This is a genomic window from Stenotrophomonas sp. CFBP 13724, assembly GCF_014841975.1.
In the GTDB taxonomy this organism is placed as follows: Bacteria; Pseudomonadota; Gammaproteobacteria; order Xanthomonadales; family Xanthomonadaceae; genus Stenotrophomonas; species Stenotrophomonas lacuserhaii.
Window position 1 is genome coordinate 1 of sequence record NZ_JACYUW010000001.1, and the last position, 458,249, is coordinate 458,249.

Annotated in this window: 395 protein-coding genes, 1 tRNA gene, 1 other RNA gene, 1 pseudogene and 1 riboswitch; of the genes and pseudogenes, 219 read left to right on the forward strand and 179 right to left on the reverse strand. The window is 66.8% G+C overall.

All coding sequences use genetic code 11. The features are described 5' to 3' along the window. Window positions 1-488: 488 nt before the first annotated feature. From mdoH to hemC, 5 genes are all read left to right on the forward strand, one after another. Window positions 489-2,399, forward strand: coding sequence for a glucans biosynthesis glucosyltransferase MdoH (gene mdoH, locus IFT63_RS00005; RefSeq protein ID WP_042614447.1), 1,911 nt, complete (start codon window positions 489-491; stop codon window positions 2,397-2,399). A 39-nt stretch (window positions 2,400-2,438) separates the two neighbouring features. Then, the gene (locus tag IFT63_RS00010) at window positions 2,439-3,098 is read left to right on the forward strand and encodes an alpha/beta hydrolase (RefSeq protein WP_042614446.1); all 660 of its coding nucleotides are present in this window, start codon (window positions 2,439-2,441) and stop codon (window positions 3,096-3,098) included. A gap of 3 nt (window positions 3,099-3,101) precedes the next feature. Then, window positions 3,102-4,145, forward strand: a complete 1,044-nt coding sequence (locus IFT63_RS00015; RefSeq protein WP_042614445.1) for a histidine kinase — start codon at window positions 3,102-3,104, stop codon at window positions 4,143-4,145. Then, window positions 4,114-4,884, forward strand: a complete 771-nt coding sequence (locus tag IFT63_RS00020; protein WP_192082853.1) for a LytTR family DNA-binding domain-containing protein — start codon at window positions 4,114-4,116, stop codon at window positions 4,882-4,884. Before IFT63_RS00015 ends, IFT63_RS00020 begins: the two co-directional genes overlap by 32 nt. Before the next feature lie 437 nt (window positions 4,885-5,321). Continuing rightward, window positions 5,322-6,230, forward strand: coding sequence for a hydroxymethylbilane synthase (hemC, locus tag IFT63_RS00025; protein WP_042614556.1), 909 nt, complete (start codon window positions 5,322-5,324; stop codon window positions 6,228-6,230). Window positions 6,231-6,281: 51 nt separating this feature from the next. Here the strand turns inward: hemC and IFT63_RS00030 are convergent, their stop codons facing one another. Both IFT63_RS00030 and IFT63_RS00035 read right to left on the reverse strand, forming a co-directional pair. Beyond that, entirely contained in the window at window positions 6,282-7,058 is a 777-nt protein-coding gene (locus tag IFT63_RS00030) for a DUF481 domain-containing protein (RefSeq protein WP_042614557.1), read from the reverse strand. Window positions 7,059-7,158: 100 nt separating this feature from the next. Then, a complete protein-coding gene (locus IFT63_RS00035; protein WP_192082854.1) occupies window positions 7,159-7,833 on the reverse strand; it encodes a hypothetical protein in 675 nt (224 codons plus the stop codon). Between the two features lie 83 nt (window positions 7,834-7,916). Here IFT63_RS00035 and IFT63_RS00040 point away from each other — a divergent pair, with 83 nt between their 5' ends. After that, window positions 7,917-8,882 (forward strand): YafY family protein, encoded by a 966-nt coding sequence (locus IFT63_RS00040; RefSeq protein WP_101101229.1) that lies wholly within the window; start codon window positions 7,917-7,919, stop codon window positions 8,880-8,882. Between the two features lie 25 nt (window positions 8,883-8,907). Continuing rightward, window positions 8,908-9,699, forward strand: a complete 792-nt coding sequence (locus IFT63_RS00045; protein ID WP_042614585.1) for a MetQ/NlpA family ABC transporter substrate-binding protein — start codon at window positions 8,908-8,910, stop codon at window positions 9,697-9,699. A 45-nt stretch (window positions 9,700-9,744) separates the two neighbouring features. On the opposite strand, the gene glpK is transcribed toward IFT63_RS00045, so the two are convergent. From glpK to IFT63_RS00065, 4 genes are all read right to left on the reverse strand, one after another. Further along, the gene (gene glpK, locus IFT63_RS00050; protein ID WP_192082855.1) at window positions 9,745-11,235 is read right to left on the reverse strand and encodes a glycerol kinase GlpK; all 1,491 of its coding nucleotides are present in this window, start codon (window positions 11,233-11,235) and stop codon (window positions 9,745-9,747) included. A gap of 57 nt (window positions 11,236-11,292) precedes the next feature. Continuing rightward, window positions 11,293-12,126: an MIP/aquaporin family protein gene (locus tag IFT63_RS00055; RefSeq protein WP_192082856.1), complete on the reverse strand. Its 834-nt coding sequence runs from the start codon at window positions 12,124-12,126 to the stop codon at window positions 11,293-11,295. 21 nt (window positions 12,127-12,147) lie between these two features. Beyond that, window positions 12,148-13,653, reverse strand: coding sequence for a glycerol-3-phosphate dehydrogenase (gene glpD, locus IFT63_RS00060; RefSeq protein ID WP_192082857.1), 1,506 nt, complete (start codon window positions 13,651-13,653; stop codon window positions 12,148-12,150). 159 nt (window positions 13,654-13,812) lie between these two features. Continuing rightward, window positions 13,813-14,466, reverse strand: coding sequence for an OmpW family outer membrane protein (locus IFT63_RS00065; protein ID WP_042614563.1), 654 nt, complete (start codon window positions 14,464-14,466; stop codon window positions 13,813-13,815). A 155-nt stretch (window positions 14,467-14,621) separates the two neighbouring features. On the opposite strand from IFT63_RS00065, the gene IFT63_RS00070 reads away from it, so the two are divergent. From IFT63_RS00070 to lpdA, 3 genes are all read left to right on the forward strand, one after another. After that, window positions 14,622-15,176, forward strand: coding sequence for a DNA-deoxyinosine glycosylase (locus IFT63_RS00070; RefSeq protein ID WP_192082858.1), 555 nt, complete (start codon window positions 14,622-14,624; stop codon window positions 15,174-15,176). 181 nt (window positions 15,177-15,357) lie between these two features. Next, window positions 15,358-17,094 carry a dihydrolipoyllysine-residue acetyltransferase gene (aceF, locus tag IFT63_RS00075; RefSeq protein ID WP_192082859.1) on the forward strand — a complete coding sequence of 579 codons (1,737 nt, stop codon included), beginning with the start codon at window positions 15,358-15,360 and terminating at the stop codon, window positions 17,092-17,094. Window positions 17,095-17,201: 107 nt separating this feature from the next. Next, on the forward strand, window positions 17,202-19,007 hold the full coding sequence (lpdA, locus tag IFT63_RS00080; RefSeq protein WP_192082860.1) for a dihydrolipoyl dehydrogenase: 1,806 nt from the start codon (window positions 17,202-17,204) through the stop codon (window positions 19,005-19,007). An 88-nt stretch (window positions 19,008-19,095) separates the two neighbouring features. Here lpdA and IFT63_RS00085 read toward each other — a convergent pair whose 3' ends face one another. After that, a complete protein-coding gene (locus tag IFT63_RS00085) occupies window positions 19,096-19,914 on the reverse strand; it encodes a hypothetical protein (RefSeq protein WP_042614566.1) in 819 nt (272 codons plus the stop codon). 507 nt (window positions 19,915-20,421) lie between these two features. Here IFT63_RS00085 and IFT63_RS00090 point away from each other — a divergent pair. From IFT63_RS00090 to IFT63_RS00140, 11 genes are all read left to right on the forward strand, one after another. Next, complete coding sequence (locus IFT63_RS00090) at window positions 20,422-20,787, forward strand: hypothetical protein (protein ID WP_182657364.1); 366 nt, start codon at window positions 20,422-20,424, stop codon at window positions 20,785-20,787. 32 nt (window positions 20,788-20,819) lie between these two features. Further along, window positions 20,820-21,608 (forward strand): F0F1 ATP synthase subunit A, encoded by a 789-nt coding sequence (gene atpB, locus IFT63_RS00095; RefSeq protein WP_192082861.1) that lies wholly within the window; start codon window positions 20,820-20,822, stop codon window positions 21,606-21,608. 65 nt (window positions 21,609-21,673) lie between these two features. After that, window positions 21,674-21,976 carry a F0F1 ATP synthase subunit C gene (atpE, locus tag IFT63_RS00100; protein ID WP_042614569.1) on the forward strand — a complete coding sequence of 101 codons (303 nt, stop codon included), beginning with the start codon at window positions 21,674-21,676 and terminating at the stop codon, window positions 21,974-21,976. 114 nt (window positions 21,977-22,090) lie between these two features. Then, complete coding sequence (locus IFT63_RS00105; protein ID WP_042614570.1) at window positions 22,091-22,561, forward strand: F0F1 ATP synthase subunit B; 471 nt, start codon at window positions 22,091-22,093, stop codon at window positions 22,559-22,561. Between the two features lies 1 nt (window position 22,562). Continuing rightward, on the forward strand, window positions 22,563-23,090 hold the full coding sequence (locus IFT63_RS00110; protein ID WP_057508091.1) for a F0F1 ATP synthase subunit delta: 528 nt from the start codon (window positions 22,563-22,565) through the stop codon (window positions 23,088-23,090). Window positions 23,091-23,134: 44 nt separating this feature from the next. Then, the gene (gene atpA, locus IFT63_RS00115) at window positions 23,135-24,682 is read left to right on the forward strand and encodes a F0F1 ATP synthase subunit alpha (RefSeq protein WP_042614572.1); all 1,548 of its coding nucleotides are present in this window, start codon (window positions 23,135-23,137) and stop codon (window positions 24,680-24,682) included. A 58-nt stretch (window positions 24,683-24,740) separates the two neighbouring features. Then, a complete protein-coding gene (gene atpG / locus IFT63_RS00120; RefSeq protein ID WP_042614573.1) occupies window positions 24,741-25,604 on the forward strand; it encodes a F0F1 ATP synthase subunit gamma in 864 nt (287 codons plus the stop codon). A gap of 37 nt (window positions 25,605-25,641) precedes the next feature. After that, window positions 25,642-27,048: a F0F1 ATP synthase subunit beta gene (gene atpD, locus IFT63_RS00125; RefSeq protein ID WP_042614574.1), complete on the forward strand. Its 1,407-nt coding sequence runs from the start codon at window positions 25,642-25,644 to the stop codon at window positions 27,046-27,048. Between the two features lie 113 nt (window positions 27,049-27,161). Further along, a complete protein-coding gene (locus IFT63_RS00130) occupies window positions 27,162-27,584 on the forward strand; it encodes a F0F1 ATP synthase subunit epsilon (RefSeq protein WP_042614575.1) in 423 nt (140 codons plus the stop codon). 268 nt (window positions 27,585-27,852) lie between these two features. Continuing rightward, window positions 27,853-28,326, forward strand: coding sequence for a gamma subclass chorismate mutase AroQ (aroQ, locus tag IFT63_RS00135; RefSeq protein ID WP_192082862.1), 474 nt, complete (start codon window positions 27,853-27,855; stop codon window positions 28,324-28,326). A gap of 66 nt (window positions 28,327-28,392) precedes the next feature. Then, window positions 28,393-30,546 (forward strand): hypothetical protein, encoded by a 2,154-nt coding sequence (locus IFT63_RS00140; RefSeq protein ID WP_192082863.1) that lies wholly within the window; start codon window positions 28,393-28,395, stop codon window positions 30,544-30,546. Between the two features lie 178 nt (window positions 30,547-30,724). Here IFT63_RS00140 and IFT63_RS00145 read toward each other — a convergent pair whose 3' ends face one another. Then, window positions 30,725-31,108 carry a GtrA family protein gene (locus IFT63_RS00145; protein ID WP_192082864.1) on the reverse strand — a complete coding sequence of 128 codons (384 nt, stop codon included), beginning with the start codon at window positions 31,106-31,108 and terminating at the stop codon, window positions 30,725-30,727. Window positions 31,109-31,191: 83 nt separating this feature from the next. Between IFT63_RS00145 and glmU the strand changes: the two genes are divergently transcribed. Next, window positions 31,192-32,559, forward strand: coding sequence for a bifunctional UDP-N-acetylglucosamine diphosphorylase/glucosamine-1-phosphate N-acetyltransferase GlmU (gene glmU, locus IFT63_RS00150; protein ID WP_042614577.1), 1,368 nt, complete (start codon window positions 31,192-31,194; stop codon window positions 32,557-32,559). A gap of 49 nt (window positions 32,560-32,608) precedes the next feature. On the opposite strand, the gene IFT63_RS00155 is transcribed toward glmU, so the two are convergent. The 6 genes from IFT63_RS00155 to IFT63_RS00180 form a co-directional block, all read right to left on the reverse strand. Then, window positions 32,609-33,955 carry an ATP-binding protein gene (locus IFT63_RS00155; protein WP_192082865.1) on the reverse strand — a complete coding sequence of 449 codons (1,347 nt, stop codon included), beginning with the start codon at window positions 33,953-33,955 and terminating at the stop codon, window positions 32,609-32,611. After that, window positions 33,952-35,295 carry a sigma-54 dependent transcriptional regulator gene (locus IFT63_RS00160; protein ID WP_192082866.1) on the reverse strand — a complete coding sequence of 448 codons (1,344 nt, stop codon included), beginning with the start codon at window positions 35,293-35,295 and terminating at the stop codon, window positions 33,952-33,954. The genes IFT63_RS00155 and IFT63_RS00160 overlap by 4 nt, the downstream gene beginning before the upstream one ends. Before the next feature lie 111 nt (window positions 35,296-35,406). Further along, window positions 35,407-36,621 carry an FtsX-like permease family protein gene (locus tag IFT63_RS00165; RefSeq protein ID WP_192082867.1) on the reverse strand — a complete coding sequence of 405 codons (1,215 nt, stop codon included), beginning with the start codon at window positions 36,619-36,621 and terminating at the stop codon, window positions 35,407-35,409. A 21-nt stretch (window positions 36,622-36,642) separates the two neighbouring features. Further along, window positions 36,643-37,947: an ABC transporter permease gene (locus IFT63_RS00170; RefSeq protein WP_042614581.1), complete on the reverse strand. Its 1,305-nt coding sequence runs from the start codon at window positions 37,945-37,947 to the stop codon at window positions 36,643-36,645. A gap of 8 nt (window positions 37,948-37,955) precedes the next feature. Continuing rightward, entirely contained in the window at window positions 37,956-38,672 is a 717-nt protein-coding gene (locus IFT63_RS00175; protein ID WP_042614582.1) for an ABC transporter ATP-binding protein, read from the reverse strand. A 30-nt stretch (window positions 38,673-38,702) separates the two neighbouring features. Then, entirely contained in the window at window positions 38,703-39,980 is a 1,278-nt protein-coding gene (locus tag IFT63_RS00180) for an efflux RND transporter periplasmic adaptor subunit (protein ID WP_042614583.1), read from the reverse strand. Window positions 39,981-40,184: 204 nt separating this feature from the next. On the opposite strand from IFT63_RS00180, the gene glmS reads away from it, so the two are divergent. After that, window positions 40,185-42,023 carry a glutamine--fructose-6-phosphate transaminase (isomerizing) gene (gene glmS, locus IFT63_RS00185; RefSeq protein ID WP_192082868.1) on the forward strand — a complete coding sequence of 613 codons (1,839 nt, stop codon included), beginning with the start codon at window positions 40,185-40,187 and terminating at the stop codon, window positions 42,021-42,023. Window positions 42,024-42,579: 556 nt separating this feature from the next. Here the strand turns inward: glmS and IFT63_RS00190 are convergent. Next, the gene (locus IFT63_RS00190) at window positions 42,580-43,701 is read right to left on the reverse strand and encodes an NADH:flavin oxidoreductase/NADH oxidase (protein WP_192082869.1); all 1,122 of its coding nucleotides are present in this window, start codon (window positions 43,699-43,701) and stop codon (window positions 42,580-42,582) included. 498 nt (window positions 43,702-44,199) lie between these two features. Between IFT63_RS00190 and IFT63_RS00195 the strand changes: the two genes are divergently transcribed. Further along, a complete protein-coding gene (locus IFT63_RS00195; RefSeq protein ID WP_101098874.1) occupies window positions 44,200-44,631 on the forward strand; it encodes a CBS domain-containing protein in 432 nt (143 codons plus the stop codon). Between the two features lie 69 nt (window positions 44,632-44,700). On the opposite strand, the gene IFT63_RS00200 is transcribed toward IFT63_RS00195, so the two are convergent. Next, a complete protein-coding gene (locus IFT63_RS00200; RefSeq protein WP_192082870.1) occupies window positions 44,701-45,129 on the reverse strand; it encodes a VOC family protein in 429 nt (142 codons plus the stop codon). 96 nt (window positions 45,130-45,225) lie between these two features. Continuing rightward, complete coding sequence (gloA, locus tag IFT63_RS00205) at window positions 45,226-45,744, reverse strand: lactoylglutathione lyase (protein ID WP_042614309.1); 519 nt, start codon at window positions 45,742-45,744, stop codon at window positions 45,226-45,228. Between the two features lie 123 nt (window positions 45,745-45,867). On the opposite strand from gloA, the gene IFT63_RS00210 reads away from it, so the two are divergent. Further along, the gene (locus IFT63_RS00210) at window positions 45,868-46,977 is read left to right on the forward strand and encodes a PLP-dependent cysteine synthase family protein (RefSeq protein WP_042614332.1); all 1,110 of its coding nucleotides are present in this window, start codon (window positions 45,868-45,870) and stop codon (window positions 46,975-46,977) included. A 77-nt stretch (window positions 46,978-47,054) separates the two neighbouring features. Beyond that, entirely contained in the window at window positions 47,055-49,088 is a 2,034-nt protein-coding gene (locus IFT63_RS00215; protein WP_192082871.1) for a M3 family metallopeptidase, read from the forward strand. A 13-nt stretch (window positions 49,089-49,101) separates the two neighbouring features. Here IFT63_RS00215 and IFT63_RS17705 read toward each other — a convergent pair whose 3' ends face one another. The 4 genes from IFT63_RS17705 to IFT63_RS00235 all read right to left on the reverse strand — a co-directional run bounded on the left by IFT63_RS17705 (window position 49,102) and on the right by IFT63_RS00235 (window position 51,764). Beyond that, window positions 49,102-49,761: an ankyrin repeat domain-containing protein gene (locus IFT63_RS17705; RefSeq protein WP_152620663.1), complete on the reverse strand. Its 660-nt coding sequence runs from the start codon at window positions 49,759-49,761 to the stop codon at window positions 49,102-49,104. Between the two features lie 104 nt (window positions 49,762-49,865). Further along, the gene (locus IFT63_RS00225; RefSeq protein ID WP_192082872.1) at window positions 49,866-50,669 is read right to left on the reverse strand and encodes an SDR family oxidoreductase; all 804 of its coding nucleotides are present in this window, start codon (window positions 50,667-50,669) and stop codon (window positions 49,866-49,868) included. After that, entirely contained in the window at window positions 50,666-51,247 is a 582-nt protein-coding gene (locus IFT63_RS00230; RefSeq protein WP_192082873.1) for a DUF1415 domain-containing protein, read from the reverse strand. The genes IFT63_RS00225 and IFT63_RS00230 overlap by 4 nt, the downstream gene beginning before the upstream one ends. A 34-nt stretch (window positions 51,248-51,281) precedes the next feature. Further along, window positions 51,282-51,764: a YajQ family cyclic di-GMP-binding protein gene (locus IFT63_RS00235; protein WP_042614313.1), complete on the reverse strand. Its 483-nt coding sequence runs from the start codon at window positions 51,762-51,764 to the stop codon at window positions 51,282-51,284. 78 nt (window positions 51,765-51,842) lie between these two features. On the opposite strand from IFT63_RS00235, the gene IFT63_RS00240 reads away from it, so the two are divergent. Next, window positions 51,843-52,739 carry a DMT family transporter gene (locus tag IFT63_RS00240; protein WP_182657351.1) on the forward strand — a complete coding sequence of 299 codons (897 nt, stop codon included), beginning with the start codon at window positions 51,843-51,845 and terminating at the stop codon, window positions 52,737-52,739. Window positions 52,740-52,793: 54 nt separating this feature from the next. On the opposite strand, the gene IFT63_RS00245 is transcribed toward IFT63_RS00240, so the two are convergent. Next, complete coding sequence (locus IFT63_RS00245) at window positions 52,794-54,089, reverse strand: hypothetical protein (protein ID WP_192082874.1); 1,296 nt, start codon at window positions 54,087-54,089, stop codon at window positions 52,794-52,796. A 493-nt stretch (window positions 54,090-54,582) separates the two neighbouring features. On the opposite strand from IFT63_RS00245, the gene IFT63_RS00250 reads away from it, so the two are divergent. Both IFT63_RS00250 and IFT63_RS00255 read left to right on the forward strand, forming a co-directional pair. Next, window positions 54,583-55,590, forward strand: coding sequence for an ATP-binding cassette domain-containing protein (locus IFT63_RS00250; protein ID WP_192082875.1), 1,008 nt, complete (start codon window positions 54,583-54,585; stop codon window positions 55,588-55,590). Beyond that, entirely contained in the window at window positions 55,587-56,276 is a 690-nt protein-coding gene (locus tag IFT63_RS00255) for a methionine ABC transporter permease (protein ID WP_192082876.1), read from the forward strand. The genes IFT63_RS00250 and IFT63_RS00255 overlap by 4 nt, the downstream gene beginning before the upstream one ends. On the opposite strand, the gene IFT63_RS00260 is transcribed toward IFT63_RS00255, so the two are convergent. Both IFT63_RS00260 and IFT63_RS00265 read right to left on the reverse strand, forming a co-directional pair. Further along, window positions 56,277-58,166, reverse strand: coding sequence for a ricin-type beta-trefoil lectin domain protein (locus tag IFT63_RS00260; RefSeq protein WP_192082877.1), 1,890 nt, complete (start codon window positions 58,164-58,166; stop codon window positions 56,277-56,279). Between the two features lie 157 nt (window positions 58,167-58,323). Then, window positions 58,324-58,938: a lipocalin family protein gene (locus IFT63_RS00265; RefSeq protein WP_192082878.1), complete on the reverse strand. Its 615-nt coding sequence runs from the start codon at window positions 58,936-58,938 to the stop codon at window positions 58,324-58,326. Window positions 58,939-59,090: 152 nt separating this feature from the next. Between IFT63_RS00265 and IFT63_RS00270 the strand changes: the two genes are divergently transcribed. Both IFT63_RS00270 and IFT63_RS00275 read left to right on the forward strand, forming a co-directional pair. After that, window positions 59,091-59,369: a hypothetical protein gene (locus IFT63_RS00270; RefSeq protein ID WP_192082879.1), complete on the forward strand. Its 279-nt coding sequence runs from the start codon at window positions 59,091-59,093 to the stop codon at window positions 59,367-59,369. A gap of 69 nt (window positions 59,370-59,438) precedes the next feature. After that, the gene (locus IFT63_RS00275; RefSeq protein ID WP_192082880.1) at window positions 59,439-61,541 is read left to right on the forward strand and encodes a prolyl oligopeptidase family serine peptidase; all 2,103 of its coding nucleotides are present in this window, start codon (window positions 59,439-59,441) and stop codon (window positions 61,539-61,541) included. Window positions 61,542-61,599: 58 nt separating this feature from the next. Here the strand turns inward: IFT63_RS00275 and IFT63_RS00280 are convergent, their stop codons facing one another. After that, entirely contained in the window at window positions 61,600-62,793 is a 1,194-nt protein-coding gene (locus IFT63_RS00280) for a pyridoxal phosphate-dependent aminotransferase (RefSeq protein WP_192082881.1), read from the reverse strand. A gap of 110 nt (window positions 62,794-62,903) precedes the next feature. Between IFT63_RS00280 and IFT63_RS00285 the strand changes: the two genes are divergently transcribed. The 13 genes from IFT63_RS00285 to IFT63_RS00345 all read left to right on the forward strand — a co-directional run bounded on the left by IFT63_RS00285 (window position 62,904) and on the right by IFT63_RS00345 (window position 76,513). Then, window positions 62,904-65,015: a prolyl oligopeptidase family serine peptidase gene (locus tag IFT63_RS00285; protein WP_192082882.1), complete on the forward strand. Its 2,112-nt coding sequence runs from the start codon at window positions 62,904-62,906 to the stop codon at window positions 65,013-65,015. Between the two features lie 164 nt (window positions 65,016-65,179). Further along, window positions 65,180-65,605: a YbaN family protein gene (locus IFT63_RS00290; RefSeq protein WP_042614322.1), complete on the forward strand. Its 426-nt coding sequence runs from the start codon at window positions 65,180-65,182 to the stop codon at window positions 65,603-65,605. A gap of 65 nt (window positions 65,606-65,670) precedes the next feature. Beyond that, on the forward strand, window positions 65,671-65,949 hold the full coding sequence (locus IFT63_RS00295) for a lipoprotein (RefSeq protein ID WP_042614323.1): 279 nt from the start codon (window positions 65,671-65,673) through the stop codon (window positions 65,947-65,949). A 73-nt stretch (window positions 65,950-66,022) separates the two neighbouring features. Next, window positions 66,023-66,835 carry a diaminopimelate epimerase gene (gene dapF / locus IFT63_RS00300; RefSeq protein ID WP_042614335.1) on the forward strand — a complete coding sequence of 271 codons (813 nt, stop codon included), beginning with the start codon at window positions 66,023-66,025 and terminating at the stop codon, window positions 66,833-66,835. Continuing rightward, on the forward strand, window positions 66,832-67,503 hold the full coding sequence (locus IFT63_RS00305) for a DUF484 family protein (RefSeq protein ID WP_192082883.1): 672 nt from the start codon (window positions 66,832-66,834) through the stop codon (window positions 67,501-67,503). The genes dapF and IFT63_RS00305 overlap by 4 nt, the downstream gene beginning before the upstream one ends. Window positions 67,504-67,511: 8 nt before the next feature. Then, entirely contained in the window at window positions 67,512-68,432 is a 921-nt protein-coding gene (gene xerC / locus IFT63_RS00310; RefSeq protein WP_192082884.1) for a tyrosine recombinase XerC, read from the forward strand. A 239-nt stretch (window positions 68,433-68,671) separates the two neighbouring features. Further along, complete coding sequence (locus IFT63_RS00315) at window positions 68,672-69,208, forward strand: fimbrial protein (RefSeq protein WP_152620665.1); 537 nt, start codon at window positions 68,672-68,674, stop codon at window positions 69,206-69,208. Between the two features lie 106 nt (window positions 69,209-69,314). Then, complete coding sequence (gene hslV, locus IFT63_RS00320; protein WP_042614336.1) at window positions 69,315-69,866, forward strand: ATP-dependent protease subunit HslV; 552 nt, start codon at window positions 69,315-69,317, stop codon at window positions 69,864-69,866. Window positions 69,867-69,981: 115 nt separating this feature from the next. After that, window positions 69,982-71,322 carry an ATP-dependent protease ATPase subunit HslU gene (gene hslU, locus IFT63_RS00325; RefSeq protein ID WP_161793577.1) on the forward strand — a complete coding sequence of 447 codons (1,341 nt, stop codon included), beginning with the start codon at window positions 69,982-69,984 and terminating at the stop codon, window positions 71,320-71,322. Between the two features lie 333 nt (window positions 71,323-71,655). Then, window positions 71,656-72,207: a fimbrial protein gene (locus IFT63_RS00330; RefSeq protein WP_080335178.1), complete on the forward strand. Its 552-nt coding sequence runs from the start codon at window positions 71,656-71,658 to the stop codon at window positions 72,205-72,207. A gap of 266 nt (window positions 72,208-72,473) precedes the next feature. Continuing rightward, complete coding sequence (locus IFT63_RS00335; RefSeq protein ID WP_042614328.1) at window positions 72,474-73,016, forward strand: fimbrial protein; 543 nt, start codon at window positions 72,474-72,476, stop codon at window positions 73,014-73,016. A gap of 78 nt (window positions 73,017-73,094) precedes the next feature. Then, complete coding sequence (locus IFT63_RS00340; protein ID WP_042614329.1) at window positions 73,095-73,841, forward strand: fimbria/pilus periplasmic chaperone; 747 nt, start codon at window positions 73,095-73,097, stop codon at window positions 73,839-73,841. Between the two features lie 161 nt (window positions 73,842-74,002). Continuing rightward, a complete protein-coding gene (locus tag IFT63_RS00345; RefSeq protein ID WP_342450482.1) occupies window positions 74,003-76,513 on the forward strand; it encodes a fimbria/pilus outer membrane usher protein in 2,511 nt (836 codons plus the stop codon). A 32-nt stretch (window positions 76,514-76,545) separates the two neighbouring features. On the opposite strand, the gene IFT63_RS00350 is transcribed toward IFT63_RS00345, so the two are convergent. Next, the gene (locus IFT63_RS00350) at window positions 76,546-77,196 is read right to left on the reverse strand and encodes a TetR family transcriptional regulator (RefSeq protein ID WP_042614331.1); all 651 of its coding nucleotides are present in this window, start codon (window positions 77,194-77,196) and stop codon (window positions 76,546-76,548) included. 178 nt (window positions 77,197-77,374) lie between these two features. On the opposite strand from IFT63_RS00350, the gene smeD reads away from it, so the two are divergent. Together smeD and IFT63_RS00360 are read left to right on the forward strand one after the other, a co-directional pair. Next, a complete protein-coding gene (gene smeD, locus IFT63_RS00355; RefSeq protein ID WP_192082886.1) occupies window positions 77,375-78,508 on the forward strand; it encodes a multidrug efflux RND transporter periplasmic adaptor subunit SmeD in 1,134 nt (377 codons plus the stop codon). Between the two features lie 12 nt (window positions 78,509-78,520). Then, window positions 78,521-81,667, forward strand: coding sequence for an efflux RND transporter permease subunit (locus IFT63_RS00360; protein ID WP_192082887.1), 3,147 nt, complete (start codon window positions 78,521-78,523; stop codon window positions 81,665-81,667). 31 nt (window positions 81,668-81,698) lie between these two features. Here the strand turns inward: IFT63_RS00360 and IFT63_RS00365 are convergent, their stop codons facing one another. The 3 genes from IFT63_RS00365 to IFT63_RS00375 form a co-directional block, all read right to left on the reverse strand. Continuing rightward, window positions 81,699-82,118 carry a low affinity iron permease family protein gene (locus IFT63_RS00365; protein WP_192082888.1) on the reverse strand — a complete coding sequence of 140 codons (420 nt, stop codon included), beginning with the start codon at window positions 82,116-82,118 and terminating at the stop codon, window positions 81,699-81,701. Window positions 82,119-82,208: 90 nt separating this feature from the next. Then, on the reverse strand, window positions 82,209-82,535 hold the full coding sequence (locus IFT63_RS00370) for a hypothetical protein (RefSeq protein WP_042615015.1): 327 nt from the start codon (window positions 82,533-82,535) through the stop codon (window positions 82,209-82,211). 171 nt (window positions 82,536-82,706) lie between these two features. Beyond that, window positions 82,707-83,159 (reverse strand): nucleoside deaminase, encoded by a 453-nt coding sequence (locus IFT63_RS00375; protein WP_042615016.1) that lies wholly within the window; start codon window positions 83,157-83,159, stop codon window positions 82,707-82,709. A 77-nt stretch (window positions 83,160-83,236) separates the two neighbouring features. Here IFT63_RS00375 and ubiE point away from each other — a divergent pair, with 77 nt between their 5' ends. Then, window positions 83,237-83,998, forward strand: a complete 762-nt coding sequence (gene ubiE, locus IFT63_RS00380; RefSeq protein WP_042615017.1) for a bifunctional demethylmenaquinone methyltransferase/2-methoxy-6-polyprenyl-1,4-benzoquinol methylase UbiE — start codon at window positions 83,237-83,239, stop codon at window positions 83,996-83,998. Between the two features lie 184 nt (window positions 83,999-84,182). Beyond that, window positions 84,183-86,114, forward strand: a complete 1,932-nt coding sequence (locus IFT63_RS00385) for a M1 family metallopeptidase (protein ID WP_192082889.1) — start codon at window positions 84,183-84,185, stop codon at window positions 86,112-86,114. A 141-nt stretch (window positions 86,115-86,255) separates the two neighbouring features. Here IFT63_RS00385 and IFT63_RS00390 read toward each other — a convergent pair whose 3' ends face one another. Next, on the reverse strand, window positions 86,256-86,879 hold the full coding sequence (locus IFT63_RS00390) for a TetR/AcrR family transcriptional regulator (protein ID WP_192082890.1): 624 nt from the start codon (window positions 86,877-86,879) through the stop codon (window positions 86,256-86,258). A 130-nt stretch (window positions 86,880-87,009) separates the two neighbouring features. On the opposite strand from IFT63_RS00390, the gene IFT63_RS00395 reads away from it, so the two are divergent. From IFT63_RS00395 to IFT63_RS00405, 3 genes are all read left to right on the forward strand, one after another. After that, window positions 87,010-88,065 (forward strand): MBL fold metallo-hydrolase, encoded by a 1,056-nt coding sequence (locus IFT63_RS00395; RefSeq protein ID WP_197974249.1) that lies wholly within the window; start codon window positions 87,010-87,012, stop codon window positions 88,063-88,065. 84 nt (window positions 88,066-88,149) lie between these two features. Further along, window positions 88,150-88,878 carry a hypothetical protein gene (locus tag IFT63_RS00400; RefSeq protein WP_192082892.1) on the forward strand — a complete coding sequence of 243 codons (729 nt, stop codon included), beginning with the start codon at window positions 88,150-88,152 and terminating at the stop codon, window positions 88,876-88,878. Then, window positions 88,875-89,498 carry an HAD family hydrolase gene (locus IFT63_RS00405; RefSeq protein ID WP_042615021.1) on the forward strand — a complete coding sequence of 208 codons (624 nt, stop codon included), beginning with the start codon at window positions 88,875-88,877 and terminating at the stop codon, window positions 89,496-89,498. The genes IFT63_RS00400 and IFT63_RS00405 overlap by 4 nt, the downstream gene beginning before the upstream one ends. Window positions 89,499-89,585: 87 nt before the next feature. Here the strand turns inward: IFT63_RS00405 and IFT63_RS00410 are convergent, their stop codons facing one another. Next, the gene (locus tag IFT63_RS00410) at window positions 89,586-90,524 is read right to left on the reverse strand and encodes a carbohydrate kinase family protein (RefSeq protein WP_042615022.1); all 939 of its coding nucleotides are present in this window, start codon (window positions 90,522-90,524) and stop codon (window positions 89,586-89,588) included. Between the two features lie 370 nt (window positions 90,525-90,894). On the opposite strand from IFT63_RS00410, the gene IFT63_RS00415 reads away from it, so the two are divergent. The 9 genes from IFT63_RS00415 to IFT63_RS00455 all read left to right on the forward strand — a co-directional run bounded on the left by IFT63_RS00415 (window position 90,895) and on the right by IFT63_RS00455 (window position 103,227). Then, the gene (locus IFT63_RS00415) at window positions 90,895-91,941 is read left to right on the forward strand and encodes a rod shape-determining protein (RefSeq protein WP_057509333.1); all 1,047 of its coding nucleotides are present in this window, start codon (window positions 90,895-90,897) and stop codon (window positions 91,939-91,941) included. 118 nt (window positions 91,942-92,059) lie between these two features. Beyond that, window positions 92,060-93,037, forward strand: a complete 978-nt coding sequence (gene mreC, locus IFT63_RS00420; RefSeq protein ID WP_042615452.1) for a rod shape-determining protein MreC — start codon at window positions 92,060-92,062, stop codon at window positions 93,035-93,037. Next, window positions 93,034-93,519: a rod shape-determining protein MreD gene (gene mreD, locus IFT63_RS00425; RefSeq protein WP_042615453.1), complete on the forward strand. Its 486-nt coding sequence runs from the start codon at window positions 93,034-93,036 to the stop codon at window positions 93,517-93,519. Before mreC ends, mreD begins: the two co-directional genes overlap by 4 nt. Window position 93,520: 1 nt before the next feature. Next, window positions 93,521-95,572, forward strand: coding sequence for a penicillin-binding protein 2 (gene mrdA / locus IFT63_RS00430; RefSeq protein WP_042615454.1), 2,052 nt, complete (start codon window positions 93,521-93,523; stop codon window positions 95,570-95,572). After that, window positions 95,569-96,681 carry a rod shape-determining protein RodA gene (gene rodA / locus IFT63_RS00435; protein WP_192082893.1) on the forward strand — a complete coding sequence of 371 codons (1,113 nt, stop codon included), beginning with the start codon at window positions 95,569-95,571 and terminating at the stop codon, window positions 96,679-96,681. The genes mrdA and rodA overlap by 4 nt, the downstream gene beginning before the upstream one ends. Window positions 96,682-97,143: 462 nt before the next feature. Then, window positions 97,144-98,292, forward strand: coding sequence for a lytic murein transglycosylase B (gene mltB / locus IFT63_RS00440; protein WP_192082894.1), 1,149 nt, complete (start codon window positions 97,144-97,146; stop codon window positions 98,290-98,292). Beyond that, window positions 98,289-99,641, forward strand: coding sequence for a septal ring lytic transglycosylase RlpA family protein (locus IFT63_RS00445; RefSeq protein ID WP_042615457.1), 1,353 nt, complete (start codon window positions 98,289-98,291; stop codon window positions 99,639-99,641). The genes mltB and IFT63_RS00445 overlap by 4 nt, the downstream gene beginning before the upstream one ends. Window positions 99,642-99,748: 107 nt before the next feature. Next, window positions 99,749-100,960, forward strand: coding sequence for a D-alanyl-D-alanine carboxypeptidase family protein (locus IFT63_RS00450; RefSeq protein ID WP_042615458.1), 1,212 nt, complete (start codon window positions 99,749-99,751; stop codon window positions 100,958-100,960). A gap of 398 nt (window positions 100,961-101,358) precedes the next feature. Further along, window positions 101,359-103,227 (forward strand): YadA-like family protein, encoded by a 1,869-nt coding sequence (locus tag IFT63_RS00455; protein ID WP_192082895.1) that lies wholly within the window; start codon window positions 101,359-101,361, stop codon window positions 103,225-103,227. Window positions 103,228-103,306: 79 nt separating this feature from the next. Here the strand turns inward: IFT63_RS00455 and IFT63_RS00460 are convergent, their stop codons facing one another. Then, a complete protein-coding gene (locus IFT63_RS00460; protein WP_042615459.1) occupies window positions 103,307-104,368 on the reverse strand; it encodes a lipid A deacylase LpxR family protein in 1,062 nt (353 codons plus the stop codon). Between the two features lie 352 nt (window positions 104,369-104,720). On the opposite strand from IFT63_RS00460, the gene IFT63_RS00465 reads away from it, so the two are divergent. The 8 genes from IFT63_RS00465 (at window position 104,721) to gnd (ending at window position 113,350) form a co-directional block, all read left to right on the forward strand. Then, window positions 104,721-105,713 carry a CsgG/HfaB family protein gene (locus IFT63_RS00465; protein WP_042615460.1) on the forward strand — a complete coding sequence of 331 codons (993 nt, stop codon included), beginning with the start codon at window positions 104,721-104,723 and terminating at the stop codon, window positions 105,711-105,713. A 175-nt stretch (window positions 105,714-105,888) separates the two neighbouring features. Beyond that, window positions 105,889-106,167 (forward strand): DUF493 family protein, encoded by a 279-nt coding sequence (locus IFT63_RS00470; RefSeq protein ID WP_042615461.1) that lies wholly within the window; start codon window positions 105,889-105,891, stop codon window positions 106,165-106,167. Further along, the gene (gene lipB, locus IFT63_RS00475) at window positions 106,155-106,868 is read left to right on the forward strand and encodes a lipoyl(octanoyl) transferase LipB (RefSeq protein ID WP_192082896.1); all 714 of its coding nucleotides are present in this window, start codon (window positions 106,155-106,157) and stop codon (window positions 106,866-106,868) included. Before IFT63_RS00470 ends, lipB begins: the two co-directional genes overlap by 13 nt. Window positions 106,869-106,909: 41 nt before the next feature. Continuing rightward, on the forward strand, window positions 106,910-107,923 hold the full coding sequence (gene lipA / locus IFT63_RS00480; protein ID WP_042615463.1) for a lipoyl synthase: 1,014 nt from the start codon (window positions 106,910-106,912) through the stop codon (window positions 107,921-107,923). Window positions 107,924-108,259: 336 nt separating this feature from the next. Continuing rightward, window positions 108,260-110,437 carry a carboxy terminal-processing peptidase gene (locus IFT63_RS00485; RefSeq protein ID WP_042614165.1) on the forward strand — a complete coding sequence of 726 codons (2,178 nt, stop codon included), beginning with the start codon at window positions 108,260-108,262 and terminating at the stop codon, window positions 110,435-110,437. Between the two features lie 119 nt (window positions 110,438-110,556). Continuing rightward, window positions 110,557-111,144, forward strand: a complete 588-nt coding sequence (locus IFT63_RS00490) for a DUF2242 domain-containing protein (protein ID WP_192082897.1) — start codon at window positions 110,557-110,559, stop codon at window positions 111,142-111,144. 2 nt (window positions 111,145-111,146) lie between these two features. Next, window positions 111,147-112,433 (forward strand): hypothetical protein, encoded by a 1,287-nt coding sequence (locus IFT63_RS00495; protein WP_192082898.1) that lies wholly within the window; start codon window positions 111,147-111,149, stop codon window positions 112,431-112,433. Between the two features lie 11 nt (window positions 112,434-112,444). Next, the gene (gnd, locus tag IFT63_RS00500; RefSeq protein WP_042614170.1) at window positions 112,445-113,350 is read left to right on the forward strand and encodes a phosphogluconate dehydrogenase (NAD(+)-dependent, decarboxylating); all 906 of its coding nucleotides are present in this window, start codon (window positions 112,445-112,447) and stop codon (window positions 113,348-113,350) included. Between the two features lie 87 nt (window positions 113,351-113,437). Here the strand turns inward: gnd and IFT63_RS00505 are convergent, their stop codons facing one another. Continuing rightward, entirely contained in the window at window positions 113,438-114,475 is a 1,038-nt protein-coding gene (locus IFT63_RS00505) for an oxidoreductase (RefSeq protein ID WP_192082899.1), read from the reverse strand. Window positions 114,476-114,645: 170 nt separating this feature from the next. Between IFT63_RS00505 and IFT63_RS00510 the strand changes: the two genes are divergently transcribed. The 3 genes from IFT63_RS00510 (at window position 114,646) to IFT63_RS00520 (ending at window position 117,164) form a co-directional block, all read left to right on the forward strand. Continuing rightward, the gene (locus IFT63_RS00510; RefSeq protein ID WP_042614161.1) at window positions 114,646-115,026 is read left to right on the forward strand and encodes a BON domain-containing protein; all 381 of its coding nucleotides are present in this window, start codon (window positions 114,646-114,648) and stop codon (window positions 115,024-115,026) included. A gap of 251 nt (window positions 115,027-115,277) precedes the next feature. Beyond that, the gene (locus IFT63_RS00515) at window positions 115,278-115,502 is read left to right on the forward strand and encodes a hypothetical protein (protein WP_192082900.1); all 225 of its coding nucleotides are present in this window, start codon (window positions 115,278-115,280) and stop codon (window positions 115,500-115,502) included. A 144-nt stretch (window positions 115,503-115,646) separates the two neighbouring features. Next, entirely contained in the window at window positions 115,647-117,164 is a 1,518-nt protein-coding gene (locus IFT63_RS00520) for an ATP-binding protein (protein WP_192082901.1), read from the forward strand. A gap of 95 nt (window positions 117,165-117,259) precedes the next feature. On the opposite strand, the gene IFT63_RS00525 is transcribed toward IFT63_RS00520, so the two are convergent. After that, window positions 117,260-118,000, reverse strand: coding sequence for a 20S proteasome subunits A/B (locus tag IFT63_RS00525; protein ID WP_042614159.1), 741 nt, complete (start codon window positions 117,998-118,000; stop codon window positions 117,260-117,262). An 86-nt stretch (window positions 118,001-118,086) separates the two neighbouring features. Between IFT63_RS00525 and folK the strand changes: the two genes are divergently transcribed. Continuing rightward, the gene (gene folK / locus IFT63_RS00530; RefSeq protein ID WP_042614168.1) at window positions 118,087-118,587 is read left to right on the forward strand and encodes a 2-amino-4-hydroxy-6-hydroxymethyldihydropteridine diphosphokinase; all 501 of its coding nucleotides are present in this window, start codon (window positions 118,087-118,089) and stop codon (window positions 118,585-118,587) included. Window positions 118,588-118,741: 154 nt separating this feature from the next. On the opposite strand, the gene IFT63_RS00535 is transcribed toward folK, so the two are convergent. Then, the gene (locus IFT63_RS00535) at window positions 118,742-119,479 is read right to left on the reverse strand and encodes a pteridine reductase (RefSeq protein ID WP_192082902.1); all 738 of its coding nucleotides are present in this window, start codon (window positions 119,477-119,479) and stop codon (window positions 118,742-118,744) included. Between the two features lie 57 nt (window positions 119,480-119,536). Here IFT63_RS00535 and IFT63_RS00540 point away from each other — a divergent pair, with 57 nt between their 5' ends. After that, on the forward strand, window positions 119,537-120,721 hold the full coding sequence (locus IFT63_RS00540; protein ID WP_192082903.1) for an SAM-dependent methyltransferase: 1,185 nt from the start codon (window positions 119,537-119,539) through the stop codon (window positions 120,719-120,721). A 5-nt stretch (window positions 120,722-120,726) separates the two neighbouring features. After that, window positions 120,727-121,104 (forward strand): membrane protein, encoded by a 378-nt coding sequence (locus IFT63_RS00545; RefSeq protein ID WP_042614166.1) that lies wholly within the window; start codon window positions 120,727-120,729, stop codon window positions 121,102-121,104. A gap of 96 nt (window positions 121,105-121,200) precedes the next feature. On the opposite strand, the gene IFT63_RS00550 is transcribed toward IFT63_RS00545, so the two are convergent. The 3 genes from IFT63_RS00550 to IFT63_RS00560 form a co-directional block, all read right to left on the reverse strand. After that, window positions 121,201-123,525 (reverse strand): family 20 glycosylhydrolase, encoded by a 2,325-nt coding sequence (locus IFT63_RS00550; protein WP_192082904.1) that lies wholly within the window; start codon window positions 123,523-123,525, stop codon window positions 121,201-121,203. A 121-nt stretch (window positions 123,526-123,646) separates the two neighbouring features. Next, on the reverse strand, window positions 123,647-126,277 hold the full coding sequence (locus tag IFT63_RS00555; protein ID WP_182657315.1) for a TonB-dependent receptor: 2,631 nt from the start codon (window positions 126,275-126,277) through the stop codon (window positions 123,647-123,649). A 167-nt stretch (window positions 126,278-126,444) separates the two neighbouring features. After that, complete coding sequence (locus tag IFT63_RS00560; RefSeq protein ID WP_042614155.1) at window positions 126,445-127,464, reverse strand: glucokinase family protein; 1,020 nt, start codon at window positions 127,462-127,464, stop codon at window positions 126,445-126,447. Between the two features lie 362 nt (window positions 127,465-127,826). On the opposite strand from IFT63_RS00560, the gene IFT63_RS00565 reads away from it, so the two are divergent. From IFT63_RS00565 to IFT63_RS00600, 8 genes are all read left to right on the forward strand, one after another. Then, window positions 127,827-129,116, forward strand: coding sequence for a sugar MFS transporter (locus IFT63_RS00565; RefSeq protein WP_042614154.1), 1,290 nt, complete (start codon window positions 127,827-127,829; stop codon window positions 129,114-129,116). A gap of 42 nt (window positions 129,117-129,158) precedes the next feature. Then, the gene (locus tag IFT63_RS00570; RefSeq protein ID WP_042614153.1) at window positions 129,159-130,226 is read left to right on the forward strand and encodes a LacI family DNA-binding transcriptional regulator; all 1,068 of its coding nucleotides are present in this window, start codon (window positions 129,159-129,161) and stop codon (window positions 130,224-130,226) included. Window positions 130,227-130,234: 8 nt separating this feature from the next. Next, window positions 130,235-131,263 (forward strand): SIS domain-containing protein, encoded by a 1,029-nt coding sequence (locus IFT63_RS00575; protein ID WP_192082905.1) that lies wholly within the window; start codon window positions 130,235-130,237, stop codon window positions 131,261-131,263. After that, the gene (nagA, locus tag IFT63_RS00580; protein ID WP_192082906.1) at window positions 131,263-132,411 is read left to right on the forward strand and encodes an N-acetylglucosamine-6-phosphate deacetylase; all 1,149 of its coding nucleotides are present in this window, start codon (window positions 131,263-131,265) and stop codon (window positions 132,409-132,411) included. The genes IFT63_RS00575 and nagA overlap by 1 nt, the downstream gene beginning before the upstream one ends. Beyond that, window positions 132,408-133,475 carry a heparan-alpha-glucosaminide N-acetyltransferase domain-containing protein gene (locus IFT63_RS00585; protein ID WP_192082907.1) on the forward strand — a complete coding sequence of 356 codons (1,068 nt, stop codon included), beginning with the start codon at window positions 132,408-132,410 and terminating at the stop codon, window positions 133,473-133,475. Before nagA ends, IFT63_RS00585 begins: the two co-directional genes overlap by 4 nt. A gap of 252 nt (window positions 133,476-133,727) precedes the next feature. Continuing rightward, the gene (locus IFT63_RS00590; protein ID WP_342450377.1) at window positions 133,728-136,682 is read left to right on the forward strand and encodes an autotransporter outer membrane beta-barrel domain-containing protein; all 2,955 of its coding nucleotides are present in this window, start codon (window positions 133,728-133,730) and stop codon (window positions 136,680-136,682) included. A 125-nt stretch (window positions 136,683-136,807) separates the two neighbouring features. After that, window positions 136,808-137,815 (forward strand): S41 family peptidase, encoded by a 1,008-nt coding sequence (locus IFT63_RS00595; protein WP_192082908.1) that lies wholly within the window; start codon window positions 136,808-136,810, stop codon window positions 137,813-137,815. Between the two features lie 102 nt (window positions 137,816-137,917). Next, the gene (locus tag IFT63_RS00600; RefSeq protein WP_042614147.1) at window positions 137,918-138,352 is read left to right on the forward strand and encodes an SseB family protein; all 435 of its coding nucleotides are present in this window, start codon (window positions 137,918-137,920) and stop codon (window positions 138,350-138,352) included. A 27-nt stretch (window positions 138,353-138,379) separates the two neighbouring features. Here IFT63_RS00600 and IFT63_RS00605 read toward each other — a convergent pair whose 3' ends face one another. Both IFT63_RS00605 and IFT63_RS00610 read right to left on the reverse strand, forming a co-directional pair. Continuing rightward, the gene (locus tag IFT63_RS00605) at window positions 138,380-139,600 is read right to left on the reverse strand and encodes a multifunctional CCA addition/repair protein (protein ID WP_192082909.1); all 1,221 of its coding nucleotides are present in this window, start codon (window positions 139,598-139,600) and stop codon (window positions 138,380-138,382) included. A gap of 183 nt (window positions 139,601-139,783) precedes the next feature. Then, window positions 139,784-141,760: a transglycosylase SLT domain-containing protein gene (locus IFT63_RS00610; protein ID WP_192082910.1), complete on the reverse strand. Its 1,977-nt coding sequence runs from the start codon at window positions 141,758-141,760 to the stop codon at window positions 139,784-139,786. A 266-nt stretch (window positions 141,761-142,026) separates the two neighbouring features. Here IFT63_RS00610 and IFT63_RS00615 point away from each other — a divergent pair, with 266 nt between their 5' ends. Further along, the gene (locus IFT63_RS00615) at window positions 142,027-144,843 is read left to right on the forward strand and encodes a TonB-dependent receptor (protein WP_249404371.1); all 2,817 of its coding nucleotides are present in this window, start codon (window positions 142,027-142,029) and stop codon (window positions 144,841-144,843) included. Between the two features lie 312 nt (window positions 144,844-145,155). On the opposite strand, the gene fhuE is transcribed toward IFT63_RS00615, so the two are convergent. From fhuE to IFT63_RS00640, 5 genes are all read right to left on the reverse strand, one after another. After that, on the reverse strand, window positions 145,156-147,315 hold the full coding sequence (fhuE, locus tag IFT63_RS00620) for a ferric-rhodotorulic acid/ferric-coprogen receptor FhuE (protein WP_192082912.1): 2,160 nt from the start codon (window positions 147,313-147,315) through the stop codon (window positions 145,156-145,158). A 238-nt stretch (window positions 147,316-147,553) separates the two neighbouring features. Further along, a complete protein-coding gene (locus IFT63_RS00625) occupies window positions 147,554-148,291 on the reverse strand; it encodes an endonuclease/exonuclease/phosphatase family protein (RefSeq protein WP_192084102.1) in 738 nt (245 codons plus the stop codon). 52 nt (window positions 148,292-148,343) lie between these two features. Further along, the gene (locus IFT63_RS00630; RefSeq protein WP_192082913.1) at window positions 148,344-149,165 is read right to left on the reverse strand and encodes a thiol:disulfide interchange protein DsbA/DsbL; all 822 of its coding nucleotides are present in this window, start codon (window positions 149,163-149,165) and stop codon (window positions 148,344-148,346) included. 100 nt (window positions 149,166-149,265) lie between these two features. Then, window positions 149,266-149,913: a thiol:disulfide interchange protein DsbA/DsbL gene (locus IFT63_RS00635; protein ID WP_042614140.1), complete on the reverse strand. Its 648-nt coding sequence runs from the start codon at window positions 149,911-149,913 to the stop codon at window positions 149,266-149,268. A gap of 102 nt (window positions 149,914-150,015) precedes the next feature. Continuing rightward, window positions 150,016-150,813: a c-type cytochrome gene (locus IFT63_RS00640; RefSeq protein ID WP_042614139.1), complete on the reverse strand. Its 798-nt coding sequence runs from the start codon at window positions 150,811-150,813 to the stop codon at window positions 150,016-150,018. Between the two features lie 124 nt (window positions 150,814-150,937). On the opposite strand from IFT63_RS00640, the gene yihA reads away from it, so the two are divergent. Further along, a complete protein-coding gene (yihA, locus tag IFT63_RS00645; protein ID WP_042614138.1) occupies window positions 150,938-151,537 on the forward strand; it encodes a ribosome biogenesis GTP-binding protein YihA/YsxC in 600 nt (199 codons plus the stop codon). 384 nt (window positions 151,538-151,921) lie between these two features. Next, the gene (locus IFT63_RS00650) at window positions 151,922-153,286 is read left to right on the forward strand and encodes a glutamate--cysteine ligase (protein ID WP_192082914.1); all 1,365 of its coding nucleotides are present in this window, start codon (window positions 151,922-151,924) and stop codon (window positions 153,284-153,286) included. Window positions 153,287-153,864: 578 nt separating this feature from the next. Here the strand turns inward: IFT63_RS00650 and IFT63_RS00655 are convergent. Further along, a complete protein-coding gene (locus IFT63_RS00655; protein WP_192082915.1) occupies window positions 153,865-154,917 on the reverse strand; it encodes an NAD(P)-dependent alcohol dehydrogenase in 1,053 nt (350 codons plus the stop codon). Between the two features lie 105 nt (window positions 154,918-155,022). On the opposite strand from IFT63_RS00655, the gene IFT63_RS00660 reads away from it, so the two are divergent. From IFT63_RS00660 to fghA, 5 genes are all read left to right on the forward strand, one after another. Further along, the gene (locus IFT63_RS00660) at window positions 155,023-155,910 is read left to right on the forward strand and encodes a LysR family transcriptional regulator (protein WP_042613674.1); all 888 of its coding nucleotides are present in this window, start codon (window positions 155,023-155,025) and stop codon (window positions 155,908-155,910) included. 379 nt (window positions 155,911-156,289) lie between these two features. After that, the gene (locus IFT63_RS00665; RefSeq protein ID WP_192082916.1) at window positions 156,290-158,191 is read left to right on the forward strand and encodes a pyridoxal-dependent decarboxylase; all 1,902 of its coding nucleotides are present in this window, start codon (window positions 156,290-156,292) and stop codon (window positions 158,189-158,191) included. 79 nt (window positions 158,192-158,270) lie between these two features. Then, window positions 158,271-158,546: a metal/formaldehyde-sensitive transcriptional repressor gene (locus IFT63_RS00670; protein ID WP_042613675.1), complete on the forward strand. Its 276-nt coding sequence runs from the start codon at window positions 158,271-158,273 to the stop codon at window positions 158,544-158,546. Window positions 158,547-158,636: 90 nt separating this feature from the next. Next, window positions 158,637-159,746 carry an S-(hydroxymethyl)glutathione dehydrogenase/class III alcohol dehydrogenase gene (locus IFT63_RS00675; RefSeq protein ID WP_042613676.1) on the forward strand — a complete coding sequence of 370 codons (1,110 nt, stop codon included), beginning with the start codon at window positions 158,637-158,639 and terminating at the stop codon, window positions 159,744-159,746. Between the two features lie 14 nt (window positions 159,747-159,760). After that, window positions 159,761-160,594: an S-formylglutathione hydrolase gene (gene fghA / locus IFT63_RS00680; RefSeq protein WP_042613690.1), complete on the forward strand. Its 834-nt coding sequence runs from the start codon at window positions 159,761-159,763 to the stop codon at window positions 160,592-160,594. A gap of 52 nt (window positions 160,595-160,646) precedes the next feature. Here fghA and IFT63_RS00685 read toward each other — a convergent pair whose 3' ends face one another. The 5 genes from IFT63_RS00685 to IFT63_RS00705 form a co-directional block, all read right to left on the reverse strand. Beyond that, window positions 160,647-161,507 (reverse strand): PA4780 family RIO1-like protein kinase, encoded by an 861-nt coding sequence (locus IFT63_RS00685; protein ID WP_042613677.1) that lies wholly within the window; start codon window positions 161,505-161,507, stop codon window positions 160,647-160,649. A 119-nt stretch (window positions 161,508-161,626) separates the two neighbouring features. Then, window positions 161,627-161,971 (reverse strand): hypothetical protein, encoded by a 345-nt coding sequence (locus tag IFT63_RS00690; RefSeq protein ID WP_042613678.1) that lies wholly within the window; start codon window positions 161,969-161,971, stop codon window positions 161,627-161,629. A gap of 67 nt (window positions 161,972-162,038) precedes the next feature. Then, complete coding sequence (locus IFT63_RS00695) at window positions 162,039-162,980, reverse strand: DegV family protein (RefSeq protein ID WP_042613679.1); 942 nt, start codon at window positions 162,978-162,980, stop codon at window positions 162,039-162,041. Between the two features lie 168 nt (window positions 162,981-163,148). Next, on the reverse strand, window positions 163,149-164,387 hold the full coding sequence (locus tag IFT63_RS00700) for an amidohydrolase family protein (RefSeq protein WP_249404372.1): 1,239 nt from the start codon (window positions 164,385-164,387) through the stop codon (window positions 163,149-163,151). Between the two features lie 14 nt (window positions 164,388-164,401). Next, window positions 164,402-165,805 carry an amidohydrolase gene (locus IFT63_RS00705; RefSeq protein ID WP_192082918.1) on the reverse strand — a complete coding sequence of 468 codons (1,404 nt, stop codon included), beginning with the start codon at window positions 165,803-165,805 and terminating at the stop codon, window positions 164,402-164,404. Between the two features lie 241 nt (window positions 165,806-166,046). Here IFT63_RS00705 and IFT63_RS00710 point away from each other — a divergent pair, with 241 nt between their 5' ends. The 3 genes from IFT63_RS00710 to IFT63_RS00720 all read left to right on the forward strand — a co-directional run bounded on the left by IFT63_RS00710 (window position 166,047) and on the right by IFT63_RS00720 (window position 170,928). Next, the gene (locus tag IFT63_RS00710) at window positions 166,047-169,439 is read left to right on the forward strand and encodes an autotransporter serine protease (protein WP_192082919.1); all 3,393 of its coding nucleotides are present in this window, start codon (window positions 166,047-166,049) and stop codon (window positions 169,437-169,439) included. A 128-nt stretch (window positions 169,440-169,567) separates the two neighbouring features. Continuing rightward, window positions 169,568-170,344, forward strand: a complete 777-nt coding sequence (locus IFT63_RS00715) for an AMP nucleosidase (protein WP_101098963.1) — start codon at window positions 169,568-169,570, stop codon at window positions 170,342-170,344. A gap of 44 nt (window positions 170,345-170,388) precedes the next feature. Beyond that, on the forward strand, window positions 170,389-170,928 hold the full coding sequence (locus tag IFT63_RS00720) for a DUF924 family protein (protein WP_192082920.1): 540 nt from the start codon (window positions 170,389-170,391) through the stop codon (window positions 170,926-170,928). A gap of 71 nt (window positions 170,929-170,999) precedes the next feature. Here the strand turns inward: IFT63_RS00720 and grxD are convergent, their stop codons facing one another. After that, window positions 171,000-171,926, reverse strand: a complete 927-nt coding sequence (grxD, locus tag IFT63_RS00725; RefSeq protein ID WP_042613684.1) for a Grx4 family monothiol glutaredoxin — start codon at window positions 171,924-171,926, stop codon at window positions 171,000-171,002. A gap of 59 nt (window positions 171,927-171,985) precedes the next feature. Between grxD and IFT63_RS00730 the strand changes: the two genes are divergently transcribed. After that, window positions 171,986-172,768 carry a polysaccharide deacetylase family protein gene (locus IFT63_RS00730; protein WP_192082921.1) on the forward strand — a complete coding sequence of 261 codons (783 nt, stop codon included), beginning with the start codon at window positions 171,986-171,988 and terminating at the stop codon, window positions 172,766-172,768. 9 nt (window positions 172,769-172,777) lie between these two features. On the opposite strand, the gene IFT63_RS00735 is transcribed toward IFT63_RS00730, so the two are convergent. The 3 genes from IFT63_RS00735 to IFT63_RS00745 are packed head-to-tail and all read right to left on the reverse strand — an operon-like array spanning window position 172,778 to window position 175,405. Further along, complete coding sequence (locus IFT63_RS00735; protein ID WP_320504818.1) at window positions 172,778-173,506, reverse strand: methyltransferase; 729 nt, start codon at window positions 173,504-173,506, stop codon at window positions 172,778-172,780. Between the two features lie 4 nt (window positions 173,507-173,510). Further along, on the reverse strand, window positions 173,511-174,122 hold the full coding sequence (locus tag IFT63_RS00740; RefSeq protein WP_192082923.1) for an SGNH/GDSL hydrolase family protein: 612 nt from the start codon (window positions 174,120-174,122) through the stop codon (window positions 173,511-173,513). Between the two features lie 5 nt (window positions 174,123-174,127). Then, window positions 174,128-175,405 carry a pyridoxal phosphate-dependent aminotransferase gene (locus IFT63_RS00745; RefSeq protein WP_192082924.1) on the reverse strand — a complete coding sequence of 426 codons (1,278 nt, stop codon included), beginning with the start codon at window positions 175,403-175,405 and terminating at the stop codon, window positions 174,128-174,130. A 122-nt stretch (window positions 175,406-175,527) separates the two neighbouring features. On the opposite strand from IFT63_RS00745, the gene rsgA reads away from it, so the two are divergent. Both rsgA and IFT63_RS00755 read left to right on the forward strand, forming a co-directional pair. After that, window positions 175,528-176,625, forward strand: coding sequence for a ribosome small subunit-dependent GTPase A (gene rsgA / locus IFT63_RS00750; protein ID WP_042613687.1), 1,098 nt, complete (start codon window positions 175,528-175,530; stop codon window positions 176,623-176,625). A gap of 69 nt (window positions 176,626-176,694) precedes the next feature. Then, window positions 176,695-177,948: a flavohemoglobin expression-modulating QEGLA motif protein gene (locus IFT63_RS00755; RefSeq protein WP_192082925.1), complete on the forward strand. Its 1,254-nt coding sequence runs from the start codon at window positions 176,695-176,697 to the stop codon at window positions 177,946-177,948. Between the two features lie 529 nt (window positions 177,949-178,477). Here IFT63_RS00755 and IFT63_RS00760 read toward each other — a convergent pair. The 4 genes from IFT63_RS00760 to IFT63_RS00775 all read right to left on the reverse strand — a co-directional run bounded on the left by IFT63_RS00760 (window position 178,478) and on the right by IFT63_RS00775 (window position 184,372). Further along, window positions 178,478-180,763 (reverse strand): TonB-dependent receptor, encoded by a 2,286-nt coding sequence (locus IFT63_RS00760; RefSeq protein ID WP_192082926.1) that lies wholly within the window; start codon window positions 180,761-180,763, stop codon window positions 178,478-178,480. 313 nt (window positions 180,764-181,076) lie between these two features. Beyond that, entirely contained in the window at window positions 181,077-181,817 is a 741-nt protein-coding gene (phbB, locus tag IFT63_RS00765) for an acetoacetyl-CoA reductase (RefSeq protein WP_042615176.1), read from the reverse strand. 31 nt (window positions 181,818-181,848) lie between these two features. Further along, window positions 181,849-183,177, reverse strand: a complete 1,329-nt coding sequence (locus IFT63_RS00770; protein ID WP_042615178.1) for a CitMHS family transporter — start codon at window positions 183,175-183,177, stop codon at window positions 181,849-181,851. Between the two features lie 52 nt (window positions 183,178-183,229). Further along, entirely contained in the window at window positions 183,230-184,372 is a 1,143-nt protein-coding gene (locus IFT63_RS00775) for a porin (protein ID WP_042615177.1), read from the reverse strand. Between the two features lie 543 nt (window positions 184,373-184,915). Between IFT63_RS00775 and IFT63_RS00780 the strand changes: the two genes are divergently transcribed. The 4 genes from IFT63_RS00780 to IFT63_RS00795 are packed head-to-tail and all read left to right on the forward strand — an operon-like array spanning window position 184,916 to window position 188,761. After that, on the forward strand, window positions 184,916-185,614 hold the full coding sequence (locus IFT63_RS00780) for a response regulator transcription factor (protein WP_042614677.1): 699 nt from the start codon (window positions 184,916-184,918) through the stop codon (window positions 185,612-185,614). Next, window positions 185,601-186,995 carry a sensor histidine kinase gene (locus tag IFT63_RS00785; RefSeq protein WP_042614678.1) on the forward strand — a complete coding sequence of 465 codons (1,395 nt, stop codon included), beginning with the start codon at window positions 185,601-185,603 and terminating at the stop codon, window positions 186,993-186,995. The genes IFT63_RS00780 and IFT63_RS00785 overlap by 14 nt, the downstream gene beginning before the upstream one ends. Next, window positions 186,992-188,092, forward strand: a complete 1,101-nt coding sequence (locus tag IFT63_RS00790) for an ABC transporter substrate-binding protein (protein ID WP_192082927.1) — start codon at window positions 186,992-186,994, stop codon at window positions 188,090-188,092. Before IFT63_RS00785 ends, IFT63_RS00790 begins: the two co-directional genes overlap by 4 nt. Before the next feature lie 21 nt (window positions 188,093-188,113). After that, on the forward strand, window positions 188,114-188,761 hold the full coding sequence (locus IFT63_RS00795) for a response regulator transcription factor (RefSeq protein WP_042614680.1): 648 nt from the start codon (window positions 188,114-188,116) through the stop codon (window positions 188,759-188,761). Window positions 188,762-188,830: 69 nt separating this feature from the next. On the opposite strand, the gene IFT63_RS00800 is transcribed toward IFT63_RS00795, so the two are convergent. Then, the gene (locus IFT63_RS00800; RefSeq protein WP_192082928.1) at window positions 188,831-191,479 is read right to left on the reverse strand and encodes a PAS-domain containing protein; all 2,649 of its coding nucleotides are present in this window, start codon (window positions 191,477-191,479) and stop codon (window positions 188,831-188,833) included. A 55-nt stretch (window positions 191,480-191,534) separates the two neighbouring features. Beyond that, complete coding sequence (locus IFT63_RS00805; RefSeq protein ID WP_042614682.1) at window positions 191,535-192,695, reverse strand: porin; 1,161 nt, start codon at window positions 192,693-192,695, stop codon at window positions 191,535-191,537. Window positions 192,696-192,930: 235 nt separating this feature from the next. Between IFT63_RS00805 and IFT63_RS00810 the strand changes: the two genes are divergently transcribed. Together IFT63_RS00810 and IFT63_RS00815 are read left to right on the forward strand one after the other, a co-directional pair. Next, the gene (locus IFT63_RS00810) at window positions 192,931-194,274 is read left to right on the forward strand and encodes a dicarboxylate/amino acid:cation symporter (RefSeq protein WP_042614683.1); all 1,344 of its coding nucleotides are present in this window, start codon (window positions 192,931-192,933) and stop codon (window positions 194,272-194,274) included. Between the two features lie 238 nt (window positions 194,275-194,512). Beyond that, the gene (locus IFT63_RS00815) at window positions 194,513-196,804 is read left to right on the forward strand and encodes an NADP-dependent malic enzyme (protein ID WP_192082929.1); all 2,292 of its coding nucleotides are present in this window, start codon (window positions 194,513-194,515) and stop codon (window positions 196,802-196,804) included. Between the two features lie 136 nt (window positions 196,805-196,940). On the opposite strand, the gene IFT63_RS00820 is transcribed toward IFT63_RS00815, so the two are convergent. Beyond that, the gene (locus tag IFT63_RS00820; RefSeq protein WP_192082930.1) at window positions 196,941-197,648 is read right to left on the reverse strand and encodes a basic secretory protein-like protein; all 708 of its coding nucleotides are present in this window, start codon (window positions 197,646-197,648) and stop codon (window positions 196,941-196,943) included. Next, complete coding sequence (locus tag IFT63_RS00825) at window positions 197,645-200,923, reverse strand: GH92 family glycosyl hydrolase (protein WP_249404374.1); 3,279 nt, start codon at window positions 200,921-200,923, stop codon at window positions 197,645-197,647. Before IFT63_RS00825 ends, IFT63_RS00820 begins: the two co-directional genes overlap by 4 nt. A gap of 299 nt (window positions 200,924-201,222) precedes the next feature. Between IFT63_RS00825 and IFT63_RS00830 the strand changes: the two genes are divergently transcribed. Genes IFT63_RS00830 through IFT63_RS00840 form a run of 3 tightly spaced genes read left to right on the forward strand, consistent with a single transcriptional unit; the run spans window position 201,223 to window position 203,861 of the window. Then, a complete protein-coding gene (locus IFT63_RS00830; RefSeq protein WP_042614687.1) occupies window positions 201,223-201,420 on the forward strand; it encodes a zinc-finger domain-containing protein in 198 nt (65 codons plus the stop codon). A 16-nt stretch (window positions 201,421-201,436) separates the two neighbouring features. Further along, window positions 201,437-202,552, forward strand: a complete 1,116-nt coding sequence (locus IFT63_RS00835; RefSeq protein ID WP_042614688.1) for a glycosyltransferase — start codon at window positions 201,437-201,439, stop codon at window positions 202,550-202,552. Then, window positions 202,533-203,861 carry an O-antigen ligase family protein gene (locus tag IFT63_RS00840; protein WP_042614689.1) on the forward strand — a complete coding sequence of 443 codons (1,329 nt, stop codon included), beginning with the start codon at window positions 202,533-202,535 and terminating at the stop codon, window positions 203,859-203,861. Before IFT63_RS00835 ends, IFT63_RS00840 begins: the two co-directional genes overlap by 20 nt. Window positions 203,862-204,202: 341 nt before the next feature. Here IFT63_RS00840 and IFT63_RS00845 read toward each other — a convergent pair whose 3' ends face one another. Continuing rightward, window positions 204,203-205,120 carry an LpxL/LpxP family Kdo(2)-lipid IV(A) lauroyl/palmitoleoyl acyltransferase gene (locus tag IFT63_RS00845; protein ID WP_192082932.1) on the reverse strand — a complete coding sequence of 306 codons (918 nt, stop codon included), beginning with the start codon at window positions 205,118-205,120 and terminating at the stop codon, window positions 204,203-204,205. Between the two features lie 70 nt (window positions 205,121-205,190). Between IFT63_RS00845 and waaA the strand changes: the two genes are divergently transcribed. Beyond that, the gene (waaA, locus tag IFT63_RS00850) at window positions 205,191-206,510 is read left to right on the forward strand and encodes a lipid IV(A) 3-deoxy-D-manno-octulosonic acid transferase (RefSeq protein ID WP_042614691.1); all 1,320 of its coding nucleotides are present in this window, start codon (window positions 205,191-205,193) and stop codon (window positions 206,508-206,510) included. Window positions 206,511-206,639: 129 nt separating this feature from the next. Beyond that, window positions 206,640-207,605 (forward strand): hypothetical protein, encoded by a 966-nt coding sequence (locus IFT63_RS00855; RefSeq protein ID WP_152620684.1) that lies wholly within the window; start codon window positions 206,640-206,642, stop codon window positions 207,603-207,605. 63 nt (window positions 207,606-207,668) lie between these two features. Here the strand turns inward: IFT63_RS00855 and mgtE (IFT63_RS00860) are convergent, their stop codons facing one another. Further along, window positions 207,669-209,054: a magnesium transporter gene (mgtE, locus tag IFT63_RS00860; protein ID WP_042614693.1), complete on the reverse strand. Its 1,386-nt coding sequence runs from the start codon at window positions 209,052-209,054 to the stop codon at window positions 207,669-207,671. Between the two features lie 64 nt (window positions 209,055-209,118). Then, complete coding sequence (locus IFT63_RS00865; protein ID WP_042614694.1) at window positions 209,119-209,787, reverse strand: hypothetical protein; 669 nt, start codon at window positions 209,785-209,787, stop codon at window positions 209,119-209,121. Window positions 209,788-210,300: 513 nt separating this feature from the next. On the opposite strand from IFT63_RS00865, the gene IFT63_RS00870 reads away from it, so the two are divergent. Beyond that, entirely contained in the window at window positions 210,301-211,263 is a 963-nt protein-coding gene (locus tag IFT63_RS00870; protein ID WP_042614695.1) for a hypothetical protein, read from the forward strand. A 136-nt stretch (window positions 211,264-211,399) separates the two neighbouring features. Here the strand turns inward: IFT63_RS00870 and IFT63_RS00875 are convergent, their stop codons facing one another. From IFT63_RS00875 to IFT63_RS00885, 3 genes are all read right to left on the reverse strand, one after another. Then, complete coding sequence (locus tag IFT63_RS00875) at window positions 211,400-212,758, reverse strand: TolC family outer membrane protein (RefSeq protein ID WP_042614696.1); 1,359 nt, start codon at window positions 212,756-212,758, stop codon at window positions 211,400-211,402. Window positions 212,759-212,774: 16 nt separating this feature from the next. Then, window positions 212,775-213,422 carry a protein-L-isoaspartate O-methyltransferase gene (locus IFT63_RS00880; RefSeq protein ID WP_042614697.1) on the reverse strand — a complete coding sequence of 216 codons (648 nt, stop codon included), beginning with the start codon at window positions 213,420-213,422 and terminating at the stop codon, window positions 212,775-212,777. 139 nt (window positions 213,423-213,561) lie between these two features. Continuing rightward, window positions 213,562-214,251, reverse strand: coding sequence for a TetR/AcrR family transcriptional regulator (locus IFT63_RS00885; RefSeq protein WP_042614698.1), 690 nt, complete (start codon window positions 214,249-214,251; stop codon window positions 213,562-213,564). 121 nt (window positions 214,252-214,372) lie between these two features. Between IFT63_RS00885 and IFT63_RS00890 the strand changes: the two genes are divergently transcribed. Together IFT63_RS00890 and IFT63_RS00895 are read left to right on the forward strand one after the other, a co-directional pair. Further along, window positions 214,373-215,512, forward strand: coding sequence for an efflux RND transporter periplasmic adaptor subunit (locus IFT63_RS00890; RefSeq protein ID WP_192082933.1), 1,140 nt, complete (start codon window positions 214,373-214,375; stop codon window positions 215,510-215,512). Between the two features lie 4 nt (window positions 215,513-215,516). Beyond that, the gene (locus IFT63_RS00895) at window positions 215,517-218,681 is read left to right on the forward strand and encodes an efflux RND transporter permease subunit (RefSeq protein WP_042614700.1); all 3,165 of its coding nucleotides are present in this window, start codon (window positions 215,517-215,519) and stop codon (window positions 218,679-218,681) included. A 455-nt stretch (window positions 218,682-219,136) separates the two neighbouring features. Here IFT63_RS00895 and leuB read toward each other — a convergent pair whose 3' ends face one another. From leuB to ilvC, 9 genes are all read right to left on the reverse strand, one after another. Then, entirely contained in the window at window positions 219,137-220,201 is a 1,065-nt protein-coding gene (gene leuB / locus IFT63_RS00900; protein WP_192082934.1) for a 3-isopropylmalate dehydrogenase, read from the reverse strand. Beyond that, window positions 220,191-220,769 (reverse strand): 3-isopropylmalate dehydratase small subunit, encoded by a 579-nt coding sequence (leuD, locus tag IFT63_RS00905; RefSeq protein WP_042614000.1) that lies wholly within the window; start codon window positions 220,767-220,769, stop codon window positions 220,191-220,193. The genes leuB and leuD overlap by 11 nt, the downstream gene beginning before the upstream one ends. Further along, window positions 220,769-222,187 carry a 3-isopropylmalate dehydratase large subunit gene (gene leuC, locus IFT63_RS00910; protein ID WP_042613999.1) on the reverse strand — a complete coding sequence of 473 codons (1,419 nt, stop codon included), beginning with the start codon at window positions 222,185-222,187 and terminating at the stop codon, window positions 220,769-220,771. Before leuC ends, leuD begins: the two co-directional genes overlap by 1 nt. 62 nt (window positions 222,188-222,249) lie before the next feature. Beyond that, window positions 222,250-223,023 carry a class I SAM-dependent methyltransferase gene (locus IFT63_RS00915; protein WP_042613998.1) on the reverse strand — a complete coding sequence of 258 codons (774 nt, stop codon included), beginning with the start codon at window positions 223,021-223,023 and terminating at the stop codon, window positions 222,250-222,252. A gap of 10 nt (window positions 223,024-223,033) precedes the next feature. Then, window positions 223,034-224,617 carry a 2-isopropylmalate synthase gene (locus IFT63_RS00920; RefSeq protein ID WP_192082935.1) on the reverse strand — a complete coding sequence of 528 codons (1,584 nt, stop codon included), beginning with the start codon at window positions 224,615-224,617 and terminating at the stop codon, window positions 223,034-223,036. Beyond that, complete coding sequence (locus IFT63_RS00925; protein WP_042614002.1) at window positions 224,614-225,714, reverse strand: threonine dehydratase; 1,101 nt, start codon at window positions 225,712-225,714, stop codon at window positions 224,614-224,616. Before IFT63_RS00925 ends, IFT63_RS00920 begins: the two co-directional genes overlap by 4 nt. An 87-nt stretch (window positions 225,715-225,801) precedes the next feature. Beyond that, window positions 225,802-226,053, reverse strand: coding sequence for an ACT domain-containing protein (locus tag IFT63_RS00930; protein WP_042613996.1), 252 nt, complete (start codon window positions 226,051-226,053; stop codon window positions 225,802-225,804). Continuing rightward, entirely contained in the window at window positions 226,037-227,773 is a 1,737-nt protein-coding gene (gene ilvG / locus IFT63_RS00935) for an acetolactate synthase 2 catalytic subunit (protein WP_042613995.1), read from the reverse strand. Before ilvG ends, IFT63_RS00930 begins: the two co-directional genes overlap by 17 nt. A 39-nt stretch (window positions 227,774-227,812) precedes the next feature. Continuing rightward, complete coding sequence (gene ilvC, locus IFT63_RS00940; protein ID WP_192082937.1) at window positions 227,813-228,787, reverse strand: ketol-acid reductoisomerase; 975 nt, start codon at window positions 228,785-228,787, stop codon at window positions 227,813-227,815. Window positions 228,788-229,295: 508 nt separating this feature from the next. Here ilvC and ggt point away from each other — a divergent pair. Beyond that, entirely contained in the window at window positions 229,296-231,017 is a 1,722-nt protein-coding gene (gene ggt / locus IFT63_RS00945) for a gamma-glutamyltransferase (protein WP_042613993.1), read from the forward strand. A gap of 608 nt (window positions 231,018-231,625) precedes the next feature. On the opposite strand, the gene IFT63_RS00950 is transcribed toward ggt, so the two are convergent. Beyond that, window positions 231,626-233,203 (reverse strand): BCCT family transporter, encoded by a 1,578-nt coding sequence (locus tag IFT63_RS00950; protein ID WP_042614986.1) that lies wholly within the window; start codon window positions 233,201-233,203, stop codon window positions 231,626-231,628. 201 nt (window positions 233,204-233,404) lie between these two features. Next, a riboswitch (TPP riboswitch) is annotated at window positions 233,405-233,506 on the forward strand. Window positions 233,507-233,586: 80 nt separating this feature from the next. On the opposite strand from IFT63_RS00950, the pseudogene thiC reads away from it, so the two are divergent. From thiC to IFT63_RS00975, 5 genes and pseudogenes are all read left to right on the forward strand, one after another. Next, a pseudogene (gene thiC, locus IFT63_RS00955) lies at window positions 233,587-235,353 on the forward strand (phosphomethylpyrimidine synthase ThiC); the annotation flags it as partial. Window positions 235,354-235,490: 137 nt separating this feature from the next. Then, window positions 235,491-236,168, forward strand: coding sequence for an ion channel (locus IFT63_RS00960; RefSeq protein WP_042614988.1), 678 nt, complete (start codon window positions 235,491-235,493; stop codon window positions 236,166-236,168). Window positions 236,169-236,419: 251 nt separating this feature from the next. Then, window positions 236,420-238,801 carry a winged helix-turn-helix domain-containing protein gene (locus IFT63_RS00965; protein ID WP_192082939.1) on the forward strand — a complete coding sequence of 794 codons (2,382 nt, stop codon included), beginning with the start codon at window positions 236,420-236,422 and terminating at the stop codon, window positions 238,799-238,801. A 125-nt stretch (window positions 238,802-238,926) separates the two neighbouring features. Further along, the gene (locus tag IFT63_RS00970) at window positions 238,927-239,826 is read left to right on the forward strand and encodes a helix-turn-helix transcriptional regulator (RefSeq protein ID WP_192082940.1); all 900 of its coding nucleotides are present in this window, start codon (window positions 238,927-238,929) and stop codon (window positions 239,824-239,826) included. Between the two features lie 47 nt (window positions 239,827-239,873). Next, window positions 239,874-242,714, forward strand: coding sequence for a TonB-dependent receptor (locus tag IFT63_RS00975; protein ID WP_042614991.1), 2,841 nt, complete (start codon window positions 239,874-239,876; stop codon window positions 242,712-242,714). A gap of 226 nt (window positions 242,715-242,940) precedes the next feature. Here the strand turns inward: IFT63_RS00975 and IFT63_RS00980 are convergent, their stop codons facing one another. Then, a complete protein-coding gene (locus IFT63_RS00980) occupies window positions 242,941-244,068 on the reverse strand; it encodes an HDOD domain-containing protein (RefSeq protein ID WP_192082942.1) in 1,128 nt (375 codons plus the stop codon). Between the two features lie 150 nt (window positions 244,069-244,218). Beyond that, window positions 244,219-244,755 carry an inorganic diphosphatase gene (gene ppa, locus IFT63_RS00985; protein ID WP_042614993.1) on the reverse strand — a complete coding sequence of 179 codons (537 nt, stop codon included), beginning with the start codon at window positions 244,753-244,755 and terminating at the stop codon, window positions 244,219-244,221. Between the two features lie 177 nt (window positions 244,756-244,932). Between ppa and IFT63_RS00990 the strand changes: the two genes are divergently transcribed. Together IFT63_RS00990 and IFT63_RS00995 are read left to right on the forward strand one after the other, a co-directional pair. Then, window positions 244,933-245,481, forward strand: a complete 549-nt coding sequence (locus tag IFT63_RS00990) for a hypothetical protein (protein ID WP_192082944.1) — start codon at window positions 244,933-244,935, stop codon at window positions 245,479-245,481. After that, a complete protein-coding gene (locus IFT63_RS00995; RefSeq protein WP_192082946.1) occupies window positions 245,478-245,930 on the forward strand; it encodes a hypothetical protein in 453 nt (150 codons plus the stop codon). Before IFT63_RS00990 ends, IFT63_RS00995 begins: the two co-directional genes overlap by 4 nt. A gap of 10 nt (window positions 245,931-245,940) precedes the next feature. On the opposite strand, the gene IFT63_RS01000 is transcribed toward IFT63_RS00995, so the two are convergent. Continuing rightward, window positions 245,941-246,198: a DUF2789 domain-containing protein gene (locus tag IFT63_RS01000; RefSeq protein ID WP_192082948.1), complete on the reverse strand. Its 258-nt coding sequence runs from the start codon at window positions 246,196-246,198 to the stop codon at window positions 245,941-245,943. Window positions 246,199-246,297: 99 nt separating this feature from the next. Then, window positions 246,298-248,325, reverse strand: a complete 2,028-nt coding sequence (locus tag IFT63_RS01005; protein WP_042614996.1) for a sodium-translocating pyrophosphatase — start codon at window positions 248,323-248,325, stop codon at window positions 246,298-246,300. A gap of 241 nt (window positions 248,326-248,566) precedes the next feature. Here IFT63_RS01005 and IFT63_RS01010 point away from each other — a divergent pair, with 241 nt between their 5' ends. Then, on the forward strand, window positions 248,567-249,070 hold the full coding sequence (locus tag IFT63_RS01010; RefSeq protein WP_192082950.1) for a hypothetical protein: 504 nt from the start codon (window positions 248,567-248,569) through the stop codon (window positions 249,068-249,070). Between the two features lie 112 nt (window positions 249,071-249,182). On the opposite strand, the gene IFT63_RS01015 is transcribed toward IFT63_RS01010, so the two are convergent. Then, the gene (locus IFT63_RS01015) at window positions 249,183-250,439 is read right to left on the reverse strand and encodes a 6-phosphofructokinase (protein WP_192082952.1); all 1,257 of its coding nucleotides are present in this window, start codon (window positions 250,437-250,439) and stop codon (window positions 249,183-249,185) included. A gap of 135 nt (window positions 250,440-250,574) precedes the next feature. Here IFT63_RS01015 and IFT63_RS01020 point away from each other — a divergent pair, with 135 nt between their 5' ends. The 3 genes from IFT63_RS01020 (at window position 250,575) to IFT63_RS01030 (ending at window position 253,399) form a co-directional block, all read left to right on the forward strand. Next, the gene (locus tag IFT63_RS01020; protein ID WP_042614999.1) at window positions 250,575-251,144 is read left to right on the forward strand and encodes an adenylate kinase; all 570 of its coding nucleotides are present in this window, start codon (window positions 250,575-250,577) and stop codon (window positions 251,142-251,144) included. Between the two features lie 306 nt (window positions 251,145-251,450). Next, window positions 251,451-252,824: a UDP-N-acetylmuramate:L-alanyl-gamma-D-glutamyl-meso-diaminopimelate ligase gene (gene mpl / locus IFT63_RS01025; RefSeq protein WP_192082954.1), complete on the forward strand. Its 1,374-nt coding sequence runs from the start codon at window positions 251,451-251,453 to the stop codon at window positions 252,822-252,824. Next, on the forward strand, window positions 252,821-253,399 hold the full coding sequence (locus IFT63_RS01030) for an LON peptidase substrate-binding domain-containing protein (RefSeq protein WP_192082956.1): 579 nt from the start codon (window positions 252,821-252,823) through the stop codon (window positions 253,397-253,399). The genes mpl and IFT63_RS01030 overlap by 4 nt, the downstream gene beginning before the upstream one ends. A gap of 13 nt (window positions 253,400-253,412) precedes the next feature. On the opposite strand, the gene IFT63_RS01035 is transcribed toward IFT63_RS01030, so the two are convergent. After that, the gene (locus IFT63_RS01035; protein ID WP_042615002.1) at window positions 253,413-255,404 is read right to left on the reverse strand and encodes a bifunctional DedA family/phosphatase PAP2 family protein; all 1,992 of its coding nucleotides are present in this window, start codon (window positions 255,402-255,404) and stop codon (window positions 253,413-253,415) included. A 97-nt stretch (window positions 255,405-255,501) separates the two neighbouring features. On the opposite strand from IFT63_RS01035, the gene IFT63_RS01040 reads away from it, so the two are divergent. From IFT63_RS01040 to IFT63_RS01050, 3 genes are all read left to right on the forward strand, one after another. After that, window positions 255,502-256,164, forward strand: a complete 663-nt coding sequence (locus tag IFT63_RS01040; RefSeq protein ID WP_042615003.1) for a serine/threonine-protein kinase — start codon at window positions 255,502-255,504, stop codon at window positions 256,162-256,164. A 77-nt stretch (window positions 256,165-256,241) separates the two neighbouring features. Further along, window positions 256,242-257,060 (forward strand): SDR family oxidoreductase, encoded by an 819-nt coding sequence (locus IFT63_RS01045; protein ID WP_192082958.1) that lies wholly within the window; start codon window positions 256,242-256,244, stop codon window positions 257,058-257,060. 71 nt (window positions 257,061-257,131) lie between these two features. Next, complete coding sequence (locus IFT63_RS01050; RefSeq protein ID WP_192082960.1) at window positions 257,132-258,070, forward strand: YiiG family protein; 939 nt, start codon at window positions 257,132-257,134, stop codon at window positions 258,068-258,070. Between the two features lie 38 nt (window positions 258,071-258,108). Here the strand turns inward: IFT63_RS01050 and IFT63_RS01055 are convergent, their stop codons facing one another. After that, complete coding sequence (locus IFT63_RS01055; protein WP_192082962.1) at window positions 258,109-258,984, reverse strand: ion transporter; 876 nt, start codon at window positions 258,982-258,984, stop codon at window positions 258,109-258,111. Between the two features lie 65 nt (window positions 258,985-259,049). On the opposite strand from IFT63_RS01055, the gene IFT63_RS01060 reads away from it, so the two are divergent. Further along, entirely contained in the window at window positions 259,050-260,276 is a 1,227-nt protein-coding gene (locus IFT63_RS01060) for an acetylornithine transaminase (RefSeq protein WP_192082964.1), read from the forward strand. Window positions 260,277-260,307: 31 nt separating this feature from the next. Here IFT63_RS01060 and IFT63_RS01065 read toward each other — a convergent pair whose 3' ends face one another. Next, window positions 260,308-260,925 carry an HAD-IA family hydrolase gene (locus IFT63_RS01065; RefSeq protein ID WP_192082966.1) on the reverse strand — a complete coding sequence of 206 codons (618 nt, stop codon included), beginning with the start codon at window positions 260,923-260,925 and terminating at the stop codon, window positions 260,308-260,310. Window positions 260,926-261,032: 107 nt separating this feature from the next. Here IFT63_RS01065 and azu point away from each other — a divergent pair, with 107 nt between their 5' ends. Next, entirely contained in the window at window positions 261,033-261,482 is a 450-nt protein-coding gene (azu, locus tag IFT63_RS01070; RefSeq protein ID WP_042612976.1) for an azurin, read from the forward strand. Here the strand turns inward: azu and hemL are convergent. Together hemL and thiE are read right to left on the reverse strand one after the other, a co-directional pair. Further along, the gene (gene hemL, locus IFT63_RS01075) at window positions 261,479-262,759 is read right to left on the reverse strand and encodes a glutamate-1-semialdehyde 2,1-aminomutase (protein ID WP_042612967.1); all 1,281 of its coding nucleotides are present in this window, start codon (window positions 262,757-262,759) and stop codon (window positions 261,479-261,481) included. The two genes, azu and hemL, sit on opposite strands and share 4 nt — an antisense overlap. Continuing rightward, window positions 262,756-263,391 carry a thiamine phosphate synthase gene (gene thiE / locus IFT63_RS01080; protein ID WP_192082968.1) on the reverse strand — a complete coding sequence of 212 codons (636 nt, stop codon included), beginning with the start codon at window positions 263,389-263,391 and terminating at the stop codon, window positions 262,756-262,758. The genes hemL and thiE overlap by 4 nt, the downstream gene beginning before the upstream one ends. 34 nt (window positions 263,392-263,425) lie before the next feature. Between thiE and IFT63_RS01085 the strand changes: the two genes are divergently transcribed. Then, the gene (locus IFT63_RS01085) at window positions 263,426-263,665 is read left to right on the forward strand and encodes a rubredoxin (protein ID WP_274602567.1); all 240 of its coding nucleotides are present in this window, start codon (window positions 263,426-263,428) and stop codon (window positions 263,663-263,665) included. Between the two features lie 23 nt (window positions 263,666-263,688). Here the strand turns inward: IFT63_RS01085 and IFT63_RS01090 are convergent, their stop codons facing one another. The 8 genes from IFT63_RS01090 to IFT63_RS01125 all read right to left on the reverse strand — a co-directional run bounded on the left by IFT63_RS01090 (window position 263,689) and on the right by IFT63_RS01125 (window position 267,735). Further along, complete coding sequence (locus IFT63_RS01090) at window positions 263,689-264,534, reverse strand: SirB1 family protein (protein WP_042612970.1); 846 nt, start codon at window positions 264,532-264,534, stop codon at window positions 263,689-263,691. A gap of 88 nt (window positions 264,535-264,622) precedes the next feature. Then, entirely contained in the window at window positions 264,623-265,069 is a 447-nt protein-coding gene (locus tag IFT63_RS01095; protein WP_042612971.1) for a DUF192 domain-containing protein, read from the reverse strand. Window positions 265,070-265,130: 61 nt separating this feature from the next. Then, window positions 265,131-265,778: a ribose-5-phosphate isomerase RpiA gene (gene rpiA, locus IFT63_RS01100; RefSeq protein ID WP_192082972.1), complete on the reverse strand. Its 648-nt coding sequence runs from the start codon at window positions 265,776-265,778 to the stop codon at window positions 265,131-265,133. A gap of 21 nt (window positions 265,779-265,799) precedes the next feature. Beyond that, complete coding sequence (locus IFT63_RS01105) at window positions 265,800-266,279, reverse strand: EVE domain-containing protein (RefSeq protein ID WP_042612973.1); 480 nt, start codon at window positions 266,277-266,279, stop codon at window positions 265,800-265,802. Next, entirely contained in the window at window positions 266,276-266,863 is a 588-nt protein-coding gene (locus tag IFT63_RS01110; protein WP_042612977.1) for a 5-formyltetrahydrofolate cyclo-ligase, read from the reverse strand. Before IFT63_RS01110 ends, IFT63_RS01105 begins: the two co-directional genes overlap by 4 nt. Window positions 266,864-266,957: 94 nt before the next feature. Next, window positions 266,958-267,143, reverse strand: a non-coding RNA gene (ssrS, locus tag IFT63_RS01115) — 6S RNA. Window positions 267,144-267,223: 80 nt separating this feature from the next. Further along, complete coding sequence (gene zapA, locus IFT63_RS01120) at window positions 267,224-267,517, reverse strand: cell division protein ZapA (protein ID WP_042612974.1); 294 nt, start codon at window positions 267,515-267,517, stop codon at window positions 267,224-267,226. Further along, window positions 267,514-267,735, reverse strand: a complete 222-nt coding sequence (locus IFT63_RS01125) for a TIGR02449 family protein (RefSeq protein WP_042612975.1) — start codon at window positions 267,733-267,735, stop codon at window positions 267,514-267,516. Before IFT63_RS01125 ends, zapA begins: the two co-directional genes overlap by 4 nt. 141 nt (window positions 267,736-267,876) lie before the next feature. Here IFT63_RS01125 and IFT63_RS01130 point away from each other — a divergent pair, with 141 nt between their 5' ends. After that, window positions 267,877-268,425, forward strand: coding sequence for a UPF0149 family protein (locus IFT63_RS01130; RefSeq protein WP_042612978.1), 549 nt, complete (start codon window positions 267,877-267,879; stop codon window positions 268,423-268,425). A 20-nt stretch (window positions 268,426-268,445) separates the two neighbouring features. After that, the gene (locus tag IFT63_RS01135) at window positions 268,446-269,768 is read left to right on the forward strand and encodes an aminopeptidase P N-terminal domain-containing protein (RefSeq protein WP_192084103.1); all 1,323 of its coding nucleotides are present in this window, start codon (window positions 268,446-268,448) and stop codon (window positions 269,766-269,768) included. A 487-nt stretch (window positions 269,769-270,255) separates the two neighbouring features. Here IFT63_RS01135 and pepQ read toward each other — a convergent pair whose 3' ends face one another. The 7 genes from pepQ to rph form a co-directional block, all read right to left on the reverse strand. Beyond that, entirely contained in the window at window positions 270,256-271,587 is a 1,332-nt protein-coding gene (gene pepQ / locus IFT63_RS01140; protein WP_192082974.1) for a Xaa-Pro dipeptidase, read from the reverse strand. Between the two features lie 73 nt (window positions 271,588-271,660). After that, a complete protein-coding gene (locus IFT63_RS01145) occupies window positions 271,661-272,023 on the reverse strand; it encodes a PilZ domain-containing protein (RefSeq protein ID WP_192082975.1) in 363 nt (120 codons plus the stop codon). Beyond that, complete coding sequence (locus IFT63_RS01150; protein ID WP_249404314.1) at window positions 272,020-274,461, reverse strand: DUF1631 family protein; 2,442 nt, start codon at window positions 274,459-274,461, stop codon at window positions 272,020-272,022. The genes IFT63_RS01145 and IFT63_RS01150 overlap by 4 nt, the downstream gene beginning before the upstream one ends. A gap of 62 nt (window positions 274,462-274,523) precedes the next feature. Beyond that, the gene (gene hemW, locus IFT63_RS01155) at window positions 274,524-275,756 is read right to left on the reverse strand and encodes a radical SAM family heme chaperone HemW (protein ID WP_192082978.1); all 1,233 of its coding nucleotides are present in this window, start codon (window positions 275,754-275,756) and stop codon (window positions 274,524-274,526) included. Window positions 275,757-275,765: 9 nt separating this feature from the next. Continuing rightward, window positions 275,766-276,380 carry an RdgB/HAM1 family non-canonical purine NTP pyrophosphatase gene (rdgB, locus tag IFT63_RS01160; RefSeq protein WP_192082979.1) on the reverse strand — a complete coding sequence of 205 codons (615 nt, stop codon included), beginning with the start codon at window positions 276,378-276,380 and terminating at the stop codon, window positions 275,766-275,768. Beyond that, a complete protein-coding gene (locus IFT63_RS01165) occupies window positions 276,380-276,769 on the reverse strand; it encodes a VOC family protein (protein ID WP_042614405.1) in 390 nt (129 codons plus the stop codon). The genes rdgB and IFT63_RS01165 overlap by 1 nt, the downstream gene beginning before the upstream one ends. Beyond that, window positions 276,766-277,491, reverse strand: coding sequence for a ribonuclease PH (gene rph, locus IFT63_RS01170; RefSeq protein ID WP_042614406.1), 726 nt, complete (start codon window positions 277,489-277,491; stop codon window positions 276,766-276,768). Before rph ends, IFT63_RS01165 begins: the two co-directional genes overlap by 4 nt. Window positions 277,492-277,611: 120 nt before the next feature. Between rph and IFT63_RS01175 the strand changes: the two genes are divergently transcribed. The 13 genes from IFT63_RS01175 to IFT63_RS01235 all read left to right on the forward strand — a co-directional run bounded on the left by IFT63_RS01175 (window position 277,612) and on the right by IFT63_RS01235 (window position 293,188). Next, window positions 277,612-278,472, forward strand: a complete 861-nt coding sequence (locus IFT63_RS01175) for a YicC/YloC family endoribonuclease (protein WP_192082981.1) — start codon at window positions 277,612-277,614, stop codon at window positions 278,470-278,472. Continuing rightward, complete coding sequence (gmk, locus tag IFT63_RS01180; RefSeq protein WP_042614408.1) at window positions 278,469-279,134, forward strand: guanylate kinase; 666 nt, start codon at window positions 278,469-278,471, stop codon at window positions 279,132-279,134. Before IFT63_RS01175 ends, gmk begins: the two co-directional genes overlap by 4 nt. Window positions 279,135-279,244: 110 nt before the next feature. After that, a complete protein-coding gene (rpoZ, locus tag IFT63_RS01185; RefSeq protein ID WP_042614409.1) occupies window positions 279,245-279,544 on the forward strand; it encodes a DNA-directed RNA polymerase subunit omega in 300 nt (99 codons plus the stop codon). Window positions 279,545-279,646: 102 nt separating this feature from the next. Then, the gene (locus IFT63_RS01190) at window positions 279,647-281,803 is read left to right on the forward strand and encodes a bifunctional (p)ppGpp synthetase/guanosine-3',5'-bis(diphosphate) 3'-pyrophosphohydrolase (protein WP_042614410.1); all 2,157 of its coding nucleotides are present in this window, start codon (window positions 279,647-279,649) and stop codon (window positions 281,801-281,803) included. A 213-nt stretch (window positions 281,804-282,016) separates the two neighbouring features. Beyond that, entirely contained in the window at window positions 282,017-282,403 is a 387-nt protein-coding gene (locus IFT63_RS01195; protein ID WP_101098300.1) for a RidA family protein, read from the forward strand. A gap of 7 nt (window positions 282,404-282,410) precedes the next feature. Continuing rightward, window positions 282,411-284,516, forward strand: a complete 2,106-nt coding sequence (gene recG, locus IFT63_RS01200; protein WP_192082983.1) for an ATP-dependent DNA helicase RecG — start codon at window positions 282,411-282,413, stop codon at window positions 284,514-284,516. 389 nt (window positions 284,517-284,905) lie between these two features. Next, a complete protein-coding gene (locus IFT63_RS01205; RefSeq protein WP_042614413.1) occupies window positions 284,906-285,841 on the forward strand; it encodes a nucleoside hydrolase in 936 nt (311 codons plus the stop codon). 113 nt (window positions 285,842-285,954) lie between these two features. Next, on the forward strand, window positions 285,955-286,197 hold the full coding sequence (locus tag IFT63_RS01210) for a type B 50S ribosomal protein L31 (RefSeq protein WP_042614414.1): 243 nt from the start codon (window positions 285,955-285,957) through the stop codon (window positions 286,195-286,197). A 299-nt stretch (window positions 286,198-286,496) separates the two neighbouring features. Next, window positions 286,497-287,774, forward strand: a complete 1,278-nt coding sequence (locus tag IFT63_RS01215; RefSeq protein WP_042614415.1) for a citrate synthase — start codon at window positions 286,497-286,499, stop codon at window positions 287,772-287,774. Between the two features lie 291 nt (window positions 287,775-288,065). After that, window positions 288,066-288,578, forward strand: coding sequence for a CS1 type fimbrial major subunit (locus tag IFT63_RS01220; RefSeq protein ID WP_042614416.1), 513 nt, complete (start codon window positions 288,066-288,068; stop codon window positions 288,576-288,578). Window positions 288,579-288,624: 46 nt separating this feature from the next. Then, the gene (locus IFT63_RS01225; RefSeq protein ID WP_192082985.1) at window positions 288,625-291,342 is read left to right on the forward strand and encodes a TcfC E-set like domain-containing protein; all 2,718 of its coding nucleotides are present in this window, start codon (window positions 288,625-288,627) and stop codon (window positions 291,340-291,342) included. Continuing rightward, entirely contained in the window at window positions 291,342-292,460 is a 1,119-nt protein-coding gene (locus IFT63_RS01230; protein ID WP_042614418.1) for a CfaE/CblD family pilus tip adhesin, read from the forward strand. The genes IFT63_RS01225 and IFT63_RS01230 overlap by 1 nt, the downstream gene beginning before the upstream one ends. Window positions 292,461-292,465: 5 nt before the next feature. Then, window positions 292,466-293,188 carry a pilus assembly protein gene (locus IFT63_RS01235; RefSeq protein WP_042614419.1) on the forward strand — a complete coding sequence of 241 codons (723 nt, stop codon included), beginning with the start codon at window positions 292,466-292,468 and terminating at the stop codon, window positions 293,186-293,188. Window positions 293,189-293,217: 29 nt separating this feature from the next. Here IFT63_RS01235 and IFT63_RS01240 read toward each other — a convergent pair whose 3' ends face one another. Beyond that, a complete protein-coding gene (locus tag IFT63_RS01240) occupies window positions 293,218-293,865 on the reverse strand; it encodes a hypothetical protein (RefSeq protein ID WP_192082987.1) in 648 nt (215 codons plus the stop codon). 105 nt (window positions 293,866-293,970) lie between these two features. Beyond that, window positions 293,971-296,394 carry a penicillin-binding protein 1A gene (locus tag IFT63_RS01245; protein ID WP_192082989.1) on the reverse strand — a complete coding sequence of 808 codons (2,424 nt, stop codon included), beginning with the start codon at window positions 296,392-296,394 and terminating at the stop codon, window positions 293,971-293,973. A 219-nt stretch (window positions 296,395-296,613) separates the two neighbouring features. Here IFT63_RS01245 and IFT63_RS01250 point away from each other — a divergent pair, with 219 nt between their 5' ends. The 13 genes from IFT63_RS01250 (at window position 296,614) to tkt (ending at window position 312,805) form a co-directional block, all read left to right on the forward strand. After that, the gene (locus tag IFT63_RS01250) at window positions 296,614-297,672 is read left to right on the forward strand and encodes a pilus assembly protein PilM (protein WP_101100965.1); all 1,059 of its coding nucleotides are present in this window, start codon (window positions 296,614-296,616) and stop codon (window positions 297,670-297,672) included. Next, window positions 297,672-298,496 carry a PilN domain-containing protein gene (locus tag IFT63_RS01255; RefSeq protein WP_192082991.1) on the forward strand — a complete coding sequence of 275 codons (825 nt, stop codon included), beginning with the start codon at window positions 297,672-297,674 and terminating at the stop codon, window positions 298,494-298,496. Before IFT63_RS01250 ends, IFT63_RS01255 begins: the two co-directional genes overlap by 1 nt. Next, a complete protein-coding gene (gene pilO, locus IFT63_RS01260; protein ID WP_042614424.1) occupies window positions 298,493-299,179 on the forward strand; it encodes a type 4a pilus biogenesis protein PilO in 687 nt (228 codons plus the stop codon). Before IFT63_RS01255 ends, pilO begins: the two co-directional genes overlap by 4 nt. Beyond that, window positions 299,176-299,709: a pilus assembly protein PilP gene (locus IFT63_RS01265; protein WP_042614425.1), complete on the forward strand. Its 534-nt coding sequence runs from the start codon at window positions 299,176-299,178 to the stop codon at window positions 299,707-299,709. The genes pilO and IFT63_RS01265 overlap by 4 nt, the downstream gene beginning before the upstream one ends. A gap of 21 nt (window positions 299,710-299,730) precedes the next feature. After that, a complete protein-coding gene (locus IFT63_RS01270) occupies window positions 299,731-301,701 on the forward strand; it encodes a type IV pilus secretin PilQ family protein (protein WP_042614426.1) in 1,971 nt (656 codons plus the stop codon). Between the two features lie 545 nt (window positions 301,702-302,246). Then, window positions 302,247-303,266 carry a MoxR family ATPase gene (locus IFT63_RS01275; protein ID WP_192082993.1) on the forward strand — a complete coding sequence of 340 codons (1,020 nt, stop codon included), beginning with the start codon at window positions 302,247-302,249 and terminating at the stop codon, window positions 303,264-303,266. 5 nt (window positions 303,267-303,271) lie between these two features. Further along, entirely contained in the window at window positions 303,272-304,189 is a 918-nt protein-coding gene (locus IFT63_RS01280; RefSeq protein WP_192082995.1) for a DUF58 domain-containing protein, read from the forward strand. Further along, window positions 304,186-304,635, forward strand: coding sequence for a DUF4381 domain-containing protein (locus IFT63_RS01285; RefSeq protein ID WP_192082997.1), 450 nt, complete (start codon window positions 304,186-304,188; stop codon window positions 304,633-304,635). The genes IFT63_RS01280 and IFT63_RS01285 overlap by 4 nt, the downstream gene beginning before the upstream one ends. After that, window positions 304,632-305,633, forward strand: a complete 1,002-nt coding sequence (locus tag IFT63_RS01290; protein WP_192083000.1) for a VWA domain-containing protein — start codon at window positions 304,632-304,634, stop codon at window positions 305,631-305,633. Before IFT63_RS01285 ends, IFT63_RS01290 begins: the two co-directional genes overlap by 4 nt. Continuing rightward, a complete protein-coding gene (locus tag IFT63_RS01295) occupies window positions 305,630-307,429 on the forward strand; it encodes a VWA domain-containing protein (protein WP_192083002.1) in 1,800 nt (599 codons plus the stop codon). Before IFT63_RS01290 ends, IFT63_RS01295 begins: the two co-directional genes overlap by 4 nt. Next, window positions 307,426-309,132 carry a BatD family protein gene (locus IFT63_RS01300; protein ID WP_192083004.1) on the forward strand — a complete coding sequence of 569 codons (1,707 nt, stop codon included), beginning with the start codon at window positions 307,426-307,428 and terminating at the stop codon, window positions 309,130-309,132. The genes IFT63_RS01295 and IFT63_RS01300 overlap by 4 nt, the downstream gene beginning before the upstream one ends. Before the next feature lie 64 nt (window positions 309,133-309,196). Continuing rightward, complete coding sequence (locus IFT63_RS01305) at window positions 309,197-310,534, forward strand: dicarboxylate/amino acid:cation symporter (RefSeq protein ID WP_192083006.1); 1,338 nt, start codon at window positions 309,197-309,199, stop codon at window positions 310,532-310,534. A gap of 270 nt (window positions 310,535-310,804) precedes the next feature. Further along, window positions 310,805-312,805, forward strand: a complete 2,001-nt coding sequence (gene tkt, locus IFT63_RS01310) for a transketolase (protein ID WP_192083008.1) — start codon at window positions 310,805-310,807, stop codon at window positions 312,803-312,805. Between the two features lie 234 nt (window positions 312,806-313,039). On the opposite strand, the gene IFT63_RS01315 is transcribed toward tkt, so the two are convergent. After that, the gene (locus IFT63_RS01315; RefSeq protein ID WP_192083010.1) at window positions 313,040-314,992 is read right to left on the reverse strand and encodes an acetyl-CoA hydrolase/transferase C-terminal domain-containing protein; all 1,953 of its coding nucleotides are present in this window, start codon (window positions 314,990-314,992) and stop codon (window positions 313,040-313,042) included. Between IFT63_RS01315 and IFT63_RS01320 the strand changes: the two genes are divergently transcribed. Both IFT63_RS01320 and IFT63_RS01325 read left to right on the forward strand, forming a co-directional pair. Next, window positions 314,991-315,236, forward strand: a complete 246-nt coding sequence (locus tag IFT63_RS01320) for a hypothetical protein (RefSeq protein ID WP_152620673.1) — start codon at window positions 314,991-314,993, stop codon at window positions 315,234-315,236. The genes IFT63_RS01315 and IFT63_RS01320 overlap by 2 nt on opposite strands. Before the next feature lie 47 nt (window positions 315,237-315,283). Beyond that, window positions 315,284-315,856, forward strand: coding sequence for a hypothetical protein (locus IFT63_RS01325; protein WP_192083012.1), 573 nt, complete (start codon window positions 315,284-315,286; stop codon window positions 315,854-315,856). 4 nt (window positions 315,857-315,860) lie between these two features. On the opposite strand, the gene IFT63_RS01330 is transcribed toward IFT63_RS01325, so the two are convergent. Both IFT63_RS01330 and IFT63_RS01335 read right to left on the reverse strand, forming a co-directional pair. After that, a complete protein-coding gene (locus tag IFT63_RS01330) occupies window positions 315,861-316,661 on the reverse strand; it encodes an MBL fold metallo-hydrolase (RefSeq protein ID WP_192083014.1) in 801 nt (266 codons plus the stop codon). Window positions 316,662-316,672: 11 nt separating this feature from the next. Further along, a complete protein-coding gene (locus IFT63_RS01335) occupies window positions 316,673-317,488 on the reverse strand; it encodes a S1/P1 nuclease (RefSeq protein ID WP_192083016.1) in 816 nt (271 codons plus the stop codon). Between the two features lie 102 nt (window positions 317,489-317,590). Between IFT63_RS01335 and IFT63_RS01340 the strand changes: the two genes are divergently transcribed. Next, window positions 317,591-318,304 carry an aspartate/glutamate racemase family protein gene (locus IFT63_RS01340; RefSeq protein ID WP_192083018.1) on the forward strand — a complete coding sequence of 238 codons (714 nt, stop codon included), beginning with the start codon at window positions 317,591-317,593 and terminating at the stop codon, window positions 318,302-318,304. Between the two features lie 93 nt (window positions 318,305-318,397). Here the strand turns inward: IFT63_RS01340 and IFT63_RS01345 are convergent, their stop codons facing one another. Beyond that, window positions 318,398-319,024, reverse strand: coding sequence for an OmpW family outer membrane protein (locus IFT63_RS01345; RefSeq protein WP_192083020.1), 627 nt, complete (start codon window positions 319,022-319,024; stop codon window positions 318,398-318,400). A gap of 190 nt (window positions 319,025-319,214) precedes the next feature. Between IFT63_RS01345 and gap the strand changes: the two genes are divergently transcribed. From gap to IFT63_RS01390, 9 genes are all read left to right on the forward strand, one after another. Continuing rightward, window positions 319,215-320,219 (forward strand): type I glyceraldehyde-3-phosphate dehydrogenase, encoded by a 1,005-nt coding sequence (gene gap / locus IFT63_RS01350; protein WP_191769850.1) that lies wholly within the window; start codon window positions 319,215-319,217, stop codon window positions 320,217-320,219. 160 nt (window positions 320,220-320,379) lie between these two features. Next, window positions 320,380-321,531, forward strand: coding sequence for an N-acetylmuramoyl-L-alanine amidase (locus IFT63_RS01355; protein ID WP_192083022.1), 1,152 nt, complete (start codon window positions 320,380-320,382; stop codon window positions 321,529-321,531). An 89-nt stretch (window positions 321,532-321,620) separates the two neighbouring features. Next, window positions 321,621-324,305, forward strand: coding sequence for a DUF2339 domain-containing protein (locus IFT63_RS01360; protein ID WP_192083024.1), 2,685 nt, complete (start codon window positions 321,621-321,623; stop codon window positions 324,303-324,305). Further along, window positions 324,302-325,669 (forward strand): DUF3999 domain-containing protein, encoded by a 1,368-nt coding sequence (locus IFT63_RS01365; protein WP_192083026.1) that lies wholly within the window; start codon window positions 324,302-324,304, stop codon window positions 325,667-325,669. The genes IFT63_RS01360 and IFT63_RS01365 overlap by 4 nt, the downstream gene beginning before the upstream one ends. Window positions 325,670-325,850: 181 nt before the next feature. Then, window positions 325,851-327,026 carry a phosphoglycerate kinase gene (locus IFT63_RS01370; RefSeq protein WP_042614590.1) on the forward strand — a complete coding sequence of 392 codons (1,176 nt, stop codon included), beginning with the start codon at window positions 325,851-325,853 and terminating at the stop codon, window positions 327,024-327,026. Next, window positions 327,026-327,712: an HAD hydrolase-like protein gene (locus tag IFT63_RS01375; RefSeq protein ID WP_192083027.1), complete on the forward strand. Its 687-nt coding sequence runs from the start codon at window positions 327,026-327,028 to the stop codon at window positions 327,710-327,712. The genes IFT63_RS01370 and IFT63_RS01375 overlap by 1 nt, the downstream gene beginning before the upstream one ends. Before the next feature lie 157 nt (window positions 327,713-327,869). Continuing rightward, window positions 327,870-329,336 carry a pyruvate kinase gene (gene pyk / locus IFT63_RS01380; RefSeq protein WP_042614592.1) on the forward strand — a complete coding sequence of 489 codons (1,467 nt, stop codon included), beginning with the start codon at window positions 327,870-327,872 and terminating at the stop codon, window positions 329,334-329,336. Window positions 329,337-329,475: 139 nt separating this feature from the next. Further along, a complete protein-coding gene (locus IFT63_RS01385) occupies window positions 329,476-330,480 on the forward strand; it encodes a class I fructose-bisphosphate aldolase (RefSeq protein WP_042614593.1) in 1,005 nt (334 codons plus the stop codon). A gap of 124 nt (window positions 330,481-330,604) precedes the next feature. Then, window positions 330,605-331,732, forward strand: a complete 1,128-nt coding sequence (locus IFT63_RS01390) for a hypothetical protein (RefSeq protein WP_042614594.1) — start codon at window positions 330,605-330,607, stop codon at window positions 331,730-331,732. Between the two features lie 40 nt (window positions 331,733-331,772). Here IFT63_RS01390 and IFT63_RS01395 read toward each other — a convergent pair whose 3' ends face one another. Together IFT63_RS01395 and cysK are read right to left on the reverse strand one after the other, a co-directional pair. After that, a complete protein-coding gene (locus IFT63_RS01395; protein ID WP_042614595.1) occupies window positions 331,773-332,378 on the reverse strand; it encodes an O-acetyl-ADP-ribose deacetylase in 606 nt (201 codons plus the stop codon). Window positions 332,379-332,525: 147 nt separating this feature from the next. After that, a complete protein-coding gene (gene cysK, locus IFT63_RS01400; RefSeq protein ID WP_192083030.1) occupies window positions 332,526-333,485 on the reverse strand; it encodes a cysteine synthase A in 960 nt (319 codons plus the stop codon). Window positions 333,486-333,684: 199 nt separating this feature from the next. Here cysK and IFT63_RS01405 point away from each other — a divergent pair, with 199 nt between their 5' ends. The 5 genes from IFT63_RS01405 (at window position 333,685) to IFT63_RS01425 (ending at window position 341,683) form a co-directional block, all read left to right on the forward strand. Continuing rightward, on the forward strand, window positions 333,685-334,668 hold the full coding sequence (locus IFT63_RS01405; protein WP_042614597.1) for a LysR family transcriptional regulator: 984 nt from the start codon (window positions 333,685-333,687) through the stop codon (window positions 334,666-334,668). A gap of 254 nt (window positions 334,669-334,922) precedes the next feature. Continuing rightward, entirely contained in the window at window positions 334,923-336,053 is a 1,131-nt protein-coding gene (locus tag IFT63_RS01410; protein WP_080335210.1) for an efflux RND transporter periplasmic adaptor subunit, read from the forward strand. Beyond that, on the forward strand, window positions 336,050-339,175 hold the full coding sequence (locus IFT63_RS01415) for an efflux RND transporter permease subunit (protein WP_192083031.1): 3,126 nt from the start codon (window positions 336,050-336,052) through the stop codon (window positions 339,173-339,175). The genes IFT63_RS01410 and IFT63_RS01415 overlap by 4 nt, the downstream gene beginning before the upstream one ends. Before the next feature lie 168 nt (window positions 339,176-339,343). Then, the gene (locus tag IFT63_RS01420) at window positions 339,344-340,849 is read left to right on the forward strand and encodes an alanine/glycine:cation symporter family protein (protein WP_042614599.1); all 1,506 of its coding nucleotides are present in this window, start codon (window positions 339,344-339,346) and stop codon (window positions 340,847-340,849) included. 57 nt (window positions 340,850-340,906) lie between these two features. Beyond that, window positions 340,907-341,683 (forward strand): TrmH family RNA methyltransferase, encoded by a 777-nt coding sequence (locus tag IFT63_RS01425; RefSeq protein WP_197974260.1) that lies wholly within the window; start codon window positions 340,907-340,909, stop codon window positions 341,681-341,683. A 189-nt stretch (window positions 341,684-341,872) separates the two neighbouring features. Here the strand turns inward: IFT63_RS01425 and IFT63_RS01430 are convergent, their stop codons facing one another. After that, the gene (locus IFT63_RS01430) at window positions 341,873-343,210 is read right to left on the reverse strand and encodes a YcaO-like family protein (protein ID WP_192083035.1); all 1,338 of its coding nucleotides are present in this window, start codon (window positions 343,208-343,210) and stop codon (window positions 341,873-341,875) included. Between the two features lie 450 nt (window positions 343,211-343,660). Between IFT63_RS01430 and IFT63_RS01435 the strand changes: the two genes are divergently transcribed. Further along, window positions 343,661-345,130, forward strand: a complete 1,470-nt coding sequence (locus IFT63_RS01435; RefSeq protein WP_192083036.1) for an amino acid carrier protein — start codon at window positions 343,661-343,663, stop codon at window positions 345,128-345,130. Between the two features lie 51 nt (window positions 345,131-345,181). Here the strand turns inward: IFT63_RS01435 and IFT63_RS01440 are convergent, their stop codons facing one another. The 4 genes from IFT63_RS01440 to IFT63_RS01455 all read right to left on the reverse strand — a co-directional run bounded on the left by IFT63_RS01440 (window position 345,182) and on the right by IFT63_RS01455 (window position 348,372). Continuing rightward, window positions 345,182-346,603 carry a M28 family peptidase gene (locus IFT63_RS01440; RefSeq protein ID WP_192083037.1) on the reverse strand — a complete coding sequence of 474 codons (1,422 nt, stop codon included), beginning with the start codon at window positions 346,601-346,603 and terminating at the stop codon, window positions 345,182-345,184. Between the two features lie 188 nt (window positions 346,604-346,791). Then, window positions 346,792-347,205, reverse strand: a complete 414-nt coding sequence (gene mscL / locus IFT63_RS01445) for a large-conductance mechanosensitive channel protein MscL (RefSeq protein ID WP_192083038.1) — start codon at window positions 347,203-347,205, stop codon at window positions 346,792-346,794. Between the two features lie 52 nt (window positions 347,206-347,257). Further along, window positions 347,258-347,965 carry a fumarylacetoacetate hydrolase family protein gene (locus IFT63_RS01450; protein ID WP_192083039.1) on the reverse strand — a complete coding sequence of 236 codons (708 nt, stop codon included), beginning with the start codon at window positions 347,963-347,965 and terminating at the stop codon, window positions 347,258-347,260. A gap of 131 nt (window positions 347,966-348,096) precedes the next feature. Further along, window positions 348,097-348,372 (reverse strand): hypothetical protein, encoded by a 276-nt coding sequence (locus tag IFT63_RS01455; RefSeq protein WP_042614606.1) that lies wholly within the window; start codon window positions 348,370-348,372, stop codon window positions 348,097-348,099. Window positions 348,373-348,554: 182 nt separating this feature from the next. On the opposite strand from IFT63_RS01455, the gene IFT63_RS01460 reads away from it, so the two are divergent. Next, complete coding sequence (locus tag IFT63_RS01460; protein ID WP_042614607.1) at window positions 348,555-348,890, forward strand: Rieske (2Fe-2S) protein; 336 nt, start codon at window positions 348,555-348,557, stop codon at window positions 348,888-348,890. Between the two features lie 216 nt (window positions 348,891-349,106). On the opposite strand, the gene IFT63_RS01465 is transcribed toward IFT63_RS01460, so the two are convergent. From IFT63_RS01465 to thiS, 4 genes are all read right to left on the reverse strand, one after another. Then, a complete protein-coding gene (locus tag IFT63_RS01465; RefSeq protein WP_192083040.1) occupies window positions 349,107-350,954 on the reverse strand; it encodes an SLC13 family permease in 1,848 nt (615 codons plus the stop codon). Window positions 350,955-350,983: 29 nt separating this feature from the next. Next, on the reverse strand, window positions 350,984-351,718 hold the full coding sequence (gene trmB / locus IFT63_RS01470) for a tRNA (guanosine(46)-N7)-methyltransferase TrmB (RefSeq protein WP_192083041.1): 735 nt from the start codon (window positions 351,716-351,718) through the stop codon (window positions 350,984-350,986). Next, on the reverse strand, window positions 351,718-352,512 hold the full coding sequence (locus tag IFT63_RS01475) for a thiazole synthase (protein ID WP_101100860.1): 795 nt from the start codon (window positions 352,510-352,512) through the stop codon (window positions 351,718-351,720). Before IFT63_RS01475 ends, trmB begins: the two co-directional genes overlap by 1 nt. 181 nt (window positions 352,513-352,693) lie before the next feature. Continuing rightward, a complete protein-coding gene (gene thiS, locus IFT63_RS01480) occupies window positions 352,694-352,894 on the reverse strand; it encodes a sulfur carrier protein ThiS (RefSeq protein WP_042614611.1) in 201 nt (66 codons plus the stop codon). A gap of 186 nt (window positions 352,895-353,080) precedes the next feature. Here thiS and IFT63_RS01485 point away from each other — a divergent pair, with 186 nt between their 5' ends. The 8 genes from IFT63_RS01485 (at window position 353,081) to IFT63_RS01520 (ending at window position 360,780) form a co-directional block, all read left to right on the forward strand. Beyond that, window positions 353,081-354,895 (forward strand): autotransporter domain-containing protein, encoded by a 1,815-nt coding sequence (locus IFT63_RS01485; RefSeq protein ID WP_192083042.1) that lies wholly within the window; start codon window positions 353,081-353,083, stop codon window positions 354,893-354,895. Window positions 354,896-355,019: 124 nt separating this feature from the next. Continuing rightward, window positions 355,020-355,093, forward strand: a tRNA-Gly gene (locus IFT63_RS01490). 128 nt (window positions 355,094-355,221) lie between these two features. Beyond that, on the forward strand, window positions 355,222-356,100 hold the full coding sequence (gene rimK / locus IFT63_RS01495) for a 30S ribosomal protein S6--L-glutamate ligase (protein ID WP_042614613.1): 879 nt from the start codon (window positions 355,222-355,224) through the stop codon (window positions 356,098-356,100). Between the two features lie 249 nt (window positions 356,101-356,349). Beyond that, a complete protein-coding gene (locus tag IFT63_RS01500) occupies window positions 356,350-356,844 on the forward strand; it encodes a hypothetical protein (RefSeq protein WP_042614614.1) in 495 nt (164 codons plus the stop codon). 143 nt (window positions 356,845-356,987) lie between these two features. Then, on the forward strand, window positions 356,988-357,476 hold the full coding sequence (locus tag IFT63_RS01505; RefSeq protein WP_192083043.1) for a hypothetical protein: 489 nt from the start codon (window positions 356,988-356,990) through the stop codon (window positions 357,474-357,476). A 146-nt stretch (window positions 357,477-357,622) separates the two neighbouring features. Continuing rightward, complete coding sequence (locus IFT63_RS01510; RefSeq protein WP_042614615.1) at window positions 357,623-358,300, forward strand: response regulator transcription factor; 678 nt, start codon at window positions 357,623-357,625, stop codon at window positions 358,298-358,300. Beyond that, entirely contained in the window at window positions 358,293-359,636 is a 1,344-nt protein-coding gene (locus IFT63_RS01515; RefSeq protein WP_192083044.1) for a HAMP domain-containing sensor histidine kinase, read from the forward strand. The genes IFT63_RS01510 and IFT63_RS01515 overlap by 8 nt, the downstream gene beginning before the upstream one ends. Before the next feature lie 226 nt (window positions 359,637-359,862). Further along, on the forward strand, window positions 359,863-360,780 hold the full coding sequence (locus IFT63_RS01520; RefSeq protein ID WP_192083045.1) for a hypothetical protein: 918 nt from the start codon (window positions 359,863-359,865) through the stop codon (window positions 360,778-360,780). A 28-nt stretch (window positions 360,781-360,808) separates the two neighbouring features. Here IFT63_RS01520 and coaE read toward each other — a convergent pair whose 3' ends face one another. The 3 genes from coaE to IFT63_RS01535 are packed head-to-tail and all read right to left on the reverse strand — an operon-like array spanning window position 360,809 to window position 363,549. After that, window positions 360,809-361,426 (reverse strand): dephospho-CoA kinase, encoded by a 618-nt coding sequence (coaE, locus tag IFT63_RS01525; protein ID WP_192083046.1) that lies wholly within the window; start codon window positions 361,424-361,426, stop codon window positions 360,809-360,811. After that, on the reverse strand, window positions 361,423-362,286 hold the full coding sequence (locus tag IFT63_RS01530; RefSeq protein ID WP_192083047.1) for an A24 family peptidase: 864 nt from the start codon (window positions 362,284-362,286) through the stop codon (window positions 361,423-361,425). The genes coaE and IFT63_RS01530 overlap by 4 nt, the downstream gene beginning before the upstream one ends. Window positions 362,287-362,289: 3 nt before the next feature. Continuing rightward, entirely contained in the window at window positions 362,290-363,549 is a 1,260-nt protein-coding gene (locus tag IFT63_RS01535) for a type II secretion system F family protein (protein WP_192083048.1), read from the reverse strand. A 355-nt stretch (window positions 363,550-363,904) separates the two neighbouring features. Here IFT63_RS01535 and IFT63_RS01540 point away from each other — a divergent pair, with 355 nt between their 5' ends. The 6 genes from IFT63_RS01540 (at window position 363,905) to IFT63_RS01565 (ending at window position 371,878) form a co-directional block, all read left to right on the forward strand. Continuing rightward, window positions 363,905-364,297 (forward strand): prepilin-type N-terminal cleavage/methylation domain-containing protein, encoded by a 393-nt coding sequence (locus tag IFT63_RS01540; RefSeq protein ID WP_192083049.1) that lies wholly within the window; start codon window positions 363,905-363,907, stop codon window positions 364,295-364,297. A 225-nt stretch (window positions 364,298-364,522) separates the two neighbouring features. Further along, window positions 364,523-367,669, forward strand: a complete 3,147-nt coding sequence (locus tag IFT63_RS01545) for a fused MFS/spermidine synthase (RefSeq protein WP_192083050.1) — start codon at window positions 364,523-364,525, stop codon at window positions 367,667-367,669. Between the two features lie 552 nt (window positions 367,670-368,221). Further along, window positions 368,222-368,638: a hypothetical protein gene (locus IFT63_RS01550; protein WP_192083051.1), complete on the forward strand. Its 417-nt coding sequence runs from the start codon at window positions 368,222-368,224 to the stop codon at window positions 368,636-368,638. Further along, window positions 368,635-368,922, forward strand: coding sequence for a hypothetical protein (locus tag IFT63_RS01555; RefSeq protein ID WP_192083052.1), 288 nt, complete (start codon window positions 368,635-368,637; stop codon window positions 368,920-368,922). Before IFT63_RS01550 ends, IFT63_RS01555 begins: the two co-directional genes overlap by 4 nt. 373 nt (window positions 368,923-369,295) lie before the next feature. Next, complete coding sequence (gene pilB, locus IFT63_RS01560) at window positions 369,296-371,020, forward strand: type IV-A pilus assembly ATPase PilB (protein WP_192083053.1); 1,725 nt, start codon at window positions 369,296-369,298, stop codon at window positions 371,018-371,020. A gap of 150 nt (window positions 371,021-371,170) precedes the next feature. Next, entirely contained in the window at window positions 371,171-371,878 is a 708-nt protein-coding gene (locus tag IFT63_RS01565; RefSeq protein WP_042614624.1) for a YitT family protein, read from the forward strand. Between the two features lie 152 nt (window positions 371,879-372,030). On the opposite strand, the gene IFT63_RS01570 is transcribed toward IFT63_RS01565, so the two are convergent. After that, the gene (locus tag IFT63_RS01570) at window positions 372,031-372,573 is read right to left on the reverse strand and encodes a DNA-3-methyladenine glycosylase I (RefSeq protein WP_192083054.1); all 543 of its coding nucleotides are present in this window, start codon (window positions 372,571-372,573) and stop codon (window positions 372,031-372,033) included. After that, window positions 372,570-374,363: a DUF4153 domain-containing protein gene (locus IFT63_RS01575; protein WP_192083055.1), complete on the reverse strand. Its 1,794-nt coding sequence runs from the start codon at window positions 374,361-374,363 to the stop codon at window positions 372,570-372,572. The genes IFT63_RS01570 and IFT63_RS01575 overlap by 4 nt, the downstream gene beginning before the upstream one ends. 76 nt (window positions 374,364-374,439) lie before the next feature. Between IFT63_RS01575 and IFT63_RS01580 the strand changes: the two genes are divergently transcribed. From IFT63_RS01580 to IFT63_RS01590, 3 genes are read left to right on the forward strand one after another with little or no spacing between them, the layout of a single operon-like run. After that, window positions 374,440-375,006 carry a YqgE/AlgH family protein gene (locus IFT63_RS01580; protein ID WP_192083056.1) on the forward strand — a complete coding sequence of 189 codons (567 nt, stop codon included), beginning with the start codon at window positions 374,440-374,442 and terminating at the stop codon, window positions 375,004-375,006. Then, window positions 374,999-375,466, forward strand: coding sequence for a Holliday junction resolvase RuvX (ruvX, locus tag IFT63_RS01585; RefSeq protein ID WP_042614628.1), 468 nt, complete (start codon window positions 374,999-375,001; stop codon window positions 375,464-375,466). The genes IFT63_RS01580 and ruvX overlap by 8 nt, the downstream gene beginning before the upstream one ends. An 18-nt stretch (window positions 375,467-375,484) precedes the next feature. Further along, a complete protein-coding gene (locus IFT63_RS01590) occupies window positions 375,485-376,435 on the forward strand; it encodes an aspartate carbamoyltransferase catalytic subunit (RefSeq protein ID WP_042614629.1) in 951 nt (316 codons plus the stop codon). A gap of 71 nt (window positions 376,436-376,506) precedes the next feature. Here IFT63_RS01590 and IFT63_RS01595 read toward each other — a convergent pair whose 3' ends face one another. From IFT63_RS01595 to IFT63_RS01675, 17 genes are all read right to left on the reverse strand, one after another. Continuing rightward, entirely contained in the window at window positions 376,507-376,959 is a 453-nt protein-coding gene (locus IFT63_RS01595) for a transposase (RefSeq protein ID WP_192083057.1), read from the reverse strand. 116 nt (window positions 376,960-377,075) lie between these two features. After that, the gene (locus IFT63_RS01600) at window positions 377,076-377,876 is read right to left on the reverse strand and encodes a prolyl oligopeptidase family serine peptidase (RefSeq protein WP_192083058.1); all 801 of its coding nucleotides are present in this window, start codon (window positions 377,874-377,876) and stop codon (window positions 377,076-377,078) included. A 70-nt stretch (window positions 377,877-377,946) separates the two neighbouring features. Next, window positions 377,947-378,213 carry a hypothetical protein gene (locus IFT63_RS01605; protein ID WP_042614632.1) on the reverse strand — a complete coding sequence of 89 codons (267 nt, stop codon included), beginning with the start codon at window positions 378,211-378,213 and terminating at the stop codon, window positions 377,947-377,949. A gap of 12 nt (window positions 378,214-378,225) precedes the next feature. Next, window positions 378,226-379,587: a magnesium transporter gene (gene mgtE, locus IFT63_RS01610; RefSeq protein ID WP_042614633.1), complete on the reverse strand. Its 1,362-nt coding sequence runs from the start codon at window positions 379,585-379,587 to the stop codon at window positions 378,226-378,228. Window positions 379,588-379,823: 236 nt separating this feature from the next. Continuing rightward, entirely contained in the window at window positions 379,824-381,581 is a 1,758-nt protein-coding gene (ptsP, locus tag IFT63_RS01615) for a phosphoenolpyruvate--protein phosphotransferase (RefSeq protein ID WP_192083059.1), read from the reverse strand. Between the two features lie 2 nt (window positions 381,582-381,583). Beyond that, entirely contained in the window at window positions 381,584-381,853 is a 270-nt protein-coding gene (locus tag IFT63_RS01620; protein ID WP_042614635.1) for an HPr family phosphocarrier protein, read from the reverse strand. Next, window positions 381,846-382,238: a PTS fructose IIA component family protein gene (locus tag IFT63_RS01625; protein ID WP_042614636.1), complete on the reverse strand. Its 393-nt coding sequence runs from the start codon at window positions 382,236-382,238 to the stop codon at window positions 381,846-381,848. The genes IFT63_RS01620 and IFT63_RS01625 overlap by 8 nt, the downstream gene beginning before the upstream one ends. 159 nt (window positions 382,239-382,397) lie before the next feature. After that, a complete protein-coding gene (gene rapZ / locus IFT63_RS01630) occupies window positions 382,398-383,279 on the reverse strand; it encodes an RNase adapter RapZ (RefSeq protein WP_042614637.1) in 882 nt (293 codons plus the stop codon). 93 nt (window positions 383,280-383,372) lie between these two features. Then, window positions 383,373-384,323 (reverse strand): HPr(Ser) kinase/phosphatase, encoded by a 951-nt coding sequence (gene hprK, locus IFT63_RS01635; RefSeq protein ID WP_042614638.1) that lies wholly within the window; start codon window positions 384,321-384,323, stop codon window positions 383,373-383,375. Next, window positions 384,320-384,772 (reverse strand): PTS sugar transporter subunit IIA, encoded by a 453-nt coding sequence (locus tag IFT63_RS01640; RefSeq protein ID WP_042614639.1) that lies wholly within the window; start codon window positions 384,770-384,772, stop codon window positions 384,320-384,322. The genes hprK and IFT63_RS01640 overlap by 4 nt, the downstream gene beginning before the upstream one ends. Window positions 384,773-384,793: 21 nt before the next feature. Further along, entirely contained in the window at window positions 384,794-385,126 is a 333-nt protein-coding gene (gene raiA / locus IFT63_RS01645; protein ID WP_042614640.1) for a ribosome-associated translation inhibitor RaiA, read from the reverse strand. 54 nt (window positions 385,127-385,180) lie between these two features. Then, window positions 385,181-386,626, reverse strand: coding sequence for an RNA polymerase factor sigma-54 (locus tag IFT63_RS01650; RefSeq protein WP_192083060.1), 1,446 nt, complete (start codon window positions 386,624-386,626; stop codon window positions 385,181-385,183). Between the two features lie 40 nt (window positions 386,627-386,666). After that, window positions 386,667-387,386, reverse strand: coding sequence for an LPS export ABC transporter ATP-binding protein (gene lptB / locus IFT63_RS01655; protein WP_042614642.1), 720 nt, complete (start codon window positions 387,384-387,386; stop codon window positions 386,667-386,669). After that, a complete protein-coding gene (gene lptA / locus IFT63_RS01660; RefSeq protein WP_042614643.1) occupies window positions 387,386-387,895 on the reverse strand; it encodes a lipopolysaccharide transport periplasmic protein LptA in 510 nt (169 codons plus the stop codon). Before lptA ends, lptB begins: the two co-directional genes overlap by 1 nt. A gap of 68 nt (window positions 387,896-387,963) precedes the next feature. Next, a complete protein-coding gene (lptC, locus tag IFT63_RS01665) occupies window positions 387,964-388,524 on the reverse strand; it encodes an LPS export ABC transporter periplasmic protein LptC (RefSeq protein ID WP_042614644.1) in 561 nt (186 codons plus the stop codon). Then, window positions 388,521-389,069 (reverse strand): HAD hydrolase family protein, encoded by a 549-nt coding sequence (locus IFT63_RS01670; RefSeq protein ID WP_042614645.1) that lies wholly within the window; start codon window positions 389,067-389,069, stop codon window positions 388,521-388,523. Before IFT63_RS01670 ends, lptC begins: the two co-directional genes overlap by 4 nt. Before the next feature lie 61 nt (window positions 389,070-389,130). Further along, a complete protein-coding gene (locus tag IFT63_RS01675) occupies window positions 389,131-390,156 on the reverse strand; it encodes a KpsF/GutQ family sugar-phosphate isomerase (RefSeq protein WP_192083061.1) in 1,026 nt (341 codons plus the stop codon). 53 nt (window positions 390,157-390,209) lie between these two features. Between IFT63_RS01675 and IFT63_RS01680 the strand changes: the two genes are divergently transcribed. From IFT63_RS01680 to IFT63_RS01690, 3 genes are read left to right on the forward strand one after another with little or no spacing between them, the layout of a single operon-like run. Next, window positions 390,210-390,440, forward strand: coding sequence for a BolA family protein (locus tag IFT63_RS01680; RefSeq protein ID WP_005408396.1), 231 nt, complete (start codon window positions 390,210-390,212; stop codon window positions 390,438-390,440). Between the two features lie 21 nt (window positions 390,441-390,461). Continuing rightward, on the forward strand, window positions 390,462-391,733 hold the full coding sequence (gene murA, locus IFT63_RS01685; protein ID WP_042614647.1) for a UDP-N-acetylglucosamine 1-carboxyvinyltransferase: 1,272 nt from the start codon (window positions 390,462-390,464) through the stop codon (window positions 391,731-391,733). Then, a complete protein-coding gene (locus tag IFT63_RS01690) occupies window positions 391,730-392,029 on the forward strand; it encodes a hypothetical protein (RefSeq protein ID WP_042614648.1) in 300 nt (99 codons plus the stop codon). Before murA ends, IFT63_RS01690 begins: the two co-directional genes overlap by 4 nt. Before the next feature lie 142 nt (window positions 392,030-392,171). Here IFT63_RS01690 and IFT63_RS01695 read toward each other — a convergent pair whose 3' ends face one another. From IFT63_RS01695 to purM, 5 genes are all read right to left on the reverse strand, one after another. Next, window positions 392,172-392,855, reverse strand: coding sequence for a DUF3108 domain-containing protein (locus IFT63_RS01695; protein ID WP_042614649.1), 684 nt, complete (start codon window positions 392,853-392,855; stop codon window positions 392,172-392,174). Between the two features lie 2 nt (window positions 392,856-392,857). Then, a complete protein-coding gene (locus IFT63_RS01700; protein WP_042614661.1) occupies window positions 392,858-393,655 on the reverse strand; it encodes a DUF3108 domain-containing protein in 798 nt (265 codons plus the stop codon). Window positions 393,656-393,721: 66 nt separating this feature from the next. Beyond that, window positions 393,722-394,384: a phosphoribosylglycinamide formyltransferase gene (purN, locus tag IFT63_RS01705; protein ID WP_042614650.1), complete on the reverse strand. Its 663-nt coding sequence runs from the start codon at window positions 394,382-394,384 to the stop codon at window positions 393,722-393,724. Beyond that, window positions 394,381-394,818, reverse strand: coding sequence for a hypothetical protein (locus IFT63_RS01710; RefSeq protein ID WP_152620682.1), 438 nt, complete (start codon window positions 394,816-394,818; stop codon window positions 394,381-394,383). Before IFT63_RS01710 ends, purN begins: the two co-directional genes overlap by 4 nt. A gap of 137 nt (window positions 394,819-394,955) precedes the next feature. Continuing rightward, window positions 394,956-396,017, reverse strand: a complete 1,062-nt coding sequence (purM, locus tag IFT63_RS01715; RefSeq protein WP_342450406.1) for a phosphoribosylformylglycinamidine cyclo-ligase — start codon at window positions 396,015-396,017, stop codon at window positions 394,956-394,958. A gap of 98 nt (window positions 396,018-396,115) precedes the next feature. On the opposite strand from purM, the gene IFT63_RS01720 reads away from it, so the two are divergent. The 3 genes from IFT63_RS01720 to hda are packed head-to-tail and all read left to right on the forward strand — an operon-like array spanning window position 396,116 to window position 399,128. Further along, entirely contained in the window at window positions 396,116-397,252 is a 1,137-nt protein-coding gene (locus IFT63_RS01720) for a DUF2066 domain-containing protein (RefSeq protein WP_192083063.1), read from the forward strand. Continuing rightward, window positions 397,249-398,421 carry an AI-2E family transporter gene (locus IFT63_RS01725; RefSeq protein WP_042614653.1) on the forward strand — a complete coding sequence of 391 codons (1,173 nt, stop codon included), beginning with the start codon at window positions 397,249-397,251 and terminating at the stop codon, window positions 398,419-398,421. Before IFT63_RS01720 ends, IFT63_RS01725 begins: the two co-directional genes overlap by 4 nt. Next, window positions 398,418-399,128, forward strand: coding sequence for a DnaA regulatory inactivator Hda (gene hda, locus IFT63_RS01730; RefSeq protein ID WP_042614654.1), 711 nt, complete (start codon window positions 398,418-398,420; stop codon window positions 399,126-399,128). Before IFT63_RS01725 ends, hda begins: the two co-directional genes overlap by 4 nt. 505 nt (window positions 399,129-399,633) lie before the next feature. On the opposite strand, the gene murU is transcribed toward hda, so the two are convergent. From murU to IFT63_RS01750, 4 genes are all read right to left on the reverse strand, one after another. Then, window positions 399,634-400,347, reverse strand: coding sequence for an N-acetylmuramate alpha-1-phosphate uridylyltransferase MurU (gene murU, locus IFT63_RS01735; RefSeq protein ID WP_192083064.1), 714 nt, complete (start codon window positions 400,345-400,347; stop codon window positions 399,634-399,636). Beyond that, window positions 400,344-401,366, reverse strand: coding sequence for a phosphotransferase (locus tag IFT63_RS01740; RefSeq protein WP_192083065.1), 1,023 nt, complete (start codon window positions 401,364-401,366; stop codon window positions 400,344-400,346). The genes murU and IFT63_RS01740 overlap by 4 nt, the downstream gene beginning before the upstream one ends. Window positions 401,367-401,417: 51 nt before the next feature. After that, window positions 401,418-401,690 (reverse strand): GlsB/YeaQ/YmgE family stress response membrane protein, encoded by a 273-nt coding sequence (locus tag IFT63_RS01745; RefSeq protein ID WP_042615132.1) that lies wholly within the window; start codon window positions 401,688-401,690, stop codon window positions 401,418-401,420. A gap of 69 nt (window positions 401,691-401,759) precedes the next feature. After that, window positions 401,760-403,253, reverse strand: coding sequence for a M20 family metallopeptidase (locus tag IFT63_RS01750; RefSeq protein WP_192083066.1), 1,494 nt, complete (start codon window positions 403,251-403,253; stop codon window positions 401,760-401,762). A 301-nt stretch (window positions 403,254-403,554) separates the two neighbouring features. On the opposite strand from IFT63_RS01750, the gene IFT63_RS01755 reads away from it, so the two are divergent. From IFT63_RS01755 to IFT63_RS01770, 4 genes are all read left to right on the forward strand, one after another. Beyond that, window positions 403,555-403,842 carry a ComEA family DNA-binding protein gene (locus IFT63_RS01755; protein WP_249404378.1) on the forward strand — a complete coding sequence of 96 codons (288 nt, stop codon included), beginning with the start codon at window positions 403,555-403,557 and terminating at the stop codon, window positions 403,840-403,842. A gap of 326 nt (window positions 403,843-404,168) precedes the next feature. After that, complete coding sequence (locus IFT63_RS01760) at window positions 404,169-405,242, forward strand: L,D-transpeptidase (protein WP_192083067.1); 1,074 nt, start codon at window positions 404,169-404,171, stop codon at window positions 405,240-405,242. 30 nt (window positions 405,243-405,272) lie between these two features. Beyond that, the gene (locus IFT63_RS01765; protein ID WP_192083068.1) at window positions 405,273-405,989 is read left to right on the forward strand and encodes a murein L,D-transpeptidase catalytic domain family protein; all 717 of its coding nucleotides are present in this window, start codon (window positions 405,273-405,275) and stop codon (window positions 405,987-405,989) included. A 47-nt stretch (window positions 405,990-406,036) separates the two neighbouring features. After that, window positions 406,037-406,645 carry a HutD family protein gene (locus tag IFT63_RS01770; RefSeq protein WP_192083069.1) on the forward strand — a complete coding sequence of 203 codons (609 nt, stop codon included), beginning with the start codon at window positions 406,037-406,039 and terminating at the stop codon, window positions 406,643-406,645. An 8-nt stretch (window positions 406,646-406,653) separates the two neighbouring features. On the opposite strand, the gene IFT63_RS01775 is transcribed toward IFT63_RS01770, so the two are convergent. The 9 genes from IFT63_RS01775 to IFT63_RS01815 form a co-directional block, all read right to left on the reverse strand. Continuing rightward, a complete protein-coding gene (locus IFT63_RS01775; protein ID WP_192083070.1) occupies window positions 406,654-408,267 on the reverse strand; it encodes a flavodoxin domain-containing protein in 1,614 nt (537 codons plus the stop codon). Beyond that, window positions 408,264-409,223, reverse strand: coding sequence for an FAD:protein FMN transferase (locus IFT63_RS01780; protein ID WP_042615126.1), 960 nt, complete (start codon window positions 409,221-409,223; stop codon window positions 408,264-408,266). Before IFT63_RS01780 ends, IFT63_RS01775 begins: the two co-directional genes overlap by 4 nt. 56 nt (window positions 409,224-409,279) lie before the next feature. Next, the gene (locus tag IFT63_RS01785) at window positions 409,280-410,083 is read right to left on the reverse strand and encodes a DUF4198 domain-containing protein (protein WP_042615125.1); all 804 of its coding nucleotides are present in this window, start codon (window positions 410,081-410,083) and stop codon (window positions 409,280-409,282) included. Window positions 410,084-410,132: 49 nt separating this feature from the next. Beyond that, complete coding sequence (locus IFT63_RS01790) at window positions 410,133-410,651, reverse strand: DUF2271 domain-containing protein (protein ID WP_192083071.1); 519 nt, start codon at window positions 410,649-410,651, stop codon at window positions 410,133-410,135. Between the two features lie 29 nt (window positions 410,652-410,680). After that, the gene (locus tag IFT63_RS01795; protein ID WP_042615123.1) at window positions 410,681-411,319 is read right to left on the reverse strand and encodes a PepSY-associated TM helix domain-containing protein; all 639 of its coding nucleotides are present in this window, start codon (window positions 411,317-411,319) and stop codon (window positions 410,681-410,683) included. Window positions 411,320-411,453: 134 nt separating this feature from the next. After that, complete coding sequence (locus IFT63_RS01800; RefSeq protein ID WP_192083072.1) at window positions 411,454-413,835, reverse strand: TonB-dependent receptor; 2,382 nt, start codon at window positions 413,833-413,835, stop codon at window positions 411,454-411,456. Between the two features lie 150 nt (window positions 413,836-413,985). Then, a complete protein-coding gene (locus IFT63_RS01805) occupies window positions 413,986-414,432 on the reverse strand; it encodes a hypothetical protein (protein ID WP_342450408.1) in 447 nt (148 codons plus the stop codon). Window positions 414,433-414,558: 126 nt separating this feature from the next. Further along, on the reverse strand, window positions 414,559-415,236 hold the full coding sequence (locus tag IFT63_RS01810) for a Fe2+-dependent dioxygenase (RefSeq protein WP_192083073.1): 678 nt from the start codon (window positions 415,234-415,236) through the stop codon (window positions 414,559-414,561). A 58-nt stretch (window positions 415,237-415,294) separates the two neighbouring features. After that, window positions 415,295-417,619: a catecholate siderophore receptor Fiu gene (locus IFT63_RS01815; protein WP_192083074.1), complete on the reverse strand. Its 2,325-nt coding sequence runs from the start codon at window positions 417,617-417,619 to the stop codon at window positions 415,295-415,297. A gap of 845 nt (window positions 417,620-418,464) precedes the next feature. Here IFT63_RS01815 and IFT63_RS01820 point away from each other — a divergent pair. Further along, window positions 418,465-419,439 (forward strand): ornithine cyclodeaminase, encoded by a 975-nt coding sequence (locus IFT63_RS01820; RefSeq protein ID WP_192083075.1) that lies wholly within the window; start codon window positions 418,465-418,467, stop codon window positions 419,437-419,439. Here the strand turns inward: IFT63_RS01820 and IFT63_RS01825 are convergent. Together IFT63_RS01825 and IFT63_RS01830 are read right to left on the reverse strand one after the other, a co-directional pair. Continuing rightward, a complete protein-coding gene (locus tag IFT63_RS01825) occupies window positions 419,436-419,768 on the reverse strand; it encodes a non-heme iron oxygenase ferredoxin subunit (RefSeq protein WP_192083076.1) in 333 nt (110 codons plus the stop codon). The two genes, IFT63_RS01820 and IFT63_RS01825, sit on opposite strands and share 4 nt — an antisense overlap. Next, a complete protein-coding gene (locus IFT63_RS01830) occupies window positions 419,765-420,304 on the reverse strand; it encodes a GNAT family N-acetyltransferase (RefSeq protein WP_192083077.1) in 540 nt (179 codons plus the stop codon). Before IFT63_RS01830 ends, IFT63_RS01825 begins: the two co-directional genes overlap by 4 nt. A gap of 175 nt (window positions 420,305-420,479) precedes the next feature. On the opposite strand from IFT63_RS01830, the gene IFT63_RS01835 reads away from it, so the two are divergent. Further along, complete coding sequence (locus tag IFT63_RS01835; RefSeq protein WP_249404315.1) at window positions 420,480-421,145, forward strand: transposase; 666 nt, start codon at window positions 420,480-420,482, stop codon at window positions 421,143-421,145. Between the two features lie 23 nt (window positions 421,146-421,168). On the opposite strand, the gene IFT63_RS01840 is transcribed toward IFT63_RS01835, so the two are convergent. From IFT63_RS01840 to IFT63_RS01860, 5 genes are all read right to left on the reverse strand, one after another. Beyond that, entirely contained in the window at window positions 421,169-422,425 is a 1,257-nt protein-coding gene (locus IFT63_RS01840; RefSeq protein WP_192083078.1) for a cysteine desulfurase, read from the reverse strand. After that, a complete protein-coding gene (sufD, locus tag IFT63_RS01845) occupies window positions 422,422-423,684 on the reverse strand; it encodes a Fe-S cluster assembly protein SufD (protein WP_192083079.1) in 1,263 nt (420 codons plus the stop codon). Before sufD ends, IFT63_RS01840 begins: the two co-directional genes overlap by 4 nt. After that, window positions 423,684-424,448: a Fe-S cluster assembly ATPase SufC gene (gene sufC / locus IFT63_RS01850; RefSeq protein WP_192083080.1), complete on the reverse strand. Its 765-nt coding sequence runs from the start codon at window positions 424,446-424,448 to the stop codon at window positions 423,684-423,686. Before sufC ends, sufD begins: the two co-directional genes overlap by 1 nt. 82 nt (window positions 424,449-424,530) lie before the next feature. Beyond that, entirely contained in the window at window positions 424,531-426,006 is a 1,476-nt protein-coding gene (sufB, locus tag IFT63_RS01855; RefSeq protein ID WP_042615234.1) for a Fe-S cluster assembly protein SufB, read from the reverse strand. Window positions 426,007-426,021: 15 nt separating this feature from the next. After that, entirely contained in the window at window positions 426,022-426,477 is a 456-nt protein-coding gene (locus IFT63_RS01860; RefSeq protein WP_042615235.1) for an SUF system Fe-S cluster assembly regulator, read from the reverse strand. A 195-nt stretch (window positions 426,478-426,672) separates the two neighbouring features. On the opposite strand from IFT63_RS01860, the gene IFT63_RS01865 reads away from it, so the two are divergent. Beyond that, window positions 426,673-427,140, forward strand: coding sequence for an SET domain-containing protein-lysine N-methyltransferase (locus IFT63_RS01865; protein WP_042615236.1), 468 nt, complete (start codon window positions 426,673-426,675; stop codon window positions 427,138-427,140). Window positions 427,141-427,227: 87 nt separating this feature from the next. Then, a complete protein-coding gene (locus IFT63_RS01870) occupies window positions 427,228-427,770 on the forward strand; it encodes a type 1 glutamine amidotransferase domain-containing protein (RefSeq protein ID WP_192083081.1) in 543 nt (180 codons plus the stop codon). Between the two features lie 64 nt (window positions 427,771-427,834). Here the strand turns inward: IFT63_RS01870 and IFT63_RS01875 are convergent, their stop codons facing one another. From IFT63_RS01875 to IFT63_RS01890, 4 genes are all read right to left on the reverse strand, one after another. Further along, on the reverse strand, window positions 427,835-428,431 hold the full coding sequence (locus tag IFT63_RS01875) for a DUF1439 domain-containing protein (RefSeq protein WP_042615238.1): 597 nt from the start codon (window positions 428,429-428,431) through the stop codon (window positions 427,835-427,837). Window positions 428,432-428,508: 77 nt separating this feature from the next. Then, entirely contained in the window at window positions 428,509-429,039 is a 531-nt protein-coding gene (locus tag IFT63_RS01880; RefSeq protein ID WP_192083082.1) for a hypothetical protein, read from the reverse strand. A 286-nt stretch (window positions 429,040-429,325) separates the two neighbouring features. After that, complete coding sequence (locus IFT63_RS01885; protein WP_042612717.1) at window positions 429,326-429,634, reverse strand: DUF3861 family protein; 309 nt, start codon at window positions 429,632-429,634, stop codon at window positions 429,326-429,328. Between the two features lie 265 nt (window positions 429,635-429,899). Continuing rightward, window positions 429,900-430,298 (reverse strand): HU family DNA-binding protein, encoded by a 399-nt coding sequence (locus tag IFT63_RS01890; protein ID WP_042612716.1) that lies wholly within the window; start codon window positions 430,296-430,298, stop codon window positions 429,900-429,902. A 350-nt stretch (window positions 430,299-430,648) separates the two neighbouring features. Here IFT63_RS01890 and IFT63_RS01895 point away from each other — a divergent pair, with 350 nt between their 5' ends. After that, window positions 430,649-431,080, forward strand: a complete 432-nt coding sequence (locus IFT63_RS01895; RefSeq protein ID WP_042612715.1) for an OsmC family protein — start codon at window positions 430,649-430,651, stop codon at window positions 431,078-431,080. 45 nt (window positions 431,081-431,125) lie between these two features. Here the strand turns inward: IFT63_RS01895 and IFT63_RS01900 are convergent, their stop codons facing one another. Beyond that, complete coding sequence (locus IFT63_RS01900) at window positions 431,126-432,001, reverse strand: PhzF family phenazine biosynthesis protein (RefSeq protein ID WP_192083083.1); 876 nt, start codon at window positions 431,999-432,001, stop codon at window positions 431,126-431,128. 29 nt (window positions 432,002-432,030) lie between these two features. Then, the gene (locus IFT63_RS01905) at window positions 432,031-432,903 is read right to left on the reverse strand and encodes a PhzF family phenazine biosynthesis protein (RefSeq protein ID WP_192083084.1); all 873 of its coding nucleotides are present in this window, start codon (window positions 432,901-432,903) and stop codon (window positions 432,031-432,033) included. 75 nt (window positions 432,904-432,978) lie between these two features. On the opposite strand from IFT63_RS01905, the gene IFT63_RS01910 reads away from it, so the two are divergent. The 3 genes from IFT63_RS01910 to murD all read left to right on the forward strand — a co-directional run bounded on the left by IFT63_RS01910 (window position 432,979) and on the right by murD (window position 438,411). Further along, window positions 432,979-435,573 (forward strand): bifunctional aspartate kinase/diaminopimelate decarboxylase, encoded by a 2,595-nt coding sequence (locus IFT63_RS01910; protein WP_192083085.1) that lies wholly within the window; start codon window positions 432,979-432,981, stop codon window positions 435,571-435,573. Between the two features lie 98 nt (window positions 435,574-435,671). Next, window positions 435,672-437,024, forward strand: coding sequence for a UDP-N-acetyl-alpha-D-muramoyl-L-alanyl-L-glutamate epimerase (gene murL / locus IFT63_RS01915; protein WP_192083086.1), 1,353 nt, complete (start codon window positions 435,672-435,674; stop codon window positions 437,022-437,024). Next, window positions 437,005-438,411: a UDP-N-acetylmuramoyl-L-alanine--D-glutamate ligase gene (gene murD, locus IFT63_RS01920; protein ID WP_192083087.1), complete on the forward strand. Its 1,407-nt coding sequence runs from the start codon at window positions 437,005-437,007 to the stop codon at window positions 438,409-438,411. The genes murL and murD overlap by 20 nt, the downstream gene beginning before the upstream one ends. An 84-nt stretch (window positions 438,412-438,495) precedes the next feature. Here murD and IFT63_RS01925 read toward each other — a convergent pair whose 3' ends face one another. Then, window positions 438,496-439,494 (reverse strand): polyprenyl synthetase family protein, encoded by a 999-nt coding sequence (locus tag IFT63_RS01925; RefSeq protein ID WP_042612709.1) that lies wholly within the window; start codon window positions 439,492-439,494, stop codon window positions 438,496-438,498. A gap of 227 nt (window positions 439,495-439,721) precedes the next feature. On the opposite strand from IFT63_RS01925, the gene IFT63_RS01930 reads away from it, so the two are divergent. Both IFT63_RS01930 and IFT63_RS01935 read left to right on the forward strand, forming a co-directional pair. After that, entirely contained in the window at window positions 439,722-441,338 is a 1,617-nt protein-coding gene (locus IFT63_RS01930; protein WP_192083088.1) for an alpha-glucosidase family protein, read from the forward strand. A gap of 216 nt (window positions 441,339-441,554) precedes the next feature. Next, window positions 441,555-441,872: a hypothetical protein gene (locus IFT63_RS01935; protein WP_192083089.1), complete on the forward strand. Its 318-nt coding sequence runs from the start codon at window positions 441,555-441,557 to the stop codon at window positions 441,870-441,872. A gap of 104 nt (window positions 441,873-441,976) precedes the next feature. Here the strand turns inward: IFT63_RS01935 and IFT63_RS01940 are convergent, their stop codons facing one another. From IFT63_RS01940 to IFT63_RS01950, 3 genes are all read right to left on the reverse strand, one after another. Continuing rightward, window positions 441,977-442,276 (reverse strand): hypothetical protein, encoded by a 300-nt coding sequence (locus IFT63_RS01940; protein ID WP_192083090.1) that lies wholly within the window; start codon window positions 442,274-442,276, stop codon window positions 441,977-441,979. A 164-nt stretch (window positions 442,277-442,440) separates the two neighbouring features. Then, window positions 442,441-445,206: a TonB-dependent receptor gene (locus IFT63_RS01945; RefSeq protein WP_192083091.1), complete on the reverse strand. Its 2,766-nt coding sequence runs from the start codon at window positions 445,204-445,206 to the stop codon at window positions 442,441-442,443. Between the two features lie 189 nt (window positions 445,207-445,395). Continuing rightward, a complete protein-coding gene (locus IFT63_RS01950; protein WP_249404379.1) occupies window positions 445,396-447,390 on the reverse strand; it encodes a glycoside hydrolase family 97 protein in 1,995 nt (664 codons plus the stop codon). A 318-nt stretch (window positions 447,391-447,708) separates the two neighbouring features. Here IFT63_RS01950 and IFT63_RS01955 point away from each other — a divergent pair, with 318 nt between their 5' ends. From IFT63_RS01955 to IFT63_RS01980, 6 genes are all read left to right on the forward strand, one after another. Further along, window positions 447,709-449,925 (forward strand): Six-hairpin glycosidase-like protein, encoded by a 2,217-nt coding sequence (locus tag IFT63_RS01955; RefSeq protein WP_192083093.1) that lies wholly within the window; start codon window positions 447,709-447,711, stop codon window positions 449,923-449,925. Beyond that, on the forward strand, window positions 449,922-451,421 hold the full coding sequence (locus IFT63_RS01960; protein ID WP_192083094.1) for an MFS transporter: 1,500 nt from the start codon (window positions 449,922-449,924) through the stop codon (window positions 451,419-451,421). Before IFT63_RS01955 ends, IFT63_RS01960 begins: the two co-directional genes overlap by 4 nt. Then, window positions 451,421-453,139, forward strand: a complete 1,719-nt coding sequence (locus IFT63_RS01965; protein WP_192083095.1) for an alpha-amylase family glycosyl hydrolase — start codon at window positions 451,421-451,423, stop codon at window positions 453,137-453,139. Before IFT63_RS01960 ends, IFT63_RS01965 begins: the two co-directional genes overlap by 1 nt. Before the next feature lie 235 nt (window positions 453,140-453,374). Then, window positions 453,375-453,755 carry an SseB family protein gene (locus tag IFT63_RS01970; protein ID WP_192083096.1) on the forward strand — a complete coding sequence of 127 codons (381 nt, stop codon included), beginning with the start codon at window positions 453,375-453,377 and terminating at the stop codon, window positions 453,753-453,755. An 85-nt stretch (window positions 453,756-453,840) separates the two neighbouring features. Beyond that, entirely contained in the window at window positions 453,841-454,128 is a 288-nt protein-coding gene (locus tag IFT63_RS01975) for a hypothetical protein (RefSeq protein ID WP_192083097.1), read from the forward strand. Window positions 454,129-454,535: 407 nt separating this feature from the next. Continuing rightward, window positions 454,536-454,985 (forward strand): hypothetical protein, encoded by a 450-nt coding sequence (locus IFT63_RS01980; protein WP_192083098.1) that lies wholly within the window; start codon window positions 454,536-454,538, stop codon window positions 454,983-454,985. Window positions 454,986-455,081: 96 nt separating this feature from the next. Here IFT63_RS01980 and IFT63_RS01985 read toward each other — a convergent pair whose 3' ends face one another. Then, window positions 455,082-456,125: a LacI family DNA-binding transcriptional regulator gene (locus IFT63_RS01985; protein ID WP_192083099.1), complete on the reverse strand. Its 1,044-nt coding sequence runs from the start codon at window positions 456,123-456,125 to the stop codon at window positions 455,082-455,084. 751 nt (window positions 456,126-456,876) lie between these two features. Between IFT63_RS01985 and IFT63_RS01990 the strand changes: the two genes are divergently transcribed. After that, window positions 456,877-457,461 (forward strand): single-stranded DNA-binding protein, encoded by a 585-nt coding sequence (locus IFT63_RS01990; RefSeq protein WP_192083100.1) that lies wholly within the window; start codon window positions 456,877-456,879, stop codon window positions 457,459-457,461. The last annotated feature ends 788 nt before the right edge of the window (window positions 457,462-458,249 follow it).

The following is a 458,249-nucleotide window of genomic DNA, read 5'->3' on the forward strand; positions in this document are numbered from 1 at the left end:
CCTGCTCGCCCGCCAGCAGATCGCGGTGGCGATGGAGCGCGCCCGGCGCGCGGCCGACGCCGATATCGCCGAACGCCAGGCCGTACTGTCGCGCTGACCCGCGCGTGATGGAGGCGATGACGGCCAACGGTCGTCACCCCCGATCAAGTCGTCATGCCGTGGGCGCTACGGCACGGCCTGCCCCACCCTCTCAAATGGTAACTGTTATCATTATCATCCATCTTCAGGGGGAGTGCGTCAGCGCGTGCCGCGGTTTATCCTGAATGGGGGGAAACCCCAGCGAGACCCCTTCGCGCTCGGCTTACACGCAGCGACCTAGACTGAGGCGCAATTTTTTTGAATCTACCGGGTGAGCGATTCGTGGGCTCCTGTAATGAGAGAGATCGGTTGCGGGCCCTGAAGCGCGATGTGCGGAACGGGGATGCGTGGGATGGATCGTGTTGCGCAGGCAGCACGGCAGGCCTGCGCGTTGACGCGAGGTAACCTGGATGACTGAGACCCCCCCCCGCGTCCGGCTTGATGCAGGCCTGGCGATGCTGCCCGATGGCGGCTCGCCGCTGCCCATGCCCGAACAGGAACTGCACCGGGGCGAGCTGAAGATCCGCCGCCACCGTACCTCGCCGCGCCTGATCGGGCTGCGCCGGGCCTACCTGTTCGGTGGCACCGCGCTGATGACCGCTGCGGCCACCGTGATGATGTGGCGGGTACTGTCGCCGAACGGGGTCAGCGTGCTGGAGGCCTGCCTGCTGGTGCTGTTCGTCGGCCTGTTCGGCTGGATCGCGCTGGCCTTCGCCAGTGCCGTGGCCGGCTTCCTGACCGCGGTGTTCGATCGTGGCTACCGGCTGGGCATCGACCCGGACGAGCCGCTGCCGCAGCTGCATACGCGTACCGCGTTGCTGATGCCCACCTACAACGAAGACCCGCGGCGGCTGCTGGCCGGCCTGCAGGCGATCTACGAATCGGTGGCGGCCACCGGCCAACTGGCCAACTTCGATTTCTACGTGCTCAGCGATACGCGCCGCGAAGACATTTCGCATGCCGAAGAGCAGGTATTCGCCGAACTGCGCGAAACCCTGGATGCGCACGACCATCTGTTCTATCGCCGCCGCGCCGACAACGGCGGGCGCAAGGCCGGCAACATCGCCGACTGGGTGCGCCGTTTCGGTGGCGACTATCCGCAGATGCTGATCCTGGACGCCGACAGCCTGATGACCGGGGACACCATCGTCCGCCTCGCCGCCGGCATGGAACACAACCCGGACGTGGGCATCATCCAGACCCTGCCGGTGGTGGTCGGTGGCCGCACGCTGTTCTCGCGCATGCAGCAGTTCGGCGGCCGCGTGTACGGCCCGGTGATCGCCCGCGGCGTGGCGTGGTGGCACGGCGCGGAAAGCAATTACTGGGGCCACAACGCGATCATCCGCACCGTGGCCTTCGCCGAGAACGCCGGCCTGCCCGCGCTGCCCGGGCATGAGCCCTTCGGTGGCCACGTGCTCAGCCACGACTTCGTGGAAGCAGCGCTGATGCGTCGCGGTGGCTGGGCCGCGCACATGGTGCCCTACCTGAAAGGCAGCTACGAAGAAGGCCCGCCGACGCTGACCGACATGATGGTGCGCGACCGCCGCTGGTGCCAGGGCAACCTGCAGCACGGCAAGATCGTCGGCAGCCGCGGCCTGCACTGGATCAGCCGGGTGCACATGCTGATCGGCATCGGCCATTATTTCACCGCCCCGATGTGGGCGATGCTGATGCTGATCGGCATCGCCATCCCGCTGTTCCAGGAGGGTATCGACCTCAACGGCGTGCTGCATCTTTCGCCCAGTGTCTACTGGCGCACCCAGGACGAAACCCACGTGGTGCGGCTGTTCGCGGTGACCATGGGCGTGCTGCTGATGCCGAAGATCCTCGGCTACCTGGCCACCCTGCTGGAACCGGCCTGCCGTCGCGGCTGTGGCGGGGCGGTGCGGATGTTCATCGCCATGCTGCTGGAAACCGTGCTGGCCGCGCTGATGGCCCCGGTGGTGATGTACGTGCAGTCGCGTGGCGTGGCTGAAGTGCTGGCGGGCAAGGATTCGGGCTGGGATGCCCAGCAGCGTGACGATGGCCGCGTGGACTGGTTCGCACTGGTCAAGGCCTACGGCGGGCTGAGCCTGTTCGGCGCCTTCATGGGCGTGCTGGCCTGGGCGGTTTCGCCGGCGCTGGCGGCCTGGATGGCCCCGGTGGTGATCGGCATGATGCTGTCCATCCCGGTGGTGGCGCTGACGTCCTCACGCGGCCCGGGCAGCTGGCTGCGCCGGTTGAAGCTGATGGACATCCCCGAAGAACGCGACCCGCCGCAGGTGCTGGTGCGTGCCGCGCAGTTGCGCCGCGAAGCGCTGGCAAAGCCGCCGCTGTACTGAGTCGCGCATAATGCGGCTTCGATACAGAGGAGCCGCAACATGCTGCAGACGGTGGAACAGGAAACCGGCGCATCGCCGCAATGGGCAGTCATCTGGCTGCATGGACTGGGTGCGGACGGCAACGACTTCGCCCCGATCGTGCCCGAGCTGGTGCGACCGGGCTGGCCCGCGCTGCGCTTCGTGTTCCCGCATGCGCCGGTGCGTCCGATCACCATCAACAACGGCGTGCCGATGCGCGGCTGGTACGACATCGTCGGCATGGACTTCCGTTCGCGTGCGGACATGGACGGTGTGCGTGCTTCGGTGGTTGAACTGGATGCGCTGATCCAGCGCGAGATCGACCGTGGCATTCCGGCCGAGCGCATCTTCCTGGCGGGCTTCTCGCAGGGCGGGGCGGTGATCCTGACCGCTGCCCTGCAACGTACCGCACCGCTGGCCGGGCTGATCGCCCTGTCCACCTACCTGCCCGAAGCCGAGACCGCCGCGCGCATCGATGGCGCCGTGCAGGTGCCGGTGTTCATGGCGCACGGCACGCAGGATCCGGTGATTCCCCTGCAGGTGGCCGAACACACCGCCGCCACGCTGCGCACGCTGGGCGTGGAGGTGCAGTGGCAGTCCTATCCGATGGCCCACCAGGTGTGTGGCGAAGAGATCAACGCACTCGCTGACTGGCTGCAGACCCGCCTGCAGGCTGGCTGACGCATGAGCACGCCTGCCGCCACGCCCTGGATGCCCGAGCTGTGCCGCCTGCCGCGGCTTGCCGCGATGTGCGGCCTGGCGTTGCTGGTGGTGGTGGTGCTGGCGCTGGCGCCTGACGACGGACGCCACTGGAGCCTGGGCCGGTTGCTGTCGGCCAGTGGTTTTGCGCTGTGGCTGGCGCTGGCAGTTACCGTGGCGCTGTGTGGGCTGCGCAAGCTGCTTTCGAGCCTGCCTGCGCTACCGGGATCGGTGGCGGCCATCGCGCTGACGGCGGTGATCGCGGTGATCGGCGCGGGCATCATCCATGCCCTGTATGCGGCACTCGGCGATGACTTCGCCAACGGCATCGGCTTCTGGCGCTTCACCCTGGGCAGTGCGGCCACCACCGCACTGATCAGCGCGGTGGCGCTGCGCTACTTCTATGTCAGTGACCGCTGGGCGGCGCAGGTGCAGGCACAGGCCCGTGCTGAGGCCGATGCCCTGCAGGCACGCATCCGCCCGCATTTCCTGTTCAACAGCATGAACCTCATCGCCAGCCTGGTACGGCGCGATGCGGTGGTGGCCGAACGCGCGGTGCTCGACCTGTCCGACCTGTTCCGCGCCGCATTGGGTGCGGGCGAGGGCGATTCGACGTTGCACGAAGAATGCGAGCTGGCCGAGCGGTACCTGTCCATTGAATCGCTGCGGCTGGGCGAACGTCTGCAGGTACGCTGGCAGCGACCTGCCGAACTGCCCTGGCAGCAGCCGATGCCGCGGCTGGTGCTGCAGCCGCTGGTCGAAAACGCGGTACTGCACGGCATATCGCGACTGCCCGAAGGCGGCCTGATCGAACTGGAACTGGCCTGCGTGGACGCCGTGCTGCAGATCCTGATCCGCAATCCGGCACCGGACCCCAGCGCACCGGCCTTGTCGCTGTCACGCGGTACCGGGCATGCCCTGCACAACATCGCCCACCGGCTGGCATGGCGCTTCGGTCCGGCCGCGCGGATGACGGCAGGCTGGAGCGGGGGCTACTATGAATGCCGCATCGCCATACCGGTTCGATGAGGGGAGCGCCGTGAGGGTAGTGATCGCAGATGACGAACCGCTGGCGCGCGAGCGCCTGCAGTCGCTGCTGGCCGATCTTCCCGATGTCTCCGTAGTGGCCGAAGCGGCCAATGGCGAGCAGGCGCTGCACGCCTGTGCGGAGCTGCAGCCGGACCTGGTACTGCTGGATATCGCCATGCCCGGGCTGGATGGACTGGAGACCGCGCGGCATCTTGCGACCTTCGAACCGCGCCCGGCGGTGGTGTTCTGCACCGCCTACGATGCACATGCGTTGTCGGCCTTTGAAGCGGCGGCGATCGATTACCTGATGAAGCCGGTGCGGCCGGAACGGCTGGCGGCGGCGATCGAGCGGGCGCGTGTTTTCCTGGCCGGGCGCGGTGACTCGCAGGGCAATGGCGATGGCCGTGCGCGCACGGTGTTGTGCGCGCGCCTGCGCGGCGGCCTGCGTCTGATTCCGGTGGAGGACATCCACTACCTCCAGGCCGAGGAAAAGTACGTGGTGGTCCACCATGCACGTGGCGAAGACCTGATAGAGGAATCGCTGAAGTCGCTGGAAGAAGAGTTCGTTGCCCGTTTCGTGCGCATCCACCGCAATTGCCTGGTGGCCCGCCACGAGCTGATCGAACTGCGCCGCGGCACGGCCGGGCAGGTGCAGGCGGTACTGCGGCATGGCAAGCAGCCGTTGGAGGTAAGTCGCCGCTGCGTGGCGACCCTGCGGCAGGATCTGCGTCACCTGTAAGAACGTCGACATCACTATCAACGGCAAAAGCTGCAGGGCTGTGTGTTGGCGGGGCGGGGTGGCTGTGCAGGACACGCCGTGAATCCGTCCATGGAGGCTCGCTTTTCGCACCCATGCGAAAAGACGGTCCTGCACAGCCACCCCGCCCCACCTTCGACAGGTCCATGGCGGCCTTGGACATGCGGCGCTACCGCTTTTCCTTCTTTCATTACGTGGCGGGCGGCTACCGGAACCTGTCACGGTGCCGGGTGGTGGGGCTGGGCGGGGGCGTTGAGCGCCATGGATGGCGCGAAACGAGGCCCGCATGGACGCAGTTTTTGCCGTCCCCCGACCGGCCCCACCACCCGGCGCCAAGCACGCAGCCTGCTTTTCGCAGCAGCCCGCCACGAGGGGGCTCCACCCGTTCGCCCCCCATCCCGATGCGCGATAATGACCGCATGGATACCCTGCGCATCGCCACCCGCAAGAGCCCGCTCGCCCTCTGGCAGAGCGAATACGTCGCTGACCGGCTTCGCCACGCCCACCCCGGCCTGCATGTCGAACTGATACCGATGAGCACCCGCGGCGACGAAGTGCTGGACCGCTCGCTGGCCGCCATCGGCGGCAAGGGCCTGTTCCTGAAAGAGCTGGAGCTGGCGATGCTGCGCGGCGAAGCGGACTGCGCGGTGCATTCGCTGAAGGATGTGCCGATGGAACTCGACGCGCCGTTCGTGCTGTCGGCGATCCTGCCGCGGCATGACCCGGCCGACGGCTTCGTTTCCAATCTGTATGCCTCACTGGATGCACTGCCGCTGGGCGCGCGCGTGGGGACCTCCTCGCTGCGCCGCCAGGCCCAGTTGCGCGCGCTGCGCCCGGACCTGGAACTGCTGGACCTGCGTGGCAACGTCAATACCCGCCTGGCCAAGCTGGACAACGGCGGCTACGACGCCATCGTGCTGGCCGTGGCGGGACTGGAGCGGCTGGGACTGGGGCAGCGCATCGTGGCACGCCTGCAGCCGCCGCACTGGCTGCCGGCACCGGCGCAGGGGGCGGTGGCGGTGGAATGCGATGGCGGCAATGCCGAGCTGCTGCGCTTGTTCGCCGCGCTGGACGACGCGCGCACCCGCAGCTGCGTGGAGGCCGAGCGGGCGATGAATCGCACGTTGCATGGCAGCTGCCATGTACCGGTGGCGGCGATCGCGCAGTGGCAGGGCGAGGACCTGCACCTGCAGGGGCTGGTTGGCGGCGTGGCCGATGGCAGTGCGGTGCGTGCCGAAGCCGTGGGCCCCGGCACGGATCCCGAGGCGCTGGGCAGGACCGTGGCGCAGCTGCTGCTCGATGGCGGGGCAGGCGAACTGCTGGTGTAGCGCCGGGCGTAGTGCCGACCAAGGTCGGCACTACCGGGGAGTGCGGTCGCCTTATTTGAACTTGTAGACCACGTTCATGGTGGTCAGCGTGTCGGTCTTCTGCTTGTCGTCGGCCACGTCGCTGTTGTGGCGCGCCTGCCAGGCGGCCTTCAACGCGAGATGTTCGTTCATGCTCACCGACACGCCGAAATCGTTCTGCGCGAAGGTGTTGTACGAACCCGATTCGACCAGCAACGTGTTGACCAGGTCGGTGTTGGGGGTCAGCGAATACTTGATGTCGAAGAAGCCACGACCGATCAGGCCGGTGCGGGTCTGATCGTCTTCGGTGCTGTGGGTGCGGCGCACACCGGGGCCGACCTGGGCGTCCAGCGAGAAGCGGTCATTGCCCCACAGCCGGGTGCCGTAACCCAGACCGAACGAGCTCTGCCGATCGTAGGTGGCGAAATCGTCGCGCTCGTAACGGACCGTGGCGGTGATCTGGCGGTGTTCGCCCAGTTGCAACGCGCTGCCGGCACTGCCGGTGTAGCGGTTGGCGGTGGTGTTGCTGACCTTGCTTTCGGTGCCGTCGTCGTTGGTCTGGATCGATTCCGAACGCGAACGCAGGCCGAACAGGTCCATGCTGTGCACCCAGTCGTCATCGGTGTAGCGCAGGCGCAGGCGACCGTTGGCGCTCTCGGTGGTGCTGTTGCCGCGTGCAGAAGCGAAGCCCAGTTCACCGCCGCTGCCACTCCACGGAGAGGTCATCGCCGCCAGTTCGGCGGGGTCCTGGGCGAATGCCGCAGGAGCGGCCAGCAACAACGGAACCAGCAGGGAAACACGCAGGGACATCAGGAATTCTCCGGGGGCGGGGATCGAACGCAGTGCGTGATGATAGCGTTAACCCCTCGCTGCCTCGACCGCAGACGACGCCGCGCTTCAGTCGGCGTTTCTACAAATCCCCATTCAGGACAGAGGGAGCTGCGTCCCCCGGTGGCGGAACCTGCAGCGTTGGATCATTCAAACGGGAATAGCGCAGGGTGATCCGGTAGGGCTGCTGCTTGTTGAAGCCATCGCGCTGGATCTGCCGCGGAAGCCCGTCGCCGCCGATCCAGTACTGCAGCGTCTCGCCGCTGCCGGCCGGGCCGTCGATCCGGTACACGCGCGTGGCCGTGCCGTCGATGTCGGCCGGCCCACGGTCGTCCACCTGCAGGTCCTGCAAGCTCGCTTCGGAGGGCAACGGGCTGCGCCATTGTTCCAGCGTGCCGGCCGGCAGCGGCACCTGCTGCATGCGGCCCTCCGCCTGCAGGAAGAAGGTGTCGCCGATGATCGTCTGCACGCCGGCCGGTGTGTCCAGCCGATAGCGGTCCGGGGCCACGAAGTCCATGCCGCTGCGGACCACCTGGCCCGCCTGTGCGCCGTGCAGTGTCATCTCGGCGTGGAAGCTGCGCAGGCTGGCGAAACGTCGGCTGGCCTCCAGCACGGCCGACGCTGGGTCCGCCGCCGGCGTTGCCGCCGGGTGCGCGGCATCAGCCAATGGCACGCTGGCCGGCGGCGGGGTGGGGTGTTCGCAACCCACCAGCAGCGCGGCAGCCAGGACCAGGGAGAAGCAGGGAAGCAGGCGCATGCGGGGCAGGCCGAGGCGTGGGGATCGACACGATAGCCGATCATGGCCGCCACAATGGCCGCGAGTCGGACATAATCGGGGTCATGGACCGATACGAACGCATCACTGCCCTGCATCGTCTGCTCAAGTCTGCCCGCTATCCGGTCACGGTGGCGACGCTGCAGGACAAGCTTGGCTGTTCCCGTGCCACGGTCTACCGCGACCTGGCCTTCCTGCGTGATGCGCTGATGGCACCGATCGAAGGCGACGGCGAGGCGGGCTTCCGCTACATGGCCGATGAAAGCGATCGCTTCGAGCTGCCCGGGCTGTGGCTGAGTTCGGAGGAACTGCACGCGTTGCTGGCCTCCCAGCACCTGCTCGCACGCACCGGTGGTGGCGTGCTGTCCTCGGTGCTGGCCCCGCTGCAGCAGCGCATCGAAGGCCTGTTGGCGGCCCAGGCCGGCGTTTCCAGCTGGCCGGTGGACCGGGTCCGGGTGATTCCGCACCGGGTGCGCAAGTTCGACGAAGGCAGCTTCCGCAGCGTGGCGTCGGCGGTGCTGGAACGCCGCCAACTGGCGTTCGAATATCGCGCGCGGTCCACCGACGAGGCCACCCGCCGCACGGTATCGCCCCAGCGCCTGACCCACTACCGCGACAACTGGTACCTGGATGCCTGGGACCACGACCGCGATGCCCTGCGCAGTTTCGCCGTGGACCGCATCAACAAGGCACGGGTGATCGATGCGCCGGCCACCGATGTCGATGACACCGTGCTGGACGCCCAGCTGGGTGCCAGCTATGGCATCTTCTCCGGCGCCCCGAAAGGCTGGGCGACGATCCTGTTCAGCGCCAAGGCCGCCCGATGGGTGGCCGACGAGCACTGGCACGCCAACCAGCAGGGCCGTTACCTGGCCGATGGGCGCTATGAACTGAAGGTGCCCTACAGTGTTTCCCGCGAATTGCTGATGGATGTGCTGCATTACGGTTCCGATGCCGAGATCATCGAACCGGTGATGCTGCGCGAACAGGCCAAGAGCCTGCTTGCCCTGGCCCTCAGCAATTACGAATGACCCTCTCCCCCGAGACCCTCCCATGATGAAGAAGTCCCTGTTGTTGTCCCTGTTCGCTGCCGTGGCCCTGGCCGCCTGTGGCAAATCCGGCGAACCCTCGCAGAAGCTGATCGTGGCCGCCACGGCGGTGCCGCACGCGGAGATCCTCGAGGTGGTCAAGCCGATGCTGAAGGAGCAGGGTGTCGACCTGGATGTGCGCGTGTTCAACGACTACGTGCAGCCCAACGACCAGCTGGTGCAGAAGCAGGTGGACGTCAATTACTTCCAGACCGAGCCCTACCTGGACGCGTACAACCGGGATCGCAAGTCCGGGCTGGTGACCGTTGCCGGCGTGCACATCGAGCCCTTCGGCGCCTATTCGCGCAAGGTCAAGTCGCTGGACGAACTGCGCGAAGGCGCCGACGTGGTGATCCCCAATGATCCCAGCAACAACAGCCGCGCGCTGATCCTGCTGCACAACGCCGGGGTCATCCAGCTGCAGGACCCGAAGAACGCGCTGGCCACCCAGCGCGACATCATCGCCAACCCGAAGAACCTGAAGTTCCGCGAGCTGGATTCGGCGATGCTGCCGCGTGTGCTGGACCAGGTCGACCTGGCGCTGATCAACACCAACTACGCGTTGGATGCCGGCCTGAACCCGACCCAGGATGCGCTGGCGATCGAAAGCAAGGACTCGCCGTACGTGAACTTCCTGGTGGCGCGTCAGGACAACAAGGACGACCCGCGCGTACAGAAGCTGGCCCAGGCGTTGACCAGCCCGCAGGTGAAGGAATTCATCGCGCAGAAGTACAAGGGAGCGGTGCTGCCGGCGTTCTGATCCATCGGTCCGCCGGGCATGGCCCGGCGCTGACGGAACCCCGCGTCACCACGCCAGGGCCGCCTTGACGGCCCGTTGCCAGCCCGCATACAGCGCCTCGCGCTGGGCCGCGGACATCGTCGGCTCGAAGCGCCGGTCCACGCCCCATTGGGCCGCGATCTGCGCACGGCTCTCCCAGAAACCGGTGGCCAGCCCGGCCAGGTAGGCCGCGCCCAGCGCGGTGGTTTCCGCCACCTGCGGACGCAGCACCGGCACGCCCAGCAGGTCGCTCTGGAACTGCCCCATGAAGTCATTGGCAATCGCCCCGCCGTCGGCGCGCAGTTCCTTCAACTCGATGCCTGCGTCGGCCTGCATGGCGGCCAGCACGTCGCGGGTCTGGTAGGCCATCGATTCCACCGCAGCGCGGATGAAGTGTTCTTTGGTGGTGCCGCGGGTCACCCCGAACATCGCGCCGCGCGCATCGCTGCGCCAGTACGGCGCGCCCAGCCCGACGAAGGCCGGCACCAGGTACACGCCGCCGGTATCGGGCACGCGTTCGGCATAGGCCTGGCAGTCGCTGGACTTGCCGAACATGCGCAGCCCGTCGCGCAGCCACTGCACCACCGAACCGGCGACGAAGATCGAACCTTCCAGCGCATATTCCACCTGGCCGTCGAGGTTCCACGCGATGGTGGTCAGCAGGCCATTGGCTGAAGTGACCGCGTGGCGCCCGGTGTTCATCAGCATGAAGCAGCCGGTGCCATAGGTGTTCTTGGCCATGCCCGGTTCGAAACAGGCCTGCCCGAACAGCGCCGCCTGCTGGTCACCGGCGATGCCGGCGATGGGAATCTGCCGGTCGAAGAAGAACTGCGGCCGCGTATGGCCGTACACCTCGCTGCTGCTGCGCACGTCCGGCAGCATCGCGCGCGGTATGTCCAGCAGCGCCAGCAGCTCCTCGTCCCAGGCCAGGGTATGGATGTTGAACAGCAGCGTGCGCGCGGCATTGGTCATGTCGGTCACGTGCACCGCGCCGCCGGTGAGGTTCCAGATCAGCCAGCTGTCGATGGTGCCGAACAGCAGTTCGCCGCGTTCGGCCCGCGCCTGCGCGCCGTCCACATGGTCCAGGATCCAGCGGATCTTGGTGGCGGAGAAGTAGGCATCCACCACCAGCCCGGTCCGGCTGCGGATCAGCGCCTCATGGCCATCGGCCTTCAACTGCTCACAGATCGCCTGGCTCTGGCGCGACTGCCAGACGATGGCGTTGTGGATCGGCTGGCCGGTCGCCCTGTCCCAGACGACCGTGGTTTCGCGCTGGTTGGTGATGCCGATGCCGGCGATGCGGCGCGGATCGACCTGCTGCTGGTTGAGCAGTTCGGTCAGGGTGGTATAGACGCTGGTCAGGATCTCGCGCGGATCGTGTTCCACCCAACCGGGCTGTGGGAACAACTGGGCGAACTCACGTTGCGCGCTGCCCGCGATACGACCATCACGGTCGAACAGGATGGCACGCGAACTGGTGGTGCCCTGGTCGATGGCAAGGATGAAATCAGGTTCCATGAAGGTGTCCTGGTCGGTTGGTGGGACGCTGCGGCAGCGACGCGCGCGGCAGGGAGTTCATTGTGCGCCGCGTTCGCTCGCAACGACCGTGGAATCCGCCAGCGCACGCTGGCGCGCCGGCAGGAACGGCAGGATGAGCCAGCGGTAGGCGGCCCCGCCGAGCGCGCCGCCGATCAGCGGGCCGAGGATGGGAATCCACCAGTAATGGTGTTCGGCCGGCAACGCGGCGCGGTCCCAGCCGGCGAGCCAGGCGAACACGCGCGGACCGAAGTCGCGGGCGGGATTGAGCGCCCAGCCCTCCAGATAGCCCATCGACGCGCCGATGCAGGCCACCAACAGGCCGATCATCAGCGCGCCGCCGTTCGCCCCCGGTGCGGCTTCGTTGTAACGCTCGGTGATGGCGAAGATGCCAAACACCAGGAACGCGGTCAGGATGACCTCGTTGCGCAGCGCATGCAGCGGCGTGACCGCCAGTCCCGGCGCAGTGAAGAACACCCCGGCCGCTCCTCCTTCAGCGCGGGTCATGCCGTGCAGGTCGTTGTAATGGTCGATGACCGGGCCATACAGCAGCAGCACGATCGCCGCGCCGAGGAAACCGCCCAGCACCTGCGCCGCCCAGTACGGCAGCACGCGTGACCACGGAAAACCGCGATACAGCGCAAGGGCCAGGGTCACCGCCGGATTGGCGTGGGTGCCCGATACCGACGCCGTTGCGTATATCGCAACGGTGACCGCCAGTCCCCAGGTGATGCACAACCCCCAGTAGGCATGCTGGTAGGGGCTGGGGTCGTACAACAGGTACATGGCGGCTGCAGAGCAGCCGATGCTGATGATGATCGCCACCGCGACCGCCTCGGAAATCAGTTCGCCTGCAAGCTGCCGTGGTGACATGCGGTGTTCCTCATCGTGCAATCAGGGAGAGCCCACGGCGCGTCGGCCGGTGGCAGCGTGGGTGTCCAGCCAGCAGGCCAGCCGATGCTGCTGCGCGGCGTCCAGCGCCAGGCCCAGTCGGGTCCGTCGCCACAGCACGTCATCTGCCTGGCGAACCCATTCGTGCGCACACAGGTAGCGCATTTCGGCTTCATACAGATCAGCGCCGAAATGCGTGCCGAGCGCGGCCATCGAATCGGCCTGGCCGAGGATCAACGCGGCCCGCGCGCCATAGGTGCGGGCCCAGCGCGCCGCGAGCGCTGGCGGCAGCCATGGCCACTGCGTTGCCAGCCAGGCCGCGCCCTGCGCCGGCGTACCGCGTTCGGCCCCGGGCAGCGGCGCGCCGGTGGCTGTCCATGCAGGCGCTGCATTGCCGCCATGGCGCGCCAACAGGTCAACCGCCTCTTCGGCCAGGCGTCGATACGTGGTCAGTTTGCCCCCGAGTACGTTCAACAGCGGCGCGCCACCGGCATCCAGTTCCAGCCGGTAATCACGGCTCAACGTGCTGGCTTCCGCGTCCGCGTCGTCCAGCAATGCGCGCACCCCGCTGAACTCCCACACGATGTCGCGCGGGCTGGTCTGCTGGCGGAAGCTGCGATTGGCCGCCGCGCACAGATAGTCACGCTGGGCATCGTCCACGTGCACAGCGCCGGGATCGCCATCGAAGTCCACATCGGTCGTGCCGATGAGGGTGTAGTGGTCTTCAAAGGGAATGGCGAACACGATGCGGCCATCGGGTTGCTGCAGCAGGTAGGCATGGTCATGCGTGTACAGCGCAGGCACCACGATGTGGCTGCCCTGTACCAGCCGCAACGGCGCGCGCCGGGTCAGGCTGATGTCGTCGACGAACCCTGCCGCCCAGGGACCGGTGGCATTGACCAGCATGTGCGCGCGCACGCTGCGTGGGGTGCCATCCGGATCCAGCAGGTCCACCGACCACCCATCGGCCTCTCGCCATGCCTGTTCGCAGCGCGTGCGCGTCCAGATGCGGGCACCACGCTCGGCCGCATCGATCGCATTGAGCACCACCAGCCGCGCGTCCGGCGCCTGCGCGTCGGTGTAGGTGAACCCACGGCGCAGGCCATCATGCAGCGGTGCGCCAAGCGGATGGTTGGACAGCCGCAGTGGACGCGATCGAGGCAGCAGCGGTGATCGTCCACCCAGGTGGTCGTAGAGCCACAACCCCAGGCCGATCAGCCACGCAGGCCGAAGGTGGGACTCATGCGGCAGTACGAAGGGCAGCGGCTGCACCAGGTGCGGCGCGATCCGCAGCAGGACCTCGCGTTCTTTCAATGACTTGCGGACCATGCCGAACTGGCGGTGTTCCAGGTAGCGCAGCCCGCCATGGATGAGCTTGGAGCTCGCGCTGGACGTGTGCGAGGCCAGATCGTGCTGTTCGCACAGGGCGACATCCAGCCCGCGTCCCGCCGCGTCGCGGGCGATCCCGGCTCCGTTGATCCCACCGCCCACCACCAGCATGTCGAGCATCTGCGGTCGCCCTCCGGCAGGCATCTGCCATCTCTGGGCCGAGCCTAGCGCACTGCGGCTGGCGGAAATGTGGCATGCGCACCGTTGCGCGTGCGCGGTGAAATGACAACGGGCCCCGAAGGGCCCGCTGCAGTAAAACCGATGGTGCTTGCGACGTGCTTAGAAGCGCGCGCCGATACCGAAACCGACAGTCCACGGATCCAGCTTGGCGTCTGCGCCGGTACCTTCGCCGCCGACCTTCACTTCCGGACGTGCGTGCATGTAGCGCGCATCGGCGCGGGCGAACCAGGTGGAGTTGATGTTCATGTCCACGCCGACGGTGCCGATGGCGCCCTTGGCGGTTTCCAGGCCGATGTGCTCGGTGACGCCCGGCGCGGTCAGCTCTTCATTGCTGAAGTTCGACTCGTAGTAACCGACGCCGACGAACGGACGGAACACATTGTCCGCCTGACCGAAGTGGTACTGGCCGCTCAGTGCGATCGGCTGCTGTTCCACCGTGCCCAGGCGCTCGTTGCCGACGCCGCGCACGCGGTGGTTGAACTTGTCGGCTGCGCCCCACAGTTCAACGGCCCAGTTGTCGTTGATGTAGTAGCTCAGGCTCAGGGTCGGTGCCGGGCCGCCATCGAACTTGCGGATGCCTTCAACCGGATCGTTCTTCGGCTGCAGCAGGGCCACACCGCCGACGACGGCGAAGTGCTTGCCCGACGCCGTGTCGGTGCTGCTGTCAGTGGCCGAATAGTCCTGCGCGAAGGCGCTCGGAGCAAACGCGGCGGCGGTCAGCAGGGAAAGGCTCAGGATACGGATGGAGCGCATGGGGGAATCTCCTCGGGGTTCTTGTTATGGGTCCCCTGTCGGGGCGCAGCCAACGTATTCCCGTGAACATGAATCGAGTCCGACGCGCGTTAAAAATTAGTTGGGTGTGTTCAGCAAAACGTGGGTTCTGCCTACTGCCATGTAGAGTGTCCTGCATGGAAGATGTTCATGCAGATCGTCGAGATGTGACTGAAAACGACCTGTGCGTGGGGCTTGCTGCGCAGCTCGGTGCGCGAACACGTGTGCTGGTGCTGGGTTCGATGCCGGGCGTGGCGTCCCTGCGCGAGGCCCGTTACTACGCCCATCCACGCAACCGCTTCTGGCCGTTGATGTCCCTGTTGGCCGGGATCGATGCGCGGCTGCCGTACGCGGCGCGGGTGGCTGCGCTGAACGACGCCGGTATCGGCCTTTGGGATGTGATCGGGCGATGCCGCCGGCGGGGCAGCCTGGATGCGGACATCGTGCGCGGCAGCGAGGTGCCCAATCCGATCGCGGAGGTACTGGCGACGCTGCCGGCACTGCAGTTGGTGGCGTGCAATGGTGCCGCCGCACACCGCGCCTTCCAGCGCTTCATCGTTCCGGGCCTGCAGCGGCCGCTGGACGTACCGGTGCTGGCGCTGCCCTCGACCAGTCCTGCCAATGCGGCCGCCTCGCTCCCGGCGCTGCACCACGCCTGGCGGGCGGTAGGTGAGTCACTGGCGCGCCTGTAGTGAAGGGACAATACGCCACCGACTGGAAGCTGTTGGTGGCATGCCGTTGCAGCGCAAGCGCCCTGCTACAACAGCGTGTCCCGGGACAGTGCGGACTGAAAACGCCATCAACGGTTGGCGAGGGGGCCATGCTGGCCGCACAATAGAGGATTCCCTACACCAGATTGCCGGAGTTATCCCCATGGCCGAAATCAAGGAAGCCCTCGTCCCCGATATCGGTGACTACAGCGATATCCCGGTAATCGAGGTGCTGGTCGCCGTCGGCGACACGGTCAAGAAGGACCAGGGGCTGGTCACGCTGGAAAGCGACAAGGCGACGATGGAAGTGCCCTCGTCGGTCGCAGGCGTGGTCAAGGAGATCAAGGTAAAGGTCGGCGACAACCTGTCTGAAGGCAAGGTCGTGGCGCTGATCGAGGTCGCTGAAGGCGACGCACCGGCCGCCAAGCCGGCCGCCGCCGCCGCTGCCGCACCTGCGCCGGCCCAGGCTGCCGCCGCCCCGGCGCCAGCCGCCCAGCAGAGCGCCCCGGCCGCTGCCGCCCCGGCCCCCGCCGCCGGTGGTGGTGCGGTGGAAGCGCTGGTCCCGGACATCGGCGATTACTCGGATATCCCGGTCATCGAGATCCTTGTCGCTGTGGGCGACACGGTGAAGAAGGACCAGGGCCTGGTCACGCTGGAAAGCGACAAGGCCACGATGGAAGTGCCCTCGTCGGTCGCCGGCGTGGTCAAGGAAATCAAGGTCAAGGTCGGTGACACCCTGTCGCAGGGCAAGGTCGTGGCGATCATCGAAACCGAAGGCGCGGCCAATGCCGCTCCGGCGCCGACCAAGGCCAACGCCGCAGCCAACGAAGCGGCCGAAACCGCCACCAAGGTCGAGCCGGTCGCCGTGCCGGCACAGCCGGACAAGCTGGCTGCCCGCGAGATCGCCAGCGCCCCGTCCGCCGGGGCGCCGACCAGCCCGCCGGTGCAGTTCAACGCCGACAGCGTGCTGCCGGCCAAGGTGCCCTATGCCACCCCGGCGGTGCGCGTGTTCGCCCGCGAACTGGGCGTGGACCTGCTGCAGATCAGCGGTACCGAAAAGGGCGGCCGCATCACCAAGGGCGACGTGCAGAAGTTCGTCAAGGCCGCACTCACCGGCGGCGGCGCTGCTGGCACGTCCGCGCCGGCTGCTGCCGGCGGTGGCTTGAACCTGCTGCCCTGGCCGAAGGTGGACTTCAGCAAGTTCGGTGAGGTCGAAGTCCAGCCGCTGTCGCGCATCAAGAAGATTTCCGGTGCGAACCTGGCGCGCAACTGGGCCATGATCCCGCACGTCACCCAGTTCGAACAGGCCGACATCACCGATCTGGAAGCCCTGCGCGTGGCGCTGAACAAGGAAAACGAGAAGGCCGGCATCAAGCTGACCATGCTCGCCTTCCTGGTCAAGGCCAGTGCCGCGGCGCTGAAGAAGTTCCCCGAGTTCAACGCCTCCCTGGATGCCAGCGGCGAGAACCTGACCCTGAAGAAGTACTTCAACATCGGCTTCGCCGCCGACACCCCGAACGGCCTGGTCGTTCCGGTGGTGCGCGATGTCGACAAGAAGGGCGTGGTGCAGATCGCGCAGGAAAGTGGCGAGCTGGCCAAGAAGGCACGTGACGGCAAGCTGGGTCCGGCCGACATGAGCGGTGGCTGCTTCTCGATCAGCTCGCTGGGCGGCATCGGTGGCACCGCGTTCACCCCGATCGTCAACGCACCGGAAGTGGCGATCCTGGGTGTGTCCAAGTCATCCATCCAGCCGGTCTGGAATGGCAAGGAGTTCGCGCCGAAGCTGATGCTGCCGCTGTCGCTGAGCTACGACCACCGCGTCATCGATGGCGCACTGGCCGCACGCTTCACCACCTACCTGTCGCAGGTACTGGCAGACATGCGCCGCGTACTGCTCTGATCGAGCCGGCAAGCCCCCTCCGTGTGGCCGCCGCCCTGCGCGCGGCCGCGTGACGAACTGCAGCAGACGCCCGCCGGCCCTCCCGCGCGGGCATGAAGGAAACCACCATGGCCACGATTGAAGTCAAGGTTCCCGACATCGGCGATTACAGCGATGTGCCGGTGATTGAAATACTGGTCGCCGTTGGCGACACGGTGAAGAAAGACCAGGGTCTGCTGACCCTGGAGTCCGACAAGGCAACGCTGGAAGTGCCGTCTTCGGCCGCCGGCGTGGTCAAGGAGCTGAAGGTCAAACTCGGCGACACGCTGTCCGAAGGCGCCGTGGTGGTGCTGCTGGAAGCCGAAGGCGAGGGCGCCGCACCGGCCGCGCCGGCCAAGGCGAGCGCGCCTGCCGCCCCCAACAGCAAGCCGCCGGTGACCCCGTCGCACCGCGCCCCGGCTGAGCCGGTCGCGCCGAAGCCTGCGCTGTCTTCCGGCAAGGCCGCCGACATCGAATGCGCGATGGTCGTGCTGGGCTCCGGCCCGGGCGGCTACACCGCCGCGTTCCGTGCCGCCGACGTCGGCTTGGATACCGTCATCGTGGAGCGCTACGCCAGCCTGGGCGGCGTCTGCCTCAACGTCGGCTGCATTCCGTCCAAGGCCCTGCTGCATGCCGCAGCGGTGATCGATGAAGTCGCCCACGCCGGCGATTTCGGCGTGGAATTCGGTGCGCCGAAGATCACTCTGGACAAGCTGCGCCAGTACAAGGAAAAGGTGGTCGGCCAGCTGACCAAGGGCCTGGCCGGCATGGCCAAGCAACGCAAGGTGCGCAGCGTGCAGGGCGTGGGCCGCTTCGTGTCGGCCAATGAGCTGGAAATCACTGCTGAAGACGGCAGCACCCAGCTGCTGCGCTTCCAGCAGTGCATCATCGCAGCGGGTTCGCAGGCGGTGAAGTTGCCGAACTTCCCGTGGGACGACCCGCGCGTGATGGACTCCACCGATGCGCTGGAACTGGCCGACGTGCCGGGTTCGTTGCTGGTGGTCGGTGGCGGCATCATCGGCCTGGAAATGGCCACCGTGTATGCCGCACTGGGCAGCAAGGTCACCGTGGTGGAGTTCATGGACCAGCTGATGCCGGGCGCCGACAAGGACCTGGTCAAGCCGCTCGCTGACCGCCTGAAGAAGCAGGGCGTCGAAGTACACCTGAAGACCAAGGCATCCGGCGTCAGTGCCGACGCCAAGGGCGTGACGGTCACCTTCGAAGCCGCCGCGGAAGGCGAGACCCCCGCGTTGCAGCAGGGCACTTTCGACCGCGTGCTGGTGGCCGTGGGCCGCTCGCCGAACGGTGGCAAGATCGGTGCGGAAAATGCCGGCGTGCAGGTGTCCGATCGCGGCTTCATTCCGGTGGACCGCCAGATGCGCACCAACGTGCCGCACATCTTCGCCATCGGCGACATCGTCGGCAACCCGATGCTGGCGCACAAGGCAACCCATGAAGGCAAGCTGGCTGCCGAAGTGGCTGCCGGGCACAAGAAGGAATGGGTCGCACGGGTGATTCCGTCGGTGGCCTACACCAACCCGGAAATCGCCTGGGTCGGCGTGACCGAAACCGAAGCGAAGGCCAAGGGCCTGAAGGTCGGCGTGGCGAAGTTCCCGTGGGCGGCCAGTGGCCGTGCCATCGGCATCGGCCGCACCGAAGGTTTCACCAAGCTGATCTTCGACGAAGAGACCCATCGCATCATCGGCGGCGCCATCGTCGGTGTGCACGCCGGCGACCTGCTCGCGGAAATCGGACTGGCCATCGAGATGGGCGCGGAAGCCGAGGATATCGGCCATACCATCCATGCCCATCCGACGCTGAGCGAATCGGTGGCGATGGCATCGGAAATCTACGACGGCACGATCACCGACCTGTACATGCCGAAGAAGAAGTAAGCCGCCAGGCGCCGGGCGCAGCCCGGGGTGTTCCCGGCCCAAAAAAAACCCCAGGCATGCCTGGGGTTTTTCGTCTGCGCAGCGGGGATCAGAACGACAGGCTGACGCCGGCCACCGGGCCCTTGAACTCCTGCTTCAGGCCGATCACGCCGTCGCTGCCCTTCTGGTCGACGTCCAGCTTGAACCAGTCGTAGCCGGCGAAGAGGCCGAAGTTGTCGGTCAGGCGGTACTCGACGATCGCGTTGGCGCGGCTCAGGTCGCCTTCGTAGTCATCGAAGCTGCCCCAGCTGGTGTTGAGGTACTGGCCCTGCAGGTTGATCATCCAGCGGTCAGCCGGGTTGAAGGTCAGGCGTGCACCGACCACCGGCGCCACGCCGTTTTCCTTTTCATCCAGGAAGCGGCCGTTGTAGACGTTGCCCAGGTCGGCATAACCCTTGGCGCTGATCTGCGCCCATTCGGCACCGATCTGCAGGCCGAGGTCGAAGCGGTCGGTGTCCACGACCGAGTAGTCATACACCAGGGTGGCAACCTGGTACTTCAGCTCGGCCTTGACGAAGCTGCCTTCCGGAACGTTGATCTCGCCGAAGGCGATACCGTCGTTCAGCGTCTCACGGCGGTCCTTGTCCCACTTGAAATAATCGAAGATCAGGCGCTGGCGGTCGCTGAAGCGGAACACGCCATCCACGCGCGGCTCCCATTCCTTGCCGCCCATGCTGAAATCTTCGTTGAGGTTCACGTCCTGGCCGGCAACGGTGGTGCTGCCGCGGATCGTGTTGTCGGTATCGATGTTCATCGCACCCAGGCGCAGCGTGAAGCGGTCATCGCCTTCGGCAGCATGCGCGTTGGAGGCAAAGCCGGCGCCGACGGCGGCCAGCGAAAGAGCAAGCAGGGTGGTAACGGGGCGCATCGGCAGGAATCCTTGCAGTGGTTCAACGAAAGTTGCGCCACTATCGCTATCTCCGCGTCCACCATTCGTGAGCGTATTGTGTAGGCGGCGTCTTCACAGGTCGCTATCAAGCGTGACGACCAACGGTCGTCACCCACCGCCGCGCGGTAGCGCCCAGCGATGCTCGGCGAGCGCAGCGGTACAAAAAAAAGTCCCGCCGGGCAGCGGCGGGACCCCGTGCAGACCTGCGCAACTGCGCCGACGAGGATGAGAGAGGGCAGGTCGAGGGGTTGGACACACCATCGCGACGAAAGTTCAATGCTGCATCGCCGCAAGGGCCTGAGCCCCGCTGGGCCTGATTGTCCCGCCCCCGGCCGGAAAATTCCCGGTCATCCGGCAACTTGCATCGATCCGGGATGAACACGCAGCGGTTGTCTCGCAAATTGTCCCATTGCTATAATTTGGCGGCTCGACGAGGCACCACGCTGCTGCCTCATGCCTTCCACTCCAAATGTGCGGGACGTCTCTGTGCTGAATTCCGTTGATCCGGGTCGGCGACTGATGCTGCGCGCCGCGGTCTACCCGCTGGCCGCGGTGATTGTCCTGGCCCTTGGCTTCCTGCTGGTGAGTCCGAAACATGCGCTTGGCGCACTGCTTTCCGGCCTCGCGGTTTCGGCCGGTGGCTGGGTGGCGGCACGGATGGCACTGGGCGGCGGGGTACAGGCAGCTGGCTCGGCAATGGCAAGGCTGATCATCGCCGTCGTTGCCAAGTGGGCCGTGGTATTTGGCGTGTTGATCGCAGGCATCCTGGTGTTCAGGCTGCCGGCGGTGGCACTGCTGGCCGGTATCGCGGTCGGCTTGATGTTCCAGGTCCTGGCTCTGGCCAGGCGTTGATCGAATTTCTTAATAACTAAGGTTCCGGACACATGGCAGGCGAGGCGCTGACACCCACCTCCTATATCCAGCATCACCTGCACAACCTCACCGTTGGGCACGGCAGCCCGTGGGCGCTGCATCTGGATACCATCGCCACGTCGGTCCTGATGGGTCTGGTGATGGTTTTCGCCTTCTGGATGGCGACGCGCAATGCCACGGCCGGCGTGCCGGGCAAGTGGCAGGCCTTCGTGGAGATCTGCCTGGAGTTCGTTGACCGCCAGGCCAAGGACACCTACCACGGCACCAGCAAGCTGGTGACCCCGATCGCCATCACGATCTTCTTCTGGATCCTCCTGATGAACCTCATCAAGATGATCCCGGCCGACTTCATCGCCATCCCGCTCGAACTGCTGGGCGTGCCGTACTGGAAGCCAGTGCCGACCGCCGACGTCAACGCCACCCTCGGCATGTCGATCAGCGTGTTCTTCCTGATGCTGTTCTTCGCGCTGCGCTCCAAGGGCATCGGCGGCTTCACCAAGGAATTCCTGACCGCCCCGTTCGGCAAGTGGATGCTGCCGTTCAACCTGATCCTGAACATCGTCGAGTGGCTGTCCAAGCCGATTTCGCTGGCGATGCGACTGTTCGGCAACATGTTCGGCGGGGAAATCGTGTTCCTGCTGATCTGGGTGCTGGGCGGTGCAGGTATCGCCGGCATCTTCGCAGGCGCGTTCGCCGGCTTCGGCTGGATGCTGTTCCACCTGCTGGTGATCCCGCTGCAGGCTTTCATCTTCATGATGCTGTCCATCGTGTACCTGAGCCTGTCGGAAGACGCTCACTGAGTTTCGCTGCACCCTTCATCCGTTAGTTTCCAAATCCCTTAGCAATCACGTTCCCGGAGAAAACCATGTACTTCGCCGTCCTGACCAATCTCGCCCAGGTCCAGAGCTCCACCGTCCTCGCCGTCGGCATCATGATCGGCCTGGCCGCGCTGGGCGCAGGCCTGGGTCTGGCCATCATGGCTGGTAAGTTCCTGGAATCGGCCGCGCGCCAGCCGGAACTGATTCCGGTGCTGCAGGTCCGCATGTTCATCACCGCCGGCCTGATCGACGCCGCGTTCATCATCTCGGTCGCCGTGGGCCTGCTGTTCGCCTTCGCCAACCCGATGGTCGGCGAGTTCGTCGCCCGCCTGCCGGCAGTGGCTGGCTGATCCAGCCCCAAGTGAAACGACCGGGCGCTTCGGCGCCTGGTTGCGGATGAAGGTTCGGAGGTGCCGCCCGCAAGGCGGCACGTCCACCCCGTCACCACTGACTGAGCGAAAACAATGGATATCGGTTTTACCCTCATCGCCCAGGCCCTGGCCTTTGCTGCCCTGATCTGGATCATCGCGACCAAGATCTGGCCGCCCCTGATGAACGCGATCGAAGAGCGCCAGCAGAAGATCGCTGAAGGTCTCGCCGCTGCCGATCGCAGCCAGAAGGACCTCGCCCAGGCACAGGACAAGGTCAACGAAGCGCTGAAGGAAGCCCGCGGCAAGGCCAATGAAATCATTGACCAGGCCCACGCGCGCGCCAACCAGATCGTTGAAGCCGCCAAGAATGAAGCGATCACCGAAGCCAACCGCCAGAAAGAACTGGCCCAGGCTGAAATTGACCTGGCTGCCAATCGTGCCCGCGAAGAACTGCGCAAGCAGGTTTCCGCGCTGGCCGTAAGCGGCGCAGAGAAGCTGCTCAAGCGCGAAATCGATGCTAACGCCCACAAGGCGCTGCTCGACGAGCTGGCTTCGGAGATCTGACATGAGCCAGGCCCTCACGCTTGCCCGTCCCTACGCCCGCGCCGCTTTTGCGACCGCGCGCGACGAAGGTGCGTTCGCGCCGTGGTCGGACGCCCTTGCGTTCTCCGCCCACGTCGCTGCCGACCCGCGCGTGTCGGCCCTGCTCGCCAACCCGGAGCTGGGTCGCGACGATGCCGTCGCCCTGCTGGCACCGGAACAGCGCAGCGAGACCTTCTCGCGTTTCCTGTCCATCCTGGCCGATGCCCACCGCCTGCCGCTGCTGCCGGAAATCGCTGGCATGTACGACCAGCTGCGTGCCGAAGCCGAACACGTGGTCAAGGCCACCGTGACCTCGGCCAACGAACTGGCCGCCGGTGAACTGGATGCGATCAAGGCTGCCCTGCGCAAGCGCTTCGGCCGCGACGTGGAAGTGTCCACCGCGGTGGATGCCTCGCTGATCGGCGGCGCCGTGATCGACGCCGGTGACGTGGTCATCGACGGTTCGCTGAAGGGCAAGCTTGCCCGCCTGCAGACCGCGCTCGCTAACTGAATTCAATTACCGTCCGGCCTCAACGCCGGCACTAGGACTCGACGATGGCAACCACGCTCAACCCCTCCGAAATCAGCGAACTGATCAAGAACCGCATCGAGAAGGTCAAGCTGGCCGCGGAATCGCGCAACGAAGGCACCGTGACCAGCGTGTCCGACGGCATCGTGCGCATCTTCGGCTTGGCCGACGTGATGCAGGGCGAAATGATCGAACTGCCGAACAACACCTTCGCCCTGGCCCTGAACCTGGAGCGCGACTCGGTCGGCGCCGTGGTCCTGGGTGATTACCAGAACCTGCGCGAAGGCGACGTGGCCAAGACCACCGGCCGCATCCTGGAAGTGCCGGTCGGTCCGGAACTGCTCGGCCGCGTGGTGAACGCGCTGGGCGAGCCGATCGACGGCAAGGGCCCGCTGGGCACCCAGCTGACCGCTCCGGTGGAGCGCGTTGCGCCGGGCGTGATCTGGCGCAAGTCGGTCGACCAGCCGGTGCAGACCGGTTACAAGTCGGTCGACTCGATGATCCCGATCGGCCGCGGCCAGCGCGAGCTGGTCATCGGTGACCGCCAGACCGGCAAGACCGCGCTGGCCATCGATGCGGTGATCAACCAGAAGGACACCGGCATCAAGTGCGTGTACGTCGCGATCGGCCAGAAGGCATCGACCGTGGCCAACATCGTGCGCAAGCTGGAAGAAAATGGCGCCCTGGCCCACACCGTGGTCGTGGCCGCCACCGCGTCCGAATCGGCTGCGATGCAGTACATCAGCGCCTACTCCGGCTGCACCATGGGTGAGTACTTCATGGACCGCGGCGAAGACGCGCTGATCGTGTACGACGATCTGTCCAAGCAGGCTGTTGCCTACCGCCAGATCTCGCTGCTGCTGAAGCGCCCGCCGGGCCGTGAAGCCTACCCGGGTGACGTGTTCTACCTGCACTCCCGCCTGCTCGAGCGCGCTGCCCGCGTGTCCGAAGAGTATGTGGAGAAGTTCACCAACGGTGCGGTGACCGGCAAGACCGGTTCGCTGACCGCGCTGCCGATCATCGAAACGCAGGCCGGCGACGTGTCCGCGTTCGTGCCGACCAACGTGATCTCCATCACCGACGGCCAGATCTTCCTGGAAACCGACCTGTTCAATGCCGGTATCCGTCCGGCCGTCAACGCCGGTATCTCGGTGTCGCGCGTGGGTGGTTCGGCCCAGACCAAGATCATCAAGAAGCTGTCCGGCGGCATCCGTATCTCGCTGGCGCAGTACCGCGAGCTGGCTGCGTTCGCGCAGTTCGCCTCGGACCTGGACGAAGCAACCCGCAAGCAGCTCGAGCGCGGCCAGCGCGTCACCGAACTGATGAAGCAGAAGCAGTACGCCCCGATGTCGATCGCCAACCAGGCACTGTCGATCTACGCCGTCAACGAGGGTTACCTCGACGACGTGCCGGTCAACAAGCTGCTGGCGTTCGAAGAAGGCCTGCACGCGCACTTCGCCAACACCCAGGGCGAGCTGATCGGCAAGGTCAACGCCACCGGCGGCTGGGACAATGACATCGAAGGTGCCTTCAAGAAGGGCATCACCGAGTTCAAGACCACCGGCAGCTGGTAACAGCGCACGTGGAGCGGGGCAGGTCCCCGCTCTACCGTTGAACATACGGGAATAAGAGATGGCAAGCGGACGCGAAATCAAAACCAAGATCAAGAGCGTGCAGAACACCCGCAAGGTGACGCGCGCGCTCGAGATGGTCTCGGCCTCCAAGATCCGCAAGGCGCAGGAGCGGATGAAGACATCGCGTCCGTACGCGCAGGCGATGAAGCAGGTGATCGGCCATCTGGCCCAGGCCAGCACCGATTACCAGCATGCGTTCCTGGTCGAGCGTGAACAGGTCAAGCGCGTGGGCTACATCGTGATCTCGTCGGATCGCGGCCTGGCTGGCGGCCTGAACAACAACCTGTTCCGCAAGACGCTGGGCGAAGCCCGTGCCTGGCAGGAAAAGGGTGCCGAAGTGGACATGGTGACGATCGGCCAGAAGGCATCGACCTTCTTCCGTCGCATCAAGGTCAACATGGTCGGCAGCGTGACCCATCTGGGTGACGTGCCGCGCCTGGAATCGCTGATCGGCGTGATCAAGGTGATGCTCGATGCGTTCACCGAGGGCAAGGTCGACCGCGTGTACCTGGTGTACAACCGCTTCGTCAACACCATGACCCAGACCGCCAGCTTCGACCAGCTGCTGCCGTTGCCGGCCGCTGAAAAGCAGGTCGCGCACCACGACTGGGACTACCTGTACGAACCCGATGCCGCGACCGTGCTGGAGCACGTGATGACGCGTTACATCGAGTCGCTGGTGTACCAGGCCGTGCTGGAAAACGTGGCCTCCGAGCATGCCGCACGCATGGTGGCGATGAAGGCGGCCAGCGACAACGCGAACAAGCTGATCGGAACCCTGCAGCTGGTCTACAACAAGGCCCGCCAGGCAGCGATCACCCAGGAAATCTCCGAAATCGTCGGCGGCGCAGCAGCAGTTTGACGCGCACGTCCAAAGCACAAATCTAGAGGATGCAGCAATGAGTCAGGGCAAGATCGTTCAGATCATCGGCGCGGTCGTCGACGTCGAGTTCCCCCGTGAGTCGGTGCCGAAGGTGTATGACGCACTGAAGGTCGACAACACCGAAATCACCCTCGAAGTCCAGCAGCAGCTGGGCGACGGCGTGGTCCGCTGCATCGCCCTCGGTTCCACCGATGGCCTGAAGCGCAACCTGGTCGCCACCAACACCGAGCGCGGCATCTCCGTGCCGGTCGGCCCGGGCACCCTGGGTCGCATCATGGACGTGCTGGGTCGCCCGATCGACGAAGCCGGCCCGGTGGCCGCCAGCGACACGTGGGAAATCCACCGTGCCGCACCGTCGTACGAAGACCAGTCCCCGGCCACCGAGCTGCTGGAAACCGGCATCAAGGTCATCGACCTGATGTGCCCGTTCGCCAAGGGCGGCAAGGTCGGCCTGTTCGGCGGCGCCGGCGTCGGCAAGACCGTCAACATGATGGAACTGATCAACAACATCGCCAAGGCGCACAGCGGCCTGTCCGTGTTCGCCGGCGTGGGTGAGCGTACCCGTGAGGGCAACGACTTCTACCACGAGATGAAGGACTCCAACGTCCTGGACAAGGTCGCGATGGTGTACGGCCAGATGAACGAGCCGCCGGGCAACCGCCTGCGCGTCGCGCTGACCGGCCTGACCATGGCCGAGTATTTCCGCGACGAGAAGGACGCCTCGGGCAAGGGCAAGGACGTGCTGCTGTTCGTGGACAACATCTACCGTTACACCCTGGCCGGTACCGAAGTGTCGGCACTGCTGGGCCGCATGCCGTCGGCCGTGGGCTACCAGCCCACCCTGGCCGAGGAAATGGGCGTCCTGCAGGAGCGCATCACCTCCACCAAGAACGGCTCGATCACCTCGATCCAGGCCGTCTACGTGCCGGCCGATGACTTGACCGATCCCTCGCCGGCGACCACCTTCGCGCATCTGGATTCGACCGTGACCCTGTCGCGTTCGATCGCCTCGCTGGGTATCTACCCGGCCGTGGATCCGCTGGATTCCACCAGCCGCCAGATGGATCCGCTGGTCATCGGCCACGAGCATTACGACACCGCCCAGCGCGTCCAGCAGACCCTGCAGAAGTACAAGGAACTGAAGGACATCATCGCCATCCTGGGCATGGACGAACTGTCCGAAGAAGACAAGCAGGCCGTGACCCGCGCCCGCAAGATCGAACGCTTCTTCAGCCAGCCGTTCCACGTGGCCGAAGTGTTCACCGGTTCGCCGGGCAAGTACGTGTCGCTGAAGGACACCATCCGTGGCTTCAAGGCCATCGTCGATGGTGAGTACGATCACCTGCCGGAGCAGGCGTTCTACATGGTCGGCGGCATCGAAGAAGCGGTCGAAAAGGCCAAGAAGATGGCCGAAAAGGCCTGATCCGGATCGGGCGGGAGCGATCCTGCCCGACCTGACACCGGCGCCGGACACCCGTCCGCGCCGTGGCTCCTCCCCGGTGGCATCGTGCCGCCGCGAACAGTGAAGAGATTTGCATGAGCACGATCCGTTGCGACATCGTCAGCGCCGAGCAGGAAATCTTCCGGGGTGAAGCGACCCTGGTCGTGGCCACCGGTGAGCTGGGCGAGCTGGGCATCGCGCCCAAGCACGCACCGCTGATCACCCGCCTCAAGCCGGGCAAGATCGTGGTGACCCAGGCCAATGGCGAGCAGCTGGACTTCTTCATCTCCGGCGGCATCCTGGAAGTGCAGCCGCAGGTGGTCACCGTGCTGGCCGACACCGCGATCCGCGCGCAGGATATCGATGAGGCATCGGTGCGCAAGGCCAAGGAAGAAGCCGAGCGCATGCTGGCCAACCGTGGTGAAGGCATGGAGATCGCCGAGGCCCAGCAGAAGCTGGCCGAAGTGACTGCCCAGCTGCAGGCGCTGGAGCGCCTGCGCAAGAACCTGAAGCACTAAGCACCTGGGTGGGTCCGGAGGGTGACGACCGTTGGTCGTCATGCTCCATCTCCGATAGGTATTCCGACGCCGGCCCTGTGCCGGCGTTTGTATTTTCCGCGCATTGCCCATGACGCCGGCGGAACTGTGCGCCGGTTCCTCGTGCTGGCGACCCCGCGTGTTCACCCTGTGTGCTTCTTCTTCCGGAAGGTGCGCCATGCTTGTTCCACATTGCTGCCGGACAGTGCTTCTTGCCACGTTGCTGCCTGCTGCCGCGCAGGCCACTCCGATGGATCGCTTCGTTGCCGTCGCCGCCGAGCGCAATGCCATCGCGCATCAGGTGGCGGCGTTCAAGTACCCGGCCGCGCGCCCGGTGCAAGATCCCGTCCGCGAAGCACAGGTGCTGCAGGACAAGCGTGTCCGGGCGACTCAGCTCGGCCTGGACGCGGAGGCCGTCGTGCACTTCTATCGCCAGCTGATCGAGGCCAACAAGCTGATCCAGCATGTGGCGTTCCATCGCTACGCGGCAGGCGAGGTGCCGGCGCCCGCGCCTTCGCTTGAGGAACTGCGCGGCATGATCGACGTGGCAGACGAAACGCTGCTTGCGCTTTGGCCTGGGATCGCCCCGCAGCGCGGCCAGCCGGGCTGCACGAAGACGGTTGCGGAGGCGGTGGATCACGGCATGCAGGAGGCCGCCGGGCATGTCGCGCTGGTGCGGGCTATGATTGATCTTTGCCGCCCCGAGGCTGGCGGCATGCGCTGATAAGGCAAGGAGAGCAGGGTGCAGCAGATCATCGGGGCGGCAGGGTTTACAGACCGCTGGACACGCTTGCACGCAACGTCCGGCTTTGCCTGGTGCGTCCTGTGGCTGGTGCTGTGCCTGCCGTGGCTGCTCGGCGTCTGGACGATTCCCTTCGATGCCGTCCAGCAGTTTTTTCCTGCGGTGAGCTTCACCGCCCAGCAGCTGCTGCTGGGGGACGTGCCGTGGTGGAATCCCCACCTGCACGGTGGCTATCCGCAGCTGGCCGACCCGCAGATGATGACCCTGCAGCCCACCGTGGTGTTGCCGATGTTGCTGGCACCGACGTCGCTGCATTGGTTCACGGTGGTGATCCTGCTGCATGTGCTGGTGGCGGGGATGGGGGCGTTGAGGCTTGCGGCAACGCAGGGGTTGCAGCGGTTGCCGCAGCTGATGTTCGCACTGGTGTTCCTGTTCGGCGGGGTGGCGGCGGCGCGCCTGCAGCACACCCCGATGATCGTCAGTTACTGCCTGCTGCCTTGGCTGTGGCTGGCGCTGGACCAGCTGCGCCGTCATCTGCACTGGCGCCATGCCGTGCTGGCCGGCGTTGTCGGCGGACTGTGTGCGCTGCAGCTCACACAGGTCACTTACCTGATCGTGCTGGCGTGTGCGGTGTTCTCCATCGCCGCCGTGCTGATGGCACCGACACGGCGCATGCGCCTGTGTCTGCAACTGGCGGCCGTGGGCGCGATCGCCGCAGCGATCAGTGCCCCGCAATGGCTGTCCACGTTCGCGTGGCTGGCCCAGACCAACCGTGATGGCGTGTCACTGCAGGCCGCCCTGCCGGGTGCCATCCATTGGCAATCCCTGGTCACTTTGCTGTCCGGTAATGTGTTCGAGCAGGGACGCGGCGACAGCTGGGCGTTCGGTGATATCACCACCGACTATCTCTACATGGGCGCGGTGCCGTTGGCGGCGTGGCTTGCATGGGGTGGCGCGGTGGTGCGCAGCGACCCGCGCGGCGCGCGTATCGCGCTTGCGGTCTTCGTGCTGGCCGTGCTGTTCGCGCTGGGCGGTGCCACGCCCCTGTTCCCGTGGCTGTTCGGCTGGCTGCCGGGGCTGGACCTGTTCCGTCGCCCGTCGGATGGATTGTTCCTCGCCGTCCCGGCGGCGGCATGGCTGTCCGCGCATGCGCTGCAGTCGGCCCTGCAGCGCGATCGGCTGCGCCCGCATCTGCCATCGCTGCTGGTGGCGGCCGTGCTGGCCGTTGCCGGTGTGTGGCTCGTCGTGGACAGTGGGCGCCTGCAGGGCAGTGCGTGGCTGGCAATCAGCGTCGCCATCGGGGCGGTCGCGGTACGCCAGTTGATACGCCACCGGTCGCCCTCGCGCTGGCTGCTGGGACTGATGCTGCTGGACCTGCTGATGTTCAACGTCAGTACGTCGTTCAACGCGCGCAGCGCCACCCGTCCGGTGCTGACCGCAACGCGGCCCGGGCCGGCGCAGAGTGCGTACCGGCTGCTGTCCGCGCAGCGCAGCGACGGCCTGCCGGAACGCGCACTGGCATTCGGCGTGGGGCCGTTGACCAATGGCGCGGCCGTGTACGGCCTGGCACTGGCCAACGGCTACAACCCGTTGCTCGACCGCCGCGCCCTGCAGATGCTCGGCATGCCCGGCGATCCGCTCGACCGCGTGCAGCAGAAACCGGAAACGCCATGGACGCCGGACTTCGATGCGCCGCTGTACGATCTGATCGGCGTGCGCTGGGTGCTGGCACCGACCGCGTTCCCGGGTTCGCATGCCTACGACGCCGAACTGCAGGTAATGCAGCGTGACAGCGTGCTGCCGCGGATGCTCAATCCCACGGCAGTGCATCGTCATGATGAAGACCTGCCGCCTGCCGCGGCATTCAACCGCACCGACTTCAGCACCACGGTCTGGCTGCCCGGCGATACGCAGGCGGCCTGTGCCGATGCCGGTGCGGGCAGGCTGCAGGTGGGCGCGACGGTCTACCGGGCCAGCGGGCTGAGCGTGCAGGTGGATGCGGCCGCGCCGGCGTGGCTGGTCGTCAACGAGGTGTCCGCTCCGGGCTGGCAGGCCAGCGTGGATGGGGCGGCAACCCCGCTGATGCGCGCCAACGGGCTGTTCCGTGCGGTCTGCGTACCGGCCGGTCGCCACCAGGTGGCGTTCCGTTTCAGCCCGCTGCAGCTGTGGCGCGAAGGATTGGGGCAGCGCCTCGGCCGCTGAGGCCCGTGTGGCGTGAGATCGCCGGTCATGAAGCGGTAGCGCCGAGCCATGCTCGGCGGCATCGTTCAGGCCACGGCCCGCTGTGCTCGCCGAGCATGGCTCGGCGCTACCGATGTGCTGCGCGATGTTGCTCTGGTAGCGCCGAGCCATGCTCGGCGAGCGCAGCGGCCAGCCTGGGTCAGCGGAACACCATGCGCCGCATCAGCAGGAACGACAACCCGGCCAGCCCGCCTTCCACCAGCGGCTTGGCCAACCATGCGTACTTCAGCCCCAACGCGTGATCGGCTGCAGTGACCAGTACGGTGCTGAGCACGGTGAGCACGGCCCACAGTGCGATGAAACGGCCAAAGCGCTTCCATCCCAGCCGTTGCTTGCCGGCATCGGCAAAGGTGTAGCGTCCGTTGAGCCAGAAGCCCAACAGCATCCCGCAGGCGCGTGCGATCACGTTGCCCGGCACCACCGGCACGCCCAACGCCGTCACGGCGACGAACACACACCAGTCCAGCAGCAGTTGGAGCAGGCCGACGATGAGGTAGGAGCCACCTTGGCGGAGCAGGGTCATGGACGGGTAGATGCAGGATGCGTGAGTCATGTTAACGGCGGCCGTTCTAGAATGGCGCGAAACCATCGCGGACCCTTTTTTCCATGACCCAAGCCCTGCACGTCATCATCCTCGCCGCTGGCGCCGGCAAGCGCATGAAGTCCGTATTGCCGAAGGTGCTGCAGCCGGTGGCTGGACAACCCATGCTGGCCCACGTGATCGCCACCGCACGCGAGCTGAAGCCGGATGCGATCCACATCGTCTACGGCCATGGCGGTGATGCCGTGCGCGCGCATTTTTCCAGCCAGCCCGACCTGCTGTGGGCCGAGCAGTCGCAGCAGCTTGGCACCGGACATGCCGTGGCGCAGGCGATGCCGGAGGTGCCGGACGCCGCGCAGGTGCTGGTGCTGTACGGCGATGTGCCGCTGATCCGTGCGCAGACCCTGCGCGAGCTGCTGGACCAGCCGGGCCGGCTGGCGGTGCTGGCGGCGGAAATGGACAACCCGACCGGCTACGGGCGCATCGTGCGCGATGCCGAGGGCAAGGTCGGCTCGATCGTGGAGCAGAAGGACGCCAGCGAGGAACAGCGCCGGATCCGCACCATCAATACCGGCATCATCACCGCCGAGTCCACCGCGCTGCGTCGCTGGCTGTCTCAGCTCTCCAATGCCAATGCGCAGGGCGAGTACTACCTGACCGATGTGTTCGCCTTTGCCGCCAACGAGTACACCGCAGCGGACATGACCCTGGTCGCCGATCCGCAGGACGCCGAAGGGGCCAATGATCCGTGGCAGCTGGCGCAGCTGGAACGGGCCTGGCAACAGCGCGCGGTGCGTGCACTGTGCGTGCAGGGCGCGCGCGTGCTGGACCCCGCCCGGCTTGATATCCGGGGCGAGGTGATCGTCGGCCGCGACGTTCAGATCGATGTCAACGTGATCCTGGAAGGTCGCGTGGAACTGGGTGACGGGGTCAGCATCGGTCCATTCACCCGCCTCAAGGATGTCACCCTGGGTGCGGGCACCACCGTGCTGGCCCACTGCGACGTGGAGGGCGTGGTGGCACAGGGCGCGGCGCAGATCGGGCCGTTCGCGCGGCTGCGCCCGGGCACCGTGCTGGCCGACGGCGTGCACGTGGGCAACTTCGTGGAAACCAAGAAGATCCGCATGGGCGTGGGCAGCAAGGCCAACCACCTGAGCTACCTGGGTGATGCGGTCATCGGCAGCAAGGTCAACATCGGCGCCGGCACCATCACCTGCAACTACGACGGGGTGAACAAGTCGCAGACCACGATCGGCGACAACGCCTTCATCGGCTCCAACAGTTCGCTGGTGGCGCCGGTGCTGGTGGGCGAGGGCGCGACCATCGCCGCTGGATCGGTGATCACCCGCACCGCGCCGGATGGCCAGCTGACCGTGGCACGGGCACGCCAGCAGGTGGTCGAGGGCTGGCAGCGGCCGCAGAAGAAATCCTGAGCGGTCCCCGGCATGCCCGGTAGCGCCGGGCGATGCCCGGCGTCGCGGGTCAGTTCTGCGGCAACAACAACGACACGCACAGCCCGCCTTCGGTGCGGTTCTGCAGCGCGATGCGACCGCCGTGCGCTTCCACGATCTCGCGGGTCAACGCCAGCCCCAGGCCGGTGCCGTTGCGCTTGGTGGAATAGAACGGGGTCAGTGCGTTCTGCAGCACGGCCTCGTTCATGCCCTTGCCGCGATCCAGTACGTCCAGCCGCAGCCACTGCGGCAGGCGGGTGACCTTGACCCGCACGTCGTCGTTGGGCGGGTCGGCGTCGGCGCACGCTTCGTGTGCATTCTTGACCAGGTTCAAGAGCGCCTGGCCGAGCTGGGCGATGTCGACCCGGCTATGCAGGTCTTCGTCCAGCGCGTCCATCTGGAACGGAATCTGCTGCTGCAGGCTGGCCAGGAACGGTGCCCAGTGCACCGTCTGCAGCTGCGGCTGCGGCAACTTGGCAAACCGCGCGTAGCCCCGGATGAAGCCCTCCAGATGGCGTGCGCGGTCTTCGATGGTAGAGAAGATCTCCGGCAGGCGGTCGAAGCGCTCGCGCTTGACCAGTTCACCGCCGGAGTGCGCCAGTGACGCAATGGGAGCCAATGAATTATTGAGCTCGTGGCTGATGACACGGATGACCTTCTTCCATGTCTGTACTTCCTGCCGGCGCAGTTCGGCGGTGAGCAGGCGGATCAGCAGCAGGTCGTGCGGCCGTCCATTGAGATGGAAGGCGCGTCGCGATAGATGGTAGATCTGCTCGTCTTCCTCGTCCTCGCTGTCCTCTTCGCGCACCGCGAACAGGCTGTCGCCGCCGCGCGAGATGGCATCGCGCAGGGCGATCGGCATCTGTTCCAGCAGTTCGGCCAGGCGCTGTCCTTCGAGCTTGAACCCGCCGTGCAGCAGCTTGCGCGCGGCCAGGTTGGAGAACACCACACGCTGCAGCCCATCACCGCCGGCCGCCAGCAGCAGCATCGCCACCGGGGTGTTCTGCACCATCGTGTCCAGCAGCAGTTCGCGTTGCACCAGCGATTGACGCTGCTCACGCAGCACGTCGCCCAGTTCGCGGTGCGCCTCCACCAGGTGGCCCAGCTCGTCCTGCGCCGACCAGTGCACGCTGAAGTTGAACTCGCCGTCCTTGTAGCTGCTGACCACGCCGGACAGCGCGCGCATCAGCGAGCGGACCGGTGCGATGGCGCGGTTCAGGCTGAACCACATCAGCCCCAGCAGCACGATTCCCGACAGGATCGCCACGCCCCAACCGTGGTCCATCCAGTACGCCAGCAGCCATGGCAGTGCGGCCGCAAGGGCCAATACCGGCAGCAGGCGCAGGAACAGCTGGAAGGTGAAGGAGCGTTGCCTCATTCGCGCGGAATGCCGAAGCGGTCCATGCGCCGGTACAGGGCCTGCCGGCTCAGCCCCAGCTCGGCAGCGGCCTGGGCGATGATGCCGTGGTTGTTGGCCAACGCGCCTTCGATGCGCTGGCGGTCGGGGTCGATGGTCGCAACGGCGCCACGCGGGGCGGCGGGCGCGCGCGGCAGGTTGAGGTCGGCTACTTCGATGCGGTTGCCGATGGCCAGCAGTTCGGCGCGCTGGATCACGTTGCGCAGTTCGCGCACGTTGCCTGGCCAGGGGTGGCGCTGCAATGCCGTGCGCGCGGCGGCGGACAGTGGCTTGTCAGCTGCCAGGAAGTGCTCGGCCAGCGGCACGATATCGCCGGGCCGCTCGGCCAGTGGGGGCAGCGTCAGCTCGACCGTGTTGAGCCGGTAATACAGGTCTTCGCGGAAGCTGCCCTCGCGGATCATCGCGCCCAGGTCGGCATTGGTGGCGCTGACCACGCGCACCTTGACCTGGCGTTCGCGGTTGGAACCAAGCCGTTCGAAGCGGCCGGTTTCCAGCACGCGCAGCAGCTTCATCTGGCCGCCCAGCGGCAGGTTGCCGATCTCGTCCAGGAACAGCGTGCCACCATCGGCGGCCTCGAATTTGCCTTCGCGGGCCTTGTTGGCTCCGGTGTAGGCACCTGCCTCGGCACCGAACAGTTCCGCTTCGATCAGCTCGGCCGGCAATGCGCCACAGTTGACCGCGACGAACGGGCCCTTCGCCGCCGCCGAGTTGGCCTGGATGATCTGCGCGATCTTTTCCTTGCCGGCGCCGTTCGGGCCGGTGATGAGCACGGGCAGCGTCGACCGCGCGACCTGGCAGGCCAGCGCGATCACGCGCTCGCTGGCAGGATCGGCGAATACCGCACCGCACAGATCGTAGCGTTGCTCCAGGGCGCTGCGCTGGCGCTGCTCGCGTTGTCGCCGACGATCCAGCTCGCTGCGTGCTTCGGATAGTTCCAGCAGGTTGTTGACCGTGGTCAGCAGCTTGCGGTCATCCCACGGCTTTGGCAGGTAGTCGGCCGCGCCGGCCTTCACCAGCTCCACCGCCGTGCCGAGGTGGGTCCACGCGGTCAGCAGGATCACCGGCAGGTCCGGATGGGCTTCACGGATGCGGGCGAACAATGCCTCACCTTCTTCGCCGGAGGTGGTGTCCTCGGTGAAGTTCATGTCCTGGATCACCAGGTCCACGGGGTGTTCGCGCAGCAGGGCCAGGCCCTGTTCCGGCGACGTCGCCTGCAGGGTATCGATGTCGTGCAGCGAGAACAGCACGTCCAGCGCGGTGGCCACGCTGGTGTTGTCGTCGATGATCAGGATCGCGGGCATGCGGCAGCTTCAGTTGGCGCCGAGCCGTGCTCGGCCGAATGCAGGCGCCGGGCAGGGCACGGCGCTACGGACATCATGGCAGCAGGATATACAAGCCGGGGCGGGTATGCCTCAGCTGCCGCGGGTGGCCACCGCCGGCGGCACTGCGGCGGCGCGCCGTGCCGGCCCGAACACCGCCACCTGGCCCAGCAGCCACAGCAGCACCGCGCCCACCGGCAGGTAGACCAGCGGCATGCGCGGCAGCTCGTAGGTATTCATTAGCGCCAGGTTGATCGCGTAGGCGGCCAGCATGCCCAGCACGATACCCACCGTGGCCAGCAGGAAGTTCTCGGTCTGGAAGTAGCGCAGGATCTGTCCCCGCGTCGCACCCAGTGCGCGGCGGATGCCGATCTGCTTGCTGCGCTGCTGCACCCAGAAGCTGGCCAGCCCGACGATGCCCAGTGCGGTCACCACCAGTAGGGCCACGCACACGGTGATCAGCAGGCCGACCATCGCCCGGTCGTTCTTGAAGTAGCTGTCGCGCTGCTCTTCGTAGGTGAGCTTCTCGCGTACCAGCCGGTTCGGATCGTTGCGTTCCAGTGCCGCCAGCGCAGCGGTCAGCACTTCCTGTCGGCGCTGCGGATCGGTACGCAGCAGGTACAGCCCTTCAGTGAAGGTGGTACGCATCGGCAGCAGCAACGACATGTCGGTGTTGTCGTCCCAACCGGTAGGCGTCGCCAGGTGCTCCACCACGCCCACCACATGCACCGGCTGGGTGCCGATGTAGAACGTCTTGCCGACGGCGGACGTGCCCGGCGACAACCGGTCGGCAGCGGCCTTGCTGAAGATGCCCGCCACGGCCTTGTCGTTCGGGAAGGCCTTCATGGCCTCTTCGCGATCAACGAACTCGCCGGGCTGGAAGTCCCGTCCGGCCACCAGGTTCAGGCCCAGCGTGGGCAGCGCGTTTTCGTTGACGTAGTACATGGTGGAATGGATGGTCGGCTTCTCCTGTTCGGGCGTGAGCGAGATACCGCTGTTGGACGAACTGGTGCGGAACGGCAGCTGGCTGGCCCGGGTCACGCTGGTGACGCCGGGGATCGCGCGCAGCGATGCCAGGTCTTCGCGGGTGCGCGCCATGGCATCGGTCTGCTTGCCGATGCCACTGACCCGCACCACCACCAGTTCTTTTTCGGCCAGGCCACTGGGCTGGCTGATTTTCTCGATGCGCTGGCTGACCAGGAACAGCGCGTTGCAGACGATGGCGCAGGTCAGTGCGACTTCAAGCACGATCAGCGAGGCGGCGGTCTTGTGCCGGCGCAGCGTGCTGAGGATGGGGCGGATGTCCATGGTGATTCCTCGTTGACGTGCTTACTGCGACTTGAGCTGGATGGCCGGGGTGACCTGCATGGCGCGCCACGCAGGCAGCATGCCGGCGGCCAGGCTGGCGAACAGGGTCAGGCCGATGGCCAGCACCAGCATGCTGCCGTCCAGATGGGCGAGCTTTGCGTATTCCACCGGCTGCTGACGCACGGCATACAGGCCGATCAACGCCAGTCCGATGCCCAGCAATCCGCCGGCGACGCCGACCGCGCCCGCTTCCACCACGCACTGCAGGAAGATCTGGCCACGGCTGGCACCGAGGGCGCGGCGCACGCCGATTTCGCCGCTGCGGCGCAGGAACTTGGCCAGCAACAGGCCGACGGTGTTGATCAGGCATACCACCAGGAAGCCGAGGGCCAGCCAGACCTGCAGGCGCACGTCACTGGGAACGGCCTTCTTGTAGTCCAGCCATTCCATCACGGTGGAAAGCCGGGTGTTGGCCGGGCGCTGGAATCGACCCGCTGCCCGCTGCTGGTCCGAATAGTTGACCAGGTACTGGCGGAAGTCATCGGCCTTGGCCGGGTCCAGTTCGACCCAGTACTGCAGCCAGGTGCAGGGGGCGTTGAGGTCGTAGCTGGAGCCGTCCGGGGAGCCGTCGCCGAAGCAGTTCATGTTGCCCGAGCTGCCCATCTTCAGGTCGATCGACGTGGAGAACGGCATCAGCACGTCTTCTTCCTGTCCGTAGGCGCTGAAGGACAGGTCGAAGAAGCGCGGCTGGGGCTGCCAGGCCTTCAGTACGCCGACCACGCGCAGCGAATGGCCACTGACGGTCAGGTTGCGGCCCACGCTGTTGGCACCGTTGAACACCTTGTCGTTGAGCGCCTTGGAAAGCACCACCACCCGACCGCGCCCCTCGTCGTCGGCCGCGGTCCAGGGATTGCCGTACTGGAACGGCACGTCGAACATGGGGAAGAAGTCGGCCGAGGTGTAGCGCGAATCCACCGAGAACGGCTTCAGCGTGCTGCTCTCCGGCACGATCGTGGCGCCACCGGCGGTCATCACGGCCTGGCGCTGCGCGCGTTTGTCACGCAGCATCGCTTCCGCATCGAAGCGGGTCATCTGTTCTTCGGGTTCTTCGCCGGGAACGTACCCCGACTTCGGGCGCGGATCCAGCTGCACGTAGAACAGGCGGTCGCTCTTGCCCGGGATCGGATCGCCGGACAGCACGTGGAAGACCGTCAGGGTGGTCATCGAGGCGCCGATGCCCAGCGCGATGGCCACCACCATCAACGCGGTCAGCACCTTGTTGCGGCGGAAGCTGCGCACGGCCAGGCGGACGTAGTAGGCGAACATGGCCGACCTCACTCGTTGACGGCGGCGATGCGCCGCGCGGTGGCCAGCACCGGCTCGCGCAGCAGGTCGGTGACCTGGCCGTCGACGATGTGCACGTTGCGTTGCGCACGGGCGGCCAGTTCCGGATCGTGGGTGACCATCACGATGGTGGTGCCGGCGGCGTTGATCTCCTCCAGCAGCTCCATCACCCCGCGCGCCATCGTGCTGTCCAGGTTGCCGGTCGGCTCATCGGCCAGCAGCAGGCGCGGGCTGCCGGCCAATGCGCGGGCGATGGCCGCGCGCTGCTGCTGGCCGCCGGACAGCTCACTCGGATAGTGCTTCATGCGCGAGCCCAGGCCGACCTGGCTCAGCGCCTTTTCAATGCGCTCGCGGCGTTCGGCCGCGGACATGCCGCGGTAGCGCAGCGGCACATCGACGTTGTCGAACAGGTTGAGATCGGGGATCAGGTTGAAGCCCTGGAAGATGAAGCCGATCTTCTGGTTGCGCAGGCGGCTGCGCGCATCGTCGCCCAGCTTGCTGACGTCCTGGCCATCGAGCAGGTAGGTGCCGCTGGTGAAGGTCTCCAGCAGGCCGGCGATATTGAGGAAGGTGGTCTTGCCCGAGCCGGAAGGACCGGTCACGGCGACGAACTCGCCCTCGTTGACCAGCAGGTCAAGCGAACGCAGGGCATGGGTTTCCACCTGTTCGGTGCGGAACACTTTGGCGACAGCGCGCATCTCAAGCATGGTTCTCTCCAGATTCCGTAAGGGGTGATGTCAGTTGATGGAAACGCGTTCGGCGTCCTTGAACAGGTCGCTGCCGGCGACCACGATGCGATCTCCCGGCTGCACGCCGGACAGGATCTCCACTTCGCCCAGGCTGCTCACGCCCAGTTGCACCGGGCGGCGCACGGCGGTGCTGCCATCCATGACGTAGGCATTGCCGGTGCCCTGTTCCACGAACGGGCCACGCTCCACTTTCAGCACGTCCTTGCGCGTATCCAGCAGCACGCGCACGGACATGCGCTGGCTCTGGCGCAGGCCGGCCGGCTGCTTGTCGGCGAAGCGCACGCGCGCGTTGACCTCGCCGTTGACCACCTCCGGCGACACCGCGCTGATTTCCCCGGCGAACGGCTGGCCGCTGCCGCTGGTCAGCTGCGCCGGCATGCCGATTGCCAGGTCGCGGGCGAAGCTTTCCGGAACCTTGATCTCGATTTCGAAGTTGGACAGGTCGACCACGCCCAGCACTGGCGCATTGGCGACCAGGTTGGTGTGCTGCACGGCCTGCACCTGGCCGACCTGGCCATCGAACGGTGCGCGCAGGGTCAGCGCGTCCACCTGGCGCTTGACCTCGGCCACCACCGCGCGCTGTCGGTCGGCGAGCAGGCGCTTGTTGCGCGCGTCCAGGTCGGCGCCCTGGCCCTGCAGGCGGGTGTCGGCCTGGGCGTTCACCAGGTTGATGTCGGCTTTCTTCAAGGCGTCCTGCGCGCGTGCCAGGTCGATCTGCGGCACCGCGCCGCCGTCGAAACCACGTTGGTAGCGCTGCAGGTCGCGCTCGGCGGCCACTTTCTCGATGCCGGCCTGGTCGGTGTCCTTGCGCGATTTGGCGCGGGTCAGGGTGGCATCCAGTGCGGCACGGCTGGATTCGGCTTCCAGCCCGGCCAGGGTTGCTTCTTCCTGTGCCAGCTTGCTGCGCAGTTCCGGACTGTCGATCAAGGCCAGCTCCTGGCCCTTCTTGACCACGTCACCGGCCACCACCTTCAGCGTGACCGTGCCGGCGGAGATCGCATACAGCACCGGGCTGTTGGCTGCGATCACCCGGCCGTCGGCGGCGATGTCGCGCACCAGATCGCCGCGTTCCACCTGCGCGATGCGTACCCGGCTGCTGTCGAACGAGCGGCTCGCGTTGAGCCAGCCGTGCACGGCAAAGGCGATGCCGGCCAGCACCAGCAGCGCGGCGAGCGCCGGCCAGCGGTAACGGCGCCAGGTGCTGGCGGCCGAACCGGGCGTGGCGGTGGAAACGATCTGGTCCTGGGCGGAAGTGTCACGGATCATCGAAGGGCCTGGGTGGTAGGACTGCCTGTAGGGAAGCAGGGAGCGTGCCAACTTTTCATCCCTTTACGATCAAGCAGTTGCGCTACTCGCGCGGGTGTCCGTGTGTCCGCGGACAGCCGCGCGGACACTTTCGTTAAGCGGCCAGGCGGCCAGGGCGGACAGCCACGCTAGAATGTGCGGATCAACACCAAGGGATGCGGGACTATGTGCGGAATCGTGGGTGCGATCGCTGATCGCGATGTGGTGCCGGTGCTCATCGAAGGCCTGAAGCGGCTGGAATACCGCGGCTACGATTCGTCGGGCATCGCCGTGCTTGAGCCCGGAGAGCGAGCGGAGATCCGCCGCGTACGCCGCACCGGCCGCGTCTCGGAGATGGCCTCTGCCGCCGGTGCCGAAGGCTTCAACAGCGTGCTCGGCATCGGGCATACCCGCTGGGCAACCCATGGCGGCGTCACCGAAGCAAACGCCCACCCGCACATCAGCGACGGGGTGGCGCTGGTGCACAACGGCATCATCGAAAACCACGAAGCGCAGCGCGAGAAGCTGCGTGCGCTCGGCTACGTATTCGAATCGCAGACCGATACCGAAGTCATCGCCCACCTGATGCACCATCACCTCAAGGATGGCGGCACCCTGCTTTCCGCGCTGCAGCGCACGGTCAAGGAGCTGACCGGCGCCTATGCGCTGGCGGTGATGAGCCGGGAAGAGCCGGAGCACTTCGTCTGCGCCCGCATGGGCTGCCCGCTGCTGGTCGGCCTGGGCGAGGGCGAGAATTTCGTCGCCTCCGATGTGTCGGCGATCATTTCGTCCACGCGCCGGGTGATCTTCCTGGAAGAGGGCGACACCGCCGACGTGCGCCGCGATGGCGTGCAGGTGTATGACGCGCATGACCAGCCCATTGATCGTGGCGAGCACCTGTCCGATGTCTCGCTGGCTTCGCTGGAACTCGGCCCGTATCGCCATTTCATGCAGAAGGAAGTGCATGAGCAGCCGCGCGCGCTGGGCGATACCATCGAAGCGGCGATCGACGCCGGCGGCTTCCCGGCCGAACTGTTCGGCAGGAATGCCGAGGCGGTGCTTTCGGGCGTCACCGGGGTGCAGATCCTGGCCTGTGGCACCAGCTACTACGCCGGCATGACCGCGCGTTACTGGATCGAATCGATCGCCGGCCTGCCGTGCAACGTGGAGATCGCCAGCGAATACCGCTACCGCGCTGCGTACGCGGATCCGAAGCACCTGGTGGTGACCCTTTCCCAGTCCGGCGAAACGCTGGATACGATGGAAGCGCTCAAGTACGCCAAGTCGCTGGGACACCTGCACACGCTGTCCATCTGCAACGTGCCGGAAAGTGCGATTCCGCGTGCCAGTGAACTGGTCTGCTACACCCGCGCCGGTGCCGAAATCGGCGTGGCCTCGACCAAGGCGTTCACCACCCAGCTGGCGGCGCTGTTCCAGCTGACCGTGGTGCTGGGCAAGCTGCATGGCCGTGTCGATGCCGCCCAGGAAGCGGACTACCTGGAGCAGCTGCGTTTCCTGCCGGGCAGCGTGCAGCACGCGCTGAACATGGAGCCCCAGATCGCCGCGTGGGCCGAGCGCTTCGCACGCAAGAGCAGCGCGCTGTTCCTGGGCCGCGGCCTGCATTATCCGATCGCGCTGGAAGGTGCGCTCAAGCTGAAGGAAATCACCTATATCCACGCCGAGGCGTACCCGGCCGGTGAGCTCAAGCACGGCCCGCTGGCGCTGGTGGACGAAGACATGCCGGTGGTGGTGATCGCGCCCAACGACAGCCTGCTGGAAAAGGTGAAATCCAACATGCAGGAAGTGCGCGCGCGTGGTGGCGAGCTGTTCGTGTTCGCCGACCAGGACAGCCACTTCGTCGAATCCGAAGGCGTGCACGTGATCCGCACCCCGCGCCATGCCGGTGTGCTGAGCCCGATCGTGCACACCATCCCGGTGCAGCTGCTGGCCTACCACACCGCTCTGGCGCGCGGCACCGACGTCGACAAACCGCGCAACCTGGCCAAGAGCGTAACGGTCGAGTAGATCCCCCAGGAAAGGGAACGGGGGCAGTCCCTCGCGGGCGGCTTTGAAGCTGCAGCTGGGGCGGGGCCGGGCGGGGAGGCTGGTCGGGGGACGGCAAAAACTGCCCCTCCGGGGTCCGGCCCAGCCGCTGGGCGGCTGTGCGTTCGGGCGCTTGCGAAGCGGTGCTTCGCAAGCAAAGCGCCCTCACCCATGCGGGCCTCGTTTCGCGCCATCCATGGCGCTCTACGCCCCCGCCCAGCCTCCCCGCCCGACCCCCTGACAGGTTCCGGTGGCCGCCACCCGCGCAAGAAAAAGAATAAAGGCAGGGGTCAGAGTCCTTTCGCGTAGCGAAAGGACTCTGACCCCATTTTTCTCCCACCCGTCCAATCCCTGCCTTGTCCATGGCCCCCTTGGACCTGTCGAAGGTGGGGCGGGGTGGCTGTGCAGGACCGTTTTTTTGCATGGATGCGAAAAGCGAGCCTACATGGATGTACTTGCGGCGTGTCCTGCACAGCCACCCCGCCCCGCCAAAGCGGCGTGCAGCTTTTGACGTTGACGTTGACGTCAAACCTCCTGCTTACTGCGCCGAAGCGCGGCCCGGCCCGCGGTAGCGCGCCAGCCAGTGCGCGTATGGCGCGGGCAGGGTCGTCCAGGCCGGGTTTTCGACCCCAAGTTCCTGTGCCAGCTGGTACGGGTAATGCGGGTTGGCCAGGTGCGCGCGGCCGATCATCACCAGGTCGCTCTGCTGCTGCTGCACGATGGATTCGGCTGCTTCAGCGCCATCCACGCACCAGCCCACCGCCACGGGAATACCGGCTTCATCGCGCACGCGCTGGGCAATCGGCGCCAGGAACGAAGGAGTACCCCACGGCACCACGCCGGTCGGGATGACGAAGTTGATGCTGACGTTGAGCAGGTCCAGCCCACGTTCGCGCATCTGGCGGACCAGTTGGATGGATTCAGCCAGGGTTTCTTCATCGCGCCCGTCGTATTCAATGACGCCCATGCGCGCGGTCAACGGCAGCTCGGCCGGCCATACCGCGCGTACCGCGGCAACCGTCTCCAGCAGGAAACGCGCGCGGTTGTCGAAACTCCCGCCATAGGTGTCATCGCGCTGGTTGCTATGGGCGGAGAAGAAACTCTGCGCCAGGTAACCGTGTGCGAAATGCAATTCCAGCCATTTGAAGCCGGCATCGCGCGCGCGTTCGGCGGCAGCGACGAAGTCAGCCTGCACGCGCTTGATGTCGTCAATCGTCATTTCCTGCGGCAGCTTGGACAGACCGCCGCCGAAGGCGATTGCCGACGGTGCCAGGGTCGGCCAGCCGCGCGCGTCATCTTCGGCGATATGGTCGTCGCCTTCCCACGGCAGGTTGGCGCTGGCCTTGCGTCCGGCATGCCCGATCTGGATGCCCGGTACGGCACCGGTCTCGGCAATGGCGGCGGCAATAAGGGCAAGTGCGTCAGCCTGCGCTTGGTTCCACAGGCCCAGGCAGCCGGGGGTGATGCGGCCTTCCGGCGATACGCCGGTGGCTTCCACGATCACCAAGCCGGCACCGCCGCGGGCCAGTCCGGTGTAGTGCGCCAGATGCCAGGCGTTGGGCACGCCATCGGTGGCGCTGTACTGGCACATCGGCGGTACCGCGATGCGGTTGCGCAGGGTCACGCCTTTCAGCTGGAACGGGGAGAACAGGTGGGACATGGGGACATCCGTGGAGGAGGGGGAGCGCGGCGCGGGGCACCGTGGACTGCCCTAACCATGGGGGGCGGCGCAGGCTGAATCCACCACGCTGCGACAGGACGCTGCATGCCATGGGTGCAGAGACAGAACAGGGTGCGCGGCATGCGTCATGCACAGCACAGGCGCCGGATTGCAACTGGGACACAACCCCGGTGTTCTGTCCGCATCTCGGCAGTGGGCGACGCATCTTGAGCGCGCTGCGTGGTCTGCGTTCAGCAGCGGTTTCTACGGCAGTGCCATTCTCTGGACGGTTGGTTGGTTCCACGATGCACTGTGCCATCGATGCCGGTAGTGACCGATGGTCGCAGTCGTAGAATCGAACCCGCCGGGGTGGGATTGAGCGATTGAACCCGCCCCGTTCGCGCTGCACCAGACGTGCGCTGGAAGGTCGGTCCCCGGGGAGGGGGCGCATCGGCAGAGCACATTTTTCGAATCAGTGACCTGCAACAGGAAACAAGAATGAACGTCCGCGAGCTGCTGCAATCCAAGAAAGAAGCTGTCATCACCATCGATTCCGAAGATACGATCGGTGCTGCCGCGCACAAGATGAGCGCCAACAAGATCGCTGCCCTGGTGGTGACCAAAGACGGTGCCCCGGTCGGCATCATTTCCGAGAAGGACATCGTGCGCAGCCTGGCCGATGACGGTCCGCAGGCCGGCCGTCGGGTGATTTCCAGCGTGCCGTCGACCGGCCTGGAAGGCATCGCGCCGGAGGCCACGCTGAAGCAGGCGATGTCCCTGATGACGTATTCGCGACGCCGCCACCTGATGGTGACCGAAGGCGCGACGCTGGTCGGCATCCTCAGCCTCGGCGATATCGTCAAGAACCTGCTGGGCGAGCTGGAACTGGAAAAGGCCGTGCTGCAGGACATCTACCTGGCCGCGCACTGACCCCTCGGCACATCGCGACATGGGAAGCCGGGCAGTGCCCGGCTTCTTCGTTTCAGGCCATGGAGACCGTCAGAAGGTGACCTTCACCGAATCGGCGCTGTACCGCGCTTCACCGTGATGGACCACTTCAATATTGTTGCCATCCGGGTCCAACACGAACGCGGCGTAATAGCCGGGATGATAGGGCCGTTCGCCCGGCGCGCCATTGTCCTTGCCGCCGGCCGCAAGCGCTGCCTTGTGGAACGCCTCGACGGTGGCACGGTCGCGTGACTGGAACGCCAGGTGGTGGCGGCCGGTCAGCTCGCCGGCGGCGGCGTCACTGTCGGCGCTGGAAATGAACAGCTCATCGGCCCAGAAGTAATCCTCGCCTTCGCCGGCGATGGGAATGCCGATGGTGTCGAACACCGCTTGGTAGAAGCGCCGGCTGGCGGCAAGATCGCGCACGATCAGCTGGATGTGGTCGATCAATCGCCCGCGATGCAGCTCGTTGGTTTCCATGCTCACGCTCCATGAAAAGGGGACGGAGGGGATTAAGTCGCTTGTGGCCCGATTGTGCCAGAAACGTCTTAATCCCCTCCGTCCCCTTTTTTCACGTCAGGCGTTGGAGATGATCTCGACCCAGTAGCCGTCCGGGTCCTTGATGAAGGCCAGGTGCTTCATGCGGCCGTCTTCCAGGCGCTTCTGGTAGGGCACCTGCAGGTCGTCGAAGCGCTTGCAGGCGGACTGGATGTCCGGCACCGAAACGCAGATATGGCCGAAGCCGCGCGGATCGCTGTTGCCATCGTGGTACACCGGGCCGTCCTGCGCTTCGGTGCCATGGTTGTGGGTCAGTTCCAGCACGCCGGAAAGGCCAGCCATCCACAGGCGGCGCTCGGCGTCCGACTCAGGCACCGGTGTGCCAGCCGGCAGCAGGGCCAGGAAGTACAGGCTGAATTGGGCCTCGGCAAAGTCGCGCTTGTCGATCAGCTGGTAGCCCAGCACGCGGGTGTAGAAGTCCAACGAAGCGGTCGCATCCTTCACCCGCAGCATGGTGTGGTTGAAGACGAAGCCGGCGGTCTCGGCCGGCGGCTGGGCGGCAACGCCGGGAACGGTCTGCAGGTCGGCAAGGGTCATGGGGGATCCTTCAGTGGCGGCGCCCGGAATGGCGCGATGCCCCATTCTACCGACCGGCGGATGACGACAGTCCGGCGTAGAATGCGTGCACCGCACCGTTCCACCACGGACAACGATTCCGCCATGTCGCAGCGTGAATGGGTGGCTGCCGCCATCCGCAAGATCGAGGCCGATTTCAACCGTTCGGCTGATACCCACCTGATTCCGATGGACCTGCCCGGGTTCGACGGCATCGAGGTGTACTTCAAGGACGAGTCCAGCCACCCCACCGGCAGCCTCAAGCACCGCCTCGCGCGTTCGCTGTTCCTGTACGCGCTGGCCAATGGCTGGCTGCGCGCGGGACGGCCGGTGATCGAAGCCTCCAGTGGTTCGACAGCGGTATCCGAAGCGTATTTCGCGCGTCTGCTCGGCCTGCCCTTCATCGCGGTGATGCCGGCCAGCACCTCCCCGGAGAAAATCGCCGCGATCGAGTTCCACGGCGGCCGCTGCCATCTGGTGCAGAGCGCGTGCGGCCTGAATGCCGCCTCCGAGCAGCTGGCGCGCGAGACCGGCGGCCACTTCATGGACCAGTTCACCTTCGCCGAGCGGGCCACTGACTGGCGCGCCAACAACAACATTGCCGAATCCATCTTCAAACAGATGGCCGAAGAGCCGCATCCCATACCGGAATGGATCGTCTGCAGCCCGGGCACCGGCGGTACCGCAGCCACGCTGGGGCGCTACGTCAGCTACCGTCGGCACGACACCCGCATCCTCTGCGCGGATCCTGAAGTGTCGGTGTTCTATGACGGCTACCGCGCCGCGCTGGCCGGTGAGCCGTGGCGGCAGCTGACCTGCGAAGGCGGTTCACGGGTGGAAGGCATCGGCCGTCCGCGGGTGGAGCCCAGCTTCATCCCGACCAGCGTGGACGCCATGGTGAAGGTGCCCGATGCACTGGCGCTGGCGGCCATGCGCCAGGTCAGCCGCCGCCTGGGGCGCCGTGTCGGCGGCTCCACCGGCACCAATTTCATCGGCGTACTGCAGGCCGCGCAGTGGATGCGTGAGGCAGGTCGCGGTGGCAGCATCGTCACCATCTTGTGTGACAGCGGCGAGCGCTACGCGCACAGCTATTACGATCCTTCCTGGTATGAACGGATGGGGATCGACGTGGTGGGCGCCGATGAGGTGCTTGCAGCGGTACTGGCAGGGGGCACCTTGCCGGCGCTGCCGATGAGCAGCCTGGAAACGCTCTGACCCCCTTGCCATCGCGGCGGCGCGGCGCCATATCCAGCAGCATGCCACCGCGCGTGGCGCCCGCTACTGGAGCCCCTATGACCGCCACCAACCCGTTGCTTGATTTCTCCGGCCTGCCGCGTTTCTCCGAGATCCGGCCTGAGCACATTGGACCGGCGCTTGACGTGTTGCTGGCCGACGCGGAAGCCGCCGTCGCCGCCGCCGAGCGGGTGCAGCCCGTGTCATGGGAATCCTTCGTGGTCCCGCTCGACGATGCCACCGAGCGACTCTGGCGGGCCTGGGGCCAGGTCGGTCACCTGCAGGCAGTAATGAACACGCCGGCGCTGCGTGAGGCCTACAACCAGAACCTGCCGCGGATAACCAACTTCGGCACCGCGCTGGGCCAAAACGTGGCACTGTTCCAGCAGTACCAAGCATTGGCATCCGCGGCCGAGGCAGCCGGCTTCGATGCGCCAAGACAAAAAGTGCTGGACAACACCCTGAGGGATTTCCGCCTGGGTGGCGCGGAACTCGATGGCGCCGACAAAGCGCGCTTCACCGCCATCAAGGAAGAACTGTCCGCGCTGGCGGCCAGGTTCTCGCAGAATGTGCTCGACGCGACCGACGCCTGGTCGTTGCTCGTCGAGGACGAAGCGCGCCTGGCGGGCCTGCCGCAGGATGTCCGGGCCGCTGCGCGCGCCGCCGCCGAAAAGGATGGCAAGGACGGTTGGAAACTGACCCTGCAGATGCCGTGCTACCTGCCAGTGCAGACCTATGCCGAAGACCGCGACCTGCGCGAGGCCCTGTATCGCGCCAGTGCGCAGCGCGCTTCGGAATTCGGTGATGGGTCGCTGGACAACAGTGGCAACATCGACCGCATCCTTGCCTTGCGTGCAGAGATGGCGGGGCTGCTTGGCTTCGCCTCTTATGCGGACTATTCCGTCGCCACCAAGATGGCGCAGGACCCGGCCGAGGTGCTGGCGTTCCTGCGCGATCTGGCGGCGCGTGCCAAGCCCTTCGCCGCCAAGGATCGCGCGGAACTGGAGCATTTCGCACGTGACACGCTGCGGCTGGACAACCTGCAGGCCTGGGACCTGGCATTCGCTGCGGACCGCTTGAAACAGGCGCGCTACAGCTACTCCGAGCAGGATGTAAAGCAGTACTTCACCGAACCCAAAGTGCTGGGCGGATTGTTCGCCGTGATTGAGCAGTTGTACGGGCTGCGGGTGCAGCCGGACAGCGCGCCGGTGTGGCACGACGACGTCCGCTTCTTCCGCCTGGTGGATGCGCAGGGAAGCCTGGTAGGCCAGTTCTACCTTGACCTGTATGCACGCGAAGGCAAGCGCGGCGGCGCGTGGATGGACGACTGCCGCAACCGTCGCGTGCGCGCCGATGGCAGCGTGCAGACGCCGGTGGTCTACCTGGTCTGCAACTTCGGCCGCGGTGCCGATGGCGCGCCGGCGACCTTCAGCCACAACGAGGTCACCACGCTGTTCCACGAAATGGGCCACGGCCTGCACCAGCTGTTGACGCGTATCGGCGAACTGGGCGTGGCAGGCATCAACGGCGTGGAGTGGGATGCGGTGGAGCTGCCCAGTCAGTTCATGGAAAACTTCTGCTGGGAGTGGAGCCACCTGCAGGGCATGACCGCGCACGTCGAAACCGGCGAACCGTTGCCGCGCGCGCTGTACGAAAAAATGCTGGCGGCGCGCAATTTCCACAGCGGCATGGCGACCGTGCGCCAGCTGGAATTCGGCTTGTTCGACATGCTGCTGCATGCTGCGCCCGGCGGCACGCAGGAGCCGGCGCTGGCGCTGCTGGAACGCGTGCGTGCGGAAGTGGCGGTGAACCACCCGCCGGAGTGGAACCGCTTCCCGCACCAGTTCAGTCATATCTTCGCTGGCGGCTATGCGGCGGGATATTACAGTTACAAGTGGGCCGAAGTGCTGAGCGCGGATGCCTATGCGGCGTTCGAAGAGGCGCCGGATGCCGTAGGGGCAACCGGCGCGCGGTTCCGCGATGAGATCATCGGGCGCGGTGGCAGCCGCAGTGCTGCGGAAAACTTCCAGGCGTTCCGCGGCCGCGCGCCGAACATCGACGCGCTGCTGCGGCATTCAGGGATGGGCGGCTGACGCAGCCGCAGGATCAGCGGTTCTGTGCCCGCTGGTCCTGCGCGAAGGTCAACATCATCCGTACCGCGGGACTGGTGCTGACGTCCGATGCGGTCTGCCCTTCTTTCGTGGCCAGAGCGAGGTCCGCACCCGCCTCGATCAGCAGTGCGACATTGTCTGGCCGCGATGCCGCTGCTGCGGCGATCAGCGGGGTGGCACCGTTGTAGGGCTGGGCCGAGTTGATGTCCACGCCTGCGGCAATCATGTCCTGCAGGATCGATGGATCCGGGCGGGCTGCCGCCTGGACCAGCGGGGTCAGGCCCTGCGCGTCCGGGGCCGTTGCGGACATCTCGTCCGCCAGCATCCTCTGGACATCCGCCCGTTGGCCATACACCACGGCGAGCAGCATGAGATCGCGCTTTTCCGGTACAGGAAATGCTGACGTAATCGCGCACGGAAGCGCGTCCAGTTCGCCAGCGGCGAGCGTCATCCCACTTGCCATCTTGAAGTGTGCCGTGTGCCAGGCGTCAGGTGCTTCCCGCGACTGGAGCGGATCGCTGGTATTGCCCACCCGGGTGGGGACGGGGCTGTGGACTGACAAACAGGAGGTGGGTGCCGGTGGAGCAGGGGCGGCCGCGGGCCGCGGTGCGGCCGGGGGTGCAGGCGAGATGGCTGGACTGACGGAGTGGAGCATGGGGTTTGGATTCCAAAGCGGCTGCGGTTTTTCGCTGCGGCGATGGTGCTTTCAACCGGACATGCCGGCTTTCAAAAAAGGGACGGAGATCCCTCCGTCCTTTCTCAATCCACGTAGATCATCTTGCGGGTCATCCCACCATCGATGACATGGTCCTGGCCGGTGATGAAGCCGCCCATGTCCGACAGCAGGAACACCGCCAGCGCGCCGATGTCGCCGGGCTGGCCGACCCGCCCCACCGGGTGCTGCGCGTGATCGGCCTTGGACAGCGACGGTGTACGCCGCCGCGCGGGCGCCTGCCAGGCAGCGGTGGCGATCCAGCCGGGGCTGATGCTGTTCACCCGCACCGCGGGCCCGGCGCTGAGTGCCAACGCGTGGGTGAAGGCGACCAGTCCGCCCTTCGCGGCGGCATACGCTTCACTGTCAGGTTCGGACATCTGCGCCCGCGTGGAGGCGATGTTGAGGATCGCGCCGCCTCCGTCCGCACCCAATGCAGGCAGTGCGTGCTTGCTGCACAGGAAAGCACCGTGCAGTGATGACAGCCGCCGCTGCCACTCGCTCCATTCCATGTCGGCCAGCGCGGGGCCATGTGCACCGGCGATTCCGGCGTTGTTGACCAGTCCGTCGATGCGACCGAAGCGCTTCAGGGCCGCGGCGATGAAGCCGCGCACGCTGGATTCGCTGGTGATATCCAGCTTGCGGAACGCGGTGTCGGCAGGACGATCCCATTCGACCAGGCAGGCCTTGCCCGCGTCCACGTCCAGGTCACCGATCATCACCTGGCCGCCCGCACCCAGCACCGCCTGCGCGATGCCGCGGCCGATGCCGTTGGCACCGCCGGTGACCAGCACCACCTTGCCCGCCAACGGCGCATTGGGCCAGGCGGATACGGCCGGTACGATGCTCATGACAGGTCCTGCCCGCGCAGGCGCCGCCACCAGCCCTCCACGCCAATGCGGTCCAGGGTCTGGATGTTGCGCTCCACGATCACATCCGGGTCCGGGAAGGCATCCACCGCACGTGCCACGCTGTCTTCGCGCAGCAGGTGGAGGATCGGGTAGGGCGCGCGGTTGGTGTAGTTGCTGGCATCGTCCGGCGCAACACCTTCGAACTGGTACTGCGGATGGAAGCTGGCCACCTGCAGGATGCCCTGCAGATCCAGTGCTTCGATGGCCGCGTCGGCGTTGTCGAGGAAATCGTTGTAGTCCAGGAAGTCGGTCAGCACGTCCGGATGGATGATCAGGGTCGTGTCGATCTGCTCGGGCGAGGCATCGCGCAGCAGCACCAGTTCTTCCGCCAACTGCTCAACCAGCGCTTCGGGCGTGGTGGCGTCGCTGAGCACGTACCGCACCTGCTCCTTTACGTACACCGCCTTGGCGAAGGGGCACAGGTTCAAGCCGATGACGATGCGCTCCAGCCACAGGCGGGTAGCGGCAACGGGGTCTTCGGCGGGCGGCCCTTCGGACGAAACAACGGAGTCGGTCATGGCGGGCTCGGCAGGCGGGCGGGGAGGTGGGTGATCAGTCGCGGAAGTTGTCGAACTGCAGCGGCAGTTCGAAGTCGTTCTTGCGCAGCAGGGCCATCGCGTCCTGCAGGTCATCGCGCTTCTTGCCGGTCACCCGCAGCTTGTCGCCGTTGATCTGGCTTTCCACCTTCAGCTTGGCTTCCTTCAGCGTGGCGGCGATCTTCTTGGCGATCTTCTGCTCGATACCCTGCTTGACGGTGATCTTCTGCCGGGCGCCGGCGACGTTGGTTTCCACCTCGCCGAATTCCAGGCTCTTGGTGTCGATCTGGCGGGCGGACATGCGGGCGCGCAGGATGTCGGTCATCTGCTGCAGCTGGAATTCGCTGGGAGCGCTCTGCGAGATCACGCTGTCTTCCAGCTCGAACTTCGCGGCCACGCCCTTGAAATCAAAGCGCGTGGTCAGTTCACGGTTGGCCTGGTCGACCGCATTGACCAGCTCGTGCTTGTCCACTTCGGAGACGACGTCGAAAGAGGGCATGGGGAAACTCCTGGATTCAGTGCCCCCATTCTACCCAACCCGCCTTGGAAGGTCGGCGTGGCAGGGCGATAATGGGCCATGAACGCCCCTGCCTCCCCTTCGCGCGCCGTCATCTGGATGGTTGCCGCCGTCGCCTGTTTCTCGCTGATGGACGCGGGCATGAAGCAGCTGGCGGCCGGATATCCTTCGCTGCAGGTGACCTTCCTGCGCGGCGCCGCCTCGCTGCCGTTCGTGCTGGTCTGGGTGCTGGCCAGTGCCGGACCGCGTTCATTGATTCCCAAGCGCTGGGGCCTGCACCTGCTGCGCGGCGTGCTGGGCATGGTGATGATCGGCTGCTTCGTGTTCGCCCTGCGCGACCTGCCGCTTTCAACCGCCTACAGCATCTATTTCGTCGCCCCGCTGATCATCGCAGCGCTGTCGGTGCCGCTGCTGGGCGAGCGTGTGGGACCGCGGCGCTGGGTGGCCATCGGCATTGGCCTGCTCGGGGTCATCGTGGTGCTGCGGCCAGGGGTGGACGGGTTCATTTCCATTCCCGGACTGATGGTGCTGGTCGCGGCCACGGCCTATGCGGTGGCCGCCATCACCGTCAGCCTGTTGACCCGCACCGACACCTCGCAATCGATGGTGGTGTGGTTCCTGGTGATCATGGGGATCGGGGCCGGTGCACTGGCCTGGCCGGAGTGGGTACCGATGCAGCTGGCCGATGCCCCGCTGGTAGCCGGCATGGGGCTGGCCGGGGCACTGGGACAGATCGCGCTGACCCGCGCCTTCCAGCTGGGCGAGGCGTCGATGATCGCGCCACTGGAGTACACCGGGCTGGTCTGGGTGATCGGCTGGGATCTGTTGTTCTGGCAGCAGTTGCCCGATGCATGGACCTGGAGCGGGGCGGCCATCATCGTGGCATCAGGCCTGTACCTGCTGCACCGCGAGCGGGTGAACCGCCAGCAGCCACCCAAGCCGCTGGACCACCCGTGAGCCCGGTGGGCGTTGAGCCCACCGGTTCCTCATGGCGGCGCCACCGGCACCCCGTCAGCCGATGCGGTCGATGATGCGCTGGTTGGCGCGCACCAGCGCGTCTGTCAGCTGGGCAGACAGCGCTCGCGTCCGGGCCAGCAGACGATCGATCGACAGGATCTGCAACCGGTTTATTTCAGAGGCGAGGCTGCCGGTGCTCTGCAGCGCCTGCCTGTTGTCGTCCAACACGGTTTCGATCGCCATGACGCCAGCGCGGATGCGCTGCACGCAGCTGGCGTAGGCACTTATTTGGGTATCGGCCAGCGCGGCAACGCGGTCGGCCCGTGTCACCGCGGCACAGGCCGACTCCAGTGTCGCCAGCGGCTGCTGTCCGGGGGTTATCTGCTGGCAGTGCTGCAGCAGCGCGCTTCCGGCTCCGGTCGCGGGCGTGCTGACGTGGCTTGCCTGGCGCACCAGGCGCAGCCGGGCGGCGGGCCCTGCCGACGGGCTTGCGCTGCAGCCAGGGTCCAGTTCGAGCAGGGCGCCCAGCCATGCGCCCACGGCGTCGCCGTCGCCGATCATGTCGGCCAGCTGGGCCAGCTTGCGCGGTTCCAGCACGTCGCCCGGGATGCGGTCGGGGTGACCGGCCGCGCTGCACCAGACCAGGCTGTCCAGCAGCCGCTCCTTGTCGCCGCCCGTGCGCTGGTCCAGGTAGTGGACGGCCCGCAGCGCGGCGGCCATGCTTTCCACCTGCACCGCATCGCGGTCCTGTGCCTGACCGGCATGGATACGCCACAAGGTCACCCCTGCCAGCGCCGTGGTGGCCAGGCCAGCGCTGCCCAGCACCAGCATGGCGCGGGGCGCGGGCGCAGCGCCGGAGCCGGTTGGCACGGCGGCATAGGCGGTTGCCGAGCACGCATCGGGCTGGGCATCGCCGGGACGGCCCTGGGCTGCCAGCAGCAGGCCGCCGGTCAACCAGTGCAGAGGCGAGCCAAGCCGCATCCGGGTCAGCGTGGCGCGTTCGGCGCCATTGCCGCTGCGGCCAGCGCTCGCTGCAACCGCTCCTGCCTGCGTGGCCGCAGCCCGCGCATCGGCGCGGCAGGTGCTGCGATCCAGATCGCGCCGGGTGCGGTGGCTCATGAACTGCTCGAATACCTGCGCCACGGACCGGCCCGGCGCGCGCCCATGCACCAGGCGCTGCAGTGCGCGCAGTCCGGGCTCACTCTGCAGGGTGAGCCGTTCATCGACCTGGGCGATCAACCTGGCGTGTGCTGCGGTCTGCTGTAGCAGGGCTTCACTGGCATGCGGAGTGCCCGTTTCTCTCGCCAGGCCGGCCAGGAACAGCGCGCTGGCCACCGGGCGTTGTTCCATCAGCCTGTGCACGATGGTGCTGTCAGGTGTGTGAGCAGATCGATGGGGGCGCGTGGCGGATTCGCGCAGGCCCGCGTTGCCCCACTGGCGCGGATGCCTCGGCGCCACGTCGGGCCGAGGGGGCAGGATCGGGGTGGACGGCTCGCGAAGGACGGTCGCAGTGATCGCACTCTGGCTCAACATCGGAATCCTCTTTGCGGTGATAACGTTGAGCACGAAGTCTTGTTCGCGACCCGCGCCAATAGCCAGCGTCTTGCCCGGATTCAGACGTGTCCTATTGCGCGACCCGCGTCACCAGTGGGTCTGGGTGGTCCGGCCACCCAGGGCGGGCTTGGGACCGATCATGGCGAAGGCGACAGTTGGCCGCGCGGGAGGCCTGTCACGTGGCTTAGAACCATCCGGAATATCATTCGTCTCACCGGCATAGGCGGAAGACCGTCCGCGCTGGTAGGCTGCACGCCCCCCTCCAATGCCCATCCGGTGAGCTGCTGCCGTGATCGAGTTCCAGCGCCTGCACAAATCCTATGCCATGGCCGGCCGCGCCGTCAGTGCGCTGCAGCCCCTGGACCTGACCGTCGAGTCCGGCGAAGTGTTCGGCATCATCGGCCACTCCGGCGCAGGAAAATCGACCCTCATCCGCATGATCAACCGGCTGGAGGAGCCCAGCGGCGGACGCCTGCTCATCGCAGGGGAAGACGTCACCGCCCTGGATGCGTCCGGCTTGCGTGCGCTGCGTCGGCGCATCGGGATGATCTTCCAGCACTTCAACCTGCTGTCCTCGCGCACGGTAGCGTCCAACGTGGGCTTCCCGCTGGAACTGGCCGGCACGCCACGGGCGCAGATCGACGCCCGGGTGGCCGAACTGCTGCAGACCGTCGGCCTGCAGGCGCATGCGGACAAGTACCCGGCACAGCTGTCCGGTGGGCAGAAGCAGCGGGTCGGCATCGCGCGCGCGCTCGCCACCGGCCCACGGATCCTGCTGTGCGACGAGGCCACCAGTGCACTGGATCCGCAGACTACCGCCTCGGTGCTTGGGCTGCTGTCGAAGATCAACCGGGAACTGGGCCTGACCATCGTGCTGATCACCCATGAAATGGATGTGATCCGTCGGGTCTGCGACCGCGTGGCCGTGCTTGATGCCGGTGAGCTGGTGGAGGTGGGGCCGGTCACCGATGTGTTCCTGCATCCGCAGCATCCGACCACGCGCCGTTTCGTCAGCGAATCCGAACACATCGACGAGGGCACGCTGCACGGTGACTTCGATACCGTTGGCGGCACCATCGTGCGGCTGACCTTCCTTGGTGCTGACACCTACCAGCCGCTGCTGGGCAGCGTCGCCCGCCAGACCGGCGTGGACTACAACATCCTGTCAGGCCGCATCGACCGCATCAAGGACACCCCGTACGGGCAGCTGATCGTGTCGCTGGTCGGCGGCGACCAGGCTGCCGCGCAACAGGCATTCGCCGCCGCGGGCGTGCACGTAGAGGAACTGCGCCGATGATCTTCGCAAGCAACGGCGGCTTCTTCCGCCACCTGGACGCCGGCAAATGGGCCGACATCGGCCAGGCCACCGTCGACACGCTGCTGATGCTGGCCGGGTCGCTGCCGCTGACCCTGGCCATCGGCCTGCCGCTCGGCGTGCTGTTGTACCTGTTCGGCTCACCGCAACTGCGGCGCAGGCCGGTAGCCTACGGCGCGCTGGCGCTGGTGGTGAACCTGCTGCGTTCGGTGCCTTTCATCATCCTGATGATCGTGCTGATCCCGGTCACGTTGGGGCTCATGGGCACCTCGCTGGGCGTACGTGGTGCGATCGTGCCGCTGGTGATCGGCGCAGCGCCGTTCTACGCACGGTTGGTGGAAACGGCATTGCGTGAAGTGGACCGAGGGGTGATCGAGGCGACCCAGGCGATGGGTGCCACCACCTGGCAGCTGGTGACCCGCGTATTGTTGCCCGAAGCCCGCCCCGGCCTGATCGCCGGCGCGACGGTGACCACCGTCGCCCTGATCGGTTTCACTGCGATGGGCGGTGCGATCGGGTCCGGTGGCCTGGGGGATCTCGCATTCCGCGATGGTTACCAGCGCTCGCATACCGACGTGGCGCTGGTTACCGTGGTGCTGCTGCTGGTGCTGGTGCAGCTGCTGCAGATGGTAGGCGACAGGTTGGTCGCCCATTTCAGCCGGAAGTAGTCAGCGCAGCGTGCTGCCTACCAGGGATTGCCGAAGCACCACGACTTCCCATAGCTCCTCGGGAAGCACCGGTCCCAGCTCCAGGAATTCCGGAGGTATCGGTTGGTTCGGGCCGATATTTTCAAGTTTCGGGATGTAGTCGTTGCTGAAAGGCTTTTTGGGATAGTTCGACCATGGCGGCAGCAGCGGATGGAACGCGTTGCCCGGCAGCCGCTGCAGCCTGTGATCTTCGTGCGTACGTGCATGCAGGTCGCCGTCGGGCGAAAGGAACAAGCGCCACTCGCCTGCACCGTCGCCGTGCCGGCTGTAGATGCGGTCGGCGGTCCATTCCCATTTCTGGTCCCGGTTGGTCGTGCAGGGGCGGGTGACGACGTGGCCGCCATTGGACTGCCCACTCCCGAGGACCTGCATGCACTGACCTGATCCCCGGTTGAAGTAGCGGCCGTGCACGTCGAACTGCCACTGCGCGAGGGTATCGTCCAACCATCCGGGCCGCGTGACATCGGGACACGGGGCGCTGACGACGCTTCCTCCGTTGTCACGCAGGCATCCACCGATGCCCGCTTTGGACTGGATGAAGACGGTCGGCTCCGCGGTCAGGTAGACCGAACGGGTATCCACGCTGACATGGGTGCCCGGCTGCACGCCGGGGTCGTCTGCAGGCGCTGAGCCTATTCCCAGGTAACGCCGGTTCCGGATACCGCCCGCCGCGCCGATGGTCAGGACGTTGCGGTAGCTGCCGGGCACGATCCATTCGGACACGCCGACCGGGGTGCTCTGGCGCATCGTCGACGTCATCTTCTGCGTCGTCGGCGGATTGCCGAAGTAGCGAGCATCGCCCGCCACATAGCCGGCCAACGGCAGGGTCCACTCGGACTTCATTGATCCATCGGGAAGTTTCTGAAGCCCATCCTGCAAGGCATAGTCCTTGATCTTGAAGGCAACACTGGAGGTTTCTGTCACCTGGCGCCCGAAGGTGAAGCTGAAGGCCGACTTCGCGGCGAAGTTGGTCACCTTGTCCTGCAAGCCGGCGCTGGTCTCGGGGCTGAATGCCGACCCGAATGACGTCACGCTGCTGTGCGTTGCTGAAATGTCCAGGTCCGTGCTGGCGTCACCCTTGGGCAGCCAGTCCGTCAATTTCGGTGCGCCGGAGCCGGCCTGGTCCATCCGTACGGTGTGCTGGAAGGCATACCGGTCAGGAATGACGACGAAGGGGGGCACGTTGCCATTCTCATGCGGCTTGAGCACATGGATGGAGCGTGCCACGACCTTCAGCGTATTGAATGACGGGCCTACGCTGCGGGCCACCTGGGCACGCAGGGTAACGGTGCTGCCATTGCCGGAGCTGCCGGTCTGGGTATTGATGAACACCAGTTCCGGCAGGCTTGCCGTCTCCTGCGGCGTGGGAGTCGCCAGCGCCGCGTTACGCGCGGCCAGTGGGTCGCGCACGACGTCGCCCATCTGCCGTACCAGCAGCTGGCATTGCGCCGCCGAGCAGGCAGATGCCTCGGTAGTGATGATGTGCGGGCTTCCCTCTGCGGTTTTTACGTAGAGCGCAAAGGGGGCCGGCGAGGCCGCGGAGAACAGTTCCTGCAGGACCGCATCCGTGGCAGCGGATCGGGCTCCGCGCACGATAGCCACCGGTTGCCCGCGATGGTAGGCCTGCGCGGCCTCGCGGTAGCTGTCCGGGTCGTCCAGCGCGGTGTCGAGGAACCACGCGAGGTGTGCCTCATCAGTGGCCGGCGTTGCGTGGGAGACCGGGGCGCCTCCCAACAGATGGGCGAGCTGGTGCAGGGCCAGGCTGCCGTGGTCGTAAGGCGGAGCAGCAGGTGCACTGGCGCCTGTCGCGGATGCCAGCGCCAGGCTGGCGGCGAGGATCGAGCGCTTCATCATGTTCTCCACGAGAGATGCAATGCCGGGCGCGTTTCGGGCCCGGCATTGCATCTCTCGTGGAGAACGTCGTCAGATCATGACGTGCGCTGAGACGCGGAATCCGTCAAAGCAGGGAAAACACTACGTTCGAACGGCGGTTGCCCGACGCATCCGCTCAGCGCTGGTTGGGCACTTCGTAGCCGAGTTTGTCGACCTGGCTGCGCTGCTGCGGCACCCGCTTGAGCTTGTCGGTGTTTACCCCGTACTCGTCGCGCAGGCGTTCGGCCAGCTTCTTGTACAGACCGTTTTCCATCTCCGGCTTGCGCGCGAAGATCCACGCCATCTCACGGCCGGGATAACCGACCAGCGCCCATGAATAATCCGGCGCCACTTCCAGCACGCGCGAATGGGTCGGTACCACGCGGTAGAACCAGGTGCGCCAGTCGTGGTTGCCGCTGTCTTCGTCGACCGAGGCGCGCGCCTGGATTTCCTGCATCGGTTCACTGAAGCCATCGCGATAGCGATACGTGATTCCGATCTTCTGCGGCTCGCGCAGGGTGTATTCATTGACGCTGGCCACGTGGCCGCGTTCGATGAAATTGGGCACGCGGCCGATCACATACCAGGTGCCCATGAAGCGCTGCAGGTTGATCGGCGCCCCCCGATCGTCCTGATCGGCCACGGCCACCGGCTCCGGCGCGCTGGACGCGCTGGAACGGAACATCGCACAACCCGGCCCGACGATCAGGGTGGTCAGCAGGACAGCACACAACGGGCGGATCGACGGCATGGGAAAGCGGGCTCCAGGAGGGCTTGCGCAAGCATGGTCGAATGCGCGCGAGGGATTCGTCAATGGTGTCTGACGGTGGGATGTCGCAGCTGGTGAGAAACGACAGGGGCAAGGTGGCGACTCGCACCCCTTTTTCGCCTTCGGAGACCTCCATGCGCCCACATCATCCTGCTCGCTCTCCTTCCCCGGACACCGGTCCAGACCCGCGCCTGCTGCGTTGTGTCAGGCACATAGCGCTGGCGGGACTGGCGATGGTGCTGGTCTGGCCGGCCGCACGTGGCAATGCGGCGTGGATCGGCTGGATGCCGCTGTGGCTGCTGGGCATGCCGCTGGCGGCGTGGTGGTCGCTGCTGCGCTTCCCCCTGCCGCGTTGGCAACGGCGCCGCGTGCAGGCGCGCCGGCGGGCCACGCGCACGGTCCGTACGGCCTGACCTTCGACATGGGGGCAGGGCGCAGGCCCTGTGATAGCGTTCTGCAGCTTATGACTGTCTGGAACCGCAATGTCACGACTCGCTTCCGCCTGCCTGCTGGCCGGCATGATGACCGCTGCCTCGCTGGGGACCGCCGTGGCCGCTGAAACTGAACAGAACGATCAGTACGCCTGGCTGGAAGAGGTTGCCGGTGACAAGCCGTTGGCCTGGGTGAAAGAGCAGAATGCCAAGGCAGAAGGGCGCCTTGCGCAGACGTCGGCGTTCAGCCGGATGGAAGCCAGCATCCGTGAAGTGCTCGATTCGGACGCCAAGATTCCCGGCGTGGAGAAGATCGGCGAGTACTACTACAACTTCTGGAAAGACAAGCAGCACGAACGCGGGTTGTGGCGCCGCACCACCCTGGCCGAGTACCGCAAGGCGTCGCCGCAGTGGGAAACGGTGATCGACCTGGATGCGCTGAACAAGGCCGAAGGCGAGAACTGGGTGTGGCACGGCGTGGAATGCCTGCGGCCGGAGTACGACCGCTGCCTGATCGCGCTGTCGCGCGGCGGCGCTGATGCCGATGTCACCCGTGAGTTCGACCTGGCCAGCCGCAGCTGGGTTACCGGCGGCTTCTTCCGGCCCGAATCCAAGGGCGGGCTGGGCTGGGTCGACCGTGACAGCGTGTTCGTCTATACCGATTTCGGCGATGGCTCGATGACCACCTCCGGTTACCCGCGCGTTGCCAAGCTGTGGAAGCGCGGCACGCCGCTGGCGTCGGCGCAGGTGGTGTATGAAGGCAAGCCGGACGACATGTACATCGCGGCCGTGCACGATGACACCCCGGGCTTCGAACGCAACCTGGTCAGCCGTACGCTGGCCTTCTACAACAACGAGCTGTACCTGCGCGCCGACGATGGCAAGCTGACCAAGATCGACGCGCCGAACTCGGCTGAAAAGGGCCTGCACAAGCAGTGGCTCAGCCTGGAGCTGCGCGAACCGTGGACGGTGGGCGGCAAGACCTACGCGGCCGGTTCGCTGCTGGCGGCCAGGCTGGAGGACTTCCTCGCCGGCAAGCGCGATTTCGACGTGCTGTTCGCCCCCACCGATACCACCTCGCTGGCCGGTGCGGTGTGGACGAAGGACCACGTGGTGCTGAACGTGCTGGACGACGTCAAGAACCGGCTCAGCGTGCTGACCCCCGGCAGCAACGGCTGGACCCGCAGTGGGTTCGTCGGTGCGCCGGCATTCGGCACGCTGGGTGTCGGCGCGGTGGACAGCAACGACAGCAACGCCGTGTGGGTGACCGCCACCGATTACCTGACCCCGACCACCCTGGCGCTGGCCGAGATCGGCAGCACGCCGGAAGTGCTGAAGACCATGCCGGCGTTCTTCGATGCCGAAGGCAAGGTCATCGAGCAGCACTTCGCCACCAGCAAGGACGGCACCCGCGTGCCGTACTTCGTGGTGCACGCCAAGGACATGCCGCGCGATGGTTCGAACCCGACCCTGTTGTACGGCTATGGTGGTTTCGAGATCTCGCTGACCCCGAATTATTCCGGCGGCATGGGCCGTGCGTGGCTGGAAAAGGGGGGGGTGTACGTGGTCGCCAACATCCGTGGCGGCGGTGAGTATGGGCCGCGTTGGCACCAGGCCGCGCTGAAGCAGAACCGCCACAAGGCGTATGAGGACATGGCCGCGGTCGCGCGCGATCTCGTCACGCGGAAGATCACCTCGGCCAAGCACCTGGGCGTGCAGGGCGGCAGCAATGGCGGCCTGCTGACCGGCAACATGCTGACCCAGTACCCGGAGCTGTTCGGTGCGGTGGTGGTGCAGGTGCCGCTGCTGGACATGAAGCGCTACAGCCACCTGCTGGCCGGTGCCTCGTGGATGGCCGAGTACGGCAATCCGGATACGGCCGACTGGGAGTACATCAAGACCTTCTCGCCGTATCACCTGTTCGATGCGAAGAAGGCGTACCCGCCGGTGCTGTTCACCACTTCCACCCGCGATGACCGCGTGCATCCGGGCCACGCCCGCAAGATGGCGGCGAAGATGATCGACGCCGGCAAGGACGTAACCTACTACGAGAACATCGAAGGCGGTCACGGCGGTGCGGCCAACAATGCGCAGGCCGCGCACATGTCCGCACTGGCCTACAGCTTCCTGTGGGAGCGACTGGGCGGTAACTGATTCGGTAGTGACGGCCGCTGGCCGTCATGGTTTTCGGGGTGACGGCCAGCGGCCGTCACTACCGGGTCAGCGTGCGCAGCCCGCGCGCGATCCGTTCCACCGCCTCCTGCAGGCGCGGGATTTCCTGCGTATAGGCCAGCCGCACATGCTGGTTTGACCGGTGGAAGCCGAAATCCAGGCCGGGGGTGAAGGCCACGTGCTCGGTTTCCAGGAAGTGGGCGCAGAACGCCTGCGCGTCGTCAGTGAACGCACTGACATCCGCGTACAGGTAGAACGCACCCTGCGGTTCCACGGCGATGCGGAAACCGAGTCCGCGCAGCGCGGGCAGCAGGAAATCACGGCGCTGGCGGAATGCCTCGCGGCGCTGTTCGAAGATCGCCATCGCCTCCTCTTCGAAGCACGCAAGCGCGGCGTGCTGGGCGATGCTGGACGCGCTGATGTACAGGTTCTGTGCCAGCTTCTCCAGTTCCGGCACCGCGGCCGGCGGTGCCACCAGCCAGCCCAGTCGCCAGCCGGTCATGCCGAAGTATTTGGAGAAGCTGTTCAGCACGAAGGCCGAGTCGTCGACCTGCAGCACGCTGGCCGCGTCCATGCCGTAGGTCAGGCCGTGGTAGATCTCATCGACCACCATGTGCCCGCCACGCGCGTGCAGCGCCTGCGACAGCGCCGCCAGCTCCGATGCCGACAGCACCGTGCCGGTGGGATTGGCGGGCGAGGCCAGCAGCGCCCCAACACTGTGTTCGTTCCAGTGCGTGGCCACCAGGTCCGGAGTGAGCTGGTAGGCCGTGCCGGCGTCGACCGGCACCAGCTGCGCGCCGCCTTCCACCAGGCGCAGGAAATGCCGGTTGCACGGATAACCCGGGTCCGCCAGCAGCCAGTGCTTGCCCGGGTCCACCAGCAGGCTGCTGGCCAGCAGCAGCGCGCCGGAACCGCCCGGGGTGACCAGGATCCGCTGCGGGTCGATATCCAGCTGGTACCGGCTGCGGTAGAAACCGGCGATTGCTTCGCGCAGCGCAGGCAGGCCGCGCGCGGCGGTATAGCGGGTGTGGCCGGCGGCCAGGGCGGCCTGGCCGGCACGCACCACCGGTGCGGCGGTGGTGAAGTCCGGCTCGCCGATTTCCAGATGGATCACATCGTGGCCGGCCTGTTCCAGCGCCTGCGCACGCGCCAGCAGGGACATCACATGGAAGGGGGCGATATCGTGGCTGCGCCGGCTGTAGGCCGGTCGCTTGTCGTCATGCAGAAGGCTCATGCCGCCCATGGTACGCCGGTGACCAACGGCAGGCTTGTCCACTGCCACGCGTACGCCCAGACTGGCGGTACAAGGAAGCCGTTGCAATCCCGTCCCAGGAGCCTTACTTCGTGAAGTCCACCCTCTGCCTGTTGCTTGCGAGCCTGATGACCACCACCACCCACGCCGCCCCCCCGCCCGTCGCGCCGGACGCCGAAAAGCGCCCGCACGTGGTCAAGGCCCCGTTCGGTGCCAGCCGCAACGACGACTATTACTGGATGCGCGACGACAAGCGCGAAGACAAGGCAATGCTGGCCTACCTGCAGGCCGAGAACGCCTACACCGACCAGGTGGTGGCACCGCTGAAGCCACTGCAGGAGACCCTGTACAAGGAGATCGTCGCGCGTATCAAGCAGGACGATTCCAGCGTGCCGGCGCGTGAGCGCGGCTACTGGTACTACAGCCGCTTCGAGACCGGCCAGGACTATCCCATCCATGCGCGCCGCAAGGGCGACATGCAGGCGGCCGAAGAGATTTTGCTGGACGTCAACCAGATGGCGGCCGGCAAGGGCTACTTCAGCGTCGGCACGATGGAGGTCAGCCAGGACAACCAGCTGCTGGCCTGGGCCGATGATGATGTCGGCCGTCGCCAGTACGTCATCCGTTTCAAGGACCTGCGCACCGGTGACGTCCTGCCCGACACCATCACCGGTTCGTCCGGCAACCTGGTGTGGGCCGATGACAACCGCACCGTGCTGTACGTGGAAAACGATCCGGAAACCCTGCTGACCGTGCGGGTGAAGAAGCACGTGCTGGGCACGCCGGCGAGCAGCGACGTGGTGGTGTACGAAGAGCAGGACGACAGCTTCTACATGGGGATCGGCCGTACCCGCGACGACCGTTTCATCACCATCGGCCTGCACAGCACGGTGACCTCCGAAGAGCGCTATGCGCCGGCCAGCGATCCGACCACCTTCACCGTGCTGGCGCCGCGCCACCGCGAAGTGGAATACGATGCCGACCACTTCGATGGTCGCTGGGTGATCCGCACCAACGACGGGGCCAAGAACTTCAAGCTGGTCACCGCACCCACCGACGCGACCTCGCGCGCGCAGTGGAAGGACTGGATCGCGCATGACCCGTCGGTGTACATCGAAGGCTTCGAACTGTTCGATGGCTTCACCGCCATCGCCGAACGTTCCGAAGGCCTGGAGCGCATCCGCCTGCTGTTCAAGGACGGTCGCACCGACTACGTGAAGGCCGATGAGCCGGCCTACTCGATGGGCCTGGATGACAACACCGAAGCCGATACGCCGTGGCTGCGCTACGCGTACACCTCGATGACCACCCCGACCACGGTGTTGGAGATCAACACGCAGAGCGGCGAGCGTCGCCAACTGAAGCAGCAGCCGGTGATCGGCTATGACGCGTCGAAGTATGAAACCGACCGTGTGTGGATCACCGCGCGCGACGGCGTGAAAGTGCCGGTCTCCCTGGTGTACCGCAAGGGCTTCAAGAAGGACGGGACCGGCGCGCTGTTCCAGTACGCCTACGGCAGCTACGGCATGTCGATGGACCCCTACTTCAACCAGACCGCGGTGAGCCTGCTCGACCGCGGCGTGGTGTATGCCATCGCGCACATCCGTGGGGGCCAGGAGATGGGGCGCGACTGGTATGAAGACGGCAAGCTGCTGAACAAACAGAACACCTTCAACGACTTCATCGACGTCACCCGTGGGCTGGTGCAGCAGGGCTGGGCGGCGAAGGACCGCGTGGCCGCCTCCGGTGGCAGCGCCGGTGGCCTGCTGATGGGCGCGGTGGCCAACCAGGCGCCACAGGACTACCGGGTGATGGTCGCCCAGGTGCCGTTCGTCGATGTGGTGACCACCATGCTCGACCCGACCATCCCCTTGACCACCAATGAGTACGACGAGTGGGGCAACCCGGAGCAGAAGCAGTTCTACGACTACATGCTGAAGTACTCCCCGTATGACAACGTGGCCAGGCAGGCCTACCCGGCGCTGTTCGTGGGCACCGGCCTGTGGGATTCGCAGGTGCAGTACTGGGAGCCCGCCAAGTGGGTGGCCAAGCTGCGCGATGACAATACCGGTACCCATCCGATCGTGTTCCGCACCAACATGGAAGCGGGCCACGGTGGCAAGTCCGGGCGCTTCCAGCGTTACCAGGAGCTGGCCGAATCGTATGCGTTCGTGCTGGACCAGCTGGGCGTGTCGGGCCCCTGATCGATCGGTAGTGACGGCCGCTGGTGGGTGACGACGGTTGGTGGGTGACGACCGTTGGTCGTCACTGTGCCGGGCCGAAGAGCGTGACGACCAACGGTCGTCACCCACCCAGCGGCCCAACTGGTTTGACGGCCAGCGGCCGTCACTACCGTATCCTTGGTGGCATGAACACGCCTGTCCGTCCTGCTGATCCTGACGCCCCGGCGCCTGCGCGCCGGGCGCGCTTCAAGTGGGCGTGGTGGTTGCTGGCGTATGCCAGCCTGGGCACCGGCATCGTCGGTATCTTCGTGCCGGGCCTGCCTACCACCGTGTTCATCCTGATTTCGGCCTGGGCGGCGTCGCGCGGTTCCGAACGGCTGCACGGCTGGTTGCTCGGCCACCCGCGGTTCGGCCCGGCGATCCGCAACTGGCAGGCGCACGGGGCGGTCAGCCGCCGTGGCAAATGGATGGCTACGCTGACCATGGCGGTCTGTGCCGGCATCATGCTCTGGTGCGTGCCGGTGGCCTGGGTCAAGGGGTTCTCCATCGGCAGCATGATGGTGGTGTGCGGGTGGTTGTGGATGCGTCCGCTACCCCCTGCTGGAGCGTGAATCCATCCGCTGCAGGCGGGGCGCGGTGGGCGACGAAGGGCAGGGCTCGGCGCTACACTCGGGGCATGAACAATCCCCGCCGAAGCCTCATCCTGATTCCGCTGGCAGCGTCCGCGCTGCTGTTCCTCAGCGCCTGTGGCAACAAGGGTCCGCTGGTACTGCCGCAGAAGCCGGTGCCGGTGGAAGAAGTCGCCGAGCCGGTCGATGTGCCCGCCGCCGACGATGCCACCCAGGAGCAAGCCACTCCGCCCGCCACCCAGGACACCGAGGCGGGCAATCCCAGCACCGTTCCGGACCCGGTGACACCGCAGATCGACGATGGCGCCGGCGACAACAATGAGTGAGGCAGCACAGGATGCGGTAGCGGCGGCCGCTGGCCGTCAACATCCGCGCGGCACCCCACTGCGTTTCAGCAAGATGCACGGCGCAGGCAATGATTTCGTCATGATCGACCTGCGCGATGGCACCGCGCCGCCTTCGCCACAGCTGGCTGCGCGGCTGGCCGACCGGCACACCGGCGTAGGCTGCGACCAGATCATCACCATCGAACCACCGCGGGCACCCACGTCGGTGGCGTCCTACCGGATCTGGAATTCGGACGGCAGCAGCTCCCAACAGTGCGGCAACGGCGCACGCTGCGTGGCCGCCTGGCTGGTCCGCAACGGCGATACCGTGGACAGTGAATTCGCCATCGACAGCCCGCTGGCCACGCATTCGGTGCGTACGCTCGGCGAAGATCGTTTTTCGGTCGAAATGGGCGTGCCGGTGTTTGAACCGGCGCAGATTCCGTTGATCGGCTTCGCCCGCCCGCGCGATGAATACCTGCTGCCCCTCCAGGGCGAGACCGTGCGCTTCGGCGCGGTGTCGATGGGCAATCCGCATGCAGTGATCGAAGTCGGCCTGGTCGATGCCGCACCGGTGGAGCGCCTGGGCGCCTCGCTGCAGCAGCATGCCTCGTTCCCCGAATCGGTCAACGTGGGCTTTGCCCAGGTGCTGGAGCCGGACCATGTGCGCCTGCGCGTCTACGAACGTGGTGTCGGCGAGACGCTGGCCTGCGGCAGTGGCGCGTGTGCGGCGGCGGTTTCGCTGATGCAGCGTGGTCGCCTGGGCCCTGATGCACGGATCAGCCTGCCCGGTGGCGAACTGCGCATCCAGTGGGCCGGTGAAGGCCAGCCGGTGGTGATGTCCGGACCCAGCGCATTCGTGTTCGAAGGGGAGTGGAACGCATGAGTGACAGTACGGAAAAACTCGCCGGCCACGAGGTTGCCGCCTGGTTGCGGCGGCATCCGGGCTTCCTGAAACAGTTCCCGGACCTGGCGCTGACGCTTGTGGTGCCGCGCGATGATGGCCCCACCGCGTCGCTGGCCAGCTACCAGCTGGACGTGCTGCGTGACAAGAACCGCGAGTTGTCGCGTCGGCTGGCGGACCTGGGCCATACCGCCCAGGTAAACGAGCGCCTCGCCGTGCGTACCCATCAGCTGACCCTGGCGTTGATGAAGCAGGACAGCGCAGCCGATACGCTGCGCGCGATGGCCGCGACGCTGGAAGAGGATTTCGATGGCGACCTGGTGCGGCTGGTGGTGCACGTGCCGGTGGCGGGGTTGGAACAGGCGCCGTGGCTGCAGGTGTTGGCCGCCGACAGTCCGCTGCTGCGGCCGTTCCGCGATTGCCTGAAGGACGGCGAGCCGATCTGCGGCCGCCTGCAGCCGGAGAAGAATGCGGTGCTGTATGGCGGACGTGCCGAGGAGATCCAGACCACGGCGCTGTTGCCGCTTCCCGGCGTCGGCCTGATCGCCGTGGGCAGCCACGACCCCAATCGGTTCTACCCGGGCATGGGCACGTTGTTCCTGCGCATGATGGGCGAATCGCTGGTCGTGGCCTTGAAGCGATTCGGCTGATCGCGGCCATGAACGATGCGGTGCCGGCATTCCTGCAGTACATGATGGTCGAGCGCCGCATGTCGGCGCACACGCTGGATGCCTACCGGCGTGATCTGGACGCGCTGCAGCGCTGGGCCGAAGCACGCGACTGCAGCGTGGATGCGCTGGACGGCGAGCAGTTGCGCGGCTTCGTCGCCGATGAGCATCGTCGGGGGTTGTCGGCCAAGAGCCTGCAGCGGCGCCTGTCCGCCTGCCGGGGGTATTACGCGTGGCAGCTCAAGCATGGGCGGCTGCAGGTCGATCCGACGCTTGGACTGAAAGCCCCACGTGCACCGCGCCGCCTGCCGCAGGTGCTCGACGCCGACGAGGCCGTGCGGCTGGTCGAACTGCCTGCTGATGGTGAACTGGGAAGGCGCGACCGCGCGCTGCTGGAACTGTTCTATTCCTCCGGCCTGCGCCTGAGCGAACTGTGCGCGCTGACCTGGCGTGACCTGGACTTCGCCAGCGGCCTGGTCAACGTGCTCGGCAAGGGCAACCGGCAGCGCCGGGTGCCGTTCGGGCGCCCCGCACGCCAAGCGCTGGAAGCGTGGCGTGCAGAAACCAACGCTGCCCCCGCAGCGCCTGTTTTCCCCGGGCGCAATGGTGCCATCAGCCAGCGTGCCGTGCAGGTACGCATCAAGCAGCTGGCGCAGCGCCAGGGACTGTTCAAGCACGTGCACCCGCACATGCTGCGGCACAGTTTCGCCAGCCACATCCTGGAATCTTCCGGCGACCTGCGCGGTGTGCAGGAACTGCTGGGGCATGCCGACATCGCGACCACGCAGATCTACACCCACCTGGACTTCCAGCACCTGGCCAAGGTGTACGACGCGGCCCATCCGCGTGCAAAGCGGCAGAGTGGCAGCACACCTGTCGCCGGACCGTCCGAGGACGACGCGGCGGGCTGACCCGACGCGTCCAGCCGGGTGCCGCCTGCCGGGCCACGCTTCCCCGCGGCAGCAAGGACGCAGCATCGTGGCAGACACGTCCATTGATGGCCGGATGAGGTGCATCTGTCTGGACATCGCGTTGCCTCAGTCGCGTCTTATGCACCCTGCGCCTGGAAAACCAGACGCTTGCCGGCCATCACTCGTCCGGTCGGGCAAAGCACCTGGGCGACGTGCAACAGGCATCGGGAGGCAGATTCGTGCGGATGATCAAGGTGGCGTTGGGATTGGCGATGAGCGCCCTGGCAACGGGAGCCGCAGGGCAGGACGGGGCCGTTTCGTTTACCGGCCGGGTGGTTGCCGCGACCTGCATTGTCGAAGGGATCAGCGATGTCCCCGGCACCGGCCCGGATATGGTGGTCCGCCTGCCTGCCACACGCCAGGCAGTGTTGAACCGGGCCGGGCGACGCGGGACGATGATTCCCTTCCACCTGGTCATCGGCAGCGGCGAGCACCCGTGCCAGCAGGCCAACGTGCGTGCGATGTTCCGCAGCGTAGGGCACAGCAACGAGGCGGGCCGGTTGAACAACCAGGGCACCGCACGCAACGTGGACGTGGTGGTGCTCAATGCCGCGTTCCAGGACGTGCAGTTGATCACCAACGAGAACTCGCTGCCGATACCCATCGACGAAAACGGAATGGGCGTGCTCAGCTGGTGGGCGACCTATCACGCCACGGCGGCGGCGCAGCCGGGCACGGTAACGGCACAGGTGGAGTACGTCCTGGTGTATGACTGAGCGTCGGGCGGGACCGCGGGCGGTCGGATGAACGGCTTCCTACCGTAGCCGCTTGATGGCGGCCGGCGCTGGCCCCATGTCCTTCGCACAGCTTACCGGAGGCCACATGGACCCCAGCCAGAATCCCACAGTTTTCCACGCCACCACCATCGTCTGCGTCCGCCGCGGCGAGCATGTGGCCATCGCCGGCGACGGCCAGGTCACCCTCGGCCACACGGTGATGAAGGGCAATGCACGCAAGGTCCGCCGGCTGGGCCGGGACAGCCAGGTGCTGGCTGGCTTCGCCGGTGCAGCGGCCGATGCCTTCACCCTGTTCGAACTGTTCGAGGCCAAGCTTGAAAAGCATGGCCAGCTGCAGCGGGCCGCCGTCGAGCTGGCCAAGGACTGGCGCACCGAGCGGCGCCTTGGCAAGCTTGAAGCGCTGCTGGCCGTGGCAGACAAGGAAACCTCGCTGATCATCAGCGGCACCGGCGATGTGATCGAACCGGAAGACGGCATCATCGCCATCGGCTCCGGTGGCTCGTACGCCCTGTCGGCCGCACGTGCACTGATGGCGCACACCGAACTGGATGCGCGCACCATCGCCAGCGAAGCCATCGGCATCGCCGGGGACATCTGCATCTACACCAACCGCAACGTGGTGGTCGAAGAGCTCTGACCGCACGGGTAGTGCCGACCTTGGTCGGCCATCGTTCTGCTAGTGCCGACTCAAGTCGGCAATCCTCATTCGTGAGCACCCCATGTCCAAGAAATTCGAGAACACCTCCGCTTCCATGACCCCGCGCGAGATCGTGCAGGAACTGGACCGCCATATCGTCGGCCAGCACGATGCCAAGCGCGCGGTGGCCATCGCGCTGCGCAACCGCTGGCGCCGCATGCAGTTGCCGGCCGAGTTGCGCGATGAAGTAATGCCGAAGAACATCCTGATGATCGGTCCAACCGGCGTGGGCAAGACCGAGATCGCGCGCCGCCTGGCGACGTTGGCCAATGCGCCATTCGTCAAGGTGGAAGCCACGCGCTTCACCGAGGTGGGCTACGTGGGCAAGGACGTGGAGCAGATCATCCGCGACCTGGCAGACACCGCGGTCAAGCTGTACCGCGAACAGGCCAAAGTGCGCGTGCGCACGCAGGCCGAAGAGCGCGCCGAAGACCGTATCCTGGATGCGCTGCTGCCACGTCGCAGCGGTGGCATCGGCTTTGATCCGGAAGCGGCGCGCAACGAGCCGTCTTCGCAGGATAACGAAACCCGCATCAAGTTCCGCCGCATGCTACGCAACGGGGAGCTGGACGACCGCGAGATCGAACTGGAGATCGCGGCCAACGTCAGCATGGATATCATGACCCCGCCGGGCATGGAGGAGATGGGTCAGCAGCTGAAGTCGATGTTCGCCAACCTGGGCGGTTCGAAATCAAACAAGCGCACGCTCACCATCAAGGCAGCGCGCCCGCTGCTGCAGGAAGAAGAAGCCGCAAAGCTGGTCAACGAAGATGATGTGCGCAGCGCAGCCATCGAGGCCTGCGAACAGCATGGCATCGTGTTCATCGACGAGATCGACAAGGTTGCCAAGCGCGGTGACAACGTGGGCGGTGGCGATGTCTCGCGTGAGGGCGTGCAGCGCGATCTGCTGCCGCTGGTGGAAGGATCCAACGTGTCCACCAAGTACGGGACGGTCAAGACCGACCACATCCTGTTCATCGCCTCCGGTGCCTTCCATCTTGCCAAGCCCAGTGACCTGATCCCGGAGCTGCAGGGCCGCTTCCCGATCCGCGTCGAACTGGGGGCCCTGACAAAGGCTGATTTCGTACGCATCCTGACTGAACCGAAGGCAGCGTTGACCAAGCAGTACGAAGCACTGCTGCTGACGGAGGGTGTCAAGATCAGCTTCAACGAAGATGCCATCGACCGGCTCGCGGAAATCGCGTTCCTGGTGAACGAACGGCAGGAGAACATCGGCGCCCGTCGACTGCATACCGTGTTGGAACGCCTGCTTGATTCATTGAGCTATGAAGCGCCGGATCGTGATGGTGAGACAATGGCCATCGACACCGCGTACGTGGACAAGCACTTGGGTGAGCTGGTCAAGGATCCCGACCTGAGCCGCTACATTCTCTGATACCGCAAGGCCGCCGAAAGGCGGCCTTCTGCGTTTGCGGGGCCTGCCGGCCATGCGGCGCCGCCCGCTGCGCTCGCCGGCCATGGGTCGGCGCTACCGCCGACTGCCGTGACGTGGCCGGGACCCTTTCTGGCCGACCTTACGCCGAACTCGCGCAGACACGTGCGCCTTATCACACTGTTGCTGTGACCGCGGCCAGAACATCCGCCGCAGACGCTGCGCCTTCCGTCGCGTCCTAGTCTGTTTGTGGCCGCGCTCCTCGACGATGGCTTTCCCGGCGACAGTCCGTTCCCGGGTACGAATGGTCATTGGACGAAACAAGGAGCACCTTCCATGCAAACTGCATCAATGCGCTTGCCCGCCACGCTTGCGCTCATCCTGCTCGGCGCAGCAGGCGCCGCGCAGGCCCAGAGTGGCGACATCACCTTCAACGGCGCCGTCTCGACCGTCACCTGCGAAGTCTCCTTTGACGGTGTGGTCGGCAATGACGCGACCGTTTCCCTGCCCACTATCGCGACAAACTCGCTGCGCTCGGGGCAGAGCGGAGGCCGCACCCCGGTGGTGGTACGGATCAGCGGTAGTGACCCGGTCTGTTCGAGTGAACGCTTGGCCATCGCGTTGAACACCGACCGTTCGGCGAACCTGCTCAATGGCCGCCTGCGCAATGGGGTGCTGGGCCTCGGTGGCGGCACCAACGCGGTGGTGGGGCTGCGCGACGCGCAGGACGCGCCGATCAACCTGGCTGGCGGGGCGGTCCTGCGTCCGACAGCTTCAGTGGGCGACGTGGCTGAGTTCACCTTCTTCGCCGAGTACTTCGCCGACGGCCAGGATGCCATTCCGGGCGCCTTCCAGGCCCCGTTGGGTTACACCCTCAACTATCCCTGAGCCGCTGACGCAGGCGGTGCGCAGTGCGTCCGTCCAAGCGCGGTGCGGTTCAGACGCGTCCGATGGCGGGGCCCTGCGTTATGGGATGTCATCGGCCACATTGGTCTGTCGCCATGATCCGGCTTTCATCCCCGTCCTATTAAATCCCGGCGGCCCGGTTACTAGATTAGATGTCAAGGACGAGCCAGTCCTTGCGGCTGACATCCAACCCACGCCGGATTCCGCCGAGCAGATGTTCCCACCCGATCAACCAAGGATTCCATTCCATGAACAAGCTTGCAATCGCGCTGTCGGCCGCCCTGGCCATTGGTGCCTCGTTCTCTGCTTCGGCGCAGAGCGGCACGATCACCTTCAACGGCCAGATCACGGCCACCACGTGCGACATCACCTGGCCGGGCAGCGGCGGCACCCCCCAGGATCCGATCGTGACCCTGCCGACCGTGCCGACCAGCGCGCTGGCGAACGCCGGTGACACGGCCGGCAAGCGGACAGTTTCGCTGGTGATCGGCGGTTCCGACGCCCAGTGCACCAGCGGCAATGCAGCCATTGAACTGAACCCGAACCGCGACGCCAACCAGAGCAACGGTTTCCTGAACAACAGCGCTGCTACCGATCCTGCAGCGAACGTGCAGATCGCGCTGCGCGATGCCACCGACGCGCCGATCAACATCGCCACGCCGTGGCGTTCGGCTGAAATCGACCTGGCGTCCACCCAGCAGATCGACTTCGCTGCCGAATACCGCGCCACTGGCGCAGCCACCGCCGGCGAGGTCAACGCGAGCGTCGGCTACACCATCGATTACAAGTAATCGAACGGCCGTTGTAGTACCGGTCGGGGCCTTCGGGCCCCGGCCATCCCGGGCCACGCCCGCAACGAGTGACCTGTCATGAACCTGATCCGTACCGGACTCCTCTGCTGTGTAGCTGTTGCCTCGCTGCTGGCCAGTGTTTCGGCCGACGCGGGCGTCATCGTGCACGGCACCCGTCAGATATTCCCCGGCAACCAGCGCGAGATCACCGTGCGCATTGAAAACGTCGGACAGAAGGCATCGCTGGTGCAGGCGTGGACCGACGCCGGTGACAAGCTGGCCGCGCCGGAAGAGAGCGTCACCCCGTTCGTGCTGCGTCCGCCGGTGTTCCGCCTGGACGGCGGCAAGTCGCAGTCGCTGCGCATCCTGTTTACCGGCGGTGACCTGCCGCAGGACCGCGAGAGCATCTATTACCTCAATGTACTGGACATCCCGCCGGTACCGCAGGACGGCGAGATCGCCACGGGGAACTACCTGCAGTTCAGCCTGCGCACGCGCATCAAGCTGATCTATCGCCCCAACGGACTGGACGACGCCGGCACCGCGCCGCAGAAGCTGCAGTGGAGCCTGGTGCCCGATGCAAAGGGCTGGGCGCTGCAGGCCACCAATCCGACGCCTTACTACGTGCATGTCGGCACCCTGGGCCTGCGCGTGCAGGGCGTCGACCACCCTGCGGTCGACCCGCAGATGATCGCGCCGCAGTCCACCGAACGCTATGCGCTGGACAGCCTGCGGGCACGTCCAAATGGCGGCAACGTGCAGTTCCAGTACATCAACGACTTCGGCGCCAGCGTCGGCCAGTCCGTGCCGCTGTCCGGCAACTGATCCGCAGCGCCGACCGCCCTTCGCCCTTTCGATCGACGTCACACCCCCGGATGCCTGCCGTTGGCAGGTGTCGCCGCCGCATGCCTTCCTGGAGATCCGCCATGCTGTCCTGCAGCCCGACATCGTCAGCGCCGAAGCCATGCCGCCTGGCCTTTGCCGTGGTGGGCGCTTTGTTTCCAGCCATCGCGTGGGCGGCGCCCAACGTGGAGTTCAACGCGCAGTTCCTGCAGGGTTCGCAGGCCGGCGCGCTGGACCTGAGCCGGTTCGAGAGCGGTGAGGATGCACCGGGCATCTACAGTGCCGACATCAAGGTCAATGGCGTGGTTGTCGCGCGGCGTGACGTGGAACTGCGCGCGCTGGACAACGGGTCGACCGCGGTGTGCCTCTCGCCGGAACTGATAGCGGTGCTGGGCGTGGATCCCGCGCGCCTGCCGCAGCCGGGCAGCGCCACCGAGGGCGACGGCCCGTCGATCCCCCTGCAGGCGTTGCCCGACACGGTCAGCTGTAAGCCCCTGTCCACGTTCATCCCGCAGGCCAGCGCCCGCTTCGACGCCGGCGAACTGGCGCTGGAAGTGAGCATCCCGCAGGCCTACCTGTCACGCGATCCGCGTGGCTGGGTCAGTCCGGAATTGTGGGATGACGGTGTCAGTGCGGCGATGCTCGGGTATTCCATCAGCCACCAGCGCATCCAGGGCCGTGGCTACCAGGGGCAGTCGACCAGCGCGATGCTCAACGCCGGGGTCAACCTGGGAGCCTGGCGGGTGCGCCACGACGGCTATCTTTCGCAGTCCAGTGGACGCGGCACGTCGTATCGCGCTGGGCGCAGCTACGCCCAGCGTTCCATCGCCTCATGGGGCACCGAGCTGACCGTGGGCGAGGCCAGCACCAACGGTGACCTGTTCGACGGGGTCAGCTTCCGTGGCGTCAGTGTGGCGACCGATCCGCGCATGCTGCCGCAGTCGCAGCGTGACTATGCCCCCACGGTGCGCGGTGTGGCACAGACCAACGCCCGGGTGGTGATCCGCCAGCGCGACGCGGTGCTGTACCAGGCCAACGTCGCCGCCGGTCCGTTCGAGATCAATGACCTGTACGGAACCGCCTATGCCGGCGATCTGGACGTGGAAGTCATCGAAGACGATGGCCGGGTGCAGCATTTCGTGGTGCCTTTTGCTTCCGTGCCGCAGCTGCTGCGCGCTGGCCAGCACCGCTTCAACATCACCGTGGGCACGCTGGACGACGCGTGGCTTCGCGATACCCCGGCGTTGCTGGAGGCCACCCTGCGCAAGGGGATGAGCAACCGGTTCACCGGCTTCGGTGGGGTCACCGCCAGCGATGGTTATGCGGCCGGCCTGCTCGGCGGCGCGCTGAACACCCGCCTCGGTGCGTTCTCCGGTGATGTCACGGTGGCACGTACGCAGTTGCGCGGCGCGCTGCCGGCGTCGGGTTCGCGCATGCAGGGCCAGTCCTACCGGCTGGCTTTCAGCAAGGACATTCCGGCGACCGGCACCAATCTGTCGATGGCCGCGTATCGCTTTTCGACCCAGGGCTATCTGTCGTTGGGCGATGCGGCACGCCTGCGCCAGCTGATGGCCGAGGGTGAAGGCGGGCGGCTGTTCGCACGCCAGCGCTCGCGCCTGGACATCAACCTCAACCAGCGTCTGGGCGCAGGTGCGGCGTCGCTGTATGCCAGCGCCAGCAGCGTGGACTACTGGAACCAGGACCAGCGGCGCACCAATTTTTCGGTGGGTTACGCCGACCGGCTCGGCCCTGCCAGCTACAGCCTGTCGGCGCAGCGCAGCCTGGAACGCAGCTTGGGCGGCGGGGCGGGCCGGGAGGGCAACAGTTTCCATCTGAACGTGACCGTGCCGCTGGGCTCGCGCAGCAGCGCGCCGCGCCTGACTACGGCGGTGAACCGCAGCAGCGATGGTCGTGACGATGAGCGTGCCGGCGTCACCGGCACCTTCGGTGAGCGTCGCCAGGGCGGCTACAACGCATCGATCAGCCGCTACAGCGGTACAGGCGCGAACTACGACGCGGGCGTCAGTTACCAGGCATCGGTGGCCACGCTCAACGCAGGCTACAACCAGGCCTCCGGCAGCCGTGGGCTGAGCCTGGGCGCGACCGGTGGCATCGTGCTGCATGGCGATGGCGTGGTGTTCGCCCAGCAACTCGGTGACACCATCGCGCTGGTGCAGGTGCCCGATGCAGCAGGCGCGGCGCTGGACAGCACCGTGGGCGTCAAGACCAATGCGAAGGGATACGCTGTCGTTCCCTACATGACCCCGTTCCGCCGCAACGAAGTGACGGTGGATCCGAAGGGGTTGCCGTTGGATGTGGAGCTGGAGACCACGTCCGTCATCGGCGTACCGACGGCCGGCGCGGTGGTCAAGCTGGTGGTCCCGACCAGCAGCGGGCGCAGCGCGTTGATTGAAGCCTTCCAGGCCGATGGACGGGCGCTGCCGTTCGGATTTGATGTCTACAACGAGGCAGGCGAGGTGGTGGGCGTGGTCGGCCAGGCCAGCCGCCTGTGGGTGCGCGGCATCGAAGAAGCGGGCCGCTTGACGGTGCGCCTGGGAACCGATGAAAGCCAGCAGTGCGTGATCGACTACGCACTGCCTGCGGGCAACAGCGGCGAGCTGATCACCGCCAACTGTGCGGTGCCCTCACGCTAACAGGGCGAGGGAGCGCGCTGCCGCAGTCCGCGTTACAGCGGCGTCGGCGCGCTGCCGGCCTCGAAGACGCCTTCTTTGACATAAGCAGCCAGCGTCATGTCCAGCGCCAGCATCCCATCGCGGCGGATGTCCATCAGCTCCGGTTCCACCATCGCCCCGTGCAGCACGCCCAGTACCGTGGCGTGCAGCATCCGCGCGGCCACTTCGGGGTCCGCCCCGGGCTTGAGCTGGCCCAGTTGTGCGGCCCGGCGCAGGGCGCGCGCCATGCGCTCCAGCCCATCGCGGAACCCTTCCTGCTGCAGGTCGGCCAACACTTTGCTGTCGGCCGATGAATCACTGCGCAGCATGATCTCCATGGTGTTTCGCAGCCGCTCGTCCTGCGCCAGGTCGATCAGCGAACCCAGGATCACCGAGCGCAGGTCCAGCACCGGGGTATCGCGCGACTCGGTGGCGGCGCGGTCGAGTTCCTGCATGAAGGGCAGGCGCACGCGCTCGATCACCGCAGCCAGCACGTCGATCTTGTTCTTGAAGTGCCAGTACACCGCGCCGCGCGTGTAGCCGGCGCGCGCACCGATCATCTCCAGCGTGGTGCGGGCTACCCCATGCTCGTGGAAACAGGATTCGGCGGCGTCGAGGATCCCTTCGCGGGTCGCCTGGGTTTCCTCTTTGGTCTTTCGGGCCATTGCTCAGAAGTTGCGCGAAACATCAACGAATCATACCGCTTTACAAACAAACAGTCATGTATGTATATTTCCTGCCCATGATTGCCGAGGGTCCCGGATGCGTCTGAAAGCGCAGCGGATCCACGGCCGCCGAGCATGGCTCGGCGCTACCGAATTCCTGCCATCGAGACCCTCCCCCATGCTTCTGTCCCGTATTCGTCCCCTTGCCTTGTCGTTGGCCATCGCCGCGACCGTGGCCGCCTGTGGCGGTGGCGATGACCAGCCGCAACAGCAGGGCCCCGGCCAGGTCACCGTGGTCACCCTGAAGGCCGAATCGGTGTCGCTGACCCGCGAGCTGCCCGGCCGCACCACCGCCTTCCTGGTCGCCGAAGTGCGGCCGCAGGTCAACGGCATCGTCGGCAAGCGGCTTTTCACCGAAGGCAGCCTAGTGACCGAAGGGCAGCCGCTGTACCAGATCGACGATGCCAGTTACCGCGCGCAATCCAACAATGCGCGTGCCCAGCTGGCCCGTGCCGAAGCCACCGCCAACGCCTCCAGGCTGAGCGCGGCGCGGATCACCGAACTGGCCAAGGTGGATGCGGTAAGCAAGCAGGACCTGGAAAACGCGATCGCCGCGCAGAAGCAGGCTGAAGCGGATGTGGGGGCTGCAAAGGCCTCGCTGGATGCCGCCAACGTGACGCTGGGTTACGCCCGCATCACCGCGCCGATCAGCGGCCGCATCGGCAAGTCCTCGGTTACCCAGGGCGCGCTGGTCAGTGCCGCCCAGGCCGAAGCGCTGGCCACCGTGCAGCAGCTGGACCCGATCTACGTCGACCTGACCCAGTCCGCTGCCGAGCTGCTGCAGCTGCGCCGCGAACTGGCTGCCGGCCGCCTGCAGGACAACCAGACTCTGCCGGTCAGCATCCTGCTGGATGACGGCAGCACCTTCGATCACCAGGGCACGCTGGAGTTTTCCGAAGTGAGCGTGGATCCGACCACCGGCAGCTACGGCCTGCGGGTCAAGGTATCCAATCCGGAAGGCGTGCTGATGCCGGGCATGTACGTGCGCGCGGTGATCGGCGGCGGCGTGCGCAATGGCGCGGTGCTGGTGCCGATGCAGGGCATCGCCCGCGATGCCAAGGGCGATACCAGCGCGATGGTGGTCAACAAGGACGGCAAGGTAGAAGTGCGCCCCGTCAAAGTGAGCCGCGCACTGGGTGACAAGTGGCTGGTGGAAGACGGCCTGCAGGCCGGGGACAAGGTGATTGTCGAGGGGCTGCAGAAAACGGTCCCGGGCAAGCCGGTTCATGCCATCGACGCCCCGTTGCCGTAACCGGAGAGCCACATGGCCCATTACTTCATTGACCGTCCCGTTTTTGCATGGGTGGTCGCAATCATCATCATGCTCGCCGGTGGTCTTGCGGTGCTCAGATTACCCGTCTCGATGTATCCGGACGTGGCGCCACCCAGCGTGGAGGTGACTGCGATCTACCCCGGCGGCTCGGCCAGCGTGATCGAGCAATCGGTGACGCAGGTCATCGAACAACAGCTCAAGGGCATAGACGGCCTGTTGTACTTCTCCTCGCAGAGCTATTCCTATGCAGGCTACGCGACGATCTCGCTGGTCTTCGAGAACGGCACCGACCCGGATATCGCCCAGGTGCAGGTGCAGAACAAAGTGCAGCAGGCCATGCCCTCCCTGCCCTTGGAGGTGCAGCAACAGGGCGTGACGGTCAGCAAGTCCGGCGGCGGCTACCTGCATATCATCGGCTTCGTATCGGAAGATGGCAGCATGGACGCGCACGATATCGATGATTACATCGGTTCATCGGTGGCGGATGTGCTCAGTCGGGTGCCCGGTGTCGGCGGCATTCGTGAGTTCGGTGGGAAGTATGCGCTGCGCATCTGGCTGGACCCGCACAAACTGCACGCGTATGGTCTTGCGGTCGACGAGGTTGTCACCGCCATCCGCGCGCAGAATGCCCAGGTCAGCCTGGGGGCGCTGGGCGGTGCACCTGCCCGCAGCGGCCAGCAACTCACTGCGACCATCCAGGCGCAGTCGCGACTGCAGACTCCCGAGGAATTCAGCGCGATCATCCTGCGCGGTGAACAGGACGGCGGGCAGCTGCTGCTGGGTGACGTGGCGCGGATCGAGCTGGGTGCGGAAAGCTACGATTTCGCGAACCGCTACAACGGCCAGCCAGCGGGCGGAATCGGGGTGACGCTTGCCACGGGTGCCAATGCACTGCAGACGGCGGCGGCTATCAAGGTGGCACTGGCAGAACTGCAGCCGCATTTCCCCCCGGGGCTCAAGGCGGTCATGCCCTATGACGCCACGCCGTTCGTGCGCGTGTCGATCAAGGGCGTGGTCAAGACCCTGGTTGAAGCCATCGTGCTGGTGTTCGTGGTGATGTATCTGTTCCTGCAGAACCTTCGCGCTACCCTGATACCGACCATTGCGGTGCCGGTGGTGCTGCTGGGCACCTTCGGCGTGCTGTCGCTGCTGGGTTTTTCCATCAACATGCTGACCATGTTCGCGATGGTGCTGGCGATCGGCCTGCTGGTCGACGATGCCATCGTCGTGGTGGAGAACGTCGAGCGCATCATGGCCGAAGAAGGCTTGTCGCCGCTTGAGGCGACGCGGAAGTCCATGAGCCAGATCACCGGTGCGCTGGTGGGTATCGGCCTGGTGCTGTCGGCGGTGTTCGTGCCGATGGCCTTCATGAGCGGTGCGACGGGCGTGATCTATCGGCAGTTCTCCGCCACGGTCGTATCGGCGGTGGCGTTGTCGGTACTGGTCGCCCTGGTGCTGACCCCCGCGTTGTGTGCCACCCTGCTCAAGCCGCTGGAGAAGGGCGGCCAGCATGTCGCGCAGACGGGGTGGGCCGGTCGCATCTTTAGTGGCTTCAACCGCCGATTCGACCGTTCCAGCGAATCCTACCAGCGCGGCGTGAGGGGCATCATCGTGCGGCCGTGGCGCTTCATGGGCATTTTCGGCGTGCTGGTGCTGGCCATGGCGCTACTGTTCCTGCGTCTGCCAAGTGCCTTCCTTCCCAACGAAGATCAGGGCTCGCTCATGCTGACGATGCAGGGACCCGTTGGTGCGACCACCGGTCGCATGCAACAGGTCGTGGAAGCGGTTGAAGCCCATTTCCTGACCAACGAAGCGGCCGTGGTGGAGGCCATCTTTGCCGTGCAGGGCTACAGCTATGCGGGCATGGGGCAGAACATGGCGCTGGCCTTCGTGCAGTTGAAGGACTGGAAACAGCGGTCGGGCCAGGATAGCGCCGCGCAGATCGCGGCGCGTGCGGGGAAAGCCATGGCCGGCATCCAGGGAGCGGAAATCCATGTATTTTCGCCATCGCCGATTCCTGCGCTGGGTACCGCCGAAGGCTTTGCGTTCTTTCTGGAAGACCGCGCAGGCCTCGGCCATGACGCGCTGATGTCGGCGCGCAACGAGCTGCTGCTGAACGCCAGGGCGAGCCCCCTTCTGGCGAACATGCGCGCCAACGGACAGGAAGACATGCCCTTGTTGCAGGTGGACGTGGACGCAGGCAAGGCACACGCGCAAGGGCTGTCGCTGGATGCGGTCAACGGGACGCTGGCCGCGGCATGGGGAAGCCGATACATCGACGATTTCAGTGACCGCGGCCGCGTGAAACGGGTCTATCTGCAGGGTGACGTCCAATTCCGGATGAATCCGGAAGACTTCCAGCAGTGGTCCGTACGCAACAGAGAGGGCCGCATGGTGCCGTTCAGTGCGTTCGCCACGCAACGATGGGCGCAGGGATCGCCGCGCCTGGAACGCTATAACGGCGTGTCAGCGGTGGAAATCCAGGGGCAGGCAGCTCCCGGTGCGGCGTCCAGCACGGCCATGGCGGAAATTGAAGCCATCGCCTCGCGCCTGCCGCCGGGGTTCACCGTGGCATGGACCGGCAGCGCCTATCAGCAGCGGCAGGTCGGCGCGCAGGCGCCGCTGCTGTATATCTTGTCGCTGCTGATCGTGTTCCTTTGCCTGGCCGCGCTGTATGAAAGCTGGAGCGTGCCGACGTCGGTGCTGCTGGTGGCGCCACTGGGCATCCTGGGTGCGGTGCTGGCCAACACGCTGATGGGTCTGGAGCGCGACGTCTACTTCCAGGTGGCGATGCTGACCACGGTGGGCCTGACATCGAAGAACGCGATCCTGATCGTGGAGTTCGCCAAGGAAAACCTGGAGAAGGGGGCGGGGCTGATCGAAGCCACGATGCGTGCAGTACGTGACCGCCTGCGCCCGATCATCATGACCTCGCTGGCGTTCGGGCTGGGCGTGTTGCCGCTGGCCATCGCCTCGGGTGCGGGTTCCGGTGCGCAGCGCGCCATCGGTACCGGCGTGCTGGGCGGGATGATCGTCGGCACGCTGCTGGGCGTGTTCTTCATCCCGTTGTTCTTCGTGCTGGTGCAGCGCCTGTTCAACCGCAGGTGGCAGGCCCATCCGGCAGGGGCGGGTGAATGAGGTCCGGCTTAGTACCGGAAAGCCACGTGGATCAGCCTCCCTTCTCCTGCTCGTCGTTGCGGCACGCGCGCACGCGTTGCAGCGCATCGCCCGCTTCGCGCGCCATCCGCTCGTACTCCTTTCGGATCTCTTCCAGCCGCTCCTCGTCCAGCTCTTCCAGGTCCAGCAGCTGCTTGTTGGCGTGCGCGGTCACGCGGATGAGTTCGTCCAGTTTGATCTGCATCGCAGCCGTATCGGCGTTCTGCGTGTGCTGGATCAGGAACACCATCAGGAAGGTGATGATGGTGGTGCCGGTGTTGATCACCAGCTGCCAGGTGTCATTGAAATCGAACAAGGGGCCGGTGATGCCCCAGATCACCACTACCGATACAGCAGCGATGAACGTCCAGGGCGTGCCCGTGGCGTAGGCGGTGCGCTTGGCAACGGTGTTGAAAACAGACTTCAGGCTCATGCCCGATGAATACGCCGAGGGATGTGCACGTCGCGTCGATTCGCGGCGTGCCTGGCGCGCCGATCATTGCGCGGCGCTACCGTGGGTACTTCAGGCAATCAGCCGTGGCCGGTCGGCGCTCTGGATCATGCTGGACACGTACACGTGGTCCCAGACCTGTTCGATGAACGCGCGTGCCTGCGCTTCGGTCAGCCGCGGCATGATCTGGAGTGCGTACTGGGTCTGGAACGCTTCCTCGCGTTGCTCGTTGCTGGCGCGCGGGTGGGTGATCAGCGAATCGCAGGCGAACTTTATCCAGGGGACGAAGTGGCCGAAAGAGCCGGGCCCCATGGCGCCGTCGGCATGCCGTTGGCGCCAGTAATTCAGCTCTGCCTCCACGTCGATGACCGGAGGGACATTGGGTGCATCTGCGCGCATGGGCTCTGACTTCTTATAAATGATGGCGGGGGGAGCTCCGATCATCGCTATCAGTCAGTGCACGCAGCGTCATCGCTGCGTGCAATCAGCGTGGCGCAGTCGTTTTCCACGCCCCACACGCGCGTGTTCAGGCAGTTCTGCCTACCGCCGCGCTGAAGAATTCAGGAAAGCTCACTCGCCGATGTCTTCGTTCCAGATCTCCGGGTGACGCTCGATGAAGTTGCCGAGCAGGTCCACGCACTCCTGGTTGTCCAGGTCGATGACGTTCACCCCGCTCTCCCGCAGCCAGTCGATACCGCCCTGGAAGGTACGTGATTCCCCCACCACCACGGTGCCGATGTTGAACTGCCGTACCAGCCCGCTGCAGTACCAGCAGGGGGCCAGCGTGGTGACCATGATGGTGTTCCTGTAGCCGCGCTGGCGACCGGCCTTGCGGAACGCATCGGTCTCACCGTGCACGGACGGGTCGCCTTCCTGCACGCGGCGATTGTGGCCACAACCGAGCAAGCGCCCGTCGTTGTGGTAGAGCGCCGCGCCGATCGGCACGCCGCCCTCTGCCAGCCCTTGGCGGGCCTCGGCGATGGCGGTCTGCAGCAGGGCCTGGTAGTCGGGCGTGGTGATCATGTGGGTCTCCGTGAAGTCAGGTGGCCATGATACGGGCAGGGGGTGCCGCCGGCCTCGCGCGGTGCGATAATCAGCCCATGAGCGAATCCCCCTACAAGTCCGGAACTACCCATTTCGGCTTCCGTGATGTCGATGCAAAGGACAAGCAGAAGCTGGTCGGCCAGGTCTTCACCTCGGTCGCGCGCAACTACGACCTGATGAACGACCTGATGAGCCTGGGCGTGCACCGGGTGTGGAAGCGCTACTACGTGGCCACCGCGCAGGTGAAGCCGGGTGATCGCGTGCTCGATCTTGCCGGTGGTACCGGTGATATCGCCGCCCTGCTGAAAGAGCGGGTGGGTGCCGAGGGCGCCGTCGTGGTGGGCGACATCAACGCTGGCATGCTGTCGGTCGGCCGCGACCGCCTGACCAACCGCGGCCTGGTGGCCGGGTTGGATTACGTGCAGTGCAACGCCGAAGCGCTGCCGTTTCCGGATGCCAGCTTCGACCTGGTGACCATTGCCTTCGGCCTGCGCAACGTGACCGACAAGGACGCTGCGCTGCGCGAGATGCATCGCGTGCTGAAGGTGGGCGGGCAGGCGCGCGTGCTGGAGTTTTCCGAAGTCACGCTGGACTGGTTCAAGCCGATCTACGATTTCCATTCGTTCAAGGTGCTGCCGAAGCTGGGCCGCCTGTTCGCGCGCGATTCGGATAGTTACCAGTACCTGGCCGAGAGCATCCGCAAGCACCCGCCGCAGGAAGAACTGAAGGCGATGATGGGCGAGGCCGGCTTCGAGCGCTGCCATTACAAGAACCTGTCGGCTGGCATCGTCTCCATCCATTCAGGCTACAAGCTGTAAGCGGGTAGCGCCGAGCCATGCTCGGCGTCAGGGATTCGCCGAGCATGGCTATGCCGGTCATCCTGACCGGCACCCTCCGGGCCGTCGCGAGCGACGTTGGTAGCGGCTCCTGCCGCTGCCTTCGGCGCTACCAGGGGCGGTTCGGGGGTAAAATCCCGGTTTACCCCTGAAACGGTCTCGATTCATGCGTACCCCGTTCCTGCTCATTCCGCTGGCCGTGGCGCTTGCCGCCGGCTGCTCCCAGGAGCCTGCAGCCCCCGCTGCCACGGCCCCGACCGCCCAGAAGGCGCCCGCTGCTCCCGTGAAGGCCGAAAACCGCAGCCACGATGAAAGTTCCTATGCCGAGCCGGACAAGGTCGTCATCAAGGACATCGCGCTGGACCTGAAGCTGGACTTCGACGCCAAGCAGATCGGCGGCACCGCGACCTACACCCTGGAGTGGAAGAACAAGGACGCCAGGCAGCTGGTGCTGGACACCCGCGAGCTCGACGTGGCCAAGGTGGAAGCGATCGCCGCCGACGGTGCGCGCAGCGCGCTGCCCTTCGTGCTGGCGCCAGTGGACAAGGTATTCGGCAGCAAGCTGACCATTGAAGCGCCGGCCCAGCCGACCAAGGTCGAGATCAGCTACCACACGGCACCTACCGCCTCGGGCCTGCAGTGGCTGGAGCCGTCGATGACCGAAGGCAAGCAGCTCCCCTTCATGTTCAGCCAGTCGCAGGCGATCCACGCCCGTTCCTGGGTGCCGCTGCAGGACACGCCGAGCGTGCGTTTCACCTACAGTGCGCATGTCACCAGCCGCCCGGACGTGATGGTGCTGATGAGCGCCGACAACGATCCCAAGGCCGCGCGTGATGGCGACTATACCTTCAAGATGCCGCAGCCGATCCCGTCCTACCTGCTGGCCATCGCGGCGGGTGACCTGGTCTTCGAGCCGATCTCCGGCCGCTCCGGCGTGTGGGCCGAACCGACCATGGTCGGCAAGGCCGCCAAGGAATTCGAAGACACCGAGAAGATGATCGGTGCGGCTGAAAAGCTGTACGGCGAGTACCGTTGGGGCCGCTACGACATGCTGGTGCTGCCGCCGTCGTTCCCGTTCGGTGGCATGGAGAACCCGCGCCTGACCTTCGCCACGCCGACCGTGATCGTTGGTGACAAGTCGCTGGTCTCGCTGGTCGCCCACGAACTGGCGCACAGCTGGTCGGGCAACCTGGTGACCAATGCCAGCTGGAAGGACATCTGGCTCAACGAAGGCTTCACCACCTACGTGCAGGGTCGCATCACCGAAGCGCTGTACGGCAAGGAAATGGCTGAGATGGAGCGCCAGATCGACCAGACCGACCTGCTGGCCGAAGTGAAGGACATGAGCCCGGCCGACCAGGCGCTGGCGTTGCCGCCACTGAACGAACGTGACCCGGACGAGGCGCTGAGCCAGGTCGCCTACGTGAAGGGCTCCTGGTTCCTGGAGTTCCTGGAACAGCGCTTCGGCCGTGAAGTGTTCGATCCCTTCCTGCGCGGCTGGTTCAACGACCATGCCTTCCAGAGCGCGAACACCGATCAGTTCGTCGAGTACCTGAAGAAGAACCTGCTGCCGAAGAACCCGAGCGCGGTGACCGAGGCCGAGCTGACCGCATGGCTGGAGCAGCCGGGCATTCCGGCGTTCGCCGCCAAGGCGCAGTCACGCAACTTCAGTAACGTGGACACTGCGCGCATCGCCTGGGAAGGCACCGGCAAGCTGCCGACCAACCAGTTGACCGCCGAGTGGAGTACCCAGGAGTGGGTGCGCTTCATCGACGGCCTGGGCGCCACGCAGCCGCTGGACAAGCTGGCCGCGCTGGATCGGGTGTTCAAGTTCACCGGTACGCCGAATGGTGAAATCGCCATGCGCTGGTACCCGCTGGCCATCCGCAGTGGTTACGCGGAGGCCACGCCGGCGGCCGCCGAGTTCATCGAGCGGGTCGGCCGTCGCAAGCTGATCATGCCGATCTACGCTGAACTGGTGAAGACGCCGGAAGGCCTGGAAGTAGCCAGGGCGGCGTTCGAAAAGGCCAAGCCGGGCTACCACCCGATCACCACCGGTTCGGTGCAAAACATGCTGTCCAAGGCCGAAGCCAACTAGGCCGGACGCGCGCTGCGGTAGTGACGGCCGCTGGCCGTCATGCCGTCGGCCCTGGTGGGTGACGACCGTTGGTCGTCACGCGGTGCAATTTGCCGCTGCGCTCGCCGAGCATGGCTCGGCGCTACCTCCGTGCCCGCGACGTCACGCCGTTGCGCGCAGCGCCAGGAACATATCCACGCAGTCTTCCATCAGCCGCTGCTGCGCCTCCGGCGACAGCGGCGCCTGGCCCATCGTCACCTGCGGCCAGAACGCGAACGCCTTCAGCATGCCCTGCAGTTGATGCGCCGCTTCGGCAGGCGTGGTGTCCGCGCGCAGCCGGCCATCGGCCTGCGCTGCACGTATCCACGTCGCCAGTCCTTCTTCCTTTTCCGCCAGCTTGTCCATCATCGCCCGTGCCCGCTCGGGGGCATGCACGAGCTCGGCAATCGCCACCCGCGACAGGTCGATGAAGCTGGCATCGGACATCAGGCGCATCTTCTGCCGGGTGAACCTCAACAACTGCTCCCGCAGTGGCTGCGACGCGGCGTAGGCCACCGCCTCCACCGCTTGGCTGGCTTCCCACAACTGCCACAGGATGGCGGTGAACAATTCGTCCTTGCTGGCGAAATGGTTGTACACCGTACGCTTTGACACCCCCGCAACAGCGGCAATGCGGTCCATGCTGGTCGCCGCGAAACCAAAACTGCGGAACTCGGCAACAGCGGCGGCCAGGATCGCCGCGCGCTTGCGATCGGTCAGGCGGGTAGGGCGGGTATCGGCACTCATCGGATTATTTTACACCGTTCAGTTTACTTTCCATGAAATGGAAGTAGACTCGCCAGTGTACTTTTCAGGGCACGCCCGAATGATCCGCCGCCTGCCGCGCTTCCTCCTTCTATCTACGGTGTTGATCGCCATGACCCTTGGCCTGCTGACCTGCGGTGCACGTCCCGCCGCTTCCTACGAACAGTCGCCGCAGTTCCACGATGGACGCTTCCACAATCCGGCCGGCAAGTCGTCGCTGGGCTTCATCGGCACGCTGGACGTGCTGTGGCGCTTCATGGTGGACAAGCCGAAGGACGCCACCCCGCCTGCCCCGATCCCGGTGCAGCCGCTGACCCGCCAGGCGCTGCTGGATGCGCCGGATCACAGCCTGTGGCGGCTGGGCCACTCGACGATGCTGATGAAGCTGGACGGCCATTTCTGGCTGACCGACCCGGTGTTCGCCGAGCGTGCCTCGCCGATGTCTTTCATGGGCCCGAAGCGCTTCCACGCCCCGCCGTTGAGCATCGACGAACTGCCGTCCATCACCGGCGTGATCATCTCCCACGACCACTACGATCATCTGGACCACGCGGCCATCCTCGCGCTCGCGCCGAAGGTGCAGCACTTCGTCACCGCGCTCGGCGTGGGTGATCGTCTGATCGGGTGGGGCGTGCCGGCGGCGAAGGTGGTGCAGTTGGACTGGTGGCAGGACACCCGCGTGGAAGGCCTGAAGATCGTCGCGACCCCAGCCCAGCATTTTTCCGGGCGCACCCTGGCCGACGGCAACCGCACGCTGTGGGCCTCGTGGGTGATCGACACCGGGCATACCCGCATCTTCTTCAGCGGTGACACTGGCTACTTCGATGGCTTTGCCCGCATCGGCGAGCGCTACGGCCCGTTCGACCTGACCATGATCGAGACCGGCGCCTACGATGCGCAGTGGCCAGACGTGCACATGCAGCCCGAGCAGAGCCTGCAGGCCCACTTGGACGTACGTGGAGCGGCGATGATGCCCATCCATAACGGCACCTTCGACCTGGCCCTGCATCCATGGACCGAGCCCTTCGAGCGCATCACCGCGCTGGCGGCGGAACGCGGCGTCACCCTGACCGCCCCGCAGATGGGCGAACGGCTGGATATCGGCGCCCCCGCGCCCTCCATGCACTGGTGGCGCCAGGTGGGCGAAGGCGCGGCCCCTTCCCGGTAATGAGCGTGCGTGGTGGTGGGTGACCGTTGGTCGTCACGCTCTTGGCAGGTACTGTATAGCCACGCCAACACCCCGGAATCCGCGATGAAACACCTGATCCTCGCCGCTGCCTGCGCATTGTCCCTGGCTGCCTGCAGCGATCCCGAAGCCGAACGCCAGGCGCAGCAGGCGGCCGAAGCGGCCGCGCAGGCGCAGAAGGAAGCCAAGGCCGACGAGGTTGCCCGGCAGTACGACACCGCCGTCGCGGCCAAGGACTGGGAGCGTGCACGCATGCATGGCGGCTCGCTGCTGGACATCTACAAGGGGACCGCAGCGGCAGCGCGGATCGAACCGGGCTTCGCCGACGTCAAGGTCAAGTCGGACCAGGCGCGCAACCTGCGCCGCATGCAGGGCCTGTGGCAGTACAACCAGATCCCGGTCGGCACCAAGGGCACCCAGCGCTCTGCTTCGATATACGGCAAGGAGCGCGTGGACGTTGACGGCAGCGGTCCCAAGCCGGTGCAGCTGGTGTTCCGCGACCATCCGCAGTGGAAACAGCACGCCTATCTGGTGCTGCAGGCAGGCGATTTCCGCTGCCCTGGCGGCTGCCGGGTGCAGGTGAGCGTGGACGGCGGCAAGCCGCGCGCGATGGCCGCATGGCGCCCGGACACCGACGAAGCGATCGCGATGTTCATCACCGACCACGCGGCGCTGTGGAAGCTGGCGCGGCAGGCACAGGCGATCAGCATCGAGTTTCCGGTCAAGGCTGGTGGCACGCGCACCGTGGTGTTCGAAACCGGCGGCGTGGATGCCAGCCAGATGCCATGGAAATGAGTGCGCGCGCGGTGCCGGCTGCACAGCCGGGGCTGGACGGACTGCGCCACTGGGTATTCGACATGGACGGCACGCTCACCGTCGCGGTGCACGATTTCCTGGCCATCAAGCGCGCGCTGGACATCGCCGTGGACGAGGACATCATCGCCCACCTGGTGGCGCTGCCGGCCGATGAAGCACGTGCCAAACGCGCGTGGCTGTTCGAGCATGAGCGCTCGCTGGCCGAGGCCGCCGTAGCGGCGGAGGGCGCCGTGGATCTGCTGCGCGCGCTGGCCGGGCAGGGAAGCAGGCTGGGCATCCTGACGCGCAACGACCACGCGGTGGCCAGGCTGACCCTGGATGCGATCGGCCTGGGCGATCTTTTCCAGGATGCGGACATCATCGGCCGCGACGAGGTCGCCCCGAAGCCGGCACCGGATGGTCTGCATTATTTCCTGCAGCGGTGGGACATCGCCGCTGCGCAGGCGGTGATGGTGGGTGACCATCGGATGGACCTGGCCGCAGGGCGTGCCGCCGGCACGCATACCGTGCTGGTCAATACGCCGGGTGATCCGTGGCCCGGCATGGCCGACTGGCGCTTCGCCGATTGCCGCGCGCTGCACGCCTCGCTGGAGATGTGACCCGGTAGCGCCGAGCCATGCTCGGCGAGCGCAGCGGCGCTCCGGACATTCCGCCGAGCATGGCTCGGCGCCATCGCGTGCCGCAGGTCAGACGTTCAGTGCGTAACCGAACTGCTGCTTGAACTGTTCGTTGAACTCATCGAAGGTGAAACGCTGGTTCTGGGTGCCTGGGTGTTCCACCTTCAGCGCGCCCATCAGGTTGCCCATGCGGCCGATGGTCAGCCAGTCGAAGCCTTTCTGGATGCCGTAGATCAGGCCAGCGCGGAACGCATCGCCACAGCCGGTCGGGTCGACCACGCGGCGCTCGTGCGCCGGCGGAATGTCGTAGCTCTTCTCCGGGGTGTGGATGACCGCACCCTTCGGACCGCGGGTGGTGATGTAGGCCTGCACCCGGCTGACGATTTCCTTCTCGTCCCAGCCGGTGCGCTCCTGCAGCAGGTTGGACTCGTAGTCGTTGACCACCACGTAGTCGGCCTGTTCGATGAAGGTGCGCAGCTCCGGGCCGTTGAACAGCGGCATCGCCTGGCCGGGATCGAAGATGAAGGGCACGCCGTCTTCGTGGAATTCCAGTGCGTTCTGGATCATGCCTTCGCGGCCATCCGGACCGACCAGGCCAAGGGTCACGCCGGGTACGTCGCGCACATGGTTTTCATACGAGCGCATCATCGCCCCGGGATGGAAGGCGGTGATCTGGTTGTTGTCGTGGTCGGTGGTGATGAAGGCCTGCGGGGTGAACAGCTCTTCGATCACGCGCACGCGCGACAGGTCGATGCCCAGTGCATCGAAATGCTCGCGGTACGGGCCGAAATCGGTGCCCACCGTGCCCATCGGGATCGGGTGGCCGCCCAGCAGGTGCAGGTTGTAGGCGATGTTGCCGGCGCAGCCGCCGAACTCGCGACGCATGCGCGGCACCAGGAACGAGACGTTCAGGATGTGCACTTTGTCCGGCAGGATGTGGTTCTTGAACTGGTCCGGGAACACCATGATGGTGTCAAAGGCAAGAGAACCACAGATCAAAGCGGACATCGATGTAAGCCTATGCGGGAATGAGTGGAGTGCTGGCCGCGGCGGTGGGCAAGCAAACGGCGCCCATGGGCGCCCGACGGCGCAAAGGTTACCGGCTGGAGCCGCCGAAGGGTAGCGCCGGGCGGTCGGCGGCGGGCCTGCCGCCGCTTCGATGGCGTGCCGTGCGCTCGCCGGGCACGGCGTGGTGCCAACCGTGGGCGGGCGGGGTGCCCAACCTGTACCAATCGCGCCGAAAGCTAGTGAATACGCGGGTCCGGCTGGAAATATCCTTGCCCGCAGGGGGGCGGGTTGTTAGGCTTGTCTGTCTAAATTTTGCCCACGATTCCCCATTCCAGGCCGGAATTGCGCACCCCTCAGGATCACCACCTCGATGTTGAAGAAACTCCGCGGCATGTTCTCCAATGACCTGTCCATCGACCTGGGCACGGCCAACACCCTCATCTATGTGCGCGGACAGGGGATCGTGCTGAACGAGCCGTCCGTGGTTGCCGTGCGCCAGGACCGCGCCATCGGTGGCACCCGCTCGGTGGCTGCCGTCGGCGCCGAAGCCAAGCAGATGCTCGGCCGTACCCCCGGCCACATCACCACCATCCGCCCGATGAAGGACGGCGTCATCGCCGATTTCACCTACACCGAGGCGATGCTGAAGCACTTCATCAAGAAGGTGCACAAGTCGCGCTTCCTGCGCCCGAGCCCGCGCGTGCTGGTCTGCGTGCCGGCCGGCTCGACCCAGGTGGAGCGCCGCGCGATCAAGGAATCGGCCGAAGAGGCCGGTGCGCGCGATGTGTTCCTGATCGAAGAGCCGATGGCCGCGGCAATCGGTGCCGGCATGCCGGTGACCGAAGCGCGTGGGTCGATGGTCATCGATATCGGCGGCGGCACCACCGAAGTGGCGGTGATCTCGCTCAACGGCATCGTCTATTCGGCTTCGGTGCGCATCGGCGGTGACCGCTTCGACGAATCCATCACCAACTACGTGCGCCGCAACCACGGCATGCTGATCGGTGAAGCCACCGCCGAGCGGATCAAGGTGGAGCTGGGCTGCGCCTACCCGCAGGCGCAGGTGATCGAGATGGAAATCTCCGGCCGCAACCTCGCCGAGGGCGTGCCGAAGATGATCAAGATCACCTCCAACGAGGTGCTCGAAGCCCTGCACGAGCCGCTGTCCGGCATCGTCAGCGCGGTCAAGCTGGCGCTGGAACAGACCCCACCGGAACTGTGCGCCGACGTCGCCGAGCGCGGCATCGTGCTCACCGGTGGTGGCGCGCTGCTGCGTGACATGGATCGCCTGATCTCCGAAGAAACCGGCCTGCACGTGCAGGTGGCCGACGATCCGCTGACCTGCGTGGCCCGCGGTGGCGGTCGTGCGCTGGAGCTGGTGGACATGCACGGCAACGAGTTCTTTGCGCCGGAGTAAGTCTCCCCGGCATTACGTCAGCGCCGCGCCCTTCCGGGGTGCGGCCCGCCTTCGCGGCGGGCCGGCACCGGCAGGGCGCCGTCGTGTTTCCCATTTGATTCCTAGCTGAAGCTGCATCGTGCCGCCCTACGCCGGACCCCCCATTGCTTCCCGCTCCGGCGATGCCGCCAGCCCGCTGCGGCTGCTGGCTTACCTGGTGCTGGCGATCACCCTGATCGTGCTGGACGACCAGGCCGGCTGGCTTGCGCGCCTGCGTGACCAGGCCAGCGTGCTGGTGCAGCCGGCCTGGAATCTGGCCGGCCTGCCCGGGCGCCTGGGCAACCAGGTGCGTGACAACGCGGCCAGCCATGGCCAACTGGTGGCCGAGAACCGCCAGCTGCGCAACAACCTGCTGATCGCCAATGCGCGGCTGACCCGCCTGCAGACCGCAGCGCTGGACAACGCGCAGCTGCGCGAACTGTTGAACGTGGCCGAGCGCAGCGGGCTGGACGTGCAGTTGGCGCCGATCCTGGATATCGACCTGGACCCGGTGAAGCAGCGCCTGGTGCTGGCTGCCGGCAGCCGCGAAGGCGTGCACGTGGGCCAGGCGGTGATCGATGCCGGCGGGCTGATGGGGCAGGTGATCAGCGTGACCGCCAGTACCTCCACCGTGCTGCTGCTGACCGACCCGGACCATGCGGTGCCGGTGACGGTGGCGCGCAACGGCGTGCGCCTGATCGTCTACGGGCGTGGCGATACGCTTGAGCTGCGCGATATTCCGCTGAGTGCGGGCGTGGAAGTAGGCGATGAGATCGTCACCTCCGGGCTGGGCGGGCGCTTCCCGGTCGGTTTCCCGGTGGGCAGCATCGCCGCGCTGCGCCCCGATGACACCCATGCCTTCCTGGTGGGTGAGCTGAAGCCCGCCGCGGCGCTGGATCGCGGCCGTGACGTGCTGCTGCTGCGGCCGGGTTCGCCGATCCGGATCCCGCCGGAACCTGCGGCGCAGACCCGTGACGACCAACGGTCGTCACCCACCGGGGCAGCTGGTGCTCCGGTAGCGCTGAGCCATGCTCGGCGGGAACCCACCGAAGCTTCCACCACCGAGGTGCGACCGTGAGCCGCCTGCGTGACAACCGCTGGGTGCTGCCGCTCAGCCTGGTGGTGGCGTTGCTGCTGGGGCTGCTGCCGCTGCCGGCGCTGCTGCAGCCGCTGCGCCCCTACTGGCTGGCGTTGGTGTTGGCGTACTGGGTGATCGAAGCCCCCGACCGGGTAGGCTTGGGCGTGGCGTTCGCCAGTGGGGTGATCGCCGATTTCCTGTACGGCGGCGTGCTCGGCGAACAGGCGCTGCGGCTGGTGATCATGGCCTTCATCCTGCAGCGCTTCCGCGCCCGCATCCGCTTCTTCCCGATGTCCCAGCAGATCCTCGCCATCGGCGGCCTGCTGTTCAACGACCGCATCGTCAGTGCCGTGGTGCACGTTGTGGTGGGCGAACCCACCCTGCCGTGGGCCTACTGGTGGGCACCGCTGCTGGGCATGGCGCTGTGGCCGCTGGTGTTCGTGCTGCTGGATGCAGTGCGCTTCGGACGGCGCGGACGCTGACATGAGCTCGCGCCGCGCGGTCAAGAATCCGCATGCCGAGGCCGAGCAGTTCCGCCGTCGCGCGGCACTGGGGTTCCTCGGCGTGCTGCTGTGCCTGGGCGGGCTGGGCGGCTGGTATTTCAAGCTGCAGGTGATGGACCACGAGATCTACGCCACGCGCTCGGAAGCCAACCGCATCAAGCCGCGTCCGGTGGTGCCCGGCCGCGGCATGATCTACGACCGCAACGGCCGCCTGCTGGCCGAGAACGTGCCCGCGTTCCGCCTGGACGTCACCCCGGACAAGGTCAAGGACATGGACGCCACCCTGGCCGGGCTGGCGAAGATCTTCCCGCTCAGCGAGGAAGAGATCGAGGCCTTCAACCGATCGCGCAAGGCGCGTCGCAGCTTCCTGCCGGTCACCTTGAAACTACGCGTCAGCGAAGAGGAGATGGCACGCTTCGCGGTGGATCGCTGGCGTTTCCCGGGCGTCGAGCTGGAGCCCTACCTGACCCGTCGCTATCCCTTCGGCGATCTGTTCGCGCATGTCATCGGCTATGTCGGCCGGGTGGATGACAAGGACCTGGAGATGCTGGGCGAGGGCAACGCGGCCCTGACCCACATCGGCAAATCCGGGCTGGAGCGCTACTACGAACAACAACTGCGCGGCCGGGTCGGCTACGAGCAGGTGGAAACCAACGTGCAGGGCCGCGCGATCCGCACCGTCGGCCGGGTGGCGGCGCAGTCCGGCACCGACCTGAAGCTGTCCATCGACGCCGACCTGCAGCGCGCGATGGTGGCTGCCTTCGGCGTGCAGGAAGGCGCGGCGGTGGCGATGGACCCGCGCACCGGTGAAGTGTTGGCCATGGTCAGCCTGCCTTCGTATGACGCCAATCTGTTCGTCAACGGCATCTCGCACGCGGATTTCCGCGCGCTCAACGACAACCCCTCGCGGCCGCAGTTCAACCGGCTGGTGCTCGGTGGCGTGGCGCCGGGTTCGACGCTGAAGCCGCTGATCGGCCTGGCCGGGCTGGATGCCGGGGTGCGCAAGCCCGAGGACAAGGTACTTTCCACCGGCATGTTCTACCTGCCCGGTACCAGCCGTGGGTGGGGCGATGCGCACCGTGGCGGCCATGGTTGGACCGACCTGCGCAAATCCATCGCCCAGTCGGTCAATACGTATTACTACCGGTTGGCGCTGGACCTGGGGATCGAGCGCTTCGACCACTACATGGAGTACTACGGCTTCGGCAAGCCGACCGGTATCGACCTGACCGGCGAGATCGGCGGCATCCTGCCTTCGCCGGCGTACAAGGCCAAGACCCGCAAGGAGCGCTGGTACCCCGGCGACACGGTGAACGTGAGCATCGGCCAGGGCGACTGGAAAGTGACGCCGCTGCAACTGGTGCGCGGCGTCAGTGGCATCGCCAGCGGACAGCTGCGCACGCCGCACCTGGTGATGCAGCAGCGCGCCGGCTTCGACAGCGACTGGGCCATGACGCCGGCAAGCGGAACCAAGCCACTCAGCCCCAACCCGAACAACGTGCAGGCGGTGCGCGAAGGCATGATGGCGACCATGCAGCCGGGCGGCAGCGGCGCGCGCATGGCCGCCGGGGCACCGTATGTGATGGCCGGCAAGACCGGCACCGCGCAGGTGATCAGCCGCAAGGGCACTGCAGCCGTCGATCCGCGCAGCCTGCCGCTGCACCTGCGCCATCGTTCGCTGTTCGTCGGTTTCGCGCCGGCCGACAACCCGGTCATCGCCATCGCGGTGGCGGTGGAGGGTGGCGGCTACGGCGGCTCGGCGGCCGCTCCGATCGCGCGCAAGGTTTTCGATGCGTGGCTGCTGGGCAAGATGCCCGAGGGCGTGCTGCCGCTGGACGTGGAGCGCGGCAGCGTGGCCTTCGGTCCTACCGCCTTCGACAACGAAGACAGCAGCGCCCGCGCCAATGGCGATGCCGCGGCGATGGAAGCCGGCGAACTGCCGGTGCAGGTGGGGCCGCCGGTCGCCGAGCCCGCCACCCTGGCAGCGCCGATCCATGATCGGCGGATGCCCTCCCCGGAGCCCGCCCGATGAAGGACTTCCTGCGCTGGGCCGGCGACATGCTGGTGCGCTTCTTCAGCACCCTGGACTGGATGCTGTGCGCGGCGCTCGGCGCGTTGATGCTGATCGGCCTGGCCACGCTGAAGAGCGCCGGGGGCGATGGCCTGGTATACGCCCAGGGTGCGCGTTTCGCGGTCGGTCTGGCCGCGATGTGGGGCATTTCGCGGGTGCCGATCCTGCGCATCCGCTCGGCCACGCCGATGATCTACGCCATTTCGATGATCCCGCTGCTGGCGGTGTTCGCCATCGGTACCGGCAAGTACGGGCGGCAATGGCTGGACCTCAAGCTGTTCTACCTGCAGCCGGCCGAGTTGTTGAAGGTCAGCCTGCCGATGATGGTGGCCTGGTACCTGCATCGCATGCCGCTGCCGCCACGCTTCACCACCGTGCTGGTCAGCATGCTGATCATCGGCGCGCCCACCGCCGCGGTGATGCTGCAGCCGGACTTCGGTACCGGCGTGCTGATCGCCGCCAGCGGGGTGTTCGTGCTGCTGCTGGCCGGCCTGCCCTGGTGGTGGGTGGGGCTGGGCGTGGGCGGCGTGGCCGCAATCGCGCCAGTGGCCTGGTTCTGGTTGCTGATGCCGTACCAGAAGGATCGCATCATGATGTTCCTGGACCCGGAAATGGATGCGCTGGGGGCCGGCTGGAACATCATCCAGTCCAAGATCGCGATCGGATCCGGTGGGCTGGACGGCAAGGGCTGGGGGCAGGGCTCACAGTCGCACCTGAACTTCATCCCCGAGCAGACGACGGACTTCGCATTTTCGGTGCTGAGCGAAGAGTTCGGCTGGATCGGCGTGGCGCTGGTGCTGGCCCTCTACCTGGTGGTCATCGGCCGCTGCCTGTGGATCGCCAGTCAGTCGCGCGATTCCTATTCGCGCCTGCTCGCCGGCGCCACCGGCCTGGCATTCTTCGTCTATGTGCTGGTCAACGGCGGCATGATCTCCGGCCTGCTGCCGGTGGTGGGCGTGCCGATGCCGCTGATCAGCTACGGCGGCACCTCGGCAGTGTCGTTGCTGGCCGGCTTCGGGTTGGTGATGGCCGTGCGCAGCCACAACCCCGTTCATGGTGGTTATCGATAGGGCCCGGTAGCGCAGAGCCATGCTCGGCGAGCGCAGCGGCGCGCCGGGACTCCGTCGAGCATGGCTAGTGCTGCCCAGCCACATTCGTTTCCCTGCGATGAAGATTTCACACTTCAAGTGCGCAGTGCGTCACATTTCCGAACACTGTTGATCCGGATCAATGGTTTTGACGCAAACGGCCTGCACAATGGCGCCCGTCAGGCAGGGCGCGTTCATCTTCTACGCCGACCACCTGGCGAACCGCAGCACGACCTCACGTTTTGCCGCCTGCTCTGGGGAGATGCAGGGGCAGTATTGGATGGTCCGTCAGGCCGGTTGCGCCCGTCGGGGGATGGGGGCGCAACCGGCTTGTTCGTTGCCGGTCTTCACGCTGGTTTTACAAAGCAGCAGCGGATTAACCAATCCTTTGCTATTCATGGTCTTAGGGGTTTTATTTCATCCATGACCTGCTAACCTGCGGCGATGATCCGACGTACTCTGGCCTGCATGCTCACCCTCGGCCTGGTCGCCTGCGCGACCCAGCCGTCGAGTCCTCCACCGCCTTCGCAGGCAACCGTGGCGCCGCACAAGCCGGCATCCGGGCAGAACAAGGGACCGGCTGAAGCCGCGCCCGAATCGGCTGCGTCCAGCGCACCGCCGGTAGACCTCACGCCGGTTCCCTTTGAAACCGCGCGCGCCAACTTCATCCGCGACACCGCCGCCGCGCACGGACTCGATCCCGCCTATATCGCCAGCGTGCTCGACCAGGCGCAGGTACGCCAGCCGATCATTACCGCCATGTCGCGCCCAGCGGAGCGGGTAAAGCCGTGGAACGAGTACCGCCCGATCTTCATCAGCCAGGCGCGCATCGACGGCGGAAAGAAGTTCCTCGCCGAACACCGCGACGAGCTGATGCGTGTGCAGCAGCGCACCGGCGTGCCGGCCGAAGTCATCGTGGCCATCATCGGCGTGGAAACCAGCTACGGCGGGAACACCGGCAACCACCGCGTGCTGGATGCGCTGTATACCCTGGCCTTCTATTACCCGCGCAGCGGCGACCCGGCCAAGCTGGAACGCGAAGTCCGGCGCGAACTGTTCTTCCGCGACGAACTGGCCAAGGCCTTCGTGCTGGCGCGAGACGAAAAGCTGGACATCACCACGCTCAAGGGCAGCTATGCCGGTGCGATGGGCATGGGCCAGTTCATGCCGTCCAGCTATCTGGATTTCGCCGTGGACGGCAACGGTGACGGTCGCCGCGACCTCTTCAACAGCTACGACGACGTGTTCTCGTCCATCGCCAATTACTTCGTCAAGAAGGGCGGCTGGGTGCGCGGCGGACAGGTTGCCGTGCCGGCCACGCTGGCCGCCGGGCGCGAAGAATTCAATCCGACCGAATGGACCCCGAGCTGGTCGCTGCAGGACCTGGCTGCACGCGGCTACACGCCCAACGCGGCCGTGCAGCCCGGCGCCACCGCCACCCCGATCACCCTGGAAGGCAGCACCGGCAAGCAGTACTGGCTGGGCTTCCAGAACTATTACGCCATCACCCGCTACAACATCTCCAAAATGTACGCGATGGCCGTGTTCCAGCTGTCGCAGGCCATCGCTGGACAGGAGCTGCCACCGGCATGAACATCAGATGGTGGGTCCCCGGAGCGTTGATCCTTGCGCTGGCCGCATGCAGCAGCGCGCCCAAGAAACCCGGTGGAACCGCCAGCACGGGCGGCAAGCCGGCCACCACGGTGGTGCAGGGCAAGGGCGGCAGCCGTCCCGCGCACTGCCCGGATGGATCGCCCTATGCGGCTGCGGCCGAAGACCTGTCCACGCGCGGCAACTACACCGCCGGCGGCCTGTACAAGCCGGGGGTGAAGGACACCACGCCGACCTACATCCCCAACGTGGCCTGCATCCCGGAGCCGGAAGTGCAGGAGCTGGCCCGCTCGGCCATCGGCAACCGGTCGCCGTACGAGGTGCTGGGCAAGAAGTACAAGGTGATGGACAGCACCCGGGGTTATGCCGAAAAGGGCACGGCCTCCTACTACGGTGCCAAGTTCCATGGGCGCCTGACCTCCAACCGCGAGGTCTATGACATGTACCAGTTCACCGCCGCGCACAAGACCCTGCCGCTGCCCAGTTTCGCCCGGGTGACCAACCTGGACAACGGCGAATCGGTGATCGTGCGGGTCAACGACCGCGGCCCGTTCCACGACGGCCGGGTGATCGATCTCAGCTACGCCGCTGCCGTGCGCCTGGGCATCACCCAGCGCGGCACCGGTAACGTGGAAGTGCGCGCGCTGCAGCCGGGTGAGGGCAACCTGCTGGCCGACGCCAAACCGACCCGTGCCGAACGCCGCGCCACCACGATGGTGGCGGCCACCGCGGCTGCGCCATCGGCCATCGATGCGCTGGTGAACCGCCTGCCGGCCGCAGCCCCGGCTGCAGCAACCCGGACGCCGGCACCGCGTGCGGTGGCCGCCGCCGCAAAGACCCCCACTGGCGCGGAGGCCTACCGCTACCGCGTCGCCGACAGCGCCAAGCCCGGTTCAGCCGACAACTTCGACCGCTGGATGCGCGACAACAACGTGCGCGTCGCCACCGGCAAACCCGCCGCCCCGGTAGTGACGGCCGCTGGCCGTCAATCCCTTGAAGCGGGCCGTCAAGCCGATAAACCCTCCGCAACCGCCCGCCCCGCCCCCACGGCAACCGCCGCCGCGCCTTCGCCGCCGCCCTCGCTGTCCGAAAAGGTCCTCGGCAACGTGCTTCTGCAGGTGGCCAGCTTCGCCAGCCGCGACAATGCCACCCGCGCGCAGGGCCAGTTGACCGCTGCCGGCATCGTCGGCGCGACCATCAGCGACATCGCCGCTGGCGGCCGCACGCTGTGGCGCCTGCGGGTGCCGGCCAACGACCACGCCAATGCGACGGAACTTGCCGGCCGCATTGCCGGTCTGGGTTTCGGCGCCCCGCAGATCGTCAAGGAATGACTCTCCCCGGCGTGGCCTGACGCCGCGCCGCGCCGCGCTTGCCGACCGCCTACAATGGCGGTCGTTTTCCCCTTCCGACCTTGGCCGCTCCAGGAGCCTGCCCGCCCATGAAATTCCGTTTTGCCGCCACTGCGCTGGCCGCCACCCTGCTGGTGGGCCTGGCCCATGCCCAGACCCCGCTGCCGACCCCGGCCGCTCCGGCTGCGACCACTGCACCGACCGCCGTGGCGACGCCGCCGGCCCCGGTCCCCAGCGTGTCCAAAGCCTGGATCCTGATGGACTACGCGTCCGGCCAGGTCCTCGCCGGTGAGAACGTCGACGCCCCGCTTGCCCCGGCCAGCATCACCAAGGTGATGACCAGCTACGTCGTTGCCGCCGAAGTGAAGAACGGCAAGGTCAAGCCGGACGACCAGGTGATGATGAGCGAACGCGCCTGGCGCGAAGGCGGCGCCGGTACCGACGGCAGCTACAGCGGCTTCCCGGTCAACCAGACCGCGCGTCTGGAAGACATGGAAAAGGGCATGGCGATCCAGTCCGGCAACGATGCTGCCATCGCGCTGGCCGAACACGTGGCCGGCAGCGAAGAAGCGTTTGCGTCGCTGATGAACAGCTACGCTGCCAAGATCGGCATGACCAACTCGCACTTCGTCAACGCCCACGGCCTGACCGCCGAAGGCCACCACAGCACCGCGCGCGACCTGGCACTGCTGGGCCGCGCGTTCGTGCGCGATTACCCTGAGACCTATGCCTACAACAAGGTGAAGGAATTCACCGTGGGCAACATCAAGCAGCCCAACCGCAACCTGTTGTTGTGGCGCGATGGCAGCGTGGACGGCATCAAGACCGGCCATACCTCGGCTGCAGGCTACTGCCTGATGAGCTCCGCGCAGCGCGGTGACCAGCGCCTGATCGCGGTGGTGCTGGGCGGCGCATCGGAGAAGCAGCGTGCCGACGACAGCCTGGCGCTGTTGAACTGGGGCTTCCGCTTCTTTGAAACCCATCGCCTGTACGAGCCCGGCAAGGTGGTCGCCGAGCACAAGGTGTGGAAGGGCACCGCCGACACCGTGCAGCTGGGCGTGGCGCAGCCGATGCTGGTCAGCCTGCCGCGTGGCCGTTACAACGACCTGAAACCGAGCATTGATGTGCCGAAATCACTGGTGGCGCCGTTCACCGCAGGCCAGCAGATCGGCACGCTGAAGGTGACGCTGGATGGCAAGGTGGTCGCACAGGCACCGCTGGTGGCGATCGCCGCGGTCGAAGAAGCCGGCTTCTTCAAGCGTCTGTGGCACAGCTTCTGGATGTGGTGGGAATCGGAATAACCGGCGGCGGTAGTGACGGCCGCTGGCCGTCATCCCCCTGTCTTCCCCAGAAAGCCCGCGATGCGAATCGCGGGCTTTTTATTGCGTCGTCGTGGTGCAGCGAGGACAGCGATGCTCCCTGATGGGCGACTGCAGCGGCACCGTGATTTTAGGACCTGACCGATGTCACCGGGGTCGATCGAAAACGATCATGGGTTCATTCCGACAACTGACGGAATCACCACACCTCTGGACTTGACCCGCGCGGCAGAATCGTCGCGCCCGCATCGGGAAGCTGACCAATGAACACTGTCTACACGTTGAGCCGGAACCTTTCAGCCGTCACGGGGCTGCGCGCCCCTGGAGTTGTCGCTGTGCACGGGAAGAAGCAGCGCAGGCGTCTGGCCACTGCCTTGGCAATGACCCTGGCTCTGCCGACAGGCGCGGTGATCGCCGCCGACCTGCCGGAAGCCGCGCGGTGTGCCGCCGGCGAGCATCTCACTGATGACGGCCTCCGTTGCGAAGCCGCTCTGAAGCCGATGTCCAGCGGTGTCGGCACCATGGCCAGTGCGACGCAGCTCGCCAATCTGATCAAACTCGGCAACGACGGCGGCGTGGCTCGTGTCGGTACCGAAGGCGGCGACGTGGCTGTCGGCTCCGGTGCGGTCGGCACCGGTGGCAGGGCCATCGCCGTGGGCCAGAATGCACACGCGACAGGGGCCTGGTCCATCGCCCTTGGCGGCTCACAGAACGTCGCCGCCGCGGCAACTGCCATCGGCGAAGGAGCCGTTGCGATCGGCGTGCAGACCGACGCCGACGGCGAGCAGTCCGTTGCGCTTGGACGGCGTTCGAGCACGGCGTCGGGCGCGACCGGTTCGGTGGCGCTTGGCTATTTATCCACTGCCACCGAGGCCGATACCGTATCGATCGGCAATGCCGACCTGCAGCGCCGTATCGTCAACATGGCGGCAGGCACCGCGCGCACCGATGCGGCCAATTTCGGCCAGCTGACCGACACGGCGACCAGCGTCTCCAATGCGCTGGGCGGCGGTTCCATGGTGGATGCCAATGGTGCCGTCACCGCGCCCGGCTACGTGCTTGACGAGGGAAACGCAACGGCGACCAACGTAGGTGATGCCCTGGCCAACATCGATACCCGGACCAGCAGCAACTCCACCGCGATCGGCGTCCTCAGCGAGCAGCTCGCCAGCGGCGGCGTCGGCCTGCTGCAGCAGGCGGCTGCCGGCGCAGACTTGACCGTGGGCGCCGGCACCGATGGTGGCGCTGTCGATTTCCGCGGAAACGGCGCGGCACGCCGCCTCACCGGCGTGGAAAACGGTGTGGCTGACGACGACGCAGTGACCATCGCACAGCTCAAAGCCACGGGCCTTATCGACCCCAATGATGGCCGTGCCCTGGGCGCGTTGGCGTATGACGGCCTGGATCTGGGCCGCGCCACGCTGGGTGGCATCAACGGAACGGTGCTGGCCAACGTGGGCAACGGCATGATCGGCAAGGGCAGCATGGAGGCCATCAACGGCGGCCAGCTGCATGACATGAAGGCGCTCCTGGAGGGCCGGATCGAGGGCCTGGACGGCCGCGTGGGCCGGATCGAGGAGGGCATCGCCGACGGCTCCATCGGCGGCCCCGGCCCCGGCAACGGCAACGGCAACGGCAACGGCAACGGCAACGGCAACGGCAACGGCAACGGCAATGGCAACGCTGAGGGCCTGGTGGGTGCGGGCGAGGGTGCAGGCTCGATCGTGATCGGCGACGGTACCCCGCAAGGCGCCGGTGCTGCCAGCGGTGAGGGGGCGGTCGCTATTGGGGGCGGCGCCTCGGCCCGGGGCAACGATTCGGTGGCCATCGGCAGCGGTTCCATCGCCGACGGTGAGCGTGAGGTATCCGTTGGTGCGCCGGGGGCCGAACGTCGCATCACCAACGTAGGCGCTGGTACCGCGCCGACCGATGCGGTCAACGTGCAGCAGATGGACAAGCGCTTCGAAGCCGAGCGGGACTGGTCCAATGGCCGCTTCCGGGCCGTGGACAAGCGCATTGACCGCATGGGTGCTATCAGCGCCGCCTATGCCGGTATGGCGATCAATACCGCTGGCCTGAGCGGCGACAACCGCCTGGGCGCCGGCGTGGGCTCACAGAACGGGCGCAGCGCCTTGGCGGTGGGTTACCAGCGCATCCTGGGTGAGCGGAAGAACGTCTCCGTTTCGCTGGGAGGTGCCTTCAGCGGCAGCGATCAAAGCATGTCGGCGGGCGCGGGCGTGAGCTGGTAACGCCGGGCCAGGCAAGCGGCGGCGACGGCCTCCGCATAAGCAGGAAACCCGCGGCCCGAAGCCGCGGGTTTTTTTCGGCCTACAGCGAACGGCTGATGGTGAAGCTGCCGAAGATCGGCGATTGCCGCTGGCCGTCGAACTCCTTGGTGCTGTGATAGCGCGCCAGGGCGAACTTCCAGCGTCCGCGCATCACCGCCACACCGTAGCCGCCCTGTGCCACCACATGCTTCTTGTCCACGCTGTGGCTGTTGCGGAAGGTGTTGCCGTCCAGGGTGATATCGCGGATCACCCAGGCCGCATCGGTGGTGGCGAACAGGTGCCACGACCAGCCACTGGGCCGGCCACCACGCGACGGCGCGGTGTTCTCGCCGGCGGGCCGCAACGGTGTGCTGCCGAAATCGTCCGGCAGTTTCCAGCCAAAGCGCACTTCGCCACCGGCATTGAGGTGAGTGGCCAGGTTGCCGACCGCGCCGCCGTAGTGGCTGATCGCATCCCACCCCCAGCCGGTGGCGTTGTCGGTGGCATCGCGCGGCCAACGGTTCATCCGCTCGTGGGTCAGCATCACCACCGGCTCGTTGTGCAACTGGTTGTCCCAGCCCTGGAATTTGTCGTCGCCGAGCAGGTCATGCACACCGTCCTGGACTTCCTTGCCCAGTGCCCACGGACCGACCACGCCCAGCGTCAGCTGGGTGGTCTGCAGGTAATTGCCGCGCCGCGCGTTGTAGCCGAAGCTGCCGACCAGAACGCCGGCGTAGGGACGGTCATCTTCGATGACGTCCTTGCGGGTGAAATCGCTCGGCGTGAAGATGCCCTGGGCAACGCTGAAGATCATGTTCTGCTGCTCGAACTCGCCCGGGTGCAGCGCTTCCAGGTGGCTGTTGACCCAACGCGCCAGGCGCGGCAGGCAGGGGTCGTCGGTGAAGTCCACCAGGTTCGGGGACACGAAGGTGATCTGCGCGCCGTTGGTATAGCCCTGGTCCTGGTCGGCACCACCGAACAGGTCGTTGTCCACGCGGAAATTGATCTGCGGGGGATGATCGGCCAGCGCACTCTGGCTGCATTGATCGGCGGCATGGGCAGGCAGGGCGAGGGCCATCAGGCTGGTCAGCCCGAGGGCTGCCGCGATACGCGTGGGGTGCATGGAAGTCCAGAGGGCTGTTTTGACGTTTTTCTCCTAAATACGGTAGCGCCGATGTGAATTCGGATCGACCGCCGTGGCCGGTCTGGTCCGTTCCGCACGTGGACTTCTACGCCCCGCGTCCGTACCGTCCCGCTGGCGGGCTAGAAAAAGTGATAAACGTCACGTTAATTGGCCTCCCGCGCATCCATTTGTACCGTTGTTCAGCCGCGGTTGCCGTTGGCACAGCGGTGTTTTATCCTCTGCGCCGGCGCCAGAGGGCGCTGTTCAAGGATTCCGGCCTGCCACCACCGGCCTCTCTCAAACCAATGGATTGCGCGCTTCCTGCAACGGGCAAGCGCGCTGGACAACAGACATGACCCAACAGAATTCGTTCGCCACCCTCGTGGTCACCGCCGTGCTGGGCGTTGGCCTGATGGCCGTCAGTGCACCTGCCTCGGCCGGCCTGCGCGACAGCTTCAGCTCCAGCCGTACCTCCGCGCAGGAGCAGAGCAAGCAGGGCCAGGCGCAGATCCCGGTCTGCACCAAGCCGCTGGGCTCGATTTCGGTGATCGAACCGGAAGACGTGGTGAACTGGTGGACCGGGCAGCAGCTGCCGGCGCCTTCCAAGCTGATCAAGGTGTTCGTCAACAAGTCCAAGTGCTTCACCCTGGTCGACCGTGGCGTCGGCATGGCCGCCGCCCAAGCCGAGCGCGCGCTGGCTTCGGAAGGTGAGCTGCGTGGCCGTTCGAACATCGGCAAGGGCCAGATCCGCGCGGCCGATTACGTGCTGGTGCCCGACCTGATCTCGCAGAACAGCAATGCCAGCGGCAATGCGATCGGTGGCCTGCTGGGCGGGCTGATCGGTGGCAAGGCGGGTGCGGTGGTGGGTGGGCTGAACTTCCGCAGCAAGACCGCGGACGTCACCCTGACCCTGACCGACGTGCGTTCGTCCGAGCAGGTCGCGATCGTGGAAGGCAACTCGAAGAAGACCGACCTGGGCTGGGGCGCCGGCGGCGGCCTGTTCGGCGGTGGCGGCATCGGTGCGATGGGCGTGGGCGGCTATGCCAACACCGAACTGGGCCAGGTGATCACGCTGGCCTATCTGCAGGCCTACACCAACATGGTGAACGAGCTGGGCGGCCTGCCAGCCGATGCCTCCGCTGCCAACAGCAGCCAGGCCGTGACCATGCTGAAGGCCGGTCGCCTGCTGGCCAATTCCAAGGGCACCGGCGCGGCCGTGCGTGACCTGGAACCCGGCATGCTGCTGTACCCCACCGGCCAGAAGGACGGCACGATGTGGGAAGTGGAAGATGAGATGGGCAACAAGGGCTGGGTCAATTCCACGTCCATGCAGTTGGCCAAGTAAGGCGCACGGCGGCCGTTGGCCGCCGTCGGCTGGTAGCGCCGAGCCATGCTCGGCGAGCGCAGCGGCAAGGGCAAAGGCGTGACGACCAGCGGTCGTCACCCACCAGACGGCCAGCGGCCGTCACTACCGATCGGACCCCCTTGGGTTTGATCTGCGCCGGCCCGATAATGGGCGGATGGAAATCAAGTCCGACAATCCCGAACACGGCTTCCAGTTCCCCGGGCAGTTCGAGCTCAGCGCCATGGGCGCGGCCAACTCCGGGCTGGAAGTGGAACTCCCCAGGCTGCTGATGGCCGCTGGCATTGAGGTGCTCAACGAGCAGATCAGCTGGAAGCACTCCTCCAACGGCAAGTACGTCTCGGTGCGCATTGCATTCACCGCCCGCGATCGCGCCCAGTACGACCTCGCCCACGAGGTGCTGCGCGAGCATCCGGAAGTAAAGTGGACGCTGTAGCACCGATGGTAGTGACGGCCGCTGGCCGTCAATCGCCCCAGGGCCGTCAATCCCAGCCCGCCGTAGTCCGCGACCTCGGTCGCCAGCCCTACGAACCGGTCTGGCGCGCGATGCAGCGCTTCACCGACCAGCGCGACGACGACACCGCCGACGAACTGTGGGTGGTCGAGCACGATCCGGTGTTCACCCTGGGCCAGGCCGGCAAGCCCGAACACGTGCTCGCCCCCGGGGACATCCCGGTGGTGAAAGTGGACCGCGGCGGCCAGGTGACCTATCACGGCCCCGGTCAGATCGTGGTCTACCCCTTGCTGCGCCTGCCGCGGCTGGGCATGGGCGTGCGTGATTACGTATGCCGGATCGAACAGGCCATCATCGATACCCTTGCCGAGTGGAATATCGGCGCCGAACGCCAGGACGGCGCCCCGGGCGTGTACGTGGGTGGAGCCAAGGTGGCCGCGCTCGGCATCCGGGTCCGCCGCGGCTGCACGTTCCATGGCCTGGCGTTCAACGTCGCGATGGACCTGGAACCCTTCCGCCGCATCAACCCCTGCGGTTACCAGGGGCTGCAGGTGACCACGATGGTAGACTTGGGCGGGCCCTCCGGCATGGCAGCCGTCAAGCCCGTCCTGCTGGACCACCTGGCGCGCCAGTTCGGCCTGCACCTGCAGCCGTCCTCAACGCAGCCGGACCTGTCTGCCTGACCGAACCCATACCACGCGGCCCCGTTGCCGCCGGGAACACCATGACCGAACAGACTGCCCGCACCATTCCCCTGCAGATGCTGCAGGGCGATTCCGCTCCCGCCGCCGCGCCGTTGCAGGCCGGCGTCAAACAGCTGGGTGGCGACAAGATCAACCGCTCGCCGGTGCAGTTCGCCGACGCGCCGGTGCTGCGCAAGCCGTCCTGGATCCGCGTGCGCATTCCCTCCGGCAATGCGGTGCAGAACCTGAAGGCCAAGCTGCGCGAGAACCGTCTGGTGACGGTCTGCGAAGAGGCCAGCTGCCCCAACATCCATGAGTGCTTCAGCCACGGCACCGCCACCTTCATGATCCTCGGCGAGGTCTGCACCCGGCGCTGCTCGTTCTGCGACGTGGCCCACGGCCGTCCGAAGCCGCCGGATGCCAATGAGCCGGCCACCCTCGGCCAGACCGTGGCCGACATGGGCCTGAAGTATGTCGTGGTGACCAGTGTGGACCGCGATGACCTGCGCGACGGCGGTGCGCAGCACTTCGTCGACTGCATCACCGCCATCCGTGCGAAGTCGCCCGGCACCCGCATCGAAGTGCTGACCCCGGACTTCCGTGGCAAGGGCCGCATGGAACGCGCGCTGGAGATCCTGGCGCAGAACCCGCCGGATGTGTTCAACCACAACATCGAAACCGTGCCTGACCTGTACCGCAACGTGCGTCCGGGCGCGGATTACCAGTGGTCGCTGACCCTGCTGAAGAACTTCAAGGCGCAGCACCCCGGCGTGCCGACCAAGAGCGGCATCATGCTGGGGCTGGGCGAGGAGTTCGAGCAGATCAAGGCCACCATGCGCGACCTGCGCGCGCACGACGTGGACATGATCACCATCGGCCAGTACCTGCAGCCGACCGCGCACCACCACCCGGTGCTGAAGTACTGGACGCCGGAAGATTACAAGGCGCTGGAAGACTACGGCTACGCGCTGGGCTTCAGCCACGTGGCGTCCGGCCCGATGGTGCGCTCGTCGTACCACGCCGACGTGCAGGCCAAGGGCGCCGGCGTCGCCTGACCGGGTAGTGACGGCCGCTGGCCGTCCGCTCCCCGCAATGGTGGGTGACGACCGTTGGTCGTCACGCCGTTGCCGCTGCGCTCGCCGAGCATGGCGATGCCGGCGCTCCTGACCGGCACCCTCCGGGCCGTCGCAAGCGACGTTGGTAGCGGCTCCTGCCGCTGCCTTCGGCGCTACCGAGGTCCCGATCCTCGTTCACATGCTGCTACAGGACCCCGTCTAGGCTGGAAACACGCGTTCCATGAACGCGGGTGACAAAGCGCGCAACTTTCGGCACTGTCGTGGTGTCTGTAATGCACGCAGTCTTCCTTTCGGCAAGGTGCCCTGAGCAATTCCATGAAATTCAAAGCCCCCGCATTCCTGATTGCCCTGGCACTCACCGCACCGCTGGCGCTGTCGGCGCAGGCAGACGGACCGGCGCTGCCGGCCGCCGCCACCGCAGACCAGGCGACCACCTCCAAGCTGGTTTATGGGCTGCTGTCCGACAGCCGCTACGCCTACCGGCCGCGCGCGCTGGATGAAGCCACTTCCAAGGACGTCTTCAAGCGTTACCTGGAGACCCTCGATGGCGGCAAGCAGTTCTTCACCCAGGCCGACGTGGCGAAGTTCGCCCCGTTCGAGGCCGGCATCGCCACGGCCATCCGCGGCGGCGAACTGGAGCCGGCCTTCCAGGTGTTTTCGGTCTACAAGCAGCGCGTCGGCCAGCGGGTGGGCTATGCGCGCAATCTGCTGAAGCGCGAGCCGGATTTCAGCACCGACGAGAAGTTCGAGTACGACCGCAAGGATGTGCCGTGGGCGGCCAGCGATGCCGAGCTGGATGAACTGTGGCGCAAGTCGGTGAAGAACGATTGGCTGCGCCTGAAGCTGGCCGGCAAGAAGCCGGACGAGATCCGCACCACGCTGGACAAGCGCTACGCCACGCTGGAAAAGTCGGTCAACGAGCTGAAGGGCGAGGACGTGTTCCAGTTCTTCCTCAACGCCTACACCAGTGCCGTTGACCCGCACACGGATTACTTCACCCCGCGCACCGCCGAAAACTTCAACCAGGCGATGTCGCTGTCGCTGGAAGGCATCGGCGCGCAGCTGCAGCGCCAGGACGACATGGTGGTGATCCGCGAGATCATCGCCGGTGGCCCGGCGGCGGTGAATGGCAAGCTCAAGCCCGGCGACCGCATCGTCGGCGTCGGCCAGGGCACCTCCGGTCCGATCGAAGATGTGATCGGCTGGCGCATCGATGACGTGGTCGCCAAGATCCGCGGCAGCAAGGACACCCAGGTGCGGCTGGAGTTCATCCCGGCCGAAGAGGGCGTGGACGGCAAGCACCATACGCTGGTGCTGACCCGCCAGAAAGTGCGCCTGGCCGAACAGGCGGCCAAGGGCGAGACCCTGACCATCCCGGGCAAGGACGGAGCGCCGGAGCGCAAGGTCGGGGTGATCAAGTTGCCGACGTTCTACCAGGATTTCGAAGGCCGTCGCCGCAACGCGACCGACTATGCGTCCGCTACCCGCGACGTGGCCAAGCTGCTGGCCGGTTTCAAGACCGACAAGCTGGACGGCGTGGTGTTGGACCTGCGCAACAACGGCGGCGGGTCGCTGGATGAAGCCATCGAGCTGACCGGTCTTTTCATTGAACAGGGGCCGGTGGTGCAGGTGCGCGAATCCGGTGGTCGCGTCACCGTCAACAGTGATCGCAGCGAAGCGGTGGCGTGGGACGGTCCGCTGGCGGTGCTGATCAACCGCGGTTCGGCGTCGGCCTCGGAGATCTTCGCCGGTGCCATCCAGGACTACGGTCGTGGCCTGGTGATCGGTGAGACCACCTTCGGCAAAGGCACCGTGCAGAACATCGTCGACCTGGACCGCTGGCCGAGCGGCGAAGCCCAGCGCTTCGGCCAGGTCAAGCTGACCATCGCGCAGTTCTTCCGCGTCAGCGGCAGCAGCACACAGCACAAGGGCGTGGTGCCCGACCTGGCCTTCCCGGCCAGCGTGGATGCCAGCGAGTTCGGCGAAAGTACCTACGACAACGCACTGCCGTGGACCCGCATCGCCGCCGTGCCGCATACCCAGTACGGTAACTTCGGCCCGTTGCTGCCCAAGCTGGAAAGCCGCCACGACACGCGCATTGCTGCTGACAAGGAGTTCCAGTGGTGGAACGAGGACGTGCAGCAGTTCCGCGAAGAGAAGGCCAAGAAGTACATCTCGCTCAACGAGGCCGAGCGCCGCACCGAACGTGAGCGCCAGGACAAGCAGCGCGCCGACCGCCAGGCGGTACGCAAGGAGCTGGGCCTGGACCTGGATCCGCTCGCCGATGACAGCAACGACGATGGCCTGACCGGCAACGAGCGCGACATCGTCAAGGATGCCGCCCGCGAGAAGGCCGCCGAAAAGCGTCCGGACCCGCTGCTGCGCGAATCGGCGGCGATCCTGGCCGATGCGGTGAACCTGCTGGAAGAGGACCGCCCGCTGTCCGCCCAGGTGCTGCCGCAGTCCACCGGCGCAGGCCGCTGGGCGGACTGAGCACCCGCTGAACCATCGCCAACCCATGGCGCGCCGCCAGCCGGCGCGCCATGGGCGTAAACCTGCCGCTTACGCAGCGCACGCTATGCTGCAGCGAGTCAATCGTTGCAGGAACGTCCATGCGGACTGCCGTCTTTCTTACTCCCGTAGTGCTGATGGCCGGCCTGTCCGGTTGTGGTGGCCGTGCGGCCGACAGTACCTTGCTGCGGGAATCGTTTGATTCCGGCGACATGTACTCGCGCACCGTGGACGGTTCGCCGGCCGAGGCCTGCGAGGCCGCCCGGCGCACCCTGCTCAGCCAGGGCTATGCGATCGCCCGTGCCGACGGGACCGGCGTGGAAGGCAGCAAGAATTTCCAGCCGCGCGATGACGACCACGAACAGCTGGTGCTGCGTATTTCCTGTGCGGCCCGCGGCGAGCAGGCGCTGGTGTTCATCAGCGCGGTTCAGGACCGTTATGCGTTGAAGAAGAGTCCGACCTCGGCCAGCGTCGGCGTAGGCGCGCTGGGCTCGGTGTCGCTGCCGTTCGGCAGCAACGACGACTCGCTGGTGAAGGTGGCCAGCAGCACGGTGCAGGACGGCGAGTTCTATGGTCGGTTCTTCCAGCGGCTGCAGCAGTACCTGCCGGTGGTGGCGGCCCCGGCTTCAGCCCCGGCGCCCGCAGCGGATCCGCCGCCGACTGACAGCACGGACGACGGACTGCGCTGAACATGCGCGCAGGCGCTGCGCTGCTGGGGGTGCTGCTGGTCGTTCCGGGGACGGCGCTGTCGGCCGCGCCGGAGTGCACGCAGGGGTTGCTGGAACGCCTGGGATGGCGATTCGAGTCGGCGGCGGTGACCACACCCGACGTGCACGGCGGCCCTGTCTGCACCCGCGAAGATCTACGTCAGGCGCACGCGCAGGGCGATCTGCGCGCCACGCTTCCGCGCCAATGGCAGCCTGCCGAACGCGCGGAATTCATGCAGCAGCTGCTGGACGATCCGGCCAGTGTTTGCGCCTATGCAATGCGGGTGGGCGACGCAGCGCGGCGGGCGGCCCGCGCGCTGGAAAACAATCCGGGCTATCGGTTTTCAGGCCTGCAGCTGGGATGGATTGGATTCGGCGCGCGCGGGGCGCGGGCACAGGGCTGGCAGCGTACGCGCAGCCTGGGGCGGGGTTTCCAGCCGGCGGCCAGCAACAGCCAGGCACTGGCGGCGTTCTACACCGGCAAGGTGCGCAGCGAATGCGGCGTCGGCCGCCAGGTCGCCCAACTGGCCACGCAGCGCGAGCTGCACGGGGACGCCTCGTTCGACACAGCGTTTGACAACGATGAGCTCGGCATCGGCACGTTCGTCGGCCTGCACGACACCAACAGCATCCTGCTCGGCGCGCATGCTGGCGACCTGTTCGCCGACGGCAAGGCGGTACGCACCTCGGCGATGGGCCGCCAGGCTTTCATGGGGGCGCCGGGTTACCTCACCCACGCGCTCGGACGCGAAACGCTGGACGACCTGAACAACCAGGCCGAGAATTTCATCGTCGTGGACGTGGGCGCCGAGGCGGCCGAGGCGCTGCGGCGGCACGGCGGATTCGGCTGGTACGACCAGCGTAACCGGGAACTCTGGGAACTGTCCCGGCAGCTGCCACGGCGTGGCGTTCGCTTCTTCGAACGCCTGCTGGCCGAGCGCGACCCTGCACTGCGCGCATCGCTCACCGAGGATGAAGCGGTGCTGGTGGAGCGCATGGACGCCGTGCTGGACGATCCGTTCTACCGGCAGTTCCTGATCTTCGTACACCCGCGCGGTATAAAGCCCATCGGCTTGCATGTCACACGCCTGCTGGACCGCAACCCGCGCACGCCGTTCACGGTGGAGCTGACGGTGCACAATCTGCCTACCACGCTGTACCGGCGCTGGCAGCAGGCGCAGTTGCGCCACTGCGCGGCAACCGGACTGCCGGGCAGCCTGACTTCTGATTCCGGACCCGACGGCGATGCCGGTCGCCGTCCCTCAACGTAAAGGTGAAACAGATGGATATCGCAATGATCGGCCTCGGCCGGATGGGCGCCAACATGGCCCAGCGACTGCAGCGTGGCGGCCACCGCGTGGTGGGCCATGACCCGATGGAAGCGGCACGCGCGCGGGCGGCGGAATCGGGACTGGAGGTGTTCGCAACGCTGGCCGAGGCCGTCGCCGCGCTGCCGGTGCCGCGCGTGGTGTGGCTGATGGTGCCGGCCGGCGATACCGTCGACCAGACGTTGGCGCAGCTGGTCCCGCATCTCGCTGAAGGCGACGTGGTGATCGACGGCGGCAACTCGAACTACCAGGATTCCATCCGCCGCGCGCGTTCGCTCGCCGACGATGACATTTTCTACCTGGACTGCGGGACCAGCGGCGGGGTGTGGGGACTGCAGGAAGGCTACAGCCTGATGATCGGGGGCGACGCCGCCACCGTCGAACAACTGGCCCCGGTATTCCAGGCTCTGGCTCCCGCTGCCGATCGCGGTTGGGCACGGGTGGGGCCGAGCGGTGCAGGGCACTACACCAAGATGATCCACAACGGCATCGAGTACGGAATGATGCAGGCCTATGCCGAAGGCTTCGCGTTGATGGAGCGGAAAGAAGAAATGGAACTCGACCTGGGCCAGGTCGCCGAGGTTTGGCGCCACGGCAGCGTGGTGCGTTCGTGGCTGCTGGACCTGAGCGCGCAGGCGCTGCAGCGCAATCCGGCGCTGGACGGTATTGCGCCCTTCGTGGAGGATTCCGGCGAGGGCCGCTGGACCGTGGCCGAGGCCATCGCGCTGGACGTGCCTGCGCCGGTGATCACGCTGGCACTGCTGGAGCGGCTGCGTTCGCGCCAGTCGAACAGTTTCAGCGACCGCCTGCTGGCGGCGATGCGCAATGAATTCGGCGGCCACGCGATCAAGAAGACCTGAGCGCTGTGGTAGCGCCGAGCCATGCTCGGCGGACGCGGGCCGAACCGCAAAAGCCTCCGAGCATGGCTCGGCGCTACACCAGACACGTCACAGCGCGACGGTGCGGCCTTCGCGCGCGCTGCGGCGGCCGGCATCCAGCAACTGCATCAGCTGCAGCGCCTGCTCCGGGGTGACCTCGGCCGGGCCTTCACCACGGATCGCCGCAGCGAAGGTGCTGTACAGCCGCCGATAGTCTCCCGGCACGTTGTCCACGGTGGTGTGCTGCAACGTGCCGGCCTCGTCGAAGGCCGAGTGGATGCCATGCAGCGGATCCAGCCCCCAGCCTGGCGCACCGGGTGCCTTGCCTGCGGCCAGCTGTGCCTCCTGCACATCCAGTCCCTGCTTGATCCAGCTGCCTTTGCTGCCGTGCACGCTGAAGCGCGGCGCTGCTGCGCTGACCAGCGAACCCGCATGCACGATGGCGCGCATGCGGGGGTAGTGCAGCACCGCATGCAGGTAATCGGTGCTGCCTTCGCCGCGTTGGCGATCCAGGTCTGCGGTGATCGCCTGCGGCCAACCGAACAGCTGCAGCATCTGGTCAAGCAGGTGCGGACCCAGGTCGTACCACAGGCCGCCACCGGGTTGCTCACGCTCGCGCCAGCGGTCGCGAACCTGCGGACGGAAACGGTCGAAGTGGGAATGGCATTCGGCAATATCACCCAGCACGTCGGTAGCCAGCAGGTGGCGCAGAGTGAGGAAGTCCGCATCGAAACGCCGGTTCTGGAAGACAGTGACCACCCGCGCGTTGTCTTCTGCGGCGCGCAGCACGGTTTCAGCCTGCGCGGTGTCCAGCGCGAAGGGCTTGTCCACCAGCACGTGCTTGCCTGCGCGCAGTGCGGCGATGGCCAATGGCGCGTGCTGTTCGTTGGGCGTTGCAACGATCACCGCATCCACCGCGGGGTCTTCGAATACCTCAGCGGGTGCGGCGCGCACGTGCACGTCGGTGAAGTGGCGGCGCAGTTCATCACGACGCGAACTGACCACGCTGTGCAGGTAAAGCCCCGGCGTGTGCTGGATCAGCGGCGCATGGAAAACCCTCCCGGCGAGGCCGTAGCCGATCAGTGCAACCTGCAGGTCGACAGGCATGGCGCGCTCCGCGTTGGTGGGGGTGACCAGCCTAACGGCTCGTCCACGCGGTGCAAAACCTGAACGGATGTAGCACCTCGCGCTCTGGTTCACCCCGGCATGACAGTACCGGCACGCGGGCTGGACGCCCGTTACGGGACACTCCATCCACCAACGAGGAGGACCGTACGATGAAGACGAATTCCAAGCTGCTTACTGCGACCATTGGCCTGGGCATGCTGCTGGCTGCACCGCTGGCGATGGCCAACGATCCGGCGAAGAAGGGCGGCACGATGGCCCAGGATCGGACCCACGCGGCGAACCACGACTCCAACGAGCCGGTGACCGATACGTGGATCACCACCAAGGTCAAAGGTGACCTGGCCGTGAGCAGCAATGTGCCGGCAACCGACATCAGCGTGACCACCGTCAATGGTGTGGTGACCCTGCAGGGCAACGTGGCCAACAAGGCCGAGCATGACAAGGCGGTCAACACGGCGAAGGGGATCAAGGGCGTTACCCGCGTTGATTCCAGCCAGCTGAAGGTCGCTGGTACCGCGTCGACCAAGTAAGTCGGTAGTCCGGTAGAGGTAGTGGCGGAGGCGCTCCAGGTGGGCGCCTTTGCCGTATCTGGCTCTGGCCTGGGCGGCGTCGAGCTGGTGCAATCGTCGGCTGCTGACCTTCATGGACTGACGTGATGATCCACGCGATGGACGTGGCTGCGCTGCTGCCCTCCCAAGCCACCGTAACGGCAGCGCCGCGCCCAGCCGGACTGCCTGCGGCCTGGCCTGTCCAGGTCCGCAACGCGCCGCTTCCCGCCTGAATGCGCGAGGCCCCCGCGTCGGCCCCGGCGACGGCCAGCTGGCGCAGGCTGCTGCTGGCGGTCGCCACACTGGTCAGCGTGGGTACGGTGATGTACTGGACGTTCGGCAGGCCGGTGTTCCTGGCCCCGTCACCGTCGGTCGATCCGGATCCACAGGCGGCCGTGGCGGCGCGAGCGGTCGACTGGAAGGCCGTGGACAGGATCCTGCGCCGGGCATTGGGCTGACGCCGCTATCCCATGGCCGGAGGCGTCCCCGCTGGACTATAGTGGCTTCACGCGCCCTTCGCGGCCTGGGTGGTCGCGCGGCGCGGGGGGCGGCGTTCTGAAGTTTGCTGGGGGATCGGCGATATGGGCAGCCAGGGTGAGACCATGCCAGTGAAAACTGAGGTGGGCGATCTGCGTATCCTGTTGGTCGAGGACATGCCCGACGATGCCGAGCGCGTCATCGCGCAGATCCTTGCTGCGGGCATGCGCGCCACTTTCCAACGGGTGGACGAAGAAAGCCAGTTGCTGGCTGCGCTGCAGTCCTTCCAGCCGGACGTGGTGCTGGCCGAGCTGAACATGGCCGCTTTTTCGGGCTTCCAGGCCTTGGACATCGTGCGCCTGGCGCAACCGGAACTGCCGTTCCTGTTCCTGTCCAGCACGCTTGGCGAAGACGCGGCGGTGGCCGCGCTGCAACGCGGCGCAAGCGATTACATCCTCAAGCACCAGCCCGCGCGGCTGCCTTCGGCGGTCGCCCGCGCCGTGCGCGATGCGCGTGCGACGGGCGAACGGCAGCGGGTGGAAGGGGAGCTGATGCGCGCGCAGCGGCTGGAAAGCCTGTCGCTGCTCGCGGCCGGACTCAGCCACGACCTGCGCAATATCCTGCAGCCTTTGCTGATCGTGCCGGAGTTGCTGAAAGCCCGGACGCAGGATCCGCAACTGCTGCACATGGCCGAGGTCATCGCCGAATGCGGCCGGCGCGGGCATGAGATGGCGGAGTCGATGCTGTCCTTCGTGCGCGGCTCGCGCAAGCCGAGCGAGCGGGTACCGGTACACCATCTGTTCGAGGCGGTGCAGTTGCTGTTGCGCGGCACCCTGCCCAGCGATGTCGAGCTGCAGGTGGAGGCGGCGGAGGGCGCGCCGGCGGTGGACGGAAATTACACCGAGCTGCAACAGGTGCTGCTCAACCTCGCACTCAATGCCCTCCAGGCGATGCCCGATGGCGGCAGGCTCACCCTGCGGGTGGGCCCGGACGGCACACGCGAGGGGCGGCAGTGGCTGGTCATTTCGGTGATCGACGAAGGCCTCGGCATGGATGCCGTTACGCTGGAACGGCTGTTCAGCCCCTTCTTCACCACCAAGCCGGACGGCACCGGCCTGGGCCTGGTGTCCTGCAAACGAATCGTGGAAAGCTGCGGCGGGCGCATCGTCGTGACCAGCGCCGTGGGCAAGGGGACGCGTTTCGATCTGCACCTGCCGGTCAGCGAGCAGGCCGAGCTGCCGGTGCCGCCCAGCGCACCACTGGCCGCGGGCACGGGGCAGTCCATCCTGGTCGTGGATGCCGAGGCAACCCGCCTGTCGCTGCTGGGCAACGCCTTGTCCAGCCAAGGGTATGTGCTGCAGCTGGCATCCGACGGCGCAGCGGCGTTGCGGGCGGTGGGGCCCGATGCCATGCCAGCGCTGGTCATCCTCGATGGCGGCGCCCAGTTGCTGACCGCCAGCGCACTGTTGTCGGAGCTCTCGGCACGCGGGTACCGCGGTGCGGCACTGCTGCTGCGCGATGAGGCCTGCGTGTCGCCGGTTGTCGCGCCACCGGGGATTACGCTGCACGCGCTGCGCAAGCCGCTGGAAATGCAGCAGGTGTTCCGTTCGGTAGCCGAGGCGCTGCGCTCGCACCGGTGGTGACGGGCGCTGGCCGTCATGCCCAGCTGTAGGTGGATGACGACCGCTGGTCGTCACGGCTTCGCGCTCGCCGAGCAGGGCGCGGCGCTACCCAGGCATCACGCCTGCTGTTCCCACGGGAAGCGCGGCAGCGCCGCCACTGCCTGCTCCAGCCGGTGCGCCCAGTTGCGGTGGATATCGGCATACAGCGGCGAATCGCCGCTCAGGCGCAGCTGTCCGCCGATCCGCAGTTCGTCGCGGCGCACCAGCGCCAGGTCCAGCGGCAGGCCCACCGACAGGTTCGAACGGATGGTGGAATCCAGCGACACCACTGCGGTGCGGGCCGCATCGTCCAGTCGCGTGCGCGGCCGGATGATGCGGTCCAGGATCGGCTTGCCGTACTTGGATTCACCGATCTGCAGGTACGGCGTCTCGGGCGAGGCGGAGATGGCATTGCCAAGGGGATAGATCATGTACAGCCCGGGTCGTTCACCAGCGATCTGCCCCCCGAGGATCAAGGTCGCCTGGGTGTTCACCCCGTCGTGGCCGTGTTCCACGTCGCGGCATTTGACCTGGCTGTCGACCAGCAGCGCGCCGACATATTCGGCCACCTCGAACAGGTGGCGCAGGCTGCGCAGGTTCGGCGTGCGCTGCTCTTCCACGTCTCGCTGCAGGCGTGAAACCAGCAGCTGGGTGGTGGCCAGGTTGCCGCTGGCCATCAGCACGAACACCGCCTCGCCGGGGTATTCGAAGACATGCAGCTTGCGATGGACGCGTACATCGTCCACCGACGCATTGGTGCGGGTGTCGGCCGCAAAGACCAGCCCCTCGTCCACGTCGATTCCGACGCAATAAGTCATTGGCATCGTCCCATCAAGTGCGGTCCAATGGTACGGGTGATGCCGTGATGAAGACATTACCTCCCCCCTGCCACCCGATGATCCGCATGACCACCGTGCTCCTCAGCCTGGGCAGCAATGTCCAGCCCCGCCGTCACCTGCATGCCGCCGTGGCCGCCCTGGCGGAACGTTTCGGCGCCATCACCGTGTCTCCGGCCTACCGCACCGCGGCGGTGGGCTTTGACGGCCCGGCGTTCCTCAACAATGCGGTGGCCATCGAAACCGATCTGGACCTGCACACGCTGGACGCGTGGGCGCATGCGCTGGAAGACCGGCACGGGCGTGATCGCAGCGGGCCGCGCTTTTCCGACCGGACGCTGGACATCGACGTGGTGTTCTACGGCGATCTGATCGTGGAAGGGCCCGGTCACCTGCGCATTCCCCGTCCGGAATTGAAGCATGCGTTCGTGATCAAGCCGCTGGCCGACATCGCACCGGACTTCGTCGATCCGGTCAGCGGGCTGACCCTGGAGGCGCTGTGGCGCGCCCATCGCCAGTTCGGCGACGCCTTCGAGGTGGTGGAACTGGGTCCCGACGAAGAGGGCTGATGCTGCGGCGTCCCCCCTCCCGGCAGCGCCGCGCCATGCCCGGCGAGCGCAGCAGACCAGGTAGCGCCGAGCCATGCTCGGCGAGCGCAGCGGCAAGGGCCTTGACGACCAACGGTCGTCACCCACCGCGGTCGTCACGACCGAAGCCGACGCCTCAGGACAGCGTGCGGCCGCCATCCAACCGCAGCGTATGGCCGGTGACGAAGCCGGCATCGGCGATCAGCCAGCGTACCGCCTCGGCGATCTCTTCCACCGTGCCGATGCGCGCCAGCGGGGTGCGCGCCAGCAGCGCCTCGCGGGCGAAATCATCCTTGCTGCTTTCCGGCCACAGGATGGCGCCGGGCGCCACCGCGTTCACCCGGACCTTGGGCGCCAGCTCCAGCGCCAGTGAGCGGGTGACCATTTCCAGCGCTGCCTTGGCCATGCAGTAGGCGGGATGGTCGCGCATGGGCTGGCTGCCGTGCAGGTCGGTGAGGTTGACGATGCTGCCGTGGCTGCGCCGCAGGTGGGGCGCGGCGGCCTGCCCCAGCAGCAGCGGCGCGCGGGCGTTCACCGCGTACAGGTCATCGATGGCTTCGGCGGTGATCTGCCCCAGCGGTGTGGCGAAGAAGTTGGAGGCATTGTTGACCAGTGCGTCCAGCCTGCCGAAATGGGCCGCTGCCTGTTCGATCAGGTCGGCCAAGGCATCAGCCTCGCGCAGGTCGGCCTGCAGTGCCAGCACGCTGCCCGGCCGCGCCAGCTCAAACGCGAAAGCGGCCTGCTGCAGCTCGTCGGTGGAGCGGTTGGCGTGCAGCACGATGTTGTAGCCGGCCTGGTGCAGATGACCGGCAATGGCCGCACCGATGCGGCGCGCGCTGCCGGTGATCAGGGCCACGGGGGCGGGAGGGGTCATCGGGTACTCCATGGCTCGGCTATCCTGTGCACCATTGTCACCGCATTTGAAGACGCCATGCAGTCCACCCTTCCGCTGCCCGATACCGATGCCCTGGCCCATAGCGAACAGCTGGCGGCCGCCCTGCGCGATGAAATCCGCGCGCAGGGCGGTGCGATCCCGTTCTCGCGCTTCATGGAGCTGTGCCTGTACACACCCGGTTGGGGGTATTACAGCGCCGGCGCCAGCAAGTTCGGCGCCAGCGGCGACTTCACCACTGCGCCTGAAATGGGCGGACTTTTCGCTGCCACGGTCGCAAATGCGTTGGCCCCGGTGTTCGTCCAGCTGGGACCGCAGGCCCGCCTGCTTGAACTCGGAGGGGGTACCGGTGCCTTCGCCGAAGCGCTGCTGCTGCGGCTGGCGGAACTGCAGGCGCTGCCGGCGCGCTATGCGATCCTCGAGCCCAGCGCGGACCTGCGCCAGCGCCAGCGCGAGCGGTTGCAGCAGAACCTGCCGGCGGAGATCGGCGGGCGCGTGGAATGGCTGGACCGGCCGTTCGACGACGACTGGGAAGGCGTGGTGTTCGCCAACGAGGTGATTGATGCACTGCCTACGCCGCGCTTCGTGATCAACGCCGGTGAGGTGTACGAGGAAACCGTGGCGCTGGACGCCAACGACCAGTTCGTGCGCGCCACGGCACCGGCGGACATGCTGCTCAACGGCGCGGTACGGCACCTGGAGCGTTACCTGGACAAGCCGTTCGCCGATGGCTACCGGTCCGAACTGCTGCCGCAGCTTCCCTATTGGTTGCAGGCGGTGGCCGGCGGACTGAAGCGCGGCGCGATGCTGTTCGTGGACTACGGTTACAGCCGCGGCGAGTACTACCTGCCGGAGCGCGATGACGGTACCGTGCGTGCGTTCTACCGCCACCACGTGCACAACGAGGTGTACCTGTGGCCGGGCCTGCAGGACATCACCGCCTCGGTGGATTTCACCGCCATGGCCGAAGCGGGCCTGCATGCCGGCTTCGACCTGGCCGGTTACTGCAGCCAGGCCAGTTTCCTGCTCGGTAACGGGCTGGACCAGGTGCTCGCACTGGCCGATGAGCGCACCGACGACGTGGGCCGTGTACAGCTGCGTGAGGAGGTGAAAAAGCTCACCCTGCCCAGCGGCATGGGCGAGCGCTTCCAGGTGATCGGCCTGCAGCGCGATGTGGATTTCGAACCGTCTTTCGAACTCGGTGACCTGAGCTGGCGGCTGTGAGCGGCATGTGGCTCAAGCCACTGCGCCATCGGCGGTTCTGGCTGTGCGTGTGGCTGGCTGCGGTGGCGACGGTGATCGTGGTCTGCCTGATCCCACCGCCGCCGCTGGCGCTGCCGCAGGGCAGTGACAAGGTAGAGCATTTCCTCGCGTACTTCCTGCTGGGGGGCAGTGCCGTGCAGGTGTTCCAGCGCGGGCGCGCGCTGCTGTGGGTGGCCGTGGGCCTGGTGCTGATGGGGGTCGGCATCGAGATCGCGCAGGGCGCGCTGACCGAAACCCGCATGGCCGATCCGGGCGATGCGCTGGCCAATACCGTCGGGGTGGTGGCTGGCCTCGCCACGGCGCTGACGCCGTGGCGCGACCTGTTGTTGCGCCTGCGCGGCTGATGCCGGACGGGTGGTAGCGCCGAGCCATGCTCGGCGGGCTGCCTGAAGCGCCGCTGCGCTCGCCGAGCATGGCGCGGCGCTACCGGGTCCGCGGCGCTACCGGGCCAGGGTCACTTCGTCCAGCACCCACATCGCCGGACGGGTGTCACCGGTGAAGCTGATGCACAGGTCGCCCTTGCCGGTCACCTGCTTGGGCAATGCCGCCTCCAGGGTGACGAATCCATCGGCACCGGTGCTGGCGGGCAACGGTACTTCGGCCAATGCCGGGCCGGTGCAGTCGCCACGGCGGACCTTCATTTCACCGTGTGGCCGCCTGGCCGCTTCGAACTTGCGCTGCGGTTCGTCGTGGGCCAGCTGGAAGTAGTAAGGAATGCGGCCAGCACGGACCTTCAGCGTGCGGATGCCGGTGAGATCGGCATCGGCCCAGCGCCAGCACGGATTGAAGATGTTGACGTTGAACACCGCGCGGGCACCGTCAGCCGGGCCGTCATCTTCCAGTCGCAGCAGCAGCTGCCCCGGGCCGGGGCAGGTCAGCAGTTCGTCGTCGCGGCGGGTCAGCAGCGACTGTGCGGTGAACGCGGCCACGCTGGGAGCGGCAGCCAGCGGCTGGCCGTTGAAGAACGCGGCAGCGTGCACGGTCACCGGCAGCTGGGCCTGCAGTGGCGCTTCGTACAACGGCGAAGCCGCGGTCACCGGCTGGCCATCGGTGCGATAGCGCACTTCGTAGCCCAGCGGGTTGGCCAGGCTGATCTGCACGTTGCCGGCGCGCCGGTCATCCTGATGCTCGACGGCCACCTCGAACGGCGTCTGTGCATAGGCCAGGCCCCACGCGCGGTAGCGCTGCAGCTGCGTCGGCAGGCGGGCCAGGAAGTCGCGGAAATCACGCTGCTGCACCGGACTCCAGCCGGTCTCGGCCACCGCGGCCAGGCGCGGGAACAGGTTGTGCTGCAGGCGCGCGTAGCTGCGCGTGTGTTCGGTGAACATGTTGGCCTGCAGGCCGAGGATGTGGTGCTGCTTGTCCGCTGCCAGCGTCGCCGGAACCGGTTCGAAGGCGTAGGTGCGGGCCAGTGTGGTGAGCAGCGGACGGCCCGGCGGCTCGTTCGGCGATGAGGTCTGCAGATAGTCCATGTACATGTCGGTGACCGGCGACATCACCACGTCGTGGCCTTCGCTGGCCGCCTTCAGGCCGCCCTCGGTACCGCGCCAGGACATCACCGTGGCCTGCGGCGGCAGGCCGCCTTCGAGGATTTCATCCCAGCCGATCAGGCGCCGGTCGTGCTGTTCCAGGAAGGTTTCCAGCCGCTTGATCAGGTGGCTCTGCATCTGCATTTCATCGCTGGCGCCCAGTTCGCGCATGCGCTGCTGCACACGCGCCGAGGCGATCCACTGGTCCTTTACCGCTTCATCGCCGCCCACGTGCACGTAAGTCGAAGGGAACAGCGCGATGACTTCCTCCAACACGTTTTCAAGGAAGGTGAACGTGCTTTCCTCGGTGTTGAACAGGTTGGGGAACACGCCCCATTCGCTCAGCGGTTGCAGCGGCGTATCCAGTACGCCCAGCTCCGGGTAGGCGGCAATGGCAGCGGTGGCGTGGCCCGGCACGTCGATCTCCGGGATCACCTGGATATGCAGGGCGGCGGCGTAGGCGATGACCTCGCGGATCTGCTGCTGGGTATAGAAGCCGCAGTAGGGACGCGGTGCACCGGTGGCCGGATCGCGGCCACCGTCACCGGCCGGGATGCGGCAGCTGCCGACCTCGGTCAGCTTCGGGTAGCGCTTGATTTCCATGCGCCAACCCTGGTCATCGGTGAGATGCCAGTGGAAGGTATTGAGCTTGTGCGCGGCCATCGCATCGAGCACCTGCTTGATCTCGTCCAGGCTCTGGAAGTGCCGGGCCGAGTCCAACATCAGGCCGCGCCAGCTGAAGCGCGGGGCATCGTCGATGCGCAGTGCCGGCAGGGCACCGTCGGTGTTGCTGGTGAACAGTTGCGACAACGTCGCCGCCCCGTAGAACAGGCCGGCTTCGGTAGCCGCGGCAACGGTCACGCCATCGCCGTTGGAGCGCAGCTGGTAGCCTTCGGCGCCGCTCTTCAGCGCGGTGTCGAGCACGAAGTTGACGCCGTTCTTGCCGTTCCCGTTCTTGACCGGCAGGGTGGGGCCGCCGCTGTCGCGCAACAGCGTGCTGAACTGGCGTGCCACGCGCGTGGCCGCGTCGCCGCGCGCCCACACCGGGGTGCTGGCTTCCACCTTGAAGGGCGCGCCATCGAGGCGTTCCAGGTGGGCCGGTGCGGGAATGAGCGGCAGGCTGCCGTCGCGCAGCAACGGGCCGGGGGCGTTGTCGATGGCCGGTGCATCGGCGGCGCGCGCCAGCGGCGCGATGGCCAGGCACAGCAGCAGCGGGGCCAGGGAGGTGAAGCGCATCAGGTGACTCCTGTGGTGGCGGGGCGCCGGCGTTTGGCCGGTGCCTCCCGTTTTACCGTCCCCATCATGCAACGGGCCCGGATGACCGGGCCCGTTGCGATGGGACATTGCCAGCTGCAGCTTAGAACTTGAAGTGCACCGTGGCCATGTAGCGGCGGCCACTCTTGTACTTGCCGGCCAGGTGCTCCTTGTCGCCCAGGTACTGGAAGTAGGTCTCGTCCAGCAGGTTCTGCGCGTCGATGTTGAGCGACCAGTTCTCGTTGAAGGTGTAGCCGATGCTGGCGCCCAGTTCGGCGTAGTCGTCCACGCTTGCCGGCGCTGCGCCGGCCACGTAGCCGCCTGCCAGGTAGCTGTCACGCCAGTTGTAGGTCAGGCGGGCATTCAGCGGGCCCTTTTCGTAGTATGGGCTGAAGGCCACGGCATTGCGCGACTGGTAGGGCAGCGGATCACCGGTGTTGTTCTCGCCGTTGGCGTAGGTGTAGTTGCCGGTCAGGCCGAAGCCGCTCTCGCCGAAGGGCTGCTGGAAGCTCAGGTTGAAGCCCTTGACGTGGCCACTGCCCGCATTGCGCGGACGCTGGATGCTGTAATCGCAGTAACCATCGGCGGTGCAGCCGTTGGTGCCCACGATGCTGTCCCAGGTCAGCGGCGAGGTATCGCGGATCGAGTTGTACTGGCGCTCGATGGTGGCCGAGGTGTCGATGTAGTTCTCGATCTTCTTGTAGAAGATCGACCACGCCACGACCGCCTGCGGCGCGAAGTAGTACTCGGCCGACGCGTTGAAGTTCCACGACTCATACGGCGACAGGTCGGCGTTGCCGCCCGAACCGGTCAGCTGGGTATCGTTGAGGAAGGTGTTGTTGACCATCTGGTTGTACGGTGCCCAGGCGATCACCTTCGCACCGGAGAAGCGGAATACCCAGTCGCTGTCGGTGTCCCAGGCCAGGCTCACCGAGGGCAGCACGAAGTCTTCCTTCTTGCTCCGGGTCTGCCACTTGCTGTCCAGGTCGGTCAGGGTCGGGGTGCCGCCGTAGACGAAGCCGCTGCCGTCGGTCTTGGAGTCGACGTAGCGCACGCCGACGTTGCCGCGCAGCGGGCCGTTGGAGAAGTTCAACTGCGCATAGGCGGCGTTGTTGGTCTGCTCCAGCGCCCAGCTGTTGTTGAGGTAGCTGGACGGATCCGGGTTGGCGAAGTCCAGCGGGCTGCCCTTGACCCAGGCCAGGACGTTGTCACGGCCCACCTGGATGTGGCGGGACTGGTCGTCACCGAAGCCCTGGATGCCGTCGGTCAGGCCGATGGTGCCCACGTCGGCCAGGGTGCCGGTGCGCACGCCGCCGTAGACGTTGAGCTCGAAGTTTTCTTCGTGCTTGCCGTGGCGCACGCCGAACTGCAGCTGGTTGAACACGCTGTCGAACTGCACGTTGAAGTCCAGCTGCGCGTAGGTGTCCTTGCTGTCGGTGGCGAAGATGCCGTTGTTGCCGAGCCAGCCGCCCGGAGCGCCCCAGTTGGCCGGGTCACGCGCGCCGGCCGGGTCGTCGAAGGTCAGGCCATCGTCGACGCTCCAGCTGTAGGCACCGTTGTAGACCGGTTCGATGAAGTACTGCGCAAGGTTCTTGTTTTCCGACTTGCTCTGGCCGACCTGGCCGTTGACGCCCCAGCCTTCGCCCTTCCAGGCGCCACGCAGGTCCAGGCCCTTGGTGGTGACTTCGGATTCGCGCACGTTGTTGTCATAGATGACGGTGCCGCTGGTGGCATCGGCATTGGCGTTGGAGTGGCCGCTGGTGGCCACGCCGTTGCGCACGCCGCCGAGCTGGTCGATGGCGTTGCGGGTGCCGTCGTTCCAGGTCAGGAAGGAATACATCGACTGGTTGTAGTTGTCGAAGTTCTCCTTGATGTACAGGCCGCTGAGGTTGAACTCGAGGTCTTCGTTCGGCTTGAACTGCAGGTTGACCACGGCGCTGTCGCGCTTGCGCTCCTGCTGGAACCAGGCCGCATTGATCGAGTTCGGCACGTCGACATCGCCGGCCACGCCCGTCGCGTTGGTGAAGCTGCTGGCCTTGGCGTAGCCGAACACTTCAATGCCCTGGCGGTCGATCGCCTCCTCGTAATGCTGCGCGGAAACGGCGATGCCGAACGTTTCGTCGTCGTTCTTCCAGCTGTACAGCGCCGAAGCGTTCGGCTTGCCTTCGCTGGCCTGCTGGCTGTAGCTGTAGCCTACAGAGGCGGCCACTTCGTTCTTCTTCAGGTCCAGCGGTTGGCGGGTGTGCATCAGCACGGTGCCGCCGAGGCTGCCTTCGGTCAGGCGTGCCTCGGAGGACTTGATGATCTCCGCACGGCCGAGAATCTGCGGCGACAGCAGGGTGTAGTCGAAGCCACGGTTTGGCTGTTCGCCATACAGCCAGATCGCCTGCGCGACCGGGTGGCCATCCAGGAAGGACAGGTTGAGGCTGGGATCGGTGCCGTCGATGCTGACCCGCTCGCCCTGGCCGAAGCGGCGGTCCAGGGTGACGCCGGGAATCTGCGACAGCGCTTCAGCGACGTTCGTGCTGGGGAACTTGCCGATGTCCTCGGCGGTGATCGCTTCGGACACACCGACGTTGTTGCGCTTGGTATCCAGCGATTTTTCCAGGCTGGCGCGGATGCCGACCACGGTGATCGTGTCCAGGTCCTGCGGGGTCTGGGTCTGCTGGGCGTGGGCACTGAAGGCCAGGCAGCCGACGATGGCGGCCGAAAGTACGGACTTGCGGGTGTTCATGATGTCTCTCCTCATCACACGAAGTTTCGCCGCGTCGGCGCGTGGTTGTTGCTGTCGTACGACCTCGCCGCGGCCGGCGGGTCGGGTGTTCCGGGTACAGCGTGCTGCGTGTTCCGGGTACCGCGTCGTTCGTTTCAGGCCACCGCGCGCTCCAGCGCGCGGCAGGCTCAGCGGGACTGCTGGCCGAGATACCAGCTGGCCGCGCCGATGACACCCAACTGGCCATGTTCGACCACCTTCACCGGGATCCGCTGCAGCGCTTCGCTCATCGGTCCCTTGTTGAGATAGCGCGCCACGAAGGTGCTGGCGCGCAGGTAATCGCGGATCTTCGGCAGGATGCCGCCGGCCAGGTAGACGCCACCATGGGCGCCGTACAGCAGGGCCATGTCGCCGACGGTGCTGCCGAGCAGGCCGCAGAACACGTCCAGCGCCCTGCGTGCCACTGCGTCGGTGCCCGCGATGGCGGCAGCGGTCACCGCATCGGGGGTGCCCAGCACGGCGGGCTGGTCTTCCAGCGCGCACAGCGCGGTATACAGGTTGATCAGGCCGGGGCCTGACAGCGCATGTTCCACCGACACGTGGGAGCGCGCGCGCAGCATGTGGCGCAGGATCGCCATCTCCAGTTCATCGCTGGCGGCAAGGCTGGCCTGGCCGGCCTCGGTCGCCAGCACCACCGGACCATGCGCGGTCGGAATCCAAAGTGCCGCACCCAGTCCGGTGCCCGGTCCCACCACCAGGGTGGGGCCGATCGGCGCGCTGTCCGGCCCGCACAACTGCAGCACGCCACTTGCATCGACCTGGGCCGCCGCATGGGCCACGGCTTCGAAATCGTTGACGATGTGCACGTGCTGCACGCCGACCTCGGTTTCCAGCTGGCGCGCCGACAGCGGCCAGGGCACGTTCGCGGTGATCACCGTGCCGTCTTCGCGGGCGTAGCCGGCCGTGGCCACCACGCAATGCGCCGGCCGCATGCCGTCGCCGAGGAAGTCGGAAAGAATCGCACCCAGGCCGGGGTGGTCGGCATTGCGGTACTTGCGGTAGTCCAGCACGCGCACCGGATGGGCGGCGTCGCCGCTTGCCTCTACGCGGGCCACCCGGACATGGGTGCCACCGACGTCCGCGGCCAGGAAGCCCGGCGCAGCAGTGGAGAGGACACGGGTGGGTGCGGGATGGCTGGCAGCGGTCACGCGGGCTCCTGCGGAGTGCGGGCCATGATTGACCCGCCGTTGAGCGGAATATGAAGCTGTGTTGACAACGATGTCAACGGCTTCGTGAATTTTTCGTTGCTGCATTGCGGGGAATGATTTCAGGAGAAAACGATTACATGTCTCGTTGGATAGAGCAGGGGGAAAGCCCGCGACGCAGGCGCCCCAAGCATTGGACGTATTCAGCACACGACGCTGATGTCTATGTGGCGATGCAGCAAAAAAAGCGGATGATGATTTTGTGAGTTGACAAAGTCCCCATGCCCGTCGAAAGAATGTGACAACGTTGTTCCCAGCCATTCGTCGACGACGCCCCGCGCGGAGTCGCAGCAGGAGCCTTGCCGATGTCCGCCGTCCACGCTGCAGGTGCGCGTACCAGCGTCACCACGTCCATCGCCATCGTCGGCGTCTTGTTCTTCCTGATCGGCTTCTTCACCTGGCTCAACGGACCGCTGATCACGTTCGTAAAACTGGCCTTCGAGCTCGACGAGGTGGGTGCCTTCCTGGTCCTGATGGTGTTCTACCTGTCCTACTTTTTCCTCGCGCTGCCGTCCTCATGGATACTGCGCCGTACCGGCATGAAAAAGGGCCTGAGCCTGAGCCTGCTGGTGATGGCCGCCGGTGCAGCCACCTTCGGTGAGTTCGCCACCCAACGTTGGTATCCGGGCGCGCTGGGCGGTCTATTCATCATCGGCAGTGGCCTGGCACTGCTGCAGACCGCGATCAATCCCTACATCAGCATCCTGGGGCCGATTGAAACCGCAGCGCGGCGCATTGCGCTGATGGGCATCTGCAACAAGATCGCCGGCATGCTCGCACCGGTGCTGATCGGTACGCTGGTGCTGCATGGCGTGGGCGATCTCTCCACTGCGGTGGAGCAGGCCGACGTGGCAACCCGCGCGGCATTGCTCAACGACTTCGCCGCCAAGATCCATGCGCCTTATCTGGGCATGGCCGGGTTGCTGGTGGTGCTGTCGGTAGCGGTGCTGTTCTCGCCGCTGCCCGAACTGAAGTCTTCCGAGGCCAATGCCGCACCGGCCGGAAAGGGCGGGATCGAGCGCAGCAGCATTTTCCAGTTCCCGCACCTGTGGCTGGGCGTGCTGTGCCTGTTCGTCTATGTGGGCGTGGAAGTCATGGCCGGTGATGCCATCGGCACGTACGGCCATGGATTCGACCTGCCGCTGGACCAGACCAAGATGTTCACCTCGCTTACCTTGGGGGCGATGCTGGTGGGCTACGTGGTGGGCCTGCTGCTGATCCCCCGTTTTGTTTCCCAGTCGCGCTACCTGAGCCTTTCCGCCTCGCTTGGCGTGCTGTTCTGCCTGGGGGCCTACTTCACCCATGGTTATGTGTCGGTCGCCTTCGTGGCACTGCTCGGCTTCGCCAACGCAATGATGTGGCCGGCGATCTTCCCGCTCGCGATCCGCGGCCTGGGACGCTTCACCGAGACCGGCTCGGCGCTGCTGGTGATGGGCATCGCCGGCGGTGCGATCATTCCGCAGGCCTTTGCCGTGCTCAAGCAGCATGTCGACTTCCAGTTGGTGTTCCTGCTGCTGATGGTCCCGTGCTACCTGTACATCCTGTTCTATTCGACCATCGGGCACCGCGCGGGCCTGCCACGCGACGCCGCCTGATCGGCGATCATGGACGCCACGGATCAACCGCGGGGAACGGCAATGCGCAGAGCCACCATCAAGGACGTCGCCGAGAAGGCCAAGGTCTCGCTGAAGACCGTGTCGCGCGTCATCAACAACGAGCCATCGGTGATGCAGGCCACCCGTGCGCGGGTGCTGCGTGCGGTGGCCGAGCTGGATTACGAGCCGGATCCCTCGGCGCGCAACCTGCGCAGCGGTACCACCTTCGTGGTCGGGCTGGTGTATGACAATCCCAACCCGTACCACATCATCGGCGTGCAGAACGGCGTGCTGGCGGCCTGCCGCGAGACCGGCTTCGGGCTGCAGATCCACCCCTGCGATTCCAGCTCGCCACTGCTGGCCGAAGAGCTGGCCGACTGGGTGCAGCGCTCGAGGTTGGCCGGGCTGGTGCTGACCGCACCGATGTCCGAGCGCCGCGACCTGGTGCAGGCATTGACCGCGCGCGGCATCAAGCTGGTGCGCATCATCGCCGCTACCGAAGATCCCGCCGACGGGGCCTGTGTGTTCGTCGACGACCGCGAGGCCGCCTACGAGGTCACCGAGCACCTGATCCAGCTTGGGCACCAGCGCATCGGCTTCCTGTGGGGCGGCAGTTCACACCGCTCATCGGTGGAGCGCCATGCCGGCTACGAAGCGGCGCTGAAGGACTACGGCATGACCGTGGACAAGCACCTGGTGGTGCAGGGCGATTACACCTTCGACGATGGTTTCCGCGGCGCACGGCGCCTGTTGGCGCTGCGCGAGCCGCCGACCGCCATCTTCGGTTCCAACGATGAAATCGCCGCCGGCGTGCTGGCCGCCGCCAAGTCGGCCGGCATGAACGTGCCCTACGACCTGTCCATCGCCGGCTTCGAGGACAGTCCGTTCTCACGCCAGTCCTGGCCGCCGTTGACCACCGCCAAGCAGGCTACCGAAGACATCGCCCGGCATGCCGCGCGCCTGCTCATCGCACAGCTGCGCAGCGATGCGTATGACGATGCGCCGTCGCCGCTGCACAACCAGGGCTTCGTGCCACAGCTGGTGGTGCGTGGTTCTACCGCACCGATGCGACCGGCCGCCGCGCGCGCCCTTCCTTCCGATCCTCCTTGAGTACCTCCATGACCTTGCCAGCCCCTGCCGACACGTTGATGTTCCGCGAAGCCGCCGAGGCGGCCGATGTCATCGCGGCCCAGTTCGCGCGCAACCACGGCGTGATGGAAACGCTGGCTGCCAGCCTGCGCGCGGTGCCGCCGCCATTCGTGGTGACCTGCGCGCGCGGCAGTTCGGACCATGCGGCGACCTATGCCAAGTACCTGCTGGAGACCCAGCTGGGGCTGGTGGTAGCGTCGGCCTCGCCATCGGTGGGATCGGTATACGCCGCGCCGCTGCAGCTGCGCGGAGCGTTGTTCATCGTGATTTCCCAGTCCGGCAAGAGCCCGGACCTGCTGCGCAACGCCGAAGCGGCCAAAGCTGCCGGCGCGCGCGTGGTGGCGCTGGTGAACGTGGAAGATTCGCCGTTGGCGCAGCTGGCCGATACGGTGATCCCGCTGCACGCCGGGGCCGAACGCAGCGTAGCGGCGACCAAGAGCTATCTCGCTTCGCTGGCCGCGTTGCTGCAACTGGCTGCTTACTGGAAGCAGGACAGCGCGCTGCGTGCGGCGCTGGACGCGCTGCCGGCGGCATTGCGCGAGGCCTGGCAGGCGGACTGGAGTACGGTGACCGAAGGCCTGGTAGAAGCCAGTAACCTGTTCGTGCTGGGTCGTGGCCTTGGCCTTGGCGCGGCCCAGGAAGCAGCGCTGAAGTTCAAGGAAACCTGCGGCCTGCACGCCGAGGCGTACAGCTCGGCCGAGGTCAAGCACGGGCCGATGGCGCTGGTCGGACCGGGCTTCCCGGTGCTGGCCTTCGCCCAGCCCGATGAAACAGGCGCCGGCACGCGCGCGGTGGCCGATGAGTTCGCCGCGCGCGGCGCGCAGGTCTGGCTGGCGGGCGCCGGCGGTGACCTGCCGTTGGCCGCCGCGCCGCATCCCCTGTGCGCACCGCTGCTGACGGTGCAGAGCTTCTACCGCGCGATCAACGCGCTGGCGCTGCGTCGCGGGCACAACCCCGACCTGCCGCCGCACCTGAACAAGGTCACGGAGACCGTCTGATGAAGCAAGTGCTGCGCAATGCCCGGATGCTGGTGGGCGAGGACTTCCGCGATGACCTCGCGGTGGTGATCGAAGGTGGCCGCATCAGTGCGGTGCTGCCCGACGCGGCACCGCAACTGGGCCAAGCCGACGAACAGGTGGACCTGCGTGGCGGCTGGCTGCTGCCGGGCTTCATCGACGTGCAGGTCAACGGTGGCGGCGGCGCGCTGTTCAACAACACGCCGGACGTGGCGACCCTGCGCACCATCGCCGCGGCACATCGCCGCTTCGGTACCACCGCGCTGCTGCCGACGCTGATCAGCGATGACCTGCAGGTGATGCGCGCGGCGATCACCGCCACCCACGATGCCATCGCGCAATCGGTGCCCGGGGTGATCGGCATCCACCTGGAAGGCCCGTACATCGCGCCAGCGCGCAAAGGCACGCACGACGCCAGCAAGTTCCGCGTGCCGGATGCCGATGAAATCGCACTGGCGGCGTCACTGGACAATGGCGTGACCCTGCTGACGCTGGCGCCGGAACGGGTGCCGCTGGAGACCATCCGCGCGCTGGTGGAGCGTGGCGTCATCGTGGCGGCCGGGCATACCGCAGCGACCTATGAGGAAGTGCGTGCCGGGCTGGATGCCGGTATCCGCGGCTTCACCCACCTGTACAACGCGATGTCACCGCTGCAGGGCCGCGAACCGGGTGCGGTGGGCGCCGCGCTGGAAGACCGCGACAGCTGGGTCGGTATCATCGTCGATGGCGTGCACGTGCATCCGGGCAGCCTGCGCGTGGCGCTTGCCGCCAAGCCGCGCGGCCGCCTGCTGCTGGTGACCGATGCGATGCCGCCGGTCGGTGCGGATGACCCCAGCTACGAGCTGTACGGGGAGATCATCACCGCCGTCGACGGAGTGGTACGCAATGCCGCCGGTTCACTGGCCGGTTCCGCGCTGGACATGGCCACGGCGGTGCGCAACACCGTCCAGCTGCTCGGCCAACCACTGGCCGAAGCCGCACGCATGGCCTCGACGTACCCTGCGCGCTTCCTCAACGTGGATGACCGACTGGGTCATATCGCCGATGGCTTTCAGGCCGATCTGGTGCTGCTGGACGATGCCCTGCAGGTGCGTGGCACCTGGATTGCCGGACAGTACGAAGCGGCATGAGCACGACGGCCGGCGCACGCCTGGCGTCGATCGATGCGCTGCGCGGGCTCACCGTGGCGGCGATGCTGCTGGTGAACAACCCGGGCGACTGGGGTCATGTGCATGCGCCGCTGCTGCATGCGGCATGGCATGGCTGCACGCCGACTGACCTGGTGTTCCCGTTCTTCCTGTTCCTGGTCGGTGTGTCGATGGCGTTCAGCGTGGTGCCGCGTGCAGCGGATGCGGCGGCACGGCCTGCGTTGGCGCGCGGCGTGCTGACCCGCGCGCTGCGGATCCTGCTGGCCGGCCTGCTGCTGCACGCGCTCGCGTGGTGGCTGCTGGAGCTGCCGCACTACCGCCTGTGGGGCGTTCTGCAGCGCATCGCGGTGTGCTCGGCGCTGGTGGGGCTGCTGGCGGTGTACATGCGCCAGCCGCTGCAGTGGGCGGCCCTGGTGCTGCTGCTTGCAGGCTATTCCGGTCTGCTGCTGGGCGCCGATACGCTGGCGCCACTGCTCAACCCGGTGAGCCGGCTGGACACCGCGCTGTTTGCCCCGTGGATCTACCAGTACGACGCGGCGACCGGACTGGGTCACGATCCGGAAGGACTGATGAGCACGCTGGGTGCGCTGGCGACCACGCTGCTGGGGCTGCTGACGGGGCAGCAGCTGCGTGCCGGCCGGGCGCTGCGGCTGGCCGCCAGCGGCGCGCTGCTGCTGGCGGTCGGCTTGGCAGCAGCGATGTGGCTGCCACTCAACAAGAATCTGTGGACGCCGCCCTATGTGCTCTGGACGGGGGGCCTGGCGATCATGGCCCTGCTTGCTGCGCATCGGCTGATCGACCAACGCCGCTGGCCTGCGCTGGGCCGGCGCTTCGGCGTGAATGCCATCACCGTCTACCTCGGCGCATCGGTGATGTCTGTGCTGCTGGGCGCCAGTGGGCTCTGGCAGGCGGCCTGGAACGCTGCCGCTGGGGTAATGCCGACGCAGCTGGCCACGGCCTCGCTGCTGATTGCAGTGTCCTTCGTCGCTGCATGGTGGGCGGTGGCATGGTGGCTGGACGCACGCCGCATTTACCTGAAGATCTGAACCTGTTAAGTCATGTGCGCAGTGCGTGAGCCCAACGCTTGTTCACATCCGTTGGGTGAATTGCATCACATTTAAAATGTGGAAAATACGTAGAACCCGATGGCAGACTGCAGCTGCAGGGCGCTTTGACGGCACCTGACGCAGGGGACATTCCGGAAAACCGCCGCATCCAGGCGGGCACGGGAAGGGCGTCAAGGTCGGCACGTTCAGTGGCATTTCGTTTCTTCCGATCATGATGATGGAGAACGTCGCGTGCACCGTCCCGTACCTTCCCGGCTTGCATTCAGCATCTCAGATCTCCTCCACGCGCGTGCCATCGCAGGCACCGCGCTGCTGGTGGCCACCCTGAACGTCAGTGCCGACTGCATCACCACCGGCGCCAGCACGGTCTGCGACGCGACCCCGCCCACGCCGTGGACCAGCACGCTGGGCACCGGCAGGGCCGCCACCGCAAGCGGCTCGGTACGGCTGCAGACCGGTGCCGTGGTCGACGTGGGCAGCGCCGATGCCGTGGTGATGGGCGATGGTGACGACCTGGTCGACCTCTCCGGGACCATCATCGGCAACGTCGCGCAGGGCGGCGGCAACGACACCGCCCTCCTGCGTAGCGGCGGCAGCATCGGCGGCACGCTGGCGCAGGGCGCCGGCAACGACCGGCTGGAGGTGCAGGGCGGCACCGTGACAGGCGCGGCTACCCAGGGCAGCGGTGACGATGTGGCGATGGTCAGTGCGGGCAGCCTCGCCTCGCTGGACCAGGGCGACGGTGCCGACAGCCTGCAGGTCAGCGGTGGCAGCATCACCGGCACCGTGCAGCAGGGCAACGGCATCGACAGCTTCCTGATGACCGATGGCAGTATCGGGGCGCTGCTGCAGGGGGACAATTTCGATTACTTCCGCATGACCGGCGGCCGCATCGTCGGTGCGTTCGAAGATGGCGACTACGCGGAAATGACCGGCGGGCGCATCGGCCGGGTGAACATGAAGCTGGACAACAACGTGTTCGACATGTCCGGCGGCACCATCGATGGCAACCTGGTGACCGGCTTCGGCCGCGACACGATCATCCTGTCCGATGGCTACATCGGCGGCAACATCAGTGTCAGTGGCGGCGATGACAGCGTGACCCTTACCGGGGGCACGGTGCGCGGCGAAATCCGCATGAGCGTGGGCAACGACACCCTGGACTGGAGCGGCGGCGGGGTAGTGCACGATCTCATCGACATGGGCGAGGGCGATGACACCGCGCGGCTGTCCGACCTCAACGAAGCGCACCTGGGCGCGGTGCCGCGGCTGGATGGCGGCAGCGGCACCGACGCGCTGGCGATGGACAACGTCAAGACCACCGCCGTAGCGCGCTACACCGGCTGGGAACGCATCACGCTGGCCAACGACAGCCAGATGACCTTCGATGGCACGTTGGTGCTGGGCGATGCGGGTACCGCCACCGGGACGCTGCATATCCATGCCACCAGTGCCTTGTTTGCCAGCGGGGCGAACGGGGTGTCCGCCTTCACTGCCGGGTCGCTGGCCAGCGTGCTCAATGCCGGGCGGATCGACATGAGCAGCAATGATGCGGCCGGCGATGTGTTCACCATCAACGGCAACTACGCCGGCAACGGCGGTGGCCTGTACCTCAACACCGTGCTCGGCGATGACAGCTCGGCCAGTGACCGCCTGGTGATCTCCGGTGGCGCCGGTACCGGCACCACCGGCATCGGCGTGATCAACGCCGGCGGCGGCGGCGGGGAGACGATCGCCGATGGCATCCTGCTGGTGCAGGCGGGCAACGGCGCCACCACCAGTGCGGATGCGTTCGCGCTGTTCTCGCCGCTGGCTGCCGGTGCCTACGAGTACTTCCTGTTCAAGGGCGGGGTCAGCGGCGGCACCGCTGAAAACTGGTACCTGCGCTCGACCCTCGTGGCCAGCGCGGATCCTGCGCCGGCGCCTGCGCCGACCACGCCATCGTTGCCCGAGCCGGCCCCGCCGGAAGACCTTGGCACGCCGCCGCCGGTGTTGCCGCCGGCGCCGCCGCCGCCGCCGGATGTGCCGGTCGATCCGGGTGCGCCGGATCGGGACCCGGTGGCGCCCGAGCCGGCACCGCCGGCGCCACCAGCGGAGCCGGAACCGGCAGACCCGCCGATCATCACCCCGCCGCCGCCGGTACCCGATGAGGTCGCCGTGGTGCCCGGCCCGCTGGCCACCCCGCCCACGCCCGGCGCACGCCCGTCGCAGGCCGCAGTGACCCCGATCTACCGGCTGGAAACACCGGCGTATACGGTGGTTCCGTCGCTGCTGCGCACGGTGTCGCAGGCCTCGCTGGGTACCTTCCACGAGCGCCAGGGCGAACAGCGCCTGCTGGCGGGCGAGGGCGTGGCCCGCGCCGCCTGGGGCCGTCTGATCGGCAGCAGCGAGGAGCAGCACTGGAATGGCGATGCGCTGACCGGCTTCGACGGCGACCTGCAGGGACTGCAGGCCGGCCTCGACCTGCATGCCAGCGACGGCGGCACCCTCCGCAGCCAGTGGGGCGTGTTCGTCGGCCGCACCCGCGCCACCGGACGCATCACCGGCCTGGCGCTGGGCTGGGAGAACGTGCACGTGGGCCAGACCCGGCTGGATGACAAGCACGTGGGCCTGAGCTGGACCGGCGTCGGCACCGCCGGCGGCTACCTGGATGCGGTGGTGATGCAGAGCCGTTACCGCGGACAGGCGTGGTCCACCCGTGGGCTGGGCATCGACGTCCGCGGCGATGGCACCAGTGCCTCGCTTGAGGCGGGCAAGCCGCTGCTGCGCCTTGGGCAGTCGTCGTGGTGGCTGGAACCGCAGCTTCAGGTCATCTGGCAGCGGCAGTCACTGGACGATGCGGCCGATGCGGTGGCAGCAATCCGCTTCGACGCCGACAACGCCTGGACCGGCCGCATCGGACTGCGCCTGGCCGGTGATTTCGGACTGGCGGACAACGGCTGGCAGCCGTATTTCAAGCTCAATTACTGGAAGACGCTGGACGGCGACAACCGCGTGGACTTCGGCAGCAACCGCATCGTAGCGGGGCAGGAGACCAGCGCGTGGGAAGTCGGCGTGGGCCTGGTGGGGCGCTTCAACCGCAACGTGAGCGCGTACGCGGTGGCTGATTACACGCGTGACCTGGAAGACCGCAATCGCGAACGCAGGAGCGTGGAGGGGAACATCGGCCTGCGCTTGGATTGGTGAGGCACTCCGTCCCGGGCGCTGCGGGATCCCCCGGCCATCGCGGTCCCGCCCTGCGTTCACGTATCATCCGGCTTCCTCTACAGGGATGTAGCGCGATGGCCGGTGGGCGTGCGTGGGTGGTTGCGATGATGCTGGTAACTGCCGCCGCACAGGCGGTGGATCTTCCTTCCGCCGAATCACAGGCGAAGATGCTTGACCTGATGGAGCAGCGGGCGCTGTACCGCGAGGCCGTGGACTGGGAGGTCGTGCGCAACGATATCGCCCGCGCTCACGGTGATCCCGCACGGGTGCGCTCATTGCTGGATGCCGCCATCCAACGCAGCTCCAAGGGCCATGGACGCTGGGTATCGGCAGGCACCCCCCAGGTTCCCGCGCAGCGCAACGCGGTTCCCGGAGCAGGCACCGCTGCGGGGCGCGGCGGCCTGCCCGCCACGCTGGATCGCCGGATCGGCTGGGTGGCGGTCGATCGCTTTTCCCCCACCGTGGCCAGCTCCCCGGCAGAGCAGGCCCGGCAGTCGGTACAGCGGGCGGTGGACTTGCAGCGGCGCGTGCGCGATGCCGATTCCAGCCCGCGCTGTGGCTGGATCGTCGACCTGCGCAGCAACAGCGGCGGCAACATGTGGCCGATGCTGCTGGGCGTGGAGCCACTGCTGCGGATCCCTGGCGATGGCATCCAGGTGCTCGGCATGCTGCGGGGCGCGGGACCGAATGTGCCGTGGGAATCACACGACGGCACCCTGATGGTGAAAGGCCGGCCGATGTTGGGATTCGGCCAGGCTGGATATCGCCTGCGTGAGCCGGGGGCGCCGGTGGCGGTGCTGCTGGGAGAACGTACGGCCAGTTCCGGGGAAGCCACGGCGTTGGCCTTTCGTGGGCGCCCGGATTCGCGCAGCTTCGGCGCAGCGACCGCCGGCTTTGCCACCTCCAATTCCTCCATTCGCCTGCCCGATGGCACTCTATTCCTGCTGACCGACACGCTGATGGCCGACCGCAACGGCGTGGGCGATGGTGGACCGATCGTGCCCGACCAGATCACCGACGGCGATGCCGCGACGCTGGCCGCGGCCCAGCGTTGGCTGCTCTCGCAGCCGGGCTGCGTCGCACAGGCCAAGGCCGTCCCGCGTGCCGGGTGAGGTCATCGGCGAAGGGCTGCGCCAGTCCACAGGATGACAACGTCACGGCCTGTTAAAGTCGCCGTATCGATCACGCGTGCCAGCACGCAACCAGGAGTAACCGTGGAAGCCGAAGCCCCCTTTGAACCGCTGAACGATCTGGAAGTGCGCCTGGTGCAGGCGCAGGACGGCACCCTGCAGGCGCCGGCCTTCCTGGACAGCCTGCTGGGCGACCAGGTGTTCGTGCTGCTGGACAAGCCGGTCGGCCCGGACGCGGACTGGGATGAATCGATCAATCCGCTGGTGTTGACCAGCGAAGCGGACGAGCCGATGTTTGCGATCTTCTCCGCCGTTGAACGTGCCAGCGCGTGGAGCGAGCAGTTGCCGCAGTTCGAGAACGCCCTGCAGGTGGAAGTGCGCTGGCTGCTGAGCGCGATTTCCGATGGCGTCGGCATCGTGCTCAATCCCGGGTTCGACCTGGGCATGGAGATGATCCCTGATGCAGTGGTGCAGCTGAAGCAGCGCGCCGACGCGTTCACCCGCGGCGAAGCTCGCTGAGGATCGCCGCTGGCCGATGCTGGCGGCTCAGCGCGCCGCAGCAATCGCTGCGATGCGTGCCTTGGCCAGCGCCTGGCCGATCGCGGGGCCCTGCAGGTGGGTGGTGTCCAGGTCACGGGCCTGCACGGACAACGCGGCCCGGTGCAGGCGCTTGAGGGTCTCACCCTGCGGGTAGTCGCCTTCTTCGAAGCCGAGCCGTCCGCGCTTGTCCGCTTCGCAGCACAGCGCGATGCGGGCAACGCGTTCCGGCCGCCGCAGCGCATCACAGCGGCCCAATAGTTCCAGCACGGTGGCATCGCGCAGCTCGTCGATGCGGTGCACGTTGAGGTGCTCGCGGCAAACGGCTTCGGCCAGCTGCTGGTGTTCGGCCGGCACCTTCAGGCGCGCGCACAGCGCCTTCAACGGCTTCAACCCGCGCTGCTCGTGCATGATGTGGCGCGGCCATTCTTCCTGGGGGGTGAGCGCCTTGCCCAGGTCATGGGTGAGCGCGGCGAAGCCGACCAGATCATCGCCCGGTGCCAGTCGCGCAGCCATGTCACTGACCATTTGCTGGTGCACGCCGGTATCCACCTCCGGGTGGTACTCCGCACGCTGCGGCACGCCGTACAGCGCGTCCAGCTCGGGCAGGATCGGCGCGAGCGCGTGCGCATCGTGCAGCGTGCGCAGGAAGGCCGACGGACGCTCCGATGCCAGCGCACGACGCAGTTCCTGCCATACGCGTTCGGGTACCAGCGCGTCGAGCTCACCACTGGCGGCGACATCGCGCATGAGTGCCATGGTTTCATCGGCGATGGTGAAGCCCAGAGGCGCGAAGCGCGCCATGAAACGCGCTGCACGCAGTACCCGCAGCGGATCTTCGACAAAGGCCGGACCGACGTGGCGCAGCACGCGGTTTTCGATATCGCGGACGCCACCATACGGATCGACCAGCGTACCGCTGTCTTCATCGCAGGCGATCGCGTTGATGGTGAAATCGCGGCGTTGCAGGTCTTCTTCCAGCGTGACCGACGGATCGGCATCGACCACGAAGCCGCGGTAGCCTCGGCCGGATTTGCGTTCGGTGCGGGCAAGGGCGTATTCCTCGCCGGTGTCCGGATGCAGGAACACGGGGAAGTCGCGGCCGACCGCCCGGAAGCCCTGGGCCTCCATCTGCGCGGGCGTGGCGCCCACCACCATCCAGTCGCGATCACCGGCGGGGCGCTGCAGCAGGCGGTCGCGCACCGCGCCGCCGACGAGATAGATCTTCATGCCGCCCATGATACGGCCCGCTGCGCCCGGTAGTGACGGCCGCTGGCCGTCATGCCTCTGCTGTGGGTGGGTGACGACCGTTGGTCGTCACGCTTCTACCGCCCGCTGTGCTCGCCGAGCATGGCTCGGCGCTACCCCGTCTTCGGTAGTGACGGCCGCTGGCCGTCATGCCTCTGCCGCCGCTTAATCCGCCTTGACACCCGCCGCGGCGGTGCAGGTGAACTTCTTGCGGGTGTCCACCAGCTTGCCCATCAGGCGGTCGCTCAGCGGCAGCGCATCGCCGTTGAGGCGCCAGTCGTAGATCACGCTGAAGGCCAGCACGCGGGCCACGTACTCGCGGGTCTCCTTGTAGCTGATGGTCTCGATCCACAGGTCCGGATCAAAGCCCGGGCGCTGGGTCTGCCAGCGCGCCGTGGGCGTGGGACCGGCGTTGTACGCGGCGATGGTGACGTAGGGCAGGCCGTCGTACTTGTTCATCAGCTGGCGCAGGTAGGCGGTGCCGATGGCGATGTTGGTGTCCGGGTCGTACAGGCTCGCTGCACCACCGTAGGTGGTCAGCCCGATGCTCTTGGCCACTGCAGCGCCGGTGGCCGGCAGCACCTGCATCAGGCCCATGGCATTGGCGGGCGAGCGCGCATTGGGGCTGAAGATGCTCTCGGCACGGATTTCCGCGGCCACCCAGGCCGGATCGATCGCATTGCGTGCGGCCTCACGGCGGATGCTGCCGTCGTGGTGCAGCGGGAAGCGCAGGTGGTACAGCCGCTGTTCGTCCGGCTGCTTGCCGAGCGAGAACACCGCGCGATCGAACCAGCCGTTTTCCTGCGCCACTTCCACCGCCAGGCGGCGCTGGGTGTCATCGAACTTGGCCAGGGCGCTGTTCCATTCGGCCGTTGCCCAGCTGGCGCGGTCGATGCGGTACAGCTCCATGGCACGCACGATGGCCGGGTCACGTGATACGGCGGCACGCGCCGATGCACTGTCGTTGGGCTTCCACGGGCACAGCATGTACGGCTGCTGCAGTTTGTCGGCGGCGAGGAAGCCATGGAAGGTCGGCGAGCTGGCCGCACGTGCGAACACCGGCTTGGCCTGCGCGGCCTGGCCGGTCTTTTCCAGCATGCGTGCTTCGAAGTAGGTCCAGCGCGAGTCTGCACGCTGGGTCGGGCCCATCTTGCGGATGGCGGCCAGCGTGGCCGGCCAGTCACCGCGCGACATCGCCTCGCGCACGCGCCATTCGTGCAGGCGCTCGTCATACGCCGAATCCGGCACGGCATTCAGGCGGCGCGCCGAATCGGGCAAGTAGGAAGCAACGGTCCACAGCGCGATCTGGTAGCGCACCTGGGCCTGCTGGTCCGCACTCAGTGCCAGCGCCTGCGCGTACTGCGGGAGCTGCTGTTCGGTGGCATCGGGATTGGCCTTGGCCAGCTTCTGCAGGCCATCGGTGGCGATGCGTCGGCTGCGCTCGTTGCGCGGCCAGTTCAGGGCCTTGGCACTGGGCGCATCGACAAAGGCGGCGTAATCGGTGGCCAGGGCGAGATCGGCCGCGGGCAGGCCGCGCGCGGCGGTGCGCATCACCGCCGGCTGTCCGGCATCGGCGGCGGCGTCCACGCGCTCCCAGCGCAATGCGTCGGTCATGCCGCCCTGCGACTGCAGCACGGCGAACACCGCATCGCAGCCATCCGGCAGCGATTTGCCGGCCTTGCGCCACAGGTCCTGCGCCTCGCTCGTCCATTGCGCATCGGCCTTGCCGGTGGCCTGGCGCGCGGTCAGCTGGGCACAGCGCAGGCCGACGTTTTCAGTCGGCGCCCAGTTGGCCAGCAGGGTCGACCAGTCCTGGCGACGTGCCACCGCGGGCAGCCACACGCTGCGGAACGTCATGGCCACGGCCTGGCCGTCATAGCGCTTGAGGAAGGCCTGCGCCTGGTCGTTGCTGACCGTTTCGATGTTGCGCCGCAGGTTGGCGTACTCCAGCCAGCCGTAGGCCGGGTTGCGGCTCAGCGTGCCGGCCTGGGCCGCGTTGAACTGGCCGCGCTCGGCATCGGCGATGGCCGCCTTCAGCTGCGCGCGCTGGGCGTCGGAGGACTGGGCAGAAGCCGGGGATATGGCAGGCAGCAGGGCAGCCAGCGCGATCAGGGACAGGGCAGGGCGGGAGTGTCGAGTCATCCGGGGAGCATAGCCGCTGACGCCTGAATTCTGCTGTTCACGCGAGCGCGTCGGGTTTTGCCAGCTGTCTTATACCCCAAGTGGGTTTTGTGCAGCTGAGGTGAAAGCGAGGAGCAGGTCACGCCGTATGTTTTACAAGTTGTTTACAACTAGGACGCTGTGTGATTTGCGCAGTTGATTAGCACGCCCATCTGGAGAGAGAGAAGCGAATGAACAACCTGCATTACCGCCCCTTGGCGGTCGCTGTATCCCTGTGCGTCGGTCTGATGTCGTCCGTCACCGTCATGGCGCAGGAGACCCCTCGTGTCGCCACTGACCTGGATCGTGTTGAAGTGACCGGGTCGCGCATCAAGCGTGCCGAGGTCGAAGGCCACCTGCCGATCCAGACCCTCACCCGCACCGAAATCGAACGGACCGGCCTGACCTCCATCGGCGAAGTGCTGCAGCAGCTCACCGGTTCGGGCTCGGCGTTGAATGCCAAGTTCAACTCGTCCGGCAACTTCGGCTTCCCGCCCGATGGCAGCGGCGTGGGTGCCGGCTCGGCGCAGGTCGATCTGCGCCACCTCGGCGCCAAGCGCGTGCTGGTACTGGTCGATGGCATCCGCTGGGTCAACGAATCGTCCGCCTCCGGTGTCGGCTCGGCGACCGACCTCAACACCATTCCGCTGGCCATCGTCGAACGCATCGAAGTGCTGGAAGACGGCGCCTCGTCGCTGTACGGCTCCGATGCCATCGCCGGTGTGGTCAACATCATCACCCGCCGCAATTTCGATGGCGCCCAGGTGACGATGAACTACGGCGAGTACAGCAAGGGCGATGGCACGCAGAAGGGCATCGACCTGGCGTGGGGCACTCAGGGCGATCGCTACAGCCTGTTCCTGGGGGCCAGTTATACCAAGCAGGATCCGGTGTATGCGAATACGCGCGACCAGTCGCGCTTGCCGAAGCCGGGCACAGGGCTGTCGTTCGGCAGCGGCAGCATTCCGCAGGGACGGTTCCAGTTCGTTGATCCCAACACCGGGGCCGCGCAGGATCTGGTCCCGAACGTGGGCTCGGGCACGCCGACCTACGACGGCAGCGCTGGCTGCAGCCGCACGGATGACTACCACTGCTTCACCAGCGCCGATCGTTTCAACTACGCGCAGTACAACCTGCTGCTGACGCCGTCCGAGCGCAAGGGCATTTTTGGTCAGTTCCGCTTCGACATCACCGACAACATGCAGTGGTACGTAAAGGCACTGGGTAACCGACGTGAATCGACCAACCAGGCGGCGCCGGAGCCACTCGGGCTGGGTCCCAACGCGGGTACTGGCAACGCGCTGGCGGACAACATCACCGTCTCAGCATTGAATCCTTACAACCCGTTCGGCTTCGATCTTGTTTCCTCTGACAACCTGCAGTTCATTGGCCGTCGGCCGGTGGAGGGCGGTGCGCGCGTATTCGAGCAGGAGGTCACTACCAGCTACGTTGCAACGGGCCTGGTCGGGGACTTCGAAGCGGCTGACCGCAGCTGGTTCTGGGACGTCAACGGCATGTACAGCAAGAACAAGGCCGAGCAGACCAACTACGGCAGCTACAACATCTACAACGTAAATCTTGCGCTCGGCGATCCGGCGATCTGCGCGGCCACTCCCGGGTGCGTTCCGCTGGATATCTTCAGTGGTGAAGGCAGTATCACCCCCGCCATGCTGCAGTGGATCCAGCCGGTGGTACGCGACCGCAGCCAGAACGAGCTGAGCCTGTTCACCGCCAACCTGTCCAGTGAGCTGTTCACCCTGCCGGCCGGCCCGGTGGCCTTCGCCACCGGCTACGAGTACCGCAAGTACGAGGGCTCCTACCAGCCCGATCCGCTGACGGTGATCGGCCATTACAACGGGGTCCCGTCACTGCCGACGTCCGGTTCCTACGACGTCAACGAAGCCTACCTGGAGCTGAGCATCCCGATCTTCGCCAAGAGCGCGCTGGGCGAAAAACTCGACCTGAGCCTGGCCGGACGTTACTCGGACTACTCCACCTTCGGTGGTGAGTTCACGCCGAAGTACGGCCTGCGCTGGCAGGTAACCGATGACTTCGTGCTGCGCACCAGCTATGCCGAAGGCTTCCGTGCACCGTCGATCGGCGAGCTGTATGGCTCGGCCGCACGTGGCGATCTGGAGATCTTCGATCCGTGCTCGATCGGGCTGGGCGGCGATGCACCGCGCGGCAATGCAGCCAACTGCGCCGCGCTCGGCGTGCCGACCGGCTTCCAGTCGGCCAACTCGCAGATCTCGGTCACCACCGGCGGCAACATCGAGCTGGATCCGGAGCATTCGCGCAGCTTCAGTGCCGGCTTCGTGTGGAGCCCATGGTTCGCCAACAACACCGAATGGTCGGAGCGCTTCGACGTGGAGGTGACGTTCTACCGCCACACCATCGAGGGCGCCATCCAGGCCATCAACGCGCAGACCCAGCTGGACCTGTGCGTGGATTCACTGGACCCGCTGTACTGCAACGGCATCACCCGCGCCAACACCGGTGCGATCAGCAGCTTCAACAACCGGCTGACCAACCTCGGTTCAATCAAGACCGATGGCTGGGACGTGGATCTGTTCTACACCCTGCCGCAGACCGACATCGGTCAGTTCAAGCTGGGCTGGCAGAACACCTTCGTCGGACGTTACGAGGCACTTGGCGCGGCCGGCCAGCGCCAGCCGCAGGAACCGGGCGTGGAAGTGGCTGATAGTTCAATCCCGGAATGGACCAGCAATGCCAGCGTGTCGTGGGCGCTGGACAACTGGAATGCCTCGTGGACGGTGCGGCACATTTCCGAGCTCACTGAACAGTGCGGCGATGCCTCCGCGTTCCCGATCTGCAGCGATCAGGTCGCTGGTACCAACAAGCTGGCCGCCACCACCTTCCACGACATGCAGGTGGGCTACAAGGTGGATTGGATGAAGGGCCTGCAGCTGAGCCTGGGCCTGAACAACGTGTTCGACAAGGATCCGCCGATCTGCCTGTCGTGCTCGTTGAACGGCTACGACGCGTCCACGTATGACATCCCGCGTGGACGTTACTGGTACGCAAGGGCGGACCTGCGCTTCTGATGGAGTAAGGGGTCAGGGTCCTTTCGCCATGCGGAAGGACCCTGACCCCGGCTTCTGATCTTGCATAAATCTTGCGTTGTCGCACGCTCATATTGATGTCCTGCCATCCAGGTGATATTCCAGACACAGGCAATGCGACGGCGGCATATGAAGAAAAATATCAAGGTAATCGTGGCGTTCGGCGCCGCTATTCTGATTACGCTTTCATGTTGTGCTCTGGCGGCAGCAAAGTAGACGTCTGCGAATGGAGTAAGGGGTCAGAGTCCTTTCGCCATGCGGAAGGACTCTGACCCCGGTTTCAACCAACCAGACTCAGAAGTTGTAGGTGAACGTCAGCGAGCCATTACGTCCGTCGCCATATGCGCCATACCCGTTGATCTGCGAGAAGTACTGCTTGTCCAGCAGGTTGTTGAGGTTGGCCTGCACGCTGAACTCCGGCGAGAGGCGGTAGCGCACGAAGGCACTGACCAGCGCGTAGCCGTCCTGCTCGATGCGGCCGTAAGCCGGCACCGGGTAGTAGATGCCGTTCTGCCAGTTGGCACCACCACCCACGGTCAGTGCGGTCAGCGACTGCGGGGTGTAGCTGGTGAACAGCTTGATCGTGGTCTGCGGCAGGTTGGTGTTGATGTTGGCGTCGTTGATGTCCTTGGCCACGTAACGCGACGCACCGAAGGTCGCGTTCCAGCCCGGGGCCAGCTCACCGTTGAGCTCGAACTCGAAACCACGGCTCACCGTGCCGCGCGCGGCGACGTAGGCAAACTCGCCCGGGCGGCTCGGGATCGGCTCGCTGGTGACCTGCGCCACGTTGTCCTGTTCGATGCGGAAGGCCGCGACCGAGGCGTTCAGGCGGTTGTCGAACCATGCGCCCTTGACGCCGATCTCGTAGCTCTTGCCGTCCACCGGATCCAGGTAGCCGCCGCTGCGGTCGCGCGCGGTCTGCGGCTGGAAGATCTCGGTGTAGCTGGCATAGGTGGAGTAGGTGTCGTTGATGTCGAACACCAGGCCCGCGTAGGGGGTGGTGACCGTGTGCGAGCGGTCGTCGCCTTCGCCTTCACTCTTCCAGTCGGTGTAACGCGCGCCGAGAATCAGCTTCAGCGGATCGGCCAGCGACAGGCGGGTGGCGGCATAGCCGGCCTTCTGGGTGATGGTGCCTTCGCTCTGCAACGGCAGGGTGGCCGCCCAGTTCGGCTCCGGGAAGCTGCCCACGCCGGCCAGGTAGTTGTCCAGCGGCGCCCAGCCGACCTGGTAGTCGCCGTAGTTGGCGAACTCGCGCTTGTTGTAGCTCAGGCCGGCCATGAACTGGTGCTCGCGGCCGAACAGCTGGAACGGGCCTTCCACGAAGCCGTCCACCGCGTTGACCTTGCGCTCGGTGTTGTAGAAACCGGCCGAGGGCGAAACGCCGGCGCCGGTGTCCTTGTCCAGCAGCGAAGCGCCGGTGGTCCAGTCGTTGTAGGCCGGGTAGAACAGCTTGTCGTCGGCCTTGGTGGTGTCATGCGTCGCGCCGACTTTGACCTTCCAGTCGTTGGCGAAGGCATGTTCCAGCGTAGCGAACGCACGCTTGCTGGTGGTATCCCAGTAGGTCCAGCCAGGGTTGGCGCTGAACGACTCATCGAACGGGGTCGGGCTGCCATCGGAGAACAGCATCGGGAAGCCACCCCAGGTCGCGCCATTGGCACGCTTCTGCTGGTAGTCGTAGCCCACGCTCAGCTGGGTGTCCGGGGTCAGGTCGGCATCGATGACCGCATAGCCCAGCGTCTTGTGCTGGTTGTAGCGGTCCATCTGCGATTCGGTATCCAGGTAGCTGCCGATCACGCGCGCGCGCACCGAGCCACTGGCATTCAGCGGCGTGGTCACGTCCACGGTGCTGCGGGTTCGGCCCCAGCTACCGACGTTCACCGACACGTTGCCGGTCAGCTCGGCGCTGTCGGCGTGCTTGCGGATCAGGTTCACCGAAGCGGACGGATTGCCGGCGCCGCTCAGCAGGCCGGTCGCGCCGCGGACCACTTCCACGCGGTCATACAGGGCCAGGTCCAGGCCGGAATCGCCGTAGCTCCAGTTCTGCACCATCTGGGTGGGCAGGCCATCGAACTGGTAACTGTCGATGTAGAAGCCGCGCGCGTAGAACTCGGTGCGCTCGGTGTCGGACTGGGTGCTGCTGACGCCGGTGGTGTTGGCCAGCACGTCGATGATGTCGTCGAGGTTCTGGTCCTCGATGCGCTGGTGGCTGATGATGCTGACCGATTGCGGAATCTCGCGCGGGGCCAGGTCGAAGCGCGTGCCGGCCGAGGTGCGGCGGACCGAATACCCTTCGGCGCGCTCACCCTTCACCACGATGCCATCCAGCGTGGTGGCGGCGCTGCCATCGGGCGTGTCGGTGTTCTGCGCGAACGCAGGTGCGGCAGCCAGGCTGCACAGGGCAACCATCAGGGCCTGCGGCAAGCGGCGCAGGGCGAGAGGGGCGGGACGGGTCATCGGCATCAACCAGGCAGGTCGCTACAGGCGCCTGGCCGAGGATCCCTGGTGGCCAGACGGAGCGGGAAGTGGGGGGAGAGCTAAGGCGCGCCCGCACCATCCTGTGCGATCACGATCACAGTATGATAATGGGACTGATTCGCATCATCAATGGCAGAAAAAAGGGGACGGAGGGGATTAAGTCGTTTTCGGCCAAGCAAGCGAGCCGAAAACGACTTAATCCCCTCCGTCCCCTTTTTCAGCGCAGGGCGCTGGCCGGGACGTCGATCGACATGGCCAGGGCCAAGTGATCGGAGAACGCCGCCGGGACGGCTTCAATGCTCCGCTGCTGCAGGTTGCTGCTGACCAGGATGTGGTCGATGGCCCGGTCCGGGCGCCAGCTGGGGAAGGTGGGCACCACGCAGCCCGGGGGCTGCAGGGTGGTCTTCTGGTACAGCACCTGCATTTCCGGCCGTTCGGCCAGGCAGTTGAAGTCGCCCATCAGCACCGCGTTGGGGTGGTCGGACAGCATCTCGGCGATGAACGACAGCTGCGACAGCCGCGAGCCGGCGCCCAGCGAAAGATGCGCCACGGCCACCGCCAGCCCGTCGGTTCCCTCGCCGAATTTGGCCAGCAGCACGCCGCGCCCGCCGATCCGGCCGGGCAGGGCGTGGTCCTGGACTTCCACCGGTTCCAGCCGGCTCAGCAGGCCGTTGGCCGAGGAGGCCACCCCGCCCATGCGCCGGTTCGGCTGGTGGCTCCAGTAATTGAAGCCGGCGCGTTCGGCCAGGTAATGGGTCTGGTTGGTGAAACCCGAGCGCAGGCTGCCCGGGTCGGCTTCCTGCAGGCCGACGATGTCGTGCCCGCGGGCCAGCGTGGCGATCGCATCCAGGCTGCTGCGCTTGCGACCCGCCGGCAGCGCATGTGACCAACTGCGGGTCACGTAGTCGCTGTAACGGCGGGTGCTCGAGCCGGCCTGGATGTTGGCCGTCAGCAGGCGCAGGGTGCGTGATGTGGGGGAATTCACGACGGAATGCGCTTGTCCAGGATCAGTTGCCGGCCTTGGCCGCACGCTCACGCGCGATCAGGTGGTCAGCGATGCGCAGGTAGTCCGGGAAGGAGTTGCCCTTCACCAGGTACTTGCCGTTGATGATCAGCGACGGCGTGCCGGAGATCTTGCTGCGCTGGGCGAACTGCTTGGCGGCGTTGGTCTTGGCATTGACTGCGAAGCTGCTCATCGCGGCGCTGAACTGCTTGGCGTCCACGCCGTGCTTGGCGTAGAAGGCGGCGATGTCATCGACCGAATCACGGCCGCGCTCGCCCTTCAGGGTCTGCTCGGCGTGGATGGCGGCGTAGACGGCTTCGTGGGTCTTTTCCTGCACGCCCAGGGTCTGCGCGGCATAGAACGCACGCGCGTAGTCGTCCCAGGTGCCGCCGAACATGGCCGGCACGTAGATGAAGTTCACATCACCCGGCAAGCCGGCCTTCCACGGGCCGACCAGCGGCTGGAACGCCGCACAGGCCGGGCAGACGTAGCCGAAGATCTCGACCACTTCGACCTTGCCCGCCACCGGCTGGAACGGCTGGCCGTTCTCGATCACCACGTAATCGGTGCCGGCCACCGGTTCCGGACCGGTCAGGCGCATCGGCGCATCGTCGGCGGCTGCCGGTGCGGCTTCGCTGCCCGCCGCCTGCTCGGTGCCGGCAGCCTGTTCGCTGGTGGCCGGTGCGGCGGCATCCGCTGCCGGGGCGGTTTCGGCGGCCGGGGCGGCTTCGGTCGGCGCGGCGACATTGGCGGTGCCGTCGTCGGCCTTGCAGGCAGCGAGGATCGGCAGCAGGGCCAGCAGGGTCAGGGCGAAACGGGTCTTCATCAAAGCTTCTCCAGCAATGGTTGAAGCCGGCGTCGGGCGCCGGCCAGGAACGAATGATGACACGCAGGCGCATGGGCACCGCGTGTGGATGGCGTGTGGTTCAGCGGGCCTTGCCGGAGCGGGCCTGTGCGATCAGCGCCGAGGCAATGCGCAGCTGGTCTTCGGCACTGTTGCCCTTCACCAGGTACTGGCCGTTGATGACCAGACTGGGGGTGCCCGGGATCCGGGTGCGGCGGGCGAACTCGCGCGCGGCGGTGACCTTGGCCTGTACCGCCTCGCTCTTCAGCGCGGCCACGTAGGCGGCCTCGGTCACGCCGTATTGCTTGTAGAAGGTCGCCAGTTCGTCGGCCGATACGTTCTGCATCGGCAGGCTGCGATCTTCGTGCAGGGCCTTGAACACCGCGCCGTGGCTGCGCTTGGCGACGCCCAGCTGGTCAGCGGCGTAGTAGGCGGTGGCCCAGGCATCCCACGGCCCGCCAAAGGCGGCCGGAACGGGGGTGAAGCGCACGTCCTTGGGCAGCTTGGCGACCCAGGCGACCAGCTGCGGTTCGAAGTGTGCGCAGTGCGAACAGGTGTAGCCGAACACCTCGACGACTTCGATCTTGCCGGCCAGCGGCTGGAACGGGCCGGGCTGGGCGATGCGCTCGTAATCGCGACCTTCCTGCAGGTCGGTCGCGGCGGGCGCGGCGGACAGGGCCAGCGGCAGCAGCGCCAGCAGGGACAGCAACAGACGGGGAATCAACCTCATCGACACGCATCTCCATGAAAACAGTCGCCGGCGGGTGCCGGCGCGGAGATGAACATACCTCAGCCAGCGCCCGTGGGGGATACCGCAGGCGATGGGCGGTCGTCAGGGGGCGGCCGTCGGCGCCGCTGCGGTTGCCTGTGCGGCGACATCATCGGCGCGGTCGTGCAGGCCCTGCAGGTAACTGCCCAGCGCCTGGATTTCCTGTTCGGTGAGCTTGGCCGCCACGCTGGCCATGATCTGGAAGTGCGCTTTATCGGTCTCCCCGGTGCGTCCGGCCTGGTACTCCTGCAGGCGACGGGACACATAGCCGGCGTGCTGGCCGCTGATGTGCGGGTAGGCCGGGCCGGGATTGCCGGCACCGGTCGGGCCATGGCAGGCCATGCAGGCCGGCAGGCCGCGCGCCACGTCGCCGCCACGGTACAACTGCTGGCCGATCTCATAGAACTTCAGGCCCTTGTACGGGCCATCGGCGACGACGGTGTCATCAGCGATGCCAGCGCTGGCCTTCTGGGTGGCGAAGAACGCGCCGATGTCGCGCATATCCTGGGCGGTGAGGTCCTTGACGAAGGGCACCATGGCGACCGCCGCCCCCGAGGTGCGCTGCCCGGTGGCGATCAGCGCCATCTGCTGGGCGGAATAGCGCTCACTCTGGCCGGCGATGCGTGGGTACATCTCGATGGTCGCGTTGCCGTCCGCGCCATGGCAGGCCGCGCAGGCGGCGGCCTTGGTCTGGCCGGCCTTGGCATCGCCCCATTGGGTCTTGCTGAAGTCAATTTCCAGCGATGCGGTCTGGATCGGGCCGTTGTCCGGCAGCGGGGTGATGCTGGTCTGCGCCCAGGCGGCAGCGCCCAGGATGGATATGGCGACAGCGGAAACGGCAATAACGCGAGCGTGGCGCATGCTAAAGCTCCGTTCTGGTCCGGCCAGGCCCTCCGCCCGGATACCCCGGATTATCAACGCCGGTTCATGGCACGGTCAAACAATGGTCGGGCGCGCGGCAGCGCAACATGCGATCCTATGCACCATGTCTCTTCTCATCGAACGCGCGCACTACTTCGTTTCGGCCCACAACATGCGGCAGCTGCCGCCTGATGAAGGTGCCGAAGTAGCCTTTGCCGGCCGCTCCAACGCCGGCAAGTCCAGTGCCCTGAACGCCCTGACCCGCCAGAACGCGCTGGCCCGCGTGTCCAAGACCCCCGGTCGTACCCAGCAGCTGGTGTTCTTCCGGGTCACCCCCGAGGCCCATCTGGTGGATCTGCCCGGTTACGGCTACGCCAAGGTGCCGCTGGACCTGCAGGCGCACTGGCAGGCCTTCATCGACCAGTACTTCCGCACCCGGCAGGCCCTGCGCGGCCTGGTGGTGGTGATGGACATCCGTCATCCGCTGAAGGAATACGACCGGCAGATGCTGTCCTATGCGGTGCAGCGCGGCCTGCCGGCGCATGCGTTGCTGACCAAGGCCGACAAGCTCAGCCGCAGCCAGCAGATGATCTCGTTGAACAAGGTCAAGAAAGAACTGCACGAAGCCTTCGGCGATACCGTTGGCGTGCAGGTGTTCTCCGGCGAAAGCCGGCTGGGCGTGGACGAAGCGCGCGGCATCATCGGCGGTTGGCTGGGGCTCTGAACCCAGCGCGGTAGTGACGGCCGCTGGCCGTCTGCTTCTGCTGTTTGGCGGACAACGACCCGACCGTTGGTCCTGGTGGGTGACGACCGTTGACTTTGATGGGTGACGACCGTGGGTCGTCACGCTTGTGCCTGCCGCTACGCTCGCCGAGCATGGCTCGGCGCTACCGGTCCTCGACTCCGCCCTCGGCATGTGTGTCGGTATCGGCCATGGCGGGCGGCACGATCGTCATTCCTCCCGTGTACGAGGGTCAAGCCCCCGCAGGTGGGATGCTGAAGTCCGTCACGGAGGCGTGACGCGGGCAGGCCTCACGCTATAGTGCGCCCTTGTGATGACGGGGCCGCAGCCCCATTCCATCCGCCACCCCACCAGCGAGCCTGTCCCTTGTCGAGCCCCAGCCACGTCGCGCAGACGCCCATCACTGACCGTTCGCAGCTGGTGGAGGTGATCGCCTCGGGAGAGAAGCCGCGCGCCGCCTGGCGCATCGGTACCGAGCATGAAAAATTCGGCTTCCGGCTGGACGACCTGCGTGCGCCCACCTTCGACGGTGATCGCGGTATCGAAGCACTGCTGCAGGGCCTGCAGCGGTTCGGCTGGGAAGCGGTGCAGGAAAAGGGCCGCACCATCGCCCTGCTGCGCGACGGCGCTTCGGTGACCCTGGAGCCGGCCGGCCAGCTGGAACTGTCCGGCGCGGCGGTGGAGACCATCCACCACACCTGCGTGGAAACCGGCACCCATCTCAACGAAGTGGCGCAGGTGGCCGGTGAGCTGCAGCTGGGCTTCCTCGGCATGGGCTTCCAGCCGAAGTGGAAGCGCGATGAGATGCCGTGGATGCCGAAGGGCCGCTACCAGATCATGAAGAACTACATGCCCAAGGTCGGCTCGCTCGGCCTGGACATGATGACCCGCACCTGCACGGTGCAGGTCAACCTGGATTACGCCTCCGAAGCGGACATGGTGAAGAAATTCCGCGTGTCGCTGGCGCTGCAGCCGATCGCCACCGCGTTGTTCGCCGATTCGCCGTTCACCGAAGGCAAGCCGAACGGCTACCTCAGCTACCGCTCGCACATCTGGACCGACACCGATGCCGACCGCACCGGCATGCTGGACTTCGTGTTCGAAGACGGCTTTGGCTACGAGCGCTACGTGGATTACCTGCTCGATGTGCCGATGTACTTCTCTTACCGCGACGGCGTGTACCACGATGCCAGCGGCCAGAGCTTCCGCGATTTCATGGCCGGCCGGCTTCCGGTGCTACCGGGCCAACTGCCGACCCTGACCGATTGGTCCGACCACATGACCACCGCCTTCCCGGAAGTGCGGTTGAAGAAGTACCTGGAAATGCGCGGCGCCGACGGTGGCCCATGGAGCCGCCTGTGCGCGCTGCCGGCGTTCTGGGTGGGCCTGCTGTATGACGATGAAGCCCTCGATGCGGCCTGGGACCTGGTGCGTGATTTCACCCTGGTCGAGCGCCACGCGCTGCGCGACGGCGTTCCGAAGCATGCGATGAACCTGCCGTTCCGCAACGGGACGGTGCGTGAGCTTTCGCGCGAGGCGGTGAAGATCGCGGTGGGTGGCCTGAAGCGCCGCGCTGCGTTGAACGCCGACGGCATGGACGAAAGCCATTACCTGGACGTGCTGCAGGAAATCGTCGAGTCCGGCCTGACCCCGGCCGAGCGCAAGCTGGCGCTGTTCCATGGGCGCTGGAATGGCGACGTGGACCACGTGTTCCGCGAATTCGCATACTGATTGCTGCGGCGAACGGCGGAGCCCCTCGTGGTGGGTCGCTACGTGCGGGTTCTTTGGTTTGGGCCGGGCGCGAGGGGTTGGTGGGGGACGGCAGAAACTGCGTCCATGCGGGCCTCGTTTCGCGCCATCCTTGGCGCGGGTCCACGCCATCGCATTCGCGCTGTCGCTCCCACGCCTTGCTGCGCAAACCCTGGGCCCCGTCTCACCAGCACCCACACCCCGCCGCTTCGCGGCCGCCCCTGACTCAGGGGCTCCCTCCACCCGACGGGCCACGGGGGCATCGGTAGCGCCGACCCATGGTCGGCGGCTTTTCATCTCGGTGCCGGACGGTTTCCGCCGACCATGGGTCGGCGCTACCGATGTGCTTTTCTTGTTTTTAGCCGTGGTGGGCCGCCGCAGAAGTTCGGCAGGGCCGGGCGATGGGGTTGGGCGGGGGCGTTGAGCGCCAGGGATGGCGCGAAACGAGGCCCGCAGGATGCGGCTTTTGCCGTCCCCCGACCAAGCCCATCGCCCGGCCCCAACGCAGTGGAACGCTCCTCGCGAACCACCGCGAGGGGCCGCGCCGTTGGCCTGCCTGATCAGCCCTTGATCGAGGCCATGTCGATCACGAAGCGGTAGCGCACGTCATTCTTCGCCATGCGCTCCCACGCTTCGTTGACGTCCTGGATGTTGATCACTTCCACGTCGCTGACGATGCCGTGCTCGGCGCAGAAGTCCATCATTTCCTGGGTTTCGGCCATGCCGCCGATGGCCGAGCCGGTCAGGTGCTTGCGGCCGAAGATCACGCTCACGCCGGTCAGCGGTGGGTCCAGTTCGGTCAGCACGCCCACCAGGCACATCGTGGCATCGCGCTTGAGCAGGCCCATGTACGGGTTGGTGTCATGCCCGACCGGGATGGTGTTGAGCAGGAAGTCGAAGCTGCCCGCATGGGCCTTCATCTGGTCCGGATCACGCGACACCAGCACTTCATCGGCGCCCAGGCGGGTGGCATCGGCGCCCTTTTCCGGGGTGGTGGTGATCATCACCACGTGCGCACCGAGCGCCTTGGCGAACTTCACACCCATGTGGCCCAGCCCGCCCAGCCCGATCACGCCGACCTTCTGGCCGGGGCCGACCTTGAAGTGCTTCAGCGGCGAATAGGTGGTGATGCCGGCGCACAACAGCGGCGCGGCGGCTTTCAGGTCCAGCGTCTCGGAGACCTTCACCACGAAGCGCTGCTCCACCACGATGTGGTCGGAGTAGCCGCCCTGCGTCGTTTCGCCGGTATGGCGGTCAGTGCCGTTGTAGGTGAACGTCGCGCCTTCGGCGCAGTACTGCTCGAGATCGTGGCTGCAGGCTTCGCAGTGGCGGCAGGAATCGACCATGCAGCCGACGCCGGCGAAGTCGCCGACCTTCAGCGTGGTGACCTCGGTGCCGACCTCGACCACCTTGCCGATGATCTCGTGGCCGGGAACCATCGGGTACTTGGCGCCGCCCCAGTCATCGCGGGCCTGGTGCAGGTCCGAATGGCAGATGCCGCTGTACAGGATCTCGATGCGGACATCGCCGGCGCCGACGGCGCGGCGCTCGAAGGTGAACGGAACCAGCGGCGCCGTGTTGGAGTGCGCGGCATAGGCTTTGGCGAGGGACATGGGGGAATCCTTGGCAGGGTTTATGGAAAGGCGCTTTACAATACGCCCGCGGCGACGCGCCACATAGGCCGTTGATCGGGATGATTCATCAAGGCGGACTGGATAATGGCGACGGATAACCTCACCCATCTCGCGGCGTTTGCGGCCGTGGCGCGCCATCGCAGCTTCCGCCGCGCCGGTGCCGAACTGGCGCTGTCCACCTCGGCGGTCAGCTATGCCATACGTGCGCTGGAAGAACGGCTGGGCGTAGGCTTGTTCCACCGCACCACACGCAGCGTATCGCTGACCGAAGCCGGGCAGCGGCTGATGGAGCGGCTGCAGCCGGCACTGGGGCAGGTGAGCGACGCATTGGAAGAAATGAACCAGTTCCGCGCCACGCCGGCGGGGTTGCTGCGCATCAACGCGGCCCGTGCCGCGGTGCCGACCCAGCTCAGTCCGCGACTGGCCGATTTCCTGCGCGCACACCCGGACGTGCGCATCGAGGTGACTGAAAACGACGGGCTGGTGGACATCGTCGCCGAGGGTTTCGATGCGGGCGTGCGCCTGCACGAGTTCGTGCCCGAAGACATGGTGGCCGTGCCGCTGGGGCCGGCCCTGCGCGGCATGATCGTGGCCTCGCCTGCCTACCTGGCCCGCCACCAGACCCCGCAGCACCCGCGCGATCTGCTGCGCCATCAGTGCATACGTTTCCGCTTCGCCAGTGGTCATCTGTACAAATGGCAGTTCGAACGTGGCGATGAAGCGCTGGAGATCGACGTCCAGGGCCGGATCACCTTGAGCGAGCAGACCACCATCGTGCGCGCCGTGCTGGACGGGCTGGGCATTGCCTACGTGCTGGAAGACGCCGCGCGTCCGTGGCTGGCGTCCGGGCAGCTGGTCAGCATGCTGGAAGACTGGAGTCCGCCGTTCCCGGGGTTCGTGCTGTATTACCCGCGGCAGCGGCAGATGACCTCGGCGCTGCGTGCGTTCGTGGACCTGTTGCGCGTGGCGTGAATGGCGCCCGCGCGCCATCTGCATCCGGACCCGGGCCTGCGCCGGTCATCTGCACGGCGGGTACGCGCGGGGCACTGCCGCACACCGGATGACGGGTACAACCGCAAGCGGGCCATTGTCGGAAATCCGGATGCCCGACCGGGCAGATTCCTTGCAATCGCCGTGGACCGGGCAACGCAGGATCGGGCTGCTGCACGCGCACCCGCCATGAAGCAGGCGCCAACCGCCGGCGTTGCCGCGGCAGCACTCTTCTGCCATGGCCAAGGTGTATACCCGCATGCAATCACGCGCTTCCAATCCCGCCGTACTAACCCGGGCGTGGCCCACTCCCACCCCTGATCTTCCCGCCTGCTCGGCGCTGCAGTCGTTGCAGGATCCCATGGCTGCCTGCTTTCTCGGGCCCTTCGCCGACAACGACGGGTTCATCCAGCAGCTGCTCCACGACTTCTTCGGCGATCATGTCGCGTGGCGTCGAAGCCTGCACCCGCAGGGCGACGGGCCCGTGCCGCCCACGCGCGCGGCGTCGCCGAAATACCGTCAACTGCAGAAGCGCATGTTCGAAGAACTCAGTGCACTGTCCGAGGCACTGAAAGATTCGGTGCCTTTCCACAGTCCGCGCTACATCGGCCACATGTCATCGGACCTGCTGCTGCCCGGCCTGTTGGCGCAGATGCTGACGCTGCCTTACGACCCCAACAACATCAACACGGACTCCGGGGCGGTCACCATGCGCATGGAAATGGAGGTTGGCCTGCAATTGGCCCGCATGCTCGGCTGGCCCCACGATGTCAGGCAGCCGAACTGTGCTTTCGGCCACCTGACCTCCGGCGGCACCACCGCCAACTACCAGGCGCTGCGCCTGGCCATGTCACTGAAGGCCTGGCCGGTGGCGCTGCGTGCTGCCAAGGTGCCGGACATTCCCCTGCCGGTGGACGACGACACAGCGTTCAACTGCGGTCCCGCCGCCGGCATCGCGCTGTTCCAGCAGTGGCAGGCGTGGATCGCCGCGCTGCCACCTGCTGATCGCCCGCGGTGGCGTGCACGGGTCGCTCAGCAGCAGGTCGAAACACTGGGTCTGAACGAATTCTTCGCCCGCCATCCCACGCTTCGCGTTCCGCAGGTACTGGCATCGTCGACCGTGCATTATTCCTGGAAGAAGGGCATGAAGCTGGTCGGCCTGGGGAAGGCGCAACTGCGGCTGCTGCGCACCCAGGGCATGCGACTGGACATCGAGGCGCTGGACGAAGCCCTGCGTGACTGCGCGCGCACGCGGCAGCCGGTGCTGATGGTCGCGGCCGTGCTGGGCAGCACCGAGTACGGCAGCATCGACCCGGTCGAGGCGATATGCGATGCCCGTGATCGCTCGAGCCGCGCAGGGCTGGGCTTCGGCGTGCACGTGGATGCGGCATGGGGCGGCTACCTTGCCAGCGTGTTCCGCCATGAAAGCGGGACGTTGCGGTCGCTGCAGGACATGCGTGCAGAGTATCGCGACTTCCCGCAGCCCTATGTCTACCGGGCGTTCGAGGGCCTGGCCCGGGCAGATTCGGCCACCGTGGATCCGCACAAACTGGGCTACCTGGCATGCGGCGCAGGCGCCTTCGTCTGCCGTGACAACCGCGCGATGCCCTTGCTGGCCGAACAGGCCGACTACGTGTTCGCCGGCAATCCCGCGGCCGGTTACATCGGTCAGTATGCGCGCGTGGGACAGTTCACTCCGGAGGGCTCGCGGCCGGGGGCGATGGCCGCGGCGGCCTATGTCAGCCAGCGCGTGCTGCCGCTGGACCATGCCCATTTCGGCGTGCTGGCACGTCGCACCCTGCTGGCCGCCGAGTTCTTCACGGGCCAGGCGAGGGGCTTCGCCGAACGTGTTCGCGACGTAGCCGAAGTGCTGGTGCCCTGTGAGCCGGACAGCAACCTGGTTTGCCTTGCCTTGAACCCGCAGGGCAACGCCTGCATCGAAACGGCCAGCCGGTTCGTGCAGCAGCTCCACGATCGGCTCAGGCCTGATCCGGCGGGAAATGGTTGCCCGGCCTTCCTCGCTTCCAGTACCGCCCTGCGGGAGCAGGCGGTGGGCAGGCGGGACATGCAGCGCATCCTGCGCCAGCTCGGCCTGGACGGTGGCGAGGCCGGCAGCGTGGGCAGCCTGTCCATCCTGCGCCACTCGCTGATGAATCCCTTCCTGCTGCATGCCGAGGCTGCAGGGGAAGCGAACGACCCCATCACGCAGTATTTCGTGCACCTGGAAGCGCTGGTGCGGGAACTGGCGGCGGGCTTGCGGTGATCCTTCCATGACGTGGGCTGGACCGCCACCGCGGACACTAATATACTGTCCCCCAGTATAGTTCCATGGCTGCTGCCCGATGCCGCATTCCGCTGAAGAAAAGAAGAAGGTCCTGGCCCGCGTGCGGCGCATCCGTGGCCAATGCGATGCACTGGACCGTGCGCTGGAATCCGGCGCGGACTGCGGCCCGGTGCTGCAGCAGATCGCGGCCATCCGCGGTGCGGTGAACGGACTGATGTCCGAAGTCATGGAAGCGCACCTGCGCGAGGAATTCGGCCAGCCCGCAGCGTCCGACGCGCAGCGTGCCGAGCGCGTGCGCGACATGGGGGCGCTGATCCGTTCCTATCTGAAATGAACCGTGCCCGCCGCGTGCGGGCGCTCGTCAACACGTGCGCAACACGCGCCTGCCTACCCTTGTCCTTGCCGTCCCCTGGAGAATCCCATCATGAAGTCCCGCGCCGCCGTAGCCTTTGGTCCTGGCCAGCCGCTGAAGATCGTCGAGATCGACGTCGCCCCGCCGAAGAAGGGCGAGGTGCTGGTCAAGATCACCCACACCGGCGTCTGCCACACCGATGCATTCACCCTGTCCGGCGATGACCCGGAAGGCCTGTTCCCGGCCGTGCTGGGCCATGAAGGCGCCGGCATCGTGGTGGAAGTGGGCGAGGGCGTGACCAGCGTGCAGCCGGGCGACCACGTCATCCCGCTGTACACCGCCGAGTGCGGTGAATGCCTGTTCTGCAAGAGCGGCAAGACCAACCTGTGCGTGGCGGTGCGTGCCACCCAGGGCAAGGGCGTGATGCCAGATGGCACCACCCGCTTCAGCTACAACGGCGAGCCGATCTACCACTACATGGGCTGCTCCACCTTCAGCGAGTACACGGTGGTGGCCGAAGTGTCGCTGGCCAAGATCAACCCCGAAGCCAATCCGGAACACGTCTGCCTGCTCGGCTGCGGCGTCACCACCGGCATCGGCGCGGTGCACAACACCGCCAAGGTGCAGGAAGGCGACAGCGTGGCGGTGTTCGGGCTGGGCGGCATCGGCCTGGCGGTGATCCAGGGCGCGCGCCAGGCCAAGGCCGGGCGCATCATCGCCATCGACACCAATCCCGCCAAGTTCGAGCTGGCGCGTGAGTTCGGTGCCACCGACTGCGTCAACCCGAGCGAGCATGAAGCGCCGATCCAGCAGGTGGTCGTGGAAATGACCGGCTGGGGCGTGGACCACAGCTTCGAGTGCATCGGCAACGTCAACGTGATGCGCGCTGCACTGGAATGCGCGCACCGTGGCTGGGGCCAGTCGGTGGTGATCGGCGTGGCCGGCGCCGGCAAGGAGATCTCCACCCGTCCGTTCCAGCTGGTGACCGGCCGTACCTGGAAGGGCAGCGCGTTCGGCGGGGTGAAGGGACGCAGCCAGCTGCCGGGCATGGTCGAAGATGCGATGAAGGGCGATATCGAACTGGCGCCGTTCGTCACCCACACCATGGAACTGGAAAAGATCAACGAAGCCTTCGACCTGATGCATGAAGGCAAGTCGATCCGTTCGGTCGTGCATTTCTGATGGGGGAACACAGCATGCAACGCATTGAACACCGCGCCTGTTCCGGCGGCTGGCAGGACGTCTACCAGCACCGTTCGCAGGTGCTGGACTGCGAGATGAAATTCGCGGTCTACCTGCCACCGCAGGCCGCCACCCAGAACACGCAGAAGCTGCCGGTGCTGTACTGGCTGAGTGGGCTGACCTGCAACGAGCAGAACTTCATCACCAAGGCCGGCGCCCAGCGCTACGCCGCCGAGCACGGCATCATCCTGGTGGCGCCGGATACCAGTCCGCGCGGCGATGAGGTGGCCGATGCGGAAGGCTACGACCTGGGCAAGGGCGCGGGGTTCTACCTCAACGCCACGCAGGAACCGTGGGCGCGCCACTACCGCATGCACGACTACATCGTGGACGAGCTGCCGGCGTTGATCCAAGCGCATTTCCCGGCAAGCGATGCGCGCGGCATCAGCGGTCATTCGATGGGCGGTCACGGAGCGCTGGTGCTGGCACTGCGCAATCCCGGCCGCTACCGCAGCGTATCGGCGTTCTCACCGATCGTGGCGCCCAGCCAGGTGCCGTGGGGCGAGAAGGCGTTCACTGCCTACCTGGGCACAGATCGCAGCGCGTGGGCGGCGTGGGACGCCACCGACTTGGTGGCCACGGCAGCCGAGCGGCTGCCGCTGCTCGTCGACCAGGGCGACGCCGATGAGTTCCTCGGGGCGCAGTTGCAGCCGCAGCGCCTGCAAGCGGCCTGCGAAGCGGCCGGCCATCCGCTGCAGCTGCGCCTGCAACCCGGTTACGACCACAGTTATTACTTCATCGCCAGCTTCATCGGCGATCACATCGCCCACCACGCCAAGGCGTTGTGACCGGGTAGCGCCGGGCATGGCTCGGCGCTACGGGACAGGGCGACCTTCCTGGTCAGTCGTCGTTTTCTTCGGCGGCTTCGCGACCCTGTTGGCGGATCAGCGCTTCCTCACGTGCATCGTTGATGGCGTGGCGGACACTGTCCAGGTCGATGGTGGTTTCATCATGGACGAAGGTGCCGGTCAGCGGCGAGTCGGGCAGCAGGTCACCGGCTTCAAACAGCGCCCACATCTCTTCGCCGTACCAGGTGTCGAGCAGCTCCGGGGCAAAGCGCCCCAGGTAGGCGGTGAGATTGTTGACGTCGCGCAGCAGCATGCTGCGCGCGGCATTGTTGCCCGCGGCACTGACCACCTGCGGGAAATCGATCACCACCGGGCCCTCCGGGTCCACCAGCACGTTGTACGGTGACAGATCGCCGTGGATCAGGCCGCAGCACAGCATGCGCACCACCTGGCGCACCAGCACCTGATGGTAATCGCGCGCCTGGTCCGGCTCCAGCTCCACTTCGCCCAACCGCGGGGCGGAGAAGCCCTCGGCATCGGTGACCAGTTCCATCACCAGCACGCCGTGGTAGTAGCCATGCGGCTCGGGGACGCGGACACCGGCGTCGCGCAGCTGGTACAGCGCGTCCACTTCGGTGTTTTTCCAGGCGGTTTCCTGCTGCTTGCGGCCGTACTTGCTGGCCTTGCCCACGGCACGGGCTTCGCGGCTGCCACGGACCTTGCGGCCTTCCTGGTACTGCACGCGCTGCTGGAAGCTGCGCTGTGCCATGTCCTTGTAAACCTTCGCGCAACGTACATCGTCGCCGCTGCGTACCACGTACACAGCCGCTTCCTTGCCACTCTTGAGTGGGCGCAGCACTTCATCGATCACGCCGTCGTCGATCAGCGCCTGCAGGCCTTGGGGGGTCTTCACATAACCTCGGTGGGACGGCCGGCGCCAACGGCGGGCCTGAAAGGGGGGTGATTTTCGCACCTTCCTGACCCGGCGGCCACCTGCGCCTTCCTGCGGAAGCCGCCGAGCATGGCGCAGCGCTACGACCGGACGTCGTGCAGGGTCCAGTGGGGGCCGGCGAGCAGGCGCAGGCGTTCCTTCAGGATCTCGCCCTTGATCGTGGTACGGGCTTCAAGCTTGATCTGCAGGTCGTCCTGGGTGCCGGTCACGCTGGCGGCAGGGTCGGTGACGCCCCACTGTTCGGGCACCGCGTCCGGATCGGACTGCTTGGCCTTCCACTTCTCGAACAGCGTCGGGTTGGCCAGGGCAGCCTGCAGCTGCTCGGCGAAGCCCTCGGCACCATGGGCGGTGAAAGCAAGTTCGGCATCGCTGCCGCGGGCCTTGGCCGGGTCCGGCAGGCTGATGTAATACGTGGTCATTGGCATCTCCGTTCAAGGGTGCAAGCGTTGCAGGCGGCCGGTGCACGGTACGTGCAGGACCGCCGCAGGCTACTCATTCGAAGCGGTGCGGTCCATCGGCGAAACCGACCGTCAATGCCCCCTTGCCCACGTTGACCATGCCGGTCAGGCTCATCACCGTTTCCAGCACCACCACGCCGTGGTCGCTGCAGACCTGGCGCAGCGCATCGTAGCCGGGCAGGGCGCGCAGTTCGTCCAGTTCGCCGCCGTAGCTCAGGCATACCGCCGGGGTCATCAACCCGGCGCGTACGCGCTGGCCGACCACCTCGAACAGCTTGGTCACTGCATTGTCGAAGCCCTTGATCTTGGCCACCGGGCCGGTCTCGCCGCGGTAGCCGTGCAGCACCGGCTTGATGTCCAGTGCACTGCCCAGCGCGGCGCTGATCAGGCCGACGCTGCGATCCCCTTTGTGGCGGGCGCGGGCGCGCATGTAGTACAGGTCGCGGGTGATCATGTAGCCGTGCACGTTGCCGGCCAGTTCCTCCAGCCGCTCGCGGATCTGCTGCACGCTGGCGCCGCTGTCGCGCAGCCGCACCGCTTCCACCGCGGTCACGGCCTGGGCGGCGAACAGGTTCTGGGTGTCGATCACCCGCAGCGCGAACGGCGAATTGAAGCCGGCCGCCTGGCGCACCGGTTTGTAGTCGTTGAGGATGGCGAAGCTGGCCTGCAGCGCGTTGTCGTGGATCGGGCTACGGGTCTTGGTGATGGTCAAGCAGAACACGTGGTCGTAGTCGATCACCAGGCGCTGCAGGAACAGGTCGCGGATCTGCTGGACGCTGAAGGGGATGGTCTCCGCCTCCGCGCCGTTCTCGGCCACGTGGGCATGCAGGAAGCTGAGCGTGGCCTGCTCGTCGCGATGGTCGGCGAGGATGGCGTCGCCGATCCGTACCGTGATCGGCAGCAGGACGATGTTGTGCTGGGTGATGAAGTCCTGCGGCAGGTCGCAGGCTGAGTCAACGACGATTCCGATGCGCATTCGCAGGCCCCCTCCAGGCGCGTTTACCGCTTCATAAGCGTGAAACGTATCGCACTTTTGGGAATTCCGCGCGTGCCATCGGCGTCCCGGTGTCCAGCGGCTGCGGTGCACCGCAACCGGCCCGGGCGTGTCCTTGGGGCCCGGATCCGGACCCGTGGCCGGGCCAGGTCAGGGCTGCGCCGTGCGCGGCAGGTAACGGTCGCGCAGTTCGGTCTGGCGGGAACGCATCGGCATCGCGCGTCCGCCCAGCCACACCTGTTCGGCATAATGCGCCACGTCCAGCGGATCGCCTTCCCACAGCACCAGGTCGGCCAGCTTGCCCGGCTCGATGCTGCCGATGCGGTCGCCCACGCCCAGCGCCTGCGCCGGGACCCGCGTCAGGCCGGCCAGTCCGTCGGCCCACGGCAAGCCATGCGCCACCGCATTGCCCGCCAGCTGGCGCACCTTGCGCGCATTGTGGGAGGCATCTCCGCTCTGGGTGAAGCTGACCTCCACCCCGGCCTTGCGCAGGCGGGCGGCATTTTCCAGGGTCGCGCCGATCTGGTCGAAGGTGGTCGGCAGGTTGCCCAGCGCATCGACGAAGACCGGCACGCCGGCCTGGGCCAGTTCGGGTGCCAGCTGCCAGGCCTCGGCGCCGCCGGCGATGGCGATCCTCACCTTCTCGCGTGCCGACCAGCGCAGCAGCTGGCGGATGTCCGAGGCACGGCCCACCTCGATGATGATGCGTCCCTTGCCGGCCAGGTAATCGGCCAGCGTGCGCCGGCCGGCGGGGGTGAGCAGGGCATGCGGGGAATCAGGGCCGACGCGGCCACGGGCCTCGTCGATGACCTGCTGCAGCAGCATCCACTGGGCAGCGCGTGACTTGCCGGTCAGCTCCGCCGCCGCCGAACCGAGCCGCAGGTACAGGGCGCGCGGACCGATCGGATCGGCACTGCCATCCAGCCGCACCACGCCGCCCTGGCCGGCGATGAAGCCGCCGCCGGTGTGTGCGCCCAGCGCGGTGAAGCCGATGCCTTCCACGCGTGCCACCGGGATCAGGATCGAGGCGGGATTGAAGGCCAGGGTGACATCGAACTCCGGTCGCAACGGCTGCTCGCCGAGGGTCAGCGTGCTGTCCACCGTGCTCTCTTCGCCGGACACCTCCTCGATGCCGATTTCGGTGATGCCACCGAACAGCGCGGGCGTCAGCGGACGGCCCTCGGCCTCCACCACCGCCACGCCGACCGGTGCGGCAAGGCCGCTGCCGACCGACTGGATCACGCCGCCGCGCACCAGTACATCGGCATGGGACAGGCTGCCGCGCGCGCTGGCGGTATGCACGGTCGCGTTGCGGATCAGCAGGTCCTGCGCGGTGGCGGGCAGGGCGGCCAGGCCCAGCAGCAGGGCGAGGGCGTGCGCGGTCTTCATGGGTGCGCGGATCATCAGCGCACCTCCTGGCCGAGTCGGAAATCAGACACCGGCTTGCTGCGCGGATCGGCCCGGTCGAAGTATTGGTGGCCATCAATGAACACCTGGTCGGCCAGCGCATAGGAGCTGAAAGGATTGCCGTTCCACACCACCACGTCGGCGTTCTTGCCCGCTTCCAGGGTGCCGGTCCTGGCTTCGATGCCCAGTGCCTTGGCCGCGTTGGCGGTCATCCAGGTGATGGCGCGTTCCGGCGCGATCGTCGGCATGTTGGCGCGGCGCGCGGCGGCGATCACCTTGGCCGCTTCCTGGTTCAGGCGCTGGATGCCCTCGGGTGAATCCGAGTGCACGATGGCGCAGCTGTTGGCCGGACGGTCGACCAGCGCGATGTTCTCCTGGATGCCGTCGAAGGCTTCCATCTTGAATCCCCACCAGTCAGCCCACAGGGCGCCGCAGACGCCTTCCTGGGCCAGTCGGTCGGCCAGTTTGTAGGCTTCCACGCCGTGATGGAACGCGGCGATCTTGAAGCCGAACTCATCGGCCAGGTCGAGCATGGTGGCCATTTCGTCGGCGCGGTAGCAGTGGATGTGCACGCGGATGTCGCCCTGGATCGCGCCAGCCAGCGTGTCCAGTTTCAGGTCACGCTTTCCACCGCTGTCACCGCTGCTGTCTTCCTTGTCGCCGCCGAACCAGCGCTTGCGCTTGGCCGGCTTGGCGGTGTTCTTGGCGATGTATTCGCTGGCATCGATGAAGGCGGCGCGGTAGCCGGCCACGTTGCCCATCCGGGTGCCCGGTGCGGTGCCCTTGCCGCCATACACACGCTTGGGATTCTCGCCGCAGGCCATCTTCAGCCCCCACGGCGCACCGGGGAACTTCATCGCCTGGTAGGTGGTGGTGGGCACGTTCTTGAGCACCACGCCGCGGCCGCCGACCAGGTTGGCCGAACCGGGCAGCACCTGCATGCTGGTCACCCCGCCGGCCAGCGCCTCGGCGAAACCGGGATCCTGCGGCCACACCGAATGTTCGGCCCAGACATTGGCGGTGACCGGGGCGGTCATCTCGTTGCCATCGCTGTGCGCGCTGACGCCGGGGCTGGGGTACACACCGAGATGCGAGTGCACGTCGATCAGGCCGGGTGTCACCCAGCGCCCGTGCGCGTCGATGCGGCGCACGTCGCTGCCCGCCTGCAGGGCGCGGCCAACCTCTACCACTTTTCCGTCACGCAGCAGCACGTCCGCATCGTCCAGGCGCTGCCCGGTGCCGGTCAGCACGGTGGCGTTGTGGATCAGCACGGCCTCGCTGCTGTGCGGCTGGTAGGTGCTGGGATACGGATCCTGGATGAAGCGCGAAGCGCCGGTGGCCGGCGCAGCGGCCAGCGACAGCAGCGCCAGGCCGATGCCGGCGCGCAGCAGGTTGTGCATGGAGTCCCCGTGAGCATGGTGGTGCAGGTCGCTGACGCTAGCGGAGTAACCGCCTGCTTGCCAAGTGACCTTCGGCCTGGCGTGGTCACCGTACGCGGCGGCACGGGGAAGGCGCGCTTTCGCAATTGCGGTAATCTCGAGGCGCGATGGCGCCACGCGCTGTCCGCCGTGTGGGTGGCCGCGAGCTGCAATGGCCGCGCGCACCCAGGATGAACCACGTAATCAAGGAATAGATCCAACCATGACCCGTACCACGTTGTTCCGTACTTCTTCTTCGTCGCGCCGTCCCCTCCCTTCGCTGCTCGCTTCGGCCATCGCCGGTTCGTTGCTTGTGGCCGCCGCGATGCCGGCCCTTGCGCAGTCGCCCGATGCGCTGCTTGGCCAGTATCAGCAGCTGCGCAGCGTGCAGGCAGCTGCCGCATCGGTGCCGCAGGGCGCCGTCGCGCCTTCGACCGCAACCACGCTGGCAGCTGCTGCAGAAACCGGCCCGGTGATGGGCACCGCCGGCAACCGCGAAAGCTGGCAGACCGATGAGTTCCAGGTGGATTGGGGCTTGGGCGCGATGAACGCCGATGCCGCCTATGCGCGTGGGCTGACCGGCCAGGGGATCCGCCTGGGGGTGTTCGACAGTGGCACCGGCCTGGCGCACGATGAGTTCGCCGGCAAGAACCACAGCAGCATCCGCATCGCCGACCTGCTGCCTGACGGCACCTCCTGCACCAACGTCAACGCGCTGTGGGGTCCGGATGCCTGCTTCGCCAGCGACGGTGATGTGGTGGCGCTGGAGGCCATCGGCTTCGATTACGGCCTGACCGAGGAAGACATCGCCTTCCTGATCGGTGCCGGTGCACCGTACGGCCTGACCTTCAACACCCACGGCACGCACGTGTCGGGCACCATCGCCGCCAACCGCGATGGCAGCGGCATGCATGGCGTGGCCTTCGGTGCGGACCTGGCCGCGTCCAAGCTGTTCTTCGACAGCTACGTCGAGTGGTACCTGGGATCGGACAATTACTACCGCCAGGGCTCGGTGTTCCCGCAGGTCGGTCCGAGCGAAGATGCCTTTGCCAGCATGTATTCGCAGATGAACGCCCAGGGCGTGCGCGCGATCAACCACAGCTGGGGCCTGGGCAGCGAGCCGGAGACCGTCGAAGCGTTCGATGAGATCTACAACCACGAAGGCGACCGCGCCTACCTGGATATCTTTGCCGAAGGCTCGCGCCAGGCCGGCATGATCCAGGTGTGGGCAGCCGGCAACTCCGCCGACTACAACCCCAGCCCGGAGCAGGCTCCGCTGGCCGGCGTGTATGCGACGCTGCCACGTGCCTTCGCGGACATCGAGCCGTACTGGCTGGCCGTGGTCAACCTCGACCAGAACCTGCAGCTGAGCGACCTGTCGCACCGCTGCGGGCTGGCGGCGAACTGGTGCCTGGCCGCGCCGGGCAGCGACATCATCTCCACCTCGTATGGTTCGGAGGGGCTGGAAGGCCAGCTCGCCACCGATGACAACCAGAACGTGCTGCTGGACGTGCTGGAACGCGTGCCCAGCTATACCTACGAACAGATGAGCGGCACCTCCATGGCGGCCCCCCACGTCACCGGCGCGCTGGGCCTGCTGTTCGAACGTTTCCCGTACCTGGACAACGCGCAGGTGCGCGACGTGCTGCTGACCACCGCCACCGACCTCGGCGCCGAAGGCGTGGACGATGTGTACGGCTGGGGCTTGGTGAACCTGGAGAAGGCCATCGAAGGCTATGGCCAGCTGCGGGTGGACACCCACGTGGTGATGAACACCGCGGCCGGCGGCCTGAAGGTATGGGAGGGCGATGCGTGGGATGACTGGACCAACGACATCGGCGGCCCCGGTGCGCTGACCAAGTCCGGCAGCGGCTGGCTGCGCCTGAGCGGTGACAACAGCTTCAATGGCGCCGTGCTGCGCGAAGGCATCCTGGAACTGGACGGCGTCAACGCGCTGACCGATGCGGTGGTGGTGCAGGGCGGCCAGCTGCGCTTGAACGGCAGCCTGGTGGACACCGACCTGGATGTGCGCGGCGGCAGCGGGCTGGTCGCCGCGGGTGCACTGCTGGATGGGTCGTCGCTGTCGATCAACGCCGGCGGGGTGGTGGCCTTCAATGGAACGCAGACCGGTGGCTCGACGTTCGTCGGGGCCAACGGCCTGCTGCAGGGCACCGGTACGCTGGGCGACACGCGGATGGCCGGCATCATCGCGCCGGGTAACTCGATCGGCACGCTGACCATCAATGGCGACTACGTGCAGACCGCCAGCGGCGTCTACCTGGCCGAGCTGTCGCCGGGCGGCAGCAGCGACCTGCTGCGCGTCAGTGGCAGCGCCACGCTGGATGGCACGCTGAAGGCGCTGCCGGAAGCGGGCATCTACTACCTGGGCGAGCAGTTCAACGTCATCCAGGCCGACGGTGGTGTGCAGGGCCGGTTCGCCACCACCGACTTCAGCGCGTTCTCGCCGTTCCTGCAGTTCGGCGTGGGCTACGGCAGCAATGGCATCAACATCGAGGTCACCCGTGGCCAGCTGCTTGCCAGCGCGGCGAGCACCGCCAACCAGCGCGCAGTGGCCGGTTCGGCCGATGCGCTGGCCGTTGACCAGGGCCTGCCGCAGCCGCTGACCCTGCTGTTCCCGCAGCAGGTCGGTGCGGCGTTGGACGGCCTGAGCGGTGAACTGCATGCCGCCACGCCGCTGGCGCTGGTGGAAAGCAGCCGTTACGTGCGCGATGCGGCGTTGAGCCGTGCGGTAGGCGCGCGTTCGCCGCAGGACGACGACAGCCAGGCCACCGGTGCCTGGGTGCAGGCCATCGGCGGCAGCGGAAAGCTGGATGGCGATGCCAACACGGCACGTACCCAGTCCAACACCAGCGGCCTGCTGGTTGGCATCGATCGTGACATCGGCGGCTGGCAGCTCGGCCTGCTGCTGGGCAACGGCCGCACCGACACGAAGCAGGCGCAGGGGCGTTCGGCGAAGGCGCGTATCGACAACACCCACGTGGGCCTGTACGCAGGCCACAGCTGGGGCGCGTTCGGCCTGCGCGGTGGCCTCGGTTACAGCCGCCACGACATCGACAGCAGCCGCCAGGTGGCCTTCGCCGGTTACAGCGACGGGCTGAATGCCAACTACGACGCGAAGACGAAGCAGGCCTTCATCGAAGCCGGTTACCGCTTCGGCGGCACGCAGGGTGGACTGGCGCCTTACCTGCAGCTCGCCCGTGTCGAAGTGGACGTGGACGATGTGCGCGAGCAGGGCGGTGCCGCCGCGCTGCGTGGCCGGGTGGACGACACCGCGACCACCGTGGCCACCGTCGGCGCGCGTTTCGACAAGGGCCTCAAGGCAGCATTCCAGCAGGATGCATGGCTGCACGTTGTCGGCGGGGTGGGCTATCGCCGCGCCTCCGGTGACCGCGACGGGCTGGCGCAGCTGGCCTTCGATGGCGGCAGCAGCTTTGCCGTCAGCGGCGCGCCGATCGCCGACAGCGCGGTGGTGGCAGAGCTGGGCCTGTCGGCCTGGTTGAGCCCGCGCCAGCAGCTGGAACTGGGCTACAACGGCCAGTTCGGCGATGAAAGCCGCGACCATGGGGTCAACGCACGCTGGTCGCTGCGGTTCTGATCGAGGTCTGATCCACGCGTGATCTAGGGCGGCCTGCGGGCCGCCCTTTTTGTTTCCGCACCGGCGATGCTCGACTCTGCGCCGTGGCTCTCGCAGAATCGTGCCCTGACGTTCGCGAAAACCGCCACATGAAGACCAAGCAGGACATCGTCGACAACTGGTTGCCGCGCTACACCGGCGTGCCATTGGACCAGTTCGGCCAGCACATCCTGCTGACCAATTTCAGCGGCTACCTGCATGCCTTCGCGCAGCTGACCGGCGCACCGGTGGTGGGCCTTGACCGGCCGATGGCCAGCGTCACCGCCGATGGCATCAGCATGATCAACTTCGGCATGGGCAGCCCCAATGCGGCCATCATCATGGATCTTCTGTCCGCGGTGATGCCCAAGGCAGTGCTGTTCCTGGGCAAGTGCGGTGGGCTCAAGCGCAAGAACCAGCTGGGCGACCTGGTGCTGCCGATCGCGGCGATCCGCGGTGAAGGCACCTCCAGCGATTACCTGCCGCCGGAAGTGCCGGCATTGCCGGCGTTCGCGCTGCAGCGGGCGGTCAGCACGATGATCCGCGACCTCGGCCACGACTACTGGACCGGCACCGTGTTCACCACCAACCGGCGCGTATGGGAGCACGACGAAGCCTTCAAGGAACGGCTGCGCAGCATGCGCTGCATGGCCATCGACATGGAGACCGCCACGGTGTTCGCGGCGGGCTTCGCCAACCACATCCCGACGGGGGCCTTGCTGCTGGTCTCCGACCAGCCGATGATCCCGGATGGGGTGAAGACCGAAGCGTCCGATGCCAAGGTGAGTTCGCAGTTCGTGGACAACCATATCCAGATCGGCATCGAGGCCCTGAGGCTGATCCGGCGCAACGGCAAATCGGTCCGCCACCTGCGGTTCGACGAATGACTGGCAGTGGGCAGGGCGCCCCGATGCAGCCCGTGGAGCAGGATATGCAGACCGCAGCGCAGGTAGTGGCGTTCTGGACCGAAGCAGGGCCAGCGAAATGGTTCGCGCGAGACGAGGCGTTCGACGCGCGCTTCCGTGCGTTGTTCCTGGAGGAACACCATGCGGCGGCCTCGCGGGCCCGCGAGCACTGGCTGTCCAGCGCCGAAGGGGCACTGGCGCTGATGCTGCTGCTGGACCAGTTCCCACGCAACTGCTTCCGCGGCACCGCCCATTCGTATGCCACCGATGGGCTGGCCCGGCATTACGCGATGCGCGCAGTGGAAGAGGGCCTGGACCTGGAGCTGCTGCCCAAGCTGCGTGCGTTCATCTACCTGCCGTTCGAACACTCTGAAGATCCGCAGGACCAGGATCGTTCGGTGGCGATGTTCGACGTGCTGGGCGACAAGCAATATCTGCAGTTCGCCGAGCTGCACCGCGACATCATCCGCCGCTTCGGGCGCTTCCCGCACCGCAATGCGGTGCTGGGGCGGATGACCACGATGGAAGAAATGGATTTCCTGGCCGAGGGCGGATTCGCGGGTTGATCGCTGGAACGGAAAACGCCGGCATGGGCCGGCGTTTTCCAGATCGTTACTGCACTGCGTGAAATCCGGGATCAGTACTTCGGCACGCCGTTGTCGACCTCGTCGGACCAGGCATCGATGCCGCCGGTCACGTTGTGCACCTTGGTGAAGCCCAGCGCACGGAACTGTTCGGCAGCCTGCGCGCTGCGGCCACCGTGGTGGCACAGGAAAGCCAGCGCGGTGTCCTTCGGCAGGGCTTCCAGCTCGGCACGGCCGTTGCCATCGAAGACCTTGAACGGCACGCCGACGGCGGCGATCGAACGCTCTTCGGACGGACGCACGTCGACCAGCAGCACCGTACCGGCACGCACCAGGTCATCAGCATCGCGCACCGACAGTTCGGTGATGGCCTTGGGTGCGTTCGGGTTGTCGATGGCCAGGCCCTTGCCGCGGATGTCGTCCACCCAGTCGATGGTGATGCCATCGGCGCGACGCGCACTGGCCAGGTCGAACTGCACGCGCAGGCCGTTGGATTCGGCCGCGATCGCGCCCTCATCGAACGGGGCCAGCTGGAAGTTCGGCTGGAAGCGGGCATCGATGCCCAGCTGAAGTGCGGCACCGGGCGAGTCGGCCAGCGCGCCCTTGAGCATTTCCACCGCAGCCGGGGTCACGGTGATGGACGGCGGGGTGCGGTCCGGGGCGGCCAGGCCGAGCACGCTGCTCAGCTCTCCGCTGGAGGCCATCTGCAGGATGATGTCGCTGCCACCGACCAGCTCGCCGTCGATGTACAGCTGCGGGATGGTCGGCCAGTCGCCGTACTGCTTGATGCCTTCGCGGATCTCCTGGTCGGCCAGCACGTTGACGTGGCCGAACTCCACGCCCAGGTCCTGCAGTGCGCCGACGGCCTTGGCCGAGAACCCACACTGCGGCATGGATGGCTGGCCCTTCATGAACAACACGACGCGGTCGTTGGCGAGGAGGGTTTCGATGCGCGAACGCAGGGCGGGATCGAGGGACATGGCGGTGGAAATCCGGTGATATCGAACCGCTGATTCTACCCCTCGTGGCATCATGGGGCATGACCACGGTAGAAACGCTGCATTGCCCCCCGCGCTGGCCTTGGCGCGCGCTGCTGGGCTTCGCGCTGTCCCAGTTGCTTGCCCTGGCGGTGTGGATCTTTTCCGGCTGGGGCTGGGGACTGGCCCTGCTGCTGGCCAGCCATGCGCTGTTCCTGGTGCCGGTGTTCCTGCCCAACAGCCGCTTCTACACCCCCGTGACCCGCCGCCTGGCCGATGCCGGCGATGCGGTCTGGCTGACCATCGACGACGGCCCGGGAAGGGATACGCCCGCCGTGCTGGACCTGCTTGACCGCTACCAGGCCAGGGCGACCTTCTTCCTGGTGGGCGAACGCGCGCTGGCCCATCCGGAGCTGGTGCGCGAGCTGATCCGACGTGGCCATGACGTGGGCAATCACAGCCACAGCCACCCGCAGGCCCGCTTCTGGCGGCTGGGACCGGTGGCCATGGCCCGCGAGATCGGCCACTGCCAGCAGGCGCTGCAGGCGATCACCGGCCGACCCACACACTGGTACCGCTCGGTGGTGGGCATGACCAATCCGTTCGTGGGACCGGTGGTGCAACATCTGGGCCTGACCCGGGTCGGCTGGAGCGCGCGCGGTTTCGATGGGGTGGACTGCACACCGGCGCAGGTGCTGGCGCGGCTGCTGCCGGACCTGCAGCCGGGGGCGATCGTGCTGCTGCACGAAGGCAGTGCACACGGCTACAACCTGCAGATCATCGAAGGGGTGCTGCAGGCGCTGCACGAGCGGAAGCTGCAGGCGCGGTTGCCGCCAGGCCCCTGACGCGGCAGGTCAGCGCGCCACGGGTGGGCGCGTGGCCACCAGCAGCCAGCTGTTGAAGGGAGTGCGCCCGTGTAGTGGGCGCGGCGCTTCGGCGAGCAGGCCGGCCTCGCCGAGCAGCTGTTGCAGCGCGCCGGCGGTTGGATAGTGGCGTGGGCGGGTGCGCATCCAGCCGGACAGCCAGCCCAGCCGGTCGGTCAGGCGCGTGGTGCGGTCGCGGCCATCGCCGGTATCCAACGGACTGCGCAGCACCAGCGTCCCACCCGGTGCCACACGCTGTGCAGCGGCGTGCAGCAGCGCGGCCTGCGCCGACGCGTCCAGGTAGTGCAGCACATCCAGCACCGCCACGTGGCCGCTGTGGGGGGGCAGCGGCTGCTGGATGTCCAGGTGGCGCAGGTCCAGTGCGGGAAGTGCCGCGCGGCGGACCGCACGTGCACCGCGATCGATCTTGCCCGCATCCAGGTCCACGCCGAGATAGGGTTGCATCCGGCTGTGCAGCCGCGCGACGTGGCCCAGCAGGCCCAGCCCACAGCCCAGGTCGAGCACGGGCAGGGCGTCATCCGGAAGCGCCTGCAGCACTCCGTTATAGAGCGGATCACTGCCTAACTTCGCGCGCACGTAGTAGTAGGTGCTGCGATTACCCCAGCTGCGGTCCGGCAGGAAAGCGCGGGCGATGGCCGTTGCCTCGGCGGTGTCCAGCGAAGATGCCGGCGAACGTGCCGTGGGCCGCGCGCCGGTCACCAGTTCAGGCGGCGGACGCGAGCATGCGCTCGGCCAGCGGCAGGGCCCGCTGCGCCCACAGCGCATACATCCGCGCCGAAGGATGCAGGCCGTCGTCTGCGAGCATCGCCGCTTCCGCGCCGTGCTGGCGCGAGAGATCGGTGATGTCCACGTAGGCGATCCCGAGCGCGTTGCAGATCGCCTGCGCGGCGTGGTTGTAGCCATCCAGCGCGCCGGCAATGGCGGCGTGGTCGCGATCGTGTGCGAACGGGGTAACCCCCCAGTCCGGGATGGACAGCACCAGCACCCTTGCCGGCCTGCCGCCGGCAAACGCCAGCGCACGCTGCAGCAGGGCGCTGAACTGCTGCTGGTAATCTTCCAGTGACCGACCGCGGTACTGGTTGTTGACCCCGATCAGCAGGCTGACGAAGTCGAACGGACCGTCCGGTGCAACCGCATCGACGCCGGCATCCAGCTCATCGGTGGTCCAGCCGGTGGTGGCGATGGTCCGTGGCTCCTGCATCGCGATCCCGCGTCCTCGTAGCAACGCCGCCAGTTGATGCGGCCAGCGACCTTCCGCCGCAACGCCTTCGCCAATCGTGTAGGAGTCGCCCAAGGCCAGCCAGGTGCGTGCCATCGGGGTCAGGCGACGGCCGAGCGACGCGGCTTCAGCGGCACGACCTTGCGGTTGGCTTCGGCGCGGCGTGCCAGTGCGCGGTCGATCCGCGAGAACACCTCGCGCATCACCGCCGCCTCGGGCAACAGGGTGACGCGGAAATGATGTCGGTAGGGCACGTTGAAGCTGGAGCCGGGTACCACCAGCACGCCTTCGTCGTTCATCAGTTCCAACGCGAAATCGTGGTCATCCAGGCCCCTGGCGGCATCGCCGACCACGGCCGGGAAGGCGTACAGGGCACCGGCCGGTGCCACCAGCGAGAGGTGCTCGCTGGCCGCGCAGGCGTCGATCACCGCACGGCGGGTTTCGTACAGGCGGCCACCGGGCGTGCACAGCGGGGTGATCGTATCGGGACCGTTCACGGCCGCATCGATGGCGTACTGGCCGGGCACGTTGGCGCACAGGCGCAGCGCGCTGAGCAGGTCCATCGCGGCGCGGAACTCACCCAGCCGCTCGGCTTCGCCGGACAGCATCGCCCAGCCCACGCGCCAGCCGCAGGCGCGGTGCACCTTGCTCAGGCCGCTGAAGGTGATGCAGGGCTGGTCGCCCGCCAGCGGTGCTACCGGCTGGAACACCGCGTCGTCGTACAGGATCTGGTCGTAGATTTCATCGACCATCAGCAGCAGGTTGTGCTTGCGCGCGATGGCGACGATGCGTTCGAGCAGTTCGCGCGAGTAACTGGCACCGCTGGGATTGTTGGGGTTGATCAGCACGATGGCGCGGGTACGCGAGGACACCAGTGCTTCGATCTCGCTCGGGTCCGGCTGGAAGCCATTCTCCGGGGCGCAGCGGTAATACACCGGGCGGCCGTCGTTGAGGATGGTCGCGGCCGACCACAGCGGGTAATCGGGCGAGGGCACCAGCACTTCGTCACCGGGATTGAGCAGCGCCCGCAGCGACAGGTCGATCAGTTCGCTGACGCCGTTGCCGATGAATACCCGGTCCGGGTGCGCGTCGGGTGCGCCGCGACGGGCGTAGGCAGCCGCGATGGCCTCGCGCGCTTCCGGCAGGCCCTGCTGGTGGGTGTAGGGATCGGTGCGGCCCATGTCATCGGCGATGGCGCGCTGCAGGTGCTCCGGCGCGCGGAAGCCGAAGTTGCCGGGGTTGCCGATGTTCAGTTTGATCAGCGTGCGGCCCTGCGCCTCCAGTTCCCGCGCTCGCCGCGCCAGCTCTCCTCGGATCTCGTAGCGCACTTCGGAAAGGCGCTCACGGATGGCCAGGGGCTTGGGCGTGGGGGTGGACATGGCAGACGGGCCGTCGATGGGCGTGGATGACCCATACTAGCTGAATTGCTGCGATGCATGGCAAGGGTCTCCGCCGGCCAGCGCCCGCGCCCGCAAGGCGCGCTGCCGGTAGAATGCGGACGATGACCGACACCCCTGATTACCCCGCACTGCAGACCATTGGCTGGCCTTGGCCCGGCCCGCCCGCCAACGCCGACCAGGCGGACTGGCAGGCCGCGATGGCGACCCATCCACAGGCGCGGCCTGCGCGGGTGATCGAGCAGCATCGCACCCATTACGTGGTCGCCGATGGCCCGGACGCGTCGATTAAGGCCGAATCCCTGCCGGAATGGCAGCGTCCGCGCTTTCCCAGCCACGAGCGCCCTGCGGTGGGCGACTGGGTGCTGCTGGAGGGCGTGCGCATCGTCGCGCTGCTGCCGCGGCGCACCGCGATCAAGCGTGGCGCGGCGGGGGAGCATTACCACCAGCAGGTGATCGCGGCCAACGTCGATACGGTGTTCATCGTCTGCGGCCTGGATGCCGATTTCAATCCGCGGCGGATCGAGCGCTACCTGCTGCTGGTGGGCGGCGGCGGCGCCGAGCCGGTGGTGGTGCTGACCAAGGCCGACCAGACCGAATACACCGAAGACGCGCTGGCGGTGCTGGAAGAATTGAAGGCGCAGGGCATCGCGCTGCGGGCCGTCAACGGGCTGGATCCGGCCAGCGTGGCGACCCTGCATCCGTGGCTGGGCGCGGGGCATACGGTGGTGCTGGTGGGCTCCTCGGGCGCGGGCAAGTCGACCCTGACCAACACCCTGCTCGGCGAGCAGCGGATGAAGACCAACGCGGTGCGCTCCAACGATTCGCGCGGCCGCCACACCACGACCCATCGCGCGCTGATGCCGTTGCCGATGGGTGCCTGCCTGATCGACACGCCCGGCATGCGCGAACTGAAGCCGACCGGCGAAGAGACGCTGGCCGAAGGTGGTTTTGCCGATATCGAAGCGCTGGCGGCACAGTGCCGGTTCCGCAATTGCCTGCACCAGCAGGAACCGGGTTGCGCGGTGCGTGCGGCGATCGAAGAAGGCGAGATCGAAGAGACCCGCGTGCTGAACTACTTCAAGCTGAAGGAAGAGGTCGCTGCCGCGGCGGCAAAGCTGGCGGTACGCCAGGCCGAGACGGCGCAGGAACGCCGCACCGCGGCCCGCCGTGGCGCAGGCAAGTCGCCGCGCCGCCGGTAGTGACGGGCGCTGGCCGTCCGCGCCGGGACGATTGACGGCCAGCGGCCGTCACTACCGTATAGTCAGCCCATGGATCCAGGCGCGACGCTAGACCATGAAGTGGCCCACCATGCCGCGCTGGATGCGCGGCTGGTCGAAGCCGTCGGCGGCATCCGGCTGCTGGGGCTGACCAGTTGGCCGGCGGCCCTGCAGTCCCCGTTCCTGGCCAGTGTGGCCAGTGGCCAGCCGCGGCTGCCACAGGTGGATTACCCCAAGCTTGATTTCAGCGATGCGCGGCGTGCGCTGGCCGCGGTGACCGCCGAATGCGATGCCGACCATCCGCTGGGGCGTTATGTGCAGCAGTCCGCACAAAGCTGGGATGTGGCCGCGCAGCTGCTGGAAGGGTTGGGCACCGCCGCGGTGGATGCATGTTCGGTGCAGTTGTTCGGTTCGCCCGAGCAGCCGCTGCCCGGCAAGGGGCCCAGCACGCGCGATGCCGCGCGCCATTTCATCCAGATCGCCGCCGAACTGGACCACGAGCTGCTGGCCCCGGAAGAGCAGGTCCCGGTATCGGCTACCGCGCTGCAGCTGCAGCTGCAGAGCGACCTGGACGCGTTCTTCGAATCGCGCATCATCCAGGTGCAGCTGGATCCGGAACTGGTATCGAAAGCGGCCGCCGGGCCGACCCGCATCCGCCTTCGCACCAGCGCCCGCTTCAGTGCGTACGACCGTGCACAGTTGTTCCACCATGAAGCCCTGGTGCACTCGCTGACGGCGTTGAACGGCCGGGGGCAGCATGTCCTGCCGAGCCTGGCATTGTCATCCCCGCGCGTCACCGCCACCCAGGAAGGCTTGGCCACCTTCGCCGAGCAGATCACCGGCAGCATCGACATCGAGCGGCTGAAGCGCATCAGCCTGCGTACCGAAGCCATTGCGATGGCCCGCGAAGGTGCGGATTTCATCGAGGTGTTCCGCTACTTCTGCGATGCGGGGCAGAACCTCGAAGAGAGCTTCGCTTCGGCCCAGCGCGTGTTCCGCGGCGTTCCGCCCAGCGGCGGCATGGCCTTCACCAAGGACACGGTGTACCTGCGCGGACTGGTGTCGGTGCATACGTTCTTCCGCCACATGCTGGCCGAAGATCGCCTGCAGGTATGCCGGTGGTTGTTCGCCGGCAAGATGACGCTGACCGATGCGATCACCTTCGCGCCGTTGTTCGAGGCGGGGATCCTGCAGCCGCCGCGCTGGCTGCCGCACTGGGTGAGCCGGGCCAATGGGCTGGCGGGGATGTTGGCGTTTTCGCTGTTCGCCAATCGGATACGGATGGATCAGCTGTCACCGGAGTGACTTGGTCGAACGGGTGAGACCCCCTCGTGGCGGGTGGCATTTCAAGCGGTTTGCTGGTTTGGCGACGGGTGGGTGGGGTTGGTCGGGGGACGGCAGAAGCCGCATCCTGCGGGCCTCGTTTCGCGCCATCCATGGCGCTCAACGCCCCCGCCCAACCCCACCCACCCGTCGCCCTGACAGATTCCGGTGGCCGCCCGCCACGTAAAAAAAGAAAGAAAAGCGGTAGCGCCGAAGGTAGCGGAAGGAGCCGCTGCCAACGTCGCGTGCGACGGCCCGCAGGGTGCCGGGCAGGATGCCCGGCATAGCCATGGTCGGCGGCTTCTGCTTTTTGGTCTTGCTTTGGCTTTTGCTCTTCTCCCCCCCAAACCCGGCGGCGGCAGCGCACTGTCCGGAGGTGGGGCGAGGGAGCCATGCAGGACCCTTGAGCCCCCGGACGGGGCGAATGGAGCCTACACGGACGTACTTGCGGCGTGTCCTGCATGGTTCCCTCGCCCCGCCTCACGCCATGAAGCCAAATGCCCGCCGAAGCTTAAAAATCAACACCCACCGTCATGAACACCTGCCGCGGTGCGCTGGCGTGGATCGCATAACGGGTGCCGGTCGGATCGGTCGGTGCGAACGAACTCAGCTGCCCCGCGTACCGCTTGTTGGTCAGGTTGGTGGCGTTGAGCGATACCTTGATGTCGCGCAGGCCCATGCCCGGGCCGAAGGAATAGCCCAGCCCCGCATCGAAGGTGGTCACGCCCGGCACCGACTGGTCATTGGTATAGGTGTAATAGCGCTTGCCGGTGTACTTGGCGCGCACGCTGGCGAAGAAGCCGTCGCGGTTCCAGCTCAGCTCGCTGGAGGCCATGCGCTGCGGCGTATCGACGGTGATCTTTCCCGCCACCGGTACGACCGCACCGCCGGAGGTGTAGTCGTCCTCGTAGGTGGTCTTGTTCCAGGACAGCGCGTTGTACCACTGCAGGCCGTCGACCGGCTTGAGGATGAAGGTCAGTTCGGCGCCCTGGCTCTTCACCGAGCCGACGTTGATGAAGCGGGTGATGCATTCCGGCCGTGTTCCGACTTCGATGCTGGTGCAGGGGTTGAGTGACAGCAGGCGGTTGTCGAACATCACGTGGTAGGCCGCCAGCGAGGCCTGGTACTTCTCGCCGAAGCGACGGAAACCGGCTTCGAACGTGCGTGATTCTTCCGGCTCAAGGTCATCCACGCTGGCCGCGAAGGACTCCGGCGAAACCTGCAGCGGGCCGCCACTGCCGCCGCCGACGAAGGCGGCGATGTTCTCTGCATACGAGGCGAACACTTCCTGCCGGGGGCTCAGCTTGAAGCTGATGCCGGCCTGCGGCAGCACCGATTCCTTGGCGGTCAAGGTGCCGGAGGCATAGCTCGATTCAGTGCCTGGTTTTGCGCGGGCGGTCATGCGCGTGTTGGGGCTTTTGATGCCCACGTCCACCGTCATCCGATCATCCATGAAGCGCATGCGGTCCTGCACGTAGAACTGACGCGTGCGGATATCGAAGTCCTGGTCGAACAGGCGACGATCCGGGTGGTTGAGGTAGGTGTCATCCAGGAACGGGCCGTCGATGTAGTAGAAGTTGCGTTCTACGTTGTGGTCGTTCTTCTCGTACCAGAGTCCGGCCTCCAGTTCGTGGATACCTACGTCCCACGTCAATGCCGCGGTCAGGCCCTGGCGGTTGATGGTGTAGTTGGTGCTGCGGATCGAGATCGGAATTTCGCGATCGGTGCCCGGATGGGAGGGCTGGCCCGGTGCCCACCAGTGGCCTTGCCCGCGGTTGTCGTGGTGGTAGGCCAGCAGTTTCAGGCCTGCGCTGTCGCCGAGCTTCAGATCGGCGTCCAGTGAATACAGATTGTCATCGCGAAGCGCGCGACTCTGGTAGTACGCATCATCGATGCTGTTGACGCCGCCGCTGAACGCGCAGCGCGCGGGATCACGCGTGGCGGGGGCGCAGTAGGCTGCGGCGACGGCGCGGTCCCAATCCGGTGCGTAGATGTTCCAGTCATAACCCAGGCCGCGTTCCAGCATGCTCTTGGACAGGTAGGCATAGTTGGCCTGGCTGGCGCGCGAGGTCGCGGCGAACGCGCCGAAACGGTTGTCCCCCACCTGCCACACGGCCTTGGCGTTGAACTGGCGCGTAGTCTGGTTCTGGTACGGCGCGGCCCACATGTCCGCGTCCTGGTGCACGCCGGACACATAGGCGGAGAACCCGTTGATGTCGCCGGTATCCACGCGCAGGTAGCCGCGGCGCTGGTTGTCATCGCCTGCGGTAATGCTGGCACGCCCGCCGAATTCAGTGGAAGGGTCCATCGAGAAGTACTGGATAGCACCACCGAGGTTGCTGGTGGACGCCACGCCCAGCGAACCGATGCCCTGCGACAGCTCGGCACCGGCCAGGTTCTCGGCGATCAAGGCGCGCGCGATGCTCAGGCCATTGTAGTTGCCGTAGCTGTTGTCACCCAGCGGGATGCCGTCCAGCGTATAGCCGAGGCGGCTCTTGTCGAAGCCGCGCAGGCTGATCGTCTGCGATTCCTCGTTGGCACCGAAGGCATCGTTGGATTGCACGGAAACGCCGGGCAGGCGATCAAGGATCTTCTGCCCGCTGGTGCCGGGCGGCAGCACCTGCTTTTCCACGGCGATGATGCGCTGTACCTGGCGGGTTTCACCTTGGCCGATCACCGACACGGCGTCCAGCGTCTGCGCGGTGACGGCGGTATCGGCGTTGGATTCGCCGGCGGCGTGGGCGTTGGCGGCGCAAAGCGCGATTGCCACGGCAATCGTCAGGTCTCGGGTCTGCATGTCGTTCCGTTGCATGAGGGGAAAGCCCTGCGGGCTGCAGGTCACCAACCACTATGCGAATCCGAAATGACGGGTTCTTGACGGTAAAGCGCAGAATGCGCGCAACTGCGACGGCGTTCGCTTTATCCCGAAGGACCGCGTGCGCCGGCACCGAAGGTAGCGCCGAGCCATGCTCGGCGAGCGAAGCGGCGAGGGCAAGGCAAAGGCGTGACGACCAACGGTCGTCACCCACCCGGTCGTCACCCACCAACAGCAGAAGCGGAATGCCAGCGGCCGTCCCTACCGAGGGGCGGTCGTCAGCCACCGCGCTGCATCACCCCATGTACAGACCGCCGTTGACCGCATGGTCCGCGCCGGTCACGTACGCCGCTTCATCCGATGCCAGCCAGCCGCACAGCGCGGCCACTTCCTCCGGCTTGCCAAGACGACGGATCGGCACCGAGGCGGCCAGCCGGTCCAGCACGTCCGGCGGGAAGCTGCTGATCGACTGGCTGGCGATGTAGCCCGGCGAGATGGTGTTGACCGTGACCCCACGGGCGGCGACCTCCGCAGCCAGCGCGCGGCTGAAACCGTGCATCGCCGCTTTCGCCGTGGCGTAGTTCACTTGGCCGATCTGGCCCTTGTGCGCGCTGACCGAACCAATGTTGATGATGCGTCCCCAGCCGCGCGTGGCCATGCCGTCGACCACCTGCTTGGTGATGTTGAACAGCGAGTTGAGGTTGGACGCCATCACCGCATTCCAGTCATCGGCGCTCATCTGGCGGAACAGCACATCGCGGCTGCCGCCGGAATTGTTGACCAGTACATCGACCTCGCCGACTTCGGCGCGCACCTTGGTGAAGGCAGACGCGGTGGAGCTCCAATCGGTGGCGTTGCCTTCGGAGGCGATGAAGTCAAAGCCGAGGTCACGCTGCTCGCGCAGCCAGCCGGCCTTGCGCGGCGAGTTCGGCGCGCAGCCGGCCACCACCGTGTGGCCCGAGCGCGCCAGGGTCTGGCAGATCGCAGTGCCGACACTGCCCATGCCACTGGTGACGTATGCGATGCGAAGGTTCATTGGGTTCTCCTGGTCCTGTGGCAGGGCCGCATCAGGCGGCCAGTGGGTACAGCGCGAACAGCAGGCTGCCGGCCATCAGCAGCAGGGAGATCATCACCGCCCATTTCAGGGTGAACTTCTGGTGGTCGGCGAACTCCACCTTGGCCAGTCCGACCAGCAGGTAGGTCGAGGGCACCAGCGGGCTGAGCAGATGCACCGGCTGCCCTGCGAGCGAAGCGCGGGCCATTTCCACCGGCGTGATGCCGTAGTTGCCGGCGGCCTCGGACAGGATCGGCAGCACGCCGAAATAGAAGGCATCGTTGGACATGAAGAAGGTGAACGGCATCGAGGCCAGCGCGGTGATCACCGCCAGGTACGGGCCCCAGCTTTCCGGGATGATGGCCAGGAAGCTGTGCGACATCGCTTCGACCATGCCGGTGTTGTTGAGGATGCCGGTGAAGATGCCGGCGGCGAAGATCAGCGAGACCACCGACAGCACGTTGCCGGCATGGTTGACCACGCGGCGGCGCTGCTCGGCAAGGTTCGGGTAGTTGATCACCAGCGCAATGGCGAAGCCCACCATGAACAGGATCGGCATCGGCAGCAGGCCCATGATCAGCGCGGCCATCAGCGCAGCGGTCAGGCCGAAGTTGACCCACAGGAGCTTGGGACGCTTGATGTCTTCGGCATCTTCGACGGTGGGCAGCGCATCGCCGTCGTCGGACACGCTGGAATCCATCCACGAGCCGCCCTGCGGCAGGGTGACCACGCCCAGGCGACGGCGCTCCTTCATGCCCAGGTACCACGCCAGCACCAGGATGCCGGCGCAGGCGATCACCATGGAGGGAATCAGTGGCACGAACACGTCGGCCGGGTCCACGTGCAACGCGGTGGCCGCACGCGCGGTCGGTCCGCCCCACGGGGTGAGGTTCATGACACCGCCCGCCAGGATGGTCACGCAGGTCATGTTCAAGGCATTCATGCCCAGCCGCCGGTAGAGCGGCAGCATCGCCGAGACGGTGATCATGTACGTCGTCGAGCCATCGCCATCCAGCGAGATCAGCATCGCCAGCACGGCGGTGCCCATGACGATCTTCAGCGGATCGCCCTTGACCACGTTGAGGATGATCCGCACCAGCGGATCGAACAGGCCGGCATCGATCATCACCCCGAAGTACAGGATGGCGAACATCAGCATGACGCCGGTGGGCGCGATCTTCTTGATGCCGTCGAGCATCATTTCGTCGATGCCGGCGCCGAAGCCGCCCAGCAGCGCGAAGATGATCGGGATGGTGATCAGGGCGACCAGCGGCGACAGTCGCTTGCTCATGATCAAGTACATGAACGTAATGACCATGCCAAAGCCGAGGATGCTGAGCATCATCTGCGGACTCCTTGCGGATTAGTGCGGAAGGGGAGGGGAGAGCGGGGCATCAGAAATCGAACTGGAGGCGGCCGGTGACCGCGCGCGTGCGATCGACGGTGACGTCGGCCAGACGGTCGCGGTTGCGGCTTTCGATCAGGTTGAGCATGAAGCGCAGGTTGTCGCGCAGGTACCAGTTGCCGGCAAGTGTCCAGGCTTCGGTGCTGCCGTCGCGCAGGTCCGGCAGGCCGACCAGGTGCTGGTCACCGCGCATCTGGTCATAGCGCAGCGCCAGTTCGAAAGCGCCGGCCTTGTGCCGGATGTCCTTGATGCGGGCGAAGCGCCCGGTTTTGCGATCGTAGCCGCGCGATTCACCGGTCACGAACCAGCTCAGCATGCCGTAGCCGGCCAGTACCTTGCCGCGCTGCAGGCCATCGTCGAACGTGGCGCCGCTGAACTCGCCCTGCCAGGACCACGGCCCACGTACCTGCGCGTACTCCAGCGACCACTTATCCACGTCGGTATCGCGTCCTGCGGAGAAATCGACCAGGGTCAGGCGGCTCTCATCGGACAGGTGGCCGGCGGGGCGAGGACGGATGCGCAACCCCGGGGCACCGCTGGCGCCGGGGTTGTCATACAGCTCGCGTGCCGCCGAGATGCCAAGGTGCAGCACGTCGCCGGCAGCGGGACTGGGCGCCCACGTGGCACGTCCACCGGCGGCGCGGCCCTTGACCTGCCAGGCGTCGATGCTTTCCAGGCTGTACAGGCTGGCCGCCCAGGTGAAGTCACCCGGATTGGCCTGCCAGGAAGCTCCCAGTCGGTACAGCGGCGCCAGCGAGGTGCCGGCGTTGCCGCGCTCCAGGAAGCTGCCGTAGTTGGAGCCGGTGCGGTCATCGAGTGAGAAGTACTGCTTGAACTGACCCACGGTGAGCCGGCCGGCATCGCCGAAGCTGCGGCTCAGGTACACATCCTTGGCTTCGACGCGGTCACCGGAAAAGTCGGCTTCCATCTTGTAGTCGACCACGAAGAACTTGCCGGATACGTCAAGCCACGCACGCCGCACCTCGGTGTCGTCCTTGTTCGGCGTGCCGCGGCCATCGTTGTCGAAGCTGGCGAAATCCAGGTGCAGGCGCCCGCCGATCTCGGCGGTGACCGGCCGGTCATCGTCGGCGGCAAAGACCGGCGCAGCAGAGAACACGGCACAGGCAGCCATCGCACACGACCCCACGGCCGACCAACGAACAGAAAGAACTTCCACAAACCCTCCCAGGTGCGCGCCCGGCGCGCGGCCAACGTGGGCACCCGGAACGGATGCGAGGCCGCAGTCTCGACCCAGCAAGCTGTCATTCACCTGTCAGCGGTTTGTGCAGCGCAGCGAAATCCCCGCGATTCCGCCCGCCGACCCGCCCCGCCGAGCATGGCGATGCCGGGCATCCTGCCCGGCACCCTGCGGGCCGTCGCACGCGACGTTGGCAGCGGCTCCTGCCGCTGCCTTCGGCGCTACCGCTCTTCTTTTTCAACGCGGCTGCCGGCACCGGAACCTGCCAGGCGCCGGGTGGGTGGGGTTGGCAGGACCGTCTGTTGCCATGGATGGCAACTGCGAGCCCCCAAGGACGGGTTCACGGCGTGTCCTGCCAACCCCACCCACCCGTCGCCAACCCAGTATCCAGAGAGCCGGCACGCCGCGAGGGGGTATCACCCGTTCGCCCCACCCCCCGTGCGTTAGCATCTCCACTCCCCCGTACCCGACAACCGCATGCGCCTGCTGCTGGTCGAAGACAACCCGGACCTCGCCGATGCCATCATCCGCCGCATGCGCCGCAACGGCCACGCCGTGGACTGGCAGTCCGATGGGCTGGCCGCCGCCAGCGTCCTGCGCTACCAGCGCTTCGACCTGGTGGTGCTGGACATCGGCCTGCCCAACCTGGACGGCCTGCGCGTGCTGGCTGGCATGCGCGAGCGCGGTGACAGCACCCCGGTACTGATGCTCACCGCTCGTGACGGCATCGAAGACCGCGTGCAGGCGCTGGACGTGGGCGCCGATGACTATCTGGGCAAGCCATTTGATTTCCGAGAATTCGAAGCACGCTGCCGCGTGCTGCTGCGCCGCGCGCGCGGCCAGGCCAGCGAACTGGTGCAGATCGGTGGGTTCCAGTTCGACAACGCCGCACACCGCGTCAGCCTGGACGGCGAACTGATCGAACTGCCCAACCGCGAATTCCGCCTGCTGGAGATATTGGTCGGCCGGCTGGGACAGGTGGTCGGCAAGGACGAAATCGGCAATGGGCTGTTCGGTTTCGACGACGAAGCCGGGCCGAATGCCATCGAACTGTACGTCGGCCGGTTGCGCCGCAAGCTGGCTGCCGCGCCGCTGCGCATCGTCACCGTGCGCGGCGTGGGCTACATGCTGGAAGCGGTGGACGCGACCGACGGGGGTAGTGATGCGCCGGCATGAGCGGCAGCGGCCGTCATCGCTGCGGCGGACCCTGACCCTGTACCTGGGCGCGCTGCTGGCGGTGTTCGCCGTGGCCTTGTTGTTCGCCGCACGGGATTACGGCCAACGCGCCGCGAACCGTTCCTACGACCACCTTCTGGTGTCCTCGGCGCTGTCCATCGCCGATTCGGTGGCGCTGGTCGACGGGCAGTGGCAGGTGGACCTGCCGTATGCCGCGTTGGACCTGCTGGCGATGGCACCGGAGGACCGCGTGTTCTACCGCGTGGCGGACAGCCGCGGCACGCTGATCACCGGCTATGGGGACCTGCCGTCCGCGCCGCGCAGTGCGAAGCCATCCGGTGATGCACCGACCTTGTTCGATGCGCCCTACAGCGGGGAAACCGTACGTTTCGTGGTCGTGGCGCGCAACCTGTCATCGCCTTCGGCGCAGGGCCAGGTACAGGTGCAGGTCGGGCAGACCCGGCGTGCGCGCGAAGCGCTCGCGCAGGAGATGGTGAACCGCGCGCTGCTGGCCATCACCGTGCTCTCTTTGTTGTCGCTGGCGCTGGTCGGTGTCGGCGTACACCGGGCCTTCCGTCCGCTGGTGCGGGTGGAACGCGAGCTATCACGGCGAGAACCGTCGGACCTGCGTCCGCTGGACGCGCACGTGCCCCGCGAGATGGATCAGATGGTCGCCGCGCTCAACCGCTTCATGGGCCGGTTGTCGACCAGCAACGAAACCCTGCGTTCGTTCATGGCCGAGGCCGCGCACCAGATGCGCACGCCGCTGGCGGCGCTGCGCGCGCAGGCGCAGCTGGCGCTGGATGACGAGGAGCCCGAAGACATGCGCCGCAGCCTGCTGGCGATCGAACGCAATGCCAGCCACATGAGCCGCCTGCTTAACCAGTTGCTCAGCGATGCCAGCGTGATCCATCGTTCCAACCTGCAGCGCTATGCGCCGGTGGACCTCGCCGAGACCATCCACCAGGCGCTGCACGAGGCCGTGCCGCAGGTCGAGCCGATCCCGCGGGTGCATCTTGCGATGAGTGCGGGGCCGGTATGGGTGCAGGGCGATGCGCTGTTGTTGCGCGAGGCGATCAAGAACCTGATCGACAACGCCATCAAGTACAGCGCGGCGGCGCCGTTGCAGGTTGCCTTGACGCTCGTCGGCGACAAGGCCGTGCTGACCATCGCCGACCACGGCCCGGGGATCGCCCCGAGCGATGCCGAACGGGTGTTCGAACGCTTCGCGCGCGGCGAGGGTGCCGCTGCCGGCGGGGCCGGGCTGGGGCTTGCCATCGTCAAGCGCGTGGTGGATGCGCACGGTGGCCGGATCGATCTTTCCAACCGTCGCGAAGGGGGCCTGGTAGCCACCATCGTGCTGCCCCGGAGCCACGCATGATCCGTCTGCAAGCCCTGTTCGTGCTGCTGCTGTCGGTGCAGGTTGCCGTGGCAGCCCCCGGCGATGTGCAGCGTTTCCCCGCCACCGGCCCGGCCAGCGCACAGCTGCACATCCATGGCTCGACCGACATCGAGGTATTCGCCGTGGTGATCGCCGACTACCAGCGGCTGCATCCGGGTACGGAAGTGGTGTACGAGGACATCATCACCCAGGACCTGCATGCGCGCTTTCTTCGCGAACGGAAGGGGCCCGCCTCGGCCGACCTGCTGATTTCCAGCGGCATGGACCTGCAGGCCAAGCTGGTCAACGACGGCCATGCACTGGCGCACCGCTCGCCGCAGACCCAGGCGCTGCCGGCGTGGGCACAGTGGCGCAGCGAGGCCTTCGGGATCAGCTACGAGCCGGTGGCGATGGTCTACAACACCCGCGCGCTGCCTGCCGCACGCGTGCCGCGCACGCGGCGCCAGCTGCTGGACCTGTTGCGCGCGCCGGATGCGCCGCTGCGCGGGCGGGTCGGCACCTATGACATCAATCGCAGCAGCGTGGGCTACCTGCTGGCCACGCAGGATGCGCAGCGCGGCAGCATGGCCGGCGCGCTGCTGGGCGCGCTCGGCGACAACCAGGTGCTGCTGGAAGAGCGTACCGGCGTGCTGCTGGACAAGGTCAGCAGCGGTGAGCTGTCGCTGGTCTACAACGTGCTGGGCTCCTACGCGCAGGCGCGCATCGATGACGGCGAGCCACTGGGCATCGTCGAACCGGAGGATTACACCCTGGTGATGCTGCGTACCGCGCTGATTCCGCGCAACGCGCGAAACAGTGCCGAGGCCCGCCGCTTCCTGGATTACCTGCTGTCGCCGCGCGGCCAGCAGGTGCTGTCCCGCGAAGCCCGGCTGATGCCCATCGTGCGGGGTGGGGCGGGCCGCAACGGCAGCCCGGAGCGCAACCTGCGGCCGATCCAGCTCGGACCCGGATTGCTGGTCTACCTCGATGCATTGAAGCGGCGGCAGTTCCTGGACGCATGGAACAGCAGCATGTGCCCGGCGCGCCAGCCGGCACCGCTGCAAGGGCTGCGTCGCCCTGCAGCCACAGCCGACTGAAGTCGGCCCTACAATGCGCGCATGAGTGAACTGAACCTGCTGGTTGCCGACGACCATCCCCTGCTGCGCGCTGCCGTGGTCCATTCGCTGCGGCAGGGCCTGCCGCAGGTCAACGTGCGCGAAGTCGCCAGTGCCGAAGCGCTGGAACAGGCGCTGGACCAGCATCCCGACGTGGACCTGGTGCTGCTGGACCTGACCATGCCCGGCGCGCACGGTTTTTCAGCGCTGCTGCATGTGCGTGGCGCGCATCCAGACATTCCGGTGGTGATCCTATCTTCCAATGACCATCCGCGTGTCATCCGCCGTGCGCAGCAGTTCGGCGCCGCCGGGTTCATTCCCAAATCTGTGCCGCCGGAGACCATCGGCGAGGCGGTCGCGGCCGTGCTTGATGGGGGGTTGTGGTTCCCGGCGATGGCGGCCGAGCGATCCGACGCCGATGCACTGCTGGCCAGCCGGCTTGCGCAGCTCACGCCGCAGCAGTTCCGGGTGCTGCTGTGCCTGGCCGATGGCCTGTTGAACAAGCAGATCGCCTACACGCTGGGCCTGGCCGAGAACACGGTGAAGGTGCATGTCACCGCCATCCTGAAGAAGCTGGAATGCCACAGCCGCACGCAGGCCGCGGTGCTGGTGAAGGCGCTGGAGCCGGAGGGAGATGCCGGGCTGGTGTAGGGCGGGGTAGCGCCGCGCCGCGCCGCGGCGCTCGCCGACCATGGGTCGGCGCTACCTTTGTGATCGGCGCTACCGGCGGTGGCGCAGCAGCAGTTGGGTCATCAGCGCTCGCAGCGCGGGCGGACGTACCGGTTTTGCCAGGAAGCCCCAGCCGTTGTCAGCCGCCATCGCCCTGAGCGCGTCATCGCGTTCGGCGGTGACCAGCACCACCGGCGGCCGCGCCTGCCAGCGTTCGCACAGCGCCTCATACAGCGTCGGCCCATGGAAATCGCCCATGCGCACGTCCAGCAGCAACAGCTCCGGTGCCTGCCCGGCGTCGGCCGCATCCAGCGCGGCCTGGGGGCCTTCGGACTGCTCCACATCGCAGCCCCATTTTTCCAGCAGGGCACGCGTGGCGGCGCTGACATGCGCGTCGTCATCGATGGCCCATACCCGGCGTCCACGCAGTGGACTGTCGGCCGTGGTCTCCACTACCACCGGCGCGTGCACTGTCATCGAAGCCACCACCTCGTCCGCCCGGCCCAGTGGCACGGCCACTTCGAACATCGTGCCGCTGCCCAGCACCGAGCGCAGCCGGATCGGATGCCCCAGCAGGCGCCCGATGCGTTCGACGATCGCCAGGCCCAGTCCGGTGCCGCGTTCCTGGCCATCATGCAGGCGGCGGAATTCTTCGAAGATTTCCTTGTGCAGGCTTTCCGGGATGCCCGGGCCCTGGTCATGGACCTGGATCCACAGGCGGCTGCCTTCGCGGCGGCAGCCCAGCAGCACGCGGCCACGCTGGGTGTAGCGCAGCGCATTGGACAGGAAGTTCTGCAGGATGCGCCGCAGCAGGGCCTCGTCGCTGACCACCACGGCGCTGGTGGGGACCCAGTGCAACTGCAGGCCACGACCTTCGGCGGCGATGCCGAACTCGCGGGCCAGCGTCTCCAGCAGCGGGTTCAGCGCGAAAGCCCGCACGCGGGTCTGCAGGCTGCCCGATTCCAGCCGGGAGATGTCCAGCAGGCTGACCAGGATCGCATCCTGCGCCGACAGCGCCGCTTCGATGTGGTCGACGGTCTGCTGCTGTTCGCCATCGGCCAGCTTGCCGCGCAGTACCGACACGAACATGCGTGCGGCATTCAGCGGCTGCAGCAGGTCATGCACGGCCGAGGCGACGAAGCGGGTCTTGTAGCGGTTGGCCTGCTCGGCCTCGCGCCGCGCCTCGTCCAGGTCGTGGGTGCGCTCGGCCACGCGGTGTTCCAGCGCGTCGGCCAGCGAGCGAAGCTCGCGCGCGGCGTTCTTGTAACTGGTGATGTCGGCATAGCTGGTGACGAAGCCGCCGTCGGGCAGCGGATTGCCGCGGATTTCCAGCACCGTGCCGTCGTCTTTCTCGCTTTCGCGCATGTGCGGACGTCCGCTGCGCAGGTGGTTGAGGCGGCGTTCGATGGCTTCGTCGATGGGCCCTGGCCCGAGCAGGCCGCGACGCGCGTTGAAGCGGAAAATCTCCTCGATCGGCCGTCCTACCTGCACCAGTCCGGGCGGGAAGCGGAACAGCTCCAGGTAGCGCGAATTCCAGGCGACCAGCTGCTGCTGGCTGTCGATGATCACCACGCCCTGCGGCAGGTGCTCCAGGCTGCGGCTCAGCCCGCGGTCGGCATCCTGGGCGGCCTGCAGCAGGCCATCCTGCGCGCTGCGCAGTTCCTGGGCATGCTGCTTGAGCAGGATTTCCAGTTCGCGCCGGCTGCGCTGGCGATGCGCCGAAAGGCGCCGCCGCTGCTGCACGAACAGCCCCAGGAAACCCAGCGCCAACCATGCCGCGCCGCCGCCGATGGCCGCACTGCGGGCCACCGCGCCGGCCGCGCTGGCATCGTGCAGCAGGTGCAGGTGCCAGTTTTCTTCGGGCAGGTCGATGGTCTGCCACAGCAGCGCACGCGGCATCGCCGGGTCGGCCATGCGCACGATCCGGCCGCCGTCCTCCAGAACCCGCTCGGTGCGCGCACGCAGCGGCTGCAGCGACCGGTCGGCGTACTGGCGGCTGGCCAGCATTTCCTTGCGTTCTTCCCTGCCCAGGGTCCGCAGCAGGCGGTAACGCCAGGGATCCTGGTTGGACAGAAACACCACGTCGTGGTTGTCGCTGGCCAGCACGATGTCCGGGCTGGCCACCCATTCCTGTTCCAGCGCGGACAGTTCGATCTTGATCACCACCACGCCCAGGCGGGTGCCGTCGGGGTCATCGATGGCATGGGACAGGAAATAGCCGGGCACGCCGGTAGTCATGCCGATGCCGTAGAAACGGCCGTGGCCGTCCGCCATCGCCTGCAGGTAATACGGCCGGTAGCTGTAGTCTTCGCCGACGTTGGTCGAGGGCTGGTCCCAGTTGCTGGCCGCCACCGCCACGCCATCGCGCCCGACCAGGGTCAGGGTGGACGCACGGGTAACCTGGTTGGCCTGGGACAGCTTAAGGTTCAGACGCTGGCGGCCTGCGGAATCCGGGGCGCTGCGCAGCGCGGCCAGCAGGTCCGGATCCAGTGCCATCACCTGCGGCAGGGTGCCGAAACGGTCGATCCGCTGCTGCAGCCCCTGTCCGTAGAGCTGCAACTGGCGCCGCACCTGCGCGCTTTCACCGGCCAACGCGCGCTGGCCGGCGAAATGCCCGGCTGATACCGCGCACAGTGCGGTCCCGCCGATCATCACCAGCAGGGTCATGGCCAGCTTGCGGTAGCGGCCGAGCCGGTACATGCGGAGAGTCTACGGGCAGAGCGGGTCGATGACCCGCTCAGTCACCCGGCCCGGCTCAGAAATGCATCTGGGCGCGGACTTCGAAGATTTCCGGCTTGGTATGCACGCCGCGACGGCTGGCATCGGCCTTGATGTAGTTGGCCTGGAACTTGAAGTGGCTGGTCAGGTACCAGTTGGCACCCAGGGTCCAGTTGTGTTCACGGCCACCGAGCACGTCGGCGTCGTCCAGGTCCAGGCGGCTGTAGCGCGCCAGCACTTCCACCGCGCCGTAGTCACGCGCCGGCTTGACGTTGGACACGCTGCCGCTGCTGTAGCCGCGCGATTCGCCGGTCAGCACCCAGCTGCCCATCACGTACTGGCCGTTGCCGGTGTAATCCGGTTTGCCTTCGCGGGTGATGGTGGCCTGCAACGCTTCGGCCTGGACCGAGAACGGACCACGGATGAAGATGCCTTCCAGGCCGGCGCGGTTGACCTTGTCGGCGGTGACCAGCGCACCGGAATCGACCAGGCGAAGGTCGGTCAGGCCGGCCTCCGGACGCGCGCGGAAACGGGCGGTCGCTTCGTGGTGCACGTCGCGGCCATCACGCCAGCCACGCGGGTTTTCCTGCGACAGCGCCAGGCCCAGGTGCAGCACGTTGGCTTCAGCCTTGACCGGGGTCCACACCGCACGCACCGCCTGCATGGTGCCGGGGTTGTCTCCCTGCAGGTCCTTGCCACCGTACAGACCGGCCTGCAGCAGGTAGGCCGGGCGCTCCAGCATCCAGTCCACGCCGGTACGACGACCGGCATAGAACGCCTGCACCGGCATCGCGAATTCCATGAAGCTGCCGGCGCGCGAGCTGGTCACCGCATCCAGGCCGACCGGGGTCTTCATGTAGCCAAAGCGGAACTTGCCGATGTCCTGCCCGACGAACGCCTTGCTTTCCAGGCGCAGGTACACGTCCAGCCAGGTATCGGACTGGAAGTCGTAGTACACCATGGCGTCATACACGCCCTTCTTCTTCAGCGTGGCGCCGAATTCCTTGCGGCGCACGGCATCGGCGTTCTCGATGTCGCCGGAGAAGTTGTTCCAGTCGTAGGCGATGTTGCCGGTGGCGGCAAGCTCGGTGCCATCAGCGAACGACACCTTGGTCGGCCAGTTGTCAAAACCAGCCGCATTGGCCAGCAGCGGGCTGGCAGCCAGGGACAGGGCAAGCAGGGTCGGGGTCATTCGCATGGGACGGCAGATCTCTATTCGGGAAAGGTGGAACTACACGATCACCCGACGGTGCGGGGTCGTTGCGACCGGCGCAGTGTAGGCGCAGAAACGGGCCGTATGCAGCCTGAACCGGGGGGGTAGTACCAATAGGTTATCTGCTGATGCGTCCGCGCGGCGTACAAAGGGCGCCATCCGATGCCGCACCGCGTGTCCTTCGTGGCGTTGGCGTCATCAGTCCCTTCCGGAGCCCGCCATGCACGTTCCCGCCGCTTCCCCGGTGCCGACCAAGCCGCTGCCGTTCTATCGCCAGCTGTATTTCCAGGTGGTGGTCGCCATCATCCTCGGTGCCGTCCTGGGCCATTACGAGCCGCTGGTCGGCGAAAAGATGAAGCCGCTGGGTGATGCGTTCATCAACCTGGTGAAGATGATCATCGCCCCGGTCATCTTCCTGACCATCGTCACCGGCATCGCCGGCATGACCCACCTGCGCACCGTGGGCCGGGTCTTCGCCAAGGCGATGGCGTACTTCATGTTCTTCTCCACGCTGGCACTGGTCGTGGGCATGATCGTGGCGCACGTGGTGCAGCCGGGCGCGGGCATGAACATCAACCCGGCCGACCTGGACCAGACCGCGGTCAACAGCTACGTGCAGAAGTCGCACGAGCTCACCCTCGTCGGCTTCGCGATGGACATCATCCCCAAGACGCTGGTCAGCGCGTTCGTGGACGGCAACATCCTGCAGGTGCTGTTCGTGGCGGTGCTGTTCGGCATCGCGCTGGCACTGGTGGGCGAGAAGGGCAAGCCGGTGCTGAACTTCCTGGAGGCGCTGGTCGCCCCGGTGTTCAAGCTGGTGCACATCCTGATGCGCGCCGCCCCGATCGGTGCGTTCGGTGCCATCGCCTTCACCATCGGCAAGTATGGCGTCGGCTCGCTGATCAACCTGGCCTGGCTGGTCGGCTCGTTCTACCTGACTGCCTTCCTGTTCGTGGTGGTGATCCTGGGCGCGGTGGCCCGCCTGTGCGGCTTCTCGGTGTTCAAGCTGGCCCGCTACCTGAAGGCCGAACTGCTGCTGGTGCTGGGCACGTCCTCTTCGGAGTCCGCGCTGCCCTCGCTGATGGAAAAGATGGAACGCGCCGGCTGCAGCAAGTCGGTGGTCGGCCTGGTTGTTCCCACCGGCTATTCGTTCAACCTGGACGGCACCAACATCTACATGACCCTGGCGGCGCTGTTCATCGCCCAGGCCACCAATACCGAGCTGAGCCTGGGGCACCAGATCGCCCTGCTGCTGGTGGCGATGCTGAGCTCCAAGGGCGCCGCCGGCGTCACCGGTGCCGGCTTCATCACCCTGGCCGCGACCCTGGCGGTGGTGCCGGAAGTACCGGTGGCCGGCATGGCGCTGATCCTCGGCGTGGACCGCTTCATGAGCGAGTGCCGCTCGCTGACCAACTTCATCGGCAACGCGGTGGCCACCGTGGTGGTTTCGCGCTGGGAAGGCGCACTGGACCGCGACCGCCTGAAGCTGGCGCTGGATGGCCGCGAAAGCGAGCTGCCGCCGCCGGTCGACGCGGCCCTGCCGCTCGCCTCTGCCAAGATCTGACCCTTCCACGTCAGGATGCGGGGCCCGTCAGCAATGACGTGGCCCCGTAGCTTTTTCCGCGCTGCCAGGCATTCGTTGTCACACCCGCGTAGGGGGCGCAGCGCGATGCTTGGCAACACGCTGGAACCGGCAGGGTTGGTGCGCTGCAGCACGCGCGCGACAGCCCCGCGACAGGTCCAGCTCGTACAACGGGGGTATGATCCCCTGTCCCCCTTGCCCATTCATGTGCCCAACGTCGATGTCCAAAGAAGATTTCAAACAGGCCGCCCTCGATTACCACCGCATGTCGCCGCCGGGCAAGATCAAGGTCACGGCGACCAAGCCGATGCTGACCCAGCGTGATCTGTCGTTGGCCTATTCGCCCGGCGTTGCCTACGCCTGTGAGGCGATCATGGCCGACCCGCAGCAGGCCAGCGAGCTCACCGCTCGCGGCAACCTGGTGGCGGTGATTTCCAATGGCACCGCCGTGCTGGGCCTGGGCAACATCGGTCCGCTGGCCGGCAAGCCGGTGATGGAAGGCAAGGGCGTGCTGTTCCAGAAGTTCGCCGGCATCGATGTGTTCGACATCGAAATCGACGAGCTGGACCCGGACAAGCTGGTCGACATCATCGCCTCGCTGGAGCCGACCTTCGGCGGCATCAACCTGGAAGACATCAAGGCGCCGGAGTGCTTCATCGTCGAGCGCAAGCTGCGCGAGCGGATGAAGATTCCGGTGTTCCATGACGACCAGCACGGCACGGCGATCATCGTCGGTGCGGCGGTGCTGAACGCCATGGCGATCACCGGCAAGAAGATCGAAGAAGTGAAGCTGGCGACCACGGGCATGGGCGCGGCCGGCATCTCCTGCGTCAACATGCTGGTACAGCTGGGCCTGAAGCCGGAAAACATCCTGGCCTTCGACCGCGACGGCGTGATCCACACCGGCCGCACCGACCTGGATCCGGAAAAGGCGCGCTATGCGCGTGACACCGACAAGCGCACCCTGGCCGAGATCGTCGACGGGGCGGACATCTTCCTGGGCCTGTCGGCACCGGGCATCCTGACTGCCGACATGGTCAAGACCATGGCGCCGGATCCGGTGATCTTCGCGCTGGCCAACCCGACCCCGGAAATCATGCCCGAAGACGTGCGCGCGGTGCGTACCGACGCGATCATCGGCACCGGTCGTTCGGACTACCCGAACCAGGTCAACAACGTCCTGTGCTTCCCTTACCTGTTCCGCGGCGCGCTGGACGTGGGCGCCACCGCGATCAACGAAGACATGAAGATCGCCTGCGTGCGCGCCATCGCCGCGCTGGCGCGTCGTGCGGCCACCGACATGGGCTCGGCCTACGGCGGTGACACCCCGAGCTTCGGCCGCGAATACCTGATTCCGCGCCCCTTCGACCGCCGCCTGCTGGTCGAGTTGTCCGCTGCCGTGGCCCAGGCCGCGATGGATTCCGGCGTGGCCACACGGCCGATCGCCGACATGGCCGCCTACCGCCAGAAACTGTCCGAGTTCGTCTACCGCACCAGCCTGATGATGAAGCCGGTGTATGACCGCGCGCGCACCGACAAGCAGCGCGTGGTGTACGCCGAAGGCGAGGAAGAAGTGGTGCTGCAGGCGGTGCAGAACGTGGTCGACGAGGACCTGGCGCACCCGATCCTGATCGGCCGCCCGGACGTCATCGAGGCGCGCATCGAACGACTGGGCCTGCGCCTGAAGATCGGCGAGAACATCCAGGTCACCAACATCAACGATGACCCGCGCTTCAACGAATACTGGCAGTACTACCACGCGCTGACCGGCCGTCGTGGCGTCACCGTGGCCGCAGCGAAGAACCTGATGCGTTCGCGCCCGACGCTGATCGCCGCGGTGATGGTGGCGCGTGGTGAAGCCGATGCCCTGCTGACCGGCGTGGTCGGCCGCTTCCACAAGAAGCTCGGTTACGTGCGCAGCGTGCTGCCGCTGGAATCGAAGGTCACCTCGACCTCGGCCATGACCGGTGTGATCAACCAGCAGGGCGTGTTCTTCTTCGTGGACACCCACGTGCAGGAAGATCCCACTGCCGAACAGCTGACCGAAGCCACGCTGCAGGCGGCCTACCGCATGAAGCTGTTCGGCATCGAGCCGAACGTGGCGCTGCTGTCGCACTCCAACTTCGGCAGCCACGATTCGAAGGACGCGCTGAAGATGCGCCAGGTGCGCGAGATGCTGCTCAAGCGTAATCCACGCTTGAACGTCGACGGCGAGATGCAGGGTGACACCGCGTGGGATGAAGCACTGCGGCAGAAGCTGCTGCCGGGCTCGACCCTTAGCGGTCGCGCCAACCTGTTCGTGCTGCCGAACCTGGAAGCGGCCAACATCGCCTACAACCTGGTGCGCGTGTTCACCGACGGCGTGGCGATCGGCCCGATCCTGATGGGCGTGGCCAGGCCGGCGCACATCCTGACCAGCAGCGCGACCTCGCGCCGGATCCTGAACATGACCGCGATCGCTGCGGTGGATGCGCAGATCCGCAAGCAGCTGGAGGCTGAAAAGAAGGCCTGAGGCCTTCGGCGCCGAGCAAGCTCGGCGCTACGAAGCAGGCGGGGCGGGTAGTGTCGAGCTTGCTCGACACCAGTAGTGCCGAGCCATGCTCGGCGTCGCGCGATGCCTGATACATGCCGCCGAGCATGGCTCGGCGCTACCGTGCTTGTCGTGCTTCTGCGTACGCCGCCCACAGGGCCGGCAGGGCGTGGCCGGTGTGGGCTTCCCACAGTGCCGGGGTGTAACGACCACTGCGCAGGGCGCCGTCCAGTGCCTTCACCAGGCCCGGATGGGACGCCTCGCTCCACTTCAGGAACGCACCCGTCACCCGGTAGCCGGTGTCGAAATTCTGCCCGTCCTTTACCGCGAGCGGCAGCGCCCAGCCGGCGGCGGTGTTGTCCACGCCGTAGCGGTCACGCGCATAGTCGGCGATGCCTTCCACCAGCCAGCCAGGTACCCGTTCGTTGGCGTACTCCGGGTAGCCCTGCACGATGTGCATGGCCTCATGGGTCACCAGGTCGGTATCGCCAGGGTGCTTGGACAGCCACGCCGGATTGATGGTGATCGTCGCCGCCTCGGCCTTCTCCCCGACATAAGCGATGCCGTCGTATGCCGGATCGATCACGATGGCGGCCTGTGTCGGTGCCATCGGATGGAAGTCGGCGCGCTGCGGCAGGTAGGCCTTGAAGAACGTGTCGATGATCCGCTGGCGCATCGCCCCCGGCAGCGCATCGTGAGCGTCCTGGTAGCGCAGAGTCACGCCGCCCCGCTGCTGCGTTGCTTCGCAGGCACACGCGGCAGGGGAGGCGAGCAGGCACAGCGCAGCCAGTGCGCCTGGCAGCAGGCAAAGCGAAGCACGGTTCATGGTGTCGTCCCTGCGGCCAGCAGCTCCACTTCCGCCAGTTGCATCCGCCCGGGCGCACCAATGCGCAGGCGGTATTCGGCATACCGGCCCGGCTTGGCAATGCGGAACGGACGGGTCTGGCGGGCCCAGGCGAAGTCTTCGGCGCTGCGTGTATCCAGCGTGGTCCAGCGACCGCCGGCGGTGCGTGCTTCCAGCGTCCAGGCGCCGCCACGGATGCTGTTCTCGCCACTGGTCAGGGTATACATCGACGGCGCACCGTCGGCGATGCCGCTGAACACCACCGTTGCCTTCGCGCCCAGCGGCGCAGCCGTCGTGGCGTTGTCATCGACCAGCGCGTCCAGTGCGCGACCGTCTTCCAGCCGCGCCTGCGCGCCCTTGGCCAGCAGGTCATGCAGCAGGGCAGGGCGCTCGCCGCGCGCGGTCAGCGACGGCAGCACATCGCCCTCGCCGGTGCCCCAGCGCGACGGCTGCGGACCCATCTGGAAGTCCAGCGTGGCGCCGGCGGCGACGATGTCATGCGGCAGCCAGGTCTTCGTCCATGGCTTGCCGTTGACCTTCAATGACTGCACGTAGACGTTGGCCGGGGAGTTGTCGGCCGCATTGACGGTCAGCACCGCGCCGTCCTGCAGGGTGACCTTGGCGTGCCGGAACAACGGCGAGCCGATCGCGTACTCCGGTGCACCCATCCGTAGTGGATACAGCCCCAGCGAAGCGAAGACATACCAGGCCGACGTCTCGCCGTTGTCCTCGTCACCGGGGTAGCCCTGGCCGATCTCGCTGCCCACGTACAGGCGCGCCAGGATCTCGCGCACATGCTTCTGGGTCTTCCACGGCTGTCCGGTGTACAGGTACATCCAGGGGATGTGGTGCGAAGGCTGGTTGCTGTGCGCGTACATGCCCATGCGCACATCGCGGGCTTCGGTCATTTCATGGATCAGCCCGCCGTAGGAACCGGCAAAGGCGGGATCAGCGGTTTCCGGCGTGGCGAAGAACGTATCCAGCTTGGCGGCCAACGCCTCGCGCCCACCGTACAGCGCCGCCAGCCCCTCGCCATCGTGGGCGGCGGTGAAGGCGAACGTCCAGCCATTGGATTCAGTGTAGTCATGGCCCCAGACGCGTGCGTCGTAGTCCTTGGCAGCCACGCGCCAGCTACCATCTTCGCGGCGACCCTGGAAGAAACCGGCGGCCGGATCGAACATGGTGGAGTAGGCCGCTGCGCGGTGGCCGAAGTAGTCCGCTTCGGTGGCATAACGTTCGCGCTCGGCGCTCGAGCGGGCGTGGCCGGCCAGCCGGGTCGCCATGTTGGCGATGCCGAAATCGTTGAGCGCGCCTTCCATCGTCCACGACATGCCTTCGTGCACGTCGGCGCTGGCAAAGCCGGTGAAGGGGGAACGGTCCATGCCCTTGCGGCCGACATGCCGATCCGGCGGCACCACGGTGGCATTGCGCAGCGCCGCGGCATACGCGGTATCGACCTCGAAGCCGCGCACGCCCTTCAGCCAGGCATCGGCGAAGGCAACGTCCGAACTGGTGCCGACCATCAGGTCGGCGTAGCCCGGCGATGACCAGCGCGCGACCCAGCCGCCGGCCTTGTACTGTTCCAGGAAGCCCTGCACCAGCGTGCCGGCATCCTCGGCGCGGAACAGCGCATAGGCGGGCCAGGTGGTGCGGAAGGTGTCCCAGAAGCCGTTGTTGACGTACACCTTGCCATCGCGGATGGGTGCGAAACTGCGCACCGCACTGCCGTCGGAGTCCTCCGCTGCGCTGGCCTGGCTGGCGTAGCGCCACTCCGGCGCCTGTGCGGTGCCGACGTTCTCGTGGCCGGAATTGGGGAACAGGTAGAGCCGGTAGAGATTGGAGTACAGCGTGGTCTTCTGGTCGTCGCTGGCATCGCCGATGTCGAAGGCACCCAGTCGCGCATCCCACGCATCCTGCGCGCGGGCGGCGACGCGTTCCAGATCGTCGTCGGCGCTCAGTTCCAGGGCCAGGTTGTGGCGCGCCTGCTCCACCGAAATCAGCGAGGTGGCGATGCGCATGTTGACCTGGCGATCGCTGCCCGCGTCGAACTTGATGTAGCCGGTCGGGCGCCCGGTCTGCAGCGTGCCACTGCTGCGCCAGGGACGGTCGAAACTCGCTACCACATACATGCGCGTGGCGCCGTTGGACAGACCGCTGCGGGTATCGGTGTAGCCGGACAGGGTCTGGCTGGCAGCGTCCAGGGTCAGCCCGCCGCGCGCATCGACGTTGTCGAACAGCAGGTTGGCATCGCCCGTGGCCGGGAATTCAAAACGGAACAGCGCGGCGTGGTCGGTCGGTGCGATCGAGGCGGCGATGCCGTTGTCGAAGCGCACGTCGTAGCGATGCGGACGCGCGTTTTCCTGGTCATGCGAGAACGCAAGCGCGCGCTTGGCGCGGTCCGCTTCGGGCACGCCCCGGCTGGACGATGGCATCACATGGAAGGTCTGCCGGTCGCCCATCCAAGGGCTGGGCTGGTGGCTGAGCGACAGCGCCTGCAGGCGCGGGCGGTTGTCCGCGTCGTTGTGCTCGTTCCAGCGGTACAGCCAGTTCAACACGCCGGCGTCGGTCACCGGTGTCCAGAAATTGAAACCGTGCGGCATCGCCGTGGCGGGGTAGTTGTTGCCACGCGAGAAGCGCCCGTTGGACTGCGTGCCACGCGTGGTGAGCACCCGGTCGGACGGCCGCAGCGGGGCCGCCGAAGGCGCTGCATCCAGCTGCACATCGTCGATCCAGCCCGACACCGGCTTGCCCGCTGCGCTGCCCACTTCCAGCTCCACCGCTACCACGCGGCGGCCGCGCAACGCGGGCACATCGCCCAGACGCACGGACTTGCGCGCCCACTGCTGCGGATACAACGTCTTCGAATCGCCTTGGGCGGTTGCGCCCAGCGCGAACCCGTGCTGGTCACGCACGGCGCTGGCCGACACGCGCTGGCCGTCGTCAAGCAGCAGGTCCAGCGAGACATACGTGGAAGCGACGGTATCGCCATCCACGATCTCGGGCAGCACCATCCAGCTCAGGGTGGTGTCGGCGTCGATCTGCTGGTCGGTCGCCAGCAGCACTTGGCGGGCGGTGCCACCGGTGCTGCGGTACTGCAGGGCGCGCTGGCCGCTGTAACCCATGCCGGCCTTGGCCGCGTAGGGGTCTGCCGGGCCGGCGCCGACGCGCAGGCTCAGCGCCCCGCTGGCCGCCGCAGGCATCGGTTGGCCGGCCTCGAACGAGGTGGAAAGCGCGGCCGCATGGGCGGCGGGAAGCATGGCCAAGGCCAGCGCGAGGCACAGCGGCGCGCGGCGCGCACGGTCAGACGCATTACGGGGCATTGCGGTCTCCTCCCAGAGCAACGCGGACCATCCTGCAACACGCATGTTGGCGCTGACAAGTGCATTTGGTTCGATCCAAATCAGGCGGAATCGCGATTCCTCCATTGTTGCGCCGCGCCATTTGGAACGATCCAAAGATCGGTCCCCCGGGACGCCCGGCACGCCAGCGGGGCCGACCCTGCGCCGCGGCGGGTGCTAGAATCGCAGGCCTCGCAATCCCCTTCACGATGCCCGCCATGAGCCATACCGCCACCGCTCCCGCCAACGCTGAAAAGCGTTACACCGTGCACCGCGGCGACCTGCCGCTGAGCTGCCCGACGCCGGAGATGGCGCTGTGGAACTCGCATCCGCGCGTGTACCTGCCGATCGAAGACGAACCCAACGGCGAAGCCAAGTGCGCCTATTGCGGCGCCGTCTTCGTGCTGGCCGACTGATCGGGCGCCTGACCTGATGCGCCGATTGACCGTGGTGCAGTTGCTGCCGGCGCTGCACTCCGGTGGTGTCGAGCGCTCTACGCTGGAAATTGCCGCCGCGCTGGTCCAGGCCGGCCACCGTGCGCTGGTGGTGTCTGCCGGTGGGCGGCTGGTCGAGCCGTTGTTGGCCAGCGGCGCAGAGCACCTCACGCTGGATATCGGACGCAAGTCGCTGCTGACCCTGCGCCACATGCCGACGTTGCGGCGCCTGTTTGCCGAGGTCGGCGCGGATATCGTGCACGCTCGCTCGCGGCTGCCGGCCTGGCTGGGCCTGCATGCCGTGCGCGCGCTACCTGCCGCGCAGCGCCCGCACTGGGTGACCACCGTGCACGGACTGAACTCACCGGGACGCTACAGCGCGGTCATGACCACCGGCGAGCGGGTGATCTGCGTGTCCGAAACCGTGCGCGGCTTCGTCCAGCAGCACTACCCCGCGGTGCCAGCGCAGCGCCTGCAGGTGATTCCGCGCGGCGTGGATACGGCACAGTTCCCCCGTGTCGGCAGCCACGACAAACGCCCCAGGCTGGCGCTGGCAAAGGACCACCCCTGGCTGACGGAAGTAGCGGCCCCGTTGCTGCTGCTGCCCGGCCGCGGTACCCGGTTGAAGGGGCACGTCCACGCCCTGCAGCTGCTGGCACGCCTGCATGCGGCCGGGGTGATGGCGCAGCTGTGGATGCTGGGCACGGACGAACCCGGGCGCGAAGCCTACGTACAGGAACTGCGCCGGCAGGCGCAGGCACTCGGGGTCGGCGATGCCGTGCACATCAGCGCTCCGACCTCGCAGATCGCCCAGGCCTACGCCGCCAGTGACCTGGTCCTGCAGCTGTCCGACAAGCCCGAAGCCTTTGGTCGAACCGTGGTCGAGGCCCTTTCCGTAGGTCGACCGGTGCTGGGCTGGGACCACGGCGGCGTGGGCGAACTGCTCCGGCAGCTGCAGCCTGGCGGCGCGGTCGCTCTGGGCGACATGGACGCGCTGGGTGAACGCGCGCTGGCCTTGCTGGCCGGTTCCCCGTCGCTGCCGGCGCGTATCCCGTTTACCCTGCAGGCCATGCAACGCGACACCCTCCGCCTGTATGCCGACCTTGCCAGCTGACCCGCTACCCGCCGTGATCGATGATCGCGCCGGTCGCTGGGCGCCCTGGGTCGTGCTGGCGTTCGTGGCGCTGTGGCCGTTGCCCGGCATCGCCGAAGGGGTGCTGGCGCTGGGTGCGATCTACGCTGCCGTGCGCATGGTCACCCGCCGCCTGCAGGGCCAGCCGCGCCTGCTGAGTCCACCGGCCTGGGCGCTGACCAGCATCCTGTTCCTCGGCTACTGGCTGCCGCAGGCATTTTCCGCGCTGGATGCAGTGGATCCTTCAGCGGCCTGGACCAAGACCGCAGCCGGTCTGCGCTACCTGCCTTTCATGTGGCTGGTCGCCATTGCGGTGGCCACGCCGGCCCGGCGCGCGTTGACCCTGGGCGGGCTGGCGGTGATCACCGCAGCGTGGACGCTGGATGCCCTGGTGCAGGCGGCCGCCGGCACGAGTCCGTGGTTCTGGTCGCTGGACCAGCTCAAGCAGCTGGTCAGCCAGCGTCCGCTGTGCAGCCCGGAAGAGGCCGCCCTTGCCGACCGCCTGAGCGGTGCACTGGGACCGTGCACCCTCAAATTCGGCCAAGTGCTGGCCAGCCTGTCGGCCTTCCTGCTGCTGCCCGTAGCCGCCCGTTTCGGCCGTGTCGGCTGGCTGCTGGCCACCCTTGCCGTGGGCGTGGTGCTGCTGTTGGCCGGCTCGCGTGCGTCCTGGGTGACGTTCGCGCTGGTGGCGGCGTACAGCGGCTGGCGCGTGATGGGCGGACGCCGGCTGCTCTTGCTGGCTGCGTTCGCGGTGATGGTGGCAGCGGGGCTGGCCTACAGCGTTCCGCAGCTGCGTGAGCGCGTGGACCGCACCGCGCAGGCCTGGGAAGGCGATGACGATGGTTTGGAGCAGGCGCTGTCCGGCCGTGGCCGGATCTGGTCCGCGGCGGGCTGCATGATCCAGGCGCATCCGATCAACGGCGTGGGCGCGCGCGGCTTCCGCGATGCCTATCCAGGCTGTGACCCGGCCGCCGGAAGCACCGGTGTCTGGGGCGCGGGACCGGCGCTGCACGCGCATCAGATCGTGCTGGAAATCCTGGCCGAAACCGGGGTGATCGGCCTGCTGTTGTGGCTGGCGGCGGCCGCGCAGGCGTGGCGGGCATGGCGGTTTGCGCCGCCGTCGGCACGTGAGCGGGCGCGGCCGGCGATGCTGGCGCTGGCGGTCACGGTGTTCCCGTTGAATACCCACCTGGCGTTCCATTCCACGTTCTGGGGTGGGGTAACGGTACTGCTGGCGGCGTTGTTCGCGGGCAGCCTGCTGGCGCGGGACGAGCCGGGTTCCAGCGGCTAGACCCGCTCCACATGCTCAGCGCATGTCGGCTGTCGGTAGCGCCGAGCCATGCTCGGCGGCTTTTGCTTTTGCTTTTGCTCTTTCTCCCCCAACCCGGCGGAACCATCACACTGTCCGGAGGCGGGGGAGGGTGCTGCGCGGGACGCTGAGCCGCATGGATGCGGCGACGCAGCCTACATGGGTGAGAGCGCATGGCATGCGAGGCACTGCCTCGCATGCGCTCGAACGCACAGCCGCCAGCGGCTGGGCCGGGCCGCGGAGCGGGACCTGCGGCGTGTCCCGCGCAGCATCCTCCCCCGCCTCAGCCTGCGAATCGATCACAGCAGGACGCGGGCCGTCCCTCACTCGTAATAGGAACTGCGCCCGCCGGGTTGGCGCTTGAAGCGGCGGTGGATCCAGAGGTACTGGTCCGGGGCCTCGCGCACCATCTGTTCGATGGCCTGGTTGACCCGCGCGGTATCGGCTTCCACGTCCTGGGTCGGGAAGTTGTCCAGCGGTGCGCCCACCTTCAGATAGTAGTCGCCGCCTTCGCGGCGATGGAAGTACGGCACGACCGCGCAGCCGGTCATCCGGGCCAGCTGGTGGGTGGCGGTGATGGTGGCGGCGGTGTGCCCGAAGAAGGGCACGAACACGGTGTCCTTGCCGCGCATGTCCTGGTCCGGCGCGTACCAAAGGAACCCGCCTTTCTTCAGGTGCCGCACGCTGGCGCGGATGTCTTCGTTGGCGAACATCGCCGTGGCGTAGCGCAGCCGGCCGAACTTCACCGCCCATTCGTAGACCGGGTTGCGGTGCTTGCGGTACATGCCGGCCAGCTCGACGTGGTCGCACAGCAGGCGCCCGCACATCTCCAGGGTCATGAAATGGCCTGAAACCAGCAGCACGCCACGACCTTCGGCCTTCAGCTTCTGAAGGTGCTCCACGCCTTCCACGTGCACGCGCGGGCGGATGGTGGCGATGCTGCCCCACCAGGCGCGGGCGAACTCGAAAATGCCCACGCCGAGTGCATCGAAGCTGTCGCGCAGCAGGCGCTGGCGCCATGCATCATCCTTCTCCGGGAAGCACAGCTTGAGGTTGACCTCGGCTGCCTTGCGCCGGCTGCCCGCCAGCCGCCAGCTGACCCAGCCGACGCCGCGCCCCAGCGCACGCTGCAGCATCCACGGCAGCCGGGCGATGGCGAAGGCGCCGAGCATCACGGCGAACATGGGCCAGTTGCGCGGATCGCGCAGCGAAGGACGGGGGGCGGTGGTGGCATCGGACATGCCCCCATTCTACCAAGGCGCCATGGGCGGGCCGCGTGTCTTTCACCGGGCCCTCCCGTATCCTTCCCGCATGCGCAAAGACCCCGTCGAATGGATCCTGCGCGGCCTGTATTCGGCCGTGCTCTACCTGCTGCTGCCCATCACGGTGTACCACCTGGTCTGGCGCGGCTTCCGGGTGCGGGAGTACTTCCAGCGCTGGGACGAGCGCTACGCTTCCTACCCCGATTCGAGCTGCCAGCCGCGTGTCTGGCTGCATGCGGTATCGGTCGGCGAGGTCAACGCCGCTGCCCCGCTGGTCAATGCATTGCGCGCGCTGCGACCGGACATCCGCTGGGTGGTCACCACCATCACCCCGACCGGCTCGGAGCGCGTGCGCGCGATCTGGGGCGATGCCGTGGACCACGTCTATCTACCGTACGACGTGCCCGGCAGCGTCGGGCGTTTCCTCAACCATTTCCAGCCCAGCCTGGCCTTGATCCTGGAGACCGAGCTGTGGCCGAACATGCTGTTCGGTTGCCGAAGCCGTGCGATCCCGGTGTATATCCTCAATGCCCGGCTGTCGGCGCGCTCGCTGCGCGGCTACCGCTTGCTGGCCGCGCTGATCCGGCGTGCACTGCGCACCGTCACCTGCGTGGCAGCGCAGTCCGATGACGATGCCGCCCGCTTCATCCAGCTGGGTGCGGATCCGGCGCAGGTGCAGGCACTGGGCAACCTGAAGTTCGACATCGCCGCGCCCAACGTGCAGGCCTTCGTCGAGCAGTTCCATCGCAGCGTGCCGGCGAAGCGACCGGTGTGGATCGCCGCCAGCACGCACGAGGGCGAAGAGCAGGCGATCATCGATCTGCACCGGCGCCTGCGCGTGCAGCATCCGCAGCTGTTGCTGCTGTGGGCACCGCGCCATCCGGAACGCTTCGCCCGGGTCGATGCGCTCGCCCGCGAGCAGGGCTGGCAGGTGGCTACGCGTCGTGCGCAGCAATGGCCACAGGCCGACAGCGATGTGTTCGTGATCGATACCCTGGGTGAGCTGATGTCGTTCTACGCGTGTGCCCAGGTTGCCTTCGTGGGGGGCAGCCTGCAGGCCATAGGCGGGCACAACCTGCTGGAACCTGCGGCGATGGGAACCGCGGCCGTCACCGGTCCGCACCTGCATAATTTCGCCGAAATCTCGCGGCGCATGCTCGAGGCCGATGCGCTGCTGATAGGACAGGACGTGCGATCGGTGGGCGAGCACCTGCAGCACCTGCTGTCCGACGCGCAGGCCCGCGAAGACATGGCGCGCGCAGGCTGCGCGCTGGTCAGCAATGGCAGAGGTGCCCTGAAGCGCACGATCGCCCTGGTGGAACCGCAGTTGCCGCCGCCGCTCTCCAGCGCTGCGTCCGCCGGCTGCTGACGCGATACCGGTCGTCGCGGCGACGCATCGGCCGCGCCAGCTTCATTTCAGAATTGCCCGATAGGGCGCCCCGCAGCGGCGTCCTAGCGTCCACGAACAGGCATCCGCCTGCTTTTCGTGGAGAACGCCATGGTGCTTCGTCTTTGCCTGCCACGCCACCGAAGTGGGGTGCGCCTGGCCATCGCCCTGCTCTGGTCAATGGCTGCCTGCGCGCATGCGGCCGGCGTGCAGGATGCCCCGCATTTCATCGGTCCGCTGGCGACGCCGGCGCCCCCGCTGCCGAAGGGTGCTTTCAACATCGAACCCTACGTCATCTCCAGCCGGTCGGCGGCCCGTTTCGATGGCGAGGGCCATCGCCGGCGCAGCCCGGGGCCGATGCAGTGGAGCACCTCCATCCCGATGCAGTACGGGGTGACAGACCGGCTCAGTGTCGGCGGCACGTTGCGCGGGCAGTACAACAGGCTGGCCGGCGGCAGCCGCGCGCTTGCCACCGGCGATACCACCGTGTCGGCATCGTTCGGGCTGATCGATGCCGGCGGGCCGCACCGGGCGCGCGTAGCACTGACCGCGCGGCAGCGGCTTCCCACCGGCCGCCATGACCGACTGGAACGGCGCGAGGTGCCCGGCAGTGGGACCGGCGCGACCTCCACCACGCTGGTGCTGCATGGCCAGGCCTACCTGCTCGAGGGACGGCTGCGCGCGCGTGCCAGCGTCGACTGGACCCTGCCGGGGGCACGCGCACGCCTGCACGGGCGCAGCGTGTACGGCACCGACACCGGGTTCAGCGGGCGCATCCGCCTGGGTCACGGATCGGGGGCTACGGCGTCGGCGGAGTACAGCGTGGCCCCACGTTGGACACTGGTGGGCGAGGTGCTTTACGAACAGGACGGCGGCTCGACGCTGCGCGGCGACCAAGGGCAGGGCAGCGCCGGACGCCGCCGACGACCATCGATGTGGCGGCTGTCCGTGCTGCCCGCCGTGCAGTACCACCTCAGTGACCGGGTCGGGTTGATCGGTGGGCTCCAGGTGGGCGTGATGGGGCGCAACGCGACTGCGCTGTTTGCGCCACAGATTGCGATCAACATGGGTTTCTGAAACGTCGGGTGGAGTGCAGCGCATCGTGGAGATGCGCCGCACCCCACCCTCAGCGTGCTTGCCTCAGGCGCCCGCGCCGACCAACTGGTCTCCCAGCAGGGTCCAGGCAAAGCCGAAGTAGACGAACACACCGACCAGGTCCATCACCGAGGTGATCAGGGGTGATGACAGGGTGGCCGGATCAGTGCCCATGCGACGCGCAAGGAACGGCAGCAGCGCACCGATGACCCCGCCCAGTGCAGTGCACACCAGCATGCTCAGGCCGACCACGAGCAGCACGTCGATTCCCACGCCTTTGCTGAAGTACGCCAGCACCGCTTCCAGCAGCGCGATGGTGATGCCCAGCATCGCCGCCACCGGCAGCTCGCGCTTGATGACGAACAGGACATGCCGCCAGTTGAGTCCCAGTTCGCCCAGCGCCATGCTGCGGATGACCAGCGTGGCCGACTGGCTGCCGGTGTTGCCCCCCATGTCCACGATCGGTGCGATGAACGCGGCCAACACGATCGCCTGGCTGAGCAGCTCTTCCTGCGCGGCGACGAAGGTACTGGTGATGATGCCGAAGAAGGTGAGCACCGCCAGCCAGAACACGCGGACACTGAACATCCGCCGCAACGGACTGGCCATCATGTCCAGGTCCGTGCCGCCTGCCACCGAGGTGCCGCCGAAGCGTGCCAGCTGGTTGGCATCCTGCTGCTTGTCGATGTCCATTGCATCGTCGACAGTGACGATGCCGATCATGGCCTGGTTGGCATCCAGCACCGGCACAGCCAGCAGGTCATACCGGCGGATCAGCTCGGCGGCCTGGACACGCGGCCACGCGGCCTGTACGAAGACCGGGTCCGGCCGCACCAGGCTGGCCACCGTCGTATCGCCCGCGGCCACCACCAGGTCGCGCAACGAGACGGTTCCCTGCAGTCGACGCTGGTCGTCGAGGACGTAAAGGGAGTAGATCGTCTCGCTGCTGGGAGCAAGGGTACGGATATGCGCAAGCGCCTGTGCGACGGTCTGGGCGCTGTTGACTGCGACGAAATCGGAGGTGGTAACCGAGCCGATCGACTGCTCGGGGTAGGCGGAAAGCGTGAGGATGTCTTCGCGTTCCACGCCATCCAGCCCGGCCAGCAGGTCCGGTTGCGACAACGCGTCGAGGCGATTGAACAGATCCGCCCGATCATCGGCAGGCATCCGCTCGACCAGGTCGAAGACGGTCTGCCGGGGCAGCAGTGCGATCAGTTCATCCTGCTGGGAGAAGGCCAGATGGGCGAACAGGTCGGCCCGCTGCTGTGGATCGAGCAGCACCAACAGCGCTGACAGTGACTGTGCGGAAGTGCACAGCAGGGCTTCGGCGAGGTCGGAGGGATGCGATGCGCGGACCAGCGCCGCGAAGCCTTCGCGGTCGGGTGCATGGGCAAAACGGCGTACGGCGAACATCAACTCTTCACGGTTCATCGTGATGATTCCTTTTGTCTGGTGGAAGCGGGAATGCGGGGGGCGACGAGCATCGGGGAGACGCTCAGCGCGACAGCGGCAGGTTCAGGCCGACGGTGATCCACGACGTGCCGGTTCGGTCATGCACGCGGCCGGCGAGCAGATCCAGCGATGCCTCGCCGGGCAGGTGACGGCGGATGCCCAGATGGCTGCTGCGATGTCGGGCTGCGTCGCGCGCCTGTTCGGCCAGCAGCGACCACGTCGGGGCGATCCGGATATCGACCCCGGCACCCAGGGTGATGCCGCGTTCGTGGCGCGACCGGCTCCAGCCGGCGTTGAAGTGCGCGGTGGCCAGGGCCTGTCGGTCCAGTGCAACGCTCAGCGGAAGATTCAGTGACCAGCTGCGTGCGCCGCCCTGCCGGACATCGCCAGCGGTTTCGATGGATGCGGCCAACTGCAGGCGTTCGTCGTGCCAGTGGCGTACCGCGCGTTTGGCACCCAGTGCCCAGGGCAGGGCCCGCTCGCCACGCAGATGGCTCAGGCCCAGCGACAGTTCGGTGCCGGACAGCGTGCACGCCGGCACGGCGGTCAGTTCCCGATGGCCGGCATGCTGGCGCGTCCAGGTTTCAAGCTGGCACGTCCCTTCCGGCGTGGTGCCGGCATCGTCCACCAGCAGGCTCGCGGCGGCATGCAGCGGGCCGCTGGCAGAGAGGGTCGCCCACAGCGGGGCAAGGCGAAGGAAGGTGAAGCGCATGGTCGTTCTCCGGCAGACGGATACGCCAGCGGCTCCCACTTGGGCCGAAGGTAAACAGTGCGATGTTCGAAGTTCAGTCCGCCCATGGCGGGCGGCACCGGGCCCCGTCCTGGCGGACGCGACCTGCCTGGCAGTGTCGGGCCCGCTTAGTAAACGCAGGATCTACTGTGACTGTCCAAGCAGGGGGCCCCCGGGGCGATGAAGTGGACGCATGGTGTTGGCCTCCATCTGGTGCGTCAAGCAGGATCGAGGCCATGAGGGTGGTTTCGTGCGCGACAGCACGTTTCAACCGCTTTCAGCGCGTTGTTGTCGCTGCAGAACACGGCGAATGCGACGTTGCTGCCGCATCATCGTGCATGGCGCGCACTGCTTTCGATAGGCCGACTGTTTCTATTGAGGCCATTTGATAGCTTTCAAAATCTCATCTCCTCAACTTCCCGCATGTCCGTGTGGGGAGAGCGGCCATAGCGTTGTCAGGGCAGGCAGACGCCTGTGTCGAGGAGAGAAAACATCATGTCCGATCGCGTCAACCGCCGTTCCGCAGGGACCGTGGTCGTGATGCTGCTGGCATCCACGCTGGCCAGCCACGCCGCCGCCGCGGAGGGGCCGCGCTTTGCCGGCCCGCTGCTCAGCCCCGCACCGCCACTCCCGGTGGGCATGCTCAACATCGAGCCCTACCTGATCAACAGCCAGCTGCGCGGCCTGTATGACGAAAAAGGCAACCGTCGCGATGCCGGTGGACCGGACGGGTGGTACCTGGCCGTGCCTGTCCAGTACGGGTTGCATGAGCGCGTGACCATCGCGGCCAGCTTGAACGCGTCCTACAACCGGGACGACGCCAACCCGCGTGCCTTCGATATCGGCGACACCACACTGTCCGCGCTGTTCGGGCTGTACAAGGGGCAGGGCGTGCATCGGCCGACGCTGACCCTGGCCGTCCGCCAGAGCATCGCCACCGGGCACCACGACCGGCTGGAAGAGCGGCCGATCTCGGTCGCCAGCGGAACCGGCGTCGGCGCCACCAGCCTCGGCCTGCACGGCCAGGCCTACTTCCTTGACGGGCACCTGCGGATGCGCGCCAGTACGTTGTGGCGCACGCCAGGTGCCAACGCTGGCGTGCGCGGGCAAAGCGCGTTCGGCACGCCGGTAGGCTTCGATGGCAGGGTGCGGCTGGGAGCGGCAGTGACCAGCCTGCTGGCGGCCGAGTACAGCCTGTCGCCCACCTGGGTGCTGGCCGGCGAGCTGCTGCATGAGCGCGAAAGCGCCGGCAGCGTGCACGGCAGGGTGGCGAAGGAGACGGGGAGCGAGGATATGTACCGACGCGATCCGGCCAGTTGGCGGTTTTCGATCGTCCCGGCGATCCAGTACCACTGGAACGACCATGTCGCGCTCGTCGCAGGCGCGCAGGTGTCGCTGGCTGGCCGCAACAGCAGCGAGGTGTTCGTGCCGCAGGTGGCGGTGAACATGGCGTGGTGAGCGCGTCGACCGGTTGCCTGTGACGACCAACGGTCGTCACCCACCAGGCGGCCCAACCGATTGACGGCCAGCGGCCGTCACTACTCAAAAAGCCACCCGCATGCGGGTGGCTTTTCATGTTCACAGCGGCTTGGGATCAGTTGTTGACCGTGGTGCTCGGGTTGCCGGCGTCGACGGTCAGCAGGCGGTTGATTTCCTGCAGTTCGGCGATGTCCAGCGCGCCGACGGCCTGGCTCAGCAGCAGGCGGTTCTGCAGGAAGGTGTAACGCGCATTGGCGTAATCCAGCTGTGCCGAGAACAGGATCCGCTGGTTCTGGATCACGTCCAGCACGGTACGGGTACCCACTTCCAGGCCGACCTGCGATGCATCGTAGGCGCTCTGCGCGGAGACCACCGCCAGGCGGCGCGCTTCCACTTCACTGATGCCCGCCACCAGCGTCTGGTAGGCGTTGCGGGTGTTGCGGTCCAGTGCACGCTTCTGCTGCTCGTAGCCGTCCTGCGCGATGTCACGCTGGGCCAGCGCCTGGCGGACCGCGGACTGGGTGGCGCCGCCGGCGAAGATCGGCACGTTCAAGGTCAGGCCGACGCTGTTGGTGCGCGTATCCGGGCTCAGGCCGCCTGCACCGGTGCTGTCACCCCAGGTCGCGCCCTGGCCCACGCTGGCACCCAGGGCAAGCGTGGGCAGGTGGCCGGCACGTGCGGCCTGCACGCTGGCTTCGGAGGCACTGACCTGCAGTTCCTGCGCCTTCAGCGCTGGATTCTGCGAGACCGCACTCTGCACCAGCTGGTCGACGTTGCCGCGGTTGGCCGGCACTTCCGGACGGAAATCTTCCGGCAGGCCGCGCAGGTTGGTCACCGGCTGGCCGGTCAGTTCGGTCAGTGCCTGGTAGGCATCGGCCAGCGTGTTCTGCGAGACGATGGTATTGGCACGTGCCTGGTCGTACTGGGCGCGCGCTTCATGCACGTCGGTGATCGGCGCCAGGCCCACTTCCAGTCGCTTGTCGGCGAAGTCGAACTGCTTCTTGGCTGCTTCTTCGTTGGTCTTGGCCGCGTTCAGTGATTCGATCGCCACCAGCACGTTGAAGTAGGCCGCAGAGGTACGCACGATCAGGTCGTCGTTGGCCGAATCGAGGTTGAAATCAGCCGCACGGCTCAGTTCGCGCTGGGCGCGCAGGGTGCTGAACTGGCTCCAGTTGAACAGCGTCTGGCTGCCGTCGATGGTGTAGGTACGGCGGCGACTTTCGAAGGTACCGGTGTTGTTGCCGCGGTCTTCGGTGCGTGAGCGGTTCAACGAGGCGACGCCGTTGATCTGCGGCAGCAGGGCGGCGCGTGCCTGCACGGCGCCTTCCTTGTCGAACAGCCGGGTGGATTCGGCAGCGGACAGCTGCGGGTCGCCATTGCGGGCCATTTCATAGACCTGCAGCAGGTCGGCGGCATGGGCGGACAGCGGCAGCAGGACGGTGGCCAGCGCAATAGCGAGGGTTCGGCGGATCATTGCGGCTTCCTTGGACTCAGAGGTGGAACTGGGGGGCCGGCGCGGCACCGCGCAGGTAATCGATATCGGTTTCGAACAGCGACTCGGTGCTGCCATCGGCCTTGACCAGGATCGCTTCCATCGCCGGCGAACGGCCGTGGATGATGTACAGGCGACCACCCGGACGCAGCCATGAGGCGAACTGTGACGGCACGCGGTCGACGGCGCCAGTGACACAGATCACATCAAAACGGCGGTCAGTCTGCCAGGCCAGGGCATCGGCCACGTCCACGCGCACGTTGGTGCCCAGGCCGGTGCTGTCCAGGCGTGCACGCGCGATGGCGGCCAGCTCCGGATCGATTTCCAGGCTGAGCACTTCGCGCGACAGCGCACCGAGGCAGGCCGACAGGTAACCGCTGCCGGTGCCGATTTCCAGCACTTCGTCGCCCGGTTGCAGATCGAGCGCCTGCAGGGTGCGGCCTTCGACGACCGGCTTCATCATCTTCTGCCCGCCGCCGAGCGGCAGCTCGATATCCGCATAGGCCAGCGCACGATGGCTCTCTGCCACGAAGGCCTCGCGCGGCAGGCGCGCCAGGACGTCGAGCACCTTGATGTCCAGCACGTCCCAGGGACGGATCTGCTGTTCCACCATCAGTTCACGGGCGTGTGCGTAGTCAATCGTCATGAGGTTCCAATCCAGCGCAGTGGGCCGGCCATTTTACCGGTGCCGGAGGCCGTCGGCGCACCCGGAGCATGTATTCAGGGCGGCCGGGGTCGCAGTGCCGGAAGTCATCGCGACCTCCGGCTTGTTCAGGTTGTGGGTGTCAGCCACCGCGCGGACCCGCCTGGGCCGGGCGGGGGACATACGCGCGCAGGAAGAAATCCACGCAGGCCGCTACGTGCCGGCCGGCATCAGCGGCCGCCAGCGGCGGCTGCAGGCCGCACATCATATGCGTATGCAGCTCGCCCTTGACCAGGGTCATCAGCTGCAACGCCGCGGTGGGAAAGTCCTGTATATCCAGCTCGCCGCGTGCTGTGCGGGCGCGCAGGAACTCGGCCAGGGCCTCGGTGGTGCGCCGGGGGCCGGCCTGCCAGAACATCTCGCGCAGGCGGTCATCGGTTTCCGGGGCCATCATCACGCGCTGCACCGACACGGCCGCATCGGAGGTGACCAGCTCGAAAAAGGCCTCGCCGATGCCCAGCAGCTGGTCGCGCAGGGGCCCTTCGGCATCGGCGACGAACAGGGTGTCCGGCAGCATTTCCACGCACTTGGACTTGACCGCCTCGGTGAACAGCGATTCCTTGTCACCGAAATGGCTGTACACGGTGAGCTTGGAAACACCGGCCTGGGCGGCGATGGCATCCATGCTGACGCCGGTATACCCCTGTTCCACGAACAGCGCCTTGGCCGCTTCGAGGATGGCGGCACGCTTGCCAAGGTCCTTGGGGCGGCCCGGGCCTGCCGTCTTGCTGGCAGCTTTGGGCGCATTCTTGCGGGAGAAGGGACACATCATCGGCGTAATAGTAGACCAAGCGGTTCGATATTTATACTATACCGCCGGGTTCACTAAACCGCCCGGCGCCGCGCCTCCGCGCAGTTGCCACCACTCGAATGTGTAATCAGGACGAACACCGATGAAGAGCGTGCGCTGGATGGGAATTGCACTGGGAATAGCCGCGCTGGCCGCCTGTTCCGACAAGCCTGAAGCACCCGTCCCCGCCGTGCCGGTGCTGGTGGTGCACCCGCTGGTCGCGGCTGGTGACGGCGCCATGGTGTTTCCCGGCGAAGTACGCGCGCGCCAGGAAAGCGCGCTGTCCTTCCGGGTCGGCGGCAAGCTGCTGCGGCGTGACGTGGACGCCGGCCAGCGGGTGGTCAAGGGGCAGCTGCTGGCCGAGCTGGACCCGGCCGACTTCGCCCTGCAGGCACGTGCGTCGCAGGCGCAGCTGGCGGCCGCGCAGGCCGAACTGGTCCGCGCCCGTGACGACCACAAACGTTATGAAGCGCTGGCCGCGCAGCAGTTGATCAGCCGTTCGGCACTGGACCAGCAGGCTGCCGCGTTCAAGGCGGCGCAGGGCCAGGTGGACGCAGCGCGTGCCAATGCCAACGTGCTGGGCAACCAGGTCGGCTATGCGCAGCTGCGCGCGCCCGCCGACGGGGTGATTGCCAGCCGCGAGCCCGGTGCCGAAGCCGGGCAGGTGGTGGCGGCCGGGCAGACGTTGTTCACGCTGGCCGCCGACGGTGGCCGCGAGGTGCGGATCGATCTGCCCGAAGCGAGGCTGCGCGATTTCCCGGTCGGTACGGCGGTGCAGGTGGAGCCGTGGAGCCGCGGTGGGCCGATGTTGCCGGGGACGATCCGTGAGGTCGCTGCCGCCGCCGATCCGCAATCGCGGACCTTCGCCGCGCGGGTCAGCCTGGCCGCCGACGCGCTGGCCGATGTCAGCCTGGGCCAGAGCGCGCGCGTGCATGGGCTGGCCGGTGGCAAAGCGGGTACCGCCTTGCAGCTTCCGCTGGCGGCGCTGCAGCGTGGTGCCGACGACCGCGCCAGCGTGTGGGTGGTCGATCCTTCCACCGCGCGCCTGAAGGCCGTGCCGGTGACCACGGGCGCCTACGGCAGCGATACCGTGCCCGTGCTGAGCGGCATTACCGCAAGTGACTGGGTGGTTGCCGCCGGCGGCCACCTGCTGCGCGCAGGCCAGTCGGTGACCGCGGTGGACCGGCAGAACCGCCCGGTGCTGAAGCCGGCGGCTGCCGCCGCCACCAAGGCGGGGGAGTAAGCCGGTGCGTCGCTTCAATCTTTCCGAGTGGGCGTTGGCCAATCGTCCGCTGGTGTTGTTCGCCATGCTTGCCTTCGCCCTGATCGGCGCGTGGTCCTACAAGCACCTGGGGCAGTCCGAGGATCCTCCCTTCACCTTCAAGATCATGGTGGTGCGCACGCTGTGGCCGGGGGCCACGGCAGAACAGGTGTCGCGACAGGTCAGCGAGCCGATCGAGAAGGCACTGATGAACACCGGCGAGTTCGAGTTCATCCGCTCCTATTCGCGCCCGGGCGAATCGCAGGTCATCTTCGTGGCGCGCGACGACCTGCGTTCCAGGCAGATCCCCGACCTCTGGTACCAGGTGCGCAAGCGGGTCGGCGACATCCAGGCCACGCTGCCGCGCGAGATCGTCGGACCGTTCTTCAACGATGAGTTCGGCGATACCTTCGGCAACATCTACGCGCTGACCGGCAAAGGCTTCGACTACGCGCTGATGCGCGATTATGCCGATCGCATCCAGCTCGAGCTGCAGCGGGTGCCGGACGTGGGCAAGGTCGACCTGGTCGGCCTGCAGGATGAAAAAGTCTTCATCGAATTGTCCAACACCAAGCTGACCTCGCTGCGTATTTCCCGCCAGCAGGTGCAGCAGGCAGTGGCGGACCAGAACGCCGTGGCCAACACCAGTTTCTTCGAGACCGGCAGCGACCGCGTGCAGCTGCGCGTCAGTGGGCAGTTCAACAGCATCGATGACATCCGCGCCTTCCCGATCCGCGTCGGCGAGCGCACCGTGCACCTGGGCGACATCGCCGAAGTGCACCGCGGTTTCGCCGATCCCGCTTCGCCGAAGATGCGCTTCATGGGCGAGGATGCCATCGGCCTGGCGGTGGCGATGAAGGATGGCGGTGACATCCTGGCGCTGGGCACGCACCTGGATGCGGAGTTCGAACGGCTGCAGAAGACGCTGCCGGCCGGCATGCAGCTGCGCAAGGTGTCCGACCAGCCGCAGGCGGTGGAAGAGTCGGTGGGCGAGTTCGTGCAGGTGCTGACCGAAGCGGTGGTGATCGTGCTGCTGGTCAGCTTCTTCTCGCTGGGCCTGCGCACTGGGCTGGTGGTCGGGGTGACCATTCCGCTGGTGCTGGCGATGACCTTCTTCGTCATGCATTACTTCGGCATCGGCCTGCACAAGATCTCGCTCGGTGCGCTGGTGCTGGCGCTGGGCCTGCTGGTGGACGATGCGATCATCGCGGTGGAGATGATGGCCACCAAGATGGAGCAGGGCTACGACCGCCTGCGCGCGGCCAGCTTCGCGTGGGAATCCACCGCCTTTCCGATGCTGACCGGCACGCTGATCACCGCGGCCGGCTTCCTGCCGATCGCCACGGCGGCCTCCAGCACCGGGGAGTACACACGGTCGTTGTTCCAGGTGGTGACCATCGCACTGGTGGTGTCCTGGATCGCGGCGGTGCTGTTCATTCCGTATCTCGGCGACAAGATGCTGCCGGACCTGTACAACCGCCAGCCGCCGAAACCCGGCAGCCTGATGGGCCGCTGGCATGCACGCCGTCAAGCGTGGGCCGACCGCTTCCCCGCGATGGCCAACCTGCTTGCGCCGCCCGCGCATGGGCACGACCACGACCCGTACCAGCGTCCGTTCTACGTGCGCTTCCGCCGCTTCCTGGAAGGGTGCCTGCGCCACCGCTGGTGGGTGATCGCCGCGACTGTCCTGTTGTTCATCGGCTCGCTGCTGTTGTTCCGCTTCGTGCCGCAGCAGTTCTTCCCGGACTCCACGCGGCCGGAGCTGATGGTGGACATCGAACTGGCCGAGGGCGCATCGTTGAACGCGACCCGTGGCCAGGTGGCCAAGCTGGAGAAGCTGCTGGACGGCCGCGAAGGCATCCGCAACTACGTGGCCTACGTGGGCACCGGGTCACCGCGCTTCTACCTGCCGCTGGACCAGCAGCTGCCGGCGACCAACTTCGCCCAGTTCGTGGTGCTGGCCAACGACACCCATGCCCGTGAAAGCGTGCGCGACTGGTTGCAGCGCGAGGTGCTGCCTACCTTCCCGGACGTGCAGATGCGCGTGACCCGGCTGGAGAACGGACCACCGGTGGGCTATCCGGTGCAGTTCCGCATCTCCGGCGAGCACATCGCGCAGGTGCAGGCACTGGCCCGGCAGGTGGAAGAGAAGGTGCGCGCCAACCCGCACACGATCAACGTCAACCTGGACTGGAGCGAACCGAGCAAGGTGGTTCGGCTGGTGATCGACCAGGACCGTGCGCGCGCGCTCGGCGTCAGCAGTGCACAGGTCAGCCAGTTCCTGGCCAGTTCGCTGGCCGGCGAAGCGGTGAGCGTGTACCGCGAAGGCAACCGGCAGATCGAGATGCTGGTGCGGGGTGCGGGCGATGAGCGGCTGAGCCTGGAGCTGCTGGGCAGCCTGCAGATGCCCACGCCGTCCGGTGGCAGCATCAGCATGTCCCAGGTCGCCACGCTGGAGCATGGTTTTGAAGATGGCATCATCTGGCACCGCGACCGGCTGCCGACGGTGACCGTGCGTGCCGATATCGGCGATGGCATGCAGCCACTGGACGTGGTGCAGCAACTGCTGCCGACCCTGGATGGAATCCGCGCGCAGCTGCCCAGTGGGTACCTGCTGGAAACCGGCGGCACGGTGGAGGATTCCGCCCGCGGGCAGGATTCGATCAAGGCCGGCATGCCGCTGTTCCTGGTGGTGGTGGCGACCCTGCTGATGCTGCAGCTGCGCAGCTTCTCGCGCACCGCGATGGTGCTGGTCACCGCACCGCTGGGCATCATCGGCGCCACCCTGTTCCTGCTGCTGTTCCGCTCGCCGTTCGGCTTCGTCGCGCTGCTGGGCACGATCGCGCTGGCCGGCATGATCATGCGCAACTCGGTGATCCTGATCGACCAGATCCAGCAGGACATCGATGCCGGGCATGATCGCTGGGACGCGATCCTGGATGCCACCGTGCGGCGCTTCCGTCCGATCGTGCTGACCGCCCTGGCGGCGGTGTTGGCGATGATTCCGCTGTCGCGCAGCGCGTTCTACGGGTCGATGGCGATTTCGATCATGGGCGGGTTGATCGTGGGGACGGTGTTGACGCTGGTGTTCCTGCCGGCGTTGTATGCGGCGTGGTTCCGGGTGCGGAAAGAGGATGGTCGAACGGGCTGAGGCCCCTCGCGGGTGGCTGCTTGCAGCGCTGTGCGTGGGTGGCGCCGGGCGGTGGGGCTGTGCGGGGGACGGCAAGAGCCGCTCCTGCGGGCCTCGTTTCGCGCCATCCATGGCGCTCAACGCCCCCGCCCAGCCCCACCGCCCCGCGCCCTGACGGGTTCCGGGGCCGCCAGCCGCGTATGAAAAAAAGAAGAAAAGCGGTAGCGCCGAAGGCAGCGGCAGGAGCCGCTGCCAACGTCGCCTGCGACGGCCCGTAGGGTGCCGGTCAGGACGACCGGCATACCCATGGTCGGCGAGCGCAGCGGGCCGTTGGCGGGAACATTCCGCCGACCATGGGTCGGCGCTACCGACGGCCCCGGTGGCCTGTCTGGTGGAGGGAGCCCCTGAGTCAGGGGCGGCCGCGAAGCGGCGGGTGCTGGTGAGACGTGGACCCAGGGCGCAGCCCGGCAAATTTTTTACCCCTGCAGGTGCCCGAGCACCGCTGCGGTGGCCTCCGCGGTAGACACCGCACTACCGGCTGCAGCGAGGTCCGCAGTAAATACCCGCGCATCCAGCGCGGCGTGCACGGCCGCTTCAACCGCTGCCGCCTCGGCTTCCAGGCCCAGTGAATGGCGCAGCAGCATCGCCGCGCTGAAGATCGTCGCGTAGGGGTTGGCGATGCCCTTGCCGGCAATGTCCGGGGCCGAACCGTGGATCGGCTCGTAGATGCCGACCGCACCCGGTTCGCCCAGCGAGGCCGAGGGCAGCAGGCCGAGTGATCCGGCCAGCATCGAGGCTTCGTCGGTCAGGATGTCGCCGAACATGTTTTCGGTCACGATCACGTCGTACTCGCGCGGCTTGGCCAGCAGGTGCATGGCCATCGAATCCACCAGCTGGTGCTCCAGCGCCACGTCGGCGAACTCCTCGCGGCCGAGCCGGGTGGCAACGTCGCGCCACAGCCGCGAGGTTTCCAGCACGTTGGCCTTGTCCACCGAGGTGACCTTGCCACGGCGCTGGCGGGCCAGCTGGAAGGCGCTGCGCAGGACCCGCTCGATCTCCTCCACGCTGTAGCTGCACAGGTCGCTGGCCGCATCGGCGGTGCGGGTTTTTTCACCGAAGTAGATGCCACCGGTCAGTTCGCGCACCACCACGAAGTCGACGCCGCGCAGCAGTTCGGCCTTGATCGGCGAGGCGCCCAGTGCCGCCTCATGGGTGCGCACCGGGCGCAGGTTGGCGTACAGGCCGAGCGCGCGCCGGATCGCCAGCAGACCCTGTTCCGGACGTACCTTCGCATTCGGGTCGGACCACTTCGGGCCGCCCACCGCGCCCAGCAGGATCGCGTCCGCTGCACGGCAGGCGTCCAGCGTGCTGGCCGGCAGCGGCTCGCCATGTCGGTCGATGGCGATGCCGCCGATATCATGTTCGTTGAAGTTGAAGCTGTGGTTGAAACGGGTGGCGACGGCTTCCAGTACGGCCACGGCGGCGGCGGCCACTTCCGGGCCGATGCCATCACCGGGCAGGACGACGATCTCAGCGTGCATGTTCAGTCTCGTAACGTTCGATGTCGGGGACGCGGCCCAGCAGGTAGCCCAGCTGGTCGACACCTTCCAGCAGGCAGGTCTGCGAGAAGCCATCCAGCGGGAAAGCGTAGACGCGGCCATCGGGGGTGCGCAGTTCGCGTGCGGCGATGTCGAGGGTCAGCACGTCGTCCGGGCGCTGCATCAGCGCCTGCACGTCGGCCTCGTCGAGCACCACCGGCAGCAGGCCGTTCTTCAGCGCATTGCCGCGGAAGATATCGGCGATCTCGCTGCTGACGATGGCGCGCAGGCCCAGGTCGGTCAGGGCCCACGGTGCATGTTCGCGCGAGGAACCGCAGCCGAAGTTGCGCCCCGCCAGCAGGATGCTGCGGCCGGCATTCTGCGGCTGGTTGAAGGCGAACTCCGCGTTCGGCGTGCCATCGGCGGTCCATCGCCAGTCGTTGAACGCGTTGCGGCCCAGGCCGGCACGTTCGGTGGTGGACAGGAAGCGCGCCGGGATGATCTGGTCGGTGTCGATGTTGGTCTGGCGCAGCACCACGCTGGCCGACTCCAGGGTACGGAAGCCGCTCATCAGGCCACCTCCTGGTTGAACAGGTCGCGGGTATCGGAGACGCGGCCATTGACGGCGGCCCACGCGGCAGTCATCGGCGAGGCCAGCAAGGTGCGCGATCCGGGGCCCTGGCGGCCCTCGAAGTTGCGGTTGCTGGTGCTCACCGCCAGTTGGCCCGGCGCCACCAGGTCACCGTTCATGGCGATGCACATCGAGCAGCCCGGCTCGCGCCACTCGGCACCGGCGGCGCGCACGATGGCATCGATGCCTTCGGCTTCGGCCTGGCGCTTGACGATTTCCGAGCCCGGTACCACCAGCATGCGCACGCGATCGGCGACCTGCCGGCCACGCAGCACCTGGGCGACCTCACGCATGTCGCTCAGCCGTCCATTGGTGCAGGACCCCACGAACACCACGTCCACCGGGGTCCCCTGCAGGGTGTCGCCGGCATGCAGCTGCATGTAGTCCAGGCCCTTCTGCGCAGCGGCATCGTTGGCGGCCGGGATCGGCGCGTCGACCGCGATCGCGGTACCCGGATGGGTGCCCCAGGTCAGGGTCGGACGGATGTCGGCCGCGTTGATCGAAACCTCAGCATCGAAGCGGGCACCGTCATCGCTGCGCAGCTGCGACCAGCGCGCCACCGCCGCATCGAAGTCGGCACCCTTCGGGCCGCGCGGGGTGGCGGCCACCCAGTCGAAGGTGACCTGGTCCGGGGCCACCATGCCGGCGCGTGCGCCCGCCTCGATGGACATGTTGCACAGGGTCATGCGCTGCTCCATGTCCATCGCCGCGATGGTGCTGCCGCGGAACTCCAGCACATGGCCGGTGCCGCCGTTGACTCCGATCACGCCGATGATGTGCAGCACCACGTCCTTGGCGCCGACGCCGGCCGGCAGCGCGCCGTCCACGGTGATCGCCATGGTCTTCGCCTTGCGCTGCAGCAGGCACTGGGTGGCCAGCACGTGGCCGACTTCACTGGTGCCGATGCCGAACGCCAGCGAACCGAACGCACCATGGGTGGAGGTGTGGCTGTCGCCGCAGACGATGGTCATGCCGGGCAGGGTGAAGCCCTGTTCCGGCGCGATGACATGCACGATGCCACGGTCGGCCGAGGCCATGTCGAACAGTTCCACGCCGTATTCGGCGCAGTTGCTGGCCAGCATCGCCACCTGGGCTTCGGAGGCCGCGCTGGCATAGGGCAGGGAACCATCGGCGCGCGCGGGCAGCGTCGGCGTGGAATGGTCCATGGTGCCCTTGGTGCGGTCCGGCCGGCGCGGCGACAGGCCGCGTTCGCGCAGCTCGGTGAAGGCCTGTGGCGAAGTCACTTCGTGGATCAGGTGCAGGTCGATGTACAGCACGGCGGGGGCGCTGTCGGATTCGGGGACGACCACGTGGGCGTCCCACAGTTTGTCGTACAGGGTGCTGGGTGCGGGGGTCATGCGATGGCCTGGCAGGAAGGTGCGATGAAGAACATCAGGGGTAATCAGGAGGAGGTCAACACTCAGCGGCGACGTGCGAGTACGCGCAGCCGCACATAGTCGGCGAGCGGCAGGCCCGACGCATCACGTGGCAGGTCGCCCAGCAGGGCTTCGGCGGCATCGCGTATGCGACGGGCAGCAGCGCTATCCAGGTCGGCCAGCAACGGCGCGGCGAACACCCGCAACCAACCCGCGATGCCGGTGGGCAGCGGCGTGGGGCGCTCCACGCGCTCGGCGAACTGCACGTGGAAGCCATGCTGGCGCAGGCGGTCGCTGTACGCTTCCACGGTGGGGAAGTACCAGCTGAACGCGCTTTCTCCGTGGCCGTGCGCCACCCGGGCAGCCTGCACGGCACCGACGATGGCGGCGACGTTGCCATCGCCACCGAACTCGGCGACCAGCCGCCCGCCGGGTTTCAATGCACGCCGCACACCGGCCAGTACGCGGTCCGGCTCGCGCATCCAGTGCAGCGCAGCGTTGCTGAACACCGCATCGAACTCGCCATCGAAGGACAGCGCATGGCCGTCCATGACCTGCGCATCGACCCCGCGGGCGCGCGCGGCGATCACCAGCTCGGGCGAGGCGTCCACGCCGATCACCTGGGCGCCGGTCAGTGCGAGTTCGGTGCTCAGCACGCCGTCGCCACAGCCGAGGTCGAGGATCCGTTCACCCCGCCGCGCATCAAGCAGGCGCGCGATCGCGCTGCCCAGCACCGGCACGAAGCCGGCGTCGATGGCGTAATCCTGGGCATTCCAGGCCTGGCCGGCGTCAATGCTGACGGAGGTGAACGCGCTCATGCTGGAATCCTCAGGCGTGGGCCGCCGCAGCGGCGGTGTCAGGGGCGGCAGTGGCTTCGCGTTGGCGCAGCAGGCGGTTGGCGACGTCCAGCCAGGCCAGTGCAGAGGCCTCGATGATGTCGCGGCTGGTGCCGGTGCCTTCGAAGACATCCTCGCCACTGCGTACGCTCAGGTTGGCTTCGCCGCGTGCGTCCGCGCCGATGCCTACGCTGTGCACCTGGTAGCTGTCCAGCTGCAGGCTGACGCCGGTGGCAGAAGACAGGGCACCGAACAGCGCATCCACCGGGCCATCGCCCTGTGCGGTTTCGGCCACCCGGTTGCCATCCGGATCAGACAGTTCAACCAGTGCATTGGCACGGCTGCCGACATCGCTGATGGTCATCGAGGCCAGACGGTAGCCCGGGGTGCTGGCACCGCCCTGCATCAGGGTCTGCAGGTCTGCATCGGTGACCACGCGCTGCTGCTCGCACAGCGACTTGAACTGTTCGAACACCAGCTTCAGTTCTTCTTCTTCCAGCCAGAAGCCCAGTGCGCGCAGGCGCGCCTCGACCGCGGCGCGGCCGCTGTGGCGGCCCAGCACCATCTGCGAATCTTCCCAGCCCACGTCTTCCGGACGCATGATTTCGTAGGTGCCGCGGTGGCGCAGCATGCCGTGCTGGTGGATGCCCGATTCGTGGGCGAAAGCGTTCGCACCAACGATGGCCTTGTTGCGCTGTACCGGCATGCCGACCAGCCGCTGCAGCAGCTGCGAGGTGCCGACGATGCGCGGGGTGTTGATGGAGGTGTCCTGCTCGTAGAAGGCCTGGCGCACCTTCAGCACCATGGCGATCTCTTCCAGCGAGCAGTTGCCGGCGCGCTCGCCGATGCCGTTGACGGTGCATTCGACCTGGCGGGCGCCGCCTTCGATGGCGGCCAGCGAATTGGCCACGGCCAGGCCCAGGTCGTTGTGGCAGTGCGCGCTGAAGATCACCCGCTCGGCACCGCTGACATCGGCGACGCCGGCGATGACCTGCTGGAACATCGCGCGGATTTCCTCCGGCGTGGTGAAGCCGACCGTGTCCGGCAGGTTGATGGTGGTGGCACCGGCGGCGATCGCTACGCGGGATACTTCGATCAGGTAGTCCAGCTCGGTGCGGGTGGCGTCTTCGGCGGAGAACTCGACATCATCAATGTACGAACGCGCCAGCGCGACATGCTTGTGCACCGATTCCAGCACCTGCTCGCGGGTCATGCGCAGCTTGTGCTCGCGGTGCAGCGGGCTGGTGGACAGGAATACGTGCAGGCGCGGGTGCGCGGCTGCGTCCAGCGAGCGTGCCGAGGTTTCGATGTCGCCGGCCAGGCAGCGCGACAGCACCGCCAGGATCGGGCGCTGTACCTCGCGGCCGATCATCGTCATCGCCTCGCGGTCGGATTGGGAGCTGGCCGGGAATCCGGTTTCGATCACGTCCACGCCCAGCTCGTCCAGCGCACGCGCCATGACCAGCTTCTGCTGCGGGCTCATGCTGCAGCCGGGCGACTGTTCGCCATCGCGCAGGGTGGTGTCGAAGATGCGGATGCGCGGCGGGGTAATTCGTTCGATGGTCGGCGTGGTCATGGGGAAGTCTCCTCGACAGCGGGCAGTGCGGCGTGCAGGTGGGAAGGGGAAGAAACAGGTTTCAAGGCGGGCAGTGCGACCGCTACGGCGGGCGTTCGCAGGGTTTCGGGGCGGCGCCGGCGCGGTTTGCGCGGGGCGCGTGGTCGCACGTCGGTGAGCAGGCCGGCAAGTACCGAAGCGTCGATGTTGCCGCCGGAGACGACCGCGAACTTGCGGCGTCCGGCAACCCGGCGGCCGGCGGCCAGCGCCAGTGCGCCGGCACCTTCGGCAATCAGGTTTTCTTCCAGCGCCAAGCGCACCAGCGTTTCGCGCAGCTCGGCCTCGCGCACGATCACCACGTCGTCCAGCAGCGAGGTGCACAGGCGGCGGGTCAGGAAGCCGGGGATCTTCACCCGCACGCCGTCGGCCAGCGAGGGCACCGGGGCGATCGGGCGGACGTCGCCGCGGATCGCGCGGGCCATCGAGTCCACGCCTTCGACCTGCGCGCCGACGATGCGCACGCCCTGCGATTTCAACGCCAGGGCAACACCGGACGCCAGGCCGCCGCCGCCGATGGGCACGATCACCACGTCCGGCGAATGGGGGGCCAGTTCGATGCCGACCGTGCCTTGGCCGGCGATGACATCGGCATCGTCGAAGGCGGACAGGAAGCGGTAGTCATGGCGCTGGGCCAGTTCCACCGCGAAGGCCCAGGCGTCGTCGTAGCTCTCGCCATGCTGGCGCACGGTGGCGCCCCAGTGGGCGACGCCGGCGATCTTGGTGGCCGGCGCGCCGTGCGGCATGACGGTGATCGCCTGCACGCCCAGCCGATGCGCAGCCCAGGCCACGCCTTGGGCGTGGTTGCCGGCAGAGGCGCAGATGATCGGGCGCAGGTCGCCGCGCTCGCGGCCGGCCAGCAGGGCGTTCAGCGCGCCGCGGACCTTGTAGGAGCCGGTGCGCTGCAGGTTTTCCAGCTTCAGCCAGGTGCCGAAGCGCTCGGCGTAATGCAGCGGCGTAGGCGGCAGGAAGCGGCGCAGGCGGGCCTGCGCGGCCAGCACGTCGGCGACGGTTACATCGCCTACGTCAGGTTCGGTGCCGGCGCGGTCAGCGGCAGGCATCATGGACCACGCGTTGTGCGCACGGCGACGACGACGGGCGGCCGAGAAGACGCCTCCGTGCCGGCACCGCTTGCACGGTACGGGCGTTCATGCGGCTGCTCCCTGCAATTCGGTCACCTGCACCGATACGCAGTCGTAGATTTTCTCGATCTGCCGGCACAGCGTTTCCGGCGGACGGGTGCCGTCCACCACCAGCTGCAGGTGCCAACGGCCGTGGTCGTCGGCATCGGATGCACCGTGGATGGCGCGCGGGGCGAAGCCACGCCGCTCGGCCATGCCGATCACGCGCAGCAGCGCGCCTTCGGCGGGGTGCAGCACCAGGTCAAGCCGGTATTGCATTGGGGGTCTCCTGGCTGACATGGGCGGGATTGGATTCCAGCATCGTGCTGTTGGCGGTATTGGGCGGCACCAGCGGCCATACATTGGCGCGCGCGTCGATGGCCACGTGCAGCAGCGCCGGGCCGGGTTCGGCCAGCAGCGCCGCCAGCCCACCTTCCACCTCGTCACGCGCGTCGATGCGGGTGGCGGCGATGCCGAACACCTTGGCCAATGCGACGAAGTCCGGGTTGTCGGACAGGTCGATCTCGCTGTAACGCTCGGCGAAGAACAGTTCCTGCCACTGCCGGACCATGCCCAGCGAGCTGTTGTCCAGCAGCACGATCTTCACCGGCAGGCGGCAACGCGCAATCGTCGTCAGCTCCTGCACGTTCATCATGAAGCTGCCATCGCCGGAGACCAGCACCACGGTGCGCTCGGGGCAGGCGAACTGCGCGCCCATCGCCGCCGGCAGGCCGAAGCCCATGGTGCCCAGCGCGCCGCTGGTCAGGTGGTTGCGCGGGTGGTTGAAGCGGCAGTGCTGGGCCACCCACATCTGGTGTTGGCCGACATCACAGGCAATCACCGCATCGGCCGGCGCCAGCTCGCTCAGCCGCTTCAGCAGCGCGGGCGCGTAGATGTGCTTGCCCGGTGCGTCGTACCGGGCGATGAACTTCTCGCGGTGCTGCGCGCAGCGGCTGCGCCAGGCGGACTGCGTGGCCGCAGGGGTCGGGAAGGCGGCGTGCAGGGCACGGATGGCCTGCGCGACGTTGCCGGGAACGGCGACGTCGGCGGTACGCAGCTTTGAGATTTCATACGCGTCGGCATCGATGTGCACCACGCGCGCGAAGGGCGCGAACTCGGTCAGCTTGCCGGTGGCGCGGTCATCGAAGCGCGCGCCGAGCACCAGCAGCAGGTCGGCTTCCTGCACGGCCATGTTGGCCGCGCGGGTGCCATGCATGCCCAGCATGCCCAGCGATTGCGGATGTCCTGCTGGCAGTGCACCCAGGCCACGCAGGGTCAGTACGGTGGGTATGCCGCTGGCCGCGGCGAAGTCGCGCAGCGCATCGACGGCGTCACCCAGTGCGATGCCACCGCCGGCGTAGATCACCGGCTTTTCCGCGCCTGCAATGGCGGCAATGGCATCGGCGATGGCCTGCTCGGCCGGCGCAGGCGGTGCCTCTACGGTGGCCGGCACATGGGCCGGCAGATGGCTGGCATCGGCGACCTGGACATCCTTGGGCAGGTCGATCAGCACCGGGCCGGGACGGCCTTCGCGCGCGATGCGGAACGCCTCGGCGACCACGCGCGGCAGGTCATCCACGCTGCGCACCAGCCAGCTGTGCTTGACGATCGGCAGGGTCAGTCCGAACACGTCCAGTTCCTGGAACGCATCGGTGCCCAGCAGCGGCGTGGCGACCTGGCCGGTGATGCAGACCATCGGCACCGAATCCAGCATCGCATCGGCAATGCCGGTGACCAGGTTGGAAGCGCCCGGACCGGAGGTGGCGATGCACACGCCGACCCGGCCACTGGCACGCGCAAAGCCGTTGGCAGCCAGTGCGGCGCCCTGCTCGTGGCGCACCAGCACGTGCTTCAGCCGCGAATCCACCAGGGCGTCGTAGAACGGCATGATCGTGCCGCCTGGATAGCCGAACAGCGTCTGCACGCCTTCGGCCTCCAGCGCCTGGGTCAGCCAGCGCGCGCCGTTGGGCGGCGCGCTGCGTTGTGCGGGGATGTTCATGGGAAACCTTGCAGAGCGGGTGGGGGAGGGCCGCGTGGGTTACGCGGCCTGGCCTTGCAGCCAGACCATCTTGGCGCGCAGTTCCTTGCCTACCTTCTCGATCGGGTGGTCCAGGTCGGCCTGCTTGAACTTGTTGTAGTTCGGCAGCCCCGCTTCGTACTCGGCGACCCAGTTCTTGGTGAAGGTGCCGTCCTGGATGTCCTTCAGGACCTCCTTCATGCGCTCCTTGGTGCCGGCGTCGATGACCCGCGGGCCGCTGACGTAGTCGCCGTACTGGGCGGTTTCGGAGATGAACTCGAGCATCCGCGAGATGCCACCCTCGTAGAACAGGTCCACGATCAGCTTCAGTTCGTGCAGCACTTCGTAGTACGCGATTTCCGGCTGGTAACCGGCTTCCACCAGCGTTTCGAAGCCGGCCTGCACCAGCGCCGAGGCACCGCCGCACAGCACCGCCTGCTCGCCGAACAGGTCGGTCTCGGTTTCTTCCTTGAACGTGGTCTGGATCAGGTTGGCGCGTGCGCCGCCCAGCCCGGCGGCATAGGCCAGCGCATGCTTGGCGGCGTTGCCGCTCTTGTCCTGGTGCACGGCCCAGATGCACGGCACGCCACGGCCGATCTCGTATTCTCGGCGGACCAGCGCGCCCGGGCCCTTCGGCGCGACCAGCACCACGTCCAGGTCCTCGCGCGGGGTGATCATGTCGAAGTGGACGTTCAGGCCGTGCGCGAACAGCAGCACCGCGCCCTGTTTCATGTTCGGTGCCAGCACGTCTTCGTACAGCTTCTTCTGCACCATGTCCGGGGTCAGCACGGCGACCAGGTCGGCATCCTTCACCGCCTCGGCCGGCGCCTTGACGGTGAAGCCGTCGGCCTGGGCCTTTACTTCGGTCGGGCCGCCGGGCCGCAGGCCCACCACCACCTCGAAGCCGGATTCACGCAGGTTCAGCGCGTGCGCGCGGCCCTGGCTGCCGTAGCCGACGACAGCGATCTTGGTCTGGGGCAGGTCGTTGGTGCTCATCGTGGTGGTTCCTTGCAGAGGTATTGGATGGAGGGAGGGTGTTGCCATGTTCTGAAACGAAAAAACCCGCGCCGGGACCGGTGCGGGTTTTGATCGAGTACCTGTGTGTCTGTTGCTTACACGCTGGCTCGTCCCGCTCCGGTGGGCTGGCTAATAAGTACGAGTACGAGGAGCGAACGCAGCGAGGCGGCGCCGATGGCGGCGGGCTCGAAGTTCGTCGGCGGTGGCGTGTGGCGCTGCAACATGGGTCCGAGGAAAACATGCGGCAGATGGTGTGTCAACCCTTGGCGGTGCGTGCGCATTGGTTGCCGGTGAATCCACGTGAAAGCCTTGTGCCACGGGGATTGTTGCGCATGAAACCAGCTTCTCGACCTAGCGCGAAGCGAGCCGTTCGCGCCATTCGCGCAGCGTCCGTGGTACCGGCGCTGCACGAGCATGACCAATGCCGGGTACCGGTGGCGAAGCAGACAGGCGACTATCGGATACCCCTTTGCAGGAACTCCCCGACGTGACCCGACCACTGACCCGCTGCCTGCTGGCCGCTGCCCTGCTGGCAACGCTGCCGACGCTTGCCCTCGCCGCTGACCGCGTGACCGGCCACGGCTTTGCCACCCGTTCGGAAGTGATCGCACCGCATGCGATGGCGGCGACGTCGCAGCCGCTGGCCACCCAGATCGCCCTGGACGTGATGAAGAACGGCGGCAGCGCGGTGGATGCCGCAATCGCCGCCAACGCGGCACTGGGCCTGATGGAGCCGACCGGCAACGGCATCGGCGGCGACCTGTTCGCCATCGTGTGGGATCCGAAGACCCAGCAGCTGCACGGCTACAACGGCTCCGGCCGCTCGCCGCGATCGCTCACCCTGGCCGAGTTCCAGCGCCGCGAGCTGAAGGAAATCCCGGCCACCGGTCCGCTGCCGGTGTCGGTGCCCGGCGCCGTCGATGGCTGGTTCGCCCTGCACGGGCGCTTCGGCCGCAAGCCGATGGCCGAGAACCTGGCGCCGGCCATCCGCTACGCACGCGAAGGCCATCCAGTGGCCGAGGTCATCGCGTATTACTGGGATCGCTCGGTACCGCGCCTGTCGCAGTATCCCGGTTTCAAGGAACAGTTCACGATCAACGGCCATGCCCCGCGCAAGGGCGAGCTGTGGAAGAACCCGAACCTGGCCAACACGCTGCAGCAGATCGCCGATGGCGGCCGCGATGCGTTCTACAAGGGCGACATCGCGCGCACCATCGGCAGCTACTTCAAGGCCAACGGCGGTTACCTGAGCTTCGATGACATGGCCGCCCACCAGGGCGAATGGATCGACCCGGTGAGCAGCAACTACCGCGGTTACGACGTGTGGGAGCTGCCGCCCAACAGCCAGGGCATCGCCGCGCTGCAGATCCTCAACGTGCTGGAAGGGTACGATTTCTCGAAGATTCCTTTTGGCTCGGCCGAACACGTGCACCTGTTCGTGGAAGCCAAGAAGCTGGCCTTCGCCGACCGCGCGCGCTTCTATGCGGACATGGCCTTCCAGCCGGCCGCGCCGGTGGCCAAACTGATCTCGAAGGAGTACGCGGCCGAGCGGCGTGCACTGATTTCGATGGACAAGGCGCTGAAGGAAGTACAGCCGGGCACACCGAAACAGCTGGAAGAAGGCGACACGATCTACATGACCGTCGCCGATGCCGACGGCATGATGGTGTCGCTGATCCAGTCCAACTACCGCGGCATGGGCAGCGGCATGGCGCCCCCGGGGCTCGGCTTCATCCTGCAGGATCGCGGTGAGATGTTCGTCCTGCAGAAGAACCACCCGAACGGTTATGCACCGGGCAAGCGTCCGTTCCAGACCATCATCCCCGGATTCATCACCAAGGACGGCAAGCCCTATGCGAGCTTCGGCGTGATGGGTGGGGCGATGCAGCCGCAGGGCCATGCGCAGATCGTGATGAACCTGGTGGACTTCGGCATGAACCTGCAGGAAGCCGGTGATGCGCCGCGCATCCAGCACGAGGGTTCGACCGAGCCGACCGGCCAGGCCACGGCGATGAGCGACGGCGGCGAGGTCAACCTGGAAACCGGCTTTGCGTATGACACGATCCGCGCGCTTATGCGCAAGGGCCACCGCGTGGTGTTCGCCGACGGTCCGTATGGCGGCTACCAGGCGATCCTGCGCGATCCGGAAACGGGCGTGTACTACGGCGCGTCGGAGAGCCGCAAGGATGGGCAGGCGGCGGGGTATTGAGGGGAGGCGTCGAACGGGTGAGACCCCCCTCGCGGGTGGTGGCTGGAAGCAGGTTACGTGTTTGGCGACGGGCGGGTGGGGTTGGCAGGACACGCCGCAAGTACGTCCCTGTAGGCTGCATCGCCGCATCCATGCGGCTCAGCGTCCTGCCAACCCCACCCGCCCGTCGCCCTGACGGTTTCGATGGCCGCCCCCCGGCGTGATGAAAAAGAAAAAAAGCGGTAGCGCCGACCCATGGTCGGCGAGCGCAGCGGGCCGTTGGAGCAAACGTTCCGCCGACCATGGGTCGGCGCTACCGAAGGTTCCATGGCCACCATGGACCTGTCGAAGGTGGGGCGGGGTGGGTTGGCGGGAACGCTCATCCGCATGGGTCCGGCGCATGCGCCGGACGCGCTGGGCAGGAGCCCAGCGCAGGTCTTGCCGCCTGTGCAGGACTGCACCGGCAAGCAAGCGGATGGCGAGCCTCCATGGACGGATTCACGGCGATTCCCGCCAACCCATCCCGCCCCGCCAACATGCAGCCCTGCAGCCTTTGACGTTGACGTTGACGTTGACGTTGCTTCGAAGCGGGCGCCGGGCTGCAAGCCCGGCAACCCACCCCCACCCCATTAGTCGCGCTCAGCCGCGCGCCCGGCTTCCAGCCGCGTCTCTTCCTGCGCCGCCATTTCGCGTTCGATCCACGCCTCGATCATCTGCCGCGCACGCTGTGCCTTGCGCCGCTCGCGTGTCCATTCCTGGTCCAGCACGCGGTACAACGACACCATCACCAGGATCATCAGCACGGCGAAGGGCAGCGCGGCGATGGTGATCATGCCCTGCAGCGCGGACAGTCCGCCGGCCAGCAACAAGGCCGCCGCGATCAGCGCAATACCCACGCCCCACGCCAGCTTACGCTTCGGCGGCGGATCACCGGCTTCATCAGTGGACATGCTGGCCAACACCAGTACTGCAGAATCGGCGGAGGTCACGAAGAAGATCATCAGCAGCACCAGCGCTACGCTGGCCAGCAGCAGCGGGAAGGGCAGGCTGTCGAACATGGTGAACAGCACCGTTTCGTAGCCGTTGCCCAGCGCGGCGACAAGATCGACGTGGCCGAAAAGCTGCGACCACAGTGCCGTGCCGCCGAACACCGAGAACCAGATGAAGCCCAGCACGGTCGGTGCGATCACCACACCGATCACGAACTCCCGGACGCTGCGGCCACGCGAGATGCGCGCGATGAACGCCCCCACGAACGGTGCCCAGGCAATCCACCACGCCCAGTAGAAGATGGTCCAGTCGGCCACCCAGGTGCTGCCGGAGAACGGCGACATGCGCAGGCTCATCGTCACCAGCTGGTTGAGGTAGGACCCCAGCGTGGTGGTGAACGTGTCGAAGATGAAGCCGGTCGGGCCCAACACCAGCACCATCGCCAGCAGCAGCGCAGCCAGGCCGAGGTTGAAGTTCGACAGCCACTTGATGCCGCGGTCCACCCCGCTCAGGGTCGACGCCATGTACAGCACGAAGGCGACCGCGATGATCACCATCTGGGTCGGCACGCTGGACGGGATGCCGAATACGCGTTCCAGCCCGGCGGCGATCTGGATGGTGCCGAAACCCAGCGTGGTGGCCACGCCGATAGCGGTGGCCACCACCGCAGCGATGTTGACCACCTGGCCCATCCAGCCGCGATGGTGGTGGCCGATGATCGGCTGCAGCATGTCGCTGACCAGTCCGCGGCCGTTGCGGTTGAACTGGAACCAGGCCATCGCCAGGCCGATAAGCGCATAGATCGCCCAGGGATGCAGTCCCCAATGGAAGAAGGCGTAGCGCATCGAGGCACGCGCCGCATCCATGCCCATGGGTTCCAGCCCTTCCGGTGGTTTGACGAAATGGGAGACCGGCTCGGCCGCGCCCCAGAACACCAGGCCGATGCCCATGCCTGCAGCGAACAGCATCGACATCCAGCTGGCGCGGGAGAAGTCCGGCTCGGCATCTTCGCCGCCGATGCGCAGGTTGGCGAACCGTCCGAACGCCAGGTACAGCAGGAAGGTCAGCGCAAGGAACACGACCAGCAGGTAGAGCCAGCCCGCGCCGCGGACCACCTCGGCCAGCACGGCCTGTACGACGGCGTTGAAGGAGTCCGGTGCGAGCCCGGCGAGCAGCACCAGGACAGCGACCAGTGCGATGGAAATTCGAAACACCATGACGGGGCTTCTCCGATCAGTGAATGAGGGAGCGAGCAGAAGCTTGCAGTGCGATGCCGGGCAATACCAGCAATGCGGAGGACGGCGGACGGCCGCATGCCTGCAGGAGCAGGCGCGACAGTGCGCTGCGTGATGTTACCCAGCGTGGCGTCATGGACTCGTCAGTGTGTCGTCCGCGACAGCGGCGGTATGTTCTAATGCGCGCTGAAGCGGGGGTACCGCGGCCAACTGGCCGTGGTTGAGATAGTCCCTTGGAACCTGATCCGGCTCATACCGGCGTAGGGAAGCTTTGCAATGCCGTCCGTGCGTGGGCCCTCCCGGGGCCGGCGCGCGTGCGTCGGCGCACCGCCGCTTCGTCCCCGAACCTGATTGGACGAAGCCCGATGAACGCACCGTACGATGACCTGCAGCAGCAGGCGCAGCAGCTTTCCGAAACCGTCACCCGGCCGATCCCGGGATCGCGCAAGGTGCATGTGACCGGTTCCCGGCCGGACCTCCAGGTGCCGATGCGCGAGATTGCGCTCAGCCCGACCCCGGAGGCGTTCGGCGGTAGCGAGAACGCGCCGCTGGCGGTGTATGACAGCTCCGGTCCCTACACCGATCCCGCCGCGCGGATCGACCTGGCGGCGGGCCTGACTGCACTGCGCCGCGGTTGGATCGAAGAGCGTGCCGACACCGCACTGCCGGGCGGGTTGGGCTCGGTGTTTGGTCGTTCGCGCGAACTCGATGCGAGGCTGGCTGCGGTGCGCTTTCCGGCGCGCCATCAGCCGCGTCGCGCGCATGCCGGCGCCAACGTGACCCAGATGCACTACGCCCGCCAGGGCATCATCACCCCGGAGATGGAGTTCGTCGCCATCCGCGAGAACCAGCGCCTGCATGCGGTGCTCGATGCCGGACTGCTCCAGCAGCATCCGGGGCAGTCCTTCGGTGCTGCCATCCCGCGCGTGATCACGCCGGAATTCGTGCGCAGCGAGATCGCCCGTGGCCGGGCGGTGTTGCCCAACAACATCAACCATCCGGAAAGCGAACCGATGATCATCGGCCGCAACTTCCTGACCAAGATCAACGCCAACATCGGCAACAGTGCGGTGTCCTCGGGCATCGCCGAGGAAGTGGAGAAACTGGTCTGGGCGATCCGCTGGGGCGGCGATACGGTGATGGACCTGTCCACCGGCAAGCACATCCACGAAACCCGCGAGTGGATCATCCGCAACTCACCGGTGCCGATCGGTACCGTGCCGATCTACCAGGCGCTGGAAAAGGTCGGCGGTCGGGCCGAAGACCTCAGCTGGGAGGTATACCGCGATACCTTGGTCGAACAGGCCGAACAGGGCGTGGATTACTTCACCGTGCACGCGGGGGTGCGGGCCGCGCATGTGCCGCTGACAGCGAACCGGATGACCGGCATCGTCTCGCGCGGCGGCAGCATCCTGGCCAAATGGTGCATGGCGCATCGCAGGGAGAACTTCCTGCATACGCATTTCGACGACATCTGCGAAATCATGAAGGCCTACGACGTGACGTTCTCGCTGGGCGACGGGCTGCGCCCGGGCTGCATCGCCGATGCCAACGACGCGGCGCAGTTCGCCGAACTGGAAACCCTGGGCGAACTGACCAAGGTGGCCTGGCAGCACGATGTGCAGGTGATGGTGGAGGGCCCGGGCCACGTGCCGATGCACCTGATCAAGGAGAACATGGACAAGCAGCTGCGCGAATGCGGCGAGGCGCCGTTCTATACCCTGGGGCCGCTGACCACCGACATCGCGCCCGGCTACGATCACATCACCAGTGCGATCGGCGCGGCGATGATCGGCTGGTACGGCACGGCGATGCTCTGCTACGTCACCCCCAAGGAACACCTGGGCCTGCCGGACCGTCAGGACGTCCGCGACGGCATCATGGCCTATCGCATCGCCGCCCATGCCTCGGACCTGGCCAAGGGGCATCCCGGTGCGCAGGTGCGTGACAACGCGCTCAGCAAGGCCCGCTTCGAGTTCCGTTGGGAAGACCAGTTCCACCTCGGCCTGGATCCTGAAAAGGCCAGGGAGCTGCACGATCAGACCCTGCCGAAGGACGCACACAAGAGCGCCCATTTCTGCTCGATGTGCGGACCCCAGTTCTGTTCGATGAAGATCAGCCAGGAGGTCCGCGGGCAGTCTGCGGGCGGGTAGGGGACGGACAACCGCAGCTGCTGGTGGGTGACGACCGCAGGTCCTGGTGGGTGACGACCGTTGGTCGTCACGCTCTCCCCCGTTATCCTCCGCCCATCGTTTCCCAAGGCCGCGCCATGCCCATCCCGCCCACCCTCCGCTGGCTGGCCATCGCCCGCCGCCATCCCTCCGCCTGGTTGCTGGCGGTGCAGTTGCTGGGCGTGCTGGTGTATCCGGCAATGGATGACACCGCGGCGGGGCGGGCGGCAGTGGGCACGTTCGGCATCGCGGTGCTCGGGCTCGCCCTGTGGGTGGTGCAGCGCAGCCCGCTGGGCACCTGGCTTGCGTTGTTGCTGGCCATTCCCTCGGTGGTGTTCTCCATCGCGGCGGTGCTGTTGGGCAAGACCGGGTTGGGCATCACGGCGCAGCTGCTGGAAAGCCTGCTGTACTTCTACACCGCCGGTGCGTTGATCGCCTACATGCTGCAGGACCATAAAGTCACCCGCGACGAACTGTTTGCTGCAGGCGCCACCTTCACCCTGCTCGCGTGGGCGTTCGCGTTTGCGTTTTCGGTCTGCCAGCAGTGGTATCCGGGCAGTTTCCTGGCCACCAGCCAGACCCCGTTCCGAACGTGGATGGAGCTGCTTTATCTCAGCTTCAGCTTACTGTCTGGAGTAGGTCTCAGTGACGTCGTTCCGGTACACCCCCAGGCACGCGCATTGGTAATGCTGGCGCAGTTCTGCGGGGTCATGTACGTGGCCCTGGTGGTGTCGCGACTGGTCGGTCTGACCATGCTCGAGCACCGACAAAAATGAATGGCAGATAAAAAAATCGCGCCCCGGAAGGCGCGAATAGTGAAACTGATTATCTGAATACGTGGGCGAGAGAGTGCCTGATGTCCGCCGCAGCATGTGCGGTTAACTCTCATAGGCTAGTATTCGCGCGCTTCGATTCATTTGCGTTATGGGTTCATGCTGTTTGCAGAGTCTGGCTGTTCGCGATTGCACCTCCCGGTCATTCACGCGCACCTGGCTGGCATCCCGCCTGCCGCCCGCGTTCGAGATAGATGACCATCAGCAACAGCCCTTTCCATGACGTAGATATCCTGCGTATCGGCGAATGCACCGTGACCTTGTCGTCACGTGAAGTGCAGGTGCCCGGTGCGCGGCGACTTCGCAGGCTCACCCCGAAGGCGGTGGGCGTGCTGCGCGTGCTCGTCCGCAGCAACGGGCGCGTGGTCACCCGGGATGAGCTGTTCGCCGAGGTGTGGCCGGACACGCTGCCTACCAATGATGTGCTGACCCAGGCCGTGACCCAGCTGCGCAAGGCCTTCACCGCTGACAGCGAGGACGGTCCCGCCTACATCGAGACGATCGCCAAGACCGGCTATCGCCTGCGGGTGGCGGTGAGTGCGGTGGATCCGGTTGAACGGTCCACCCTGCCGGCGGGCGAAGCGCCAACGCCGGCACCGCCGGTGCAGTCGCCCGCTGGCAGGGATATGGACGTAGACGCATGCACGGACGTGGATGTGGCCGTGGACATGGAAATGGACATGGACGCCACCCGCACGCGTCCCGAACCCCCGCTGCTGGCGCCGATGCGGCCCCGCAGTGCCTGGCGACGCGTACGGCGCTGGGTGCTGCTGGGCGTAGGTCTGTCCATGCTGTTGGCGCTGGGCGTCATGACCTGGCTGCTGCTGCATCGGGATACGTCACCCTCGGCAGTCGATGCGGCGGTGGAAAACGGTACGCGGGTGATCGGCAGTCCGCAGCGTCCGTATCGACTCATCACCGCCGGTGCGGGCTTTGAAACCTATCCCACGTTGTCGCCGGATGGCTCCCAGGTGGCGTACGAAGCCAGTGAAGAAGATGGCGGCGGCCAGATCAAGGTGCAGACCTCCGGCAATGCGCCGGCGCGCAATCTGGTGGACCGTCCGGACGGGGCGGTGGACCGCTTCCCGAACTGGTCCCCGGACGGCCGCGAGATCGCCTTCGCACGCTTCTCCGGCGAAGGTCGCTGCGAAGTGCTGATCGCCAGCGCGACCGGCGGGAACGTGCGCCAGGCCACGCGCTGCGACGGTACCGAACTGCTCAGTTTCGACTGGACGCCGGACGGCAGCGGGCTGGTGTTCGGCAGCATGGTTGGCGCCTACGCCCACCGCGGGATCCGGGTACTGGACCTTGCCAGCGGGCGGTGGCGCGCGTTGACCTATGCCGCGCACAAGGACGACTTCGATTACGCCCCGCGTATTTCCCCGGACGGGCGCTGGCTGGTGTTCGTGCGCAACCCGCAGGTCGGTGACCTGTGGCGGATGCCGGCCGAAGGCGGGCCGCTGGAGCAGCTGACCGACGACGCCGCCGAGTTCCGTGGCTGGGCCTGGCTGGGTGACAGCCGGCAGATCGTGTTCGGTCGGCGGGTGGACAGCGAAGCGCGCCTGTACCAGCTGGACACCGAGGCACGCACGCTGCGCGATCTCGGCCTGGACGATGCACAGTGGCCGGCGGTGGCGCGCGCGACGAACTTCCTGGCCTTCGTCCACCGCAAGGCACAGTTCGGGTTGTACAAGGTGCCGGTGAAGGACCCTGCGCGGGCACAGCGACTGTTCGCCTCCAGCGGCCGCGACAGCCAGCCGATGCTCGCACCTGACGACCGCCAGATGGTGTTCGCTTCAGACCGTTCCGGCAGCTACGCCCTGTGGTGGGCCGACCTGCAGCAGCCGCAATCCCTGCGCCCCATCGAGGGACTGCGGCCGGACACCCGGCAGCCGCCGGCATGGTCGGCCGACAGCCGCCACCTGCTGGTGCTGGGCCGTGATGACCAAGGGGAGCCCCACGTCTACGAGATCACCCCGCGCGATGAACAGCTGAGCGTGGTGCCGGTGCCGGTGGCGCGCCCGCTGCAGGCCTTGTATCTCGATGATCCGGATCGCCTGCTGGTCATAGAGCGGGGCGACGACCAGCGCACCCGCATGAGTCTGTATGACCGGCGCGACTGGCAGCGACTGGCGACCTTGTACGGCGTGTCCCAGGCGCGCTTTGACAGTGAGCGGCAACGCGTGGTCTTCACCCAGTTGGGCGCCAGTGGACTGTGGTCGGTGGATGCCTCGCTGTCCCCGGCCAGCGTCCAGCAGCTGAGCGCCGACAAACCCTCGCGCTGGCGCTACCGCGCATGGTCGGTGGCCGGCGGCGGCCGCGTCGACTATCTGGATGAGTCCAACCAGTGCAGCTCCGGCCTGCTGCGTATCGCCGAAGGGGGCGAGCCGGTATCACGCTGCCTGGATGCGACGCGTCTCAGTGCCGGCAATGGATTGAGCAGCAGCGTTGACGGAAATGACGTGTACGTGTCGCTCGCCGTGTCCGACGGTGCCGACATCGGCGTGATGGCGCTGCCCGAGCGCCCGCCAGAAGTGTTCCCTGCTTTCATCAACTCGTTGAAAATAAAGCCATAAATGGTTTCGTAAGTTTTTCGTGCGGACATCGTGTCGATTTCGTCGCGAAGTCGTCGCAACGTCCTGACCGCTGACGCCTGATTTGGCAAAACAGACACCCTGTATTGGTAAATACGTGGTGCTCCATGCGTCAGCTCTCCCTGGCCGATCGCGGTCAAACGATCTCCCTCGACAAGTCGCCCGACGACGCGACGCCGATCTGCCTGAGCGTTGCCCGGCTGGGCAGCCTGCAGACCGCCGGCAGCTGCTTCACGGTGTGGATCCAGATCCGCGGCAGTGCGTGGGTGGAGGCCAAGGAGGGTCGTTTCCGGATGCGGCGGGGCGAGTGGATCGCCTTCGAGAAGGAGTCGCGTCCGCTGGTCCAGGCCGGCCGCAGTGGCCTGTGCATCGGCCTGGCACTGAATGCCGACGCCATGCGCATGTTGATGGAACTTGCCGATTGCGGCCTGTATGCCGGCCGTGGCCTGATGAAGCAGCCCGAGCTGCGGGTTGCCCTGCGCCTGTGGCGCGATGCGCTGGACAGTGGCCTGCCGGCGCAGGCGCTGCGCCCGATGCTGCTGCACCTTGCATCGCTGCAGCGCACGATGGCCGGCACCGTGCAGCGTTGCCCGGGCCGCTCGCGCAGCCGCAAGCGCCAGGTGTTCGGCCGCATGCAGCGTGCCCGCCTGTATCTGGAAGGCAACAGCCACCGCGTGGTGCGCATCGGTGAACTGGCCGAACTGACCAACTTCTCCAGCTGGTACCTGTCCAAGACCTTCCAGAGCCTGTACGAAGAAAGCCCGCAGGCCCTGTCGGCACGGCTGCGGCTGGAACGCGCGGCCGACCTGCTGCGCGATACCGACATGATGATCGGCGAAGTCGCCTCCGCCAGTGGCTTTGACAACTGCTGCAGCTTCGCGCGGGCGTTCCGCGCCCGTTTCGGCACGTCTGCGTCGCATTATCGTGAAAGTGCCGCCAAGCTGTCGCCACACTCGGCAAAGTCTCTCGCTGCATCACGCAAACCAAGGATCGCAACACAATCGTAACGTTTGATGGCGTTTTAACACGCCACTAACGTACCTTGGAGAGAGACATGAATTTCCGTACCCCCGCCGTGCGGCTGGGCATGCTGCCGGCCGGCATTGCGCTGGCGCTGAGCCCGAGCTTCGCCTCGGCGCAGGAAGCCGCAGCAGGCACCACCGACCTGGATCGCATCTCGGTCACCGGCTCGCGCATCCGCGCGGCCAACGTTGAAACCCAGCAGCCGATCCTGACGCTGAGCCGCGAGAGCCTGGAAAAGCAGGGCTTCTCTTCGGTCGCCGACGTGCTGAACAACCTGACCTCGGCCGGTTCCCCGGCGATCTCGCGTTCGGACGCCCTGTCCTCGGGCGAGAACGTGGGTGGTTACTACGTCGACATCCGCAACCTGGGCGCTGAGCGCACCCTGGTGCTGATGAACGGCAAGCGCCTGGGCGCGACCACCTCGGGCCTGCAGGATCTGAGCCAGATCCCGATGGGTGCCGTCGAGCGCATCGAGATCCTGAAGGATGGCGCGTCCGCCATCTACGGTTCCGACGCAATCGCGGCCGTGGTCAACGTGATCACCCGCAAGAACGTGGAAGGTGGCGAAGCCACTGCCTACTTCGGCCAGTACGGCGAAGGCGACGGCGACACCGAGCAGTACTCGATGACCCTGGGTGCTACCGGCGAGCGCGGCAGCCTGACCCTGTCGGCCGAGTACAACAAGGCCGATCCGGTCATGGCCAAGGATCGCTGGTACAGCCGCGGCGGAAACCGTGGTCCGAACTCGACCCCGGCTTCCTGGAGCGCCCTGAGCCAGAACGGCAGCTGGTGCAACCCGCTGGCCTACGACTGCTCGCCGAGCTCGACCACCTCGGTCTGGCAGACGCTCAACGCAGGCGGCAACCCGAACAACCCGGCTGACTACCACGTCATCACCCAAGGCGAGTTCGCGAACTCGAACGAGCAGATGACGGTCCTCACCGGTGTCGAGCGTAAGTCGCTGTACATCAACGGTACGTACGACTTCACCGATTCGATCAGCCTGAACACCGACTTCCTGTACAACGAGCGCAACACGTTCGCACAGCTGGCCGGTTACCCGTACCAGTCGCAGGCCTTCAACACCCTGCTGTCGGCTGACAGCGCATTCAACCCGGTCGGTCAGGACGTGCAGTTCCGCCGTCGCCTGTGGGAAGCGCCGCGCACCACTGACAGCCAGATGAAGACCACGCGCTTTGCGCCGACCGTCAGCGGCTTCTTCGACTTCGCTGGCAAGACGTTCGATTGGGATGTCGGCGCGCTGTTCAACCGCAACGAAACGATTGTCACCAGCCGTGGCGATGCGAGCCTGATCGCGACCGAACAGGCGTTGGGCCCGTCGTTCATCAACGGCGCTGGTGTCGCTACCTGCGGCACCGCTGCCGAAGTGATCACCGGCTGCGTGCCGTGGAACCCGCTGCTGCCGTACGGCGTTGCAGGCCAGGGCTCGCTGGCTGATCCGGCGCTGCAGGAGTTCCTGTTCCCGACCTACACCACCCGTGGCGAGACCAAGACCACCAGCTTCACCGCGAACCTTGCCGGTTCCATCGTGACGCTGCCGGCCGGTGACCTCGGCTTCGCCGTGGGCGTCGAGCACCGCGAAGAAGAAGGCAGCTATGTGCCGGACGCCTTCGCGCAGTCGGGCATGTCGACCGGCCTGGGCCAGAAGCCGACCCGCGGCGAGTACGAGCTGGACGAGGTCTACCTCGAACTGAACGTGCCGATCCTGTCGGACCTGCCGTTTGCCAAGGAACTGAGCCTGAACCTGGCCAGCCGCTACTCGGACTACAGCAACTTCGGTGACACCACCAACAGCAAGTTCGGCATCACCTGGCGTCCGCTGGATGAACTGCTGGTCCGTGCTACCTACGCCGAAGGCTTCCGCGCTCCGACCATCAGCGACCTGTACGGTGGCCTGAGCTCGAGCTTCGAGACCTACACCGATCCGTGCGGCGTGGGCGCACCGGGCAGCGTTGCCGGCAGTGCTGCCTGCCTCGCCGCTGGCGTCCCGGCCAACTACGTGCAGCTCGGCCAGGGCAACCAGCCGTGCGCCACCCTGCCGTGCGCCACGAATGACCAGTTCATCTCGGGCGCAAACCCGAACCTGAGCCCGGAAACCTCCAAGAGCACGACCGCAGGTCTGGTCTGGAGCCCGCGTTGGGTGCAGGGCCTGGACATCTCGCTGGACTGGTACAAGTACGAAATCAGCGACATGATCATCGCTGACAGCGTCGACCGCATCCTGCGTGACTGCTACGTGCTGGGTGATTCTTCGCGCTGCGCCAGCGTGGTTCGTGGTCCGGCCGGCAACATCACCGCGCTGACCTACGGCACCGCCAACCTGGGCCAGATGGAAACCCAGGGCTGGGATCTGGGCGTCAAGTACCGCCTGCCGGAAATGGCGATCGGTAACTTCAACATCGACTGGCAGACCAGCTACCTGTCCTCCTACGATGAAGAAGGCCAGAACAGCGCGGGTGACACCATCACCATCGGCCGCGTCGGTGAGCCGGGCCTGTTCCGTATCCGCTCCAACGCCACCCTGGGTTGGACCAAGGGTGACTTCGGCGTCAACTGGACCGCGCGCTACTACTCGGGCATGGCGGAAAGCTGCATCGCGATCGGCTGCACCGATCCGGACCGCTTCCAGAATGGTGAGTCGGCCCCGATCCGCAAGACCGGTTCGAACACCTTCCATGACCTGCAGGTCAGCTACACCGCACCGTGGGATGCCACCATCGCAGTGGGCGCGAACAATGTGTTCGACCACCGCGGCGCGCTGCAGTACTCGGCTCCGAACAGCAGCTTCGCTTACTACGGCGGCTTCGACATCGGTCGTTTCCTGTACATGAAGTACACCCAGCGCTTCTGATCCATCGAAGCACTGATGCGTAAGTGAAAAGGGGCGGACCGCAAGGTCCGCCCCTTTTCTTTGTCTGCGAAGGGAACCGGTAGCGCCGAGCCATGCGCGGCGGAACGTTTCCGCCAACGGCCCGCTGCGCTCGCCGACCATGGGCCGGCGCTACCGGGGTCACCCGGTCCCGCCCGCCAGCCACCGTGTGCGGCCATTGCTTCTGCCTGGATGCTGCCCCTGGCGATCAGGCTTCCGCCGGTGACAATCCCATCAATGCATTGGCGTGCTCGCGCCATTCCGGCAGCTTGTGCAGCACGTTGGCGCGCTGCAGGTAGTCTTCGTCCACCGCTTCGCCGTTGACCAGTGCCAGCGCCACGTGCACCGCGCCGGTCACCCAGAAACTGCGGGTGTTCGAACGCTGCGGCTGCAGGTGGAAGCCGACCGCCTCCACGATGGGCATGGGCAGGCCCCACAGGCCGAGCAGATAGGCGCCCGCCTCGGCATGTCCCGGACGGACATCATCGGTGCCTGCAGCGGCCGGTTCGGTGCGTTCGTTGCGTACCCCCGGCAGCAACAGGCCGATGTCGGCGAGCAGTGCAGCGGTGGATCCCAGCTCCGCGCTGGAGGCCGGCAACAGGCGCGCGGCAAGCCGCGAGGCGAGCAGGGCGCGCTGCTGCAGCGCATTGCGTTCGGCCGCCGACAGCGTGGAGGCGGAAAACACCTCGCTGGCCAGAACCAGGTCACGCAGCGTGGACAGGCCCAGGCGGGTCACCGCCGTACGCAGGTCGGAGATGGTGCGGCCGCTGCTGAAGAAGGCCGAGTTGGACAGCTGCAGCACCTTGGCGGCGATCGCCGGATCGGCCGCCACCAGCTTGGCGACCTCGTTGCTGTCCGCGTCGTCGTCACGTTCAAGCGCGCGGGTCAGGCTCATGTAGAGATGCGGCGGGGAAGGCAGCTTCTCGATGCGGCCGATGGCATCGCGCAGGCGCGGGCTGTCCAGCAGTTCGCGCAGCTCTTCCAGGCTGCTCAGCGCCTCCAGCAGCACCTCCGGCGCCAGCGGCAGCGGCAGGAAACGGTGGGCAATGCCGATCAAGCGCGCCGGCGGCGGGCGGTTGCCCTGCTGGGCATCGATCAGCGCCACGCGGATGGTCTCCGGGCGCAGGGTGCGGATCTGCCCCAGCAGCGTGGTGGCATCCATGTCCGGCAGGTAAGGGCTGACGATCACCGCATCCAGCGATGATGCCGCTACGGCCGCCATCGCGGCATGGCCGTCGACAACAGTGGTGGTATGCCATTCTTCCCCAAGATCGGCAATGAATTCGCTCAGCTCAGCCGGCAGGCTGGCTTCGTCCCCAACAAACAGAATGCGCACGACACGTTCCCCTTGCGGACCATGGCACGGCCATGGTCGATGTGAAGTGTCGCAATTTAACCGATTCGGCGTGACGAGAGATGTGCCACAAGGCCGAAAACCGCGAACTGCACCGCCCTGGCGGGGAGGCCAGGGCGATGGACGGAAGGCTCAGGCCTTGCCGTCGAGGTAACGCTGGTGGGCTTCGACCAGGATCGCCTTGGCTTCGGCAGCGCCGGCCCAGCCGTCCAGCTTGACCCACTTGCCCTTCTCCAGGTCCTTGTAGTGCTCGAAGAAGTGGCCGATGCGCTCCAGCCAGTGGCTGGACACCTGGGCGATGTCTTCCACGTGTGCGTAGCCGCTGAACACCTTGGAGATCGGCACGGCCAGGATCTTTTCGTCGCTGCCGGCTTCATCGCTCATCTTCAGCACGCCCACCGGACGGCAGCGCACCACCGAACCGGGGATCAGCGGCAGCGGCAGCACCACCAGCACGTCGGCCGGGTCGCCATCGCCACACAGGGTGCTCGGCACGTAGCCGTAATTGCAGGGGTAGCGCATCGGGGTGGAGAGGATGCGGTCGACGAAGATCGCGCCGGTGTCCTTGTCCACTTCGTACTTCACCGGCTCGGAATCCTTCGGGATCTCGATGATGACGTTGATTTCTTCCGGCGGGTTCTTGCCGGGGGAGACGAGTTCCAGACCCATGGGTGTACTCCGGTTGTGGGGCGAAAAAGAAGACCATTTTATGCGTTTGCCCGGCAGCGTGCTGGCCTTCCCCACAGCCCGCCGGGTGGCCTGCGGGCCGGCCGCAGGCGGATTCGCCGATAGGCCGGCCAACCGCAACGCGGCAGGGTGGAGGCTCCCGTTACGTTGGTGGATTTCATGATCCTTCTCAAGCACTTGGCGCGCCGGTCACGCGTTCGTATCGGCTGCGCAGTGGCCGGCCTGCTGGCGGTCGCCGCCACCGCAATGGCCGCCGAGATGCCGGTGCCGCCGGGTCCGGCGGTGGCTGCACGCTTTGTCGATCTGGTCGACCACCCGGCGCCGGAGGCCAACTGGGACCGGTTCTACGCCCTGGAAGACCATCTGGCCGGCGCCTTCCTCAAGGCATGTGGCGAAGGGGCCTGCCTGCCCCGGCGATTCCTGTGGCCGATGCAGCTGCGCTGTTCGGTCCGGGTGGCCGACGCCACGGTCGCGGCATGCATCTGGGTCATCGCCGGCAGCGATCTGCGGGTGCGCGCGGCAGGCAGCATCGACCCCGACGTAGTGATCTGGCGTTGCGCGCTGCCGCTGGGAGCCGGCACGGGGGTGGACGCCTTCCACGCAGCGCTGGAGGTGGACGATCCGCTGGCGGTTCGGCTGCCCGGCGCAGCCGAAAGCCTGCGGCAGGGCGTTGCGCGGTGCCTGGCCAAGCAGGGGGCCGCCTCATGATCATCGCCGGAATGCTGCTGCTTGCGGTTGCACCGTTCGCCGCGGGCAGCCATGTCGATGCCCGTGATTACCCCAGCGCCGGCGCGGGCGAGGCGGCCTTCGCGGTGATGGAACGCGCGCTGGTGCGCGGCTTCGATTACATCTGCGGCGACACGTTCTGCGAGGGCGACTACAGCAACCTGCGCGCCCTCCAGCTGCGCTGCTCCGTCCGCAGCGACAGTGGCGCGCTGGCCGGATGCCTGTGGAGCTTCGCCGGCAGCTACGCGTATGTCAGCCCGGCCGATGCGCTTCCGTCTGTCCAGGCCCGCACCTGGGCCTGCCACTTGCCGGTGGTCCCGGGCACCTCGCTGGCGGCCCTGCTGGAGCGCCTGCGCGGGCCGGACGCGCTGGATACGCCGCTGCCCGGCACCGGCGTCAGCAGTTACGAGGCATTGACCGACTGCCTCTGACAGCTGCGGCTCAGGCCGGATTCGCCTGCACGGTGGCGTCGCTGTGCAGCGCTTCGTTCAACTCATCCACCACGATCGCCCAGTCGTTGTCCGACTTCAGCGACTCGGCCAGGAAATGACGCTGCCCTTCGCTCCAGAACGAGGCCGTGGTGACCTTGACCTCCGCCGGCAGCTGGTGCTGCAGGATGAAGGCGGCGATGTCCGCTTCACCGGCGTCCAGGCCGAGCTGCAGGAACAGGTTGGTCATGTTCGGTTCGGTGGTGATCATCGTATCGCTGCATCTGCTGGGAAAGGTCACCGCCATTATGCCGCGACCCTGCGCGGGCGCGATGTGATGGATGTGCCCATCCCATCGCGCCCGCCGTTGTCAGAGGAGCGGCACCAGCAGCAGTGCCACGATGTTGATGATCTTGATCAGCGGATTGATCGCCGGTCCTGCGGTGTCCTTGTAGGGGTCGCCCACGGTGTCGCCGGTGACCGCGGCCTTGTGTGCCTCGCTGCCCTTGCCGCCGAAATTGCCGTCTTCGATGTACTTCTTGGCGTTGTCCCAGGCACCGCCGCCGGTGGTCATCGAGATGGCCACGAACAGGCCGGTGACGATGGTGCCGATCAGCAGCCCGCCGAGCGCGCGCGGCCCCAGCAGCAGGCCGACCACCACCGGCACGGCGACCGGCAGCAGGGAAGGGACGATCATTTCGCGGATCGCCGACCGGGTCAGCATGTCCACCGCGCGGTCGTACTGCGGCTTGCCGGTGCCTTCCATGATGCCGGGGATTTCGCGGAACTGGCGGCGCACTTCTTCCACCACCGCGCCTGCCGCGCGGCCTACCGCTTCCATCGCCATCGCACCGAACAGGTAGGGGATCAACCCGCCGATCAGCAGGCCGATGATCACCTCGTGGTCGGACAGGTCGAAGCGGAACTCGATGCCCGGATTGGCCGCCTGCAGGTTGTGCGTGTAATCGGCGAACAGCACCAGCGCGGCCAGTGCCGCCGAGCCGATCGCATAGCCCTTGGTGACCGCCTTGGTGGTGTTGCCGACGGCATCCAGCGGATCGGTGATGGCGCGGATTTCCGGCGGCAGGTCGGCCATTTCGGCGATGCCACCGGCGTTGTCGGTGATCGGGCCGTAGGCATCCAGCGCGACGATCATGCCGGCCATCGACAGCATCGCGGTGGCCGCTATGGCGATGCCGTACAGCCCGGCCAGCGCATGCGCGCCCCAGATCGCCACGCACACCGCGATCACCGGCAGCGCGGTGGACTTCATCGAGATGCCCAACCCGGCGATGATGTTGGTGCCATGGCCGGTGGTGGAGGCCTGCGCCACGTGCTGCACCGGCTTGTACTGGGTGCCGGTGTAGTACTCGGTGATCCACACGATCAGCCCGGTCAGCACCAGCCCGATCAGGGCACAGCCGTACAGCGCGTAGGGGCCGAACACGTTGTCGTCCATCAACGCGGTGGTGACCGGATAGAAAGCGATCGCCGCCAGCACGCCGGATACGATCACGCCCTTGTACAGCGCGCCCATGATCGATCCGCCCGGCTTCACCTTGACGAACAGCGCGCCGATGATCGAGGCGATGATCGACACCCCGCCCAGCACCAGCGGATACAGCACCGCGTTGCGTCCGGCTTCGGCGATCATCAGGCTGCCCAGCAGCATCGTGGCGATCACCGTCACCGCGTAGGTTTCGAACAGGTCGGCGGCCATGCCCGCGCAGTCGCCGACGTTGTCACCGACGTTGTCGGCGATGACCGCCGGATTGCGCGGATCATCCTCGGGAATGCCGGCTTCCACCTTGCCGACCAGATCGGCGCCGACGTCCGCGCCCTTGGTGAAGATGCCGCCGCCGAGGCGCGCGAAGATCGAGATCAGCGAGGAGCCGAACGCCAGTCCGACCAGGGCATGCAGGGCCTGCGCCACGTCCAGGCCGAGCCGCAGCAGGATGGCGTAGTAGCCGGCCACGCCCAGCAGTCCCAGCCCGACCACCAGCATGCCGGTGATGGCACCGCCGCGGAACGCCACGTCCATCGCCGCGCTGATGCCATGCCGCGCCGCTTCAGCGGTGCGCACGTTGGCGCGTACCGATACGTTCATGCCGATGTAGCCGGCGGCACCGGACAGTACCGCGCCGATGGCGAAGCCAATCGCGGTGTACCAGCTCAGGAATATCCCGACCAGCACGAACAGCACCGCCCCGGCGATGCCGATGGTCAGATACTGGCGGTTGAGGTACGCACGGGCACCTTCCTGGATCGCGCCGGCGATCTCGGCCATGCGTGCGTTGCCACTGGGTTGGCGCAGGATCCACCGCGCCGAGATGATTCCGAACAGGATTGCGATGACGGCGCACAGCAGCGCCAATGACAGCCCGTGACGTTCCAGCATGACCTCTCCCGATGTGGATGAAAGACATCCAGCGGTGGTGAACTTCACCACGAGGGGGACGACGGGCTGCAGCCTTGTAACCAACCCGTAACTGACCACGATGGTCGTCCGACGTATGGCGGTGTTCAGCATTCCCTGGTGGCCGCAGTATGCGGTCCGGGGCCAGCAGGCGCCAGCGCCTTTGCGCGCGGTTAAGCCAGGCTCTGCGACCGTGCGGCCATTACTGTCGTGGAGAACACCGATGCGCCTGCCCGTACTGATGATGGCCCTGCTGGTCCCGGCGCTGCCGGCGCTGGCAGTGGAAACGCCCGAGCTGCAGCGTGCGGTGGGCGCCGCCCAGGCGGTCGGTGCGGTCCATACCTTGCGCCAGATTCCCGAAGCCTGCGCGCGGCTGGAAGGTACCTTCACGGGGGATGCGGCGCAGCCGTACCGCTTCGCACCGGTACGCACCAGCGAGCAGTGCCAGCCGCGGGCGCGCTTCGTCGATTACGCCAAGGCGCAGCCGAGTCAGGCCAAGGGCTGGAAGCTCAACGATGTGATCCGGGTGCCGTCTGCGGCGTGCCCGGCCCAGCAGGCGGTGGTGCGGGTGTGGCGACTGCCGGTAGCGCCGACCACCGAACGCGACGGCCAGGGCCAGTCGCGCATCTATCTGGAAGAGGCCAAGAAGCAGGCCAGCAGCGGCAGGATCCCGCAGGTGACGATGTTCGCCGCGCAGCTGCAGATGGAAGGCACCGCCTGCCAGTAGACCGGGTAGCGCCGAGCCATGCTCGGCGAGCGCCAGACGCGGCCTGCGTCCAGCACCGTCGCACGGGCCCGGAGAAGCCGCCGAGCATGGCTCGGCGCTGCCGGTATCAGCCTCAGGCCTCGAACGGCTCCAGCTTTTTCTTGACCGCGACATTCTTCAGCGTGACGTACTTCGGCAACCCGTCCGGCCCGTAGGGCAGGGGGGCTTCGCCCTTGATCAGCGGCTGCAGGTAGGCCCGGGCCCTTTCGGTGATGCCGAAACCGTCCTTGCGGATGAAGCTTGTCGGCATCTTCTTCTCATGGTTGGCGATCTTCGCCAGCGGTGCCGAGTCGATCTTCCAGCGGTAGGGCTTGTCGCTGCTGCGCACGATCACCGGCATCACCCCGTTGTGCCCGGCCAGCGCCAACCGCACCGCCGCCTTGCCCACCGCCTGCGCCTGTTCCCAGTCGGTCCTGGAGGCGATGTGGCGTGCCGAGCGCTGCAGGTAATCAGGCACGGTCCAGTGCACCTTCAAACCGAGCTGGTCCTTGACCCGGCCGGCCAGGTGCGCGGCCACGCCGCCCAGCTGGGTATGGCCGAAGGAGTCCTTGCTGCCGCCGGCATCGGCGACGAAGGTCCCATCGGCCGTGGCGATGCCTTCGGAGGCCACCACCACGCAGTAGCCCACCTGTTCGACCACCGCGCTTACCTTGGCCAGGAAGGCCGCTTCGTCATAGGCGCGTTCCGGCAGCAGGATCACCTGCGGGGCCTCATCCGGTCCCGTACCGGCCAATCCGCCTGCCGCTGCCAGCCAGCCAGCGTGGCGGCCCATCGCTTCGTAGATGAACACGCGGGTGGAGGTCTCGGCCATGGCGGCCACGTCCAGCGCCGCCTCGCGAACCGATACCGCGGTGTACTTGGCCGCCGAGCCGAAGCCGGGGCACGTGTCGGTCACGGCCAGGTCGTTGTCGATGGTCTTGGGCACGCCGATGCAGCTCAGCTCGACCCCGCGCTCGCGCGCCAGTTCGGACACCTTCAACGCGGTGTCGGCCGAATCATTGCCGCCGTTGTACAGGAACCAGCGCACGCCATGGGCCTGCAGCACTTCCAGCAGCCGGTCGTAACGGGCTGCATCCTGTTGCAGGGATTTGAGCTTGTAACGGCAGGACCCGAACGCGCCACCCGGCGTCTGGGCCAGCGCCCGGATGGCGCTGATCGGTTCGCGCGAGGTGTCGATCAGGTCTTCGCGCAGCGCGCCGAGGATGCCGTTGCGCGCGGCAAGCACCTTCACCCCGCGGGCGCGGGCTTCCTGGATGACCGCAGAAGCAGTGGCATTGATGACGGCGGTGACGCCGCCTGACTGGGCATAGAGCAGGGTGCCTGGGCGCATCGGAACCTCGTGTCGGGACAGGGACATTGCAGGGACATTACCCGGATGCGGTAAAGTGCGGGTATTGCAGTGCAGCGATACCGGCCCGTCCGGACGCCGTACGTTCATGATTTTCAACACGTTGGAGTGAGCTAGATGCGATTGGTTCTGTTGGGGCCGCCCGGTTCGGGCAAGGGTACGCAGGCAACCCGCCTGAAGGAAAAGCTCGGCATCGCCCACATCTCCACCGGCGATCTGCTGCGTGCCGAAGTGGCCGCTGGCTCCGAGCTGGGCAAGCAGGCCAAGGCGGTGATGGATGCCGGCAACCTGGTGTCCGACGAGATCCTGCTCGGCATGCTGCGCTCGCGCCTGTCGCAGGACGACGTGGCCAAGGGCTTCATCCTGGACGGCTATCCGCGCAACGTGGCCCAGGCCAAGGCGCTGGATGGCGTGCTGGCCGATATCGGTCAGCCGCTGGATGCGGTGGTGCAGCTGGACGTGGACGCCGATCAGCTGATCGAGCGCCTGGCCGGCCGTGCCAAGGAACAGGGTCGCGCGGATGACAATCCGGATTCGGTCCGCCATCGCCTGCAGGTCTACACCGAGCAGACTGCACCGGTGGTGGATTTCTATGCCGAACGGGGCACCCTGGCGCGCCTGGATGGCATCGGCGAGCTGGAAGAAGTCGAAGCGCGCATCCACGCCGTGCTGCCGAAGGCCGGATGAGGCCGCCGAGGCCTGCGGTTCGCACCTGAAAAAACACAGGCCTGGTCCCTTCGGACCAGGCCTGTGTCATTTTTAAGCCAGCGGTGGGCTTGCTCAGGGCCCCGCAGCGTGAGCTCCCATGGGGATGGCCTCTTGGGGAGTAGGACCGGTTGGGAACTGCGGCTGGCACTGTGAATTGTGTCTATGTTCATAGGCTGCCGCTATCAGGATTTCCCTTACATGTCTTTGGCTTTGTCTGAGCTGTCTGTCGGACTTATCTGACGTTCTGCTTGTCAGGATGGCCCACCACCGGGTCGATCGGTAACAATGCGGGTCATGAGCAACGTACATATTCTTGGAATCGCCGGCACCTTCATGGGCGGCGTGGCCGCACTGGCGCGTGAGCTGGGACATGCCGTCAGCGGCAGCGACCAGGCGATCTACCCGCCGATGTCGACCCAGTTGGAAACGCTGGGGATCCAGCTGGACCAGGGGTATCGTGCCGACAGCGTTCCGCCGGACATTGCCGAGGTGGTCATCGGCAATGCCCTCTCGCGCGGCAATCCCGCCGTCGAAGCGGTACTCGACGCCGGCCAGCGCTATGTGTCCGGTGCACAGTGGCTCAGCGAACGGGTGTTACCCGGTCGTGACACGCTGGCCGTGGCCGGCACGCACGGCAAGACCACCACCACCACCATCCTGGCCTGGCTGCTGGAAAGCGCTGGGCGCGCGCCCGGCTTCCTGATCGGCGGGGTCGCCGAAGATTTCGGTGTGTCCGCACGGGTAGGGCTGGGCCGCGAGTTCGTGGTCGAGGCCGACGAGTACGACACTGCCTTCTTCGACAAGCGCAGCAAGTTCGTGCACTACCGGCCGCTGGTGGCGATCCTCAACAATCTCGAGTACGACCACGCCGACATCTTCCCGGACGTGGCGGCGATCCAGCGCCAGTTCCATCATCTGGTGCGCACCGTGCCGGCGCGCGGCCGGCTGATCGTCAACGGCGAGGACCCGCGCCTGGCCGAGGTGCTGGCGATGGGCTGCTGGACCCCGGTGGAGCGCTTCGGTTTCGATGCGACGCTGGAATGGCACGCCGAACTGCTGCGCGCCGATGGCAGCGCGTTCGTCGTGCATCATCGCGGGCAGCGGGTCGGCGTGGTCCATTGGGCGTTGCTGGGCCGCCACAACGTGCTCAATGGCTTGGCTGCGCTGGCCGCCGCACACGCCGTGGGCGTGGTGCTGGCCGACGTGCTGCCGGCGTTGTCACGCTTCCACAGCGTCAAACGGCGGCTGGAAGTGATCGGCCAGGCCGGCGGCATCACCGTGTACGACGACTTTGCCCATCATCCCACCGCCATCGCCACCACGCTCGAAGGCCTGCGTGCCAAGGTGGGCGATGCGCGCATCGTGGTGGCGATGGAGCCACGCAGTAATTCGATGCGGTTGGGCGCACATGCCGAGGCCCTGGCGCCTTCGCTGGCGTTGGCCGATGCAGTGGTGTTCCTGCACCGGCCCGGGCTGGAATGGGATGCCGCCGCGGTGATGGACGCGGTGCGCGGCCAGGCGCTGGCGGTGGCCGATACCGATGCGTTGCTGGCCCGGTTGGACGCCCTCGCCGAAGCCGGTGACCACGTGGTGTTCATGTCCAATGGCGGCTTCGATGCCGCGCCGCGGCGCTTCCTGGCGCAGCTGCAGGGCTCATGAGCGCGGTCGCGACGCTGCCGTTGTTTCCGTTGCACGCGGTGCTGTTGCCGCGCGCGAGCATCGGCCTGCGCGTGTTCGAGCGGCGCTATCTGGACATGCTGCGTGATTCAAGCCGCGACGGCGGTGGATTCGGGCTGTGCCTGATCCTGCAGGGCGACGAAGTGGGCGCGCCTGCGGTGCCCGCAGCCTTCGGCGTGGAAGCCCGGGTGGATGATTTCGACATGGGCAGCGATGGCGTGCTGCAGCTGCGGCTGCGCGGTGCGCGGCGCTTCCACGTGGAGCAGACCCGCGTGCGCGACAACGGGCTGGTGGTGGGCGAGGTGCGCTGGTGCGCGCCGGATACCGACGACGAGCTGCGGCCGCAGCATGCGCTGCTGTCGACCCTGCTGCAGCACATCATCGAACAGGCCGGTGAGGACTATGCACCGGCCACGCCGGCGCTGCTCGACCAGGCATCCTGGGTAGGCTGGCAGCTGGCGCAGCTGCTGCCGCTGGAAGAATCCCAGCGCCTGCAGTTGCTGCAGCTCGACGATGTCCACGCCCGTCTGGACCTGCTGCTGGGCTGGATCCCGTAACGGCTGACGCGCGTTATTCGGTGCGCAGTCGCAGCACCGGCAGGCCCGTTTCGGGATGCACGCCTTCCTGCATCGGCAGGCCTTCCACCGATGCCTTGACCGCCGCCATCGCCGGGTCGATCCCGCGCAGCGGATGCCACATGCCGATCCACTCGAAGTGGCGGGTGAAACGCAGCGTCTGCGCACTGCCCAGCCACAGCGGCACGTCGCCGGGCTGCAGCACCCTCGTCGCCGGCCACAGGCGCAGCACGTGGCGCTCGTCCGGCCGCTCGCCATCGCGCACCATCAGCAGGCTTTCCACCTGCGTATCCAGCGTGGCCGGCAGCACCGGCAGCGCTTCCGGACCGGTGTCCTGGTCGAGCATCAACAAGGCCTGTTCCCACCCGGCCTGCGGCTGCATCCTCCAGCCTTCTGATTCCAGCCGCGCCTGCAACGGGGCAAGCGGGCCGGCCACCTGCACGTCCAGCGGCCAGCGCTGGTCATCGTCGAATTCGTTGCGCCGCGCCGGCATCGTCTGCCAGTCCTGCTTCCACCAGCGATCGGCCTGCAGCGGCGCCGGAGCGGCCTGGTGCGGTTCGAAGCGTTCCAGCTTGACCGCGATGTTGCGCGGTGCGTACCACAGGGCCGCCACCAGAAACGTGCCGTAGAACAGCCAGGCGACCGGCTTGACCCAGAACGAGCGATTGAAGCGGCGGCGGTAGGCGATGCCCAGCACCAGCAGCCAGAACAGCCCGAACAGCATGCCGCCGATCACATCGCTCAGCCAGTGCGCGCCAAGGTAGATGCGCGAAAAACCGATCAGGCTGACCACGAAACCGGAGACCAGGTAGGGCCACACGCGGGTCCGGCCGGGCAGTTCCCGGGCGATCAATACCGCGAAGAAGCCGAAGGTGATCGTGGCCATGGTCACTGACACGGACGGGAAGCCGAAGCCGCTGCTGGCATCCGGCGGGCGCACTACGTCCACGGTGGCGCCCAGCAGCATCGTCAGCGCCAGGCCGAAGGCCAGTGCCGCCAGCCAGTGTGCAGCGGCCATCCAGCGCCGGCGCCAGAGCAGGTACCCCATGCCGACCGCAGTGGCCGGCAGCAGCACCGGCCAGGCGCCCAGCGAGGCCAGCGCGGCCATCGGATGATCGGCCAGCGGATTGCGCAGCGCGAGCATGGCCTGGTGCACGGCCAGGTCGATGCTGAGCGGCTCGCCGTGCGCCACCACCACCATCAGCAGTGCGAACCAGCACCAGCCCAGCACCAGCAGCATCAGCGCCAGCATCGCCAGCGGCACCGATTCGCGCCGCTGCGGGTCGAATACCGACACCGAGTAACGTCCCAGCGTGGGGTGGCGCTGCGACCAGTCCAGCAGCCGTGCCAGCCAGGTATCCATGCGTGCCGCCGACCAGCGATAGCCATACAGCACGATGGCCCACACCAGCCCCAGGATCACGCCAAGCAGGCCGACCACCACCACCAGTCGCCCGGCGACCGCAGCGACGGCGTCATACGCCCCGCCCAGCACCCAACCCGGCAACAGGAACAACACCGCCCAGGACACGCTGGCGATGCCGCTGGCCTGCATGTAGCGGCTGGCCTGCATCTTCATCATGCCGGCGATGGCCGGCACGAACGGTCGGATGGCGCCCACGTAACGGGCCACCAGGATGCTCTTGAAGGCATTGCGGCGGAACATCGTTTCGCCGCGGTCAAGCAGCTGCGGATAGCGGCTGAAAGGGAACACGCCGCGCAGCCGGTCGCCCCAGCGGCGGCCGATCCAGTAACTGATGCCATCGCCGGCGAACGCGCCCAGCGCCGCACAGGCCACCGCATACGGGCCGGATATCTGCCCCAGGCCGATGAACACGCCTACCGCGAACAGCAACGGCAGCGCAGGCACGATGGCGCCCAGGATGATGACCGCATCGCAGAACGCGATGAGGAAGATGGCTGCACCGGCGAGCACTGGATTGGCGGCAATCCAGGCGAGGGTGGCGTCGATCCATGAAGAGTCCATCGCCAGATTATAAAGGCGTGCAGGTGACTGGTTGCCTGCTTGATGCAGGCTGATCGAGACAACGTCGATCGCCTGGAGCGATCGCCTAGAATGGGCCATGGCAGATAACCGCACGCTCGCGCAGCACGCGCTCAAGTCAGACAGCTTCGGCCGCATCCTGCTGGTGCAGCAGGCCGAAGGCCGTTTCGTGCGTCGTGACCTGGGTGCCACGCCGTGGTGGCTGCGGGCGCCTGCCTGGTGGCTGGCACGACGCGAAGCGCGCGCGCTGCGGCACATCGATGGCATGCAGGCAGTGCCGAAGCTGCTGGCATGGGACGGCCGCTGGCTGGACCGCAGCTTCATGGCCGGCGATGCGATGTACCAGCGCCCGCCACGCGGCGACGTCGCCTGGTTCCATGACGCGCGCCGGCTGCTGCAGGAGCTGCATCGGCGCGGGGTGGCGCACAACGACCTGGCCAAGGAAGCCAATTGGCTGGTGACCGAAGCCGGTCATCCGGCGTTGATCGATTTCCAGCTGGCGGTGATCGGCAACCCGCGCTCGCGCTGGATGCGGCTGCTGGCGCGCGAAGACCTGCGCCACCTGCTGAAGCACAAACGGATGTACTGCCGTGAATCGCTGACCCCGGTGGAAAAGCGTGTGCTCAAGCGCACCTCGTGGGTGCGTGAACTGTGGTTCGCCACCGGCAAGCCGGTCTATCGTTTCGTCACCCGGCGCATCCTGCACTGGGAAGACAACGAAGGGCAGGGGCCCAAGCCCTGAGGCCACACGGCGGCCGCGCGACGTGGGCACGCGCATAATGCAGCGTCGGCGTCGGCCGGTGACCAGGAGAAAACGTGGTGTCCAACCTGCAGGGCAAGACTCTATTCATCACCGGCGCATCGCGCGGGATCGGGCTGGCGATCGCGCTTCGCGCGGCGCGCGATGGCGCCAACGTGGCCATCGCGGCCAAGTCCTCGGTGGCCAATCCGAAGCTGCCCGGCACCATCCACAGTGCGGCCGAGGCGGTCACCGCCGCCGGCGGGCAGGCGCTGGCGCTGAAGTGCGACATCCGCGAGGAAGACCAGGTGCAGGCGGCGGTGGCCGCCGCCGTGGACACCTTCGGCGGGATCGATATCCTGGTCAACAACGCCAGTGCGATCTGGCTGCGCGGCACCCTGGAGACGCCGATGAAGCGCTTCGACCTGATGCAGCAGGTCAACGCGCGTGGCAGTTTCCTGTGCGCGCAGGCGTGCCTGCCGTACCTGCTGCAGGCGCCCAACCCGCATATCCTGAGCCTGGCGCCGCCGCCCAGCCTGGACCCGAAGTGGTGGGCGCCGCATACCGGCTATACGTTGGCCAAGATGGGCATGAGCCTGGTCACGCTGGGGCTGGCGGCGGAGTTTGGTCCACGCGGCGTGGCGGTCAATGCGCTGTGGCCACGCACGGTGATCGCCACCGATGCGATCAACATGATCCCGGGCGTGGACGTGCAGGGCTGCCGCACGCCCCAGATCGTGGCAGATGCCGCGCACGCGGTGCTGGTGCGCGAAGCGGCCGGCTTCCACGGCCAGTTCCTGCTCGATGACGAGGTGCTCGCCGCGGCCGGCGTGACCGATCTTTCCGGTTACGCGGTGGACCCTGCGCATCCGCTGCTGCCAGATCTTTTCCTGGATTGATTCAACGGCACGTTGACGGCGGCGTCTGCTATGGTGCGCGGCTGTAATCGTTTCCAACAGGGAAGTACCCCATGCACCCAATCTTCCGTACGGCCGTCCTGGCCGCCTCCGTTGCGCTGTGCCTGGCCGCCTGCCAGAAGGGCGCTTCCAGCGCAGCCGCCGTCGAGGGCGCCGACAAGATCAACGCCTACATCGCCTGCTTCAACGGCGTGCAGCAGCCGATCCAGGAAAGCTTCCAGCGCTACGTTTCGTGGATCGCCGATCCGGCGGCCGGCCCCACCGGCAAGGAAGAAACCGTGCGTGCGCCGGGCACGGTCTTGTCCCACCGCGTCGAGTTCTGCGGCGCGCCGCTGACCGCCGCCCTGGCACAGCAGCCGGCCAACGCCGCGCTGGATCCGGCCGCGCGCCGTTACCAGGAAACCTTCACCGCGCTCAACGAGAAGATCAGCGATGCCGTGCGTTACTACGATCGCGAAGACTACAAGCGCGATGGCGGTGAGGGCATGCGCCAGCGGCATGCGCCGCTGATGCAGGCCTATTCGGCGTTCTTCGAAGCCGGTGATGCGATGGATGCGGCGCTGGAGGCGAACGAAGACCAGCGCCGCAAGGAGCAGATCGCGGCGATCGAGAAGGAAGAGGGACGCAGCGCGGCGTTCTACCACCTGAGCATCATCGGCGAGGGCAAGCAGCTGGTGAAGGTGCTGGACGGCGACGCGCCGGACCTCGCCGCCGGCCGTGCACAGCTGGCGCGCTACCAGGCCGTACTGGAAGAAGCGGCCAAGGCGAAGATCGGCCAGGGCGATCCGATGTGGGGTCACATGGAGCGTTCGGCGGACAAGCTGGCCAGCGAGGGCGGGCGCCGCATCGAACGCCTGCAGGCCAACCAGCCGTTGAGCCGCAGTGACCAGATCCTGCTGGAGAGCGGTGGCATGCCGCCGTCCGGCACCGCCCCGGCGCTGCTGGCCAGCTACAACGATCTGGTCGACATGAGCAACCGCATGGCACGTTGAGGTTGGCAGGGCGGGGGCGCGCCTGCGCCACCCGCCCGCTAGACCTGGTTGAACAGTTCCGGCAGGGGCTCGGCGCACTGCCGGCAGTAGCGTGCGTCGGGCGCGTGGCCTTCCAGCCCGCAGCGCAGGCAGCCACGTCCATCGCGTTTCTCGTTGTGCTCGGCCTCGCGCATCGTGCTGGCCAGTTCGGCGGTGTAGATGCCGGTTGGCACCGCGATGATGCTGTAGCCGATCAGGATCAGGATCGACGTGACGAAGCGGCCGAGCATGGTCTGCGGCACGATGTCGCCGAAGCCGACCGTGGCCATGGTCACCACCGCCCAGTACATGCTGCTGGGGATGCTGGTAAAGCCGTTGTGGGGCCCTTCGATCAGGTACATCAGCGCACCGGCGATGATGGTGATGGTGATGACCGTGAACAGGAACACCAGGACTTTGCGCCGGCTGCGCCACAGCGCCAGCATCAGCACGCCGCTTTCTTCGATGTAACGGGTCAGCTTGAGGATGCGGAACACCCGCAGGATGCGCAGCGCACGCACGACCAGCAGGCTCTGCGCGCCGGGGATGAACAGGGACAGATAGGTCGGCAGGATCGACAGCAGGTCGATGATTCCCCAGATGCTGACCGCGTAGCGCAGCGGGCGCTTCACCACCGCCAACCGCAGCACGTATTCCAGCGTGAACATCGCCGTGAACGCCCATTCCAGCACGTACAGGCCCGCGGCCCAGCGCAGGTGCAGGTGCTGCACGCTGTCGACCATCACCACGATGACGCTGGCGATGATCGCCAGCACCAGCAGCAGGTCGAAGTTGCGCGAGGGCCCGGTGTCGTGGCGGTAGATGATGTCGAACCAGTACCGGCGCCAGCCGGTGGCGCTGGCGGGGTTGAGCTGTGGAGCGGAGAAAGGGCGCATGCGCGCATTGTGCCGCACCGGCTGCGGGGCGAGAATGGGCGCTTTCCGAAGCTCGCCGGACCGCCATGACCGCCGCCACCGACCCCCTGATTTCCCTGTCGCATTACTACCTGCCGGTGTACAAGCCGCGCCAGGTCGTGCTCGAGCGCGGGCAGGGCGCGCGCGTCTGGGATTCGCAGGGCCGCGAGTACATCGACCTGGCGGCGGGCATCGCCGTGTGCGGCCTGGGCCACAACGATCCGGACCTGACCGCGGCGCTGCTGGAACAGGCCGGAAAGCTGTGGCACACCAGCAATGTGTTCTACAGCGCCCCGCCGCTGCACCTGGCCGAGGAACTGGTCAAGGCCAGCCGTTTCGCCGAGCGGGTGTTCCTGTGCAACTCCGGTGCCGAAGCCAACGAAGTGGCGATCAAGATGGTGCGCAAGTGGGCTTCATCGCAGGGGCGCCCGGCGGATCGGCGGGTCATCGTCACCTTCCGCGGCAGCTTCCACGGCCGCACCCTGGCGGCAGTGACCGCCACGGCCCAGCCGAAGTACCAGGAAGGCTACGAGCCGCTGCCGCAGGGCTTCCGCTACGTGGATTTCAATGATGAAGTGCAGCTGGAAACCGCGATGGCCGCCGGTGACGTGGCCGCGGTGATGCTGGAGCCGGTACAGGGCGAGGGCGGGGTGATGCCGGCCAGGCCGGGCTTCCTCAAGCGCGTGCGTGAACTGTGCGACCAGCACGGTGCGCTGCTGGTGCTGGATGAGATCCAGGCCGGCATGGGCCGCACCGGTACCCTGTTCGCGCACTGGCAGGATGGGGTGGTGCCGGACATGGTGACCCTGGCCAAGGCGCTCGGCGGCGGCTTCCCGATCGGCGCGATGCTGGCCGGCCCGAAGGTCGCCGAGACCATGCAGTTCGGCGCCCATGGCACCACCTTCGGCGGCAATCCGCTGGCCGCTGCGGTGGCACGGGTGGCGCTGCGCAAGCTGGCTTCCGATGAAATCGCCGCCAACGTCGAGCGCCAGTCACGCGCACTGCGCGATGGCTTCGAGCGCATCAATGCCGAGTTCGGCGTGTTCGGGCAGGTGCGTGGACGCGGGCTGATGCTCGGTGCGGTGCTGTCCAAGGATCACCTGGGCCAGGCCGGCGTGATCCTGGACCACGCCGCCGAACACGGCCTGCTGACCCTGCAGGCCGGTCCGGACGTGCTGCGTTTCGTGCCGTCGCTGAACATCACCGACGAAGAAATCGCCGAGGGCCTCAAGCGCCTGCGCGCGGCCGTGGCCAGCTATATCGCCGCACGCTGAGCGCTGCTGCGGACGCCGTGACGGCCGCCGGTCATCCCGGCAGACCGTGGCGCTTCAGCACGCGGCCCACGCTGCGCCCGTCGCGCACGGTTTCGGCCTGCAGGCCCGCCTGGCGCGCACCGCGCACGTTGGTGAACAGGTCATCGACGAACAGCGTGCGTGCCGGCTCGGCATCCAGCCGGTGCAGTGCGCGCTGGTAGACCACCGGATCGGGCTTGCGTCCGCCGAGCGCGCCGCTGCACAGCAGTCCGTCAGCCACGCGCTCGCAGAGCGTCGGCAGCAGGGCGCGAAGTACCTCGGCCATCAGCGGGCCGTTGTTGGTCAGCAAGCCGATGCGCACTGAAGCAGGAAGGGCGAGGATACGGCGCACCACATCCTCGTGCGGCCGCGATGCCGCCAGCCGTGCCTGGATCCAGCGCGCCGCGCTGACCTCGGCCTGCAGGCCCTCGCTCAAGGTGCGCAGGTAAGCGGCGGTGTCGATGGCGCCGCTGTCGTAGCGCCTTTCCAGGCCACTCTCGAACAGCACCTGCTGGACGCCCGCGCTGTCCACGCACAGGCTGCGGGCAAGATGCCGCACACGCACGCTGCGCTGGTAATCCAGCAGCACGCCATCCACGTCCAGCAGCAGCAATTCGATGCTTGGCTTCATGACCGAAGCATGCCCGATATGCCGGCGCGGCTGCGACAGCCGGTCGCAGCCGCGCGCTGCCCTTCCTTCCTACAATGGAGCGCACCAACAATCGGGAGCAGCCAATGATGAAGCAATGGGCATGGGGGGCAGGGCTGGGCGCGGTGCTGTTGGCGCCGTCGGCGATGGCGCGCGTCTGCGCGGTGACCATCGACAGCACTGACCAGATGACCTTCAGCGCGCGCGAAATCACGCTGGGCGCCGACTGCACCGAAGTGGCCCTGACCTTGCGCCACACCGGCCGCATGGCGGCCACCGCGATGGGCCACAACTGGGTGCTGACGCGCACCGCCGATTACCAGCCCGTGGCAATGGCCGGCATGCGCGGCACGCTCGCCGACAGTTACCTGCCCAAGGGCGATGCGCGCGTGCTGGCGCATACCAAGGTGATCGGCGGCGGGCAGAGTACCAGCGTCCGGTTCTCTACCCGCAGCCTGCAGAAGGGCGGGGACTACACCTTCTTCTGCTCGTTCCCCGGCCACTTCGCGATGATGAAAGGCAAGCTGGTGTTCGGCTAGGCCTTGAAGGCGATGCGGGCGGCGGCGAGGGTGGCGTCGATCACGGCATCGTCGTGTGCGCTGGAGAGGAAGCCGGCCTCGTAGGCCGATGGGGCCAGGAACACGCCCTGTTCCAGCATCGCGTGGAAGAAACGGTTGAAGGCGGGGATGTCACAGGCGGTGGCCTGGGCATAGGTCTCCACTTTCTGGTCGGTGAAGAACAAGCCGAACATGCCGCCGACCTGGGTCGTGGTGACGCTCACGCCGGCTTCGGCGGCGGCCTGTTCCAGGCCCGCGCACAGGCGCGCGGCGCGCGCGGACAGCTGCGCGTGGAAGCCCGGCTGCTGCACCAGCTCCAGCATCGCCAGGCCGGCGGCCATCGCCACCGGATTGCCGCTCAAGGTGCCGGCCTGGTAGATCGGGCCGGCCGGTGAGATCTGCTGCATCAGCTCGCGCTTGCCGCCGTAGGCGCCCACCGGCATGCCGCCGCCGATGATCTTGCCGAAGGTGGTCAGGTCCGGGGTGACGCCGTAGTGCGCCTGTGCGCCGCCCAGCGCAACCCGGAAGCCGGTCATCACTTCATCGAAGATCAGCACGGTGCCGAAGCGCGTGCACAGCTCGCGCAGGTGCTGCAGGTAGCCCTCGCGCGGCGGGATGCAGTTGGCATTGCCGACTACCGGCTCGATGATCAGGCCGGCGATCTGCTCGCCCTGGGCTTCGAACAGCGCGGTGGCAGCGTCGAAATCGTTGTAGGGCAGGGTGAGGGTCAGCTCGCTCAGGCCGGCCGGCACGCCCGGCGAGGTGGGCACGCCGAGGGTCAGCATGCCGCTGCCGGCCTTGACCAGGAACGAGTCGCCATGGCCGTGGTAGCAGCCTTCGAACTTGACGATGCGGCTGCGGCCGGTGGCACCGCGCGCCAGGCGGATCGCCGACAGCGTGGCTTCGGTGCCGGAGTTGACCATCCGCACCATCTCGCAGGAGGGCACCAGCCGGGTCAGCGTCTGCGCCATGGTGACTTCGGCCGCGCATGGCGCGCCGAAGGACAGGCCACTGTCAGCGGCCTTCTTGACGGCCTGGCGCACCGCCGGGTGGTTGTGCCCGACGATCATCGGGCCCCACGAACCGACGTAATCGATGTAACGGTTGCCATCCACGTCGTGCAGGTAGGCGCCGTCGGCGCGTTCGACGAAGAACGGCTCCCCGCCCACCGACTTGAACGCGCGCACCGGCGAATTGACGCCGCCGGGCAGCAGCGCCTGGGCGCGGGTGAACAGGGCGTGGGACTGGTCGTGGTTCATGCGGGATCCTTGAAGCAGGCGAGATAGGCGTGCAGGGCGGAGACCGGGTCGGCGGCCTCGAACACGCTGCTGATCACCGCCACCAGGTCTGCACCGGCGGCGATGGCGGGACCGACATTGTCCGGGGTCAGCCCGCCGATCGCCACCCGCGGCACGCCCAGTGCGGCGCTTTGCCGCAGCAGCTCCGGGGTGGCGCGGCGGGTGGTCGCCTTGCTGCGGCTGGGGAAGAAGGCGCCGAAGGCTACGTAGCTGGCGCCCGCGGCGACCGCCTGCTGCGCCAGCACCTGTTCGTCGTAACAGGACGCACCGATCAGCGCCGCCGGCCCCAGCAGCGCACGTGCCGCCGCCACGCCGCCGTCGTCTTCACCGATATGCACGCCGGCCGCGCCGACCGCCTGCGCCAGCCGTGCGTCGTCGTTGATCAGCAGCGGCACGCCGTGACGTTCGCACAGCGCCTGCAGCGCGGTCGCCTGCTCGTGGCGCAGCGCCGCCGTGGCGGTCTTGTTGCGGTACTGCAGCCACGTGGTGCCGGCGGCGAGCAGCGGCTCGACACGGGCCAGCAGGCGCGCGGTGTCGGCTTCGTCGGGCGTGATCAGGTACACGCCGCGAGGCGTTGCAGGTGCTGGGGACATGGATGGCTACCGGTTGCGCGGCCACGATGGGACAATGGCCGGGAAGTGCATCGAAGGACGTTATTTTGAAGGGGAACATCCGATGAGCGACACCCCCCCGGCCCGGTTCCGCACCTGGATGTGCGTGGTCTGTGGATTCCTGTACCACGAAGCGGAAGGCTTGCCCGAAGAAGGCATCGCGCCGGGAACCCGCTGGGAAGACGTGCCCGATACCTGGACCTGCCCGGACTGCGGCGTGACCAAGGATGACTTCGAGATGGTCGAGCTGGACTGAGGCGTGTGCCGCCGCGGCGCGGCTCAATGCAGCCGCGTGCGCGGTCCGCCCAAGTCCACCAGTTTCTCGCGCAGGGCCTGCGCGTCGCCCGCGTCGGGATTGCGCTGCACGTAGCGCCCGAGGTCGCGACGCGCACCGGCCAGGTAATCCAGCTTCAGGTAGGCCAGGCCCCGATCGCGCAGCGCATCGTCGTTTTCCGGCGCCAGTTTCAGCAGGCGGTCGGCACTGCGCGCCGCACGGTCCCATTGATGGTTTTCCGCATAGACGCCCTGCAGGTTGCGCAGCATGCGCATCAGGATCGCGCGGCTGGGCGCGGCGTCGAGGATCTGCGCCAGCACCTGGTCGTCCGGTCGCTGCCCGCCCAGGTGGGAGCTTGCGCGCTCGCGCAGTTCTTCCACGCCCAGCGGCCGGCCGCCGTTGAACGGATCCATCACCAGCATTCCTTCTTCCATCGGCAGGCGCACCAGGAAGTGGCCGGGGAAGGACACCCCGTCCAGCGCGATGCCCAACCGCCGCGCGACCTCCATCTGCACCAGGGCCAACGAGATCGGATTGCCCAGGCGGCGTTCGAAGACTTCGTTGAGGTAGCTGTTGCGCGGATCGTAGTATTCGTCGTGGTCGCCGCTGTAACCCAGCTCATCGAACAGATGGCGGTTGATCGCGGCCATTTTCAGCGGCGCTGAAGGGATGATCTCCACTTCCGCGCGCAGGTGGTCGACATGGGCCTGCACCGTCGCGTCGTATACCGTCGGATCCAGTGCGGGATATTCGTCGCGCGCGATCAGCAACGCAGTGGGCAGCAGTGGCAGCGACTCGTCGTCGAGTTCGGCCAGGGTGTCCCAGTCGGGCAATGTGATGCGCTCCTGCATGCCTACAGACTGGCGGCAATGCCGCAAGGTTTCAAGCTGCAGCAGGTGAAAGAATGCCGGCCGACGACCGGCATCCTGGTCCTTCCGGTCAGAGCGGCGGGATGCCCGGGCCGAGCTTCAGTTCGGTGCCGTCCTTCAACTTGATCTTCTCCGCCTGGCCGGCGTTGAGCTCCAGCACGTAGCGTGCCGGCCCACTGCTGGGATACGGCGGGCAACGGTCGCCCGCCGAGCACGGCGGCACATCGCGCTGCTGGCTGACCAGCCTGCGTGCACTGTCGAAGTAGAGGATGTCCAGGCCGATCCGGGTGTTCTTCATCCAGTAGGCGAGGGGTTCCTCGCGGTCGTGGATGAAGAGCATGCCGTGGTCTTCGGGCAGGCTGTCGCGGAACATCAGTCCGCGCGCGCGGGTCTCATCGTTCTGCGCAAGTTCCACCTTGTAGCGGGCGCCATCGAGCTCGACCCAGTGCTGGGACGCACCGGTGGCGCAGCCGGCCAGCGCGAGCAGCGGCAGCAGGAGCAGGGAACGGATCGACATGGGGTTTTCCTTGGTAGGGGAAACGGTCAGGCGGGCCTTGCAGCGCACGCCCCGCAGGGAATCAGAGCACCGCCGGCGGTTCGCCGCCGACGATCACCACGTCGGCGCGCCGGCGCGCGAACAGGCCCACGCAGACCACGCCGGGCAGCTGGTTGAGCTCGCGCTCGAGCTTTTCCGGATCGGTGATCTGCAGGTGGTGGATGTCCAGGATCTGGTTGCCGTTGTCGGTCACCACGCCCTCGCGCCAGGTCGGCTGGCCGCCGGTCATGTCGCGGATCCGGCGGGCGACCAGGCTGCGTGCCATCGGGATCACTTCCACCGGCAGCGGGAACCGCCCCAGCACCGGTACCTGCTTGGACGGGTCCACGATGCAGATGAAGCGCTCGCTGGCCTCGGCGATGATCTTCTCGCGGGTCAGCGCGGCACCGCCGCCCTTGATCAGGCACTTGCCGGGATCACACTCGTCGGCGCCGTCGACATACAGCGACAGCGTGCCGGTGTGGTTGAGCTCCAGCACCTCGATGCCGAGCTGCTTCAGGCGCGCGGTGCTCTGTTCGGAACTGGATACCGCGCCCTTGATGCGGTGCTGGATGCGGCCCAGTGCATCGATGAAGTAGGCGACCGTGGAGCCGGTGCCGACCCCGACGATCATGCCGTCTTCGACGTATTCGATGGCTTTTTCAGCGGCCAGGCGCTTGGCTTCGGACATGCGGGCGGTCTCGATGGAGGATCAGGATTTGCGTTCCAGCGACAGCAGCAGCTTCCACTGCGCCGCAGTCACCGGGAACACGGAAAGGCGGTTGCCCTTGGCGGTGAGCGGGAAACCCTCGCCCAGCGCATCGGCGTGCAGCTTGATTTCATCCAGCGCGATGACGCGATCCAGCTTGCGCTCGAAGCCCACGTCCACCAGCATCCAGCGCGGCTCTTCGCGGGTGGCCTTGGGGTCGTGGTAGTCCGATTGCGGATCGAACTGTGTGTCATCGGGATAGGCGGCACTGGCCACCGTGGCGATGCCGACGATGCCAGGCACCTTGGTGTTGGAGTGGTAGAACAGGATGCCGTCGCCGACGTGCATCCCGTCGCGCATGAAATTGCGCGCCTGGTAATTGCGGACGCCGTTCCAGGGCTCGGTGCCGACGCGTTCCAGATCGTCGATGGAAAAGGCGTCCGGTTCGGACTTCATCAGCCAGTAGCGCTTGCGGGCGGTCATGCGGTCACGTGCGAGGCGAAAAGGGTGTCTGCTTCGGTGCAGATGGCGTCCACCGCCACGTCCCAGGACGCGACCGGCAACGCATCGACCTGCTGCACGGCAAATGCCGCGCCGACCAGCCACGGCGGAGCAGGGCGGTCGTGCCGGAAGGCGAAGCTGCGATCATACCAGCCCCCTCCCATGCCCAGCCGGCCGCCCTGTGCGTCGAAGCCGACCAGCGGGGTCACCACCAGGTCCATGGCGCCGGCATCCAGCGTATCGGCAGGGTCCAGGTCGGGTTCGGGAATGCCGAAACGGTTCTGCCGCAGCGCCTGGCCCGGCCGCCACGGCGCGAAGCGCAGAATGGTTTCGTGCAGCACCGGCAGGCAGTAGGTCACCGTGTCGGGCAAGGTCAACTGCCAGCGATGCAGGGCGATTTCGCCATCCATCGCCCAGTAACCGGCGACATGCCCGCGTTGCGGGGCGAACGGCAGTGCCAGCAGGCGTGCAGCGAGGCGATCGGCGGCGTCGATCCGGGCGGCAGCGGGCAGGTCACGGCGACGCTGCCTGAGTTCGGCGCGCAGCGCGGTGCGGGGATCGGATATCGAGGGGGGCGAGGAGGGCATGACGCTATTGTGCCGCGCAGCCGGCCGGAAAAAACAAAGGCGACATCCGAAGACGCCGCCTTTGTCGAATATTGCATTCTCCGCGATGACGATGCATGCGAAACGACCTTGAACCCAGGGGCTCAAGTGGGAACGCTGGGGAACCATCGGGCTTCCCGCTGCAAGGCGGACATGCACTCCCGGCGCCGTCGCGCTCCCGGTGTCGTTCTTAAGGGACAAGGCGAATGTTTGCACATGCCGTCGTGTACCGCAGAGAACGCAGGAACAGTATAACCAGCTCGCCGCGCAGGGGGAGTCCGTTCGTCGGCAACAGTGCGTGCCAATTCAGATTCCACGGCGTTATACGTCGATCGCGCGGTCCAGGCGGCGGTTCATGTCGGCCAAGGTCTGCTGCAGGGCGACGGCCTGGCGGGCGTTTTCATCGCGCAGCTGCTGCAGCTCATGCGCCAGGTTCAATGCCGCCAGCACGGCGACGCGGTCGACGGCCGCCATGCGGTTGCTGCCGCGGATTTCGCGCATCTTCGCATCCAGCAGGCGCGAGGCGGCCACCAGGCTGTCGCGCTCCTCGGCGGTGACGCCGACGGTGTAATCGCGATCAAGCAGGCGGACGTTTACCGGTTCGGCACCGCTCATGTGTGCTGCTCCAGGGATTTGAGCCGGGTGATCATCGCTTCCACGCGCGAGCGGGCCTGTTCGTTCTTGGTCAGCAGCGTGGAGCGTTCGTTGACCAGCTGTTCCTGCTGGTGGCGCAGGCTGCGGTTCTCCTCGGCCAGCCGCTGGTTACGCTCAAGCAGCGCCTCCACCCGGGCGGCGAAGGCCTGCAACTGGTCGAGCGGGCTGGGATGGTCCATGGCGGCAAGAGTCTCAGGGCCGTTGATGACGGTCAAGCGTCAGCGGCACGGGCTGCGGGGCGACGCGCCACGTTCTAAACTAGTCCATCGACGACACAGGCAGCAAGGCGTGGGTCGTCCCCATCACCTATGAGCCCCCAGATGACCGAACTTCCTTCCATCGACGACGTTTCCCGTGCCAGCGCAACGCTCGGGCTGGGCGCCAGCCCGGCCGAGCTGCACGGCGGCCTGTGTGGCTGGCTGGCCGCTGGCGGCGCGCCGGGCAATGACTGGCCGGCCCGCGTGCTGGCCGACGATGCGCTGCAGCCGGTGGCCGAGGGCAGCGCGCTGGCGCAGTTGCTGGAAGTGACCATCAAGCAGCTGGAGGACCGTGATTTTGGCTTCGAGCTGCTGCTCAGCGACAGCACCGAAACCGAGCCGCAGGTGGATGCCCTGTTCACCTGGGCGCGCGCGTTCCTGGGGGGCTTCGGTCTGGGTTCGGGGCACAAGCGCCCGGCGCTGTCCGAAGAGGGCGAAGAAGCCCTGAACGACCTGGCCAAGCTGGCCCAGGCGTCCAGCGAGGACTTTGACAGCGACGGCGAGGACGACGACGAAGCGCTGGCCGAGATCGAGGAATTCATCCGCATTGCGGTGCTGCTGCTGCACGGTGACTGCGTGATGGCCGCGCGCCACCGCCAGCGCCTCAACTGATGGCCGGCGATCGCATGGACCTGCGCCAGCGCACCGGGATCGGCGCGGCCGAGTACAAGCGGCGCCGGCGCCAGTTGATGGAGATGGCCGGCGACGAGGCGATCCTGGTGCTGCCGGCCGCCTCGGAGAAGGTGCGCAGCCTGGATACGCACTACCCGTACCGCCAGGACTCGGACTTCCAGTACCTCAGCGGCTTCCCGGAACCGGAGGCCGTGCTGGTGCTGATTCCCGGGCGCCGGCATGGCGAGGTGATCCTGTTCTGCCGCGAACGCGATGCCGAGCGTGAAGCCTGGGATGGCAGCCGTGCCGGCCAGGAAGGCGCCGTGGCGGATTTCGGCATGGACGACGCCTATCCCATCGAGGACCTCGACGACATCCTGCCGGGGATGCTGGAAGGGCGCTCGCGGGTGTATTACCACTTCGGGCGCGATGCGGATTTCGACCTGAAGCTGATCGGCTGGGTCAACCGCGTACGTTCGCAGGTACGCCATGGCGCGCAGCCCCCGCACGAGTTCCTGGAGCTGGGCCATCTGCTGCACGAGCAGCGCCTGTTCAAGTCCGGTGCGGAGATCGCGCTCATGGAACAGGCCGCGCAGATCAGCGTGCAGGCGCACTGCGCGGCGATGCGGGCTGCGCGCGCGGGCATCCATGAGTACGAGCTGCAGGCCGAGCTGGAGCGGGTGTTCCGCGCCCATGATGCGTGCCCGGCGTATTCGAGCATCGTCGGTGCAGGGCGCAACGGCTGCATCCTGCATTACCGCGACAACAACGCGCGTACGCGCGACGGCGAGCTGGTGCTGATCGATGCTGGCGCGGAGTACCGCGGCTATGCCAGCGACATCACCCGCACCTTCCCGGTCAATGGTCGTTTCACTGCCGAACAGCGCGCGCTGCACGATCTGGTCGGCGCTGCACAGGCGGCCGCGCTGGCGCAGGCACGGCCGGGCGTGGCGTATGAAGCGGGCCACCTGGCTGCGGTGCAGGTGCTGACCGAGGGGCTGCTGCAGCTGGGCCTGCTCAAGGGCAGCGTGGAGGACAATATCGCGCAGGAGCAGTACAAGCGCTTCTACCGGCACAAGACCGGGCACTGGATCGGGATGGACGTGCACGACGTCGGCGATTACCGCCTGGCGGGCGAGTCGCGGCTGCTGGAACCGGGCATGGTGTTCACCATCGAGCCGGGCTTGTATGTCGGTGCCGACGACACCAGCGTGGAGCCGCGCTGGCGCGGCATCGGCATCCGCACCGAGGACGACGTGCTGATCACCGCCGATGGGCATCGGGTGTTGACCGAGGGCCTGGCGCGCAGCACCGACGAGATCGAAGCGTTCATGCGGGGGTGAGGGGAGGTGCCGGGTCTGCGGCCCGGCGGCCCGCTTTTTTCAAGCCACGGCAACGTCAACGTCAAGAGCTGCAGGGCTGGGTGTTGGTGGGGCGGGGTGGGTTCGTGGGAATCGCCGCAAGTACGTCCCTGTAGGCTCGCCATCCGCATCCATGCGGATGAGCGTTCCCACGAACCCACCCCGCCCCACCTTCGACAGGTCCATGGTGGCCACGGGACCTCCGGTAGCGCCGACCCATGGTCGGCGGAATGTTCCCGCCAACGGCCCGCTGCGCTCGCCGACCATGGGTCGGCGCTACCGCTTTTCATTTTTTTATTACGCGGGTGGCGGCCACCGGAACCTGTCAGGGGCCGGGCGGGGAGGCTGTGCGGGGCCTTGAGCGGCAGGAGCCGCGAAGAGCTACAGGGACGTACTTGCGCGTGCCCCGCATAGCCTCCCCGCCCGGCCCACCCCCCGCTGCGGCTTTCAAGCCACCCGCGAGGGGGTTTCACCCGTTCGCGAGAGCAAACTCCGGCCGCGTCAGGTTGTCCGCTTCGCCATCAGTGCACAGCACTTCGTCCTCGATCCGGATCCCGCCGTAAGGACGGAAGAAATCCACGCGATCCCAGGCGATGCTGGCGCCATGCCCGGCCTGCTTCACTTCGTCCAGCAGCATGTCGATGAAGTACAGGCCCGGCTCGATGGTCACCACCATGCCCGCCTCCAGCACCCGGGTCAGGCGCAGGTAAGGGTGGCCTGCCGGACGTTCGATCCGGCCACCGCCGTCGCCTGCCGCGAAGCCCGCCACGTCGTGCACCTGCAGGCCGATCAGGTGGCCGATGCCGTGCGGGAAGAAAGCCGCGCTGATGCCGGTTTCCACCGCGGTCTGCGGCGATACCTTGAGCACGCCGAAGTCCTTCAGTACGCCCATCAGCGACAGGTGCGCGTCCACGTGCAGCTGCTTGTAGTCGAAGCCCGCGCGGACCGCGGCACACATCTGCTGCTGGGCGGCGTCGACCGCGCCGACCATCGCGGCGAACTCGTCATGGCCGTGTGCGGCGTAGGTGCGGGTGATGTCGCTGGCATAGCCCAGCGCGCTGGCGCCGGCATCGATCAGGAAGCTGCGCAGCGGCTGCGGCGCGGTCCGGCCCAGCTCGGTGTAATGCAGCACGGCGGCGTGTTCGTTGAGCGCCACGATGTTGCCGTAAGGCAGTTCGTTGGCATCCTGGCCGACTGCCGCGCAGTACGCCATGTGGATGGAAAACTCATCGGCGCCATTGCGGAACGCGGCTTCAGCGGCGCGGTGGCCGCGCACGCCCAGCACCTGGGCCTGGCGCATCAGCGCGATCTCATAAGGCGTTTTGTACGCCCGGTGGTATTCCAGATAATCCACCACCGGTGCCGGGTTGTTCGGCACCCAGTCACCCAGCGTGCTCTGCGGCTCGCCCAGCACGGCGCAGCGCGAACGGTCGCGCGGCAGCAGCGCCAGCGCTTCTTCCGGCTTGCGGATGACCTGGATGTCGAAGTGCTCCACCCACCAGCCACTCGGTGCGTCGGGCACCACGTGCCAGTAGTCGAAGGGCTGGTGGAAGATCACCGTGGGACGCTTGCCCGGGGTGAACACCAGCCAGCTGTGCGGAACGCGGGTCAGCGGCAACCAGGCTTTGAACTGCGGATTCACCGCATACGGATAATCGCGGTCGTCGAACAGGTGGTAGTGCAGGGTGCCGCTGGGAACCACCAGATGGTCGAAGCCGCCGCGCGCCAGCGCTGTTTCGGCCCGCCGGCAAAGCACGGCCAGGTGGTCGGGATAAGGGGCGCCGGGGTCGTGCTGGATCATCGCGGTGACTCGCTGGAAAACAGCCCCTGATTGTGCCGCATGCGCCGGCCGACTGCTGTGCCGGAACCGGCGCTCAGGGCGCCGGAGATTCCTGTCCGATCCATCCGCGCAATAGTTCGCGGTGTTCGCGCGAGAGGGTGATGAAGCGGAAACCGGCCCAGGCCTGTCCCGCCACGTGCGCCGGTTCGGCCCACAGCAGGTGTACGCCGACGTCGATCGGCGTGGCGTGGCCATCGGCCAGGGGCAGGCTGAACTGCAGTTGGTACAGCGCGTCTTCGCGCAGGGGAACGGAGGCCAGCATCAACATGCCGGTCTCGGAAATGTTGCCAAGGCGGCCAACCACGCGTTCGGCGATCTGGTCGGTCACCGGCACCAGGTCGGCCACGTTGCGGCGTGGCGCGCGGCGGGTGTCGGTGCTGTCGTCGTCGGCACTCATGCGGCTTCCCCTCGTTCAGTACCGGCCAGCGAGCGCAGCGTGCGCAGGGTCGCCTGCCAGGCGCGATCGATCAGCCGTCCCTTGTCTTCGGTGACGATGCGCGCCTGTTCCAGTGCCATCAGGCGGGCCAGCGTATCCAGGGTGTACTCGGCCACTTTCTGCCCACGCGGATTGACGAACAGGGCGTGTTCGGTGACCAGGCTGTACCAGGACAGGCGCTGGCGGTGCAGGTCGCCCTGCTGGTTGCTGATGAATTCGAACCAGGTACCGAACGGCAGCGTGCGCAGCTGCCGGTAGCAGTCTTCTTCGACGTTGCTGCGTGCCAGCGGTGCGAGCCGCCGGGTGTCATGGGCTTCGGCATGTTCGCCCAGCCGGGTGCGCGCTTTCAGCCGCGCCGTCAGCTCGGTCCGCGATGTGCTGTCGTCCTCGCCGCCGGGAGTGGAGAGGCGGCGCGCGATGGCCCGCGCTTCGTCGTGATGGCAGCCGATCTGCAGGACGGCTGCCTCGATTTCGCCGAACAGGATGTCGTCGGCCGCATGCTCGCCGCCGGGGGCCTGGGCGGTAACCGCGGTGATGCGCGCGGTCTGCTTCAAGCGCTGCTGCCACAGTGCGGAGTCTTCGCCGTGGCGCAGCTGGGTCAGGGTCAGCACGTCGGCCCAGGCCTGGCGCAGCAGCGTCTGCACGAAGCGCGGCGGCTCGTCCTGCGCGCAGGCCTGTTCGATCAACGTTGTTGCCTGCTGCCGCGCGACCTCCAGCCGCTCCTTGCCGCGCGCGGCTTCCACGTGGCGGCGCTCGGCCAGCTCGGCCTTGTGGGCGGCGGCGCGGAAGTGCTGCTGTACCTCTTCGTTGGCGGCGGCAAACACGGCCGGATCGTCGTGGTACTGCGCCACCACGGTGTCCACCGTGCGCTCCAGCTTCTGCACCAGCTGCGGGTCCAGGTCATCGTCCTGCAGGCCGTTGGCGCCCAGTTCGGCGATGGTGTTGAGCAGCTCGCGGGCCGGGTGCTCGTCGCGCACGAAGAAGCCCGGATCGGCCAGCGCGGCGCGTGCCAACGGCACCTGCAGCCTGCCGACCAGGTCATTGCCGGCCGTCTGTGGGCGCTGTTCCTGGCGGATCTGCTGGAACAGCAGGCCGAGCAGGTCCAGGGTGTCGCCGTCCTTGACCGTCAGCGCGGCCTGTTCACCGTGCTCGGCGCGCAACTGGGTCAGCAGGGCCGTCTGCAGGTCGGACATGCTGCGCGCTGTCGCGCCGCCGGCGATGCGCGCCTGCAGCTGGCCCAGGATCGCATCGACCATCGCGCTGGGCACGGTGTTGGCATCGGGCGCCTCGCCCGGCATGCCGCCTTCGTGGTCCACCGCAGCGCCCGGCAGCGGTGCCTGCAGGCCGGGCGACGCCGCCGCGCCGGCAGCCATGGCATGCCGCGCACCGGCGAGCAGTTCGTGCAGGGCGCTCATGGCCGGGGCTGCGAGATCCACCACCGGGGCGGCAGTCGCGGGTTGATCCGGCGCACCGGTGGGCAGCGGCGGCGGTTGCGGTGGCATGGAGGCCGCCGCGTCGGTCGGCGGCGGATGACCACCCAGTTCGGCCTGCATCATCGCCGACCAGGAGCTGGCGGCGGTGCTGCTGGCCCCGTTCCAGCTGGTGACCGGCGTCGTGCGGGCCCGCGCTGCGCCGCTGCCCGGACCGCGGCCGGGTTGGGTGACGATCCGGCGGGTCGCCGCCGAGCGCGCCAGGTAAGGGGTGTAGACCAGTCCCGGCAGCACGCCTTCGTGCCCGAGCAGGACGTTGGCGCGTTCCAGCAGTTCGCCCAGCCGCTCCAGCACCTGGCGCTCGAAGCTGCGGTACAGCGCCAGCTGGGCCTCCAGTTCCAGCCCGCCTTCATCGCCGATCCGGCGCACGATGCCGCACAGGATGACCGGGCCGAACGGTACATGCTCGGCATCCAGCGCCGGCGCGGCGGCCAGCACTGCCAGCCGCTGTCCCAGCAGCTGCAACGCGTTGGCCGAGCGCAGCATTTCGCGCCGCATGATCTCATTGAGCACGATGTTGCGATCGATGTCGGTGTCGTTGACCAGGGTCAGCGCGGACATCGACGGGCGTTGGGGTTCGGCTGCCGCCGGCGCTTCGCTGGCAGGTGCGAACAGCGCGGCCAAGGCCTGTGCGAGGTGTGCCAGGAAGCGGTGGCTGAAGCCTTCGGCGAAGGGATGAATCTGCCGGGCCTGGGCGAACAGGTCGGCCTGCACCTGGCTGTTGCGGGCGCGCTCGGCCTCGCGCAGCAGTTCACGCTCCAGTTCCACCACGGTCAGCGTCAGCGGCGCGGTCAACGACTGCCGCGACAGTGCCAGCAGGACGCCCAGCAGCCGGCGCACGCGCGGTGGGGCGTCGACCGCGGCGAAGCGTGCAGTGTCCTCAGGCATCGGCGGAGGCGAGGAGGGCATGGGGCTGGGCATCCGTTTTCCCGGGGTCGGGCTCGGAATCTACCGTGTCGGGCGGGGCGGCGCTACTCGCCCAGGAACAGCTCCACCACATCGTTGGTGAAGCGTCGTCCCAGTTCCGTCGGTCGCAGCAACAGCTCGCCGTGATCGTCGCCGCCCGCGCCTGCACAACCGTGGCCGCCGCAGCCATCCCCGTGATCGTGGCCGCCACCCACGCGTTCCAGCCAGCCGCGTTGCAGCGCCTGTTGCAGCGGGGCGTCGATGGCCGTGGCGGGAAGGCCGGTACGCGACTGGAAGTCGCGCAGGCTGAAGCCTTCGTGCAGGCGCAGCAGGTTGAGCATGTACTCGAACGGCAGCCGGTCCGCCGCGATGATGTCATCGCCGCCGAAGCTGGCAGGGCTGCCGGCGGCGTCCATGTAGGCCTGCGGATGCTTCAGCTTCCAGCGCCGGCGCACGTTCTGCTCGGCGCCCGAGCTGATCTTGCCGTGCGCACCGGCCCCGATGCCCAGGTAGTCGCCGAAGCGCCAGTAATTCAGGTTGTGCGCACTCTGCCGCCCGGGCCGTGCATAGGCACTGACCTCGTACTGGTCGAAGCCGGCCTGCGCCAGCAGCGCCTGGCAGTGTTCCTGCATGTCCCACGCGCTGTCTTCGTCCGGAATGCCCTGTGGCGGGCGGGCGAAGAACACCGTGTTCGGTTCCAGCGTGAGCTGGTAGTGCGAAAGATGCGCCGGCTGCAGCGCGAAGGCCCGCTCCAGGTCGTGCTCGGCGGCGGCCAGGGTCTGGCCGGGCAGGGCATACATCAAGTCGATGTTGAAATTTTCGAAGCCGGCGTCCTGCGCCATCTTCACCGCGCGCTCGGCCTCGGCGCTGTCATGGATGCGGCCGAGTCGCTTCAGCGCCTCGTCGTTGAAGGTCTGGATGCCGAAGCTGAGCCGGTTGACGCCCGCCGCACGGTAGCCATCGAAACGGCCGTGTTCGGTCGTGCCGGGGTTGGTTTCCAGAGTGATTTCGGCGTTCGGGGCGAAGCGCAGCCGCGCCGAAGCCTGCTGCAGGAAGCGGTCGATCGCCTCGGCTGGGAACAGGCTCGGCGTGCCGCCGCCGAAGAACACGCTGTGCACCACCCGGCCCCATACCAGCGGCAGATCCTGGTCCAGGTCGCGTACCAGCGCATCGATGTAATCATCGAAGGGCAGTTCGCCCTTGGCCTGGTGCGAGTTGAAATCGCAGTATGGGCATTTGCGCACGCACCACGGCAGGTGCACGTAGAGCGACAGCGGCGGCGGAATGAGTGCGGGCATCGGCGTGGGTTACAGGGAGATCGAGGACAGCCGCTGCTTCAGCTGCTGCAGGGCCAGCGCGCGGTGGCTGAGCGTGTTCTTCAGCGCCGGCTCCATTTCCGCAGCGGTCAGGCCATGGCGCGGATCCAGGAACACCGGGTTGTAGCCGAACCCGTTGCTGCCACGCGGTGCGTCCAGGATCACGCCTTCCCAGCTGCCTTCGCAGACCAGCGGCTGCGGATCGGTGGCGTGGCGCAGCAGTACGATCACCGCGAAGAAGCGCGCCGTGCGCTGGTCGGCGGGTACGCCGTGCAGGTCGGCCAGCAGCTTGGCATTGTTGGCGGCATCGTCGGTGGGGCTGCCGGCGTAGCGCGCGCTGTACAGGCCCGGCGCACCGCCGAGGGCGTCGACGATCAGTCCCGAATCATCGGCCAGCGCCGGCAGGCCGCTGGCCTGGCAGGCCGCACGCGCCTTGATCAGTGCGTTCTCCACGAAGGTCAGGCCGGTTTCGGGCACATCGCCCACCCCGGCATCGGCGGCCGACAGGATCTGCAGCGGCAGCTCGGCCAGCATCGCCTGCATCTCCTTCAGCTTGCCGGCGTTGTGGCTGGCAAGCACCAGCTTCGCAGTTGTGGAAAGACGCATCAGGCCAGCTCCAGCAGGTCCCAGGTGTTGCCGTACAGGTCGCGGAACACCGCCACGGTGGCATAGGGTTCCTTGCGTGGTGCTTCGAGGAACTCCACACCCGCAGCCAGCATCGCGGCGTGGTCCCGCGCGAAGTCGTCGGTCTCCAGGAAGAACCCGACCCGTCCACCGGTCTGGTCGCCGATCCGCGCGGCCTGCACGTCCGAACTGGCGCGTGCCAGCAGCAGCCCGGCCGCGCCGTCGGTGGCCGGGGACACCACCACCCAGCGCTTGCCGCCGCCCTGGTCGATGTCCTGCTGCAGGTGGAAGCCGAGCGCGCCGGTGAACCAGGCGATCGCGCGGTCGTAGTCGTCCACCAGGAAGGTGGTCAGGGCCAGCCGGCGATTCATGCGCCCAGTGCCGCCTGCTGCGCGGCCAGCAGTTCGCCCACGCCCTTGTCGGCCAGTGCCAGCAGCGCATCCAGTTCGTCGCGACGGAACGCATGGCCTTCGGCGGTGCCCTGCAGTTCGATGAAGCCGCCGCCATCGTTCATGACGACATTCATGTCGGTGTCGCAGTCGCTGTCTTCGGCGTAGTCCAGATCGAGCACCGGGGTGCCGCGGTAGACGCCCACCGATACCGCCGCCACTGCGCCGATGATCGGGTTGCGCTTGATGTCACCGCGCTTGAGCAGCAGGTTCACCGCATCGGCCAGGGCCACGTAGGCGCCGGTGATGGCGGCGGTGCGGGTGCCGCCGTCGGCCTGCAGGACGTCGCAGTCCAGGGTGATGGTGCGCTCGCCCAGCGCGTTGCGGTCCACGCAGGCACGCAGGCTGCGGCCGATCAGGCGCTGGATTTCCAGCGTGCGGCCGCCCTGCTTGCCACGCGCTGCTTCGCGGTCGCTGCGGGTGTGGGTGGCGCGCGGCAACATGCCGTACTCGGCGGTGACCCAGCCTTCGCCCTTGCCACGCAGGAAGCCCGGTACCCGGTTTTCCACGGTGGCGGTGCACAGCACGCGGGTTTCGCCGAAGCACACCAGCACCGAGCCTTCGGCGTGGCGGGTGAAACCGCGTTGGAGGGTGACCTGGCGCATCTGGTCGGGCTGGCGGCCACTGGGGCGGGTATCGGACATGGCGGGGTACCGTTGGAGCGAGGGAACGGGTCCATGCCCGCCCCGGGGAGGGGGCAGGCAGGAGGCTCGAATGAAGCCGCTAGGGTACCATTCCCTCTTTGGGAGCATCTGGAAAACCCCATGATCCGAAGCATGACCGCTTACGCCGGGGGCGAGCGCGCCACCGCCTGGGGCACGCTGGGCTGCGAGCTGCGCTCGGTGAACCACCGGTTCCTCGAGGTCGGCACCCGCCTGCCGGAGGAACTGCGCGCGCTGGAACCGCAGCTGCGCGAGCGTGTCTCCGCACGCCTGAGCCGCGGCAAGCTGGACCTGGTGATGCGCCTGCGCACGCCGGAAACCTCAGCCAGCCTGCAGGTCAACGATGTCCTGCTGGGCCAGCTGGGCCAGCTGGCGCACCGGCTCACGTCCGACTTCCCGAACCTGCAGGTCAGCTTCACCGATCTGCTGCAGCTGCCCGGCGTGATGCAGGGCGAAGCCACCGATGCCACCGCGCTGCAGGCCGAGGCGCTGGCCCTGCTGGAACAGACCCTGGACGGCTTCATTGCCGGCCGAGAGCGCGAAGGCGACAAGCTGGCAACCGCCATCAGGGAGCGGGTGGATGCCATCGAGCGCATCGCTGCAGACGTGCGCACCCTGATTCCTGCCATCCGCGAAGGCCAGCGGGTCAAGCTGGCCGCGCGCCTGGCCGACCTGCCGCACCCGGTGGATCCGGGCCGCGCCGAGCAGGAACTGGTGATGTGGCTGCAGAAGCTGGACGTGGATGAAGAGCTGGACCGCCTCAACAGCCATATCGTGGAAATCCGCCGCGTGCTGAAGCAGCGCGATCCGGTCGGGCGTCGGCTGGACTTCCTGCTGCAGGAGTTCAACCGCGAAGCCAATACGCTGGGCTCCAAGTCGGTGGACAGCCGCACCTCCAATGCCGCGGTGGAGCTGAAAGTGCTGATCGACCAGATCCGCGAACAGGTACAGAACATCGAATGAGCATCCAACCTTCCCCGGTCGGCACGCCCGCGCGCGGCACCCTGTACATCGTTGCCGCGCCTTCCGGTGCCGGCAAGAGCAGCATCGTCAACGCCACCCTGGCGCGCGACCCGCAGATCGCGCTGTCGATCTCGTTCACCTCGCGGGCCACGCGTCCGGGCGAGGTCAACGGCGAGCACTACCATTTCGTCAGCGCGACCGAGTTCGAGGCGATGATCGCCGCCGGTGATTTCTTCGAGCACGCCTGGGTGCACGGCGACTGGAAAGGCACCGCCCGGCAGTCGGTGGAGCCGCAGCTGGCCGCCGGCCAGGACGTGCTGCTGGAAATCGACTGGCAGGGCGCGCAGCAGGTGCGCCAGCTGGTGCCCGGCACGGTGACGGTGTTCATCCTCCCGCCATCCAAACAGGCGCTGCAGGACCGCATGCGCAAGCGCGGCCAGGACAGCGAGGCGGTGATCAGCCAGCGGCTGTCCGCGGCACGCGAGGAAATGCTGCACTTCAACGACTTCGACTACGTCATCGTCAACGAGATATTCGACACCGCCGTCGATGAGCTGTGCGCCATCTTCACCGCCAGCCGGCTGCGCCGCGAAGCGCAGAAGGTCCGCCATGCGGGGCTGATCCAGGCCCTTTTGACCGCAGATCCGTCTGCAACTGACTGATTGCAAAAGGAACAGGGCAGGGTTGGCTTGATTTTGTCCAGCCCCTGCCCTTACACTCCGTCCCCTTTCCCTCATTCGACTGAGCGGCCGACCGGTCGCCGGGAGCCCGTATGGCCCGCATCACCGTAGAAGATTGCCTGGAAGTCGTTAACAACCGTTTCGAGCTGGTCATGATGGCGTCCAAGCGCGCCCGCCAGCTTGCCAACGGCGTGCAGGCCACGCTGGACAACAGCGAGACCGAAGACAAGCCGACCGTGCTGGCGCTGCGCGAAATCGCCGCCCGTCGCATCGACAACGCGCTGATCGACGAAGTCGAGAAGGCCGAGCGCGAGCGTGCCGAGCGTGAAGCGCTGGAATGGGCTGCCGCCGAAGTGGTCGCCGACGAGGACATGTCCAAGAACGACGACTGAGTCCAGTCGACACCCTTGGCCAGATGCGAAACAGCCCGCCGCAAGCGGGCTGTTTCGCATTCAGGATTTGCTGAAATTGTGACGCTGGCATAGGCTTCGGCCATGAACCCAGGCCCCACTGCCAAGGTAGCCGCGCCGTCACGCGCGGACGTACCCGATTACGTCCTTCAACTCGAGCGCGCAGCGCACTACCTGCCGCCGGAGCAGCTGCCGCTGCTGCGCCGTGCGTGGGAAGTGGGGGCCGCCGCGCACGCGGGCCAGACCCGCAAGTCCGGTGAGCCGTACATCACCCACCCGGTTGCCGTGGCGCAGGTGCTGGCCGAGCTTGGGCTGGACATGGAAGCGCTGATCGCCGCGATCCTGCACGACACCATCGAAGACACGCCGCTGACCCGCGAAGAGCTGGCCGCCGAGTTCGGCGAGCCGGTGGCCGAGCTGGTGGACGGGGTCACCAAGCTGGACAAGCTGAAGTTCCGCGACCGCCAGGAAGCGGCCGCCGAGAGCTTCCGCAAGATGCTGCTGGCGATGTCGCGCGACCTGCGCGTGATCATGATCAAGCTGGCCGACCGCCTGCACAACATGCGCACCCTGGGCGCGCAGAGCAGCGAGGCGCGTGGCCGGATCGCGCGCGAAACGCTTGAAATCTATGCGCCCATCGCGCAGCGGCTGGGCATGAGCCTGGTCAAGAGTGAACTGCAGAACCTTGGCTTCAAGGCGCTGTATCCGTGGCGCCATGCGATCCTGGAAAAGCACATCCGCAGCCAGCCGGTGGTGCGCCGCGAAGCGATGGCGCAGGTGGAAGTGCAGCTCAGCCAGCGCCTGGCCAAGGAAGGGCTGGAGCATCGGCTGGTCAGCCGGATCAAGACCCCGTGGAGCATCTACAACAAGATGCACGACGAGAACAAATCCTTCGACCAGGTCATGGATGTGTTCGGTTTCCGACTGGTGGTGCGCAGCGTGCCCAGCGCCTACCACGCACTCGGCGCGGTGCATGCCGCGTTCAAGCCGCTGGACGGGCGCTTCCGCGATTTCATCGCCATTCCCAAGGCCAACGGCTACCAGTCGCTGCACACGGTGCTGTTCGGCCCGTACGGCTCGCCGATCGAGGTGCAGATCCGCACCGAGGAAATGGACCTGATCGCCGAACGCGGCGTGGCCGCGCACTGGACCTACAAGTTCGGCGGCGACAGCCCCAACAGCGCGCAGAGCCGTGCCCACGCGTGGATCGTCGAACTGATCGACTCCCAGCGCGCGGCCGGTTCGTCGCTGGAGTTCCTCGACAACGTCAAGGTCGACCTGTTCCCGGACGAGGTCTACCTGTTCACGCCGAAGGGCAAGATCATGGCCCTGCCGCGCAATGCGACCGCGTTGGATTTTGCCTACGCGGTGCATACCGACGTCGGCAATACGGCGGTGGCGTCGCGGGTGGACAAGAAGCTGGTGCCGCTGCGCACCAAGCTGGTCAGTGGCCAGACCATCGAGATCATCACCGCCCGTTCGGCCACGCCCAAGCCCCAGTGGCTGGAATTCGTGGTCACCAGCAAGGCGCGCACGGCCATCCGCCACCAGCTCAAGCAGCTGGAGCACGAAGACGCCGTGCAGCTGGGCCACCGCATGCTCGATCGCGCCCTGGAAGCGATGGACTCGTCGCTGGAGCGCCTGCCCAAGGGGCGCCTGGATGCGTTCCTGGCCGAACATCGGTTCCCGCGCCTGGAGGCGCTGCTGGCCGAAGTGGCGCTGGGCAACTGGATGCCGAACCAGGCCGCGCAGGCGCTGATGGCCTATGCCGAACTGCGTGGCGGTGCGCGCCACCATTCGCAGGAAAAGATCCTGATCAACGGCAGCGAACGCGGCGTGGTCACCTTCGCCAACTGCTGCCAGCCGATTCCAGGCGATGAGATCATGGGTTACCACACCGCCGGCAAGGGCATCGTGGTGCACCGGATGGACTGCCCGAACCTGGCCGAACTGCGCAAGTCGCCGGAGCGCTGGGTGCCGATCGGCTGGGATTCGTCGGTATCCGGCGACTACGACACCTCGCTGGTGGTGGAAGTGGAGAACGGCACCGGTGTGCTGGCGCAGCTGGCCGCGGCGATCGCGCAGAGCCAGTCCAACATCGAACGCGTGGATTACCTGGACCGCGACTTCAACGCCGCCGTGTTGGCTTTCAACGTGCAGGTGCGCGACCGCAACCACCTTGCCGAAGTCATGCGCCGGCTGCGTCGCCTGTCGGTGGTGCAGTCGGTGCGCCGCCAGTAAGCGGTACACCCCTGGGTAGCGCCGGGCCATGCCCGGCGAGCGCCCCGCGCGGCGTGTTTCAGCCGGCGTGATGGCGGATCAGGAGCGTGACGACCAACGGTCGTCACCCACCAATGCGGCTGCGTCACCCGCCATTACGGCTGTGCCGGCCACCGATAGCTCCGCCCCGGGCGGTACAATGAGCGCTCTGTTTTTCCTGATACCGGAGCCCCCATGACCCGCCAGATCATCAACACCGAAAAGGCCCCCGCCGCCATCGGTCCTTACTCGCAGGCCGTGCGCGCCGGCAACACCGTGTACTTCTCCGGCCAGATTCCGTTGGACCCGGCCACCGGCGACATCGTCGGCGTCGGCGACGTGGAAGCCCAGGCCCGTCGTGCCTTCGACAACCTCAAGGCCGTGGCTGAAGAAGCCGGCGGCTCGCTCGACCAGGTCGTCCGCCTGGGCCTGTACCTGACCGACCTGGCCGAGTTCGCCAAGGTCAACGCGGTGATGCAGGACTATTTCAAGGCGCCGTTCCCGGCGCGTTCGACCATCGAAGTCTCCGGCCTGCCGAAGGGCGCCAACTTCGAAGTCGATGCGGTGATGGTCATCGGCTGAACCCCGCGTGGCACGCAAGGCCGCCCCTGCGCTGGCTCCATCCGGTGAAGCCTCGCTGGCGATGCTCGCCGGGGTCGGTCCGGCGGTGGCCGGCAAGCTGCAGGCACGCGGCCTGGGCACGCTGCAGGATCTGTGGCTGCACCTGCCGCTGCGCTATGAAGACCGGACCCGGTTGACCCTGATCGAAGACCTGCGTTCCGGCGTGCCGGCGCAGGTCGAAGGCCGGGTGATGGCGGTGGAGCGCGGCATGCGCTACCGGCCGATGCTCAAGGTCGCCATTGAAGACGAAGGGCGCGGCACGCTGGTGCTGCGTTTCTTCCATTTCCGCCAGCAGCAGCTCGGGCAGTTCGCGGTCGGCAACCGGCTGCGCTGCTTCGGTACCCCGCGGCCCGGCCAGCTGGGCCTGGAGATCGTCCATCCCAGTTACCAGGTGCTGGGGCGCCACGATGACCCTGCGCTGGGGGACAGGCTGGATCCGGTGTACCCGGCAGTGGAAGGGGTCGGCCCGGCAACCATGCGCAAGCTGATCCTGCAGGCGCTGGAGCGCTTGCCGGACGAATCCCTGCTGGAACTGCTGCCACCCGGATGGCTGGATGGCCTGGGCCTGCCATCGTTGCGCAGCGCACTGCTGACCGTGCACCAGCCGCCGCAGGATGCGGATCTTTCCGCGCTGGCCAATGGCATCCATCCCGCACAGCGCCGGCTGGCGCTGGAAGAACTGCTCGCCCACCACCTGAGCCTGCGCCGCCAGCGCATCGCCCTGCAGGCCCACCATGCGCCGCCGCTGGACGGGCCGGGAAGGCTGGCCAAGGCGTTGCTCAAGCAGCTGCCGTTCGCGTTGACCGGCGCGCAGCAGCGCGTGTTCAAGCAGATCCGCGAGGACCTCGCCCGGCCCAGCCCGATGCTGCGGCTGGTGCAGGGTGACGTCGGTTCGGGCAAGACCGTGGTGGCCGCATTGGCGGCCATGCTGGCGGTGGAACAGGGCAAGCAGGTCGCGCTGGCCGCGCCCACCGAACTGCTGGCCGAACAGCATCTCAACAACCTGCGCGGCTGGCTGGAGCCGCTGGGCGTGCAGGTCGCTTGGCTGGCCGGCAAGGTCACCGGCAAGGCTCGCGCCAAGGTGCTGGCCGATGTGGCCAACGGCGAGGCGAAGGTGGTGGTCGGCACCCATGCGTTGATGCAGGACGCGGTGGTGTTCCAGGACCTTGCGCTGGCGATCGTCGATGAGCAGCACCGCTTCGGCGTGCACCAGCGGTTGGCGCTGCGCGACAAGGGCGCGGGCGGTAACAGCGTGCCGCACCAACTGGTGATGACCGCCACGCCGATTCCGCGCACGCTGGCGATGTCCGAATATGCCGATCTGGACGTGTCGGCCATCGATGAACTGCCGCCCGGGCGCACCCCGGTGCAGACCGTGGCGCTCAACGCCGATCGCCGCCCCGAGCTGATCGAGCGCATCGCGCTGGCCTGCAGCGAGGGGCGCCAGGTGTACTGGGTCTGCACGCTGATCGAAGAAAGCGAGGAGCTCGATGCCACGCCGGCGCAGGCCACCTACGAGTCACTGCAGGCGCTGTTGCCGGGCGTGCGTGTCGGCCTGGTGCACGGGCGCCTGAAGGCCGCCGAAAAACTGGCGACGATGTTGGCGTTCAAGGCCGGGCAGATCGACCTGCTGGTGGCGACCACGGTGATCGAAGTGGGCGTGGACGTCCCCAACGCGTCGTTGATGGTGATCGAGAACGCCGAACGATTGGGGTTGGCGCAGCTGCACCAGCTGCGCGGACGGGTAGGGCGCGGATCGGCGGTATCGCGCTGCATGCTGCTGTACCAGACGCCGTTGTCGACGATGGCGCGCGAACGCCTGCAGACCATGCGCGAGACCAACGATGGCTTCGTCATCGCCGAGAAGGACCTGGAACTGCGTGGCCCCGGCGAGTTGCTGGGCACCCGGCAGACCGGCCTGGCCGGTTTCCGCATCGCCGACCTGGCGCGCGACGCCAACCTGCTGCCGGACGTGCACGCACTGGCCGAACGGCTGCTGCAGGAGCAGCCCGGCCTGGCCGACCGGGTGGTCGACCGCTGGATCGGCACCGCCGTGCGTTACGCCTCGGCCTGAGCGGATGCATCGGCGGATGCTCGCCAGCTGGCTGAGGGGCTGGGCGCGAGGCGTTTGCAGGGGGCGGCAACAGCCGCGCGTTACGCATCGGCCTGAACGGGTAGCGCCGACCCATGGTCGGCGGATGCTCCCCGCCATCGCGTTGCTTGACGCAGGCCGCGCTTCGCGCTCGCCGAGCACGGCTCGGCGCTACCGCTTTTCTTTTTTTTTTCCATGCCCGACGCCGGCGCAGGCGATGAGGGCCGGGCGGGAGCAGTTTGCAGGGGCGTTGAGCGCCATGGATGGCGCGAAACGAGGCCCCTTCCGGAAAACGCGCATCGCCCGTGCGCCCGGTTGTATTTGCAGCCACCGCGGTGCGACACTCCGTTGCCGCTCAGAAGACGGCAACGATGACCCACAAGATCCCGCTGTTGATCGACACCGACCCCGGTGTGGACGACGCACTGGCCCTGCTGATGGCCTTCGCCGATACCCGCCATGAGGTGGTCGCCCTGACCATCGCCGCCGGCAACGTCGGCCTGGATTACACCGTCCGCAACGCACTCAAGCTGTGTGAAGTGGTCGGCCGTGACGACGTCCCCGTGTTCGCCGGCAGCCCCGATCCGCTGCTGCATCCCTCGCTGGATGCCGCCCACGTGCACGGTCGCGACGGCTATGGCGATGTCGACCTGCCGCCCCCCGCCCGCGGCGCCGAAGCTGAACATGCCGCGCTGGCGATCCTGCGCCTGTCGCACCTGTACCGTGGCGAGCTGATGCTGGTCATGCTTGGCCCGCTGACCAACCTGGCGCTGGCGCTGAAGCTGGATCCCACCCTGGCCACCCGCATCAAGCGCATCGTGGTGATGGGCGGGGCGGTCACCTGCCACGGCAACATCACCCCCGCTGCCGAGTTCAACATTGCCTTCGATCCGGAAGCCGCGCACGTGGTGTTCGCCGCCTTCCCGCACCTGCTGGTGTCGGACTGGGAAGCGACCGTGGCCCACGGATTGCCGCTGCAGCAGGCCGAACAGTGGCTGGCCGCCGATTCGGACCGCGCGCGCTTTTATGAATTGATCTCGCGCAAGACCCGGGCGCTGTCCGAAGACAGCAAGGGCGGACGCTGGTTCACCGCCGATGCCCTGGCGATGGCCTGGGCGCTGAATCCGGAAGGGCAGCTGCAGGTGGAATCGCGGCCGGTGAACATCGAGCTGAACGGCACGTTCAGCCGTGGCGCCACCCTCGTCGACTGGAATCGCCAGACCGGCCAGCCGGACAACTGCGCGCTTCTGATGGCCTACGATCAGTCCCGTTTCGAGGCACTGGTACGGCAGGCGCTGGGTGCCTGAAGACAGGCACGGGGCAGGCAAGGGGCGCCCGCCTCAAGGCGGGTTGCCCCGGCGCGAAGTGGGGCTTATAATGCCGCTCTTGTGTTTCCCTTACCTATTTACGGTGTACGCCCATGAAGGACGATATCCATCCCGAGTACCGTGACGTCGTCTTCGAAGACGTCACCTCTGATTTCAAGATCCTGACCCGCTCGACCATGGCGTCGAAGGAAACCACCAAGTGGGAAGACGGTAACGAGTATCCGCTCGTGAAGGTCGAAATCTCCTCCTCGTCGCACCCGTTCTACACGGGCAAGCACAAGGTGATCGACACCTCCGGCCGTATCGACAAGTTCCAGAAGCGCTACGCGCGCTGATCCGTCGATCCACGTTTGGGTGAGCGGTCGCGCATTGCGCGGCCGTTTGCTTTTCCGGGATGCGATGCCGTGGCGTATGGTGGTGGAACGCAGCGTCCGGTTGTCGGCGACGACGCACCCCCGGCGCACTCCCGGCGAGGCCTCGGGCGAGTCCATATACGACTCTACGACTTCCGTCTAACCCCCGGAAAATGCTGCTGTGCGATAATGGCGGGATCCGCGGCACAGGTCGTGGACGTCATTCACGTGCCTGACCAATGCGCTTGGGCAGGCGCCTTCCCCTTGAAGGAGCGCACACAGTGTCCGATCTTGATCAGGTCACGCTCAACGCCGGCGAAAAGTCGGTCGTTCTGCCGGTCATCAAACCCACTCTCGGCAACGACTGCGTCGACATTTCGAAGCTGACCAAGGAAACGGGGTATTTCACCTACGATTCCGGCTTCACTGCCACCGCAAGCTGCAAGTCGGCCATCACGTACATCGATGGCGACAAGGGCGTTCTGTTGTATCGCGGCTATCCGATCGAGCAGCTCTCGGAAAAGTCGAGCTATGTCGAAGTCGTCTACCTGCTGATCAACGGCGAGCGTCCCGACGCGGCCCAGTTGAAGGCATTCAACGAAGAGCTGGCTGCTGAAGCCACCGTCGATGCATCGATCAACACGTTGATCGGCAGCTTCGCCAAGGATGCCCATCCGATGGCGATCCTGACCGCTGCGATCGCGCAGCTGTCGGGTATCTACCACGCCTCGCTCGACCTGGCCGACGCCGAACAGCGCCGCAAGGCCGCCGTGCGCCTGATCGCCAAGGTGCCGACCCTGTCGGCGCTGATCTATCGCCATGGCAAGGGCCTGCCGGCCAACACGCCGGATACCTCGCTGGACTACGTCAGCCGCTTCCTGAAGCAGACCTTCGAAGCCGCCGACGGCAGCTACGAACTGAACCAGGACGTGGTCCAGGCACTGGACCTGCTGTTCATCCTGCATGCCGACCACGAGCAGAACGCGTCGACTTCCACCGTGCGCCTGGTCGGTTCGACCGGTGCCAACCCCTACGCGTCGGTGGCCGCAGGCGTCACCGCGCTGTGGGGCCCCGCCCATGGCGGTGCCAACGAAGCCGTGCTGAAGATGCTGGAAGAAATCGGTTCGGCCGACAACGTCGAATCGGCCGTGGTCAAGGCCAAGGACAAGACCTCCGGCTTCCGCCTGATGGGCTTCGGCCACCGCGTGTACAAAAACTTCGACCCGCGCGCCAAGGTCATCGGCGAGATGACCGGCAAGGTGCTCAAGCAGCTGGGCGTGCAGGATCCGCTGCTGGACGTGGCCGTGAAGCTGGAGCAGGCCGCGCTGCAGGACGAGTACTTCGTCGCCCGCAAGCTGTACCCGAACGTCGATTTCTACAGCGGCATCATCTACAAGGCGCTGCAGATCCCGACCGAAATGTTCACCGTCATGTTCGCCCTGGGCCGTACGTCCGGCTGGGTCGCGCACTGGCTGGAACAGCAGGTGGATCCGGAAATGAAGATCGGCCGCCCGCGCCAGGTCTACACCGGTAGCGACGTGCGCGACTACAAGGGCTGATTCCGGTCTTTGCCTGTCGCATCGAACGCCCCGCCTCGCGGGGCGTTTTTTTTGCGCGTCTGTCAGCTCTGCGCGGGTCGCTATCGAAAAAGCGTCAGATCGTGGCAAAGCACGAAGCAATGTTTTGTTCCGCAACCAAGCGCACAAAACCGCTCACGACATCGCATTTTTGAAGATTGCCTTACGTTCAAATCAGAATGCGATGCCTATTCTCCTGCCGCCACCAGCTTTCGCTGATGGTATCGCGTCGTTTGAATGACGCCATATATCGATATCAAGGAGAGTAGTCATATGAAAACGCATTGCCGGAACGCGCTGGTCGCCATCGCGCTAGCCGCTGCATCCACCTCCGCACATGCCATCCAGGCCGACATCAAGGTCTGGGCAGATGTCGATCCCACGCTGGCCCTGCTGCGTGCGGATGGCAGCGCGTTGCCCGATGGCGTGGCGCTGACCCACAACCCGATCAATGGCCTGATGCCCTGGTCGGAGCAGGTGCGGATCATTTCCAACGATCCGCGCAAGGACATCGCCGTGCGCCTGGGTCATGCCGCCGAGCTGCGTCCGGTCATTGCTGCCCCCGGTGCGGTGGGGGTGCCGATGACGGTCAGCCTCAATGGCCGAACCGTATCGGTGGCGGGTACCGACTTCACCGCGGCCGAACTGTTCGATGGCGCGTTGCCGGGCGCCTCGATTGCCATGCCGCTCCAGATCGCGCAGACCACGCAGGCGCCCATCACCGCGGCGGGCCTGTACGAAGGACTGGTCAGCATCGTCCTGGCCCAGAAGACCGTCAGCCCGTAACTTCCTGCGCCGGCCCTACGGGGCCGGCCCTTTCGGCCACTCTCACATGATGACTACCGCCCCCGTCGTGACCGGGCTGGCGATCGCGCTCGCACTGCCCGTGGTAATGGGGGGCGTCACCGCCACTCGCGTCCCGGACGGCTTCGAAGACCTGGTGGAAGGTCAGGTGGAGCAGCTTGACGTCCGGCTGTTCGAGCGCTCTGCAGGCGTGGTGCCGGTGCTGGTCGATCTGGATACCGTGCAACTGCAGGATCCCGGCACCGTCCTCCAGGCGCTCGATCTGGACCCTGCGGCACGGGCCAGCCTGCTGCCAGCGCTGTCTGCTCCGTTGCCGCGCAACAGCCACCTGGCATGCCGGCACGGCAACGCCCAGGCTGGCTGCGGCTATCTGGATCCCCCCGAAGAGGCCACGGCCGTGGCCGCGATCTATGACGAAGGCGAGGGGGCACTGCGCCTGTTCGTGGCGCGGCAGTGGCTGCCGGCTCCACGCAGCACCGAGCGCTTCCACCAGGCCAGCGCCGCAGCCGAAAAAGCGTTTCTCCACCAGCACGTGATCAATGCAAGCGGTGGTCGCGACCAGCGCGCGCTGGCGATACAGGGCGCGGGCGCATTGGGGATGTCCGCCCACGGGCACCTGGCGGCGAACTGGAACTTCAGCCAGCATCACGGACACCGCAGTGGCGGTGGATTCGACATGGACAATGCGTATTACCGGCATGACCTGGACCGTCGTCACTACCTGCAGGCCGGGCGCATGGACCGGCGCAACCTCGCCAGTCCACTTGGCGGCACCTTCGGCTTCGGCATGCTCCCGCTGGACCGCTTCGACGGCCTGCGCGTGGGAAGCAGCCAAGCCTACATCGATGTCGAGGCGGCAATGCAGGCCACCCCGCTCACCGTGCTGCTGGCACGCGATGCGCGCGTGGAGGCGTTCGATGGCGAGCGCCTCCTGCAGACCTATTACCTGCCTGCCGGAATCAACGAACTGGATACCCGCAGCTATCCCTTCGGCAGTTACAGCGTCACCCTGCGCATCTACGAAGCGGGCGTGCTGGTACGCGGCGAAGAAGCGCCTTTCGACAAGCGTGGCGACGGCGCCGATGACGCCCTGCAGTGGTTCGTACAGGCGGGGCGGCGTGCAGAACGCGGCGCCCGATACCTGCCCGGCGAAGCCACGGTCATGGCGGGCCTGCGTTTGCCGGTCGGGCACGCCATGGCCGTGACCGCAGCTGCGGTGGACCTGGAAAGCGGCCGCTATGCGGAGCTGCGGCTGGACCTGCGGCAGCGGTTCGCCACCCAGGAGCTGCGCGCTGGGCTGAGCGCCATGCGCGGCAGCGAGGGCAGCCGTGGCACCCGGAGCCAGATATCCTACCGGCGACGGGCGTCATGGAATGTCCATCATCAACGCTCGCGCGACATCCGCTGCCGGTCGTTTGCGCGATACGACGGAGCGGGGTGCGTGGATGCGCTGAGTGCTTCGATGGCGTTGCCGCTACGCGGCGGGAGCCTCTACCTGGGCTACACGCGCCGCCAGGCGTGGCGCGCAGATCCCGCGCCGGACTACTCCGAGGCGGTGTTCATGCCACCCTCGCTGGCATTGCCCGGGCTGCGTGCCGGCAACGTCGATGCACAGCGCAGCCGCAACTGGCAGGGCAGCTTCAGCCGGATCGAGCGTTGGAAAGAGTACAGCGTTGCGCGTCGCTTCGGTCTTTGGCACCAGCGCAGCGACGCAACCGGTGGCCCTCGGCATGACCGCGGTTTTTTCTTCAACCTCAGCCTTGCCCGGTTGCAGCGCGGCGATCGGGCCACTTCCCAACGACGCCATGCGATGGACCTGCGGCAGCCGGCCCATCAGCGGCCGCAGATGAGCTACAGCACCAGCCAGACGCTGCGCCGCCAGTACGATGACCAGTCCGCCGAGGTGTCTGCCGATCTGCGTGGCGACAACAGCGAGCGATACAGCGTCGGTGTGGGCGCGCAGTTGCAGAACCACTTCGGCCATGGCAGCGCCACCGTGGCCTTCCATCGGCAGCCCGGGCGTCGGGAAACGGGCTACAGCGCGACGCACAGTGCGGCCTTCGCCTTGGGGTCAAGCGGCTTCTACTGGGGCGAAGGCAACGGCGCCGATGCGGGCCTGGCGGTGAGGGTCGACCCTGCACAGGACAGTGAACTGTCCGGGGTAGCGGCCGAGCTCCAGGTGGCAGGACGGCGCAGGCAGCGCCTGCGGCTTGGCGAGCGCAGGCTGGTGGCCTTGCCGGCCTACCAGATGCACCGTGCCGAACTGCAGGATGCCAGCAGCGGGGACAGCAGCGGGGCGGTGCGCGTAGGCGTAGGCGTAGGCGCTGGCGGTGCCGGGCGTGACGTGTTCCTGGCGCCGGGCCGGTTGCTGTCGATGGCCGTTCCCATCGAGGTGACCTACACGTTCATCGGCCGCGCGCAGGATCCCGCGGGCCTGCCGGTTTCGGCGGCACGCATCCTCAATGCGCCGGTACCTGCCACCGAGGGCAATGGCGGGTTCGTGCTGGATTTCACGCGACGCGAGCAGGTGCTGTACCTGTTGCAGGGCAGCCGGCTGCTGCATTGTCCACTGCAGGTGCGCGAGCAGCGCCTGGCCGTGTTGATGGTCGGTACCGTGCAGTGCCAGCCGTTGGACGTGGCGCAGTTGCCGGCCGACATCCGTCAGCAGGCAAGGGTGGCGCAACTGCTGGGGGAGCGGGCCCTGATCCGGCCGGGTCGGGCTGCGCAGCGTGGGCAGGAACGGTGATGATGCGCTGGCTTGCCGTGCTCCCTGCCGTGCTGCTGGTGCCTGCCGCCCGGGCACAGGCGCTACCGCTTACCGATCCCGTTGGCATCGTACAGGAGCACCCGTTGGCCTATGACCGGTCGGGGGCCCCCGCCTCCATCGAGCTGCTGGCACCACGCACGCTGCTCGGTTACAGCGCCGACCCTGCGCGTGGCTACGGAAGCATCCATCTCACCTGCCGGTCGGCTACGGATGCAGAACATGGCCGCTGCCCAACCGCCGATACCGGTGCCGAGGGTGGCGGACGCACCAGCATCGCGCTGCGCTTCACCGAACGCAGGAGCGGCATGCGCACGGAGATCGCCGTAACCGGCTCGCTGCAACGCGCCTTTGCAGACCGCGCCTGCCCGAACGACCTCTGGCACGGGACCGATCAGCCGCTGAGTAGCCGCTACGGGCCGGAATGCGCTGGCCGACCGCCTACTGGAACCGGTGCGGCCCTGTCCATTTCCGGTAACGAGTTGTCCAGGCTGGTGGCAGGGCGCTGGGAGGCCGAACTGATCCTGGACCTGCGCACTCAAGCCGACGGGCCGGCACTGGCGACTTACATGTTCCGTCTGGACCTCGACATCAGCGACCGCGATGCGGCGTCGGTGTACTTCCCCGCCTTCGACCTGGCAACGCCCCAGGTCGGCCTCAACCTGCACTACGACCCGATCTCGCAGACGGTCGGCGGACATGCCGCGCTGGACATGTGCCTGTATGACGGAGCAGGTTCGCAGAGCGACTACCTGGGCGTGACTGTCAGTGATGGCGAAGGTCCGTCGTCGTCGGCCAGCGGCTATTCGGTATGGCACGCGGACGGTGGAAACGACCCGACCCAGCGCGTGGACTACACCGTGACGCTGGACCACGGCGGAGCACGGCTGCCGATGGCCAATGGAACCGAGCAGATGTTGACCGGCATCGACCGCGTCCGGTTGCGGCTGGTGGCGCTGCCCGGCATGACCCAGCCTGTGTTCTGCGTGCCGACCCCGCTCAGCCTGGACACTCCCCGCGTTCCCATCTCGAGCAAGCGGCCCGGCCGCTACCACGGCGGGCTGCGGGTCGAGCTGCGCCTGCCGCCCTCCCGTCCCTGATACCAATGGAACCTTTCGTGAGAACTCGATTTTCCGGCCTTGCCCTCGCGCTGTTTCTGTCCACGCCGGCGGCGCACGCCAACCTGATCATCCATCCCATGCGTGCGTCGGTAGAGCCTGGCAAAGCAACGGTTTTCCGCGTGTATTCGCAATCCACCCAAGCGCAGTTCGTGCAGGCGTCCCTGCGCCACATCGTGGAGCCGGCCGGCGACGGGGAACACGAAGCGGACGTTGCACCCAGCCAGGCAGCCATTGCGCTGACCCCGTCCAGATTTGCCCTGGCGGGCGGGGGCAACCGCTTGATCCGGATCATTCCGCTGCAGCCGGTGCAGCAGGAGACCGCTTATCGGGTCTATTTCGAAGGTGTCCGCGCACCGGATGAGGTGGCCGTGGACGCCCCCGCGGAAGGTGCACAAGCCAGCATCGGCGTCAGCCTGGTCTGGGGGGCGCTGGTCAACGTGCTGCCCGCCGATGGCCGCGTGCAGGTGGAGCTGCGCGGCCGCACCCTGCACAACATCGGCACGCTGCGCGTGGGCATCACCAGCGTCGCCGGCTGCAGCGCGGCCGGTGCATGTGCGACCCATGAGGTATCGCGCAGCCTGTACCCGGGGGCCTCGCTGCAATTGCCGGCCGGGCTGGAGGCCGACAGCACGCTGCAACTGCGCTATCGCCTTACCGGCGACGGCTACCGTGAGCACCTGCTGACGCTGCCCCCTGCGATCGGCTGAGCTTGCCGGATCCGTTGCCCCGGGCCTGCTCAGCCCTGCGTGTCGCCTGGCGCCGGTGCGGTGTCCTGCAGCAGCTCGCGCAGGCGGGCCAGCGAGGCGCGCCGCATCGGCTTTTCGTCTACCGCTGACAGCGGCGCCTGGCGCAGGGCGTGGCAGGGCAGCACCAGCAGCTCGAAGACCACGCCATCGGCGCTGAACACCCACAACGGCGCATCGAGTACCCGTTCGCGATCCCATCGCAGGCGCCGGCTGCGTGCCTCGGCCGGGATGCCGTGCTCGTCGAGGAAACGCTGTACGGCATCCGGATCGTCTTCGTGCAGGTGCAGTTGCACGGGGCTGTGGGCATCAGCAGTGCCCTCCAGTACCGGCCCCACCAGCCGTGGTGCGAACGATTGCAGGAACTCCAGCGCGTGCAGCGCAGCTTCCCGCCGCTGCCGCAACGCATCGCTCTGGGCACTGCCGGCGAACAAGCGTTGGTGCTCGCGCAGGGCCTGCTCGATTTCAGCGTTGCGCGGCAGCGAAGCATCGTCATGGATGCCCAGCCGGATGGCGGCCTTGCGCTTGGCCTGGTGGAAATCCTGGATGCCGCCTTCGACCATCAGCCTGGCGGCTTCATGGGCCAGCCGATGACGGCGTTCACGGGTCTGGGTGGCGGTGTGTTCGCGCGCACGGTGCATGGGTTGCTCCCCCCTCTGCATGGCCTGGAACCAGCCTACACCCGCGCGGTGAAGGCCAGGTGGCGCGGCATGGAGTGCCGCGCCACCGCTCAGTGCCGAGGTCGGTCAGAAGATATCGAACGCCGCCGCATCGGCCTGCGGCGTCTGCAGGTTCAGGTCGTAGTCCTGCAAGCGGTCCATGTCCTCGACCTTGACCCACTCGGTGGCGCCGTTGAGACTGGCCTGCACCATGCCCGAGGGCGGATCGTTCTGCGCGATGGGCGTGTCCTTCAGCGCGGTGCGCATGTAGTCGATCCAGATCGGCAGCGCGGCCTTGCCGCCATATTCGCGGTAGCCCAGCGAACGGAAGTCATCGCGACCGACCCACACCGTGGTGGCGTAAGGACCGCCAAAGCCGGAGAACCAGGCATCGCGATGGTCGTTGGTCGAACCGGTCTTGCCGCCCACGTCCTCGCGGCCAAGCACCTTGGCCGCCGTGCCGGTACCGCGCTGGACCACGTCGCGCATCATCGACACCAGCTGGTAGGCCGTGCGCGCATCGATCGCACGCGGTGCTGTGCGCGCATCGGGGTTGAGCGGGGCCGGGACTTCAACCGCTGGCTGCGGCGTCGCGGCGGCGTCGGCCGGGGCCGGTGCGGCGGCAGCGCCGAAGTTGAAGCCATCCACCACCGCATTGGCCGGCTGGCCATGGCTGGTGCCTGCGCAGTCACGGCAGGCCAGGGCAGGGTTTTCCTTGAATACTTCCACGCCATCGCGGTCGGAAACCCGGTCGATCAGCCAGGTGTCGACCCGCGAGCCGCCGTTGGCGAACACGGCATAGCCACGTGCCACCGAAAGCGGGGTCAGCGAGGCGGTGCCCAGCGACATCGACAGGTTGGGCGGCAGCTCGGCTTCGGCGAAACCGAACTCGCTGATGTACTTGCGCGCATAGTCCACGCCCATGCCGTCCAGCAGCCGCACCGACACCAGGTTGCGCGACTGCACCAGTGCTTCGCGCAGGCGCATCGGGCCGCGGAAGCCGCCGCCATCGTTCTGTGGCGACCAGGTCTTGCCACGGCGGTCGCGGAACACCACCGGGGCATCGAGCACGATCGAAGCCGGGTTGTAGCCCTTGTCGAAGGCCGCTGCATAGATGAACGGCTTGAAGCTCGAGCCCGGCTGGCGACGCGCCTGGGTGGCGCGGTTGAACTTGTTGCCGGAGTAGCTGAAGCCACCCACCAGCGCCTTCAGGGCACCGCTGTTGGCATCCACCGAGACCAGCGCGGACTGACCGCGCGGGATCTGGTCGAGCAGCCACTGGCCTTCCTTCTCGCCCACGCGCACGCGCACGATGTCGCCGCGCTGCACCAGCTTGGCAGGGGTCTTGTTGGTCCAGCGCGCCGCAGCGGCGGGCAGGGTGACTTCAGTGCGGTTGGCCAGCACGGCGGTGGCGCTGCCATCGGCGGCGGTGGCGGCGATGATCGCCGGCAGCAGGCCGGACTGCGCACTGATCCCGGACAGGTGGCCGGCCAGCGTCGCCACGTCGTCGCCTGCGCCCAGCGCGACCTGCTTCTCCACGCCGTGCCAGCCATGCCGGTGGTCGTACAGCAGCAGGCCGTCACGCACCGCCAGGTTGGCCGCGGTCTGCAGCTCGGCATTGATGGTGGTGGTCACGTGGTAGCCCTTGTTGACCACGTCGCCGCCGAAGCGGGCGATCATCTCCTGGCGCACCAGTTCGGCCACGTAGGGCGCGTCGACCTGCACCGGTGGCTCGTGCACGGTGGCGTGCATCGGCACGGCCTTGGCCGCATCGGCCTCGGCCTGGCTGATGAAGCGCAGGTCGGCCATGCGCTGCAGGACGTAGTTGTCGCGGCGCTGCTGTGCGCGCTCCGGATTGGAGATGGGGTTGCCCGAAGACGGGAACTTGGGGATGCCGGCCAGCGATGCCATTTCATCCAGGTCCAGCTGGTCCAGCGACTTGCCGTAGTACAACTGCGCCGCCGCAGCCACGCCGTAGGCGCGATTGCCGAAGAAACTCTTGTTCAGGTACAGCTCGAAGATCTCGTCCTTGCTCAGTTCCGACTCGATCTTGCGGGCCAGCAGGATCTCGGCCAGCTTGCGCGTATAGCTGTATTCCGAACTCAGGAAGAACTGCCGCGCCACCTGCTGGGTGATCGTCGAACCACCGGGCACGCGGCGGTCGCTGGTGGTGGCCAGCAGCCACACCGCGCGCGCGATGCCCTTGTAATCGACCCCGCCGTGCTCGTAGAAGCGGGCGTCCTCGGTGGCCAGGAAGGCCTGCTTGAGGCGCTCGGGGACGTCCTTCATGGTGATCGGCGTGCGCCGCGTCTCGCCGAACACCGCCATCAGCTTGCCGTCGGCGGCGTAGACATACATGGGCTCCTGCATTTCCACGTCGCGCAGGGTCTGCACGTCGGGAAGCTTGGAGGAAATGGCGTAGTAGAGGCCGCCCGCAGCGGCCGCGCCAATCAACGCCAGGACCAGGAAAACGACCAGGATCCAGCGCAGCCAGCGGCGAAGGCGTGTCATCGGTGACAGATTCCGATTGCAGAATTCATGGCCGCAGAGTATAGATTACGCAAGGGGCTGGCTGGGGTCGGCTCTGGGGAGTGCAAGGGGAAGCCGCGTCACCGTGTGTCGTTCTGTGAAGAATCCTTCACGGCGGGACGGTTGCCATTTGCAAAAAAAACGTTATTAATGCGCGGGCGCAGCTATTGCGTCCAAGTGCCCATCGGCAGGGGAGAAACCGTGGGGCTCATCCCAAAAGGCCAGTCGTCGCTCATTGGCGTCGACATCAGTTCGACTGCGGTAAAGCTTTTGCAGCTTTCACGCAGTGGTAACCGTTTCCGCGTGGAACATTACGCCGTGGAACCGCTGCCGCCGAACGCCGTCGTAGAAAAGAACATCGTTGAAGTCGAGGCGGTAGGGGAGGCCATCCGTCGCGCCGTCAACCGGTCGGGCAGCAAGGTCAAGTTCGCCGCAGCAGCGGTGGCCGGCTCGGCGGTGATCACCAAGGTGATCCCGATGCCGGCCGATCTGGACGAGAACGAGATGGAGGCCCAGGTTGAACTGGAGGCCGTCAACTACATCCCGTACCCGATCGAAGAAGTGAACCTGGACTTCGAGGTGCTCGGGACCATCCCGAACAACCCGGAAATGGTCCAGGTGCTGTTGGCTGCCTCGCGTTCTGAAAACGTCGAGCTGCGCCAGTCGGCGTTGGAACTGGGCGGACTGACCGCCAAGGTGATGGACGTGGAGGCCTTCGCGGTCGAGAACGCCTTTGCCCTGGTCGCCAGCGAACTGCCGGTGTCCAGCGACGGCGTGGTCGCGCTGGTCGACATCGGCGCCACCATGACCACGCTGAACGTGTTGCGCGGGGGGCGCAGCCTGTACAGCCGTGAGCAGGTGTTCGGCGGCAAGCAGTTGACCGACGAGATCATGCGCCGTTTCGGCCTGAGCTACGAAGAAGCCGGCCTGGCCAAGCGCCAGGGTGGGCTGCCGGAAAGCTATGAAATGGAAGTGCTGGAACCGTTCAAGGAAGCGACGGTCCAGCAGATCAGCCGCCTGCTGCAGTTCTTCTATGCCGGCAGTGAATTCAACCGTGTCGACTACATCGTGCTGGCAGGCGGCTGCGCCGCGTTGACTGGCCTGCCGGAGCTGGTGGAAGAGCAGCTTGGCGTGCCGACCGTGGTGGCCAACCCGCTGGCGCAGATGACGCTGGGCCCGAAGGTGCAGGCGCACGCGCTGGCACAGGACGCCCCGGCGCTGATGATCGCCACCGGCCTGGCGATGAGGAGTTTCGACTGATGGCACGGATCAACCTGCTGCCGTGGCGTGCCGAACGTCGCAAGCAACGCCAGCGCGAGTTCTACGCAATGTTGGGCCTGGCCGCCGTCGGTGGCCTGCTGTTGTCGTTGATGGTGTGGTTCTACTACGACCGCCAGGTCAGCGGGCAGGGCGAGCGCAACACCTTCCTGCAGGCCGAGATCGACAAGGTCAAGCTGCAGAACAAGGAAATCGACCGCCTCGACGCGCAGAAGGACCGGCTGCTGGCACGCAAGGCGGTCATCGAGGAACTGCAGTCCAAGCGTTCCCAGATGGTGCACCTGTTCGATGCCCTGGTCCGCACCATCCCCGATGGCGTGGTACTGACCGCACTGAAGCAGGAAGGCGACGTACTGACCCTGGAAGGGCGCACGCAGTCCAACGCCCGCGTTTCGGCCTACATGCGCAACCTGGAGACCTCCGGCTGGATGACCAACCCGGAACTGTCGATCATCGAAGCGCGTGACCCGGAAAAGGAAAAGGAAGCCAAGACGCTGCCGCTGGCGGACGTCAGCGCGTTGCCGTACGTGTTCGTGGTGAAGGTCAAGCTGCCGGCGCAGAGCGAGGAATCCACGCTCAATCCGGATGGCTCGGTGGCCGACCCGAATGCGCCGGTTGCCGCTGATCCGGCTGCCCTGGCTCCGCTGGCCCCGGCCGACGGCGCCGCGCCTGCCGCCGCTCCTGCACCTGCAGGCAGCACGGCACCGGCCGCTCCCGCACCGCCCGCTGGCAGCCGGCTGACCCCGGCCGCCCCGCAGCAGACGCCGCCGCCGACGCCGGCCAGCGGTCAGGAGGGCTCGCCGTGAGCCAGAAGAAATTCAATATCAACGAGTTGGACTTCAACGATATCGGCAACTGGCCGCAGCAGGCCAAGGTGGTGTTCTGCGTGCTGATCGCGCTGGTCATCATGGCGGTGTCGTGGTTCGTGCTGACCAGCGGCAAGCGTGAAGAGCTCGCCACCCTGGAACGCCGTGAAACCGAGCTGCGCACCGAGTTCGAAAAGGAACAGGGGCGCGCGGTCAACCTGGAGCCGCTCAAGCAGCAGCTGGCGCAGATGGAGCAGGTGCTGCAGCAGATGCTGCGCCAGCTGCCCAGCAAGACCGAAATGCCGGACCTGATCATCGACGTTTCGCAGACCGCGTTGTCCAGCGGGCTGGTCAACGAACTGTTCGAACCCGAAGCCGAGCAGGTGCGCGAGTTCTACGCCGAAAAGCCGATCAAGCTGCGCATGGTGGGCAGTTACCACCAGTTCGGTGCCTTCGTCAGCGGCGTCGCCTCGCTGCCGCGGGTGGTCATCCTGACCATGCACGACATCAACCTGAAGCCGAAGGACCCCAAGACCGGCATCAACCCGGCTTCGATCCGTGCCGGTGCGCTGGAACTGTCCGGTACGGTCAAGACCTATCGCTACCTGGATGAGGCCGAGATGGAGCAGCAGGAAAAGGCTGCCGCCGACAAGGCTGCTGCCGAGAAGGGAGGCAAGCCATGATCCGCTCTTCCCTGCTGCGCAGCGCAGGCCTGGTGGTACTGGTGCTGCTGGCCGGTTGCGGCCGCGGCGTGACCAGCACGCCCGGCGATGCGCCCAACCTGCAGAAATGGGTGGAAGACGTGCGCGCACGTCCGGCCCCCGCGCTCGAACCGCTGCCGGTGATGCAGCAGTTCGAAACGTTTGAATATTCGGCGCAGGGCATGCGCGATCCGTTCACCGATGCCTGGTCCAATCCGCAGGGCGGCAGCGGCCTGCGTCCTGATCCGAACCGTCGCAAGGAGCCGCTGGAAGCCTTCCCGCTGGACAGCCTGGACATGGTCGGCACGATCGGGACCGGGGGTAGCACGGTGGCGGTGGTGATGGCACCTGACAAGGTGAGTTACCGCGTGCGGCCGGGCGTGTACATGGGGCAGAGCGATGGCCGGGTGACCGGGGTCTTCGAGGACCGCATCGAACTGATAGAGCTGGTGCCGGATGGCGCGGGCGGGTGGCTGGAACGGCCGGCCGCGCTCTCGCTTGAAGATCAATGATCGTTTACTGGGGATAGCACGATGACCTTTCACAATGCCAAGGGGCTGCGTCCGATCCGGCGCCCAACCTTGAACCGGATCGGCGCGCTGGGAGTCGCGTTGATGCTGGCGTGCGGCCACGCGACCGCGGCTGCGCCCACCGGCGCGCCCGCCGCCGCCGCAGCCACGCCGGTCAGCGCACCGGCGTCACTGTCGGTGTCCAAGATCGACTTCAAGCGGGGCGACGACGGCGCCGGGCGCCTGGTGCTGCAGTTCGACGGCCAGGGTGCGAACCCTGACCTGCGCAACCAGGGCGACAGCGTGGTCATCGACGTCGGCAACGCACGCCTGCCCGAGCAGCTGCAGAAGCCGCTCAACGTCACCGACTTCGCCACTCCGGTGCAGCGCATCGACGCCAAACCGTACGGCGGTGGTACCCAGCTGGTGCTGAGCACCAATTCGGCCTTCGAGTCGCTGGCGTACCAGAGCGGCAACGAGTACGTGGTGGAGATCACCCCGAAGCAGGGCATCGCCGCCACCGGTGCGATCACCACCAGCACCGTCGCCCAGGCCGCCAGTGCGGTAGCCCAGCGCGGTTACAGCGGACGTCCGGTCACGTTCAACTTCCAGGACGTGCCGGTGCGCACCGTGCTGCAGTTGATCGCCGAAGAGTCCAACCTCAACGTGGTGGCATCGGACAGCGTTGCCGGCAACGTCACCCTGCGCCTGGTCAACGTGCCGTGGGACCAGGCACTGGACATCGTGCTGCGTGCCAAGGGCCTGGACAAGCGCCGCGATGGCAGTGTGATCTGGGTCGGCCCGCAGGCCGAGCTGGCCAAGTTCGAGCAGGAAAAAGAAGACGCGCGCATCGCGATCGAGAACCGCGAAGACCTGATCACCGATTACGTGCAGATCAACTACCACAGCGCCTCGGCGATCTTCAAAGCCCTCACCGAAGCCCGCGGCATCGGCAACGGCAGCGGTGGCCAGGGCGGCGGTGGCAGTGGCAACTCGGCGCAGGAAGAAAGTGGTTTCCTGACCTCGCGTGGCCGCATCGTGGCCGATGAACGCACCAACATGCTGATGATCAGCGACATCCCGAAGAAGGTTGCGCGCATGCGTGAGCTGATCGGGGTGATCGACCGTCCGGTCGACCAGGTGCTGATCGAAAGCCGCATCGTCATCGCCACCGATACCTTTGCCCGCGAGCTGGGTGCAAAGTTCGGCGTCAGTGGCAGCCGTGACAACGTGTTCTTCAACAACACGGTTGGCAACAACGACGCCAACATCCGCGACCGTGCGACCGTGGACACGGCGTACCAGCGTGCGGTCAACGAGTGGGCGGCGGGTGGCGGCACGGGCGCGGCGCCGGTGCGTGATCCGTACACCATCACCCGCGGCCTGATGTCCAACCTGCCGGTGGCGGCGACCAGCAACCCGGCCTCGCTGGCGCTGTCGATCCTCAATGCGGGCTACCTGCTGGATGTTGAACTGTCGGCCATGCAGACCGAGTCGCGCGGCGAAGTGATCTCCAACCCGCGCGTGGTCACCACCAACCAGCGCGAAGCCCTGATCAAGCAGGGTAAGGAAATCGGCTACGTGACCATCTCCGCCGGCGGCGCCGGTGGTGGCAACCAGGCCAACGTCCAGTTCAAGGAAGTGGTGCTGGAGCTGAAGGTCACCCCGACGATCACCAACGACAACCGCGTGTTCCTGAACATGGCGGTCAAGAAGGATGAAGTCGACCAGTGGATCGAGCTGGAAGGTTACGGCACCGTGCCGTCGATCAACCGTCGCGAAGTCAACACCGCGGTCCTGGTGGAAGACGGGCAGACGGTGGTGATCGGTGGTGTGTACGAGTTCACCGACCGCAACAGCATCAGCAAGGTGCCGTTCCTGGGTGACGTGCCGTTCCTGGGCAACCTGTTCAAGAAGCGCAGCCGCAACAAGGACAAGGCCGAACTGCTGGTGTTCGTGACCCCGAAGGTCCTGCGCGTCGCCAAGGGCAAGTAACGGGTTGGGGTGCCGGGCCTGCGGCCCGGGGTCCGCGTCATCGCATTCGCGCTGCCGCTCCCACGGTTTGCTCCGCAAATCATGGGCCCCTTCTCACCAGCACCCACACCCCGCCGCTTCGCGCCCGCCCCTGACTCAGGGGCTCCCTCCACCAGACAGGTCCATTGGGCCCTGGTAGCGCCGACGCATGGTCGGCGGAATGTTGCCGCCAACGGCCCGCTGCGCTCGCCGACCATGGGTCGGCGCTACCGCTTTTCTTTTTCTTCATTACGCGTGTGGCGGCCCCCGGGACCTGTCCGGGCGACGGGTGGGTGGGGTTGGCAGGACGCTGAGCCGCATGGATGTGGCGATGCAGCCTACAGGGATGTACTTGCGGCGTGTCCTGCCAACCCCACCCACCCGGCGCCAAACATGCAGACTGCTCCAAGCAGCCACCCGCGAGGGGTCCCACCGCTCGATCCACTGTTCATCCAATCTTGATCACATTCATGACCGACCCCTGCGATGATGGGGAACCGGAATCCACCGGTGCTGGTCCAAGCACGATGAATCAGATCCCTGCCGTTCCCCCCACCCTCACCGCAGGCAGCAATGCCTCGCGCCTGCACGATGACTTCCAGGCCCTGCGCGCTGCGCTGTCCAGTGAGATCGTCGGGCAAGCTGAACTGGTCGAACGCCTGCTGATCGCGTTGCTGGCCGATGGCCACCTGCTGGTCGAAGGGGCGCCGGGGCTGGCCAAGACCACCGCCATTCGCGCGCTGGCCAGCCGGTTGGACGCCGATTTTTCCCGCGTGCAGTTCACCCCCGACTTGCTGCCAGCCGACCTCACCGGTACCGAAATCTGGCGCCCGCAGGAAGGCCGCTTCGAGTTCGTGCCCGGCCCGATCTTCCATCCCATCCTGCTGGCCGACGAGATCAACCGCGCCCCGGCCAAAGTGCAGTCCGCGCTGCTGGAAGCGATGGGCGAACGCCAGGTCACCGTCGGTCGCCACACCTACGCGCTGCCACCATTGTTCCTGGTCATGGCGACCCAGAACCCGATCGAACAGGAGGGCACGTTCCCGTTGCCGGAGGCGCAGCTGGATCGTTTCCTGATGTATGTCCGTATCGGTTATCCCGACGAAGGCGCCGAAACCGAAATCCTGCGGCTGGCGCGCGAACGCGCGCGCGGCGCGCTCGACGCTGCCCCGGAACCGCCGCGCCGGATGCCGCTGGAAGATGTCCACCAGGCGCGTCGGGAAGTGCTGGACCTGCACATGGCGCCGCCGTTGGAACGTTATCTGGTGGAACTGGTGCTGGCCTCGCGCCAGCCCGCCCGCTACGACGCCGCGCTGGCGCGGCGCATTGCGTGGGGCGCCAGCCCGCGTGGCTCGATCGCGCTGGAGCGTTGCGCGCGCGCGCGGGCCTGGTTGGCCGGGCGCGACTTCGTGACCCCCGACGATGTGCGCGCGATCGCCGCCGATGTATTGCGCCACCGCGTGCTGCCCAGCTACGAGGCGCTGGCCGAAGGCTGGGATGGCGAACGGCTGGTGCAGGAGCTGTTGGCCAAGGTGCCGGCCCCCTGACCGCGATGGCCGTTGATTCCCCCGATCTGCTGCACGGCGATGGCCTGGTTCCCACCCTCGCTGAACTGGTGGCCCTGCGCGGCACGGCGGTCCGTCCGCCGGCGCCGAAGCGTGGGCGCATCGGGCAGGCCGGCCAGGCGCCATCGCCGCTGCGCGGGCGTGGCATGGAGTATGCCGAATCACGCGAATATGTTGCCGGCGATGACGCGCGGCATATCGACTGGCGGGTGACCGCACGCAGTGGCCGCACCCATACCAAGTTGTTCCAGGCCGAACGCGAGCGGGTCACGCTGATCGTCGCCGATACCGATCCGGCGCTGTACTTCGGCACGCGTACCCGTTTCAAATCGGTGCAGGCCGCACGCGTGGGCGCGGTGGCGGCGTGGTCGGCGCAGCGTCGCGGTGACCGCATCGCGGCGCTGCGCGGCAGCCTCCACGAAGCACCGATTCCGCCAGCCGGCGGAACCCGTGGCGTGCTGCGCGTGCTCGATGCACTGAGCCGCTGGTACGCCGCGCCACAGGCCGAGGATGCCGGGCTGGAGCACGCGCTGCAGCAGGCCACGCGCGTGCTGCGGCCGGGCGCGCGCCTGCTGGTGCTGGCCGACCCGCTACGCGCCGCTGCGGTTCCGCTGGCGCGCTGGTCCGGGCTCGCCCTGCATCACCAGGTGGACGTGTTGTTGCTGGTGGATCCGCTGGAGCTGCAGCCGCCCACCGAAGCACTCGATTTCCTCGCCGAACAGCGTCGCGTGCGGGTCGACCTGCGCAGCCCGCAGGTGCGCGCGCACTGGCAGGACCACTTCGCTACGCCGCTGCAACAGTTGCAGGACAGCATGGCCACGCGCCGGGTGACGACCCATGTGATCTCAACCGATGCCCCAAGCAGTGGCTGGCTGGCCCCTGCAGTGCGTGAGGTTGTGGCATGAGCACGAACCTGCCCCTGCGTGATGTGCACCTGCCACCGGCGCCCAGTCTGTGGCCTCCGGCGCCCGGCTGGTGGTTGATCGCCGCCGCGGTGCTGCTGCTGGTGGCGATACCCGTGCTGCTGCGCGCACGCCGGCTTCGCCGCGAACGGGCCTGGCAGCGGCAGTTCGATGCAGAGCTGCAGGCGGCGGGCGAAGGCCCCCTGCGGCTTGCCGCGCTGGTGGAGCTGCTGCGCCGCGCCGCCCGCGAAAACCGCGCCGGCAGCGAGCTGCTGCAGGGTGAGGCGTGGTTGCAGGTGCTTGATCCCGGAAGCACGCTTGCGCCGGCGCTACGCGACCTGCTGCTGCAGGGCGCCTACCAGCCCGCCATCGATGCAGCGCAGCTGGCAACGCTGGAAGGTTGGGCGCGCACGCGGCATGTGGCGCTGCTGCGGGAGTCTTCCCGATGACCCTTCCCGCTTGGCCGTGGCCGGACCTGCTGCTGGCGTGGCCGTGGGCGCTGCTTGCGCTGCCGTTGCCGTGGTTGATGCGCTGGTGGCCACGCCGCGTGGCAGCGGAAGGCGCCGCGCTGCGCGTGCCGTGGTCGGCACGGCAACTGCAGGAAATCGCCGGTGGCAGCGGCCGCGACGGCGCACGCGTCCATCGCCTGCTGCTGTGGTTGGCATGGTGCTGCCTGTGCGTGGCGCTGGCTCGTCCGCAGCTGCTCGGTGAAGCGGTGAGTCCGCCCACCCAGGCACGTCAGCTGATGCTGGCCATGGACGTGTCCGGCAGCATGGGCGAGCCGGACATGGTGCTCGGCCGGCAGGTGGTGGAGCGGCTGGTTGCTGCCAAGGCGGTGCTGGCTGATTTCCTCGATCGTCGTGCCGGCGATCGCGTGGGCCTGCTGGTATTCGGCGACCGCGCCTATGCGCTGACACCAATCACCGCCGACCTGGCCAGCGTGCGCGAACAACTGGGCGATGCGGTAGTCGGTTTGGCCGGCCGCGAGACGGCCATCGGTGATGCGATCGCGCTGGCGGTGAAGCGCCTGCGAGACCAGCCCGAAGGGCAGCGCGTGCTGATCCTGCTCACCGATGGCGTCAGCAATGCCGGCGTGCTGTCACCGCTGCGCGCGGCCGATCTGGCGGCCACCGAGCAGGTGCGGGTCTACCCGGTGGCCTTCGGCGGGGATGGCGGCATGAAGCTGTTCGGCATGGACCTCGGCCAAGGTCAGGATCCCGTGGACGAGGCCACCCTGCGGCAGATCGCCGAGCGCACCGGCGGGCGCTTCTTCCGCGCGCGTGATACCGCCGAACTGGCCGGCATCTATGCCGAACTGGATCGGCTGGAACCGGTGACCGCCAAGGGGCCCGCCCTGCGGCCGCGTAACGAAGTCTATTTCTGGGCACTTGGAGTGGCGATGCTGCTGGGTGCATTGGCTTGGCTGTGGCCGGGGCGTCGGTCATGAACCTGGACCTGCATTCTGCGCTGCACTGGGCCCGTCCGCAGCTGCTGTGGGCGTTGTGTGTGCTGCCGTTGATCGCGCTGTGGGCGTGGCGCCGCGGGCGTGATGCCGGACGCTGGCAGCAGGCGGTGGATCCCCACCTGTTGCCGCACCTGCTGCAGGCCAGCGGCAAGGGGGCACGGCGCTGGCCGTGGGCGGTGCTGCTGGGTTGGACGCTGGCCGTGCTGGCACTGGCGGGCCCCGGCTGGAAGCAGCAGGCCCAGCCGCTGTTGCAACCGCAGTCACCGCTGGTGGTGGTGCTGGATCTGTCCACCCGCATCACCGCTACCGATCTGCCACCGTCGCGGCTGCTGCAGGCAAGGGCCAAGCTGGCCAGCCTGCTGCAGCAACGCGAAGGCGGCCAACTGGCGCTGGTGGTGTATGCCGACGATGCCTACACCGTGGCCCCGCTCACTGATGACGTGGCCAACATCGGCTTGTACCTGGATGCGTTGTCGCCGCAGGTGATGCCGGCCGATGGCCAGCGCACCGACCGCGCGCTGGACTGGGCCACCCAGCTGCTGCAACGCAGTGGCCTGCGCGCCGGCCAGGTGCTTCTGCTGACCGACAGCGCCGACGCGGCCGCCATCGAATCCGCGCGGCAGGCGCGCAGCCAGGGCGTGCAGGTATCGGTGATCGGGCTGGGTACCGCGGCCGGCGCGGCCTACCGGGACACCCGTGGCCAGATTGCCAACGCCGCGCTGGACGAAGCCAGCCTGCGCCGCCTGGCCGATGCCGGTGGCGGGCGCTACCAGCGTCTGGCCAGCGATACGGCCGACCTGCGTGCACTGGAGCTGCTGCGCGCCGACCGTTCGGTGGGCGAAAGCGAGCATGGCACCGTGCGCCAGTGGCTGGACCAGGGCTATTGGCTGCTGCCGCCGCTGATGCTGCTTGCCTTGCTGGCATTCCGGCGGCGCAGCGCGGTGCTGTCGGTGCTGCTGCTTATCGGCGGTGTCGGGCTGCAGCCAGCGCCCGTGCTGGCGCAGGGCGCACCCTCGGCCAAGCCGCAGGCCGGTGCCCGTTCCAGCCTCTGGCTGCGCGATGACCAGCGCCGCCAGCAGCAACTGGAGCAGGGCGTGCAGGCTTACCACGCCGGCGATTTCGACACCGCGGTGCGCACGTTTGAAGGCGTCCAGACGGCCGAAGGCTGGTACAACCTCGGCAATGCGCGTGCGCGCCAGGGCGACCTCGATGGCGCCGTGCAGGCCTACGACCATGCCTTGAGCCAGCGCCCGGGAATGCCCGATGCCGTGGCCAACCGGGCGGTCGTCGATGCCGCGCGCAAGCGCAAGCCACCACCTTCGCCGAAGGACGGAAAGTCCCCGTCATCGCAAGGCGGAAAGAGCAAGCCGCCACCACAAGGCCAGGGCCAGGCGCAGCCGCCATCGTCCGGCCAGCCGTCGTCTACCGGCAAGGGGGCCCCGAAGCCGGGCGATCCTGCCGAGCCGCCGCCGCCAGCGGGCGCGCCATCAGACAAGCCGGGACAGGGCCAGGCGCCGCAGCCGCCCCCTGTCGATCCGCAGGCCCAGGCGCGCGCCGACGCAGAACAGCGCCAGCGCATGCAGCAGGCGGTGCAGCAGGGCCAACAGGACAAACAGGGCAAGCAGCCCGCACAGCGCAGTGATGGCCGTACACCGCAGCAGCGCGAACAGCAGCAAGCCGTTGAAGCCTGGATGCGGCGCGTGCCGGACCGGCCGGGCGACCTGCTGCGCGCCAAGTTCCAGCTGGAAAACGAACGCAGGAAACAGGAAGGACCATGACACGCACCGCCTCCACATCGGCCATTGCGCGCCTGCTGGCGTGGCTGCTCGCCGTCGTGCTGTGCATGCCGCACGTGGCATCGGCACAGACCCGGGCATGGCTGGATCGCGCCCAGGTTTCCCTTGGCGACACGGTCACCTTGAACATCCAGTCCGATTCGGCCGCCGCGCCGGTGCTGACCCCGCTGGGCGCGGATTTCGAGCTCAGCAACCAGACCCGCAGCCGCCAGGTCGAGTGGATCAACGGGCGCATGCAGACGCGCACGCTGCACGGTGTGGCACTGTCGCCCCGGCGCAGCGGCACGCTGGTGGTGCCGCCGCTGCAGGTCGGCCAGGTGTTCACCGAGCCGCTGCAGCTGCAGGTCGCTGCGGCGGCCCCGGCGCGCAACGATGGCAGCGCGCTGGCCTTCATCGAAACGGAAGTGGATGACAGCAGCCCTTACGTGCAGCAGAGCGTGGGCGTGGTGGTGCGGTTGTTCTACGCCGCGCAGCTGGCGTCTGGTTCACTGGTGCTGGATACCCCCGAAGGGGCATCGCTGCAGGTGATCGGCCAGGACCGCACCGATGTGCGCGAGGTCAATGGACGACGCTACAACGTGGCCGAGCGGCGCTATCTGTTGATCCCCGAACGCAGCGGACCGCTGCGGGTGGCCGGTGCACGCTTCGATGGCCGCACGGCCGGCAGTTTCTTCGACGATTTCTTCGGCGGGCGCGGTGATGGCCGGCTGCGTGCGGCAGCGGCCGACCAGACCCTGCAGGTGCAGGCGCAACCGGTCGATGCGCCGCAGCCGTGGCTGCCACTGCACGACCTGCGCCTGCGTTACACGCTGGCCCCGGACCGGGCGCGCGCCGGTGAAGCGGCCACGCTGGAGATCGAAGGGATCGCGGTGGGAGCAACCCGGGCCCAGTTCACCGACCTGCCGGTGCCCGATGTCGGCAGCGATGCCCAGGTATTCGCCGAGCCGGCGCAGTACGACGAAACCTTCAGCGGTGGCTCACCCCAGCTGAAGATCACCCGACGCTATTCCATCGTGCCGCGCGCGGCCGGGACGCTGGAAGTGCCCGGCATCCAGATGCGCTGGTGGGACGTGAAAGCCGGGCAGGCGCGCAGCAGTGGCGTGCCCGCCTTGACGTTGGCGGTCGCCGCCGCCAGCGGCGGGGCGGCCCAGCCGACGCCGCCGGTGCAGGCGCTGGATACCGATGCCGCGCTGCCCGGTGGCGAGGTTGCCGCGCCTTCGCCCCCCGCAGGCGCCAGCACGGGCCAACCGCTGGGCTGGATGGCGCTGGCAGCGGGCTTGCTGGTGTTGTGGTTGCTGACCCTGTGGTGGGGCATGCGCCGGGGTCGCGCCCACCGCGCGGCGCCGGACGGGCATGCGCCGACGCCGCCGGGCGCCCCCTTGCAGGGAACCCCACGCATCGCCGACCTGCGTCGCGCCCTTGACGCCGAAAGCTTTGCCGAGGTGGCAGCGATGTTGTGCGCGATGGCGGGTGTGTCGCGTCTGGAACTGGTGCAGGCAAAATTGGGCGATGAGCGTCAGCGCCAAGCGCTGCAGGCCTTGCAGAAAGCGCGCTGGGCCGGCGATGGTGACCTTCCGGATGTGCGCAGGGAGCTGAAACAAGCGTTCCATGACGGACCGCACTGGTCGGCGCCGGTAACCTCGACGCAGACTGGACTGCCGCCGCTGTACCCGCCACCGCCGTGATCGGCAAGACGGGGGCGCGGGGCGCTTTGCTACAGTGGCCCTCATTTCCCAGGAAACCGACCCGATGACAGCAGCCAGCCCCGCGAAGAAGAAGATGCCTCTGCACTGGAAGATGGGCATCGGCTTCGCCATCGGCCTGGTGCTGGGTCTGGTGGTGCATGCGCTGGGTGCGCAGACGCCAGCACTGATGGACGCGGCGAAGTGGCTGATGCACTACATCACCACGCCCGCTTCCGGCCTGTTCCTCAACCTGATCTTCATGCTGATCGTGCCGTTGATCTTCTCCGCGCTGGTGATGGGCGTGTCGGAGATGGGCGACATCCGCGCGCTCGGCCGGATCGGCTGGAAGACCCTGGCTTACACCATCGTGCTGTCCAGCATCGCGGTGGCGATCGGGCTGGTGCTGGTGAACGTGCTCAAGCCCGGCGTGGGCGTGGACCCGGCCATGGCCAACCAGATCCTGGCCGAGAACCTGGAGCGTTCAAAGGAAATCGTGGCCGGTGCCGGCAGCCAGCCCAAGGGCATGGACATGCTGCTGTCGATCGTGCCGAGCAACATCGTGGAGGCCGCCTCCAGCAATGGCGCGATCCTCTCGCTGATGTTCTTCGCGTTGATGTTCGGCATCGGCATGGTGCTGACCGACGATGAAAAGGTCGCCCCGCTGCGGCGTGCCATCGAAGGCATCTTCGAAGTCTCGATGACCCTGATCAACCTGGTCATCCGCCTGGCGCCGTATGCGGTGGCCTGCTTCATGTTCAACCTGGCCGCACTGTTCGGCTTCGAGCTGCTCATCCGGCTGGGCGCCTACGTCGGCGTGGTGGTCCTCGCGCTGGGCCTGCACATGGTGGTGACCTATGGCGTGGCGGTATGGTTGTCCGGTCGCTCGCCGCTGGCATTCTTCCGCGATACCCAGGAAGCCACGGTGATGGCGTTCTCCACCGCCTCCAGCAATGCGACCCTGCCGACCGCGCTGCGCGTGGCCGATGAGATGGGCCTGCCGCAGAAGGTGTCCCGCTTCGTGCTGACGGTCGGCGCGACCGCCAACCAGAACGGCACCGCGCTGTTCGAGGGCGTGACGGTGATCTTCCTGGCGCAGTTCTTCGGCGTGGACCTGAGCATCGGCCAGCAGATCATGGTCATGGCGGTGTGCATCCTTGGCGGGATCGGCACGGCCGGCGTGCCGTCGGGCTCGCTGCCGGTGGTGGCGATGATCTGCGCGATGGTCGGGGTGAACCCGCTCGGCATCGGCCTGATCCTGGGCGTGAACCACTTCCTGGACATGTGCCGGACCGCGCTGAACGTCACCGGCGACCTGGCCCTGACCACCCTGGTGGCCAAGGGCGAAAAGGACGAGCCGGCCATGGCCGCGGCCGCGACGGCACCGACCGACCGCGTCGTCTGAATCGGTTCATCGGCGTTGCCGGGGCGATTGCTGCCCCAGTGCGCCGCTGCGCTCGCCGACCCTGGGTCGGCGCCACCGGGGGATCCGGCTGCTTTGGTAGCGCCGAGCCATGCTCGGCGGATGCCCTGGTGCGCCGCTGCGCTCGCCGATCCTGGGTCGGCGCTAGCGTTGGCTGACCCGGCGGTTACCGCGTGAGTCCGCCCGGCGTGGCACGGCGCTACAATGACTCGCCCGCACGTCCGCGGCCGCCTCCCTGATTCCGATAGAACCATGACGCAGCCTACCCGCCGCCAGTTGGCCAACGCCATCCGCTTCCTTGCCGCCGATGCGGTCGAGACCGCCAAGTCCGGCCACCCCGGCATGCCCATGGGCATGGCCGACATCGCCGAAGTGCTCTGGAACGACTATCTCCGCCACAACCCGAACAACCCGAAGTGGTTCAACCGTGACCGTTTCGTGCTGTCCAACGGCCATGGCTCGATGCTGCAGTACGCCCTGCTGCACCTGAGCGGCTACGATCTGCCGATCGAGCAGCTGAAGGCGTTCCGCCAGCTCGGCAGCAAGACTGCCGGCCATCCGGAACACCACGAAACCCCCGGCGTGGAGACCACCACCGGTCCGCTCGGCCAGGGCTTCGCCAATGCCGTCGGTTTCGCCCTGGCCGAAAAGCTGCTGGCCCAGCGCTTCAACCGCCCGGAGCTGGAAATCGTCGATCACCGCACCTACGTGTTCATGGGTGACGGCTGCCTGATGGAAGGCGTGTCGCATGAAGCCGCTTCGCTGGCCGGTACGTGGGGCCTGCACAAGCTGGTCTGCTTCTGGGACAACAACCACATCTCCATCGACGGCAATACCGATGGCTGGTTCACCGACAACACCCCGGAGCGTTTCGAGGCCTATGGCTGGAACGTGGTGCGTGACGTCGATGGCCATGACCCGGAAAGCATCAAGGCCGGCATCGACGCCGCGCTGGCGCAGTCCGACAAGCCGACCCTGATCTGCTGCCGCACCACCATCGGCTTCGGTTCCCCGGCCAAGGCCGGCAAGGAATCCAGCCACGGTGCGCCGCTGGGCAAGGACGAGCTGGAAGCCACCCGCAAGGCACTGGGTTGGGAATACGGCCCGTTCGAGATCCCGGAAGCCATCTATGGCGGCTGGCGTGCCGGCGGTACCGGTACCCTGCGCCAGGCCGAATGGGAACAGCAGTTCGACAAGTACGCCGCCCAGTACCCGCAGCAGGCTGAAGAACTGACCCGGCGTTCGCACGGTGAGCTGCCGGAAGACTTCATCGCCAAGGCCGATGCCTACATCGCCCAGGTGGCCGCCGAAGGCCCGACCATCGCTTCGCGCAAGGCATCGCAGCTGGCCATCGAAGCCTATGCACCGCTGCTGCCGGAGCTGGTGGGTGGTTCGGCCGATCTGGCGCACTCCAACCTGACCCTGTGGAAGGCCAGCAAGTCGGTCGCCACCGACGACGCCAACGCCAACTACGTGTACTACGGCGTGCGCGAGTTCGGCATGACCGCCATTGCCAACGGCCTGGCCCTGCACGGCGGTTTCCTGCCGTTCGACGCCACCTTCCTGGTGTTCAGCGACTACGCCCGCAATGGCGTGCGCATGAGCGCGCTGATCCCGGCCCATGCCATCCACGTCTATACCCACGACTCGATCGGCCTGGGCGAAGACGGCCCGACCCACCAGCCGGTGGAGCACCTGGCCTCGCTGCGCTACATCCCGAACAACGATGTGTGGCGTCCCTGCGATGCGGTGGAATCGGCGGTCAGCTGGAAGGCCGCGATCACCCGCCAGGACGGTCCGAGCTGCCTGGTGTTCAGCCGCCAGAACCTGCCGCACCAGCCGCGTGATGCGCAGCAGATCGCGCAGATCGAGCAGGGCGGCTACGTGCTGGCCGATGCCGAAGGCGGTAACCCGGACGTGATCCTGATCGCCACCGGTTCGGAAGTGTCGCTGGCCACCGAAGCCAAGGCGCAGCTGGACGCGGCCGGCCTGAAGACCCGCGTGGTCTCCATGCCGTCCACTGATGTGTTCCTGCGCCAGGACGCGGCCTACCGTGAATCGGTGCTGCCGAACGCGGTGCGCAAGCGCGTGGCGGTCGAAGCCGGTGTCACCGGTTTCTGGCGGCAGTTTGTCGGCCTGGACGGTGCAGTGGTGGGTATCGATACCTTCGGCGCATCGGCGCCGGCGGATGCGCTGTACAAGCACTTCGGCATCACCACCGGGCACGTGGTAGAAGCCGCCAAGGCGCTGTAAACCGCACGAACTGAAAACGCCCCGCAAGGGGCGTTTTTTTGTGCCATCGGACCCGTCGAAGAACGCTCCGCGCCCGCGGTAGTGACGGCCGCTGGCCGTCAGCTCCTGCCTTGGCCTTGGTGGGTGACCACCTGCTTTATCGGGGTGGGTGACGACCGTTGGTCGTCACGCTGTTGCTCCGTTGCCGTTGCCGTTACCGCTGCGCTCGCCGAGCATGGCTCGGCGCTACCTCCGCTACGCGGCCGTGCGGGCCAGCGCCAACCGCAACAGGCGCGCGTTCAAACGCTCGCCGAAATTCGCCGGCGCTTCAAGCCCCATCCGCTGCAGATACACCGCATCGCCATCGCCGGCGCGTTGCTTCAACGCCGCCCACACCGTGCGAAGCTTCGCACCGCGTGTCTGTGTGTTGGATTTCAGCCAGCCCAGCGCCTTCACCAGCACCTGCTCGACCGCGGTGAAATCACTGCCCAGCGGATAATCGGGCAAGGTGCCGTCGCCACGGAACGCAGCCAGTGCCGCGGACAACGCCTGCGGCGTATTGCGCTGCGACCGCGGATCGACCTGCGCCGCCGCTGCCAGCTTGCGCGCGGCCTTGGCCTGCTGCAGCAATGCGTCCTGGAACGGCTGTTCGGTGATGCCGGCCATGGCCTGCACGCAATCGGCGTCGGTCAGTCCGCGCAGGTCGGCGATGCCATATTCGTTGAGGTACACATCGCGCAGGTGGCGCGGAATGGTCGTGTGCCCATAGTTCCAGCGCACGTTGCTTTCGCGCGTGCCGGCATCTTCGCGTGCGGCGCGGAACATCAGCACGCTGCGGGCTTCGGGCAGCGCATGCGCCATCGCCACGAAGTTGTACTGGCCGCCCACGCCGGACACCACGCGCCCGTCTTCCAGCGCATCGGATACCGCAGCGCCGAGCGCGGTGGCCATCATGCAGGAATTGAAGAAGCGCGCATGGCGGCGCTGCAGCCGCTCCAGTTCTTCGTTGCCGCCGTACAGCTGGTTGATCTCACTGATCCGGCGCATGCCGATGGCGCGGCATTCGTCGTCGGGCAGGGTGCGCAGCCACTCGTAGAATTCGGGCGAGCCGAGGTAGAACGCGCCGTGCAGGTACTCGCCTTCGGCGGCCAGCGTGGCGTGGTCGGCGGTGTAGGCGCTGCCGTTGTCCAGCCGCTTCATCAACGCCAGGTCATCGTGCACCTTGCGCTTGATCACTCCACACTGCACCAGTTTGCGGAAGCCTTCGTTGAGCATTTCGCTGCAGCCGTACAGACCCTCTTCGAACGGACCCAATCCACCGATCTCGGCCACCAGTGGATGCACCGCCAGCTGTGGATCCAATGCATGCAGCACGCGCCGGTACAGCGCGTTGTCGGTATGGCGCAGCACCAGCGCGTGGCTGAGCGCATCGGCCAGCGCCCCGATGCCGATCTGCAGGGTGCCGCCGTCCCGCACCAGCGTGCTGGCATACAGGCCGATGGCATGGTCGGCATCGCTGACCGGCTGCCGCGGCAGGCCGAACAGCGCCGGATAGGGGCCGGGCGGGGTGATCACCAGGTCGAAGAAGGTCTCTTCCACCGCGGCACTACCACCCAGCCAGGGCAGCTGCGGATCCACTTCGGCGATCAGCAGCGGGCGCGGCAGGCCGCGTGCGGCCATCGCATCGAGGGTGTCCTGGGTGATGTCGTTGTTGCACGAAAGCGACAGCCGGCTGCTGCCCTCGCGGCGGGCCACTTTCTGCAAGATGGCGTGCGGCGCGCGCTGGGCCACCGCATCGGCGGCGTGGGTGTAGTTCAGGCTGGTGTAGCTGGCCTGCGCCTGCCGCGAACGCAGCAACGCGCCGGACTGCATGTAGAACTCTTCCACCTGCACGTGATCCGGCAGGGTGTCGGCTGCCATCGCATCGGCATAGGCCAGGCGCACGACGTCCTTGCCGAAATGGCGTTCGGCGAACGGTCCCATGAAGCGGGCCTCCAGCCCATCGCCATGCGCCACCGGCGGATTCAGCGACAGTGCGGTGTAGATCTGCAGAGGCCGCGCCGGGTCTTTCTCCACCCGCGCGTACAGCGCGTTGAGCAGCCGATGCGGCTTGCCCAAGGCGAGTGGCGCACCGATGCGGATGGATCCCTCCACGCGTGCCAGCAGCCAATCGACGGCGCCATCGAGATCGGTCAGGTGGTCGGTCATGCGTGCGGATTCCTTGTACATCATGGACGCATTACAGCATGCCCGGCTTGAACGTCATAAGAAGGTGGAAGAAGATCTGCCTCAGCGCCGAAGAACGGGCCAGGAGAATGAGAAGGGCTTTGCGCCTGAGGGGGAATTCAACGCCGGACGCAGCCCTGGCAGGGTGGATGAAGCCGGGCCGGTGGGTGTTATTTTTACGCAACGACGCCTCCTGACGAGTGATTCCCGATGCTGGATGCTGTGAGAACTTCGCCGCGCGACCTTCTCGCTGGGCGACAACGCGCCGTTGCCATGAAGCGACTGTCGGTGCTGGTGGCCGGCACCTTGTCGCTGGCCGGCTGCGCCACCCACGAGCACCTGACCGCGCAGGACACCCGCGCGGAGAACGTGGATCACCAGCGGCTGCAGGTGCGCAGGGACGGCGGCGGTGCGGGCGCCGTGGAAGCGTATGACCTGCGGCCAACCGAGGGCTACCGCATGCCGCAGCTGCATACCGCCCCGCCGCCGGTGCTGGGCAGTGCGGATCCCCGCCAGGAACTGGCGCCGACCAGGGTATGCCTGCAACTGGTGGTGGATGCGGATGGCAGGGTAGAGCGCAGCCTGCCGCTGGCCGATCGGCCGGAGTGCGAAGCCGGGACTGCTGCGGTCAACCTGCCGCTGCTGCAGGCGGCGCAGCACGCAGTGGCGATGTGGCGGTTCTCGCCCGCCGCGCTCTGCCATTTTCCTGCGGGAAGCGCACCGCGCGATGCCAGCGACTGCGACGGCGCCGAGCGGATCGAACCGGTGCCGGTCAGTCTGCTCTACGCCTTTACCTTCGAAATAGTGAAGGGCCGGCACTACGTTCGTAGCGAAACCGGCGGCTGAGCGCTCAGCCGCCCCCGAGCAGGTTGGACTTTATCGCGGGCTGCATCAGGCGCGGTTCGGCCAGGGTGGCATCGCGGGCCTGGCGCATGGCCACGAACTCGGCTTCGGTCATGCCGTCGCGGACATGGATGTTGTGCGCGCGCTGTTCGCCGATGCTGGTCTGGTTGGCGATGTCGCGGCCACCGGTGCCGTAGTCGTGGCACACGAAGACGCGTGTCTGCTCCGGCAGCGACAGCAGGCGCTGGATCGAGCGGTACAACTGCGCCGCATCGCCGCCGGGGAAATCGCAGCGCGCGGTGCCGCTGTCGGGCATGAACAGCGAATCACCCGGGAACAGGGCGTCGTCGATCAGGTAGGCGATGCTGTCACTGGTGTGCCCGGGCACGGCGATCACGCGTGCGTCCAGCGTGCCCAGCGCGAAGCGTTCACCGTCGGCGAACAGATGGTCGAAGGCGTCCGGGATCGCCGACAGGTCCAGCGCCAGCCGCGGCGCGAAGGTGGCCTGCACCGCGCGGATGCCTTCGCCGATGGCCAGCGTGGCTTGGGGAAAGCGTGCCTTCAGCCGGCGTCCGGCCGACACATGGTCGGCATGGGCATGGGTTTCCAGCAGCCAGCGCACCTCCAGCGCGTTGTCGCGCACGTGGCCCAGCAGCGGCTGCAGCGCCGCATCGGACAGCGCGCCTGACTCGGCGTCGTAGTCCAGCGCGGCATCGATAAGCGCCGCGTTGCGGGTCGCCGGGTCGTGCACCACATAGCTGAAGGTATTGCTGTCGGGGTGTAGGAACGACTGGACGTGGGCAGGCATGCGCGGGTTCCTCAGCGGCGGCCGAGGGCGCTGTTCACTACCTGCGCCAGCCGTTCGCCGGCGATGCGCAGTTCGCCCTCGGCCACGGGGCGATACTGTTCGGTGTAGTGGTTGTCGAGCTTGCGCGAGGCCGGGTAAACCCCGTGTTCAACCGCCACCCGGCAGCTGGATTCAGCCCATGCCGCCGCATCCCGGCGCACGTCCACGCGGCGCGCAAGCGACGGTCGCGGCAACGACTGCAGTACCTTCAGGTAGCCGTCGTCATCCAGCTTGCGCGTGTTGAGCAGGCCGCTGTCCCACAGCGAGTGCAGGTTGGTGCCGCGCCCGTTGAACTGCAGCTGGAAATCATTGCCGCCCTTGTCGTGGCCGTAGCCGGCGTGCATGGGCTGGTGGATGTCACCGACCAGGTGCACCACGAACTTCAGCGCCTGCGCACGCTCGGTGTCGCTGCGGTTACGGTCGGACAGGATCAGCGTCTGCTGCTTCAGCGCTTCGATCACGCAGTTGCCGTCCGGGCAGTGCTTGGGTGCCTGGTAGACGCAGCCGTCTTCGGCCATGTTGATGTAATGCCACTTCGCCGAACGACGTCCCAGGTCACGATCGGTGGCGCGCAGCTGGTCGGCCCACGGGGCGATGCCGGACAGGGTGGGATCGGTCTCGCCGGCAAGCAGGCGATCCACTTCGGCGCGCGCGGCCCGGGTAAGGCGGGTTTCTGCGACACGGCCCACCAGCCGGTGGCCCTGCGCGCCCCAGGCCAGTGCATCGGTGGAAACGAGGGTGAGCGCTGCCAGCAGGGCAGCAGCCGGGATCAGGGAGGAGAGTTTCATCCTGCGCATTCTAGCGGGCGCCCCGTGCCTCGGCTTGCCTGGATCTGGCCGCGATCGCCCGCACCGGGGTAGGCTGACAGCTTCTCGGCGAGGGTAACCTGCATGCAGCAGAGGATCGTGGGGCTGATCGGTGGCATGAGCTGGGAAAGTTCGGCCCATTACTACCGGCTGATCAACGAGCACGTACGCGACGCGCTCGGCGGCATGCACTCGGCGCGCTTGTTGCTGTGGTCGTTCGATTTCGCCGCGATCGAAGCGCTGCAGCGGGCCGCGGACTGGCAGGAAGCGACCCGCCGGATGATCGATGCCGCGCGCAGGCTCGAAGCGGCTGGCGCCACCTGCATCGTGATCTGCACCAACACGATGCATCGCATGGCCGAGGACGTGCAGGAGGCCATCGGTATTCCGCTGTTGCATATCGCCGATCCCACCGCCGCGGCTGCACAGGCCTTGGGGCTGAAGCAGGTGGGGTTGCTGGGCACGGCCTTCACCATGGAGCAGGCGTTCTACAAAGGGCGGTTGCAGGACCGGCACGGCCTGCAGGTGCTGGTGCCCGGCGAAGAAGACCGCGCCGAAGTCCACCGGATCATCTATGAAGAACTGGTGCAGGGCAGGGTACTGCCGGCGTCGCAGGCGTTCTATCGCCAGGTGATGCAGCGGCTGGTGGACCGTGGCGCGCAGGCCATCATCCTGGGCTGCACCGAGATCATGATGCTGGTCGGCCCCGACGATGCCAGCGTGCCGTTGCTGGACACCACGGCGCTGCATGCGCGCGCCGCCGCGCAGCATCTGCTGGGCGACGGCACGTCCGTTTGAACGCCGGCCCGGCCGGGTGGGCGACGACCGTTGGTCGCCACCCTGGCGGTAGTGACGGTTGCTGGCCGTCATGCGCTTTGAACTGCCTGCGCATCAGAACTTGACCACGTACGACACGCCATAAGCCAGCGGATCGATCTCCACGGTGCCCAGCTTCTGCCCATCCAGCTTCACCTTGCTGTCGATGTCCATCCAGCGCAGGTCCACGCGCAGCGCGGCCTTTTCATTGATCGCGAAGTCCAGGCCGGCATGCGCGGCCAGTCCCCAGGAGTCGTCCATCTTCAGCCTGCTGCCTGCCAGCGCGCCGCCGGTTTCCTCGCTGAAGAACGTGGTGTAGTTGACGCCTGCGCCCAGGAAAGGGGACACCTTGCCCTGGCTGTTGAAGTGGTACTGCAGAGTCACCACCGGCGGCAGGTGCTTGGTGCTGCCGACCCGGCCGAGCCCGTCGATGTTGATGTCATGCTTGAACGGCAGTGCGGCCAGCACCTCGATGCCCAGATTGTCGGCGATGAAGTACTCGCCGGTGATGGTCGGCTTGATGTCGCTGTCCACGTCCACCTTCAGCGTGCCACCGGCCAGCGCCCCATTGTTGGACTTCGGTGCCACCTGGTGGACGCCGGCGGAGAGCGTCCAGTCGCCCTTGGACTGGGCCATGGCCGGGGCGGCGGCGAGGGACAGGGCGGCGGCCAGGCCGGCCAGCAGGGGAGCGGTGATGCGCATGGTGCGGGTCTCGTTGCGGGGTGATGGGGCCAGTCTCGGCCGGGCCTGCCTGCAACGCCTTGATCCGGATCAAATCGGCCCGGGCAGCCCGGCAGCGGGCGGCTTGGCCGCCGGTGGTCAGGGCGGTTTGCTAGACTAGTGGGCCTTATCCATCCCGCCGCGTCGCGCGCGGCCGCAGGAGTTCATCAACATGGCAATCAAGGTTGGTATCAACGGTTTCGGTCGCATCGGTCGCAACGTCCTGCGTTCGGCGGTGCTGAACTTCGGCGACGACATCGAAATCGTGGCCATCAACGATCTGCTGGAGCCGGATTACCTGGCCTACATGCTGAAGTACGATTCGGTGCACGGTCGCTTCAAGGCCGACGTGGCCGTGGAAGGCGGCGACCTGCTGGTCAACGGCAAGAAGATCCGCCTGACCCAGGAACGCGATCCGGCCAACCTGAAGTGGGACGAAGCGGGCGTGGACGTGGTGATCGAATCCACCGGCCTGTTCCTGACCAAGGAAACCGCGCAGAAGCACATCGACGCAGGTGCCAAGAAGGTGATCCTGTCGGCGCCGTCGAAGGACGACACGCCGATGTTCGTGTTCGGCGTGAACGACAAGACCTACGCTGGCCAGGCGATCGTCTCCAACGCCTCGTGCACCACCAACTGCCTGGCCCCGCTGGCCAAGGTGATCAATGACAAGTGGGGCATCAAGCGTGGCCTGATGACCACCGTGCATGCCGCCACCGCCACCCAGAAGACCGTCGATGGCCCGTCCAACAAGGACTGGCGCGGCGGCCGCGGCATCCTGGAAAACATCATTCCCTCGTCCACCGGTGCGGCCAAGGCCGTCGGCGTGGTGATCCCGGAATTGAACAAGAAGCTGACCGGCATGAGCTTCCGCGTGCCGACCTCGGACGTGTCGGTGGTCGATCTGACCGTCGAGCTGGAGAAGGAAGCCACCTACGCCGAGATCTGCGCCGAAGTGAAGGCACAGAGCGAAGGCGCGCTGAAGGGCATCCTTGGTTACACCGAAGACAAGGTCGTGGCCACCGATTTCCGCGGCGAGACCCACACCTCGGTGTTCGATGCCGAGGCCGGCATCGCGCTGGACAGCACCTTCGTCAAGCTGGTGTCGTGGTATGACAACGAGTGGGGCTACTCCAACAAGTGCCTGGAAATGGTGCGCGTCGTGGCGGCGAAGTAATTCCGCGCCACGTGTGATCCTGCGAACCCCGGCTCCGGCCGGGGTTCGTCGTTGTGGAGCCAGGGTCTTGATCACATAAGCGTGCCCGGGGGCGCTTTCCTGATGGGCCGATGCAAGGCGCGATGCTACAGCTGGGTCTCCCAAGCCGTGAGCCAACGCCATGTCGAACTTCATCCTGCGATTGCTTCCTGTTGGACTGCTCTGGATTGCTGCATCGGCGCAGGGGGCGATGCCCGCCTTGCCGGACGATGCCGGCATCGTGGCCGCCATCGTGCATCAGATGGAATCGCCATCGCTTCGATCCTCCGGCACCGTACGCGTGGCATCGGCCGCCGACGGCAGCTGGAACGTGGAACTGGGGAGCCGGTTCCTGGCCGATACGCCCGGCCCGCAGATACCGGCCGAACTGGATGCGCGATTGCAGGCGATCCGCCTGGCCGTGCTGCTGCAGCGCGAGCGGGCCGGAGCCGTGCCGCAGCCGCTGCAGTTTCTTTTCAACGGCCGTCCCCTGGAAGACCATTTCCATGAGCGTCAGCCTGCGCGAACCGGCGGTGATGTCGCAGCGGCGGGGAGCGTGGGCGTCTTCGTATCTGCCAGCCATGGCTGGTACCTGCACGGTGGCAGGACGTGGCGGCTGCAACGCCCCCTCAGCAACGGCATGGTGGAAGACCTGGTTACGCCGCGGTTTGCGCGGCAGCTGGTAGACGCGTTGGGTCGTGATGGCGTCAGTTCGTCGCTTTCGCGTTCGGAAGACCTGTCGGTGCATCCGATTGCCGACAAGCCGTGGTGGCAGATGGCCGCGCGCTACCACGCACAGGCGTTGTATCCGGAACGTGCGGATATCTGGCAGAGCTATGCTGACCGTGACACGCCGCTGCGTGAGTACAACGACGATATCCGCAGCCGGCCGTTGCTGGCCAACGAACTGGGCGCCGGCGTGCTGGTGCACCTGCATACCAATGCGGCCGCCAATCCAGCGGCAACCGGGATGATGGCCTTCCACCAGTCCGGGCGCAGCGAGGACCAGCGGTTGGGGCACGTGCTGCTGTGCGCGATGCGCGATGCCATCCAGCGCGTTCCGGCCTACGCCGGCTATCGTGTACGCGTGCAGCCGAGCGTCGGAAATTTCGGCGAAAACCGCCTCGCGCTGGCACCTTCCATCCTGGTGGAACTCGGTTTCCACACCCATCCGCAGGACGCACTCGCGCTGCAGGATCCCGTGTTCCAGGCGGCGGTCGCCGAGGGCCTGCGCAGCGGCTACGCGGACTTCCAGCGCGGCGTGGGCGCAGGGGGGGCGCGCGTGTGCCAGTGAGCAGCGCGCCCAGCAGGGCCGGCTTGACGTAGCATGGCACGGCCCGGCGGTGCCATCGTGGCACCGTAGCGACAGCAGGAAGCCGTTGAATGGAAGCGTTGATCGTCATGCTGGGGCTGGTGTTGCTGGCCATTCCATTGTTGCTCGTGGTGGCGCTGGTGAAGATATCCGGCCTGCGCCGTCGCGTAGAGCTGCTGGAGGCCTCCCTCTCCGATGCTGCCAGCGTGCCTGCTGTGCGGGCACCGACCGCCGGGCCGCACCCACCAGCGGCCGAGTGGGACCCGGTCCCGCCGCTGCAGCCCTGGCCACTGCATGCCCCGCATGCGGAGGAAATCGATCGCGAAGCGGCGGCGGAGGGCTTCGCCAACGTCTCTCCCGCCGCGCCGCCACCGCTGCCGCCCGGACACCAGGACACCGCGGAGCCGCAGCGTGCGGCGGCCCATCGCGAACCGCCGCCTCCGTCCGGCCCCAATCCGGTCGAACGCCTGCTGGCAGGTGCCAAGCGCTGGTTCACCGAAGGCAACGTGCCGGTCAAGATCGGCATGCTGGTACTGCTGGCCGGTGTCGCCGCGTTGCTGAAGTACGTCAGCGACCAGGGCCTGCTGGACGTGCCGATCGAGCTGCGCCTGGCCGGCATCACCGTCGGCGCGCTCGGCCTGCTGGTGTTTGGCTGGAAGCAGCGCGGCCAGCGTCGCTTGTTTGCGCTGGCGCTGCAGGGCGGCGCCATCGGGGTGTTGCTGCTGACCACCTTCGCGGCCTTCAAGGTCTACGGTCTGGTCGATCCTGCGCCGGCGTTCATCGCCAGCATCCTGCTGGTGGCCGGCTTGTGCGTGCTGGCCGTGGTGCAGGAATCCCGCACGCTGGCGGTGCTGGGCATCCTGGCCGGCTTCATGGCGCCGCTGTGGCTGTCCACCGGCAATGGCAACCACGTTGGGCTTTTCAGCTACTACGCGGTGCTCAACGCCGGCATCTTCGCCATCGCCTGGTTCCGTCCGTGGCGCGCGCTGAACCTGCTGGGCTTCGTGTTCACCTTCGGCATCGGCACGGCCTGGGGCGTGCTGCAGTACCGCCCGGAGGACCTGCCCACCACGCAGCCGTTCCTGGCCCTGTTCTTCGCCTTCTACCTGCTGATCCCGCTGCTGTACGCACGGCGCCAGCCGGCGGAAAAACGCGACCTGGTCGATGGCAGCCTGGTATTCGGCACGCCCCTGGTGGCGTTCTCGTTGCAGGCCGCGCTGCTGCATGACCAACCGATGCTGCTGGCCGGCATCGCAGTGGGCGTGGCAGCGGTATACGCGGTGCTCGCCCGCGCGCTGCTCACGCGTCCGTCCTACCACGTGCTGGCCCAGTCGCACGCGGTGCTGGCGGTGGGCTTTGCCACGCTGGCGGTGCCGCTGGCGCTGTCGGCACGGGTCACCGGCGCGGTGTTCGCGCTGGAAGGCGCCGGCCTGGTGTGGCTGGGCCTGCGCCAGCAGCGCCGCCTGCCGCAGATCAGTGGCGCGCTGCTGCAGATCGCGGCGGCTTTCGCCTTCGTCGCCGGTGCGGACCATTGGGACAGCGACGCGCGCATGTTCCTCAATCCCACCGCGATCGGCGTACTGCTGCTGGCGCTGGCCGGCTTCGCATCGGCGTGGAGCTGCCGCCAGCATGCCCGCAGCAGCATCGCACTGGTGTACTACCTGTGGGGCCTGATGTGGTGGCTGGCGGGGCTCGTCGCCGAGTGCTTCCGTTTCGTGCCCGACCGTCACCAGCCGGATGCGTTGTTGATCATCGCCGCGGTGACCGGTTGGCTGGCTGCCGAGGCGTATCGTCGCCAGCCCGCACGCGTGCTCGGGCTGACCACGCTGGCCATGCTCGCCTTCGCCTTCCCGCTGCTGATCGCCCAGGTGGGCACGCACGAGCAGCCGTTGGCCGGCTATGGCGGCCTGGCGTGGGCGCTGATGGCCGTGCTCGGTACGCGTTCGCTGCATGCGCTGCGCCAGGGCGCGGGCCGCGTGGCCGTCGTCGCGCAGTTCCTGTGGTGGCTGCTGTGGCCCTGCGTGCTGTCGCTGGCACTGCAGCAGGTGGCCAGCCGCTTCGGCATGGCTGGCGGATGGCAGGTGGTGGTGGTGCTGCTGCCGTGGATCGCGCTGGTGGTGGCCACGCTGCATCGCTGGCGCTGGATCAGCCTGCCGCTCGGCGCGGCGTTCGATCCTGCCCGGCCGGTGCTGCAGAGCGTGTTGTTCGGCCTGCTGGGCTGCGTCTGGCTGTACCTGCACGGCACGCCGGGCCGCTCCGATCCGCTACCGTGGCTGCCGCTGGTCAATCCTGCCGAACTGGTCCAGTGGGCGATCCTGCTGCTGGCCGCGCGCTGGCTGTATATCGGCCAGGCGCCTGCCGCGCTGCAGCGGATCCGCGTGCCGCTGCTGTCGATCGCTGCTTTCATCGCAGTAACCAGCCTGACCCTGCACGCCGTGCATCATTGGGGCGGGGTGCGCTGGAACGATGCGCTGCTGGGCTCCAGCCTGGCCCAGACCAGCCTTACCGTGGTCTGGAGCGTACTCGGCGTGGTCGCCTGGGTATGGGGCTCGCGGCGCGGCCAGCGCGTGTTGTGGACAGTCGGTGCGGTGCTGATGGCGGTGGTACTGGCCAAGCTGATCCTGGTCGACCGCCAGCACCTGGGCAACCTGCTCGGCATCGCCTCGTTCATCGCCTACGGGTTGTTGTGTACCGTGGTGGGATACTTCGCGCCGGCGCCGCCGCGCCAGCCGCAGACCGTGGAGAACCAAGCATGAAATCGTGGATGGGGCTGATGCTGGCCCTGCTGGTGGTCCCCACTGCCGTGGCCGCGCAGGAACATCGGCAGCAGTACGTCGAGCAGTGGCCACTGAGTCTTTCCAGCGCGCAGTCCGGGGCCTACCGGATCACCCTGGAGCCGCAGATCTACCGCCGTGCGTGGTCACCGCAACTGGCCGACGTGCAGGTCTACAACGCCGCCGGACAGGCGCTGCCTTCGGCCCTGCTGGCGCCGGACCAGCCGCTGGCGCAACCGCCGGTGCAGCGTGAGCTGCCCTGGTTCGTACTGCCGCCACTGGATGTCCGCAGCCGCAACGACCTGCAGCTGCTGACCGAGCGCGACAGTGACGGCCGCGTGCGCCGGGTTGAAGCACGGCTCGGCGCATCGGCGGGAGCGGCGCAGTCGGCGGGCTGGTTGATCGATGCCAGCGTGCTGGGACAGCAACCGCTTGCCGCCGTGATGCTGGACTGGGAACCACAGGCACAACCGCTGCAGGCCACCGTGCAGGTCGATGCCAGCGATGACCTGCGCAACTGGCAGCAGATCGATGCGCAGGTGCCGCTGGTGGACCTGCAGCGCGCGGGCAAGCGCCTTTTGCAGCGCCGGATCGGCGTGGACCGCAGCGTGCGCTACCTGCGCGTGCTGCCCAACCAGGGCCAGCCTTTGCCCATGCTGCGTGGCGTGCTGGCGGAACTGCCGCCGGCCGCGGCGACGATTCCGTGGGAGTGGGTCGCGCTGCAGCCGGTGAAGCAGGGCAGCGGCAGCTTCGAATTCACTCTGGATGGCCGCTACCCGGTGAGCCGCCTGGATGTAGCCACCCGCGACAACAGCCTGGTGCAGTGGACGGCCTTCAGTCGCGATGATCCGGCGGCCGACTGGCAGCGCCGCACCGCGCCATGGGTGGCCTACCAACTGGAGGCCGGCGGCGGCAGTCGCCAGCAGTCCGCGCCGCAATTGTTGTCCGGGGTGACCCGGGATCGTTATTGGAAACTGGTGGCCGATCCGGCCACGACCCCCGCCGTGCCCACCCTGCGCGTGGGTTACCAGCCCGAAGTGCTGGTGTTCCTGAGCCAGGGCGCGGCGCCTTATGCGCTGGCCGTGGGCAGCGCGACGGCGGTGCGGCAGGAGGCGCCGGTGGGCGTGCTGATCGAGGATCTGCGGCAGCGCAATGGACCGGCGTGGCAGCCAACGCTGGCACGTTTTGAAGGCGGCCCGGAGCTGTTGGCCGGTGAGGCTGCACTGCAGGCGCCGCGCGACTGGAAGCGCTGGCTGCTGTGGGCGCTGCTGGTGCTGGGCGTCCTGGTGGTGGGCTGGCTGGCGCTGAGCGTGCTGCGGCAGAAGCCGGTCGCTGACAGGGAATGACGGCCCGGTAATGACGGCCTCTGGCCGTCATGGCCTGGTTGACGGCCAGCGGCCGTCACTACCGATGCCCTGGTTGACGGCCAGCGGCCGTCACTACCTGGGGTTTGCGATGCGCCTGCGCAGCCGGGACAATAGTGGGCTGCGCCGCACGGCGCGCTTCTTCCCCAGAACAGGAATGCCCATGTCCATCGTCCGCATGACCGACCTCGACCTCTCCGGCAAGCGCGTGTTGATCCGGCAGGACCTGAACGTGCCGATCGAGAACGGCCAGATCAGCTCCGAACAGCGCATCACCGCCTCGCTGCCCACGCTGAAGCAGGCGTTGGAGCAGGGCGCGGCGGTGATGGTGACATCGCACCTGGGGCGCCCGAAGGAAGGCCAGTGGAGCGAGGAAAATTCGCTGCAGCCCGTTGCCCGCCGCCTGTCCGAACTGCTCGGCCGCGACGTGCCGCTGCTGCGCGACTGGGTCGGCGGCGTGGACGTGCAGCCGGGCCAGATCGTGCTGCTGGAAAACTGCCGCATGAACGTAGGCGAGGGCAAGGACGATGAAGCGCTGGCCCGCCAGTATGCGGCGCTGTGCGATGTGTTCGTGATGGATGCCTTCGGTACCGCGCACCGCGCCCAGGCATCGACCCACGGCGTGATCCGTTTCGCGCCGGTGGCGGCCGGTGGCCCGTTGCTGATGGCCGAACTGGATGCGCTGGCCAAGGCGCTGAAGGAACCGGCCAAACCGTTGCTGGCGATCGTGGCCGGCAGCAAGGTCAGTACCAAGCTGGAACTGCTGGCCAGCCTGGTCGGCAAGGTCGACCAGCTGATCGTCGGCGGCGGCATCGCCAATACCTTCATCGCTGCGGCCGGATACCCGGTCGGCAAGTCGCTGTACGAACCGGACCTGCTGGATACCGCGAAGAAGATCGTTGCCGACGCCAAGGCGCGCGGCGCGGACATCCCACTGCCGGTCGACGTGGTGGTGGCCAAGCAGTTCCTGCCCGATGCAGAGGCGACGGTGAAGGCCGTCGATGCGGTGGCCGAGGACGACCTGATCCTGGACATTGGACCGCAGACCGCGGCGCAGTACGCCGAGCTGATCGGCAAGGCCGGCACGGTGGTGTGGAATGGCCCGGTCGGCGTGTTCGAGTTCGAATCCTTCAGCAAGGGCACCGAAGCGCTGGCGCGCGCCATCGCCAGCTCCCGGGCGTTCTCCATTGCCGGTGGTGGCGACACGCTGGCTGCGGTCGACAAGTTCGATATCGCCGGCGACGTCAGCTACATCTCCACCGGTGGCGGTGCGTTCCTGGAGTTCCTGGAAGGCAAGACCCTGCCGGCCGTGGAGGCCCTCGAAGCGCGGGGCGCGTAATGGCGCATGATCAGTGCGTGACGGCCGTTGGTCGTGACGCTGTCGAGGTGCGTGACACGCTGTTCTTCGATCTGGACGGCACGCTGATCGATTCCCAGATCGGCATCACCCGCTGCATCACCCATGCGTTCGAGCGGATGCAGCATCCGGCGCCTCCGGTGGAGGCGCTGCGCGGCTGGATCGGCCCCTCGCTGCGCACCAGCTTCGGTCCGCTGTTCAACGATGCGGCCAAGGTGGAACAGGCCGTGGCGTACTACTGCGAACGTTTCGAGACCGAAGGCTGGCAGGAGCACGCGGTGTTCGACGATATCGAACAGGTGGTGCGTGCGCTGCAGGCGCGCGGCCATCGCTTGGCCGTGGTCACCGCGAAGAATGAAGGCCACGCACGTCGCATCATCGAGCACCTGCCCTTCGGTGCGTGTTTCGACGAGGTCATCGGGGCCACCGCCGATGGCAGCCGCAGCAGCAAACCGCAGTTGGTGGCCGAAGCGTTGTCCCGGCTGTCGCTGCAACCAGGCCAGTGCTGGATGATCGGTGACCGCCGCATGGACATCGAAGGCGCGCGCCACCACGGCCTGCGCAACATCGGCGTGCTGTGGGGTTTCGGCGGTGCCGAAGAGCTGCGCGAGGCCGGCGCCGATGCGCTGGCGGCCTCGCCGACGGAGTTGCTGACGCTGATCGGCTGATGCCGGGGTAAGCTGGGTAGTGTTGACGTCGGTCTTCCATGCTGCCCCGTATTGTCTTGCAGACATCGCGCAGAACCAGACCCCGTAAGGATGTAACCGCATACATGGGCCGTGAAGGATGTGCTAATTTCCCTGCTTTAACGGGAGCCCCTAAACCATGTTCGAGCGTCAGCGTCGCACCAAGATCCTAGCCACCCTCGGCCCGGCCACCGATCCGCCCGGCATCCTCGAGGAGCTGTTCCGCGCTGGCGTCAACGTGGTGCGCCTGAACTTCAGCCATGGTGACCCGTCCGGGCAGGCCAAGCGCGCCGCCGACGTGCGTGCCGCCGCTGCCCGCGTGGGCGTGGAAGTGGGCATCCTGGCCGACCTGCCGGGCCCGAAGATCCGCATCGAGCGCTTCGCCGAAGGCAAGATCCAGCTCAAGGCCGGCGACCGCTTCGACCTCGTGGCCGCCACCAACGTGCCGCCGGGTGACACCACCCAGGTCGGCGTGAGCTACCTCGGCCTGCCGCAGGACGTCGGCCCGGGCGATGTGCTGTTGCTGGATGACGGCCTGATGCAGCTGCAGGTGGTGGAAGTGCAGGGCGAGCGCATCATCAACACCGTGCTCAACGACGGCGTGCTGTCCGACCGCAAGGGCCTGAACAAGCAGGGCGGTGGCCTGTCGCTGGGCGCGCTGACCGAGCGTGACAAAGAGCTGATCGGCATCGTTGCCAAGATCGGCGTGGACTTCATCGCCGTGTCGTTCTGCCGCAACGCGCAGGACATGAACGATGCCCGCGAGATCGCCGAATCGCACGGCTGCTATGCCGCGCTGGTGTCCAAGATCGAGCGCACCGAAGCCATCGAGAACCTGGAAGAAATCGTCGACGCCAGCGATGTGGTGATGGTGGCGCGCGGCGACCTGGGCGTGGAAATCGGCGATGCCGAACTGCCGGGCCTGCAGAAGAAGATCATCAAGGCCTCGCTGGCGCAGAACAAGGTGGTGATCACCGCCACGCAGATGCTGCAGTCGATGGTCGAAAGCCCGATCCCGACCCGCGCCGAGGTCCTGGACGTGGCCAACTCGGTCATCGACGGTACCGATGCGGTGATGCTGTCGGCGGAAACCGCTGCTGGCGCCTACCCGGTCAAGGCGGTGGAAGCGATGGCGCGCATCTGCCTGGGCGCCGAGCGCCAGTTCCAGACCGAAACCGACTTCGGCGCCTCGCCGCGCAACCTGGAACGTGCCGACCAGGCCATCGCCATGGCCACCATGTTCCTGTCCCAGCACGTGGGCGTGCGCGCGATCGTGGCGATGACCGAATCCGGCGGCACCGCCCGCTACCTGTCGCGTTTCCGCGCCTCCGCGCCGGTGTTCGCGGTGACCCGCCACGACGGCGCCCGTCGCCAGATGGCGCTGATGCGCGATGTGTTCCCGATCAATTTCGACAGCCGTGGCCTGACCCCGCGTGAAGCCGCGCGTGGCAGCATCCGCCTGCTGGCCGAAGCCGGGCTGCTGGCCGCCGGCGACCGCGTGGTGTTCACCAGTGGCGAACACATGGAAACCCATGGCGCTACCAACACCCTGCGCCTGCTGGAAGTGGGTGCGAACGGCAGCGCCAGCGGACTGGGCGAGCTGTAAGCAAGCCCGGACGGCGCGGCGCAATCGCAGCGCCGTCACGGTTACACGGCATGAAAGCGATTCCAGATCCCGTGGACGGACAGTTCACGGGAGGCGGGGGCTATAATCAGGTTTTTCCCGCACCCGCCACAGGAAGTACATGAGCATCGAACAGCTGGCTGAAACCGCCCAGGCCATGGTCGCCCCGGGCAAGGGCATCATCGCGATCGACGAATCCACCGGCACCATCGCCAAGCGCTTTGCCAGCGTCGGCGTTGAGAACACCGAAGAAAACCGTCGCGCCTACCGCGAACTGCTGCTGACCACGCCGAAGCTCAACGAGCACATCTCCGGCGCGATCCTGTTCGACGAGACCATCCGTCAGTCGACCAAGGACGGTGTGCCGTTCGCCAAGTACATGACCGACAACGGCATGATCCCCGGCATCAAGGTCGACAAGGGTGCGCACCCGCTGGCCGGCTGCCCGGGCGAGCTGGTCACCGAAGGCCTGGACGGCCTGCGTGAGCGCCTGCAGGAGTACTACAAGCTGGGTGCGCGCTTCGCCAAGTGGCGTGCGGTCATCAACATCGGTGAAAGCATCCCGTCGGGTACCTGCATCGAGTCCAACGCGCATGCGCTGGCCCGTTATGCCGCCCTGTGCCAGGAATGCGGCCTGGTGCCGATGGTCGAGCCGGAAGTGATCATGGACGGCGACCATGACATCGAAACCTGCTACGAAGTCACCGAAGCCACCCTGCGCTCGCTGTTCGACGCGCTGTACCAGCAGAACGTACTGCTGGAAGGCACCATCCTGAAGGCCTCGATGGTCATCTCCGGCAAGGACTGCGAAGAGCAGGCCGATGCCGAAGAAGTGGCCGAATCGACCGTGATGTGCCTGAAGAGCACCGTGCCGGCGATCCTGCCGGGCGTGGTGTTCCTGTCCGGCGGCCAGAGCGACGAGCAGTCCACCGAACACCTCAACGCGATGAACCAGATGGGCAACCTGCCGTGGCCGCTGACCTTCTCCTACGGTCGTGCCATGCAGCAGGCCGCACTGGCGCTGTGGGGCAAGGACACCAAGGGCAACTACGCCGCCGCGCAGAAGACCGTGTACGAGCGCGCCAAGGAAAATGGCCAGGCTGCACTGGGCAAGTGGAACGGCTGATCCGGCTGCCCCGCCGATGAAAGAACGCCGGCACGTGCCGGCGTTTTTTTTTTCCGCTATCGTGTCGCCTGCCCGGGGCATGGCCACTTCGCGGCCTCTGAATGATGGGCCAAGGAGAAACACCATGCGTACTGCAACGACACTACTGGCCGCCGCGCTGGCGCTGGCCATCGGCGGCTGTGGCCAGAAGGCGGGCGCCGCCGACGGCGGCAAGGCCGCTTCGCTGGACTTCGACAAGGCGGTGGCCGGCGAGATCACCACCTCCAGCCCGCTGAGCTTCAGCGACGGCAGCCGCTACCAGCTCTATTCGATGCAACTGAAGGACAAGCAGGCGGTGTCGCTGAAGCTGGTCGGTTCGCTGTCCGGCGCGATATCGGTATTCCGCGACGACGGCACCCTGGTGACCCGTGGCGAGCGCTCTGAAGACAGTGGCCTGGAAGTGACCTTCCGTGCCGACGGCGCCGGCCGTTACCGCATCGCGGTCAATGGCGACGACGCCGATGCTTACGGTCCGTATCGCCTGCAGGCCACCGAGGTGGTGCCCTATGACGGCAAGCCGCTGGCCAATGGGGGGCAGATCGTCGACCTGCTGGCCGACCAGCGCCAGGAATACACCCTGCAGGTCGACAAGCCCGGCCTGTACCAGATCAACCTGACCTCCAATGCGTTCGACACCGTGCTCGACCTGAAGGGCGCCAATGTGGAAGAGGAAGACGATGACGGTGGCAGTTCCACCAACTCGCGCCTGACCCTGATGCTGGACAGCGGCACCTACAAGCTGGGCGTGCGCGCGCTGGATGACGAAGGCAGTGGCCAGTTCCGCCTGGACGTGAAGAACACCGCGCTGGCCGCGGACGTGGTGTCCGCCGATGGCACCACCCTCGCTGTCGGCGCCAATGTGCAGGCGCTGCTGTCGCGGGAGGACGGCGAGCGCCGTTTCGTGCTGAACGTGCCGCAGGCCGGCTCGGTGCGCATCGATGCGCTGTCCGACCAGGTCGACACCACCCTGCGGCTGACCGGCGGCACCATCAACCTGGAAGACGACGACGGCGGCAATGGCACCAACGCACGCCTGCAGGCGAACCTGCCGGCGGGTCGTTACCAGTTGCTGGTTGCCAGCCTGGAAGAGAGCCAGGCCGTGGTGCAGGTGCGGGTGAGCGCGGGGAGCGGCGAATCGCTTTCGGTGCGTGATGCCGCATCGGCGGACAGCGACGTAGCGGTTGCGGTGCCGGCCGACGTGGACGCCAACTGATAATGCTGCAACGGTGACGACCCAAGGGTCGTCACCGCTTTCAGTAAGCGGGCATCAACGACTGCGCCGCAATGGCGCGATCACTGCTGCGCGCTGCCTCGCTCTCGTCTTCCAGGGTCTGCCCGGCGGCCGAAAGCGCCTGCTGGTAGGCCTTGAACGTGGCGGTGTTATAGGCCACCAAGATGATCCGCCGCGGCTCACGATGGCTGCGCTGCCAGGCCAACGTCTCCGTGGCCGCGATCTCGGCCGCACGGTACAGCGGATAACCGTAGACGCCACAGCTGATCGCCGGGAAGGCGATCGAGCGCGCGCCGAGTTTCTCGGCCAGTTGCAGCGATTTCCAGTAGCAATTGGCCAGCAGCGCGCTTTCATCGCGCTGACCGTCATGCCAGACCGGGCCCACCGTGTGCAGCACGAAGCGGGCGGGCAGCGCATGCGCGTCGGTGGCCACCACTTCGCCGGTCGGGCAGCGCACGCCGGGGCGCAGCTGCGGCAACTGCTCGCATGACTGCAGCAGCCCAGGACCTGCTGCCCGGTGGATGGCACCGTCCACGCCGCCGCCACCGAGCAGGGATTCGTTGGCCGCATTGACGATCGCATCCACCGCCAGGGTCGTGATGTCACCCTGCCAAACTTCGATCTTCATGCGTCCTTCTCCTGGCTGTCGTTGAAACGGCGCAACGTCCCGCGTTGCATGTGCCACCGTAACCGGGGCGACATGCAGGCTGCGTCATGACCGTCTCACACGCTGCGAACAGGAAAACAACACGCCGCCCGGAAGGGCAGGGGGCGCTTACGGCAGGCCGGCCAGCCAGTCGTCGTCGGAGCCTTCGTTCACATCGGCGAACAGCGGGGTGGAGAAGTAGCGCTCGCCGGTGTCGGGCAGCATCGCCAGGATCACCGAGCCCGGCTCGGCGCGTTCAGCGACATCCAGTGCGCTGGCGAGCGTGGCACCGGCGGAAATGCCGACAAACAGGCCTTCTTCGGCGGCCAGCCGGCGGGCGGTGCTGATCGCGCGGTCATCTTCCACGGTCACCAGTTCGTCCACCACGTTGCGGTTGAGCACGTCCGGCACGAAGTCCGGGGTCCAGCCCTGGATCTTGTGCGGCTTCCAGTCATCGCCCTTCAACAGCGCCGCGCCGGCCGGTTCGGTGGCGATGATACGGGTCTCCGGGCGGGCTACCTTCAGCACCTCGCCCACGCCGGTCAGGGTGCCGCCGGTGCCCCAGCCGCTGACGAAGTAATCCAGCCGCTTGCCGGCGAAGTCGCGCAGGATCTCCGGCGCGGTGGTGTTGCGGTGATAGGCCGGGTTGGCCGGGTTGGCGAACTGGCTGGCCAGGAACCAACCGTGCTCCTGGGCCAGCTCGGCGGCCCGGCGTACCATACCGCTGCCGCGCTCGGCGGCCGGGGTCAGGATCACCTTGGCGCCATACGCGCGCATCAGTTTGCGGCGCTCGATGGAGAAGGTTTCCACCATGGTGGCGACGAACTTGTAACCGCGGGCGGCGGCCACCATCGCCAGCGCCACGCCGGTGTTCCCGGAGGTGGCCTCGATGATCGTGTCGCCCGGCTTGAGCAGGCCGCGCTGTTCGGCGTCGAGCACGATCGCCAGCGCCAGCCGGTCCTTGACCGACCCGCCCGGATTGAACGCTTCGACCTTGGCGTACAGGGTGACGTGCGCCGGTGCCAGCCGGTGCAGCTTGACGATGGGGGTGTTGCCGATGGTATCGAGGATGGACTCGTACAGGGCCATGAGGGCACTCCGGGAAGGGCCGCGCCAGACGCGGCGGCAAGAGGGAAGGCGGCCGCTGCTGGTAACCGCCTTGGCCGGCTGACCGTAGCGCTGCCATATGACGGCAGGAAATAACCAGATACCTTTCATAAACAACGTTTGGTTATATGTTGGTGAGGGCAATTGACCTACAGTGGTTTTCCCTACCGAGCCGCCTGCCATGACGCTGACCCAGCTCCGCTATCTGGTCGCCATCGCCGACGCCGAGCTGAACATCACGCTCGCCGCCTCGCGCGTGCATGCCACCCAACCCGGACTGTCCAAGCAGCTCAAGCAGCTGGAGGATGAACTGGGCTTCCTGCTGTTCGTGCGGCGCGGCCGCAGCCTGGAATCAGTCACTCCGGCCGGGGTGGAAGTGATCAGCCGCTCCCGCGCGGTGCTCGCCGAAGCCAACAACATCCGCACTTACGCCGCCAACCAGCGGCGCGAGAGCCAGGGCCAGCTGGTGCTGACCACGACCCACACGCAGGCACGATTCGTGCTGCCGCCGGCGGTGGCACGGATCAAGCAGGCCTATCCGCAGGTGAGCGTGCACCTGCAGCAGGCCGCTGAAAGCGACGCGCTGGACCTGCTCAGCCAGGGCGATGCGGACATTGCCATCATCAGTACTGCCGGTGGCGAACCGAGTGCCGGGATCGCGGTGCCGCTGTACCGCTGGCGCCGTCTGGTGCTGGTACCCAAGGGTCACCCGCTGGACCGCGCCGGCCGCGCCCCGGACCTGGCCGCGCTGGCCGCCCATCCGTTGATCAGCTACGAATCGTCCACGCGTGCGGCGTCTTCGCTGCAGCGGGCCTTCGCCGGATCCGGGCTGGAGCCGGACATCGCGCTGACCGCGCTGGATGCCGACCTGATCAAGACCTACGTGCGCAGCGGGGTGGGCGTGGGCCTGCTGGCTGAAATGGCGGTCAGTGCCGCCGACCACGACCTGCGCGCCTGGGTGGCGCCGGCGCCGATCGCCGAATGCATCGCCTGGGCGGTGCTGCCGCGTGACCGCGTCCTGCGCGACTACGCGCTGGAACTGGTGCACGTGCTCGCCCCGCAGATCGACCCGCGCGACCTGCGCCGGGTACTGGATGGCAACCAGGCCGCGGACTGGCCGCTGCCGCCTACGTGGGAATCGTTGACCCAGACCATTACGTCCTGAGCGGTCGAAGGCGCCGCTCCGCTCGCCGACCATGGGTCGGCGCTACCGGGAAGGCGGGTCGGCGCTGCCGCGCTCTGTCGCGACCGTCGACGCCGACACATCCCGATACACGATGACACCCCGGCGCAAGCCCTTGCACGGAAAGGGTTCCGGCCGCTATCGCCGGACTGTCCCGCGGTAGTAAACGCTTGGCACATACGGTCTTCGCATGGCGCCCCCTACACTCGCCGGTCATGCAGAGGACGGGACTATTCATGGTGGGACGTATCGCAATGGGCACGGCCGTTGGCCTGGCCCTGGTGTTGCTGGCCGGCTGCAAGGGCGAACCGCAGGCGGCGCGCCGCCAGGGCGCCGATGTGCCGGTCACCGCGCAGGTCGTGGAATCGGCCGCGTGGAGCGATACGTTGCAGGCATTGGGCACGGCCAAGGCACGTGAATCGGTGACCATCACCGCCAAGGTCAGCGAGATCATCGAGCAGGTGCACTTCGAAAGTGGCCAGCAGGTGGCTGCCGGCACCCCGCTGGTCACCCTGCGCGGCCTCGCCCAGCAGGCAGCGCTGACCCAGGCCCAGGCGACCTTCGCCGAAGCCGACCAGCTGTACAAGCGCCAGCGTGAACTGGCCCAGCAGCAGCTGGTGGCCAGTTCCACCCTGGATACCCAGAAGGCGATCCGCGATACCGCCGAAGCGCGGGTGGCGGAAATGCAGGCCGAGATCGGCGATCGCAGCGTGCGGGCACCGTTTGCCGGTGTGCTGGGCATCCGCCAGGTCAGCCCGGGATCGCTGGTGACCCCAACCACCGCGATCGCCACGCTGGACGACATCCAGCGCATGCACGTGGACTTCCAGGTGCCGGAAGCGGAGCTGTCTTCGCTGGCCAACGGCAACAAGGTCGAAGCCACCAGCGTGGCCTGGCCGGGGCGTACCTTCGAAGGCGAAGTAACCACCATCGATGCCCGCGTCGACCCGTCCACCCGTGCGGTCACCGTGCGCGCCGACTTCGCCAACGGCGACCACGCACTGCGTCCGGGCATGCTGCTGGACGTGCGCATCTACCGCCCGGAGCGGCAGGCGCTGGTGGTGCCGGAGATCGCCGTAGTGCAGGTGGGCAGGGACTCTTATGTCTACCGGCTGAAGGCAGACAGCACGGTGGAGCGCGCCGACGTGGTGATCGGATCGCGCCGCGCCGGGGTGGTGGAACTCAAGCAGGGCATCAACGCCGGGGAGCGCATCATCGTGGACGGCACCGGCAAGCTGCGTGCGGGCCTGAAGGTCGATGCGCGGCCGGTACCGCCAGTGGATGCACCGGCGCCGGAAAAACTGCCGCCACCGCCGGCAGCGCCGGCCTCGGACGCGCCCGTCGCACCGGCCGGTAACGGCGGATGAAGCTCTCCAACATTTCCATCCAGCGGCCGGTCTTCGCCGTGGTGATGAGCCTGCTGCTGATCGTGCTCGGCATCATGTCGTTCACCCGGCTGACGCTGCGCGAACTGCCGGCCATCGATCCACCGGTGGTGTCGGTATCGGTGGACTATCCCGGCGCATCGGCGGCGGTGATCGAAAGCCGGGTCACCCAGGTGCTGGAAGATTCCCTGTCGGGCATCGAAGGCATCGACATGATCAACGCACGCAGCACCAACGGCCGCGCGCAGATCAGCCTGGAGTTCACCAGCAACCGCGATATCGAAGCGGCTGCCAACGATGTGCGCGACGCGGTCAGCGGCGTGGCTGACCGCATGCCCGACGAGGCACGCGCGCCGGAGATCGAAAAAGCCAACAGCGATGACGAGGCCATCATCTGGTTCAACCTGTCCTCCTCCGCCATGGACACGCTGGCCTTGAGCGATTACGCCGAACGCTATGTGGTGGACCGCTTCGCCAGCCTGGACGGTGTATCGCAGGTGCGCATCGGCGGCCGCCAGCGCTATGCGATGCGGATCTGGCTGGACCGCGACCAGCTGGCGGCACGTGGGCTGACCACCGGCGATGTCGAAACCGCGCTGCGCAACGAAAACGTGGAACTGCCGGCCGGCCGCATCGAGTCGGCCGACCGCGACTTCACCCTGCGCGTGGAGCGCAACTACGTGAAGCCGGAAGATTTCGCGACCATCCCGCTGGGCAAGGGCAGCGATGGCTACGTGGTGCGCATGGGCGACGTGGCCAAGATCGAGCTGGCTTCGGCAGAACGCCGTGCCTATTACCGCAGCAACGGCGAACCCGGCGTGGGCTTGGGCATCGTCAAGACCTCCACCGCCAACGCGCTGGACGTGACCCGCCTGGCCCGCGCGCAGGCCGACCGTATTGCCGAAACGCTGCCGCAGGGCACGCAGATCGCGGTGACATTCGACAACACCACCTTCATCGAAGCGGCGGTGGACCGCGTCTACGCCACGCTGGTGGAAGCCATGCTGTTGGTGCTGGTGGTGATCTGGCTGTTCCTGGGCAGTTTCCGCGCCGCGCTGATTCCGGCGGTCACCGTGCCGGTGTGCCTGGTGGCGGCCTTCATCGCGCTGTACGCCTTCGATTTCTCGATCAACCTGCTGACCCTGCTGGCACTGGTGCTGTGCATCGGGCTGGTGGTGGACGATGCCATCGTGGTGGTGGAAAACGTGCAGCGCCGCATCGACCTGGGCGAACCGCCGCTGGTGGCGTCCAAGCGCGGCACCGCGCAGGTGGCCTTCGCGGTGATCGCCACCACCGCCGTGCTGGTGGCAGTGTTCCTGCCGGTCGGCTTCCTGGAAGGCAACACCGGGCGACTGTTCCGCGAACTGGCGGTTGCGCTGGCGGCCGCCGTGGCATTGTCCGCGTTCGTGGCGCTGACGCTGACCCCGATGATGGCCTCCAAGCTGCTCAAGCCGCACACCGGCCAGGCCCCGCGTGGCCTGTACGGGGTGATCAACCGCAACCTGGAAAAACTCGCCGGCGGCTACGGCCGCGTGCTGGACCGCCACGTGGACCGTACCTGGATCTACCTGCTGGTGATGGTGGCCACGCTGTTTGCCAGCTGGTTGCTGATCAAGCACCTGCCGTCCGAATTGGCGCCGGCCGAAGACCGCGGCTCGTTCCAGATCATGATCGATGGCCCTGAAGGCGCAGGCTTCGACTACACGGTCGGCCAGGTGCAGGAAGTGGAGGCGATCGTTGCCAAGCATGTGGGCGAAGACCGCCCGATCGTGCGCGCCAATCCACGCGTGCCGGGCGGCTGGGGGTCCAGCGAGGAAATGCACACCGGCCGCATCAGCGTGTTCCTGCAGCCATGGCGCGAACGCTCCACCTCCACCCCGGAAGTGGCCGATGCACTGCAGAAGGACCTCGATGCCGTGCGTGGCGTGCGCGTGCGCACGCAGGTCGGTGGTGGCCTGGTGCGCAGCGGCGGGCAGCCGTTCCAGATCGTACTGGGCGGGCCGGAGTATGCTGAGATCGCCCAGTGGCGCGACCGCGTCCTGCTGCGCATGGCGGACAACCCCGGGCTGGTCGGCGTGGATTCGGACTACAAGGAAACCCGCCCGCAGATGCGGGTGAACATCGACCGCCAGCGTGCGGCCGACCTGGGCGTACCGGTGACGGCGGTCGGTTCGGCGCTGGAAACCATGATGGGATCGCGCCGGGTCACCACCTTCGTCGACAACGGCGAAGAGTACGACGTGCTGGTGCAGGCCGGCCGCGATGGGCGCGCCACCCCGGCCGACCTGGCCGCCATCCGGGTGCGCTCCAGCTCCGGTGAGCTGGTCCCGCTGTCCAATCTGGTCACCCTGAGCGAAGTCGCTGAAGCGGGTTCGCTGAACCGGTTCAACCGCCTGCGCTCGATCACCATCAGCGCTGGCCTTGCGCCGGGCTATCCGCTCGGCGAAGCCATCGCCTGGGCCCAGGGGGTCACCCGTGAGGAGCTGCCGCAGCATGCGCAGATCAGCTGGAAGGGCGAATCGCGCGAGTACCAGAGTTCCGGTGGGGCGGTGCTGCTGACCTTCGCGATGGCCCTGCTGGTGGTCTACCTGGTGCTGGCCGCGCAGTTTGAAAGCTTCATCCATCCGCTGACCATCATGCTGACCGTGCCGCTGGGCGTGCTCGGTGCGCTGGTGGGGTTGTGGGTGAGCGGTGGCACGGTGAACCTGTTCAGCCAGATCGGCATCGTGATGCTGGTGGGCCTGGCGGCCAAGAACGGCATCCTGATCGTGGAGTTCGCCAACCAGCTGCGCGATGAGGGACGCACGGTACGCGAGGCGATCATCGAATCGGCGCGCGTGCGCCTGCGCCCGATCCTGATGACCTCCATCGCCACGGTGGTCGGTGCGATCCCGCTGGTGGTCGCCGGCGGGCCGGGTTCGGCCAGCCGTGGCACCATCGGCGTGGTGATCATCTTCGGTGTGACCCTGTCCACGTTCCTGTCGCTGTTCGTGGTGCCGGCGTTCTATGCAAGGCTGGCCCCGTTCACGCGTTCGCCTGAAGCGGTGGCGCGCGAGCTGGAAAAGCAGGAGAAGGACACCCCATCGGTGGGCGGCCACGCCTGACCGCCGGTAGTGACGGCCGCTGGCCGTCAGAAGGTAGTGACGGGCGCTGGCCGTCATTCATCGACATTGACGGCCAGCGGCCGTCACTACCGTGCGTTCGCCAGCTAGAATCAACCGGTTCCCCTCAGCCGACGGGACGTCCCTTGTTCCGCCGACTGGAGAGAGCGCGTGGAAGCAGCCGTACATTTCATCAACAGCATCATCTGGAGCAAGGCACTGATCTTCATGTGCCTTGCCGCCGGCCTGTATTTCAGCGCCCGGACCCGTTTCATGCAGATCCGCGGTTTCTTCGAAATGTGCCGGCTTACCGTGGCCGGTGAGAAATCCGATGCCGGCGTTTCTTCGTTCCAGGCACTGGCCATGTCGATGGCCGGCCGGATGGGCATCGGCAACATCGCCGGCGTGGCCACCGCCATCGCCTTCGGCGGTCCCGGTGCGATCTTCTGGATGTGGGTGATGGGCTTCCTCGGCGCGTCCACGTCCTACATCGAATGTACGCTGGCGCAGATCTACAAGACCAAGGACGCTGAAGGTCGGTACCGCGGTGGCCCGGCGTACTACATCGAAAAGGCCATGGGCCTGAAGTGGTATGCGATGGCCTTCGCGCTGGCCACGATCGTCGCCGCCGGCTTCCTGATGCCGGGTGTGCAGGCCAATGCCATCGCTGACAGCATCGTCAATGCCTGCCGCGGCGGCGCCCTGTGCGGCCCCTTGGACGGCCAGATGTTCGGCATGGAGCAGGTACAGGCGCTCAAGCTGGGCATCGGCGTGGTGGTCGCTCTGTTGCTGGGCGTGGTCATCTTCGGCGGCGTCAAGCGCATCGCCAGCTTTGCTGAAATCGTGGTGCCGTTCATGGCCGCCGGCTTCATCCTGATGGCCATCACCATCATGGTGCTCAATGCCGAGCGCGTGCCGGAAATGTTCGGCATCATCTTCGACAGCGCGTTCGGAACCCATGCTGCGTTCGGCGCGATGATGGGCCTGGCGGTGGAGTGGGGCGTCAAGCGCGGCATCTATGCCAATGAAGCCGGCCAGGGTACCGGGCCGCACGCCGCGGCCGCCTCGGAAGTCTCCCATCCCGCCAAGCAGGGCTACGTGCAGGCCTTCGCGGTCTACTTCGACACCATGATGGTGTGCACCTCGACGGCCTTCCTGATCCTGGCGGCAGGCACCTACAACGTCTATTCGCCGGAAGCCGGTGCGGCGCCCATCTTCCAGGGGCTTGCCGGCATCGCCGAAGGCGCCGGCTACGCGCAGGCCGCCGTGGAAAGCGTCATCCCCGGGTTCGGCGCCGCCTTCGTGGCGGTGGCGATCTTCTTCTTCGCCTTCACCACGATCATGGCCTATTACTACATGGCCGAGACCAACCTGACCTACCTCAACAACAACGCCAAGCGTCCGCTGACGGTGCTGGTGCTGCGGCTGGGCATCATCGGCATGGTGATCTTCGGTGCCGTGCACAACGCACAGCTGGCCTGGGCGCTGGGCGATATCGGCGTGGGCCTGATGGCCTGGCTGAACATCGTGGCCATCCTCATCGTGCAGAAGCCTGCGATGATTGCCCTGCGTGATTATGAGCGGCAGAAGAAGCTGGGCCTGGACCCGACCTTCGACCCTGTCGCACTGGGCATCAAGAATGCCGATTTCTGGCAGAAGAAACAGGAAGCAGCGTAAGTGAACAACCCCTGGAACAACCGTCGTCCGTCCGCGCGCCCGCCGCGCGCCACCCCGCTGCCGCGCGCCGATGCGCCGGCAGCGCCGGCGGCACGTGGAAATGGTGACGAACTGCGCCTGTTCGGCGTCAACGCCGTGCTGGCTGCCTTCAACCAGCGCCCGCAGGCGGTCCGCAAGATCTACCTGCTGGAAGGCCTGATCCCGCGCATGCAGCCGCTGCTGAAGTGGTGCGTGGCCAACCGGATCGGCTACCGCGTGGTGGAAGACGGGGACCTGAACAAGCTGTCCGGCACCACCCACCATGAAGGCGTGGTGGCCGATGTGCAGCGCGCACCGGTGCTGGAGCTGTCGCAGTGGCTGCAGCAGTTGCCCGAAGGCCCGGTGCTGGCGCTGTGGCTGGACGGCGTGGGCAATCCGCACAACCTGGGCGCGATCCTGCGTTCGGCCGCGCACTTCGGTGTCGGCGGCCTGTTGCTGGCCGAGGGCAGCACGCTGGGCATTTCCGGCGCTGCCGCGCGCGTGGCCGAAGGCGGTGCCGAAGCGGTGTCGCTGGTGCAGCTGCCGGCCACCGCAGAGGCGATGGCGCAGCTGCGCCAGGCCGGCTTCAGCCTCGCGGCCACCCTGGTCGAAGGGGGCAGCAACGTGTTCGCCGCTGACCTGCCGCAGCGACTGGTCTACGTGATGGGCGCCGAAGCTGAAGGCATGGACCGGGCCTTGGCTGCGGCGTGTGACCTGCAGGTCTCGATTCCCGGCAGCGGGGCGGTGGAAAGCCTCAATGTGGCGTCGGCAACGGCCGTGTTGCTGGCCCAGTGGGCGCGTTCCCGTATTGCCTGACCCTGCGGTTGTCTTTCATCCCATGGCCGGCGGCCGAAGCGGATAGCACGCTATAGGCGCGGCATCGCATTGTCTCTCCGATGCGGTGTTGTTGGCCGGTGCATCCGCTGGATGCCGCCCGTCGCGTGGGATGGGTCGCTGCGGCAGCCCGGCCGACTCCACGGCCGGGCTCTTTTTCGCGTGCCCGCGTCAGCCGTCGTTGGCCGCCGCGTCCAGTGACGCCAGTGAAATGCTCACCGGCACGCCGTTGAGCAGCAGGAAGCCGGCATCGAACGGCGTCAGCAGTACCTGCACGCAGGCCACGTCGCTGCCGCTCTGCGGCGAAGGATAACGTGCAAGCCAGACCGTCATGCCGCAACCACTGAAATTGTCATGCAGGTGTTGGATCCGCCCTGCCAGCGACCCCGCGATGGGGATCCTGGTGCGGCCGAATGCCACTTCCTGGAAGCCGCCCCTGCGCAGGATCTCCTGGATGTTCTGGACGCAGAACGGGCGCTGCTGCCCTTGCTGCATGCCCAGCAGTCCCTGCTGGTGGTGCAGCCCTGGCGCTGTGGCGCCACCACGGTGGCGGGCGCCGGACCAGGCAGTGAACTCATGCGCTTTGAGCAGACCACGAAGCGCGCGCGTGGCGGCGTGTTCGCAGCTGAACCCTGCCCCTGCGGTGACCCGGTAGGCGGTCCTCGCCGAGGTCTCCGCGCAGGCCAGATAGGTCGGAACCGTACCCCTGCCGCTGATGTCGAACAGGTGCACCGGGTGGCCCTCGCGTTGCCGGACCAGCTCCAGCAGGCTTCGGATCGGCGGCGGCAGGGTCGCCATGTCCACTTGGAGCAGGTAGCGTTGCTGGCGCAGTGCAAGCCCTTGTACCGCGAACAGGCCGGCCGCCATCCGCTCCTGTGCGGCCAACATCCCCAGCAGCAGCGCTTCCTCCTGCGTGGGCCCGGCGGCGATGCTGTGGGTGCTGCCGTAGGCACGCAGCAGGTGATAGTCGAAATCGTCGTGCAACGCGCTGGCGTGTACGACCGTGCTGGCATCGCACAGGAAGGTCGGATGCAGCAGGACCACCGGTACCGGCAAGGTGCGTTCGCCGCCCAGTTCCTGCAAAGCGATGAGGGCCATGCGGCGCTCCGGTTGCTCGGCCAGGATCGGTACCAGGTCGCTCAGGGCGTCTTCAACATCAGGCAGTTGGAGATAGTCCGCGACCCTGCAGGCGTGCAGTTCCGAGGTCTGCCAATGGGTGGCATGGATGATCTGCGCGATGGCGGCATACATGCCCGAACGGGTCGCCTGGGCGGAGTCCGCGCCGACGCCGCAACGTTCGATGTCGTGCCCCACCCACGCGGCACTGTCCAGTTGGATCATGTGCAGGTGAAGCCCCTGTTCCTGCATGTGGAGGTTTTCGAGCGGCACGTGCAAGGCGCGGATGAACGCGTGTCCGGCGGTGTTGGCGGCGGCGTTGGGCGTTGCGCATTCCAGCGCCTCTACGTCCAGGAGGGCGGTGGAGGCCACGGGCAGGGGACGTGCGTTCATCGTAGGACAGCTCCTTGGTTGCATCGCTGCTGCATCACGCCCGACGCCTCATCGCGGGAAACGACAAGCGCCAGGACTACGCCGGAAGGCGGGCAGCGGGGCCGCAGTTGGCAGGACGATGCTCGGCTCAAGGGCCTGTCGCGGGGAACATCCGGCCCAGTCGATTCAGGATGGGTTTCGCAATGTGCGCGTCAGCAGGCTGTGCGTTGCGACAACGCGGTTCCATCGCGGTGCGGGAAGGGCCGGGAGGGTCAGGATTCCGGCTGCTGATGCTGCTCGATATCTGATTGGTGGGTAGGGAATCCCACTGATCCAGGCCGCTTCGATCACGCCAATGCCCACCACGGGTGCGTCCCTGCTTCGGCGCGACTTTCACAGCTTTCCTGATTGTTGGCGCTTCCTGCGCTGGGCAGTGTGGACATCACCCCCTCTGCCTCATGGAGTTGAGTCGTGAACATTGAGTCGATCGTTGGCGCCGTCGTCGCTATCGTCTGGAGTCCGTACCTGGTCGCGCTGTGCCTGCTGGGCGGCCTGTACTTCAGTATTCGCACGCGCTTCATCCAGCTGCGTGCCTTGCCGGAAATGCTGCGGCTGATGTTCAAGCACCGCGCGTCGGAATCCGGCCTGTCCCCGTTCCAGGCGCTGAACATCTCGCTGTCCAGCCGGGTCGGGGTGGGTAACATCGCCGGTGTCGCGATGGCCATCGCCTTTGGCGGGCCTGGCGCCATTTTCTGGATGTGGGTGGTGGCATTCTTCGGCGCATCCAGCGCGTTCGTCGAATCCACGCTCGCCCAGATCTACAAGCAACGCGACGCACGCGGCCAGTACCGCGGCGGTCCGGCGTACTACATGGAAAAAGGCCTGGGGCAGCGTTGGTACGCTGTGATCTTCGCGCTGTGCACCGTCGCCGCCTCGGCGATGCTGGCCGGTACCCAGTCCAATGCGATCGCCAGCGCATTGCATGAAGCCTGGGACCTGCCGGCGCAGGCCAGCGCGGTGGGCGTGGTGCTGCTGCTGGCACTGATCATCTTCGGCGGGGTGCGCCGCATCGCCGCGGTGACGCAATGGATCGTGCCGCTGATGGCCACCGCCTACCTGCTGGTAGCGCTGGTGGTGATGCTGCTGAGCTACGAGCGTATTCCGGAGGTGCTCCTGCTGATCATGCGCAGCGCGTTCGGCCTGGATGCGACCTTCGGCGCGATGATCGGCGTGGCGATCCAGTGGGGCGTGCGCCGTGGCGTACTGTCCAACGAGGCGGGCATGGGCAGCGGCGCCCACCCGGCGGCAGCGGCCGAGGTCTCCCATCCGGTCAAGCAGGGGCTGGTACAGGCGTTTTCGGTGTACATCGACACCATGGTGGTGTGCAGCGCGACGGCGTTCCTGATCCTGTCCACCGGCATGTACAACGTCTACGATCCGGTGGTGAACGGCGTGCCAGACCAGGCGCGCATGGTGCTGGACAACCTGCCGGGCATGGAAGCGGGGCCGCGATTCGTGCAGCACGCGGTGGAATCGGCGTTGCCCGGATTCGGCAAGTCGTTCGTGGCGCTGGCTATCCTGCCCTTCGCCTTCACCACGATCCTGGCGCTGTACTACATGGGCGACACCAACGTCAGTTACCTGTGCCGCGACAAACCATCGGGGTGGATCGTCAACGCCTTCCGCGTGCTGTTCCTGGCGCTGGCCGCTTACTCGGCCATCAACAGCGCAACGCTTGCCTGGACCCTGGGCGACATCGGCGTGGGCATGATGAGCTGGCTCAACATCATCGCCATCCTGCTGCTGCACAAGCCGGCACTGGCGGCACTGCGCGACTATGAAAGCAGCCGCAAGGCGGGCATGGACCCGGTATTCGATCCTGATCGGTTGGGCATCAAGGGGGCAAGCTTGTGGCAGCGCATCACCGCAGGGATGCGCTAGGCGTCGTGCGCCCGGGTTCGCCCTGGCGCAGTGGTCCGTGGCCCGGGTCGCTTATTCGCCCGGGGGCACGGTCGCCTTGGCCTCGCTGCCGAAGCTTCCATCGGCATCGGCGGCCAGGTAGGCGAAAACGGTATAGGCAGCTACGTTCTGCGCCAGCGCCTTCGGGTCGATCTTGTCCAGCGTGTCGTCGGCGGTGTGATGCAGGTTGAAGTAATCCGTCCCATCCTGCGCCAGCCATGCCCATGCGCCGCCCTTGGCAGCGAGCGGGCCGATGTCCGGGCCCGGACCGCCCTTGTCGGCAACGTACTCGATGCCCAGCGGCTTGAGTACCTCGGCGATCTGGCGGGTCGCCTCGCGCGATCCTTCCGGGTTCGGTGATCCGGTATTGAAGGCGTAGATACGGCCGGCGCCGAAGTCGCTTTCGGCCGCCACCTGGTGCAGCACGATGTCTTTGGCGTGCGCTTCGGCATAGGCCTTGCCGCCGTACAGACCCTGTTCCTCGTTGGCGAAGGCGACCACCCGGATGCTGCGCTTGGGCGCCTGCTTCAACTGCCCGATCAGGTGCCCCGCCGCCATGGTGATGCCCACGCCGGCCGCATCGTCGATGGCGCCGGTGCCCAGGTCCCAGGAATCCAGGTGGCCGCCGATCACCACGACTTCCTTGGGCAGCGTGCGTCCGGTGATCTCGCCGATCACGTTGTAGGACGTCGCCGTGCCATCCCACCCGCAATCCAGCGCCAGGCTCACGGTGGTGGTGCCGCGCGCGACCAGGCGCGCCAGCTGGTCGGCATCGGGCACGGACAAGGCGGCCGACGGCACCGGAGTCAGCCCGTCGTCATAGCGGGTGATACCGGTATGTGGGACGCGGTGGGAATCGGTGCCGGCCGAACGCATCAGGAAACCGACGGCGCCCTTGCGGATCGCCTCGGAGGGCCCCTTGCTGCGGATCGCGCCGCCGCGCCCATAGTCGCGGCCATCGCGGAACGGCAGCATCTGGTAATCGACGAAGGCGATCTTGCCCTGCAACGAACCGGCCGGTGCGGCCTGCAGCGCGGCCAGGTCGGCAAAGCGCACCACTTCGGCCTGCACCTTACCGCCCGGGCTGCCGCCCAGTGCGGTGATCGCCAGCGGCTGGGCATGCGCGCCGACCACGGCGGCGTGTTCGCTACGGCGCTCCCACTTGGGGAAGGTCACCGGCTCCTTCCAGACCTTGTCGAAACCCAATGCCTTGAAGCGTGCTTCGGCCCAAGCCACGGCACGGGCATCGGCCTCACTGCCCGCGATGCGGGGGCCGACCTCAGTGGTCAGCGATTCCACCACCTTCCAGCCGGTGTCGTCCGCCAATGCCTGCTCGCGCAGCTGGGCTGCGGTGTCCAGCGACGCCGGGGGCAGGGTCGTGATGCGCGGTGCGGCGAACGCTGGTGAGGCCAGCAGGGCAAGGGAAGAGGCGATGGCAAGAACGCGGCGGCGCATGCAGAGGACTCCGGCAGGGGGCATAAGCGTCTGAGCTTAGCAGCGTCATGGCCGGGGTCATGGGCCCTAGGTCATGTCCATCGGAAATAAGCAGAACCGGACAGATGGCGCAAAGGGGACATGCAAAAGGGGTCAGGTTCCTCTACCGCGCAAAGGAACCTGACCCCGGTGTCGTAGACGGTAGCCGCTCAGGCCTGCGGGCCGGACAGCTTGTCGCGGATTTCGCGCAGCAACAGCACTTCTTCGCTCGGGCCCTTCGGCGCGGCTTCTTTCTTCTTCGACAGGCGATTGATGCCCTTGATCACCAGGAAGATCGCGAAGGCCACGATCACGAACTGGATGATGGTATTGATGAAATCACCGTAGCCGATCACTACGGCAGGGATCTCCGCGCCATCGGCGGCGATGCGTGCCGGTGCCAGTGTCCAGACCAGGTCGGAAAAATCCACTTGGCCGATCACCCACCCCAGCGGCGGCATGATGATTTTCTCCACCAGCGCGGTGACGATCTTGCCGAAGGCAGCGCCGATGACCACACCGACGGCCAGGTCGATGACGTTGCCACGCGTGGCGAATTCCTTGAACTCAGTGATGAATCCCATTGAGGCCTCCTGAAAAGTGGGGTGTTCGCGTTGAAGGCTAACGCAGCTGACGTCAGCCCGCGATGACGCCGTGGCGCTCGCCGACGTTCTCCAGGCGTGCACTGAAACGGTCGCCCGGCTGCAAAGCGGCCACGCCGGCCGGGGTGCCCATGAACACCAGATCGCCGGCGCGCAGCTGCCATAGCTGGGACAGCTCGTGCAGGATCTCCGGCACGGTCCAGATCATCTGGTCCAGCAGCGATTGCTGGCGCACTTCGCCATTGATTTCCAGTGACAGGTTGAGTGCGGCCAGGTCTCCCACTTCACCGGCGTGCACGATCTCGCTGATCGGTGCGGAGGCATCGAAGCCCTTCGCGGTATCCCACGGATGGCCCTTCTGCTTGGCTGCGGCCTGCAGGTCGCGGCGGGTCAGGTCCAGGCCGACCGCATAGCCGTAGACCAACGACAGCGCCTGCTCGACCGGCAGCACGCCTTCGGGTGCATCCACGCCGATGGCCACCACCAGTTCCACCTCGTGGTGCAGGTCGCGGGTGGAAGGCGGGTAGGGGATCACATCATCGTGGCCGACCACGATGGCATCGGCCGGTTTGCTGAAGAACATCGGCTTGCCGCGTGCCGCTGCGTCCGGCACCCCCGCGCCCATTTCCTTGGCGTGGTCGGCGAAATTGCGGCCCACGCAATAGATGCGGTGCACCGGGAAGGTGCCACCGCCCACTACCGGGATGCGGGGGATGGGCTGGGCAGGAATTACATCGGTCATGCGCACGTCCTAACAATCAGGTCGTCGCAGTGTAGCGCCGGTAGCGCCGAGCCATGCTCGGCGAGCGCAGCGGTGTGCACTGGACACTGTGACGACCAACGGTCGTCACCCACCACCTGCCACCCAGCGGATCAGTGCGTTGGCAACGCCGGCTTGCGCACTACGCGGTACTCGCCTTCCACCACGTTGGCGTCAACCCCCCGTGCGGGCGTCTTGCGCTGTGCCAGCAGCTTCCAGGCCAGGCCGGCCATGATCATCGCCGCACCCACGAACACACCAACGAACACCATCACGCCCAGGATGGCGACGCCGAGCAGACCCACCGCTACGCGCACCAACGGATGACGCGGCTTGCGTGGCGCAAACAGGGTGCGGAACTGGCCGAACTGGAAGGTGCGGTTGATCATCGGTAACTCACTTGGCTGAAATCAGCGAGCGACCAGTATCGTTGGGATGCTTCTTCCACTGAGTGAAAAAATCGTTAATTCGCAGGGCGGTTCATTGCAGATCAAGGACTTGCGTTCATGTGACATCCAGCCACAAACATTGGCGTGCGACAATCGGAGTTCTTCCTAAAGTAGAGTCAGAAATGACCGACCAGCCGTTGATCGCCCTCGAAACCGTTGCCGACGGCGGCTTCGCCGAGACCGAGGTGCTGATCGAAGGTGACGCGGAATCGCTGGTGATCCATCGTGACGGTGACAGCGTGCGCGGCTTCCTCAACATCTGCCCGCATGCCGGCCGACGCCTGGATTGGGCGCCGGGGCAGTTCCTGAAAAGCCGTGAAGGCCATCTGGTCTGCGCCGCGCATGGCGCCTCGTTTGCATTGGACAGTGGCGAATGCGTGGCCGGACCGTGCAAAGGTGACCGGCTGCGTGCGGTGCCGCTGCAGGTGCGCGATGGACAGGTGTTCCTGGCGGAATGACGGCAGGGATTGACGGCCAGCGGCCGTCACTACCGGCAACGCATCGGTAGCGCCGCAGGCAGCGGCAGGAGCCGCTGCCAACGTCGCTTGCGACGGCCCGGAGGGTGCCGGTCAGGAAGACCGGCATAGCCATGCTCGGCGAGCGCAGCGGGACAGAGCAACCGCGTGACGACCAACGGTCGTCACCCGCCGGGGCAGGCCGTCATCACCGCTGCCTCAGAACATGATGTTGATCATCGCTACCACCACCATCGTATAGACCAGCGACAACGGTGCGCCGACCCGCCACAGCTCACGCGGGGTGTAATTGGCCGGGCCGGTGATCATCGAAATCACCGGATTGGAGGCGGTCATCAGGTTGTTGGACGCCGACAGCGCCACGATCAATGCGAAGGCGGTGGGATTGCCGCCGGCGGCCAGCGCCAGGTTCACCGCGATCGGCACCATCACGATGGTCGCCCCCACGTGGCTGATCACCAGCGAGAACGCCGTGGTCAGCAGCGCCAGCGCCACTTCCAGCACCCATAGCGGGATGCCTTCGGGCAGTTTGTCGATGGTGTGCCCGGCCACCCAGGCCGCCGCGCCACTGGAATCCATCGCCCAGCCGAGCGGAATCAGCCCGGCCATCATGAAGATGGTCTTCCAGTTGATCGATGCGTAGGCCTCGTCCATGCGCAGCACGCCGGTCAGCAGCATGCCGGCCACGCCGGTCATCAGGGTCAGCGCCACCGGCAGCTTGGAGGTCAGCGCGATCAGGATGGTCAGCGCGAAGATGCTCATCGCGATCTTGAACTTGTGCGGGCGCTGTTCGCCCTTCGGGTAGTCGGTGACGATGACGAACTCGCGGCCGCGCGCGGCCTGTGCCAAGTCGGTCCAGATGCTGTGGAAGACCAGCATGTCACCGGCGCGCAGCTGTACATCGCGCACGTCCTCGCGGATCACCTGCTTGTCGCGGTTGATCGCCAGCAGGCTCAGGCCGCGCTCCTTGCGCAGGCGCAGTTCGGCCGCGCTCTTGCCGATCACATCCGACGTCGGCGGCACCACCGCTTCGGAAATACCGGCACGGCTGGGGTTGAACAGGTCGCCCAGGTGCTTCAGCCGCGAGGACATGCGCAGGAACTGGTTCTGCGCGAAATCGCTGACCAGCTGGCGTGACCCCATCACCCCGATCACGCTGCCCACCCAGATGCGCATCTCCGCCGGCGGCGCCAGGCGGGTGTCGTTGCCGGTCTTGAGCGCCAGCAGCAGCGGCGCATCGTGCAGGGTTTCGGCCTCGCCCAAGGTCATGCCGACCATCGGGCTTTCGGCCGTAACCACCAGTTCGAAGACATCGCCTTCGATGCCGTAGGTCTTGGCGAAGTAGCTTTCCGTACGCGCCGGGGTCACCCCGTCATTTGCGAGCGTTTCCTCTTCCACCAGCTTGCGGTCGCCATAGAAGTGGAAGTACAGCAGCGCGGCAACCAGCAGGGCCACGCCGATCGGCAGCGGGGCGAACATCCGCAGCGGTTCGATCGTGGCCAGGCCCGAAGGCAGGTTGTTGTTGGCCGAAGCCAGCAGATCGTTGAGCAGGATCAGCGGCGAGTTGCCGACCATGGTCAGCGCACCGCCCATCACGATGGCCGCGGCGATCGGCAGCAGCAGGCGCTGCAGGGTCAGTCCGGTGCGCGCGGCCAGCCGCGAGGCCACCGGCAGATAGAGCGCCATCACCGAAGGGTTCTGCATGAACGAGGAGTTCAAGCCGGCGATCGCCGTGGTCATGATCAGCAGCCGCTGTTCCACCCCGTGGCCGCGTCGCAGCAGCCAGGCGGCCAGCCGGTTCAGTGCGCCGGTGCGGTCCAGGCCCGCGCCCAGGATGGTGGTGGCGATGATGCTCATCACCGCGTTACCGGAGAACCCACCAAAGATTTCTTCCGGCGCGATCAGGCCGGTGACGCCCAGCACCACCAGCACCACCAGCGCGACCACGTCGGCGCGGATGCGCTCGAACAGGAACATCGCCATCGTGAAACCGACCAGCCCCAGGACGAGCTTCATATCGGTGGTCAGCGTCAGCGCGGTTTCCATGGGGGCGCGATCCGGTCGGTATCAGGGTGTCAGGTGCGGTCGTACAACAGGTCCCAGACGCCATGGCCGAGTTTCTGGCCGCGGGTCTCGAAATGGGTCTGCGGCCGCCATTCCGGGCGCGGCACATGCCCGCGCGGACCGGCCCGGTTGACCAGCCCGGCGGTGGCGTCGAGCACGTCCCACATCTGCTCGGCGTAGTCTTCCCAATCGGTGGCGCAGTGCAGGCGACCCCCGGGGCGCAGCTTGCGCACCAGCAGTTCGGCGAACGCCGGCTGCAGCAGCCGGCGCTTGTTGTGGCGCTTCTTGTGCCACGGATCCGGGAAATAGATGCGCACTTCGTCCAGCGCACCGTCGGCGATTTCCTTCTCCAGCACTTCCACCGCGTCGTGGTGGTACAGCCGCACGTTGTCGACATCGTCGTCAGCCAGCGCGTTCAGCAGCCTGCCCACACCGGGAGCGTGGACTTCGATGCCGATGTAATCGCGGCTGGGATCCTGCTGGGCAGCGAAGCGCAGCGCCACGCCATTGCCGAAGCCGATCTCCATCACCTTGTGCGCATCGCGGCCGAAGGTTGCGGCAAGATCACGCACTTCACCGCTGAAATCCAGGCCGAAACGCGGCCAGCGCTCATCGAATGCGCGCTGCTGCGCCGGGGTGAAGCGGCCCTGGCGGAGCACGAAGCTGCGGATCTCGCGGCGTCCTTCGTGGACGGTGAACGGCTTGGCCGGGGCCTTGGAGCCGGTACTGGAAAACGGGTCGGTCATCAGCCGATCAATCCATCAATGGGGGAAGAGGCGCTGGCATAGCGCTTGCGCGGGATGCGGCCGGCCAGGAAGGCTTCACGGCCGGCTTCGACCGCCTTGCGCATCGCGCTGGCCATCAGCACCGGGTGGCGCGCGCCGGCAATTGCGGTGTTCATCAGCACGCCATCGCAGCCCAGCTCCATCGCGATGGCCGCATCGGAGGCCGTACCCACGCCGGCGTCCACGATGATCGGCACCTTGGCGTCTTCGATGATCTGCAGCAGGTTGTACTTGTTCTGGATGCCCAGCCCGGAACCGATCGGTGCGGCCAGCGGCATGACCGCCGCGCAGCCGATCTCTTCAAGGCGCTTGGCCAGGATCGGGTCGTCGGAGGTGTAGACCATCACTTCGAAGCCGTCTTTCACCAGCATCTCGGCAGCCTTCAGCGTGGCGACCACGTCCGGATACAGCGACTTCTGGTCGCCGAGTACTTCCAGCTTGGTCAGGTTGTGGCCATCGAGCAGTTCACGCGCCAGCCGGCAGGTGCGCACCGCGTCTTCGGCGGTATAGCAGCCGGCGGTGTTGGGCAGGATGGTGAAGCGGTCCGGCGGCAGCACGTCCAGCAGGTTCGGTTCGCCCGGGTTCTGGCCGATGTTCGTGCGGCGGATGGCGACGGTGACGATCTGCGCGCCGGCGGCTTCGGTGGCCGCGCGGGTTTCTTCCAGATCCTTGAACTTGCCGGTGCCGGTGAGCAGGCGCGAGGCGTAGGTCTTGCCGGCGATGACCAGCGAATCAGAGGGGGCGTGATGGTTCATGACGCGATTATCGCATGGGGTAACCGGCGCCGGGGCTCGCCGCGCGAGGGCGTTGACGCGCCCGGTGGTGACGGCCGCTGGCCGTCTGCTTCTGTTGTGGTGGGTAGCGACCGTTGGTCGTCACGCTTCAGCCCGCCGCTGCGCTCGCCGAGCATGGCTCGACGCTACCCGACGGCAGGCGTCAACCACCGCCCAGCGCGTGCACGATCTCCACCACATCGCCGTCGGCCAGCAGATGGGTGGCATGCAGGCTGCGGGTGATGATCTCGCTGTTCACTTCCACCGCGACGCGACGTTCGAGCAGCTGCTCGTGCTGCAGCAGGTCGTGGACGGTGGCGCCGGGGGGCAGGGTGCGGGATTGGCCATTGAGCTGGATGTTCATGTCGCTATTGTCGCTGATACGGCCATGGCAGGCAGGTTCGGTCTGTCATCCATCGCTCAAGTGTGTTGTTCAAGGGACTCCAGGCGACAATGCATGCCGCGGCGCAGCGTGACTTTGCCTGCGCTGATGAAACCATTGCACCGTGCGCTGGCGTATTGCCGGCGCTTGATCCCACAGGAGTTCCCCATGTTGTCCAGCAAACGTCCCGTCCGCACCCTGATCGCTGCGGCGCTCGCGCTTGCCGCGCTGCCGGCGATGGCCGCCGATCCGGCTTTCAACCGCACGGTGTTCTTTGGCGACAGCCTGACCGACAGCGGCTACTTCCGTCCGCTGTTGCCGCCTTCGGTGCAGCCGGTGACCGGCAAGTTCACCACCAACCCGGCCTGGGTATGGGCCGAACACGTGGCCGACTACTACGGCACCAACGCCACCCCGAACGGCAATGGCCAGAGCGGTGACAACTATGCGGCCGGCGGCGCCACCGTGGCCACCGACCTGGTCGGCGCGCTCGGCCCGACCCCGTCACTGAAGACCCAGGCGGCCCGTTACCTGGCGGCCAATGGCGGCAAGGCCGATGGCAACGCCCTGTACACCGTGTGGGGCGGTCCCAACGATCTGTTCGGCATCACCAATCCGGCCCAGGCGCCGGCGGTGATCGGGGCGGCGGTGACCAACCAGATCGGCATCGTCGGCAGCCTGCAGGCCGCTGGCGCCAAGTACGTGATGGTGCCGAACCTGCCGGACATCGGCCTGACCCCGATGGCCCGCGCCGGCGGCCCGGCGGCCATGGCGCAGTACACCGCCGTGGCAACGGCCTACAACAATGCGTTGTATGGCGGCCTGACCCAGGCGGGCATCGAGTTCATCCCGCTGGACACCTTCACCATCCTGCGCGAGATCGTCGCCAGCCCGACCAACTACGGCTTCCGCAACGTCACCGACATGGCCTGCACCTCGGCCTCGTCGGTGACCTGCAACCCGACCAGCCTGGTCGCCCCCGATGCCGCTACCGCCTATGTGTTCGCCGATGGCGTGCATCCCTCCGCGGCCACCCACCAGATGCTCGGCCAGTACGCCGTTTCAGTACTGGAAGCCCCGCGCCTGCAGCAGGTGCTGACCCACTCGGCACAGACCATCGGCCGCTCGCGCGCCGACCAGGTCAGCCTGCACCTGGGCGGCGCCCCGGCCGATGGCCTGTCGTGGTGGGGTGGCGTGCGTGGCGACATGCAGCGTTACGACCACGCCGATCTGTACGACGGCCTGGCCCCAGCCGGCCTGTTCGGCATTGATTGGGCGCGCGACGGCATGGTCGTTGGCGGCTTCGCCGGCTATGGCCGGATGGATGCCGATTTCGGCAACAGCCAGGGCGACTTCACCCAGTCCGACACCACCGTGGGCCTGTTCGCCGGCTGGTATGGCGAACGCGCCTGGGTCAATGGCCAGGTCAGCTACAGCTGGCTGGACTACGACGTCACCCGCAAGGTGCACCTCGGCCCGGCCACCCGCGAACACAAAGGCTCGCCGGAAGGCAGCAACCTGACCGCCGCACTGAACGCCGGCTACGAGTTCGGCCAGGAAGGCAGCTTCCGCCACGGTCCGGTGGCCGCGGTGATCTGGCAGAAGGTCAAGCTGGACGGCTATCTGGAAAGCAATCCGAGCAGCACCGCACTGGGCTATAGCGACCAGGACGCCGATTCCACCGTCGGCCGCCTCGGTTGGCAGGCACGCCTGGACGGCGGCAGCATCAAGCCGTACGTGCAGGTCACCTACGACCATGAGTTCGAAGACCGCCAGGACGGCAGCGCCTTCCTGCAGAGCCTGCCGGGCGTGGGCAGCTACCGCGTGCCGGGCCTGAAGTTCGACAAGGACTACGCGACCGCCATCCTGGGTGCGCGCATGGAACTGTTCGGCCTGCAGAGCAACATCGGCCTGAGCGCGACCACGATGCAGAAGAAGGCGATGGACACCTCGATCTTCGCCAGCTTCAGCGGCGCGTTCTGACGGTGGGGTAGTGACGGCCGCTGGCCGTCATCGCAATGGGTAGTGACGACCGTTGGTCGTCACCTCCCGCACCACGGCGGATTGCGCTTTCCATGGCCCGCCGCCTACACTGTCGCCCTGCATTGCGGGTGTAGCTCAATGGTAGAGCTGTAGCTTCCCAAGCTACTGACGAGGGTTCGATTCCCTTCACCCGCTCCATCGCATGAAAAAAGGGGACGGAGGGGATTAAGTCGTTAACGGCCATGCTGCCGGATACGACTTAATCCCCTCCGTCCCCTTTTACGTGCCGCGCGCTATGCTTCGCGCTTCCGCACGGCCCGGCCCCGATGAAACTCGCCATCCTTTCGCGCAACAGCAAGCTGTACTCCACCCGCCGCCTGGTGGAGGCCGCGCGCAGCCGGGGCCACACGGTGCGCGTGCTCGATCCGTTGCGCTGCTACATGCGCATCGCCGCCGACGGTTTCAGCATGCATTACAAGGGGCGGCCGATGACCGGGGTGGATGCGGTGATTCCGCGCATCGGGGCCTCGGTGACCCGCTACGGCACCGCCGTGCTGCGCCAGTTCGAGCTGATGGGCGCGCGTACCCCGAATCCGTCCGACGCCATCCTGCGTTCGCGCGACAAGCTGCGCGCGCACCAGTTGCTGGCAGCCAAGGGCATCGACATGCCGATCACCGTGTTCGGCGACAACCCGGATGACACCGTCGACCTGCTGTCCATGCTGGGCCCGCCGCCGCACGTGGTGAAGCTCAACGAGGGCACGCAGGGCAGGGGCGTCATCCTGACCGAGAAGGCCAGTGCCTCGCGCGGCATCGTCGACGCCCTGCGCGGTTTGTATGCCAACTTCCTGATGCAGGAGTTCATCGGCGAAGCACAGGGCGCCGACCTGCGCTGCCTGGTGGTCGGCGACCACGTGGTGGCGGCCATGCAGCGCCAAGCGCCGGAAGGCGACTTCCGTTCCAACCTGCATGCCGGTGGCACCGCGCAGCCGGCCAAGGCCAGTCGTGCCGAGGCGCAGGTCGCGGTGAGATCGGCCAAGGCCCTCGGGCTGAGCGTGGCCGGGGTGGACCTGATCCGCTCGGCGCGCGGTCCGCTGGTGCTGGAAGTGAACTCCACCCCGGGCCTGGAAGGGGTGGAGGGGGCGTGCAAGGTTGATATCGCCGGGCGCATCATCCAGCACGTTGAGAAGATCGTAAGTCGTTGAAAGATGTGAAAATAACGTTTCTCTTTGTGCGTGAGACGCCGATTTAACGACCCTTTAATCGGCCCTGTCGTATCGTCCACCGAACCGCAGCTCTGCCTCATCAGCAGGATCGGTATCGGGATATGAAACTTCAGACCCGGACGGAGACGTCCGGGTCTTTTTTATGGATCGCGCCACCACGCCAGCGCCTCGCTTGATCGACCCGCCCATCGCTCGTACAGTTGGGTTTCGTTCATGGAGGAAGCACAGATGAAGTCAGTTCTGATAGCAGCACTCGCCGTCGCGTTCGGCATGGCCGGTGTCGCCCACGCCAAGATTGATTCCAAGCCCGCTCGCGATTCCGCGCTGGTGCAGCTGGATGTCGAGGAGTCCGTCGCCCAGCAGCTGGCCCGCGTGGAAGGGGCGCTGCACAGCGAGCAGTACAGCGAGATCGGCGTTGAGGACAAGAGCAAGGTCAGCGCCGCCATCGCGCGCATCCGCGACAACCTGGGCGCGCACGAGACCGTGGAGCAGGCCAATCCGGAAGCCCGTACGGCGATCTTCAATGATCAGGAAGTCATCAATACCATCCTGACCCGCGCCCATGCGGACAGCCGGATGGTGTGCCAGCGCGAGCGGCTGACCGGCAGCAACCGTCATACCAATGTCTGCATGACCGTGGCCCAGCGTCGTGAGGCGCGTGAAAACAGCAGCGACGTGCTGCGTAACTACAACCGAGTCAATCCGAAGGCCAGCACGCTGTAAGACGCGGCGGGGAAGGCGCCCGATCAGGCGCAGGAGACGCTCCTGCGCCTGCGGCTTCGGATGTATCGTCGGCGGTACTTTCCTCCCTTGATTCCTTCCTCACATGACTCTTACAGTCAGGGTTCTTTCAAGGGGAGACCCGCATGAAAACGCGTCACACGGTGGCCCTTGCCATCGCCCTCGGCTTGACCAGCCTGTCAGCCCAGGCCTATGTGCAGTCCGAATCGGCGGCCGGCAATACCCGGGCACCGGTCCAGCTCAACGTGAAGGTGTCCGCCCAGGAGCAGTTGGCCGGTGTGGAGCGCGCGCTGTACAGCGAGCACTACAGCGAAGTGAGCCTGGAAGACAAGAGCAAGGTCAGCGCGGCGATCAACCGCATCCGCACCCGGCTCGGCAACCACGACAGCGTCGAGCAGACCACCCCGCAGGCCCAGACCGACATCCTGAATGACCAAGCGGTGGTCAACACCATCCTCAGCCGGGCCCATGCGGACAGCCGCATGGTCTGCCGCCGCGAGCGCGCCACCGGCAGCAACCGGCCGGAGCGGGTGTGCCTGACCGTGGCCCAGCGTCGCAAGATGCAGGAAGATTCCAAGGAAGGCCTGCGTCGCTTCCAGCACACCAATCGGTGACCTTGACGCTACCTGCGCGCGGTTTCGTGTGAAATGTTAATGCCCGGGTCTGTATGGTTGGCGTCAGCCGGCAACAGCCCCCGGGTCGCAATCTGCGGGTTGCGGCCACGCCGACCCCGGCACCCCATCATGAAACAGAGGTCCCAGTGCGAATTCTCGTCATCGAAGACAACAGTGATATTGCCGCCAACCTCGGCGACTACCTCGAGGACCGCGGCCACACGGTGGACTTCGCCGCCGACGGCGTGACCGGCCTGCACCTGGCCGTGGTGCACGAGTTCGACGCCATCGTGCTGGACCTCAACCTGCCCGGCATGGACGGCATCGAAGTCTGTCGCAAGTTGCGCAACGAAGCGCGCAAGCAGACCCCGGTGCTCATGCTGACCGCGCGTGATTCGCTGGACAACAAGCTGGCCGGTTTCGATTCCGGTGCCGACGACTACCTGATCAAGCCGTTCGCGCTGCAGGAAGTGGAAGTGCGCCTGAATGCGCTTTCGCGCCGCGGCAAGGGCGTGCAGACCCGCGTGCTGGAAACCGGCGACCTGGAATACAACCTGGATACGCTGGAAGTGCGCCGCCAGGGCAAGCTGCTGCAGCTCAACCCGACCGCGCTGAAGATCCTGCAGGCGCTGATGGAAGCCTCCCCGGCCGTGGTGACCCGCCAGGAGCTGGAAACCCGCGTATGGGGCGAGGAACTGCCGGATTCGGATTCGCTGCGCGTGCATATCCACGGGCTGCGTGCGGTGGTGGACAAGCCGTTCGACGTGCCGATGATCCAGACCCGCCATGGCATCGGTTACCGGATCGCCGCGCCGGATGCCTGAAAACGCAGCACCCAGGCGGGCACGCCGGCGCGGACCTTATCGTCGCCGGCTGCGCAGCCGCATCATCGTGTCCTTCGTGCTGTTGGGCTTCTGCCTGACCACGCTGTTTGCGTTCGCCACCAACTGGGCGCGCATGCGGGTGGAGAACCAGCTCGTCGAAGACGTGATGAACCGAAATATCGACGAATATGCGCGGCGTTTCGCGTCTGATTCCAGTCGTAATCCCGATCTTCCCGTGCAGCAGATGTTCGCCCGGCTGGTCAAGCCGGACCGCTTCGAAGCGCTGCGCCAGGAAGAACCCGACTGGTACGAATTCACCGACGGCATCCACAGCGTCAGTGGCACCGATGATCGCGGCCAGCCGTATTCGTACAAGCTCGCCGTGCGAAAGACGCCCCAGGCGTGGTTCTTTCTTGCCTATGACATGACCGAAAGCCTGCGCGGGGAGACGCAGCTCAACCGCGCGCTGTTCCTGTCGGTGCTGGTGTTCAGCCTGCTGTCGCTGGTGCTGGGCTGGTGGTCGGCATCGAAGGTGATGAAGCCGGTTTCGGACCTGGCCAAGCGGCTGCGGGCCTACCGTGGCGGCACCAGTGATCCCGAACCGCTGGCCCCGCGCTTCCCGGACGATGAAGTCGGCCAGCTGGCGCAGGCGCTGGATGATTATTCGTCGCGGCTGACCGAAGTGGTGCAGCGCGACCGTGAGTTCAACGCCGACGTCAGCCATGAGCTGCGCACCCCGCTGGCGGTGATCCGCGGCGCCACCGAACTGCTGCTGACCCGGCCCGGGCTGGACGAAAAAGTACTGCAGCGCCTGCAGCGCATCCAGCGTGCCGAACAGCAGTGCAGCGATCTGATCGGTGCGTTGCTGCTGTTGTCGCGCAACGAGCGCGGGCAGGGCACCAGCAACGTGGCGCGGGTGGCCGAACAGCTGCTCGATTCGCACCGTGCGCAGCTGGGCGGCAAGCCGATCACGCTGACCCTGGAAGGCGCCCGCGACGTGATCGTGGACGCGCCGGAATCCGCGTTGTCGGTGGCGTTGGGCAATCTGATCGGCAATGCGGTGAAGTATTCGCAGGACGGCGAAGTGCGGGTGAACGTCGGCAACAATGCCGTATCGGTGGCCGACAGCGGCCCCGGCCTGAGCGAAGAAGACGCCGCCAAACTGTTCCAGCGCGGCTACCGCGGCACGCATGCCGGCCACTCGCAGGGCGGCGGCATCGGCCTGTCGATCGTCAGCCGCCTGTGCGACCTGTACGGCTGGCAGGTAAGCGTGCGCCCCGGCGGCGACCGCGGCGTAGTGGCCACCCTGACCTTCGCCCCGAAGCTGCTCGGCTGACCCGGAAATCGGTAGTGACGGCCGCTGGCCGTCAGCGCCTTCCCTTGGTGGGTGACGACCGTTGGTCGTCACGCCTTTGATTTGGTAGTGACGGCCGCTGGCCGTCAGCATCCTGCCGCTGCGCTCGCCGAGCACGGCTCGGCGCTACCGTCGGTTTTTCACCAGCTCGCACAGCGAGCACGCCTGCCGTACGCTTTAGGCCAAGGGCACTGAAACAGGAGGCGGGATGCGCTGGAAATCAGCAACCGTGGCACTGGCCTGTGTAATAGCATCAGGTGCTGTTGCATGGCGCTTACACCACGAAGAACCTTCTTCCAGAACGCCTTCGCTGAACGCAGTCGAATCACCTCCGACGAAAGCCGTATCCGAACCGGCGCATGAAACGCAGGCAGTGGACGGCCCGACTCCCGTGGCCGAATCCCGGGCTACCGCGTTCTGGCGCAGCCAGCAGTCAGCAGACCTTTCAGCCCTGCAGTGGCAGGCTGACCAAGGCAATGCGATTGCCCAGCGTGAGCTCGGCCAAGCGTACCAGCGATGCTTTCCAGCGCTTGCGAGCCCAACGGACGACTATCTGCGAAGCGCGCGCAACATGGCAGCGAATCTCACGACTGCAGAAGAACGCGCGCTGCTCGTCGGGGCTGCACAATTTCGTCTCCAACAATGCCAGTCACTGGATGGTGGGCAGCGCGTTCCTGCAGAGGCGGCCGCGCTCTGGCTCGATGCCGCCGCAACGCGAGGGGACGTACCTGCGCAGGCGATGGCGGCGTTCCGGTCGTCGGGCGAAGGCAGGCCGGAGCGTCTTGCGGCCGCGTGGGAGCGCGCATTGCGGGAGGCCGATGGGCGCGCCCTGCATGCCCTGTTGGGCAGCGAAGACAGTGCCGGCTTCACCCGCCACCTTGGCACGGTGGTCAAGCCAAATGACGCCTTGGCGGTCATGTCGGTTGTTGCGTGCAGAATGGGAGAGGCCTGCCAACCTGGCGGAGAGGTGATGCTGGAACTCTGCCTCAACGCCTTCCACTGCAGCGACCGTAGTTTCGAGGAGTTGATTTTCCAGCCCGGTGAGCTTGGTGATCGAGAACTCGCGATAAGGGCGCAGATCGATTCCGTCGTGCGCGTCATCGGACGCATGCAGGCGGTCGATTGAGGCCCGGTCCAACGTGCGGCGCGGCCGGTTACTGGCCGGCCAGCGCCAGCTTCAAATAAGCCCCATGCAACCGCTCCACCTGCGCCTGCAGCGCATCCGGGTGACCCTCATTGGCCACCACGTCATCGGCCAACGCCAACCGCTGTGCCCGCGTGGCCTGCGCATCGATCATCCGCTGCGCCAGCACCGCATCATTGCCATCGCGCTGCATCAGCCGGGCAAGCTGCAGGGCCTCCGGCGCGTCCACCACCAGGATCCGGTCCAGCCAGCCGTAGGCCGCACGCCCGCCCGCTTCGGTCAGCAGCGGGATCGCGGCCATCGCATAGGGTCCTTTCGCCTGCTCGCATTGCGTGCGCAGCAGCTCGCGAATCGCAGGGTGGGTGATCGCTTCCAGTGCCTTGCGTTCCGCTACATCGGCAAACACGTGGGCACGCAGCCGCGCGCGGTCCAGTGCGCCATCGCCCAGCAGCATGCCGGGCCCGAATCGCTTGGAAATCATCGCCAGCGCCGGGCTTCCCGGTGCCACCACCGCACGCGCAGCCAGGTCGGCATCGGCGACGGTCACCCGCAGCGCCTCGAAGCGCCGGGTCACCTCGCTCTTGCCGGAGGCGATGCCCCCGGTCAGGCCGACGACGAACCGGCTCATCGCAGGCCGGCGTATCTCAGATAGCCGTCGATCAACGGCTCGCCCCACATGAAGACCAGCCAGCCGGCGATGGCCAGGTACGGGCCGAAGGGAATCGGCGTAGCGCGGTCACGGCCCCGGCTGTACAGCCAGATCGAGCCCACCACGGCGCCCACCACCGACGACAGCAGGATGATCGGCAGCACGCCTTTCAGCCCGCACCACGCGCCCAGCGCGGCCAGCAGCTTGAAATCGCCGTGGCCCATGCCTTCCTTGCCGGTCAGCTGTTTGAAGATCCACCACACCGACCACAGCGACAGATAGCCCACCAGCGCGCCCAGCAGGGCAGGCTTGGCCGGCATGTACAGATTGTCGACTGCGCCGATCAACCCCAGCCACATCAAAGGCAGGGTCAATTGGTCCGGCAGCAGCTGGGTGCGCATGTCGATGCCCGACAACGCCACCAGGAAGCAGGACAGCACGATCGCGCCAAAGCCCTGCCAGCCGAAGCCGAACTGCCACACGCTGGCGAGCACCAGCACGGCAGTCAGCAGCTCCACCAGCGGGTATTGGATGGAGATCGGGGCCTTGCAATGGCGGCACTTTCCACCTTGGACCACCCAGCTGAACAGCGGGATGTTCTCGTACCACGACAGCTTGTGCTTGCAGTGCGGGCAGTGCGAAGGCTCCACCACGATGCCAGGCGGCGGCGGCTCGTAGATGTCCTCCTGCTCCAGCACCTCGTGCGCGTCGCGCTTCCACTGCCATTCCAGCCGCTTGGGCAGGCGCAGGATGACGACGTTGAGGAAGCTGCCGAGCAGCAACCCCAGGCCGGCCGCGGCGGGGTAGCCGAGGACCGGATGCTGGTCTAGAAATGCCATTTGTTATCCAACCACCGCGCCGAGTTTGAAGATAGGCAGGTACATACCGATCACCATACCGCCAACGACCACGCCAATGAAGACCATGATCAATGGTTCCAGCAGGCTGCTCAGCGCATCGACGGCATTGTTCACTTCCTGCTCGAAGTACTCGGCCACCTTGAACAGCATGGTATCCAGGGCGCCGGCTTCTTCGCCGATGCTGGTCATCTGCACCACCATGTGCGGGAAGATGTTGACCTGCTTCATCGCCATGTTGACCGGGTAGCCGACTGACACGTCGTCACGCATGCGCAGCACGGCCTCTTCGTACACCTTGTTGCCGGTGGCGCCGGCGACGATACCGAGTGCTTCCACCAATGGCACACCGGCCTTGAAGGTCACCGCCGTAGTGCGGGCGAAGCGCGCGATCGAGCTGTTGTGCATGATCTGGCCGATCACCGGTACTTTCAGGATGAAACGATCCATGCCGTGCTGCATCCGCGGCGATCGTTTATAGGCCATGACAAAGCCGACGGCAGCGCCAGCGACGACGATGAGGATCAGCCACCACCAGGCGACCATGAATCGAGAAAGATTCACGATCATCTGGGTGAATGCAGGGAGCTCGGCACCGAACCCTTTGAAGACGTCCTCAAACTGCGGCACGACAAAGATCAAGAGAATCGCCGAGACGATCAACGCAACCGCCACGACCATGGCCGGATAGAAAAGCGCCTTCTTGATCTTGCCCTTCAGCGCCTCAATGTTTTCCTTGTAGTTTGCGACCGTATCCAGCACGGTTTCCAGTACGCCGGCCCCTTCACCCGCGCGCACCAAGTTCCTGTAGAGCTCATCGAACTGCACGGGGTGGCGACTGATCGCCTCATGCAACGACGAGCCGCCTTCGATATCGGCCCGGATGGTGTCGACCATCTTTTTCATGCGGGGGTTCTTGTGTCCGCCGCCGATGATCTCCAATGCCGACACGATGGGTACACCGGACTTCATCATCGTCGCCATCTGGCGACTGAAGAAGGCGATGTCCTTGGGAGACACCGGTTTGCCAGCCTGACCGAACAGTGGCTTGCTTTTCGGCTTTACTACCTTGGGTGTGATGCCTTGGCGTCGCAGGTCTGCCTTGAGCAGGTTGGCATTCTTAGACAGCTGCTCGCCCTTCATCTTGACGCCACGCTTGTCGGTCCCCTCCCAGACAAACGGCGTCAGCTCCATAGTGTTGCGCACTACGGGCTCTTTTCTAATCGCACTGCGACTTGCTGACATTTTGAGCTCCCCGGCCTGCCATCCCCAGCAGGCATCTAGCCGCAGATGCTAGCGGATTCCTGACCTCCTGGGCAGTCCGCTGGTGGGGTGACGCAGTCGGGAGGTCCTCATGGGCCAAAGGTGACGCACTGCGTCACATTGCTGGGCCCATCGCAGAACCCGGAATCAGGGCTTCACAATCGAAGGAATGCTGGCATTATTGCCGCCGGGGAGATGAGGAGGGCGTGCCGGGGAAGTTGGCACGCAACCTGCTTAGTCTTTTCCTGCAAGGTGCTGCGGCCCGCTCAACCGGTGGGACCACCGGCTCCGGCAGCAGTTCCTTTCCACACCACCTAATTCCTTGGGGATGTACAAAATGAAGAACCAGAAGGGCTTTACCCTGATCGAACTGATGATCGTCGTTGCGATCATCGCCATCCTGGCCGCCATCGCTCTGCCGGCTTACCAGGACTACACCACCCGCGCCAAGGTGTCGGAAGGTGCGGTCATTGCCAGCGGCGCCAAGGCGACCGTCGGTGAAAACATTGCCTCGGGCGCCGCTGATGATTGCGCTGGCGTCAATGTCGGCACCGTCAACATGACGACCCTGACCTGCGACGAAGGCACCCTGACTGCTGCTGTTGCTACCGGCACCAGCGCTGGCACCATCACCTTGGTGTTCGCTCCGACCGAAGCAGCGACCGGCGTGTCTTGGGAGTGCACGAGCGCCTCCGACGACAAGTACGTTCCGGCTGAATGCCGCGGCTAATTGATTGATCCTGCAGCTTTTGCTGCAGGTCATCGATTGAAGAAGGGTCCTGCCATGCAGGGCCCTTTTTTATTATTTGAGAAATTGGTGGACCCGCGGCTGCATTATTTCTTGGATGGTTCATTGGGTAGCGCGCGTAGGATCCAACATGTCCACGTGGCTGATGGTGCTGGCCCATTGAGTAAACTGGGTCCGTAAGCAGGCGCCGACACAGCGAGGGAAGCATTGGATCACCAGCGAACCAGAGCCTTCTGGCTCCTCCCCATCTTCATCCTCTCCGGCTTCGCAGGCCTGATCTACCAGTCCCTGTGGAGCCAGTACCTCGGCCTGTTCCTCGGTCATTCGTCCTACGCTCAATCCCTGGTCCTGATGCTCTTCATGGGCGGCATGGCCATCGGCGCATGGTGGGCCAGCCGCCGCAGCACCAACTGGCGCTACCCGCTGTTGGCCTACGCGGCCATTGAACTGCTGATCGGGCTGCTCGGCCTCGCCTTCGACGGGATCTTCCAGGGCGTCACCGGCTGGGCCTACGCGCACCTGCTGCCCGGCCTTGAAGGGCAGGGCGCCACGGCATTGCGCTGGGGGCTGGCCACGGTGCTGGTCCTGCCGCAATGCATCCTGCTCGGGGCCACCTTCCCGCTGATGAGCGCAGGTTACCTGCGGGTGCAGCCACAGGCGCAGGGGGAAGTGCTGGCCGGTCTGTACTTCGCCAACAGCATCGGCGCGGCGGCAGGCGCGCTGGCATCCACGTATCTGTTGTTGCCGGCGCTCGGGCTGCCGGGCGCGGTGATGGTGGCCGGGGCGCTCAATGTGCTGGTGGCGGTGCTCATCTACCCGCTGGCGCGCGCGGGTGAGCCGGGTGGCGGTCCGTCTGAGGATCCAACAGTTCCGGGTGGACCAGGTCGCGCGGATCGCACAGTTGCCGCAGTGCTCTGCATTGCGCTGCTTACCGGCGCCAGCTCGTTCGTCTACGAAATCACCTGGGTGCGCATGCTGTCGCTTGCGCTGGGCACCACGTTGCATTCGTTTGAGTTGATGCTCGCTGCGTTCATTGCCGGCATTGCGTTTGGTGGGCTGTGGCTGCGCCATCGCGCCGACCGCATGGCCTCGCCGCTGCGGGCAGCCGGGTGGGTGCAGGTGCTGATGGGGCTGGCCGCCTTGGCGTCAATGTTCGTGTACGCACAGGCGTTCGAGTGGGTCGGCTGGCTGATGCGCGTCATCGTGCGAAGTGCTGAAGGCTACGGGTTGTACAGCGTGGCCAGTGCGGTGATTGCGGTGCTGGTGATGTTTCCGGCGGCGTTCTTTGCGGGCATGACGCTGCCGTTGTTGACGCTGGCGCTGTTGCGGCAGGGGCGCGGCGAGAAGGTCATCGGCCAGGTGTATGCGTTCAATACGGTGGGCGCGATTGTCGGTGTGCTGGCGGCGGTACATGTGCTGATGCCGATGTTGGGGCTGAAGTACGCGCTGCTGGTGGCGGCGGTGGTCGATGTGGGGTTGGGGGTGTGGTTGTTGTGGCCGGGTGGGGTTGTGGGGGTAGGGGCAGGATCAAGAGCGTGGCGACCAACGGTCGCCACCCACCATGGGCAGGGGGTAGCCACCCACCGAGAGTCGCGGGTCGCCAGCCACCAAGAGCAGGTTGCCACCCAGCAGGATCAAGTTGCCACCGATCGGGAGCCGGTCGTCAGCTACCGTGGCGCCGCGCTCGCTATGGGCCTTGGAATTGCCGGCGTAATCGCGGCGGTGGCGCTGGTGCGCTTTGATCCGCTGGTGCTAAGTTCTTCGGTCTATCGGCATGGCGGTGCGCGCTTGCATGACAGCGCGAAGATGCTGTTCTTCAAGGACGGGCAGACCGCCACGGTGTCGGTGTTCGAGACCGACCGCGGGGCCGGGCCCGTGCGCTCCATCGCCACCAACGGCAAGGTGGATGCGGGCATGACGGTCAGCGTGGACCAGGAGCCCAGCGGTGATGAGTCCACCATGGTGCTGCTCGGCGCGCTGCCGCTGGCGCTTGGCCATGGCTTCGAGCGGGTGGGGGTGATCGGTTTCGGTTCCGGGCTGACCACGCATACCCTGCTTGGCGATCCGCGCGTCGGCCAGGTGGATACGGTGGAGATCGAACCGGCGATGGTGGAGGGCGCGCGTCTGTTCGGCGACCGCGTGAGCCGCGCCTACGACGATCCGCGTTCGCACATCGTCATCGACGACGCCAAGGCACATTTCGCCGGCAGCGGGCGCCGCTACGACCTGATCATTTCCGAGCCCTCCAATCCGTGGGTGGGCGGCACCGCGTCGTTGTTCAGCGATGAGTTCTACGCGTTCGTGCCGGGCCAGCTCAACGACGGCGGCCTGTTCGTGCAATGGTTGCAGTTGTACGAAATCACACCGGAATTGGTGTCTTCCGTACTGGACGGGCTGGTCGATCATTTCAGCGATGTGCGTGCTTACCTGGCCAACGATTCAGACCTGATCATCGTGGCCACGCCGAAGGGAAAACTGCCCGAACTCAATGCGGGTGTGTTCGAACATCCGGCGCTGCGTGCGGAGCTGGCGCGGGTGGGTGTGCACGGCCTGGATGACCTGCGGGATACCTACGCAATGGGGGATGCCGCGCTGCGTGCTTACCCGGCACTTTATCCCTCGCCGCGGCATTCCGATTACCACCCGATCCTGACCCTGCGCGCACCCATCGCTCGCTTCCAGCAGGGGTATGTGGGGGACGTGGAATCGATCATGACGGCGCCCTGGCCGCTCACCCGCGCATGGGGCGGGCCGGAGCCGCGCGCACCCCCGGCGGAGGGCGCCCAGCTGAACCTGCAGGTGCTGCAACGTCGCAGTACCGCCTATCTGTTGTCGCAGCGGCTGCAGCACGGGGCGGACCTGCCAGGCGGTGGCGATCATGCGTTGGCCGATGCGCTGCGCTTACTAGGTGAGCGCTGTGAGCTGGAAATCACCCCGCTGGAAACGGCCGGGCTGGTGTTCTTCCTGGCTGGTGAAACGGTACCGTTCCTGGCACCTGCCGAGCGCGAGGCGCTGTGGGTGCGGCCGACGTGGCGCCCGTGTCCGCTGCGCGATCCTACGGTCATCGATGCGCTGGCGCTGGTGTCTGCGGCGGCCACGGATGACCACGCGCAGGTTCTCGCAAGCGGCCAGCGACTGCTGGAAGGCCCGCACAGTGTTGGGCTGCTGGCCGATGCGCGATCGGGTTATTACCTGTTCGGGGCGATGCAGCACGCGGCGTGGGCCAGTGGCGATACGGCGCTGGCACGGGCTTTGTCGGATCGCTATTGGAACTCGCTGGGGACTGATGCGCGGGCCAGCGGGCGGTTGAGATTGCTGACTTATATGGCAGCGCTGGGAAGGCAGGAGCGGTAGCGCCGAGCCGTGCTCGGCGAGCGCAGCGGCAAGGGCAAAAGGCAAAGGCAAAGGCGTGACGACCAACGGTCGTCACCCACCCGGGTAGGTGCTGACGGCCAGCGGCCGTCACTACCGCAGAGCAGGTAGGTGTCGAGCAAGCTCGACACTACGGGAGCGTGCGTGTCGCGGTGGGCGTGGCTTTGCTTCGGTGCGAGCACGCGGAACGAGTTCGAGATGGGTCCGGCCGCCGTGCTGAGCGCCGGGCCTGGCGGCCGTCGCTTTTGCAGTTTCGCCCATGTACGCAAGGGCTTGTGGCTGATGGTATGGACACGCTGGCGACGAAGAGCGTCAGCCGGGATTGGCATCCTGCTAAGAACTTAGGATTTGGCTCTGTTTTGCCCTTTGGGCACGGCGGAGAATGCACTGCATCGCTTGCCGGTTTCATGGCGGGCGATGTGGGGGATCCCTGATCCGCCGGTCTTTTTCCTAAGTTCAACCGGTATGCCAACCCGCATCGCCCGCCACCTGACGCTTCGGCGCAGGTGGCCTCCAGCCTTGCGAGGTACGCCGATGGAACCGCATTACCCCCTTGCCGCCAAGCGGCTGTACGCCCTGATGGGCGACAAGATGCTCGACTTCCCCCCGCAGTTTATCGAGCGCCTCGAGCGGCGGCTGGAAGCGTTCGAAAACTCGCGCACCAACGAGCATGTCGTCGTGCCGTTGCGTCTGGTTTCAGACATCGAAAATGATGCCGCGCCGACGGATGACGACGGCAATGAAGAACCCCAACGCGCCGCACTGGTCGCGGTACCCATTCGCAACCTGCAGGCGTTGGCATCGATCCTGGAGATACTGCATTCGGTGCATCTGGGCAAACAGGATGTGCAGGCCGAAGGGGGCTTCAGCAACCTGATGGTGGAGGGTCTGATCGTCTCCGGGCGGAACCTTGTGCGCGCATCGGCCGACGCCATGTGGAGGCAGGAATGACGACGTACGAGCATGACAGCACCCGCGTCACCAACCCGCGCGCCGCTGTGACGGCGGAGCAGGTGGATAACTACCTGCGCACGCCCGATTACGACGAAGCCGCCCTCGCGCGTTTATTGCTGCTGGCGTGCGAATTGCATGGCATCCACCATGCCGCGCGGGCGTGCGTACTGAGCGAGGCCATCCTGCGGCGCCAATTGAACGGCAGGCGCCCTTTGTATCTCGACACCGTCCTGGGCGTGATGCGGGCGCTCGGTCTACGGTTTCGGGTGGAGGTTGTTTGAGGGAGGCGTGAATCTGGAACTGGGCGTGCCGCGCAGGCCTTCGCATGGTGGGCTAGGCAGCGCGTTGGTCGGTTCCATGGTTGATGAATCAGAGGTCCGAACCACGCCCGACGCCATTCGGGGATCAGGTGCCGGTTCTGTGAAGGGACCCTCCCGGTAGCGGAGGTGGCGACCGGGTGGGTGTCGAGCAAGCTCGACACTACGGGGAGGGGACGGGGGAGGAGGGTTGTCGAGCAGGCTCGACACTACGGCGGGCGCGGTGAAATCGGCGGTCTCAGGGTAAGATGGAGCCTGCTGCAGGGGGAGCCAGCAGCGGACCAATATGCAGCTGTACGGGGCGGGATGCGCCGGGCGGCACACAATGAGGAACCGCATGAACGCAGTCGCCACCGCAAATCTCGTCGGTATCACCGGTATTGCCCGTCGGCTGGTCCAGGACGGGGCGCTGGATGAAGCCGGCGCACGCGATGCGATGGCCAAGGCGACCGCCGCGCGGTTGCCGCTGCCGCAGTGGTTCGCGCAGAACAAGGTCGTCACCGCCGCCCAGCTGGCCGCGGCCAATTCGCTCGAATTCGGCATGCCGCTGTTCGATGTCGGCGTGTTCGATGCCAACCAGAGCGCGATCAAGCTGGTCAGCGAAGAGCTGCTGCGCAAGCACCACGTGCTGCCGCTGTTCAGGCGCGGTGGCAAGCTGTATGTGGGCACCAGCGACCCGACCCATTCCCTGGATGAAATCAAGTTCCACACCAACCTGGTGGTGGAACCGATCCTGGTGGACGAAGACCAGATCCGCCGCACGCTGGAACAATGGCAGACCAGCCACGATTCGATGTCCTCGCAGATGGGCGACGACGACGAGGGCATGGCCAACCTGGAAATCGGTACCGACGAGGACAACAGCGCCGGCGATTCGGGTATCGACGCCAAGGGCGATGACACCCCGGTGGTGAAGTTCGTCAACAAGGTGCTGGTGGATGCGATCCGCAAGGGCGCCTCGGATATCCATTTCGAGCCCTACGAAGACGATTACCGCGTGCGCCTGCGCATCGACGGCCTGCTGAAGATGGTGGCGCGTGCGCCGGTGAAATTGAACCAGCGCATCGCCGCGCGCCTGAAGGTCATGGCGCAGCTGGATATCGCGGAAAAGCGCGTGCCGCAGGATGGGCGCATCAAGCTCAACCTGAGCAAGACCAAGCAGATCGACTTCCGCGTCAGCACCCTGCCGACCCTGTTTGGTGAAAAGGTGGTGCTGCGTATCCTGGATGGCAGTGCGGCCAAGCTGGGCATCGACAAGCTGGGTTACGAACCGGACCAGGAGAAGCTGTTCAAGGACGCCATCCACAAGCCCTACGGCATGGTGCTGGTGACCGGCCCGACCGGTTCGGGCAAGACGGTTTCGCTATATACCGCGCTGGGCATCCTGAACGATGAAACCCGCAATATCTCCACCGCCGAAGACCCGGTGGAAATCCGCCTGCCCGGCGTCAACCAGGTGCAGCAGAACAACAAGCGCGGCATGACCTTCGCTGCGGCACTGCGTTCGTTCCTGCGCCAGGATCCGGACATCATCATGGTCGGCGAAATCCGCGACCTGGAAACCGCCGAGATCGCGATCAAGGCCGCGCAGACGGGCCACATGGTGCTGTCCACGCTGCATACCAACGATGCACCGCAGACCATCGCGCGCCTGATGAACATGGGCATCGCGCCGTACAACATCACCAGTTCGGTGACGCTGGTGATCGCCCAGCGCCTGGCGCGCCGGCTGTGCAACAACTGCAAGCGCCGCACCGAACTGCCGGCCCACGCGCTGCTGGCCGAAGGCTTCACCCAGGCCCAGCTGGATGCGGGAATCGAGCTGTATGAAGCCGTTGGCTGCGATGAATGCACCGAAGGCTACAAGGGCCGTACCGGTATCTACCAGGTGATGCCGATGACCGATGAGATTTCCACGATCATCCTGGCCGGTGGCAATGCGCTGCAGATCGCCGAAGCCGCCCAGGCGATCGGGGTGAACGACCTGCGCCAGTCGGCGCTGGTGAAGGCGAGCAAGGGCGTGACCAGCCTGGCCGAGATCAACCGCGTCACCAAGGATTGACGGTAGTGACGGCCGCTGGCCGTCAGCTTCAGGGATTGACGGCCAGCGGCCGTCACTACCCCCCCTGCCGTCACGACCGTGAATGATTTCACCTGCAACTGTCATCGGGATCGTGTCTAATACGACTCCCCACCGCGACACCCCACGCTCATGTCCCTCCAATCCCATGGCCCCGCGCCGTGCGACGACGCTGACGGCCACCTTGTCACCGCTGGCCCGCTGACGCCGCCGCCGGATATCGCCGGCACCCCGCAGGACGACCGCGCGCTGCGCCATTCCCATGCCGAAGACGTGCAGGGCATGGTGCTGGCCACGCTGGTGGCCTCGCTCGGCCTGGCCATCTTCGCCAAGGGCGGGCTGATGATCGGCGGCATGGCCGGGCTGGCCTTCCTGATCCACTACGCCGCCGGCTGGAACTTCGGCCTGGTGTTCGTGCTGGTCAACCTGCCGTTCTATTGGGTGGGCGTGCGCCGGATGGGCTGGGAGTTCACCCTGAAGACCTTCGCGGCGGTCACCGCCTGCGGCATCCTGACCGACCTGCTGCCACGTTGGGCGGATTTCGCGCATATCGCGCCGCTGTATTCGGCGCTGGTGGGCGGTGCGCTGGCCGGCCTGGGCATCCTGTTCTTCATCCGCCACCGCGCCAGCCTGGGCGGCATCGGCATCCTGGCGGTGTACCTGCAACGCACGCGTGGCTGGAGTGCCGGCAAGGTGCAGATGAGCTTCGATGCGATGCTGATGCTCGTGGCATTCAGCGTGCTGTCGCCGATCCAGGTGATGTACTCGGCCATCGGCGCGGTGGTGCTGAGCCTGGTGTTGATGTTCAACCATCGCCCGGGCCGGTACATGGGCGTTTGACGCAACGATCGATGCGAGAAACCTGACGGCCAGCGGCCGTCGCTACCGGGTGGATCGCCGCGCCGGGGCGAAAGGCCGCCGAGCATGGCTCGGCGCTACCGGGTGGGTCGCGGCGCCGGGTAGTGACGGCCGCTGGCCGTCATCCCCGTTGGTCAACGCGACGGTTGGGACCAGGCCGGTTTCAGTTTCAGGATCCGCTTCTGCACCGCGCAGTCGTCGGCGTGGGCGCCTTTCAGGTAGCCCAGGCTCATCAGGAATTCGCCGGTGATCTCCCCGCCGGTGAACCGGAAGGTCTTCTTGAACAGCTTCACCCAGCCGGCCTTGTCCAGCGGGTGGTGCGCGTCCAGCCATTCCACGAAGCCGCCGTGGCTGGCGCGCAGGCCCTGGATGACCTGCGCATTGTGGATGGCGGCCAGCACTTTCAGCCGGTTGCGGATGATGCCTGCGTCGCCCAGCAGGCGGTCGATATCCGGCTGTGCGTAGGCCGCCACGGTGTCCACGTCGAAGCCGTCGTAAGCGCGGCGGAAGCCCTCGCGCTTCTTCAGGATGGTTTCCCAGCTCAGCCCGGCCTGGTTGATTTCCAGCAACAGGCGTTCGAACAGCTCGGCTTCTGCGCGCTGCGGGAAGCCGTATTCGTGGTCGTGGTAATGCCCGTGGACCGGGTGGCCCGGGGCGATGCTGCAGTATCCGCTCATGGTGCTTTCCCAGGTTCTTTGGCCAGGTTGCCGATACTGGACGGGGCGCTGCCTTCCACTACCAGTTCCGGCCAGCGCGGCGCTTTCAGCGTCAACCGGCCACCGCGCAGGGCCGCCTCGATGGCGGCGGCCTGCGTGTCGGTTTTCTCGCGCAGGAACGCATAGGAGCCCACCGTCCACCAGCCGGCCGCACCAGATGCGTGCAGCTGGCAGTAAGCACCGGAGCGTGCGATGAGACCGCACAGCAGCACGTCGGCCTGACCATCGCCATCGAAATCACGGGTGGTGACCAGGCAGCGCGCGTCGGCCTCCAGGCAGCCGCCTGCTTCCACCTTGCGCGCCACCATCGCGTCCCACCAGCTGTCCGGGGGCGTGGCGGAGCCTTCGGCCAGCACCAGCCGCTTGCGCAGTGCGACCAGGTCGCGGATGCCATCGTCGATCACCTGCTCCCCGCCGCCCCAGTACGCCGTGCGCGCCAGGGCCTGGGTGGCCACGCTGGCCGCCCGCGCATCGGCAGTAAAACGGGGATCCTGCTGCAGGTCGCGCAGTGTCGCCACGCCCCGCCGGCCGAGGTCGAAGCGCAGCATCATCGCGTCCGCCGTGGTGATGCCATCAGGGTTGGCCAGCAGGCGTGCCTGCTGGCTGGCGACGGTGATCCGTACCGGGTCCAACAGCGGCGAACTGGCCAGCAGCGCCGCGCCCAGCACCCCCCAGCACATGATCCGGTTGGCCGGCTCCAACCGCTGCAGCCAGCGCCCGCGGCCGAACGGGGCCAGTGCATAACCGAGCGCATAGCCGGTCACCAGCACCGCGATCAGCAATGCCCAGAAACGCTCCAGGGTCCAGCCGTACTGGCCGATGCGCAGCCACACCGCGTACAGCGCCAGCGCGGACAGCACCGGCAGCGCCAGCAGGCTGGCTTCCACCAGCCGGCGCAGCCAGCGCGGGTAGGGCGGCTGGTCGTTGTCATGCTGGTACACCGCGTTGGTGAAGGTGACCAGCAGCAGCGCCAGCACCAGCAGCAGCGAGGCGGCCGACCGGGTCTCCCACAGCGGCTGCAGCCCGGTGAACGGCAGGCTCAGGGTGAAGATGACGGTGATGAAGGACAGCAACGGCAGCAGCCCCCGGCACACCGCGAACAGCACCTGGCGGGTGATCTGGATGGCGCGTTGCTGCGTGCGCCCGATCAGGATGCCGAAGCCGGCCAGGGTGCCGGTGGCCAACGCGATGAAGGCATCTTCGCGGAACAATTCGGTGAAGAACGTGATCTTCAGCAGGCCGAACAGGGACGCCCACAACCACAGCAGCAACCAGGTCAGGCCGGTGAACAGCAGCGCCAGCGCCAGGGTCAGGCCGTTCTGCCAGGCGCGTTCGAACAGCGCATCGTAGCTGGCGCGCCAGTGGCCGTGCTGCAGGCGGTGCTGCCACCACGGCAGGCTGATGAAGGTGGCGATCGCCATCGCCAGCGAGAACGGCATGCGCAGCGGTTCCGATCGCAGGCCGGGTTCTCCTTCCAGGTTCCAGCCGATCCAGCTGGCCAGCCCCAGTACCACCACCGATGCCAGCAACGCGTGCAGCCACAGCCGGCGGTCACGCAGGTCCACCACGGTCAGCGCGATGGCGCTGGGCACGCTGAGCACCCACGCATACCAGCGATAGCGCGATCCGACGTCCTGCAGCGGCCAGCTTCCGTCGAGCTGCTGCGCCAGATACAACAGCAGGCCCTGCAGCAGGGCGATCAACACAATGGCACTTCGGGTGGATGGGGGCAGCGTCGTGCTGGGGGACATCGCAGGCTCCTTGCTCGGTGGCCGCCATCCTACCGTCTCACGCGCCTGCACACGGCCCAGCGGTTAGAATGCAGCCATGTCCGAGATTTCGACTTCCCTTGCCCATCACCTGCTGGTCGCGCTGCCCTCCTTGGCCGACGAGCCCTTCGCCCGCAGCGTCGCGCTGATCTGCCAGCACGACCAGAACGGTTCCATGGGCGTGCTGGTCAACCAGCCCTCGGACTACACCATCGGTGAAGTCCTGGCGCAGATGGACATCACCACGGATGACGACGAACTGCGCCAGCGGCCCGTGCTTAACGGCGGCCCGGTGCACCCCGAACGTGGCTTCGTCATCCACGACGATGCGCGTCCGTGGGAGTCCAGCCTGCTGGTCGGCGAAGGCGTGTACCTGACCACCTCGCGCGACATCCTGGAAGCGATGGCGCGCGGTGAGGGGCCGGCCAATGCGCTGGTCACCCTGGGCTGCGCCGGCTGGGGCGAAGGCCAGCTGGAAGGCGAACTGGCCGACAACAGCTGGCTGACCGTGCCGGCCGACGCCGACCTGCTGTTCCGCACCCCGTACGAGCAGCGCTGGCAGGGAGCTGCCGCGCGCATCGGCGTGGACCTGTTCCGGCTGACCGATTACAGCGGCCATGTCTGAGCCGGCGGCCATCCGCCGCGACGGCACCGTGCTCGGCTTCGACGTGGGCTCGCGCCGGATCGGCGTGGCCATCGGCAGTGCCTTCGCCGCGCATGGGCGCGCGGTGGCGGTGATCGACGTGCACGGCAGTGGCCCGGACTGGGGCGCGGTGGAACGCCTGATCAAGGAGTGGAGCCCGGACGGCCTGGTGGTGGGCGACCCGCTCACCCTGGACGGCCAGGACCAGCCCAACCGCAAGCGCGCGCAGGGCTTCGCCCGCCAGCTGCGGGAACGTTTCAAACTGCCGGTGGCGATGATCGACGAGCGTTCCAGTTCGGTCGAAGCCGCGCGCCGGTTTGCCGTCGAACGCGCCGAAGGGCGCAAGCGCCGCCGTGATGCCGCTGCCCTGGATGCGGTGGCTGCTGCGGTGATCATCGACCGCTGGCTGTCTTCACCGGACGACGCCACCCCCATTCCCTGACCTGCCGACCGCCTGCCCATGACTGCCTCGCAACTCGATTCATCCGGACGCCTGCGCCACCTGCTCACCCTGCAGGGCCTGCCACGCGAAACCCTGCTGCAGTTGCTGGACCGCGCCGGCCAGATCCGCGATGCGGCCGTTGGACGGGTCGGCAACAAGCGCGCGGTACTGGCTGGTTCGGCGGTGTGCACGCTGTTCTTCGAGCCGTCCACGCGCACCCGCAGCTCGTTCCAGCTGGCCGCGCAGCGGCTGGGCGCGGACGTGCTGAACTTCGATGCGTCCACCTCGTCCACCCGCAAGGGTGAGACCGCGACCGACACGCTGCGCAACCTGGAAGCGATGGGCGTGCGCGGCTTCGTGGTGCGCCATCCGGATGACGGCGCGGTGGCTGCGCTGGCCGCGGCGGCGGGCGAGGGCACCGCGTTGATCAACGCCGGCGACGGCCGCAGTTCGCACCCCACCCAGGGCCTACTGGACATGCTGACCCTGCGCATGGCCAAGGGCAGTGATTTTTCGAAGATGAAGGTGGTGATCGTCGGCGACGTAAAGCATTCGCGCGTGGCCCGCACCGACCTGCACGCGCTGCGCACGCTGGGCGTGGGCGAGATCCGCGTGTGCGGCCCGCAGTCGCTGCTGCCCGACGATGACACGCTGAAGGGCTGCGTGGTCGGCCAGGACTTCGATGAGATGCTGGAAGGCGTCGATGCGCTGATGATGCTGCGCCTGCAGCGCGAGCGCATGGAAGAAGGCCTGGTGCCATCGCTGGAGCAGTACCACCAGCAATTCGGCCTGCACGCCGCCCGCCTGGCCCGCGCCGGCAAGGATGCCGCCGTGCTGCACCCCGGCCCGATCAACCGCGGCGTGGAAGTCACCGACGAAGTGGCCGACGGCCCGCAGTCGTGGGTGCTGCGCCAGGTCGCCAACGGCGTCGCCGTGCGCATGGCCGTGCTGGAAACGTTGCTCGGCTGAAGGTAATGACGGCCGCTGGCCTGGTAGTGACGGCCGCTGGCCGTCAGCCCGGTAATGACGGCCGCTGGCCGTCAATCGACCGCCCAAACGCACCACGCAAACGGATACTCCCCGATTGCACACGCCAGCCCGGCACGCACCGGGTTGGCGAGGATATATCTCGCCTGCCGTTCAAGCGATTCATCATTCCTCACCGCATGATCGAAATACCCCGCTTGCCACACGCGCCCCACGGTTCCGCTCATGCGATTGAGCGCCAGCGCGCTCGATGACTTTACGCGTCGGACAAGTTGCGCAAGCGTTCCCGACTTCAGTTCCAGCATCCAGTGCATGTGGTCCGGCATCACGACCCAGGCAAGCGAGCACACGCGTCCCTGAGTCTGCATTTCATGGAATTGATTGATCACGCAATCGGCCGAGGCTTTTGTCAGGAACCTGCGTTGTCGCGCGTGGCATGTAGTACTCAGGACGTAAACCTGCCCGGGGAGGGACCGTCGTCCGCGATTCAGTTGTTCACTGCTCATGCGCCATCGTGCGATGGAGGGAGGTGCGTTGGAGTAGGGGGAGCGGGCAGGCTGGGGTCAGCGCGTGGTGCTTTGACGGCCAGCGGCCGTCACTACCGAGCGTCGATGCTGCGTTGTCAGCGCTTCTGCGCCAGCAGCCAGGTCCACATCGCGGTATCGGCATAGGTGGCGTCCCAGGCGTTGTGGTTGCCTTCGGGATACTCGGTGTAGCGTGCGTCCGCAGCACCGACGGCCTTGAATGCCGCATGCAGCTTGCGGTCATCGTCGGGCAGCACGACATCATCTTTCGCACCATGGAACATCCATACCGGCACGTTCTTCAGGCGCCGGGCCAGCGCGGCGTAGGGGTCTGCTTCGTTGGCCACTGCGGCGACGAACAGGGTCTGGCGTTCTTCGCGCGGGGCGATGACGGCGCCGCATACCGGCACGATCGCAGCGAACCGGTCCGGCGCGGAAAGCGCGATGTTCCAGCTGCCGTAGCCGCCCATCGACATGCCGGTCAGGTACTGCCGCGACGGATCCGCCGGGAACTCGGCCAGCGTGGCATCCAGTGCTGCCAGCGCGACGCGGTTGTTCAGGCCGTCCCATTCCTGCCGGTTGGGCACCTGCGGCAGCACCACCAGCGCCGGGAAGGTGCTGGCGTGCTCGCGCAGGTACGGTCCGATGCCCGCCGTGGTCTGCTTCATGCCATCGCGGCCGCGCTCACCGGACCCATGCAGGAACAGCACCACCGGCAACGGCCCGGCCGCGCGCACGGCATCGGCGGGCACGAACACCTGGTAACGGGACACGTGGCCGTCCACGGTAACGCTGCGCGATTCAAATCGCCCAGCCGCGGGGTCCGGCGTGGTGGCACAACCGACCAGCGACATCAGCAGGGTGGCGGCAATGGTGAAGCGCAGCAGCAGGCGATACATGACAAATCCTGGCAGGATGAAAACGCTTCCATCCTAGCGGCCTGTGCAACCACCGGCATCGTGCAGTGCATCAGTCCGGGCGCGGGAAACTGGCGATGATCTCCAGCTGCTGCTGGGCTTCTTCATTGCCCGATGCCGCAGCGGCCTGCACCTGATCGATATCCGGATGGACCACGATCAGCAGCGGGTTTTCGCACACCGGGCAGTCGTACTCGGTCACGTCTTCGGCCAGTTCCATCACCATCGCGCGCGAGCTGCCTTTCCACTCGCAGGCTGCGCAGGTGTGCTGCTGGTCGCGCCAGCCGGCCTGGAAATAGTTGTCTACGGTGGTGGCCATGGTCGGTACCGGTCAGTGCAGCAGGATGAGGGTGGCCAGGCCGAGGAAGCTGAAGAAGCCCATGACATCGGTCACCGCGGTCACCACCACGGTACCGGCCACGGCGGGGTCCACGTTCATGCGCTTGAGCATCAGTGGCAGCAGCACGCCGGCCAGTGCGGCGGCACAGAAGTTGATCATCAAGGCCAGGGTGATGACGATCGACAGCAGCCAGCTGTGGAACCAGACGAAGGCGATCAGGCCGACCAGCAGGCCGATCAGGGTGCCGTTGATCATGGCCACCCGCAGTTCTTTCCACAGCAGGATCCTTGCGTTGCTGGGGCCTACCTGGCCGAGCGCGATACCGCGCACCATCAGGGTCAGCACCTGTACCGCGGCATTGCCACCGACGCCGGCGACGATCGGCATCAGCACCGCCAGCGCAACCACTTTCTGCAGGGTCAGTTCGAACTGGCCGATCACGCTGGCGGCGAGGAACGCCGTGCACAGGTTGATGCCCAGCCAGACCACGCGGCCGCGTACGGCGCGCTTGATCGGCGAGAAAAGATCTTCTTCTTCGTCCAGGCCGGCCGCGCCAAGTGCCTGGTGCTCGGCCTGCGAACGGATGATATCCACCACGTCATCGATGGTGATGCGGCCGAGCAGGATGTTGTTGTCATCCACCACTGGCGCGGAGACCCAGTCATGATCGGAGAACTGCCGCGCCACTTCATCGGCACTCTCGCCAACGTCGATGGCCGGCTGCTCGTCGTCGATCAATCGGTTGATCGGCGTGGTGTCTTCGTGGGTCACCAGTGCCGCAAGCGAAAGCCGCCCCAGGTACTGATGCCGGCGGCTGACCACGAACAGATGATCGGTGTGGTCGGGCAGTTCGCCGCGCAGGCGCAGGTAGCGCAGCACCACGTCGACATTGACGTCGGCGCGCACGGTCACCACGTCCGGGTTCATCAGGCGGCCGGCGCTGTCCTCGGGATAGGACAAGACCTGTTCCAGCCGCTCGCGGTTTTCGCGGTCCATCGACTTGAGGACTTCGTCGATGACGGTGTCGGGCAGGTCTTCGACCAGGTCGGCAAGGTCATCGATGTCCAGGTCTTCGACCGCGGCGATGATCTCGTCCGGGTCCATGTCCGCCAGCAGGCTTTCGCGCACCTCGTCGCCGACGTGGACCAGCACCTCGCCGTCGTCTTCCGGGTCCACCAGGCCCCACACCACTTCGCGCTTGCCGGGCGGCAGCGATTCAAGCAGGTTGCCGATTTCGGCCGGGGCCAGCGTGTTGACCAGGCGACGCACGGGGCCCAGTCGACCACTGTCCAGCGCATCGGAAAGCAGGCGCAGCTGGCGCGCGGTCTTGTCGTGGCGTACGGCCTCGGCCATCGGAACTCCCGCAGGAAAGAAAAGGCTGCGATCCTGGAGAGGATGCGGCATGAGGGGTGGTCAGCGCGTCATTATCGCCTGCGTGTGTGTCAGTGCGGTAGCGCCGCGGCGCGGCGGCGCCGGTAGTGACGGCCGCTGGCCGTCATTGCGCATCTGGCGGCCAGCGGCCGTCACTACCGCTTTGACGGCCAGCGGCCGTCACTACCGCTTTGACGGCCAGCGGCCGTCACTACCGGTCAGTTGCCGTTGATCCAGCGTTCGATGCTGCGGCGGTCGCGGGCGGCGAGCAGCTTCGGGGCGCGGGCGCGCAGTTCGCCGAGGTCGCTTTGGCGGATCGCGCGGCGCACCTCCAGCAGCGTGCCGGGATGCAGGCTGAACTCGGTCAGGCCGAGTGCAAGCAGCATCGGGGCCAGGCGCGCGTCACCGGCGATTTCACCGCATACCGCCACCGGGATCTGATGGCGCTGGCCGGTTTCGATCACCAGCTTCAGCAGCCGCAGCACGGCCGGATGCAGGGGCGAATACAGTTCACCGAGCGCTTCGTTGTTGCGGTCGGCCGCCAGCAGGTACTGCACCAGGTCGTTGGTGCCGATGGACAGGAAGTCGACCAGGTCGATGAAGCTTTCCAGTGCGAACGCGGCGGCCGGCACTTCGATCATCGCGCCCAGCGGCACACGTTCGCTGACGGCGTGGCCTTCGGCGCGCAGCTGGGCGGTGAGCCGGGTCATGCGCCTGCGCACGGCCAGCAGTTCTTCGCGTGTGCTGACCATGGGTATCAGGATGCGCACCTTGCCGTAGGCACTGGCTCGCAGGATCGCGCGCAGCTGCGTATCGGCCACCAGCGGGCGCGCCAGCGACAGCCGCACGCCACGCAGGCCCAGCGCCGGGTTGTCTTCGTTGCTCAGGGTCAGGCCGGTGCGGTCGGCCTTGTCCGCGCCCAGGTCCAGCGTGCGGATGGTCACCAGCCTGCCGGCCATGCCCAGCGCGGCATCGCGGTAGGCCTGGAACTGTTCTTCTTCGTCCGGCAGCTCGTTGCGCTGCAGGAACAGGAATTCGGTTCGGTACAGGCCCAGTCCCTGCGCACCGAACGCATGCGCCTGGGTCACGTCTTCCAGCGATTCGGCGTTGGCCAGCAAGGCGATGTCGACCTGGTCGCGGGTGCGGCTGGGTTTGCTGCGCAGGCGGCCCAGTTCACGTTGTTCGCGCGCATGTTCCTTCAGCCGTACGCGGTAGTCGCGCAGGTTCTGTGCCTGCGGATTGACGGTGATGCTGCCATCGCTGGCATCCACGATCAGCACGTCGCCGTCGCTTACTTTCTGCAGCAGCCCGGGCACGTTGACGATCAGCGGCAGGTGCAGGCTGCGGGCGAGGATCGCGCTGTGCGACAGCGCGCTGCCGGCCGTGGTGACGATGGCCACTACGCCCTGTGACTGCAGCTGGGCCATCTCCGAAGGGGCGATGTTGTCGCAGACCAGGATTTCGCCGGCCAGGCCTTTCACCGCCGGCGGCAGCACCGGCTGCAGGAAGGCGTGGATGCGCCCGATGACATGGTCCAGGTCGTCCATGCGGCTCTTCAGGTAGGCATCGTCCATGCCGTCGAAGACCTTGGCCAGGCGGTCGCGCTGCAGACGCAGCGCGTAGCCGGCGCTGTAGGGACCACTGCGGATCAATTCGTCCAGCCCGAACAGCAGTTCCGGATCGTCCAGCAGCAGTGCATGCAGGTCGAGGAACTCGCCGGCTTCCTGGTTCAGCGCACCTTGCAGGCGCTGGCGCAGGTCGAGCATTTCCTTGCGCGCGGCATCCAGCGCGACGTGCAGGCGCTTGAGTTCCTTGTCCACGTGCTGAGGGGCCACGCGCTGTTCGGCCACTTCCAGCGCATGCGCCAGGCGCACCCGTGCGCGCCCCAGCGCGGTACCGCGTGACGCGCCGTGGCCGGACAGCAGCTGCACCGGCCGCAGGCCGGTGGGTGCCAGTCCAGCACGGGCGCGCGGCATGCTCAGCTGTCCTCGTCGAAACGGCGTTCGAACAGCGAAACCACGGCATCCATGGCGGCCTGTTCGTCTTCGCCATTGATGCGGATGGTGACCGGAGTGCCCTGGCCGGCGGCCAGCAGCATCACGCCCATGATGCTCTTGGCGTTGATCTCACGGCCCTTGGCGGCCATGGTCACGTTGCAGCGGAAGGGCGCAAGTTCCTGCACCAGCTTCGCCGTAGCGCGGGCATGCAGGCCCAGGCGGTTGGTTACGGTGAGTTCTTTCTCAAGCATCGTCGACTATCGCTCCATTGCGCGCGCCCGCCGCCGCAGTGGCGGGCAGTTGATCCAGTCCCTGTTCCGGATAATTCATCACACGCAACAACATCGGCAGGCTTAGTGCGGCAACCCGACGGGCCGGCGTTCCCAGCCTGGCCAGTTGGGCGGCCAGATTGCTGGGGCTGGCACCGTACAGGTCGGTCAGGATCAGCACCCCCTCCCCCCCGTCCACCCGCCGCAGGGCGGCCGAAGCGAGCGGGAGCAAGGTGTCCAGATCCGCATCGAACGGTACGTCGAACGCTTCAGTCTTCAGCGGCAGATGCCGCAGCAGCCGGGTCGCCACCTCAAGCAGGGCCGATCCGACGCCAGGATGTGTTACGAGGAGAATGCCACAGGTCATGCTTGAACGTTAACAGGTCGGCATGACGCTGCGATAGCGGGCGCAGAGCCCTTCAGTGTTCCGTATTCATAAAAAAGGGGACGGAGGGGATTAAGTCGTTATTGGCTACTGCACGCCAATAACGACTTAATCCCCTCCGTCCCCTTTTTTCCCCTTTTTTCAGTCGAGTTCGCGGTGGTAGGTCGCGACGTCCTTCCAGCCTTGTTCGCGGGCGTGGCGGGCCAGGCGTTCGGCCAGGAAGACCGAGCGGTGCTTGCCGCCGGTGCAGCCGAAGGCGACGGTGACGTAGCTGCGGGTGTCGTTGCCCAGCTTCGGCAGCCAGGTGTCCAGGAAATCGGTCAGCTGTCCGACGTAGCGCTGCACCTCCGGCTGCGCTTCCAGGTAATCGCGCACGCCGCCTTCGCGGCCGCTCAGCGGGCGCAGTTCCGGGTCCCAGTGCGGGTTGGGCAGCACCCGGGCGTCGAACACGAAGTCGGCCTCGGCCGGTACGCCGCGCTTGTAGGCGAACGATTCGAACAGCAGCGACAGCGGCGTGGTGTGGCCCAGCGTGTATTCGGTGACGATGCGGCGGCGCAGCTGGTGCACGTTCAACGTACTGGTATCGATGATCGCATCGGCCGCGCGGCGCAGCGGTGCGGTCAGTTCGCGCTCCCGGGCGATCGCTTCGGGAAGGGACAGGCCGAGCTGGCTCAGGGGGTGGCGTCGGCGGGTATCGGCGTAGCGCTTGAGCACCGTTTCGTCGCTGGCTTCGAAGAACAGCAGCTGCGCGCGCACCCCCGCTTCATCGGCCAGTTGCCGCCATTGTTCGAGCTGGCCCAGGTCGCTCTGGCCGCGCACGTCGATGCCCACCGCCAGCCGCCGCGGGGCACTGCCGGGTGCGCCCAGCACGCCGCGTACGAACGCCGGCAGCAGGTCGATCGGCAGGTTGTCCGAGCAGTAGTAGTCCTGGTCCTCGAAGGTCTTCAAGGCCACGGACTTTCCGGAGCCGGACAGGCCACTGATGATGATCAGGGTCGGGGCGGACGGGGCAGGGCGGTTCATGGCGGACTCTTTGTTGGGGGCTGGTGGTTGACGGCCAGCGGCCGTCACTACCTGACGCTGGTGGTTGACGGCCAGCGGCCGTCACTACCGGGCTTACGGGGTGCGGCGTTCGAGCAGGTTGCTGTGGCGGGCGATGAACATGGCGGCCGGATCGATGCCCTTGGTGCGCAGGATATGCAGGCGGGTGGCCGCTTCGGTCAGCACCGAGAGGTTGCGGCCGGGCATCACCGGCAGGGTGATCAGCGGCACGTCCAGGTCCAGTACGTGGCGGGTGCCGGAGTCGCCGGTCAGGCGTTCGTATCCGTAAGCGCTGGGTTCGGTCATCGGCTTGGTCAGGTGGACGATCAGCCGAAGGTACTTGTTCTTCTTTACCGCTGTGTCACCGAACATCTCGCGCACGTTCAATACGCCCAGGCCGCGCACTTCCAGCAGGTCCTGCAGCAGCTCCGGGCAGGTGCCATCGAGCACGTCCGGGGCGATCTGGGTGAACTCCGGTGCATCGTCGGCGACCAGCCGATGGCCGCGGCTGAGCAGTTCCAGCGCCAGTTCGCTCTTGCCCGAACCGGCTTCGCCGGTGATCAGCACGCCGATGGAGTAGATCTCCATGAACACGCCATGCAGGATCACCCGCGGCGCCAGCGTGCGCGCCAGGTGGTAGGACAGGTGGTTGAGCAGTTCGTGGCCGCGCTTGGGCGAAAGCCACAGCGGCGTGTTGGATTCATCAGCGGCCGCGCGCAGGTCTTCGGGGCAGGGCTGGTTGCGGGTGATGACCAGCGCCAGCGGGTGCGACTGCATGATCTTTTCGATGGTTTCCCATCGGTGGCGGGAATCCAGCGAATCCAGCCAGGTCAGTTCCTCGGTGCCGAGGATCTGCACTTTGTTGGGGTAGATGGCGTTGAGGTAACCGGCCAGCGAAGGACGCCGGGATACGGTATTGCCGGCTTCAAGTTCGCGTTTTTCGCCTTTCTGCCCGGCCACCCAGCGCAGGGCGAGGCGGTCGCGTTGCTGGTCGAACAGCTCGCGTGCGGTGATGCTGGTATTCATGCGGCACTCGCCGGTGGCGGAAGATCGATGATGGCGCGCAGCGCGGCGGCATCGGGTGCATCGCGCAACGCCTGGCGGATGCCCGGCTCGGAGAACAGCTCGGCCAGTTCGGACAGCAGCATCAGGTGCTGGTGGGTGTAATGGGACGGCACGGCAATGGCGAACACCAGATCGACCGGCTCGTCCCCACCGAAGTCCACTGGTTGGAGCAGTTTCAGCAGGGCGCCGCGCGGACGTTCGAGCGCCGGTGCGCGGCCGTGCGGGATGGCGATGCCGTGACCGATGGCGGTACTGCCAAGCGCTTCGCGCTCGCACAGGTTGCGGTGAATCTGTTCGGTGTTGGCCTGGCGGCAGGCCAGCAGCTGGGCCGCTGCCAGCAGCACACTCTCGCGGTCGGCAGCCGCGCAGACCTGGGTCTGCACGGCGGCCATCAGATCGGTCAGGGGCATATCAGGGGGAACGTGAAGTCATCAGACTTCATTGTCGCTCAACGGCAGGGGGACGTGCTGCTGTTTCTTCTGCTGCTTCTTTTCCTTCTCCGAAGTCAGCAGCCGGTCGACCTTGTCGGCCAGGATGTCGATCGCCGCGTACATGGTCTGGCCACTGGCCTCGGCATGCAGGGTCTGGCCGGGGATGTTCACGGTGGCATCGACGTGGTGTTCGTTCTTCTGCAGCTTCAGCGTGACCCGAGTTTCGCAGTGTTCGCCGACGAAGTGCTTACCGGGCCGGGCGAGCTTGTCCGCCACGTACTTTTCCAGGGCCGGGGTGACTTCGACGTCTTTGCCAAACGTTTCAATGCGCATCGGGTTTCTCCTTTTGGATTTGCCAATGAACCTCTCCGCCGGGCGCGGTGTGCGTCAGGCGATCCGGACTCTTTCGTGCGAGGCGGAAATGTTCATGGCTTCACGATACTTCGCCACGGTCCGGCGCGCTACCGGTATGCCCGATGTCTTGAGCAGGTCAGCCAGCTTGGCGTCAGAAAGCGGCTTGCGCGGATTTTCGTCGTCGATCAGCCGGCGGATCATCGACTGGATGGCGGTGCTGGAGGCTTCGCCGCCGCCTTCGGTGTCGATGCCCGAGGCGAAGAAGGCGCGCAGCGGGATGGTGCCGCGCGGGGTGCGCACGTGCTTGCGGGCGATGGCGCGCGACACCGTGGACTCGTGCAGGCCCAGCTCGCCGGCAATCTCACGCAGGGTCAGCGGACGCAGCGCCTGCGCGCCGAACTCCAGGAACCCAGCCTGCTGCTGCAGCAGGCTGTTCACCACCCGCAGCAGGGTTTCACCGCGTGCTTCCAGGCCTTTCAACAGCCAGCGCGCTTCCTGCAGCTGGGTCTTCAGGTAGCCCGCATCGGCTTCGCCGCAGCGGCGGATCATGCTTTCGTAGCCGCGGTGGATGATCACCTTCGGCCCGGCGTGGCCAGCCAGCGCGGCCCGCCAGACGCCGGCCTGGCGCCAGATCACCACATCCGGTACCACGTAGGTGTCCTGGCTGACCGGGGCGATCTGGGTGCCGGGGCGAGGGTCCAGCGAGCGCAGCAGGGCCACGGCCGCTTCCACGTCGGCGACCGGGTGCTTGAGTTCCTGGGCGATGCCGGCCACGCCACTGCGTGGCAGCCGCTCCAGCGGGCCTTCGGTGATCTGCCGGGCCAGCGCCAGCGCCGGGGTGTCGGCCGGAAGCACGTCCAGCTGCAGGCGCAGGCATTCACCCAGATCGCGTGCGCCCACGCCGACCGGGTCGAAGCGCTGGATCTGGTGCAGCACGGTCAGGATTTCATCGTCGCCGGCGTGGATGGCCGGCAGCAGTGTTTCGGCAATGCCGGAGAGGGGCTCGCGCAGGTAGCCGTCGTCTTCGATCGCATCGATCAACGCGGCGCCGATGTTGCGGTCACGCGATGACAGATGCGACAGATGCAGTTGCCACAGCAGGTGGTCGGCCAGGGTCTCGGTCTCGGCGACGCGCTCGGCGGCGCTGCCCAGGTCGTCATCGTCGAAGGAGCCGCCGCTGCCGGCACCGCCACTCCGGTCCACTTCGGCCGGGGCCCAGTCATCATCGCCGGCGCTGGTGCCGGCCGGCGCGTCGCTGTCGCGCACCTGCTGGTCGGGGGAGGGCTGTTCGGTGGGCTGGTCGCTGCCGGGCACCGGTTCGGCGTTCTCCGCCCAGTCCAGCAGGGGATTGGTTTCCACCGCCTCGGCGATTTCCACGTCCAGTTCGGTGGTGGACATCTGCAGCAGCCGGATGGCCTGGCGCAGCTGTGGCGTCATGACCAGGTGCTGCCCCAGCGATGTCTGCAACCGCGTCTTCATGCCACCGCCCAACGTAAAAGGAAGGGTCCGGCGGCCGCCTTCACAGCTTGAAGGAATCTCCCAGGTAGACACGACGGACGTCTGCGTTTTCCAGCAGGTCCGCAGGCGCGCCCTGGGCCAGCACCGTACCTTCAGCGAGGATATACGCCCGGTCGCAGATTCCCAAGGTTTCGCGCACGTTGTGGTCGGTGATCAACACGCCGATGCCGCGCTGCTTGAGGTGGGTGACGATGCGCTGGATCTCGCCGACCGAGATCGGATCGACGCCGGCGAACGGTTCGTCGAGCAGGATCAGGCGCGGCCGTGCAGCCAGCGCACGGGCGATTTCGCAGCGGCGACGCTCGCCACCGGACAGGCTGGCGCCCTGCTGTTCGGCGACATGGCCCAGCTGCAGTTCGTCCAGCAGGCCGGCCAGTTCGCGCTCGCGGCCGGCACGGTCCAGATCATCACGCAGTTCCAGCACCAGCCGGATGTTGTCGGCCACGGTGAGCTTGCGGAACACCGACGGTTCCTGCGGCAGGTAGCCCACGCCCTGCTTGGCGCGGGTGTACATCGGGTCGCTGGTGATGTCCTTGCCGTCCAGCACGATGCTGCCGGCATCGGCGGCCACCAGGCCGACGATCATGTAGAAACAGGTGGTCTTGCCGGCACCGTTCGGGCCCAGCAGGCCGACCACTTCACCGGCCTCCAGGGTCAGGCCGAAGTCCTTGACCACTTCGCGCTGCTTGTAACTTTTGCGCAGGCCCTTGGCGATGAGCATTACTTGCTGCTCCCGGCGGCCGGCGCCTTGTTCTTGGGCTGGATGACGGTGCGCACGCGGCTGCCGTCGCCACCACTGTTCATTTCACCGCTGCGGGTGTTGTAGACCATGCGCTGGCCTGCGTTGGTACCGCGCGCGCTGGTGACCTTGTAATTGCCGGTCAGGGTGATGATCTCGCTGGTGATGTCGTAGTCGATGCGGTCGGCGGTGGCATCCATCCAGGTGCCATCGTCCATCTGCTGGCGCATGGTGGCCTGCTTGCCGGTGAAGATCGCCCGCACCGCTTCGCCGCCCTTGATCTGGATCTCGGCATTGGCTGCACGCAGGTCCAGCGAACCCTGGGTGATGACCACGCCGCCGGACATCAGCGTCTTGCCGTCACCGGTGAGGGTGCCGGTCTGCGCGCCGGCATCGATGTTCATCGGTTCGTTGCGGTCGGTGGATTTCGCGCTGGCCAGCAGCGGCAACATCAGGCTGAGCGCACAAAGGGCTGCAAGGTGGATTTTCATCGTGTCCGTTTCTGCCGGAGGGTGGCCTGGTCACGCCAGGCGGAAAAGGGAAGCAGCATGCCGCAGGGTCATCGCCGGGGCAGGTAGCGGCCCTTGGACTGGCTGAGGAAATGATACGTGTTGTTCTCGGAATCCAGCTCGAACCCGACGCCGCTCTGTTCCATGCCCGGGCGGGTCATGGTCACCAGCGCATCGGTACGGGCCCGGTTTTCCTTGGGGAAAACATTCAGATGGGTGGTTCGGAACGTGGTCGGCGGGGTGTTGCCCACGGTCGGGCTGTCACCGGCGACGTTGCCGCGCAGGCGCATTTCATCTCCCTTGGCACTGACCCAGCCGGTTTCCGAACGCATCGTCCAGTGGTTGCCGTCCTGCCCGGGCATCTCAAACACCGGGGTGGCGATGGTGAGGGTCTGGTCGGCACGCAGGCGCTCCAGCCGCGGCGCGCGCAACGTGGTCGATTCCTTGCCTTCATCGTCCAGCATGACAATCTGGAAGTCGTGCAGCACGTAGTCCACGCTGCCATCGTCGACGATGGCCTGCGGCCCCTTGTCGCGGTTACGCAGCAGCGACCAGCCGCTGAGGATTGCCACAACCAGCAGGGTCGCGCCAATGGCGGTGCGCCAGTTCATGCGCCGAACCCTGCAAGCACGGCGTCGACGCGGCCCTGCGCGGCCAGCAGGACGTCGCAAAGCTCGCGCGCGGCACCGCGGCCACCCTCGGCGCGGGTCTGCCAGTGCACGCGTTCGGCGATCCACGGATGCGCGTTGGCCGGGGCCACGGCCAATCCCACATGGCACAGCGGGCCCAGGTCGGGCAGGTCATCGCCCATGAACGCCACCTGGTCCAGGGTGATGCCGTGCTGCACGCACAGGGCCTGCACGCTGGCCAGCTTGTCGCCGACCGCGATCTGGGTGTCGATGCCCAGGTCCGCGCCGCGCTTCAACGCCGACTGGCTGTTGCGCGCGGTGATGAGCACGGGGTGGATGCCGTGCTTCTGCAGCAGTTTCAATCCCAGGCCGTCCTGCACGAAATATGCCTTGCTCTCGTTGCCTTCACGGTCGTAGTAAAGCTGACCATCGGTGAGCGTGCCGTCCACATCGAAACACGCCAGGCGGATGCGCGCGGCTGCGGCATGCAGGTGGGCAGGGAAGGCAGGCAGGGGGGACCAGGGCATTGGGTTGCAGGTATCCGGGTTGTCGTGCGGTAAGGGATGAATGGGGGCGGGGTGGGTTCGGTTAAACCACCCGCGCCCGCAACAGGTCATGAATGTTCAGCGCGCCGACCGCACGGCCGGCCTCATCCACCACCACCAGGCCATTGATTTTATGGGTTTCCATCAGCCGTGCGGCCTCCACGGCGAGCTGGTCGGCGCCGATCGTGCGGGGGCTGCGGGTCATCACCTCGGCGATCTTCGCGCTGCGAACGTCCAGTTCGCTGTCCAGCGCCCGGCGCAGGTCACCATCGGTGAACAGCCCGATCAGCACTCCCTCGGCGTCGACCACGGCGGTCATGCCGAGGCGCTTGCGGCTCATCTCCACCAGGGCCTCGCTGAGGCTGGCGCCGGCATCCACGCGCGGCAGGTCATCGCCGCTGTGCATGACATCGGTGATGTGCAGCAGCAGGCGGCGGCCGAGGCTGCCGGCCGGGTGCGAGCGGGCGAAGTCGTCGGCGGTGAAGCCGCGTGCATCCAGCAACGCCACCGCCAGCGCATCGCCCATCGCCAGCGAGGCGGTGGTGCTGGAGGTCGGCGCCAGCGCCAGCGGGCAGGCTTCGGCGGGCACGCTGACATCCAGGTGGACATCGGCGGCGCGGGCCAGGCTGGACTGCGGCTTGCCGGTCATGGAAATCAGCAGGTTGCCCTGGCGCTTGAGCACCGGCAGCAGCATCAGCAGCTCGTCGGACTCACCGGAGTAGGACAGCGCCAGCACCACGTCGGCTTCGGTGATCATGCCCAGGTCACCGTGGCCGGCCTCGCCCGGGTGCACGTAGAACGCCGGGGTGCCGGTGGAGGCCAGGGTCGCGGCGATCTTGCGCGCGATGTGCCCGGACTTGCCCATCCCGGTGGCCACCACCCGCCCGCGGCTGGACAGGATGTGCTGGCAGGCCTGCTGGAACGCTTCGCCCAGCCCGGCAGCGACCGCGTCCAGGGCTTCGCGTTCAATCTGGAACACGCGCTTGCCGCTGGCCACCAGCGCGGCCGGGTCGGCGGAAAGGCGGGCCGGGAGGCCGGCAGCAGGGAAGGGCAAGGTGGGATCAGCCATGCGAGCGCCACGCAGCAGAGTAGAATGTGCGGACATTTTATTAGGAAAGCCCGTTGGACGCCGACACCATCCGCAATCTGATCGAAACCGGCCTGCCGGGCGCCCGCGCCGACGTGCAGGGCGACGATGGCGTGCACTTCGAAGCGACCGTGGTCTGCGAGGCCTTCGCCGGCAAGATGCCGCTGGCCCGCCACCGCATGGTGTATGCCACCCTCGGCGATCTGATGGGCGGCGCTATCCATGCGCTGGCGCTGAAGACCGTGACCCCGGCCGAAGCCGGCTGAACCTGGAAAAGACCCTGATACATGGCCAAGATCGTTGTGACCGGCGGCAATGCGCTGCACGGTGAAGTAAGCATCTCCGGCGCCAAGAACGCCGTCCTGCCCATCCTGTGCGCGACCCTGCTGGCCGATGCGCCGGTGGAAATCACCAACGTGCCGCACCTGCACGACGTGGTCACCACGGTGAAGCTGCTGGGCGAACTGGGTGCCAAGGTGACAATCGACCAGGGCACGCTGTCGCGCGGCAGCGCGATCGTGGTCGACCCGCGTCCGGTCAACCAGCACGTTGCGCCCTACGAACTGGTGCGCACCATGCGCGCGTCCATCCTGGTGCTGGGCCCGCTGCTGGCCCGCTTCGGCGAAGCCGAAGTGTCGCTGCCCGGCGGCTGCGCGATCGGTTCGCGCCCGGTGGACCAGCACATCAAGGGCCTGCAGGCGCTGGGTGCCGAGATCGTCGTGGAGAACGGCTTCATCAAGGCCAGCGCCAAGCGCCTGAAGGGCGGTCACTTCACCTTCGACATGGTAAGCGTGACCGGCACCGAGAACGTGCTGATGGCCGCCGTGCTGGCTGAGGGCACCACCGTGCTGGACAACTGCGCGATGGAACCGGAAGTCACCGACCTGGCGCATTGCCTGATCGCGCTGGGTGCGAAGATCGAAGGCCTGGGCACCGCCCGGCTGGTGATCGAAGGCGTGCCGCGGCTCGGCGGCGGCCGTCATGAAGTGCTGCCGGACCGCATCGAAACCGGCACCTTCCTGGTCGCTGCGGCGATGACCGGTGGCAGCGTCACGGTGAACCGTGCGCGCCCGGACACCATGGAAGCGGTGCTGTCCAAGCTGATCGAGGCCGGTGCGAGCATCAGCACCACCGCAGACACCATCACCCTGGACATGCACGGCAAGCGGCCGAAGGCGGTCAACCTGACCACCGCGCCGTACCCGGCGTTCCCGACAGACATGCAGGCGCAGTTCATGGCGCTCAACTGCGTGGCTGATGGCGTGGGCGTGATCAACGAAACGATCTTCGAGAACCGTTTCATGCACGTCAACGAACTGCTGCGCGTGGGCGCGGACATCCAGGTGGAAGGCCACACGGCCATCGTGCGCGGTGCCGAACGCCTGAGCGGCGCGCCGGTGATGGCGACCGACCTGCGTGCGTCGGCGTCGCTGATCCTGGCTGGCCTGATGGCCGATGGCGATACCACCATCGACCGCATCTACCACCTCGACCGCGGCTACGAGAACATCGAAGAGAAGCTGTCCGCGCTCGGTGCCACCATCAGGCGCGTGCAATGATCCTGCGCGGCAAGTTCACCCGCCGCCGCAAGGCGCTGCTGGCGCTGGTGCTGCTGATGCTGGCCTACCTGGGTTATGCCTGGTTCGCCGACATCGCCATCACCAAGGGCGTGGAGCAGAAGGACATGGACTGGAACGGCGATGGCACGGTCACCCGTGACGAGATCATCCAGGCCTTCCACGCGGTGGGCGCGACCGATACCAAGGATGGCAACCGCGAGTGCCGCACCTTCGTGTGGCGCAGCACCGGCGAGCAGATCCGCGTGGACTGCCGCACCGTGTTCCAGGCCGAATAAGGTAGTGACGGCCGCTGGCCGTCAGCGCGCATCGGGTAGTGACGGCCGCTGGCCGTCAGCGCGGTGAAGGACGGCCAGCGGCCGTCCCTACCGATGCGTCAGCCACTTGGCAGGACGGCCAGCGGCCGTCCCTACCGTTACCTCAGTTCAGACCCTTGATGGTCAGGTCCAGCGCGTCCTTGCCGCTTTCGCGCTGCAGCAGGCGCGCCGGCACCGGGAACTCCGGCACGATCCAGGCGATCAGTTCCTTGTTGCCATCCACGCGCGACACCTTGGTCGCTTCGTAGCTCTTGCCGGCCACCGTCACCGCTTCCTTGCCGACCACGCGGTAGCTCATCGGCTTGATGCGGCCTTCGTCCACCATGCGGTAGTTCAGCGGCCTGCCGGCGGCCAGGTCGCGCGCGATCGCCAGGTTGATCAGCAGCGCATCCATGTCGCCGGCTTTCAGCGCCACCGGTCCCGCACGGTCCGGCTTGATGTCGCCGGTCCAGGTGGCCTGGTTGCTGGTCCAGTTGTAGTTGGCCTGCACGTTGCGCTTCTTGACCAGCAGAACGGAGCTGTCCTGGCTGCTCAGCGGACGCAGGCGGCCGTTGGCTTCCTCGAACACGGTGCTCTGGCTCAGGTCGGCCAGCTGGTTTTTCACCTTCAGGCTGTAACGCCATTTGCCGGTGCCTTCGCTGGCCAGGGTCATCGTGCCGTTGGCCTGCATGCCCATGTAGCTGGCGAGGTAATCGGCCTTGAACGGCTGCAGTGCCATCGCTGGCAGGCTGGCTACCGACAGGGCGGCAGCGGCGATCCAGGTCAGCGGGCGTTGGAACGTTGTCATGCTCAGACTCCTTGGTATTCGATGAGGCGCAGGTCGATGTAGTCCTGGCCATCTTTGCGTTGCAGGATACGCACCGGCGTTGGTACGCCGTTGGCGATCCACAGGATGGTTTCGTCGTTGCCACCATTTGTGCGCGCCACGCGCAGCGCGTCGTAGGACAGCTCGCCCACCTGCACGCTTTCGGTGGCGCTGGCGGACTGGTAATCGTGCTGGCGCACGCGGCCCACGTCGACATACCGGTAATGCATCGCGCTGCCGGGACGGGCGTCGCGCATGATCGCCAGGTTCAACAGCAGCGCACTCTGGTCACCGGCCTGCAGCGGAATCGGCTGCGTGCGTTCTTTCTTCAGATCGCCGGTCCAGCGTGCGGTACCGGCCTGCCAGTCATAGGTGCCGGTAACTTTCTTGCCGAGGAACAGGCCCTTGCGCACGGTGCTCTGGCTCAACGGCACGTACTGGCCGCCATGGTTCTCGAACACGGTGCTCTGTTCCAGGTTCAGGCCCAGCACGCTGGCGAAGCCGCGGCGGCCGACCACCTGCATGTCCACCCGCCACTGCGTGCCACCGGCATGGGTGACGCGCATGGTGGCGTCGCCTGCTTCCTTACCCTTGTAAAAGGCCTGGTAGGTGGCGGTGAACGGTTCCAGGGCGGGCGGTTCCCAGGCCAGCGCGGGCAGCGCGGGCACGGCCGGCGCGGCGGGTGCGGGCTCCGGGGCCTGCTGCGCAGCCGAAGGCAGCGCCGCCAGGCAGAACAGGGCGGACAGCAACAGCGCGGGACGGAGCAGCGTCGTGTTCTTCATACCAGCCAGCAACATGAGAGAAGGGAAGCATGCCAGCGCTTGGGTCAGCAGCGCGTGTTCAGCAACTCAGGCAGGTTGCAGCATGCGCGCCGAATCTAGGACCAGCGGGCTGAAAAGGGGGTGACCGTCGAGCTGGAGCTGAGCGTTCTGTTCAGTTACGCGGCCGCTGGCCAGCAGCTGCAGGCTTGCGATCAGCAGCGGATGCTCCACGGCCAGTACCCGCGCGGCCAGCGTTTCCGGCGAATCACCGGGGAGTACGTCAACGCGCGCCTGCGCCAGCACGGTGCCGGCATCCAGCTCGGGCACCACGAAGTGGACGCTGGCCCCGTGCTGCGTATCGCCGGCTTCCAGCGCCCGCGCATGCGTGTGCAGGCCCTTGTACAGGGGCAGCAGGGAAGGGTGGATGTTGACCAGCTTGCCATCGAAGCGGGCCACGAACGCCTCGCCCAGGATGCGCATGTAGCCGGCGCAGACGATCCAGTCGGGCGCGCTGGCGGCGATCGCGTCGCCCAGCGCGGCCTCGTAGGCGGCACGGTCGGCAAAGTCGCGCGGCGCTGCTGCCCAGCGCTGCGCAGCCGGTACGCGCTGTAGGGCCTGCGCCTCGCGGCGGTCGGAAAACACCCCCACCACCTCGGCCTGCAATTCTCCCTGCGCGATGGCATCCAGGATCGCCTGCAGGTTGCTGCCGCGCCCGGAGGCAAGCACCGCGATGCGTGTGCTTGCGGTCATGCCGTGACCTTGCGCGCGCCGTCCGGGAAGCTGGCGACGACTTCCGGGCGCAGCAGCGCCCACAGCGCGTAGACGGTCAGCGCGATGCCCAGGGCACCGGTCAGGCAGGCCAGCCCCGCCACGACCAGGCACAGCCGGTGCTGGCGACGCGCGCCCAGGCAGCGGGCGGCCTGCAGGCTCAATCCGCCCAGCACGACGTACACCCCCGAAGCGATGCCCATCACGATGAACAGCAGCCACGGGGCGGCGTCAGGACCACTGCCGGGCGGCTCGCTGACATAGCCGGCCAAGGTGACCAGCAGCAGGAAAGCGGCGAGGAGGAGTTCGAACCCCCCCAGCACATAGAACAGGATCTTCAGCGTGTGCAGGTGCGAATCGACCTGCATCGAGGTCCAACCGCGCGGGGCGTGCAGGGGGGGAGGCGTGGCGGACATGGAGGTCTCGTTGATGGCCTTGCAGGCGCCGGGTAACACCCGGCATCGGTAGCGCCGAGCCATGCTCGGCGGAATGTCTGGACGCTCCCGCTGCGCTCGCCGAGCATGGCTCGGCGCTACCGGCGCGGATCCGGGGATCAGCCGATGTGGACGCGCTCGGCACCTTCCGCGGCCGGCACGACCTTGCCGATGGTCCAGTGCTGCAGGCCCTGCGCGCCGGCAGCCTCGGCCACGGCGGCGCCCTGCTCGGCGGCGACGATCAGCACGAAGCCGATGCCGCAGTTGAAGGTGCGCCACATTTCGGTATCGGCCACCGCGCCTTCGCGCTGCAGCCACTGGAACACCGGCGGCAGGGTCCAGCTGCGGGCGTCGATGTCCAGGCCCAGGCCGTCGGGCACCACGCGGATGATGTTTTCCGTCAGGCCACCGCCGGTGACGTGGGCCATGCCGTGGATCGCCTCGCCGTGGGTCTTGAGCAGGGCCAGGATCGGCTTCACGTACAGGCGGGTCGGCGCCATCAGCGCATCGACCAGCTTCACGCCGTCGTCCAGCAGCAGATCGGCCGGCTGCCCAGCGCGGTCGTAGATGCGGCGCACCAGCGAATAGCCGTTCGAATGCGGGCCGGAGGAGGCGATGCCGATCAGCACGTCGCCTTCGGCAACGCTGGCGCCATCCTTCAGTTCGCTTTTTTCCACGCCGGCCACGGTGAAGCCGGCCAGGTCGTACTCCCCCGGGGCATACATGTCGGGCATTTCAGCGGTCTCACCGCCGATCAGCGCGCAGCCGGCCTCGGTGCAGCCGTTGGCGATGCCGCCCACGACCGCCGCGGCGGTGTCGATGTCCAGCTTGCCGGTGGCGAAATAATCCAGGAAGAACAGCGGCTCGGCGCCCTGGACCAGCACGTCGTTCACGCACATGGCGACCAGGTCGATGCCGATGGTGTCGTGGCGGCCCAGCTGCTGGGCCAGTTTCAGCTTGGTGCCGACGCCGTCGGTACCGGACACCAGCACCGGCTCGCGGTACTTGTTGGACAGGTCGAACAGGGCACCGAAGCCGCCCAGTCCGCCCATTACCTCAGGGCGGAAGCTGCGCTTGACCAGCGGCTTGATGCGCTCGACCAGTTCGTTGCCGGCATCGATGTCGACACCCGCGTCACGGTAGGTGAGGGGCGTAGGGGCGGAGGACGGGCTGTTGGTCACGGGCGTCGGCGCTGGCAAGGGTGAGACGGCGATTTTAACAGGCCACGTTGGCGCAAAGACCCTATTCGGGCAACAATCTCCCCGGATACGTCGAGCCAATGGAAGTCCAGATGCCCCGCAGCCCCCTCAGGACCACGTTCCTCATCATGCTCCTCGCGGCGTGCCTGCCCTTTGCCGCCCTGGCCCAGAGCGGCCCGCGCACCGAAGGGGACGTGGCCACCGCCAGCGGCGCCTACGAGGCCGAGGTCCCGGTCCGGGGCCAGAGCGACGCCGATCGCAACGGCGGCTTGTCGCGCGCGCTGGCCGAGGTGCTGGGCAAATTGTCCGGCGACCGCAACATCACCGCCCGTCCGGGCGTGGTGCAGGCCCTGCGCAATGCGAAGGATTACGTGCAGAGCTACGACTACAAGCAGGACCAGAGCACCAGCGCCAGTGGTGCGCCGAACTTCCGCACCCTGTTGGTCGCCCGTTTCCGCGAAGACGACGTGGATGCGATGGTCGCCGCGCTGGGCCTGCCGGTGTGGCCGCAGCCGCGCCCGAAGCCGGTGCTGTGGCTGGCCATCGACGATGGCAGCGGCCCGCGGCTGGTGACCGTGCAGCAGGCCAACGCGGTGCGCCCGGTACTGGCGCGGGCGGTGGAACGCGGCTTCAAGCTGGGCCTGCCGACCGGCAGTACCGCCGAACAGGCGCTGGTAGGTGCGATCTGGCGCCAGGACACCGCTGCGGTGGCGCGGGCGTCGGCCCGTTACGCCCCGCCGATGCAGCTGATCGGCAAGCTCTCGCGCGCGGATGGCGGCTGGACGGCGGACTGGGTGTTCGTCGACAACGGCCGCGAACTGAACAAATGGACCACCAAGGATGCCAACGCCATGCGCGCGATGGCCGGCGGTGCCGACGGCGCGGCCGACGCGCTGGTGCGCCGTTATGCCAAGCCCGGCGCGGCAACCGGCCAGGCCGGCACCTACCGCATCGTGGTGACCGGGATCGACAGCGCCGACGACTACATGCGCCTGGCCGCCGGCCTGCGCGAGGTGCCGGTGGTGCGCAACATCATCCCGCTGCGCGCAGTAGGCAACCGGCTGGAACTGAGCCTTGAAATGACCACCGGCCTTGCCGGGTTGAACCGCATGCTGGGCGAGGACGGCGTGCTGGTGCCGGTCGCGCCGGTGGCGATCACCCTGGACGGTGATGAACAGAATCCGGCCCCGGCCAGCAACGAGTATCGCCTGCGATGATCCACACTCCAGAGGCGGAAATCGCCCTGTTCCTGCGCCGCGTCAAGTTCGTCGCGGTCGCGCTGCTGATCGGCTGGGTGGTCTGGCTGCTGGCGCCCATCCTGACCCCGTTTGTGCTGGCGCTGGCGCTGGCCTGGCTGGGCGATCCGCTGGTGGACCGGATCGAGGCGACCGGGCGTTCGCGCAACACCGGCGTGATCCTGGTGTTCGTGGCGATGGTGCTGGTGATCACCGCGCTGCTGTTGATCCTGGTGCCGATGATCGAGCGCCAGATCAGTACTTTGATCGCTTCCGCGCCGCAGGCCCAGGCCTGGCTGATGGAGAAGGGCATTCCCTGGTTCGAACAGAAGACCGGCCTGGAAGTGATGCAGTGGCTGGATTCGGACCGGGTGATGGAGTACATCCGCAGCCACTGGCAGCAGGCCGGCGGGGTGGCCAAGCAGTTCTTCGGCTATGTGCAGCGTTCCGGCTTTGCGATGGTGACCTGGGTGGTCAACCTGCTGCTGCTGCCGATCCTGGCGTTCTACTTCCTGCGTGACTGGGACCTGCTGGTGGAGCGCGTGCGTTCGGTCATCCCGCGCAACCACGTGGGCACCATCACCCAGCTGGCGCGCGAATCCAACGATGTACTCGGCGCGTTCATCCGTGGCCAGTTCCTGGTGATGATCGCGCTGGGCGTGATCTACGCCGGTGGCCTGACGATGGTCGGCCTGAACCTGGGCCTGTTGATCGGCATCATCGCCGGGCTGATCAGTTTCATTCCCTACCTGGGTGCCACCACCGGCATCCTGATGGCGGTGATCGCTGCACTGGTGCAGTCGCAGGGCTTCGACCTGAAGCTGCTGCTGCTGGTCGGCGTGGTGTTCACCGTGGGCCAGCTGCTGGAAAGCTACGTGCTGACCCCGCGCATCGTCGGCGACAAGATCGGCCTGCATCCGGTGGCGGTGATCTTCGCGGTGATGGCCGGTGGCCAGCTGTTCGGTTTCCTCGGCATGCTGCTGGCGTTGCCGGTGGCGGCAGTCAGCAACGTGCTGCTGCGCTATGCCCACCAGCGCTACCGCGAAAGCGAGCTGTATGCCGGTGAGAAACCGTCGATCGTGCTCGATTCGTACATCGACAAGCAGGTCATCATCGTCGACGGCGCGCCGAAGGGGCCGGAACCGAAGTGAGCGCAGTACCGCAGCTGCCGCTGGCCCTGCATTACCCGCAGGACGAGCGACTGGAAACCTTCATCGGCGCACCGGATGGTGCGCTGGCGCAGCTGCGTGCGATTGCCGTGGGAGCCAGCCCGGACTGGGTGTACCTGGAAGGCGCGGCCGGCACCGGCAAGACCCACCAGGCCCTGGCGATGTGTTCCAACGCCGAACAGGCCGGGCGCACCCCGACCTACGTGCCGCTGAGCGCGGTGGTGGGGCGGGTGCGTGCGGTGCTGGAAGGGCTGGAGCAGCGCGATCTGGTGGTGCTGGATGGGCTGGACGCGGTGGCCGGTGGGCGCGATGACGAGGTAGCGCTGTTCGATTTCCACAATCGTGCGCGCGCTGCCGGTACGGCGGTGATGTACACCGCGCAGGCGGCGCCGGCGGAGCTGGGCCTGGTGTTGCCGGACCTGCGTTCACGGTTGGGGCAGTGCGTGCGCGTGGTGCTGCAGGCGCTGGACGAAGAGGGGCGTGCGGCGGTGCTGCGTGACCGCGCGTTGCGCCGGGGGCTGTCCATCGACGAGGCCTCCATCGAATGGCTGCTGTCCCACTCCGGCCGCGAGCTGGGTGGGCTGATCACGCTGATGGATTGGCTGGACCGCGAATCGCTGGCGGCCAAGCGGCGGATCACCGTGCCGTTCCTGCGCCAGGTACTGGAAGACGGCCGGCCGCGTTATTGATTGGTGGTGGATGCCGGGCTTGCAGCCCGGCGGCCCGCTTTTTTCAAGCCGGAGCAACGTCAACGTCAACAGCCTGCAGGGCTGTGTGTTGGTGGGGCGGGGTGGCTGTGCAGGACACGCCGTGAACCCGTCCATGGGGGCTCGCTTTTCGCATCCATGCGAAAAGACGGTCCTGCACAGCCACCCCGCCCCACCTTCGACAGGTCCACGGTAGCCATGGCGCTCTGGTAGCGCCGACCCATGGTCGGCGGATGGTGGGGAAATGGGATCTGATGGTTTCCGCCGACCATGGCTCGGCGCTAGCGCTTTTCATTTTTCATTACGCGGGTGGCGGCCACCGGAACCTGTCAGGGCGACGGGCGGTGGGGCTGGGCGGGGGCGTTGAGCGCCATGGATGGCGCGAAACGAGGCCCGCATGGATGCGGTTTTTGCCGTCCCCCGACCAGCCCCACCGCCCGGCGCCACCCCCAACGGCAGCTCCAAACCAGCCACCCGCGAGGGGGTCTCACCCGTTCGACCGTCCCAGCTCCAGATCCAGCAATCGCAGCCGATCCACCGTCCCCACATCGGTCCAGCGTCCGCGATGATGCTGCCCCGTGACCGATCCCTGCGCCATGAAGTGCTTCTGCAGCGGCACCACGCTGAACCGCGGCGGCGTGCGTTCGCTTCCCGCTGCGGTGCCGATCACCTGCCGCCAGTTGGCGACGATCGAGGGCCGGTACACGCCGATGCCCGCATAGGTCAGGCAGGCCCCTGCGCGGTCGTGGTGCAGCAGGCCTGCGGCATCCAGGCGGTAATCGCCCTGCGGGTGCTGGGCCGGGTTGTCCACCATCACCAGGTGCGCCTGCCCGGCCGGCTCGCGCGGCAAGGTGGCGAAATCGAAGTCCGTCCAGATATCGCCGTTGACCACCAGGAACGGGGCATCACCGAGCACGGGCAGGGCATTGAGGATGCCGCCGCCGGTTTCCAGCGGGGTGTCGCCTTCGTTGACGAAATGCAGCTGCACGCCCCACTGGCGGCCATCGCCCAGGGTCGGTGCGAAGGCTTCGGCGAGCCAGGAAATATTGACCACCACATCGCGCACGCCAAGCGCGGCCAGCCGCTCCAGGTGCGACACGATCAACGGTTTGCCGGCCACAGGCAGCAACGGTTTGGGGGTGTGCAGGGTGAGCGGGCGCATCCGCTCGCCGAGGCCGGCGGCGAAGATCAGCGCCTTCATCGGGCCAGCACCGGTTCGCCCTGGGCGGCCATCGCCGGCTTGATCCGCGCATCAAGCAGGTGCCGCAGCCCGGCCAGCTCCGGATAGCGCGGCAGTACTTCATCCAGGTAGGCGATGAAGCGCGGCGCATCGTCCAGGTAATGGCCCTTGCCATCGCGGTAGCGCAGGCGGCTGAAGATGCCCAGGCACTTCAGGTGGCGCTGGATGCCCAGCCAGTCGGCATCGCGCAGGAAAACCGCAAGCACCGGCACCGGCAGGCCGGCCGCCAGCGCGCGCTGGTGGTAGCGCGCCAGCCAGCCATCCACGCGCGCCAACGGCCAGCTGAGGAATGCGTCCTTGAACAGGCTGACCGGGTCGTAGGCAATGGGGCCACGCACAAGGTCCTGGAAATCCAGTACCGCCGGGCCATCGGCCACCGGCATCAGGTTGCGCGGCATGAAATCGCGGTGGGTCATCACCTGGGCCTGGCCCAGCGCGTTGTCCATCAGCAACTGCTGCGCGGCCTGCAGGCGCAGGCGGTCGTCGTCGTCCAGGGTGATGCCCAGATGGCGCTGCAGGAACCAGTCGTCGAACAGCCCCGCATCGCGTTGCAGCAGCGCCTCGCCGAAGCGGCCGAAGTCGTCCGGTACCGGCATCTGCTGCAGGCTGAGCAGCTGGTCCATCGCGCGCTCGAACCACGCATCGGCGCTGTCGGCGTCGATGACCTTGGCCAGGGTCGGGCCGCCCAGGTCTTCCAGCAGAAGGAGTCCGGTCTCGATGTCTTCGGCCAGCACAGCCGGTACGCGCAGACCGTGCCCCTGCAGCAGGGCGCGCATGCGCAACCACGGCCGCACGTCTTCCAGGCCGGGTGGGGAGTCCATCACGATGTGGCTGCCACCCCGGCTGGTGGCGCGCCAGTAACTGCGCATGCCCGCATCCACCGACGCGCGGTCCAGCATCGCCTGGTCATCGCCCAACTGTGCGCGTGCCCACTGCAGGCGCTGCGCGGCGCGTTCGGGATGGGAAGCGGGATCGTTCATGCAGGCAGCATCCGGGCGCCCGCAGGCGCCGACATCAGGGGAAGAAAAGAATCAGCGACGGCCGCCGCTGACCAGGCGGAGCAGGGCCAGGATCGCGACCGCGCCCAGTACCGCGCCGAGGAAACCCGCCGGTTCGCCGGCGGCGTACCAGCCCATGTACTGCCCGAACCAGCCGGCCAGCAGCGCGCCGACGATGCCGAGCACGATGGTCAGCAGGCAGCCCATGCGGTTGTTGCCGGGCATGACGAAGCGGCCGAGCAGGCCCACCACGAAGCCGACCAGGATGATGTAGAGCCAGCTGGTGCTGCCGAACAGACCATTCATGGACAGGGAATCCTTTGCAATGAGGGACGCCGCCGGACCGGGCCGGCGGCGTCGCTCACTTTACCCAGTTCAGCAGCAGCCGTGGCCGCCGTGGCGGGTTCCGCTGTCGGCGGCGACCGGCGAACCGCTGGTCTCCCCGCGCAGGCTGGCGGCGTGGTGTTCGCTGATCACCTTGGACACACAGGCGGTCACCTTCTTGCCCATCGGGATGTGCAGGAACTCATTCGGACCGTGTGCATTGGAATGCGGGCCGAGCACGCCGGTGATCATGAACTGTGCGCCGGGGAACTTCTCGCCGAGCATGCCCATGAACGGAATGGAGCCACCTTCGCCCATGTACATGGCCGGCTTGTCGAAGAACATCCGGCTGGCATCGTCGATCGCCTGGGTCAGCCACGGCGACATCGCCGGTGCATTCCAGCCGCTGGACGCCTTCTCCAGCTCCAGCGTCACTTCGGCACCGTTCGGCGGGTCGCGCAGCAGGGCTTCCTTCAGCAGTTCGCCGCAGGCCTTGCCATCGGCGGTGGGCGGCAGGCGCAGCGACAGCTTCACCGCGGTATGCGGGCGCAGCACGTTGCCGGCCGATTCCAGCGACGGCATGCCGCCGATGCCGGTCACCGACAGGGCAGGGCGCCAGGTGCGGTTGAGCACCAGTTCGGTCAGGTCTTCGCTCATCGGCACCAGGCCGTCCACCAGCGGGAACTTGTCGAAGATGGCGGTATCGACGACTTCGGCGGCGCGCTTGGCCTGCTCCAGGCGTTCGGCGGGAATCTCCACCTGCATGCCGTCGATCAGGATGCGGCCGGTGTCCTGGTCCTCGATGCGCGACAGCAACTGGCGCAGCAGGCGGAAGCTGGACGGCACCACGCCGGACGCGTCACCGGAGTGCACGCCTTCGTTGAGCACCTTGACCGAGAAGTTGCCGCCGGTCAGGCCGCGCAGCGAGGTGGTGCACCACAGCTGGTCGTAGTTGGCGCAGCCCGAATCCAGGCACACCACCAGCGACGGCTTGCCGATGCGGTCGGCCAGGTGGTCGACATAGGCGGGCAGGTCGTAGCTGCCGGATTCTTCGCAGGCTTCGATCAGGATCACGCAGCGGGCATGCGGCAGGCCCTGGGCCTGCAGCGCCAGCACCGCGGCCAGCGAGCCGAAGATGGCATAACCGTCATCGGCGCCGCCGCGGCCGTACAGCTTGTCATCGCGCAGCACCGGGATCCACGGGCCCAGGTCATCATCCCAGCCGGTCATTTCCGGCTGCTTGTCCAGATGGCCATACAGCAGCACGGTGTCGTCGCCGGTCTCGCTGCCACTTGCCGGGATTTCCAGGAAAATCAGCGGGGTGCGGCCCTCGAGGCGGACCACGTCGACCTTCAGGCCGGGGATGTCCTGGGCTTTGGCCCAGTTCTCCATCAGGACAACGGCCTGCTCCATGTAGCCGTTCTGCACCCAGTTGGCGTCGAACATCGGCGACTTGTTGGGGATGCGGATGTAATCGACCAGCTGCGGGACGATTTCCTCGTCCCATTTCTGGTTGACGTAGTGGCCGAGCTTGGCGCTGTCCATCTGGAGCTCCGAATTGGAATGACTGATCCGCCCATTCTACGCGTGCGGGAAATGGCCGACTGTGCGCCATAGGGGCGGCTGACGGAGTCGGCCCGTCTTTTCGCAGCAGCGGGGGTAGGAAATTTCCTACACGGCGTCGGGTATTTAGCTGGCTGTTAGAAATGTCACGGACCGATAGTCTGTGTACATGTGGTGACGGACAGTGTCTCTACCGACGGGAATGCCGGTCGGGACAGGTTCGGATCACAAGGAGAACGACGTCGTGCCTTGGTGGATCGTGTTGCGGGCACTGCTTCTGGCGATGGGGATCACGCAGGCCTTTGCGGCCGCGCCGGTCGACATCAACCGGGCAGATGCTTCTGCACTGCAGCAGGGATTGACGATGGTGGGGCCCAGCCGGGCGGCCGCGATCGTCGAGCACAGGCAGCAGCACGGGCCCTTCAAACGCGTCGAGGACTTGACGCAGGTGAAGGGCATAGGGAAAGCCATCGTCGAACGGAATCGACAGCGGATGACGACCGGGGACACGATGTCCCGGGTGGATCCGGTACCCGGACCGGTACCGGTGCGTTCCGTGCCAAGGCGCTGATACAGGGGAATTGTCGCGGTTCGCAGGAAGCGGACCCGGGCCGGCCACGGGACGTGGCGGCAGCGACCGGCGCAGGGAGGCGTCAACCACACCAGGACGGTGGCATCACAGACCTGTGGAAGGGGCTGGGATAAACAACCACGGATGATCGCGGCCTCCGTGCACGGAGCACGCTGCCCCCATCGCAGGATGCGCGGGGCGGCGGGAGGCCGACAAGGACGTTGTCAGGGCCCGGTACGACACATGGCTGTGTCGCCGGGCCTTCTTTTGTTTGCGCCGCCGACACGTTAGCGTGGTGGCTTGCCACGGACTGGATGACCGCGCTGATGCGACTGCTGCAGTGTTCCCTGATGATCGCCACGGCGCTTGCGCTTATCGCTCCCCTGCCGCTGCGGGCGCAGCTGCCCACCCCGGCAGCTGCCGCCAAAGCATCGGCCGAACCGGCCGTGCGCGGACCCACCGACCTCAAGCCTGGTGAATACCTCTGGCACCCGGAGATATCTCCATCGGGCCCCATCGTGCTGGTGGTCAGCCTGGAAGAGCAGCGCGCCTATGTATATCGCAACGGCATCGCCATCGGCCTGAGCACCATCAGTTCGGGAAAGGCGGGCCATGAGACGCCGACCGGGGTGTTCACCATCCTGCAGAAGGACAAGGACCATCGGTCCAACCTCTACAACAGCGCGCCGATGCCCTATATGCAGCGGTTGACCTGGGACGGCATCGCCCTGCATGGCGGCGCACTGCCCGGACACCCGGCGTCGCATGGTTGTGTGCGGCTGCCGCAGGCCTTCGCGCAGAAGCTGTTCAGTGCCACCCAGCGCGGCGATACGGTGGTGGTGGCCGACGCCAAGAGCTCGCCGATGACCCTGGCCTACCCGGCGGTGCTGGCCCCGGTCACCAGCCGGGGCCAATCCTTGCCGGAAGTCCCGGCAAGCGCGGAACAGGCGGCCTACTGGAACGAACAGGACGCCCCGGCGGGGCAGGTGGGCGTGCTGGTGAGCCTGCATGACCAGCGGGTCTACGTGCTGCGCGATGGCGTGTTGATCGGCGAATCACCGCTGGTGGCTTCGGCCTTGCCCGCCTTCGACGGCACCACGCTGTTCGTGATGGGCGAAGGGTATTCCGACCAGCCCAGCCCGCTGGATGCGCACCAGCGGCTGCACCGCTGGACCGCCTATCCGTTGCTGGGGCAGGCCAAAGGACAGGCCACCCCGGACCTGCTGGCCACGCCGTCGCTGCCGATGGCGCTGCCGCCGGATTTCGCCCGCCAGCTGTACGCCGCGCTGGTGCCGGGCACCACCCTGCTGGTGACCTCGCTGCCGGCGGTACGCCCAAGTGCAGCTGAACCGGGCATGCAGCCGGTGTTGGAATCCGAACCGGCCGGGTCCACCCTGTAGGGTCTGAATGGACCTGTTGAACCCGCCCAGATGAAACCGCCACGCCCCCGTTGGCTGGCTGCCCTCGGCCTGTTGACCGCCTGCAGCCTGTCCGCAAGTGCACAGCCGCCGCCGGCTGCGGTGTCCGGCCGTGACCTTGGCGCGATCCTGGCCCGGGTTGCGCCCAACGCCGACCGCAAGGTGCTGCAACTGGCAGCCAGTGCGATGCGCTGCGCGCTGCGCCGGCCCGAACTGGGCGTGGTGCCGGACCGGCTGGGCGTGATCGACTATTCGCGTCCCTCCACCCAGCAGCGCCTGTGGGTATTCGACCTGCGCCGCCAGCGCCTGCTGTTTGAAGAGTGGGTTGCGCATGGGCGCAACAGCGGCGCCGACCGCACCGAGCATTTCTCCAATCGCGAGGGCAGCTTCATGTCCAGCATCGGGGCGTTCACCGCGAAGGAAACCTACGTCGGCGGCAACGGGTATTCGTTGCGCCTGGACGGGCTGGAGCCGGGGTTCAACGACCACGCGCGGGAGCGGGCGATCGTGATCCACGGCGCGCCCTACGTGAATCCTTCCGCCGCACGCCTGCAGGGCCGGCTGGGTCGCAGCCTCGGCTGTCCTGCCGTGCGGCTGACCGTTGCCAAGCCGCTGATCGATGCCCTGAGCGGTGGCACGATGGTATTTGCGTACTACCCCGACCAGGACTGGCTGAAGCGCTCCCAGCTGCTGGACGCCGACTGCGGCGGCAGCCTGGCCAAGCGCTGACCGCACGACGCGTCGTCAACGCGAGGACGGCGCGGCACAATGGGCGCATGAACGCGACCGACATCCTGCAGCACCCCAGCCAGGTGATTCCGACCGTCGACTACCGTCGCGAACGCTGGCGCAATGGCCTGGGCTGGACCCGCGAAATCCTGCGCCTTCCGAGCGACGGCAAAGACTGGGCCGTGCGTCTCTCAATCGCCGAAATTGAATCAGACGCGGCATTTTCCAGCTTCCCGGGCGTGGATCGCGAGCTGGTGCTGCTGCACGGAAACGGGGTGCGCCTGCGCTTTGATGATGGCCGTCTTGAAGAGGTGCTGCCGCCGCATGGGCGGGTCCGTTTCGCCGGTGAGCAGTCCCTGCACGGCGAACTCGTGGATGGCACCACCCACGATTTCAACCTGATGTGGCGTCGCGACACGCTGGCCGCGCAGGTGCTGCACCGGCCCATCGTAGGGCCGATGTATTTCTTCACCGAACCGGACGTGGCCTGGGCCATCCATCTGCTGGCCGGGCAGGCCCGGTTCGACGCCGACGCCGGCCTGCCGCCGATGCAGCAGGGTGACACGGCCTGGCTGGCGGCAGGCGAGCGTCGTCGGCATGCACTGCACGGCGGCGGTGAACTGCTGGCGATCCGGCTGGGTCCGGCGGTGCCGTAGCGCGTGCTTCAGTACACGTCGCGGCGGTAGCGTCCGGCCAGCACCAGCGCCTCTTTTCCTTCGGCGCCCAGCACCTGTTCGATCACCGCGTCCACTGCCGGCGCCATGCCCTGCAGGCTGCCGCAGACCAGGATCGCGGCGCCTTCGTCGACCCACTGGCGCAGCCGCCCGGCTTCTGCCATCAGGCGATCCTGCACATAACGGTGGGCGCCGCCGTCTCGGCTGAACACCGCATCCAGGCGCTCCAGCATGCCGCGCTGCTGCATCTGCACCAGTTCGTCGCCGAAGTGGAAATCGTGCGCGGCATTACGCTCGCCGAACAGCAGCCAGTTGCGGCTGGCTCCGGCCGCTTCGCGTTCGCGCAGGTGCGCGCGCAGCCCGGCGATGCCGGTACCGTTGCCGATCAGGATCAACGGCCGCGTGCTGTCCACGCCGTGGAAATTGGGGTTGCGGCGCAAGCGTAGATCGATCGGGCCGCCGACCGGTGCGACGTCGCACAGCCAACCGCTGCCAATGCCCGGCGTGCCGTCGGCGCGCAGTTGCCGCCGCAGCAGGAGTTCCACCGCGCCGTCGTGCAGGGCCGAGGCAACGGAATATTCGCGATGCGGCAGCGGCTGCAGCATCGACAGCAGGGTCTGCAGGTCGCCACCCGCGGTGACCCCGGGCAAGTGCGAACGTGACAGCCGCGCCTGCAGGGTCTGCCCATCGGCCAGCAGCGTGTCGCCCTGCAGCCGGTGCCGCTGCAGCCATGCCTGCACCACGCCGGGGGCGTGCTGCGGGCCGATCTCGGCGATGTCGCCGGCCTGCCATCGCACCTCGCTGCCAGCTTCCGTTGCTGGCGGCTGCAGCCGCAGCCAGTGCACCGGGCCACCTGCGCTGCCGGGATTGAGATGTTCGCGCCGCAGCAGCGTCCACGCCTGGTAGTCCACCGGACTCCAGTCCGGCTGGTCGCTGGCATCGCCACCCAGTTGGCCCAGTAGTTGCTGCCAGTGGCGCAGGCTGGCCGGGTCGGCGTTGTCCACTTCCACCGTGTCGAACAGCGCGTGCGCACCATGCCGGCGCAGCCAGTCGTCCAGCTGGTGGCCGAACGCACAGTAGTGCGCGTAGCTGTGGTCGCCCAGCGCCAGCACGCCGTAATGCAGGTGGCCCAACGACGGCGTTGCGGTCATCAGCCGGCGCAGGAAGGGCGCGGCGTGGTCGGGCGGATCGCCTTCGCCCGTAGTGCTGGCGATGAACAGCGCGCGTTCGCTGTCTGCCAGCAGGGCGGCATCCAGCTGCTCGATGCTGCGCAAGCGCACTGCCAGGCCGGCACCGCGCAGGGCATCGGCACTGCGTTCGGCCAACTGCGCGGCAAAGCCGGTCTGGCTGGCCCACACCAGCAGGATCGGTCGCTGCGCCGGATCGGTCCGCTCGCGGCGTGGCCGGGTCTGCCACCACAGCAGGGCACACAGCGCGCCGTAACCGCCGACGGCGGCGATCGCGGTCCACAGCGCGGCGCGGCGCGGGGCAAGCTCCCACCCGCTTTCGCCCAGGTGCAGGCGCAGCAGCAGCCAGGCCACGATGGCCAAGGCCAACATCACCAGCAGGTTGCCGAACAGCGCGCGTGACGGGCGCAGGGTCATGGCAGCAACGCCTGGAAGGCAGGGCTGAGCGTTTCCAATGGACCCTCGCTGCTGCGTTCCAGGAAGCGCGCCGCCAACTGCAGGCGGGTCGCCAGTTCCAGCCCGGCATCGCGGCCTAGCACGGTCAGCGCGGTCGCCCATGCATCGGCGTGCATGGCATCGTCGGCGACCACGGTCACCGCCGCGGCCGCGCGCTGTACCGGCAGGCCGCTGCGCGGATCCACGCTGTGGCTGATCGGTTCGCCGTCCTGCTGATAGTGGTGCCAGCGGTCGCCGGAGGTGGCGATCGCCTTGCCGTCCAGTTCCAGCACGCGCGGCGGGGTCGGCGTACGCGCGTCTTCTTCCGGGGCCGATTCCACCAGCACGCGCCATGGCTGGCCATCAGGCTTGCGGCCGTACCCGTGCAGTTCGCCGCCTACTTCCACCAACGCGGCGCTCACGTGCTGGTCCTGCAGCCAGCGCACCACTTCGTCCACGCCGAAGCCCTTGGCAATCGCCGACAGATCCAGTTCCAGCGCGCCGGGCTGCAGCAGTGCATCGCCTTGCCACTGCAGCTTCTGCCAGCCGCAACGGGCGCGGGTCGCTGCGAGTACCTGCGGGTCCGGGCGGGCCCGCGCGGCGGCATGCGCACCGAAACCCCACAGCGCCACCAAGGGGCCGAGCGTGGGATCGAAAGCGCCGTCGCTGGCTGCCGCAACGTCCTGCGCAGCGGCCAGCACCTGGCGGGTCTGCAGCGGCAGTGGATGCCAACTGCCTGCGGCGGCCCGGTTGTAGCGGCTCAGGTTCGACGTCGGTTCCCAGGTGCTCATCTGCGCCACGACACGGTCCAGCTGGGCCTGGATGCCGGCATGCAGCGGATGCAGGTCGCGGCTGCGCGGCACCGCCAATGAAACCGACCAGGACGTGCCCATGGTGGTGCCGCCGAGGCGTGCGATATCGAGTAGCGGGTTGGTCATCAGCGAGTGCGTAAGGGTGCCAGTGGAGCCGGGCCAGGCCCGGCTCCGGGGATCAATCACTGCGGCAGCACTTCCAGCGTCGCCACGTAGCTCAGCCTACGCTTTTCAGCCTGCTTGACCGAGGTCTTGTTGTCTTCGGTCCCGGTTTCCAGCCAGTACATGCCGGCTTCCGGCCAGCTCACCTTGATCTCTCCCTTGGCATCGCTGGTGACCTTGATCTCTTCCTGCGCGTTGCGGTAACGCGTGGCGCCACGCACGATCTCGAACTCCAGCCCAGCGGTCGGCTTGCCGTCCACCAGCACGTGGAAAGTCGCTTCTTCGCCGGCGAACAGATCGTTCGGGTGGCCCACCGCGATCAGTTCGATGCCCTTGTTGGTCGGCTTGAGCGCGGTGGCGTTCGGCGCGCCATTGGTGACGAAGGTTTCCACCCGACCTACCGATTCGGATACCTGCACGTTCTTTGCTTCCTTCGGCAGTTCGCCGAAGCTGGCCGCGGTGCCGCGCCAGCGCTTGCGCTCGCCGTTCAACTCATAGGTGGCGAACAGGCCGTCGTTGACCGAGGCGATGCGGTAGGTACCGGCCTGCTTCAGCTCGATGTCGAACACGCTGCGGAACTTGCCGGTGGCACTGTTCTGCGGCTGCACGCTGCTGCCGTCCGGTGCGGTGACCACCACCGATTCCAGGCGCAGCGGCACGTGGTTGAAGTAGAACAGATCGTTGGATACGGCACCGTCCACGGTGATCCACGGGTTGGTACCGGCGATCACGGTCTGCGACGGCAGCAGCCAGGCCTTGTGAGCCACGGCGGAGAAGGGAAGGGCAGCAGCCAGGGCGGCGGCGAGGACGAGCGTGCGCTTCATCGGGGTATGACTCCAGGAGAAAGAAGGTACGGACCCATGCTGGAACAGCTCAGGGTTTGATGGCGAGGGTGACCTTGCCCAGTTCGGTGCTGCCTTGTGCCGAACCGTTCTGCGCGGACTTTGCCGGCCAGCTGAAAGGCAGCTTGACCAGTTCGCGGCCGCCGACTTCGCGCACCGCTTCCACCACCAGGGTGTAGTTGCCCGGCGCGAGGTCCTTCAGCGCGCGCTGGCGGTCGTTGAATGACAGCGCATGGGTGCCGACCGGGCGGGTCGGGCCGGTCACCCCGTCCACCGGCACCTCCAGCGTACGGCCGCTCTTGCGCCACCACTGGCGCAGGTCCGGCAGCCACTTGGTGCCATGGCCCTCGCTGTTGCCGGTCTGCTGGTACCAGACCGACAGGTTGGCGGCGACCTTCTGGTCGGCCCCTTCCAGCCACACCGCCACGTAGGGGCGGTGGTACTCGGCGACGTTGAGCTTGGGCACTTCGACGTTGATGTCCAGCGTGGTCGCATAGGCCGGCGAGGTGGCCAGCAGGCCGCTGAGGGCGATGGTGAGGGTGACGCGCATGGGCGGCTCCAGCAGGAAAGGTGGGAAGGTCAGTGGATCAACAGCAGGGCGATCAGCAGCGGAATCATCAGGCCCAGGCCGACCAGCGGCCAGGTCATGCGCCGCTGCCGCGCATGCAGGTGCAACAGGAACAGGCCGGTGATGCAGAACACCAGGCAGGCCACGGCGAACACATCCAGGAACCAGCCCCACGCCGGACCGGCATTACGCCCTTTGTGCAGGTCGTTGAGGTAGGACACCGCCCCGCGCGAAGTGGATTCGAACTCCACCGCGCCGCTTGCGCGGTCGATGCTCAGCCAGGCATCACCGCCGGGACGTGGCAGCGACAGGTAGATCTCTTCCGGCGACCACTCCGCGGCGCGGCCACCGATGGAAATGTCCAGCGCCTCGTCCAGCCACTGGCGCGCGGCACGTGGCAGCGGCGCGTTGCCGTCTTCGCGCGTGCCCAGTTGGTCCAGCACCGCGGCGGGCAGCTCCAGCTGGCGGTTCTGCACCTGTGGGCTCGCTTCGATCTTCGCTGCATGGTTCAGCGTGATGCCGGTAACGGCGAACAGCAGCATGCCGATCAGGCAGACCGCCGAGCTGATCCAGTGCCATTGATGCAGCGTGCGCAGCCAGAAACCGCGGCTTTGCTGTTGCTTCACGGAGGTAGAGACGGATCGGCTCACGCGGAAGGATAGGATTCGAGGAGACAGGGCATTACAGCATTGATGAGAATAGTTCGCAATTAGGGCGGTAGTGACGGACGCTGGCCGTCAATCCTTTCGCCAATGACGGCCAGCGGCCGTCACTACCCAGCCCGTCAGAACCTGAAGTTCAGGCTGACCCAGACGCTGCGGGCTTTGTCCTTGTTGTTGTAGTCATCCTCGAACAGCACTTCGTTGGTGCCATCGGCATAGGCGCCGTTGCCGTCCAGGTCGGTGAAGGTCGCCTGGTAGGTGGTGAAATCGCGGTCGAGCAGATTGTTGATGCGCGCGTTCACCGTCAGCCATTCGGTGGCCTCGTACGAGGCACCCAGGTGCAGCACGGTGTAATCCTTGTAGTACAGCGGCTGGCTGGTGATGGCGCTGACCCCGCGGTAGCGCTTGGATCGCATCTCACCGGTCAGGAACACGTTGAAGCGCTCGCTGGCCTGCCAGTCGAAGGTGGCGTTGGCCATGTGCTTGGCGCTGTTGCCCAGCGGCAGGCCCTTCTCCGCGCCGCTCTTCTGTTCGCTGTCGGTATAGGTGTAGTTGGCGCGCAGCGCGAAGCGTTCGCTGATCTTCCAGCGGCCGGCCACTTCCGCGCCCTGGATCACCACCTCGTCGATGTTCACCGTACGCGAGCTGCTGGCATAGCCCAGTTCGGCGTATTCGCCGCTGCTGGTGCAGGCCTGCGCGAACCCGGGGCCGCACGGCTGTGAGGCGATCTTGTCGTCGAATCTGTTGTGGAACACGGTGGCATTGGCGCTGTGCCCCTGCGGGTGCTGCCAGTACACCGCCAGTTCGGTGCTGGTGCTGGTTTCCGGCTGCAGGTCCGGGTTGCCGTACATCGGCGAAGTGCCCTGGCCGCCGAAGCCGGTCACCCCGTCATACAGCTGGGTGGTCTTGGGGGTCTTGAAGCCGGTGCTGACACCGCCCTTGACGGTCCACGCATCGTTGAACGTGTACACGCCATACAGGCGCGGACTCAGGTGGTTGCCGAACACCTCATGGTCGTCGAAACGCAGGCCGTAGGTGAGCGCGAACGGTGCGGTGATGTTCCAGGTGTCTTCGGCGAACACCGAATACATGTTGTGGTCCTGCACCTGCCCCGGATTGCCGCTTTCCATGCCGAATACACCGTCGGTCAGCTCACCGCGGATGATCTGCGCACCCACCACCGCGATATGTTCGCCCGCGGCCTGGAACGGAATATCCAGCTTGGCATCCAGGGTGTACTGGGCGCTTTCCAGCGTGCGCTTGGGGCGCGGCAGGAAGGCGGCTTCGGCAGCAGCGCGACGCTGGGCTTCGGTCTGGCCGACGTAGGCGCCGGTGCCGTTGAGCATCTGCAGCAGCTGGCGGCGCTCGTCAACGGTGAACGGCATGGTGCGGCCATCGTTGTTGGTGGCCACGTGGGCCAGCGACACCAGGCTGCGGCCGAAGCTCCAGTCCCCTTCGTGGGTCAGTGCCCACGCATCGCGGGTGAACTCCTGGCTGGCGCTGTAGCCGACGCGCGGATCGGCGCGCGTGCAGTTGCGGCGGGTGATGCAGGTGGTGGTGTTGCCGCGCCAGATCGAGGCGATGCCATCGACGGTACCGACCGGGTACTCCTCCACGCCGGCGTCGTTGATCTTGATCGAGTTGTCGTATTCCTGCCGCGAGGTATCGAAGTCCAGGGTGATGCGCTGGGCGTCGGTGGCATTCCATTCCAGGCTGACGCCGCCGGATTTATTGGTGTTGTCCACGGTCTTGCCGCCGGCACCGAAGCCGAGCGGGCGGGTGTGCTCCACCCCGGCTGGATCGGTGGATGGCGAGTACACCGGATTGGAGGCCTTGCGGTCATACCAGCTGGCACGCGCGCTGAGGTTCAACACGCCAGGCACCAGCGGCCCGGTGATGTAGGCATCGACGGTGCTGTCATCGCCGAACTGGTCATCGGTTTCGAAGGTGCGGCCGACGGTGGCCGAGCCGTGCCAGCTGTCCAGCGCGCGCTTGGTGATCACGTTGATCACACCGCCCATCGCGTCGGCACCGTACAGCGTGGACGCCGGGCCGCGGATCACTTCGATGCGCTCGATCGCATCCAGCGGCGGGATGTGGTTGAACTGGTTGCCGCCGAAGTTGTTCGGGTAGATGTCGCCATGGTTGTTCTGGCGGCGGCCGTTGATCAGCAGCAGCGTGTAGTCCGAGCCCATGCCACGCATCGACACCGAGCCCTGCCCGGTCTTGTCGCGGGTCTCGCCGACGTCCACGCCTTCCAGGTCACGCACCGCATCCAGCAGGGTCATGTACGGGCGCTTGGCCAGCTCCTCGCGGGTGATGACCGAGATGCTGGCCGGTGCATCGGTGATCTTCTGTTCGAAGCCGGACGCGGTGACCACCACCTGGTCCAGGGTGCGCGGCGCGGCGACTTCGGCGAAGGCCGGTGCAGCCAGGGCGCACAGCAGGGCGCTGGACAGGACAGTAAGGGAAACGGACGAACGCAGACGATGGCGCTGGGCCATGGCAGAAACTCCAAAGGGTGCTGGAAAGCGCCGCGGGCGACGCCGGAGGCGCGCTGAAGGGCGGTAGGGCCCGATCCGGGCCGGGAGGTGACGAATGCGAAGAAAGCGATCAACGTGCGCGCCTGGAAGCGGGCGAACGCGGAAGGTGGATCAGGCCAGCGGGGGCGCCTGGCCGCGTTGCTGGCGGCGTCCGGGCGCATCGGCGCGCGGCGGCCGTGCGCTGGCATGGCGCCAGTCGCGGGAAACATCAGCGCTGTCGCTCGGGGCGTGCGCCAACCGCATCCAGCCAAGCAGGGCGAAGGTGTAGGCCGTGTCCGGCGTAGCGTGCGTAGTCGGGGCATCCTCGCCCAGCGATACCCGGCGCAGCTTGGCCGGTGCCTGTTCGTGCAGCGACAGTTCGCCGCCGCCACGTTCTTCCAGCGGCAGCGGGGCCTGCAGCACGGCCGACGGCGCATGCGGATCGGTGCTCAGTGTGAGCAGCGGCAGCGAGCCCAGCAGCAACGCCAGCATCGCCACCCACGCCAGCAGGCTGGCCAGCGCGGGACGCTGGCCGCGCATGGCGGCGCCGAGCTGATGATGGCGGTGCGGATGACGCAAGGATGGGCCCCGGGTAGTGGCCGCCAGCGGAGCGCGGCGTGCACGGGGCGTGATTGTAGTGAGAGTCGTTTGCCGTTGCAAATGAGAACGGTTTGCGACATCTTCAATAAGGGGGCGGGAGGCGGGTCAGACCTCGCTCCAGCGTCGCAGAAGGTTGTGGTACACCCCGCTCAGCTGCAGCACGGCGGCGGCATCGGCCTGGCTCTGTCGCAGCCGTTCGATGGAGGTGTCCATCTCCCACAGCAGGCGCCGCTGGGCGTCATCGCGGACCATGCTCTGCACCCAGAAAAACGAGGCGATGCGTGTCCCGCGGGTGACCGGATTCACCTGGTGCAGGCTGCTGGAGGGATACAGGATCAGGTCCCCGGCGGGCAGTTTCACTTCATGCTCGCCGTAGGTATCGCTGATGACCAGCTCGCCCCCGTCGTAGGCCTCCGGCGCTGAAAGAAAGAGGGTGCACGACACGTCCGAACGCAGGTGCCCCTGCGCGCCATGGGCCATCACCGCGCCATCGACATGGAACCCGTAGGTGCCGCCGCCCTGGTAACGGTTGAAGCGCGGCGGCAGGATCTTCAACGGCAATGCAGCGGCAAAGAACAGCGGGTTGCGCTGCAGGGCCGCCAGCACCTTCTCGCCCAACTGCGCTTTCAGCGGCGATGCATCGGGCAGCTGCTGGTTGCGCTTGACCTGTGCGCCCTGGCGGCCCACGGTCTCGCGGCCGTCGGTCCACTCGGCCTGATCCAGCGGTGCCTGCAGCTGGCCGAGTTCCTCGGCGGTGAGCACGTTGGGAATGTGCAGCAGCATGGTGTTCGTCCGGTAAAGGAAAGGGCGCGGGAAGCACCGGGCTTCCCGCGCCGTCGGCTCAGAAGCGGAAGTCCGCGCTGAGCAGGAACGTACGCGGGGTGCCCGGGGTGTAACGGTAGCCGCTCTTGTTGATCGCAGCCACATACTGTTTGTCGAACACGTTGTACGCGTTCAAGCGCAGCACCAGCACTTCGTTCACCGCATACGACAGCACCGCGTCATACACCGTGTACGACTTGGTGAACGAGGGCGTGCCGACTGCGCCGTCGGTGCCGCGGTGCATCGCGCTGCTGTAGCGCACACCGCCGCCCAGCGTCAGCCCGAACGGCAGCTGATAGGTGCTCCATGCAGTGAAAGCGTCGTCGGGGGTGTAGGTCAGGTTGCTGGTACCGTCGGCGGCCACGTTGGCGCCTTCCTTGACCTCGGCGTCCAAGTGGCTGTAACCGGCCGACAGCGACCAGTTGTCGGTGATGCGGCCCACCGCGGACAGCTCCACGCCCTTGACCCGCTTGCTGCCGGTCTGGGTCGGGTTGCCGGCGTCATCCAGCACCTGGGTGTTGATCTCGTTCTCCACGTCGGTCTGGAAGATCGCCACGTTCAGTGCCAGCGCATCCTCGAGGAAGGCCCACTTGCTGCCGACTTCGAAGGTCTTCGCTTCCTGCGGATCCAGGCGCGGGTTGTCCAGGCTGCTGGCCGAACTGCTGAGCGCGAAATTGCTGCCGCCCGGCGGCTGCTGCGACAGCGCGTAGTTGGCATAGATGCTGGCCGTATCACCGGCCTTGTACAGCACGCCGAGCTTCCAGTTGAGCAGCGTGTCCGATGCTTCCAGCGTTGGCGTGTCCAGTACCGTGCCGACCGGGTTGGTGCCACAGACCGGACCCGCACGGCCGCCGCACACCACCGAACTGGCATACCGGGTGTCGTAGTGGTCGGCGCGCACGCCGGCGGTCAGCCGCAGGCTTTCGCCCAGGTGCAGGGTGTCGAATAGGTAGGCCGACCAGGTGGTGGTCCGCCCATGCGCATCGGCGCCGTTGTGCGCCCAGGCCAGGCCGCCGGCGTTCCAGTCCGGGGTGTACAGGTTCGCGGCCGGCCAGCTGCTGCCGCCGGTGACGGCCTGGCCGAAGCTGTCCATCTCTTCGCGGGTGAACTCCAGCCCGGTGCTCAGGTTGTGCGCGATGGCGCCGGTGGCGAAGTCGGCGCGCAGGTTGAGCTGGTCGGTCAGCAGGGTGTTGCGCTGGTCCTTCAGCGTGGGCAGGCTGCGCGCGATGGTGTACGTGGACAGGTCGTTGCGGTCGGTGTAACGGATGTTGCCGGTGGGCGCGCCGTTGGCGGCGCGGGTGCCGGTACCCATGAAGGCGGTGAGCAGGTAGTCCTGTTCGGTGCGGCCCCAGCGCGCGGTGTTGGTCAGGCGCACCGCATCGTTGAAGTCATGTTCGATGCGGAAGGTGGCCATCTTCGCGGTGACATCGTCATGGTCGGCGCGCGTACCGTAGAAGTTCTGCGGATCCACTGGGTTGCCGGCCAGCGCTTCCAGGGTAGGCTGCGGGATCCAGCCGGGCAGGCCGAGGGTGGGCACGCCGCCATCGGGCACGTTGTCCTGATCCACGTACAGCAGGTTGAGCACATAGCGGGTGTCGGTACCCAGGCCGAACGCCAGCGACGGCGCGATGCCCCAGCGCGAGTTGTTGACGTGGTCGCGGCCGGGCTGGTCGCTGTCCTGCCACATGGCATTCAGGCGCAGCGCACTGGTCGCCCCCAGCGACTGGTTCCAGTCGGCGGTGGCGCGGCGCTGCTGGTCGCTGCCCAGGCTGGCCGTGCCGGACACTTCATCGTGCAACGTGGCCTGCTTGCTGACCATGTTGATCGCACCGGTCGGCGCCGAGCGTCCGTTGTCGGTGCCGGCCGGGCCCTTGGTGATTTCCACCTGTTCGGTATTGAACACATCGCGCGAGATGGACCCCAGGTCGCGCACGCCATCCACGAACAGGCTGCTGGAGGTGTCGAAGCCGCGCATGTACAGCGCATCACCGCTGGCGGTGTTGCCGTTCTCGCCGACGAAGAAGGTGCCCACGCCCGGGCTGTTGCGCAGCGCTTCGGTGAGGGTGGTGGCGCCCTGCTGGTTGAACAGGTCGGCCGTGATCACCTGGATGGTCTGCGGGGTGTCCTGCAGCGACTGGGTGAACTTCGGCGAGGCGACTTTGTCGGCCTTGTAGCCGCGGGTGGCGTGCACGTCCACCTTGTCCAGCGTGCGTGCGCCGTCGTTGGTTTCGGCGAAGGCCAGTGAGGGCAGGGCGGCCAGGCCGAGGCCCGCCGCCAGGCTGGCGGTGGCCAGCGGCAGGGGACGGAACGCGGAGGCGTGCTTGCGGCTTTTGATCGGATTCATGGCAGGACTTCAGTAATGGCGGGTAGCGACCCGCCAGGCGACGACTGGGCAACGCATGGCCATCGGCCGGCGGCGTGCGAAAGAAAGCATGGGCGGCGCCGCAGGGCGACGGCCGTCAGGTCAGGGGCGGAGGCGCCTGGCCCAGCGGGCGACGTGGCCGTTGCGCACGGAAAGCCAGCGCCGCTTCGGGCACCTGCGCTTTATGGGGCGTGGTCCGCAGCCGGCAGGTAGCCGCGTTGGGATACCAGCCGGATGGCTTGCTGCGCCCGGGCTCTGGTTCCACTTCGGCGGCCGCCACGGCCTGTTCGAAAGGTAATCCCTGATGTGGCGCCGGGCTGCCGGAACGTAGCGTGGCGCTGTGCCCACCCGCATGCATAGGGGTGGCAACCGGGCTACCCGGCTGCCATAGCAGCAGCACCATCAGTACCGCCCACGCCAGCCATTTCCCTTGACCCAGAAGGGCAGAGGACGTGGCAGGAGGTGGCAGGCCAGCATTCAAGCAGGTTGGATCCAGTTACATAACGTTACAAATCGTAGCAGTAACGCGAACCATTCGCATGTGCGATTTCGGTCAGGTGGGGAACTGGTCAAGGCGCCGGTCGGGAAATCCTTGAAACAGCGTACTGGCATGCCGCATGCGGGCAGCAGAGGGCACTCCGTCAAGGATTCCGCGGGACAAGGCCCGTTAGCCTCTGTCACGCCAATTCCGGCTTGAATGGTCTCTTCCCATGCGGTTTACACGTGACAGCGGGGACATCTCGACAGTCCCTGAACCCACCAGCGCGCCCGTTGCCGGGCTGGATCCCCGGACCATCGGCAGGCTGGCCCGTCGCGCCGTGGCCGACATGGGCGAAGGCATCGCTTACGGGGACAAGGTGGTGTTGCAGCCTCACGATGACGAACTGGGGATGCTGCTGGATCGATCAGCCGCTGAATCCTGCCCGGGCAACCAGCGGCTGAACTGGAAATTGAATGCCCTGGTGAGTGCGAATGCCCGGTACTGCGCGGTCAAGATCGTCGGCTCCAATGCCTGCAACCACGCCTTGGGCCTTCCGCGTTCGCAGTCGCTGCTGACCCTGTACGACAAGCTCACCATGACCCCGCTGGCCCAGTTCGACGGCACGGCCGTGTCCGCCCGAAGGACGGGAGCCTATGCGTCGATGGCGGTCGACCTGCTGCTCGCCCACCGGGAGGGGTTGTCCATCTGCCTGTACGGCGCGGGGCCAATCGCCGATTGCGTCGTCGATGACCTCCACGCGCACCATGCCCGCCGTATCAACCGGATCCATGTGTGCAGCCGCCGTCCGTCGAGCGCACAGGCTTTCGCTGCCGCAGCTGCTGCCCGCACCGGGATGGATGTGCGTAGCGGCGACGATGCCCCGGGGCACGTCGATCTGGTGATCACCGCCACCAACGCCGGAAGTCCCATCGTGCCCGTCGACAGGTTGCACCCGGACGTAGTCGTGCTGCACCTCGGCGGTGACGAGCTGCCGGAGTCCTTCATCAAACACGTACTGGCGCGAGGCACGGTGGTCTGCGACGACGTGGCCAGCGTTTGCCATCGCAATTCGCAGAGCCTGCCGCTCTACTTCTCGCGGCAGCACCTGCGCCTGTCCGATCTCAGCGGGCTGTTCAAGATATGCAGCCTGCACGACCGGACCCTTCGCCACTGCGCCGAGCTTGCGCGGCCTGCGCTGATGACCTGCGTGGGGTTGCCCGTGCTGGACCTCTACCTGGCCCAGTGGCTGTACGAGCAGAGGGGCACCAGCACCTGCCCGGCGCACGCCACGGCCGCCCCCACGGCGCAGGTCAGCGTTTAATCGCGATCGTCCCGCGTCCAGACCGCGTCGTGTTCGCGTTTCACCGGGAATTTCGGCGCAGGGCTGTACGCGGGGGCACACAGGGCACGCCCGTCGCGCACATCGAAGCGGGCCCCGTGCAGCACGCATTCGATGCTGCCTTCGGCAGTATTGAACTCACCGGAAGAAAGCTCGAACTCTTCATGGGTGCACTGGTCTTCCAGCGCATACAGCTCGCCGTCCAGATTGAAGACCACGATCGGCGTTCCGGTCACTTCATCGAAGATGCTCTTCATCTCGCCCGGCAGCAGCTCGGTGCTGGCACAGACGAAGGTCCACGGCTCGCTCATGAGGGATGGCTCTCGAACACTTTTTCCAGGATCTCGAACTGCAGGTCATCGCGCTTGGGAATGCCAAACCGCTCGTCACCATACGGGAAAGGCTTCTTGATGCCGGTGCGGCGATAGCCACGGCGCTCGTAGAAGGCGATCAGCTCCTCGCGAATGTCGATCACGGTCATCAGCATGCTGGCCAAGCCCCATTCGCGCACGCCATGGGCCTCTGCTTCGGCAATGACCTGCTTGCCCAGGCCACTGCCCTGCTCGGTGGGCGCCACGGCGAACATGCCGAAGTAGCCGTGCTCACCGCCGTCGGCGACGTGGGCGCAGGCCACCAGCTGGCCAGCGCGTTCGGCGAGCAGGATGGTGGAGCGCTGGCGCGCGATGTCGGCCTGCAGCCCTTCGGCGTCGATGCGTGCGCCATCCAGCATGTCGGCTTCGGTGGTCCACCCGGCGCGGCTGGCATCGCCGCGGTAGGCCGAAGTGACAAGTTCGATGAGGGCAGGAATGTCGGCCGGCGTGGCGGCACGGAAGGTCAGCGTGGTCATGTCGCCATTCTAGCGAGGCCGTGCGGACTGCAGCAAAAAGATGGGGTCAGAGTCAGGGGTCAGAGTCCTTTTGCGGCGAGAGAAGGAATCTGACCCCTGACTCTGACCCCTATCCTACGCATGTCACTGGCAGGCCGGATAGCCAGCCTTGGCTGCTTGCTGGGATGCTTCAGCCATGCCTCGCAGACCCCGAGTATCCGCGCCTGGACTACCGCTGCACCTCGTGCAGCGAGGTAATGACCGCCAGTGTTGTTTCAGGAGCGACGCGGATTGTTTCCGGTATCTTTCGATGCTGCGCCGTGCGGCATCGTTGACTGGATGCGTTCTACACGCCTATGTCTTGATGTCCAATCACGTGCACCTGTTGCTGACGCCACAGACCGCGGGTGCCGCGTCACGGCTCATGCAGCACCTCGGTCGCCGCTACGTGCGGTACTTCAACGATGCGCATGTCCGATCCGGGACCCTTTGGGAAGGCAGGTTTCATGCGTCGCTGGTGGGCGATGATGCCTACGTCCTCGCCTGCTATCGGTACATCGAACTCAATCCGGTCCGGGCGGGAATGGGGGATCATCCCGCGCGCTACAGGTGGTCCAGCTATGCCTGCAATGCGCTGGGTATGCGCGCGGGAGAAGTCGTACCGCACGCGACCTATATCGCCTTGGGCCCAGACGCGAGCGCGCGGCAACAGCGGTATGTGTCTTTCGTGGAATCGACGATGCCGGAGGGGCAGATCGGGGAAATTCGCCGTTCGCTGCAGCGTCAGCGGCCCCTCACCAAAGCAAAAAACGGGTCAGAGTCAGGGGTCAGAGTCCTTTTGCCGTCAGCAAAAGGACTCTGACCCCTGACTCTGACCCCTTCTTCTCAACCCAGCAGCCGGCGGACTTTGTTCAACGCCATGATGAAGCGCTCGATTTCTTCGTGCGTGTTGTAGAACGCCAGCGAGGCGCGGCAGGTCGCGGCGACGCCGTAGTACTGCAGCAGCGGATGCGCGCAATGCTGGCCCGAACGGATCGCCACGCCTTCCAGGTCCAGCAGGGTGGCCAGGTCGTGGGCGTGTGCGCCATCGATCAGGAAAGACACCACGGCCGCTTTTTCCGGCGCCGTGCCGAAGATGCGCAGGCCGTCGATCTTCTGCAGTTCTTCGGTGAAATGCGCCAGCAGTTCGGCCTCGCGTGCTTCCACGTGGGCCAGGCCCAGCGATTCCAGGTAATCGACCGCCACGCCCAGGCCGATGAAGCCGGCGATGTTCGGCGTGCCGGCTTCGAACTTGTGCGGGGCATCGTTGAACACGGTGCCGTCGAAGCTGACTTCCTTGATCATTTCGCCACCGCCGAGGAACGGCGGCATGGCGTCCAGGTGCTCGCGGCGTGCCCACAGCGCGCCGGTGCCTGTCGGGCCGCACATCTTGTGGCCGGTGATGGCATAGAAATCACAGCCGATCGCCGCCACGTCCACCTTGCGGTGCGGCACCGCCTGCGAGCCGTCGACCACGGTGACGATGCCGCGCTTGCGGGCTTCGCGGCAGATCTCGCGCACCGGATTGACCGTGCCCAGCACGTTGGAGACGTGCGCCACGGCCAGCAGCTTGACCTCGGTGGTCATGGCGCGGCGCAGGGCGTCCAGGTCCAGCGAACCATCCGGGCTGATCTCGGCCACGCGGACGGTGGCGCCGGTGCGTTCGGCCACCAGCTGCCACGGGACGATGTTGGCGTGGTGTTCCATGCGCGACACCAGGATGACATCGCCGGCCTTCAGCCGCGGCAGCGCCCACGAATAGGCCACCAGGTTCAGCGCGAAGGTGGTGCCGCTGCACAGCACCAGCTCGCTGGCGCGCACGTTGAGGAAGCGCGCCAGCTTGTTGCGCGCGCCTTCGTAGGCGTCGGTGGCTTCGGTGCCCAGTGCATGCACCGCACGGCTGACATTGGCGTTGTAGCGGCGGTAGAACTCATCCACCGCACCGATCACCTGCACCGGCTTCTGGCCGGTGTTGGCGTTGTCGAAGTAGACCAGCGGCTTGCCGTGCACTTCGCGCATCAGCAGCGGGAAGTCCTGCCGCACGCGGTCCCAGTCCGGGGCGGCGCCGGTTTCGGCCTGCGGGCGCGGCGTAGACAGGTTCATGCCACGCCTGCCTCGGACAGGGCGCGGTCCAGCCGGCGACCCAGCTGCTCGCGCAGCGCGTCCGGGAGGATCTTCAGCGGTTCGTGGCAGAACGCTGCGCTGAGCAGTGCCTGTGCCTGCTCCTGCGGCAACCCGCGCGAACGCAGGTAGAACAGCGCATTGGCATCGAGCTGGCCGACGGTGGCGCCGTGCGCGGCCTTGACCTCTTCGGCGTCGATCACCAGCGTGGGCTGGGTATCGATCTCGGCGTCGGCCGACAGCAGCAGGTTCTTGTTGGACAGGTTGGCGTCGGTGCCGTCGGCCCCTTCGCGGATGTGGATGCCACCGTGGAAGACCACGCGGCTGCGGTTGGCGGCCACGCCGCGCCACAGCAGCTCGCAGTTGGTGTCACGCGCGATGTGCTCGATGCCCAGGCGGGTGTCCACGTGGCGGCGGCCGGTGCCCAGCAGCACCCCATTGGCGGTCAGCTGTGCGTTGTCGCCTTCCAGTCGTACGTTGAGCTCGTGGCGGCTCAGCGCGGCGCCCAGCTCCAGGTCCACGCGGTGGTACTGCGCATCGCGCGCCAGCACCGCGTCGGTGCGCAGGAAGCTGGTCTGGCGGGTGCTGCCGGCCTGCAGTCGGGCGTGCTTGAGCACGGCCTCCCGGGCAAGGTGGACATGCACCACGCTGTTGTCCAGGTGGGCGCCATCGCCGGCCTGCAGGTGGTGTTCGACGATGCCCAGGCTGGCCCCGGCACGGAGCTCGATCAGCGATCGATGGTGCCAGGCCAGGTCGCTGCCGGTGGCCACGCTGGCGAAGACCAGCTGCAGCGGCACGTCCACCTGCACGCCTTCGTCCACGCGCAGCACCACGCCTTCATCGGCCAGTGCGGCGTTGAGGCGGGCGAAGATCTCATCGCTGCGCTCATAGCGGCGGGCCAGCACGCGCGCGCCTGCTTCGTCGGCGGCCAACGCGGCCGACAGCGGTTCCAGCTGCACGCCGGCCGGCAGGCCGTGGGTGTCGCTCAGGCCATCGTGCAGGCGACCGTTGACGAACACCAGGCGCGGGGCGGGAATGTCATCGAGAAGGGCGACATCCAGCGCCGGCGGGGCCAGCGGAGCGGCGGCGAAGCTGCGACGTTCCAGCTGGCGCAGCGAGGTGTACTTCCACGCTTCGCTGCGTGGGCCCGGCAGGCCGTCGCGCAGCGCGGCGTCCAGCACGTCGCGGCGCGTGTCGCTGCCGCAGAACGTGGCGGCCAATGAATCCAGCAATGCGCTCATCAGACCGCTGCCTCCGGCACCACGCGGTTTTTCAGGAAGTCATAACCATGCTCTTCCAGCTGCAGCGCCAGCTCCGGTCCACCGGACTGCACGATGCGGCCGTCGGCCAGCACGTGCACGAAATCCGGCTTGATGTAGTCCAGCAGGCGCTGGTAATGGGTGATGACCAGGAACGAGCGTTCCGGGCTGCGCAGTGCGTTGACGCCGTCGGCGACGCTCTTCAGCGCATCGATGTCCAGGCCGGAATCGGTCTCGTCCAGGATCGCCAGCTTGGGTTCCAGCACGGCCAGCTGGAAGATCTCGTTGCGCTTCTTCTCACCGCCGGAGAACCCTTCGTTGACGCCACGATGCAGCAGTTCGTCCTTCAGGTGCAGCACGGCCAGCTTCTGCCGCACCAGCTTCAGGAACTGCATCGAATCCAGTTCCTCCTGGCCGCGCGCCCGGCGCTGGGCGTTCAGCGCGGCACGCAGGAAATAGGTGTTGTTGACGCCGGGGATTTCCACCGGGTACTGGAAGGCCAGGAACAGGCCGGCGGCCGCGCGTTCTTCCGGCGACAACTGCAGCAGGTCGGCGTCTTCGAACTGCACGCTGCCTTCGCTCACGTCGTAGCCTTCACGGCCGGACAGCACGTTGCCCAGCGTGGACTTGCCGGCACCGTTGGGGCCCATGATGGCGTGCACCTGGCCGGGCTTCACGTCCAGCGACAGGCCCTTGAGGATTTCCTTGTCGCCGATGCGTGCGTGGAGGTTGTCGATCTTCAGCATGGTGGGGGGGTTCCGTGGTGCGGGCCCGGGGCCCGCCAATGATGTTTTGGTTCGAATGCAGTACGCGGGGGCAGGGCGGGCGTCAGCCCACCGAGCCTTCCAGCGAGACGTCGAGCAGCTTCTTGGCTTCCACCGCGAATTCCATCGGCAGTTCGCGGAAGACCTGCTTGCAAAAGCCGTCCACGATCAACGACACCGCGTCTTCCTGGCTGATGCCGCGTGCGCGGCAGTAGAACAGCTGGTCGTCGGAGATCTTCGAGGTGGTGGCCTCGTGTTCGACCGTCGCCCCGGGGTTCTTGACCTCGATGTAGGGGAAGGTGTGCGCACCGCACTTCTTGCCGATCAGCAGCGAATCGCACTGGGTGTAGTTGCGCGCGCCTTCGGCGCCGCGCTCGATCTTCACCAGGCCACGGTAGGTGTTCTGGCCGCGGCCGGCGCTGATGCCCTTGCTGATGATCTTGCTCTTGGTGCGCTTGCCGACGTGGATCATCTTGGTGCCGGTGTCGGCCTGCTGGCGGTGATGGGTCAGTGCCACCGAATGGAACTCGCCCACCGAGTCATCGCCCAGCAGCACGCAGGACGGGTACTTCCAGGTGATCGCCGAACCGGTCTCCACCTGGGTCCAGGTGACCTTGCTGCGTGCGCCACGGCATTCGGCCCGCTTGGTGACGAAGTTGTAGATGCCACCGACGCCGTTCTCATCGCCCGGGTACCAGTTCTGCACCGTGGAATACTTGATCTCCGCATCTTCCAGCGTGACCAGTTCCACTACCGCCGCATGCAGCTGGTTCTCATCGCGCATCGGCGCGGTGCAGCCTTCCAGGTAGGACACGTACGCCTTGTCTTCGCAGATGATCAGCGTGCGTTCGAACTGCCCGGTATGGCCGGCGTTGATGCGGAAATACGTGCTCAGTTCCATCGGGCAGCGCACGCCCTTGGGGATGAACACGAAGCTGCCATCGGAGAACACCGCCGAATTGAGCGCGGCGAAGTAGTTGTCGCCTACCGGCACCACGGTGCCCAGGTACTGCTTGACCAGTTCCGGGTGCTCCTTGATGGCTTCGGACATGGAGCAGAAAATCACGCCCTTTTCGGCCAGTTCCTTGCGGAAGGTGGTGCCGACGGACACCGAATCGAACACCGCATCCACGGCCACGCCGGCCAGCTTGGCGCGCTCGTGCAGCGGCACGCCCAGCTTGTCGTAGGTATCCAGCAGTTCCTTGGGCACGTCGTCCAGCGAGGCGTACTTCGGGCCCTTCGGCGCGGAGTAGTAGCTCAGGCCCTGCAGGTCGATCGGCGCGATCTTGAGCTTGGCCCAGTCCGGCATCGCCATGGTCAGGAAATGGCGGTACGCCTGCAGGCGCCACTCGGTCATCCACTCGGGCTCGTCCTTCTTCGCCGACAGGGCGCGGATGGTGTCCTCGTCCAGGCCCGGCGGCAGGGAGTCCGATTCGATGTCCGTGATGAAGCCGGCCGAATACTTGCGGCCAAGCTGCTCGTGGATCTCGCGGTTGGGGGTGTCGTCGGTGACGACGGTATCGATGATGTCGGTGGCCATGGGGCTGCCTGTGGATCAGGAGACGACAGCGGCCGCAATGGCGCGGCGCTGGGAGTCGTCAACAAGGGGAAGGGGGGAGAGGATCTGGGCGAGGGTGACCGCACGCAGTGCCTCGGACACCACGTCGTTGATCAGCCGCCAGCTGCTGCGTGCGCCGCACTTGGGCGCCATGTTGCACTGGTGGTTGTCGTGGCTGCATTCGGTCAGCGCCAGCGGACCTTCCATGGCCTCGACCACCTCGAACAGCGAGATCTCGCCGGGCGCGCGGGTCAGCCGGTAGCCGCCGCGGACGCCGCGCAGGCCTTCGACCAGGCCGGCCTGGGCCAGCGGCTTGAGCACCTTGCTGACGGTGGGCGGTTCCAGGCCGGTGAACTCGGCCAGCTCGGTCGCACTGAGCACCTCGGCCGGACGAGCGGCGAGCACGGTCAGTACCACGGTGGCGTAATCGGTGAGCTTGGTGACGCGGAGCATGGGGGTCTGCAGCTGGATTGCAAAGCGGACCGAAATTGTACGCTTTTATGCGCCCGCGTCCAAGCCGGACGTTTTGGCGCTGTGGGGCCCGTGCTACCCCGGCGGCGGCGCAATGGTGCGGTCTGGCCATGATTTTGGCAATCACGAAGATTAAGGGAGAATCAACGCTCCTCTTTCCAGAACGCCCCTGCGCCCATGCCGAAGAAGATCAAAGCCCGCAAATCCGCCATCCACGGCAACGGCGTGTTCGCCATCGCACCCCTGAAGAAGGGTGAGCGGGTGATCCAGTACAAGGGCCTGCTGCGCAGCCACGCCGACGTCGACGCCGATGACAGCGGCGACGTGGAAAGTGGCCACACCTTCCTGTTCACGCTGAACGACGACTACGTGATCGATGCCAATTACAAGGGCAACGAAGCGCGCTGGATGAACCACAGCTGCGAGCCCAACTGCGAGGCGCTGATCGAAGAAAACGAGGACGGCAACCCGCGCGAGGACAAGGTGTTCATTGAAACCCTGCGCGATATCGCGCCCGGCGAAGAGCTGGTCTACAACTACGGCATCACCCTGGCCGAGCGCCACACCGCGCGTCTGAAGAAGGTGTGGGAGTGCCGCTGCGGTTCGAAGAAATGCAGCGGTACCATGCTGCAGCCCAAGCGCTGAGTTGCACGCGCTGTCCACATCGGTATCACCGCCGGAACATGGGCCGGCGGTGATGCTGGGGGCTCCTTTACCAATCGGAGCATTCCCATGGCACAGCGTCTTGAAGGCAAGAAGATCGCCATCCTTGCCACCCACGGTTTCGAGCAATCCGAACTGACAGATCCGAAGAAACTGCTCGAAGGCTGGGGCGCGACCACCCGTGTGGTCTCCCCGGCGAAGGAAGGCAGCATCAAGGGCTGGAAGGAGAAAGACTGGGGCGACGAAGTAACCGTCGACCAGCCGCTGGCGGACGCCAACACGGATGATTTCGATGCGCTGTTGCTGCCCGGCGGGCAGATGAACCCCGATACCCTGCGCATCGATGCATCGGCGCTGGCCTTCATCGAAGCCTTCGGCAAGGCCGGCAAGCCGGTCGCGGCGATCTGCCACGGCCCGTGGCTGTTGATCGATACGGGCCTGGCCAAGGGCCGGCAGGTAACGTCCTGGCCGTCGGTGCGCCGGGATCTTGAAAACGCCGGTGCGCAGTGGCGCGATGAGGAAGCGGTGGTTGACGGCACCCTCATCACCAGTCGCAAGCCCGACGACATCCCGGCCTTCAGCGAAGCACTGGCAAAGGCCCTCGAAGCCTGACGCTCACGGGTAGCGCCGAGCCATGCTCGGCGTCACCCCAACCGCAGGCGGAAACCCGCCCGCATCAATTGCCCAACAACCCGGCCGGCACCATCGTGCCGAGATCCTGGTTGAAGGTGACCTGCAGGCGGCCGTTCTTCACCTGCGCCGACTGCACCTGCAAGGTGCCCAGCAGGCCCGCAACGGCCGGGTCGATGCGGTAGATTGGCTCGCGCTGCGCGTAATCGCCCAGCCATGCATTGAGCAACGACTTGGTGCGCGAATCCAGGCGTGCTCCCTGCTGCGCCGGCACGAAGTCTTCCATCGTTGGCTGCTGCAGGTGGAAGCCCTGGGTCTGCTGGTCGTAGCGCAGGCCACTGCTCAGCTTCACCGTGCCCAGCTTCGCCGGCGCGCCACCGGCGGTCGCCAGGGCGATATCCATCCCCAGGTTGAGACGTTCGCCAGCCGGCAGGGTCAGCTGCGGGTGGCTCATGGTCAGGGCGATCAATCCGCCCAGTGCATCCTGGGTGCGTGGGAAGCTGCCCTCCAGGTACTGCTGCACGTCGCCGGCACCCACCGACAGCTGGCGACCCTCAATGGAGGGGGCGGCCTGTGCGCCAATGGCGGCGGCCACCAGTACCGTAGCGGTGCCCAATCGGGTGAAGAACGGACGAAGACGCATGGTCGTGACCATCTGAAGTAAGGACATGCAGAAGATAGCCGGTTGCACTGAACCGCGCGTGCATGGCGGTGGGCAGGTCAGTCCAGCACCGGCTGCAGGTTGGCTGACTGGATCAGCCAGGCACTGCGCTGCGGATTGGGTACCAGCCGGTACCAGCCCTTGTAGCGCAGCGTGGTGCTGGGGGTAGTGACGCGTATCCGCACAGGCACTTCGATGAGATGGGTCGGCTGCTGCCGGTCACGCGGCACGGGCGCATCGGTGTTGATCTTCAGATCGCGCACCTCGCGCAGTCCGCGCAGTGCGGCATCGTCGGCACGGCCCGGCGGCGGGGCGATCATCCAGTTGGCATCGGCCTTGTCGAACTCGCGGCGCAGCAGGTGGACGGCATAGGTGCGCACCACTGCACCCGGATCCGGCGCGTCTGCGGTGACTGCCGCCAGCAGCGGCAGCGCGTCGGCGCCATCGAGAATGGAATTGGCCACACGCGTTGGGGCGGCTGCAGGTGGCTTGGCCGCCGCAACATCTGCTGCGGGCGGGACATCCGGCGCGCGCTGGCACGCACCCAGCAGCATCAGCATCGGCAACAGCCAGCAGGCAACGCGGCGCATCAGGCGCACTCGTCAGGACGGAAGCAGTGAGTGTAGCCAAGGCATGGAGGTGGACACCATCAGGCCCCCTCCCAAACGCCGCCGACCATGGGTCGGCGCTACCAGATGGCCACCATGGACCTGTCGGAGGTGGGGCGGGGTGGGTTGGCGGGGGCGTTGAGCGCCATGGATGGCGTGAAACGAGGCCCGCAGGATGCGGTTGTTGCCGTCCCCCGCCAACCCACCCCGCCCCGCCAACAAGCTGTCCTGGAGCTTCTGACGTTGCAGTTGCCGTTGCCGGAACACCTCACGCAGCGCCGTGCAGGCTGTCCAAGGCGTCCAGCGCCGTGTCGAGCTTCACCGCGTGGGCGGCCAGCGGATGGTTGGGTTCGTCGGCGTGGCGCTGCACGACGTCGCGCAGGATCTGCGCGGCGATCAACACCGCCGCACGCTCGTCGCCACTGAAGCCAGCCAGCCGCGGAGCAGCTTCGAGCAGGCGCATCCAGTCACGCTGTGCGCGATGCTCCACTTCGATGGTGCAGCGGCCGCTGCACGGCAAGCCGTCTTTTTCGATCGGCGTGACGGTGAGGCGGTAGCGGGTGGAAGGGCTGGCCATGGCGGGCGTCCATTGGGGGATGTATCCACCATAGGGCCGCCACGCAGGGACTACGACCGGGCCGGCTGCACGCAGTGTTCCATTGTCCCGCAGGTGGCCCGCTGCAACCGGCTGCGGCGCGTTGCAGGGCAGCGCCTGACGTCCGGCTGCGCGGAATCGGCGGGCAACGGCACACTGTGTTGCGGCCCGCGCACAAACCCTGGAAAAGGAACGGGACGGCAATGAGCCGTCCCGTTCGCGATCAAAACCCGGTATGCCTACGCGATCAGAGCGCGGCGTCCTTGAGCTTCTTCAGCGGGCGCACCTTGAGCTTGGTGGTAGCCGGCTTGGCGGCGAACCACTGCTCTTCCTTGGTGAAGGGGTTGATGCCCTTGCGCTTCGGCTTGGCGGCAACGCTGACGGTGGTGATCTTCAGCAGGCCCGGCAGGGTGAAGCTGCCCGCGCCCTTCTTGTGTACCGAAGAGGCAACGGCGGTTTCCAGCGAGGCCAGCACCGCACGCACGTCCTTGGCGACCACGCCGGACGCTTCAGCGATGTGGGCAACCAGGCCGGACTTGGTCAGCACGTCCTTGATCGGCTTCGGCGCGGCCGGCTTGGCGGCTGCCTTGGTAGCGACTTTCTTTACTGCCTTCTTCGGGGCAGCCTTCTTAGCGGTCTTTGCCATGGTTTCCTGTTCCGTGAACGGTTGGTTGTTTGGTCATGCCGACCCCGTCGGCAAACGCAATGTAGGGCAACTACACCGCCCCGCCAATAGGTTATACGCGGAAAAGCCTGCTTTTTTCGCTCCCACTCGACCTTTGTCGGAGGCGTGGCGGCCAGCTCAGCCACGCCCGTCGTACTGAAGCCGTGGAATTGGAAGGGAAAAATCCGCTTTTCCGCCCGCGCCGGGGAATGCGCGACCGGAGGCCGGCCGTTCGTCGGGACGACCAGCGCCATCGCGTCGCAGCAGAGCGACGCGACGCTAACGCGGGCCTGCGTACGGTAAGTCCCGAACTCAACCGAAGGAGCTGCACAATGGGTATTTCACGCCGCGCCACCGCGCACTGGGAAGGTGACCTGAAGACCGGCAAGGGACAGTTGAGCACGCCGCAGAGCGGCCTGCTGGACAACACCCGCTACGCCTTCAGCAGCCGCTTCGGGGATGAGAAGGGCACCAACCCGGAAGAACTGATCGCCGCCGCGCACGCCGGCTGCTTCACCATGGCGCTGTCGGCCAAGCTGACCGAAGCCGGCTTCCCGCCGGAGGCGTTGGACACCGAGGCGCAGGTGGACCTGTCGATGGAAGGCGGCCCGCAGCTTTCGCAGATCACGCTGAAGGTCAAGGCCAAGGTGCCGGGAATTGAGGCGGAGAAGTTCCGCGCCATCGCCGATGACGCCAAGCAGAACTGCCCGGTGTCCAAGGCACTCAGCGCGGTACCGGTGACACTGGAAGCCACCCTGCTCTGACGTAGCGGACGCGGTAGGGACGGCCGCTGGCCGTCCTGTTTCCGCCTACCAATCGATCATGCCGCGGATGACGGTCTGTACCTGGCCACCGGACCACACTTCGCCTTGTGCATCCACATGCAGGTGCAGGCGCGCATCGTGGCCGACCTCGCGGCCTTGGCTGACCACATAGTCACGACGTCCGCCGGGAAGTCCTCCGCGCTCGTCCAGCCATGCCGCCAGCACCGCGTTGGCCGCACCGGAGGCGGCGTCCTCGAAGCGCCTGCCGTTACCGACGAAGGCACGCACGGCCAGATCCCAGGGCTGATCGCTGCAGCGCGCATAGGCGAACACGCCCATGCTGTCAGTGGACTCCGCCAGTGCCGCAACCGCGTTCCAGTCGGGCTGCAGCTCGCGCAGCGTTGTCTCGTCCGTCAGCTCGACCACCCACCAGCTGCGCCCGCCCTGCATGCGGGCGGGCGGGAGGGTGCCCAGTGGCCACCCCTGCAGGACGCTGGTCAGTCGCGGATCGGTGGGCTCGACCACCTCGGCGACCGAAGCGCGCGGAGTACGGATGGCGATCGTGCGTTGCAGGCCATCGCCTTCCACGCGCAGCGGCAGCATCCCGGCGATCCCGTCCTGCACCAGCAGCCCGTCGACCGGCACGGCCAGTGCCGCTTCCAGCACTGCATGCGCGGTGCCGATGCTGGGGTGGCCGGCGAACGGGACTTCCTTCTGCGGGCTGAACATCCGCAGGCGATAACTGCTCGCTGCATCCTGCGGTGGAAACACGAAGGTGGTCTCCGGCAGCCGGGTCCAGCGGGCGATGGCCTGCATGCTCGCGTCGTCCAGGCCCTCGGCATCCAGCACCACGGCAAGCGGATTGCCGGCACCCGGCGAAGGCGAAAATACGTCCAGCTGCAGGAAACGGCGGGTGGTCATCGGCGGGCTCCGTAACGGGGTGGCGCAGCTTACCAGTGCACCGTGCCATCGATGACCGGCTGCACCTGCCCACCGATCCAGGCCACCCCGGCGTCGTCCACGTACAGGTGCACGCGGCCGTCGCGGCCAACCTCGCGGCCCTGGCTGGCGATGCAGTGGCCATCGCGGCCGGGCAGCTGGTGGCGTTGGGCCAGTACGCTGGCAATCAGTGCATTGGCGCTGCCGGTCACCGGGTCTTCAGGCACGTTCACGGCATCGCCAGGACAGAACGCGCGCACCACCAGGTCGTGGCCGTCAGCGTGCTCCGGCGCGTATATCGCCACGCCGGTGGCCTCGGTGGCGTTGGTCCAGTCGCGCAGCTCGCCCATGTCCGGCCGCAGGCCACGCACGGCAGCGGCATCGCGCGCAGCCAGCAGCCACCAGCGCGGGCCGTTGTCCCACAGTTCCGCAGTCTGCGCCGGTCCGCCCAGGGCGTGCAGGCTGGCCGGCAGCGCGCCGGGGTCCACCTCGCAGCGGCGGGCGGTGGGGCTGGCCAGGTGGATGGTCGGCGCCGTGTGCGGCCCCTCCACCCGCACCGGCAGCAGGCCGGCCGCGCACTGCTGCAGCAGCGCGCCATTGCGAGGAACCGCCAGGCCGCCGGTCACCGCCGCCCAGGCCGCACCCACGCTGGGATGGCCGGCGAAGGGCAGCTCGCTGGTCGGGGTGAAGATGCGGATGTGGTAATCCGCACCCGGCGCGGTGGGGGCCACGAAAAACACCGTCTCGGACAGGTTCAGCCAAGCGGCGAGGGCCTGCATGGCCCCGGGGGACAGAGCGTCGGCGTCGAACGCCACCCCCAGCGGGTTGCCGGTGCCGGGGCGGGGGGCGAAGACATCAAGCTGAAGGTAGCGGTGAGCGGTCATGGGCGGCGTCTTGGGCTTAGAATCGGGGGTTCCGCTCCTTGCGGGCGGCCTCCCCACCATAACCAGAATACTTACATGCCAGTTTCTTCCCCTGTCGATCGCTGGATCGTCCTCAAGTTCGGCGGCACTTCGGTGTCGCGTCGCCATCGCTGGGACACGATCGGGAAACTGGCGAAAAAACGTGCGGAAGAGACCGGCTCGCGCGTGCTGGTGGTGGTCTCGGCGCTGTCCGGGGTGACCAACGAACTGACCGCCATCGCCGATGGCGCGGCCGACAGCCGTGAGCGCGTGGCCGCGCTGGTCGAACGCCACCAGGCCTTCCTGGACGAACTGGAGCTGCCGCCGTCGGTGCTGGCCGAGCGCCTGGCGGCGCTGCAGGCGCTGCTGGACGACGCGCGCTGCGCTGCGCGCACGCTGGACTGGCAGGCCGAAGTGCTGGGCCAGGGCGAGCTGCTGTCGTCCAGCATCGGTGCCGCCTACCTGCACCAGAACGGCCTGGACATGGGCTGGATGGATGCGCGGCAGTGGCTAGATGCGCTGCCCCCGCTGCCCAACCAGAGCCCGTGGTCGCAGCGCCTTTCGGTGAACTGCCAGTGGAAATCCGGTGACGCGTGGGCGCAGCGCTTCCGCGCGCAGCCGACCCGCCTGCTGATCACCCAGGGCTTCATCGCGCGCCACGCCGACGGCGGCACCGCGATCCTGGGCCGGGGCGGTTCGGACACCTCGGCGGCGTACTTCGGTGCGCTGCTCGGCGCCAGCCGCGTGGAGATCTGGACCGACGTCCCCGGCATGTTCAGCGCCAATCCGAAGGATGTTCCCGACGCCCGCCTGCTCACCCGGCTGGACTATTACGAAGCGCAGGAAATCGCCACCACCGGCGCCAAGGTACTGCATCCGCGCTCGATCAAGCCGTGCCGCGATGCCGGCGTGCCGATGGCCATCCTGGATACCGAGCGCCCTGAACTGCCGGGTACCAGCATCGACGGCAGCGCCGCGCCGGTGCCGGGGGTGAAGGCGATCAGCCGCCGCAACGGCATCGTGCTGGTGTCGATGGAGGGCATCGGCATGTGGCAGCAGGTCGGCTTCCTGGCCGATGTGTTCGGCCTGTTCAAGAAGCATGGGCTGTCAGTGGACCTGATCGGTTCGGCCGAAACCAACGTGACGGTGTCGCTGGATCCGTCGGAAAACCTGGTCAATACCGATGTGTTGTCAGCGCTGTCGGCGGACCTGTCGCAGATCTGCAAGGTCAAGATCATCGTGCCCTGCGCGGCGATCACCCTGGTCGGCCGCGGCATGCGCTCGCTGCTGCACAAGCTGTCCGATGTCTGGGCGACGTTCGGGCGCGAGCGCGTGCACATGATTTCGCAGTCGTCCAACGACCTCAACCTGACCTTCGTCATCGATGAGGCCGACGCCGACGGCCTGCTGCCGATCCTGCACGCCGAGCTGATCGACAGCGGTGCGATGCCGGTGGAAGAAACCGCGGTGTTCGGTCCGCGCTGGCGCGAAATCGCCGGCACCGTGCGCCCGCGCGGCACGCCCTGGTGGCGGGGCCATCGTGCGCACCTGCTGCAGCTGGCCGAAGCCGGTACACCGCGCTATGTCTACCATCTGCCGACGGTGCGCGCCCGCGCCCGCGCACTGGCCGCGATCACCCCGATCGACCAGCGCTACTACGCGATCAAGGCCAACAGCCATCCGGCCATCCTGGAGACGCTGGAAGCGGAAGGCTTCGGCCTGGAGTGCGTATCCCACGGTGAGCTGAAGCATGTGTTCAACGTGCTGCCGGGACTGTCGCCCCGGCGCGTGCTGTTCACCCCCAGCTTCTGCCCGCGCGAGGAATTCGAAGCGGCGTTCGCGCTCGGCGTCACCGTTACCGTGGACAACGTGGAAGCCCTGCAGCGCTGGCCGGACCTGTTCCGCAACCGTGAACTGTGGCTGCGCGTGGACCTGGGTCGTGGCGAAGGCCACCACGCCAAGGTGCGCACTGGCGGCAAGGAATCCAAGTTCGGCCTGCCGATGGCACGCGTGGATGAGTTCGTGCGCGTGGCCACCGAGCTGGGCACCACCATCGTCGGCTTGCACGCTCACCTGGGCAGCGGCGTGGAAACCGCGCAGCACTGGCGCCTGATGTGCGATGAACTGGCCGGTTTCGCCCGCCGCATCGGCACCGTGCAGACCATCGACATCGGCGGCGGCATGCCGATCCCCTACACCGAGGAAGACGAACCGTTCGATCTGGAGGCGTGGGCCGAAGGCCTGGCCGAGGTCAAGGCGGTGCATCCGGCGTTCCGCCTGGCGATCGAACCGGGCCGTTATCTTGTGGCCGAATCGGGCGTGCTGCTGACCCGCTGCACCCAGGTGGTGGAGAAGGAAGGCGTGCGCCGTGTCGGCCTGGATGCCGGCATGAACACGCTGATCCGTCCGGCGCTGTACGACGCCTGGCATGACATCGAAAACCTGAGCCGGCAGGGCGGCTACGCCGAAGCCGCCTTCGACGTGGTGGGGCCGATCTGCGAGTCCAGCGATGTGTTCGGCAAGCGCCGCAAGCTGCCGGCGTCCACCGCGCCGGACGATGTGATGGTGGTGGCAGATGCCGGTGCCTACGGCTACGTGATGGCCAGTACCTACAACCAGCGGGCGATGCCGCGCGAGGACATCCTGGAATGAGGTCCGCTTTCTCCGCGCTGGCACACAGCGCCTTGCATCACCCGACTGCCAACGCCGCCTGCGTGCCTGCACGCAAACGTGCCTGATCCGGATACCCCATGACTGCTTTCGATAAACACCAGGTTGCCTGCTTCCGCTTCGTCCGCTGCGATTTCGCTGCAGACACCGGCGTGGCGCGCCTGGTTTACGCCTTCGACCACGGCCCGGAGATGGTGGAAACCATCACCGTGCCCGGCGCCCCGTTCACTCTGTCGCCGGAACGCGCCGCGGCCGTGCAACGCGCGCTGCAGCTGCTGCACCTGATCGCCGGCGTGAGTTACTACAAGGCGGGCGTGCCGGATACGGTGGCCATCGAGGGCTACGCGATCGACGCGGAAACCGCCGGGCTGGTGGAAAGCATCTACCTGCACGGTCTGGGCGAGTTCGCCTACCGCAACGGCCTGAACCTGCGCGGGCGCTTCCGCCTGCCGGTGGCCGGCGCGGTCTCACCGGCGCCGACGTTGGGCCTGCAGTCCCATGCGCTGGTGGCCATCGGCGGCGGCAAGGATTCGCTGGTCAGCATCGAAGCGCTGCGCCGTGCCGGCGTGGACGAGACGGTCACCTGGATCGGCGGCTCACAGTTGATCCGCGCCTGCGCCGAACGTACCGGCCTGCCGACCCTCAACCTCGGCCGCGCGCTGGCACCGGAACTGTTCGAGCTCAACCGCCAGGGTGCCTGGAACGGGCACATCCCGGTGACTGCGGTGAACTCGGCCATCATGGTGCTGGCCGCGCTGCTGCAGGGCGTGGACCAGGTGGTGTTTTCCAATGAACGTTCGGCCAGCTATGGCAGCCAGATCCCGGGCACCGGCGAGGTCAACCATCAGTGGTCCAAGGGCTGGGCGTTTGAACAGGCCTTCGGCCGCCACGTGCAGCGCTACGTCGCCGCCGATCTGCAGTATTACTCGCTGCTACGTCCGATGTCCGAGCTGGCCGTGGCGCGGCAGTTCGCCAAGACCGATTTCTACGACGCGCATTTTTCCAGCTGCAACCGCAATTTCCACATCCTGGGCGAGCGCCCGGTGAACCGCTGGTGTGGTGTATGCCCGAAGTGCCACTTCGTGTTCCTGGCGCTCGCACCGTTCATGTCCAAGGCGCGGCTGGTACGCATCTTCGGCCGCAACCTGCTGGATGACCTGGACCAGGCCGGCGGCTTCGATGCCCTGCTGGAATTCCAGGACCACAAGCCGTTCGAATGCGTGGGCGAGGGCAAGGAGTCGCGTGCGGCGATGGCTACCCTGGCCACCCGTCCGGACTGGAAGGAAGACGCGCTGGTGAAGCGTTTCTGCAACGAGATCCTGCCGCAGCTGGATGCGGCCGAGCTGGCGCTGGAGCCGATGCTGGAACTGCAGGGCGAGCATCGCATCCCGACCGGGTTGTGGGAGCGGGTGCGTGAAGATTTCGCAGCTTGAGGGAAGGCGGGTCGCCTTGTGGGGCTGGGGCCGTGAGGGACGTGCGGCGCATGCCGTGCTGCGCGCGCGATTGCCGGCGCTGCCGCTGACCCTGTTCTGCCCGGCCGCCGAAGTGGATGCGGCGCGGACGGAGGCGGGCGGCACGCTGGATGTGCGTGGCGAACCCAGCGCGGAGCTGCTGGCCGGCTTCGACGTGGTGATCAAATCGCCCGGCATCAGCCCGTACCTGCCGGTGGCACAGGCAGCGCTGGCGCAGGGCACGCAGTTCATCGGCGGCACCGCGCTGTGGTTCGCCGAACATGCGTCGGACGATGGTACGGTGCGCAACACGATCTGCGTCACCGGCACCAAGGGCAAGAGCACGACCACTTCGTTGTTGGCGCACCTGCTGCGCGCTGCGGGGCATCGCACCGGGCTGGTGGGCAACATCGGGCTGCCGCTGCTGGAGGTGCTGGATCCGCAGCCGGCACCGGCTTTCTGGGCAGTGGAACTGTCCAGTTACCAGACTCGCGAGGTCGCCCGCAGCGGGGCGCACCCGCAGGTCGCGGTGGTGCTGAACCTCTTCCCGGAACACCTGGACTGGCATGGCAGCGAACAGCGCTACCTCCAGGACAAGCTGGCGCTGGTCACCGAAGGCGCGCCGCGCATCGCGGTGCTCAACGCGGCCGATCCGCGCCTTGCTGCGTTGTCCCTGCCGGACAGCGAGATCATCTGGTTCAACCAGCCGAGCGGCTGGCACATGCGCGGCGACATCGTGCACCGCGGCGGACAGCCGGTGTTCGACAGCCGCGATACGCCGCTGCCGGGGCGGCACAACCGCGGCAACCTGTGCGCGGTGCTGGCGGCCATCGAGGCGCTGGGGCTGGACGCGGTGGCGCTGGCGCCGGCGGTGCAGTCGTTTCGGCCGCTGCCCAACCGGCTGCAGCGCATCGGTGCGCGCGAGGGCGTGGTCTACATCAACGATTCGATCAGCACCACCCCGCACGCCAGCCTGGCCGCGCTGGACTGTTTTGCCGGGCAACGCATAGCGCTGCTGGTGGGCGGGCACGACCGCGGGCTGGACTGGAGTGACTTCTTCCAGCACATGGCACACGACCAGCCGCCGCTGGAGATCATCACCATGGGCGCCAACGGGCCGCGCATCAACGCGTTGCTGCAACCGCTGGCCGACGCCGGCCGCTTCGGCCTGCACGCCGCGCAGGACCTTGCCGAGGCGATGGCGCTGGCACGCGCTGCGCTCGGCAATGCGGGCGGGGTGGTGCTGCTGTCACCCGGCGCACCCAGCTATGGCGTGTACCGCGACTACGTCGCCCGCGGCCGTCACTTCGCCGTGCTGGCCGGTTTCGACCCGGACCTGATCAGCGCCATCCCTGGCATCGGCCTGTAAAAAAGGGGACGGAGGGGATTAAATCGCAATTGGCCGCCTTGTGGCCAATTGCGATTTAATCCCCTCCGTCCCCTTTTTTGAACGTCAGTGGCTGCGGCTGACGGCGTAGCGGGCCAGGCCGCGCAGGGCGGCTACCGCATCGTTGTCGGCCAGGCCGTCCAGTGCACGCTCGGCAGCTGCGGCGTATTCCTCGGCGCGGTTGCGGCTGTAGGCCAGCCCGCCGGTGGCGTGGATCGCCGCCAGCACCTCGGGCATCGCGCTGGCGTCACCGTCCTGCACGATGCTGCGCAGGCGCTGGCGGGTTGCCTCGTCCGAATGGGCCATGGCGTGGATGAGCGGCAGGGTGGCCTTGCCTTCGGCCAGGTCATCGCCCAGGTTCTTGCCCAGTTCTTCGGCGTTGGCCGAGTAATCCAGCACGTCATCGGCGATCTGGAACGCATAACCCAGCGCCATGCCGTAGTCGTACAACGCCTGCTGGGTGGCCTCGTCCACCCCGCTGGCCAGCGCGCCCAAGCGGGTGCCGGCGGCGAACAGCACCGCGGTCTTGCGCTCGATCACGCGCAGGTAGGCGGCTTCGTCGGTATCGGGGTTATGCACGTGCAGCAACTGCAGCACTTCGCCTTCGGCGATGCGGTTGGTGGTGTCGGCCAGGATCCGCATGACCGGCATCCGATCAAGTTCCACCATCAACTGGAAGCTGCGCGAATACAGGAAATCACCCACCAGCACGCTGGGCGCGTTGCCCCACAGTGCGTTGGCGGTGCTGCGACCACGGCGCAGGCTGGATTCGTCCACCACGTCATCATGCAGCAGCGTGGAGGTGTGGATGAACTCGATGATCGCCGCCAGCTGGTGGTGTTCCGGGCCGGCGCCACCGACCGCGCGGCCGGCCAGCATCACCAGCATCGGACGCAGGCGCTTGCCGCCGGCGGAAATGATGTGGTCGGCGATCTGGTTGATCAGCACCACGTCCGAAGCAAGCCGGCGCCGGATCAGGGCATCGACGGCCGCCATGTCGTCGGCGGCAAGCGTCTGGATCTGGGGCAGGCCCAGGGCGGCACGGGTGTCTTCGATGATGGTCATGCGGTCTGGCTTCAAGGCTCGCCGCCGATTATAGGCGCTGGCCGTGAATTCGGGCGCATCCGGGCCCGGACAGGGCGCTGGTGGCCGCCCGATGGACCGTTGAAGGCACCGGTCGCCGTGAATACGTATGCAGGCAGCTCCACGCCGCAGGGCCCGAGGCTAAGCTTCCATCGCTGCATTCCGGCCCGTGTTTCCGCAGGGGCCAACAGAGCCCGGAGGGGGGCCTGATGTCCAATACGCCATGGTGGCGCGGCGCCGTCATCTACCAGATCTACCCGCGCAGTTTCCTCGATGCCAACGGCGATGGAGTCGGCGACCTGCCCGGCATCATCGACCGCCTGGACTACATCGCCGCGCTCGGCGTGGACGCGATCTGGATCTCGCCGTTCTTCAAATCGCCGATGGCCGACTTCGGCTATGACATCGCCGATTACCGCGACGTGGATCCGCTGTTCGGCACCCTGGACGATTTCGACCGGCTGCTGGCCAAGGCGCATGCGCTGGGCCTGAAGGTGATGATCGACCAGGTGCTGAGCCATACCTCGATCGAGCACGACTGGTTCCGCGAGAGCCGCCAGGACCGCACCAATCCGAAGGCGGACTGGTATGTGTGGGCCGACCCGCGCGAGGACGGCACCGCGCCGAACAACTGGATGTCACTGTTCGGTGGCGTGGCGTGGCAGTGGGAGCCGCGGCGCGAGCAGTACTTCCTGCACAACTTCCTGGCCGACCAGCCGGACCTGAATTTCCATAATCCGGCGGTGCAGAAAGCCACGCTGGACAACGTGCGGTTCTGGCTGGATCGCGGGGTGGATGGATTCCGACTGGATGCGATCAATTTCTGCTTCCATGACCGCCAGCTGCGTGACAATCCGCCGAAGCCGGCGGACAAGCGCGTCGGGCGTGGTTTCAGTCCGGACAATCCGTACGCCTACCAGTACCACTATTTCAACAATACCCAGCCGGAGAACCTGCCGTTCCTGGAGGAACTGCGTGCGCTGCTCGACCAGTATCCGGGGGCGGTCAGCCTGGGTGAAATCTCCTCGGAGGATTCACTGGCCACCACCGCCGAATACACCACCGCCAAGCGCCTGCACATGGGGTACAGCTTCGAGCTGCTGGTGGATGACTACAGCGCGGCCTATATCCGCGATACGGTATCGCGGCTGGAAACGGCGATGACCGAGGGCTGGCCGTGCTGGGCCATCTCCAACCATGACGTGGAGCGCGCGGTGACCCGCTGGGGCGGGCATCCGGCCGATCCGCGCCTGGCACGGATGCTGGTGGCGATGCTCTGTTCGCTGCGCGGCTCCATCTGCCTGTACCAGGGCGAGGAGCTCGGCCTGGGCGAGGCGGATGTCCCGTTCGAGGCGCTGCAGGACCCCTACGGCATCACCTTCTGGCCGAACTTCAAGGGCCGCGACGGCTGCCGCACCCCGTTGCCGTGGCGCGATGCGCCGCTGGCCGGTTTCACCACAGGCACGCCGTGGTTGCCGATCCCGGCCGACCATCAGTCGCGCGCAGTCGCCGTGCAGGAAGCCCAGCCGGATTCGGTGCTGTCTGCTTTCCGCCGCTTCCTGGGCTGGCGACGCACGCAGCCGGTGCTGATGCATGGTGCCATCCGGTTCCTGGACAGTGCCGAGCCGGTGCTGCTGTTCGAACGCACGCTGGGCGAAGAACGGCTGCTGTTGGCCTTCAATCTGTCCTCCCAGCCGGTACGCCACCCGCTGCCCGCAGGGGCGTGGCGGGCGGTGGAGGTGCCGGGTCCGGATGCGGGCGCGATCGATGGCGTGGACATGGTGCTTCCCGCGCACGCGGTGTACTGCGCACGTCGCATCGACTGATTGTTTTTCTCCGTTGGTGGTAGTTGAAGGGGCGCGGCCGAGGAGCTGCGCCCCTTTTTTTGTTCATGGGCGGCCGGGTTGATGCATAAGAAAGATGAAACGAAGGCACGAATTCGGGTGCGAATTGCATCGGGACTTTGCAGTGTTCCTTAAAGACCACGCCGCCATGCAGCAGGATCATGAGCCTCCCCCGCACCTTTCCTGGAAGACAGAAACATGAAACGAAGCGTGCTGATCTGTTGTGCAATGTTGGGCGCTGTCCTGGCCTCCGCCAGTGCCTCGGCCGCCCCGATGGGAGGCATCGGCGCCCCTCGGGGGAGCGATGCGGAGTGCTTTGCCGCTTTCAACCAATCACCCGCCGCAAGCCAAGGGTGCACCTTGTTGAGAACCAATGCCTACGGTGAAAGCTCCTGCTTCCTGGAGGCAGTATGCAAGCGATCGGATGGATCGGAAAACAAGCAGAAGATGTACACCAATGTGGAAACGGTGCGGATACTCCAGAACTGCAACGGTGAACTGGGCGCCAACTGCTGACTGCCTGCTGCGCCGGTAGTGCTGGTTGAAGGGCGCGGCCGGTGAGTTGCGCCCTTCTTGCGTCGAACTCCTGGGCTCGAAGCGCATTCTCCTGAAGGACAGCGTCAGACCGGAATGGCAAATTCCAGGCTCCTGCCACAGAACGGAAGCGACATGAAGATCCACTCAACGACAGCCTTGGCGATGTGTACGTTGCTCGCTGCAGCCTTCGGTACGACCGCCGGAAACACGGGCTCGAACAGGGGGCCGGACCAGGATGCAGCGTGCGCCGATGCCTTCAGCCGATCCCCCGCCGCCGCAACCTGCACGCTGCACAAGGCTGAAGCCAACGTCAACCATTGCAACTTGTGGGCAAGCTGCAGGCGCGACAACGGGAGCTTCAACGAAACGTTCGGCGTATTCAAGGGAGACCGTGTTTACAGGGTCTGCAACAAGGATGGCAAGCTGGTAGCTGGCTGCCCTGGCTGAGCGACCCGGTGAACCGGGCACGACGGATGTTTGCCACACGCCGGAAACGAAAATGGCGCCCCATGAGGGCGCCATTCCGTTCAGTCCCGCGGAGGCAGGGTCAGAACTTGTAGTTCAGCCCCAGCATGTAGGTGCGGCCCCATTCCACGTATTCCAGCGGACGATCCGTCGTCCCGGCATAGGTGCGGTACGGTTCGTTGGTCAGGTTGGTGCCCTGCAGCAGCAGGGTCAGGCCAGCCATGGCGCTGCTGTCGCTGAAGGTGTAGCTCACCTGCGCGTCGGTCACGTTCTCGCCCACCACGTAGCGCAGCGTGCGGTTGCCGTTGAAGTTGCCGATTTCACCGATGAAGTCCGAACGACGGCGCTGGCTCACGCGTGCTTCAAACCCATTGCGTTCGAAGTAGGCGGTGAAGTTGTACACGCGGTCGGACAGGCCGGGCAGGGCGATCGGATCGCTGCCCACGCTGGAGGCGCTTTCCGGATCCAGGATCTCGATGTCGCTGTCGTTGAAGGTCGCGCTGGCCTGCACGCCGAAACCACGCAGGGCATCGGTGAACATGTCCAGCGGCAGCGAAGCGGTCAGTTCCAGGCCGCGCAGGGTGCCGCCCTTGCCGTTCTGCGGCGAAGAGAACGTGCCGGTCTGCAGCACCGGTGCCACCATGCCCGGCGGCGGCACGTAGCTGGCCAGCAGGTCGGAGAAGTCGTAGTCGTCCACCGACTGGGTGTACACGTAGCTCTTCAGGTCCTTGTAGAACACCGCGGCCGCCACATAGGCGCGTTCACCGAAGTACTTTTCGTAGGACAGGTCGAGCGCGGTGGCACGCCACGGATCCAGCAGCGGGTTGCCGCCGCTGCCGCCCGGACGCCCGGTGGCGGTGTCCACGCCGAACTCCAGGCCGGCACGCATCTGGTCCACGCGTGGGCGCGCCACCTGCTTGGCCGCGGCGAAGCGCAGGGTCTGCTGGTGCGGGAACATGAAGGCCAGGTTCAAGCTCGGCAGCCAGTCGTTGTAGGTCTTGCCGGCGTCGATCGGCAGCACGTTCTGGCCGTCCGGACGCGAGCGGTCGAAGTAGTTGGACTGCGAGCTCTGGTCGGCATGCTGCATCTGCACGCCGATATTGCCGCGTACGCCGACCACGCCGATGTCGGTGTTGATGTTGGCGCGCAGCCACGCGGTGGTGATCTTCTCCTGCACCGTCCACGACTTGGGAATCAGGTAGTCCAGATCGGTGACCGGGTTGAACTCCATGTAGCGCTCGACGGCGGCCGGCACGTTCCAGGCCGGGATGTAGCCGATGCCGGCGAAGCCCAGGTTGACCCGGTCACGCTGCAGGTCGGCGGCGATGTTCGCATCGCCCTGTGCACCGAGCAGGATGTTGCCCTCGGCCTGGGTCTTGTCCTTCTGGCGGTCGGCGTAGTTGACGCCGATGTCGAAGTCGGCGAACACCGACGAAAGGCCTTCCGGCGCCGGCAGGGTGAGTGCCACGCGCGCGCCCTTCAGGCGGTCTTCCACCGTGGGCACCTTGCCGTAGCCGGAGCCGTAGATGGTGTTGGTCAGGAACAGCGCATCGGGATTGGAGTAGTCCAGCCCCGGGGCGATCTGCGAGAAACCGTTCGGGTTGACCACCAGGCCGATGGTATCCAGCTGCGGCATCGGGGTCAGCTGCAGGTTGTTTTCCAGGTTCAGCTCATCGCGGGTGGCCTTGGAGTAATTCACGTCGGCCACCAGCTTGACGCCGTTGCCGAAGGTGAACTCGTTGTTCCAGCCGAACGCATCGATCTTGTCTTCGCGCTTGTTGTACATGCCACGCACCAGCGGGTAGACACCGCTGGCGGTGCCGCCGGCGAAGGTGCCATCGGCATTCACCTGCGGATTGCTGATCAGCAGGCCCGGCGTGTAGCCACCGTTGAAGTTGCTGAGGTTGACCTCGAACTGGTTGGCAGTGTCGATCTGCTCGGCTTCGGTATGGAAGGCATCCAGGGTGCTGGTCCAGCTGTTGGACGGCCGGAACTGCACGGTGGCCATCACGCCGTCGCGCTTGTTGTTGCCGGTGCGGCGCAGCGCCTTGATGCCATCGCTGAAGGCAACGCCCGGGGCTAGCCCCGGCCGGTTGCCGTTGTCGGTGTGTTCGGTGGTCCACGGCTCGTACAGACCGACCTGGTTTTCCTGGATCGGGTTGTCGCTGTGCGCGTAACCAATGGCAATGCCCAGCGTCTTGTCCAGGAACTGGTCGATGTAGCTGGCGCTGAAGCGGTTGCCGAACTCGTCCACGCCAGCGGCTTCGCCGAGCGAACTCTTCTGGTAGCGGCCGCTGACCGCGATCACGCGGTCCGGGAAGCTCAGCGGACGGGCGGTCTGCATGTCGATGGTGCCCGACAAGCCCTGGCCGACCAGGGCCGCGTCAGGAGTCTTGTACACGGTCACGCCGTTGACCAGTTCGGACGGATACTGGTCGAACTCGACGCTGCGGTTGTCACCGGTGCTGACCACTTCGCGGCCATTGAGCAGGGTGGTGGCGAAGTCCGGCGACAGGCCGCGCACGCTGATCACCTGGGCGCGGCCTGCCACGCGCTGGGCGGCCAGGCCGGGCAGGCGCGCGAGCGATTCGGCGATGCTGACGTCGGGCAGTTTGCCGATATCTTCAGCGGAAATGACTTCCACCACCGAGGTGGCGTCCTGCTTCACCGCGATGGCGTTCTCGATGCCGCGGCGGATGCCGGTGACCTGCACCGCATCCAGGTTGGTCGCCGCAGAACCGGTCTGGCCGGTGGCGGTGGTGGACGTGGTGGACTGCGCGAATGCGAGTACCGGTGACAGTGCGACGGCCAGCGCCAATGACAGCGCGTTGCGCTTGTGGTTCGACATTTCCCCTCCCAGGCAATGTTGCCGAATCTAGTTGTGGTCCGCGCCGGCACTGCCGATACGGGTCGCGGCACGGTGGCCGCTGACTGCGACGCTATGGTATGCAGCGCGCCGCGCGCTGGAATCAGCCTGCATACGTATTCAATGCAACGACATGCGGTGTAAGCGATTACAAAAAGGGGACGGAGGGAATTAATTTGAATTAATTCCCTCCGTCCCCTTTTTGAAGCGGATGGCCTGGCCGCCGCCGGGGCCGAGGATCAGGGTGAGCTGGTCGGAGCTGGTGACCTCGCGGGTCTCGCGCGCGAAGGCAAAAGGATTGGTGCGGAAATCCGCGCCGTCGCCATCGCGGTAGATCTCCGCCGTGTAGCGCACGCCCGGTTCCAGGAAGCCCAGTGATACCGGCAGCACGCGGCCGTGCTCATCGGTGATGCTGCCCAGGAACCAGTCGCGGCTATTGCGGTCGCGGCGGACGATGGTGACGAAGTCGCCGACCTCGCCATCCAGCACCCGGGTCTGTTCCCAGTCTACCGCCACGTCCTTGATGAACTGGAAGGCGTCCAGGTGCTGCTGATAATGCTCGGGCAGGTCGGCGGCCATCTGGATCGGGCTGTACAGCACCACGTACAGCGCCAACTGGCGGGCCAGCGTGCTGGGAATGGCCTGCCCATGGCGGCCCTTCAACGACAGCACCCCGGGGGTGTAATCCATCGGCCCGGACAGCATCCGGGTGAACACCAGGTTGACCTCGTGCTCGGGCGGATTGGGCGGCTGGCCCCACGCGTTGTACTCCATGCCGCGTGCGCCTTCGCGCGATATCCAGTTCGGATAGGTGCGGCGCAGGCCGGTGTCCTTGATCGGTTCGTGCGGGTTGACCGCGAGCCTGCGTGCGGCCGCTTCCTGTACCACCTTCAGGTGGTGGCGGGCCATGAACTGGCCGTCATGCCATTCGCGCAACAGCGGGCCACCGGCCGGGTTGCGTCGGTCCACCTGGCCGTCATCGCAGACGTAGCCGGTCTTGAACGAATCCACGCCCAGGCGCGCATACAGATCGAGTGCCGCGCCCAGCTGGTCCTCGTAATGGTCGATGGCGCAGCCGGTTTCATGGTGGCCCACCAGGTGCACGCCCTTCTTCGCACCGTACGCGGACAGCGCCTCGATATCGAAATCCGGCGTCGCGCGGGTGAAGTCGAAGTCGTAGCCGTTGCCGACCCAGTTGCCGTCCCAGCCGGGATTCCAGCCTTCCACCAGCACGCCACGGAAGCCGTTGGCGGCGGCGAAATCAATCACCTTCTTCGTCTTGGCGGTGGTGGCGGCGTGGCGCCGGCCGGTGGCCCAGCTTTCCTCGTCCAGGTGCATCGACCACCACACCCCGAGATACTTCGATGGCTTGACCCAGCTGACATCGCCCAGCGCATTGGGTTCGTTGAGGTTGAGGATCAGGTCCGATTCGACCAGTCCACCCGCGCGGTCGGCGATCTGCAGCGTGCGCCACGGCGTGCTGAAGGGCAGGGCACGGCGGACCTTCCAGCCATCGACGGACGGTGACAACTGCGCGCGCAGGCGCTGGCCTTCGGTGCGGCGCAGCCACATGCCGGCATAGTCCACCAGCGCAGCTTCGTGGATGGCCACGTGCAGCCCGGCGTCGCTGCGCAGGGTGATCGGGGTATGTGCCAGCGGCACCTCCTGCAGCGGTGTGCGCGCATAGAGGTATTCATAATGGATCGGCTCGCCGGCCGGGATCCACCAGGCCGTGGACGGCTGGGCGATGGCGAACTCGGTCAGCTCCTCGTCGATGATCGCCTCGGCCAGTCCCGGCTGCTGCGGAAACACGTAGCGAAAGCCCACGCCGTCATCGAACACCCGGAACACCACGTCCAGCCGGCGTTTGTCGCCGGTGGTCTGGCGCAGGGAAACGGTCAGCTCGTTGTAGTGGTTGCGGGTCAGTCGGCGTTCGCCCCACGGCTGTTCCCAGGTTTCATCGAAGGCACGGGTGCTGCTGCCGGTGATTTCAAAATCGCGGTCCAGCCGGCCATCGCGCAGTTCGAAGCCCAGCTTGGATGCGTCCACCACCGCATCGCCCAGTCGCTCCACCTGGTAGCGGGCCGTCCCGCCGTCCACCTGCAGCGTCACTTTCAGGATCTTCCCCGGCGATTCGACACTGGCCGAGGGGGTGGTGGCAGCCATCAGGACCGGGCTGGCCAACAGCAGGGCCAGGCCCAGCCACGGCCTGCTGTGCCCACGCAGCAACAATGAAAACAGCGACATTTCCCCTCCCAGGGTGATGCAGGAACTGCGCCGACCATAGCCCAGCCGGTACGGCCGCCTGACCCGACAGGCCATGAATACGTATGCAGGCAGACCGCCTCCGGCGCCTGCCGTCTACCATGTCCGCACGATGCCTTGAGGGAGGCGTTGCGCCCCCGCCGGCCGCTTGGCAGGCAGGGACCTACAACATGCAAAGAGGGAGGGAGGGTGACAGGCGCAAGCCGGTCGTCCGCTTCGATGCTGAAGATGATCTGCCTGACCGTCGCCATCGCGACGACGCTGGGTTCGGCCGCGCATGCCGCCGACCTGGAATTCGCTGGCCGCACGGCGCGCGCCGAATCCGTGGCCGGTGGCGGCTTCGTGCTGCACACGCCGGATCGGCAGCTGCGCATTGCCGCGCAGCCGATGCGCAGCGATACCGCCAGCCCGATGTTCGATGCCCTGTTCGCGCTTGCGCAGCAGGAACTGGACCAGGACCGCGTGGAGGCGATCCGCGATCCCTCCTTCGACGAGGGCCGCCCGGTGCCGTGCGAGTGCTTCAAAACCGGTGCCAACTGGCCGTATGTCTGGACGCGCGATGTCAGCTTCGCCGCCGACCTGGCGCTGGCACGGCTGGATCCGCAGCGCACCCGACAGTCGCTGCAGTTCAAGCTGTCCGAAGCACGCGATGGCCATACCTCCGGCCTGTTCGTGGCGCAGGACACCGGCTCCGGTGGCAGCTGGCCGATCAGCAGCGATCGCATCGTGTGGTTCCTCGCCGCGCGCCACCTGCTGGACGACACCGCCTTCGCCGATCAGGTCTGGCAGGCGCTGCAGGGCACGCTGGCGCAGGACCGGGCGATGGTGTTCGACGCGGCCACCGGACTGTACCGGGGCGAGACCTCGTTCCTGGACTGGCGCGAGCAGACCTATCCGGACTGGACCCGCGAGGACGTGCGCTTCATCGGCGATTCCTTCGCGCTGTCCACCAACGTGCTGCACTACCAGGCCCTTCGGCTTGGCGAGCAGTTGGCGGATCAGCACGGCGATGCCACGCGCGCGGCGCAGTACAAAGCCTGGGCCGATGCGCTGGGGCTGCGGATCGATGCGCGCTTCTGGCGCGAAGATGCCGGCCAGTACATGAGCTACATCGGCGAAGCCGCGCACCCGGTGCCCTACGCCAAGTACGATCTGCTGGCGACGTCGCTGGGTGTGTTGGCCGGCGTGCTGCCGACCGAGCGTGCACGCCGCGCGCTGGCTGCGTATCCGGCGAGTGCGGCCGGCAGCCCGGTGGTGTGGCCGCAGGAAGGCAACCAGCCGGTCTACCACAACCGCGCGATCTGGCCGTTCGTCAGTGCGTATTCGCTGCGCGCCGCGCGCCTGCTGGACGATGCGCCGCGCATCACCGGCGAAGTGCAGTCGCTGATGCGCGGTGCTGCGTTGGCCGGTTCGAACATGGAAAACTACGAGCTGCTGACGCAGAAGATCCACGTCGACGAAGGTAAGTTGAGTGGGCCGGTGGTGAACTCCGAACGCCAGCTGTGGTCGGTCGCCGGCTACCTGGACATGGTGCTGCAGGGCGTGTTCGGCATGGAAACCGACGGCCGAGTGCAGCCGAAGCTGCCGGTCGCGCTGGTGCCGGAACTGTTCGGTACGCGTGACCGCATCACGCTGCAGATGGAGGGCAAGCGCTATGTGCTGCTTAAGCCTGACGTGCTGCAGGGTGAGCTGCTGGTGGCCGGAAAAGTACAGCGCGACGGTGACACCACGACGGTGCAGCTGGTGCCCGCGGCGACTTCTCCGCAGCGTGTGGTGCGTGCCCAGAGGGCACGTACTGCCGTTGATGCGGCCGCCTATGCACCCGCGACGCCTGCCGCGCCTTCGGCCAAGCAGGACGGCAAAGCGTGGACCATCAGGGTGCCGGCCCAGCACGTGCTGTGGCGCGATGGTGCAGCCGTTGACGTGCACGATGGCGTGGCCCGCATGGCGGATGACGGCCTGCAGCACTGCCTCAGCCTGACCTATCGCGAAAACGCGCTGGAATCGCTGCACAGCCCGACCACCTGCATCGGCCCGCAGCAGCGCCTGCCCGGTGCGCAGCGCTGGTCGTGGACGCAACCCGCGGCCGGTCGCGTGCGCGTGCGGCTGCAGTTCAACAACCCCAACGGCCCGATCAACACCGGGGTCACCGCTGCGGTGAAGCAGCTCGCGGTAAGCTGCGCCGGCCAGCCCGTACAGACGCATACGATGGTGATGCCGCACAGCGTGGCGGTGCAGGAATCCACCGCGGCCGAGTTCGACCTGCCTGCCAGCGCGTGCACGTTCCAGCTGCAAGAGGGCTTCAACATGAGCGCGCTTCAGCACTTCGCCCACTACACCGGCGGCAAGGGCGGCCGCGCGGGCGTGCTCAACACGGCAGACGTCAAGGCGCTGCTGCTGGCACCCATCGCCCCGCTCGCAGGGGATCGCCCATGAGCCGTCCCGCTGTCAGCCGGCCTGACAAACCGCAGCTGTCGTTCTGGCAGATCTGGAACATGTGCTTCGGTTTCCTCGGCATCCAGTTCGGCTTCGCGCTGCAGAACGCCAACGCCAGCCGCATCTTCGAAACCTTGGGCGCGCCAATGGACGCGGTGCCCGGTCTGTGGATCGCCGCACCGCTGACCGGCCTGCTGGTGCAGCCGATTGTAGGCTACCTGTCCGACCGCACCTGGACGCGCTGGGGACGTCGCCGCCCGTTCTTCATGATCGGCGCGGTGTTGACCACGCTGGCCCTGCTGGTGATGCCGAACTCGCCCACGCTGTGGATCGCGGCGGGCACGCTGTGGGTGCTGGATGCGTCCATCAACGTATCGATGGAGCCGTTCCGTGCCTTCGTCGGCGACCAGCTGGCGCCGCGCCAGCGGCCGACCGGCTTTGCCATGCAGAGCTTCTTCATCGGCGTGGGCGCCATCGTGGCCAGCTTCCTGCCCTTCATCCTGGCCCACTTCGGCGTGGCCAACACCGCAGCGCCGGGTGAAGTGCCGGACACCGTGCGCTATGCGTTCTACTTCGGCGCGGTGGTGCTGCTGGCGGCGATCACCTGGACCGTGCTGAGCACGCGCGAATACTCGCCGACCGAGCTGGCCGCCTTCGCCGATGCCGAGCCGCCACACGCCCACGCGGTGGCCGCGCGCGGCGTGCCGCCGTGGGCGCAGATCGTGCTGTGGCTGCTGGTGGGAGTCGTGCTGGCGGCACTGATCGCTTGGCAGGGCGGGGACAAGATGCTGTATGTGCTGGCCGGCCTGTGTGCGGCCTACGGCATCCTGCTGGGCGTGGCCCGTGTGCTGCCCGGCACGCACATGCTGGCCACCATCGTCGATGACCTGCGCAACATGCCGGGCACCATGCGGCGGCTGGCGTGGGTGCAGTTCTTTTCCTGGTTCGCGTTGTTCGCGATGTGGATCTACACCACCGCCGCGGTGGCCGGCACCCACTTCGGTTCCAGCGATCCACAGTCGGCCGCCTACAACGAAGGCGCCAACTGGGTCGGCGTGCTGTTCGGCGCGTACAACGGCTTCGCCGCGCTGGCCGCATTGCTGATCCCGCTGATGGTGCGCGCCATCGGTCTGCGCTGGAGCCACCTGGTCAACCTGTGGCTGGGCGGGGCAGGGCTGGTGTCGATGATGTTCATCGACGATCCGCACTGGCTGCTGCTATCGATGGTGGGCGTGGGCTTTGCCTGGGCGTCCATCCTGTCACTGCCTTATGCCCTGCTGTCGGACAGCGTGCCGGCGGCGAAGATGGGCGTGTACATGGGCATCTTCAATTTCTTCATCGTGATCCCGCAGCTGGTGGCCGCCAGCGCGCTTGGCTTTGCCCTGCGCGCATGGCTGGGCGGCCAGCCGATGCAGGTGCTGGTACTGGGCGGCTGCAGCCTGCTCGTGGCCGGCCTGTGCGTGCTGCGTGTTCCGTCCCGTCCGGAGGTGGTGTGATGCGTGTGCGTTTGTCTGTTGCTGTAGGTTTCGCCCTGTTCGCTGGCCAGGTGCTGGCCGCCCCGCGCCCGGAGTACGTGGGCACCACCGAACCGTTCGCCAGTGATGCGGTGTACTTCGTGGTCACCGACCGGTTCGTCAATGGTGACCCGTCCAACGACCATCGCGACCAGGGCGGCAAGCACCGCACGTTCGACATCCCGGTACCGTGCCCGGACAAGGTGGATGGCAACATCGGCTACCTCGGCGGTGACTTCAAGGGCGTGCTGGACAACGCGGACTACATCCGCAACCTGGGCTTCGGCGCGGTGTGGATCACCCCCATCGTCGACAACCCGGACCAGGCGTTCACCGGCAGCAAGGAGATCAGCTGCACTAGCACCCTGACCGACCGCGGCAAGACCGGTTACCACGGGTACTGGGGCACCAATTTCTACAAGGTGGACGAACACCTGCCCAGTGCCGGCCTGCAGTTCGCCGACTTCACCAAGGGCCTGCACGCAGCCAAGCTGAAGGTGGTGCTGGACATCGTCGGCAACCACGGCTCGCCTTCGTGGACCATGCCGGCGCGCCAGCCGCAGTTCGGGCAGATCTTCGACAAGGACGGCACGCTGATCGCCGACCATGAGAACCTGGCGCCGCAGCAGCTGGACCCGAAGCACAACCCGCTGCACGCGTTCTACAACACCATCGGCCCGGTGGACTCGTCGAAGGGCTCGATCTTCGATGGCAACCTGGCCGAGCTCGGCGACTTCAACGAACAGAACCCGGCGGTGATGGATTACCTGATCGGCGCCTACCTGCAATGGACCGCGCAGGGCGTGGATGCGCTGCGCATCGATACCATCGGCTGGCTGCCGCACCCGTGGTGGAATGAGTTCGTGCGCCGCGTGCGTGCCGAGCATCCGGGCATGTTCATGTTCGGCGAAGCGTTCGACTACGACGCGGCGAAGATCGCCGAGCACACCTGGCCGGCGAACGCCAATGTCAGCGTGCTGGATTTCCCCTCGCGCGGGGCGATGGAAGAAACTTTCGGGCTGAAGCAGAAGGGCTTCGAAACACTGGCCGAGCCGCTGCACCTGCTGGGCGGACCGTACGCCAACCCGTACGAGCTGATGAGTTTCTACGACAACCACGACATGCCGCGGCTGGATGCCAGCGATACCGGCTTCATCGATGCGAACAACTGGCTGTTCACCGCGCGCGGCATCCCGGTGCTGTACTACGGATCGGAAACCGGCTTCATGCGCGGCCGCGCCGAACACGCCGGCAATCGTGCGTACTTCGGCCAGCAGCGCGTGGATGCCGCAGCGCAGAGTCCGATCTTCGGGCCGCTGCAGCGCGTGGCGAAACTGCGCGAGACGACCCCGGCACTGCAGCGCGGGCTGCAGGTCAACGAGCGTCTGCAGGGCAACGAAGCGGTGTTCTTCCGCGTGCTGCAGTTCGACGGCGTCAAGCAGACCGCGCTGGTGCTGTTGAACAAGGGGGACACGAAGGCGCGCATGGAGGTGACACGCTACGTGCAGCCCGGCACCTGGCGCGACGCCCTGGACGGCGGGAGCGTGGAAGTCTCCGGCACCCTTCAAACCGATGTCCCCGCGCATGGCATCAAGGTGTTCGTACTGGATGCCCCCGTGCAACAGGACGCCCTGCGTGCCGAACTCGACCGCGCCATGTCCGACCAGCACGCGCGCACCCGCAGACTCACCACCCCCTGACCATCCCGCACCGGTGTCGGTGGGTGACGACCGTTGGTGGGTGACCCTGCTTCGGTGGGTGACGACCGTTGGTCGTCACGCTGTTGTCTTTGAATCAAGAGCGTGACGACCAACGGTCGTCACCCACCACAGCGCGCCAGCATGCTCCGCTCCCGTGGGAGACCCACCACAGCCCTCCAGCGGCCCTCACTACCGCGGGTACAATCACGCTTCCGCCCGCCGTGCTCCACCCGCCATGACCGACCTCCCGCCCCAGACCCCGATCGAAACCCTGCTGCAGACCGCCATGGCCGGCCAACTGCCGATCAAGGCCTTCATGCAGGCCTTCGTGGCCTCCGAGGTGGTGCTGCTCACCGGCAGCCTGGTCACCCCCGACGGCAGCGGTTTCGATCCGCTGTTGTTCGACAAACAGGGCGTGCTGCACGTCGCCGTGTTCACCGATCCGGCACGCGTCGGCTTCCATGCCGAACAGGCCCCGCACCAGATCCGCTGGCTGATGCTCGACGTGCTGCGCCGCGTGCCGGGCGGCTACGGCGTGGTGATCAATCCCGGCACCACGCTGGGCTTTGAGATTTCGCCGGCGGGTGTGGGCGAGATCCTGAAGGATTTCGCGTAGCTGCTGTGTGCAGGACAGGTACATACAGCTTGCAGCCATACCTGATTGCTTCTAGTCCTCAAATTTAGGGAGAAGTCTTTTGTATATGACAAATCTGGATGCCGCGATTCTCAATAGTTCGGATCGAATCGAGCTCGTGGCGCGTCGTGAACACGCTATCTGTATTGAGCAGTTGGCTCACTTGGCGCATGCACTCGAGTCCAAGATCGATGAAATTCGTAACCAATTCACCACCCCCGAGATCAGTGGTGGCGGCGTGGTCAACGCGATCCGTGTCGATGAAGTGAGTTCTCAGTGGGAAGCTGTGTTTTCAGTGATCAATATGGCTTCCGGGCCGATCCTACAGCTTGCCCTGCGCGGACTTTACCTTTAGGCAATCTGTTTGATTCGCCAGGAGTACGAAGGGATTGCACAGTTGAGCCACATTGCCAGGGGAACGCGAAATGAGTCCAGGGCGCCGCACATCGGTCCATTGGAGGATGAGATCAAGCCTTGGTACGGAGAGCTTTCTGAGGGTGCGCACATTTCGAGTGACGCGATAACTCAGCTTCAATCAGTAAGGTTCGGGGGTGACGATCAGATCGTATGCTTGCCCTACGGTGCAAGTCTGATCCCGTGCTACAACCAACACACAACGAGTGTGCTCTTGGAGATGCACGTGAAGTTGCGCGGCGAGCTGCTGAAGCTGCTGACTGTTTACGTTGAAAAATGTGACCGCCCTGCTGCAGGGTAGTAGCTTGATCGTGCGTAGAGCGATGCTCAATAGGGGAGTGCGAAAGTGTGAATATTATTGCCGAAACTAGTTGGCTGGAGTTTGCCAAAATATTGTTTGGTGTAGTGGTTGCCTGTTCTGGCTGGCTGATTGTTCATTACTTTACAAGCTTAAGGGAGATAGCTGCTGCCAAACGGGCTATTCGCCTTGAAGCACTGGTTGCGTCTTACAAGGCACTGGTGAGGACCGGCATTGATGGCGTGCTCTTAGGTAAGGGTGCATCGGGCAAGGATGTAGATCACGTCGCATCCGTTGAAGACGCGATTGCTATAATTCATTTGTTTGGTACCAAAGAGCAGGCTGAGCTTGCCAATGATTATGTGAGTCAGATCCAAGATAATCAGCGTGTTGATGCCACTCTTTTGGTGAACTCACTGCGCTCCGATGTTCGTGGGATACTTGGCGCGAGCGATGAAATGCCCGTTCCCGCATATCTTCGGATTCGCGTCAAGAGTTGAGCAGACCTTTGTTCAATCTTGTAGGCTGGTTTGGTTGTACATAGTTTGAAGTTTATTGATTCGAGAACTCTCGCCAGAAGTCGCGTTAACGGAAAATCAAGTGGGACGGTCACGTTGCTGCGATGATTCGCGCAGCACCAGTTTCACGGGGATGCTCATTCCTTCGGCAGTTTCGCCGGCCACCAGCGCAAGTAGTTTCTCCACCAGAAGCTGGCCAGCCTGCTTGGTGTCCTGCGCCACGGTGGTCAGCGGCGGCGATACCGAAGCCGCCAGCGGAATGTCATCAAACCCGGTGACGCGCACATCCTGCGGCACGCGCAGGCCGTGTTCGCGCAGGGCGCGCAGCGCGCCGATGGCGATCAGGTCACTGGCCGCGCAGATGGCATCGAAGGGCACGCCACGTGTCAGCAGCAGTTCGCAGGCGGTCTGCCCGTATTCCTCGGTGGTGATGGCGTCCACCTGCAGCTGCGGATCGGCCGCCAGGCCGCGCGCTTCCAGTGCGGCCACGTGCCCGCGGTAACGCTCCTGGAACTCCGGATAGTGGCTGGAGGCATGGCCGAGGAAGGCGATGCGGGTGCAACCCTGGTCCAGTAGGTGGGCGGTGATGTCAAAGCCGCCCTGGTAGTTGTCGCTGCCGATCGACACGCCGGGCTGGCCGGGCAGGGCGGCGCCCCAGCGCACGAAATGCGTGCCTTGCTCGACCAGCCGCTGCAGGCGGGTCAGCGATTCGTGGTAGTCGCCATAGCCGAGCAGGATGATGCCATCGGCCTTGTTGCTGTCTTCGTAATCGGTATGCCAATCGGTGGACAGCTGCTGGAACGACACCAGCAGGTCGCGGCCGTGCAGGGCGCAGGCGCGGGTGATCGAGCCCAGCATCGCGTGGAAGAACGGATTGATCAGCGAATCGTCGGTGGTGGGGTCTTCGAAGAACAGCAGCGCCAGCGTGCCGGCATTGCGCAGGCGCAGGCTGGAGGCGTTCTTGTCGACCTTGTAGTTCAGTTCGCGGGCGATGGCGATGATGCGCTCGCGGGTTTCGGCATTGACCATCGGGCTGCCACGCAGGGCGCGCGACACCGTGGGCTGGGAAACCCCGGCCAGGTGGGCGATGTCCAGGGACGTGGCTTTGCCTTTGATGGTCATGAACGCGGCGCTGGGGTGACGGCCTTCATGATGCCACGGGCTGTCGCGGGTCGCTGGTTTGAGCCACGCCGGAAGGCCACCTGCGCCGAGGCACGAGGTGGCGGACGGTGCGGGTCACAGTACCGGCTGAGCATAACCCCCAATGATCCGGCGGATCCGAAGATCCCCGCGCACCGCCCGCCATGGAACCGACGGGGCGATGCATTCTCTGCCCTGACGCCAAGCATGGGCAAAGCGCGGGGGGTGTTGCTCAAGTGGGGACTGTGATCCCCGCTGGCCCCGCTGGACCAGCCCCGTCATCCTGCGCGGGACGGCCCCGGGCGGCTATGGGCAAAGCTGCAATCGGAAGGTCCGCGCCGCCGAGCATGGCTCGGCGCCATCCGGCCCCAGCCGCCCGCACGACCCCGCCGCCCCCATGACCCGGTAGCGCCGAGCCACGCTCGGCGGAATCCCACCGCAGGCCAACATCCTCGCCGCCCCCGTACACCGGTAGCGCCGAGCCACGCTCGGCGGGGTCCCCCCGCAGGCCAACATCCCCACCGGCCCCGGAAACCCCATACCGCCAAACCCCGCTCGCCCGGCCCCCACACAGGCAGAACCCGACCCCGCAAGACCCAATCCCGCCTGAGTCCAACGCCCGTCCGGTGGTAACATGGGGCGTTCTGCAATCCCCCCAATTCACTGGGGCGATCCCGCGCAGGCGCCCCCAAGGCCCGCCCGGACCGTCCCCGGACAACGGAAGAACACTCCTATGGCGCGTGGCATCAACAAAGTCATCCTGGTCGGCAACCTCGGCAACGACCCGGACGTGAAGTACACCCAGGGCGGCATGGCCATCACCCGTATCAGCCTGGCCACCACCAGCGTCCGCAAGGACAAGGATGGAAACCAGCAGGAGCGTACTGAATGGCACCGCGTGGTGTTCTTCGGCAAGCTCGGCGAAATCGCCGGTGAATACCTGCGCAAGGGCAGCTCGGTATACGTCGAAGGCAGCCTGCGTTATGACAAGTACACCGGCCAGGATGGTGTGGAAAAGTATTCCACCGACATCATTGCCGATGAAATGCAGATGCTCGGCGGTCGCGGTGAAGGCGGCGGTGGCGGCGGTGCAGGTGCAGGTGCAGGCGCCGGTGGCAACTACGGCGGCGATCGTCCGCAGCGCCAGCAGGCCCCTCGCCAGGAATACGGCGGTGGTGGTAGTGGCGGCGGCGGCGGTCAGCGCCAAGGCGGCCAGGGTGGTCAGGGCGGCGGCTACGGCCAGCAGCGTCCCCAGCAGCAGCAGCCGCAGCAGGCGCCGCCGATGGACGACTTCGCTGACGACGATATTCCGTTCTGATCCACTCCTGACGGTAATTGTCGAGAGAGATCCAAGAGGAGCCCCATTCGTGGGGCTCCTCTTTTTTGTGGGGCCTCGCCGATTCGTGTGGGCGGTATGGGGCTCAGCATGTGTCGGGCAGCTGTCCAATCCGTGGGCGTAAGACGTGCGTTGGGTAGGGGTAGCGACTACATGAGAGTGCGCGTGCCTGCAGAGGGGCTCGCGTACGGACGCGCTTTAGCCGGGAAGCTTATGCGCCCTGAGTTCCGCTGCAGCGACCCGAGCCCGTGCGACAGACGACTGAAGGGTCGGAAATGGTGTATCGAAAGGATGTCGCCGGCCCGGTTCGCATTTACGCGTCAGTGGCTGCTTCTGGCCGCAGGGCGTCATGCGACCCGAAGCGGACTTTCATTGCTGCTAAGTTTGGTTTCGTCGATCCGGTTATGCGTCTGCTTGTTAGCCGGACCGAGCAGCCCTATGATTGAGGCGTATCAGGGGTAGCGCATCTTGCGGTGCGCTGTGGATAATGCGTGCAACCGGACCCAGGGGTCCAGCTATTAGGCGGTTTTGCCGCAGGAGTTGGTTATTTCGCAGTCCTTAGAATCTGTTCTCGAACGCCTCGAGCAGATCATCACGCCGCCCACGTCGTACACTAACGACACAGTTATCTTGTATCCAGATGCAACCGAATCCGGCCCTGCTGCCGACCTCAAGCGCGATATATGGCGGAAGTGTGTCGCTGTCCTAGACACCGGCAGAGCTTGGCTCTCCCAAAGACAGCCACTGGGCTCCAGGCTCTTGTCAGGCAA

Coding starts and splice junctions, on each gene's coding strand:
- IFT63_RS00915 (WP_042613998.1), bottom strand. CDS start 223,023: ATGAGCGCGTTCACCTCCGTCAGCATTGACGCCGGCCAGGCCTGGAAT.
- IFT63_RS01030 (WP_192082956.1), top strand. CDS start 252,821: ATGAGCGCGGTCGCGACGCTGCCGTTGTTTCCGTTGCACGCGGTGCTG.
- IFT63_RS01375 (WP_192083027.1), top strand. CDS start 327,026: ATGGCGCATGATCAGTGCGTGACGGCCGTTGGTCGTGACGCTGTCGAG.
- sufB (WP_042615234.1), bottom strand. CDS start 426,006: ATGGCCACCGACATCATCGATACCGTCGTCACCGACGACACCCCCAAC.
- IFT63_RS00010 (WP_042614446.1), top strand. CDS start 2,439: ATGCTGCAGACGGTGGAACAGGAAACCGGCGCATCGCCGCAATGGGCA.
- IFT63_RS01035 (WP_042615002.1), bottom strand. CDS start 255,404: ATGGACTCTTCATGGATCGACGCCACCCTCGCCTGGATTGCCGCCAAT.
- IFT63_RS00360 (WP_192082887.1), top strand. CDS start 78,521: ATGGCCCATTACTTCATTGACCGTCCCGTTTTTGCATGGGTGGTCGCA.
- IFT63_RS00700 (WP_249404372.1), bottom strand. CDS start 164,387: ATGAAGACCGCGCACGCCCTCGCCCTGCTGCTGGGCCTGGCCGCCCTG.
- IFT63_RS00990 (WP_192082944.1), top strand. CDS start 244,933: ATGATCCTTCTCAAGCACTTGGCGCGCCGGTCACGCGTTCGTATCGGC.
- IFT63_RS00470 (WP_042615461.1), top strand. CDS start 105,889: ATGGAAATCAAGTCCGACAATCCCGAACACGGCTTCCAGTTCCCCGGG.
- IFT63_RS01475 (WP_101100860.1), bottom strand. CDS start 352,512: ATGAACCATCACGCCCCCTCTGATTCGCTGGTCATCGCCGGCAAGACC.
- IFT63_RS00170 (WP_042614581.1), bottom strand. CDS start 37,947: ATGTTCGCCTACTACGTCCGCCTGGCCGTGCGCAGCTTCCGCCGCAAC.
- IFT63_RS00890 (WP_192082933.1), top strand. CDS start 214,373: ATGAAGAGCGTGCGCTGGATGGGAATTGCACTGGGAATAGCCGCGCTG.
- folK (WP_042614168.1), top strand. CDS start 118,087: ATGACCACCGTGCTCCTCAGCCTGGGCAGCAATGTCCAGCCCCGCCGT.
- IFT63_RS00870 (WP_042614695.1), top strand. CDS start 210,301: ATGTCCGATCGCGTCAACCGCCGTTCCGCAGGGACCGTGGTCGTGATG.
- IFT63_RS01395 (WP_042614595.1), bottom strand. CDS start 332,378: ATGAAGATCGAAGTTTGGCAGGGTGACATCACGACCCTGGCGGTGGAT.
- IFT63_RS01765 (WP_192083068.1), top strand. CDS start 405,273: ATGAAACCGCCACGCCCCCGTTGGCTGGCTGCCCTCGGCCTGTTGACC.
- IFT63_RS00055 (WP_192082856.1), bottom strand. CDS start 12,126: ATGTCACCACGGCAGCTTGCAGGCGAACTGATTTCCGAGGCGGTCGCG.
- IFT63_RS01925 (WP_042612709.1), bottom strand. CDS start 439,494: ATGACCATCATCGAAGACACCCGTGCCGCCCTGGGCCTGCCCCAGATC.
- IFT63_RS01345 (WP_192083020.1), bottom strand. CDS start 319,024: ATGCGCATCACCGCTCCCCTGCTGGCCGGCCTGGCCGCCGCCCTGTCC.
- IFT63_RS01820 (WP_192083075.1), top strand. CDS start 418,465: ATGGGCGAAGGCATCGCTTACGGGGACAAGGTGGTGTTGCAGCCTCAC.
- IFT63_RS00230 (WP_192082873.1), bottom strand. CDS start 51,247: ATGACCGACTCCGTTGTTTCGTCCGAAGGGCCGCCCGCCGAAGACCCC.
- IFT63_RS00485 (WP_042614165.1), top strand. CDS start 108,260: ATGAAATTCAAAGCCCCCGCATTCCTGATTGCCCTGGCACTCACCGCA.
- ilvG (WP_042613995.1), bottom strand. CDS start 227,773: ATGAACATCCCCGCACAACGCAGCGCGCCGCCCAACGGCGCGCGCTGG.
- IFT63_RS00290 (WP_042614322.1), top strand. CDS start 65,180: ATGAACACGCCTGTCCGTCCTGCTGATCCTGACGCCCCGGCGCCTGCG.
- IFT63_RS01975 (WP_192083097.1), top strand. CDS start 453,841: ATGACAAATCTGGATGCCGCGATTCTCAATAGTTCGGATCGAATCGAG.
- IFT63_RS01880 (WP_192083082.1), bottom strand. CDS start 429,039: ATGCGCCGCGTTGCCTGCTGGCTGTTGCCGATGCTGATGCTGCTGGGT.
- IFT63_RS01145 (WP_192082975.1), bottom strand. CDS start 272,023: ATGAGTGCCGACGACGACAGCACCGACACCCGCCGCGCGCCACGCCGC.
- IFT63_RS01905 (WP_192083084.1), bottom strand. CDS start 432,903: ATGACCGCTCACCGCTACCTTCAGCTTGATGTCTTCGCCCCCCGCCCC.
- IFT63_RS00805 (WP_042614682.1), bottom strand. CDS start 192,695: ATGCGAATGACCCCGACCCTGCTTGCCCTGTCCCTGGCTGCCAGCCCG.
- IFT63_RS01965 (WP_192083095.1), top strand. CDS start 451,421: ATGCGTGTGCGTTTGTCTGTTGCTGTAGGTTTCGCCCTGTTCGCTGGC.
- IFT63_RS00245 (WP_192082874.1), bottom strand. CDS start 54,089: ATGGAACAACGCCCGGTGGCCAGCGCGCTGTTCCTGGCCGGCCTGGCG.
- IFT63_RS01245 (WP_192082989.1), bottom strand. CDS start 296,394: ATGACACGCCTTCGCCGCTGGCTGCGCTGGATCCTGGTCGTTTTCCTG.
- lptA (WP_042614643.1), bottom strand. CDS start 387,895: ATGAAAATCCACCTTGCAGCCCTTTGTGCGCTCAGCCTGATGTTGCCG.
- IFT63_RS00460 (WP_042615459.1), bottom strand. CDS start 104,368: ATGCACCCCACGCGTATCGCGGCAGCCCTCGGGCTGACCAGCCTGATG.
- IFT63_RS01440 (WP_192083037.1), bottom strand. CDS start 346,603: ATGCGCCGCCGCGTTCTTGCCATCGCCTCTTCCCTTGCCCTGCTGGCC.
- IFT63_RS01455 (WP_042614606.1), bottom strand. CDS start 348,372: ATGATCAACCGCACCTTCCAGTTCGGCCAGTTCCGCACCCTGTTTGCG.
- IFT63_RS00545 (WP_042614166.1), top strand. CDS start 120,727: ATGTGGCTCAAGCCACTGCGCCATCGGCGGTTCTGGCTGTGCGTGTGG.
- gap (WP_191769850.1), top strand. CDS start 319,215: ATGGCAATCAAGGTTGGTATCAACGGTTTCGGTCGCATCGGTCGCAAC.
- IFT63_RS01890 (WP_042612716.1), bottom strand. CDS start 430,298: ATGGCAAAGACCGCTAAGAAGGCTGCCCCGAAGAAGGCAGTAAAGAAA.
- IFT63_RS00960 (WP_042614988.1), top strand. CDS start 235,491: ATGCCCATCCCGCCCACCCTCCGCTGGCTGGCCATCGCCCGCCGCCAT.
- atpG (WP_042614573.1), top strand. CDS start 24,741: ATGGCAAGCGGACGCGAAATCAAAACCAAGATCAAGAGCGTGCAGAAC.
- IFT63_RS01330 (WP_192083014.1), bottom strand. CDS start 316,661: ATGCCTGCCCACGTCCAGTCGTTCCTACACCCCGACAGCAATACCTTC.
- phbB (WP_042615176.1), bottom strand. CDS start 181,817: ATGAACCTTCGCATCGCATACGTCACCAGTGGCATGGGCAGTGTCGGC.
- pilB (WP_192083053.1), top strand. CDS start 369,296: ATGAACGCAGTCGCCACCGCAAATCTCGTCGGTATCACCGGTATTGCC.
- IFT63_RS01335 (WP_192083016.1), bottom strand. CDS start 317,488: ATGAAACTCTCCTCCCTGATCCCGGCTGCTGCCCTGCTGGCAGCGCTC.
- IFT63_RS01165 (WP_042614405.1), bottom strand. CDS start 276,769: ATGAATCGCCGGCTGGCCCTGACCACCTTCCTGGTGGACGACTACGAC.
- IFT63_RS01285 (WP_192082997.1), top strand. CDS start 304,186: ATGAGCACGAACCTGCCCCTGCGTGATGTGCACCTGCCACCGGCGCCC.
- murL (WP_192083086.1), top strand. CDS start 435,672: ATGACTGCTTTCGATAAACACCAGGTTGCCTGCTTCCGCTTCGTCCGC.
- IFT63_RS00760 (WP_192082926.1), bottom strand. CDS start 180,763: ATGCAGACCCGAGACCTGACGATTGCCGTGGCAATCGCGCTTTGCGCC.
- IFT63_RS00845 (WP_192082932.1), bottom strand. CDS start 205,120: ATGTCCGATGCCACCACCGCCCCCCGTCCTTCGCTGCGCGATCCGCGC.
- IFT63_RS00950 (WP_042614986.1), bottom strand. CDS start 233,203: ATGGTGTTTCGAATTTCCATCGCACTGGTCGCTGTCCTGGTGCTGCTC.
- IFT63_RS01955 (WP_192083093.1), top strand. CDS start 447,709: ATGCTGAAGATGATCTGCCTGACCGTCGCCATCGCGACGACGCTGGGT.
- IFT63_RS00610 (WP_192082910.1), bottom strand. CDS start 141,760: ATGACTCGACACTCCCGCCCTGCCCTGTCCCTGATCGCGCTGGCTGCC.
- IFT63_RS01550 (WP_192083051.1), top strand. CDS start 368,222: ATGGAACCGCATTACCCCCTTGCCGCCAAGCGGCTGTACGCCCTGATG.
- IFT63_RS01625 (WP_042614636.1), bottom strand. CDS start 382,238: ATGACCTGTGGCATTCTCCTCGTAACACATCCTGGCGTCGGATCGGCC.
- IFT63_RS00040 (WP_101101229.1), top strand. CDS start 7,917: ATGGACCGATACGAACGCATCACTGCCCTGCATCGTCTGCTCAAGTCT.
- thiE (WP_192082968.1), bottom strand. CDS start 263,391: ATGTCCCCAGCACCTGCAACGCCTCGCGGCGTGTACCTGATCACGCCC.
- IFT63_RS01340 (WP_192083018.1), top strand. CDS start 317,591: ATGCAGCAGAGGATCGTGGGGCTGATCGGTGGCATGAGCTGGGAAAGT.
- leuB (WP_192082934.1), bottom strand. CDS start 220,201: ATGCACGCTGAGATCGTCGTCCTGCCCGGTGATGGCATCGGCCCGGAA.
- IFT63_RS00295 (WP_042614323.1), top strand. CDS start 65,671: ATGAACAATCCCCGCCGAAGCCTCATCCTGATTCCGCTGGCAGCGTCC.
- atpE (WP_042614569.1), top strand. CDS start 21,674: ATGTACTTCGCCGTCCTGACCAATCTCGCCCAGGTCCAGAGCTCCACC.
- IFT63_RS01720 (WP_192083063.1), top strand. CDS start 396,116: ATGGAAGTCCAGATGCCCCGCAGCCCCCTCAGGACCACGTTCCTCATC.
- IFT63_RS01090 (WP_042612970.1), bottom strand. CDS start 264,534: ATGCAGGAGCGCATCACATTGCCCGACTGGGACACCCTGGCCGAACTC.
- IFT63_RS00565 (WP_042614154.1), top strand. CDS start 127,827: ATGTCCGCCGTCCACGCTGCAGGTGCGCGTACCAGCGTCACCACGTCC.
- rodA (WP_192082893.1), top strand. CDS start 95,569: ATGAAGGACTTCCTGCGCTGGGCCGGCGACATGCTGGTGCGCTTCTTC.
- IFT63_RS01650 (WP_192083060.1), bottom strand. CDS start 386,626: ATGAAGACGCGGTTGCAGACATCGCTGGGGCAGCACCTGGTCATGACG.
- IFT63_RS01325 (WP_192083012.1), top strand. CDS start 315,284: ATGAAGCGACTGTCGGTGCTGGTGGCCGGCACCTTGTCGCTGGCCGGC.
- mrdA (WP_042615454.1), top strand. CDS start 93,521: ATGAGCTCGCGCCGCGCGGTCAAGAATCCGCATGCCGAGGCCGAGCAG.
- hemL (WP_042612967.1), bottom strand. CDS start 262,759: ATGAACCACGACCAGTCCCACGCCCTGTTCACCCGCGCCCAGGCGCTG.
- IFT63_RS00785 (WP_042614678.1), top strand. CDS start 185,601: ATGCGCCGGCATGAGCGGCAGCGGCCGTCATCGCTGCGGCGGACCCTG.
- IFT63_RS00265 (WP_192082878.1), bottom strand. CDS start 58,938: ATGCCGTCGATCCGCCCGTTGTGTGCTGTCCTGCTGACCACCCTGATC.
- IFT63_RS01515 (WP_192083044.1), top strand. CDS start 358,293: ATGCCTGAAAACGCAGCACCCAGGCGGGCACGCCGGCGCGGACCTTAT.
- IFT63_RS01865 (WP_042615236.1), top strand. CDS start 426,673: ATGCCGAAGAAGATCAAAGCCCGCAAATCCGCCATCCACGGCAACGGC.
- cysK (WP_192083030.1), bottom strand. CDS start 333,485: ATGGCCCTGTACGAGTCCATCCTCGATACCATCGGCAACACCCCCATC.
- IFT63_RS01040 (WP_042615003.1), top strand. CDS start 255,502: ATGGCAGATAACCGCACGCTCGCGCAGCACGCGCTCAAGTCAGACAGC.
- IFT63_RS00515 (WP_192082900.1), top strand. CDS start 115,278: ATGCGCGAGGCCCCCGCGTCGGCCCCGGCGACGGCCAGCTGGCGCAGG.
- IFT63_RS00970 (WP_192082940.1), top strand. CDS start 238,927: ATGCGTCAGCTCTCCCTGGCCGATCGCGGTCAAACGATCTCCCTCGAC.
- IFT63_RS00105 (WP_042614570.1), top strand. CDS start 22,091: ATGGATATCGGTTTTACCCTCATCGCCCAGGCCCTGGCCTTTGCTGCC.
- glpD (WP_192082857.1), bottom strand. CDS start 13,653: ATGCTCGACATGCTGGTGGTGGGCGGTGGGATCAACGGAGCCGGGATC.
- IFT63_RS00020 (WP_192082853.1), top strand. CDS start 4,114: ATGAATGCCGCATCGCCATACCGGTTCGATGAGGGGAGCGCCGTGAGG.
- atpA (WP_042614572.1), top strand. CDS start 23,135: ATGGCAACCACGCTCAACCCCTCCGAAATCAGCGAACTGATCAAGAAC.
- IFT63_RS00520 (WP_192082901.1), top strand. CDS start 115,647: ATGCCAGTGAAAACTGAGGTGGGCGATCTGCGTATCCTGTTGGTCGAG.
- IFT63_RS00275 (WP_192082880.1), top strand. CDS start 59,439: ATGTCACGACTCGCTTCCGCCTGCCTGCTGGCCGGCATGATGACCGCT.
- IFT63_RS00795 (WP_042614680.1), top strand. CDS start 188,114: ATGAGTGAACTGAACCTGCTGGTTGCCGACGACCATCCCCTGCTGCGC.
- IFT63_RS00225 (WP_192082872.1), bottom strand. CDS start 50,669: ATGAGCATCGTACCGGCCGTATCCGCCTGGCCCAATGCGCCGTTGGCG.
- IFT63_RS00240 (WP_182657351.1), top strand. CDS start 51,843: ATGAACGCCCCTGCCTCCCCTTCGCGCGCCGTCATCTGGATGGTTGCC.
- IFT63_RS01465 (WP_192083040.1), bottom strand. CDS start 350,954: ATGGAAACCGCGCTGACGCTGACCACCGATATGAAGCTCGTCCTGGGG.
- IFT63_RS00585 (WP_192082907.1), top strand. CDS start 132,408: ATGAGCACGACGGCCGGCGCACGCCTGGCGTCGATCGATGCGCTGCGC.
- IFT63_RS00555 (WP_182657315.1), bottom strand. CDS start 126,277: ATGAACACCCGCAAGTCCGTACTTTCGGCCGCCATCGTCGGCTGCCTG.
- IFT63_RS00340 (WP_042614329.1), top strand. CDS start 73,095: ATGAACCTGATCCGTACCGGACTCCTCTGCTGTGTAGCTGTTGCCTCG.
- mpl (WP_192082954.1), top strand. CDS start 251,451: ATGCGGGTCATGAGCAACGTACATATTCTTGGAATCGCCGGCACCTTC.
- IFT63_RS01700 (WP_042614661.1), bottom strand. CDS start 393,655: ATGAAGAACACGACGCTGCTCCGTCCCGCGCTGTTGCTGTCCGCCCTG.
- IFT63_RS00835 (WP_042614688.1), top strand. CDS start 201,437: ATGCGCCGATTGACCGTGGTGCAGTTGCTGCCGGCGCTGCACTCCGGT.
- IFT63_RS01240 (WP_192082987.1), bottom strand. CDS start 293,865: ATGCACCGTGCGCGCGAACACACCGCCACCCAGACCCGTGAACGCCGT.
- IFT63_RS00740 (WP_192082923.1), bottom strand. CDS start 174,122: ATGGCACGCACCTGGCTGGCCTTGGGCGACTCCTACACGATTGGCGAA.
- IFT63_RS01265 (WP_042614425.1), top strand. CDS start 299,176: ATGATCCGCTCTTCCCTGCTGCGCAGCGCAGGCCTGGTGGTACTGGTG.
- IFT63_RS00235 (WP_042614313.1), bottom strand. CDS start 51,764: ATGCCCTCTTTCGACGTCGTCTCCGAAGTGGACAAGCACGAGCTGGTC.
- IFT63_RS01415 (WP_192083031.1), top strand. CDS start 336,050: ATGAAGCTCTCCAACATTTCCATCCAGCGGCCGGTCTTCGCCGTGGTG.
- IFT63_RS00280 (WP_192082881.1), bottom strand. CDS start 62,793: ATGAGCCTTCTGCATGACGACAAGCGACCGGCCTACAGCCGGCGCAGC.
- gmk (WP_042614408.1), top strand. CDS start 278,469: ATGAGCATCCAACCTTCCCCGGTCGGCACGCCCGCGCGCGGCACCCTG.
- IFT63_RS01790 (WP_192083071.1), bottom strand. CDS start 410,651: ATGCGCGTCACCCTCACCATCGCCCTCAGCGGCCTGCTGGCCACCTCG.
- IFT63_RS00605 (WP_192082909.1), bottom strand. CDS start 139,600: ATGAAGATCTATCTCGTCGGCGGCGCGGTGCGCGACCGCCTGCTGCAG.
- IFT63_RS01900 (WP_192083083.1), bottom strand. CDS start 432,001: ATGACCACCCGCCGTTTCCTGCAGCTGGACGTATTTTCGCCTTCGCCG.
- rpiA (WP_192082972.1), bottom strand. CDS start 265,778: ATGTCCGAAGCCAAGCGCCTGGCCGCTGAAAAAGCCATCGAATACGTC.
- IFT63_RS00370 (WP_042615015.1), bottom strand. CDS start 82,535: ATGCGCGCAGATGCACCCAATGTCCCTCCGGTCATCGACGTGGAGGCA.
- IFT63_RS01595 (WP_192083057.1), bottom strand. CDS start 376,959: ATGAGCAGTGAACAACTGAATCGCGGACGACGGTCCCTCCCCGGGCAG.
- IFT63_RS00400 (WP_192082892.1), top strand. CDS start 88,150: ATGAAACACCTGATCCTCGCCGCTGCCTGCGCATTGTCCCTGGCTGCC.
- IFT63_RS01365 (WP_192083026.1), top strand. CDS start 324,302: ATGAAATCGTGGATGGGGCTGATGCTGGCCCTGCTGGTGGTCCCCACT.
- IFT63_RS01760 (WP_192083067.1), top strand. CDS start 404,169: ATGCGACTGCTGCAGTGTTCCCTGATGATCGCCACGGCGCTTGCGCTT.
- IFT63_RS00670 (WP_042613675.1), top strand. CDS start 158,271: ATGCCGCATTCCGCTGAAGAAAAGAAGAAGGTCCTGGCCCGCGTGCGG.
- IFT63_RS00200 (WP_192082870.1), bottom strand. CDS start 45,129: ATGGAAACCAACGAGCTGCATCGCGGGCGATTGATCGACCACATCCAG.
- IFT63_RS01590 (WP_042614629.1), top strand. CDS start 375,485: ATGACTGCCTCGCAACTCGATTCATCCGGACGCCTGCGCCACCTGCTC.
- IFT63_RS00510 (WP_042614161.1), top strand. CDS start 114,646: ATGAAGACGAATTCCAAGCTGCTTACTGCGACCATTGGCCTGGGCATG.
- IFT63_RS00665 (WP_192082916.1), top strand. CDS start 156,290: ATGGCTGCCTGCTTTCTCGGGCCCTTCGCCGACAACGACGGGTTCATC.
- IFT63_RS01055 (WP_192082962.1), bottom strand. CDS start 258,984: ATGCGCCCTTTCTCCGCTCCACAGCTCAACCCCGCCAGCGCCACCGGC.
- IFT63_RS00875 (WP_042614696.1), bottom strand. CDS start 212,758: ATGATCCGCCGAACCCTCGCTATTGCGCTGGCCACCGTCCTGCTGCCG.
- IFT63_RS01195 (WP_101098300.1), top strand. CDS start 282,017: ATGACCCGCCAGATCATCAACACCGAAAAGGCCCCCGCCGCCATCGGT.
- IFT63_RS00165 (WP_192082867.1), bottom strand. CDS start 36,621: ATGGACATCCGCCCCATCCTCAGCACGCTGCGCCGGCACAAGACCGCC.
- IFT63_RS00035 (WP_192082854.1), bottom strand. CDS start 7,833: ATGCGCCTGCTTCCCTGCTTCTCCCTGGTCCTGGCTGCCGCGCTGCTG.
- IFT63_RS01670 (WP_042614645.1), bottom strand. CDS start 389,069: ATGCCCTGGTCCCCCCTGCCTGCCTTCCCTGCCCACCTGCATGCCGCA.
- IFT63_RS00070 (WP_192082858.1), top strand. CDS start 14,622: ATGGAAGATGTTCATGCAGATCGTCGAGATGTGACTGAAAACGACCTG.
- IFT63_RS00375 (WP_042615016.1), bottom strand. CDS start 83,159: ATGATCACCACGCCCGACTACCAGGCCCTGCTGCAGACCGCCATCGCC.
- IFT63_RS01315 (WP_192083010.1), bottom strand. CDS start 314,992: ATGACCGACCACCTGACCGATCTCGATGGCGCCGTCGATTGGCTGCTG.
- lipA (WP_042615463.1), top strand. CDS start 106,910: ATGACCGAACAGACTGCCCGCACCATTCCCCTGCAGATGCTGCAGGGC.
- mgtE (WP_042614693.1), bottom strand. CDS start 209,054: ATGAACCGTGAAGAGTTGATGTTCGCCGTACGCCGTTTTGCCCATGCA.
- IFT63_RS01530 (WP_192083047.1), bottom strand. CDS start 362,286: ATGGCATTTCTAGACCAGCATCCGGTCCTCGGCTACCCCGCCGCGGCC.
- fghA (WP_042613690.1), top strand. CDS start 159,761: ATGCAACGCATTGAACACCGCGCCTGTTCCGGCGGCTGGCAGGACGTC.
- azu (WP_042612976.1), top strand. CDS start 261,033: ATGAAGCAATGGGCATGGGGGGCAGGGCTGGGCGCGGTGCTGTTGGCG.
- dapF (WP_042614335.1), top strand. CDS start 66,023: ATGCACGGCGCAGGCAATGATTTCGTCATGATCGACCTGCGCGATGGC.
- IFT63_RS00635 (WP_042614140.1), bottom strand. CDS start 149,913: ATGAGGTTGATTCCCCGTCTGTTGCTGTCCCTGCTGGCGCTGCTGCCG.
- IFT63_RS01575 (WP_192083055.1), bottom strand. CDS start 374,363: ATGTCCCCCAGCACGACGCTGCCCCCATCCACCCGAAGTGCCATTGTG.
- IFT63_RS00455 (WP_192082895.1), top strand. CDS start 101,359: ATGACCCTGGCTCTGCCGACAGGCGCGGTGATCGCCGCCGACCTGCCG.
- IFT63_RS01410 (WP_080335210.1), top strand. CDS start 334,923: ATGGTGGGACGTATCGCAATGGGCACGGCCGTTGGCCTGGCCCTGGTG.
- IFT63_RS00815 (WP_192082929.1), top strand. CDS start 194,513: ATGTCCAAAGAAGATTTCAAACAGGCCGCCCTCGATTACCACCGCATG.
- glmU (WP_042614577.1), top strand. CDS start 31,192: ATGACCCAAGCCCTGCACGTCATCATCCTCGCCGCTGGCGCCGGCAAG.
- IFT63_RS01935 (WP_192083089.1), top strand. CDS start 441,555: ATGAAACGAAGCGTGCTGATCTGTTGTGCAATGTTGGGCGCTGTCCTG.
- IFT63_RS00865 (WP_042614694.1), bottom strand. CDS start 209,787: ATGCGCTTCACCTTCCTTCGCCTTGCCCCGCTGTGGGCGACCCTCTCT.
- IFT63_RS00775 (WP_042615177.1), bottom strand. CDS start 184,372: ATGGCTGCCTGTGCCGTGTTCTCTGCTGCGCCGGTCTTTGCCGCCGAC.
- IFT63_RS00465 (WP_042615460.1), top strand. CDS start 104,721: ATGACCCAACAGAATTCGTTCGCCACCCTCGTGGTCACCGCCGTGCTG.
- IFT63_RS00770 (WP_042615178.1), bottom strand. CDS start 183,177: ATGCTCAGCATCCTCGGCTTTGGCATGGTCATTACGTTCATGTACTTG.
- IFT63_RS00155 (WP_192082865.1), bottom strand. CDS start 33,955: ATGAGGCAACGCTCCTTCACCTTCCAGCTGTTCCTGCGCCTGCTGCCG.
- IFT63_RS00855 (WP_152620684.1), top strand. CDS start 206,640: ATGGTGCTTCGTCTTTGCCTGCCACGCCACCGAAGTGGGGTGCGCCTG.
- IFT63_RS00695 (WP_042613679.1), bottom strand. CDS start 162,980: ATGCGCATCGGAATCGTCGTTGACTCAGCCTGCGACCTGCCGCAGGAC.
- murA (WP_042614647.1), top strand. CDS start 390,462: ATGGCCAAGATCGTTGTGACCGGCGGCAATGCGCTGCACGGTGAAGTA.
- IFT63_RS01500 (WP_042614614.1), top strand. CDS start 356,350: ATGAAGTCAGTTCTGATAGCAGCACTCGCCGTCGCGTTCGGCATGGCC.
- IFT63_RS01600 (WP_192083058.1), bottom strand. CDS start 377,876: ATGTATCGCCTGCTGCTGCGCTTCACCATTGCCGCCACCCTGCTGATG.
- IFT63_RS00415 (WP_057509333.1), top strand. CDS start 90,895: ATGTTGAAGAAACTCCGCGGCATGTTCTCCAATGACCTGTCCATCGAC.
- IFT63_RS01230 (WP_042614418.1), top strand. CDS start 291,342: ATGATGCGCTGGCTTGCCGTGCTCCCTGCCGTGCTGCTGGTGCCTGCC.
- IFT63_RS01235 (WP_042614419.1), top strand. CDS start 292,466: ATGGAACCTTTCGTGAGAACTCGATTTTCCGGCCTTGCCCTCGCGCTG.
- glpK (WP_192082855.1), bottom strand. CDS start 11,235: ATGGAACCTGATTTCATCCTTGCCATCGACCAGGGCACCACCAGTTCG.
- IFT63_RS00675 (WP_042613676.1), top strand. CDS start 158,637: ATGAAGTCCCGCGCCGCCGTAGCCTTTGGTCCTGGCCAGCCGCTGAAG.
- IFT63_RS00885 (WP_042614698.1), bottom strand. CDS start 214,251: ATGATGTGTCCCTTCTCCCGCAAGAATGCGCCCAAAGCTGCCAGCAAG.
- IFT63_RS01800 (WP_192083072.1), bottom strand. CDS start 413,835: ATGGCCCAGCGCCATCGTCTGCGTTCGTCCGTTTCCCTTACTGTCCTG.
- IFT63_RS00710 (WP_192082919.1), top strand. CDS start 166,047: ATGACCCGTACCACGTTGTTCCGTACTTCTTCTTCGTCGCGCCGTCCC.
- IFT63_RS00410 (WP_042615022.1), bottom strand. CDS start 90,524: ATGTCCGCTTTGATCTGTGGTTCTCTTGCCTTTGACACCATCATGGTG.
- ubiE (WP_042615017.1), top strand. CDS start 83,237: ATGAGCGAATCCCCCTACAAGTCCGGAACTACCCATTTCGGCTTCCGT.
- IFT63_RS01990 (WP_192083100.1), top strand. CDS start 456,877: ATGGCGCGTGGCATCAACAAAGTCATCCTGGTCGGCAACCTCGGCAAC.
- IFT63_RS01830 (WP_192083077.1), bottom strand. CDS start 420,304: ATGACCACGCTGACCTTCCGTGCCGCCACGCCGGCCGACATTCCTGCC.
- IFT63_RS01295 (WP_192083002.1), top strand. CDS start 305,630: ATGAACCTGGACCTGCATTCTGCGCTGCACTGGGCCCGTCCGCAGCTG.
- IFT63_RS00825 (WP_249404374.1), bottom strand. CDS start 200,923: ATGCTTCCCGCCGCCCATGCGGCCGCGCTTTCCACCTCGTTCGAGGCC.
- mltB (WP_192082894.1), top strand. CDS start 97,144: ATGATCCGACGTACTCTGGCCTGCATGCTCACCCTCGGCCTGGTCGCC.
- IFT63_RS01355 (WP_192083022.1), top strand. CDS start 320,380: ATGTCGAACTTCATCCTGCGATTGCTTCCTGTTGGACTGCTCTGGATT.
- atpD (WP_042614574.1), top strand. CDS start 25,642: ATGAGTCAGGGCAAGATCGTTCAGATCATCGGCGCGGTCGTCGACGTC.
- IFT63_RS00655 (WP_192082915.1), bottom strand. CDS start 154,917: ATGTCCCTCGCCAAAGCCTATGCCGCGCACTCCAACACGGCGCCGCTG.
- IFT63_RS01460 (WP_042614607.1), top strand. CDS start 348,555: ATGACCGACCAGCCGTTGATCGCCCTCGAAACCGTTGCCGACGGCGGC.
- IFT63_RS00330 (WP_080335178.1), top strand. CDS start 71,656: ATGCAAACTGCATCAATGCGCTTGCCCGCCACGCTTGCGCTCATCCTG.
- IFT63_RS00175 (WP_042614582.1), bottom strand. CDS start 38,672: ATGCTTGAGATGCGCGCTGTCGCCAAAGTGTTCCGCACCGAACAGGTG.
- IFT63_RS00840 (WP_042614689.1), top strand. CDS start 202,533: ATGCCGACCTTGCCAGCTGACCCGCTACCCGCCGTGATCGATGATCGC.
- IFT63_RS00270 (WP_192082879.1), top strand. CDS start 59,091: ATGCGCCCACATCATCCTGCTCGCTCTCCTTCCCCGGACACCGGTCCA.
- IFT63_RS00160 (WP_192082866.1), bottom strand. CDS start 35,295: ATGCCCGCGATCCTGATCATCGACGACAACACCAGCGTGGCCACCGCG.
- IFT63_RS00365 (WP_192082888.1), bottom strand. CDS start 82,118: ATGAGCCTGAAGTCTGTTTTCAACACCGTTGCCAAGCGCACCGCCTAC.
- thiS (WP_042614611.1), bottom strand. CDS start 352,894: ATGAACATCCAGCTCAATGGCCAATCCCGCACCCTGCCCCCCGGCGCC.
- IFT63_RS00575 (WP_192082905.1), top strand. CDS start 130,235: ATGACCTTGCCAGCCCCTGCCGACACGTTGATGTTCCGCGAAGCCGCC.
- nagA (WP_192082906.1), top strand. CDS start 131,263: ATGAAGCAAGTGCTGCGCAATGCCCGGATGCTGGTGGGCGAGGACTTC.
- IFT63_RS00630 (WP_192082913.1), bottom strand. CDS start 149,165: ATGAAGACCCGTTTCGCCCTGACCCTGCTGGCCCTGCTGCCGATCCTC.
- gnd (WP_042614170.1), top strand. CDS start 112,445: ATGGATATCGCAATGATCGGCCTCGGCCGGATGGGCGCCAACATGGCC.
- IFT63_RS01775 (WP_192083070.1), bottom strand. CDS start 408,267: ATGACCCTGCGCCCGTCACGCGCGCTGTTCGGCAACCTGCTGGTGATG.
- IFT63_RS01270 (WP_042614426.1), top strand. CDS start 299,731: ATGACCTTTCACAATGCCAAGGGGCTGCGTCCGATCCGGCGCCCAACC.
- IFT63_RS01860 (WP_042615235.1), bottom strand. CDS start 426,477: ATGCTCCGCGTCACCAAGCTCACCGATTACGCCACCGTGGTACTGACC.
- IFT63_RS01770 (WP_192083069.1), top strand. CDS start 406,037: ATGAACGCGACCGACATCCTGCAGCACCCCAGCCAGGTGATTCCGACC.
- IFT63_RS00745 (WP_192082924.1), bottom strand. CDS start 175,405: ATGTCCACCCCCACGCCCAAGCCCCTGGCCATCCGTGAGCGCCTTTCC.
- IFT63_RS01750 (WP_192083066.1), bottom strand. CDS start 403,253: ATGGACAGCGCCAAGCTCGGCCACTACGTCAACCAGAAATGGGACGAG.
- rdgB (WP_192082979.1), bottom strand. CDS start 276,380: ATGCGTCTTTCCACAACTGCGAAGCTGGTGCTTGCCAGCCACAACGCC.
- IFT63_RS01825 (WP_192083076.1), bottom strand. CDS start 419,768: ATGAGCGAGCCGTGGACCTTCGTCTGTGCCAGCACCGAGCTGCTGCCG.
- IFT63_RS01220 (WP_042614416.1), top strand. CDS start 288,066: ATGAAAACGCATTGCCGGAACGCGCTGGTCGCCATCGCGCTAGCCGCT.
- IFT63_RS01950 (WP_249404379.1), bottom strand. CDS start 447,390: ATGGCTGCCACCACCCCCTCGGCCAGTGTCGAATCGCCGGGGAAGATC.
- IFT63_RS01945 (WP_192083091.1), bottom strand. CDS start 445,206: ATGTCGAACCACAAGCGCAACGCGCTGTCATTGGCGCTGGCCGTCGCA.
- IFT63_RS00570 (WP_042614153.1), top strand. CDS start 129,159: ATGCGCAGAGCCACCATCAAGGACGTCGCCGAGAAGGCCAAGGTCTCG.
- raiA (WP_042614640.1), bottom strand. CDS start 385,126: ATGCGCATTGAAACGTTTGGCAAAGACGTCGAAGTCACCCCGGCCCTG.
- coaE (WP_192083046.1), bottom strand. CDS start 361,426: ATGAGCCGGTTCGTCGTCGGCCTGACCGGGGGCATCGCCTCCGGCAAG.
- rsgA (WP_042613687.1), top strand. CDS start 175,528: ATGACCGACACCCCTGATTACCCCGCACTGCAGACCATTGGCTGGCCT.
- IFT63_RS01535 (WP_192083048.1), bottom strand. CDS start 363,549: ATGTCAGCAAGTCGCAGTGCGATTAGAAAAGAGCCCGTAGTGCGCAAC.
- IFT63_RS01210 (WP_042614414.1), top strand. CDS start 285,955: ATGAAGGACGATATCCATCCCGAGTACCGTGACGTCGTCTTCGAAGAC.
- ruvX (WP_042614628.1), top strand. CDS start 374,999: ATGTCTGAGCCGGCGGCCATCCGCCGCGACGGCACCGTGCTCGGCTTC.
- IFT63_RS01870 (WP_192083081.1), top strand. CDS start 427,228: ATGGCACAGCGTCTTGAAGGCAAGAAGATCGCCATCCTTGCCACCCAC.
- ppa (WP_042614993.1), bottom strand. CDS start 244,755: ATGGGTCTGGAACTCGTCTCCCCCGGCAAGAACCCGCCGGAAGAAATC.
- IFT63_RS01885 (WP_042612717.1), bottom strand. CDS start 429,634: ATGGCCAGCCCTTCCACCCGCTACCGCCTCACCGTCACGCCGATCGAA.
- rapZ (WP_042614637.1), bottom strand. CDS start 383,279: ATGAACCGCCCTGCCCCGTCCGCCCCGACCCTGATCATCATCAGTGGC.
- IFT63_RS00450 (WP_042615458.1), top strand. CDS start 99,749: ATGAAATTCCGTTTTGCCGCCACTGCGCTGGCCGCCACCCTGCTGGTG.
- IFT63_RS01280 (WP_192082995.1), top strand. CDS start 303,272: ATGGCCGTTGATTCCCCCGATCTGCTGCACGGCGATGGCCTGGTTCCC.
- IFT63_RS01875 (WP_042615238.1), bottom strand. CDS start 428,431: ATGCGTCTTCGTCCGTTCTTCACCCGATTGGGCACCGCTACGGTACTG.
- IFT63_RS01255 (WP_192082991.1), top strand. CDS start 297,672: ATGGCACGGATCAACCTGCTGCCGTGGCGTGCCGAACGTCGCAAGCAA.
- mscL (WP_192083038.1), bottom strand. CDS start 347,205: ATGGGATTCATCACTGAGTTCAAGGAATTCGCCACGCGTGGCAACGTC.
- rpoZ (WP_042614409.1), top strand. CDS start 279,245: ATGGCCCGCATCACCGTAGAAGATTGCCTGGAAGTCGTTAACAACCGT.
- IFT63_RS01565 (WP_042614624.1), top strand. CDS start 371,171: ATGTCCCTCCAATCCCATGGCCCCGCGCCGTGCGACGACGCTGACGGC.
- IFT63_RS00335 (WP_042614328.1), top strand. CDS start 72,474: ATGAACAAGCTTGCAATCGCGCTGTCGGCCGCCCTGGCCATTGGTGCC.
- gloA (WP_042614309.1), bottom strand. CDS start 45,744: ATGACCCTTGCCGACCTGCAGACCGTTCCCGGCGTTGCCGCCCAGCCG.
- IFT63_RS00505 (WP_192082899.1), bottom strand. CDS start 114,475: ATGCCTGTCGACCTGCAGGTTGCACTGATCGGCTACGGCCTCGCCGGG.
- IFT63_RS01640 (WP_042614639.1), bottom strand. CDS start 384,772: ATGCCCCTGACCGATCTGATGGCCGCCGTGCAGACCCAGGTCTGCGCG.
- IFT63_RS01450 (WP_192083039.1), bottom strand. CDS start 347,965: ATGACCGATGTAATTCCTGCCCAGCCCATCCCCCGCATCCCGGTAGTG.
- mdoH (WP_042614447.1), top strand. CDS start 489: ATGACTGAGACCCCCCCCCGCGTCCGGCTTGATGCAGGCCTGGCGATG.
- IFT63_RS01095 (WP_042612971.1), bottom strand. CDS start 265,069: ATGTCGATCCGTTCCCTGCTCCTGCTGCCGCTGCTCGCGCTGGCCGGC.
- aceF (WP_192082859.1), top strand. CDS start 15,358: ATGGCCGAAATCAAGGAAGCCCTCGTCCCCGATATCGGTGACTACAGC.
- IFT63_RS01390 (WP_042614594.1), top strand. CDS start 330,605: ATGCGTACTGCAACGACACTACTGGCCGCCGCGCTGGCGCTGGCCATC.
- sufC (WP_192083080.1), bottom strand. CDS start 424,448: ATGCTGAAGATCGACAACCTCCACGCACGCATCGGCGACAAGGAAATC.
- IFT63_RS01290 (WP_192083000.1), top strand. CDS start 304,632: ATGACCCTTCCCGCTTGGCCGTGGCCGGACCTGCTGCTGGCGTGGCCG.
- waaA (WP_042614691.1), top strand. CDS start 205,191: ATGCGCAAAGACCCCGTCGAATGGATCCTGCGCGGCCTGTATTCGGCC.
- hslU (WP_161793577.1), top strand. CDS start 69,982: ATGACCCCGCGCGAGATCGTGCAGGAACTGGACCGCCATATCGTCGGC.
- lptB (WP_042614642.1), bottom strand. CDS start 387,386: ATGCTCATCGCCAAGGGCCTGCGCAAAAGTTACAAGCAGCGCGAAGTG.
- trmB (WP_192083041.1), bottom strand. CDS start 351,718: ATGACCGACCCGTTTTCCAGTACCGGCTCCAAGGCCCCGGCCAAGCCG.
- IFT63_RS01570 (WP_192083054.1), bottom strand. CDS start 372,573: ATGAGCGGATACTGCAGCATCGCCCCGGGCCACCCGGTCCACGGGCAT.
- IFT63_RS01225 (WP_192082985.1), top strand. CDS start 288,625: ATGATGACTACCGCCCCCGTCGTGACCGGGCTGGCGATCGCGCTCGCA.
- IFT63_RS00210 (WP_042614332.1), top strand. CDS start 45,868: ATGTCGCAGCGTGAATGGGTGGCTGCCGCCATCCGCAAGATCGAGGCC.
- IFT63_RS17705 (WP_152620663.1), bottom strand. CDS start 49,761: ATGCTCCACTCCGTCAGTCCAGCCATCTCGCCTGCACCCCCGGCCGCA.
- IFT63_RS01275 (WP_192082993.1), top strand. CDS start 302,247: ATGAATCAGATCCCTGCCGTTCCCCCCACCCTCACCGCAGGCAGCAAT.
- hprK (WP_042614638.1), bottom strand. CDS start 384,323: ATGAATACCAGCATCACCGCACGCGAGCTGTTCGACCAGCAACGCGAC.
- IFT63_RS01755 (WP_249404378.1), top strand. CDS start 403,555: ATGGGGATCACGCAGGCCTTTGCGGCCGCGCCGGTCGACATCAACCGG.
- IFT63_RS01370 (WP_042614590.1), top strand. CDS start 325,851: ATGTCCATCGTCCGCATGACCGACCTCGACCTCTCCGGCAAGCGCGTG.
- IFT63_RS00995 (WP_192082946.1), top strand. CDS start 245,478: ATGATCATCGCCGGAATGCTGCTGCTTGCGGTTGCACCGTTCGCCGCG.
- IFT63_RS00820 (WP_192082930.1), bottom strand. CDS start 197,648: ATGAACCGTGCTTCGCTTTGCCTGCTGCCAGGCGCACTGGCTGCGCTG.
- IFT63_RS00540 (WP_192082903.1), top strand. CDS start 119,537: ATGCAGTCCACCCTTCCGCTGCCCGATACCGATGCCCTGGCCCATAGC.
- lpdA (WP_192082860.1), top strand. CDS start 17,202: ATGGCCACGATTGAAGTCAAGGTTCCCGACATCGGCGATTACAGCGAT.
- IFT63_RS00755 (WP_192082925.1), top strand. CDS start 176,695: ATGGATCCAGGCGCGACGCTAGACCATGAAGTGGCCCACCATGCCGCG.
- IFT63_RS00920 (WP_192082935.1), bottom strand. CDS start 224,617: ATGACCACGCCGACCATCGAACGAATTACCCCGCCGCGCATCCGCATC.
- IFT63_RS00615 (WP_249404371.1), top strand. CDS start 142,027: ATGTCGTCCGTCACCGTCATGGCGCAGGAGACCCCTCGTGTCGCCACT.
- IFT63_RS00810 (WP_042614683.1), top strand. CDS start 192,931: ATGCACGTTCCCGCCGCTTCCCCGGTGCCGACCAAGCCGCTGCCGTTC.
- IFT63_RS01190 (WP_042614410.1), top strand. CDS start 279,647: ATGAACCCAGGCCCCACTGCCAAGGTAGCCGCGCCGTCACGCGCGGAC.
- IFT63_RS01010 (WP_192082950.1), top strand. CDS start 248,567: ATGCGCCTGCCCGTACTGATGATGGCCCTGCTGGTCCCGGCGCTGCCG.
- IFT63_RS00260 (WP_192082877.1), bottom strand. CDS start 58,166: ATGAAGCGCTCGATCCTCGCCGCCAGCCTGGCGCTGGCATCCGCGACA.
- IFT63_RS00110 (WP_057508091.1), top strand. CDS start 22,563: ATGAGCCAGGCCCTCACGCTTGCCCGTCCCTACGCCCGCGCCGCTTTT.
- fhuE (WP_192082912.1), bottom strand. CDS start 147,315: ATGACCCGTCCCGCCCCTCTCGCCCTGCGCCGCTTGCCGCAGGCCCTG.
- IFT63_RS01150 (WP_249404314.1), bottom strand. CDS start 274,461: ATGCCCTCCTCGCCTCCGCCGATGCCTGAGGACACTGCACGCTTCGCC.
- IFT63_RS00730 (WP_192082921.1), top strand. CDS start 171,986: ATGACCACGGTAGAAACGCTGCATTGCCCCCCGCGCTGGCCTTGGCGC.
- rimK (WP_042614613.1), top strand. CDS start 355,222: ATGAAACTCGCCATCCTTTCGCGCAACAGCAAGCTGTACTCCACCCGC.
- IFT63_RS00390 (WP_192082890.1), bottom strand. CDS start 86,879: ATGAGTGCCGATACCCGCCCTACCCGCCTGACCGATCGCAAGCGCGCG.
- IFT63_RS01695 (WP_042614649.1), bottom strand. CDS start 392,855: ATGACAACGTTCCAACGCCCGCTGACCTGGATCGCCGCTGCCGCCCTG.
- yihA (WP_042614138.1), top strand. CDS start 150,938: ATGTCTCTTCTCATCGAACGCGCGCACTACTTCGTTTCGGCCCACAAC.
- leuC (WP_042613999.1), bottom strand. CDS start 222,187: ATGACCCCCGCACCCAGCACCCTGTACGACAAACTGTGGGACGCCCAC.
- IFT63_RS00595 (WP_192082908.1), top strand. CDS start 136,808: ATGATGCTGGTAACTGCCGCCGCACAGGCGGTGGATCTTCCTTCCGCC.
- IFT63_RS00045 (WP_042614585.1), top strand. CDS start 8,908: ATGAAGAAGTCCCTGTTGTTGTCCCTGTTCGCTGCCGTGGCCCTGGCC.
- IFT63_RS00030 (WP_042614557.1), bottom strand. CDS start 7,058: ATGTCCCTGCGTGTTTCCCTGCTGGTTCCGTTGTTGCTGGCCGCTCCT.
- IFT63_RS01015 (WP_192082952.1), bottom strand. CDS start 250,439: ATGCGCCCAGGCACCCTGCTCTATGCCCAGTCAGGCGGCGTCACCGCC.
- IFT63_RS00195 (WP_101098874.1), top strand. CDS start 44,200: ATGAACGTCCGCGAGCTGCTGCAATCCAAGAAAGAAGCTGTCATCACC.
- zapA (WP_042612974.1), bottom strand. CDS start 267,517: ATGAGCGGTGCCGAACCGGTAAACGTCCGCCTGCTTGATCGCGATTAC.
- IFT63_RS00965 (WP_192082939.1), top strand. CDS start 236,420: ATGACCATCAGCAACAGCCCTTTCCATGACGTAGATATCCTGCGTATC.
- IFT63_RS00830 (WP_042614687.1), top strand. CDS start 201,223: ATGAGCCATACCGCCACCGCTCCCGCCAACGCTGAAAAGCGTTACACC.
- IFT63_RS00145 (WP_192082864.1), bottom strand. CDS start 31,108: ATGACCCTGCTCCGCCAAGGTGGCTCCTACCTCATCGTCGGCCTGCTC.
- IFT63_RS01385 (WP_042614593.1), top strand. CDS start 329,476: ATGAGCATCGAACAGCTGGCTGAAACCGCCCAGGCCATGGTCGCCCCG.
- IFT63_RS01840 (WP_192083078.1), bottom strand. CDS start 422,425: ATGAACCTGTCTACGCCGCGCCCGCAGGCCGAAACCGGCGCCGCCCCG.
- IFT63_RS01175 (WP_192082981.1), top strand. CDS start 277,612: ATGATCCGAAGCATGACCGCTTACGCCGGGGGCGAGCGCGCCACCGCC.
- IFT63_RS00640 (WP_042614139.1), bottom strand. CDS start 150,813: ATGCGCCACGCTCGCGTTATTGCCGTTTCCGCTGTCGCCATATCCATC.
- IFT63_RS01710 (WP_152620682.1), bottom strand. CDS start 394,818: ATGTCCGCCACGCCTCCCCCCCTGCACGCCCCGCGCGGTTGGACCTCG.
- mgtE (WP_042614633.1), bottom strand. CDS start 379,587: ATGGCCGAGGCCGTACGCCACGACAAGACCGCGCGCCAGCTGCGCCTG.
- IFT63_RS01085 (WP_274602567.1), top strand. CDS start 263,426: ATGGCCGGGAAGTGCATCGAAGGACGTTATTTTGAAGGGGAACATCCG.
- rph (WP_042614406.1), bottom strand. CDS start 277,491: ATGTCCGATACCCGCCCCAGTGGCCGCCAGCCCGACCAGATGCGCCAG.
- IFT63_RS01320 (WP_152620673.1), top strand. CDS start 314,991: ATGCGTGCGGATTCCTTGTACATCATGGACGCATTACAGCATGCCCGG.
- IFT63_RS00190 (WP_192082869.1), bottom strand. CDS start 43,701: ATGTCCCACCTGTTCTCCCCGTTCCAGCTGAAAGGCGTGACCCTGCGC.
- IFT63_RS01005 (WP_042614996.1), bottom strand. CDS start 248,325: ATGCTGGAACGTCACGGGCTGTCATTGGCGCTGCTGTGCGCCGTCATC.
- IFT63_RS01205 (WP_042614413.1), top strand. CDS start 284,906: ATGACCCACAAGATCCCGCTGTTGATCGACACCGACCCCGGTGTGGAC.
- IFT63_RS01930 (WP_192083088.1), top strand. CDS start 439,722: ATGTCCAATACGCCATGGTGGCGCGGCGCCGTCATCTACCAGATCTAC.
- IFT63_RS00525 (WP_042614159.1), bottom strand. CDS start 118,000: ATGACTTATTGCGTCGGAATCGACGTGGACGAGGGGCTGGTCTTTGCG.
- IFT63_RS01505 (WP_192083043.1), top strand. CDS start 356,988: ATGAAAACGCGTCACACGGTGGCCCTTGCCATCGCCCTCGGCTTGACC.
- IFT63_RS00535 (WP_192082902.1), bottom strand. CDS start 119,479: ATGACCCCTCCCGCCCCCGTGGCCCTGATCACCGGCAGCGCGCGCCGC.
- leuD (WP_042614000.1), bottom strand. CDS start 220,769: ATGAGCGGCTTCCGTACCCTGGAGTCGGCCAGCGTGGTGCTGCGCCAG.
- IFT63_RS00180 (WP_042614583.1), bottom strand. CDS start 39,980: ATGATCCGTGACACTTCCGCCCAGGACCAGATCGTTTCCACCGCCACG.
- IFT63_RS00925 (WP_042614002.1), bottom strand. CDS start 225,714: ATGCCTGCCGCTGACCGCGCCGGCACCGAACCTGACGTAGGCGATGTA.
- pepQ (WP_192082974.1), bottom strand. CDS start 271,587: ATGATCCAGCACGACCCCGGCGCCCCTTATCCCGACCACCTGGCCGTG.
- IFT63_RS01105 (WP_042612973.1), bottom strand. CDS start 266,279: ATGACCGCCCGCAAGCGCTACTGGCTGATGAAGTCCGAACCGGACGCC.
- IFT63_RS01125 (WP_042612975.1), bottom strand. CDS start 267,735: ATGGACCATCCCAGCCCGCTCGACCAGTTGCAGGCCTTCGCCGCCCGG.
- IFT63_RS01605 (WP_042614632.1), bottom strand. CDS start 378,213: ATGGCCACCACCGTAGACAACTATTTCCAGGCCGGCTGGCGCGACCAG.
- IFT63_RS00130 (WP_042614575.1), top strand. CDS start 27,162: ATGAGCACGATCCGTTGCGACATCGTCAGCGCCGAGCAGGAAATCTTC.
- IFT63_RS01675 (WP_192083061.1), bottom strand. CDS start 390,156: ATGGCTGATCCCACCTTGCCCTTCCCTGCTGCCGGCCTCCCGGCCCGC.
- ilvC (WP_192082937.1), bottom strand. CDS start 228,787: ATGAGCACCAACGACCTGCCCCAGACCAAGATCGCTGTCGTCGGCTAC.
- IFT63_RS01620 (WP_042614635.1), bottom strand. CDS start 381,853: ATGCTTGAGAAAGAACTCACCGTAACCAACCGCCTGGGCCTGCATGCC.
- purN (WP_042614650.1), bottom strand. CDS start 394,384: ATGACCGCAAGCACACGCATCGCGGTGCTTGCCTCCGGGCGCGGCAGC.
- IFT63_RS00350 (WP_042614331.1), bottom strand. CDS start 77,196: ATGGCCCGAAAGACCAAAGAGGAAACCCAGGCGACCCGCGAAGGGATC.
- IFT63_RS00930 (WP_042613996.1), bottom strand. CDS start 226,053: ATGCAATACCGGCTTGACCTGGTGCTGCACCCCGCCGAAGGCGCGCTG.
- IFT63_RS01430 (WP_192083035.1), bottom strand. CDS start 343,210: ATGAACGCACGTCCCCTGCCCGTGGCCTCCACCGCCCTCCTGGACGTA.
- IFT63_RS01520 (WP_192083045.1), top strand. CDS start 359,863: ATGCGCTGGAAATCAGCAACCGTGGCACTGGCCTGTGTAATAGCATCA.
- IFT63_RS01060 (WP_192082964.1), top strand. CDS start 259,050: ATGACCGCCGCCACCGACCCCCTGATTTCCCTGTCGCATTACTACCTG.
- IFT63_RS01835 (WP_249404315.1), top strand. CDS start 420,480: ATGCCTCGCAGACCCCGAGTATCCGCGCCTGGACTACCGCTGCACCTC.
- smeD (WP_192082886.1), top strand. CDS start 77,375: ATGCTTCTGTCCCGTATTCGTCCCCTTGCCTTGTCGTTGGCCATCGCC.
- IFT63_RS01780 (WP_042615126.1), bottom strand. CDS start 409,223: ATGACCAACCCGCTACTCGATATCGCACGCCTCGGCGGCACCACCATG.
- IFT63_RS01815 (WP_192083074.1), bottom strand. CDS start 417,619: ATGAATCCGATCAAAAGCCGCAAGCACGCCTCCGCGTTCCGTCCCCTG.
- IFT63_RS00495 (WP_192082898.1), top strand. CDS start 111,147: ATGCGCGCAGGCGCTGCGCTGCTGGGGGTGCTGCTGGTCGTTCCGGGG.
- IFT63_RS01050 (WP_192082960.1), top strand. CDS start 257,132: ATGCACCCAATCTTCCGTACGGCCGTCCTGGCCGCCTCCGTTGCGCTG.
- murU (WP_192083064.1), bottom strand. CDS start 400,347: ATGAAGGCGCTGATCTTCGCCGCCGGCCTCGGCGAGCGGATGCGCCCG.
- IFT63_RS00395 (WP_197974249.1), top strand. CDS start 87,010: ATGACCCTTGGCCTGCTGACCTGCGGTGCACGTCCCGCCGCTTCCTAC.
- IFT63_RS00015 (WP_042614445.1), top strand. CDS start 3,102: ATGAGCACGCCTGCCGCCACGCCCTGGATGCCCGAGCTGTGCCGCCTG.
- IFT63_RS00800 (WP_192082928.1), bottom strand. CDS start 191,479: ATGTACCGGCTCGGCCGCTACCGCAAGCTGGCCATGACCCTGCTGGTG.
- IFT63_RS01895 (WP_042612715.1), top strand. CDS start 430,649: ATGGGTATTTCACGCCGCGCCACCGCGCACTGGGAAGGTGACCTGAAG.
- IFT63_RS01960 (WP_192083094.1), top strand. CDS start 449,922: ATGAGCCGTCCCGCTGTCAGCCGGCCTGACAAACCGCAGCTGTCGTTC.
- IFT63_RS00880 (WP_042614697.1), bottom strand. CDS start 213,422: ATGACGATTGACTACGCACACGCCCGTGAACTGATGGTGGAACAGCAG.
- IFT63_RS00085 (WP_042614566.1), bottom strand. CDS start 19,914: ATGCGCCCCGTTACCACCCTGCTTGCTCTTTCGCTGGCCGCCGTCGGC.
- IFT63_RS00490 (WP_192082897.1), top strand. CDS start 110,557: ATGCGGACTGCCGTCTTTCTTACTCCCGTAGTGCTGATGGCCGGCCTG.
- IFT63_RS00550 (WP_192082904.1), bottom strand. CDS start 123,525: ATGCGCTTCACCTCCCTGGCCCCGCTGCTGCTGTGCCTGGCCATCGCG.
- IFT63_RS00065 (WP_042614563.1), bottom strand. CDS start 14,466: ATGCGCTCCATCCGTATCCTGAGCCTTTCCCTGCTGACCGCCGCCGCG.
- IFT63_RS01725 (WP_042614653.1), top strand. CDS start 397,249: ATGATCCACACTCCAGAGGCGGAAATCGCCCTGTTCCTGCGCCGCGTC.
- sufD (WP_192083079.1), bottom strand. CDS start 423,684: ATGAGCGCATTGCTGGATTCATTGGCCGCCACGTTCTGCGGCAGCGAC.
- IFT63_RS00385 (WP_192082889.1), top strand. CDS start 84,183: ATGCGTACCCCGTTCCTGCTCATTCCGCTGGCCGTGGCGCTTGCCGCC.
- IFT63_RS01000 (WP_192082948.1), bottom strand. CDS start 246,198: ATGATCACCACCGAACCGAACATGACCAACCTGTTCCTGCAGCTCGGC.
- ptsP (WP_192083059.1), bottom strand. CDS start 381,581: ATGCCGCGCGCCCGTGCTGGACTGGCACCCACCGGCCTGCGGCCGGTG.
- IFT63_RS00305 (WP_192082883.1), top strand. CDS start 66,832: ATGAGTGACAGTACGGAAAAACTCGCCGGCCACGAGGTTGCCGCCTGG.
- IFT63_RS01745 (WP_042615132.1), bottom strand. CDS start 401,690: ATGAATGGTCTGTTCGGCAGCACCAGCTGGCTCTACATCATCCTGGTC.
- IFT63_RS00780 (WP_042614677.1), top strand. CDS start 184,916: ATGCGCCTGCTGCTGGTCGAAGACAACCCGGACCTCGCCGATGCCATC.
- aroQ (WP_192082862.1), top strand. CDS start 27,853: ATGGATCGCTTCGTTGCCGTCGCCGCCGAGCGCAATGCCATCGCGCAT.
- IFT63_RS01785 (WP_042615125.1), bottom strand. CDS start 410,083: ATGAAGCGCACGCTCGTCCTCGCCGCCGCCCTGGCTGCTGCCCTTCCC.
- IFT63_RS01540 (WP_192083049.1), top strand. CDS start 363,905: ATGAAGAACCAGAAGGGCTTTACCCTGATCGAACTGATGATCGTCGTT.
- IFT63_RS00975 (WP_042614991.1), top strand. CDS start 239,874: ATGAATTTCCGTACCCCCGCCGTGCGGCTGGGCATGCTGCCGGCCGGC.
- IFT63_RS01130 (WP_042612978.1), top strand. CDS start 267,877: ATGACCGAACTTCCTTCCATCGACGACGTTTCCCGTGCCAGCGCAACG.
- IFT63_RS00215 (WP_192082871.1), top strand. CDS start 47,055: ATGACCGCCACCAACCCGTTGCTTGATTTCTCCGGCCTGCCGCGTTTC.
- IFT63_RS01910 (WP_192083085.1), top strand. CDS start 432,979: ATGCCAGTTTCTTCCCCTGTCGATCGCTGGATCGTCCTCAAGTTCGGC.
- IFT63_RS01020 (WP_042614999.1), top strand. CDS start 250,575: ATGCGATTGGTTCTGTTGGGGCCGCCCGGTTCGGGCAAGGGTACGCAG.
- IFT63_RS01360 (WP_192083024.1), top strand. CDS start 321,621: ATGGAAGCGTTGATCGTCATGCTGGGGCTGGTGTTGCTGGCCATTCCA.
- IFT63_RS00405 (WP_042615021.1), top strand. CDS start 88,875: ATGAGTGCGCGCGCGGTGCCGGCTGCACAGCCGGGGCTGGACGGACTG.
- IFT63_RS01405 (WP_042614597.1), top strand. CDS start 333,685: ATGACGCTGACCCAGCTCCGCTATCTGGTCGCCATCGCCGACGCCGAG.
- IFT63_RS01810 (WP_192083073.1), bottom strand. CDS start 415,236: ATGCTGCTGCACATTCCCAACGTGCTCACCGCCGAGGAACTCGGCCAG.
- tkt (WP_192083008.1), top strand. CDS start 310,805: ATGACGCAGCCTACCCGCCGCCAGTTGGCCAACGCCATCCGCTTCCTT.
- IFT63_RS00790 (WP_192082927.1), top strand. CDS start 186,992: ATGATCCGTCTGCAAGCCCTGTTCGTGCTGCTGCTGTCGGTGCAGGTT.
- IFT63_RS00445 (WP_042615457.1), top strand. CDS start 98,289: ATGAACATCAGATGGTGGGTCCCCGGAGCGTTGATCCTTGCGCTGGCC.
- hslV (WP_042614336.1), top strand. CDS start 69,315: ATGGACCCCAGCCAGAATCCCACAGTTTTCCACGCCACCACCATCGTC.
- IFT63_RS01580 (WP_192083056.1), top strand. CDS start 374,440: ATGTCCGAGATTTCGACTTCCCTTGCCCATCACCTGCTGGTCGCGCTG.
- lptC (WP_042614644.1), bottom strand. CDS start 388,524: ATGAACTGGCGCACCGCCATTGGCGCGACCCTGCTGGTTGTGGCAATC.
- IFT63_RS01485 (WP_192083042.1), top strand. CDS start 353,081: ATGTTGTCCAGCAAACGTCCCGTCCGCACCCTGATCGCTGCGGCGCTC.
- IFT63_RS01065 (WP_192082966.1), bottom strand. CDS start 260,925: ATGAAGCCAAGCATCGAATTGCTGCTGCTGGACGTGGATGGCGTGCTG.
- xerC (WP_192082884.1), top strand. CDS start 67,512: ATGAACGATGCGGTGCCGGCATTCCTGCAGTACATGATGGTCGAGCGC.
- IFT63_RS01970 (WP_192083096.1), top strand. CDS start 453,375: ATGACCGACCTCCCGCCCCAGACCCCGATCGAAACCCTGCTGCAGACC.
- IFT63_RS01985 (WP_192083099.1), bottom strand. CDS start 456,125: ATGACCATCAAAGGCAAAGCCACGTCCCTGGACATCGCCCACCTGGCC.
- atpB (WP_192082861.1), top strand. CDS start 20,820: ATGGCAGGCGAGGCGCTGACACCCACCTCCTATATCCAGCATCACCTG.
- IFT63_RS00255 (WP_192082876.1), top strand. CDS start 55,587: ATGATCTTCGCAAGCAACGGCGGCTTCTTCCGCCACCTGGACGCCGGC.
- IFT63_RS00660 (WP_042613674.1), top strand. CDS start 155,023: ATGGCGACGGATAACCTCACCCATCTCGCGGCGTTTGCGGCCGTGGCG.
- pyk (WP_042614592.1), top strand. CDS start 327,870: ATGTTCGAGCGTCAGCGTCGCACCAAGATCCTAGCCACCCTCGGCCCG.
- glmS (WP_192082868.1), top strand. CDS start 40,185: ATGTGCGGAATCGTGGGTGCGATCGCTGATCGCGATGTGGTGCCGGTG.
- IFT63_RS01740 (WP_192083065.1), bottom strand. CDS start 401,366: ATGAACGATCCCGCTTCCCATCCCGAACGCGCCGCGCAGCGCCTGCAG.
- IFT63_RS00690 (WP_042613678.1), bottom strand. CDS start 161,971: ATGCCAATGACCACGTATTACATCAGCCTGCCGGACCCGGCCAAGGCC.
- IFT63_RS00720 (WP_192082920.1), top strand. CDS start 170,389: ATGCAGACCGCAGCGCAGGTAGTGGCGTTCTGGACCGAAGCAGGGCCA.
- hemW (WP_192082978.1), bottom strand. CDS start 275,756: ATGCCCGCACTCATTCCGCCGCCGCTGTCGCTCTACGTGCACCTGCCG.
- IFT63_RS00705 (WP_192082918.1), bottom strand. CDS start 165,805: ATGCACAACCTGCTGCGCGCCGGCATCGGCCTGGCGCTGCTGTCGCTG.
- IFT63_RS01690 (WP_042614648.1), top strand. CDS start 391,730: ATGATCCTGCGCGGCAAGTTCACCCGCCGCCGCAAGGCGCTGCTGGCG.
- hemC (WP_042614556.1), top strand. CDS start 5,322: ATGGATACCCTGCGCATCGCCACCCGCAAGAGCCCGCTCGCCCTCTGG.
- grxD (WP_042613684.1), bottom strand. CDS start 171,926: ATGTCCCTCGATCCCGCCCTGCGTTCGCGCATCGAAACCCTCCTCGCC.
- IFT63_RS00715 (WP_101098963.1), top strand. CDS start 169,568: ATGAAGACCAAGCAGGACATCGTCGACAACTGGTTGCCGCGCTACACC.
- IFT63_RS01305 (WP_192083006.1), top strand. CDS start 309,197: ATGACAGCAGCCAGCCCCGCGAAGAAGAAGATGCCTCTGCACTGGAAG.
- IFT63_RS01300 (WP_192083004.1), top strand. CDS start 307,426: ATGACACGCACCGCCTCCACATCGGCCATTGCGCGCCTGCTGGCGTGG.
- IFT63_RS01555 (WP_192083052.1), top strand. CDS start 368,635: ATGACGACGTACGAGCATGACAGCACCCGCGTCACCAACCCGCGCGCC.